393 protein-coding genes, 13 pseudogenes and 1 riboswitch (2 of these 407 only partly in view) are annotated in these 461373 nt (G+C 47.5%); of the genes and pseudogenes, 264 read left to right on the top strand and 142 right to left on the bottom strand.

Translation table 11 applies throughout. The annotated features are described in order from the left end of the window. The 3 genes in view from ACE3MQ_RS02975 to ACE3MQ_RS02965 are tightly spaced (at most 13 nt apart) and all read left to right on the top strand, a layout consistent with a single transcriptional unit that may run on beyond the window. Positions 1–885: the 3' portion of an ABC transporter ATP-binding protein gene (locus tag ACE3MQ_RS02975; RefSeq protein ID WP_379390435.1), read on the top strand. The gene continues 48 nt to the left of window position 1, outside the view; only the last 885 of its 933 coding nucleotides appear in the window; its start codon lies off the left edge, out of view; it ends in the stop codon at positions 883–885. A 13-nt stretch (positions 886–898) separates the two neighbouring features. Then, positions 899–2176, top strand: coding sequence for an ABC transporter permease (locus ACE3MQ_RS02970; protein WP_379390432.1), 1278 nt, complete (start codon positions 899–901; stop codon positions 2174–2176). Beyond that, positions 2176–3279, top strand: coding sequence for an ABC transporter permease (locus ACE3MQ_RS02965; protein WP_379390430.1), 1104 nt, complete (start codon positions 2176–2178; stop codon positions 3277–3279). Before ACE3MQ_RS02970 ends, ACE3MQ_RS02965 begins: the two co-directional genes overlap by 1 nt. Positions 3280–3457: 178 nt before the next feature. Here the strand turns inward: ACE3MQ_RS02965 and ACE3MQ_RS02960 are convergent, their stop codons facing one another. The 3 genes from ACE3MQ_RS02960 to ACE3MQ_RS02950 form a co-directional block, all read right to left on the bottom strand. Further along, positions 3458–4345 (bottom strand): fructose bisphosphate aldolase, encoded by an 888-nt coding sequence (locus tag ACE3MQ_RS02960; protein ID WP_379390428.1) that lies wholly within the window; start codon positions 4343–4345, stop codon positions 3458–3460. 118 nt (positions 4346–4463) lie between these two features. Beyond that, positions 4464–4955 (bottom strand): hypothetical protein, encoded by a 492-nt coding sequence (locus ACE3MQ_RS02955; RefSeq protein WP_379390426.1) that lies wholly within the window; start codon positions 4953–4955, stop codon positions 4464–4466. A 99-nt stretch (positions 4956–5054) separates the two neighbouring features. Further along, the gene (locus ACE3MQ_RS02950; protein ID WP_379390424.1) at positions 5055–5297 is read right to left on the bottom strand and encodes a MerR family transcriptional regulator; all 243 of its coding nucleotides are present in this window, start codon (positions 5295–5297) and stop codon (positions 5055–5057) included. 127 nt (positions 5298–5424) lie between these two features. Between ACE3MQ_RS02950 and ACE3MQ_RS02945 the strand changes: the two genes are divergently transcribed. Next, positions 5425–5943: a GrpB family protein gene (locus ACE3MQ_RS02945; RefSeq protein ID WP_379390422.1), complete on the top strand. Its 519-nt coding sequence runs from the start codon at positions 5425–5427 to the stop codon at positions 5941–5943. Positions 5944–6036: 93 nt separating this feature from the next. Next, a pseudogene (locus tag ACE3MQ_RS02940) lies at positions 6037–6261 on the top strand (LbetaH domain-containing protein); the annotation flags it as partial. A 116-nt stretch (positions 6262–6377) separates the two neighbouring features. Here the strand turns inward: ACE3MQ_RS02940 and ACE3MQ_RS02935 are convergent. After that, a complete protein-coding gene (locus tag ACE3MQ_RS02935) occupies positions 6378–7157 on the bottom strand; it encodes a class I SAM-dependent methyltransferase (RefSeq protein ID WP_379390420.1) in 780 nt (259 codons plus the stop codon). 207 nt (positions 7158–7364) lie between these two features. Between ACE3MQ_RS02935 and ACE3MQ_RS02930 the strand changes: the two genes are divergently transcribed. From ACE3MQ_RS02930 to ACE3MQ_RS02915, 4 genes are all read left to right on the top strand, one after another. Continuing rightward, positions 7365–8030 carry an MBL fold metallo-hydrolase gene (locus ACE3MQ_RS02930; RefSeq protein ID WP_379390418.1) on the top strand — a complete coding sequence of 222 codons (666 nt, stop codon included), beginning with the start codon at positions 7365–7367 and terminating at the stop codon, positions 8028–8030. Positions 8031–8753: 723 nt separating this feature from the next. After that, complete coding sequence (locus ACE3MQ_RS02925) at positions 8754–10178, top strand: PQQ-dependent sugar dehydrogenase (protein ID WP_379390416.1); 1425 nt, start codon at positions 8754–8756, stop codon at positions 10176–10178. 191 nt (positions 10179–10369) lie between these two features. Next, a complete protein-coding gene (locus tag ACE3MQ_RS02920) occupies positions 10370–11179 on the top strand; it encodes a DUF368 domain-containing protein (RefSeq protein ID WP_379390723.1) in 810 nt (269 codons plus the stop codon). A gap of 159 nt (positions 11180–11338) precedes the next feature. Then, the gene (locus ACE3MQ_RS02915) at positions 11339–12229 is read left to right on the top strand and encodes a GNAT family N-acetyltransferase (RefSeq protein ID WP_379390414.1); all 891 of its coding nucleotides are present in this window, start codon (positions 11339–11341) and stop codon (positions 12227–12229) included. A 112-nt stretch (positions 12230–12341) separates the two neighbouring features. On the opposite strand, the gene ACE3MQ_RS02910 is transcribed toward ACE3MQ_RS02915, so the two are convergent. Continuing rightward, on the bottom strand, positions 12342–13262 hold the full coding sequence (locus ACE3MQ_RS02910) for a GNAT family N-acetyltransferase (protein ID WP_379390412.1): 921 nt from the start codon (positions 13260–13262) through the stop codon (positions 12342–12344). 122 nt (positions 13263–13384) lie between these two features. Here ACE3MQ_RS02910 and ACE3MQ_RS02905 point away from each other — a divergent pair, with 122 nt between their 5' ends. Beyond that, positions 13385–13783 carry a BlaI/MecI/CopY family transcriptional regulator gene (locus ACE3MQ_RS02905; protein ID WP_379390410.1) on the top strand — a complete coding sequence of 133 codons (399 nt, stop codon included), beginning with the start codon at positions 13385–13387 and terminating at the stop codon, positions 13781–13783. 458 nt (positions 13784–14241) lie between these two features. Then, positions 14242–14988 (top strand): class I SAM-dependent methyltransferase, encoded by a 747-nt coding sequence (locus tag ACE3MQ_RS02900; RefSeq protein ID WP_379390408.1) that lies wholly within the window; start codon positions 14242–14244, stop codon positions 14986–14988. Between the two features lie 245 nt (positions 14989–15233). On the opposite strand, the gene ACE3MQ_RS02895 is transcribed toward ACE3MQ_RS02900, so the two are convergent. Next, positions 15234–16097 (bottom strand): AraC family transcriptional regulator, encoded by an 864-nt coding sequence (locus ACE3MQ_RS02895; protein WP_379390406.1) that lies wholly within the window; start codon positions 16095–16097, stop codon positions 15234–15236. Positions 16098–16133: 36 nt separating this feature from the next. Beyond that, a complete protein-coding gene (locus ACE3MQ_RS02890) occupies positions 16134–17240 on the bottom strand; it encodes a C45 family autoproteolytic acyltransferase/hydolase (protein ID WP_379390404.1) in 1107 nt (368 codons plus the stop codon). 365 nt (positions 17241–17605) lie between these two features. Here ACE3MQ_RS02890 and ACE3MQ_RS02885 point away from each other — a divergent pair, with 365 nt between their 5' ends. The 9 genes from ACE3MQ_RS02885 to ACE3MQ_RS02845 all read left to right on the top strand — a co-directional run bounded on the left by ACE3MQ_RS02885 (position 17606) and on the right by ACE3MQ_RS02845 (position 25447). After that, the gene (locus ACE3MQ_RS02885) at positions 17606–18013 is read left to right on the top strand and encodes a hypothetical protein (protein ID WP_379390402.1); all 408 of its coding nucleotides are present in this window, start codon (positions 17606–17608) and stop codon (positions 18011–18013) included. Between the two features lie 214 nt (positions 18014–18227). Beyond that, positions 18228–19382: a glycoside hydrolase family 88 protein gene (locus ACE3MQ_RS02880; RefSeq protein WP_379390400.1), complete on the top strand. Its 1155-nt coding sequence runs from the start codon at positions 18228–18230 to the stop codon at positions 19380–19382. Between the two features lie 202 nt (positions 19383–19584). After that, entirely contained in the window at positions 19585–19854 is a 270-nt protein-coding gene (locus tag ACE3MQ_RS02875) for a DUF6809 family protein (protein WP_379390398.1), read from the top strand. A 205-nt stretch (positions 19855–20059) separates the two neighbouring features. Beyond that, the gene (locus ACE3MQ_RS02870; protein WP_379390396.1) at positions 20060–22192 is read left to right on the top strand and encodes a glycohydrolase toxin TNT-related protein; all 2133 of its coding nucleotides are present in this window, start codon (positions 20060–20062) and stop codon (positions 22190–22192) included. Further along, positions 22192–22428: a hypothetical protein gene (locus ACE3MQ_RS02865; protein WP_379390394.1), complete on the top strand. Its 237-nt coding sequence runs from the start codon at positions 22192–22194 to the stop codon at positions 22426–22428. Before ACE3MQ_RS02870 ends, ACE3MQ_RS02865 begins: the two co-directional genes overlap by 1 nt. Positions 22429–23384: 956 nt before the next feature. Next, positions 23385–23654 carry a hypothetical protein gene (locus ACE3MQ_RS02860; protein WP_379390392.1) on the top strand — a complete coding sequence of 90 codons (270 nt, stop codon included), beginning with the start codon at positions 23385–23387 and terminating at the stop codon, positions 23652–23654. Between the two features lie 15 nt (positions 23655–23669). Further along, positions 23670–24002, top strand: a complete 333-nt coding sequence (locus ACE3MQ_RS02855; RefSeq protein WP_379390390.1) for a hypothetical protein — start codon at positions 23670–23672, stop codon at positions 24000–24002. 269 nt (positions 24003–24271) lie between these two features. Beyond that, a complete protein-coding gene (locus tag ACE3MQ_RS02850; RefSeq protein ID WP_379390388.1) occupies positions 24272–24898 on the top strand; it encodes a TetR/AcrR family transcriptional regulator in 627 nt (208 codons plus the stop codon). Between the two features lie 12 nt (positions 24899–24910). Beyond that, complete coding sequence (locus ACE3MQ_RS02845) at positions 24911–25447, top strand: GNAT family N-acetyltransferase (protein WP_379390386.1); 537 nt, start codon at positions 24911–24913, stop codon at positions 25445–25447. A gap of 197 nt (positions 25448–25644) precedes the next feature. Here ACE3MQ_RS02845 and ACE3MQ_RS02840 read toward each other — a convergent pair whose 3' ends face one another. The 3 genes from ACE3MQ_RS02840 to ACE3MQ_RS02830 form a co-directional block, all read right to left on the bottom strand. After that, positions 25645–26040 carry a DUF2871 domain-containing protein gene (locus ACE3MQ_RS02840; protein ID WP_379390384.1) on the bottom strand — a complete coding sequence of 132 codons (396 nt, stop codon included), beginning with the start codon at positions 26038–26040 and terminating at the stop codon, positions 25645–25647. Positions 26041–26261: 221 nt separating this feature from the next. Next, complete coding sequence (locus tag ACE3MQ_RS02835; RefSeq protein WP_379390382.1) at positions 26262–26837, bottom strand: beta-class carbonic anhydrase; 576 nt, start codon at positions 26835–26837, stop codon at positions 26262–26264. A 47-nt stretch (positions 26838–26884) separates the two neighbouring features. Further along, positions 26885–27037, bottom strand: coding sequence for a hypothetical protein (locus ACE3MQ_RS02830; protein WP_379390380.1), 153 nt, complete (start codon positions 27035–27037; stop codon positions 26885–26887). A gap of 157 nt (positions 27038–27194) precedes the next feature. On the opposite strand from ACE3MQ_RS02830, the gene ACE3MQ_RS02825 reads away from it, so the two are divergent. The 37 genes and pseudogenes from ACE3MQ_RS02825 (at position 27195) to ACE3MQ_RS02650 (ending at position 74935) form a co-directional block, all read left to right on the top strand. Next, positions 27195–28715, top strand: coding sequence for a carboxypeptidase M32 (locus tag ACE3MQ_RS02825; protein WP_379390377.1), 1521 nt, complete (start codon positions 27195–27197; stop codon positions 28713–28715). A 158-nt stretch (positions 28716–28873) separates the two neighbouring features. Next, positions 28874–29887 carry an ABC transporter substrate-binding protein gene (locus tag ACE3MQ_RS02820; RefSeq protein WP_379390375.1) on the top strand — a complete coding sequence of 338 codons (1014 nt, stop codon included), beginning with the start codon at positions 28874–28876 and terminating at the stop codon, positions 29885–29887. A gap of 20 nt (positions 29888–29907) precedes the next feature. After that, on the top strand, positions 29908–30690 hold the full coding sequence (locus ACE3MQ_RS02815) for an ABC transporter ATP-binding protein (RefSeq protein WP_379390373.1): 783 nt from the start codon (positions 29908–29910) through the stop codon (positions 30688–30690). Continuing rightward, positions 30690–31559: an ABC transporter permease gene (locus ACE3MQ_RS02810; protein WP_379390371.1), complete on the top strand. Its 870-nt coding sequence runs from the start codon at positions 30690–30692 to the stop codon at positions 31557–31559. Before ACE3MQ_RS02815 ends, ACE3MQ_RS02810 begins: the two co-directional genes overlap by 1 nt. 241 nt (positions 31560–31800) lie before the next feature. Then, positions 31801–32757 carry an aromatic acid exporter family protein gene (locus ACE3MQ_RS02805; RefSeq protein ID WP_379390369.1) on the top strand — a complete coding sequence of 319 codons (957 nt, stop codon included), beginning with the start codon at positions 31801–31803 and terminating at the stop codon, positions 32755–32757. A 92-nt stretch (positions 32758–32849) separates the two neighbouring features. Further along, positions 32850–33395, top strand: coding sequence for an outer spore coat protein CotE (cotE, locus tag ACE3MQ_RS02800; protein WP_379390367.1), 546 nt, complete (start codon positions 32850–32852; stop codon positions 33393–33395). A gap of 137 nt (positions 33396–33532) precedes the next feature. Continuing rightward, the gene (locus ACE3MQ_RS02795; protein WP_379390365.1) at positions 33533–35017 is read left to right on the top strand and encodes a putative amidoligase domain-containing protein; all 1485 of its coding nucleotides are present in this window, start codon (positions 33533–33535) and stop codon (positions 35015–35017) included. Between the two features lie 55 nt (positions 35018–35072). Beyond that, positions 35073–37937, top strand: a complete 2865-nt coding sequence (gene mutS, locus ACE3MQ_RS02790; RefSeq protein ID WP_379390363.1) for a DNA mismatch repair protein MutS — start codon at positions 35073–35075, stop codon at positions 37935–37937. Positions 37938–37970: 33 nt separating this feature from the next. After that, the gene (gene mutL / locus ACE3MQ_RS02785; RefSeq protein WP_379390361.1) at positions 37971–40073 is read left to right on the top strand and encodes a DNA mismatch repair endonuclease MutL; all 2103 of its coding nucleotides are present in this window, start codon (positions 37971–37973) and stop codon (positions 40071–40073) included. A gap of 14 nt (positions 40074–40087) precedes the next feature. After that, positions 40088–40861, top strand: coding sequence for a class I SAM-dependent methyltransferase (locus tag ACE3MQ_RS02780; protein WP_379390359.1), 774 nt, complete (start codon positions 40088–40090; stop codon positions 40859–40861). Continuing rightward, a complete protein-coding gene (gene miaA, locus ACE3MQ_RS02775) occupies positions 40858–41832 on the top strand; it encodes a tRNA (adenosine(37)-N6)-dimethylallyltransferase MiaA (protein WP_379390357.1) in 975 nt (324 codons plus the stop codon). The genes ACE3MQ_RS02780 and miaA overlap by 4 nt, the downstream gene beginning before the upstream one ends. 24 nt (positions 41833–41856) lie before the next feature. Then, positions 41857–42096, top strand: coding sequence for an RNA chaperone Hfq (gene hfq / locus ACE3MQ_RS02770; protein WP_379390355.1), 240 nt, complete (start codon positions 41857–41859; stop codon positions 42094–42096). A gap of 130 nt (positions 42097–42226) precedes the next feature. Further along, complete coding sequence (locus ACE3MQ_RS02765) at positions 42227–44884, top strand: transglycosylase domain-containing protein (protein WP_379390353.1); 2658 nt, start codon at positions 42227–42229, stop codon at positions 44882–44884. A gap of 205 nt (positions 44885–45089) precedes the next feature. Further along, a complete protein-coding gene (locus ACE3MQ_RS02760; protein WP_379390351.1) occupies positions 45090–45650 on the top strand; it encodes a ribonuclease FAU-1 family protein in 561 nt (186 codons plus the stop codon). Between the two features lie 46 nt (positions 45651–45696). Further along, entirely contained in the window at positions 45697–46347 is a 651-nt protein-coding gene (locus ACE3MQ_RS02755) for a YdcF family protein (protein ID WP_379390349.1), read from the top strand. A gap of 81 nt (positions 46348–46428) precedes the next feature. Then, positions 46429–47421 (top strand): AAA family ATPase, encoded by a 993-nt coding sequence (locus tag ACE3MQ_RS02750; protein ID WP_379390347.1) that lies wholly within the window; start codon positions 46429–46431, stop codon positions 47419–47421. Between the two features lie 14 nt (positions 47422–47435). Next, positions 47436–48740, top strand: coding sequence for a GTPase HflX (gene hflX, locus ACE3MQ_RS02745; RefSeq protein WP_379390345.1), 1305 nt, complete (start codon positions 47436–47438; stop codon positions 48738–48740). A 111-nt stretch (positions 48741–48851) separates the two neighbouring features. Continuing rightward, a complete protein-coding gene (locus ACE3MQ_RS02740) occupies positions 48852–50105 on the top strand; it encodes a methionine gamma-lyase family protein (RefSeq protein ID WP_379390343.1) in 1254 nt (417 codons plus the stop codon). Positions 50106–50186: 81 nt separating this feature from the next. After that, positions 50187–50597: a MerR family transcriptional regulator gene (locus ACE3MQ_RS02735; protein ID WP_379390341.1), complete on the top strand. Its 411-nt coding sequence runs from the start codon at positions 50187–50189 to the stop codon at positions 50595–50597. Between the two features lie 22 nt (positions 50598–50619). Continuing rightward, a complete protein-coding gene (gene glnA, locus ACE3MQ_RS02730; RefSeq protein ID WP_379390339.1) occupies positions 50620–51948 on the top strand; it encodes a type I glutamate--ammonia ligase in 1329 nt (442 codons plus the stop codon). Between the two features lie 534 nt (positions 51949–52482). Beyond that, on the top strand, positions 52483–53466 hold the full coding sequence (locus ACE3MQ_RS02725) for a sugar-binding protein (RefSeq protein WP_379390337.1): 984 nt from the start codon (positions 52483–52485) through the stop codon (positions 53464–53466). Continuing rightward, entirely contained in the window at positions 53463–54899 is a 1437-nt protein-coding gene (locus tag ACE3MQ_RS02720; RefSeq protein ID WP_379390335.1) for a sensor histidine kinase, read from the top strand. Before ACE3MQ_RS02725 ends, ACE3MQ_RS02720 begins: the two co-directional genes overlap by 4 nt. A gap of 103 nt (positions 54900–55002) precedes the next feature. Beyond that, positions 55003–56583, top strand: coding sequence for a response regulator transcription factor (locus ACE3MQ_RS02715; protein ID WP_379390333.1), 1581 nt, complete (start codon positions 55003–55005; stop codon positions 56581–56583). Positions 56584–56786: 203 nt separating this feature from the next. Continuing rightward, positions 56787–57890 carry a D-xylose ABC transporter substrate-binding protein gene (gene xylF, locus ACE3MQ_RS02710; protein WP_379390331.1) on the top strand — a complete coding sequence of 368 codons (1104 nt, stop codon included), beginning with the start codon at positions 56787–56789 and terminating at the stop codon, positions 57888–57890. 122 nt (positions 57891–58012) lie between these two features. Beyond that, on the top strand, positions 58013–59524 hold the full coding sequence (locus ACE3MQ_RS02705; RefSeq protein WP_379390329.1) for a xylose ABC transporter ATP-binding protein: 1512 nt from the start codon (positions 58013–58015) through the stop codon (positions 59522–59524). Between the two features lie 2 nt (positions 59525–59526). Next, on the top strand, positions 59527–60717 hold the full coding sequence (locus ACE3MQ_RS02700; RefSeq protein WP_379390327.1) for a sugar ABC transporter permease: 1191 nt from the start codon (positions 59527–59529) through the stop codon (positions 60715–60717). Positions 60718–61146: 429 nt separating this feature from the next. After that, the gene (locus ACE3MQ_RS02695; RefSeq protein WP_379390325.1) at positions 61147–63690 is read left to right on the top strand and encodes a fibronectin type III domain-containing protein; all 2544 of its coding nucleotides are present in this window, start codon (positions 61147–61149) and stop codon (positions 63688–63690) included. A 13-nt stretch (positions 63691–63703) separates the two neighbouring features. Continuing rightward, positions 63704–64588: a hypothetical protein gene (locus ACE3MQ_RS02690; protein WP_379390323.1), complete on the top strand. Its 885-nt coding sequence runs from the start codon at positions 63704–63706 to the stop codon at positions 64586–64588. Between the two features lie 4 nt (positions 64589–64592). Then, positions 64593–69779 (top strand): RHS repeat-associated core domain-containing protein, encoded by a 5187-nt coding sequence (locus ACE3MQ_RS02685; protein WP_379390321.1) that lies wholly within the window; start codon positions 64593–64595, stop codon positions 69777–69779. A gap of 21 nt (positions 69780–69800) precedes the next feature. Then, positions 69801–70244, top strand: a complete 444-nt coding sequence (locus ACE3MQ_RS02680; protein WP_379390319.1) for a hypothetical protein — start codon at positions 69801–69803, stop codon at positions 70242–70244. 311 nt (positions 70245–70555) lie between these two features. Next, positions 70556–70699: a hypothetical protein gene (locus ACE3MQ_RS02675; protein ID WP_379390317.1), complete on the top strand. Its 144-nt coding sequence runs from the start codon at positions 70556–70558 to the stop codon at positions 70697–70699. A gap of 322 nt (positions 70700–71021) precedes the next feature. Further along, positions 71022–71402 carry a hypothetical protein gene (locus tag ACE3MQ_RS02670; protein WP_379390315.1) on the top strand — a complete coding sequence of 127 codons (381 nt, stop codon included), beginning with the start codon at positions 71022–71024 and terminating at the stop codon, positions 71400–71402. 37 nt (positions 71403–71439) lie between these two features. Continuing rightward, a pseudogene (locus ACE3MQ_RS27395) lies at positions 71440–71670 on the top strand (transposase); the annotation flags it as partial. Positions 71671–71829: 159 nt separating this feature from the next. Then, on the top strand, positions 71830–72459 hold the full coding sequence (locus ACE3MQ_RS02665) for a hypothetical protein (RefSeq protein WP_379390313.1): 630 nt from the start codon (positions 71830–71832) through the stop codon (positions 72457–72459). A gap of 243 nt (positions 72460–72702) precedes the next feature. Then, positions 72703–73518 (top strand): YitT family protein, encoded by an 816-nt coding sequence (locus tag ACE3MQ_RS02660; protein ID WP_379390721.1) that lies wholly within the window; start codon positions 72703–72705, stop codon positions 73516–73518. 238 nt (positions 73519–73756) lie between these two features. Beyond that, positions 73757–74053 (top strand): hypothetical protein, encoded by a 297-nt coding sequence (locus ACE3MQ_RS02655; RefSeq protein WP_379390311.1) that lies wholly within the window; start codon positions 73757–73759, stop codon positions 74051–74053. A 69-nt stretch (positions 74054–74122) separates the two neighbouring features. Further along, positions 74123–74935, top strand: a complete 813-nt coding sequence (locus ACE3MQ_RS02650; protein ID WP_379390309.1) for an alpha/beta fold hydrolase — start codon at positions 74123–74125, stop codon at positions 74933–74935. Between the two features lie 67 nt (positions 74936–75002). Here ACE3MQ_RS02650 and lexA read toward each other — a convergent pair whose 3' ends face one another. Continuing rightward, a complete protein-coding gene (gene lexA, locus ACE3MQ_RS02645; RefSeq protein WP_379390307.1) occupies positions 75003–75629 on the bottom strand; it encodes a transcriptional repressor LexA in 627 nt (208 codons plus the stop codon). A 265-nt stretch (positions 75630–75894) separates the two neighbouring features. Here lexA and yneA point away from each other — a divergent pair, with 265 nt between their 5' ends. Beyond that, entirely contained in the window at positions 75895–76296 is a 402-nt protein-coding gene (gene yneA / locus ACE3MQ_RS02640; RefSeq protein WP_379390305.1) for a cell division suppressor protein YneA, read from the top strand. Positions 76297–76390: 94 nt separating this feature from the next. Here the strand turns inward: yneA and ACE3MQ_RS02635 are convergent, their stop codons facing one another. After that, positions 76391–76807, bottom strand: a complete 417-nt coding sequence (locus ACE3MQ_RS02635) for a DUF4183 domain-containing protein (RefSeq protein WP_379390303.1) — start codon at positions 76805–76807, stop codon at positions 76391–76393. A gap of 648 nt (positions 76808–77455) precedes the next feature. Here ACE3MQ_RS02635 and ACE3MQ_RS02630 point away from each other — a divergent pair. The 5 genes from ACE3MQ_RS02630 (at position 77456) to ACE3MQ_RS02610 (ending at position 80818) form a co-directional block, all read left to right on the top strand. Next, positions 77456–78031, top strand: a complete 576-nt coding sequence (locus tag ACE3MQ_RS02630) for a DUF4183 domain-containing protein (RefSeq protein WP_379390301.1) — start codon at positions 77456–77458, stop codon at positions 78029–78031. Between the two features lie 143 nt (positions 78032–78174). Next, on the top strand, positions 78175–78348 hold the full coding sequence (locus tag ACE3MQ_RS02625; protein WP_019638617.1) for a DUF896 domain-containing protein: 174 nt from the start codon (positions 78175–78177) through the stop codon (positions 78346–78348). 48 nt (positions 78349–78396) lie between these two features. Beyond that, positions 78397–79398, top strand: coding sequence for an aldo/keto reductase (locus tag ACE3MQ_RS02620; protein WP_379390299.1), 1002 nt, complete (start codon positions 78397–78399; stop codon positions 79396–79398). 26 nt (positions 79399–79424) lie between these two features. Next, positions 79425–79961 (top strand): hypothetical protein, encoded by a 537-nt coding sequence (locus tag ACE3MQ_RS02615; RefSeq protein ID WP_379390297.1) that lies wholly within the window; start codon positions 79425–79427, stop codon positions 79959–79961. Between the two features lie 62 nt (positions 79962–80023). Next, on the top strand, positions 80024–80818 hold the full coding sequence (locus tag ACE3MQ_RS02610; protein ID WP_379390295.1) for an HAD family hydrolase: 795 nt from the start codon (positions 80024–80026) through the stop codon (positions 80816–80818). A 96-nt stretch (positions 80819–80914) separates the two neighbouring features. On the opposite strand, the gene ACE3MQ_RS02605 is transcribed toward ACE3MQ_RS02610, so the two are convergent. Next, entirely contained in the window at positions 80915–81457 is a 543-nt protein-coding gene (locus tag ACE3MQ_RS02605; protein WP_379390293.1) for a 1,2-dihydroxy-3-keto-5-methylthiopentene dioxygenase, read from the bottom strand. A 206-nt stretch (positions 81458–81663) separates the two neighbouring features. Between ACE3MQ_RS02605 and metH the strand changes: the two genes are divergently transcribed. The 21 genes from metH (at position 81664) to ACE3MQ_RS02500 (ending at position 105596) form a co-directional block, all read left to right on the top strand. Next, a complete protein-coding gene (gene metH, locus ACE3MQ_RS02600; RefSeq protein WP_379390291.1) occupies positions 81664–85104 on the top strand; it encodes a methionine synthase in 3441 nt (1146 codons plus the stop codon). A 243-nt stretch (positions 85105–85347) separates the two neighbouring features. Then, positions 85348–86280, top strand: a complete 933-nt coding sequence (gene rnz, locus ACE3MQ_RS02595) for a ribonuclease Z (protein ID WP_379390289.1) — start codon at positions 85348–85350, stop codon at positions 86278–86280. A 204-nt stretch (positions 86281–86484) separates the two neighbouring features. Then, complete coding sequence (locus ACE3MQ_RS02590) at positions 86485–87570, top strand: Gfo/Idh/MocA family protein (RefSeq protein ID WP_379390287.1); 1086 nt, start codon at positions 86485–86487, stop codon at positions 87568–87570. Continuing rightward, the gene (locus tag ACE3MQ_RS02585) at positions 87567–88373 is read left to right on the top strand and encodes a TIGR01457 family HAD-type hydrolase (protein ID WP_379390285.1); all 807 of its coding nucleotides are present in this window, start codon (positions 87567–87569) and stop codon (positions 88371–88373) included. Before ACE3MQ_RS02590 ends, ACE3MQ_RS02585 begins: the two co-directional genes overlap by 4 nt. 32 nt (positions 88374–88405) lie before the next feature. Then, positions 88406–89224, top strand: coding sequence for an Fpg/Nei family DNA glycosylase (locus tag ACE3MQ_RS02580; RefSeq protein ID WP_379390719.1), 819 nt, complete (start codon positions 88406–88408; stop codon positions 89222–89224). Then, complete coding sequence (locus tag ACE3MQ_RS02575) at positions 89214–90071, top strand: deoxyribonuclease IV (RefSeq protein ID WP_379390283.1); 858 nt, start codon at positions 89214–89216, stop codon at positions 90069–90071. The genes ACE3MQ_RS02580 and ACE3MQ_RS02575 overlap by 11 nt, the downstream gene beginning before the upstream one ends. 35 nt (positions 90072–90106) lie before the next feature. Next, on the top strand, positions 90107–90457 hold the full coding sequence (locus tag ACE3MQ_RS02570; RefSeq protein ID WP_379390717.1) for a cyclic-phosphate processing receiver domain-containing protein: 351 nt from the start codon (positions 90107–90109) through the stop codon (positions 90455–90457). Positions 90458–90514: 57 nt separating this feature from the next. After that, positions 90515–91594 carry an SAM-dependent methyltransferase gene (locus ACE3MQ_RS02565; protein ID WP_379390281.1) on the top strand — a complete coding sequence of 360 codons (1080 nt, stop codon included), beginning with the start codon at positions 90515–90517 and terminating at the stop codon, positions 91592–91594. A gap of 180 nt (positions 91595–91774) precedes the next feature. After that, positions 91775–93277 (top strand): serine/threonine protein kinase, encoded by a 1503-nt coding sequence (locus ACE3MQ_RS02560; RefSeq protein ID WP_379390279.1) that lies wholly within the window; start codon positions 91775–91777, stop codon positions 93275–93277. Then, positions 93278–94174, top strand: a complete 897-nt coding sequence (locus tag ACE3MQ_RS02555) for an SAF domain-containing protein (protein WP_379390277.1) — start codon at positions 93278–93280, stop codon at positions 94172–94174. Between the two features lie 16 nt (positions 94175–94190). Next, the gene (locus ACE3MQ_RS02550; RefSeq protein ID WP_379390275.1) at positions 94191–94877 is read left to right on the top strand and encodes a hypothetical protein; all 687 of its coding nucleotides are present in this window, start codon (positions 94191–94193) and stop codon (positions 94875–94877) included. After that, positions 94874–95716, top strand: a complete 843-nt coding sequence (locus tag ACE3MQ_RS02545; RefSeq protein WP_379390273.1) for a hypothetical protein — start codon at positions 94874–94876, stop codon at positions 95714–95716. The genes ACE3MQ_RS02550 and ACE3MQ_RS02545 overlap by 4 nt, the downstream gene beginning before the upstream one ends. Positions 95717–95719: 3 nt before the next feature. After that, positions 95720–97528, top strand: a complete 1809-nt coding sequence (locus ACE3MQ_RS02540) for an ATPase, T2SS/T4P/T4SS family (protein ID WP_379390271.1) — start codon at positions 95720–95722, stop codon at positions 97526–97528. Beyond that, on the top strand, positions 97518–99584 hold the full coding sequence (locus tag ACE3MQ_RS02535; protein WP_379390269.1) for a hypothetical protein: 2067 nt from the start codon (positions 97518–97520) through the stop codon (positions 99582–99584). The genes ACE3MQ_RS02540 and ACE3MQ_RS02535 overlap by 11 nt, the downstream gene beginning before the upstream one ends. Positions 99585–99604: 20 nt before the next feature. Then, entirely contained in the window at positions 99605–100102 is a 498-nt protein-coding gene (locus ACE3MQ_RS02530) for an ABC transporter permease (protein ID WP_379390267.1), read from the top strand. Between the two features lie 4 nt (positions 100103–100106). Then, a complete protein-coding gene (locus ACE3MQ_RS02525; RefSeq protein WP_379390265.1) occupies positions 100107–100523 on the top strand; it encodes a hypothetical protein in 417 nt (138 codons plus the stop codon). A gap of 12 nt (positions 100524–100535) precedes the next feature. Beyond that, positions 100536–101087, top strand: a complete 552-nt coding sequence (locus ACE3MQ_RS02520; RefSeq protein WP_379390263.1) for a hypothetical protein — start codon at positions 100536–100538, stop codon at positions 101085–101087. Continuing rightward, entirely contained in the window at positions 101074–102054 is a 981-nt protein-coding gene (locus tag ACE3MQ_RS02515) for a hypothetical protein (protein WP_379390261.1), read from the top strand. The genes ACE3MQ_RS02520 and ACE3MQ_RS02515 overlap by 14 nt, the downstream gene beginning before the upstream one ends. Before the next feature lie 88 nt (positions 102055–102142). After that, positions 102143–103690: an ABC-F family ATP-binding cassette domain-containing protein gene (locus ACE3MQ_RS02510; protein WP_379390259.1), complete on the top strand. Its 1548-nt coding sequence runs from the start codon at positions 102143–102145 to the stop codon at positions 103688–103690. Positions 103691–103723: 33 nt separating this feature from the next. After that, positions 103724–104800, top strand: coding sequence for a MoeB/ThiF family adenylyltransferase (locus ACE3MQ_RS02505; RefSeq protein WP_379390257.1), 1077 nt, complete (start codon positions 103724–103726; stop codon positions 104798–104800). A gap of 118 nt (positions 104801–104918) precedes the next feature. Further along, a complete protein-coding gene (locus tag ACE3MQ_RS02500) occupies positions 104919–105596 on the top strand; it encodes a winged helix-turn-helix transcriptional regulator (protein ID WP_379390255.1) in 678 nt (225 codons plus the stop codon). Positions 105597–105693: 97 nt separating this feature from the next. Here ACE3MQ_RS02500 and ACE3MQ_RS02495 read toward each other — a convergent pair whose 3' ends face one another. From ACE3MQ_RS02495 to ACE3MQ_RS02485, 3 genes are all read right to left on the bottom strand, one after another. Further along, the gene (locus tag ACE3MQ_RS02495; protein ID WP_379390253.1) at positions 105694–106209 is read right to left on the bottom strand and encodes a C40 family peptidase; all 516 of its coding nucleotides are present in this window, start codon (positions 106207–106209) and stop codon (positions 105694–105696) included. A gap of 264 nt (positions 106210–106473) precedes the next feature. Continuing rightward, a complete protein-coding gene (locus ACE3MQ_RS02490; RefSeq protein WP_379390251.1) occupies positions 106474–107115 on the bottom strand; it encodes a thiamine diphosphokinase in 642 nt (213 codons plus the stop codon). Positions 107116–107458: 343 nt separating this feature from the next. Next, positions 107459–108187, bottom strand: a complete 729-nt coding sequence (locus ACE3MQ_RS02485; protein WP_379390249.1) for an alpha/beta hydrolase — start codon at positions 108185–108187, stop codon at positions 107459–107461. A gap of 254 nt (positions 108188–108441) precedes the next feature. Between ACE3MQ_RS02485 and pdhA the strand changes: the two genes are divergently transcribed. From pdhA to ACE3MQ_RS02360, 25 genes are all read left to right on the top strand, one after another. Next, positions 108442–109515, top strand: coding sequence for a pyruvate dehydrogenase (acetyl-transferring) E1 component subunit alpha (pdhA, locus tag ACE3MQ_RS02480; protein ID WP_379390247.1), 1074 nt, complete (start codon positions 108442–108444; stop codon positions 109513–109515). Between the two features lie 82 nt (positions 109516–109597). Continuing rightward, a complete protein-coding gene (locus tag ACE3MQ_RS02475; RefSeq protein WP_379390245.1) occupies positions 109598–110575 on the top strand; it encodes an alpha-ketoacid dehydrogenase subunit beta in 978 nt (325 codons plus the stop codon). 26 nt (positions 110576–110601) lie between these two features. Further along, entirely contained in the window at positions 110602–111906 is a 1305-nt protein-coding gene (locus ACE3MQ_RS02470) for a dihydrolipoamide acetyltransferase family protein (RefSeq protein ID WP_379390243.1), read from the top strand. A 4-nt stretch (positions 111907–111910) separates the two neighbouring features. Continuing rightward, complete coding sequence (gene lpdA / locus ACE3MQ_RS02465) at positions 111911–113326, top strand: dihydrolipoyl dehydrogenase (RefSeq protein WP_379390241.1); 1416 nt, start codon at positions 111911–111913, stop codon at positions 113324–113326. 311 nt (positions 113327–113637) lie between these two features. Next, positions 113638–114369, top strand: a complete 732-nt coding sequence (locus tag ACE3MQ_RS02460; RefSeq protein WP_379390239.1) for a class I SAM-dependent methyltransferase — start codon at positions 113638–113640, stop codon at positions 114367–114369. A 226-nt stretch (positions 114370–114595) separates the two neighbouring features. After that, positions 114596–115432, top strand: a complete 837-nt coding sequence (locus ACE3MQ_RS02455; RefSeq protein WP_379390237.1) for a hypothetical protein — start codon at positions 114596–114598, stop codon at positions 115430–115432. 181 nt (positions 115433–115613) lie between these two features. Beyond that, complete coding sequence (locus ACE3MQ_RS02450) at positions 115614–116987, top strand: extracellular solute-binding protein (protein WP_379390235.1); 1374 nt, start codon at positions 115614–115616, stop codon at positions 116985–116987. Between the two features lie 327 nt (positions 116988–117314). Then, a complete protein-coding gene (locus ACE3MQ_RS02445) occupies positions 117315–118634 on the top strand; it encodes an ABC transporter substrate-binding protein (RefSeq protein ID WP_379390233.1) in 1320 nt (439 codons plus the stop codon). 160 nt (positions 118635–118794) lie between these two features. Further along, positions 118795–119667 carry a carbohydrate ABC transporter permease gene (locus tag ACE3MQ_RS02440; protein WP_379390715.1) on the top strand — a complete coding sequence of 291 codons (873 nt, stop codon included), beginning with the start codon at positions 118795–118797 and terminating at the stop codon, positions 119665–119667. A 32-nt stretch (positions 119668–119699) separates the two neighbouring features. After that, positions 119700–120515: a carbohydrate ABC transporter permease gene (locus ACE3MQ_RS02435; protein ID WP_379390713.1), complete on the top strand. Its 816-nt coding sequence runs from the start codon at positions 119700–119702 to the stop codon at positions 120513–120515. Between the two features lie 58 nt (positions 120516–120573). Next, positions 120574–121569, top strand: coding sequence for a zinc-dependent alcohol dehydrogenase (locus ACE3MQ_RS02430; RefSeq protein WP_379390231.1), 996 nt, complete (start codon positions 120574–120576; stop codon positions 121567–121569). Positions 121570–121583: 14 nt separating this feature from the next. Beyond that, entirely contained in the window at positions 121584–122846 is a 1263-nt protein-coding gene (locus ACE3MQ_RS02425) for a Gfo/Idh/MocA family protein (protein ID WP_379390711.1), read from the top strand. A 63-nt stretch (positions 122847–122909) separates the two neighbouring features. Next, positions 122910–123929, top strand: a complete 1020-nt coding sequence (locus ACE3MQ_RS02420) for an NAD-dependent epimerase/dehydratase family protein (protein ID WP_379390229.1) — start codon at positions 122910–122912, stop codon at positions 123927–123929. Then, a complete protein-coding gene (locus ACE3MQ_RS02415; protein WP_379390227.1) occupies positions 123929–124993 on the top strand; it encodes a dihydrodipicolinate synthase family protein in 1065 nt (354 codons plus the stop codon). The genes ACE3MQ_RS02420 and ACE3MQ_RS02415 overlap by 1 nt, the downstream gene beginning before the upstream one ends. 12 nt (positions 124994–125005) lie before the next feature. Then, positions 125006–125686, top strand: a complete 681-nt coding sequence (gene sdaAB / locus ACE3MQ_RS02410) for an L-serine ammonia-lyase, iron-sulfur-dependent subunit beta (RefSeq protein WP_379390225.1) — start codon at positions 125006–125008, stop codon at positions 125684–125686. Next, the gene (sdaAA, locus tag ACE3MQ_RS02405) at positions 125683–126552 is read left to right on the top strand and encodes an L-serine ammonia-lyase, iron-sulfur-dependent, subunit alpha (RefSeq protein WP_379390223.1); all 870 of its coding nucleotides are present in this window, start codon (positions 125683–125685) and stop codon (positions 126550–126552) included. The genes sdaAB and sdaAA overlap by 4 nt, the downstream gene beginning before the upstream one ends. Before the next feature lie 76 nt (positions 126553–126628). Next, positions 126629–127972: a helix-turn-helix domain-containing protein gene (locus ACE3MQ_RS02400; RefSeq protein WP_379390221.1), complete on the top strand. Its 1344-nt coding sequence runs from the start codon at positions 126629–126631 to the stop codon at positions 127970–127972. A gap of 11 nt (positions 127973–127983) precedes the next feature. Further along, complete coding sequence (locus ACE3MQ_RS02395) at positions 127984–128901, top strand: Gfo/Idh/MocA family protein (protein WP_379390219.1); 918 nt, start codon at positions 127984–127986, stop codon at positions 128899–128901. Positions 128902–129101: 200 nt separating this feature from the next. Further along, positions 129102–129569 (top strand): VOC family protein, encoded by a 468-nt coding sequence (locus tag ACE3MQ_RS02390; RefSeq protein ID WP_379390217.1) that lies wholly within the window; start codon positions 129102–129104, stop codon positions 129567–129569. A gap of 26 nt (positions 129570–129595) precedes the next feature. Then, positions 129596–130144, top strand: coding sequence for a nucleotidyltransferase family protein (locus tag ACE3MQ_RS02385; RefSeq protein ID WP_379390215.1), 549 nt, complete (start codon positions 129596–129598; stop codon positions 130142–130144). A 131-nt stretch (positions 130145–130275) separates the two neighbouring features. Then, on the top strand, positions 130276–130764 hold the full coding sequence (locus tag ACE3MQ_RS02380) for an NUDIX hydrolase (protein ID WP_379390213.1): 489 nt from the start codon (positions 130276–130278) through the stop codon (positions 130762–130764). A 44-nt stretch (positions 130765–130808) separates the two neighbouring features. Then, on the top strand, positions 130809–131240 hold the full coding sequence (locus tag ACE3MQ_RS02375; RefSeq protein ID WP_379390211.1) for an NUDIX hydrolase: 432 nt from the start codon (positions 130809–130811) through the stop codon (positions 131238–131240). 116 nt (positions 131241–131356) lie between these two features. Beyond that, positions 131357–132151: a thymidylate synthase gene (thyA, locus tag ACE3MQ_RS02370; RefSeq protein WP_379390208.1), complete on the top strand. Its 795-nt coding sequence runs from the start codon at positions 131357–131359 to the stop codon at positions 132149–132151. A 38-nt stretch (positions 132152–132189) separates the two neighbouring features. Then, entirely contained in the window at positions 132190–132675 is a 486-nt protein-coding gene (locus tag ACE3MQ_RS02365; protein ID WP_379390206.1) for a dihydrofolate reductase, read from the top strand. A gap of 134 nt (positions 132676–132809) precedes the next feature. Further along, entirely contained in the window at positions 132810–135083 is a 2274-nt protein-coding gene (locus ACE3MQ_RS02360; protein WP_379390204.1) for a type IA DNA topoisomerase, read from the top strand. Positions 135084–135197: 114 nt separating this feature from the next. On the opposite strand, the gene ACE3MQ_RS02355 is transcribed toward ACE3MQ_RS02360, so the two are convergent. Then, positions 135198–135962 (bottom strand): HAD family hydrolase, encoded by a 765-nt coding sequence (locus ACE3MQ_RS02355; protein ID WP_379390202.1) that lies wholly within the window; start codon positions 135960–135962, stop codon positions 135198–135200. 35 nt (positions 135963–135997) lie between these two features. After that, entirely contained in the window at positions 135998–136912 is a 915-nt protein-coding gene (locus ACE3MQ_RS02350; RefSeq protein WP_379390200.1) for an ArsR/SmtB family transcription factor, read from the bottom strand. A gap of 196 nt (positions 136913–137108) precedes the next feature. On the opposite strand from ACE3MQ_RS02350, the gene ACE3MQ_RS02345 reads away from it, so the two are divergent. From ACE3MQ_RS02345 to ACE3MQ_RS02320, 6 genes are all read left to right on the top strand, one after another. Further along, positions 137109–138287 (top strand): MFS transporter, encoded by a 1179-nt coding sequence (locus ACE3MQ_RS02345; protein ID WP_379390198.1) that lies wholly within the window; start codon positions 137109–137111, stop codon positions 138285–138287. Positions 138288–138430: 143 nt separating this feature from the next. After that, positions 138431–139165, top strand: coding sequence for a phosphonate ABC transporter ATP-binding protein (locus ACE3MQ_RS02340; RefSeq protein ID WP_379390196.1), 735 nt, complete (start codon positions 138431–138433; stop codon positions 139163–139165). A gap of 13 nt (positions 139166–139178) precedes the next feature. Continuing rightward, on the top strand, positions 139179–140432 hold the full coding sequence (locus ACE3MQ_RS02335) for a hypothetical protein (protein WP_379390194.1): 1254 nt from the start codon (positions 139179–139181) through the stop codon (positions 140430–140432). A 33-nt stretch (positions 140433–140465) separates the two neighbouring features. Further along, positions 140466–141164, top strand: coding sequence for a response regulator transcription factor (locus ACE3MQ_RS02330; protein ID WP_379390192.1), 699 nt, complete (start codon positions 140466–140468; stop codon positions 141162–141164). Continuing rightward, positions 141161–142663: a sensor histidine kinase gene (locus ACE3MQ_RS02325; RefSeq protein ID WP_379390190.1), complete on the top strand. Its 1503-nt coding sequence runs from the start codon at positions 141161–141163 to the stop codon at positions 142661–142663. The genes ACE3MQ_RS02330 and ACE3MQ_RS02325 overlap by 4 nt, the downstream gene beginning before the upstream one ends. After that, complete coding sequence (locus ACE3MQ_RS02320) at positions 142656–143192, top strand: GNAT family N-acetyltransferase (RefSeq protein WP_379390188.1); 537 nt, start codon at positions 142656–142658, stop codon at positions 143190–143192. The genes ACE3MQ_RS02325 and ACE3MQ_RS02320 overlap by 8 nt, the downstream gene beginning before the upstream one ends. A 70-nt stretch (positions 143193–143262) precedes the next feature. On the opposite strand, the gene ACE3MQ_RS02315 is transcribed toward ACE3MQ_RS02320, so the two are convergent. Next, on the bottom strand, positions 143263–144495 hold the full coding sequence (locus ACE3MQ_RS02315; RefSeq protein WP_379390186.1) for a glucose-1-phosphate adenylyltransferase: 1233 nt from the start codon (positions 144493–144495) through the stop codon (positions 143263–143265). Between the two features lie 194 nt (positions 144496–144689). Between ACE3MQ_RS02315 and glgB the strand changes: the two genes are divergently transcribed. Then, positions 144690–146627, top strand: a complete 1938-nt coding sequence (gene glgB / locus ACE3MQ_RS02310) for a 1,4-alpha-glucan branching protein GlgB (protein WP_379390184.1) — start codon at positions 144690–144692, stop codon at positions 146625–146627. After that, positions 146624–148063 (top strand): glycogen synthase GlgA, encoded by a 1440-nt coding sequence (glgA, locus tag ACE3MQ_RS02305; protein WP_379390182.1) that lies wholly within the window; start codon positions 146624–146626, stop codon positions 148061–148063. Before glgB ends, glgA begins: the two co-directional genes overlap by 4 nt. Before the next feature lie 64 nt (positions 148064–148127). Here the strand turns inward: glgA and ACE3MQ_RS02300 are convergent, their stop codons facing one another. Continuing rightward, positions 148128–149873, bottom strand: coding sequence for an alpha-glycosidase (locus ACE3MQ_RS02300; RefSeq protein WP_379390180.1), 1746 nt, complete (start codon positions 149871–149873; stop codon positions 148128–148130). Positions 149874–150343: 470 nt separating this feature from the next. Between ACE3MQ_RS02300 and ACE3MQ_RS02295 the strand changes: the two genes are divergently transcribed. The 4 genes from ACE3MQ_RS02295 (at position 150344) to ACE3MQ_RS02280 (ending at position 153731) form a co-directional block, all read left to right on the top strand. Continuing rightward, positions 150344–151150 (top strand): transporter substrate-binding domain-containing protein, encoded by an 807-nt coding sequence (locus ACE3MQ_RS02295; protein ID WP_379390178.1) that lies wholly within the window; start codon positions 150344–150346, stop codon positions 151148–151150. Positions 151151–151332: 182 nt separating this feature from the next. Beyond that, a complete protein-coding gene (locus tag ACE3MQ_RS02290) occupies positions 151333–152007 on the top strand; it encodes an amino acid ABC transporter permease (RefSeq protein WP_379390176.1) in 675 nt (224 codons plus the stop codon). Continuing rightward, positions 151994–152716, top strand: coding sequence for an amino acid ABC transporter ATP-binding protein (locus ACE3MQ_RS02285; RefSeq protein WP_379390174.1), 723 nt, complete (start codon positions 151994–151996; stop codon positions 152714–152716). The genes ACE3MQ_RS02290 and ACE3MQ_RS02285 overlap by 14 nt, the downstream gene beginning before the upstream one ends. Before the next feature lie 155 nt (positions 152717–152871). Then, a riboswitch (cyclic di-AMP (ydaO/yuaA leader) is annotated at positions 152872–153054 on the top strand. 2 nt (positions 153055–153056) lie between these two features. Then, on the top strand, positions 153057–153731 hold the full coding sequence (locus ACE3MQ_RS02280) for a 3D domain-containing protein (protein WP_379390172.1): 675 nt from the start codon (positions 153057–153059) through the stop codon (positions 153729–153731). Between the two features lie 119 nt (positions 153732–153850). On the opposite strand, the gene ACE3MQ_RS02275 is transcribed toward ACE3MQ_RS02280, so the two are convergent. Further along, positions 153851–154645: a polysaccharide deacetylase family protein gene (locus tag ACE3MQ_RS02275; protein ID WP_379390170.1), complete on the bottom strand. Its 795-nt coding sequence runs from the start codon at positions 154643–154645 to the stop codon at positions 153851–153853. 213 nt (positions 154646–154858) lie between these two features. On the opposite strand from ACE3MQ_RS02275, the gene ACE3MQ_RS02270 reads away from it, so the two are divergent. The 5 genes from ACE3MQ_RS02270 (at position 154859) to ACE3MQ_RS02250 (ending at position 158621) form a co-directional block, all read left to right on the top strand. Next, on the top strand, positions 154859–155560 hold the full coding sequence (locus ACE3MQ_RS02270) for a dihydroorotate dehydrogenase electron transfer subunit (RefSeq protein WP_379390168.1): 702 nt from the start codon (positions 154859–154861) through the stop codon (positions 155558–155560). Then, entirely contained in the window at positions 155557–156489 is a 933-nt protein-coding gene (locus ACE3MQ_RS02265; RefSeq protein ID WP_379390166.1) for a dihydroorotate dehydrogenase, read from the top strand. The genes ACE3MQ_RS02270 and ACE3MQ_RS02265 overlap by 4 nt, the downstream gene beginning before the upstream one ends. Before the next feature lies 1 nt (position 156490). Continuing rightward, complete coding sequence (gene lpdD / locus ACE3MQ_RS02260) at positions 156491–156829, top strand: prenylated flavin chaperone LpdD (protein ID WP_379390164.1); 339 nt, start codon at positions 156491–156493, stop codon at positions 156827–156829. Between the two features lie 435 nt (positions 156830–157264). Further along, entirely contained in the window at positions 157265–157408 is a 144-nt protein-coding gene (locus ACE3MQ_RS02255; RefSeq protein WP_379390161.1) for a hypothetical protein, read from the top strand. Positions 157409–158297: 889 nt separating this feature from the next. After that, positions 158298–158621, top strand: coding sequence for a DUF2642 domain-containing protein (locus ACE3MQ_RS02250; RefSeq protein ID WP_379390159.1), 324 nt, complete (start codon positions 158298–158300; stop codon positions 158619–158621). Between the two features lie 293 nt (positions 158622–158914). Here the strand turns inward: ACE3MQ_RS02250 and ACE3MQ_RS02245 are convergent, their stop codons facing one another. After that, positions 158915–159034 (bottom strand): SOS response-associated peptidase family protein, encoded by a 120-nt coding sequence (locus tag ACE3MQ_RS02245; RefSeq protein WP_379390709.1) that lies wholly within the window; start codon positions 159032–159034, stop codon positions 158915–158917. 104 nt (positions 159035–159138) lie between these two features. Beyond that, positions 159139–159942 carry a hypothetical protein gene (locus ACE3MQ_RS02240; RefSeq protein ID WP_379390157.1) on the bottom strand — a complete coding sequence of 268 codons (804 nt, stop codon included), beginning with the start codon at positions 159940–159942 and terminating at the stop codon, positions 159139–159141. 479 nt (positions 159943–160421) lie between these two features. Here ACE3MQ_RS02240 and ACE3MQ_RS02235 point away from each other — a divergent pair, with 479 nt between their 5' ends. Together ACE3MQ_RS02235 and mobB are read left to right on the top strand one after the other, a co-directional pair. Continuing rightward, positions 160422–161693, top strand: a complete 1272-nt coding sequence (locus ACE3MQ_RS02235) for a molybdopterin molybdotransferase MoeA (RefSeq protein WP_379390155.1) — start codon at positions 160422–160424, stop codon at positions 161691–161693. Positions 161694–161734: 41 nt separating this feature from the next. After that, positions 161735–162262, top strand: coding sequence for a molybdopterin-guanine dinucleotide biosynthesis protein B (mobB, locus tag ACE3MQ_RS02230; RefSeq protein WP_379390153.1), 528 nt, complete (start codon positions 161735–161737; stop codon positions 162260–162262). A gap of 57 nt (positions 162263–162319) precedes the next feature. Here mobB and xerS read toward each other — a convergent pair whose 3' ends face one another. Both xerS and ACE3MQ_RS02220 read right to left on the bottom strand, forming a co-directional pair. Then, on the bottom strand, positions 162320–163408 hold the full coding sequence (gene xerS / locus ACE3MQ_RS02225; RefSeq protein ID WP_379390151.1) for a tyrosine recombinase XerS: 1089 nt from the start codon (positions 163406–163408) through the stop codon (positions 162320–162322). A gap of 742 nt (positions 163409–164150) precedes the next feature. Further along, on the bottom strand, positions 164151–165077 hold the full coding sequence (locus tag ACE3MQ_RS02220) for an L-lactate dehydrogenase (protein WP_379390149.1): 927 nt from the start codon (positions 165075–165077) through the stop codon (positions 164151–164153). Between the two features lie 427 nt (positions 165078–165504). On the opposite strand from ACE3MQ_RS02220, the gene ACE3MQ_RS02215 reads away from it, so the two are divergent. The 4 genes from ACE3MQ_RS02215 (at position 165505) to ACE3MQ_RS02200 (ending at position 168737) form a co-directional block, all read left to right on the top strand. Beyond that, positions 165505–166368, top strand: a complete 864-nt coding sequence (locus ACE3MQ_RS02215; protein ID WP_379390146.1) for a polysaccharide deacetylase family protein — start codon at positions 165505–165507, stop codon at positions 166366–166368. 78 nt (positions 166369–166446) lie between these two features. Continuing rightward, positions 166447–167718: a WD40/YVTN/BNR-like repeat-containing protein gene (locus tag ACE3MQ_RS02210; RefSeq protein WP_379390144.1), complete on the top strand. Its 1272-nt coding sequence runs from the start codon at positions 166447–166449 to the stop codon at positions 167716–167718. A gap of 199 nt (positions 167719–167917) precedes the next feature. After that, positions 167918–168112 (top strand): hypothetical protein, encoded by a 195-nt coding sequence (locus ACE3MQ_RS02205; protein WP_379390142.1) that lies wholly within the window; start codon positions 167918–167920, stop codon positions 168110–168112. 205 nt (positions 168113–168317) lie between these two features. Further along, positions 168318–168737, top strand: a complete 420-nt coding sequence (locus ACE3MQ_RS02200) for a DUF2500 domain-containing protein (protein ID WP_379390140.1) — start codon at positions 168318–168320, stop codon at positions 168735–168737. A gap of 86 nt (positions 168738–168823) precedes the next feature. Here ACE3MQ_RS02200 and ACE3MQ_RS02195 read toward each other — a convergent pair whose 3' ends face one another. Continuing rightward, on the bottom strand, positions 168824–170152 hold the full coding sequence (locus ACE3MQ_RS02195; protein WP_379390138.1) for an FAD-dependent oxidoreductase: 1329 nt from the start codon (positions 170150–170152) through the stop codon (positions 168824–168826). Between the two features lie 275 nt (positions 170153–170427). Between ACE3MQ_RS02195 and ACE3MQ_RS02190 the strand changes: the two genes are divergently transcribed. The 3 genes from ACE3MQ_RS02190 to ACE3MQ_RS02180 all read left to right on the top strand — a co-directional run bounded on the left by ACE3MQ_RS02190 (position 170428) and on the right by ACE3MQ_RS02180 (position 173074). Continuing rightward, entirely contained in the window at positions 170428–170850 is a 423-nt protein-coding gene (locus ACE3MQ_RS02190; RefSeq protein WP_379390136.1) for a cell wall hydrolase, read from the top strand. 51 nt (positions 170851–170901) lie between these two features. Continuing rightward, positions 170902–171357 (top strand): spore coat protein GerQ, encoded by a 456-nt coding sequence (gene gerQ, locus ACE3MQ_RS02185; protein WP_379390134.1) that lies wholly within the window; start codon positions 170902–170904, stop codon positions 171355–171357. A 433-nt stretch (positions 171358–171790) separates the two neighbouring features. After that, entirely contained in the window at positions 171791–173074 is a 1284-nt protein-coding gene (locus tag ACE3MQ_RS02180; protein WP_379390132.1) for a hemolysin family protein, read from the top strand. 43 nt (positions 173075–173117) lie between these two features. Here the strand turns inward: ACE3MQ_RS02180 and ACE3MQ_RS02175 are convergent, their stop codons facing one another. After that, positions 173118–173966, bottom strand: a complete 849-nt coding sequence (locus tag ACE3MQ_RS02175) for a DUF4367 domain-containing protein (RefSeq protein WP_379390130.1) — start codon at positions 173964–173966, stop codon at positions 173118–173120. Further along, a complete protein-coding gene (locus ACE3MQ_RS02170; protein ID WP_379390128.1) occupies positions 173920–174534 on the bottom strand; it encodes an RNA polymerase sigma factor in 615 nt (204 codons plus the stop codon). Before ACE3MQ_RS02170 ends, ACE3MQ_RS02175 begins: the two co-directional genes overlap by 47 nt. Before the next feature lie 236 nt (positions 174535–174770). Here ACE3MQ_RS02170 and ACE3MQ_RS02165 point away from each other — a divergent pair, with 236 nt between their 5' ends. Together ACE3MQ_RS02165 and ACE3MQ_RS02160 are read left to right on the top strand one after the other, a co-directional pair. Continuing rightward, complete coding sequence (locus ACE3MQ_RS02165; RefSeq protein ID WP_379390126.1) at positions 174771–175961, top strand: MFS transporter; 1191 nt, start codon at positions 174771–174773, stop codon at positions 175959–175961. Positions 175962–176021: 60 nt separating this feature from the next. Then, entirely contained in the window at positions 176022–176213 is a 192-nt protein-coding gene (locus ACE3MQ_RS02160; RefSeq protein WP_379390707.1) for a hypothetical protein, read from the top strand. Positions 176214–176301: 88 nt separating this feature from the next. Here the strand turns inward: ACE3MQ_RS02160 and ACE3MQ_RS02155 are convergent, their stop codons facing one another. Beyond that, positions 176302–177534 carry an aminopeptidase gene (locus ACE3MQ_RS02155; protein ID WP_379390124.1) on the bottom strand — a complete coding sequence of 411 codons (1233 nt, stop codon included), beginning with the start codon at positions 177532–177534 and terminating at the stop codon, positions 176302–176304. Positions 177535–177662: 128 nt separating this feature from the next. Continuing rightward, on the bottom strand, positions 177663–179018 hold the full coding sequence (locus tag ACE3MQ_RS02150) for a TrkH family potassium uptake protein (RefSeq protein WP_379390122.1): 1356 nt from the start codon (positions 179016–179018) through the stop codon (positions 177663–177665). A gap of 175 nt (positions 179019–179193) precedes the next feature. Here ACE3MQ_RS02150 and ACE3MQ_RS02145 point away from each other — a divergent pair, with 175 nt between their 5' ends. From ACE3MQ_RS02145 to ACE3MQ_RS02120, 6 genes are all read left to right on the top strand, one after another. Next, positions 179194–179469 carry a hypothetical protein gene (locus ACE3MQ_RS02145; protein ID WP_379390120.1) on the top strand — a complete coding sequence of 92 codons (276 nt, stop codon included), beginning with the start codon at positions 179194–179196 and terminating at the stop codon, positions 179467–179469. Positions 179470–179513: 44 nt separating this feature from the next. Then, the gene (locus tag ACE3MQ_RS02140; RefSeq protein WP_379390118.1) at positions 179514–180656 is read left to right on the top strand and encodes an AI-2E family transporter; all 1143 of its coding nucleotides are present in this window, start codon (positions 179514–179516) and stop codon (positions 180654–180656) included. A gap of 101 nt (positions 180657–180757) precedes the next feature. Continuing rightward, complete coding sequence (locus ACE3MQ_RS02135; protein WP_379390116.1) at positions 180758–181225, top strand: hypothetical protein; 468 nt, start codon at positions 180758–180760, stop codon at positions 181223–181225. 193 nt (positions 181226–181418) lie between these two features. Next, on the top strand, positions 181419–182555 hold the full coding sequence (locus ACE3MQ_RS02130) for a zinc-dependent alcohol dehydrogenase (RefSeq protein WP_379390114.1): 1137 nt from the start codon (positions 181419–181421) through the stop codon (positions 182553–182555). Between the two features lie 183 nt (positions 182556–182738). Continuing rightward, the gene (locus ACE3MQ_RS02125; protein WP_379390112.1) at positions 182739–183524 is read left to right on the top strand and encodes a TIGR00266 family protein; all 786 of its coding nucleotides are present in this window, start codon (positions 182739–182741) and stop codon (positions 183522–183524) included. An 82-nt stretch (positions 183525–183606) separates the two neighbouring features. Next, positions 183607–184032 carry an Rrf2 family transcriptional regulator gene (locus ACE3MQ_RS02120; RefSeq protein WP_379390110.1) on the top strand — a complete coding sequence of 142 codons (426 nt, stop codon included), beginning with the start codon at positions 183607–183609 and terminating at the stop codon, positions 184030–184032. A gap of 68 nt (positions 184033–184100) precedes the next feature. Here ACE3MQ_RS02120 and ACE3MQ_RS02115 read toward each other — a convergent pair whose 3' ends face one another. Then, positions 184101–184898: a hypothetical protein gene (locus ACE3MQ_RS02115; RefSeq protein WP_379390108.1), complete on the bottom strand. Its 798-nt coding sequence runs from the start codon at positions 184896–184898 to the stop codon at positions 184101–184103. A gap of 66 nt (positions 184899–184964) precedes the next feature. Continuing rightward, positions 184965–185876, bottom strand: a complete 912-nt coding sequence (locus ACE3MQ_RS02110; protein ID WP_379390106.1) for a DNA-3-methyladenine glycosylase 2 — start codon at positions 185874–185876, stop codon at positions 184965–184967. A gap of 149 nt (positions 185877–186025) precedes the next feature. Here ACE3MQ_RS02110 and ACE3MQ_RS02105 point away from each other — a divergent pair, with 149 nt between their 5' ends. From ACE3MQ_RS02105 to ACE3MQ_RS01995, 23 genes and pseudogenes are all read left to right on the top strand, one after another. Beyond that, entirely contained in the window at positions 186026–186616 is a 591-nt protein-coding gene (locus tag ACE3MQ_RS02105) for a bifunctional transcriptional activator/DNA repair enzyme AdaA (protein WP_379390104.1), read from the top strand. Continuing rightward, entirely contained in the window at positions 186613–187200 is a 588-nt protein-coding gene (locus ACE3MQ_RS02100; protein WP_379390102.1) for a methylated-DNA--[protein]-cysteine S-methyltransferase, read from the top strand. The genes ACE3MQ_RS02105 and ACE3MQ_RS02100 overlap by 4 nt, the downstream gene beginning before the upstream one ends. Positions 187201–187226: 26 nt before the next feature. Further along, complete coding sequence (locus ACE3MQ_RS02095; RefSeq protein ID WP_379390100.1) at positions 187227–187538, top strand: hypothetical protein; 312 nt, start codon at positions 187227–187229, stop codon at positions 187536–187538. Between the two features lie 746 nt (positions 187539–188284). Then, positions 188285–189022: a hypothetical protein gene (locus ACE3MQ_RS02090; protein WP_379390098.1), complete on the top strand. Its 738-nt coding sequence runs from the start codon at positions 188285–188287 to the stop codon at positions 189020–189022. Positions 189023–189959: 937 nt separating this feature from the next. Further along, on the top strand, positions 189960–190520 hold the full coding sequence (locus ACE3MQ_RS02085) for a hypothetical protein (RefSeq protein WP_379390096.1): 561 nt from the start codon (positions 189960–189962) through the stop codon (positions 190518–190520). A 122-nt stretch (positions 190521–190642) separates the two neighbouring features. Beyond that, positions 190643–190933: pseudogene (locus ACE3MQ_RS02080) on the top strand (hypothetical protein); the annotation flags it as partial. A gap of 28 nt (positions 190934–190961) precedes the next feature. Continuing rightward, a complete protein-coding gene (locus tag ACE3MQ_RS02075; RefSeq protein WP_379390705.1) occupies positions 190962–191312 on the top strand; it encodes a VOC family protein in 351 nt (116 codons plus the stop codon). 459 nt (positions 191313–191771) lie between these two features. Next, the gene (locus ACE3MQ_RS02070; RefSeq protein ID WP_379390094.1) at positions 191772–192440 is read left to right on the top strand and encodes a pectate lyase; all 669 of its coding nucleotides are present in this window, start codon (positions 191772–191774) and stop codon (positions 192438–192440) included. A gap of 135 nt (positions 192441–192575) precedes the next feature. After that, positions 192576–193340 carry a MerR family transcriptional regulator gene (locus ACE3MQ_RS02065; protein WP_379390092.1) on the top strand — a complete coding sequence of 255 codons (765 nt, stop codon included), beginning with the start codon at positions 192576–192578 and terminating at the stop codon, positions 193338–193340. Between the two features lie 501 nt (positions 193341–193841). Next, positions 193842–195665, top strand: coding sequence for an assimilatory sulfite reductase (NADPH) flavoprotein subunit (locus ACE3MQ_RS02060; protein ID WP_379390090.1), 1824 nt, complete (start codon positions 193842–193844; stop codon positions 195663–195665). A gap of 38 nt (positions 195666–195703) precedes the next feature. Then, entirely contained in the window at positions 195704–197428 is a 1725-nt protein-coding gene (gene cysI / locus ACE3MQ_RS02055; RefSeq protein WP_379390088.1) for an assimilatory sulfite reductase (NADPH) hemoprotein subunit, read from the top strand. A gap of 235 nt (positions 197429–197663) precedes the next feature. Then, positions 197664–198233 carry a biotin transporter BioY gene (locus ACE3MQ_RS02050; RefSeq protein ID WP_379390086.1) on the top strand — a complete coding sequence of 190 codons (570 nt, stop codon included), beginning with the start codon at positions 197664–197666 and terminating at the stop codon, positions 198231–198233. Between the two features lie 108 nt (positions 198234–198341). Continuing rightward, a complete protein-coding gene (locus ACE3MQ_RS02045) occupies positions 198342–199154 on the top strand; it encodes an energy-coupling factor transporter ATPase (RefSeq protein ID WP_379390084.1) in 813 nt (270 codons plus the stop codon). Further along, entirely contained in the window at positions 199139–200014 is an 876-nt protein-coding gene (locus ACE3MQ_RS02040) for an ATP-binding cassette domain-containing protein (protein ID WP_379390082.1), read from the top strand. Before ACE3MQ_RS02045 ends, ACE3MQ_RS02040 begins: the two co-directional genes overlap by 16 nt. Positions 200015–200017: 3 nt before the next feature. Further along, a complete protein-coding gene (locus ACE3MQ_RS02035) occupies positions 200018–200821 on the top strand; it encodes an energy-coupling factor transporter transmembrane component T family protein (RefSeq protein ID WP_379390079.1) in 804 nt (267 codons plus the stop codon). A gap of 9 nt (positions 200822–200830) precedes the next feature. Beyond that, on the top strand, positions 200831–202558 hold the full coding sequence (locus ACE3MQ_RS02030; protein ID WP_379390077.1) for an adenine deaminase C-terminal domain-containing protein: 1728 nt from the start codon (positions 200831–200833) through the stop codon (positions 202556–202558). A 37-nt stretch (positions 202559–202595) separates the two neighbouring features. Further along, positions 202596–204125, top strand: coding sequence for an AMP-binding protein (locus tag ACE3MQ_RS02025; protein WP_379390075.1), 1530 nt, complete (start codon positions 202596–202598; stop codon positions 204123–204125). A gap of 2 nt (positions 204126–204127) precedes the next feature. Further along, on the top strand, positions 204128–205297 hold the full coding sequence (locus ACE3MQ_RS02020; RefSeq protein ID WP_379390073.1) for a thiolase family protein: 1170 nt from the start codon (positions 204128–204130) through the stop codon (positions 205295–205297). Positions 205298–205318: 21 nt separating this feature from the next. Then, positions 205319–206167 (top strand): SDR family NAD(P)-dependent oxidoreductase, encoded by an 849-nt coding sequence (locus ACE3MQ_RS02015; RefSeq protein WP_379390071.1) that lies wholly within the window; start codon positions 205319–205321, stop codon positions 206165–206167. A 75-nt stretch (positions 206168–206242) separates the two neighbouring features. Further along, the gene (locus tag ACE3MQ_RS02010) at positions 206243–207469 is read left to right on the top strand and encodes a glycosyltransferase (protein ID WP_379390069.1); all 1227 of its coding nucleotides are present in this window, start codon (positions 206243–206245) and stop codon (positions 207467–207469) included. A gap of 95 nt (positions 207470–207564) precedes the next feature. After that, positions 207565–208812: a sugar efflux transporter gene (locus ACE3MQ_RS02005; protein WP_379390067.1), complete on the top strand. Its 1248-nt coding sequence runs from the start codon at positions 207565–207567 to the stop codon at positions 208810–208812. Then, entirely contained in the window at positions 208802–209941 is a 1140-nt protein-coding gene (locus tag ACE3MQ_RS02000; RefSeq protein ID WP_379390065.1) for a glycosyltransferase, read from the top strand. Before ACE3MQ_RS02005 ends, ACE3MQ_RS02000 begins: the two co-directional genes overlap by 11 nt. 52 nt (positions 209942–209993) lie before the next feature. Then, positions 209994–211163: an acyl-CoA dehydrogenase family protein gene (locus tag ACE3MQ_RS01995; protein ID WP_379390063.1), complete on the top strand. Its 1170-nt coding sequence runs from the start codon at positions 209994–209996 to the stop codon at positions 211161–211163. On the opposite strand, the gene ACE3MQ_RS01990 is transcribed toward ACE3MQ_RS01995, so the two are convergent. Both ACE3MQ_RS01990 and ACE3MQ_RS01985 read right to left on the bottom strand, forming a co-directional pair. Next, the gene (locus tag ACE3MQ_RS01990; protein ID WP_379390059.1) at positions 211160–212146 is read right to left on the bottom strand and encodes a MaoC family dehydratase; all 987 of its coding nucleotides are present in this window, start codon (positions 212144–212146) and stop codon (positions 211160–211162) included. The two genes, ACE3MQ_RS01995 and ACE3MQ_RS01990, sit on opposite strands and share 4 nt — an antisense overlap. An 18-nt stretch (positions 212147–212164) precedes the next feature. Then, positions 212165–212845: a DUF5680 domain-containing protein gene (locus ACE3MQ_RS01985; RefSeq protein ID WP_379390057.1), complete on the bottom strand. Its 681-nt coding sequence runs from the start codon at positions 212843–212845 to the stop codon at positions 212165–212167. A gap of 188 nt (positions 212846–213033) precedes the next feature. Between ACE3MQ_RS01985 and ACE3MQ_RS01980 the strand changes: the two are divergent. From ACE3MQ_RS01980 to ACE3MQ_RS01760, 45 genes and pseudogenes are all read left to right on the top strand, one after another. Then, positions 213034–216230 (top strand): annotated as a pseudogene (locus ACE3MQ_RS01980) (bifunctional cytochrome P450/NADPH--P450 reductase). Between the two features lie 227 nt (positions 216231–216457). Beyond that, positions 216458–217933, top strand: a complete 1476-nt coding sequence (gene rhaB, locus ACE3MQ_RS01975; protein WP_379390055.1) for a rhamnulokinase — start codon at positions 216458–216460, stop codon at positions 217931–217933. 24 nt (positions 217934–217957) lie between these two features. Then, entirely contained in the window at positions 217958–220027 is a 2070-nt protein-coding gene (locus ACE3MQ_RS01970; protein ID WP_379390053.1) for a bifunctional aldolase/short-chain dehydrogenase, read from the top strand. A 101-nt stretch (positions 220028–220128) separates the two neighbouring features. After that, on the top strand, positions 220129–221349 hold the full coding sequence (rhaI, locus tag ACE3MQ_RS01965; protein ID WP_379390051.1) for an L-rhamnose isomerase: 1221 nt from the start codon (positions 220129–220131) through the stop codon (positions 221347–221349). Positions 221350–221445: 96 nt separating this feature from the next. Beyond that, on the top strand, positions 221446–222210 hold the full coding sequence (locus ACE3MQ_RS01960) for a DeoR/GlpR family DNA-binding transcription regulator (protein ID WP_379390049.1): 765 nt from the start codon (positions 221446–221448) through the stop codon (positions 222208–222210). Between the two features lie 44 nt (positions 222211–222254). Further along, positions 222255–222983: a (Fe-S)-binding protein gene (locus ACE3MQ_RS01955; protein ID WP_379390047.1), complete on the top strand. Its 729-nt coding sequence runs from the start codon at positions 222255–222257 to the stop codon at positions 222981–222983. Then, entirely contained in the window at positions 222980–224500 is a 1521-nt protein-coding gene (locus ACE3MQ_RS01950; RefSeq protein WP_379390045.1) for a LutB/LldF family L-lactate oxidation iron-sulfur protein, read from the top strand. Before ACE3MQ_RS01955 ends, ACE3MQ_RS01950 begins: the two co-directional genes overlap by 4 nt. A gap of 67 nt (positions 224501–224567) precedes the next feature. Continuing rightward, entirely contained in the window at positions 224568–225230 is a 663-nt protein-coding gene (locus ACE3MQ_RS01945) for a LutC/YkgG family protein (RefSeq protein WP_379390703.1), read from the top strand. A 171-nt stretch (positions 225231–225401) separates the two neighbouring features. Beyond that, positions 225402–226181: a prolipoprotein diacylglyceryl transferase gene (locus ACE3MQ_RS01940; protein ID WP_379390043.1), complete on the top strand. Its 780-nt coding sequence runs from the start codon at positions 225402–225404 to the stop codon at positions 226179–226181. After that, positions 226178–227593 (top strand): radical SAM protein, encoded by a 1416-nt coding sequence (locus tag ACE3MQ_RS01935; RefSeq protein WP_379390041.1) that lies wholly within the window; start codon positions 226178–226180, stop codon positions 227591–227593. The genes ACE3MQ_RS01940 and ACE3MQ_RS01935 overlap by 4 nt, the downstream gene beginning before the upstream one ends. Then, on the top strand, positions 227590–227973 hold the full coding sequence (locus ACE3MQ_RS01930) for a hypothetical protein (protein ID WP_379390038.1): 384 nt from the start codon (positions 227590–227592) through the stop codon (positions 227971–227973). Before ACE3MQ_RS01935 ends, ACE3MQ_RS01930 begins: the two co-directional genes overlap by 4 nt. An 89-nt stretch (positions 227974–228062) precedes the next feature. After that, positions 228063–229166 (top strand): metallophosphoesterase, encoded by a 1104-nt coding sequence (locus ACE3MQ_RS01925; RefSeq protein ID WP_379390036.1) that lies wholly within the window; start codon positions 228063–228065, stop codon positions 229164–229166. A 606-nt stretch (positions 229167–229772) separates the two neighbouring features. Continuing rightward, positions 229773–230795 carry an ABC transporter substrate-binding protein gene (locus ACE3MQ_RS01920; RefSeq protein ID WP_379390034.1) on the top strand — a complete coding sequence of 341 codons (1023 nt, stop codon included), beginning with the start codon at positions 229773–229775 and terminating at the stop codon, positions 230793–230795. Between the two features lie 8 nt (positions 230796–230803). Beyond that, positions 230804–232861, top strand: coding sequence for an iron ABC transporter permease (locus ACE3MQ_RS01915; protein WP_379390032.1), 2058 nt, complete (start codon positions 230804–230806; stop codon positions 232859–232861). Positions 232862–233203: 342 nt separating this feature from the next. Then, a complete protein-coding gene (locus tag ACE3MQ_RS01910; RefSeq protein ID WP_379390030.1) occupies positions 233204–233686 on the top strand; it encodes an RrF2 family transcriptional regulator in 483 nt (160 codons plus the stop codon). Positions 233687–233721: 35 nt separating this feature from the next. After that, a complete protein-coding gene (locus tag ACE3MQ_RS01905; protein WP_379390028.1) occupies positions 233722–234738 on the top strand; it encodes an LLM class flavin-dependent oxidoreductase in 1017 nt (338 codons plus the stop codon). 190 nt (positions 234739–234928) lie between these two features. After that, entirely contained in the window at positions 234929–235348 is a 420-nt protein-coding gene (locus tag ACE3MQ_RS01900; RefSeq protein WP_379390026.1) for a VOC family protein, read from the top strand. Between the two features lie 162 nt (positions 235349–235510). Then, positions 235511–236197, top strand: a complete 687-nt coding sequence (locus ACE3MQ_RS01895) for a response regulator transcription factor (protein ID WP_379390024.1) — start codon at positions 235511–235513, stop codon at positions 236195–236197. Between the two features lie 10 nt (positions 236198–236207). Next, the gene (locus ACE3MQ_RS01890; protein WP_379390701.1) at positions 236208–237209 is read left to right on the top strand and encodes a sensor histidine kinase; all 1002 of its coding nucleotides are present in this window, start codon (positions 236208–236210) and stop codon (positions 237207–237209) included. Positions 237210–237320: 111 nt separating this feature from the next. Further along, on the top strand, positions 237321–238004 hold the full coding sequence (locus ACE3MQ_RS01885) for an ABC transporter ATP-binding protein (protein WP_379390022.1): 684 nt from the start codon (positions 237321–237323) through the stop codon (positions 238002–238004). After that, positions 238001–240613, top strand: coding sequence for an FtsX-like permease family protein (locus tag ACE3MQ_RS01880; protein ID WP_379390020.1), 2613 nt, complete (start codon positions 238001–238003; stop codon positions 240611–240613). Before ACE3MQ_RS01885 ends, ACE3MQ_RS01880 begins: the two co-directional genes overlap by 4 nt. Positions 240614–240983: 370 nt before the next feature. Beyond that, positions 240984–241259: an acyl carrier protein gene (locus tag ACE3MQ_RS01875; protein WP_379390018.1), complete on the top strand. Its 276-nt coding sequence runs from the start codon at positions 240984–240986 to the stop codon at positions 241257–241259. Positions 241260–241266: 7 nt separating this feature from the next. Further along, positions 241267–242760, top strand: coding sequence for a hypothetical protein (locus ACE3MQ_RS01870; protein WP_379390016.1), 1494 nt, complete (start codon positions 241267–241269; stop codon positions 242758–242760). Between the two features lie 22 nt (positions 242761–242782). After that, entirely contained in the window at positions 242783–243889 is a 1107-nt protein-coding gene (locus tag ACE3MQ_RS01865) for a hypothetical protein (protein ID WP_379390014.1), read from the top strand. Further along, the gene (locus ACE3MQ_RS01860) at positions 243861–245036 is read left to right on the top strand and encodes a radical SAM protein (protein WP_379390012.1); all 1176 of its coding nucleotides are present in this window, start codon (positions 243861–243863) and stop codon (positions 245034–245036) included. Before ACE3MQ_RS01865 ends, ACE3MQ_RS01860 begins: the two co-directional genes overlap by 29 nt. A gap of 59 nt (positions 245037–245095) precedes the next feature. Then, positions 245096–246079 carry an ABC transporter ATP-binding protein gene (locus ACE3MQ_RS01855; RefSeq protein ID WP_379390010.1) on the top strand — a complete coding sequence of 328 codons (984 nt, stop codon included), beginning with the start codon at positions 245096–245098 and terminating at the stop codon, positions 246077–246079. Continuing rightward, positions 246076–246885, top strand: a complete 810-nt coding sequence (locus ACE3MQ_RS01850) for an ABC transporter permease (protein WP_379390008.1) — start codon at positions 246076–246078, stop codon at positions 246883–246885. The genes ACE3MQ_RS01855 and ACE3MQ_RS01850 overlap by 4 nt, the downstream gene beginning before the upstream one ends. A 3-nt stretch (positions 246886–246888) precedes the next feature. Next, entirely contained in the window at positions 246889–247701 is an 813-nt protein-coding gene (locus ACE3MQ_RS01845; RefSeq protein ID WP_379390006.1) for an ABC transporter permease, read from the top strand. A 66-nt stretch (positions 247702–247767) separates the two neighbouring features. Next, positions 247768–248793 carry a zinc-dependent alcohol dehydrogenase gene (locus ACE3MQ_RS01840; RefSeq protein WP_379390004.1) on the top strand — a complete coding sequence of 342 codons (1026 nt, stop codon included), beginning with the start codon at positions 247768–247770 and terminating at the stop codon, positions 248791–248793. A 19-nt stretch (positions 248794–248812) separates the two neighbouring features. After that, positions 248813–250471 (top strand): beta-N-acetylhexosaminidase, encoded by a 1659-nt coding sequence (gene nagZ / locus ACE3MQ_RS01835; RefSeq protein WP_379390002.1) that lies wholly within the window; start codon positions 248813–248815, stop codon positions 250469–250471. After that, complete coding sequence (locus ACE3MQ_RS01830; RefSeq protein ID WP_379390000.1) at positions 250431–251474, top strand: hypothetical protein; 1044 nt, start codon at positions 250431–250433, stop codon at positions 251472–251474. Before nagZ ends, ACE3MQ_RS01830 begins: the two co-directional genes overlap by 41 nt. Positions 251475–252047: 573 nt before the next feature. Then, positions 252048–253958: a BglG family transcription antiterminator gene (locus ACE3MQ_RS01825; protein WP_379390699.1), complete on the top strand. Its 1911-nt coding sequence runs from the start codon at positions 252048–252050 to the stop codon at positions 253956–253958. Next, complete coding sequence (locus tag ACE3MQ_RS01820) at positions 253955–254404, top strand: PTS sugar transporter subunit IIA (RefSeq protein WP_379389998.1); 450 nt, start codon at positions 253955–253957, stop codon at positions 254402–254404. Before ACE3MQ_RS01825 ends, ACE3MQ_RS01820 begins: the two co-directional genes overlap by 4 nt. A gap of 33 nt (positions 254405–254437) precedes the next feature. Beyond that, the gene (locus tag ACE3MQ_RS01815) at positions 254438–254752 is read left to right on the top strand and encodes a PTS fructose transporter subunit IIB (RefSeq protein ID WP_379389996.1); all 315 of its coding nucleotides are present in this window, start codon (positions 254438–254440) and stop codon (positions 254750–254752) included. Between the two features lie 15 nt (positions 254753–254767). Then, positions 254768–255868 carry a PTS fructose transporter subunit IIC gene (locus ACE3MQ_RS01810; protein ID WP_379389994.1) on the top strand — a complete coding sequence of 367 codons (1101 nt, stop codon included), beginning with the start codon at positions 254768–254770 and terminating at the stop codon, positions 255866–255868. 27 nt (positions 255869–255895) lie between these two features. Further along, positions 255896–257164 (top strand): class II D-tagatose-bisphosphate aldolase non-catalytic subunit, encoded by a 1269-nt coding sequence (locus ACE3MQ_RS01805; RefSeq protein WP_379389991.1) that lies wholly within the window; start codon positions 255896–255898, stop codon positions 257162–257164. Between the two features lie 17 nt (positions 257165–257181). Then, positions 257182–259182: a transketolase gene (gene tkt, locus ACE3MQ_RS01800; protein WP_379389989.1), complete on the top strand. Its 2001-nt coding sequence runs from the start codon at positions 257182–257184 to the stop codon at positions 259180–259182. A 221-nt stretch (positions 259183–259403) separates the two neighbouring features. Beyond that, positions 259404–260153, top strand: a complete 750-nt coding sequence (locus tag ACE3MQ_RS01795; protein ID WP_379389987.1) for an HAD family hydrolase — start codon at positions 259404–259406, stop codon at positions 260151–260153. A gap of 241 nt (positions 260154–260394) precedes the next feature. Further along, complete coding sequence (locus tag ACE3MQ_RS01790; RefSeq protein ID WP_379389985.1) at positions 260395–260667, top strand: LbetaH domain-containing protein; 273 nt, start codon at positions 260395–260397, stop codon at positions 260665–260667. Then, a pseudogene (locus ACE3MQ_RS01785) lies at positions 260649–260810 on the top strand (acyltransferase); the annotation flags it as partial. The gene ACE3MQ_RS01790 and the pseudogene ACE3MQ_RS01785, both read left to right, overlap by 19 nt. Before the next feature lie 53 nt (positions 260811–260863). Further along, positions 260864–260959 (top strand): MerR family DNA-binding transcriptional regulator, encoded by a 96-nt coding sequence (locus tag ACE3MQ_RS01780; protein WP_379389983.1) that lies wholly within the window; start codon positions 260864–260866, stop codon positions 260957–260959. Positions 260960–261270: 311 nt separating this feature from the next. Continuing rightward, the gene (locus ACE3MQ_RS01775; protein ID WP_379389981.1) at positions 261271–261672 is read left to right on the top strand and encodes an alpha/beta fold hydrolase; all 402 of its coding nucleotides are present in this window, start codon (positions 261271–261273) and stop codon (positions 261670–261672) included. A 306-nt stretch (positions 261673–261978) separates the two neighbouring features. After that, the gene (locus ACE3MQ_RS01770; protein ID WP_379389979.1) at positions 261979–262371 is read left to right on the top strand and encodes an ArsR/SmtB family transcription factor; all 393 of its coding nucleotides are present in this window, start codon (positions 261979–261981) and stop codon (positions 262369–262371) included. Then, entirely contained in the window at positions 262355–263224 is an 870-nt protein-coding gene (locus ACE3MQ_RS01765) for an aldo/keto reductase (protein ID WP_379389977.1), read from the top strand. Before ACE3MQ_RS01770 ends, ACE3MQ_RS01765 begins: the two co-directional genes overlap by 17 nt. A gap of 343 nt (positions 263225–263567) precedes the next feature. Further along, positions 263568–264482 (top strand): tyrosine-type recombinase/integrase, encoded by a 915-nt coding sequence (locus ACE3MQ_RS01760; protein ID WP_379389975.1) that lies wholly within the window; start codon positions 263568–263570, stop codon positions 264480–264482. Between the two features lie 67 nt (positions 264483–264549). Here the strand turns inward: ACE3MQ_RS01760 and ACE3MQ_RS01755 are convergent, their stop codons facing one another. Then, positions 264550–265062 carry a DUF3231 family protein gene (locus ACE3MQ_RS01755; RefSeq protein WP_379389973.1) on the bottom strand — a complete coding sequence of 171 codons (513 nt, stop codon included), beginning with the start codon at positions 265060–265062 and terminating at the stop codon, positions 264550–264552. 346 nt (positions 265063–265408) lie between these two features. On the opposite strand from ACE3MQ_RS01755, the gene ACE3MQ_RS01750 reads away from it, so the two are divergent. From ACE3MQ_RS01750 to ACE3MQ_RS01735, 4 genes are all read left to right on the top strand, one after another. Then, positions 265409–268054 carry a DUF6603 domain-containing protein gene (locus tag ACE3MQ_RS01750; protein WP_379389971.1) on the top strand — a complete coding sequence of 882 codons (2646 nt, stop codon included), beginning with the start codon at positions 265409–265411 and terminating at the stop codon, positions 268052–268054. 21 nt (positions 268055–268075) lie between these two features. Further along, positions 268076–270178: a hypothetical protein gene (locus tag ACE3MQ_RS01745; RefSeq protein WP_379389969.1), complete on the top strand. Its 2103-nt coding sequence runs from the start codon at positions 268076–268078 to the stop codon at positions 270176–270178. 17 nt (positions 270179–270195) lie between these two features. Next, positions 270196–273441, top strand: a complete 3246-nt coding sequence (locus ACE3MQ_RS01740) for a hypothetical protein (protein WP_379389967.1) — start codon at positions 270196–270198, stop codon at positions 273439–273441. A gap of 115 nt (positions 273442–273556) precedes the next feature. Next, on the top strand, positions 273557–274330 hold the full coding sequence (locus tag ACE3MQ_RS01735; RefSeq protein WP_379389965.1) for a GNAT family N-acetyltransferase: 774 nt from the start codon (positions 273557–273559) through the stop codon (positions 274328–274330). 42 nt (positions 274331–274372) lie between these two features. On the opposite strand, the gene ACE3MQ_RS01730 is transcribed toward ACE3MQ_RS01735, so the two are convergent. After that, the gene (locus ACE3MQ_RS01730) at positions 274373–275089 is read right to left on the bottom strand and encodes a peptidylprolyl isomerase (protein ID WP_379389963.1); all 717 of its coding nucleotides are present in this window, start codon (positions 275087–275089) and stop codon (positions 274373–274375) included. A 220-nt stretch (positions 275090–275309) separates the two neighbouring features. Here ACE3MQ_RS01730 and ACE3MQ_RS01725 point away from each other — a divergent pair, with 220 nt between their 5' ends. The 7 genes from ACE3MQ_RS01725 to ACE3MQ_RS01695 all read left to right on the top strand — a co-directional run bounded on the left by ACE3MQ_RS01725 (position 275310) and on the right by ACE3MQ_RS01695 (position 284103). Beyond that, on the top strand, positions 275310–276290 hold the full coding sequence (locus ACE3MQ_RS01725) for a LacI family DNA-binding transcriptional regulator (protein ID WP_379389961.1): 981 nt from the start codon (positions 275310–275312) through the stop codon (positions 276288–276290). 171 nt (positions 276291–276461) lie between these two features. Further along, the gene (locus ACE3MQ_RS01720; RefSeq protein ID WP_379389959.1) at positions 276462–277931 is read left to right on the top strand and encodes a glycoside hydrolase family 32 protein; all 1470 of its coding nucleotides are present in this window, start codon (positions 276462–276464) and stop codon (positions 277929–277931) included. A gap of 34 nt (positions 277932–277965) precedes the next feature. Then, complete coding sequence (locus ACE3MQ_RS01715; protein WP_379389957.1) at positions 277966–278970, top strand: carbohydrate kinase family protein; 1005 nt, start codon at positions 277966–277968, stop codon at positions 278968–278970. After that, positions 278963–280942 carry a sucrose-specific PTS transporter subunit IIBC gene (locus ACE3MQ_RS01710; RefSeq protein WP_379389955.1) on the top strand — a complete coding sequence of 660 codons (1980 nt, stop codon included), beginning with the start codon at positions 278963–278965 and terminating at the stop codon, positions 280940–280942. Before ACE3MQ_RS01715 ends, ACE3MQ_RS01710 begins: the two co-directional genes overlap by 8 nt. Positions 280943–281090: 148 nt before the next feature. Beyond that, the gene (locus tag ACE3MQ_RS01705) at positions 281091–281813 is read left to right on the top strand and encodes a DUF421 domain-containing protein (RefSeq protein ID WP_379390697.1); all 723 of its coding nucleotides are present in this window, start codon (positions 281091–281093) and stop codon (positions 281811–281813) included. A gap of 143 nt (positions 281814–281956) precedes the next feature. After that, positions 281957–282337: a CHRD domain-containing protein gene (locus ACE3MQ_RS01700; protein ID WP_379389953.1), complete on the top strand. Its 381-nt coding sequence runs from the start codon at positions 281957–281959 to the stop codon at positions 282335–282337. A gap of 263 nt (positions 282338–282600) precedes the next feature. Then, on the top strand, positions 282601–284103 hold the full coding sequence (locus tag ACE3MQ_RS01695; protein WP_379389950.1) for an alkaline phosphatase family protein: 1503 nt from the start codon (positions 282601–282603) through the stop codon (positions 284101–284103). On the opposite strand, the gene ACE3MQ_RS01690 is transcribed toward ACE3MQ_RS01695, so the two are convergent. The 4 genes from ACE3MQ_RS01690 to ACE3MQ_RS01675 all read right to left on the bottom strand — a co-directional run bounded on the left by ACE3MQ_RS01690 (position 284081) and on the right by ACE3MQ_RS01675 (position 287345). Beyond that, the gene (locus ACE3MQ_RS01690; protein WP_379389948.1) at positions 284081–284695 is read right to left on the bottom strand and encodes a LysE family translocator; all 615 of its coding nucleotides are present in this window, start codon (positions 284693–284695) and stop codon (positions 284081–284083) included. The two genes, ACE3MQ_RS01695 and ACE3MQ_RS01690, sit on opposite strands and share 23 nt — an antisense overlap. Positions 284696–284709: 14 nt before the next feature. Beyond that, complete coding sequence (locus ACE3MQ_RS01685) at positions 284710–285144, bottom strand: Lrp/AsnC family transcriptional regulator (RefSeq protein ID WP_379389946.1); 435 nt, start codon at positions 285142–285144, stop codon at positions 284710–284712. Between the two features lie 85 nt (positions 285145–285229). Beyond that, on the bottom strand, positions 285230–285448 hold the full coding sequence (locus ACE3MQ_RS01680; protein ID WP_379389944.1) for a hypothetical protein: 219 nt from the start codon (positions 285446–285448) through the stop codon (positions 285230–285232). A gap of 103 nt (positions 285449–285551) precedes the next feature. Then, positions 285552–287345: an Ig-like domain-containing protein gene (locus ACE3MQ_RS01675; protein ID WP_379389942.1), complete on the bottom strand. Its 1794-nt coding sequence runs from the start codon at positions 287343–287345 to the stop codon at positions 285552–285554. Positions 287346–287590: 245 nt separating this feature from the next. Here ACE3MQ_RS01675 and ACE3MQ_RS01670 point away from each other — a divergent pair, with 245 nt between their 5' ends. The 7 genes from ACE3MQ_RS01670 (at position 287591) to ACE3MQ_RS01640 (ending at position 294376) form a co-directional block, all read left to right on the top strand. Beyond that, positions 287591–288823, top strand: a complete 1233-nt coding sequence (locus ACE3MQ_RS01670; protein ID WP_379389940.1) for a cytochrome P450 — start codon at positions 287591–287593, stop codon at positions 288821–288823. 46 nt (positions 288824–288869) lie between these two features. Beyond that, the gene (locus tag ACE3MQ_RS01665; RefSeq protein ID WP_379389938.1) at positions 288870–289487 is read left to right on the top strand and encodes a TetR/AcrR family transcriptional regulator; all 618 of its coding nucleotides are present in this window, start codon (positions 288870–288872) and stop codon (positions 289485–289487) included. A gap of 257 nt (positions 289488–289744) precedes the next feature. Then, positions 289745–290287: a MarR family winged helix-turn-helix transcriptional regulator gene (locus ACE3MQ_RS01660; RefSeq protein ID WP_379389936.1), complete on the top strand. Its 543-nt coding sequence runs from the start codon at positions 289745–289747 to the stop codon at positions 290285–290287. Positions 290288–290332: 45 nt separating this feature from the next. Further along, positions 290333–291787 carry an aryl-sulfate sulfotransferase gene (locus ACE3MQ_RS01655; protein WP_379389934.1) on the top strand — a complete coding sequence of 485 codons (1455 nt, stop codon included), beginning with the start codon at positions 290333–290335 and terminating at the stop codon, positions 291785–291787. After that, a complete protein-coding gene (locus tag ACE3MQ_RS01650) occupies positions 291780–292787 on the top strand; it encodes an ABC transporter substrate-binding protein (protein ID WP_379389932.1) in 1008 nt (335 codons plus the stop codon). Before ACE3MQ_RS01655 ends, ACE3MQ_RS01650 begins: the two co-directional genes overlap by 8 nt. A gap of 12 nt (positions 292788–292799) precedes the next feature. Next, positions 292800–293576 (top strand): ABC transporter ATP-binding protein, encoded by a 777-nt coding sequence (locus ACE3MQ_RS01645; protein ID WP_379389930.1) that lies wholly within the window; start codon positions 292800–292802, stop codon positions 293574–293576. A gap of 23 nt (positions 293577–293599) precedes the next feature. Further along, complete coding sequence (locus ACE3MQ_RS01640) at positions 293600–294376, top strand: ABC transporter permease (RefSeq protein WP_379389928.1); 777 nt, start codon at positions 293600–293602, stop codon at positions 294374–294376. 405 nt (positions 294377–294781) lie between these two features. On the opposite strand, the gene ACE3MQ_RS01635 is transcribed toward ACE3MQ_RS01640, so the two are convergent. Both ACE3MQ_RS01635 and ACE3MQ_RS01630 read right to left on the bottom strand, forming a co-directional pair. Beyond that, on the bottom strand, positions 294782–297907 hold the full coding sequence (locus ACE3MQ_RS01635) for a hybrid sensor histidine kinase/response regulator (protein ID WP_379389925.1): 3126 nt from the start codon (positions 297905–297907) through the stop codon (positions 294782–294784). Between the two features lie 170 nt (positions 297908–298077). Further along, complete coding sequence (locus ACE3MQ_RS01630) at positions 298078–298938, bottom strand: polysaccharide deacetylase family protein (protein ID WP_379389923.1); 861 nt, start codon at positions 298936–298938, stop codon at positions 298078–298080. A 237-nt stretch (positions 298939–299175) separates the two neighbouring features. On the opposite strand from ACE3MQ_RS01630, the pseudogene ACE3MQ_RS01625 reads away from it, so the two are divergent. The 5 genes and pseudogenes from ACE3MQ_RS01625 to ACE3MQ_RS01605 all read left to right on the top strand — a co-directional run. Next, positions 299176–299301 (top strand): annotated as a pseudogene (locus tag ACE3MQ_RS01625) (ABC transporter permease); the annotation flags it as partial. 690 nt (positions 299302–299991) lie between these two features. Continuing rightward, positions 299992–301218 carry a copper amine oxidase N-terminal domain-containing protein gene (locus ACE3MQ_RS01620; RefSeq protein ID WP_379389920.1) on the top strand — a complete coding sequence of 409 codons (1227 nt, stop codon included), beginning with the start codon at positions 299992–299994 and terminating at the stop codon, positions 301216–301218. A 130-nt stretch (positions 301219–301348) separates the two neighbouring features. Further along, positions 301349–301804, top strand: a complete 456-nt coding sequence (locus ACE3MQ_RS01615) for a DinB family protein (protein ID WP_379389918.1) — start codon at positions 301349–301351, stop codon at positions 301802–301804. Positions 301805–302411: 607 nt separating this feature from the next. Then, positions 302412–303824 carry an NAD(P)-binding domain-containing protein gene (locus ACE3MQ_RS01610; RefSeq protein WP_379389916.1) on the top strand — a complete coding sequence of 471 codons (1413 nt, stop codon included), beginning with the start codon at positions 302412–302414 and terminating at the stop codon, positions 303822–303824. Between the two features lie 34 nt (positions 303825–303858). Then, a complete protein-coding gene (locus ACE3MQ_RS01605; RefSeq protein WP_379389914.1) occupies positions 303859–304791 on the top strand; it encodes a DMT family transporter in 933 nt (310 codons plus the stop codon). Positions 304792–304956: 165 nt separating this feature from the next. Here ACE3MQ_RS01605 and ACE3MQ_RS01600 read toward each other — a convergent pair whose 3' ends face one another. Beyond that, positions 304957–305472: a hypothetical protein gene (locus ACE3MQ_RS01600; protein WP_379389912.1), complete on the bottom strand. Its 516-nt coding sequence runs from the start codon at positions 305470–305472 to the stop codon at positions 304957–304959. A gap of 428 nt (positions 305473–305900) precedes the next feature. Further along, positions 305901–306551, bottom strand: a complete 651-nt coding sequence (locus ACE3MQ_RS01595; protein ID WP_379389910.1) for a nitroreductase family protein — start codon at positions 306549–306551, stop codon at positions 305901–305903. 113 nt (positions 306552–306664) lie between these two features. On the opposite strand from ACE3MQ_RS01595, the gene ACE3MQ_RS01590 reads away from it, so the two are divergent. After that, positions 306665–307030, top strand: a complete 366-nt coding sequence (locus tag ACE3MQ_RS01590; RefSeq protein ID WP_379389908.1) for a helix-turn-helix domain-containing protein — start codon at positions 306665–306667, stop codon at positions 307028–307030. A gap of 64 nt (positions 307031–307094) precedes the next feature. Here ACE3MQ_RS01590 and ACE3MQ_RS01585 read toward each other — a convergent pair whose 3' ends face one another. The 4 genes from ACE3MQ_RS01585 to ACE3MQ_RS01570 form a co-directional block, all read right to left on the bottom strand. Next, positions 307095–307973: a CPBP family intramembrane glutamic endopeptidase gene (locus ACE3MQ_RS01585; RefSeq protein ID WP_379389906.1), complete on the bottom strand. Its 879-nt coding sequence runs from the start codon at positions 307971–307973 to the stop codon at positions 307095–307097. Between the two features lie 216 nt (positions 307974–308189). After that, positions 308190–308876, bottom strand: a complete 687-nt coding sequence (locus ACE3MQ_RS01580) for a response regulator (RefSeq protein ID WP_379389904.1) — start codon at positions 308874–308876, stop codon at positions 308190–308192. Then, the gene (locus ACE3MQ_RS01575; RefSeq protein WP_379389902.1) at positions 308863–310032 is read right to left on the bottom strand and encodes a sensor histidine kinase; all 1170 of its coding nucleotides are present in this window, start codon (positions 310030–310032) and stop codon (positions 308863–308865) included. The genes ACE3MQ_RS01580 and ACE3MQ_RS01575 overlap by 14 nt, the downstream gene beginning before the upstream one ends. A gap of 274 nt (positions 310033–310306) precedes the next feature. Next, positions 310307–310573 carry a hypothetical protein gene (locus tag ACE3MQ_RS01570; RefSeq protein WP_379389900.1) on the bottom strand — a complete coding sequence of 89 codons (267 nt, stop codon included), beginning with the start codon at positions 310571–310573 and terminating at the stop codon, positions 310307–310309. 359 nt (positions 310574–310932) lie between these two features. Between ACE3MQ_RS01570 and ACE3MQ_RS01565 the strand changes: the two genes are divergently transcribed. Then, positions 310933–311889 (top strand): quinone oxidoreductase family protein, encoded by a 957-nt coding sequence (locus ACE3MQ_RS01565; RefSeq protein ID WP_379389899.1) that lies wholly within the window; start codon positions 310933–310935, stop codon positions 311887–311889. Positions 311890–311895: 6 nt separating this feature from the next. Next, a complete protein-coding gene (locus ACE3MQ_RS01560) occupies positions 311896–312330 on the top strand; it encodes a MarR family winged helix-turn-helix transcriptional regulator (RefSeq protein ID WP_379389897.1) in 435 nt (144 codons plus the stop codon). A gap of 211 nt (positions 312331–312541) precedes the next feature. On the opposite strand, the gene ACE3MQ_RS01555 is transcribed toward ACE3MQ_RS01560, so the two are convergent. Continuing rightward, entirely contained in the window at positions 312542–313099 is a 558-nt protein-coding gene (locus tag ACE3MQ_RS01555) for a TetR/AcrR family transcriptional regulator (protein WP_379389895.1), read from the bottom strand. Positions 313100–313233: 134 nt separating this feature from the next. On the opposite strand from ACE3MQ_RS01555, the gene ACE3MQ_RS01550 reads away from it, so the two are divergent. The 3 genes from ACE3MQ_RS01550 (at position 313234) to ACE3MQ_RS01540 (ending at position 315840) form a co-directional block, all read left to right on the top strand. Further along, complete coding sequence (locus tag ACE3MQ_RS01550; protein ID WP_379389893.1) at positions 313234–314529, top strand: acyl-CoA dehydrogenase family protein; 1296 nt, start codon at positions 313234–313236, stop codon at positions 314527–314529. A 153-nt stretch (positions 314530–314682) separates the two neighbouring features. Further along, on the top strand, positions 314683–315306 hold the full coding sequence (locus ACE3MQ_RS01545) for a hypothetical protein (protein ID WP_379389891.1): 624 nt from the start codon (positions 314683–314685) through the stop codon (positions 315304–315306). Positions 315307–315387: 81 nt separating this feature from the next. Then, the gene (locus ACE3MQ_RS01540; protein ID WP_379389889.1) at positions 315388–315840 is read left to right on the top strand and encodes a DedA family protein; all 453 of its coding nucleotides are present in this window, start codon (positions 315388–315390) and stop codon (positions 315838–315840) included. 1186 nt (positions 315841–317026) lie between these two features. Here the strand turns inward: ACE3MQ_RS01540 and ACE3MQ_RS01535 are convergent. From ACE3MQ_RS01535 to ACE3MQ_RS01515, 5 genes and pseudogenes are all read right to left on the bottom strand, one after another. Continuing rightward, a pseudogene (locus tag ACE3MQ_RS01535) lies at positions 317027–317344 on the bottom strand (N-acetyltransferase family protein); the annotation flags it as partial. A 352-nt stretch (positions 317345–317696) separates the two neighbouring features. Then, a complete protein-coding gene (locus ACE3MQ_RS01530; protein ID WP_379389887.1) occupies positions 317697–317969 on the bottom strand; it encodes a hypothetical protein in 273 nt (90 codons plus the stop codon). A gap of 104 nt (positions 317970–318073) precedes the next feature. Next, the gene (gene rarD / locus ACE3MQ_RS01525; protein ID WP_379389885.1) at positions 318074–318952 is read right to left on the bottom strand and encodes an EamA family transporter RarD; all 879 of its coding nucleotides are present in this window, start codon (positions 318950–318952) and stop codon (positions 318074–318076) included. Between the two features lie 914 nt (positions 318953–319866). Then, on the bottom strand, positions 319867–320712 hold the full coding sequence (locus ACE3MQ_RS01520; protein ID WP_379389883.1) for a S1C family serine protease: 846 nt from the start codon (positions 320710–320712) through the stop codon (positions 319867–319869). A 185-nt stretch (positions 320713–320897) separates the two neighbouring features. Further along, on the bottom strand, positions 320898–321062 hold the full coding sequence (locus ACE3MQ_RS01515; RefSeq protein ID WP_379390695.1) for a catalase: 165 nt from the start codon (positions 321060–321062) through the stop codon (positions 320898–320900). Between the two features lie 115 nt (positions 321063–321177). Here ACE3MQ_RS01515 and ACE3MQ_RS01510 point away from each other — a divergent pair, with 115 nt between their 5' ends. Continuing rightward, complete coding sequence (locus tag ACE3MQ_RS01510) at positions 321178–323154, top strand: ATP-dependent DNA helicase (protein WP_379389881.1); 1977 nt, start codon at positions 321178–321180, stop codon at positions 323152–323154. 657 nt (positions 323155–323811) lie between these two features. On the opposite strand, the gene ACE3MQ_RS01505 is transcribed toward ACE3MQ_RS01510, so the two are convergent. The 8 genes from ACE3MQ_RS01505 to ACE3MQ_RS01470 all read right to left on the bottom strand — a co-directional run bounded on the left by ACE3MQ_RS01505 (position 323812) and on the right by ACE3MQ_RS01470 (position 330919). Continuing rightward, a complete protein-coding gene (locus tag ACE3MQ_RS01505; protein WP_379389879.1) occupies positions 323812–324057 on the bottom strand; it encodes a hypothetical protein in 246 nt (81 codons plus the stop codon). A gap of 173 nt (positions 324058–324230) precedes the next feature. Next, positions 324231–324473 (bottom strand): XRE family transcriptional regulator, encoded by a 243-nt coding sequence (locus tag ACE3MQ_RS01500; RefSeq protein WP_379389877.1) that lies wholly within the window; start codon positions 324471–324473, stop codon positions 324231–324233. Positions 324474–325076: 603 nt separating this feature from the next. Further along, entirely contained in the window at positions 325077–326381 is a 1305-nt protein-coding gene (locus ACE3MQ_RS01495; protein ID WP_379389875.1) for an alpha/beta hydrolase family protein, read from the bottom strand. Between the two features lie 178 nt (positions 326382–326559). Then, positions 326560–326988 (bottom strand): DUF3021 family protein, encoded by a 429-nt coding sequence (locus ACE3MQ_RS01490; protein WP_379389873.1) that lies wholly within the window; start codon positions 326986–326988, stop codon positions 326560–326562. 13 nt (positions 326989–327001) lie between these two features. Further along, complete coding sequence (locus ACE3MQ_RS01485; RefSeq protein WP_379389871.1) at positions 327002–327448, bottom strand: LytTR family DNA-binding domain-containing protein; 447 nt, start codon at positions 327446–327448, stop codon at positions 327002–327004. A 942-nt stretch (positions 327449–328390) separates the two neighbouring features. Further along, positions 328391–329146, bottom strand: coding sequence for a (S)-benzoin forming benzil reductase (locus tag ACE3MQ_RS01480; protein ID WP_379389869.1), 756 nt, complete (start codon positions 329144–329146; stop codon positions 328391–328393). A 34-nt stretch (positions 329147–329180) separates the two neighbouring features. After that, positions 329181–329771 carry a TetR/AcrR family transcriptional regulator gene (locus ACE3MQ_RS01475; RefSeq protein WP_379389867.1) on the bottom strand — a complete coding sequence of 197 codons (591 nt, stop codon included), beginning with the start codon at positions 329769–329771 and terminating at the stop codon, positions 329181–329183. Between the two features lie 95 nt (positions 329772–329866). Then, positions 329867–330919: an aminoglycoside phosphotransferase family protein gene (locus tag ACE3MQ_RS01470; protein ID WP_379389865.1), complete on the bottom strand. Its 1053-nt coding sequence runs from the start codon at positions 330917–330919 to the stop codon at positions 329867–329869. Between the two features lie 495 nt (positions 330920–331414). On the opposite strand from ACE3MQ_RS01470, the gene ACE3MQ_RS01465 reads away from it, so the two are divergent. From ACE3MQ_RS01465 to ACE3MQ_RS01455, 3 genes are all read left to right on the top strand, one after another. Continuing rightward, positions 331415–331978 (top strand): helix-turn-helix domain-containing protein, encoded by a 564-nt coding sequence (locus tag ACE3MQ_RS01465; protein WP_379389863.1) that lies wholly within the window; start codon positions 331415–331417, stop codon positions 331976–331978. A 204-nt stretch (positions 331979–332182) separates the two neighbouring features. After that, positions 332183–333430 (top strand): CynX/NimT family MFS transporter, encoded by a 1248-nt coding sequence (locus tag ACE3MQ_RS01460; RefSeq protein ID WP_379389861.1) that lies wholly within the window; start codon positions 332183–332185, stop codon positions 333428–333430. A gap of 24 nt (positions 333431–333454) precedes the next feature. Continuing rightward, positions 333455–333895, top strand: coding sequence for a universal stress protein (locus ACE3MQ_RS01455; RefSeq protein ID WP_379389859.1), 441 nt, complete (start codon positions 333455–333457; stop codon positions 333893–333895). Between the two features lie 299 nt (positions 333896–334194). Here ACE3MQ_RS01455 and ACE3MQ_RS01450 read toward each other — a convergent pair whose 3' ends face one another. The 15 genes from ACE3MQ_RS01450 to sufC form a co-directional block, all read right to left on the bottom strand. Beyond that, on the bottom strand, positions 334195–335583 hold the full coding sequence (locus ACE3MQ_RS01450; RefSeq protein WP_379389857.1) for a M20/M25/M40 family metallo-hydrolase: 1389 nt from the start codon (positions 335581–335583) through the stop codon (positions 334195–334197). Positions 335584–335597: 14 nt separating this feature from the next. Further along, complete coding sequence (gene fabD / locus ACE3MQ_RS01445) at positions 335598–336878, bottom strand: ACP S-malonyltransferase (protein ID WP_379389855.1); 1281 nt, start codon at positions 336876–336878, stop codon at positions 335598–335600. A gap of 21 nt (positions 336879–336899) precedes the next feature. Further along, on the bottom strand, positions 336900–337616 hold the full coding sequence (locus ACE3MQ_RS01440; protein WP_379389853.1) for a thioesterase II family protein: 717 nt from the start codon (positions 337614–337616) through the stop codon (positions 336900–336902). Positions 337617–337656: 40 nt separating this feature from the next. Beyond that, positions 337657–338628: a hypothetical protein gene (locus ACE3MQ_RS01435; RefSeq protein WP_379389851.1), complete on the bottom strand. Its 972-nt coding sequence runs from the start codon at positions 338626–338628 to the stop codon at positions 337657–337659. Between the two features lie 33 nt (positions 338629–338661). Continuing rightward, positions 338662–348954: an amino acid adenylation domain-containing protein gene (locus ACE3MQ_RS01430; RefSeq protein ID WP_379389849.1), complete on the bottom strand. Its 10293-nt coding sequence runs from the start codon at positions 348952–348954 to the stop codon at positions 338662–338664. Between the two features lie 14 nt (positions 348955–348968). Continuing rightward, positions 348969–349772, bottom strand: coding sequence for a CPBP family intramembrane glutamic endopeptidase (locus ACE3MQ_RS01425; RefSeq protein ID WP_379389847.1), 804 nt, complete (start codon positions 349770–349772; stop codon positions 348969–348971). Then, positions 349769–350578 (bottom strand): CPBP family intramembrane glutamic endopeptidase, encoded by an 810-nt coding sequence (locus ACE3MQ_RS01420; protein ID WP_379389845.1) that lies wholly within the window; start codon positions 350576–350578, stop codon positions 349769–349771. Before ACE3MQ_RS01420 ends, ACE3MQ_RS01425 begins: the two co-directional genes overlap by 4 nt. A gap of 4 nt (positions 350579–350582) precedes the next feature. Continuing rightward, positions 350583–351455 (bottom strand): CPBP family intramembrane glutamic endopeptidase, encoded by an 873-nt coding sequence (locus ACE3MQ_RS01415; protein ID WP_379389843.1) that lies wholly within the window; start codon positions 351453–351455, stop codon positions 350583–350585. 160 nt (positions 351456–351615) lie between these two features. After that, positions 351616–363777, bottom strand: a complete 12162-nt coding sequence (locus tag ACE3MQ_RS01410; RefSeq protein WP_379389841.1) for an amino acid adenylation domain-containing protein — start codon at positions 363775–363777, stop codon at positions 351616–351618. Positions 363778–363805: 28 nt separating this feature from the next. Then, on the bottom strand, positions 363806–364189 hold the full coding sequence (gene panD / locus ACE3MQ_RS01405) for an aspartate 1-decarboxylase (RefSeq protein ID WP_379389839.1): 384 nt from the start codon (positions 364187–364189) through the stop codon (positions 363806–363808). A gap of 674 nt (positions 364190–364863) precedes the next feature. Continuing rightward, positions 364864–365925: a glycosyltransferase family 2 protein gene (locus ACE3MQ_RS01400; protein ID WP_379389837.1), complete on the bottom strand. Its 1062-nt coding sequence runs from the start codon at positions 365923–365925 to the stop codon at positions 364864–364866. A 225-nt stretch (positions 365926–366150) separates the two neighbouring features. After that, a complete protein-coding gene (locus ACE3MQ_RS01395; protein ID WP_379389835.1) occupies positions 366151–367638 on the bottom strand; it encodes an MDR family MFS transporter in 1488 nt (495 codons plus the stop codon). A gap of 236 nt (positions 367639–367874) precedes the next feature. Next, complete coding sequence (gene sufB, locus ACE3MQ_RS01390) at positions 367875–369272, bottom strand: Fe-S cluster assembly protein SufB (protein WP_379389833.1); 1398 nt, start codon at positions 369270–369272, stop codon at positions 367875–367877. Positions 369273–369285: 13 nt separating this feature from the next. Beyond that, on the bottom strand, positions 369286–370599 hold the full coding sequence (gene sufD, locus ACE3MQ_RS01385) for a Fe-S cluster assembly protein SufD (protein WP_379389832.1): 1314 nt from the start codon (positions 370597–370599) through the stop codon (positions 369286–369288). 17 nt (positions 370600–370616) lie between these two features. Beyond that, positions 370617–371444, bottom strand: a complete 828-nt coding sequence (sufC, locus tag ACE3MQ_RS01380) for a Fe-S cluster assembly ATPase SufC (protein ID WP_379389829.1) — start codon at positions 371442–371444, stop codon at positions 370617–370619. 327 nt (positions 371445–371771) lie between these two features. Here sufC and ACE3MQ_RS01375 point away from each other — a divergent pair, with 327 nt between their 5' ends. Next, positions 371772–372164 carry an ArsR/SmtB family transcription factor gene (locus tag ACE3MQ_RS01375; RefSeq protein ID WP_379389827.1) on the top strand — a complete coding sequence of 131 codons (393 nt, stop codon included), beginning with the start codon at positions 371772–371774 and terminating at the stop codon, positions 372162–372164. A gap of 50 nt (positions 372165–372214) precedes the next feature. Here the strand turns inward: ACE3MQ_RS01375 and ACE3MQ_RS01370 are convergent. After that, positions 372215–374468 (bottom strand): annotated as a pseudogene (locus ACE3MQ_RS01370) (heavy metal translocating P-type ATPase). A 248-nt stretch (positions 374469–374716) separates the two neighbouring features. Between ACE3MQ_RS01370 and ACE3MQ_RS01365 the strand changes: the two are divergent. From ACE3MQ_RS01365 to map, 5 genes are all read left to right on the top strand, one after another. Continuing rightward, the gene (locus tag ACE3MQ_RS01365; RefSeq protein ID WP_379389825.1) at positions 374717–375676 is read left to right on the top strand and encodes a helix-turn-helix domain-containing protein; all 960 of its coding nucleotides are present in this window, start codon (positions 374717–374719) and stop codon (positions 375674–375676) included. A 140-nt stretch (positions 375677–375816) separates the two neighbouring features. After that, positions 375817–376299, top strand: coding sequence for a MarR family transcriptional regulator (locus tag ACE3MQ_RS01360; RefSeq protein WP_379389823.1), 483 nt, complete (start codon positions 375817–375819; stop codon positions 376297–376299). A 56-nt stretch (positions 376300–376355) separates the two neighbouring features. Next, positions 376356–377387: a nitroreductase family protein gene (locus ACE3MQ_RS01355; RefSeq protein WP_379389821.1), complete on the top strand. Its 1032-nt coding sequence runs from the start codon at positions 376356–376358 to the stop codon at positions 377385–377387. A gap of 505 nt (positions 377388–377892) precedes the next feature. After that, the gene (locus tag ACE3MQ_RS01350) at positions 377893–378498 is read left to right on the top strand and encodes a TetR/AcrR family transcriptional regulator (protein ID WP_379389819.1); all 606 of its coding nucleotides are present in this window, start codon (positions 377893–377895) and stop codon (positions 378496–378498) included. Positions 378499–378503: 5 nt separating this feature from the next. Further along, positions 378504–379250 (top strand): type I methionyl aminopeptidase, encoded by a 747-nt coding sequence (map, locus tag ACE3MQ_RS01345; protein WP_379389817.1) that lies wholly within the window; start codon positions 378504–378506, stop codon positions 379248–379250. Positions 379251–379434: 184 nt separating this feature from the next. Here the strand turns inward: map and ACE3MQ_RS01340 are convergent, their stop codons facing one another. The 3 genes and pseudogenes from ACE3MQ_RS01340 to ACE3MQ_RS01330 form a co-directional block, all read right to left on the bottom strand. Next, on the bottom strand, positions 379435–379806 hold the full coding sequence (locus ACE3MQ_RS01340; protein WP_379390693.1) for a DUF3600 domain-containing protein: 372 nt from the start codon (positions 379804–379806) through the stop codon (positions 379435–379437). A gap of 121 nt (positions 379807–379927) precedes the next feature. Further along, positions 379928–380490: pseudogene (locus ACE3MQ_RS01335) on the bottom strand (sigma-70 family RNA polymerase sigma factor). A gap of 128 nt (positions 380491–380618) precedes the next feature. Then, positions 380619–381518: an AraC family transcriptional regulator gene (locus ACE3MQ_RS01330; RefSeq protein WP_379389815.1), complete on the bottom strand. Its 900-nt coding sequence runs from the start codon at positions 381516–381518 to the stop codon at positions 380619–380621. Between the two features lie 154 nt (positions 381519–381672). Between ACE3MQ_RS01330 and ACE3MQ_RS01325 the strand changes: the two genes are divergently transcribed. The 4 genes from ACE3MQ_RS01325 (at position 381673) to ACE3MQ_RS01310 (ending at position 384718) form a co-directional block, all read left to right on the top strand. Continuing rightward, positions 381673–382584, top strand: coding sequence for a DMT family transporter (locus ACE3MQ_RS01325; protein WP_379389813.1), 912 nt, complete (start codon positions 381673–381675; stop codon positions 382582–382584). Between the two features lie 47 nt (positions 382585–382631). After that, positions 382632–382964, top strand: coding sequence for a chaperone CsaA (gene csaA, locus ACE3MQ_RS01320; protein ID WP_379389811.1), 333 nt, complete (start codon positions 382632–382634; stop codon positions 382962–382964). A gap of 485 nt (positions 382965–383449) precedes the next feature. Continuing rightward, positions 383450–384262 (top strand): class I SAM-dependent methyltransferase, encoded by an 813-nt coding sequence (locus ACE3MQ_RS01315; RefSeq protein WP_379389809.1) that lies wholly within the window; start codon positions 383450–383452, stop codon positions 384260–384262. 276 nt (positions 384263–384538) lie between these two features. After that, positions 384539–384718: a hypothetical protein gene (locus ACE3MQ_RS01310; RefSeq protein WP_379389807.1), complete on the top strand. Its 180-nt coding sequence runs from the start codon at positions 384539–384541 to the stop codon at positions 384716–384718. Positions 384719–384819: 101 nt separating this feature from the next. Here the strand turns inward: ACE3MQ_RS01310 and ACE3MQ_RS01305 are convergent, their stop codons facing one another. The 24 genes and pseudogenes from ACE3MQ_RS01305 to ACE3MQ_RS01190 form a co-directional block, all read right to left on the bottom strand. Next, the gene (locus tag ACE3MQ_RS01305; protein ID WP_379390691.1) at positions 384820–385785 is read right to left on the bottom strand and encodes an SGNH/GDSL hydrolase family protein; all 966 of its coding nucleotides are present in this window, start codon (positions 385783–385785) and stop codon (positions 384820–384822) included. A 38-nt stretch (positions 385786–385823) separates the two neighbouring features. After that, positions 385824–387200, bottom strand: coding sequence for an FAD-dependent oxidoreductase (locus ACE3MQ_RS01300; protein ID WP_379389805.1), 1377 nt, complete (start codon positions 387198–387200; stop codon positions 385824–385826). Between the two features lie 45 nt (positions 387201–387245). Then, positions 387246–388256 (bottom strand): glycoside hydrolase family 130 protein, encoded by a 1011-nt coding sequence (locus ACE3MQ_RS01295; protein WP_379389803.1) that lies wholly within the window; start codon positions 388254–388256, stop codon positions 387246–387248. A 44-nt stretch (positions 388257–388300) separates the two neighbouring features. After that, positions 388301–389203, bottom strand: coding sequence for a carbohydrate ABC transporter permease (locus tag ACE3MQ_RS01290; protein ID WP_379389801.1), 903 nt, complete (start codon positions 389201–389203; stop codon positions 388301–388303). A gap of 125 nt (positions 389204–389328) precedes the next feature. Continuing rightward, entirely contained in the window at positions 389329–390228 is a 900-nt protein-coding gene (locus tag ACE3MQ_RS01285) for a carbohydrate ABC transporter permease (protein ID WP_379389799.1), read from the bottom strand. Between the two features lie 259 nt (positions 390229–390487). Then, entirely contained in the window at positions 390488–391894 is a 1407-nt protein-coding gene (locus ACE3MQ_RS01280) for an ABC transporter substrate-binding protein (protein ID WP_379389797.1), read from the bottom strand. 146 nt (positions 391895–392040) lie between these two features. Next, positions 392041–393666, bottom strand: coding sequence for a response regulator (locus ACE3MQ_RS01275; protein ID WP_379389795.1), 1626 nt, complete (start codon positions 393664–393666; stop codon positions 392041–392043). Further along, positions 393653–395416: a cache domain-containing sensor histidine kinase gene (locus tag ACE3MQ_RS01270; RefSeq protein WP_379389793.1), complete on the bottom strand. Its 1764-nt coding sequence runs from the start codon at positions 395414–395416 to the stop codon at positions 393653–393655. The genes ACE3MQ_RS01275 and ACE3MQ_RS01270 overlap by 14 nt, the downstream gene beginning before the upstream one ends. 174 nt (positions 395417–395590) lie before the next feature. After that, a complete protein-coding gene (locus tag ACE3MQ_RS01265) occupies positions 395591–398665 on the bottom strand; it encodes a 3-keto-alpha-glucoside-1,2-lyase-like domain-containing protein (protein ID WP_379389791.1) in 3075 nt (1024 codons plus the stop codon). Between the two features lie 20 nt (positions 398666–398685). Further along, positions 398686–398808: a hypothetical protein gene (locus ACE3MQ_RS01260; RefSeq protein ID WP_379389789.1), complete on the bottom strand. Its 123-nt coding sequence runs from the start codon at positions 398806–398808 to the stop codon at positions 398686–398688. A gap of 568 nt (positions 398809–399376) precedes the next feature. Then, on the bottom strand, positions 399377–399874 hold the full coding sequence (locus ACE3MQ_RS01255) for an SMI1/KNR4 family protein (RefSeq protein WP_379389787.1): 498 nt from the start codon (positions 399872–399874) through the stop codon (positions 399377–399379). A 281-nt stretch (positions 399875–400155) separates the two neighbouring features. Then, positions 400156–401187, bottom strand: a complete 1032-nt coding sequence (locus ACE3MQ_RS01250; RefSeq protein ID WP_379389785.1) for a Cfr family 23S rRNA (adenine(2503)-C(8))-methyltransferase — start codon at positions 401185–401187, stop codon at positions 400156–400158. A 251-nt stretch (positions 401188–401438) separates the two neighbouring features. Beyond that, positions 401439–402923 (bottom strand): Lsa family ABC-F type ribosomal protection protein, encoded by a 1485-nt coding sequence (locus tag ACE3MQ_RS01245; RefSeq protein ID WP_379389783.1) that lies wholly within the window; start codon positions 402921–402923, stop codon positions 401439–401441. A 452-nt stretch (positions 402924–403375) separates the two neighbouring features. After that, a complete protein-coding gene (locus ACE3MQ_RS01240; protein WP_379389781.1) occupies positions 403376–403870 on the bottom strand; it encodes a DUF4358 domain-containing protein in 495 nt (164 codons plus the stop codon). Between the two features lie 4 nt (positions 403871–403874). Continuing rightward, complete coding sequence (locus tag ACE3MQ_RS01235; protein WP_379389779.1) at positions 403875–405014, bottom strand: DHHW family protein; 1140 nt, start codon at positions 405012–405014, stop codon at positions 403875–403877. Positions 405015–405026: 12 nt separating this feature from the next. Next, entirely contained in the window at positions 405027–406433 is a 1407-nt protein-coding gene (locus ACE3MQ_RS01230; RefSeq protein ID WP_379389777.1) for an MBOAT family O-acyltransferase, read from the bottom strand. 36 nt (positions 406434–406469) lie between these two features. Further along, positions 406470–407153: a GDSL-type esterase/lipase family protein gene (locus ACE3MQ_RS01225; RefSeq protein ID WP_379389774.1), complete on the bottom strand. Its 684-nt coding sequence runs from the start codon at positions 407151–407153 to the stop codon at positions 406470–406472. 10 nt (positions 407154–407163) lie between these two features. After that, a complete protein-coding gene (locus ACE3MQ_RS01220) occupies positions 407164–407643 on the bottom strand; it encodes an N-acetylmuramoyl-L-alanine amidase family protein (protein WP_379389772.1) in 480 nt (159 codons plus the stop codon). A gap of 213 nt (positions 407644–407856) precedes the next feature. Further along, positions 407857–408009, bottom strand: a pseudogene (locus tag ACE3MQ_RS01215) (polysaccharide deacetylase family protein); the annotation flags it as partial. A 76-nt stretch (positions 408010–408085) separates the two neighbouring features. Then, entirely contained in the window at positions 408086–409906 is a 1821-nt protein-coding gene (locus tag ACE3MQ_RS01210; RefSeq protein WP_379389770.1) for a sensor histidine kinase, read from the bottom strand. Beyond that, the gene (locus ACE3MQ_RS01205; protein WP_379389767.1) at positions 409903–410580 is read right to left on the bottom strand and encodes a response regulator transcription factor; all 678 of its coding nucleotides are present in this window, start codon (positions 410578–410580) and stop codon (positions 409903–409905) included. Before ACE3MQ_RS01205 ends, ACE3MQ_RS01210 begins: the two co-directional genes overlap by 4 nt. 360 nt (positions 410581–410940) lie before the next feature. Continuing rightward, positions 410941–411174 carry a hypothetical protein gene (locus tag ACE3MQ_RS01200; protein ID WP_379389765.1) on the bottom strand — a complete coding sequence of 78 codons (234 nt, stop codon included), beginning with the start codon at positions 411172–411174 and terminating at the stop codon, positions 410941–410943. A 6-nt stretch (positions 411175–411180) separates the two neighbouring features. Beyond that, positions 411181–412392: a Ger(x)C family spore germination protein gene (locus ACE3MQ_RS01195; RefSeq protein WP_379389763.1), complete on the bottom strand. Its 1212-nt coding sequence runs from the start codon at positions 412390–412392 to the stop codon at positions 411181–411183. Between the two features lie 3 nt (positions 412393–412395). Further along, complete coding sequence (locus tag ACE3MQ_RS01190; protein WP_379389761.1) at positions 412396–413916, bottom strand: spore germination protein; 1521 nt, start codon at positions 413914–413916, stop codon at positions 412396–412398. Between the two features lie 187 nt (positions 413917–414103). On the opposite strand from ACE3MQ_RS01190, the gene ACE3MQ_RS01185 reads away from it, so the two are divergent. Then, positions 414104–415213 carry a GerAB/ArcD/ProY family transporter gene (locus ACE3MQ_RS01185; protein WP_379389759.1) on the top strand — a complete coding sequence of 370 codons (1110 nt, stop codon included), beginning with the start codon at positions 414104–414106 and terminating at the stop codon, positions 415211–415213. Between the two features lie 124 nt (positions 415214–415337). Here the strand turns inward: ACE3MQ_RS01185 and ACE3MQ_RS01180 are convergent, their stop codons facing one another. From ACE3MQ_RS01180 to ACE3MQ_RS01135, 10 genes and pseudogenes are all read right to left on the bottom strand, one after another. Then, positions 415338–416150 (bottom strand): metallophosphoesterase, encoded by an 813-nt coding sequence (locus tag ACE3MQ_RS01180; RefSeq protein WP_379389756.1) that lies wholly within the window; start codon positions 416148–416150, stop codon positions 415338–415340. Further along, on the bottom strand, positions 416147–417127 hold the full coding sequence (locus ACE3MQ_RS01175) for an ABC transporter ATP-binding protein (RefSeq protein ID WP_379389754.1): 981 nt from the start codon (positions 417125–417127) through the stop codon (positions 416147–416149). The genes ACE3MQ_RS01180 and ACE3MQ_RS01175 overlap by 4 nt, the downstream gene beginning before the upstream one ends. Beyond that, positions 417124–418110, bottom strand: a complete 987-nt coding sequence (locus ACE3MQ_RS01170) for an ABC transporter ATP-binding protein (protein ID WP_379389752.1) — start codon at positions 418108–418110, stop codon at positions 417124–417126. The genes ACE3MQ_RS01175 and ACE3MQ_RS01170 overlap by 4 nt, the downstream gene beginning before the upstream one ends. 12 nt (positions 418111–418122) lie before the next feature. Next, positions 418123–418941: an ABC transporter permease gene (locus tag ACE3MQ_RS01165; RefSeq protein WP_379389750.1), complete on the bottom strand. Its 819-nt coding sequence runs from the start codon at positions 418939–418941 to the stop codon at positions 418123–418125. 5 nt (positions 418942–418946) lie between these two features. Then, positions 418947–419891: an ABC transporter permease gene (locus ACE3MQ_RS01160; protein ID WP_379389748.1), complete on the bottom strand. Its 945-nt coding sequence runs from the start codon at positions 419889–419891 to the stop codon at positions 418947–418949. A 15-nt stretch (positions 419892–419906) separates the two neighbouring features. Further along, positions 419907–421508 (bottom strand): ABC transporter substrate-binding protein, encoded by a 1602-nt coding sequence (locus ACE3MQ_RS01155; protein ID WP_379389746.1) that lies wholly within the window; start codon positions 421506–421508, stop codon positions 419907–419909. 22 nt (positions 421509–421530) lie between these two features. Continuing rightward, a complete protein-coding gene (locus ACE3MQ_RS01150; RefSeq protein WP_379389744.1) occupies positions 421531–422265 on the bottom strand; it encodes an MBL fold metallo-hydrolase in 735 nt (244 codons plus the stop codon). A gap of 22 nt (positions 422266–422287) precedes the next feature. Further along, positions 422288–423130, bottom strand: a complete 843-nt coding sequence (locus tag ACE3MQ_RS01145) for a MurR/RpiR family transcriptional regulator (RefSeq protein ID WP_379389742.1) — start codon at positions 423128–423130, stop codon at positions 422288–422290. Positions 423131–423148: 18 nt separating this feature from the next. Then, the gene (locus tag ACE3MQ_RS01140; RefSeq protein WP_379389741.1) at positions 423149–423862 is read right to left on the bottom strand and encodes an HAD family hydrolase; all 714 of its coding nucleotides are present in this window, start codon (positions 423860–423862) and stop codon (positions 423149–423151) included. A 353-nt stretch (positions 423863–424215) separates the two neighbouring features. Further along, positions 424216–424456, bottom strand: a pseudogene (locus ACE3MQ_RS01135) (winged helix-turn-helix transcriptional regulator); the annotation flags it as partial. A gap of 276 nt (positions 424457–424732) precedes the next feature. Here ACE3MQ_RS01135 and ACE3MQ_RS01130 point away from each other — a divergent pair. Beyond that, a complete protein-coding gene (locus ACE3MQ_RS01130) occupies positions 424733–425578 on the top strand; it encodes an aldo/keto reductase (RefSeq protein WP_379389739.1) in 846 nt (281 codons plus the stop codon). A gap of 24 nt (positions 425579–425602) precedes the next feature. After that, positions 425603–426397 carry an SDR family NAD(P)-dependent oxidoreductase gene (locus ACE3MQ_RS01125; RefSeq protein ID WP_379389736.1) on the top strand — a complete coding sequence of 265 codons (795 nt, stop codon included), beginning with the start codon at positions 425603–425605 and terminating at the stop codon, positions 426395–426397. A gap of 134 nt (positions 426398–426531) precedes the next feature. Here ACE3MQ_RS01125 and ppsA read toward each other — a convergent pair whose 3' ends face one another. The 7 genes and pseudogenes from ppsA to ACE3MQ_RS01090 all read right to left on the bottom strand — a co-directional run bounded on the left by ppsA (position 426532) and on the right by ACE3MQ_RS01090 (position 437353). Further along, on the bottom strand, positions 426532–429147 hold the full coding sequence (gene ppsA, locus ACE3MQ_RS01120; RefSeq protein ID WP_379389734.1) for a phosphoenolpyruvate synthase: 2616 nt from the start codon (positions 429145–429147) through the stop codon (positions 426532–426534). 269 nt (positions 429148–429416) lie between these two features. After that, complete coding sequence (locus tag ACE3MQ_RS01115) at positions 429417–430367, bottom strand: LacI family DNA-binding transcriptional regulator (protein WP_379389732.1); 951 nt, start codon at positions 430365–430367, stop codon at positions 429417–429419. A 402-nt stretch (positions 430368–430769) separates the two neighbouring features. After that, complete coding sequence (locus ACE3MQ_RS01110; protein ID WP_379389730.1) at positions 430770–435641, bottom strand: S-layer homology domain-containing protein; 4872 nt, start codon at positions 435639–435641, stop codon at positions 430770–430772. A 205-nt stretch (positions 435642–435846) separates the two neighbouring features. Then, positions 435847–436071 (bottom strand): annotated as a pseudogene (locus tag ACE3MQ_RS01105) (PEP-utilizing enzyme); the annotation flags it as partial. Between the two features lie 40 nt (positions 436072–436111). Further along, positions 436112–436279: pseudogene (locus ACE3MQ_RS01100) on the bottom strand (PEP/pyruvate-binding domain-containing protein); the annotation flags it as partial. Between the two features lie 41 nt (positions 436280–436320). After that, complete coding sequence (locus ACE3MQ_RS01095) at positions 436321–436785, bottom strand: phage tail protein (protein ID WP_379389728.1); 465 nt, start codon at positions 436783–436785, stop codon at positions 436321–436323. Positions 436786–436873: 88 nt separating this feature from the next. Beyond that, on the bottom strand, positions 436874–437353 hold the full coding sequence (locus ACE3MQ_RS01090; protein WP_379389726.1) for a GyrI-like domain-containing protein: 480 nt from the start codon (positions 437351–437353) through the stop codon (positions 436874–436876). Between the two features lie 111 nt (positions 437354–437464). Between ACE3MQ_RS01090 and ACE3MQ_RS01085 the strand changes: the two genes are divergently transcribed. Then, positions 437465–438427: a helix-turn-helix transcriptional regulator gene (locus ACE3MQ_RS01085; RefSeq protein ID WP_379389724.1), complete on the top strand. Its 963-nt coding sequence runs from the start codon at positions 437465–437467 to the stop codon at positions 438425–438427. Positions 438428–438566: 139 nt separating this feature from the next. Further along, a complete protein-coding gene (locus tag ACE3MQ_RS01080) occupies positions 438567–439313 on the top strand; it encodes an EcsC family protein (RefSeq protein ID WP_379389722.1) in 747 nt (248 codons plus the stop codon). Positions 439314–439585: 272 nt separating this feature from the next. On the opposite strand, the gene ACE3MQ_RS01075 is transcribed toward ACE3MQ_RS01080, so the two are convergent. The 7 genes from ACE3MQ_RS01075 to ACE3MQ_RS01045 all read right to left on the bottom strand — a co-directional run bounded on the left by ACE3MQ_RS01075 (position 439586) and on the right by ACE3MQ_RS01045 (position 446636). After that, the gene (locus ACE3MQ_RS01075; RefSeq protein ID WP_379389720.1) at positions 439586–440428 is read right to left on the bottom strand and encodes an SPL family radical SAM protein; all 843 of its coding nucleotides are present in this window, start codon (positions 440426–440428) and stop codon (positions 439586–439588) included. A 358-nt stretch (positions 440429–440786) separates the two neighbouring features. Beyond that, positions 440787–441962, bottom strand: coding sequence for a hypothetical protein (locus ACE3MQ_RS01070; protein WP_379389718.1), 1176 nt, complete (start codon positions 441960–441962; stop codon positions 440787–440789). After that, positions 441959–442483 (bottom strand): RNA polymerase sigma factor, encoded by a 525-nt coding sequence (locus tag ACE3MQ_RS01065; protein WP_379389716.1) that lies wholly within the window; start codon positions 442481–442483, stop codon positions 441959–441961. Before ACE3MQ_RS01065 ends, ACE3MQ_RS01070 begins: the two co-directional genes overlap by 4 nt. Before the next feature lie 206 nt (positions 442484–442689). Then, entirely contained in the window at positions 442690–442842 is a 153-nt protein-coding gene (locus ACE3MQ_RS01060) for a hypothetical protein (RefSeq protein WP_379389713.1), read from the bottom strand. 81 nt (positions 442843–442923) lie between these two features. Next, positions 442924–443985, bottom strand: coding sequence for a suppressor of fused domain protein (locus ACE3MQ_RS01055; protein WP_379389711.1), 1062 nt, complete (start codon positions 443983–443985; stop codon positions 442924–442926). A 448-nt stretch (positions 443986–444433) separates the two neighbouring features. Beyond that, complete coding sequence (locus ACE3MQ_RS01050) at positions 444434–445228, bottom strand: DUF2935 domain-containing protein (protein WP_379389709.1); 795 nt, start codon at positions 445226–445228, stop codon at positions 444434–444436. Positions 445229–445361: 133 nt separating this feature from the next. Then, entirely contained in the window at positions 445362–446636 is a 1275-nt protein-coding gene (locus ACE3MQ_RS01045) for an MFS transporter (RefSeq protein WP_379389707.1), read from the bottom strand. A gap of 359 nt (positions 446637–446995) precedes the next feature. On the opposite strand from ACE3MQ_RS01045, the gene ACE3MQ_RS01040 reads away from it, so the two are divergent. Then, positions 446996–447166, top strand: a complete 171-nt coding sequence (locus ACE3MQ_RS01040; protein ID WP_379389705.1) for a hypothetical protein — start codon at positions 446996–446998, stop codon at positions 447164–447166. Between the two features lie 11 nt (positions 447167–447177). Beyond that, positions 447178–447357, top strand: coding sequence for an H-type small acid-soluble spore protein (locus tag ACE3MQ_RS01035; RefSeq protein ID WP_194543134.1), 180 nt, complete (start codon positions 447178–447180; stop codon positions 447355–447357). Positions 447358–447456: 99 nt separating this feature from the next. Here the strand turns inward: ACE3MQ_RS01035 and ACE3MQ_RS01030 are convergent, their stop codons facing one another. The 7 genes from ACE3MQ_RS01030 to ACE3MQ_RS01000 all read right to left on the bottom strand — a co-directional run bounded on the left by ACE3MQ_RS01030 (position 447457) and on the right by ACE3MQ_RS01000 (position 451018). After that, on the bottom strand, positions 447457–447867 hold the full coding sequence (locus ACE3MQ_RS01030) for an HAD family hydrolase (RefSeq protein WP_379389703.1): 411 nt from the start codon (positions 447865–447867) through the stop codon (positions 447457–447459). Positions 447868–447886: 19 nt separating this feature from the next. After that, positions 447887–448087, bottom strand: coding sequence for an HAD hydrolase-like protein (locus ACE3MQ_RS01025; protein WP_379389701.1), 201 nt, complete (start codon positions 448085–448087; stop codon positions 447887–447889). A gap of 345 nt (positions 448088–448432) precedes the next feature. Next, on the bottom strand, positions 448433–448873 hold the full coding sequence (locus ACE3MQ_RS01020; RefSeq protein WP_379389699.1) for an MFS transporter: 441 nt from the start codon (positions 448871–448873) through the stop codon (positions 448433–448435). Positions 448874–448884: 11 nt separating this feature from the next. Continuing rightward, the gene (locus ACE3MQ_RS01015) at positions 448885–449655 is read right to left on the bottom strand and encodes an MFS transporter (protein ID WP_379389697.1); all 771 of its coding nucleotides are present in this window, start codon (positions 449653–449655) and stop codon (positions 448885–448887) included. Between the two features lie 88 nt (positions 449656–449743). Further along, entirely contained in the window at positions 449744–450064 is a 321-nt protein-coding gene (gene trxA, locus ACE3MQ_RS01010; protein ID WP_379389695.1) for a thioredoxin, read from the bottom strand. Between the two features lie 363 nt (positions 450065–450427). Further along, positions 450428–450826 (bottom strand): Rrf2 family transcriptional regulator, encoded by a 399-nt coding sequence (locus ACE3MQ_RS01005; protein ID WP_379389693.1) that lies wholly within the window; start codon positions 450824–450826, stop codon positions 450428–450430. Positions 450827–450877: 51 nt separating this feature from the next. After that, the gene (locus ACE3MQ_RS01000; protein ID WP_379389691.1) at positions 450878–451018 is read right to left on the bottom strand and encodes a hypothetical protein; all 141 of its coding nucleotides are present in this window, start codon (positions 451016–451018) and stop codon (positions 450878–450880) included. 222 nt (positions 451019–451240) lie between these two features. Here ACE3MQ_RS01000 and ACE3MQ_RS00995 point away from each other — a divergent pair, with 222 nt between their 5' ends. Continuing rightward, positions 451241–452320: a DUF418 domain-containing protein gene (locus tag ACE3MQ_RS00995; protein WP_379389689.1), complete on the top strand. Its 1080-nt coding sequence runs from the start codon at positions 451241–451243 to the stop codon at positions 452318–452320. A 100-nt stretch (positions 452321–452420) separates the two neighbouring features. On the opposite strand, the gene ACE3MQ_RS00990 is transcribed toward ACE3MQ_RS00995, so the two are convergent. The 4 genes from ACE3MQ_RS00990 to ACE3MQ_RS00975 all read right to left on the bottom strand — a co-directional run bounded on the left by ACE3MQ_RS00990 (position 452421) and on the right by ACE3MQ_RS00975 (position 457925). Further along, positions 452421–453197, bottom strand: a complete 777-nt coding sequence (locus tag ACE3MQ_RS00990; RefSeq protein WP_379389687.1) for an SDR family oxidoreductase — start codon at positions 453195–453197, stop codon at positions 452421–452423. Between the two features lie 305 nt (positions 453198–453502). Next, positions 453503–454021, bottom strand: a complete 519-nt coding sequence (locus tag ACE3MQ_RS00985; RefSeq protein ID WP_379389685.1) for a GNAT family N-acetyltransferase — start codon at positions 454019–454021, stop codon at positions 453503–453505. 345 nt (positions 454022–454366) lie between these two features. Next, positions 454367–456670 carry a beta-L-arabinofuranosidase domain-containing protein gene (locus ACE3MQ_RS00980; RefSeq protein ID WP_379389683.1) on the bottom strand — a complete coding sequence of 768 codons (2304 nt, stop codon included), beginning with the start codon at positions 456668–456670 and terminating at the stop codon, positions 454367–454369. 22 nt (positions 456671–456692) lie between these two features. After that, entirely contained in the window at positions 456693–457925 is a 1233-nt protein-coding gene (locus tag ACE3MQ_RS00975) for a dicarboxylate/amino acid:cation symporter (protein ID WP_379389681.1), read from the bottom strand. 304 nt (positions 457926–458229) lie between these two features. Between ACE3MQ_RS00975 and ACE3MQ_RS00970 the strand changes: the two genes are divergently transcribed. After that, complete coding sequence (locus tag ACE3MQ_RS00970) at positions 458230–459123, top strand: helix-turn-helix domain-containing protein (RefSeq protein ID WP_379389679.1); 894 nt, start codon at positions 458230–458232, stop codon at positions 459121–459123. A 132-nt stretch (positions 459124–459255) separates the two neighbouring features. Here ACE3MQ_RS00970 and ACE3MQ_RS00965 read toward each other — a convergent pair whose 3' ends face one another. Next, complete coding sequence (locus tag ACE3MQ_RS00965; protein ID WP_379390689.1) at positions 459256–460209, bottom strand: BadF/BadG/BcrA/BcrD ATPase family protein; 954 nt, start codon at positions 460207–460209, stop codon at positions 459256–459258. 273 nt (positions 460210–460482) lie between these two features. Here ACE3MQ_RS00965 and ACE3MQ_RS00960 point away from each other — a divergent pair, with 273 nt between their 5' ends. After that, positions 460483–461157 carry an SOS response-associated peptidase gene (locus tag ACE3MQ_RS00960; protein WP_379389677.1) on the top strand — a complete coding sequence of 225 codons (675 nt, stop codon included), beginning with the start codon at positions 460483–460485 and terminating at the stop codon, positions 461155–461157. Positions 461158–461212: 55 nt separating this feature from the next. Here the strand turns inward: ACE3MQ_RS00960 and ACE3MQ_RS00955 are convergent, their stop codons facing one another. Further along, positions 461213–461373: the 3' portion of a hypothetical protein gene (locus ACE3MQ_RS00955; RefSeq protein WP_379389675.1), read on the bottom strand. Its footprint extends 538 nt past the window's final position; only the last 161 of its 699 coding nucleotides appear in the window; its start codon lies off the right edge, out of view; the stop codon is at positions 461213–461215.

The following is a 461373-nucleotide window of genomic DNA, read 5'->3' as shown; positions in this document are numbered from 1 at the left end:
GTTGACGAGGTCAGCTTTTATTTGGACAAGGGGGAATCCGTCGGCTTGCTCGGGCCAAACGGCGCGGGGAAATCAACGACGATTTCGATGATCTCTTCCTTGTTAAAGCCGAATGCAGGTGATGTAAGGCTGAATGGAGTGAGTGTCATCGGCAAGCCGCAGCTTATACGGCAGGTACTCGGCGTAGTGCCGCAGGAAATTGCCCTCTACCAGGAGCTGAGCGCCTATGAGAATTTAAAATTTTTCGGCCGGATCTACCGTTTGAAGGGCAAAGAGCTGGAAATGAAAATTCAAGAGCTGCTGGAGATGGTTGGACTGCGCGATAGGCAGAAGGAGCTTATTAAAACGTACTCGGGCGGCATGAAAAGAAGAATCAATATTGCCGCAGCCCTGCTGCATGATCCGAAAATTGTAATTATGGATGAACCGACGGTCGGTATCGACCCGCAGTCGCGGAATCATATTCTGGATACCGTCAGGCTGCTGAATCGCGAGAAAGGAACGACGGTTTTATATACGAGCCATTACATTGAAGAAGTCGAACAGCTTTGCAGCCGGATATACATTATGGATCATGGCCGGATTATTGCTTCGGGGACGAAGGAGGAGCTGCGCCGGATTTTATCCGGAGAAGACATGTTGTCATTGCAGCTGGATAAGCCGAGCAAAGAGCTGGTTCAGGAGCTTCAGTCGTTAGCGCCGATTCGGCAGGTGGAGGAAACCGAGAACGGGCTGAAGCTGATTGCCGCCAAGCAAAGCAATTTGCTATCCCAGGTCGTTCAAGCAGCCGAACGGCATCATGTTCAGATCATCAGCATACATGTGCACACGCCAAGCCTGGAGGATGTATTCCTGCATCTGACCGGGCGAACGCTGAGAGACTAAGGGGGGAGCTCATTTGATCCCGTTTTTTAAGAAGGATTTTCTGGTTTTCTGGAGAGATCGGAAGGAGCTGCTGGTCTCGTTCATTACGCCTCTGATTCTCATTACTGTGCTTGGATTCGCTTTGCCTGGCTGGATCGAGAAACCGACAGAGTCTTTGGAAATGAAGGTCGCCCTCGTGAATTTGGATGATGAGCCGGCCGCCTTGCAGCAATTCCGGGATTCATTGCCCTCTCACAGGGCAGAGGAAGCAGGGAAGCAAGCTGCGGAGTCGCGATTGGAGTCCTTATCCCTGAGCCAGTCACTTGTGGAGCTGCTTCAGTCTGAAGAGGTGAAAAGCATCGTCCATTTGCAGGAGCTAAACAATGAAGAGGCACACCAGCAGCTGCAGGAGGAACAGATCGAGGCCATCATCACCATACCGGATGGATTTACGCTTGCGGCGCTGAACAAAATAGTATTTAACGATGGGGAGGGGGCTGCACTCCAAATGACAGCTGGGAAAGCTTCCCTCCAGGTCGATGTACTGCGAGATATCCTTGAAGGATATGTGCAGACGCTTAATTTCCACTCGGCGTTACATCATGTGGGGGGCACGGACACGGCAGCCGCAGCCGCTTCTTCGCTGGCTGATATCCATGCTGTGGGCGGCCGTGAGATATTGCCCGGCGTTGAGACGGTCACTTCCTTTCAATATTACGCCCTGGCCATCAGTATCGTGTTTGCTTTGCTCATTTCCTCAACGACGGCCACCAAAGCCACGACCGAGAAGCGAGAGCATACGCTGGAGCGCATTCTGCTTACGGGATCGCATCCCGTGCAATATTTATCCGGCAAAATAAGCTCCACGTTCTGCTTGGCCATGCTGCAGCTCACAACAATATTGCTTATATCGCATTTTGCCCTAGGGATATTCCCGGGCCGCTCGCTGCCATTCTGGCTGGGCATGTTCTCCGTCCTGATTCTCCTGGCGCTTTGCGTGGGAGCACTGGCTGCGCTGTTTACCGCCTTGGTGTTCCGTTTGGAAGACAGCGCTGCCAACGGCATTACATTTCTTTTTATATTAATTGCCGGGACGATTGGCGGCAGCTTCGCACCGATCTTTGTACTGCCGGGCTGGCTGAAAGCCGCTGGCGAATGGACGCCAAACGGGTTAACGCTTGCCGTGCTGATGGAATGGCTTCAAACGGAGACGGCTTCGAGTCTGACCGTGCCGATGGTGAAGCTGGGTATATTCGCCGTTGGCGCAGCCTGTATTGCCATTTGGCTGTTTCCGAGAAGGGGGCGTATCTGATGAATCCGATATTTTTAGCACAGTGGATGAAGGAAAGGCGTTCTCCGATCCTAGTTCTCGCCTTTTGCGGGCTTAGCATCCTGGCTACGCTAGTGTTCGGGCTGGGCATGGACAATAAGATCAAAATCGGCGTGTTCCCGTCACAAGGCATGGCAACCTCTGTCGTTGAACCGTGGATTGAGCGTTTAAATGAGAGCGATGCAATTGAATTCTTCCTGCAGGACGAACAGAAGGCACGCTCGGAAGTACGCGGAGGCCGTGCGGATGCGGCGCTGCAATTGATGGAAAGCGACTACCGGTTGATCGCCTCCATCGATAATCCGAATGTACAGATCGTAGAGCAGCATGTTCGCACCGTGTTTATTGAGGAGCTTCAATTGCGAGCGGCAGCGGAACATGCTAAAGATCCGGAAAGCTTCCGGCAGGAGGTAGATCGTTATCTGGAACGGCCGCCGATCAGCGTGGAGCTGCGTGCAGCCGATGGAAGCGAGCTGGCCCGATATGACATGGGTCTGCAGCTGCTGTTCACATTCACGTTATTTCTCGCCACCTTTACGGTTGGTTTCAAGGTGAATGCCATTACGATGGAAAAAGCCTCGGGGATCTGGAGCCGGATGATTCTTTCGCCGATTCGCAAATCGGAGATGTACCTCGGGCATCTGGTATACAGCATGATGATCGGTTTTATGCAAATCGTCGTTGTATTTCTGTTATTCCGTTACGTTATCGGATTCGATATGGGGAACAACTTTGGCATGCTGATTCTAATAGCGGCATTGTACACCTTGACGATCGTTGCTTTTTGCATACTGATTGCGGGAATGGTTCGGACGCCGGAACAATTTAACATGGTATTTCCATCCTTGATTCCGATCATGCCGATTTTAAGCGGTGGCTACATGCCGCCGGGGACGATCACGAATAAATTCCTGCTCTTAATATCTGAAGTGTTCCCCTTGAAGCATGCTCTGGACGCACTGACGGGGATTGCAATCTACGATAAAGGCTGGTTGGATATCTTCCCGTCGATTGCCAAGCTGTGTATCATTGGGGTGATCTGTATGGGACTTGGAATTAACTTGATGGAACGGCGCAGGGGTTAACATCAACGGTATATTTGACAAAATAGTATGGAATGACGGACAGAAGGAGTGACGGCGAACAAGAACAGCCGGGTCGAAATGACCCGGCTGTCAGTTTGTTTGCTTTATTTTAAGAGAAAATGCGTCGTATACTCTGAAGTACGGCAATCTCACGCGTATATCGTTGAAGTGAACTTCTTTATTTAATGGAGGCTTCATAAATGTCTTGAATGGATTTGGATAGCATTGTGTTGAATTCATCGTCGGTTTGCCCTGCGGCCAGTCCCTGGGAAAGAGCACGGGAGAAACTTGCAATCAATCCATGGTTATGCGCCAGCTTCTCATTGGCCTCCGCTTGAGTGTAGCCGCCGGACAGAGCCACAATCCGTACCACGTGTGGATCTTCCATTAGATCGCTGTAGAAATTGTCTTCCGTCGGTATGGAGAGCTTAAGCATGATCTTTGCGTCTTTGTGCAGGTTGGATAATTGAGTGGAAATTTCATCTTTTAACCATCTTTCCGAGGCACTCTTATCCGCGCTGTAGATGTCGACTTCCGGTTCGATGATCGGAACCAATCCCATTTCTATGATTTGTTTGCCAATCGCAAACTGCTGCTCAACGACTTTTTTGATTCCGGCAGCATTGGCTTCCTTAATTATCGAGCGCATTTTTGTCCCAAATATGTTTCGCTTCACCGCCCGTTTCAGAAGGTCGTTTAAGTCCGGAATGGGCTTCATGAGCTGAACCCCGTCTTGCATTTCGGCGAGACCTTTATCGACTTTTAGAAAAGGCACAATGCCTTTCTTCTCCCAAAGATAATCGGCCGTCAACTGCCCGTCAATCCAACGATCCATTGTGTTCTCAAATAGAATAGCACCCAAAATATACCGGGAATCAAACGCAGGACTCTTAATAATACGCGTCCTCATCTCGTGAACCAATTCATACATCTCATCTTCGTTGGAATAGCTGTTTTCTTCAATGCCATACTGCAGCAGAGCTTTAGGAGTACTACCTCCGCTTTGATCCAAGGCTGCTATAAAGCCCTTTCCCGTACGGATTCGCTCCAATTGCTTTGTATTCATCAATGTTCCTCCTTCCGTTTAATGGGCTGAATGGAATCTTGAATCATTTTATTATAACACTTTTACTTGCAGGCATACATTTTTGGCGTCCGTGGCACGAGGGTCTGTGTCATTTTTATCAAGTAAGAAAGGGGGGAGTCCCGATGGTCATTCTGCCGCACTCATGATCATTCCCTCCATCGGAGTTAGCAATCGGCTCTACCAAGACTTGCAGCTCGTAATAAAGCTTGTCGTTGCTGAATAGGGATAAATAAGATTTCTCAATGAGGATTAGCGGCCCCACTGTAACATATGACTGTGCAGCAGCATAGTCATAAAACTGCTCAATTACTCGTTCGAGCTCATCCTCTTCATGAATGAGGCTCTGCCTCGAAAGGTAATTCCCCTCAGGCAAAGAAAAATTGCCAGACTCTTGAGTTTCCAGGCACAAGGTGATTATATTTGAACCATCATATATATAATGAATATCCATTTCGAACAAATTCGGAATACGCTTCGTGTGCTCAGCTAATAGTTTGGCATTAAGCTTAGTGCGGATATCCATTTCGATCCAGTGTGCAAAATAGGTTGTGTTTCGCCGTTTTATATGATACTGATTAGACTGTGTCATTAAGTCCTGCTGTTCCTGCAAAATCTTCTGGATGAACTGCCTTAGCTCCTTGAGTCGCTGAAGTTCCGCCTCTATTTCACCTAGGGAAGAATGAAAGAGCTATCGATATTGATCCGCAGAAAAAGAAGTCATACATTCCTTAATGGATTGCACAGACACACCCAGCTTGCGAAGCAACAGAATATGCGCTAGCTGGTATACTTGGTCAATGCCGTACATTCTATACTGATTGTTATCTGTATAAGCGGGCGCAAGTACTCCCTTCTCTTCAAAATAACGAATTTGGTGAACAGATACGTTCATAAGCTTGGCTAATTCACTAATTGTAATTTCATTCTTCATCACGTTCACTCCTAAGGATAAAGCTTGGAATAACAACGATATACCTTAGATCAGACCTAAGGTCAAGGGATTACATAAAAATTATTGATTAAACCAGAAAATATGAAAAGAGAAAAGAGGTAAACCTATGAAAATCACAGTCGTTGAATATGATCCGAATTGGAAAAACGAGTATTTAAAAGAAGAACTCGCAATCAAGGAGATTCTTCAAGATGAACTTGTGAACAGTTTTCATATTGGCAGCACTTCTGTTCCAAATTTAAAAGCAAAACCGATCATTGACATTCTGCTTGTAGTTAACGATATCAATGAACTAGATACTTACTCTGCACAATTTGAAAATCTTGGTTATGAAGTGATGGGGGAATTCGGAATAGAAGGAAGGAGATATTTCCGTAAGGGTGGAGACAATCGCACTCATCAAATTCATGCTTTCCAGTATGATAGCCTTCAAGAAATCGAAAGACACCTATCGTTTCGAGATTATCTTCGTCAAAGTCCAGAAATATGTAAGGAATACGGAGAATTAAAAAGTCGATTAGCTGATCAATATCCAACGGGCATCGATGGCTATAGTGACGGTAAAAATGATTTTGTCAAAAAAATAGAAAAAGAAGCTCTCAAATGGCATTGGACTGTTCGCTAAGTTCAGATCATTCCGCCAAGCTTCAACTAGCCAGACTACAATCGGTTCAGGGCGAGCTTGCATATTATCGACAAAAGGATGATATCAAATGATGTAGGTGATGGAGCTATAATAGGTGCCGAATCGGTAGTTGTAAAGGATGTGGAGCCATATACTATCGTTGGCGGAAATCCAGCTAAGGAAATACGAAAACGTTATTCACCGGAGATCATTGAAGAGCTGTTGGAAATCAGCTGGTGGGACTGGGATATCGAAATTATTAATCAAAATATCGAGGTGATCGTCGGCGGGGATATTGAGTTGCTAAGAAAGCCTTGATGTAGTTGGGGAGATATAGTAAAGAGGGGCAATAACCCCCTCTTTTTTCCGGGTACTGATGGTTATTGAAGGAAAGTCCATTTGGATTGGCTTGCGATTATTTTTAGTATCAATGATTAATCTTTTATGGCGAACCATACCGTCCACGAATCCTTCTCAATGAGTGGAACTTGATTACCATTGAGCTTTTCTCTTATGAATGATATCAATTCTTGAAGTTCTAGATCTGTCAACTCATGAAGAATGGAACGCCCAGTTCTTAGCGACAAGTCTTTATTTAATTCTTCAAAGTCATGATAAACACGTCTTGTTTCCCAAAGTGAAACCGTTTTAGCTAGCCGAAATCCACTTGATTCCAACGCTTGCTCCACTAGTTCTGAATCAAACCTACGGGAAATCTCCTTATGAATTAACTGGGGAAACTTTTCAAAAAAATATCCTCGAATATGATTTTTATCCCCGGGCAGTAAACAATCATTGCGAGTTCTGTCTTGAACGATGAAAGTACCACCACTTTTAAGGATGCGATAAGCTTCCTTGAAACAAGCATTTAAGTCATTCAGATGATGTATGAGTGCTCTTTCTAATATAATATCAATGTCATTTGTGTGCAGGCTTGATTCGTAAGCGTGACCTTGTAGAAACGTGACGTTTTGGATACTCTTACAGTTATTAGCCGCTCCTTTTAACATCTCATCCGAGAAATCCACGCCAATTACATGAGATGCCCCCATCTCAATCAGGGTCTTTGTGTAAATGCCCCCTCCACAGCCAATATCTGCAATGCGTTTATTCGTTACGTCTACCGTATCTTTTATTAAAGATTTCCAGGATTCATCAGCGTTTCTTGCTGCATAAGTCAGTCTGTTTTGTTCATTATGAAAGTTTATTGGCACTTGAAAGTCTCCTCCTATCTAACGATTTCACCTGATGAAACTATGTTTCGCATTTTTTATTATACCATATAATTCTAACACACTCTTTTCCATCCACAATTCTACGAAAGAGGGACTGCCAAATGAGTCAAGACTGTCTAATGACACAAATGTATTACAATAAATATTACTTTGCGAAAAAATTTAATTTTACGGAGGGGCAATATTATGGAAATTTCAAAGGGAGTAGAAATGCTTCATCTAGATTTTCATGGGAATATTATTCACCCAATTCTTTTGTGGGATCGAGAAATGGCTGTTTTAATAGACACAGGATTCCCAGGGCAAATTGAAGATTTACGCGTGGCCATGGAAAAGGTAGAAGTGTCGTTCGACAAACTAAAAGTTGTGATTTTGACGCATCAGGATGTGGATCATATTGGCAGTCTCCCTGAAATTTTGCAGGAGTGTGGTAATAATATTAAAGTTTATGCACACGAACTGGATAAGCCGTATATTCAGGGGGAGATACCGCTTTTAAAAGACGGGCACCTTGAGAATCCACCGAAGGGCAGAGTGGACGAAGCCTTGATTGACGGTCAGGAACTGCCGTTTTGCGGCAGGATTCGCGTCATTCATACTCCTGGGCATACTCCCGGTCATATCAGCCTTTATTTAAGGCAAAGTAAGACTCTCATTGCCGGGGATTCGATGTACAGTGTAAACGGGAATCTTATGGGAATTCATGTCCCGACCACACCGGATATGAGTGCAGCTCGTCTCTCTTTAAAAAAGTATTTAGACCTCGACATTGCATCCGTGGTTTGTTATCACGGGGGATTAAGTAATGTAAATGTTAATGATCAGATATTAGGACTTAGCCAAGGATTATAAAGTTAAAGAAGTTTCAGCAGATTTTTTGATGAAATGATGTTGTTACGCTAACGGAAACAATAGTTTATTCAAGATACGATGGCAGCCGGCCAGAAGCACCGGCTGTTTTTTAATTGAACTAACGGGCAGAACAATTGATATCACAGACTATAACTAGTTTAAGTAAAAATTGTCTGTATTGGAGCCTTATAATATAAACAACATAATGATGGATTTTAAATCGTTGTTCTTTAACCATAAGGAGGATTGGTTATGCCAAAAGACCAATCTACGGATCTCATGAGAAGTATGATTGCGAAGCTTTACGCTACGATAACCGGTAGTGATGAGATCTTCCTCACTTAATGACTTCAGCGGAATATATCCAACAACCATTTTCTTCCCCGTTAACCGAAATAGTTTGTCCTTCGTAACTGGAAAGGTCATTTTCAGCACTTTCTGGAGATTGAGCGGTTTGCACGGATATTCTTGTTAAAGGTAAGCACATACAGAGATATTTTTTTACAATATTAGGGATCATATTCATTCCATCCCATGATATAGATCCAAAGAATTACATAGGTCTTTAAAAGTCATTGTAGCGAATAAACAAGTATGTGATTGGAAAATTTAAATTTTGAAGCGCAATTAATCGGTATATGAGGCAGCCCTTATTTGATACTAATACAACAGTTCTAATCATATTCTTTTAAAAGAAAATAATAAGAAGGAGTGTACAGTTATTTGATAAAGGTTAAGGTCAGTTTACGGCCCCTTGTAAGCAAGATAAATATGCCCACTGTTTTGAAAACAACTATACTTCCGGGCGACTCAATTGAAAGATTATTTATTGCAACTCAGGTAGGAGAGATCTTTTACATAGGGGAGGAGGTTATAAGGACTTTTTTAGATATTCGCCCACGAATTATAAAACTAGGTGTCTCTAGTGGTGGATATGATGAACGGGGATTGCTGGGGCTAGCATTTCATCCCGAATTTTATTATAACGGTCTGTTTTATCTCCATTATTCAGTAGCTGGAACCCAAGGTTCAGGCGCTCTTCCAGGTGCTTTTGAATCTTTTAAGCCTAACCCGTGTGATGCTAAAACCTTAAACCTAAAGTGGATAAATAGAGAAATTCAATATGATCATATTGATACAGTCGAAGAATGGATTCTACAATCGAATGGTCAACCTCAAAAACGGCGGACATTACTTAATATAAGAAGACCATTTTTAAATCATAATGGTGTTAATAGTTTAAACTTCTCACCTGAAACAGGAAAACTTGTTTTGACAACAGGAGATGGCGGATCAGGCTATGATCCATTTAATTTAAGCCAAGATGATATGGAAATCGCAGGTAAAATAATTGAAATTGATGTCGCTAAGAGTACATTTATCGATAATCCGCCCGTAGTCACACGTTTTAATGAGCTGCCCGTACCTATTCAGGAAACGCTTACGGTAATTGCAAAAGGAGTTCGCAATATGACAGGCATTTCATTTCAAAGGGGTTATAATCAGTATATCAAATATGTGGGAAATGTCGGTCAGGATCTGGTAGAGTCGATTTTTTCATTCGTTCATTATAAACCAATACCTGTTACCCGACTTGTTCAAGCTTCTTTAATGAAATCTGAACCTGACCAAGAAGGATTTATTAACTTTGGCTGGCGAGGATGGGAAGGTGCTTTTCCTACTTCAATAATAAAAGGCTGCTCTGCAAATCCGGCTTTGGAAGAGAAAACAATTGCATATTACGATGAAGCAGTAAAAACTTCAGTAAGGCGTCTTCAGCCTTTAACGAGTTATTATCATAAAGATGACAGACCCGATAAGTTTGAAGGAACTGCACTTACAGGAGTCCAGCCATATATGGGGAATGGAATCCCCAATTTAACGGGAAATATTGTGTTTACCGATCTAGCTCAGGCTAAAGAATCTCAACTTCCGGTTAGAGGGGTTTTAGCTTATACCAGGGTTGGAACGGACTGTAAACTAAATGATTTTAGTGTTATTGAAACCGATTATAATTTTGGGTCTCAATCAGCTTATTATGTTAGTTTGGGAACGAATCTGAATCAAACCAGACTATATTTAGGGGTTTATGGCTCTATGAAAGTAACTGACTTTAACCAAGGTACTGTTTTTGAAATTGTTCCATAATTTATAACTATAAAATTCGACTTAATAATCGGCATTCGGCACATGCCATGCCTATCCATAGACAGCCTTCCTATCTAAACTCCCTTAAAAAATTGCAAGTCATCTATAACCATTGTAAAATGGTCGGGACATGCATTTATTGGTATGCAAACAAAAAATGCATATCTATAAAGAAAGGGAGAGAATTTATGTTGGAATGGAGCAATATATGGCGGGGCTTGATGATCGGGACAGCGGATCTGATTCCTGGTGTTAGTGGGGGTACCATTGCAGTAATCTTAGGATTCTATGATCGCTTAATTCAATCAATTAGCGGTTTTTTCAGCAAGGAATGGAAGAAGCATCTCGGGTTTCTTATTCCGCTTGGCATCGGTGTTGTATCGGCCCTACTCATTCTAAGTCGGGTGATGAAATGGCTGCTGGCTAATCATGAACAGCCGACATATTTCTTTTTTATCGGACTTATCTTAGGGATTATTCCTTATCTCTATAAAAGTGCAGATGTTAAGCAGAACTTTAAAGCGATTCACTACATATTGTTTATTATCGCAGCAATTGCTATTGCGTTAACAGGCTTACTAGTACCAGTTGATGCACACAGCGATGTAAACATTGAACTTACTTTTATGTATGGGGTAGGCCTATTCGGAGCAGGGACGCTTGCCAGCATGGCAATGCTCCTTCCGGGGATTAGCGGTTCCTTTGTACTCCTACTAATCGGTGTGTACCCAATAGCAATAGAAGCGCTATCAACATTCAATCTGCCACTCATCGCAATTATCGGAAGCGGCGTTATATTCGGATTCATTCTTAGCAGCAAGCTCATTAAACATTTTCTAGCCACTCATCCTAGTATCATGTACGCTATTATTATTGGTACGGTTATAGGTTCCTTATATGTCATCTTTCCTGGAATGCCAACCGGGATCGCTACACTTGTAATCAGCTTGTTTGCCATGGTGTTTGGTTTATTCTGCTCTCTTAAGTTAGGAAACAAATAATAGCAGAAAGTGTCCTTTGCCACGTTACACTTCGTGACAAGGGGCACTTTCTTTAATGCACTGGGTATGCGGTAGAATTGGCTGCTCGCGGGTTGCCGAAACTATTTTGAAATCGTTAAAAAAGCGAAAAAGCCATTCTAAGATGGAGAGGGAATTAAGATGAGAGAATATCAGCTAATCAGTGACTATAGGAAAGTGGAAGCATTAAGAAAGAGCTTTTATGATCTTGCAAAGCAAACATTTGGGCTGGATTTCAAGGAATGGTATGATAGAGGGTTCTGGAACGATAGTTATATATGTTATTCATTCGTGGACGGCGAACATATCATTGCAAATGCTTCAATTAATAAGATGGTGCTGACGTCAAATGGAAAGGAATATACAGCTATCCAAATAGGCACGGTAATGACTCATCCCGATTATCGGAATCAAGGGCTGGCAGCTAAGCTGATGAACCATATCATTGAAAAATATGAGAAGGAATATGATTTTATTTATTTGTTTGCAAATAAAACAGTGTTGGATTTTTATCCGAAGTTTGGTTTTCAAAAGGTTCAGGAGAACAGCTACAGTCTGGCAGTATCTGATTTGAAAGAGCAAGTGGCACCGAAATCAGCTCTACGTAAGCTAGATGTCGATAATCAGACGGACTTTGAGCTAATGAAGGAGTTTGCAGCTGAAAGAATTCCCGTATCGTCAACTCTTGGTGTAAAGGATAGTAAGGATTTGTTAATGTTTTACTTTATTCTTGTTTTTCGAGACAGCATTTACTATGAACCAAATGAGGATGTAATACTTTTATTTGAACAAGAAGATCATGTACTGCATGTTTTTGATGTCATAAGCAAAAAGAAAATCCATATTGAAAAAGTGGTTAGTCATATGATTTCCGAAAAGACGGAGCTCATTCATTTTCATTTTGTGCCTGACATTGACAATGAGAACATCCAGTCAACTTTGGTTACAGAGACGGATGAAACGTTGTTTGTTCGTCCATTATTTGTGGTTAAAGGAAAATCTATTAAATTCCCGCTTACCTCACAAGCGTAGTTATTGGGCTGGGCGGATCCTCATCTGATACCCAGGAGATAACGGATCTACTATTCCTAATCCCAAGCAGGCTTGCTCAGCAGACGGTTAGCCGACTGACCGAATCCAGCCTTCATTCGCTGTCCCTCTTCATGTGATTTAGCATGTATACTTGTTCAAAAGGAACTCCGTACGGCGTCTTTGCCTCTTGAAAACCGACCTCTTTCAAAATACGGACTACTCCTTCATTGGATTCGGGCAAAAGATAGGTGCTCCGCGTATAAGGATAAGTTGCCGGAGGAAAGACATGATCCAGAATAGTCCGGATAACATGATGTTTGTCCTGTTCGTTGACATCGACATGGCACTGGTATAATACAACGGAATGCAGTCTGCCTTCGTTATCAAGCCTTTTTTGAAGCAAGGCATATCCGATGACATCGTTAGATGTATTGCTGACTAGAATCGATTCTCCAGAACGATTAAATTCCCAACGAACTTGCCAAGGAGCACGATAATTATAGAAGGGGAGTTTGCTTACATCTTGAGGAATGCCGTGTTTTATCGTGTATTGTCCGGTGTTTTCTTCCGCCATAAAAGCTGTAAGATCTAAAGCATCCCGTTTTTCTAAAAATAATAAATGATCGACGGTTTGGTACCCATATTCGCTATAGAGTTGGATTGCGCGTTTATTTACACGGAAAGCTTCCAGGCTTGCCATGTCAACCCCTTCCTTTTTATACAAATCCAATGTGGCCGACATTAGTTCTTTCCCCACTCCAGAACAGCGATGCGATACCGCTACGCTTGTACCCCCGTTCCAAGCCCACTTCTGTCCTTGAAACTCTTTGATTCCATTGAGAATTAGACCGACTGGTTCTCCCTCCGCATATGCGACAAAAGAAAACTCCGGTGCAAGCTCGAAATGGCCTAATCGGAACGTAAAGGGGTTGACTGACATTTGAGCATTGGAATAATAATCTGCAAAACCTTTGTTCCATGCTTCACTAGCGTCTTTGAGCGGGCATTCGCTTAACAGTCTGATCTCAATCATTGGAGCACCTCTTCATTATTCAAAATCATTTCTATATTTGATTGCCAACTATGAAATCTCATGGACTTTTTAAATTTACAGTTGTAATAGTTAATCGCCAAGTTGGGAAAGGCGGGAAAACGATGGAAATCATGCCTAAGATTTCTGAATCCGAATGGGAAATCATGAAGGTCATTTGGCGGGAAAACCCAATGACAGCCGAGCAAATTGTGCAGCATTTGCCAGAGGACATAGACTGGAGCGATCAGACGGTCAGAACCTTTATTAACCGGCTAATGAAGAAAAAAGCGCTAGGCTACCAGAAATCGGGCAGGAGTTATTTGTATTATCCGTTAATTTCGGAAAAAGAGTGCGTGCGCTCGGAAAGCCGTTCTTTTTTAAACCGAGTCTTTAACGGCGCAGCCGGATTGATGATGACCAATTTCTTGGAGGAGACCCAACTGTCGGATCAGGAGATTGAACGGCTGCAGCAAATTTTGCTGGAGAAGCAGGGAAAAGAAGCAAGGGATTCAAAAGACTAATCACAGCCTTAAAAGTACGTGTTCGAATAAGTCAGACTTTCAGCACCGAGGCTTATGCTTCCGATGTGCGTTTTTTCAAAACGCTTGAGTTGGATGAAGCTAAACGTCTCTTCAATTGGTTTGTTGCCCTCGACGCTGATGGCAAACGCAGCTGCAGTCGTGGTGCTGGCAGTTCAGCATCTGTTCCGCAGACGTATCCATGCGCGTGTAAGGCATGCACTATGGCTAATTGTACAACGAATGAAGCAGAAAAGAATACTGTTTTGCAGCCTCTATTGACCATGAAAGATACGGAACCCGAACTTTTGTATACAGAAAGCTTGAAGCCTATTATGAGTCTTTTGGATTTAGGAAGTTTTCTGTTGGAATGACAAGGAATATAATTCGATAGTGACCTATTTCAAGACAGAGTTGAGGTTTAAAGGAAATCCAAATTATCGTGAATGGGTGATAATATGTTGATAGAACACAATAATCTTGAAGAATATCGAGACCCGATTAATTATGATCTTGAATTTGGCGGCGAGATTAATAAATATAATTTCTATCTTGAACTTGCCAAATCGAACCCAGGGGAAGTTTTAGAACTTGCATGTGGTACAGGGTTAACAACAATACCTTTATCAAAATCCGGAATTACTATTACGGGTGTTGATATTTCTTCAGCGATGCTTGAATATGCGCGGGTTAAAGCTCAAGGTTTGCCTGTTACTTTTTCTGAAGGTGATGCTCGAACGTTTGAATCAGAAAAGCGGTTTTCCATGATTTATTTAACAGGAAATGCTTTTCAGGCATTTTTGAGTGATAAAGATCAAATAGCCTTACTTAGAACTGTGTACAAGCATTTAAAACCAAATGGGATTTTTGCATTCGAAACACGTAACCCCAAGGGAACTGATTTATCAAGTCAAGAGGAAACAATTTGGGGAGAATTTATCGATAAGGATGGAATTAACGTTAAGGTATCTGGAATGCAATCTTATGATGCAAGAAATCATATCATGCACTGGGTCACCTTCCGTGATTGGGGATATAAGAAAACTACTTCTCGAATTGCATGTCGTTTTACTGATAATGATACTCTGAAGTCTTTGTTAACTAGCCATGGTTTTAGTATTGAAAACCAATATTCAGACTGGGATAAAACTCTGTTCTCTCCTTTATCCTCTTCCATTATTAGCGTTTGTAGAAAATGCGTGTTGTGATATGTTCTTCCTACTTAGCGGCGGTATCGATCTTCATTTCTGATGATTTCCTGCATAGTAAGCTCCTTTCGGCGGTTAGGTTGGAACTTCGAGCCAAATTGGTCCGAAGTGGCACAAGGGCTTGTCCTATGAAAAAACGCCCGACTAGACATAATCCAAGCAGGCGTTTTGGAAACAGCAGAAACGGTATGCTTTTACATAGTTTTCTGCTGGCTAAATCGGGCCGCCATTTTTCTTAAGTTCATTTACTTAATTGGAAAATAAATATCAATTTCAGAGCTTTCATTATTTGCACCTGTAAACCGTTCTGTATAACATTCAAAATCATCACGATTAGCAAGTTCAAATCCACTTTTGGGAAACCAAATGCCCCAAATATAGTGATATGTCTGTTTTAAGGTATCAACTGTTCCTCTATGAATAAATTTTGCATATTTTCCGCCGCATAATTTTTTTCTTTGCATACCGCCACAAATAGGATAGTTTTCTGAAATCTCAATTCCCACAAATGCCGTAGTTTCGCTGTCCGTGTTAAATATATCAGAGGAACAGGTTTCTCCGGCTTCAAAAATCCCGTATCGTTTGTTGGAAAGAAGAGCGTGGGGAATTTGATTGTTAAACCGTTGCCACATGGTTACGCTTTCCCCTCCGGTAATAGTTGTTTTGAAGCGAAAACCCATGATATAGGTCGCGGGTATCATCATAATTTCCGGGTCTAAACCAGCATATGTGATAATAGTTTTATCAGGCTTCTGCGCCGATTGCCTGTTTCCAATCAAAACATCTATTCCGTTTTTTCTGTATTCGGTTGGGGTCAGGGAATATCTACCTTTAAAAGCCCTCGTAAAACTTTCCGCTGTTTCGAAATAAAGAGAAATCCCAATCTCTAATACCTTTTTTTCGCTATGCACCAAATCCCAAGCCGCTTGCGTCAAACGTCTGCTTCTGATATAACTCCCTATGGTTTCACCCATGACAGCCTGAAAGTAACGGTGAAAATGATAATAGGAGTAGGAAACCGCCTTAGCAACATCACATGCAGCAATCGGTTCATATAAATTATTTTCAATAAATACAATGGCTTTACCTATAATTTGTTCGTCGTTCAAAGGCGGCGTCCTTCCTCCTCAATGAATTATTTATAATTATATCATTTTATAAAAGTCTGGATTTGCTTTTTCTTGTGGCAATATCACTTCAATTTCTTTCTCATCTAATACTCCGACAGAAAAAGTCTGCCATTCATTGGCTTGGGGAGAGCCGAATGTCATTTCTATGGTTTTGTCAGTTACATCAAATACCATAGAACGTAAGGCACCGAAAAACTCTTTGTAATAGTGACAGCAAAGCCCATCAGGATATGACGTTGATAGCAGGGTCTTTATGTCATTTTTTGAAACTAGTCTGTTTTCGTTGAACAGTTTAACAATTCTGTCATTGCGGATTACAGAATTTTCAATTAGCATTCTCTCATAAGGCTTTATATCTTCCAACAGCACATGGTTTGTTGAACTCAGGTATACTTCATCAGTGTTCCCATCCAATATTTTATATGCCTTATGACCATCAACACATTGAAACAATGCTATTTTGTTGTAACTGTCAGCTAACATTAAATTAACATTAAAACCAATCGGTGCGGCCATTGTCCACTCTATGGCTTCTTCTACATATTTGCAATTTTCAAGTATGCTGCGAACAACAATCCAAAAACTAAACCCTGTCACCCCAGCTTTTTGACCACCCCCAAAATTACCAACAGGTATACCGTTACTGGCCTGACAAACTGCAAGTCCGTGTTCATTCATTCCGTCACATCTGCCGAATAAATTTAAGGTGGAACCCATATGCCGATACTTGCCCTTGATGTCAGTAAAAGCAAAACACATTTCTTCCATTTCATCATTGAAATCATAGCTTCTTGCCATAACCGTATGACCATTCTCGATCTTTTGTGGTAATGCCGCCATCAGGCTACATCCCCGTTCCAAATAGGTTGCCGCATAAAAAAGCACCTGTTCTGTGGAAGCTCCAATTGTATCTGAAAACCCTTTGATTTCCTCGTTAATACCTGGACAATAACAATCTAGTAAATTAAAAATTTTAGTAAACTTATCATGTGGATAAGCATTTGGAGGCAGTAATACCCTCTGCAATAAATCAGGCGTGGATAAAACCCATTTTCCTATTTGCGTTCCTACTTCATAACTTGTACCAACAAAGTTTTTTAGATTTACTTTTGTTTTTTCCATATATATCACCATTCCTTTCTCATATTATTAAGTTAAGATAAAAACTTAACTTGATATTTATTGCTGTTTACGAAGAACAATATGGTAAATAAAATTTGTATACATTACCTATCCGTTGACCGTTTAGCTCATATTTTCTTGATTTTTCCGTTGCCTCTCTACGCACTCGGCGCATTCGAGCCAATTTGGCCCGAAGTGTAGGGAGTCATATTTTAATTTCCCTAAAAATGTTCATTACTCCGTCTGTTGGCTGTCTATCTCATTGTTTTAGTGTTGGGTAGTTGCTTCCCTATGTGCCTGCCGGTTTTCTCAGTGATATAATATGTACGACACAACGTATCTTGGAAAAGGGAGATTGGCGGAAGGTGAAACGACAGACGGAGATGGGAATACGCATTTTAAAAGCAGTAATCGTAATTTGTCTTATGATGATATCCGCTTTATTAGGCTCGAATAGCAGGCAAGCTCAAAATGTACTTACCCCGTATCTTTCGCAAGAGGAGAATGTATTCTCGGTGCTGATTTTGGCGGAGGAGAACGACTACATCAAGCAAACCTACGAGCTTAACGAGATCGTTGGAGAGCATCTGGCTTATCTGACTAAGGCTGGGGTGCTGAGCAAGGATTCCAAAGAAGGAAAGAAGGTTGGAAAAGAGCTGGGTATTCGCCGTTTTCCGGCCTATATTTTGCTGGATCATAAAAAAGCTATTTTAATTCAGGACGATGTTCAGAAATTCAAATCCGAATCTAGGGAACGGATGATACAGAGATAATTTAATATATGAACCGTAATAAGACACGATCAGCTTAGTCAAATGCTAAGTGATCGTGTTTTTTCCTAAAAAACCGTACTTTTTTCTAAAAAAACAACATTCAAATGATCTGCGGTGTATGAAAAAATAATATTGCATAGGGTTTCATACCTATAACTGTATGATTCATCACTTGGTTTATCAAAAACGATAATGAGAGAGTGGGATTATAACGATGCTGCAGGCAAACGACCAATTTTGGCTAGAAAATGTCATTGATAAAATTACCACAAAAATGGATTGGGTCAGCGAGAAGTCCAGGAACAAAATTCCGTATACGACGATTAACGGTACGCATGACGACCGAACTGTAGATAACCCTACAGGTACCGTGGCGGACGGAATCAGCTGGTGGACGAACGGCTTCTGGGGCGGCATGATGTGGCTGATGTACCATGAAACCGGACAAGAGAAATACAAAGAGATTGCGAACATCTCGGAGGAGAAGCTGGACGAAGGCTTTCGCGAATATTACGGGCTGCATCACGATGTAGGCTTCATGTGGCTGCCCACAAGCGTCGCCAACTATAAAGTAACGAAGAACCCGGAATCCAGAAAAAGAGCTATGCATGCCGCCAACCTGCTTGCAGGACGCTTTAACCTGGCGGGCGGCTTCATTCGCGCTTGGAATGATCTGCCGGAGGGAGATACCCGGGGCTGGGCGATCATCGACTGCATGTTCAACATCCCGCTCCTGTATTGGGCTACAGAGGAAACCGGCGATCCGCGGTTCCAGCAAATTGCTATGAAGCATGCAGACACCTCGATGGAGGCGTTTGTCAGACCCGATGGCTCCGTCAACCATATCGTTGAGTTCGACCCGTTCCAGGGAGGCGTAGTCAAAACCTACGGCGGACAGGGCTACGAGGAAGGCTCCTCCTGGACAAGAGGGCAGACGTGGGCCCTATACGGCTTCATGATGAGCTATATCCATACTGGAAAAGAAGAATACTTGAATACCGCGAAGCGGATCGCGCATTACTTCATTTCTAATATTCCTGACAACGGAATCATTCCCATTGATTTCAGACAGCCGAAGGAGCCAGCGTACGAGGATTCTACAGCGGCAGCCATCGCAGCCTGCGGTCTGATCGAAATCGCCAAGGCGGTCGGGCAGCATGAGAAGGATCTATACCTGAATGCCGCATTAAAGCTGCTGAAAACGCTGGATGAATCCCGTAGCGACTGGACGAAAGATTCCGATTGTATCTTGATCAACGGCTCTGCGGCCTACCACAACCCAGATCGCCATACAGCGATCATTTACGGCGACTATTACTTCATGGAGGCTATGTTCAAGCTGAAGGGCAACGATTTATATTTGTGGTAATTATGTTGTTTTATTGGTGAGGCTGTTCTTAAGGAACGGCCTTTTTTTTATAATTTGGAAAAGAACTTTATATTTTGTTTTATACTTTATACGAATATTGCATATTTTAGACAGCCCTCTTCTTTGTTGCTGTAGTATATGAATTGAGCCAGCTTAATTTATCAAGACTTGTCTAAGAAGGGATGGAACGTCAGTCGAAAGCATGATAGAAAAAATATACAACGGATCACTTCAGCCGGACGAGTACATAAATCCACAAGATCCCGAATACCGCAAGCTTACTAAGGAAACTTCTGATCTAATGGAAGAGTGTCAAAAAAGATTTTCGGAGAGTCACTTTAGTTTTATTGAAGAGATCATCGATTTGTATGGGAAGACTTACTCCATGCACTCCACCGCGTCATTTATCCATGGCTTTAAAATCGGTGCTTTAATGATGATTGAGGTGCTGAGTGGAAAGGAACAAACATAGGGGAAGCCTAGTATCCCAAGGCCATTAGTCACTCTAAAATGCTACTTTCTACTTATTCACGAGTGCATTGCTAGTACCTCCGAATCATGATAAATTTTCCCAAAACTGATATTCTTTTTGTATAATTTGGTGAGAATTGTATTGCGTGAAGCAGGTGAGGGAGATAAGTAGTAAGCAAAGTGTTAATACGGACAGGCTGCTCCAGTTGTCTAAAGATATGAAGCGCCTTGACCAGATCATTGAAGAGCGAATAGTGAGATTGCAGGCGGATATTCAAAATGTAGCTCATTCGACTAGAATAAGATACCCAGAATCGATGGATGTACGATCCTCAGCTAATCGTGCGGAAGAAATGCTGTATAACATACGTAGGCAAGCCCAGAATATTCATGACCAATTACATAACAAAAGTAATCTGTTGAAATCGATAGCTGGACAATATGCTGAAGATGAGGCCAAAATCAAGGCTTTAGTAAAACAGAGTCCGATGAAATTCTCAATTCAGCCCGGATTCCGAAAAGAAATGGCAGCAAAGTATCCAACCCGCTTTACGGTTGATGTCATGAAACAGTTCAGTCTGCTTGACCTGATCAAATATGCCATTCAACAGACAAAGCAAATCACGTTAGAAGCCAGACTAAGTAAGTTTCGGGAAGATAAGAAAATCAATGCCTATTTTGAAATGCTGCACGATGGGAACGATGAGGAGCGTTTATTTGCCGAACAGCAGCTCACGATAATTAAGAATGCCTTCGACCAAATCGCTCAACATCAAACGGAATATTCGATTTATAGCAAGTTTGGCAACCAGAAGTATATGGACGAAGCTCATCAATTGGCGGAGCAAGCACGGGCACAGTTAAAAGAGCTTGGTGTATCAGAGAAATGGTATGCGGCCGATGTTAATTTAAAAGCTCATTATATAGGCTCACCTCTGAGTGCGCTTAGGTATGATCCATACAAAACAGATGGTTCGGTCATGCCTACCCTGAGTGAACAGCGACTGGCCATTGCATTAGGTATGATTGACTTGAAATATCAGAACTGGGCAAGGGAACGCTATGATTTAATTGAGGCCGGAGCGATCGCAGCTGATGTAAAGCGGAGAGGAATTCCACTTAAGGTGGAGGAATATAATCAGACCATCTCGAAACAGAATATTGAGTATGTACAGCAATATCTAGCAGAAATAAATCTATATCGTGGCGAAATAACGGGAAAATATAGCCCTGAGCTGCTAAATGCTGTTGAAAGATTCCAAGAAAATTTTAACTCTAGTGAATTATCTACGGAGCTCCAGTATGAGTTCGTGGTCAATGGTAAAATAGATCATAGAGTATTAAACCTGATTTATATGAAAAAAGGTCTCGTCGAAAAAGCGCCTCACAAACTTGATATGTGTCTAATACCGGGGAGCTTAGAGGATACAAGAAGTATATTCGAAAAAACGAAAGATTACTTTAATAAATCAATAAACAGCTTCAAAGAAATTGGCTCCGATATTATGGTTGCCGCAGATGAGCGGTGGAATAAGGCGCTGGATTCACCGGGCGATTTTCTGAATTATATTAGCTTCGGCATTCCCAAAGGAATTTACGATGGCTATGCTTATCGAGCTGAGAACAGGAATGAATCTGCTTATACTTATATTGATTGGTTATCCTCCGGAGTATTGTCCGGGGTGTATGAACCCTTGGTAGGCGCCTTTAACCCGGACGATCCATATTCCAAAGAGCATTGGCTAGATAGTGCAGGGCTGGCCGCTATGTTTGTAGGTTTGGGGGCTGCAAGAATGCAGCTTAAATCCAACTCGAAAGGCAACGGTGGGTCATATAAAAGTAATACTACCCCAGAAGTTAATAAGAAAGAGCAAGTAGAGATTGATGGGACGGAAAAAGTAGTAAGTGAAGCAGATAGGGCTAAATTAAGTAAGTGGACTTATAAACCGGATGATGATTTGTATTTAAAATATAAGGATGTATATGATAACCCTAAATACTATAATCAGGAAACAGGTGAAATAAATTGGCCTATAAATGATGGGTTCTTAAATACACCAATAAAAGAAACTTTACAACCTGGAATTAAAATAGATAGATATGGTTATGATACAGGTACATTTGTTTCTCCAGAAGGTATTCCTTATGAAATGAGAGCTGTGGCACCAGGTACTGATTCTAGACCTTATAGCGTATTTGAAGTCGTTACCCCTCTTGAAGTTAAGGGAGGAGAAATAGCACCATGGTTTGATGCAGTTGGAGGCGGCATACAGTATGTATTGCCAGATACAGTAGAAAATTTATTAGAAGACGGCATAATAAGGAGGATTACACCGTAATGAAAATTAAAGAACTAGAGCAAAAATTAATAGAAATTAATGTACCCAAAGATGTTTATTCGATATTAAAAGGAGGCCATCCAAACGAACAGTATTGTATAAATAGAGATGGGGATAACTGGGAAGTTTATTATAGCGAAAGAGGAAACAAAACAGGATTAAAAGTATTTAATGATGAGGATACAGCTTGTGAATACTTTTATAAAAAAGTAGCAAAATACGCAAAAATAAATTAACTTATTTTAAAATGATATTGGTTATTAAAGATATAGTATTCGGCTCTGAATCCCCACAATATAAGTAGACACAGATATTATTGCTTTACGTTAGAAATGAATCTTTAAAGTAAAATCTAACCCATTTAATACTCGTATAAAAAGTTTACGTCCACCAATAATGCCTAAACTTAGGAGAATTGTTAATTGTGGTTGACGGTAAAACCACAAGGATATTTGGGGGATAGAAATGTATGGATTTTGAATTGTTTTTAGAATCTAATTTAAGTTGCAAATCATTGGCAGAAGTTATTGGAAAAATAATAATCTACATTTTGAACGAAAAGGTATCGGTTCACAACGATTGGAACTGAATACTTTTCATTAGCTAATGAAATTGAGGATATTTCTGACATAAATTTTGTTAGAAATCATTATGACTTAGATGTTAATGTTTGCATTAGGGGTCAGTTATTTGGTAACGCTTTTTATCAAGGACTGGAATCTTTGTTTAAAGTTATGGGGAATTTTATGAAACAATATGTGGTAACCTGTTATTTTTAGAAAATGGTTCAGATCAGCTACTTAGAAAAGAAAATGGTCAGTTAATTGTCAATAATGATTTGAATCAATACCAGATAAAATATTTAACCCTAAGTTTACTTAGCTTACTTGATCATTCTTACATCGAAGAAAAATTGCTAAACTAGAGTATTTCGTTTGTTGGGCTGTCTAACTCATGTAATAACCGTTTAAAGATTTCTCCATTCTGTTTGTACGGACATCGATGTTTGAATTGCTACCTAAACGCTTTTTCGTTATATTGACAGGTCAACATGGTCAAATATTAGCATGATTGACCTGTTTTGTTACGTCCACCTACCTTCCTTCGCACCACGCACCGCCAAATTATCGCTCAAGAAACGATGAAGCTAAGTAAATTCTTCTATTTCCTTTTAGAGTAGTAGCTATGTTCATTGAAAATCAATGACACAGAAGGAGTCGATTTTAAAGACCCAGGTGGTTTGGGTAATATTTCTCTTAAAGGAACTTTTTTGAATTCAAAACAACAACCGTTAAATCCAGCTCAACAACAAGCGGTAATTCAAAATTTAACAAAACCTATAAAAAACAACACTGCTGTTGATGTTCATATCATTGATACTTTAGGATGGAGTAAGGAGGTAGTAACAGGATTGAAGGAGGCCCTAAAGGATTCAAAAGTGAAGATAATTTTCCTTGAATAGTAGGAGGGAATCAACTTGGCTCAAAGTGCCATTCGTTATAAGGATAATACTAGATATATTCAGGATTCGCTTTTAGGTGAGGTTCTGCGTGAAATTTTTGAGGTAACTGATAATAAAATTACGGAAAACCCAATTAAATATGGATGGTTAATTGAAGCTATTCATGAATGGTGGGGGGATTTTGAGGACATGCCTCCTGGTTTAAAAGACATTGATTTAGATAAATGGTTAATTGATCATGGCAGGATATCAGATTTAGAAGAGATATTAAATATTGCCCAAGATAAAGTTGATATGAAGATTCATCTTGAAATTATAAAATTTATTGAAGTACTTAAGGTTAAATAATGATTCTTTAAAACAACAACACATCTCCATCCTGAACCCAATGAATCCACCTTTTAACTAACAAGTAGTTTGGTCGTGGCTCCCGAGAATGCCCATTGCACTTGGTATCATTGATTTATTCATAATTTATAAAACAAGGGCTCGTTTGAAAAAACACAGCTATTCCATATTGAAACTATACACTAGTGTCGGTATAATGAGATTACAAAAACGACAATGGTGTATAGTTTTATTTTTTCTTTTAATTTCCTTATGAAGGAGGTGATACTATGGCTCCAAAAGTTAGCGAAGAATATAAAAGAGAGAGAAAAAAAGAATTGATCAAAGCAGCCAAGAAAGTGTTTATCGAAAAAGGATACGTACACACATCTATGCAAGATATTATGGATGAAGCCGGAGTCTCCAGAGGGGCATTTTACAGTTACTTCGATAATATTGACCATGTTTTTATTGAAGTCTTAAAATATCATGACCAACAAGATGTTCAGCATATCGTACCCTCTGATGAAGGGCCTATCTGGCCCCATTTAAAACGCTGGATAGAAGCACAGCAGCTTCATATTGAGGCTATTGATCAATCGTTGGTGCACGCAAAGGCAGAATTCTTTTTATCGTCCAAATATGTGAAGAATAAAAATAATTTCCCTTACATTGCTGAACGATACAATCGTACTGCGGAAGCTATTGAAAAAGTATTGCTTGAAGGCGTTCAGCGAGGGGAATTTAGCCCCAAATTGCACCCTTCTTCTATTGCCAGGTATCTCATTTCATTTATAAATGGTTTAATGTTGGACACGTTTCAATTGGGACACGAGAAAACCAAAGTGAAAGAGCAATTAATCGTCTTTATTTCCTCTTTGGAAAATCTAATTAATCCAGCACACAATGCAAAATAAGGAGTGGTCGTTATGTTGTTCGAATCATCAAGAATCAGATTAAGAAAAATGACGCACGAAGATACAGAGCTGTATCACGCATGGAGAAATGATATGGATGTGATGCAATCCACCAATCCGTCTTTAGACGTTTATTCCCTGGAGGAAACGAAAGATTTTGTTGATCAGGTCATCCTAGGGGCGCATTCCGCTAAAAGCTACATTATGGTTGATAAAACTAATGAAACACCAATTGGCGTTGTATCCTTAATCCTTATTGATTATAAAAACAGAAATGCGGAGTGCATTATTGACATTGGAGAAAAGGAATATTGGGGAAAAGGCTACGGTTCAGAAGGACTGAAGCTGCTGCTGGACTATGCTTTTTACGAAATGAATCTGCACAGGGTATCTCTTAAGGTATTTTCGTTTAATGACAGGGCCATTCATCTGTATAAAAAAATCGGCTTTGAACAGGAAGGAATGATCAGGGAATGCCTGTTTAGAAAAGGAAAATGGTATGACATCATTCAAATGGGTATTCTCCAGGATGAGTATTTTAACCAGTAAAATGAAAGGCTGTCTACGATAGCTGAGTCCCCCCTGTAATCGGCTTGTATAATAATACAAACCCTAAAATCATGGCTACAAAAGGCTTTAAATTAGACAGTATAGACGCTTTCCTAACTTAAGCCGAGTTCAATCCTTCTTTTGAATAATATCAAAAAAAGCGGCTGCTGATTATCAACAACCGCTTTTTTCCTTGTTTATTGAACTCTCTTGCGAAGCAGCACGAGCAGCCAAATAATGCCAGCAGCCAGAATCGTGTGGCCGAGTCCAGCGATATGAGGCAGGAAGCTGATGTCGGTGCCGTTGATTTGCAGCATGCCGCGAACCGCCATAGCGGCGATGGTAATGATCAGGCCTAGATTATATACGATATACCAGGCCCCGAATGATTTTGCTTCATGCACCTGGAATACTTTGGCCAGGATCAGGGCGACGGTGAAGAAGAGGAAGCCCAGCACCAAAATATGCGTATGGAGGGCAACGAGGACGGTTTGTCCGCTGAATTCGTTGAGTTTGGTGATCTCACGATAGGCTACCCCGGCGATCAGGCCGAGTACCGCGTAGAAAAAGGACGTATAATATAATTTTTTCACGATTTATTCTCTCCTTTAAAGAGTAGTTCTTTCTGATTTACGGTCAGTATAGCACGGCCAAATGAACGCAATATGAACACATTATGAAAGAATTTTAACAAAGTGAAACAATTCACGTTATAGTGGGAAACAACAAAAAGCAGCTGCCGACACGAGGTCAACAGCTGCTTAAAAATACATATAATAGCATAATTATGCATGGTGATTAAAGCCGTAATAGATTATGAATGGCTGCTATTTTCTCTTCCGTCAACGACGAGCTCCAGTTCTCCAGTCATGGAGTCGATCAGCATGCCGTGAACAGGGATGTTCGAAGGAAGAAGCGGATGTTTTTTTACGATCTCGACGGTATGGATTATACCTTCTTTTTCGTTACTGAAGCCGCGCAGCCATTTTCTTAGCCTAATCCCCGAGTTCTCCAGCGTGCTCAGCACATCATCTGAAATTCCGCGCTCCCTCATCTCGTTAATCATATGCTCCGAATTCAAGGAAGCCATGCCGCAGCCCGTATGTCCAACGATGAACACTTCCTCGGCTTGCAGCTCGTAAATGGCCAGCAGCAGACTCCGCATAACGGATCCGAAAGGCTGGGAGATGACGGCACCTGCATTTTTAATAATTTTGGCGTCGCCGTTGCGCAGGTTCATGGCTTTAGGCAGAAGCTCGACAAGTCTGGTATCCATGCAAGTTACGATGGCGATTTTCTTATCCGGGAATTTGTCCGTGATGTATGCCTCGTATTCTTTCTCGGTTACAAACTTCCTGTTGTGCTCCATAATCGTTTCGATTTGGCTCATAGTGTTACCTCCTTATTGCTTGTGACTTACTTCCAACTGCTCCTAACTTACTTCTTCCTTGCTTCCTGCCGATGATCGACAAGACGCATATTCCATTTATAAAGCTGCGATATGCCATCTAAACGGAATGTTTTGCTAGATTCATCTCCCTTAAGGAACAGCTTATCCTCAAAAAAACGGCTGGCCACATCAAGAGTCATTTTTATGGGAAAGCTCCTTTGCTCAGGTTGCGACAAAAAGTGATACACTCTCATCTGAATCTTCACAGAATACATGGCTTCAAAATTTGATTATACGTGGTGTAAAAAGTATCATCAAGAGGAAGGTATAAATTTCTGGATAGAGGTGGGAAATAATATGAATCAGACAACCGCTTCAACTTGGGAACAATTTCAAGATTTGCTGCGCAAAATTAAAAGCTATCATGAAGCTGTAGCACTGATGCATTGGGATCTTCGCACCGGCGCACCGAAGAAAGGGGCGCAGGGCCGTTCCGAAACGATCGGCGTGCTGATGACGGAAGCCTTCAGGCTTCAAACGTCGGAAGAGATGGGAAAATTGCTCACCTACTTAAACTCGCCGACCGTATTTGCCGAGCTTGATGAAGTGAAACAACGGATCATTACCGTAACCCAGGAGGAATACGATCGCAGCGTAAAGATTCCGCCTCATAAGTACCAGGAATATACGGAGCTTACTGCGCTGGCGGAGACCCTGTGGGAGGATTTCAAAGAACAGGGCGACTACGCCGGGTTCGAGCCTTACTTGGCGCAAATCGTGGAGAAGACAGGGGAGTTCATCGATTATTGGGGGCCGAAGGCAACGCGGTACGATACGCTGCTTCATTTATATGAACCGGATTTGACTGTAGAAAAGCTCGACGAAGTTTTCGGGCAGCTTCGCGATCGGCTCGTACCATTAGTGGAGGAGATCAGGAAGGCTTCCACGGAGCCGCAGGCCTCCTTTATGAATCAACTATTTGATAAAGCTCAGCAGGAGAAATTTGGATTGTTTATGCTGGAGCAGATTGGTTATGATTTCGAAGCCGGCCGCGTGGATGAAAGCGTTCATCCCTTCGAAATTACGTTAAACCAGGGCGATATCCGCATCACGACGCAATACTTACAGGACGACGTAACCTTTGCTCTGTTCAGTTCCTTGCATGAAGGAGGCCACGCCCTGTATGAACAGAATGTGAGCTCCGAGCTTGCTGGAACCCCGCTGGGCGAAGGGGCGTCGATGGGGATACATGAATCCCAGTCCCGCCTTTGGGAGAATTTCATCGGACGCAGCCATGAATTCTGGACGCGATATTACGGCGACTTGCAGCAGCATTTCCCGGAACAGTTCAAGAATGTTACCGTGGACGATTTTTATAAAGCGGTAAACCGCGTAGAAAATTCATTGATCCGCATTCAGGCCGACGAACTGACCTACAATCTGCATATCATTATTCGCTATGAGATTGAGAAGCAGCTGTTCAATGAAGGTCTATCGGTCAGCGAGCTGCCGAAGGTATGGAATGAGAAATACAAGACCTACCTCGGCCTGACACCGCCGAATGACAGCTTGGGCGTGCTGCAGGATGTGCACTGGTCCGGCGGCAGCTTCGGCTACTTCCCTTCCTATGCGCTCGGCAACATGTATGCGGCGCAAATCGTCAACACGATGCGCAAGCAATTGCCAAAGTTCGATGAACTGATTGCAGAAGGCAATTTCGCACCCATCAAAGAGTGGCTTACGGAGCAAATTTATAAATACGGCAAAAGCCAAAAGCCAGCCGAAATTATTAAACGGGTAACGGGCGAGGAGCTTAATCCGAATTATTTGGCCGATTATTTGGAGCAGAAGTATAAGGCGATCTACGGGCTGAAATAACGTTTTGATTTTCGAATTGAGGCTAGTTTAGCACAAGAAGAGACCGTCACTAACATCTATACAGATCGTTAGCGACGGTCTCTTTCTGCATGTCATAACCAAATGAAAGGCTGCCGCATATCCTTTACTAAAGCTTCTATATGAAAGAGGTGAGCGAAATGTGGAACAAACGTCATGCCGCAGCCTGGATCCTGCTATTCATTTTCTTCCCCGCACTTATTGGCGGGTGCGGAGGCGGCGGCCAGTCGCATAAGGTTAAAATTGGGGAAGTCACCCGTTCTGTCTTTTATGCACCGCAATATGTCGCTTTGGAAAAGGGTTTTTTTGAGGAAGAAGGATTGGACGTAGAGCTGCAAACGACAGCCGGAGGAGATAAGACGATGACCGCCCTGCTGTCAGGCGCGATCGATGTGGCTCTGGTCGGTGCCGAAACCTCAATCTATGTATACCAGCAAGGGGCGGAAGATCCGGTAATCAACTTTGCACAGCTCACGCAGACGGATGGGACGTTTCTCGTCGCCAGAGAGCCGCTTGATGATTTTGATTGGTCACAGCTTCGGGGGGCGGTATTCCTTGGACAACGCAAGGGCGGGATGCCGCAGATGGCTGGAGAGTTTACGCTGCGCAAGCACGGCATCGATCCGCAGAATGACCTGGAGCTGATTCAGAATATCGATTTTGCCAATATTGCTGCCGCATATGCTTCGGGTACGGGACAGTTTGTACAGCTCTTTGAGCCGCAGGCTTCGATCTTCGAACGGGAAGGCAAGGGACATGTCATTGCCTCCTTCGGCACGGAGAGCGGACGATTGCCTTACACGGTATTTATGACGAAGCAGAGCTATATGAGCAAAAACGATGAGATCGTTCAAAAGTTCACCGATGCGATTCATAAAGCTCAAAAGTGGGTGCAGGAGCATTCAGCGGCCGAAACGGCAAGTGTGATCTCTCCTTATTTCAAGGATACGGATATGGATATTCTCGAGAGCTCGGTGAAGCGTTATTTGGAGCAGGGATCATACGCGGAATCTCCAGAGATAACAGAGGAGTCCTGGAATAACCTGCTTGACGTGATGGAGGGGGCAGGAGAGCTGAAAGAGCGAGTAGCCGTAAATGAACTCGCGAACAACAAATATGCGCAATTTGCAATAGAGTCAAACCCATCGCCGTGAGGGAGGAAGGTGTAAACCACATGGTGCCTGTCATTCAGTTGAAGCATGTCGATCTTGCATATGTAACCGATCGTGAAGCGACGCTTGCCCTCCAGGACATGAATCTGTCCGTGGCAAGCGGGGAATTTATCAGCTTGGTCGGCCCGAGCGGCTGCGGCAAAACGACGCTGCTGTCGCTGATGGCCGGATTAATCGCCCCTTCCAGAGGGCTGGTATTGCTTCATGGCAAGCCCGTCAACGGATCTACACCGGAAGTAGGCTATATGCTGCAGCAGGATTATTTATTTCCTTGGCGGAGCATTGTGGATAATGTATTGCTGGGTTTGGAATTAACGAATCGGCTTAGCAAGCAAAGCAAGGATTTGGCTCAGGATCTTCTAAAGGGTATGGGGCTCGCCGGGACGGATCATCTGTATCCGCACCAATTGTCAGGCGGGATGAGGCAGCGGGTCGCACTGGCCAGAACGCTGGCCACGAACCCTGACCTGCTGCTGCTCGATGAGCCTTTCTCCGCGCTCGATTACCAGACGAAGCTCCAACTTGAGGATCTTGTGGTCGATACGTTGAAGCAGCGAAGAAAGACCGGAATTCTAGTGACGCATGACTTGTCGGAGGCGATCGCCGTCAGTGATCGAGTCATCGTCCTCGGCTCAAGACCCGGCAAGATTCGCAGTACGTTCGAGGTTCCGGAGAACATCCGCCGGGCGCAGCCTTTTTACGCGCGGGAGGAGCCAGAGTTCAATGCATTATTCCATGAAATTTGGAGAGAACTGGAAGCATCCGAGAGGAAGGGGCGAGACTGATGAAGGGGGAGGATCGGCCGGACAATAAAGGAAAAAAGAATCAACAGGCTTTAAATAGCGCAGATTCGCAAGCTTGGTTATCTCATAAATGGCGGCAGCACTTGCAGGCCAAACGGAAATTGAAGAGGAACGTCTTCGCCGTTCAGGTATTTCTGCTGCTATTTTCTATTGTTCTATGGGAAGTTGCAGGACGATTAAAATGGGTTGATGTGCTGATTTTCAGCTATCCTTCCAAAGTTGGCCAGCAAATTGTGAAAGACGTGATCAGCGGAGAGCTTTGGCCGCATCTTGCCATGACGGTTTCCGAGACCGTGGTCGGCTTTTTATTAGGCACGTTAATCGGTACCCTGCTTGCTGTCATCATCTGGTGGTCGCCTTTTCTATCCAAGGTTCTTGATCCCTATATGGTTGTCTTCAACAGCATGCCTAAGGTTGCGCTCGGCCCAATTTTCATCGTGCTGTTCGGCGCTGGGTTTACCGCGATTGTCATTACCACCTTATCCATTACCGTCATTGTTACGACACTCGTCGTCTATACTAGCTTCAATGAAGTGGATGCCAACTATACGAAGGTTATACGAACCTTTGGCGGAAGCCGCAAGGACGTGTTTCAAAAGGCGATATTGCCCGCTTCCTTCCCCACCATTGTTTCGACGCTCAAAGTCAACGTGGGCATGGCCTGGGTAGGCGTCATCGTTGGAGAATTTCTAGTCGCCAAAATAGGTCTGGGCTACTTGATCGTGTATGGCTTCCAAGTGTTTAATTTTACTTTAGTATTATCCAGCCTCGTCATTATTGCGCTTGTGGCCACGGCCATGTACCAGCTCGTCGTTTATATCGAACGCAAGCTGGTTCGCGGGCATTCATAACTTGCTATGCTGATTTCGCAACATCTAACAGATCACGAATAGATCAAAAATAGATCGCAAATTCCAATAGATTTCGAATCTTTCGAGCTTAAAACTCGCGATGTTCGAAGGAGGGGGATGCGATCTTTTATATTTAACCATCTGAATGATCATTGTGCAGCAGCTATTAAACGTAGTACGATGCTTTTTAAGGAATTTCATGATATTTTACAAAACAGATTAGGGATTAAAGGGTGGTTAAATGGGTTTTCGAGTCATAAAAACGGCGATAGCAACATTAATAGCCATTATCGTTGCGGATGCGTTTGGAATTGAAGGGGCATTATCTGCGGGGCTGCTAGCTATACTTGGAGTAGATGTAACGCGGAAGCGGAGCTTGCTTACGGTATCCTCACGCTTCTTCGCCTCGATTTTAGGTCTGCTGCTGGCCTTCGGGCTGTTTTACATACTTGGCTTCCACATTTGGGTGCTTGTCCTTTACATTTTGATCGCCTTCCCGCTAATGTCGCGTGCTCATTTCAAGGATGGAATCGTCACGAGCTCCGTCGTCGTATTTCGAGTCTTTGGCGGTGAGGAACTGAGCCTGCAGGTGCTGCTTACGCAAATCGAGCTGCTGCTGATCGGGCTGGGGGCCGCGGTGCTCGTGAATTTGATCTATATGCCCAAGGAAGAGAATAAATTAAGTGAAATTCGGCAAAAAATCGACGAGCTGTTCGCGGACATTTTTAGCCAAATTGCCCTGACCCTCCATCATCCGCAGCATGTGTGGGACGGGAAAGAATTGATTGAGGCTGGCGCCCTGATCAATGACGGGCTCTCTACCGCTAAGCGGGCGCTTGAAAATCAGCTTGTCTCGCCAAATGAATCATGGACCGTTTATTTCTATATGCGCAAGCAGCAGCTGGAGCGAGTAGAGTCCATGCTCGAGCTTATCGCCCAGGTATTTCAGCGGATGCCGCAGACCGACATTGCCGCCATGTTATTCGAACGCTTGAGCTTGGATGTGACAAAGGCGGAATACACCGGTAAAACGGAGGCGATGCTGGCGGAATGGGAACAGGAATTCAAAAAAATGGAGCTGCCCTCCACAAGAGAAGAATTCGAAATTCGTTCTGCCGTTCTCCAAATCTGTCGGGAGCTGGCGATGTATCTGGAAATCGCTAAAAAAGATAAAGTTCCCGCTTTTTCAAAGTCATAAACCGTTTTTCTTAATATTTTGCTTCGTCCAATCAACATTCGCCTATGTCCTGCATACAATTGTAGTGAATGATGTATGGAGGAGGTTCGAACATGTCATCGAAATATCAAAGTAGAGAGATTATTACGAAAGCGATCTGCGGCAAAGGTCGTAAGTTCTCTACCGTAACCCATACCGTGACTCCGCCACATAAGCCGACGAGCATACTGGGAGCGTGGATTATAAACCACCAGTATGAGGCGGTCTCAGCAGGCGACGGAATTGAAGTTATTGGTACTTACGATATCAACATTTGGTATTCCTTCAGTAAAAACTCTCAGACGGAAGTAGCGAAAGAGACGATTTCTTATGTAGAAAATGTGCCACTCAATTATTTGGACTCCAGACACCGCTCTTCAACGGTGGAAGTATCTGCGGAGGCAACGCAGGAGCCGAGCACCGTTGAAGCGAGCGTATCTGGGGATGGCCGTGTATCCATCCGCGTAGAGCGGGAATTCGCCGTCGAGTTCATCGCTGAAACGAAGATCAATGTCCTTGTTGTGCCTGGCGGCTATTACGAAGACAAGGAGTTCGATTTTGGCTCCGATCCGGGAGAATACGAAGACCTGGATCCGGATCTCCTCGACGACGATCTGTAGCCTTCGAGAGGATACGCGCTAGGTGAAGATAATCCAATATATGCGGCAGGGGCGGCGTCGTCGAGGGCGGCTGCCCTCTTTTTATAAAAAAATAAAATGAATGCCGATCACTTTCGTTGTACGAGGGGGACTAGGGGATGGAGCGATTCCGCCGGTTCGGAATACGGATTCAGGTCATACCTGGGGCATCTGCTCAAAAGCTGCTGGAGGCTCTCAATGTTTTGGCACGCGGCGGGAGGTACCGAATCTATGCCAGTAAGGGTGTAAGACACCCATCGGTGAGTACGCTGGCGGCTTCTAGGGAATGGATAGAAATTAGTTTGGATGTTATGGCTGTGGTTGCTGCTGATCCAGAACAGTTATTTACAATTAATAAAGATTTGGCCAAATTTCTCGAAAGGTCGACGCTCGATCGGCAAAATCGCCTAATGGTAAGTGGGCTAAAAGCTTCCCTATCTTCCGCTGGAAATCATCCGCATAAGCTTCAAAATCGTAAATTTATCCGCCGTTTCGTCGTCCAGGTCTTTCATTTACAAGCTACTTCTATCGCCCCGCTCGGTGCCTTAGCCTTAGATTTAAATCAGCCCGAGTTCGGAGAGGAGGAGGGGCACAGCTCGCTGCTGGATCGCCGGCTTGAAAAAATCGCCGTCCGAACGCTTTACGCCCTGAATCTGCAAATGGGAGAGGTGACGATCAACGCAGGAGAAGATGGCAGGTTCACAGTAGAGCATGTGTCCCCTATGCCGGATTTTCGCGGGGAGGAACGGGCGGAGCAAGCTGCCAAGGCCGTTCTCAATACAGTGCTGGAGCTCTATCAACAGAGTGGCGCAGAGAAAGAGCAGCAGACGCTGCTGGGCATGGATCCGGAATTTCTGCTCTTTAACCGGGCGACGGGCAAAGTGATTCCGGCTTCCCGTTATCTGGAGCTTGCCGGCGAAGCGGGATGTGATTCGCTAAGGTACCGGGGGGAGCGGCGGTTTCCGCTGGTTGAGCTGCGCCCGCAGCCGGGAGGAGAGCCGCGGGAGGTGCTCGTGCATTTGCTGCGTGCTTTTCGGCTTGCTTATCAATCGATCGACGATAAGGCGCTGCAGTGGCAGGCGGGAGGGATGCCCCAGCGCGGCTTCCCCCTAGGAGGCCATCTGCATTTCAGCGGGATTCCCTTGACCTTCGAGCTGCTGCAGGCACTGGATAATTACCTGGCCTTGCCGGTCGCTGTTTTGGAAGATCAACGCGGCTCCCAAAGGCGTCCCCGTTATGGTTTTTTAGGGGATTTCCGGCTGCAGCGACATGGAGGGTTCGAGTATCGCACCTTGCCCAGCTTCTTGGTTTCCCCCCTGGTAACCAAGGGAGTCGTTGCCATTGCTGCACTGATCGCAGGGCATGAGGAGCACTTAAAACGAAGACCGCTGCTGGATGACAGAATTTATACCGCTTTTTACAAAGGGGATCAGAATCAGCTGCGCGAGGTATTGCCTGAGCTGCACGCCGATCTGAGTTCACTAGCAGCTTATTCGAAATATGAGAGCTATATTGCTCCTTTCATGGAGGCAGCCTGTTCAGGGCGAACCTGGGATGAGACGACGGACATTCGCAAGCCGTGGAAATTGGAAAACCATTCGTAAGCTGAGGTGGCTTTTGATATAATAGAAGTCTATGAAATGGGCATGGAGGATGATCATGGCAACCTATACGCCGATGATTCAACAATATTTAAGCGTGAAAGCCCAGGCGCAGGATGCATTTCTTTTTTTCCGGCTGGGTGATTTTTATGAGATGTTTTTTGATGATGCGATACTTGCCTCGAAGGAGCTGGAAATTACGTTAACGGCTAGAGGGGGAGGGCCCGAGGAGAAAATTCCGATGTGCGGCGTTCCTTATCATTCTGCTGAGAATTACATACACCGGCTGATCGAGAAAGGCTATAAGGTGGCGATCTGCGAGCAGACGGAAGACCCTGCACAGGCGAAAGGCGTCGTGCGCCGCGAAATCGTCCGGGTCGTTACACCCGGTACAGTTATGGAAGGGAAAACCGTCGGCGACAAAGCGAACAACTACATTCTATGCATTACGGAGCGGCAGGGCATGATGGCGATCGCTTCCTGCGACTTGTCCACCGGGGAACTGTATGTAAGCTCCTCTCCTTCCAGCAAAGAATGGTTGAGAGACGAGGTTGGACTCTACGATCCCTCTGAAATGATCGGGGATGACGCGCTTTTGGAATGGATGCGCCAGTCCAGCAGTCCCGTAGGCAAACCGATCGTATATACACCGTGGGACAAGGCGAGGGACGAGCTCGGACGCAAGCAGTTTGGAGAGGCTGTCTGGGCCAGACTAGAACCGGAACGCCGCGACTGCGTGGCTCTGCTGGTCGGTTATTTGAGCGAGACGCAGAAGCGTTCACTCGGACAGCTAACGAAAATTTCGGCTTACGAGCCCGAGCATTATATGATCCTGGATCCATTTACGCGCCGCAATCTGGAGCTGGTGGAGACGGTTCGCGAACGCTCCAAGCGGGGCTCGCTGCTGTGGCTGCTGGATCGGACGGAGACGTCCATGGGCGCGAGAATGCTGAGGCGCTGGATCGATAAGCCGCTGCTGCATCGCAGTCAGATCGAGGAGCGGCTGGAGGCCGTCGATCATTTGCACGGGGCCTTTATGCTTCGGGAAGATTTGAAGGAAGCTCTGAAGCAAATTTATGACCTGGAGCGGCTTGTGGGGCGGATTGCCTTCGGCAATGCTAATGGGCGGGATCTCATCGCCCTGAAGCAGTCCTTGCGGCAAGTGCCAGGCATCAAAGCGCTGTGCCAGTCCTCGGCGTCAACCACGCTCGCCCGCATCGCCGGAGAGATGGATGAATGCGTCGACCTGGCGGATTGGATCGAGGCTGCCATTGCGGACGAGCCCCCCGTATCCGTCAGAGATGGCGGCATCATCAAAAGCGGCTACCACGAGCGCCTGGACGAGCTGCGGGAAGCAGGGACGAACGGCAAACGCTGGATCGCCGAGCTGGAAGCCGCCGAACGCCAGGCTACAGGGATTAAGTCGCTGAAAATCGGTTACAACAAAGTATTCGGGTACTATATCGAAGTGACCAAGGCGAATCTGTCTTCTTTGCCTGAAGGCAGGTACGAACGGAAGCAAACACTGGCGAATGCGGAGCGTTTTGTGACGCCGGAGCTGAAGGAAAAAGAAACGCTGATTCTGGAAGCGGAAGAAAAGATGGTTGACCTGGAGTATGCTTTATTCAGCGAGCTGCGTGAGCAGATCAGTCGGGAAATCACCCGCCTGCAGCGGCTTGCCGAGCATATCGCCGAGATTGACGTATACCGCTCATTGTCTGCCGTGGCGGCGGACAGCGGCTTTGTGAAGCCGGTTCTAACCGACGGCTATAATATGGTGATCGAGCAGGGCCGTCACCCGGTCGTAGAATCGGTCATGAGCGATTCCGCCTTTATCGCGAACGGAACGACGCTCAAGCAGGACGAGGCCAGCATTTTACTTATTACCGGGCCGAATATGGCCGGGAAGAGTACGTATATGCGCCAAGTGGCGCTCATATCGATCATGGCGCAAATCGGCAGCTTCGTTCCGGCGGCATCCGCCGAAATTCCGATGATCGATCGGATATTTACGCGCATAGGCGCTGCGGATGACTTGATTGGCGGGCAGAGCACGTTCATGGTCGAAATGGCCGACATCCAGGTCATGACGGAGAAGGCAACCTCGCGCAGCTTGATCATCATCGACGAGCTGGGGCGCGGTACGTCAACGAGCGAAGGCATGGCGATCGCCCAAGCGGTCATTGAATACGTCCATGATCATATTGGCTGTAAAGCGCTCGTCTCTACGCATTTTCATGAGCTGGCTCATTTGGAGGGCAGCCTTAACGGGCTAAGCAATTATTGCATGGCCGTACAGGAGAGCGGGGACAAGGTGCATTTCCTGCGCAAGCTGATTCCCGGGGCGGCGGATACAAGCTATGGCATCTACTGCGCCAGATTGGCCGGGCTGCCGGGCGGCATTATTGAACGCGCCTACGGATTGCTGCAGGGCTTTGAGCAAGCGGCTGCCGAGGTCGCGTCCGGCGGGGCAGAGGGGCGAAGCGCCCAGACGGGTGCTAGGTCTTTGGAAGTGGCTGAAGGACGAGCTCTAGGGAATGCTGTTCATCGCGTAAATTCAACAGGCGCTGCGGACTACAAGCATTCCGACTCGCCGGGTACGGCAAACGGAGCCTCTGCGGCTTCAGCAGGAAGCGAAGCTTGCGCAGGAGCAGCAGTCGAAGATGGGGCAGTTGTCAACAAGGCGGGAACTGAGAATAGTGAACCCAAAGACATATCGAACGAAACGGCGGGCAATGCAGAGGTTGTGCAGCTCTCCATCTTCGGCGACGAGCTGCCGGTCTCGAAATCGAGACCTGCTGAAGAGGATGCTAAGGTTCGCAGTATACTTAACATGGTTAAAAATGCCGATCTGTTGAATATGACGCCGCTTCAGGCGATGCAGCTTGTCAATGATTTGAAGATGAAGGCCAAAAACTTGTAGTCGAAGAAAGTCTGTAGGAAGAGGTGAGTGACGATGGCCCATATTGTTGTGCTGGACGAGCATATTGCCAACCAGATTGCCGCCGGGGAAGTGGTCGAACGCCCTTCTTCGGTGGTCAAGGAGCTGGTCGAAAATGCAGTGGATGCCGGGGCCCGCAAAATTGACGTTCAGGTGGAGGAAGGCGGGCTGCAGCTCATCCGGGTAACGGATAACGGCTCGGGTATTGAGCCGGAGGACTGTGAGACGGCATTCTTCCGCCATGCGACGAGCAAGCTGCTTTCCGGGCGGGATTTGTTCCAGATCCGCAGCCTCGGGTTCCGCGGCGAGGCATTGCCCAGTATCGCGGCTGTCGCTAAAGTACAGCTGCTGACGAGCAGCGATGACAGCGGCCTCGGCCGGGTCATCGCGATTGAAGGCGGCTCTTTGAAGCAGAGCGAGGAGGCGGCAGCGCCGAAGGGTACGGATATCACGATCAAAGAGCTGTTCTACAATACGCCTGCTAGACTGAAATATATGAAAACGATCCAGACGGAGCTCGGGCATATTTCGGACGTGATGTACCGCCAGGCGCTTGCGCATTCCGAGATTGCCATCACGCTTCGCCATAATGGCAATACCTTGCTGCAAACGCAAGGCAATGGCGATCTGCTTCAGGTCATCGCATCGATTTACGGGATTAATGCCTCAAGAGCGATGCTTCCTATTGCCGCAGACAATCTCGACTATAAAATCAGCGGCTATATCGGCCGGCCGGATTTAACCCGTTCGAACCGCAGCGGCATGTCGACGATCGTCAACGGCAGATATATTCGCAACCAGGGATTGTATCAGGCGATTCTGCGGGCCTATCATACGCTGCTGCCGATCAATCGTTATCCGCTGGCTGTTCTTCAGCTGGAAATGCATCCCTCGCTGGTCGATGTGAACGTGCATCCGTCCAAGCTCGAAGTCAGGTTCAGCAAGGAGCCGGAGCTGAACGCCTTCGTCGAGGAGAGCATTCGCCAGCTGCTGCAAGGCCAGGTACTGATTCCGCAGGTCGTGAAGCAGACCATCGGCAAAGGGACGAACCGCTCGGTTATTCAAGAGCAGTTCCACTTCCCGGCGGCGCGCGCGGATGCGGCAAGCCCCGGGCTGCCCCCGCAGGACGCAGCCGCGGGGCACAGCCCGGCGCCAGGCCCTGCAGCCGCGGAGCCAGCGCCTGGCGCGCTGCGCCGCGAGGACGGCGCTGGCGGTGACCGCCACGGGCGCCCCGCAAGCGGCGCCGAGCGCCCCAGCAGCGCGTACAGCCTCGGCCGTCAAGAGACGGCCGCAGGCTCCGCTGCGCTGCATGAGGCGGCCCCGGCCTACGGCAGCGGGGCCAGCGCCTCTCCCGGCCACCCTGGTGGGCCGGGAGGCACGGCGGCTGCGCGGCAGGTGCCGCAGCCGCAAGGCCGCCCTGCGGGCCGCGGGGGCGCTGCTGCCTCCTATGGCAGCAGCAGCTACACGGCCCCGCCAGCGGGCGGCCGCATGCCGGAAGCGCTGTACGGCTCGCCAGAGGCGGCGCCGGAGCTTCCGGCCTTCCCGGAGCTGACCCTAATCGGTCAGCACCACGGCACCTACCTGATCGCTCAAAATGAGGAGGGGCTGTATCTCATCGATCAGCACGCCGCTCATGAGCGAGTCAACTATGAATACTATTACGAGAAATTCGGACACCCTGCGGATGCGTCCCAGGAGCTGCTCATTCCGATCACCTTGGAATTTACGTCGGCGGAGAGCGAGAAGCTGAAGGAGCGGCTGAACTGGTTCGAGAGCGCCGGGGTCATCCTGGAGCACTTCGGTGGCGGAACCTTCCGCGTCGTCTCGCATCCCTATTGGTTCCCTTCGGGAGAAGAGGCGGCCATCATCGAGGAAATGGCCGAATGGGTGCTCGAGGAGCGGCAAATCGACCTCGCGAAGCTGCGGGAGAAATCGTCGATTCTCGTCTCCTGCAAAGCATCGATCAAGGCGAACCAGAAGCTGACGCCGGAGGAAGCGAATACCCTAATTCAGAGACTGGCGGCCTGCAAGCAGCCGTATACCTGTCCGCATGGAAGACCGATTGTCGTCAGCTTCTCCACCTATGATTTAGAGAAGCTGTTCAAGCGAGTCATGTGATCGGAGGAAGAAGATTGATAATTACGACCGGAGAGCATCATGCGCCAGCCGCCGTAGAACGTGCCGCGGCTCTCGCAGCGAAATCGGGCTGCCGTTACGTCCCGAGAAACCGGGCGTCGATGGCCCGGCTGGCGGAGCTTCATCCCGGCGAGGATATCCTCGTCATACTCGAAGGCGGAGCGCGCCTGCATCGTCCTGGCGAGCAGCCGATGACCTTCCATCCCAGCATGTCATTCGTGCGGGCCAAAAGGTTGCTGAAAGGCGAGAAGGACACCATGCTGGAAGCAGCAGGCGTTAGGCCCGGAGACACAATTGTCGATTGTACGGCGGGGCTGGGGTCGGATTCGATCGTCTTCTCCCTAGGTGCCGGGCATGAAGGGAAAGTGGTCGCTATGGAGGATTCGCTTCCGCTATGGGCGCTATTATACGAAGGGTTTGCCCATTACGCCTCCGGGCTGCAGCCGTTTGACGAGGCGCTCCGGCGCATTGAGCCCAGATGCGGGCACCATCTGCGTTTGCTGCAGGAAATGCCGGATCAGAGCGCCGATGTCGTCTATTTTGACCCGATGTTCCGCGATCCGGTGCTGGAGTCCTCCTCTATCTCTCCTTTGCGCGCGTTTGCCAATAACAACCGCTTGGAAGAAGCGGCAATAGCCGAGGCCAGCCGCGTCGCCCGCAGAACGGTCATTTTGAAGGAAAAAATAGGAAGCGGCGAGTTCGAAAGATTGGGATTTCACGTCTTAGGACGCGGCCGATCCAAAATAACGTACGGAGTGATTACCCCTTGAACAGGCAACATAAACCCAGATTGCTCGTGCTTGTCGGACCGACGGCCGTAGGCAAGACGCGTCTCAGCATTGAGATTGCCAAAGCCTTCTCCTGTGAAATTATTTCCGGCGATTCGATGCAGGTGTACCGGGGGATGGATATCGGTACGGCTAAAATTACGCAGGAGGAGATGCAGGGGGTTCCCCATCATCTCATCGATGTGCTGGAGCCGGACGAGCCGTTCTCGGTCGCCCAGTTCCAGGAATGGAGCAAAGCGCTTATTCCAGAAATTCATCATCGGGGTCATCTGCCGTTTATCGTTGGCGGGACGGGCCTTTATGTGGAATCCGTTTGCTACGAATACCAATTTACGGAAGCGGGAGTAGACGAATCATTCCGTGAAGCTCATAAGCGTTTTGCCGAGGAAGAAGGGGTAGAGGCGCTGCACCAGAAGCTAGCCTTGATCGACCCTCAATCGGCAGCCAGATTGCACCCCAATGACGTTCGCCGGGTCGTACGGGCATTGGAAATTTACCATCTGACGGGCGAGACTTTATCGTCTCAATTGGAGGGCCAGACGAAGCAGTCTCCCTATGATTTGTGCTTTATCGGTTTGACAATGGACCGTCAAATGCTTTATAACCGTATTGAACAGCGAATTGACGAAATGATTGCTAACGGACTGGTAGATGAGGTAAAGGGACTGCTGGATAAAGGCTACAACCGGGATATGATATCTATGCAGGGACTCGGCTATAAGGAAATTGCTGAACATCTTCAGGATGGTGTGCCCCTTCACGAAGCGATAGAGAAATTAAAGAGGGATACCCGGCGATTTGCGAAGCGCCAGCTCTCTTGGTTTCGGCGGATGAAGGACATTTCGTGGATCGACGTGGGAGACGGCCAAAATTTTTCCGGGAATTTAAAGGCCGCTCATGCTATAATAGCAGGAAAGTTTCCCACTGATCTTGAATATAATTCAAAACACTAATGATTTCTATTGGGGGTACGGCTAATGAACAAGTCCATTAATATCCAAGATACGTTCTTGAACCAATTACGCAAAGAGAGCATCCCTGTTACAGTCTTCTTAACCAACGGTTTCCAGATCAGAGGCACGATTAGAGCATTCGATAATTTCACGATCGTCATCGACAGCGATGGACGCCAGCAAATGGTGTACAAGCATGCGATTTCGACGTTCCAGCCGCAGCGCAATGTTTCGCTGATGCAAGAAAATCAGAGCGAAGGATAGGCGGGTTGAAACTTTTTCAAAGCTATTACGTTTAAAAGTATAGGAAATGGAGCAGAGCAACCTGACAAGAGGTTGTTCTTTTCTTTCCGCGCACAATGCGAGACTGGCAAGAAGGGAGTCAGAGATAACCATGTCTACAAAGAGACCTTCCAGATTGGAGAGAAGCAGCAAGCCGGATCAAAAGCCGGCCAAGCCGAAGGCGAAAAGAAAGAAGAAGCTGACGGCCAAACGGGTATTGTGGACTTCATTTTTTACGATCGCGTTTGCTATATTTTGTGCCATAGCGGGCTACCTGTATATTACGATCAACGGTGAGAAAATATTGGCAGAGAATGCAGGAAAGCTGACGGTCTATGAGACGTCTAAAGTATATGACCGCAACGGCAACCTGATGGGCGAATTGTCCCTGGAGAAAAGCGAACCGGTCACCTCCGAGCAAATTCCCAAAATGCTCAAGGACGCATTCATTGCCACGGAGGATAAAAGATTCTATGACCATAACGGCGTCGACCTGTGGGCCATCGGCCGGGCCGCCGTGAAGGATATCGTTGCACGCAAGCTCGTCGAGGGCGGAAGTACGATTACCCAGCAGCTCGCGAAGAATATCTTCCTGGACTTCGACAAAACGTTTTTCCGGAAAGCGACAGAAGTGTCGATTGCCATGGCGCTGGAGCGGGACAATACCAAAGATGACATCATTACTATGTATTTAAACCGGATAAACTTTGGCGGTACGGTGTACGGCATTAAAGCCGCATCGATTCGCTATTTCGGCAAAAGCGATTTGAATGATCTTGAATTGTGGGAAATGGCTACCCTGGCGGCAATGCCGAAGGGGCCGTCCAAATACAATCCGCTTCGTAATCCGGAGCTGTCGATGCAGCGCAGAGCGGTCGTTCTCCAGCTCATGTACGAGCAGAACTATATTACGCAGGCCGAGATGGAGCATGCTAAAGCGGTCGAATATAATTATGAGCCTCCGGCAAGAAACCAAAGCTTCGAGGCCTTTAAGGATTATGTCCTGGAGGAAGCGGAGCGCAAATGGGGCTTGACGGAAGACCAGCTTAACCGCGGCGGATATAAAATTTATACAACGATGGATATGCAAGCACAAAAAGCGCTTGAAAAAGCGTTTGACAATGACGACTTCTTTGAAAAGAGCAAGGATGACCAGCAGGTTCAGGCCTCCATGGTCATTATGAACCACGAGAACGGAAGCCTGGTGGCGCTGCTTGGCGGACGCGATTACCAGCGCAAGGGCTTTAGCCGCCTTGACAGCCGCAGGCAGCCGGGCTCAACCTTTAAACCGATCGTATCCTTCGCGCCTGCGCTGGATACGGGTAAATTTACGCCGGATTCGATGGTCAGCAACGAGAAGCAATGCTTCGGGAAGTATTGTCCTAGCAATTTAGGAGGAAAATACTCTAATACAATCAGCTTTAGAACCGCCTTAACGAAATCGATTAATATTCCAGCGGTGTGGCTGCTGAATGAGGTCGGTGTCGGAACCGGCGTGAAATACGCGACCGAAATGGGCATCACGATGGATAAGGACGACCGCAACCTGGCGATTGCGCTTGGCGGGTTGACGCATGGAACGAATACGCTGGAAATGGCCTCGGCTTTCAGTGTGTTTGCGAACCAAGGCAGATATAATGAGCCTTATTCGATCAAATCCATTGTGGATCATAGCGGCAAAGAGGTTCACAAGGCGGATGCTCCGAAGCAGAAACAGGTGCTTAAAGAGCAAACCGCTTATCAGATGACGCAAATGCTCCAGGATGTCGTGAATGAAGGAACGGGGAAAAAAGCCCGTATCAACCGTCCGGTTGCCGGTAAAACGGGAACGACGCAGCACGGCATCAAAAATCTGAAGAGCAGCAAGAACCGTGACGTTTGGTTCGTCGGCTATACGCCGGAATGGACGGGAGCGGTCTGGATGGGTTACGACAACGTTGATAAGGATCATTTGCTGAACGGAAGCAGTGGTCAGACTGCCGCATTATTCGCTGCCGTCATGAAGGAAGCGCTGGAAGGCGTTCCGGTCAAGGATTTCCCGGTACCGAAGAACATGCAGGAAACGGAGCCGCCAGTGGAAGAGCTAAGTACGCCGAGCGGACTTGCCGCTTCTTATAGCGAGGATACGCAAACCGTATCCTTGACCTGGAATGGCGTTGAACAGGAAGGTGCGGTTTACCGCATCTATCGTAAGGAAGCCTCCGAATCCGAATACATTTATTATATGGATTCGGCCACGACGGCGATCGAAGATTTGAGTGTTGTGCCGGGAACAAGCTATGAATACTATGTTACCGCGTATGACCCAGTGAATGATATCGAGAGCAGTGCCTCTAATAAGGTCGTTGTCGATATCTCGAGCGAAGAGCCTATGGACGACATCGATCCGGATGAGGATGGTCAGCTTCCATTTCCGCCTGAAGGCGAGGATGGAAGCACGCCTGGGCAAGGATCTAACGGAGACGGTCAAGGCGGCCCTGGCCAAGGAAATGGTCAAGGCCAGGGTAACGGTCAGGGTAACGGCAACGGCCATGGAAACGGCCAAGGCAATGGCCAGGGTAACGGCAATGGCAATGGTTCAGGCAGCGGTTCAGGTACGCCTCCCGATCAAGGAGATACCGGGGACGGGGGCGGCAATTCCGCAGGAGGGAATGATGGCGCGGGAGCTGCCGAGCCCGGAGGTGGAAATGCAATTTCGCCTCCACCGGAGGACGGCGGCTTAGGCGAGCAGATCGTAGATCCTGCCGCCGGAATGAACTCGGAAGGGTAAGGCAGGAGCATCCGCAATCAACAGCCTTGAATCACAACTTTTTGATAAATAACACCGGCAGTTTCCGGCAACGGGGCTCCCGGTGTTATTTTGTTTGTGATGCGGTATTTGCCGTTTAATAAAGTTTAGCTGCTTAATTTCGGTTTTGTGACTCTCTTTCAAATATGGTAAGCTGAAATTACATTGTGTTGAAAGGGTTTATACCATGAAGCGAAAATTTGGAGACCGAGCGAACTGGCGACGCATCACTCAGCGTCAATTTAAATCCAAGTATGTGGAAAGCGACAGGTTTACAGGTTATGTTACGTTGTACACTATTTTTGCGCTGCGAGATCCTTTGTGGAAAACTTACGGTGGCCACACTTTTCGTATCGCGGACAAAGGCTATACCTGGCTCCAATATTATCCGAAGGGAAGGCACTATGTCGTCACGGCGATGTTTGATGACAAGGGCGATATTGTGGAGTGGTATATCGATGTGTGCAAAAATCAAGGCATTACCGATCAAGGCGTGCCCTGGTTCGATGATTTGTATTTAGACATCGTTGTGCTCAAAAACGGGGAAGTGTTCTTGATGGATGAGGATGAACTGGATGAAGCGCTAACCAAAGGCCATATTACGGTGAAGGATTACGACATGGCGATGGAGACGGCAAGGGAAGTTCTCCAAGCGATCAACCAGCAACAATTTCCGTATTTCCACATGTCCCTGGAGCATTTCCGCAGCGGCTTTTTGGATTCTGAGCCGTTCCGGCCGGGAGGTTGACATGATTCAGTTTGGCAAGAGATCAAGAAGGAGCTCATATTTTAGCATGAAGCAGGATAGACGCAAATCGCGTCCACTGTACATTCGGTTGCTGCGCTGGGGTCTGGTGCTGGCCTTGCTTGGCATGGGCTGGTTCCTGTATGTGCTGGCGCAAATCGGCAGTGTCGAGCGGAGCCCTGCCGTGTCTATTCAGGATATGCCCACAGCGGATGTGGGCATCGTCCTCGGGGCGGCCATGTGGGGGGATCGACCTAGTCCCGGACTGGAAGAGCGGCTGCGCCACAGTCTGGAGCAGTATCAGGCCGGTAAGTTCAAGTTGTTCCTGTTGACCGGCGGCCTGGATCAGGAGGGCTATAAATATACTGAGGCTGAAGGCATGGCCAACTATTTGGAGGAGCATGGCGTGCCGCGGGAGGCCATGCTGCTAGAGAACAAGGCGACCAGCACGTATGAGAACCTAAAATTCAGTCAAGAAATAATGAAGGAGCATGGGTTTGACTCTGCGCTCATTATGACCCATACCTATCACGGGAATCGGGCTCTCGAAATCGCCAATGCCCTGGATTATCAGCATCCAAAGCTATCTCTGACGAAATCAAAGGTACTTAAGCCCATTCCGAATACGCTGCGGGAAGTGCTGGCGTATACGAAATGGAAGCTGGATCAAGTCGGTCTCGCACTTGGGCTGGATTTATAGTCTTCTAATATAGGCTCGGAAGAGAGAATACACTGAAAGAAGAGAGTGATCCTACCCCTTATACGAAGAGGTGATTCTACGATGCCAGGGCATGTTATGGCCAGAAGCGGATCTTCCGAAGAGCGGCCTTCCAGGCAAATCAATGTAATTCTCCGAAATCCCGAGCCCCCCGTCGTAACGCAGAGCCTTCCTGATGCGGATTCACAGTCAACGGCGAAAGCGATCCCTCAGCAAGGCGTATTCGCGGAAATACAGAAGGAATTAGATCAACTTATTGGCCTTCATCATATTAAAGACTTAATGTATGAAATATATGCGCTGCTGCAAATTACGGATATGCGTTCTGAAGCGGGATTGTTGTCGAATCCCCAGGTCTACCATATGGTGTTCAAAGGAAATCCGGGAACAGGCAAGACGACGGTGGCCAGAATTGTTGCGAAGATGTTCCAGCGGCTCGGCGGGCTTAGTAAAGGGCACTTAATCGAGGTCGAGCGTGCCGATCTAGTTGGAGAATATATTGGCCATACGGCCCAGAAGACGAGAGATTTGGTAAAAAAAGCGCTGGGCGGCATCCTGTTCATCGACGAAGCCTACAGCCTTGCACGCGGTGGAGAGAAGGATTTCGGCAAGGAAGCCATCGACACGCTCGTAAAATCGATGGAGGATCAGAAAAATCAGTTTATCCTTATTCTGGCCGGCTATTCCGACGAGATGGACTTTTTTCTGCAATGCAATCCGGGCATGCCCTCGCGTTTTCCGATCGTGATTGATTTTCCGGACTATACCGTCGATCAGTTGATTCAAATATCGGAGGGTATGGCCAAGGAACGGGATTATATTCTGATGCCGCAGGCGATACTCAAGTTAAAGCAGCACCTGCTGCGGGAAAAGTGCGAGGGCGAGCATGCCTTTAGTAACGCCAGATATGTCCGAAACGTCATTGAACGTTCTATTCGCAGTCAAGCCGTTCGTTTGCTGACGCAATACAGCGGCGGATCACCCGGCAAGCTCGAATTGATGACGATTCGGCAGGAGGATTTGAAGCTGGATCTGAAGGAAGAACGGCGCCTATAAGGAGCGTAAAATGGATGTCAAATTCGCTGTATGAGACGAAGACGGATATGCCTGACCGGGCGATTCTGGTCAGCTTAACTACATTGGAAGTGAAGAGAGGCGGGATCGATCCCGCCTATTCTATGGATGAACTGGTACAGCTCGCCTTGACGGCAGGCGTCGAGGTGGTGGACACGCTTGTTCAAAATCGGGATAAGCCCGATTCGAAATGGTTTATCGGCAAGGGGAAGGTTGATGAGCTGCATGAGGCGATACAGGATTACGACGTGAACACCGTCATCTTCGATCAGGAGCTGTCCGGGGCTCAGGTGCGGAATCTTGAGGATATTTTGGATGTGAAAATCATCGACCGTACGCAGCTGATTCTGGATATTTTCGCTCAGCGTGCGAAGACGCGCGAAGGGATCATTCAGGTGGAGCTCGCTCAGCTTACCTATTTGCTGCCGCGCTTGTCCGGTCACGGTAAAAATTTGTCCAGGCTTGGCGGCGGAATCGGTACTCGCGGGCCGGGCGAGAGCAAGCTGGAGACGGATCGCCGGCATATCCGGCGGCGGATCGGGGAACTGAAGCGGCAGCTCGAGGAAGTGACCCGCCATCGCAAGCTGCACCGGGAACGACGCAAGGAGACGGGCGTCGTTCATTTGGCGCTCGTCGGCTATACGAATGCGGGCAAATCGACGCTGTTGAAGGCGCTGACTTCGGCAGACGTATATATCGAGAATCAGCTGTTTGCCACGCTTGATCCGACCACCCGGGCGCTGGAGCTGCCTAGCGGCAAAGAGGTGATTGTGACCGATACCGTTGGCTTTATTCAGAATTTGCCGCATGATTTAGTAGCGGCCTTCCGTGCCACGCTGGAGGAGGCGAACGAGGCCGACCTGATTCTGCATGTCGTTGATGCTTCGTCGCCGATGCGGGAGGATCAGATAGAGGTTGTCGAACGGATCCTGGAACAGCTCGGGGCAGGAAGCACGCCGCAAATCATGCTGTTCAACAAAAAGGACATGTGTACTCCGGAGCGGCTTGAAATGCTTCCCGCCGGAAGGGGTTATTTGAAGGTGAGCGCCTTCGATGAAGGCGATTTGCTGCGCATTCGGGAGGCCGTACAGCAGCATTTGGCCGGGGGAACGTACACCTTCCGTATTCCCGCCTTGCGCGGAGATTTAGCTTCAATGCTCTACCGGGTGGGTAATGTGATAGAACGGAGCGTTGAAGAGGACGTCATTATTTACCGTGTGATCCTTCATCAGAAGGATTACGAGAAGTACGGCTCCGAGCTTGTCCCTTTCAGAACGGATTCTGGAAAGAGCAGCGAGTAGAGCGAGCAAGCTAATCGGTGAATATTGCTGACGGAGCTTATAAATGGACAGCATATGAAATTTAACAGGGATTAGAATTTGAAAGCATGGGCAGAGGAGAGTTTTAACATTATGGCAGTTTTTGCAGAAGAAATCGTAGCATGGCTAGAAGCAGCGGAACAACAGGTCGCTGAGCAATTCCGCGTCATTGATCGTATTGTCGATCGGAATCAATGGAAGGTGATTGAAGCCTTCCAACGGCATCAGGTAAGTGATTATCATTTTGCAGGCTCTACCGGATATGGCTATAATGATCGCGGACGTGAAGTGCTTGATCTTGTGTATGCCGATGTGTTCGGCGCCGAGGCGGCACTGGTGCGTCCGCATTTTGCGTCCGGCACGCATACGATTGCCACGGCGCTTTTCGGCGTGCTTCGCCCGGGAGACGAGCTGCTGTACATATCAGGCACTCCGTACGACACGCTTCACAAAGTCATCGGTGAACCCGGCGATGGCACGGGCTCGCTGCAGGATTTTGGCATTCGCTATAACGAGGTTGCGCTGCTAGAGAGCGGAGAGATCGATTGGGAGAGCGTAAGAGCAAAGATGAATGAGCGGACGAAGGTGATCGGGATTCAAAGATCGCGTGGCTACGATTGGCGCGATTCCTTTACGGTAGCTCAGATCGGTGAAATGGTTCGCAAGGTAAAGGAAATGAAGCCTGACTGCATCGTCTTCGTGGACAATTGCTACGGCGAATTCGCCGAGGAGCAGGAGCCGACACAGGTCGGAGTTGATCTGATGGCGGGATCATTAATCAAAAATCCGGGCGGCGGACTCGCAGAGACGGGCGGATACATTTGCGGCCGTGCCGAATTAGTAGAGCTTGCTTCCTATCGTTTGACTGCGCCGGGCATTGGCGGGGAAGTCGGAGCGATGCTAGGAACGACGAGAGGCATCTACCAGGGATTATTCCTTGCGCCGACAACGGTGGGACAAGCGGTTAAAGGAAGTATTCTTGCAGCCGCTGTCTTTGAACGGGCCGGATTCGAAAGCCGCCCGCGCTGGAATGCGGATCGTACCGATTTGATCCAAGCGATTGCATTTAGCGGCCCTGAGCAGCTGATCGCTTTTGTACAAGGGATTCAGCGCGCTGCAGCCGTGGACGGCTATGTCGTGCCGGAAGCCTGGGACATGCCGGGCTACGAGCATCCGGTCATTATGGCGGCGGGTACCTTTATTCAGGGAGGCAGCCTGGAATTGTCGGCAGACGCGCCTGTCCGCGAGCCCTACATCGCCTATATGCAGGGCGGATTAACCTACTCTCACGTAAAGTTCGGTCTATTAACCGCCTTGCAGACGATGAAGGATAGAAATTTATTGTAAGAATACCTTACATGGTTGTTGACATGTCAGGTTAGTTGACATAGAATATTTTCGTGAAATATATGCGGAAGGTTGAGAGCGGTGAGTGAGGAAATTCGCAGAAACATGGCTTTGTTTCCGATCGGTATCGTTATGAAGCTTACCGATTTAACGGCTCGGCAGATTCGGTATTATGAGCAGCATCAATTGATTATGCCGGCCCGGACAACAGGTAACCAGCGTCTATTTTCGTATAACGATGTTGAGCGATTGCTTGAGATTAAGAAACTGATTGATAGAGGCGTCAACATGGCAGGAATCAAGCAGGTGCTGGCGCCCGTGGTTAAAGAGTCTCAGGATACGACGGAAATAACGGAAGATACCGAAGAGAAACGCAAGGAACTGACGGATTCAGAGCTTTATCGCCGGCTGAAGCAGGAGCTGGTAACTGGGAACAGACGGGGTCAGGTATCACTGATCCAAGGGGAGTTATCCCGCTTTTTCAAAATCTAGAAATCGATAGGAGAGAGAGAGCTTGAGTTATTCCAAAGAAGACATTTTACGCATTGCCAAAGAAGAAAACGTGCGATTTATCCGTTTGCAATTTACTGATTTGCTCGGAACGATCAAGAACGTAGAAATTCCTGTCAGCCAATTGGAAAAAGCGCTTGATAACAAAATGATGTTCGACGGATCCTCCATTGAAGGATATGTTCGTATCGAAGAATCCGATATGTATCTGTACCCGGATCTGGACACTTGGGTAATCTTCCCATGGGTTGCTGAGGATCGTGTGGCTCGGTTGATCTGTGATGTTTACATGACGGATGGCACACCATTCTCTGGAGACCCGCGCAACATTCTGAAGCGTGCGCTTAAAGAAGCGGAAGAAATGGGATATACCGCTATGAATGTAGGGCCAGAACCTGAATTTTTCCTGTTTAAAACCGATGAAAAAGGCAACCCGACGATGGAGCTGAATGACCAAGGCGGTTATTTTGACCTTGCTCCGACGGATCTTGGGGAGAACTGCCGTCGTGAAATCGTCCTCACCCTCGAAGAAATGGGCTTCGAAATTGAAGCATCCCACCACGAAGTAGCTCCAGGTCAACATGAGATTGACTTCAAATATGCAGATGCCATCAAGGCGGCCGACCAAATCCAAACGTTCAAGCTCGTCGTCAAGACGATTGCCCGCCAGCATGGCTTGCATGCGACCTTTATGCCTAAACCGTTATATGGCGTGAGCGGCTCCGGTATGCACTGCCACCAATCCTTGTTCAAAGGGAAAGTCAATGCTTTTTATGATGAAAGTGACACTCTCGGCCTTAGTAAAGATGCTCGCCACTATATGGCTGGTATTCTCAAGCATGCCCGTGCGTTTGCAGCAGTAACCAATCCGACAGTGAACTCCTATAAACGTCTCGTTCCAGGATATGAGGCGCCTTGCTACGTGGCTTGGTCCTCCAGCAATCGCAGCCCGATGATTCGTATTCCGGCCTCGCGCGGACTGAGTACTCGCGTAGAGGTTCGCAACCCGGATCCGGCAGCTAACCCATATTTGGCGCTCGCTGTAATGCTTAGAGCCGGTCTGGACGGCATCAAGAACGAGCTGGAGCTTGTTGCCCCAGTTGATCGCAACATCTATGTGATGTCCGAGGAAGAACTGATCGAGGAAGGCATACCAAGCCTGCCGTCCGATCTGAAAGAAGCACTGAACGAGATGGTCAAGAGCGAAGTTATTTCTGATGCGCTTGGCGAGCACGCACGCACTCATTTGTATGAACTCAAAGAAATCGAGTGGGATATGTACCGCACCCAGGTTCATGAGTGGGAACGAGATCATTACATGACACTTTATTAATTTGATCGAGGAATCCTCTGGCGCTATGAGCGTCAGGGGATTTTTTTATAAAATACACGGAATACAGTAATTACGAAACTCCTGATACACAGTTTTATAAAATAAGAATTAAAAGACGCTCAATGAGCGCCTTTTCCTAACATTCTTACCAATGATGCCGACGATGCCGACGTTTTTTATGCTTACATTTAACGACTACTTTCTGACCGGGGCGAAGTTTTATGACGCATACTTTTTTTCTTGAAGACATAACTATCACCTCCTTTTCAGTTACACTTTATGATTCGGAGGATCACTTTGATTGGACAGTGCTAACTTTGTGCCATAAGGAAACACTATAAGCGGAAGGTATCTTGAGTATATTATAATTCCAAAATAAGGTACTTTTTGTAACGTTAAGTATGATCTCGAATGAGCGTGACAAGCTTCCGGGCTTGTCTTTTTACGTTTATGCGATATTTATGATGCTGCTGCAATGATTCCCGTTGCCAGCGCTTTCACTTGCGGGTAGGATAGTCATTGAGGTGAATGGAGATGGACAAAAAATGGATGGCTGCCGTGGCGGTCTTGCTTGGTATACTTACATATTTGTTTATTGGGTTTGCACATCATTCTAGTAAAATGAGCAGTATCGTCAAGGAGCTTCAGGGACATCGGGGGAATGGAACGCAACGCTATCACTTTGTATTGATCGAGCAGGAGCGGTACAACCCTTATTGGGAAATGGTGGAGAAGGGGGCTGACCAAGCAGCCCAGGAGTATGGCATCGATATTGAGTTCGCTGGGGCAGTTCGCAATAACGTCAATGAACAGCTCAATTTATTGGAGAAGGCGATCGCTGCCCGGGTGGACGGAATTATCGTGCAAGGACTAAACGAGGAAAACTTTACTCCGGTGATTGATAAAGCGGTCAAGCGTGGTATCCCGGTGATTACGATTGATACAGATGCTCCGAGCAGTCAGCGACTGGCTTACGTGGGTACAGATAATATGGCGGCAGGGGAAAGATTAGGGGAGCTTGTTGTTGAAACGACAGGCGGATCAGGAAAAATCGGTGTAATTATTGGCAGTGATCAGTCCGCAAACCAGCTGCAGCGCTTGGACGGGCTCAGGCAGGTGGTGGAACAGCACAGCGGACTAGAAATTGTCGATGTGCGAAGCTCCAACATTTCGCATATGGAGGCGATTCAGCAGGCGGCGAGTATGCTGCGGGAGCATCCAGAAATCGATATATTGATAGGCACAAGCGCAACGGATGCTTTGGGGATGCTGCAGGCTGCAAAGAGCCTCAAACGCGATACATTGACTATTATCGGTTTCGATACCCAGAAAGAGACGCTGGCTGCCATCCGCAATGGTGAAATTGAGGCTACGATCGCGCAGCAACCTTATTTAATTGGAGGAATGGCCGTTAAGCTGCTGTATGATCATTTTCAAGGTCAACCTCTTCAATCCGAATATTACACGGAGGTCAAGGTGCTGGATAGCAGCAATGTGGAGGAGGGGGAGAGCCTGTGACCATACGCAAAAAGCTGTTTATTTTTATTCCTTTGCTTGTGCTGCTGATGAGCTCGGTTTCTTTCTTCCTGTTCGAGAGCGGCAAAACGGTGCAGGAAAGCTATCATCTGATGATGAACCGCATTTTATTGTATAAAGAGGTTTCCTATGAGGTCGGCGAGAACATGCGGTCGATGAACCGCTATATTATGCAAATGGATGCAGAGAGCATGCCTGAGGTGATCAAGCATTTCAATGCCGTAAAGGAGCTGCGAACGGAGCTGGATAGTTTGGCCACGATTGGGCCTAGCGATCTGCCGCTCGTCAATTACCGCAATATCGTTGATACGTTTATCGAGCAGGCTGAGGGGATGATCGCGAAAACGGATGCTCATGATTGGGGTATGATGGCCGGGGAGTACATCGAAGCGGAGAAAACGGAGCGTTTCATTCGTGAAGAAGCTCAGGCGCTGGTTGATCTTGAACTTGAGCAGTATAAGCCGATTTATCAGGAGATGATGTTTACGTCGGAGCGATTGAATACGCTCGGTATTTTGCTCGTTATTACAGTGGCGGCGCTCAGCATTCTACTGGCGATTTGGCTCTCGAAGAGTATTACGGGGCCGATTCGCCGTCTTGTGACTACCGCCAAGCAAATTTCGAAGGGCCGGATGGATACAAAGGCGCCGGAGAGTGATAGCAACGATGAAATCAGCATTCTGTGCCGGGTTTTTAACGGGATGATCGATAACATTCAGCGGTTGATGGCGGAAAATATGGACAGCTTGGAGAAGGATCGCCTCGTGAAGGAGTTGGAGCTAAAGACGCTGCAGAGCCAGATTAATCCGCATTTTTTGTTCAATACGTTAAACTCGATCTCTAAGCTCGCTTATATCGAAGGGGCTACGAGAACGAGTGATCTTGCCGTATCCGTCTCGCGCCTGCTCCGGTACAATTTGCAGAAGCTTGACCAGGCAGTGCCGCTGCGGGAAGAGGTAGAGCATGTGACCGAATATATCCGTATCCAAAAGGCAAGATTTCGCGATCGGATCGAATTCGTGATGGACATTGATGAACGGGCGCTGGATTGCATGATTCCCTGCCTGACCTTGCAGCCGATTTTGGAGAATGCGTTTGTTCACGGGATCGAGCAGATGGAGGCCGGTGCTATGCTCAAGCTGAGGATTAGCTGCACGGAAACCGGCGTGGAGATCGAGATACGAGACAACGGCGTGGGGATGAGTGAAGAGACGGCGAACATGCTGCTCCAATCGATCCGTGAGGAATCGCCGCGTTATGGCAGGAGAAAAGGGCAATCTACCGGACTTGGTACGCATAATGTGTTTAAAAGGCTGCATCTGTTTTTTGACGGCCAAGAGCGAATCGAAATTGACAGTACGGAGGGAGCGGGAACCGCTGTCGTGTTCTCCTTGCCGTTTCGGACGGCGGCATAATGGGGGATGATCTGTTCAGTAATGAGGCGGCGCAGCTTAACACGCTGGTGCTTAGCCGGATAGTATGACAGAAATAAATGGGATTAAAATGGAGGAATGCGGCATGTACACTTTACTTATAGCAGACGATGAAGCCCTTGAGCGCGAAGGGCTGGAGCTTATGATTCAGCATATGATGCCGGATACCTTTACGTTTCTCCATGCGGAGAACGGGAGACGGGCGATTCAGCTTGCCGAGGAAGCGAGGCCGGATTTTATTTTCATGGATATCAAGATGCCGGGCATTCAAGGGCTGGAGGCGGTGCGTGAGATTTTGGCGAAATACCCGATGACTAGAATCGTGATGATCACGGCTCATGATTATTTCACCTACGCCAAGGAAAGTTTGGCATTAGGGGTTCGCGATTATTTGCTCAAGCCGGCCAAGCGGGAAGAGGTTCTGGACGTGCTCAAGACATTGATTAATGAGACGGAGGAAGCACGGCGGGAGAGGAACGAGCGATTGGACATGCAGGAGAAGCTGTCACAGCTCATGCCGCTGGCGGAGAGTGAGCTGTCCCTCATGCTGATGCTGGAATGCGTACAGGAGGTAGAGGTGTCGCAGCTTGCCAAGCTGCTGCAATTGGAATGGCAGAAGGGATATTCGATAGTGTTGTCATTTGCCCGGCATGCAGCTAAAGAGTGGGAAGGATTTCAGCTTGTCAAAAAAGATGTCTACGAGGCCGTCAAGCAGTTCGCGAAGGCGAATTTATCCTGTCTCGTCAGTCCTATGGTCGGCCATCAGATGGCGTTGTTCATTCCATTTCCGCCTGGACAGCCAGGATACTACCAGCGCATTAGCTCTCTGGATTGGGGCGGGCGCATCAAAGTTTTGGTGGAGGAACGCTTTGACCTGGCGCCCTCTGTCGGGATCGGTTCGATTCGGGAAGGCTGGGAGGGAATGAGCCGGTCATACCGGGAAGCCGTTCGCGTATGCGCGGATGATCATGATATCGTCAGTGTCCGGCATTATGATGATATTACTCAGAGCTCGGGGCAGGCGATTATTTCACTGGATGAAGAGAAGAAGCTGCTGGATGCGCTTTTGCGGCAGGATAAGCTGGAGGTGTCGGAACGCTTTTCCCTATTCTGGGAACGGCTGGTGCATAGCGAGCTTCATTCTTTTCCACGGCTGCGGGGAGAGGTCATTGGATTGCTGCTGTACTTAAGCCGGGGGGTACAGTCAGGGGAAGGTGCGGAGCTGATCGCCTCGCTCAGTGCGTTTGGGGAACGGGAAGCGCTGCGGCAAGGGGCGCAAATGTGGCTGGATAAGTTCATTGACGGATTGAAGGAAGAAAAAGAGCGCAGCCGTTCTCATGTGCTGCAGCGGGCGTTGCTCTACATAGGTAATAACTACAAAGAGGATATTTCGATGGAGCAGAGTGCAGAGTACGTGAATCTCAGCCCTTATTATTTCAGTAAATTGTTCAAGCTGCATACGGGGGAGAACTTCATTGATTACGTGACCCGGCTCCGCATTGATGAGGCGAAGAGGCTGATTGGGGAGCAGCACCTCAGCTTGAAAGAGATTTGTTTTGAGGTCGGATATAACGATCCGAATTATTTCAGCCGCGTCTTTAAGAGGACGATGGGCATTACGCCCAGTGAATATCGTCAGCAAATCGAGAAGCCAAGTCCTTGTTAACCAACAAGGACTTTTTTGTTATTTAGAGCAATAAAGTGCTGTGAAAACGCTAACGGTGAATTTCATTACATCAGGCCGCAACCCATTGAAGGTAGAGAGCAAAGAAGTGCAGGTAATCGCCCGCCCGCTGTTATTGATCGGATGCTAAGATTTTAATGTAAGCGCAATCAAATATTTATTCAGTGAAAAGGGGCGAAGGAAGAGTGAAAAAATACGGGCATATTTTACGATTGAGCTTAGCGGCAATTTTGTTGGCATCCTCTCTGGTTGGATGCGGCGTTGTCTCGGATGGCAGCGCCAATACGAAGAATAACGCGGGGGCAGGAAATACGGCTGCAGGCAAGGATGATGGCAAAATCGTCATCGGGTTGTCCATGGATACGTTAAAGGAGGAGCGCTGGCAGAAGGATCGGGATATTTTCTCGGCCAAAGTCAAAGAGCTCGGCGGTGATGTGAAGGTGCTGGCGGCGAACGGGGACGACGCAACGCAGCTCAGCCAGGCGGAGCAGTTGATTTCCCAAGGAGTCGACGTGCTCGTCGTCATCGCGCACAATGCGGAAGCAACCGCTCCGATTGTGGAGAAGGCGCATAAGGAAGGCATTAAGGTCATTGCGTACGACCGGCTGATCAACAACGCAGAGGTAGACTATTACATTTCCTTTGACAACGTCCGCGTGGGTGAGCTTCAGGCTCAGGCGGTTATCGACCAAGCGCCGAAAGGAAATATCGTTTACATCGGCGGAGCGGATACGGACAACAACGCGCATATGTTCAAAACTGGCGCGATGAACATATTGAAGCCGCTGGAAGAGAAAGGCGACATCAAAATCGTATATGACCAATTCTCTAAAGACTGGAAGCCGGAAGAGGCTTTGAAGAACATGGAAAATGCGCTGACGTCCGTGAAGAACGATGTGCAAGGCGTTGTCGCGGCGAATGACGGTACGGCAGGCGGAGCGATTCAAGCGTTGACGGCACAAGGGATGGCCGGCAAGATTCCGGTATCCGGTCAGGATGCGGATTTGGCTGCTGTCCAACGGATCGCGGAAGGCACGCAGCAGATGACCGTGTATAAGCCGATTAAATCGATCGCTACGAAGGCGGCTGAAATGGCCGTAGCTGCGGCGAAAGGCGAAGACATTGCTACGGATACCTCCGTATATAATGGCAAATTCGACGTTCCATCCGTACTGCTTGATCCGATTCCGGTCAGCAAGGATGAGCTCTCCATTTTGATCGAGGATGGGTTCCATAAGCTGGAGGATGTCTACAAGAACGTTCCAAAAGATCAATGGCCGCAGCAATAAGCTAGGTGCATCTGGCAAGGAAGGCGCGGGGCAGTAAATGCTGGCATGGTGGCGCTGCTGCTAGCAGCAGCGGCTGTCCCCGTCGCTTGCCGATGACTGGCGTTAGAAGGAGATAGAAGCCTATGTACGTGTTAGAAATGGTCAATATCAGCAAGGAATTTCCGGGCGTCAAGGCGTTGGATCAGGTGAACTTCAAGGTGCGAAAAGGTGAGATTCATGCTTTGTGCGGGGAGAACGGTGCCGGCAAATCGACGCTGATGAAGGTGTTGAGCGGCTTGTATCCGGCGGGAACCTACAGCGGCGATCTTGTCATCGGCGGTGAGAAGAAGGAATTTCATAATATTACGGATGCGGAGAAGGCTGGAATTACAATCATCCATCAGGAGCTGGCGCTCGTAAAGGATATGACGGTTGGCGAGAACATTTTTCTTGGTGCGGAGCCGCAAAAGCACGGAGTGATTCGATGGGATGAGCTCTATCATAACGCCGCCCTTTGGCTGAAAAGGGTCGGATTGCGTATTTCGCCTCACACGAAAATCGGCAGTCTTGGCATTGGCCAGCAGCAGCTCGTGGAGATCGCCAAAGCACTGTCCAAGCATACGCAAATATTGATACTGGATGAACCTACAGCGGCATTGACCGAAAGCGAAGTAGCCATTCTAATGAATATTTTGAATCAGCTGCGCAGCGAAGGAGTGTCCTGCGTGTACATTTCGCATAAAATGCCGGAAGTGTTCGAGCTGGCCGATTCGATTACGGTGCTGCGCGACGGAAAGACGGTAGCGACGCTGGATCGTTATGAAACCGATGATGACCATGTCGTGTCGCTGATGGTCGGTCGGGAACTGACGGAACGCTATCCAAGGGTAGAGCACACACCGGGGGAAAGCGTGCTGGAGGTTAGGAATTACAATGTATGGCATCCCGAAAAACGGAATCAGAAAGTGATCAAGGATGTAAACTTCACATTGTGCAAGGGTGAAATTTTAGGGATCGCCGGGTTAATGGGTGCAGGGCGCACCGAACTGGTCAGCAGTCTTTTTGGAGCCTATGAAGGGCGTTCGACAGGCGAGGTGCTAATCGATGGCAAGCTTGTTCGAATTCGCTCGGTCGCCGATGCGATTGAGGCAGGCATTGCTTTAGTCAGCGAGGATCGCAAACGTCAAGGTCTTGTGATGAACATGGACGTGAAGACGAACACGACGATGGCGACGATGAGCAAAGTGTCGCGCCTTGGAGTCATTAATGAGAATGAAGAGATTAAATGGGGAATGCGTTATGTGCAGGATTTGAAGACGAAAGCAGCTTCGCTCGAGACGGCCGTAGGCACCCTCTCCGGCGGAAATCAGCAAAAGGTCGTCATCGGCAAGTGGCTGATGTCCGACCCGAAGATTCTGATTATGGATGAACCGACCCGGGGGATTGACGTTGGAGCGAAGTATGAAATATATCATTTGATGAATCAGTTGGTCGAGCAAGGCGTGGCCATTATTATGATTTCCTCGGAGCTTCCGGAGGTGCTGGGCATGAGCGACCGGATTCTCGTCATGAGTGAAGGGGAGTTCGTGCGTGAGTTCGATTGGCGCGAAGCGACGCAAGAAAATATTATGCAAGCCGCAACGGGAGGGAAATAACTATGCAGCTACAAAATGAACTTCAAAAGCAAGAAGCTCCCGCAGCGAAATCGTCGCTCTGGGGCAGCCTATTCGGTAAAATGGACGTACGCGCTTATACGATGGTCGGAGCGCTGGTTCTCATCTGGGTGCTATTCGGCATTCTGGATCCTACGTTTCTGACCGCGCGGAATTTATCTAACTTGTTCACGCAAATGTCAGTGACCTCGATTCTTGCCATTGGCATGGTGCTTGTCATTGTCGCGGGTCACATCGACCTTTCGGTCGGTTCGATTGTCGGGTTGACGGGCGGCATTGCCGCCATACTGAGCAACTGGCTGGGGTTGCCGCCGGTGATCGTTATTGTCGGTACGTTGGCAGCCGGAGCTGTGCTGGGATTAGTGCAGGGATGGCTTGTCGCTTATAAAATGATCCCGGCTTTTATCGTCACATTGGGCGGCATGATGGTGTTCCGAGGCGTGCTGATGGGGGTTACCGAATCGATGACGATTCCGGTATCCGATCCGGTGCTGGGGATGCTGGGCAATGCTTATTTTGCTAAAGGCTTCGGCCTTATTATAGCAGCTATTGCTATTGGGCTATATGTGTGGAGTGCCATTAGAAAACGCCGTTCCCGGCAAAAATACGGCTTCGAGGTAGCTCCCCTTGGCGTGGATATCATTAAAGTAGCTGTCATCGCATTGCTTGTCATCTCATTCGTCCTCATTATGAACAATTATAAGGGAATTCCTTTTCCGATTATTTTTGTGATCGGGCTTGCCGTCATCTTTTACTTCTTGTCCACGAAGACGACATTTGGTCGCCATATTTACGCGATCGGCGGCAACAAGGAAGCGGCCCGTTTGTCGGGGATTAACATTCATCGGAAGACGATGCTGATCTTCCTGCTCAGCGGCTTGCTCAGCTCGGTTGCCGCTATTGTACTAACGTCCCGCTTGGCATCAGCTACGATCACCGCGGGCACCATGGCGGAGATGGACGCCATCGCCGCTTGCGTCATCGGCGGCACCTCGCTCATGGGCGGAGCGGGAACCGTTATCGGCGCTCTAATCGGCGCCTTGGTCATGACCTCGCTCGATAACGGCATGTCGCTGATGGGGCTGGAATCATTCTGGCAGTATGTCGTTAAGGGTTCTATCCTAGTCTTTGCCGTCTGGCTGGACATTTCGAATCGCCGCAAGGGCGTGAAGTAAGCTTTATAGATGTTAATTGAATATGGAGAGTGATCAAGACCTTGGATTTCTCCTAGTGAGGGGGATCCGGGGTCTTTTTGTTTTGCGAGATGGAGAATAGATACGAAGTTCTATTTACCTAATCTAAATGTAGTAGGTTATGCTAGCTAACTTGGTAACTATGATTCAGGACCTAGGATTCAATATTGTCTAATCGACAGAATAAGATAGTTTTCAGCAATTTTAGCTGATTGATTTATAGGTAAATATTGATATCCTAGGAATAATATCTCAGAAAGGGTGATGTTTTTGTCAACTATTCGTAGAAGAGTATGCTCAAGCTTATTAGTTATTGCAGTACTCATTTCTCAGTCGACGAGTTTATTTGCAGACAGCCAGAAATCCAAGCCTTCAGTAGTTAAATCTCAACAGGAGGAAGAATCCGCATTTGTGGATGACAATCATACGGATGAAAATCCAGATCAGAGCGAGGAAAGCGTAGGAAGTGAAGGAGCCGATTCAGACACCAGTCCAGACACCGAATCTTCTTTAGAAGCACCAGCAGAAGTACCGGAGGAAGATGCCCCGACAATCTCTGAAGATGACGTGGAAAGTTTACCCGATTCTGATATTGATGAGCTGTCAGAAGCGCAATATTCATCCCAGAAGGCAATGACACTGCTAGCCGGTCAGCAGGTATATGAGTTTGAAAATATTTATACGGGCAGCCATTCGGGAACGCGTCTAACCTTTGTCGAAGAGGATGTTTCCAGCGGTGGACGCCATGCATTCTATGAATCCAATGCAGTTGGGGATTGGATTGAATTTTCATTTGAGGCAGGGGAAGGAACCTACCAGCTCGATTTGAGAATCAAGCAGTTTAAGAACCGGGGAATCTCGCAAATATACATAGATGGTTCAGCTGTAGGTCAACCTTTGGATTTTTATCACCTTACGGCTAGGCACATTGATACGGAGATCGGTCAGATCACGTTGGATGACAGGGCAACGCACACGATTCGCTTTGAAGTCATTGATAAGAACCCAGACAGTACAGGCTATATACTAGGTCTGGACGCCATGGTTCTGACAAAACAAGACACATTACTGGTTCCAGATGCCCCGGTCAATTTAAAGACGGGAATCCAGTCGGATACTACAGTTAATTTGGATTGGAATCCAGCTGTGTATTCATCTGGAGCAACGATCGAGTCTTACGAAATTTTTGTAAATGATGTTTTGTCAGCGACTACTCCGGCTACGAAGACTCAGTATACCGTTGTTAATCTTACACCGGGAACATCTTACTCGTTCAAAGTAAGAGCGAAAAGTCAAGGGCAAATTTATTCTGAGTTCAGTAATACGATTCAAATTGAAACCATGTCGGGGGTATACGTTTATGAATTTGAAAGCCTTGAAGAGGTAACCCATTCAGGAGACAGGCTGAGCCGTATCGAAGAGAATGTATCCAGTGCCGGGAAACACATTTTTTATGAATCGAATGCCGCAGGAGACTGGATCGAGTTTCCTTTTGCTGCCGAGGCAGGAACCTATCAATTGGATTTAAGAGTCAAGCAATTCAATAATCGCGGTATTTCGCAAATATATGTTGATGGGACAGCTATTGGCCATCCGCTGGATTTTTACAATCCATCAGCAAGACATATCAATACTCAGATCGGTGAGATTACCTTGGACAACAGGGCAACGCATACGATTCGTTTCGAAGTTTTAGATAAAAACCCTACCAGTTCCAACTATATTATGGGCATGGATGCGATGTATTTGACGAAGCAAACACAGCCTGCTGCACCCCATGCACCAACGAATTTAAAATCCGATATTCAGTCGGATACCACGATTAATTTGGAATGGATCATTCCTCTTCAAGAACCAGGGGTCGTCATTGAATCTTATGAAATCTATCAGGACGAAGTTTTAGCAGCGACTGTTGTTGGAACAAAAACATTCCATACTTTGACTGGTTTAACGCCAGGGACGGAATACTCCTATAAAATCCGAGCCTTGAGCCAGCATCAGGTCGCCTCGGAATTAAGTGAGAGTATTTCGGTTACGACGCTTTCCGGGAAGTTGATTTATGAATTTGAACAACTGCCAGGCATTACGCATTCAGGGGATAAGCTTAGCATGCTGGAAGAGAGCAAATCCAGTGCGGGATTGCACGCTTTCTATGAAGCTAATGCGGTAGGAGACTATATTGAATTTCCATTCGTAGCTGAGAAAGGCGCGTATCAACTCGATCTGAGAATTCGCCAGTTTAAAAACCGGGGAATTGCCAAAATTACCGTGGATGGAACGACAGTCGCCGAGTCGCTAGATTTTTATAACTTGACTTCACGGCACATTGATACGGAGATCGGCCAGATCACCTTGGATGATAGGGCAACGCACACGATACGTTTTGAAGTAATCGGTAATAACCCGGCAAGCACAAGCTACATTTTAGGTTTAGATGCCATTTATTTGACATCTATAAGTATCGATACCTATGAACCTAATGATACGCCAGAGACGGCAACTGTGGTAAATGCTCTTCAGACGTATGAATCGTATATTTCCAGCAAGACAGATGTTGATTTCTATAAGTTCACGGCTTCGGAGGGGGATACCTATTTCCTGACCTTCCAATCTCCAAGTGACCACAAATACAAATTAGAGCTATTAAATGCCAATAAACAACCAATTTCAGTGATTAGGCAAACTCATGGCAGGGATGAAGATGTTTCTTTCTATTTAGCTAAAAACTCGTTCGTATATATCAAGGTTTCTTCTTTGAATGGTGATTATAGTTTTGAGCCCTACCGCTTTAGAATTACGCCGGCTCCTACGAAGCAATATGTATACGATGATGCAAATCGACTAACTAAGACCGAATATGTGCAAGGTTTATATCGCTATCAGATTCAATATGAATATGATCGGAATGGAAATCTGCTTAAGAAAAACGTGCTAAGAACTATAATTACTCCTTAATGAGGTGGAAAAAATGAAAAAAACTAAAATAAATCGCAAGTGGTTTGTATTGCCGCTTTGTGCAGGTCTTATTGCTTCTCTAATCACCCCAGGTTCCATTGGATTTGCGGAAGAGTTCGTGGGGAAGGTGAACGAAGTGATGTTCGATTTGCCATCACAGGAGCATATTATTCAGGTTCCAGATCAGGAACCGAATCTTCAATTCGAGTTAAATCATGATTTAGAACCTTTTACCGGGTTTCATACGGAAGAGCAGGTCGTCTTCGAGAATAAAGAAATCCAGCCCGAAGTTAATCAGCATGTGGCTAAGTCAATAGCGGTAGATGTGAATAAGAAAGATCTGTTCGAGCTTACAGATGAACAATTGGAGGAGCTAGTTACCAGAGGATACTCAATTGAGGATTTATATCAACTAGATCATTTGGCGAATAAGCTGATTATTGAACCAATGGAATTAGCAACACGAAAAGAGGTTAGCGAACTGGATTGGAATGAATTAGAAGTGCAGATAACTCGGGAAAATCAATTGAGGCAGTTATCCCAACTATCCGCAGATCATCCTCAGGCCTATGCTCAACTAAATAATGAGAAGCTAGAAGATGAAGAAAAACTCATCATATTAATTGCCTTTGATATAGGGAAAGGAACAATTACGGAGCTGATCAAGGCATATGAAATGGGCGGTGAACAGGCAGTTGCCAATTATCAGCCTAAGCCGAATGCGAAAGCACAGTCTCAAAGTGCTAGAAGCACCAGCAATAATTCATCCGTCGATGCAGATGTCCTGAAGACGATCCGTTCGATCGCAGAGGATACGGGAATTCCTGAAAGTGAACTGATCCAGCAATACCATGCTGCTAAGGAAGCGAGCAAACATGCTCTGGCAGAAAAGGAGTAACGACATGAGAAAAATCGGAGCATTGATTCGAAATTTTATCGTTGCCGTATTGGTGTTTGTTATTGCTTCTCAATCAGGCGTCTCCAGAGTACATGCTCAGATCGATAGTCAGCAGCTTGAGCGGGTGTTGAATGGCCTGGTTACGCCCAAGCTTGTAAATGAATCCAATAAACCGAATTTATCGGATCGCAGTATGGTATCGGAGACTGTTGACCCAGCGACAGGTACACTCACGCTCTCCGAAGTTGATGTCAGCTTACCCGGTAAGGATGGCCTAGATTTAACGATCGGACGTTTGTATAATTCCAGCCAAGCCGAGGTAGGAACGAAACGCGTATCTGTGACATCAAGTACTTCTCAGCAGGCTGGCTGGGGATCTGGATATTATGTCACTATACTTTATTGGGATAAAAATGCGAACCGGTACGGCACGTATTTTCCAGGGTATTATTTAGATACTACTGCAGCTCATAATATAGCTAACTATTATATTAAAAATCAACCTGATAGCGGCCGTATTTACTTAGATTATGATATTGAGTACAAGGATGTATTATATGTTCAAGTAACCTATACGACAATGACAAAAATTTACCCTGACGAAAACTCGTACAGCCGATTAAGGTATGATTTGGGTGGCGGTTGGTCTCTTGCGTTCCCGTCTTTACAAATTGAGGGAACGTATATTCACTATCATGATGGAGCAGGAGCAGCCTATATCGTAAAATTTGACGCTAATAACCGGGGGAAACTGGAGGACTATAGCCGAAACGATGTTGAACTGCTAAGGGATACTGGATATTCAAATGGTCAGATGGCGTCCACCTATGCGCTCGTGGATCAGAATAAGAAAAAGACCTATTTCGGTAGCGATGGAAGACTGCTTGGGATCAAGGATCGATTCAATAATGAAATAAAGTTCACGCATATCAATCGAACAATGAATGGCAGGAGCTACCCTGTAATTTCAAAAATAGTAGATTCTATTGGTCGTAATGTTGATTTTGCATATCAAAGCAATTTGACGGATCCTAACTTTGATCGCCAAAATATGACGGAGAATATTACAATAACGATCAGTCACCCTTCAACTACAGAGAGAAGAACAATTGTTTATGCTAAAAAGCGTGAGGAAGTCAGTATTTTCGAAAACGGCTCTCTAGTTGGACGAAGGTATGAACCGTATTTATTCCGTGTCACCGATATGAAAGGCTATAGCACTTATTATAATTACTATTTGGCATCAGAAAAATTCGATGCTGCGGGAAAATCTCTTAATAATTCTGCTGGTACAGCAGTCTATCTATTACAGTATGCGATGTATCCACATTCGACTTCATTCTATGAATATAAAGTAATCTCTCGGAACTGGGGTGCAGAGGGGGCTTATCAAGCTTTTCAAGTTACAAGGAGATGGGATAGTTTAAATCGTTATAATTATGATGCAGCAAGCCCGGAAATTTATGCCCAAGGTTTGTATAATCAGCGCGAATATACTTATTTCGGTGATGTTACTGGTTATCCAACCTATTATGCCGAGGAATCCATTCCGGAATCCTACCGATTCGGATCGGAATATGTGAATCAGGATGGAGCAAGAACGAAATATACCTTCAATGGTAAGAAGCAATTGCTAATTACCGAACAAATGGCCTCGAATGGAGAAAAAATTACGGAAACGGTGCAAGCCTTTGATACAGCTTATAAATACAAGCCGACAAAGATTGAAACCAAGACAACTAGTGGAAGCAGGGAGAACAAGCTTTATCAAACATATGCTTACTATAATTGGGGGGATTTGAAGAGTACAACACGTCCATTAACTGCTGCCCAATTAAATGATGCAGCTCAGGTGGTGCAGCATACGAAAACTTATAATTATGATACCAACTTTAAACTGCCTATTAAAATTGAGTACTATCAATCGGCTGGAAATATGCTTACTGAGCAGTTTACTTATGATGCCCAAGGCAGGCTCAAAACAGCGCAAAATGCTAACGGTGAAGTGACAACATATCATTTCGCGCAAGCCGCTGACGGCAGAACCGAAGAAGTCATCGTACCGCTAGAGAATGGCAAGACGGCGAAGACGGTCTCACACTACAGCCAAAGTGGATCATATCAGCTATTCCCTACGACAATCAAAAGCTATTATACGAACGAGTCAGGTCAGCAAGTGGAGACTTCGGTTCAGCGGACATATAATGTTCTGCTTGGACTGATGACTTCCGAGACGAATGCAGAAAATAAGACAACACAGTACCAGTATGACGTTTACGGAAGATTGACCAAAACGCTTTATCCTGTGGCTAATAACCAAAGCGGTGAGCGTTATCAGATGGAAGAGGTTTTTGTGTATAACGATCAAACCGTAGATAATACTCCTAATTATTTTGATAGTGAGAATAAATATCTTATCACCACAAGGGTTGATTCTCATACGATGACGACCCGTTTAAGTGATAATGCCGTCAACTACGACAACATTAAACATGAATTTTATGATGGATTTGGAAATACAGTCCTAATGGGGCAGCTGGATAATACAACCAATCGAGAATTGATTTTGGCACAATATCATTATGATATCATGGCTAGACCCGAGTATGTCATAGATACAAGCGGCAATGTATCTACGGCCAAATATGATGCCTGGGGAAGAACATATGAATCAACAGATCCGTTTGGTAACCTGTATCGCACAGATTACGACATCATTGATCGCAAGAGTACCTCCTATATGGTGGCGGCGAGCGATATTGCCTCTTTCCGTAATAGTCCGCAGGATGGCTTGAAACGGAACGTTCTGGAAACAATCTCTGACCAATGGGGAAGAGAAAACGTTATGAAGGCATATCCAAATTGGCCGAATCGCACGGCAGGTGTCGTACAAGAAGATATTGCTTATGATCATTTAGGAAATGTAATTAGCTATACGAATCCGAATCGGAATACAACAAACTATCGGTATGATAAGCTTAACCGCTTAATCTCGGTTGTAGACGCATTAAACCAGACGACTACGTATGCGTATAACAAGCTCGGACAGCTCCAATCCACGTCACAAAGCGAGGGTACCAAAACCTGGGCGACGAATAAAAACTATGACGAGACAGGATTTATGCGAACGAGTACGGATCCTGCTTCCAACCAGGACATTTTTACACGAAATAAATTAGGACAAATAGCTACCCGGAAAGATCCGAATAACACTCTTATTAGCTATGCTTACGATGAGGTTGGCCGTAATATTATTAAAGTTGCTGGATCAACAACTTTAAAAAATATCTACCAATATCGTGTTTTTGGCCCACTGCGTCAAGAGGAAGTTCGTAATGGTTTCAATTATATGACGGTGTATAATGATTACAATATCTTTGGTTCCTTGAAATACAAGGCTACCGTATACGACGGAGTAGCCACGGTTGTCCGGCATGAATATGATGACCAAAATCGATTGAAAAATGTGGCTGACGCTTTCGATTATTTCACGCACTATACGTACGATAAGACGCGGATTAGCCGGGTACAGACCAACGGTACGTATTCACAGACGACTGCAGAAAATGCAAATGCTCAGTACAGCTACGAGCCGGATGGCAAGCTGAAGCGGGTGACTTATCCAAAATTGACGGATGGTAGTTTTTTGACCAGTGATTACACCTATGATGCTATTGGGAGACTCTTGAAAGTCACGAATAAGAAAGGGACGACGACCTTATCCGAGTACCAATATCAATATGATGCCAATGGCAACATTACCCTGGTAACGGATGGGGCGGGTACGACGAGCTACCAATACGATAAGCTGGATCGGTTAATTCAAGTAAAACGCCCTTCCGGTCAGACCATCGTCTACACCTACGATGCCCGTGGCAACCGCAAGACACTGAAAGGCGACAGCCTGATTGAAGACAGCCAAGAACAAACGTACATCTTCAACATTTGGGATCAGCTTAAGAGTGTGGCGAAAGAGAATGTGACGACCGAGTTTGAGTATGAGATGCAAGGACTACGGCTGTCTAAGACGACCACTACAACACCAGCCCACGAAAGTGGAATGGCTACTCCCCCTACGCCAGTTACGGAAAAAGTACGATACGCTTATAACAACCGCGGCCAGGTCATTTCCGAATCCGATGCCTTCAACCAGGCGATAGCGAATTACGTCTGGGGCCCGGATCGGATGCTCGCTAAACGGGATGTGGCCACAAACAAGAAGTACTACTATCTCTATAACGGCCACGGTGATGTCGTACAGATTGTGGACGAGAACGGCACCAAGGTCAACAGCTACCAGTACGATGAATGGGGCAACATCCTGGCTCAGGAAGAGGGTATTCGTAACTCCTTCAAATATGCCGGGGAGATCTTAGATCAGGAGACGGGTCTTTATTACTTACGAGCTAGATATTATAATCCTGAGACAGGGCGGTTTGTAAGTAAGGATACGTATGAGGGGAACGTTACAAATCCCCTGAGTTTGAATTTGTATACGTATGTCGTAAATGCACCGATTAATAATGTTGATCCTTCAGGGAATTATTGTGAGGCGGTTGTAAATGGGAAATTCTACTCACATCCTGGTAAATGCGCTACCGACAGTAATGGAAAACAGATAAATGCAAGTTCAAAATATATTGATGACCAGGTATATTTTAATAACTTAATGAAGCAATTATTACTTGCAATGCAAGCATCCTCAATAGAGGCTAGTAAGAAAAATAGACAGATAGAAGAGCAGAGGACGCAAGAACTTATACGTTTTATGGATCAACTATCAGGTGTAAGTGATATGAGAGATGTTTTCTCATCTGATTACGGAAAATCAATTCCTGCTCTAGTTAATCTAATTCCTATTCCGGGTCCAAATAATCCGAAAAAGATTTATAATGCTGGGGGTGATACTAAGTTAAGGGCTACTAGACGGCCAGTATTTGATACCTGGCTTAAAGATGGAGTAAAGGTTGCAGATAAAAAATTTATATTTAACGTACATGCTTACAATAGCTTGTTTAAATCTGGAAGAAAGGATATTATGCCTGATGATATTGTAGATGCGCTGCGCACAGCTCCTATAAAGGGGGAACCTGGGAGTGTTATTCATATAAATCCAATGACAGGTACAAAAGTTTTTGTTAATCCAGAGAGTAAGGAAATTGTTGGAATACACCCCAATAGTTTTAAATGATATAGACAGGAGAAATATTTAATGCTGGAACTTAAATCACTGTTTGAATTGGATAACAGTTCAGAAACAATTTACTCAACTTACAACACTGCAGTTAAAACGTATAATATCGTTACTAGCTTTATGGATGATAATTGTAGTCCTATACAGTTAGGAAAAAATTTATGTCTTTGGCTTAACAAAGAGGGAATAATAGGAGAATTAGAATGTATATATCCTAAATTGGTTTTAACAGCAAAATGTTCATTGGAGTCTACTGTTACATGTAGTATTGGGGTTCCATCTTTTAATTATCTTTCGTCCAATAGAGAAATATATGTCCAGCATTTCTCAAAAAAATTTATTGTTTGGTTAGCAGAAAATAAAGTAGTTACAAATGAAATTAGAATGGGAAGCGTCAAGTTTTTGTTTTCAGATCATGAATTAGTTGGAATTTTAGCTGATGATATTAAGATAATTTCTTAGTTTATAGAATTTTGTTAGTCATCATGCGATATATTTTGGATAAGGGAACATAGACTGATAGCGCTCACGTAATAACTCGGTTGAAACCGAAAACACGTGAGCGTTATCCGTTACATACGAATGTATGGGGCACAGTTTAGTCTTTAAAAAGTGGTCGTGGTTGTAAAACATAAATATCAAACTATTAACAAGAGTTGATCGTTTTTCTGAATGAATGCAGGTTAGATCGGTTAATTCAAGTAAAACGCCCTTCGTCGTTTATACCTACGATGCTCGAGGGAACCGCAAGACGCTGAAAGGCGACAGCCTGATTGAAGACAGCCAGAATAAACGTACACGTCTGGGATCAGCTTAAGAGTGTTGCCAAAGAGAATGTGACGACCGAGTTTGAGTATGAGATGCAGGCACTACGGCTGACCAAGACGACCATTATAACACCAGCTCCTGAAAGTTGAACGTCGCCTATTCCCCCTACGCCAGTTACGGAGAAAGTACGTTACGATTATAACAATCACGGCCAGGTCATTTCTGAGTCTAATGCTTACAACCAGGCGGTAGTGAATTACGTCTGGAGCCCGGATCGGACTCGCCAGACGGGATGTGGCTACAAACAAGAAGTACTACTATATTTATAACGGCCACGGTGACGTCGTATAGATTATGGACGAGAACGGCAACAGCTATCAGTACGATGAATGGAGCAATATCCTGGCGCAAGAAGAGGGCATTCGCAATTCCTTCAAATATGCCGAAGAGACCTAGAATTAGAGGTGAATAATGAGTAGATTGAAGAGGATATTAGCCCAGGCGAGAGTTCTTAGTCCATTCGAGAAGTCTTCGATAACGAAAATGATAAGTTATTTACCAAATAACTATATTCTTGAATCCCAAATGAAAAATGCAGTAGTAGTAAGTGTATGTGATTGCGGCTGTAAGACTATTGATTTAAGAATACCACCCTATGTAGATAAGTATGTTTGCAATCAAACAGTACCTGTGGAAATGGAGGTCGAACTGGGGAGTGATTCTGCTCCAATCTTATTTTTACTACACGTTGTTAACGGGTATATAGATGAACTAGAGATATTTAAATTAGATTCATCGCCAATCGACGAAGAAATTGACATTAGTAATGGGATCGTTCACGTAAGGCTTTAGCGTAATTTCGCCACAATGCTAAAACATTGGAAATCTCCATAATTTAAAGGTTATCTTTACAGATCCTTATTCATCCTGGCAATGCGGCTTTAACGAAAATGGAAGCGGGCTTCTTCGGGAATTCTTCCCTAAAGGCTATAACTTCGCTTTGGTCGCCGACAAAGAATTGGCTGAAGCTTTCCGTCATATTAACCTTCGACATCGTAAATGTCTAGGTTGGAAGATTGCTAACGAAGCTTTTAGGGGTGAACTATCGCACTTAGCTTGACAATCCGTCAAGCAAAACGGTGTTTTTAATGGTGCTTCCCCCGACCTACAAACTGTTGGAATCAGCTGTAGATTAAATATTTCCAGCACTAGCATATTTCTGTTTTTATATACGTAAAACTAAGCGCAATGCTTTTGTGCTTTTCCAAGGAGGGCAAGTATGCGAGTGTGGTTACGACTTCTATTAATAGCCATAATAATCTTTAGTATTACATCATTTATTTGGTTTCTTCTAGGATCAACGGCATATTTTCAGCGAGGAATGGATCTTATAGGAACTACTATATTATGGGGAGCGGGTATTCCAGTCTTATTGTTAGCTATGTTTTTCATGCTATTGCTCATTAAAAAATGGAAGCCAACGAGCGGGGGAAGCTATGTTGGAATCAGTGTAGCACTAACATTATCAACGCTGCTCTCTGCCGCTCTGATTCAAAGCGTAAGTTCAAATGGCTGGACGAAAGAAAAAATCTATAATGATACATTGAAAATGACAGAGGATGGAAGGTATGAATATCGGATCGAACTAGTAAATTTATTTCAAAGAAACAGTCATGCACGGCTCTATGTGAAGGATATGAGTTCGAAACAGGAATCGTACATACCGATAATCGGCATTCAAACTAATAAGATTGTAGTGCTTCGGGTTAGTGAGACAAATCATTGGGTGAAGCTTGAAACAACGGACAATTCCTCCCACTATATTCTCTACACGACAAATGAATTTAGCCTACCTGAGGAAAAATTCGAGATTGACATTAGGGCAGGTACTTCAAGCAGATTAGAGTAGGAGGATTTAATCAAGTGATCCTATTAGAATGCTTATTCATGCCACACTGGTGAAAGATTTCGGTGTGGTTTTTTGTGCCATTTTTTAAAATCTATTTGATTTTCAATTCAATTTTCATTAAATTATCTATATGTAAATTTTACTGAAAGGGTTGAAAAGATGGCAGAAGGCAAGTCAAGTAGAGGCAAGGCAGCTAGTAGAAAGTCGAATGTAAGCAAACCGGTAGAACTTATTTCAAAGATTATGTTTATTACGTTGGGGGCGATTATTGCCGGGGTGGCATTGGAACTGTTCCTTGTACCGAATGCGATTATCGACGGCGGAATAACGGGTATTTCGCTTATGCTGACAAATATTACGGGCATTCCTTTAGGGATTTTCCTATTTGTGATTAACCTTCCATTTATATTTATCGGCTATAAACAAGTGGGCAAGAAGTTCGCTTTCTCTTCCCTGTACGGCATCGCGGTACTTTCTTTAACAACAGGTTATTTGCATCATGTGGAGGCTTTTACGCATGATAAATTGTTGGCCGTTCTGTTTGGAGCGCTCCTTCTCGGATTGGGCGTCGGTTTAGTGTTAAGGCTGGGGGGAACGACGGACGGTGCAGAAATCGTAGCTATTTTAATCTCGAAAAAAGTAAATATTTCCGTAGGCCAGATCATTCTCATTATTAACATTGTCATCTTCATCGTTGCTGGCTTCCTGCTTGGGTGGGATTCGGCGATGTATTCGATTTTTACTTATTATATCGCTTCTAAGGTAATGGATGTAATCGTGCAGGGGCTTGATGAGTCTAAATCGGTAACGATCATTACGAAGCAATATGATGAAGTAGCAGAAGCTATTATGAAAAGCCTAGGTAGAAGCACAACCTACTTGTACGCGAGAGGCGGAATGAGCAAGGAGGAGACTCAGGTCATTTATTGCGTAGTCAGCCGGCTGGAACTGTCCATGCTGAAGACGGTCGTTCGTGAAATTGATCCTAGAGCATTCATTGCCATCGAAACCGTATCGGATGTGACGGGTGGCAGTTTTACCGAGGAAAAGGCGCATTGATGTGTTAAGGGAGGCTGCAGCCATGCTTTTCTCCTCGGAGAGGGTATGGGGTATTCTGCGTTGACACATCGCTCGTTTCGTGGAAAATCAATTACAAATAGCCTTGGGGCAAAGCTCCAAGGCTATTTGCTGTTTACAGCAGCAGCTAGTCTCCATTAAGCTAAATATAGTAACCTGTAAATGACAATAGCGTTACTGAAATAAGAATTCATTTAAATATTTTAAGGAGATATAAATGATGACGGTATGGCTAATTGTGTTTATAATACTTTTACTTATTGGCGCGGCATGGATCGCTATCGCCATAACGAAGTCGAGTAACTCTGTAAGACGGAGAAGTAATGTCATTCATTTGTCTCAAAGACGGTCTTCCTCTATCGATTCGAATATCATTGCTCCTGGCAATCAGAAGTGCTCCCGGTGCAACCAGGTGAAGAAGCTCATATTTTACTCGAATGATGGGGGCCATGTTGCCGGATTGTGTAAAGAATGCAGAAAGGATATAGGGGATAAGCAGGAGCTGTATCCGATCTAAAGCATAGGTTTGCTGCATACCTTCTATAATATGCGTTCCAATTTAACGCGTTAGAAGGGAGTAGAAACGATGTATTATATCGAGGTAGAGCAAGGGGTAAAAATATTTGTCGAAGATGTCAATCCCGGCCCGGGCAGCATGCCGATTCTGTTTATTCATGGCTGGCCGGTCAATCATAAAATGTTTGAGTATCAGTGGAACATCCTGCCGAAATACGGATTCCGCTGCATCGGTCTTGATTTACGCGGGTTCGGCCAATCGGATCGACCTTGGACAGGTTATGATTACGACAGACTGGCCGCTGATGTACATGCCGTTGTGGCAGCGCTTGGCCTAAATCCATTCATACTTACGGGCTTCTCGATCGGAGGAGCGATTGCCATTCGCTATATGGCCCGTTATGCAGGCTATGGTGTCTGCAAGCTGGCGTTGATTTCAGCGGCCGCCCCTCGCTTTTCCAAATCGCCCAATTATCCTTATGGACTTCCTGTAGAGGATATTAATATGCTCATTAATCAAACCTATACGAATCGCCCGCAGATGCTGGCGGAGTTTGGGGAGAAATTTTTTTACAGCAAAATTACTCCGGCCTTTCGGGATTGGTTTCAGGATTTAGGACTGGAGGCTTCTGGACATGGGACAATTCAAGGGCTCGTCTCTCTAAGGGATGAAGACTTGCGTTCGGATCTTAAACGAATTGTAGTTCCTACAGGGTTATTTCACGGCGCACATGACCAGATCGTCCCTTTTGCCTCGGCGGAGGCTTTGCATCGGGGAATACCGCAGTCTGAGCTCTACCGGTTTGAGCGGGGTGGGCATGGGGTATTTTATGATGAGCTTGAGGCATTCAATGAGGCTTATGTTCATTTTTTGCGTAAATAGAGAAAAATAAGTTATAAAAGATAAAGAAAGAGCGCACCTCAAGGTACGCTCTTTCTTAGTGAAAGACCTAGTGCAAATCGCGGAACAGGCCAACGACTTTGCCCAATATCGTCACATGCTTCAAGCGAAGCGGCTCCATTGTCGCATTCTCAGGCTGAAGGCGAATATGATCCTTTTCCTTGTAGAACGTCTTAACCGTTGCCTCGTCATCCTCGGTCATTGCAACGACGATCTCGCCATTATTGGCCGTTTGCTGCTTACGTACAATGACATAGTCTCCGCTATGAATTCCTGCTTCAATCATGCTGTCGCCTACGACGGACAACATAAAGATTTCACCCTCGCCAGCATAATGCTGAGGAAGCGGGAAGTAGTCCTCGATGTTCTCAGTAGCAGTTATAGGGACGCCGGCAGTGACTTTGCCGATCACGGGAACGCGAGCAACGGAATGAGCAAATTGGCCGAGATTCTCTGAATCTTCTTGTCCCAGCAATTCGATCGCTCTTGGCTTCGTAGGATCACGCCGGATAAATCCTTTCTTCTCTAACCGATCCAAATGGCCGTGTACAGTGGAACTGGAAGCGAGTCCGACAGCTTCGCCGATTTCCCGTACGGAAGGCGGATAGCCTTTCAATCTTACTTCTGAGCGTATAAATTCAAGAATAGCTTGCTGACGGCTAGAAACCTTCGACATAATCCATCAACCCCATTTAGTAACGTTTGGAAAAATTATAACATAGAACTTCCGTTCGCACAAACATAAGTTCTAAATATAACGGGACAGAATAGGATGCAGTTTGGGTTTCCATAATCATCGTGTAACTTTTCATATATTAATAGTTATAAATCGTTGTCGAAAAAAGGGGAACAATTGTTCTAAAAAAACTATTGAATCAAACAAGTGTTCGTGTTACTATGAATTCAAATCATAAGAACATTTGTTTGGAGTGATAATTATTATGTTGAGATACAGTACATATCAAAGCATTTATGATCGTAAATCAAATTCACGGAGTCAGGGCACGCTGCAGGTTGTTACTACGAGAATGGGGAAACGGCTGACTAACTCTATTTCGAATATTTTATCTAGAATAACTATGTTTAAAGTCATGCTGTTCATTCTATTCATGGTTATGGCATGGGCCGGGATGGTGACGGTGGTTGCCTCTTCACCTGATCATCAATACGAAGAGGCGGATTCTGTTGTAGTGAAGCGAGGGGATTCTTTATGGAAGATTGCTGCAGACCATAAGCCGGAGAATATGGATACTAGAGTTTATATCGATGCTATTATGCGAGCGAATGGTTTGAAGGGAAGCAGCATTCAGCCCGGGGACATACTTGTCATGCCTTCGAAATGATGACTCGTAATATGATCTGTCTTATATAAACAACTCATTGTTAGATGAAGGAAGGAACCGCAGAGATTTTTGCGGTTCCTTCTTTTACTGATGGCTACGTGTTAATTGTAATATCAGGCGCGGAAATGGTCGGTGGAGTCGTTAAATCTGAAGCAGCGCCTGCAAAGCTGGCGACTTCTATTGTGACAGGTGTTCCGAGTAGGAGATCTGTTGTAGCAAGCACCAAACTGGCTGTAGTAAGTGTAGATAGGGAGTTTTGCTGCAGAACTCCGTTAATATAAACGTTGAAATAATCGTTCGCCGCTGTAATTGTTGGTAAATCAGTAATAGGAGCATCTGCGTCATCCGTAAAGCTTGCTGCGGGAATCGTCGTATCTGTCGCTCCAATCATTCCGGCAGTTATAGTGGCGAAAAAACGCGTAGTTACCGGGTTAATGGTAGTAGTGATGGTTCCGCCAGTGGCAACAGGTGCTGATGCTGTAGCCGTAAATACCGCTTTTACGACTGGCATGTGATCACCTCCTTTTTTCGTAAATAGAGCGAAAGGGATAATCGTTGGCAGAAGCTTTCCACTTTCGCCCCACATTATAGGATGTAAGATTATGCCGCGATGAAACGGCTCATTTACATTAAAGCTAAAATCTGGCGCAAGTGTTAATTCGTGCGGATAGATGTCCATTTCGCGTCAAAGTAAAGAGGCATATGATACCTAAGCAAAAAAATTAAACAAACGCGGAAGGTGTTTATAATGTCTAGTGCTGCTTCCAAACTCAAAATGAAATGGAACAAAGTGAGAAATAAAAGAACTGTAGTTATAAGGAAGTCATTTTACACAGGCCATGTTAAAAGAAGCAAAAAAATATCTTTAGTAAGAAAGAAGAGAAAATGCCATCCACGTTTCCGGCGAAGAATAGAAGGTTTACGTGAGAAGAGAAGACGTTGGAAAAAGGAATGGAGCATGATGCAGGGCGCTAATGGTAATTGCGGAATGCAAGGGTTCTGTGGCCATGAGGGTGCTATAGAAAAACCCTCTAAACCTGGCATGCCTAGGCAAAGAGACGCGTGGGATGCACGCGGCACCAAAGGTGCTTCTGGCTCTGAGGGCTCTGTGGGCCCTGCTGGGGAGCCAGGGCATCCGAGTGAAACTGGGACATCAGGAGTGCCATGGTCACAGAGTAAGCGTGGTGAGCAAGGACAACCGGGTGCAGCAGTTCCATTGGGAGCGCCTGGGGCAACGGGCCAGCAAGGTTCGTTAGAGTCACAGGGAAAGCAGGGTGCGCTAGGGCCTGCGGGCGAAGCCGGGCCAATGGGAGTCCCGGGCCCGAAGGGGGAACGTGGAATGGAAGGTTCCCTAGGGCCCCCAGGCCCGCCAGGCCCACCGGGTTCCCCAGGAGCTCCTGGGCTGATAGGCCCGCCAGGCCCGCCGGGCGAGGTGCAAGGGATCACCATCCTGCCGAGGGTGTATCGGTATTTCTATTTTCCACCTTCCAGCATAACAGGCACTGTCCAAGTTGCCGCTGCCGAATTTACGGATGATGAAGGCACCAAGGCCGCAGAATTCAAGGGGATGGGGATAAACGGTTATTCCAATTTATATATTAATGGTGTCCTGCAGGAAGGCAGTTTGTACAGTTTGACTACAGCAGACTTAACACTTATTCTTGAAGTAGATACTGTATTGGCCGGGTCGCCGATTACCGTTGAAAATGTCGAGTTTCTGGCCCTTATCCAATAGGAAGCAATTCAAGGTTAAGTGTCTTGACAAGCTCTATTTGTCATGTCAATGTAAAGATGAATGCCTTGCGCAGTGGAGCTGGTTTTTGGGCATTATAAGCAGGACTTGCGAAGGTTTCACGATTAAATCAGCAGGAGGATAATATGGATATAGATGCTATGGTTCAACGCATTAATGAATTAGCACGTAAAAATAAGGCCGAAGGACTGACGGAAGACGAAATGCTGGAACGTGCTCAACTCCGTGAGACGTACCTTCAAAACATAAGAAGAAATTTCCGCCAGCAGTTGGAATCAATTGAAGTGGTGGATAAATAAGGCCGGCCATTTGGTCCGGCTTTACATATGAGCAGGGAGGTTCTAACCATGGAATATGCATATCTTGGAAAAAGCGGGTTAGCCGTGTCGCGGCTATGTTTGGGAAGCATGACGTTCGGCGGGCAGACGGATGAGGCGGAATCCGCCAGAATGATCCACGCCTTCCTCGATCAGGGCGGCAATTTTATTGATACGGCCGATGTGTATACCGGGGGGCGCTCTGAGGAGATCGTCGGCAAACATATTAAAGACCGGCGCTCGGAAGTCGTTTTAGCTACAAAGGTTCGGATGCGCACCTCACCGGACGTTAACGGGTTCGGCGCGTCGCGCAAACGGATCATGGATGGGATTGATGCCAGCCTGAAAAGGCTTGGCACAGATTACATTGATTTGTACCAAATCCATGTCTGGGATGCCGATACGCCGGTCGAAGAGACACTGAGAGCCTTGGATGATCTGGTCGCCTCCGGGAAAGTGCGTTACATCGGCTGCTCGAACTATTTGTCATGGCAATTGATGAAAAGCCTTGGCATCAGTGATGTTAGAGGATACTCCAGGTACATATCCTTACAGCAGCAGTACAGTCTAGTTAATAGGGAAGCGGATCGCGAACTGGTCTCCCTCTGTGCTGAGGAGAAGGTCGGAATTATTCCATGGGCTCCGCTGGGCGGTGGATTTCTGACCGGCAAATATCGCAGGGGCGAAACGCCAAACGAAGGCCGACTTGGTACGGCAAAAACGGGTGAAAGCAGCTGGGAGAGCAGGGCCTACGACAAGAACTTTGCAATATTAGATACCGTATTGGCCGCAGCCGAAGAAACGGGCAAAACCCCGGCACAGGTGTCGCTGAATTGGCTGCTGGAGCAGCCTTGCATTACATCCCCGATTTTCGGTGCAAGCACGTACGCCCAGTTCGAGGAGAACCTTGGCTCGGTCGGCTGGAGATTGCCGCAGGAGCTGCGCCAACGCCTGGATGAAGTAAGTGCGTTGCCTGATGAATATCCTGCCCGCTTCGTGAACAAATTTAGTAGAAATATTAACCACCCTTAGACGATCATTTATAGGAGGAAGATCCGATGGCTTCATTTGACAGAAAAGTTGAGCGCAACCAGATGAAACTGAACAAGAAAGGGAAAAATCCGCTGAACAACAAGAGCAGCGGCCGAACCGGCACGGGGAGAACGATGGGAGCCAGGGGAGACGGGGATATTTTTAAAGGCCGAAAAATAATCCTTCCGTTTTTGCTTATTCTTCTGGCTGGATTATACGCGGGTGTAGCTTTGGCGGGCGGCGGAGCAGAGGTAAGCACGACGATGTTCTGGCTGACGATTGTCCTTTACGTTATTTTAGCAGTAGCTTTATTTCTTAATAAACCCTATCTGCGCATTAACAAAAACTACTTGTTCACGGCGAAATTTAATCGGGATCGGATGCTGGAAGCCGGACAAATTAGCAAGATCACTGCATCTGCTAACAAAATCGTGATTACGCCAAAAGCTAGCGGACAGAATTGGGTGTTTCACCGCAGACGTAATTTGTTCGATACGCCAGCCATGGCAGAACGATTAGAGACATTCGCTAAAACGCATAAGGTTAATTTCATTAACGAATAAATGTACTAGAATGCACATGATCTAACAACTTATTCATTGGGAGAAGAGAGGACAGAGATAAGATGACAATCAAAGCGGTATGTTTCGATCTAGACGATACGTTGCTCTGGGACGAGCGTAGTGTGAGAGAGGCCTTTACAGAAACCTGCCTGAAGGCGCAAGCAGCGGTGGGCACGAATCCTGTGGAGCTGGAGGAAGCAGTGCGCAAGGAAGCCAGAGAGCTATACGAATCGTATGAGACCTTTCCATTTACAAAAATGATCGGGATTAATCCATTTGAAGGGCTATGGGCTCATTTTTCGGCTGGCGAGCAGCCTGAATTCCGCAAGCTGGAGCAACTGGCGCCGGTATATCGCAAGGAATCCTGGCGCCGCGGGCTGCTTGCTCTAGGTGTAGATAACGAAGAACTCGCGGCTGAGCTTGCCGAACAGTTCGGCAAGGAGCGCCGCTCCCGTCCGCATGTATACGAAGAGACCTTTCAAGTTCTGAAGGAGCTTCAAGGGAAAGTCAAGCTGCTGCTGCTTACGAATGGCTGCCCGGCATTGCAGCAGGAGAAGCTGGACGGGGTTCCGGAGCTTGCGCCATTTTTTGATGAAATTATCATTTCCGGCGCGTTTGGCAAAGGCAAGCCCGATTCGACGATATTCCAGCATGCGCTGGAGCGGCTTGGGGTTGATGCGAAGGAAGCGATTATGGTCGGAGATAAGCTGACTACAGACATTAAAGGTTCGCTTAGCGTAGGCATGACGGCCGTGTGGATCAACCGGGTTGGTCATACACGAGACGATGAAATCGTTCCGGATTACGAAATCCAGCATTTATCCGAGCTTCATGACATTATTAATGCTGCCAATTAGCTTAGAACAACACCAATAATCATAAGAAGCTGCTATCGATATCCTCGCTGGTGGAGATCGGAGCAGCTTCTTTTTTTGTAACTTTTTAGCGCTAATTTATGCTTTTTGGAACGTTGGGTCATTGTAAGGATGCGCGATCCAGCCGTTCTCTTCCACGAAGAGGCGGACGGCCACGACTTTGCGTTCATCGGTTAATGTGAAGAAATGCGCGGTATTTTCAGGAACGGAGATCAGATCTCCCGGCACGAGATTGACGTCAAAATAACCCGTTTCATCATCGCCCTTAATGATAAACGTTCCTGCACCAGAGACAATCACTCGGATTTCGTCCTCTGTATGCGTATGAACTTGCTCGAATTTGGCAAGCAGCTCTTCGATATTCGGCGTAGCCTCGCTTAGTGTAATGACATCCCACGTCCGATATCCCCGGCGTGCGACCAAATCTTGAATTTCCGCATCAAAGGTATTCAGAATTTCGCTTTTTTGCTCGTCGGATAAGGTGAAATTGTTTTGGAGCTCGGCAGGCAGTTTGCCTACGTTCCAATGCTCATAAATGACCTCATATCGATTCAGGAATTCCCGAACATTATCGTCTCCTGAAATAATTTCGTTCGTGTTTCTTATTCTGATTTCCGCCATGGGATTACCCCGCTTTCTTTTGGATATGATTGCATTATATCCGATACCTCCCCGGATTGTCGACACTTAAATTCATTTGCGGTTCATCTGTCTTATCTCACGCCGTAAAAGGGTTTGCACATTCATGTAAATATGGTTTGAACCTTTTCTTTAGCACTTTGTTCTGTTAAACTAAATGTTAATGTTTTGTGGGAGGGATAAAGTTCATGAGTAAGCCTAGCTTGGATTCCAGAATGAAAGAACGAATATTGATCCTCGACGGTGCCATGGGTACTATGATTCAGCAGGAGGATTTATCGCCAGCCGATTTCGGCGGCGAAGAGCTGGACGGCTGCAATGAGATGCTCGTGCTCACCCGTCCTGACGTGATCCAGGGGATTCACGAGAAGTACTTGGAAGCCGGAGCAGATTTAATTTCAACAAATACGTTTGGTGCGACCTCCGTCGTACTGGCTGAATACGATATACAAGACAAGGCGCGTGAAATCAACTTAGCAGCAGCCCGCTTGGCGATCGCTGCTGCCGAGAAGTACAGCACGCCCGAACACCCAAGATACGTGGTAGGTGCCTTGGGCCCGACGACAAAGACGCTATCCGTCACGGGAGGCGTTACTTTCGATGAGCTGATCGAGAGCTATGAGGAGCAGGCGCTTGCTTTGGTTGAAGCCGGTGTAGATGTACTGCTGCTGGAAACGTCGCAGGATACGCTGAACGTGAAGGCGGGCAGCATTGGCATTTCCCGTGCGTATGAGGCTGCAGGCAAGAAGCTGCCCCTCATGATTTCAGGCACGATTGAGCCGATGGGCACGACACTGGCTGGACAGAACATCGAGGCCTTCTATATTTCATTGGAGCATTTGCAGCCGATTTCCTTCGGTCTGAACTGCGCCACGGGTCCTGAGTTCATGCGTGATCATATCCGTACCTTGTCCGATATGTCCAGCGCTGGTGTGAGCTGCTACCCGAATGCCGGCCTGCCTGATGAGAACGGCAAATACCATGAATCACCGGAATCGCTGGCCATGAAGATGGGCGCCTTTGCAGAGCAGGGCTGGCTGAACATAGCCGGGGGCTGCTGCGGCACGACGCCAGAGCATATTGCCGCGCTCGTAGAGACGATGAGTCAATATGCACCGCGTGAGCTTAGCGGTAAGCATCCCGCAGCTGTATCCGGTGTAGAGACGGTATATATCGAGGAAGACAACCGGCCGATTATGATCGGCGAACGGACGAATATTTCCGGTTCGCGGAAATTCAAACGTCTGATCAAGGAAGAGAAGTTCGATGAGGCTTCCGAAATTGCCCGCTCCCAGGTGAAGGGCGGAGCGATGGTCATCGATATTAACCTGCAGGATACCGATATCGATGAAGCGTATGCGGTCAAGAACTTCTACCCAATGGTCACGAAGAAGATCAAAGCGCCGATTATGATCGATTCTACCTATGACCATATTATTGAGCTAGCGCTTAAATATTCTCAGGGTAAAGCGATAATTAACTCCATTAATCTTGAGGACGGAGAGACGAAGTTTGAGCAGATCGTACCACTTATCCACCGATATGGCGCCGCGGTCGTTTGCATTCTGATTGATGAGCGTGGTCAAGCGGTATCCCGTGAAGCGAAGATGGAAGTGGCTACCCGTGCGTATGAGCTGCTCGTTCATAAGTACGGCATGCAGCCGGAGGATATTATTTTTGACCCGAATATGTTCCCGGTTGGCTCGGGCGACCCGCAGTACATCGGTTCTGCCGTGGAGACGATCGAAGGTATTCGCATGATCAAGGAGAAATACCCTAGAGCCAAGACGATTCTTGGCCTAAGTAACATTTCCTTCGGCCTGCCGGATGCAGGGCGGGAAGTGCTGAATTCCGTCTATTTATATCATTGTACAAAAGCAGGGCTCGATTACGCGATCGTCAATACGGAGAAGCTCGAGCGCTACGCTTCAATTTCTGAAGAAGACCGCCGCTTGGCGGAGGAGCTTATTTTCAATACGAATGACGAGACGCTCGCAGCGTTTGTCGCTGCTTTCCGGGACAAGAAGGTAGAGAAGAAGGTCAAGGCTGACAATATGACGCTGGAGGAGCGGCTGGCAAACTACGTTGTAGAAGGCAGCAAGGAAGGGTTGATCCAGGATCTGGAGGAGGCTCTTAAGAAGTATAGCGCCCTTGACGTCATAAACGGGCCGCTGATGGCAGGCATGGAAGAGGTCGGCCGTTTGTTCAACAACAATGAGCTGATCGTTGCAGAGGTTCTGCAAAGTGCTGAAGTCATGAAGGCATCGGTTGCTTTCCTTGAGCCGTTTATGGAGAAGGACGAGTCCTCGGTGAAAGGCAAAATCCTGCTGGCTACCGTTAAAGGCGACGTGCATGATATTGGGAAGAACCTGGTGGAGATCATTTTGTCCAACAATGGTTACCAAATCATTAATTTGGGTATAAAAGTACCACCGGAGCGCATTATTGAAGCCTACCGGGAAGAGAAGCCGGATGCAATCGGTTTATCCGGGCTTTTGGTTAAGTCCGCACAGCAAATGGTATTGACTGCGCAAGATTTGCGTACCGCGGGGATCGAGGTACCGATTCTCGTCGGAGGAGCTGCGCTGACCCGCAAGTTTACGAAGACGAGAATTCGCCCGGAATACGACGGCATGGTCATTTATGCCAAGGATGCCATGGATGGGCTGGATTTGGCGAACAAAATCATGGACCCGGTCAAAAGAGAAGAGATGCGCGTTGAGATGGAGGCCGAAAAAGAGGCGGAAGCTAGCGTAGCCGTTGCTGTTAAAGAACTGCCGCAGTTGACCCGTGTCGAGCGCTCCAACATCTCTACGGATGCGCCGGTATTTACTCCGCCCGATATGGAGCGGCATATCCTGCGCAACTATCCGATAAGCCATATTATTCCTTATATCAATATGCAGATGCTGCTTGGACACCATTTGGGACTCCGCGGCTCGGTAGAGCAGCTGATCGCTAAAGAGGATCCGAAAGCAGTTCAATTGAAGGAGACCGTCGATCAAATTCTTTATGAGGCGGTCACGGACGGCATTATTCAAGCTCAGGCGATGTATCAGTTCTTCCCTGCGCAATCCTCCGGGAATGAGATCATTATTTATGATCCCGAGGATCATTCCAAGGTGCTGAAGACGTTTGACTTCCCGCGTCAGCGCGTTGAGCCTTACCTCTGCCTGTCCGACTTCCTGAAATCCGTCGATAGCGGAATCATGGATTATGTTGGCTTCCTCGTTGTGAGTGCCGGACAAGGCATTCGCGATCGTTCCGAGAAGCTGAAGGAGCAGGGTGATTATCTTCGCTCCCATGCTTTGCAATCCGTAGCCTTGGAAGTGGCAGAAGGTCTTGCTGAACGGGTTCACCATATGATGCGCGATACCTGGGGCTTCCCGGATCCGCAGGATATGACGATGAAGCAGCGCCTTGGCGCGCGTTATCAAGGCATTCGCGTATCCTTCGGTTATCCGGCTTGTCCTGATCTGGAATATCAAGGGCCGCTCTTTGAGCTGCTGAAGCCGGAGGATATTGGAGTCGAGCTGACGGAAGGCTTCATGATGGAGCCGGAAGCATCGGTATCCGCCATGGTATTTGCTCACCCACAGGCGCAATATTTTAACGTTGATAAAGCCTAGTGTATAATTTAGCAAAACCCTCCGGGTCCCGGAGGGTTTTGGCCATAAGAAAAGCCCCTATCGAAGCAGGCTCGAAGATGCAGTCGAATCCATCATTAAAGGTAGCTTTTCTTGCGATCTAAGGATGCCGGTTCATCGAAGTTTGTGCCTTCATAGATCTAAAGAAAAGCCCCTATCGAAGCAGGCTCGAAGATGCAGTCGAATCATCATTTAGAGGCGAGTCAATAAAAAGGAGAGAGAAGAATGGAGCTATATTTCATGGGAACTAATGCAGGCGTCCCTTCCTTAGAGCGTAATGTGACTTCGCTTGCACTCCGCATGCTTGAAGAACGGCGGTCGTTTTGGTTGTTCGACTGCGGTGAAGGAACCCAGCATCAAATTCTTCGTTCTCCTCTCAAGCTGAGTAAGCTGGAGAAAATATTCATCACGCATCTGCATGGAGACCATTTATTCGGTCTGCCGGGACTGATCTCCAGCCGTGCTTATCAAGGGGGGGAGGATCCCCTGACGATTTATGGCCCGGTTGGATTGAAGCAGTATATTCATACCTGTCTGGAGCTGAGCGAATCGCACATCAGCTATATCCTGGATATCGTCGAGCATGACGGCGGACTGCTGTTCGAGGATGAATCCTTTCGGGTAGAGGCTTCGCTGCTGGAGCATCGGGTGACCAGCTATGGTTATCGGGTTACCGAGAAGGATTTGCCCGGCAAGCTCGATACCGCTGTGTTAGAGAGCTACGGTATTCGTCCGGGCCCGCTCTATGGAAAATTAAAACGCGGCGAGAGCGTAGAAGCACCGGACGGTCGGATCCTGCATGCTTCTGCAGTACAGGGCAAGCCGAAGAAGGGAAGGATCCTTACGATCCTTGGCGATACGCGTCCATGTGATTCCGTGCTCTCATTAGCACGCAATGCGGATGTGCTGGTGCATGAATCTACATTCCTCCATGAGTTGAAGAATACGGCACATACTTATTACCACAGCACAGCCCGCCAAGCGGCAGAGGCTGCACGGGAAGCCGGAGCTAAGCAGCTATTCCTAACCCACCTCAGCTCCCGTTATAAGTATGAGGATCAATTAATGCAGCTAGAACAGGAAGCGCGGGAAGTTTTCCTGAATTCCAGAATAGCGCGTGAGCATGTCCTCTACGGAGTGGAACGTGCAATGGAATAAAAATATTTTCCGGGAAAGCGCAGGAAATGACAGGCCGTTTCAAAGTTTGATAAAGGCGCATCACGTAAACTTATCCCGCTTCGATGCCTTTCGACTTGATGCGGCTCTAATTTGCTTCATGGAAACTAAGAAGGGGTGAAATTTGCCTCTGCTTTGTTTTTCTATGTAGAATATAGGGAAGCAGATGTTTACGGGAGGTGCCAAATGAGAAAAATTCCTTTTGTTCTGCACGGCTTCGGTACAATCGCCAGAACACATATCGTCGCATTGCGGGCATTGCCTGTTATTAAGAAAGTTCCCTTTATACCGGTACTGGATACGCTAGTTACCCGTCATCCAGATTTACATAAAGAGCAGGCCAATGCTATGGGCTTTGATCACATTACGGACAGCATCGCGGAGGCAGTGAACCGGGAATCGGCAGCTGCGGTGAGTGTATGTACTCCTAACGCTTCGCATCCAGAAAGCATTCGCGCGGCAGGGGAAGCGGGGAAGGCGCTTTACTGCGAGAAGCCAATTGCCGATAATTATAAAGAATCCGCACAAGCAGCCGCTGGTTTTCCTGCTCATTTAACTGCGCAGGTTGCGTTAATATTTCGCTATCATCCGGCAGTCCAGCGAACTACGGAGCTGCTGCGCCAGCAGAGCATCGGTGAGGTGCTGCAATGTAAAATATCGTATCTTCGCTCCGGCTATCTGGATCAGGAACGACCCTTCAGTTGGCGAGTCAGTAGTGAAATGTCAGGCGGCGGAGCCATTACTGATATCGGGGTGCATGCACTTGATCTCATTTGCCACTGGTTCGGAGATTTAGCGCGATTTGAGGGCACTACCGAGACATTTGTAAATGAACGACGTGCTGAACCGGGAAGTGAACGAAAAGTCGCCATAGAGGTGGATGATTGGGCTGCTATAAATTATGAGACGGTTACGGGTGTCCGTGGTATGGTGGAAGTATCGCGCATAGCATGGGGAAGCGATGCCTTTACGGTTCAAATTGTCGGAACCCAGGGAAGTATTGTTATGGACTTGGAAAAGGACGTCTATCCCAAGGTACATCTGCTCCGAGGGGCTTTAAGCCACTGCCCGGAACCAGCGGGCCTTCAACTGCTTCCTGACGCGAAGGCCACGATGGGCATATTTGTAGACTCTCATTTTGCTGCACTGCATCATTTCATGCTGAGACTCGTCGATAAGGATGAATTTGAGGGACTCGCACCAACGCTGGCCGATGCGCTTCGAGTAGAGCAATATGTCGATCAAGTTCGGAAGAAGGAGGGAGCTCGTTGACGAAGTGGAGCGCTTATCTTATCGATTTGGACGGCACCATGTATCATGGCAACCGCATGATGCCTGGAGCTGATGAATTAATTAATGCAATGAAATATAATCATATACCGTATTTATTCGTAACCAACAACTCTTCGCGGACGCCTGAAGACGTTGCGGAGCATTTGCGGCAGATGGGGATCCCCGCGCAAGCGGAGGATGTATGCACCTCCGCCGTTGCCGCCGCAGAATACATCGCGGATGTGCAGCCAGGTGCTAGAGTAGCGCCCATTGGTGAATACGGCTTGCTGGAAGCGTTGAAGCTGGCAGGAGTGACGATCGATACGGTGCAGCCCGAATATGTGGTGCAGGGCATTGACCGCTCCTTCTCCTATGAGAAGCTGGCCCAGGCCGCAAGATGGATCGCGGACGGCGCCCAATATATTTTGACGAATCCAGATTTGCTGCTTCCGGGCCAGGAAGGGCTCATGCCGGGGGCTGGAACGATTTCGGCTGCCATCGTGGCAGCTTCGGGCGCCGAGCCGGTAATCATCGGCAAGCCCTCGAAAATTTTGATGAAGCATGCGATGGACCGCTTGGGCGTACGACCTGATGAGACGGCGGTAATTGGTGATAATATGTTTACGGACATTTCGGCCGGTGTCCATGCGGGCTGCGGAACCATATTGGCCTTGACCGGAGTGACGAACCGTGATAATTTGCATGAGCTCATGACAAAAACCGGCGTTACACCGGATAAAATTTGCGAAAGCTTGGCCGATGTCCAATCCTTGGTCGTCAGTTCACTGGAATCGGCGACCTAAGGCGTAATGAGATAGAGAAGGGAAAGATGACGATGCCGGAACTGCCGGAAATGGATAATTATCGAATTCAGCTATCCAATTATATTTTGGATTCGCCAATAACAAATATTGTGATTAACCGGGAGAAGTCTGTGAATTTGGATCCGGATGCGTTTATAAATGCTCTGCTGGGAAGACAGGTTATTTTTATTGAACGGCGGGGCAAGCATCTGCTGTTTCATTTGGATAATGGGCGCCGTCTTATGCTGCACCTGATGCTTGGCGGACTGTTGTATCTAGGCTCATCAGAAGACCGTCCTGAGCGCAATACGCAAATTGAACTTTCCTTTGGCAACGGCATGGTGCTTTATTTTATCGGGTTAAGGCTCGGTTACTTGCATTTGCACACGGCGAAGGAAGCGGAGGAACTGTTATCCGATTTAGGGCCGGAGCTGCTTGATCGAAAGATGAATGAAGAAAAGTTCAAGGCCATTTTCAGCAAGCGCCGCGGCAGCCTGAAGACAGCGCTGGTGAATCAGGAAATCGTTGCCGGGATCGGCAACTGCTATGCGGATGAAATTGCGTTTGCCGCAGGGCTGCGTCCTTCCTCCAAGCTGCAGAATCTATCCGATGATGATCTGTCAGGCTTATATCAAGCAGCCCGGGATGTCTTGATCCATGCTACAGAAGCAGGGGGCTACATAGAGCTTCCGCTGACGAAGGATGATCAGCTTACGGGCGGATTCAATGAGCTATGCCAGGTATATGATCGGGAAGGGGAAAAATGCAATCGCTGCGGGGATGATATCGTGAAGACCGAAATTGCCGGTAAAAAAGTGTTCCACAGCCCGGGCTGCCAGCATGAGCGCTAATGAGCCGGTAGTAGGCGGACATCTCAGCATCCGCAGCGGGTATGCTGGAGCTGCGCAAATCGCTATTTCTTCCGGTGCAGGCGCGTTTCAGTATTTTCCCAAAAATCCAAGAAGCTTGACGGTAAAAGATTTTGATCGTCAGGATGCGGAACGCTGCCGGCGGTTATGCGAGGAGCATGGGATTTTGACCGTAGCTCATACGCCATATCCAAGTAACTTGGCGGTGGATAGGAGCAACGCCCGTGAACAATTTGAAAGAACCGTAAATTCACTGCGAAATGATCTGGAGATTGCAGAAGCTTGTGGCTCTTTGGGAATAATTGTTCATTTTGGCACATATAAGGCTGGAAACCCCTTACAAGGTTATCAAAATATTATACAATGTATAAATGAAGTGCTTTCCGACTGGCGAGGCAGAACTAAGCTGATCATCGAAAATCAGGCTGGCGACCACGGAGATATGGGAATAACTCTGGAGGAGCTCGTTCAAATTCGCAAGCTGTGCCGCTCGCCGGACAGCATCGGGTTTTGTCTCGACACCTGTCATGCGTTTGCCTCTGGAATGTGGGTCGGTGAACATGACGAATCATTTGCAACTAAGGCGGCTGAATTGGATTTTTGGAATGGTTTAGCCGTGATTCATTTGAATGATTCGAAATATCCGGCATATTCCCGTAAAGACCGGCACGCTCGGGTAGGTGAAGGTTATATTGGAGAGGCAGGCTTTCGCAAGCTGCTTCAGCTGGAAGAAGTACAAGGAATACCATGCATATTTGAAAGTGAGAAAGGCGAAGACGGAACCTATAGAGAAGATATGGAACGGGTGAGGCGGTGGGTGAAAGCCTAGTGCTGGAATTCCGCGGGAAAGGACGAAGAACAGTGATTCATGTATATATGGATGATTTGCGGCGCTGTCCCTTAGGTTTTACATTAGTCAGGACCGTCGATGAATGTATAGAACTTCTGCGAATTTCCGAAGTCGACATCCTGTCCCTGGATTACGATATGGGGCCGGGAGAGAAGACGGGGGCGGAGGTTGCTTCCGCGATCGCGAGGGAAGGGCTGTATCCGAGAGAAATTTTCTTGCACACCTCGAGTATGGCGGGGAAGAAGAGTATGTACGAAATATTGTATCAAAACAAGCCAGAGTGCGTAATTCTGCATAACGGACCGATTCCATTTGACCGCCTGGATGAAATTGAGAGTTTGACCAGAAGAAGCGCCCGCAAATAAAAAAAGTTGAAATGAAGCCGTCGTGAATCCGGCAATTACTTCTGGGGGTTTTGCGCGTTGAAAAATCAGGAAATCGAACCAAGTGAGACAGGCGATAAACAGGGTACGTCTACCCATTGGATTTGTACGGCGAATCATGGCTTTGCGCCATATGCACAGGAAGAGCTGCGCCGATTATTCGGTGCGGTGAAGAGTACGGTTCTCATTCCCGGTGAGGTGCTGCGGGTCACATTGCAGGAAGAGGCGGAGCAGGTTATCGAGGCAATTGCAGGCAAGCCTCCAGTGTTTTTGCGGCATCTTTTTCATATCGACTGGGAATGGCGGGCTTCAGAACAAGGTGAGCTTGCTGCCGGGATAGATGAGCTGGTTGCAGCGGCAATGTCAGATCCAAGGCTTCGGGATGCAGCTACAATCGCTGTACAACCCAGAAAGTCAGAGCACTCCCTGTGGAGCGACAGCACGGCGGAGCTAAAGGATATGCTCCAGAACAGATTAAGCGAGCTGAAAGCTGAATTTGTGGTTCGCGATGCTGATTACATCGTTTCTGTTTTTGTAGGAAAAGAGTTTATTTACGCAGGCATATCACAGCCAGCTCATAACATATCCGACTGGAATGGCGGTGCTGTACGATTTCAGCGGGAGGAAGGGCAAATCTCCAGAGCGAAATTCAAGCTTCTGGAGGCGGAGCTGACCTTCGGCATTGATTTCTCAGTCTTCCGCGAAGCGCTGGATATCGGCGCGGCACCTGGAGGATGGACCTCATTTTTGCTGGATCGCGGCCTTAAAGTAACGGCTGTAGATCCGGCCAAAATGCACCCATCCTTACAGAACGCTCCGAATCTTACGATGTTAAGAAAAAATGCCGGAGAGGTGAAGTTCCGCGAGCATCAATTTGACCTGCTCGTCTGCGATATGAGCTGGAGTCCGAAGCTAACGGCGAGGCTGGTCAGCGAATTGCTGTACGCATTAGTGCCAGGCGGCACGGCCATCGTGACAGTGAAGCTGCTGAGCAAGAAGCCGATGGCGCTGATCCAAGAGGTAATCGATATGTTTCAGCAGTCCCGAATGCAGGTACAGAGAGCAAAGCAGTTGTTTCATAATCGGGATGAAATTACGTTATACATGATTAAATATTAACGTGATTAATTAAAGGAAAAGCAAAAAATGCTTTACAAATCGCAGTATAATCACGTATACTGATTCCAAAATTATACATTAGCCAATGAAGGGAAAGTATCCCATGATTCTGCTCCGGCATAACCGGAGAGTGGAGCGTGGATACTTTCCCTTTTTTTGTGCGAGGAAGGAGGTTTCCGATTGCCGTTGGCTGAGGAACTGGCTGCTGGTGTAATCATTGCGGGCAGATATAAGATCGAGCATATAGTTGGTGCGGGTGGGATGAGCCGGGTATATCTCGTCTCTGACTTGAAATTGTCTGGCAAAACATGGGCCATGAAGGAGGTGGCGGCAGCACCTGATATGCATATTTCGGTGGAGGAAGAGGCAGCGCTGCTCATTGCTCTTGACCATCACAGATTACCGAGAATGATTGACATTTACAGAGAATCTAGAACGGGTCATTTGTATATGATTATGGATTATGTTGAGGGAGAGCATTTGGATCATTATGCCGCCGGACGGGGAAATGATTTATCCCTGCAACTGCTCGTGTCATTTGGGCTTCAAATCTGTGAAGGACTTCATTACTTGCATAGCCACGAGCCGCCGATCATTCATCGGGATTTGAAGCCTGCCAACCTGCTGGTGGATCAGAATGGGGAAATTCGGTTTATCGATTTTGGAATTGCAAGAAGATACAAGGAAGACCAGCAGGAGGATACCGTACTAATCGGCTCGATCGGCTTTGCCGCGCCCGAGCAGTATGGAGGCAGGCAGAGTGACAGCCGGACGGACTTGTATTCCTTGGGGGCTGTGCTGCTCTATTTAGGAACCGGGGGACTTTACAGCGGCTGGTCCCAGGAAGCGGGAAATGTGATGCGGCGAAACGGTTATGAGCCATTATTGCCGGTTCTGGAGCGTTTGCTGCAGACACAACCCCAGGACAGATACAGCTCCGCCTTGGAGACAAGCCGGGCTCTATCGAGGATTGCCGGGGAATCGCGCTCAGGCGAGGCTGCACGAGCAAGCCGCTGCAGCGTCATAGCTGTAATGGGGGCAAGCCCGGGCATAGGTGCTACACATACAGCTATTATGCTAGCCCACACGCTAATTCATTTTTCAAAGCGTGTAGCGATTGTCGAGATGGAGGCGAAATCAACGGCTTTCCGCCAATTGGGACAAATCGTCTCGGGCGGAGCGTCGATCAAGACAGACCAGCCCATCTCCCCGCGTCGTTTTCGTATTCACGCAGTCAATTATATCCGCCATCCTTCGCGTGCCGAATGGATCGAGCTGCTTGCTGACGGCTACGAATATGTGGTTTGTGATCTCGGCTCTGCAGGTCGTAAGGAGCTGCTTGAGGAATTCGCACGCGCTGATCTGCCAATTATCGTCGCTTCCGGGGCTGAATGGAGGGAGGAGGATGCGGCGCTCATCGGCGAGCGGGTCGGAGAGGCCGTGCGGCGCAAATGGGTTTGCTTCGTTCCGATGGGCGGGAGAAATTCAATTCGCCGACTGCGTAAGCCATTGGGAACGGATCGAGTGTATGAAATTGCAGCGGAGAACGATCCTTTTGAGCCGGGCCAAGAGACGATGGCCGCATTGATGAAAGTCTGTAGCCCTGGGCTGATAAAGACTACGCGGCTGGAGGGCAGAGGCTTCGGATTTAAGAGAAAACGTTGGAAAGGAAGCGGTAACTAGATGTCTAGACTGAGGCAGCGGACAAAGCAGTTAATGATTGCCGGTATGGCAGGAGCCGGTGTGGTCGGTATTCTCTTTGCCGGCTACGCCGTATACCAGGCCAAGCACCTTCATCAGATTAAAACCTCCCTTGTAAGGGATTATGAGACCCGAATTCAGCAGCTGAAGGACGAAAATCAGCGCCAATCGATTTCTGGCTGGGTGTTGTCGCGCGACATCTCTGCGGGTCACCCTATTCGTAATGAAGATGTAAGAAGAGTCGAGCTGCCGGCCGACAGCGTCCCGGCTAATATCATCAAATCGAAAGATGAGATTGCAGGCAAAAATGCCAAGATCGCTTTGTCCTCGCAAACGTTATTGACACCGGGATTATTGTATGCGGACGAGCCTACGCCGCATGATCTTCGCTGGCGTGAAATGGGATTTATTCAGCTGCCTGCCGCGCTTGAGAGAAATGACGTTGTGGATGTGCGTATTCAATTTCCTACCGGCCAGGATTATATTCTGCTGTCTAAGAAGAAGATTGAGCAGTTGAATGGGGAATCGGTTACGGTGACGCTGGATGAAATGGAAATATTGTCTTTATCCAGTGCTATCGTAGATGCCTATTTACATAAAGCCTCGATTTACGCGCTTGCTTATGTAGAGCCGCAATTGCAGGCAAAGGCAGTTCCGACATATCCGGCCAATGAGGCCGTCCTGCAGTTGATTAAGAAAGATCCCAATATTATTTCGCGGGCTGAACATGCACTGTCTCATGCTGCGCGGCGAATTCTAGAGTCTGATTTATCGGTGCTAACGCCCCAGAGTGCCGCCGAATTTGCGGGACGCCAGGCTGAACGAATCGCAGCGGCGACAACACCGTCTTCCGGTGACAGCTTCGATATGAGTCCTTAACAAAGGAGATGATTTAGTGGAACGATGGATATTTACGGGTGCCGTTGATAAACGAGATTTGCTGCTTTACATATGCAAGGTGTTGGCTTCATCAGGCAGGCGTGTTCTGCTCATAGACGCAACCGATAGGGGGAAGTATCGGCATGTGATCGGTGGAATTGTCGATGAGCATGAAATTAGTGAGTTTAATGGGTTTGACGTCGCCCGGCTTGGAACGGAAGCGGATAAGGAACTTAGCGACAGCTACGACTATTGCCTTTATGACATAGATCGTGTTTCAGATCATAGCGGTTACATCTGGAACGCAGCCGAGCAGATCATCTGGGTGGCAAGCTATGATCGGTATGAAATTGCCGAAAGCAGTGAATTTTTCAGCCAGCTGGTTCAAACTTGGCCGCAGCTGCACGGGATGAAAGTGCTTCCTGTGTTCACGCGAACAATGGACAGCTTTGTCGATGAACAGTATGTGATGAGCTTGATGGATCAACTGCCGATCGAGTGGATATTTACTGAAATACGGATACCATGGGATGAAATTAATTTTGCGGTGCAAACGGAGAATGAGCATTCTCAAACCTTGCGTATGAATCGAATCACCCGGTCTTACAAGAAGGCGATTACGGATTTAATAACCCGGCTTGCTGGCTGGGAATTTAAAACGGCAAAGAAAGCTTTACGCAAAGCTGAAAGGAGGCAGGCATGAGTAAAGTTGTGTTTTGGGATTTGGGTTATGGCGGCTCGGCGGAGGTAGCGGCAGCCTTTGGCGTACAGGCAGGTCTTCACGAAAAATATCATTTTCTGCTTATGAACTGCGGATATTCCGGTACAGGTCTGGAGGAAGGATTCCCCCCGCGTGATAATGAGCTGGGTAAGGAGCTTCGCATGCCCGTGCAGGATCATGGAATGGAGGCGCTGCTTCGGCTGGCGGAAAGCGGAAAATTGCTCCAAGCGAATATGACGGACTATACTTATCCGCTGCTGCAGGGAAGGCTCGATCTAGCAGAGGGCATGCAATCTATAAGCAGCTCCCGGCACCCATTACACTCCGTAGAACTAGAAGCGATTTTGAATATGGCTGAGCGGCTTTATGACATTATCATCATGCAGTTATCCGGTGCTGGTTCATTATACTCGGACAGGCTGCGGGAGGAAGACACTCTTATAGCTGTATTAAGGCAAAATCGGCTGGAGCTGGATACGTTCTTCGAAATGGCGGGCAGGTCTGAAACCATTAGAGGAATTGCGCCCTTGGCCATAGTTATTCACCAATACGATGCAGCTTCAAAGTGGAGCCTGCAAAACATTAAGCGTCGTTATAATTGTGAAGTGCCGATGATCGGCATCCCTTATCATACCGAATTCAGCGATGCCTGGAATGGGCAGGATATTATTTCTTTTTTTCGTCGTTATAGATTGCTCAAGGGACGAGGGTATGAGAGGGAACAGTTTCTTTTTAGCTGCAAAGAGCTTGTCCGATTGGCGCTGTCCCCCAAAGAGCGGAGCCATCATTCCGCGACAGACAGTAAGGTGAGAGGAGCATGACCCGTGACTCATTTTGCCAACCTGCTCGGCATCCTCGCCGTTTTGCTGCTGGGTATCGCCTACGTTTGGATTAAAGCCAGAACGACGGAGAAGATAGCTCCCGCAACGGAGTCGCATGGGGAGAGGCATTCTTTGAATACGCTAATGGAATATGTGAAAAAACAGCTTCATGAATTAAGCCGGGCGCATTTGAACGACTGGGGCATGAGCGAGGAAGCCTGGAATCGAAAATTGAAGAGCCGGGCTGAACTGCGTAAGGCGCTCCGAGGCTGTACATGGGGAGATCGTCACGATAAACGGTATGTGAAATCTTATATTAAGGATTTGCTGCTTAAAGGGTGCGGCCTGAATGAAAGCACCATCGACAACTACATCCCTTTTCATCAACGTGAACTGCTTACGGCGCAGGATCGCTTCGAAATCGTCCTTTATTTATACTCACTTCGCTACGAAGATGAGGCATTATCGATGCTGATCGATACATATCGCTTGGATGAGCCTAAGCAGTCGGACGAACTTGAGCAGGCTGCTCATTATGAAATTACGAGCGATGATATCGATGAATTATTTTATTTGGAGTACCGGGAGCTCGATTTCCGAGAGAAGCTGGATATTCTCGTACAGCGCGTATATCAGCAATATAAAGGATTTTCCGTGGTAGATGAAATTCGGGAGCAGCGAATTGACGGGATAAGCGGGGGAGTGAACGGTATAACCGACTCAGAGGAAGAATGGCGGCCACTGCGTTCCGACAAATCTCTAGACTGGGGGAGTCGTGATGAACCGGAAGACGAAGATGGCTACGTCAAGTCACGAGTCTGGGATAGCGTATGGATTTTTTATAAGGGAAAAAGCATTAGGCTATCCTTTTTATCCTTTGGAAATGAGAGCGAGCTTAAGCGAGTCTGCCAGAATATTTATAAGTACAATTTGCCTGGCCAGTTATCGGAAGCGAATGGCTACAAGGTCAATGAAATGAAGGATGGCTCTAGAGTCGTCGTCGTTCGGCCGCCCTTTGCCGAATCATGGGCTTTCTTCGTACGAAAATTCGATTTGAGAAGCGCTGCACTCGAACAACTCATTGAAGGCGAGAATACGGATTTGCCTATCGGCTTGTTGAAATTCTTAATGAAAGGCAGCCGAATCACATCGATTACCGGCTCACAGGGTTCAGGGAAAACAACGCTGCTGATGGCTTTGGTCAAGCATATTTATCCTTCCTATACATTAAGGGTTCAGGAGCTTTCCTTCGAGTTGAATCTGCGTAAATTGTACAGTACCAGAAATATTTTGACATTTCGTGAGACGGAGTATATATCGGGTCAGGCCGGGCTGGATTTACAAAAGAAAACTGACGGTACCGTGAATATACTTGGTGAGGTAGCCAGTGATGAAGTGGCAGCCTGGATGATTCAAATGGCGCAGGTGGCCAGCTTGTTCACCATATTTACCCACCACGCCAAAACTTTTCGCGATTTGATCGAATCGCTTCGTAATTCGCTGCTCAAGACAGGGATGTTTCGAGATGAGCACGTAGCGGAATTACAGGTCGTCAGCGTTATCGACTTCGATATCCATTTACGAAAAAGTATGACTGGCCAGCGTTATATTGAAAGAATCACCGAATGTGAGCGGGGGGAGCAAGGGTACCGTGAACGCGTTGTATTGGAGTATCGGGACGGGAGATATAGATCTGTGGAGCCGATATCCGAACGAATGAGCCGGGAAATGGCCCGAGAAATGACGGTGGAGGACAAAACGGCATTTGCATACTTTCTCGGAACCTATTGGGGGGAAGAAATTGGAGCTTAAGAGCTTGTTGATAGGGATTCTCTTGATCTCCCTGCTGCTATTCGTTGGTTTTTTGGCTGTCTCCAAGCGAATGTCACGTGTTGAGGCACGAAATAAAGTCATCAATCGGACGGTAATAGATTTCGTTCGAGAGCGCATTACCGCCTTGCTCATACGATCCTATGCTTTATTTATGAGAATACCTCCCCTCCGGTATTATGTGCTGAAAGTTCGCAGCAGGTTGTCGCTGCTGCATATGTATGCCGAGTTTGAGCTTCGTAGGAAAACGATGCTGCTCGTCTATACGTTATTGCTTGCCTTTGGCCTGGGAATAACCCTTCTCACCTGGATGAATCCAAGCCTGTTATTTTTCTTGTCCTTATTAATAACAGCAGTTGTTTTGCAAGGGCTCTTTCTCGATAGTTTCGTGAATCGAATCGAACGAAAGCTGCTGGAGCAAATGCTCGAGTTTTTTGCGGCCGTTCGGCATGCTTATCATCGCCATGGCATGGTCACTGATGCGATAGACGAAGCGGCGGAAGGGTTGGGCGAAGAGATTGGCTCACATGCGTATCGGATGAATGAGGCGCTGACCGCACCTAAACAGGGAGAGGCGTTGGAGCAATATTATGAAATTGCGCCGAATCGATTTTTAAAGGCGTTTGCGGGGATATCAAGCCTGGTGCTGGAGTTCGGGGACAAGACGGCACGGCAGGGCTCGGTCTACTTGCGGGCTATTGCCAGCTTGACACAGGAAATCCATTTGGATCTCATTCGTCGGAACAAATTGGATTATTTGCTCAAGGGCCTGCATGTCATCGCCCTGGCGCCGCTGTTTTTCACGAGGCCCATTGAGGTGTGGGCGAGGCGGAACTTTCCGCTCATGGATCATTTTTATTTAAGCAAAGCCGGTATAGTTATCAAAATTATGATCTTTCTCATCATCCTGATCTCTTATATTTTGCTGCAGAAATTAAAAAATGAAGAAGAGACATTGTATCGGGCTGAGGACAGCAAAATTCCCTGGGAAGCACGAGTCTATAAAGTACATTGGGTCAGTGTCGTCGTCCAATGGTTTGTTCCGCGGCGTTCATCGCTTTCTTATTATCGATTAACCCAGTTGTTTAAGGAAAATAATCAAAAAATCAAAGTCGAATGGTTTCAGCTTAGAAGGATAAGCCTCTTTCTGATCAGCTTTTTATTTACAATCGTGCTTTGTACCACCTTGCATATGGTTTCCCAGAGCAGAATTTTGCGGGAGCCGCCGGAAAACACGGTATTCTTCGGTACGATGTCCCGGCAGGAAGAGGAGAAAGCCCAGAAAATCGTTAGCTTGGAGAAAACAGCGATAGAGGGGCTCGATAACTCATCAAATGGGGACTACAATGCGGCTCTAAAGTCGACAGAGGCGGCTCTTTCCGCTCATGGAGAGTCGCTGAGCCGAGAAGAATTGGCGATGATGGCGAATCGGATTATCGATAAGCTGGAGCGCTATAACCATGAATATTTAAAATGGTGGGAGGTTGCCCTAGCTTTGGCGGCAGGGGGTGTGGCCTTCGAGACTCCGCTTTGGTTGTTATGGTTCCAAAGAAGAATGAGGCTTACGGATATGCGTCATGAAATCTATCAATATATGACGATGATCGGGATTTTCAAGGAGATGGAACGCATTTCAGTTGAGGAAATCTTGGAATGGCTCTACGTTTATGCGGTTATTTTCAAAGTGCCGCTAGAAAGGTGCTTGCTGAATTATAGCAAAGGCGCTGAGGCAGCGCTGAAGGAGATGAAAGAGGAGGTATCCTTGGAGGAATTCAAGCGTCTCGTGGACAAGCTGCTGCTGGCAGCCGAGAAAATTACCATTGCTAAAGCTTTCGATGATTTGGAATACGAAATGTCGTTTCAATTTGAACGCAGGCGCCTTGAATATGAAAAATCACTCGATACCCGGGCGGGATTCGGCCGTTTGATCGGCTTTACTCCTATGTATAGTCTAGTGTTCGCTTATTTGGTCATCCCTTTAATTTGGATGAGCTTTAAACAAATGGATATGTATTTTGAGCATATACAAAAATTATAAATTTATGAGGAGGCAATGAAATGAATAACGCTTCATCCGCGCTAAAGGTAGCAGCAGGTATTTTCCTGACGATTGCTCTGATTACGATTGTCGTTATTTTGTTCGTATCTGCACAGGAGGCAACCAAAACCGCGCAGAACAATTTTTCCGATATTCAAACCGAGCTGTCCCAGGCATCATTTACCGTATATGACGATACGACCGTCAGCGGGTCGCAGGTCACGAATGCACTCAGAAAATTTAAAGATCGGGAGCAATTCGGGATTCAGATCAAAACCGGAAAGAACAAGAATGGGCAATGGTACGGAAATATGCTGCGGGTTGGAGACAATGTGCCTATAGAAGATTATGGGGCCGTAGTCAGTGACAAGGTCGGTAATATCAACAATTCCTGGAATGAAATTTTGGATGAATATGTTAATCCGAGCGGCAAATTCAAGGCTAAAGTGATAAAGGATAACTCCAACGTCGTTAGAGGAATCATTTTTACGCAAACGACCGTGCTGTCGATCCCTTAACGGCATGTATATCACTTTAAAAAGTATGCTTTGGCTGCTGTTCTCTTGCCTGATTTGTATTAGCGCATTATGGATCATATCGCAGCAGGCTGAACTCGAGCATGGCGTTCTGGATCAATTAATACCTTTTACTCAAGGGCAGAAGGACAGCATTCATACGACTACTGGGATTGCTATACAGCATGAGCAGTATTCAGGAGCCGAGATCATGCATAGCTTGCGGGAGCTGGCGGTACAGGACGTCATAGTTGAAGTAGACGGCATCATAGCAGATCTGGGTGGAGTGGAAAGCGACGATTATGCCATTCGGGATGCGGTCTTGAATAGAGCTTCCAGCCAGTTAGATTTAATGGCGTATTACGAGGTTCAAATCGATTACACTGCTGGGCATATTCGAAAAATATCTTTTTTAAAGAAATAAAGGGGCTAAACGATGTCAAACGCGCTATCGAAAATTACAGCAGCGATATTGGCTGTCGTCTTGCTGTATTTATTTCCGGCCGTCCAGTCGGCTCAACGGGAGGAAGATTTCCAAACGCTTACGGCTTATAATACGCTGGTTCGGTTTGCGGATGCGGTTAGGAATAAAGGCTATCTGTCGCAGGGGATGTACAATGACTTCGCTAATGAGCTTAGTGCAGCGGGAGGAGACTACAGGATCGATATCGAGCTTAGGCATAAAAAATATCATCCGGAGTACGGCGACCCCGCTGATGCAAGCACCTTTCTTGATCGTTTCAGCATTCATTACGAGGCTTATTACAGCCATGATATTTTACCGCTGCTGTTCCCGGAGAAACCAGCTTTTGATGGAAAGGAGAAGCTTACGTATAAGATGCAGGCTGGAGATTACTTCATAGTGACGATTACTAATTTGAGTCGTACGCCGATGATGATTTTCAATGAACTCCTCTACGGGACTACAAGAGCCGGCGGTTCAGAAGTTCTGAATTATGGGGGCATGGTGCTCAATGAAGATTACTGACTGGGCCATTATTTTCGTTCTGCTTGCTTCGCCTGTCTTATGGGTGCTTCAACTGCATACCGAGGATTTACGTGTAGTTCACCGGATCCAGGTACGGTATACAACCGCCCTGCACACGGCCGTACAGGATGCGGCTAGCGCTTTGAATCTGAACGAGCTGCAGCAATATGAAACGGGCTACGGCTCAGTTAAATCTATGAGAACGGATAAGGATCAGGCTCTATCTGCATTCATTCATACGCTATCGATTAATCTTGGAATTGAAGATGATTACCTCGGTCAGGGAATGATGATGGCTTACATACCGGCCATTGTAATCATAGAATATGATGGCTACTCCATATATGCCGTAGATGAGAGTACGGAGATCAGCAGCGGGGTGCCTGAAATATCCCATCGCTGGAGGCCGAAGAAGCCTTATGTATATTCAGATCAATTCGGTAATAGCATCGCCTTCACGCTCGATGATGCCCTAACGGCTTATGAGAGTTCTACTGGCCAATGGCATAGAGGAAGGCAAAATGAACTGCAGCCGATGACGAGTATCCCATTGCTGCAGAATGCAGACGCATTCGAACAGGTAAGAAGGGCGACCATCGTGCGCAGCATCGAAGATGATCTTGCAGGATACATAAATCGTCACAACGAATACGCCGCGCGGCTGGGCGTGAATTATCTTTTTACTTTACCGCTTCTCTCGCAGGAGGACTGGAATAATACATTGAATGATGTTGGAGTTGTTGTGTTTTTGCAGGGCATTCCAGTAGGTGACCGTTATTACAACAATTATGCCTTTGGAGGAGGTCGACTGGTTCAAAATCGGCCTTTGCTTGGAGGAACCCATGAGATGACGGGGCTTAAATATTACTACAGGGATACCTGCTCGCTTAATTACCGCAATGAAGAGATATTTGCAAACCGGAGAGAGGCTGCGGCGAAAGGCTATTATGAGGCCGCCTGTCCTTAATGCTTCGAATAAAACAGTTTCAGACCTTCTCCTTCTTATGCTAAAATAGGTTCTTGAATGTCATATAGAAGGAGTATTGGTTGCTAATATGAGTTTATTAACTGTAGAAAACGTCTCCCATAACTTTGGGGATCGGACTTTGTTTAAAAATGTGTCGTTTCGCTTGTTAGCCGGCGAGCATGTCGGTTTGGTTGGAGCGAACGGTGTTGGTAAATCGACCCTCATGAACATTTTGACCGGACAGGTCTTAAAAGATGAAGGTAAGGTAGAGTGGACTCCGAAGCTGCGCTACGGCTACCTGGATCAGCATACCAAGCTGACTCCTGGCAAGACGGTTCGCGATATATTGAAGGACGCATTTCTTCCGCTGCTGGAGCTGGAGAAGGAAATGATGGCTATTACCGAGAAAATGGCAGACGCTTCTCCCGAGGAGCTTGAACTGCTCCTGGAGCAGATGGGTGAAATCCAGGAGCAGCTCGATATCGGCGATTTCTACCTGATCGATGTGAAGGTTGAGGAAATGGCTAATGGGCTCGGCCTATCGGCGATCGGCCTCGATCGCGACGTATCCGCCCTGAGCGGCGGCCAGCGCACAAAGGTGCTTCTCGCCAAGCTGCTATTGGAGAAGCCGAACGTATTGCTGCTGGATGAGCCGACGAACTACTTGGATGTGGAACATATTCAGTGGCTGACGAACTATTTGCAGAACTATCCGTATGCTTTTATTCTCATTTCCCACGATACGGAGTTCATGAATAAGGTCGTCAATGTGATATATCATTTGGAATTTGCCAAATTGACCCGCTATTCGGCGAATTACGAGAAGTTCCTGGAAATGGCAGATATCAATAAGAACCAGCATATAGAGGCGTATGAGAAACAGCAGGAATTCATCAAGAAGCAAGAGGACTTTATACAACGCAACAAAGCCAGATATTCAACATCGGGCCGAGCGAAGAGCCGTGAGAAGCAATTGGATCGTATGGAGCGGATCGACAAGCCAGAGGAAGCCGCGAAGCCGGTATTTGGCTTTAAGGAATCTCGGGCGAGCGGAAAAACGGTGTTTGAGGGAATCGATTTTGAGATCGGCTATACGCATGCACTGCTTCCTAAAATGTCGATGACGATTGAACGGGGCGAGAAAATTGCCATCGTCGGCTGCAATGGCGTCGGTAAATCAACGCTGTTGAAGACGATTCTCGGTAAGATTCCGCCGATCAGCGGTAAAACGTACCAAGGGGATTTTCTGTTCCCGGCATACTTCGAGCAGGAGGTTCGCGCCGGAAACTCTACGCCCATTGAAGACGTATGGAATGAATTCCCGCACCTTAACCAGCATGAAGTACGGGCTCATCTGGCGCGCTGCGGCCTGAAGAACGATCATATCACGCGTCAGCTTAGAGCGCTTAGCGGTGGCGAGCAAGCCAAAGTCCGTCTTTGCAAGCTGATGATGAGAGAGACGAACTGGATCTTGTTCGATGAGCCGACGAACCATTTGGATGTCGTAGCCAAGGAAGAATTGAAGAGGGCGCTGAAGGAGTTCAAAGGCACAGTACTGCTTGTATCTCACGAGCCTGACTTTTATGAAGATTGGGTAACGAAAGTATGGGACGTCGAGCAATGGTCTGCTCGGTAAACAGCATTACTATTTGAAAGGAGCCGATCCACAGTGAAAGGCAGTCTATCTGAATCCTCCTCGGCGGCGTTAACCGGTTCAAGGGATCGTACAGACCGATATTCTAGACAGGAACGTTTTGCGATGATCGGTGTAGAGGGGCAGCGAAAGCTGTCCGAAAGCGCAGTCCTCATTGTTGGGGCAGGAGCTCTAGGTACGGGAATTGCCGAGACACTCGTTCGGGCCGGCGTAGGGCGCGTCGTTATTGCCGACCGGGATTATGTCGAATGGAGCAATTTGCAAAGGCAGCAGCTGTTTGCCGAAGAAGACGCCGAGAGCCGTTTGCCAAAGGCGGTTGCGGCCCAAAAGCGCCTTCAGGCCATTAATAGCGAAGTGACCATTGAAGCGCATGTTATGGATGTAACTTATGCTGAAATCAGCACTTTGCTTCCCGGAATTCAACTCATTTTGGATGCCACCGATAATTTTGATACGAGAATGGTCATCAATGACATCTCTCAGAAGCAGGGGATTCCCTGGATTTACGGCGCCTGTGTCGGCAGCTATGGAATTACTTATACGATATTGCCGGGGGTAACCGCCTGTTTGAACTGCTTGCTTGGCTCAATTCCGCTCGGGGGGGATACCTGTGACACGGCAGGCATCATTCCGCCTACCGTTCAGACCGTGGTTGCCCATCAAACGACGGAAGCGCTGAAGCTGTTGACGGGCCAGGTCGAGAGTCTCAGAGGAACACTGCTGACCTTTGATTTATGGCGAAATGAGCAGGCCTCGCTTAAGATGGCTTCTGCCCGAAAGTCCGATTGCCCGTCCTGCGGGTCCCACCCGACCTATCCTTTTTTATCGCATTCAGGCTCGCGAAAGACCGAAGTACTGTGCGGCAGGGATACCGTACAGATTCGGCCGGCTCAGCCTCGTGAGTGGAATTTGGCGGAGACGGCCAAGGCGCTGACTCGTTTAGGGGAGGGCACCGCCGAGTACAATAAATTTCTTCTGTCCTTTACGATCGACGAACGCCGCTTGGTATTATTTAAAGACGGCAGGGCGCTGATTCACGGGACGAAGGATATTGTCGAGGCGAAAGTGCTCTACGACAAATATTTTGGTTAATACGATTCGTAAATAGCAAACCATTCCGTTTAAATAGGGAATGGTTTGTTTGTATTTTGTCCATCTTAATAAATAAATTCGGGTTTGTGGAAGATGCAGAAGGTGGGCGGCGAATCGTATGGAAGTTCACATATTGTCGGCAGGAGGAGAGTCCCAGGAAAGCAGCAGATTGTACCAACAGCTGAACAAAGCGGGATATGACGTAAGATGGTTTCGCAATAAGGAGGTTACAAAGGAAGAACTGCTGAAGCAGAGGCCGGATATCATGCTGGTTGAAAAAGGGCCTTCAGAAGTGGATGCCATGGAGCTGCTCAAAGCACATGAAGGTGTTTTATCGTTTCCGGTTGTAACCGTGCTGCTTGAGCGCAACACCGAGCAGCTGATCGCTGCATTCGCCGCGGGAGCGAGTGACGTCGTCGACGGCAGTGTGCCGCTCGAAGAGCTAGTCGTGCGTATGGAGCATCTAGTCAGACTGTTCATGAGAATGAACGACGGTCTACCGAGTGAAATTATTTTTGAGGATTTGCGAATTGAACCGAAAAGCCGCAGGGTGTTCCGGGAAGGGGAGCTAATCAAGCTCACGCCGAAGGAATATGATTTGCTCGTATATTTGGCTAAGCATGCTAATACCGTATGCCACCGGGATGCCATATTACAGGAAGTATGGGGATATGATTTTGCTACGGGCACGAATGTAGTCGACGTCTATGTCCGCCATTTGCGCAAAAAAATCGACCGTGGCAGAGCTCGAAAGATTATTCATACTGTTCGAGGGACAGGGTACATGATGCATTAGGTGTTGAATATTCCTGCTTAAAGAGCTATTCAGAAAAACAAAAAGAGGCTATCCCATGGAAGTAACGATGGGAAGCCTCTTTTTTGGGGTAATCAGTCTAGAGTACACGACGAGCTTTAATATAAGTTCTTTTCCATGTTCCGGAGTTCAAATCGGAGATGGTAACACCAGGCTTGCCATAAGTATGCAAAATTTTGCCGTTACCTGCATAGACAGCTACGTGAGTGATGTTTTTTCCCGTTGAACGGCTGCCGCTGGAAAAGAATACAAGATCCCCTGGTTTCAAGTTCGATTTGGAAACAGCTTTACCTACTTTGGATTGAGCTGCGGATGTACGAGGGAGATTAACCCCATATTTTTTGAAAATATGTTTCATAAATGAAGAACAGTCGAATACGCGTGTAGTAGATGTAGAAGCACCGAATTTATAAGGAGTACCCATATATTTTTTTCCGAAGTTAACGACTTGAGTTCCTTTAGAAACGGCTACGCTTTCTGCGGATTGTGTTGCGGCTTGTGCCGTACCCGCTCCACCTGCAAGCAAAGTACCAAAGCCTAGAGCTGATACAATACCTACCGTCAATACTTTTTGGGATATAGTATGCAATTTCATGATGTTTTGTACCTCCAAAGTTTTTTTTGACCGGTTCGATTTGAAGTATAACAGGTTTGAATCCATCTATAATTTGGTAGAATTGCGGAGCTCGGTGTCTCCCATGGATTTGGGGTCGTTTATTAAAAAACTATTAAAGTTTACAAAAAATTAAGAATATAGTATATATTCAAGCGTAAAAAAGAAAAGAAACCCTGATACATCAAGGTTTCTAGACTGTTTAAAAATCTGTAACCGTTAGTTACAATTTTGTCTTTTATACTTTCAATCTCGGCTTTGAATGATCAAAAGCAGGCCGCTTTCGATTCGAATGGTTCCTTCCTGCTCGACTAACCGGTTGCTAATGCCTAAGGATTGTCCCATCCGAAGCGTTGCGTTTTCCAGCGGATACATGAATCCCTTTAAGGAGATTCCGGTAACCTCAGGCGTAAGCGGCACTAAGGATGCGTAGGGGAAGCCGCGCTCCTGAATAACGCTGGTAGATCCAGTGAGCGTAATATAATTATGGGTGTCGTAAATAGCACTCTGTACCTGATGCTGCAATCCCCGAAGCATAATTTGGATGTTGGCCAGCGTATGATCCAATCTCGAACCGGTTACACCCATCATGATAATTTCCGTTGCTTGATTATCCATGGCAATAACATAAGCTAATTCAGTATCGGTTAAATCTTTATTCACTGGATCGCAGGTGATGATCTTACCGCTGACGCTTTGGACTTTCTCGAATTCTTCCGGCGTAATCGAATCAAAATCACCCACGGAGATATGAGGGTGGATTCCATGTTCTACGAGAAATAACGCTCCGCGATCTGCGCCGATAACCAGATCATCCTGACGGATTTCTTCCAAATATACAGGACTCAGATTGCCGCCTGCAAAGATAAGCACTCGTTTTTCTGTCATCTCTCTACTTCCTTTCATTTTGCGGAACATACCCCGACTCCAGTATAAAACAGATTTGATGCTTGCACAATTTTGCCAGGGCAGACTAAAATGGATTTAGAAGCGGAGAGAGCGAAAGAGAGGATCGGGGAACACAGCAGCTCGTGCTGTTCTTTTAATTAAAGACCGAAACGCTCCGTTCGAAATCCAAGGGCGGATAACGGAATCAGAAATCGGCGTATAATATTATTAGGAAACAAAAAGAGAGAAGCCGAAGGGGCTTCCCTCTTGACGTGTAAATATGAAAGCGCCACCACGAGGGTGGGCCACCTTCTTTTATGGAAAGGAGGTAATTTTGCAGCGTTTATTTTAGGAAATGAAGCAAAGCGTCTGGCAGCTCGTTTTGCCAGAAGCCCCAAAGATGCTTGCCGTCCTTCTCCAGGTACCGGATCTTGGCGCCGCGCTCTTCTAGAAGGAGCTTCGTCGCCCGATTGAGCTCGACAAAGTTATAGGTTCCCGTATCCGTCGTGTAATGATCCTCCTGCAGGCCGACGATCATATATATAGAAAGGAAGGACAAGTCGGATTCCTTCGCCACCATTTGCTGGGTTTTCTCGTAAAAAGCACCGGACAGGCTGATCACTTTGGAAAACAGTTCAGGATTTTTCATAGCGATATGCAGCGAAATGGTTCCGCCAAGCGAATCCCCGGCCAAAATCCGTTCCTCCGGTTCGCGGCGAACCGGATATTTGCTCTCAACGTAGGGAATAATTTCTTCAGTGAAGCAGGAAATATAAGCTTCAAAGCGGTTGCCGAAAGGGGCATATTCCTCCGTTCGTATCGATGTATCGACTTCAACGCCTACGATGATGAACGGGTCTAGCCCATCATCTAGGATGAGGCGGTTCGCATGGGTGGCAATTCGGCCGTAATTAAAAAACTCTTCACCATCCTGACAATATACGACAGGATAACTGAGTATTTCATTATAGCCCGGAGGCAAGTAGATGCGCAGTGATCGCTTCTCGCCTAAGTGTTTGCTGTCGATTTCCTCTTTGACAATCGTCCGTTTTAAATAGCGCGAATCCGTCATAATACAACACGCTCCCGTCTTTGTATTTTGCTTTTAAATGGCTGATAAGATAAGATAACCGTTAGAGTAACTGTACATTTCACAGGCCCTAAAACGGGTCGCTGTTATAGTTATTTAAACACCCTGTTATACATACAATGATAAGTTTAAAGTACAAATTACAGGATTATCTTTGACTTATTGAGTGAAACAGATGTATAATAATTCTATAACAGCAGAACATGATAATCAAATATTTTGTCGAGGTGAAGAAAATGAGCAAAAGCAGGGTTCCTTATGAAGTATACACAGAGGAAGTCGAAGCTTTGTCCGTGCTATCGCCGGACGGTGAAATCGTTAATAAAGATAAAGTTCCTAATTTAAGTGATGATCAGTTGAAAGAATTAATGTACCGTATGGTATTTACCCGTACTTGGGATGAAAGAGCCATCAACCTGGGACGTCAAGGCCGTCTTGGTTTCTACGCGCCGGTGTCCGGTCAAGAAGCTACGATGGTCGGCAGTGAGTTCGCTTTGGATAAGAATGATTTCATTTGCCCGGGCTATCGTGATATGCCTCAGCTCGTATGGCATGGTCTTCCATTATATCAAGCGTTCCTGTATTCCCGTGGACACCAGCATGGAGGTCAAATTCCGGAAGGCGTCAACGTACTTATGCCACAAATCATTATCGGTGCCCAAGTTCTTCATGCAATGGGTATCGCTATGGGTTATAAATTGAAGAAACAACAGCAAGTCGCGATCACATACACGGGTGATGGAGGTTCCTCCGAGGGCGATTTCTATGAAGCACTCAACTTTGCTGGAGTTTATAAACTGCCGGTTATTTTCTTTGTGCAAAACAACGGCTATGCCATCACGACTCCGTTCTCCAAACAAACTGCGGCGCTGTCGATCGCTCACAAAGCAGTTGCGGCAGGCATTCGCGGCGTAAAAATCGACGGTATGGACGTGTTCGCCGTCATCAGCGCCGTGCAGGAAGCTAAAGAACTTGCTCTCAAAGGGGAAGGCGCAACATTAATTGAAGCAGTTACTTACCGCTTCCGTCCGCACTCCTTGTCCGACGATACTTCCAAGTACCGTACGAAAGAAGAAGAAGGCGAGTGGAGCGAAAAGGATCCGATTGCCCGTCTTGCTAAATATTTGGAGAAAAAGGGTCTTTGGACTGACGAAGATACGGCTCGCGTAAAAGAAGAAGCAAAAGCTAAAGTCAACGAGCAAATCAAAAAAGCGGAGCAAACCGAGAAAATGACCATTCCTGGTCTGATTGATAGCATGTTCGAAACTACGCCTAAACATCTGGAAGAGCAAAAAGCGGATTTCCAATAATCGAAGGCACGACCACATGAGCACATCTGAATGCTCGGCAGTAAAAGTCTGATTGTTTCTTAATGAGGAGGATATGAATCTAATGGCACAAATGAATTTAAAAGAAGCGATTCGTGATGCGATGCGCGTGGAATTAGAGCGTGATCCTAGCGTTCTAATATTCGGCGAGGACGTCGGTAATGTCGGTGGCGTATTCCGCGCTACAGAAGGCTTGCAAAAAGATTTCGGCGAAGAGCGCGTGTTTGACACGCCGCTGGCAGAATCCGCAATCGGTGGTATGGCGGTAGGTTTGGGTATTCAAGGATTTCGTCCTATTGCAGAAATCCAATTCGTAGGTTTTATTTTTGAAGCGTTGGATCAGATCGTTGTCCAAGCAGCTCGTATGCGCTATCGCTCCGGCGGCCGCTACAACGCTCCTATCGTGTTTCGTACACCGTTCGGCGGCGGGGTAAAAGCGGCTGAGCTTCACACGGACGCGCTTGAAGGTTTGATCGCGCAAACTCCGGGTATTAAACTAGTAGTTCCTTCTAATCCGTATGACGCTAAGGGTCTGATGATTTCCGCTATTCGCGATAACGATCCTGTCTTCTTTATGGAGCACTTGAACCTGTACCATGCTTATCGTGAAGATGTGCCAGAAGGCGAATATACGGTTGAGCTTGGTAAAGCGAAAGTCGTTCGCGAAGGCTCTGACGTGACCATCGTTTCTTATGGCTTGATGGTGCATACAGCGGTAAAAGCGGCAGAAGAATTGGAGAAAAACGGCATTAAGGCAGAGGTTATCGATCTGCGTACGCTTGTGCCTCTTGATATTGATACCGTGATTGAATCGGTTAAGAAGACTAACCGTGCGATTATCGTTCAAGAAGCTCAGAAATCGGCAGGAATCGCTGCTGAGGTCATCGCTCAAATTAACGAGAAAGCAATTCTTCACTTGGAGGCGCCGGTGCTTCGTGTAGCTCCACCGGATACCGTTTATCCGTTTGCGCAAATTGAAGATCAATGGCTTCCGTCTCCGGCTACGATTATTGCAGGAGTCAACAAAGTACTCGAATTTTAATCTTAATGAACTAGGAGGTCTTCCAGGTGGCTAAATTTGAATATCGATTCCCTGAGCTTGGTGAGGGACTGCATGAAGGCGAAATTATTAAAATGCATATCAAAGTCGGCGATAAAGTAACCGATGACGATATTATTATGGAAGTACAAAACGACAAGGCGGTCGTTGAAGTTCCTTGTCCGGTAAATGGTACGGTACAAGAGGTGTTCGGTACGGACGGCGCTGTTTTCCGCGTAGGTCAAGTTGTTGCTGTCATCGACGCTGAAGGCGAAATTCCAGAGCAAGAGGGTGCTCCGGAAGAGCATAGCGCACAGGAAGCTGATGCTGCGCAAGGCGGAGCGGATACGAAAGACTCTCCTGCTACCGAGAATCCGGCTGCAAGCAAGGACAGCTCTGCTGCTCCAGCTGCACCTAACCGTGAAATTTTGGCTACGCCAAGCGTTCGTAAATTTGCTCGCGAGAAGGGCGTAGACCTGGGTCAGGTTCAAGGCTCCGGCAAGGCTGGCAAAATTACGCGTGAAGATGTCGAGTCATTCCTGAGCGGCGGCGGCGCACCAGCTGCGGCCCAAGAGAGCGCGAAGGCAGAGGATGCAGCTCCGGCAGCAGCGTCTGCAGCAGTTAGCGTAAGCGCCGAAGAAGAGCGCGTACCGTTCAAAGGCATCCGCAAAGCGATCTCCAATGCGATGGTTAAATCCGCATACACGGCGCCTCACGTTACGATTATGGACGAAGTCGACGTAACTGAGCTGGTAGCGTTCCGTACGCGCATGAAGCCGATCGCCGAGAAGAAAGGTACGAAAGTGACTTATCTTCCGTTCATCGTTAAAGCGCTCGTTGCAGCTGCTCGTCAATTCCCTGCGCTTAACGCTTCGATCGACGAAGAGAACAACGAAATTGTATACAAAAAGCATTATGATATCGGTATCGCCACCGATACGGACAACGGTCTGATCGTTCCGGTCATCAAGGATGCGGATCGCAAGAGCATTTGGATGATCGCAGATGCGATTCGCGATCTGGCTGCCCGCGGACGTGAAGGCAAATTGTCCCCTAACGAAATGAGAGGCAGCACGATTTCGATTACTAACATTGGCTCGGCAGGCGGTATGTTCTTTACTCCGATCATTAACTACCCAGAGGTAGCTATTCTCGGAACCGGCCGTATTAGCGAGAAGCCGGTTGTGAAGAACGGGGAAGTTGTCGTAGCTCCGGTTATGGCTCTGTCCCTCAGCTTTGACCACCGTCTGATCGACGGTGCTACTGCTCAATACTTCATGAACTATATCAAAGAGCTGCTCTCCAACCCTGAGCTGCTCGTAATGGAGGTATAACAACATGGTCGTAGGAGACGCTTCTCTTGATATTGATACATTGGTAGTCGGTGCAGGTCCCGGCGGTTATGTGGCAGCCATTCGTGCTGCCCAGCTCGGACAAAAGGTTTTGATTGTCGATAAATCGGAGCTCGGCGGCGTGTGCTTGAACCGCGGATGTATTCCTTCCAAAGCTTTGATCTCCGCTGCACACCAATATGAGTCTGCAAAACATGCAGATGTATTCGGGGTTTCTGTGGAGAACGTAAAAGTGGATTTCTCGAAAACACAGGAATTCAAAAACGGCGTTGTTAATCAAATGACCCAAGGTGTTGGCGGTTTGCTGAAAGGCAACAAAGTCGAGGTATTCAATGGCGAAGTGATGTTCATTAATGAGAACGAAGCTCGCGTATTTAACGATTACGAAGCACCTCGTTACCGTTTCAAACATTGCATCTTGGCAACGGGTTCCCGTCCAATCGAACTCAAGCCATTCCCGTTCGGCGGACGCATCCTGTCTTCTACTGAAGCGTTGGAGCTTCAAGAACTTCCAGGAAGCCTCGTTGTTATCGGCGGTGGATATATCGGTGCTGAGCTTGGACAAATGCTGTCCAAATTCGGAACCAAAGTAACGATTATTGAAGGACTTGACACTGTTCTCCCTGGCTTTGACAAAGACATGACTCGTCTTGTGGCGAAGAGCATGGAGAAAACAGGTATCGAGATCGTAACCAACGCAAAAGCAGAAAGTGCAGTTCAAACTGACAAAGATGTTACGATTAAATACACGGTGAACGGTGAAAGCAAAGAAATCACGGCTGATTACCTGCTTGTTACAGTTGGACGCCGTCCAAATACAGATGGTGAGCTTGGTCTTGATCTGGCAGGCGTTGAGCTGGACGATCGCGGCCTCGTTAAAGTTGACCATCAAGGACGCACATCCAATCCGAAAATCTTCGCGATCGGCGATATCGTGCCTGGTCTGGCACTCGCTCACAAAGCTTCTTACGAAGGCAAAGTGGCGGCTGAAGCTATCTCAGGATTGCCCTCTGTTGTAGATTACAAAGCGATTCCTGCTGTTGTATTCACCGATCCAGAATGTTCTAGCGTAGGTATGACCGAGAAGGAAGCCAAGGAGAAAGGCATTAAAGTAAAATCGGGTAAATTCCCGTTTGCCGGAAACGGCCGTGCTGTTTCCTTGAATCATCCTGAGGGCTTCATGAAGCTTGTTGCTAACGCAGAGAACAATCTTGTCATCGGCGCGCAAATCGTAGGTATCGAAGCATCCAACCTCATTACCGAAATTGCGCTTGCGATTGAAATGGGCGCGACGCTTGAGGATATTTCCTTGACGATCCATGCTCACCCAACGCTAGGTGAAATCGCGATGGAAGCCGCAGAGGTTGTCGAAGGCAAACCGATCCACATTATTTCTCGTTAATTTACGGTATTACGTAACTCCTAAGAGTTACACAAACTCCTAAGCATATTTGATGAGCTGCTTCTGCAGGTTGAATAAACCTGCGAGCGGCTCTTTTTTTAGTTATGGCTCTGTTAATGCCTTAAATCAAATGGATTTTGAATCATTTGAAGGTTATTCAGATGCAGGTTAATTGAATAAGGTTATGTGTTATAATGTTTATTATTTTCAATGAGGTGAAAGAAATGGTTAGAAGGAGATAGACAGCCTCCTAAAGTATATGTTTTTAGAGCTTTTAGGAGGCTATCTTAATTATAGGAGATGTATGGATTATGAAACAAAATAAGTATGATGATATTAAATTCTTCTCTGCTTATGAAAAAATGCCACGTTCAATCACAGGACTTGAAGGTGCAGGAGAATGGCACGTATTCAAAACGCTTATGCCTGAACTTCGAAATAAGAATGTACTTGATTTGGGATGCGGTTTTGGATGGCACTGCCGATATGCCCGTGAGCAGCAGGCAAGTTCTGTCACCGGAGTAGATATATCTGGAAAAATGCTTCAAAGGGCTCGGGAAACAACGGATGACCCTTTGATATCCTATATAAATATGCCAATAGAAGATATCAATTTTTCCGGCTCTCAATTTGATGTAGTTATCAGTTCATTGGCTTTTCACTATATCCAATCTTTTGAGCCAATTTGCCAAAAGGTCTATGATTGGTTAAAACCGGAAGGTTCATTTATATTTTCAGTAGAACATCCCATCTTCACTTCACGAAATAAACAAGATTGGTATTATGATGAGGAAGGGAACCGTCTGCATTGGGCGGTTGATTACTATCAATCAGAAGGAATTCGTGAAACAACATTCCTGACTGAGAACGTCATAAAATATCATCGGACGTTTTCGACTTATGTCAATGGATTAATCAATGCCGGTTTTAATATCAGGGCGGTCAAGGAACCAGCTCCCTCTGAGGAAATGTTAAAGAGTGTTCCAGAAATGAAAGATGAACTTCGAAGACCAATGTTTTTAATAGTCTCGGCGGAAAAATAGAAATTCATATTATTTTGTGATACGTTCCTACAAAAGTAGGGACGTTTTTTATTTTACTAAAGGATTTGAAGCGTTGCATATGGAAAACCTATGTATTGACTGTTCTTAGATAAAAGAATTACAAAAAATATACCAAGAGCTGCTAGGTTAATGGTAAGATGTAACTATAGTTTACAAAGCGTGTATTTATATATGAAATCGCTTGCGAAGAAGGGGAGGCGGATGAATGCAGTACAATAAAAAGGCCAGATCCCTAGCTGTGGCAGCTTTGTTGATCATCGGCATAACGGTAACTCCTCCGGTTGAAGCGGATCATCCGTTAAGTGTAATGCTGAATGGACAGCAACTAAAGTCCCAGTTTGAAGTGAACGATGGCGAAGTTTACGCTCCGCTTCTTCCTCTAGCCGCAGAACTCGGCTATACAGTGAATTGGAACAAGCAAGACGATAGAATAGATATTCTTACCGATTCAGCGAGAGCCAACAGGAATCAGCTAGAGGCTAAGATCACAAAACAGCAGGTTGCCGATTGGATTCTGGAGCAAGGCGAATTAGACCGCTATTATGTAGAGGGCTTGTCCTTCGAACTGGTCGATCTGGACGACGATGGAGAAGCAGAAATTGTGGCTGCGATTGACAGCGGCGTGCATGTAGGGAATTATTTTATTTTTAACAGAGATGCAGATGGTCATTATCAATTGATTTTCGAAACGAATTGGAAGGTGGACTCTTTAAAGCTAGGAGAACCTATTCATATAGAGGATAAGCGGTTATACGCGACGTTTGAACAAGCCGGGGGCACTGGACTTGACGTTGAAGTAGCTCACCTCTGGTATATTGAGCAGGGGCAGGTGGTGGAAGCCTGGAAAGGAACTATGAAGGAAATGAATGCGATGCTGGCGGGCTCATATTCGCTGGCTGTAGGAAGCTACCGCGTAGAAGACAACGTACTGTACGTTTGGAATACGTTGAGTTTGCTAGAGGATGACGCAGAGACCGTCCGGGGAACACCAGTTACTACGTTGACTACATTTACGTTCGATGGGACTTCTTTTAAAGAGTAGAACCCATAATAGATAACGAGAAAGGAGAGTGCGGAGACGCACTCTTTTTTAGATATGGCCTGACTTATGCTCAAGCTGTTTCTTTCTAATTGACATTTTCGTTGAACGCCTCTATCATTGAATATAAACCAGATATATACTAGGGTATGTCTTTTTGTCACGCTTTTGAGGAGGAAATAGGATGGATCGAAAACCAAGCCGTTCAACGTTTAGACAGAGACTGGACGAAATGGTGTCCGTATTGCGGGATGAGATTGTAACGGGCAAGCGTGAGGTCGGGGAATACCTGCCATCTGAGGTCGCACTGGGAGAGCAGTTTAATTTAAGCAAGAATTCCGTCCGCAAAGGGTTGGAGTTGCTTGTCTCTGAAAATTTAATTACGAAAGTGCCCCGAATCGGCAACCAGGTGACTAGACCTGAACAGGAAGGACACACGACTTTAAGATTCGGCTACTATAAATCAGTCATAGAGGAAGCGGCTTTGCACGAGCTGTTAGCGGAGTTTGAAAAGGAACATCCGCATATTCGCGTGCAGCTTATCCCGCTTCCATACGATAATTACGGAGAGACCGTATCCGAATATATGGATCGAGAGCTTCTTGATGCTGCAACGGTAAACAATAACGACTTTCAATCATTTCTTGATCTGGGCCACAGCCATTTACTGGAGCCGCTGGAGAATAAGCCGGAGCTGTATCCGTTTCTGGCCGACGCTTTTCGGCATGGAGAAAAGCTTCTTGGCCATCCGCTTATATTCTCGCCGGTTGTGCTTTGCTATAATCGAGATCATTTCAAGAACAACGCCATTGCAGAGCCGGACAGCAGTTGGAAATGGAATGACTTGATCCAGGTTGCCCAGGGGCTGACGGACGATAAGCATTATGGCTTCTATTTTCATTTGCTGTCCAACAACCGTTGGCCGATATTTATGCTGCAAAGCGGGATGAAGCTGGAGCGTAACGAGGCGGGGAAGGTGCAGCTTTGCGGGACAAAGCTGATGGACGGGATGCGCATATGCCGGGATATGATAGCCAGGAAGGATATCCTGCCGAGCTATATGTCCGAAAGCGATCATGATGCAGAAGAATTATTTCAGCAAGGCAAGGTATCAATGATCATGGCCACCTATTTCAGCTTGAATTACTTAAGAAATTCCGAATTTGAATATGATCTTGCACCGCTGCCTTATTTGGAGCATGCAACAACGCTTCTGCTTGCGATCGGGCTGATGATGAACCGGAAGTCCAAATGCAAGGAAGCCGCGAGAACATTTCTTGATTTCTTGTTGTCTTATAAGGCGCAGCTGCTCATACGGCAGCGTACGCTGAGCATTCCGGCCTATAAGCAGGCCGCGGAATGGACGGGCAGCGATTCGATGAACAGGCCGAGCCGATTTTTTATGTATCGGGAAATCATCCCTTCATTTCGCTACATTTCCGAGCTGAATATCAAGCCGCATCAGATTGATGTGATTCGTAATGAAATGAAGCTGTACTGGTCAGGCATGGAGGACGAACAAGCCGTCTGTTCCCGCTTAGAGCAGCTATTGAGCTAATCAAAATTGGATAAACCCATTTATTATGAAGCAGCTTGTCCTTAGGGATGAGCTGCTTTTTTGCCGGCTTTTTGGTTGTCTTTAATATGACGAAAAATCAATTACCGATTGACAGCGTTTACATTTGGCTATAAAATCAGTTTCAAGAACCAGATATATACCAGAGAGAAACAACTCCACGTTTTATTGCGAAAAATGATTGATTTTAACGTAAAAGGGGTGGGGTTTTATAGGAAAATAACAAGGAAATGAAGCTGCAGGATTATTGGTACTTAACTAGTATATTAATGCAGTTATCAAGAAGTGAAGAAGGGATGGTCAACATACATGACAAAAAAGACAAGCGCATTATTACTATCGGTGGTGCTCTTATTCTCTGTACTGCTTGCCGGATGCGGTGGGAAAGACTCCGGCTCCCCTACACCGGCTCCGGGCAATACGAATAGTCCGAATGCTTCCAGCGATGAGAATCAGAGCACGAAGAAGCTGTCAGGCAATATTACCGTTTGGGTGCATCCTTATGTTGGAGATGAGTTGAAGGACGAAATGAACACCGTTTGGAATCAGATCGTTAGCTCCTACAATAGCAAATACCCGGATGTAAAGGTCAAGATTGAGGAAATTCCGTGGAAGAACCGGGAGCAGAAAATATTGACCGCTCTCGCAGCCAACAATGGCCCGGACGTATTCTATCAGCTTCCGGATCAGATTCCGCAATTTGCCACCAAAAAGGTGCTTGAGCCTCTGAATAGTTATATGGACGACAACAATATGGAGGACTACAACCAAGGCGCATTGGCAGCCGGAACCTACGAGAATAATTTATATGCGCTTCCGATCCTGCAAGAGGCCCAGACGCTGATCTACAACACGGACATTATTCAGGCGATCGGCGAGGATCCGGCGAAGCTTCCTACCACCTGGGATGAATTCAATGTTTGGGCTGAAAAAGCGGTAGCTCAAGGATTTTTAGCCCGAGATTTTCCAGGGGGAATAGCCTGCTGCAACTCCACCCTCTACCCGATTCTTTGGCAGCAGGGCGGAGATGTGATTGACAGCGACGGCAAAGTGATCATTAACAACGACCAAGGCGTAGCTACCTTCCAGATGATCAAGGACATGTATGACAATAATTGGATTCCGAAGGATTCCATCTCCAACCAGGATCAGTTCCCAGAATTTTTATCGGGCAAAATGCTCGCCGTTTGGGGATCAGGCTATTCGCTCGGTATTTTGAAGGAAGAGGGTAAAAATTTCGTGCTCGGCAGCCCGCTTAAGGGTCAGGAGCAATCCAGCTTTGGTACTGTAGGACTGTTCGCCGTACCTTCCAACAGCAAAAACAAGGAGGCCGCGGTGGAATTCATTAAAGAATTGACCAACACGGAATCGCAGAAAGTTTTCAATCAGCTGACCAAGTATATTCCGGCTAGGCAATCCGCGGCTGACATCTACGATGGCGACGAGGAAATGCAGAAATTCATCGAAGTGGCCGCCGTGTCGAGACCGGGTGTCATGAGTCCGGTAGCAAGAACGATTATGCCGAAAATCCAAGCTGAAATCTCAGCCATGCTCGAGGGCGGCAAGACGCCGCAAGCGGCTGCCGATGATGCGGCCAAAGCAATTGAAGACGAGTTAAATAAACGCTAGATACCAGGCGGGATTCATCCAGGACAGGAAGCTGGGTGAATCCTGCCACTACTAAACTAGAGAACCGTAGGTGATTAAGCTGAATAACACGAAACGTCCAAATATTGGCGTAGGGCAGGCAAGTTCCGGGCAGCAAGGAGCATCGCTGGGGGAGAAGCTCATGACGCAGCTGAAGCGAAACGGTATTATATATGTTTTTTTAATCCCGATTCTGATCCACTTCGTAATTTTTCAGGTCATTCCGCTGATATTCAGTCTTGTATTGACCTTCATGGATTGGCCCGTTATTGGAACGCCGACTTATATCGGTCTTGAGAATTGGCAGAGTTTTTTCACGGATAAAATTGCTTGGAAATCAATTTGGAATACGGTCATGTTTTCCGTTTATTATATTATCCCGGCGATGGCTGTCGGATTAGGATTGGCTTTATTGGTCAACTCACAGGTCAAGGGCGCGAATTTCTTCAAAGCGGTTTATTTCCTGCCGGTGGTCACCTCCTTCGTCATTATTTCCGGGATTTGGGCCTGGATGTTCAAGGGTACCGATTACGGCATAATCAACTATGTGCTGAGCTGGTTCGGCATCGATACCCAGCTGTTCTTCTCCAATTCCAAGCAGGCGCTCATATTGCTCGCCGGACTAAGCGTGTTCAAGGTTTGCGGCAGCAATATGGTTTATTATTTCGCCGGGCTGAAATCGATCCCCAAGCATCTGTATGAAGCAGCACGAATCGACGGGGCCTCCTCATGGAGAATATTTTGGAAGGTCACCTTTCCATTACTGCTTCCGATCCATTTCTATGTCGGGATCATGACGACGATCGGCTCCTTCCAGGTGTTCGATTCCGCCTTCCTGATTACCGGCGGCGGGCCGAATTACGCAACGACAACGATCGTTTACTACTTGTATGAAGAAGGCTTTACGGGTCTCAGATTCGGTTATGCCAGCGTTCTGGCCTATATGCTGTTCTTTATCATCTTTGCGATTTCGCTCGTACAGCGTAAATATCTCGGCAAAGAAGTGACCTACTAGGTTGAGAGAGAGAGGGGTTTTAGGACTTGTCAATATCACTTCAAAAGCGGATTGTGCTGTATATTTTGCTGATCGCCTTCGCGATTATTCTGTTCTTCCCGTTTGCGATGATGATTCTTGGTTCTCTGCAAAAGGTAGAGAGAGCCACCTCGGATCCGTTGTTCTGGATACCTACGGATCCGACGCTGTACAACTTTGATCGTATCCTTGGCCGCAGTGAATTTTTGTCCTGGATTAAGAACTCGCTTGTTCTTACGATTATTCCCGTTATTTCGCAAATCTTTCTGTGCGGGGTGCTCGGTTATATATTTGGCAAAAAGAAGTTCGCCGGCCAGGAGATTATATTTTGGACGATGATGGCCGTGGTCATGGTGCCAAGTCAGCTGCTCATTATTCCGAAATATATCATGTTCAGCAAGATGGGCTGGATTAACACATATGCAGCAATTATTGTCCCGGAGCTTTGGACGATTATGGGCGTTTTTCTCGTACGGCAGTTTATGATGTCAATTCCCAAGGAAATGGAGGAGGCGGCCTACATCGATGGCGCCAACGATTTCACGATTTTCTTCCGAATTATGCTGCCGCTGGCCAAACCTGCGATTGCGACGGTAGGAACCTTCGGATTCATCGCGTGCTGGAATGATTTGTTCACACCGCTCATTTTCATGACCTCCGAGAGCATGTATCCCATTACGGTAGGGTTGGCCTCCATTCTGACGAAGGAAGGAAATTTCGGGATTGAAATGGCGGGTTCGGCCATCTCCTTTATTCCTACATTCCTGATCTTTATTTTCTTCCAGCGATATTTTACCGATGGCATTGCGATGTCAGGGATCAAGTCATAGCAGCGCTCCAGGAGCAGCAGGTATAGAGAAAAACAGCGATGGAAGGGAGATTCTACATTTGAAAACAGTTGTAGCAAGGGATGGAGTCATTCAAACGATGGAATATCCGAAACCGGCTCTAAAGCCTAATTTCGTATTAATAGAAACGATTTATTCGGCAATCAGTCCCGGGACAGAGATGTCGATGCAAAGAAGAACAGGCATGGAGCCGATCCAGTTGGGCTATAGCGCAGCCGGCATCGTTAGAGAAATCGGTTCAGATGTCACCCATGTTCAGGTCGGCCAAAAAGTAGCCTGTTATGGAGCGCCTTTCGTGAAGCATGCCGGCTGGCTGGCTGTGCCGAAGCACCTGGTCGCGGCGGTGCCGGAGCATGTGGATATAAGGGAAGCGGCTTTTGCGGGATTAGGGGCCATTGCCATTCACGCCTTAAGGCAAGCCAATATCCAGTTTGGGGAGAAGGCGGTCGTCATTGGGCTCGGCATTCTCGGTCAAATTATTGCTCAGATTGGCAATGCTGCTTCTTATCATATGCTGGCTTGCGATCTGCTGCCTGAACGGTGCGAGAAGCTAAAGGATGCTGGTATTCATGATGTGTTCACGAGCCTGGAGGAGCTTGAGGCTGCCATTTCGGAGGAGGGCGTGGATACCGTCCTGCTTTGTGCCGGCGGCGATTCCCCCGGATTGATTGACCAAGCGCTGACCTGGCTGCGCGATCGGGGGAGAATCGTGATTGTCGGAGATATTAAGATGCAGTTTGAACGAGAACTAATGTTCGCTAAAGAGGCGGAAATTATTATATCACGAGCTGGAGGGCCCGGACGGTACGACCAGGACTATGAAGTATCCGGATTTGATTATCCGCCTGGATATGTACGCTGGACAGAAGGACGGAATGTCGGCGAGTATGTCCGTTTGCTGGCTGATAGACGCGTGAGCGTAGGGCCGATCATATCCTCGGTGCTGCCGGTCGAGCGTGCTTCCGAGGCCTATCAATTGCTGGAGAAAATACCGGATAAGACGATTGGCGTACTGTTGGATTATGGAGTGAGCTAGGGGGAGAAGAAATGGTGAACAAAGTGAAGGTAGCGCTGATTGGTGCTGGGCAGCGGGGCGAGGTATATACGGATTATGCGCTTAAGCGGCCGCTGGAGATGGAGTTGGTTGCGGTCGCTGACCCGAATGAGGGGCGCAGGGAGAAGTTCAAAGCCGCGCACGGCATCCCGGAGGAGAATTGCTTCAAAGACTGGCAGGAGCTGCTGTCCAAGCCGCGTCTAGCAGATGCCGTCCTTATTTGCACGCAGGATAAGCAGCATTTCGAGCCGACGATGCAAGCCTTGCAGGCCGGATATCATGTGCTGCTGGAGAAGCCGATGTCAACGAGTCCAGAGGAATGCCTGCTCATGGGGCTGGAAGGCGAGAAATCGGATCGCATCTTCTCCATCTGCCATGTGCTGCGGTTCCCCCCTTTTTTTACGAAAATCAAGGGGCTGCTTGCGGAGGGACGCATAGGCAGGCTGATGTCCATTCAGCACAATGAAAATGTAGGCTATTGGCATCATGCGCACAGTTATGTGAGAGGAAACTGGCGCAATACGGCGGAATCCAGCCCGATGATCCTGGCGAAATCCTGTCATGATATGGACATTCTGCTCTGGCTGGCCGGAGAGGAATGCCTCAATATTTCGTCCTTCGGGATGCTGACGCATTTCAAACCGGAGAATGCTCCTGAAGGTGCGCCGCTCCGCTGTCTCGACGGCTGCCCGGCGGCCAGCACATGCCCTTATTACGCGCCGGATATGTATCTCACCGAAAATATCGATTGGCCGACCTCCGTCATCAGCACGGATCTCAGCTTCGAAGGGCGGGTGAAGGCATTGAAGGAAGGGCCGTACGGTCGCTGCGTGTACCACTGCGATAACGATGTGGTTGACCACCAGGTTGTAAATATGGAATTTGCCAATGAGGTTACCGCTTCTTTTACAATGAGCGCATTTACGAATGAGCCGAGCCGAACCATTAAGCTTATGGGGACAAAGGGTGAAATCCGGGCAGCACTGGAGAAGAATGAGATCGAGGTTACTTACTTTGATAGCGGTTATAAGGAGACGATTTCCATGGAGGTGCCTGGCGGACATGTAGGGCATGGCGGGGGAGACCACCGTCTTGTCGAGGATTTCCTAGCTATGGTCAGGGAGGGGAAGACAAGTCCGGGACTTACCTCAGCCTCCCATTCCGTATCGAGTCATTTGATGGCTTTTGCTGCAGAAACTTCAAGATTGGAGAAGAGGGTTGTTCATATGCCTGATTTCGCCCGCAGTATTCTGGCGTGATCGATAACAGGGTGTCAGAGCTTTGTTAACAATAAAGATATAACGAGGGACAAAGGAGATGGCATGGTGAAAAGTATTCATGAATTGGAAGATAGACTGGCTCAGCCTTCCGATGAATTAGTTGAGGAGATCGGCAAGCTGGATGGAGATATTATGCTGCTCGGCGTAGGCGGAAAGATGGGGCCGAGCTTGGGGCGTCTGGCGGTGAATGCGATCAAGAAGAGCGGGGTTCATAGGGAAGTCATCGGGGCCTCGCGCTTCTCCTCAGGCGGACTGAGAGAGGAACTCGAAGCTGCAGGGGTGAGAACGATCGCCGTAGATTTGCTCAATGATGCCGAGCTGCAGCGTTTGCCGGACGTGAAGAACATTATTTATATGGCAGGCAATAAGTTCGGCACGCAGGGCAATGAGCACTTTACCTGGTCGATGAACGCTTATTTACCTGGACGGGTCGCAGAGAAGTTCCGCAATTCCCGAATCGTTGTCTTTTCGACGGGAAATGTGTATCCGCTAACTCCGGTTAAGCAAGGGGGAGCGACGGAGGACAGTCCAACAGGGCCTGTAGGCGAGTACGGACAATCCTGTCTTGGACGGGAGCGCATATTTGAGCATTTCTCCCACAAAAATGGAACGGAAATGACCATCTATCGCTTGAATTATGCGGTCGATTTACGCTACGGCGTGCTCCTTGAGCTGGCTAAAGCGGTTCAAGAGCAGCGCCCGATCGATATCGAAATGGGGCATGCCAATTGCATCTGGCAAGGTGATGCCAACGAAATCGCACTGCGTTCGCTCAGCATATGCAGTAACCCGCCGACCGTGCTCAATGTCACCGGACCGGAGACGATTTCGCTGCGCTGGGCAGCCGAAGAATTCGGCAAACGGCTCGGGAAGACGCCGGTCTTCATTGGTGAAGAGGCGCCAACGGCTCTGCTTAGCAATGCCGGAAAGAGCAACCAGTTGTTCGGTTATCCGAAGGTTTCGCTGCGCCAGATGATCGATTGGATTGCAGAATGGGTGCAAAGCGATGGGCCGACCTGGAACAAGCCGACGCATTTTCAGGAGCGGGAGGGCAAGTACTAATGAACACAAGGAAACGGTTCAGCGAAGAACAGCATCGGGCGCTGCATGACGGGCTTGTCATTCCGGCACATCCCCTGGCTTTGACAAGCTCGCGAGAAATGGATGAAAGGCGGCAACGCGCATTATCGCGTTATTATATTGCCAGCGGAGCGGGCGGGATCGCCGTAGGCGTTCATTCCACGCAATTTGAAATTCGGGAGGCCGGGCTGTACGAGCCGGTTCTCCGCCTTGCTGCCGAGGAAGTGGATAAGGCCAACTTGGCTAGGCCGTTCCTTAAGGTTGCCGGCATATGCGGTTCGACCGAGCAGGCTTTAGCAGAAGCAGAAACAGCCGTATCGTTAGGATACGACGTTGGCCTGGTCAGCATGGGCGGATTAACGGGCTGGAGCGAAGAAGCGCATTTGGAACGAATCAGGGCCATTGCCGGGACTATTCCGGTCTTCGGATTTTATCTTCAGCCGTCTGTAGGGGGGCGTACATTCAGCTATGACTTCTGGGCGAAGTTCGCCGAAATTGAAGGGGTGGTTGGAATTAAAATGGCGCCATTCAACCGCTATCAGACGATAGACGTCGTTCGAGCCGTCTGCCATTCATCCCGCCGCAACGACATCGCGCTTTATACTGGAAATGATGATAACATCGTTGCGGATCTGCTCACGACGTATCGTTTTCAGGTAAATGGCGAAACTGTGAGTAAAAGAATGGTAGGTGGACTATTAGGGCATTGGGCTGTATGGACGCGCAAAGCGGTTGAATTAATGGAAGAAGTCAAAGAAATCCGGGAGCAAGCGTCGATTTCAGCGGAGTGGTTGACACGAGCCATCGAAGTAACGGATACGAACGCTGCTTTTTTTGATCCAAGCCATCAATTTAAGGGCTGCATTGCCGGACTCCATGAAGTGCTTCGCAGGCAGGGCCTACTTGAGGGACGCTGGTGCCTTAACCCGGAGGAGGAGCTGTCTTTGGGGCAGATGGAGGAAATTGACCGCATTTATCGTGACTACCCTCATTTAAATGACGATGACTTCGTAAAGGCGCATTTAGAGGAATGGCTTTCCGAATAAGAGGATGAGAAGATGAGATTTAAAGATGTATTTTCAATCATTGGCCCTCCTATGATTGGGCCGTCCAGCTCGCATACGGCAGGCGCCGTACGCATTGGTAAATTTGCCAGGCAGTTATTTGGCGATAAGCCGCACATGGCCGAAATAACGCTGTACGGATCTTTCGCGGAAACCTATCGCGGCCATGGAACGGATTTGGCGCTGGCCGGCGGGATTCTAGGCTATGGCACCGATGATTCCCGCATCCCGGATTCTTTGCTCGCTGCTGCTGCCGAGGGAATTGAAATCACCTTCGTTACCGGCAGAGCTCCCGCGAAACACCCGAATACCGTGCATATTCAGCTGGTGAATTCCACGCATCAGACCACGATAACCGGAGCTTCGATAGGCGGAGGCAGCATTGAAATATCGAAGGTAGATGGCTTTGATGTCAAAATTTCAGGCCTGTATCCTACTTTGCTCATTTGGCATAAGGATCGGCCTGGATTTATTGCAGACATCAGTGCCATGCTGCATGAGCACAGGATCAATATTGGGTTCATGCAGCTTGACCGCAAGGGGCGCAGCGGCACAGCGCTTACGGTGATCGAAGCCGATGATTTTGTCAAAGATGAGCTGATGAAGGCCGTTGCGACAATTTCATCCGTATCGCAAACCCGACTGATTCATTTGGAAAAGGAGAGACGGCGGTGAGATTCCAAACCTTGCAGCAATTGATCGATATTTGCGAGTCCGAGCAGATCGGCATTTCCACATTAATGCTTCAGGAACAGACTCAGGAATCCGGCAGAGCCTTAGATGAAGAGTTCGCGACGATGATGGAGTATTACGGGATCATGAAGGAGGCCGTCCAGCGCGGTCTAACGGAGGATACAACGTCGCGCAGTGGATTGACGGGGCGGGATGCGCAGCGGGTAAAGGCGTATGTGGCCGAGAAGGAGAGCAATTTGGGGGATCATGCAGGCCGGGCCATGGCTTATGCGCTTGCCGTGTCCGAGGTCAATGCTTCAATGGGGCGAATTATAGCGACACCGACCGCCGGTTCCAGCGGAATTATTCCAGGCGTATTTATCAGTACGCAGGAGCGGTTTGGATATAGTGACGAGCATATGGTAAACGGCTTATTTGCGGCGGGGGCGATCGGTTATGTGATTGCGAACAACTCCTTTGTATCCGGTGCTGAGGGAGGCTGTCAGGCCGAGGTCGGTTCGGCCATCGGCATGGCTGCCGGGGCACTTGTAGAGCTAAGAGGAGGAACGGTGACTCAGGCTGTACATGCGGTAGGGCTGGCCCTCAAAAATACACTGGGTCTGATCTGTGATCCGGTAGGCGGCCTGGTGGAGATTCCCTGTATTGTTCGCAACGGCTTTGGTGCCGTGACGGCGCTGGCCGCCGCCGATATGGCGCTGGCCGGAATGAGGAGCATCATTCCATCGGATGAAGTCATTCAAGTTATGCTGGAGGTCGGAACCGCCATGCCCTCCAAGCATCGGGAGACCGCTCAGGGCGGGCTGGCAAAAACCCCTACCGGACAGCGGATTATGGATGATCTATACTGATTCATATAATGGATGAATAATAGTACCGAACATCGTCCCGATGGTTGAACAAGGGAAGGGAGCAGGTGAATGCTGAATGCTTAATTCAACTTTGCATGCTGAACAGGGAATATCGATCGGTATCATTACGCCTAGCGAATTGTTCGATGAGGTATCCCGCATCTTGAAATCGTTTCCTTCCTTTGTTCCTATATACGGAATTTACCGTCAAGAGGAAGAAATGGCCGCCCTGATTCATAAGATGATACAGCAGCGAGTGGAGCTGCTGTTCTTCACGGATCAGGCGTCTTACCAAATCTCGAAGCAGGCTGGTCGGCTGTCCGCTCCCGCTTATTATGTTCCTGCTACGGGCAGTGGCCTGTATCGGGCCATGTTGCGGATTACCCGGCTTTATCATGCGTCGTCGCTATCGATCGATGGAGTCTCTCATGGGGCTCTGGAGAGGATGGATAGGGAGCTAGGCATGTCTGGAGCAAAGTTTATGCTTTTTCCAGGAACCAGCCAAGCGTCCGAAGAAGAAATAGCCGCCTTTCACAGGAGTCAAATCGAGTCGGGACAGTGCGATGCCGTAATTACGGGCTCGCGTAAAGTGGCAGGAACGTTGAGAAAGGCGGGGATCCCTCATGAATGGGTGGCTCCGACGGAGCAGGATATGACCGTTTATTTGGAGAGGGCACTGCTCGCGACAGAAACACGGCGAAGCAAAGAGGCGCAAATTGTCTTTGGCCTCGTGCAAATCGATCATTTTAAGAAGCTTATCGAAGAGCAGCCCACCGAGCATGACGTGCAGCGCCTGAAGCTGGATATTCAACGATCCATAGTCGGCTATGTCGAAACGCTGGAAGGCCACCTATCGCCGCTTGGAGGAAAAGATTATTTGTTCATTACGACCAGAGGGGCATTTGAGCGGGAGACTGGCGGGTATAAGTATATGAGGCTTGCCGCGGAAATGAAGGAATTATTTGATATTACACTTAGCATCGGTATTGGATTCGGGCATTCAGCTCACGAAGCGGGTGCTCATGCGAGAAGCGCACTGAGACACGCGAATGATGCCGGCGGAAATATAGCTTATATCGTTCGGGAGGACAAGAGCATTCTCGGCCCGTTGGAAATGGCGGAGCCGCTCGCTTGCGATCTTGCGCTCATTGATCGAGAACTTATCGCAAATGCGGAGAAGTACGGATTGACTCCGGTCTATTTAAGCAAATTGATCAAACGCGTTACGCAGTCCGGACTGACCGACTTCAACGCACAAGAGCTGGCGGCGACGCTCGGCGTATCCGTTCGCAGCGCGCATCGTTTCTTGGTCGGATGGGTAGACGCAGGAATGGTTGAGATCGTAGGCGAGGAGAGGAAATCCCGCGGCAGGCCGAAGCAAATTTTCAGGTTGTCATTCCTTAGGCAGTTAATTCGATAAAAGAAAGCGTGGTGATCAAGCTGGAGCGGCCCCTTCAAATCGGCATGATCGGCCTGGATACTTCGCATGTCAGTATTTTTGCTAAGCTGCTGGATCGTCATCGAACCGACCCGTCCTCCTGCCTGGCTGGCACGGTGGTAGGATGCGCCTATCCCGGCGGATCTTCGCGGATGGAATTAAGCTATACCCGCGTAGAGCAGTATAAGAATGAGCTTGTTGAGAAGTATGGCGTCCAAATGCTGGGCAGCATAGAAGAGGTAGCGGAGGCTTCGGATGCCATTATGATTGAGTCGGTCGATGGCAGTACGCATTTGGAGCAGTTCAGCAAAGTTGTACCTTTCGGCAAACCTGTGTTTATAGATAAGCCTTTTGCAACAAGCCTGGCCGATGCTAGTGAAATTGTCGCCCTGTCAGAGCGATATCATGTACCGATAATGAGCTCCTCTTCGCTCCGTTATTCCGCAGCTTTGACGGATGCGCTGCAGCATAGCGAGCAAGGCGATATCATCGGGGCGGATGTATGCGGCCCGATGCCCTTTGTGCAGGGACAGCCGGGTTATTTTTGGTACGGCATTCATGCCGTGGAGATGCTATTTGCGATCATGGGCCGGAATTGTCGGCAGGTTCATACGATATGCAGCGGTGAACGTGAGATGATTACCGGAGTCTGGGCGGATGGCAGAATCGGAACTGTACGCGGAAGAAGGCAGGGCGGCAGCTTTGGGGCACTCATTCATAGGGAGCGCGGCAATGGCTATGTGGATATCCAAACCGCCAAAAAGCCTTATTATGAAAGCCTGCTGGAGCAGGTCATTGATTTTTTTCGCACCGGTCGATCACCCCTAGATCCCAAGGAGACACTCGAAGTTATCGGTTTTGTAGAAGCTGCTAACCGGAGCCGGGAGATGGGGAAGGCTTGTTCGTTGTAACTTCATTTTCTTGCTAATAGCAGTCAAGCACCGGAAGGTGCTTTTTTGTTTGTCGCCTCATCGCGGCTATTTATAATATCCGACTGGGACGTTTTATGAAATGTAATTTGAATTTACGGCTATTTGCTTTACAATATGATGTACTTACTTAGGAAACGTCTATCAGAGAATTGAAACAATGTGGTTAAGGAGGGAAAAAGATGATTCAAGGACTATATGAAGCCCATTTGCCAGTGAAAAATTTGGAGGTCTCCATGAGCTTCTACAGTAAATTAGGCTTGAAGCTGGCTTGGCGCGATGAGGATACGGCTTTCTATTGGATTGAGGAAGGCAGAAGCTGGATCGGGCTGTGGGAAGGGCCAGAGCATGCCACCCCATATCACCCTTCCTTGCGCCATATCGCCTTTCGAGTGTCTTATGAGGATTTAAAGCAGTCATTGGCATGGCTGGCATCCATCCAGGTTGAAGCTGTTCCATTTGGAAGCAGAACGTCGATCGAACCATTTGTTCGTCCCAATCAAGGTAATGCCTCGGTGTATTTTGATGACCCGGACGGAAATAGTTTGGAGCTGATGTGCTATGTTGAGGTTCCTAATGAATTAAAGCATATCACGGATAAGCTTTCCTTGGAGGAGTGGGAGGAGTTAGCCCGTCCATACTCGAAATAAATGAGTTCGTTAGAGGAGAGATTGGCATGTCCGTGGAGCAACTAAAGCAGTGGATCGCGGAGTGCGAGCCGCTGATGAGCGATTTACATACCCTGCGGCGGCTGGATTTGCCCGAGTGTTATATTGCGGCTGGATATATTCGGAGCTACGTATGGGATAAACTGCATAGCTATGGATTCCGTTCGCGGCATGACGATATTGATGTCGTCTACTTCGATCCGCAGCATTGCGGAGAGGAGAGGGATTTAGAGCTGCAGGCGAAGCTAATCGAAGAAACGGGCAATGGGCGGTGGTCGGTCAAAAATCAGGCACGCATGCATTTGAGAAACGGAGCGCTGCCATATGCCTCTACGATCGATGCCATGAGCAGGTGGCCCGAGACGGCCACGGCCATCGGCGTCCGCCTGACGCCGGGAGATGAGCTGGAGCTCAGTGCCCCGCATGGGTTGGACGATCTGTTTGGGATGGTTGTCAGGCGAAGTCCTCGGTTTGCGGATCGGCACTACTATTTGGAAAGGGTTCACCGGAAGAACTGGCTGCAGCATTGGCCTTTGTTAACCTGGATCAAGGACTAAGCTGGTCTTGTGATGTTAAAGGCTTGCATCGTTTTACTATTGTAATCAGGTATTTGACGAGAAGCCCCTATCCCAAGAGGTGTAGTGATGCTAAAGCTGTGCGGATTGCAGCGGGAGAAAGAAGGTTTGCGATGCTATCGAAGCTGGTCAAAATTGTACCTAATAAATGGCTTGTCTTTATGTACAAACGCTTCCCCAGTATGCGGCTGAAAAATTGGATGGTCTACAAGGCCCAGCATAAATTTCTTGTAGCCGTGCTAGGGGTCATCACCAATGAGTCCGGGCAAATTATGCTGCTGCATCATGTGTACCGAGACGAGCCTTGGGGCATCCCTGGGGGCTGGATGGAGCTGGAGAAGCCGGAGCTTGGGTTGAAGCGCGAAATTTATGAAGAGACGGGCCTGAAGGTGAGGCTAAGCGGTGTTGCACGGGCAGTATTCGGGGTGGCACCAAATCGGGTAGAGCTTATTTTTAGCGGTCAGGTCATCGAAGGTGAATTCAAGCCAAGCGCCGAAATTTCGAACATCTGCTTTGTAAATGCCGGAGAATGGCCGGAGGGCCTGCCGGAAAGTCAAAGGAAGCTGCTGGAAGACATCTTGATGAATACGAAAAATATTTAGACGAAGTGGGGCTTAATAAACGAAAAGCGAGAGGAGGCTGGGCGATGAGACGGGTTGATGTGGTATATACACTCCTGGTCAATGAGGATAGTACGAAGATTTTAATGGTTAAGAATCACGGCAGAAATACGTGGACACTCCCGGGTGGAGCGGTCGAGCAGAACGAGACGCTGGAAATGGCAGCGATCCGGGAAGCCAAGGAGGAGACCGGGCTGGACGTAGCATTAACCGGTGTGGTAGCTGTCAATGAAGGCTTGTTTACGGAACTTGGGCAGCATGTCGTATTCGTGACTTTTCGAGGGCGAATTACGGGAGGCTGTATAGAAATCATACGGCCTGATGAAATTCTCGCCGTAGAATGGATCGACGTTGAGCAGGCTGATGAGCTTATGCCTTTTTATAAAGAGAAGCTTAGAGATATTGTAAAAAGAGACGTAGAAGTCGCGTACTATGACGAGGGTGTCATGGCAAAATAACGAGGGAGGAAGAACCCACAGGAGAGCCATAATTTCTGGCGAGCCTCCCTTTCCGGGCAACAGTTTGCTATAATAATTTAGAATATGACTATAGACTACTGTACGGGGTGCGATATATGAGAGCATATTTAGATTTATTGCAAGATGTACTGGATCACGGAACGGCGAAGGAAGACCGCACGGGAACGGGAACGCTGTCGGTATTCGGCCGCCAGCTACGTTTTGATCTGAGCGAAGGATTTCCGCTCGTTACGACGAAACGAATTCATTTGAAATCGGTAATTCATGAGCTGCTCTGGTTCCTGAAAGGGGAAACGAATATAGCTTATCTTAAAGAAAACGGCGTGCGCATCTGGGATGAATGGGCCGACGAGAATGGCAACCTAGGCCCGGTTTACGGCTCGCAATGGCGATCCTGGGAAGCGCCGGATGGGAGGAAGATCGATCAGATCGCCAATGTGATTGAAGCGATCAAGAATAATCCGGATTCGCGCCGCCATCTTGTCAGCGCCTGGAATGTGGCTGAAGTGGATCGTATGAAGCTTCCGCCGTGCCATTTCGTGTTTCAATTTTACGTCGCGGGCGGGAAGCTGTCCTGTATGCTAACGATGCGTTCAGTAGACACGTTCCTGGGGCTGCCTTTCAACATTGCCAGCTACGCGCTCTTAACGCACATGGTTGCACAGCAATGCGGGCTGGAGGCAGGCGAGTTCATTTGGTCCGGCGGAGATGTGCACATCTACAGCAATCATTTGGAGCAGGTGAAGACGCAGCTAACACGAGAGCCATTTGAGCTGCCTAAGCTGGTTATTAAACGTAAACCCGACTCGATCTTTGATTATGTGTATGAAGATTTCGAGTTTGTCGGATATGAGCACCATCCAACGATTAAAGCAACGGTTGCCGTATAATACCGAAGTTTAGCAGGGATAGGGAGAGGGAGTTCTATATGGGAATATCGTTAATTTGGGCGATGGATCGGAACGGTTTGGTTGGTAAAGGCAACGATTTGCCCTGGAGACTGCCTAACGATATGAATTTCTTTAAGCAGCAGACCAAAGGCAAAACGGTCGTTATGGGCCGGAAAACCTGGGAATCCTTAAGAGTCAAGCCTCTTCCTGGGCGCCGAAATATCGTATTGACGGGAGACCGCTCATACGAAGCTGAGGGTGCTGAAGTGGTGCATTCCGTGGAAGAGGTGCTGGACATCGCGGGGGACGGCGAACTGATGGTCATTGGCGGCGGAAGCGTGTACGGGCAGTTTATCCCTTATGCGGATCGCTTGCTGGTTACCCGAATTGATGAAGAGTTTGAAGGAGACGTTCATTTTCCTTCATTTGATTGGTCGCAGTTTGCATTAGTAGAGGAGCTTGAAGGTACACGCGATGAGAAAAACCTATATGATCATCGATTCATGATCTATGAGCGCCGCTAGAATCGGATTAGAGGAGCTTCTTCTAAATATGATATAATAGAGTGTGCTTCAGAGCTGCGCAGAGCGCGGCTCTTTGTTTTGTGAATGATGAATGAATATGAACGCGTAATTGTGAAAGAGAGGCGGCCTAATCGATGAAAACGCTCGTAATCGCAGAGAAACCGGACATGGGTCGAACGATCGCTGCCGTCATCGAACCGAGAGCGAAGAACAACCGATCGTATTTGGAGGGAGAGCATTATATTATTACCTGGGCGATCGGTCATTTGCTTGGCCTTGCAGAGCCGGACGCATACGATGAGAAGTATAAGCGATGGAATTTCGGTGATTTGCCGATATTGCCGGAACAGTTCAAAATCGTTCCTAACCCGAAAACGAAGGATCAGCTGAAGACGATCGGCGAGCTGGCCAAACGCTGTGATCGCATTGTGAATGCTTGTGACGCCGGGAGGGAAGGCCAGTACATATTCGCCTTGATCCAGCAGCAATTGAAGCTGATGCAGCCCGTAAAGCGGCTGTGGATATCCGATTTGACGGGGGAAAGTATACAAAAGGGCTTTGACACGCTGCATGAGGAAGCGGAGTTCGATAATTTGACGCAGGCGGCGAGAGCGCGAAGCGAAGCGGACTGGTTGATCGGAATGAATGCATCGCGCGCTTTTACAACCAAGCATCGGACGCTGCTGTCGGTTGGCCGGGTGCAGACTCCGGTGCTGGCGCTGATTTATGACCGGCAAAAGGAAATCGAAAGCTTCGATTCTTTAACATATTATGAAATCAAAGCGGAGCTGGAGCAGCTTGGTCGCAAATATACGGGCACCTGGCAAGGCGATCGAATGACGGACGCGGAGAAGGCGGCGGCCATCGCGGATAAGGTGCGGGGCAAGGAAGGCCGGATTAGCGAGTATGAAGTCAAGGATACAAAGGAATATCCGTTTAAGCTGTATGATTTGACGCTGCTGCAGCGCGATGCGAACGCAAAGTATGGTTATTCGGCGAAGAAGACGCTGGATTTGGCACAGGCGCTCTATGAACGCCATAAAGTCATTTCTTATCCTCGGACGAACTCGAACTACGTCACGGAGCAAAACATCGACGGGATGCACAAAGCGCTGCATATGCTGAAGTCTAGTCCCTATCAGCAGTTGGCAGAGGGTGCGAATCCACGGCTGGTGCATGTAAATAACAAATCGGTTTGTAATCCGGCGCGAGTCGAGGATCACCATGCGATTCTCCCTACGCTTCGGCGGGCCGGGACGCTTAGCAAGGAAGAGCAGAACGTATATGATCTCGTTATCAGGCGTTTTCTCTCACACTTCTATCCTCCTGCAGAATATAAGCAGCACTCGGTATTGACCGAGGTCGAAGGCGAAGCATTTAAGACGAATGTGAAGGAGCTATTATCTTTAGGCTGGAAGGTGTGTCAGCCAGAGGATGCTCGCAGCAGCAGCCGGGGCAAGAAGAAAGAGGAGGAAGAGGAGCAGGAAGAGCTTGTGAGCGAGCCGTTTCATATTGAAAAGGATGAACCCGTCCAATGCTTGGATGCACAGGTGAAGGAGAAGGCCACTCAGCCGCCAAAAGCTTATACGGAGGGCACCTTGCTGAAAGCGATGGAGAGCGCCGGCAAGCAATTGGAGAACGAGGAGCTCAGGGACGCGATGAAGGATGCGGGCCTGGGTACGCCGGCCACGCGCGCGGCAACGATCGAGCGGCTCAAAAATGTCGGCTACATCACGATGCAGGGCAAGCGCATCACCGTAACTCAAAAAGGAAGAACGGCCATAGAGCTCATTCGCCATGCCGGAGTCGAACTGCTGACCTCACCGGAAATGACCGGACAATGGGAGCGCAGATTGTATCAAATCTCGAAGGGCGAGGCGGCAAGAGAGAAGTTCATGGATAACGTCAAGCGCTTCACGCTGTCGATTATCGATAAGGTACGGGTTCAGCCCAAGGCCGATGCTTCATTATTTGAGATGGCCGAGGAGGACCGGAAGGGCAGCCGAGGCAAAGGGGCAAAGGGCTCGGGGCAGAGAAAGGCATCAGGACAGGCGGGAAGCAGCGCGCAGAAAAGCCCCGGTGCGGCGGCTCCTGCGAAGAAGATTTCAGCCGCCTCATCGCCGGGCTCTTTGCAGCCGCTGGCGCCTTGCCCGCGGGAAGGCTGCGGCGGTCAGTTGATCGAGGGACGCAAGGGGTATGGCTGCACCCATTATAAACAAGGCTGCGGATTTGTAATATGGAAGGAATACGCCGGGAAGAATATTTCGGTGAATATGTTATCCTCGCTGGTCAGCAAAGGCCGTACGCAATTATTGTCTTTCAAACAGCCTGAAGGCGACTTTAAAGCAAGAATCGTGCTTGCTGATCCGATGAGCGGCAAGCTGGATTTGAGCAGGGTAGAGGAATAGCGCATAACAATTCAGGCCATTTAATGCAACAAGGTTGCCCTATAAGAGGGGCAACCTTGTTGTTGTTTTCTAGGATTGAAGCATTTTACGGCGCTTGCGACGGCACTGACGGGACTATAGTATATTCTTCCGGGCAAGCATAGAGAGGCTTTCGGCGATAATGCTCGGTACTTGCTCCAAGGAAGAAATCGTGTACATGGACGTATCCGCCTTCTTCTTTATATCCACCAGATTGTATGACCATTCATTCGGATGCTTAATATAGATCGTATTGATGCCGGCAGTGAGCGCAGGGGCAATGTCGGTACGCAGGCTATTGCCGATCATCCAGGTTCGTCTCCGGTCGAAATACCGGGATTGCAATATTTCCTCCAGAGCTTCAGCATTCTTATGCGTGCGGATGTAGATCCGGTCGTCAAAATACGCAGACAGCTTCATCCGTTCGATTTTGCGTTGCTGAATGAATTCATCGCCGCCGGTATACAAATTGAGCTCATGGCCTTGCTCACGGAGTAAATTTAACGTATCCATCATGCCGGGATAGGGCTCTACATCCTGATCATAAACGCTCATGCCGAGCCGGGACAGGTGTTCTTCCTCTGCCAAATGAGTTTCACGGCCGATTAAAGAGCTGAAATAGCGGTACGTATCGACGAGCGATTCCGCAAAATGACTGCTCACAAAGCCTACCTTCTTCACGCCGGCTACGTCAATTTCTATTTGTTTGGCGAGGATTTCTTTGGCCGTAAGCTGGCCGGATTTAAACCATTCCAATAGCTGATCCGCAAAACGATCCAAGATTTGCTCGAAATATTTATTGCAATGAATGAGGGTGTCATCCAAATCAAAAATAATCTGTTGTTGCAGTGTATGGCTCAAAACAGGTCACTCCTTTGTAGCAGTAAACAATAATCCTATAAACGGATATACGATTCCAAAAACATCTGAAGCTCAGCTGCTCCATCCGGCCGAATGCTGAATTTCTCCGCATTTACATCGAAAAGGTGAACGCGAAGCAAGCCGGCAACGCGCAGCCGCATGAGATGATGCATAAGCTTGTCCTCGGATTCATTCAAATTATTTATCATTTCCTGCAATGATTTAGGTTCATTTGCCACGTAGCGCAGCAAACGCAATCGTTCGGGGTTGGCCAGCGCGCGCGTCAGGCGCAACAGGCAGGTCGGCGGCTCGTCTTCGTCCAGTTCCGGGATATCGATCGGATATTGTATGAGAAGAGCACCGCTATAAAAGCAATAGGTATTAATTGGTCTAAAATGGACGGAAGGAACTAGCACAACCTGGTCGATCGGCAGCCCCGGCTCTAGGACGATTCCTCCGGAGGCGTATTCAACGAGCGCTTCGGGATCCATTTTATGCAGCAAGGCAGCTTTCTCGTCAGCATCTTCTTCCAGAAGAGGGGTATATTGCGTGGCTGCATCTATGAAATACAGGTCATTCCATTTACGTAAAAGTGGAACATAGCTGGTGCGGATCCGCTCAATTTCTTGAGTATTCAAATCGGGGATATAGGGCTTAATACTATGGTAAAGGGCATCACTTGCCGTTTGTTCGAGATCATCGAGGAAGGATTCGACATTGTGGCTGGAGCGAACTATAGCCCATGCATATAGGGCATCGTAATCAGAAAAAGGGAATTGAGCTGCGTCAGTAAAAGCCTGCTGTGTATCCAAATTGAAGCGAGAGCCGATATCCTCAAGCCATTCCGTTCCTACATCCAGATTATTTACCCATTTGCGAGTTGTAAATACTATAAAGCTGCTAATGAGCTCATATATTGGAGAAACGTCAACTTTGACATTGTATGCCATGACAAGAAACCTCCCAGACATCTTTACATCCATATCCATTATGGCTTGTTTGCTAGGGGATTGTCTACTATAATGTTTATTATTGTAGGCAGTCGATCGCTAGCTTGCTTTGAATTATATCTTACAAATGATTGCAGAAAGTCGTCAGTTGTTGACGATTTTCTTTCTTTTTAGTGAAGGAGCAGAACTTACATCTATGGAAATTCGACAAAAAAGCGTTATATCACCTGTATTTATTCTAATTATGGTAATTATTGTAGCCGGACTGAGCCAGGGACTGCTGCTGCCCGTACTATCGATATTTATGGAAGAGAGGGGCATTCCCTCCTCGGTGAATGGACTGCATGCGGCTGCGCTCTACATCGGCTCATTCGCTATGTCGCTAGTTGCGGTAAAGGTGCTTGAACGCATCGGCTTCAAGAAATTGATTCTCGGAGGAATGGTGCTTGTCATGGCGGCACTTCCGCTATTTCCGCTCATCTCCAATCTTGAGGTTTGGTTTGTTCTCCGGCTGCTTGTTGGCATTGGGGACAATGCACTGCACTTTGCCTCCCAGCTTTGGATGCTGCTGATCACGCCTCCGCATCAACGAGGAAAGAACATTTCGCTCTACGGCATGTCTTACGGCATCGGATTCAGCATTGGACCGCTTGCAATCCGCCTGCTGCCTTACGGAAAAATTGTTCCATTCCTGCTCCTGGCTATCCTGTTTGCTTTAGTCGCACTGCTGGTTTATTTGAAAATGCCGGAGACGAAGCCCGACAAAGCCAATGAGGGACAAGAGCAGGCTTCGGGTCAACGCAAAATCCCCCAAATTTATCGGTTGGCTTGGTTTGCATTGATCCCATCATTGCTGTATGGCTATATGGAGGCAGCGATGAACAGCAACTTCCCGATTTACGGACTGCGTACCGGACTGACGGCCGGTGAAATATCGACCTTGCTGCCATTCTTCGGCATCGGCGGGCTAATCCTCCAGCTGCCGCTCGGTTACTTGAGTGATCGGTACGGGCGCAAAATCATCCTGATGATTGCCGGCACCCTGGGCGGCCTGCTGTTTCTTATCGTTCCTTTAATAGGAAGTCATTATTTCGGCTTGATGCTTATCTTCATGATTACCGGCGGCTTGGTCGGTTCTTTCTTTTCGCTGGGTCTGGCATACGCTGCCGATATTATGCCTCGCCACCTGCTTCCTACGGCAAATGTAATTGCTTCCATCCATTTTAATCTCGGGAGCATTATCGGTCCAAATATGGGCGGGATTGCCATGCATTTCGGTTCAGCCGGGCTGTTATTCGTATTTCTCGGATTATTATATTTGGTGTTTACGGTGTCGGGTTTCTTTTTCAGGCCGGAAACTGGGAATAAATCCTAAAAAGTGCCTATCGACGTCCTTACAAAGAAGACAGATCGTGTTTATTGGTAGTTTTTCTTCAATTATGAAGATGGTGTAATGGATTTTCAAAGCTATTTCCAATAAACTAAAGGAAGAGAAGCATTGACCAAAGGAGAATTGACATGATTAAGGTGAACAACCTCAAGAAATCGGTAGAAGGCAATACCAAAGAAGTACTGCACGGGATTAGTGCCGAGTTTGAAGCGGGCGAAATGATCGGAGTCGTTGGACCTAGCGGCAGCGGCAAAAGCATTCTGCTCCAATGTCTGGCTCTTCGTGAAAACTGGAATGACGGGGATTATACCTGGGATGATAAAACGATTATTCGCGGCGGCGGCAAGGGAGCGAGAAAATACCGTTCAAAATGCGCATACTTGGAACAGAACCCTACGCTGAATCCCGAGAAGACGGCACTGAAAAATGTACTCATCGGACAAGCTGGCCAGACTTCATTTCTAAGACGCCTGACAGGCATGGTTCGTTCCGATGATTATATGGGTGCGATGGACGAGTTGGAGAAATTCGGTTTGCTGGATAAAGCGCATTTGAAAGCCGGCAATTTAAGCGGCGGAGAGCGCCAGCGTGTAGCCATATGCCGAGCGCTTGTACACGGTGCAGGCTTTATCGCCGCGGATGAGCCGGTCATAGGACTTGATCCTCACTCTGCGGACAAAGTAATGGCTACGCTCAAAAAATTATGCACGGAGCAAGGAACGACGGTTGTCGCTGCACTGCCCGTCGAGCTGGCTGAGCGTTTTTGCACGAGAATTTGGGGCATTTACGATGGGGAGCTCAAGCTTGACGTAAAGGGAAGACGCCTTACCGGAGAAGAAAAGCGGCAAATCGATTTAGCATGAAAAGAGTGATACGATGAATGTGAATAGATGGCTTCCTCTATTGGGAAGCGCATTGCTGCTGCTTGTGCTTAGTGGATGCAACTTTATGATGGATCCAAAATTGTTAATGAAGACGCCGGAGCTAAGCTCAGAGAAGGAAACGCTGCGAAGCGTCATTAATGCGGAGCTGAAAGGGGCAGAAATTCGGCCTCGGGACGCGGCTGATATTAGCTCGATTCGCGTCGTCGATCTGAATAAGGACGGCGTGATGGAAGCGGTCGTATTCTATGAGACTCCGCTGGAGAAGGTCAAAGTCCACGGCATGATTTTAGAGAACCAGAATGATACATGGGTACCGAAGGTTAGATTCGATGGAGAGGGTCAAGTGCTCGAATCCTTTGAGCTTAAGGATGTAACCGGAAGTGGTGAGATAAATATCGTCGCTGGATTCTCCAGCGGAGAGAAGCAGCCTCAAAAAGGTCTTATCGTATATTCCTATACCGGTACATCGGTCGAGAGAATTCTTGAGCTGCCATACAATTACTTCATTATTGATGACCTGAACGATGACGGGAAGCTGGATATCACGGTCGTATCGCTAAAGAAAGACCAGTATACGACGGTAACGACGTATCAATATGACGAGTCGTTTCAGGAGCTGGATAAATTAGAGCTGGACAATGCCGTTGGCGGCTATTATAACGTCGTCCATGGCAATATAACGCCGGATAAGCGGGGAATTATTCTCGATGCGATTTCAGGAGAGCTATCCGGTTATTCCATTATCATCGTTATGGAAGACGGCAAGCTCGTTGATCTCATTCCTGATCAGAGCTCGACGCTCAAGGATTACCAAATTATGAGCGGGGACGTGAATGATGACGGCATTCTGGAGATCGGCATGCTGGAAACCCCGAAAGGTTGGGAGTACATTGCCTTTGATGATATTCCGTGGCTGTTCTCGTACTATCAATGGGATCCGAACAAGGGATTAACCTTTGTTATGCAGCAGTATATGGACTTGGCTGGACGATTCTATTTCAATCTGCCGAAGGAATGGTGGGGCAAAGTAACGATCGATATCAAATCCATTAAGGATGAGCATATAAAATTCGTCGATATTGATACGAATGCTACGCTGGCGGAAATTCGTTTCTTCTCTTTGGCCGAGTGGGAGCAGGTTCAGGAGGATTGGGAATTGTTCGCACGTGACAACGATAAAGTCATCGGGTTCCTCAGCCATACCGATTTGAAAGTGAATAAAGGCGAGAAAGAAATCAAGCGCTAACCGCTTGATGGAAGTAAAAGGGAGGAAGGCAAATTGAGTAAAGTGTTAATCTTGGAAGATGAAGAATCCATTCGCAGTTTTATCGTAATCAATTTGAAGCGCAATGGCTTTGAAGTGATCGAAGCGGCTGACGGCAATGAAGCTTTGGATCGGTATAACAGCATTCCGGATATCGATATCGCTTTACTGGATGTCATGGTTCCGGGAATCGACGGATTCGAGGTATGCCGTAAAATCAGGGAGACAAATGAACGGATCGGCATTATATTCCTGACGGCAAAAGTGCAGGAGCAGGATAAGGTTTACGCGCTCTCCGTCGGGGCGGATGACCATATCAGCAAACCGTTCAGCCCGACTGAGCTTATCGCACGCATTCAATCTCTGCTAAGACGCGTCAATGTATACCGGGAGAACAGCGCGAAAGTATCCTTTACTTCGGGGCCTTTTACGCTGGATTTGATCAGCAAGCAATTCAAGAAAAACGGACAACTGATCGAGCTGACGCCAACCGAGTTTTCGCTGATTCAATATTTTTTGGAGAAGGAGAACACGCCGTTGAGCCGTGACCTGCTCCTTGATCATGTTTGGGGCAAGGAATATATGGGCGATCCCAAAATTGTTGACGTAAATATTCGCAGACTCCGTCAAAAAATTGAGAACAACCCTTCCGAACCGACCTTCCTGCAAACTGTATGGGGGCACGGTTATAAGTGGAAGGGCGAGGGTCAATGATCAAAAAAGGGATTGGACGCCAAATCGTCCTGCATTATTTCATTGTAGTATTCGTAACCTTGTTCATGGTTGAGGTTATTTTCGCATTTGCCTTAAGAACGTATTACTACCAAACGATTGAGAACCATATGTCCAATCATGCCACCCGGACTTCGGATTATTTCCAGAAATTCGTGAAGCTGTACGCCGAGCGGGATCCGGATTATTTCACGGAGATGCTGCGTACGTTTGAGCTGGATAACACGGAGCTGATGATCTTGAATCGCAAGGGCGAGGTAAAGGCCAGCAGCACGCAGTTTCAGGCGGAAAAGGCGATTCAGACGAGTGATGTGCCGCAGGCCGTAGCCGGTGGAATCGGCAAGTGGGTAGGAAGGCAGTCTACCGGGGAATGGGTCATGGCCGTATCGACGCCGCTGCAAATTCGGGGTGAGAACCGATATATCGTCAGATATGTCACTTCGCTGGAGGACGTCAATGCCAAGCTGATGAACTTGACGCTCCTCTCCGTCGGTGTCGGTTCCGCCGTGCTCGCCCTGGTTACTTTGTTCAGTATAGGACTTGCCAATTCGATCGTGAAGCCTATCAATAATATCCGTGCTGTGTCCGCGCAAATGGCTAAAGGAAAATTCGATGCGCGGATCAAAGGAAATTACAAATTTGAGCTGGGAGAACTGGCTTCGACCTTGAATTACATGGCCGAGGAAATCGTTCGCAGCAACCAGATCAAGGATGACTTCATTTCCTCGATCTCCCACGAGCTGCGTACGCCGCTTACGGGCATCAAAGGCTGGAGCGAGACTCTGACCTCCGGCGGCTTTGATCCGGAAGAGACGAAGATCGGCATGCAGATCATTTCCAAAGAGACGGAGCGATTGATCGGCCTCGTTGAAGAAATGCTTGACTTCTCCAAGCTGCAGCAAAACGAGATGAAGCTGGTCATCGGGCGAGTGAATTTGAAGGAGCTGCTGCAGGAAACTATGCTTAACGTCTGGGCTAAAGCCGAGCAGAAGCAAATTCAATTGAAGCTCGACGACCGGACGGAACGCCCTGTGATCATTATAGGGGACGGAAATCGTTTGAAGCAGGTTTTCTTGAATCTGGTGGATAATGCGGTTAAATTTTCGAATGAGAACAGCTGGATTCATCTCATCATTTCCTTAAAGGACAGCAGCACGGCACTCGTTCAAGTGGTGGATAGCGGAATCGGGATTAGTGAAGAGCACCTCCGCAAAGTGAGCGATCGTTTCTTCCAGGTCAATCATAATCGGGGCGGCACAGGATTAGGCCTGGCGATCAGTAAGCAGCTGGTCGAGCTGCATAAAGGCGAAATGCAGATCCATAGCGAGCTGGGTGCCGGAACCACGGTATCTGTTACGCTGCCTTTGATGGAAATGGTCGGGGAAGCAGAATCCGAAGCAGCTATTCCAGAGAACGTTACCGACTCTGAAACGACCGAATATGATCCTCAAGGACGGGAAAGGATGAGCGAGGATGAATGAATATATATTGGATGAAATTTGTACTCCGCACGGGACGTTTGCTATCGCACTAGCGTCCCCGTCGGATAAAGATACCGTGCGCGATATGCTGATTGAAGCAGCGGAATGGATGGCAGGTCTGGGAGTGCGGCAGTGGAATCCGCTGCAATTTACATCGGCCGAAATCGATCGTTATTTTGCGGAGCTGGAAATATATTTGTTGATCCGGGAAGAGCAGCCTATAGGCATGTTTACGCTGCAAAGCAGCGATCCGGAATACTGGGGGCCTCTGAATGAAGAGGGCTGCAGCTATCTCCATCGTTTAACGGTTCGCTCTCCTTGGCGGGGGAAGCAGCTTAGCGGAGCCATGATCGAATGGGCTGCCAAACGCAGTAAGCAGTTGAACAGAAAAGCTCTGCGCCTGGATTGCTGGGACGGGAATACGAAGCTTAACCGCATGTACGCCAGCATGGGCTTCGTGCATAAAGGGACGGGAGAGAAGCAGGGAAGAGGCTATAATTTGTATGAAATGAATATAAATATGCGATAATTATGAAGAGCGGATCATGATGATCCGCTCTTTGTTATATACATAATAATATAGAATTTGGACAAAGCTCCTAGGATGACAATCCTTCGGCCCGCAGGCGCGTCGTATTGTCGTATACTTCCTTGAGTAAGCGGGAAGGCTGGGTACGGACGGCAGGTTTTGCCAGCACGGTTTCATTCGGGCCGATGACAAGGATTTCGTTGGCCGTCCCTTTGATGATGGCACCATCTTTGATGACGGCTCCTTCGCCAATGATCGCCCGTTCGATCATGACGTTGCGGCCAATTTCTACGTTTGGCATAACGATGCTGTCTTTGATTTTGGTATAACGGCCAATGACGGAGCCGCCGAAAATAACAGAGCGTTCAGCGCAGCCCTCCACGGTGCAGCAATCGTGCACCATCGACGCTTTGATTTCAGCATGCCGTGTTTTGACGGAGTTCAGCTTCGTCCGCATCTCACGAGTGTACATCGGCCATTGATCATTGAGCAATGCCCAATCGTCGCCATTACCGCTAAGCAGATCCATATGAGCGTCCCACAAGCTTTGCACGGTACCTACGTCACGCCAGTACCCTTTAAACTCATAAGCATGCAGCGGCATGGAGCCTGCAAGCATTTTGGGGATGACGTCTTTACCGAAATCGTGACTGGAATGGGGGTCATTCGCATCTTCAATTAAATGCTGCTTTAGAAAATCCCATTTAAACAAGTAGATGCCCATGGAGGCCAGGTTACTTGCCGGCCGCGCCGGCTTCTCAGCAAACTCCGTGATTCGATGCTGCTTGTCGATGGACATGACGCCAAAACGATGAGCTTCCTCCCAAGGAACAGGCATAACAGAAATAGTGGCTGATGCACCTTGGTTCATATGGGATTTCAACATCTCGCGATAATCCATATGATAAATATGGTCACCGGACAGAACCAGCACATTGTCAGGAGAATAACGGTCTACATACTCGATGTTTTTATAGATGGCATCGGCGGTACCCACGTACTCTTCGTTCCCTGTGTTCCCTGTGCTGTAAGAAGGAAGCAAAGCAATTCCACCTTTATCCGTCCGGGGCAATCCCCAGGCTTCGCCGTCTCCGATATGCTGATGGAGCGATTCTGCTTCGTATTGTGTCAGAACACCGATGGTATCGATTCCTGAATTTACGCAATTGCTGAGAGGAAAATCGATAATACGGTATTTGCTACCAAATGGCACTGCCGGCTTCGCCTGTTTGGACGTGAGAGGAGATAATCTCCGGCCTTCTCCTCCGGCCAACAGCATGGCAATGCAATCCTTTTTGTTCATGTCGTTTTCCCTCCCTGTGGTTTTTCAATGTAGTACTTACATAAACGAGATATGCAGCCCTTGAAACGATCAGAAGAAAAAATGGATGAAAAGTTACAATTTATTTTTCAGACTTAGAAATCGTTATTCAGTTATGAAGAAGATGGGTAATTTTAGTTGGTGGAACTTTAAAAAAAGCAGGTGATCCATTGTTAATGTCAGGGCAATCGTCCGCGCATGTTATTTCTGAAAACGATATTTACTTGTTTCATGAAGGTACGCTGTATCGCAGTCATTATACGTTTGGTGCTCATCTGACGGTTGAGGAGGGCCGAACGGGTGTCAGATTTACCGTATGGGCACCGCATGCCCTTCGGGTTGGCTTAGCGGCTGACTGGAATCAGTGGAGTGGGCAGAACGATTTATTATATAAGATACCCGATTCGGGAATTTGGACTCGCTTTTTCCCGGGTGTTGAAGATGGAACTTTTTACAAGTATGAAATTACGGGTCCGAACGGGGATACATTTCTAAAAGCCGATCCCTTTGCGTTTCATGCAGAAGTGCGCCCAGCTACCGCTTCTGTCGTTAAGTCGCTGTCCGGTTATACATGGAATGATGGCAATTGGAGAAAAACGAACAGAGTGCCCTTCCGGAGGCCTTTGAACATTTATGAAGTGCATTTCGGCACCTGGAAGCAAAAACCGGATGGCAGCTTCTTCTCCTATCGGGAAATGGCTGATGAATTAATCCCTTATGTCGCTGGCATGGGTTATACCCATATCGAAATTATGCCGCTGACCGAGCATCCTTATGATTTATCCTGGGGTTATCAAGCTACCGGTTATTTTGCCCCAACAAGCCGGTATGGAGAGCCTGCGGATCTCATGTATTTCGTGGATCGCTGCCACCAGGCAGGCCTTGGCGTATTGCTTGATTGGGTACCCGGACATTTCACCAAGGACGCGCATGGCCTGCGTATGTTCGATGGAACCCCGTTATTCGAGTATGCGGATCCTTTATTGGCCGAGAAGCCGGGCTGGGGAACGCTCAGCTTTGATTTCTCGAAGCCGGAGGTTCGTTCATTTCTTATTTCCAATGCTTTGTATTGGATGGAGCTGTACCATTTTGATGGACTTCGCGTAGACGCCGTTACCAGCATGATTCGTTTGGATTTCGAGAAGCACAATGGTCATTATCGGCTAAATGATCAGGGCGGCATCGAGAATTTTGCGGCGATCTCATTTCTTCAACAGCTCAATCAGACCGTATTCCGATATTACCCCCATGCTTTAATGATGGCTGAGGAATCCAGTGCATGGCCGCTCGTAACGGCACCAGTCGAGGACGGGGGTCTCGGCTTCAACTACAAATGGAATATGGGCTGGATGAATGATACGCTGGAGTACATTGAGCTGCCTTTCCAGGAACGGCCGCGCCATCATCATTTACTGACTTTTCCGATTTGCTACGCCTATTCGGAGAATTTCATACTGCCTCTGTCCCATGATGAAGTGGTACACGGCAAGAAGTCACTGCTTGACAAAAATCCGGGCAATTATGAAGAGAAATTCGCTGGACTGCGTCTGCTGCTGGGTTATCAGCTTACTTCCCCGGGGAAGAAGCTGCAATTCATGGGCGGAGAGTTCGGGCAGTTCATTGAATGGAAGGATCAGGATCAACTCGACTGGTTCCTTCTGGAATATGATTCGCACCGGCAGCTGCTGGATTATACGGCTGCGTTGAATAAGCTGTATTTGCAGGAGCGTGCGCTGTGGGAATTGGATCATAGCTTCGACGGCTATCAGTGGATCAACCCGCATGATGCGGCCCAAAGCGTAATTTGCTTCTTGCGGAAGGGTAAGAAGCCCGGAGATACGCTTCTGGTCATCATCAATTTTCAGGCTGTCTTGCGGACGGACTACCGTGTAGGCGTGCCAAGATCAGGGGAATATAAGCTTATCTTTAACAGTGATGATATCGCTTTTGGCGGCACCGGAACGATGAAGGAACGATCCTTGGCTTCCGTCAAAATACCGTGGCATGAGCAGTCCCACAGTTTGGTGATGAGCATGGCTCCGCTAAGCATGACGATTTGGAAGAAGACGGTGAAGCGACAAGCGGCTTCAACGAAGAGGAGGACGAAGGAATGAAAATACTGTTCGCTGCGGCAGAAGTAGCGCCGTTCATTAAAACGGGCGGTTTGGCCGATGTCATTGGAGCGCTGCCTAAAGCGCTGCATCAGGCGGGACACGATGTCCGCATCGTGCTGCCGAAATACCGGGATATTCCCGCTGCTTACAGTGACCTCCTTACACACTGGGATGCGGTTGAAGTTCCCGTCGGCTGGCGCCGGCAGTATGGCGGAATAGAGCATTTGGTATGGGAGGATATCCCGGTTTACTTTATCGATAATGAATACTACTTTGGCCGGGATGGCGTGTATGGCTATTGGGACGACGGGGAGAGATTTGCGTTTCTAAACCGGGCTGTGCTGGAAATTTTGCCTGCCATTGAATTCGCGCCGGACATTCTGCATTGTCATGATTGGCATACCGCCATGATTCCGCTGCTGCTGAAGGAGCATTTCCGCCATGAACCTTTTTACGCTGGCATTCGTACCGTATTCACCATACACAATTTGCTGTATCAAGGATTGTTTCCTTACGAAGTGCTTGGTGACCTGCTGAGTTTGCCGCACACTTATTATACGCCGGAGGGCGTCGAATATAACGGTGCTGTAAGTTTTATGAAAGCAGGCTTGGTGTTTTCAGATCATGTTACGACGGTGAGCCCGACTTATGCTGAGGAAATTAAGACGGCGTATTACGGATACGGAATGGATGGACTGCTTCGTTCGCTTGGGGATCGGTTGTCCGGTATTGTCAACGGCGTGGATACGAAACTGTACAATCCTGCAACCGACAGTGTGCTGACAGCACGCTACAAGACGAGCGGGAAGAAAAAGCAGGAGAATAAAGCCGCTCTACAAGCGGATTTAGGCTTGCCGGTAACGCCAAACCTCCCCCTTGTGGCGATGGTTACGCGGCTGGTCGAGCCGAAAGGGCTTGATCTCGTCATACGCATTTTGGATGAGTGGCTGCTGAATGATGAGGCACAGTTCGTCGTACTCGGTACGGGCGACCGTGCTTATGAAGATTGGTTCCGGGAGGCGGCGCACCGCCACCCTGAGAAACTATCCGTGCAAATTACGTTCAGCGATGCGCTTTCGAGAAAAATATACGCGGGCAGCGACCTGTTCCTGATGCCGTCAAAGTTCGAGCCCTGCGGGATCAGCCAGCTCTTGGCGCTGCGCTATGGGAGCATACCGGTCGTTCGTGAAACGGGCGGCCTGAACGACACGGTGAAATCCTACAATGAGGCGACAGGAGAGGGAAATGGCTTTACGTTCACTCATTTTAATGCCCATGATTTGCTACACACCTTGCGACGGGGAATAGATTACTACCATCGGCCTGAGCATTGGAAACAGCTCCTGCGAAACGCGTTTGCCGGGGATTACAGCTGGGCAGCATCAGCCAAGCAATATATCGGCATTTACGAACGGGTGGCTTCACAAAGCTCTTAAGGAATAGCAATACCCCCAATGCATCGAAGGATAGATGCATCGGGGGTATTTTTTGTTATGCCTGCTATTTCAGCTTACGGCATAGTATCCGATAACCGTAGGGATCAAGGCTAATATTCATGACGCCTTTCTCGGGCATGACTTGCTCGTTTGTCAATGCGTCATACCAATCCTTCGTATCCATAGGATGCGATAATGTGCGCTTTTTCTCCGTATTGTTCATCCAAATGGTAAAATGAACTTTTTCGTCGATTCGCTCATAAATGATGCATGGATCGTGTTTGTCTGCGTGCAGAAAACGGAAGCGGCCCTCGCGAAGAGCGTTGTGTTTTTTACGCAGCTCAATCATTAGTTTATAGAAATCATACAGCTCCCGATCCTGTTTATTGGGCTCCCATATCATGCATTTCCGGCAATCGGGATCACCGTTTCCGGAAATTCCGACCTCATCTCCATAAAAGATGCATGGCGTCCCTATATACGTGAATAAGAATACGACACAGAGCTTCAGTTTGCGTTTGTCGTTGCCTACGCTGGTGAGAAGCCTAGGCGTATCGTGGCTGCAGAGCATGTTGAATATGACCTCATTGGTTTGCTGCGGATAACGCATAATAAGAGCGCCCATATCATTAGAGAAGCTGTACCCGTCCATACCGCCATTGAAAAAGGCAAGCACTTTTTCTGCGAAGGGATAATTCATCACGGAATCGAACTGATCCCCGAGCAGCCAATTGAGGGAATCGCTCCACACTTCGCCAATGATATAAGCTTCAGGGTTGGCTTTTTTCACAATTTGCCTAAAATCGCGCCAGAAGTGGTGATCCACTTCGTTAGCGACATCAAGACGCCAACCGTCGAGATTAATTTCTTTAATCCAGTATTCGGCGACGCCGAGCAGGTATTCCTTCACTTCAGGATTCGCGGTGTTGAATTTCGGCATGTTTCCAAAAAAACCGAATGTATCATAAGTCGGAATGCCGTTTTTGATGGATGCTGGAAATTCGTTGATATGGAACCACTCGATATATTTTGAATTTTGCCCATGCTTCAGCACATCCTGAAACGGAGGAAATTGCTCGCTGCAATGATTGAAAACAGCATCGAGTACGACGCGTATTCCTTTGTCATGACAGGCCGTAACCAGCTTCTTTAAGAGGGCGTTATCCCCAAAATGAGGATCGACGTTCTTATAATCGACCGTGTCGTATTTATGGTTGGAAGGAGAGGTGAAGAGCGGTGTAAAGTAAATGGCATTAATCCCAAGGTCGGTTAAATCGTCCAGATGATCCAAGACTCCTTGAAGATCGCCTCCGAAATAATTGTCGATTTTGGGCGTTCCGCCCCAGGGCTCAGTAGGCTTTGGATCATTGGAGGGGTCACCGTTCGCAAAGCGTTCGGGCATAATTTGATAAAACACCGCCTGCTTGGCCCATTCAGGTACCTTGAACACATCAATTTCATGAATGTAAGGAAATTCATACAACTCTCCCGGCGGGGTGGGCGGCTGATGGCCAATTCCGCTATCCTGCATATACACGGTTTCACTGCCGGCGACCAGCTTAAAGGCGTAGGAAAGACGCTTGAATTTAGGCTTAACGGCCACTTCCCAATAATCGAACATGGCATCATGAGCCGCTTTTTCCATTGCTAATTCCTGATAGGTCGTTTGCCAATCATACTTGTCCCCAGTCATGGCGAATACTTGCTCTACGTCATCCCGTTTGGTGCGCACACGCAGATGAATCGTTGACGGATTATAAGCATAAGCCCACTTATCTCGAGGCACGTGGTACAAAGCTTCAAGTAGCATGTGGCCACCTCCTTTAACATCGTGCTACAGCTAATTAATAACCAATTGTCCCTTGGTATGAACCATTATTCCCTGAATAAGGTGTGGACATGAATGAATGAGTCGCCATCAGAGATTTTGTTGAATGACAATTGCTTCGATACAGGAATTTTCAATGAATTTTATCACAATATCATTGTATAAAATGGTTTATTTATGCAATACGTTGATGAGATAAAGCTTGGCATAACTACGGATTTGTTGACGTTGATCATGCCTGAAATCGAGTGTTAGTGTAAAATATTGTATATACCCTAAGGTTTATTACAGTATTAAGTAAAGATCACAATTGACCGAGGGTATAATAACAAATAAGCAAATCAAAAAATGTCGAAAATTTCTTTTGCATATATATGCATAATGATTTATAATTAGCCCAGTGCAAATATGAGTCGATGATTTATTTTCATAACAAGCAAGGAGAGAGACGGATGAAAAAATGGGGTACATTATTAATGGCAGTGCTGCTGCTAACTACCGTGCTGGCCGCTTGCGGTCAGGACAAGGAAGCAAAGAATAGCTCGCAAGGAGCGGGTGCGGGAGAGACCAAAAAGCTGATTCTCGGATTAAGCGCCGATTTTCCACCGTATGAGTTTCATATCAAGAATGAGCAAGGGGAAGACGAAATCGTTGGATTCGACGTAGAAATCGCCAAAGAAATTGCCAAGGATATGGGTGCGGAGCTGGAGATCAAGGATATGGTTTTCTCTTCTCTCCTAAATGAGCTTGGCAGCGGGCGGGTAGATATGGTTATTTCCGGGTTAAGTCCGTCCCCTGATCGTGCTAAAGAAATCGAAATGTCGCAAATCTATTACAATGCTAAGCAGGCCGTCGTTGCGCGTGAAGCGGATAAGGATAAATATGCAACCCTTGAATCGCTGGAAGGCTTGAAAATCGGTGTTCAGAAGAGTTCCATTCAGGAGGACATCGCCAAAGAAATTCCTGGCGCGAAGCTGACCTCTTTGGCTAAAATCTCCGATATCATCATGCAATTGAATTCAGGCCGCGTCGACGTAGCGATCATTGAGGGTCCGGTAGCCGAATCATTCGTGAAGAACGTGGAGGGAATCGTCATAACGGATGCTGAGCCGGTGACCGAGGATGAAGGTTATGTGGTAGGCATCAAAAAAGGGAACAAAGAGCTGCTGGATCAAGTAAACGCCACATTGGATCGTCTGATGAAGGATGGCAGCATCGAGAAATTCGTAGAAGAAGCCAGCGAACTGTCAATAAGATAGGTTGAATTGGCTATTTGGATGAAGAACAAGATGAACAGAAAATAGCGGAGCAGCTTCGCTATTTTCTGTTTTTTTAAGAAACAGGCGACAGCGGGGCATTTTTTCTTTAAGACACCGCGGTTTGGCGGCTTAGAATGTACGTCGATCGACGTTTTTCTAATAATTGGAGGAATGATAGGCTTATGGATTTTTTTGTTGATTTCGGAACGATGTTTTGGGAGTATCGCAGTTATTTTCTGACGGGGCTGCAATATACACTGTGGCTCGCGGCGCTTGGCGTATTCTTCGGGTTTATTCTCGGATTATTCGTTGCTTTAATCCGGATGTCGCCATGGGGAATTGTGCGCTTTTTCGGCCATGCGTGGGTGGAATTTCTGCGTGGTACGCCGATGCTTGTGCAGCTGATGATTATACACTACGGATTGTCTTACATGTTCGATATCAATTTTGATCCGATCGAATCCGGAGCTATTACCCTGTCCATTAACAGCTCGGCTTATTTAGCCGAAATATTTAGGGCGGGCATTCAAGGCGTGGATCGCGGACAGAGCGAAGCGGCACGTTCGCTGGGTATGACGAAGGGGCAGACGATGCGCTTCATTGTTATTCCGCAGGCGATCAAAAACGTCCTGCCGGCCATCGGCAATGAATTTGTAGTCATCGTCAAGGAATCCTCGATCGTTTCTTTTATCGGCGTGACCGAGATTATGTTCCAAGCGGGTGCTGTGCAAGGGATTACCTATAACGGAATGCTTCCATTCCTGATCGTTGCCGTAATGTATTTTATCGTTACATTTACGCTTTCCCGTATTTTGGGTCGTTTCGAAAGGAGATTGCAGGCTAGTGATAACCGTTAAAGATTTGCATAAAAAATTTGGTCAGTTGCATATTTTGAAAGGCATCGACTTGGAAATTAACCGCGGCGAGGTCGTCGTCGTGATCGGTCCGAGCGGATCGGGTAAAAGTACCTTTCTGCGCTGTTTGAACAGGCTGGAGGAGCCGACGAAAGGCGAGATTATTTTCGAGGGAGAGCTCATTACCGGCAAGCAGCATAATATTAATAAGACCCGTGAGAAAATGGGGATGGTATTTCAGCATTTTAATCTGTTTCCTCATAAGACGGTATTGGATAACATCATGATGGCGCCGATGAAGGTGAAAAAACGGAACAAGGCCGAGGCAGAGGCCAAGGCTCAAGAACTGCTGCGCAAAGTCGGCCTGGAAGACAAGAGCGCTGCTTATCCGTCCCAACTGTCCGGCGGTCAGAAGCAGCGGATCGCCATAGCCCGTGCTCTGGCAATGGAGCCGCACGTGATGCTGTTTGACGAACCGACGTCAGCGCTTGACCCGGAAATGGTAGGCGAGGTGCTTGAGGTCATGAAGGGGCTGGCCACGGGCGGTATGACCATGGTCATCGTCACCCATGAAATGGGCTTTGCCCGCGAGGTAGGCGACCGCATTCTGTTCATGGATCAAGGCGTTATTATTGAGCAGGGCACGCCGCAGCAAGTATTTGGGTCGCCGCACCATCAGCGCACGCAGGATTTCCTGAGTAAAGTATTGTAAAAGTATTTGCAAGCATGACCCAAGGTCGTGCTTTTTTGTTTGCAGGCAATTATTTAATTTTTGTCATCGTTGCCGTATTCATTTTTCCTTGATAAAAGCTGAGGAAATTGCCATTGGTAACATTTGCATCCTCCATTGGTTACAAAATTGTGATATATTCAATACGGCCGAAACACTGCTTAGGCAGGTGCGGGGGACGATTTATGACAGGCTGGCGCGCAATGCTTTACGACCGCATAGCTTGTCTGGGGGTGAAGCGCAGGAAGCATCTGCGCCGGGAGCTATCCTTTTTCCCGAATCCGACAACTAACTCCGCAGGCAAGGTTAAAGGAGGAGCAGCATGCTTAAACAACTAAGAGGTCATAAAATTAGGTTGGGTATCAAGACAGCGGTGATGGCGGTAGGATTAGCAGGGGCGCTTCACGCCATGCCGGCTTATGCGGATTCAGTACATACAGCAAAGGACGGAGATACATTCTTCTTCCTGGCCAAGCAGTACGGAGTCAATTTGGACAAGCTTATGCAAGCAAATCCAAGTATACAAGCAACGAATATCTATGAGGGATTGAAGATTACGATCCCCGGCGGGAGCGTGCAGGCGCTTTCAGCTCCAGCCCATGATGCGGAGGCACTTTCTACGCTCAAAGTATTTTCGTCGGATCGCGTGGTACAAGCCTGGGGGAAAACGTTCAATTACAAATCTACCGTTGATGTAAAGGCAACGGCTTACTCCGCTGCGGCAAGCGAGAACGGAAAGTGGGGGGCTGTTGATTATTACGGTAATCCTCTGAAGCTTGGTACGATTGCCGTTGACCCGAATGTCATTCCGATGGGGACGAAGGTGCTTGTAACCGGTCATGATCATCCTGATTTGCCGAATAACGCGTTTGTCGCGACAGCAACGGATCAGGGCAGCGCGATTAAAGGCCAGCGCATCGATATTTTCATTCCGGCCAGTCCGCAGAAGGTAAGTCAATTTGGCTTCCAGGATGTGAAGCTGTACGTGCTGGATTAATCGTCTCCCGTTTTAACTGAATCATAATTTTTTTTCTATTCAAAAAGGACGTTCCGCTAGCAGGGTCGAGGCTCAGACCTGCAGGGATGTCCTTTTTGTGTATTACCGAATTGGCCTGCCTATAAGGATTTCTGGTAATGAAGCAGATCTGTTATCGTTACGAAGCGGTATCCCCGATTCCGCAGAATTCGAATGATGTCGGGCAAAGCTTCAATCGTTCCCGTCAAATTAGAGCCGATGCCGCCGCCGGCATGCTGCAGGACGATAGCACCCGGCCCAACCGCGCTGAGCACATTATGCTTTACTTTATCTTTATCCAGCGCTTTCCAATCCAAAGAATCGACGTTCCAATTAATGATTTTATAGCCTTGCTTTTTGGCCCATTTCAACTGCTCTTCATTTATTTCACCATAAGGTGGACGGATCAGACGCGGCTTATATCCAATTAGCTTCTCGATAACCTTCTCGGTGCGCTCGATTTCATTTTTAAATTCCAGGGCGGATTTTTTCTTGAACAAGGGATGGCTGTAAGAATGGTTGCCGATGATATGCCCTTCGCGGTGAATTCTTCGCAGCAGTTCTGGATGCTTCTTCGCCCGGCCGCCTACCACGAAAAAGGTAGCTTTGACACCATGCTTCTTCAATATATCCAACACTTGTGGAGTGAAGCGGGGATCCGGTACATCATCGAAAGTCAGGGCGACTTGTTTAACCTCGGGCCCGTTGAATTTAAAGGTTTCCGAATACTTGCGGCGCAGTTCTCCCAGTGTCATTGGCTTGGCTTCGGTCGCAACGGATTGTTCGGAGGAGGTGGATTCCGGGTGCGGCGGGGAGGTAGCGGAAACGGGGGTCATTCCCGTAATAAGCGCTAGGCAGACTAGCAGACAGATCGGCGCCTTAATGAGTTTGAACATGGATGACCTTCTCCTTTAATCGCTGAATTGTTATCTATTGGTATGCCCAAAATTGAACATGATTATGACCTTTATTGAAAAGAGTCCCTTGTCCGTTCTGCTCAGATATTTGCATCTAGCAAAATTGTGCGGAAAGTCACAGACTTGCTTGCGTAAAAATAGCATCTTAAATAAAGCAGTATTAGATGCTTATTCGCTAGAGAGGTGAGAAATATGGCGGAAATCATGGCAAATGTAGAAGTAGCCCCGAACATATTCAGAATAAAGGCAGCAGGCTCGTTTGCAGGACGGATGGGACAGTTCTATATGGTTCGGGCATGGGACAAGTATCCGCTTCTCTCCAGGCCGCTTAGCATCTTTGATCGGGACGAGGCAGGCATTGAGTTTCTATATCAGGTGGCAGGGGAAGGGACAAAGCTTATCAGCGATTTGCGACCCGGTGACGAGCTGCAGTTGGAAGGGCCGTTTGGCAATGGATTTCCGGAGGTTCAGGCTTCGGGGAGAGTCGCTTTGGTTGGCGGCGGAATCGGGATCGCTCCGTTATTTTATGCGCTGCGTCATTATTCCTCTTCTGATGTATATTTAGGGTTTAGCCAAGAGGCCTATCTTGCGGAACGATTTAAAGCCGCTACGACCGGAATGGTGCTGGTGAATGTAGGCGGCATCGTGCTGGAGCAGGTGGATTTTCATGCCTATGATACGATCATAGTCTGCGGGCCGGAGCCTATGCTTAAGGCCGTACAGCGCAAACAGCTGGAAACCGGAAGCTCGGCAAACGTCTACGTTTCTTTGGAGAATCGCATGGCCTGCGGGATTGGGGCGTGTCTCGTATGCAGTGTGAAATGCAAGGATAAGCGGCGAAAAGCCTGTACGGACGGACCGGTATTTTTGGCGGAGGAGGTGGTGTTCGGATGACTGGCATGGCATGCAGCATCGCAGGTGTTCATTTTAAAAATCCGATCGTCATGGCCTCCGGAACGTTCGGCTTCGGCCGAGAGTATGGTTCCTTGTATGATATCAATCGGCTGGGAGGCATCTCCGGGAAGGGATTGACGCTGCACCCGAAGGACGGGAACAACGGAATTCGCGTTTATGAAACCCCATCCGGCATGCTGAACAGTGTGGGTTTGGAAAATCCGGGGGTTACGTATTTTTTGCGCGAGGAATGCGAGTATTGGGCTGGCCTGGATTTGGCCAGGATTGCGAATTTAGGCGGCAACACCCTGGAGGACTATGTGGAAGGGGCTCGTCTGATTGAGGAGGACTCGCTCTTGCGCAGGACGAAGGGAAAGCAAGCCGTTGACATGATCGAGCTGAACATCTCTTGTCCGAATGTCAAAGCAGGGGGCATGGCCTATGGGATCAAAACAGAAGTTGCTCGGGAAGTCGTCAGAGAGATTCGGCGAGTAACGTCACTGCCTTTGATGATCAAGCTGTCTCCCAATGCCGAGGATATTGTCCGGATGGCGGGCATGTGCGAGGAAGAAGGGGCAGATGCGGTATCCCTGGTCAACACTTTTTCCGCGATGAAGATCGATATTTATAAGCGCCGCAGCGTGTTTGACAATTTGTACGCCGGTCTGTCGGGGCCGGCGATTAAACCGATTGCGCTTCGCATGGTTCATCAGGTGAGCAAAGCTGTGTCTATTCCCGTAGTCGGAATGGGCGGTATCCAAAGTGCGGAGGACATTATCGAATTCATTATGGCAGGAGCGGCCGTCGTTCAGGTCGGGACGCATAATTTTGTCAATTTACGGGCAGGGGAACAGCTGATTGACGAGCTGCAAGCCTTCATGGAACGGGAAAAGATCGAAGCGTTAGATGAGATAAGAGGGATCTTGTAAGATGGAACGCTTTGCTGATATCACTTTCCAAGAGATTTGCGTGGGGCGAGACCTGCTGCTGATCATCTCCGGAGGAGACCGACATATAGGGGCCTCGTCTACGGCCTATTGGGAGCACGGGCTTGTCCAGGTACAAACCTCCGCCGTCCCCGGCCATAAGGAGCACTTGCTTAGCGAAGAACTGGCTCTCCGGGCAGCCGCAGAGCTGGGGCTTACTGTGACTCTCGTTATGGGCATCCATTATGATCAGCTTAGCCGCACTGAAATTGCTTGCATTACTCGGCGAGTCAAGAGGCTAGTGGACGACTATTTATCGCAAAAAGCGGAGTGCAAGGTTTAAAAATGAATCTGGATAGGTTAATAAACTGGAGCAGTCCTTGCAGGGTTGCTAAGACATGTTTGTATTTAGGAGTAAATACTCCTTTGCGCATTGAGGTATAAACCGAAATATGCTAAGATAACAATAGAAACAAGGAGGCTGCGCCACAGCCTCCCCGGTACAACACTTGGGTGGAATACCTCCAAGAATAAGCTTGAAAATAACCCGTTCCCTCGGCGCTAACCTGGGCGGGTTATTTTCGTTTATTCAGGTATGTGAGCAGTGCAAGGATAAACATTCCAAGCATTAGCACTTCTGAAAACGAAAATTGCATAAGCATCACCTCCATCTGGAGGTGATACTATCCCACCCAAGTTCAGTTGTACAAGTCAAATTATAACACGAGCCTGTGGTCTCCGCAGGCTCTTTTATTTTGTCTGCGAGGGGTTGATTCATATGGCAATGGTAAGGCGGATTGATGTTTCATTAGATTTAGCGTACCCGGTAGAAGAAATTATTGATGTGATTTCTCTCATTATAAATTCACATCCTGGTCAGCAGCTTAGCATTCTTTGGGCAATTGATCAGCATGTCGGGTGATGCTATGGCGGCTTTGGAGAAAACGCAACAGACGGCACAAAGAAGCGGACAGTGCCTAATAGGCGTGACGGGAGAGGTATTTCTCATATTTATGTACCTGCTGGTGCGACACTCTATGTAAGAGTAGAAGCAAAAGTTTTCATTGATCCATCTATAGTTTACTGGCTATTTGTTGTAAATCACGAGTTAGACTAATAGTTATAAAAAAGCACCCTAGGTGCTTTTTTTATTCCCTCGGAGCCAATCCGGCGGCTATTTGGATTGGGGGTAAAGGAAATGGATATTGCGCGGTTGGTAGCTGCGATCAGCGGCGCCATACTCGGCTGGATGGGGCGATCACGCCAGATCAGGAGAGAAGAACGATTGGATGGAAGCGGAGAAGGAGCTTTACGTTAGAATGTTGGGTACATCAAGCGCGCATCGATGACATTAGGGTAGACGTCCGGATAAGGATAGCGCTTAGAGACAGTATCAGAGCAGGTGACGCGGGTAGAGGAATCGGCCAAACAAGCACACAAGCGGATAGATCGCTTGGAAGAATAAAATATATTGAGAGGAATGATTGAAATGAAATGTGATTTTTGAACTCATCAATCCTGGTTGTTAGTTGTAGTTGCTGCATGCTGGGGTATGTGCTTAAGCAACCCCAAGGGTATGAAAGGATTCAATTAAACAAGCTGACGCTTATAAAGTACCGACGTCAGCTTTCTGCCCGAGGGCTTTTTCAGTGTCAACAAATTTGGGGTTTGACCAGTCCCCCCCATCTAGCTGGTGGGGCTTTTCGTGGTTAGTGTCACTCCTAGCTGTTTGCCAGATTGGAACACCTCATAGGCATTTGTCATATGTTATAGATATGTTTTTCATTTTATGACAAAGGAGTATGCAACACATGAATAGATATGTGAACTATGGTTACCCGCAAGCCTATAACTCATTCCCAGCTCCGAAATATTATCGGAATGAGGACGTACGACGAAAGGAAACTATGGCATTGCCGAAAAATGTTACGTACACGACAAAAGTAGAACCCAAGTTCACCGAGCATTTGATGCAACATAAAGGGTTAAAGATAGTCATCACGACAACTGTTGGCAAATTGGTAGGTACTCTGGATGATGTTTTCATTGATCACGTAGCTCTTTCAGTTGATGGTAAATTGCATCACATTCGATTATGTGAAATCGTCTATTTTGAAAAAGCAGAAGAGAAATAAGATATAAATATACCCACTAACCTATATATGGTCGGTGGGCTTTACTTCTTCCAGCAGCTCAACAGAATTATTCCTCACATTCCTCACCGCTATTGATACAGGGTATGCCCTCATCTTATCGGCCTCATACAGCTTTAATAATTCCAAAAGTGAGGGCACATCCTTGTTCTCTCTATCCAGCATTCGGACTCGTTTTCTTTATGAAGTATCACGGGCATTCTATGTGGATGTCGACCATCAGGCTGTTTGGTTCCGAAGTGGTGATCGTAAACGTAGAAATTTTTTCTCCTTTTTCATGTCCATATGTCGTAAAGTCCGGCAAAAGAAAAGATATTTTCGTCCTTCACTGTGATCCCAAATGGCTGCTTTGACTTTCCTCGTTGCTGCCACTCATAAAATCCATCTGCGGGGATAATACAACGACGAGATGCAAGGCTTGCTTACATTTTAAACTTTGATAATTGTTGATTACAACACTTCTATAAGATAAAGGAGCCGCATAAGCGACTCCAGGGGTTTATTTATAAGTAGCTGAGGTAACTGTACTATACTCATTCACTTCAAATGAAAGTATGTTTTTGAATATCACGTAATCAACTCTTTTGCTAAATGGGCCTCTATTGTTATTATGTTTGTCTATACCGTATCGAGCAGGTCCTATACCGTTTTCTTTAGTATCGTACCAGTCAATAAAGGCGTTCACTTCCTCCATTGAAAGGTCGAATTCTTTATCGAGACCAGTTATCATCGTGATTGTTAGAATAGCACGATCCCCGGATGGTATCGGTTGTGGATTCGGCTCTGGCTCCGGTTCCGGTTCAGTTATTGCCTGTTTTAAGTACATATCCCATTCAATAATATCTAAATTAACTGTACTTCTATTTAATAAAACAACTTTTTTTACATTATCATAAGTATCAGGTAAAGAATAAATACTATCATCCCCAGGTATAACTTCTCCTTCTACCGAATATATAATGTTCTCTTTGTGATCAAGTAATCTATAAGTAAAAATTTGGTTTTTGTAATCTTTAATAAAAATTTTAATAGCATTAATGCTGACAGGGGTTTCGAATTCAAAAATTAAATAGTCTGGAATAGTTAAGTTACTAACTCCAGCTTTAATATTGTGCCAAGTTTGATCATCGCCATCTGTTACTGCTGTTGTCGTCCCTAAATAATTAGTTGAACTGGATCCAGTCTTTACAGTCTCGCCACTTAAATAAGAAATGATGTTTTCGGTTTCATTCGCATGGGAAATTGGAACAAGGGTTAATGTTAATAGGATAGTAAGAAGCAGCGGTATAAATATTTTCTTCATATGTATTCTCCTTTGATAAAATAGTCACTCATTCAAAGATATAGGTTTCCATAAGGAATGTCTAAACAATTGTCCCTATATATGTTATTTAGTGTTTTATTGGTTTGATCATTGATTCCAACATTCAAAACAGCAGATATCCCGATGAAATAAGCCCACTTTGACCTATAGCCTCGATGGTTTTATTTTCATATTGATCACGAACGTAAGTTTGCATTTTAATGCAAACAAATGTTCTTGTTGGAAGGGTAGGATGCTTACCGATTTTGAGTGTAAACTACTCCGCATCCTGTATAATTACTCCACGCAGCGTCGCAGAATATTTCGGCAAATGCAGGCGTATAGAAAAAATGGTAGAATGATCAGAAAAGCTGATAACTTACAGCCCAAACGTACAATAACGGTTGCCAGCGTTTCTACCCATTATATAACATGAATAGCATGAACGTTTTGATAGTCAGGATGGAGGAGGTATATTGATGGAAAGCAAGATGTATGAAGATAAATTCCGGCGCAGCGCGATATCGGTTCCCGAGGCGCAAGCCAGGGTACTCACTTATGCCCAGCCTGGCGAAATGGAGCTGGTTCCTATTTTGGAGGCCGAGAATCGAATTCTCGCAAGCGATGTGACAGCTCCGCACCCGTTTCCCCATTTTCGCCGCTCGGGCATGGACGGCTATGCCCTACATAGCATGGATACGAAGGGCTGCAATAACGAACAGCCAGTTCAATTGGAGGTTGTTGACGATATTCCGTGCGGCTCTCTTCCTTCGGCAGCGGTGGAACGAGGCACGGCTTCGCGGATCATGACGGGAGCGAAGGTGCCGGATGAGGCGGATGCCGTCATGATGCTGGAAATGACCGAAATGATTGAGCATGACGGCAGAAGTTATATTCGCATCAAACGAGAGATTGAGCCGGGCAAAAATATTACTCCGGCCGGGTTTGAGCTTGCCGAGGGCGATTTGATTTTGGAGAAGGGCCGGCGGATCGGCACGGGAGAAATATCGGTGCTCGCCACGTTCGGCATACATCAGGTTCCAGTGGCCAGGAAGCCTCGGGTGGCGATATTCTCCACGGGCTCCGAGCTGCTGAACATCGATGAGCCCTTGCAGGACGGCAGAATTCGCAATAGTAACACGTATATGCTGGTAAGCCAGATTCGTGAAGCCGGCGGCGAGCCCCATATGCTTCCGGCTATCGAAGACGATTTAGGAAAGGCGAGGCAGAGCGTAGCGGAGGCCTTTGCTGAATATGATATTGTCATTACGACCGGCGGCGTATCCGTCGGGGACTATGACATTATGGCGGAACTGGTTCGCGAACAATCGATGGAAATGCTGTTCAATAAAGTAACGATGCGTCCGGGCAGTGTAACCACCGCAGCGGTTAAAGAGGGAAAGCTGCTGTTTGCTCTTTCCGGCAATCCGGGAGCCTGCTTTGTCGGCTGCGAGCTGTTCGTCCGTCCATATATCGGTACTATGCTCGGCATCCGTGATCCGTTCTTGCCAGCATTTCAAGCTGTACTGGGCAAAACGTATGCCAAGGTCAACAATTTCACCCGGTTTGTAAGGGGCAGATTAACGTTCGAGGACGGACGGCTTGTCGTATACCCGGCTGCGCTGGATGAATCAAGCGTCATGATTACTATTAAAGACAGCGATGTCCTGATCGTAGTGCCGCCGACGAATAAGGGAGTGGAAGCCGGGGAGCTTGTCGATGTGCTCAGGCTGCCCGGAGGCCGTCTCTAGGCCCATTCCGATTTCATTTCTTAGGAAGGAGAAGGTTTTATATGCCAGTTATTCAAATCGTGGGCTACAAAAATAGTGGTAAAACGACGCTGATCGGCAAGCTGCTGGAAATCCTGAATGCCATGAACTTAAGAGTAGCTGTCATTAAGCATGACGTCCATGGCTTTGAAGCAGACCGTGAGAGTACCGATACGTTTCGTCACCGCCGGGCGGGCGCAGTCGCGACGGCGATTACTTCTCCTTGGCGAACCGCGATCATAGAGGAGCAGGAGACGAAACTCAGCGAGCTGATAAAGCATTTTGACGATTATGATATGACCATTATCGAAGGGTTTAAACATGAGAGCTATCCGAAAATCGTGTTAATCCGTGATAAGGAGGATCTTCCGCTGCTGAAGGATTTAACGGATATACGGGCCGTTGTGTTCAGGGAGGAAGCGGAGGAATGCTTGAATCATGACGGGACGGGCGGCGTGCTTGCGGGCTCGGAACTTCCCTGCTATAAAATAGATGATGTCGAAGAAGTTGCGAAGCTTATCATCGTGTCGATCTTAACTTCGGAGAGTTAATGACAAATCCCCCTCTGGATGGGCAGAGGGGGATTTCACATGGTTTGAGCATAACATTTAGGAGCCGGATTCTGCACGTCGTTCAATCGCTTCAGACATCGTTTTGTCCGTTAGATGAGCGTATACTTCCGTTGTTTCGGTTGATGCATGACCCAACTGCTCCTTCGTCTTGTAAATATCATTTTGCAGGTAGTAATCCGTAGCAAAGGAGTGCCGCAGCTTGTGAACGGTTAAGTAAGGCTTCCCGAATCGTTTCGCATATTTAATAATCATGGCCTGGATCGCCCGTTTCGTCATTCGTTTGCCTTCCTTCTGGCCATTCGGAAGGGCGACGAACAGTGCCTTTTCCCGTTTTGGGGTATTGTAGCGCGTTTGACGCAGCTCTAAATACTCAACTAGTTCGTCTTTGGATTGTTCTCGGAAATAGACTGGCGTTTTGAAGGTCTCATCATTGTTGCCTTTTCGGAATACATAGATGATTTTGTTGGCCAAATCCAGATCATCGACATTCAGATTAACGAGCTCGGAGACGCGAAGCCCGGAATTCAGAATAAGGCTGGCGATACAGGCGTCTCTTACTTTATTGAGCTCGTGGGCATATAGAGCCTGCTTATTGTTGTGAACGTCGGCTCCGTAGCCTTCGCGGATATATCCGATAAATTCAAGCAGCTCATCCTCTTCGAGCAGCTTGCCTTTGAGCTTCGCTGCGGTATCCTTTGGCTTATGTATTCTCTTGATCTCGACCTTGGCCATAATATTGCGCTTCAGCAGCGGATAGAAATCCTCGTCCTCGGCAATTTGGCTCAAATAATGAAAGAGCGAGCGCAGCGAAGACATTTTGCGGGATACCGTAATTTTGGAGTTGGTGCCGTCAACACGCGTAGTCAGATGAAGACGGAACCCCACAATGCTCTCCATCCGAAGCGTCTCTAAATCCAACAGCGTAATTTGGGCATTGCTGTCCGCGGAAGAGAGACCCTCGGCACGCAGCCAATTGAAGAATGCTTCATAATCCCTTATATATTCCAGCAGGGTGGAGGGAGAGAGGTCTGGGAGCTTATAATCAATAAATTGTTGGACGAACCAGGGCATATGAACAACTCGCTCATCGAGTTTTTTTCGATCGATCGTTTTTTGAATATTCATGTAGCGGTACCTCCAAATTCAAACGGTTATGCTCCTTATTGTAGCACAAACGAAGCAATGATTACCCTGAAAACAAGGAGAAACCACGGGAAAAAGCCATTTATAGCTCCTTTGATGAAAAACACACTATATGAAAAATTCACAATAGAAAAAGATTTTTTACCGCACATTTAGTTCCTTTTCAATAAACCCATACGAATTCAGCATTCTAGCAACTATACTAAGTTAAAAGGTAAATATAATATAGCAGGTCATGAAGTTTGTCCAGATTTATGTAGAGACGAAATGACCCAATGAGATTCAAGAGGAACGGCACAGGTCGAGAAAGCCCCCGAGCTGTGGGCGGAGCGAGAAAGGGATATCCAGGCGAAATGGGAGCCTGAAAGGTCGTCGAGGCTGCCACCGAATTGTGGGGATCAAGCCGGAATCTTTTGGGGTCGTCGCCAATCGGATTGCCGAGAAAAGGTTGCGCATGACAATAACGATCATAAATGATGTCCCTTTTTTTAGTTAACCTCATTAATTATACAATATAGTTAATGTTATTAATTGATTGTAGTAACATGGAGTACAGTATAGGCAAAACGTTGTACTGGAGCTGTAAATTCATTTATTTAATATGATTAATCAAAGTGTTGCATGCCTTGAGCATGGAGTACTTTATACACGCGTTTATATAGTGCAGTGCAATACAAAAAAACCTGAGTGTGACAAAACCTCAGGTTTTTTGCAATTTATGCAATTACAGCTCTAATTTCTCGATTTCACCTTTTAGCTTGCTAGCGGAATGCTGGAATTTCTCCAGTTCCTCACCACTCAGCTTCAAATCAAGCACTTCACGAACTCCGGAGCTATCGACGATGCTAGGTACGCCAAGGTATACGTCAGATACGCCATTGTAATCATTTAGCAGGGTGGAGACGTTCAGCACCGAGCCTTCGTCCTGTAGGATGGAGGTGACGATCCGATCCAGCGCCAAAGCGATAGCATAGAAGGTAGCGCCTTTCGCATTGATAATTTCGTAGGCTGCGTTCTTGGTACTGTTAAAAATATTGGTTCGATCTTCATCCGAGAATTCCAAATCGATTCCCGCTACATTGGCAAGACTCCAGAGCGGAACTTCAGTATCTCCATGCTCACCGATAATATGCGCATGGATGCTGCGCGGGTTGATTTTCTTGTTCTGGCCGATCAAATAACGGAAGCGTGCGCTGTCCAACAGGGTACCCGAACCGATAACCCGATTGGAAGGAAAACCGCTCTTCTTCAGTGATACGTAGGACAAGATGTCTACGGGGTTCGTTGCAACGAGAATAATCGCATGGTTGTTATACTTCACAATATTTTTAATGATGCTGTCGAAAATTCCCGCATTACGTTTAAGTAAATCAATACGCGTCTCGCCAGGAGCTTGGGATGCACCGGCCGCAATAATGATGATATCGGCGTCCTTGCAATCGCTATAATCGCCGGCCCACAGTTTGACGCCGCCTGTAAAGGGAAGACCATGGTTCATGTCCAGCGCTTCCCCGAGCGCTCGTTCTTTATTTGCGTCGATAAGCACCAATTCGGACACCCGTTCACGCAGCAGTAATGTATAGGCAGTGGTGGCCCCTACAGCACCTGTTCCAATAATAACAACTCGGCTAGATCGTAATTGCGTTGTCAATTCATCATCTCCTTCTAACTATGACGGATATGTATTAACCCATTCTCATTGTACATGAATCGATTAAAATTTAAAGCACAATCTTAAAGTTTAAAATATTTGAAATTTAATCATGGAATTTATCATCTACATATGCTTACTAACGTACTTTGCTAGTTTTTGAGATATTTCACAAATTTTAATGAGAACTTTGTAACCATAGGGTAACCTTTCTGTAAGGACGTACCCCCTCTTTTTATATTATTCTAGTAATACATAAAGAGAGAGGGAAATGGTGATCAGCATGATGTCGCAGAACGAAAACAGAGGACGCAAGGAAAAATCTCGAAAAAAGTCGAATAGACGGTTCAAAAAACCAATTATTATTTTCTCCATATTATTATCTTCTATAGCCTTAATTATGTGCGCAATTGTAGCGACATCTTATATGAACGTTCATTCCGCTGAAAAGAATATCGCATCGGTCGTTATTCCGAAATTTGCGGGAGGGAACGAGAAGAAGCCTGTTCCGGATAAACAATCCGCCGAGGCTGAGCAAAGCGTGGATGCTACCGAAGGTACAGAAGCTGATAGCAATACGGGAACTACAGAAGTCAACGAAACCAGCCAAGAACAGCAGAACAGTACTGATTCTCCCGAAAATACACCCCAGCCGCCCTTGGAGCAGAAGGCCTCCAAACCCAAAGTGGCTTATCTAACCTTCGATGATGGTCCAAGTAAATATACGGATGAAATTGTAGCCATCTTAAATGAACATGGCATTCATGCAACCTTCTTCGTCATCGGCAGCCAAATCAAGGGTAATGAGAGTTCGCTCAAGGCCGCTTCAGAACAAGGGAACTATATCGGTTTACATAGCATGACCCACGATAAGAAAATTTTGTACGATAGTGGGAGCTCCGCTAAATTCCTTAAGGAATTCAATAAAGAACAGAGCATGGTTGAGGAAATCACCGGAACAGCTCCTTGGCTCATTCGCGCCCCTTATGGCAGCAAGCCGCAAATTAATAAGGAGTTTCGAAATGACATCGTCAAGGCCGGATATAAAATGTGGGATTGGACCGTAGACTCCAAGGATTGGAAGCATACGAACAAACCGGATAAAGTGATGCAGGAAATCAAGCGCCAGGTGTCCCGTGAGGTTGAAGTCATTTTGATGCACGAGAAAAAGCAAACCGTCGAAGCCTTGCCGCAAATCATTCAATATTTAACGAATAAGGGCTATGCCTTTGCGGTATACAAACCGGATCAGCACTTCTCCGTAAATTTTTCGAACGACCCTCGTTTGTAATGTGCTATTAATCTATGATCCTAGACTATGATATAATATGGTCTGCAGGTTGAACCCGGTGAGTGAGGTGCTGATATTTTGAGTTTACTGTATAAATTAACGGGAGCGGTGCTGATTTCCTGCCTGCTTTTAACGGCATGCTCCTCTAAACAGAATGAGCTAGCGACTCCGGTTCAGGAGGAAATGCCTGAGGAAGGCCAAACCATCACCATTGAGAATCCTGAGGTATTCACGGAACAGACGTCTGCTAATAAGGATGAGGGGAAGCAATATCAAATCCAAACGAAGCTTACCGATTTTCACCTTTTTAGCGAAAAAGCAGGCATAGCTTGGGGATCGACTCGCAGTGAACTGCGGCTTTATCTTACCCAGAACAGCGGTAAAACCTGGACAAGTATATCTCCAGCCGCCTCTGTACAGTTTCCATACCATCCTAAATATAATCGGGATATTTTCTTTATCGATGAATCCCATGGCTGGATTGTTCGCAATCCGGTAGGCTCAAGCGATTCTATCGTACTACGTACACGGGATGGGGGAGCGACCTGGAAAATCGCTTCGCTGCCGGGCTCGGATAAAGCGGCTGCGATCTATTTCACGGATGATACCTACGGATGGATATTAGCGGCCAAAACATATCCTGATAAGGAAGGGAAGATGTTATATCAGACGGAAGACGGCGGAGCGACCTGGTCTAAAATCATGGATAGTTCGTCTCCGACGGATGAGGCCCATGACCACGTTCTGCCGAATTTCGGAAACGAGATATCGATGGTCTTTCGCGATCGAATGAACGGCTATGTCAGCATGATCAGCTCCGGCATTCCCAAGCTTTATGTTACGGATAATGGGGGCATCAGCTGGTCCGAGGTGCAGGATTTCTTCTCAACCACCAAGTACAAGTCTTGTAAACAGTTTATTGCCGGCGATCTGCAGTTCTTTTCCAATGAGCCACTGAACGGCTGGATTCCCGTCGGCTGCGTGAAAGAGGATGCTACGAAGTTCAACGGCTATTATACGGCTGACAATGGAGCGAGCTGGAGCTTGGCGCCATTTGAATCGTTCTGGCAAAAGGGGCTGAATGAAACACTGCCGCCTGCTTTCGCAAGCAGCGGGGAAGGGTGGCTGCTCCATAACTCAAAGGTTTACCACACTCTGGATCAAGGCAAGAATTGGACGGCACTGCCGGAAAGCAAGGTACTGGTAAAAATATTGGCAGAGTACCCGGAGGTCGTCAAGCTGCGTTTTTCCTCCGCTCAGGTAGGCTGGCTGCTCGTTGCGCAAAGCAATCAGAAGCGCTCTTTACTGCTGCAAACCTTAGATGGCGGCGCTAGCTGGCGGGTGTTATAAGAGGTTTAAAGTTAAAATATAAAGTAATACAAAAAGCCATTTTTCCTAATTATGGGGATGAATGGCTTTCCTGTGTATACGAGAAATTAAAGTTTTGTATATTGTGAAAATTATCACATTGTCTGACGGCTGGTCTGTGATATATTTAACTCAGAAAGAATAAACACTGTACTTCAATTATCAAATAGGAGTGATTGAGATGAAAACGAACAATCAGGATCAAGTAACCCGTAACCTGCTTCAATTTTGCTATAACTGTGAAGATGCCCATTTATGTACAACAGAAGAGATCTGCAAAGCCTGCTGGGCCGAGAATGGATTGTATGAGGCTGAGACAGAAGCAGCAGCCGGAGCAGAAGAAACCCGTCAATTGTTACAATTCTACTATGCATAACTCCATATCTTACGAACGATTAACATAACCTTCGGTTCAGGGCTCAGGAACCGGAGGTTATTGTTGTTCTATGCGGATGAATTAATCATTGGAGCTATGACAAGTTTCACTCCGCCTGGCATATACATAGAAGAGAAGTACAGGGACGACCAAAGAACTATTAACATGGTTCTACAACCGGCATGAACGCGAGGGAGGGAGAAGGATGCAATCTTGGGTGGAAATGTTCGGCGTTATGAACACGGCACTTCCTATTTTCTTCATCATCATCCTAGGGATCATTCTCATTTCTGTGGGCCGGGGAATACTAAGGTACGCCTTTAATTCGAAGCAACCGCTGCTCATTGTTCCAACAATCATCGTCGGCAAACGTACGGAGGTTTCTCATCGCCATAACACAGATACCGCAGTGAGCCATACAGATAGTAAATACTTCATTACGTTTGAAGTCGAGAGCGGTGATCGCCTAGAGTTTCCGGTAAGTGGACAGGAATATGGACAATGCGTTGAGGGAGACCAGGGGAAGCTTTCATTTCAGGGAAATCGTTATTTGGGATTCGAACGTTTAGCCAAGTCGACATTGAGCATAGATGAGGGGTATCGCGATTATAGGCGAAATTATTAGGCTTGGATCAATCAAGGGGCGTCTAATCGGATGTCTTATAAATAATAAGAGAGCTGTCCCACGGGGGCAGCTCTCTTTGTGTATCCTTATGAATAAGATAACGCTTTGACCTTGACTGTGTTTGCCAGAATATCCTGGGCAACCTTGCGCCCGCTCGAAAATGCGCGTTCCGCCAATTCGCCCTTGCCTTCACAGCCGTCTCCGCAGAAGTAAAAGGGAACTTGATCGAGTTGATTCGGCAGCAGCTTATTCGTATGAATATTTTTTACGCTTGCCACCATCGCTTTCTTGGACACGCGCTTGACGGTAGTATTGTCGCGCCAGCCTGGGTAGTAAGTATCGAAGAGCGCTTCCATTTGCGATGTTTTGCTCTCCAGATACTGTTTCTTCTGATCATCATCCGCAAAGTCATCGTTTAAATAGGCGATGCCCTGAAGCAGCTGACCGCCCTCAGGAACAACGGTATGATCCGTAGCGGAGACGTCGCTGATAAACAGCTTGTTGTTCATATCGCTTATATAGTGGAAGGGGCGATTGATGACCTTGGAAAAGCCAACGTCATAAACAAGAACTTCAGTTGACGTATTGTTCTTGTAAGGTTCCAACGCTAAGCCCCATGGTGTCGATTCTAGGAGTTTGGCAACCTGCTGTACCGGCATGGCGAAGATGACCTGATCAAAGACTAATGATTCGCGAGTTTTGGTATGAAGTATAAATTTGTCATCTTCCATCGTGATCGATTCTACGGCTTCCTTTACAGCGATCTCCCAATCTGGATTTTGGGAAATTTTATCCACCAGCTGATTGGTGATTGTCGACCAGCTGCCAAGGATGTAGTTGACCGGTTTCTGCGAGAGGAACAGGTTATGATAGTATTCGGCGATCACTTCGCCGGACACTCGTCTGGCCTCTTCTGGGGTGATGAAGAAGTTGGAGCTCACTAAATGCTCCCATAGCTCTTTGACGTCAGGAGATGCATTGGACTTATCCAAATACTCGCCTAAGGTCGGATAATTCTTCAATTGGTGAATATTAGTGATGACGGCAGCGATTTCGGCAACGAAGCGAATTTTCTCCATCGCCGTAAGGACGCCGGTCTTCATAATATTAACGAAATCAAGCGGGGCGGGAGTGAGTTGACCATGCTTGGCATACACTACATTTCGCTTATCAACCTGCTTGCTATGAAAGCGGAGATTGAGCTCATTCTCCATATTCAGCAATGTATGTCTGTCAATGCCGTACACCGCATGTGCTCCGTAATTTAGTGTGAAACCTGATTTCTCATAAGTAAAGGCTCTTCCACCCAACTGCGGGCTACGCTCGAACACTGTTCCTTGTACACCCGGACTGTCGGACAGATAAGCAGCGGCCGTTAACCCGGAAAGTCCACCGCCAACAATCGCGATTCTCATTAGTCGTACCTCCCATTCGTTTTGTGAAGCGGCAATGGTCTGCGCTTCTCGCAACAATTCTGCTCCGAACCGAAGCATGGATTCATTACTAGTATATGCTATTCATGTAAGCGCGTCCATAGAAATAGACACGAATTGTTCAAAAATGAAATCGTATTCATCATTACCCTTGGTATTCGTGGGTTGACACAATGACAAAAGCAAAAAACTAGGCACATAAATGGGCAAATGCACATAGGATATATCGTTCATTAGAGATTGAAGGAGGAAAGCCAGTGGCTGTCATAAAAGCAAATTCCGAGGACGTCAAACTGCTGGCACGGCTCATGCGCGCAGAGGCTGAGGGTGAAGGCGAGCAAGGCATGCTGATGGTTGGAAACGTCGGAGTAAATCGGATTCTAGGCAATTGTCTTGATTTCAGAGACATACGCGATATGAATCGAATGGTGTTCCAATCGCCGGGAGGCTTTGAAGCCACGCAGAAAGGTTATTTCTATCAACGGGCGCGTGATGCCGATATACGCTTGGCCCAACGAGTGATTAATGGCGAACGCATATGGCCTGCCACCAATGCATTATGGTTTTTTGAACCCGTGGGGGACTGTCCGGCTACATGGTACAACCAGCAGAATACGGGGAGATTCAAGTCTCACTGCTTCTTCACTCCAACTTTCGAAGATTGTCCTTCTGTATATTAACGGGAGCTTGGTCCCTTTAGCATCAACCATACTTAGAGGAGGTTTTTATTTATGTTCAATCCAAATTATCGGCCGGTGAGCTATAAAATCGGCAGCGGTCCATCGGGAGCCTATGGCGGTGGCGGCAGCTATCCTGCCCAATATCAGACTCAAGGAGGCATGTCATATCCTCCGCAGGTGCCGAGCGGAAGTCCGATGACGACGACGGGGACGGTTGTTCCCACGGCGATTCCTCAGTTCGAGCAATCTTATATCGAGAACATATTGCGCTTAAATTTGGGCAAAGTGGGTACCTTTTATATGACATATGAGAACAACTCCCAATGGAACGCGAAAATATTCAAAGGTGTTCTCGAAGCCGCTGGGCGCGACCACATTATTATTAGTGATCCGGCGACAGGAGTAAGAACCATTATGCTAATGGTGAACTTTGATTATGCTACCTTCGATGAGCCGCTCGTATACCAATATCCGGGAACGATCGGAAGTCCCCAATCGGCAAGATAACGAAAATGAATCACTTTTCATGACGAAATGGAGCAGGAGGCAGTTGCTTCCGAGACGGCCGTCAACTCCGCACTACCCAGGGCTGCCCTTTACGCGAGGGCGGCTTTGTTGCATTTTGTTGTCTTTTTTTGCGGATTTCGTTTGGAATCGCATCAAATCCATAGGAAAAGCCAGCAAAAGGTAGGCTTGACTGTAGCAATAGCAATTTTCTGTGGAAAACAAAATAAATTAGCCCTGTATTCTTGTCTGTTGTCATACCGTGCCGTTTGACTGTGTAGTGTATAATAATATAATTAGATGTAAAAGGTCATAAACCTGTCACAGTCAAATTAATTCAAACCGCGAAGGAGGTGCACCTGTTCGCCGCTTTGGATCAGCGGGAATAGGAAACGTATTGACTGACCCTTTACCGAGTATTTATCATGTAGGACTTATGATTATACTAGTTCTGCTTAACGGATTTTTCGTATCGGCTGAATTTGCGATTGTGAAAGTTCGCGCAGGCCGAATCGATGCCTTGATTGAAGAGGGGAAGAAGAGCGCAATCACGGCAAAAGGACTTATGAGCCGGTTGGATGGCTATTTGTCCGCCTGCCAGCTAGGAATTACGCTTAGCTCTCTTGGTCTCGGGTGGCTTGGTGAGCCGGTTGTGGCACGTCTGCTTAATCCGATATTTCAGCTAACGGGAATAGGGAATAAGGCCGCGTATGCCATATCGCTTACGACTGCATTCTTATTGATCGCCGTGCTGCACATCGTGCTTGGAGAGCTTGCGCCCAAGACTGTAGCCGTGCGCAATGCCGAGAAGGTAACCCTGCTGTCAGCACGCCCTATGCAAGTGTTCTATAAACTGATGTTTCCGATGATTTGGGTGCTGAACAGCTTGTCGTCCGGACTGCTCAGAATATTTGGTATCGAGCCGCTCAAAGAGCAGCATGATTCTGCGCATACGGAGGAAGAGATCAGGGTGATGATGAAGGAGAGCAGCGAGAGCGGCCTGATTGATAGTACCGAGATGTCGCTCGTCGACAACATCTTTGAGTTCGCGGATACAACAGCACGGGAAATCATGATACCTCGTACCGAAATGATTTGCTTGTACACACAGAACACCTTGCATGAAAATTTAGAAATAGCCTTGGAAGGAACACGTACACGTTATCCGGTATGTGCTAACGATAAGGATCACGTGATCGGCTTTATTCATATAAAAGATTTAATACGCTCGAATTCAGCGAATTATTTAGATTTGCTCCGCCCCATCATGGCGGTGCCGGAATCCACCCCGATTAGTGATTTGATGAAGCGCATGCAGCGCAATAAGACGCAAATCGCTATTCTGATCGATGAATACGGAGGCACATCGGGGCTTGTCACGCTTGAGGATATCGTAGAGGAAATCGTCGGTGAAATTCAGGATGAATTCGACGAGGAGCGCCCCGGCATCGAGCAAGCAGGCGAAGACGCTTATTCCATTGACGGACTCATGCTTATTGAAGCGGTGAATGACCGGTTCGGCTTAGAGCTTGATTCCGATGACTATGACACGATCGGAGGCTGGTTATATTCAAGAATTCAAATCCTACCACCTCAGGTCGGGCAGTCCGTGGAATACGATGGTTATCTGTACATGGTAGAACAGACCGACAACAAGAGAATATCGCGCGTGAAGCTTGTTAAGCAGGAGCTGATTCCATTAGAAGGAGCAGGCGCGTAAATTTATAACGTAGCTAAAGAAGGGTGCCCTGGGGGCACCCTTCTTATATGTCCAAATTGTTTGCGATTTTCAACAGCTCGCCCTTACTTAATTGCCCGGCAGCCATGACAAAAATATCATCGATCATAAAGCTGATCTGGGCTATTTTGCCCGGTGTATAGTAAGCAACAGTACCATTATTTAAAGTGATGGTTTCGATATTTTCCTCATAGGGCGTTCGAATGATTTCATCCTCCCTTAGCACCCTGAACATCATTGTCAATTGCTGCTGATTCTTCGTTTCGAACAATAAATATGCCCCTTCAATCAGATTGCTCTCGCTGGAGTATGCCGACGAGTGTTGCGCTGTAATTAATTCCGCCGAATTAAGCATATACCCATCAGGCAAATAATAAATTTTAGGCAATTTAAAAGGAAGGCTGTCGCGAAGATCTGCCATTTGCGTTTTCATAGACAGGGGAAAAACTTTAGGGCATGGCCGTTCTTCCGAATTCGTAACTTCATCGAGAAAAGAATCCTGAGCGAACGATACGCTGTTGCTCTCTAGCTCGCGGCCGTTCCCAAAAATAATCTGGCTCATGCCATTTCCCCAATTTCTTAATTCATGATAAATGGGGGAGACCGCTTGGGTCACGAGAGGGGGTGTAAACAACACCGCACTAAACAGTACGAAGGATGCAATGACAGCGATAACCTCATATTGACGGAGCCATTTAAAGCGTCTTCGGCGTTTGGCTCGCTTCAGGAGCCGGCTCTGGACTTTTTTCCAGGATGGTTGCTTATAAATATCCGTATAGAGGGGAAGTTCCTTCGTTGCCTCATCAAAAGCTTCATCAAACAGAACGTTAAACTCCGCGGGATAAACGGGATCGCGGTGACTGCTTCGTTTCAATATGGTCACCCCACTCTTTAAACAGCATTTTTTTGATTCCTTCTCGGGTACGGTGCAGCCGCTGCCTGACTACATCTTCGCTAATGTGCAGCTTTTCCGCGATTTCCTTATAGCTGAGACCCAGTTTCCAGCGATATTCCATCAATAATCGGTATTCCGGCTTTAACTTATATAGATAATCAATAATAGCCTCTTCCATTAATTTGGTCTCCACCACCTGCTCGACCGAGCCGCCAGCATGGATGAAAGGATCCATTTCTATATAAACACGATCCGAATCTAAATGGTTACGGTACTTTTTGCTTTTTCTCAAAAAATTAATGGCCGTATTTCGCGTAACTACCTTAAGCCAGGATTTCATCCCAACCTCGCTATCGAAGGCAGGCTTATGATCTACGACTTTAAGAAAAGCTTCTTGAATGATGTCTTCACTAGTTTGATGATCCTTAACGATATAATAGACAGGTCCGTAGACAAGATCGTAGAAAGCATAATAGATCTCTTCCTGAACGTTCTCGGCTAAGTCGTAAAAATCAGCGACGAGCAACCACTTCAGGCGTTCCGACATGATTTTCTCCTCTCCAGTTCCCTATAACGGTATATCATATTCATCTAATAGCATTCTACATGATTTTTGAAAGAAGAGGAATCATTTCCCTTTAGATGAAAACTTAAACTAATTTTTGAACCTTTGATTCGCTTCTATTCTGAGAGGTGACGCCGTTTCAACTTTAATCTACAATGGAGTAGTTGGCTATCATACATATAAAAATAGCTGCATCAGGAGAGGAGCTTGCATTTAACATGAAACGCTTAATATGGATGGGATGCTGGGCATATTTATTAATCGGTTTGGCCCATGTCGTTGTCGGATCGATTATGCCTAACCTGCTAGAGTATTACGGTAAAGAGTATACGGCCGGCGGAAGTTTGATCTTTGCGCAATTTGCCGGATTTTTGGTGGGAGTTCTCATTTCCCCGCTGCTTATATCTAACTTTGGCAAAAGAACAGGGCTCATTATCGCAACCGGCATGCTCTGCATTGCCGAGATTTGCTACACTTTGCTGCTCCCTTGGGAGTGGATGTATGTCGTCGGAACGGTTGCCGGGTTTGGCTTCGGCATGATCGAAGCGGTCATCGGTACACTGATCATCGTAGCGGTGAAGGAAGGAACTGCAGTGGCGATGAGCAAGCTGGAGGTTTTCTTCGGAGTCGGCGCATTGGTCATGCCGCTGATTGCCGGCTGGCTCATTCGGACGGAGATGTGGCGTTTTTCCTTCCTGTTCATTGCTTTATCGGCCCTTATGATGCTGTTGGCCTGGATGAAGAGCGATTTCGGGGAATTAAATCATTTATTGAATGCAAAGGAAGCTAAACGGGAGAAAAAAGGGGCACTGCTCACGCAATATCAAGGTATCCGGGGGCTGCTGCTTGTCGTCTTCACGTTATTCTTCTTCCTTTATGTCGGCACGGAAATGAGCTTCGTGAACTTCCTGCCGTCCTTGCTCATCGAGAAGCTGGGAACTGATAAATCAACGGCAGCCTTCAGCGTGACTTTATTCTGGATGGCCATGACGGTCGGACGCGTGTTCGCTGGGGTTATCGCCGAGCGCGTTTCTTATAGCCGCTATGTGCTGTGGAGCTGCGCGGCAAGCCTGGTGCTGATCTCGCTATTTTCCATTACTGGACAGCTGTCCGTTATGTTTGCTCTGATTTTGTTATTTGGTTTGTTCATGTCTGGCCTGTTCTCCATTGCGCTTGTCTTCGCAAGCAAGCTGCTTCCAGGGGCAGAGGAATCTACGCCAAGCATTCTGATTGCTGCTGGAGGCACAGGCGGCGCGTTGCTGCCGCTGGCTATGGGTAAAAGCATGGATGTCGTCGGAGCTGATACGTCAGCCTGGATGTTGTCCGCCTTTGTTGCTTTATTATTCATACTCAGCATCTCAGCAAGCCTGATCCAAAGATTTCGCGCCAAACATATTGCCGAAGCGTGATACATTTGTCATAATCAATGGAAGAAGCAGACGAGAAGGGGGTAACGAATAGTGAGCTGGATGTATGTTGTTATTATCGTTATGGTCATCATTGCAGGTGTGGGTACGCTCATGGTCGGAACATCCAGACAGAACATAACGGGGAACCCGAATTATGATAAACGGACGAAGAAGAATATGGTGGGGCTAACGGTGATCTATGCCGTGTCTGTTATTGTTATCTCCGTATTGGTTGCGATGATTCTCGATTAGTGAATCGATGGATTCCGAGCGATATGATAAAGAGCCAAGCCGGCGTTATACTAACGTCAGCTTGGCTCTTGTCCTGTCTTTAGGTGTTCTAGATCGCCCAGTTGCCTTTAGAGAAAATTTGCTCCTGTTTGCCATCGGCCGAAATGCCGTATATGTCCATTTCTGCGGAGCCAATCATAAAGTCCACATGAACGAGACTTTGATTAATCCCCGCCGCCTGCAGCTGATCCTGTGACATGCTAGTGCCGCCTTCCAGCGTAAACGCATATCCTGCGCCGATGGCCAGGTGATTGGAGGCATTCTCATCAAACAGGGTATTGTAGAACAGGAGGCCGGACTGGGAGATCGGCGAACCATGCGGCACCAAAGCTACTTCCCCCAGAAATTTCGCGCCCTCGTCCATCTCGACAAGCTGCTTCAAGGTGGCTTCGCCTTTCTCGGCCTTGAAGTCCACAATTTTTCCGTTCTCGAAGGTCAGGGAGAACTGGTCAATAATGTTGCCGCTGTAGCTGAGGGGCTTCGTACTGGATACCGTGCCGTTAACGCCAGTCTTCAGCGGGGCCGTGAACACTTCCTCGGTAGGAAGATTTGCCAGGAAGCTAACGCCCTTATCATTATCGCTTTCCGCGGCTACCCATAGATGATCGGCCGGGAGTTCGATCGTCAAATCCGTTCCGGGTGCGATGTAATGCAGTTTATTGAATTTCTTATTATTGAGATAATCCGCCTTCTGGCTAAGATTGGAAATATGTTCCTTCCAAGCGGCAATGGGATCTGACTGATCGACCCGCACGGTGCGGAATATCGCCTCCCATAATGCAGGAACCTGCTGCTCAGCTGGAAGCTGCGGGAACACCTTGGCAGCCCAGGCCTGGGAAGGCACGGCGACGATCGACCAGGTAAAATAGTTGGCCATTTGCAGTTGGCGATACTTGGTCATCGCTTTGGAATATGTTTTTTGGTGGTTTGTCAAACGCTCCGCAGGAACTCCGTTCAGCAAATCCGGATCCGCTGAGATAACATGCAGCACGGCTGCATTATTCTCGACATATTCCAGCATTTCTCCGGCATACCATTTCGGCTCGTCCAGGAAGGATTCATCAGCAGCCATATCGTACCGCAACCGGGTGACGGTATCATCACTCCAGTTGACTTTGACGAAACGAGCTCCTTCATTATAAGCTTCCTTCACGATCAGGCGAACCAATTCGGCAGAATCCAGGGTAGCGTTGATGATTAGATTTTGGCCTTTCTGGATTTGAACGCCGATCTTAACGGCTAACTCCGCATACTTCTGCAATTTTTGTTCGAAATCAGTCATATTCTGTAGCCCTCCATGTCATTTGCAAAATTAGCTATCCTTTATTGTACTACGAATTCGAAAGTGTATCCAAGGGAGGGAGCAAACTTTTAGCGAATTCTGGGAACTCGATGACCTGATGATAAAATCTACCCGATGATGAAATCGCCTTCCGGGTAACGATACAGCTCCTTCCGCGATTTCGGTGTTAAGGCATAAGCCAGAGTTAATGGGCCGATCCGGCCGAGAAACATCACCAGACTGAGTACTACCTTGCTGATATCCGTTAGCTTCGTCGTCACGTCCAGACTAAGACCCGAAGTGGCAAACGCCGAGGTCGTCTCGAACAGAAGAGCCAGAAATGCGCGGTCTTCAAGGGCCGACAGAATCATGGCGGTTAAAATAACAAGGAATAAAGCCAGCCATGTTTGAGTGATGGCCCGTAGGATCGATACCTTGGATAATCTTTTGCGAAAGAAAACGATATCTTCCTTCCCGCGCAGCATCGCATACATGGCACCGATTAATATAGCAAATACGGTTACCTTAATTCCGCCGCCCGTTGAACCGGGAGCTGCACCGATGAACATGAGCAGGAGCAGTAGAAACTGAGTAGATTGCTGCATTTCTGCAACATTCAACGTCGATACCCCGCCAGAACGCGCGCTAACGGAGTGGAAGATCGAAGCGAAAATTTGATCCAGCAGAGACAATTCCTGAAAAGCAGGTGATTTGAATACCTCCATCACAAAGATCAACAGCGCACCGGCTACAATAAGTATTCCCGATACGGTAAGCACCACTTTAGAATGCAGAGACAGCCTGCGGGTGATCCGATATGACAGCAAATCCGACATGACGATGAAGCCGATGCCTCCAAGCACGATTAAAACGATGACCACGATATTGACAAAAGGATCGCTTACGTAAGCGGATAGTCCGCTGTAAGGCCCGTGAACTGTTCCGAACAAATCGAAGCCTGCATTATTAAAAATCGATATACTGTGAAATACTCCATAGTATATCGCTTGCTGGAGCGGCATATCGAAAGACCATCTTGCAGCAAGCAGCAGAGCGCCGATTGATTCAATGACCAGGGAGTATATTGTAACTCGCCGAATCAAGGACACAAGGCCTTCCAACGTATTTTGCTTCATCGCTTCCTGGAGCACTAGCCGATCGCGCAGGGAAATGCGCCGATTGAAGGCGAGAGCAATCATGGTTCCCATCGTCATGAAGCCCAGGCCGCCGATTTGGGCAAGTATCATTAAAGTAAGTTCGCCGAACAGGGAAAATTGCGTCGCCGGATCTACAACGACGAGCCCGGTTACGCACACCGCAGATGTTGCCATAAAAAAAGCGTTAATTAAACCGAGCTTCTCTCCGCTCGCAGAAGCGGGGCCAAGTGATAGTAAAAAGGTACCGATCGTGATAATAATGGCAAATCCGAAGGTTAATACTTTGGCAGGGGATAAAGAATCTTGCTTTTTTTTACGCTTGAGCACTTGGAATGCACCTCAATATTGGCTTCTTGAAAACGATACAAAACGTGTTACGATATGTTAAGCTGTACAAGAAAGTTAGCTGTTGTTACAGGTATACCGATTATAGAGCAAATTTATTGAAATTTATACTGTTGCCCGTAAACAAACTTAATATAGCGAAGGAGTGTCGTCAAGAATGGAGCTGCACATCATAGAGGCGAATATGCATAGACAAGAGGATGGTTCTTACATAGGCAAAACGGTATTTAAAGTCGAAGCGCATAAAGCTAATTATGAAATTACGTTTTTTAGCAAGAAGGGGAACGATTGGGATTACAGCCTGCACTATGCGGACGAACCGGGGATGGAGGAGCAATTCCTGCTCGTGGATGCCCGAATCGAGGAGGATGATGAATGGTTCGATCGGCTGCTGGATGCCGCATGGGATACTTTGGCCGCTGAATCAACCTAATGCATCGAATGGATTGGAGAGACAGGCGAAGGGGAGGAGATGGCTTGCTGCAGAAGCCTTTTTACCGTATTTGTTTAGGGATTATCATGGTCTTAACGATCATACTGTTATTGTCCAAAGTCAGCTTTATTTTTATGCCGTTTGTCACTCTAATCAATATTCTGATTGTTCCGGTGATGCTTTCCGGATTTTTGTATTACTTGCTCCGCCCGATCGTCCAATTTCTGGAGCGGAAGCGTTGGAACCGGATGCTGTCCATTTTAACGATTTATTTGTTGTTTGCCGGGGTTGTCACGATCTTTCTTATCGTCGTTTGGCCTCCGCTGCAAAGGCAGGTAACTGATTTCGTGAACAATGTACCGCTGCTGCTCCGTGAGCTGCAATCCCAGTTTAACGAAATACGGCAATCCAAGCTGTTCTCCATGTTCAGCGAGGAGAATGCTCAAATCTCGGAGAAAATTACGGGATATATCAATTCGGTCATTGAGGCTGCGACGAAATCGATTTCTCATGTCGTGACCTTCCTGAATGATTTCTTCATCGTCGTGGGTACGGTTCCTATTCTGCTGTACTACATGCTGAAGCAGGATGATCGCGTGACGCCATCCTTGACTCGCATGCTTCCGAAACGCTATCGTCGTGACGGAGAGCAAGTCATCCATGAAATTGATAACGGGCTTAAGGGTTTTATCGCCGGTCGCATGATTAGCGCCGTCCTGCTGGCTGTTATGGGCTTTATCGGATTCTGGCTCATTGGCCTGCCTTATCCGCTGCTTCTAGCGATCGTAGGCGCGCTCTTTAATTTCATCCCTTACTTTGGCCCGTTTCTGGGAGCAATCCCATGCGTTATCGTCGCGTTTACTGAATCGCCCTCCATGGTGCTTTGGGTCGTCATTATCGTTGTTGTTTCCCAGCAGATCGAGGGTAATCTGATCTCTCCATACATTTATGGGAAGACGATTAATATTCATCCGTTGACAACGATTGTTCTATTATTAATCGCCGGCGATTTTGCCGGGATTTTGGGTATGATTCTAGCTATTCCTGTTTATATGATGGCAAAAGTCATTATCGTTCGCGTTTACCAATTGTATTTGGCTAGCAGAAAAGGGGAAGACGAGGATGAGGATCCGGAGGATCCCGTGCAGCATACCGCTGCTTCTGTATCGGAAGAGGCTCATCCTTAAGCTTAATTCCCTGAAATGGTGATGAATGTCATATCTCTACCCCCGTCCATTGCGAGATGATTATCTTACAGGCTATCATTAATTCTCGGGGGATGATAAGTATGGCAGTAACCGCCAAAGGCGGGAAGTACTTCTACGCATGGAGTACAATACTTCCTGACGGATCTTTTTACCTGCCGGATCAAGCCCTGCAGGAATACAATATCAAGCTGAACTCTAAAATCATTCTAATGACCGGCCGCAATACGTCGAAGGGGTTTAGTGTCGTTTGCAAAGATTTGATACCGAATTCACCGCTTGCGGCAATCTTTGGCAGCTTGCCCGAGCTGCAGAATCACACTATTCCTGAAGGACAGACCATCACCTTCAAGGAACGCACATTCTGCTGGGCTCTGCTGAATCAGGATCGCTATATGACATTACCGCGCAAGACTTGGCAGCAATTTGGTTTGAAGCCTGGTGATAGGCTGCTTTGTCTTCGCGCGACTCATTTGGCTTTTAATATTTTGTCAGAGGGCCCTTACATTGAATTGGCCAAGCAAATGCGAGATATTCTAGTATACGAGTAAGCTTGATTTCAGTCATCGTTGAATGCGGTTCCACAGAGGGCATCTATCCTCCGCCAGGAGAGGTAGATGCCCTTTTTATTGTTCATTTTTATATGTCCATAACAGGGAGGATATTGGGTAATCCTAAAGATAAGATCAAATATAACGATATGAGGTCAGCGAAAAAATCTGTTGCAGAAAGGAGCTTGCATACTTGAAAGCCATCACGTATCAAGGAAAAAAGAATGTCAAGGTGAAGGAAGTAGCGGACGCGAAGCTGGAGAAGAAGGATGACGTGCTTGTCCGAATTACCTCAACGGCCATCTGCGGGTCTGATTTGCATATATACAACGGTGAAATTCCCGGAATGTACGATGGCTATGTAATTGGTCACGAGCCGATGGGCATTGTGGAGGAAGTGGGCCCTGAAGTAAGTAGAGTCAAGCGCGGGGATCGCGTAATCATTCCCTTCACCGTATCCTGCGGAGAATGCTTTTTCTGTAAAAATCAGATGGAAAGCCAATGCGACGAATCCAACGAAAATAGAGATACCGGCGGCTATATGGGATACTCCTCAAGGTATGGAGATTATGCCGGAGGACAGGCAGAATTGCTGCGTGTCCCTTATGGCAACTTTATGCCGTTTGTCATCCCCGAGAGCGATGAGCTAGAGGATGAGAAGGTATTGTTCCTGTCGGATATCGTTCCTACGGCGTATTGGAGCGTTATAAACGGAGGCGTGAAGCCTGGGGATTCGGTCATTATTCTGGGCTGCGGCCCAGTGGGCTTGCTGACGCAGAAATTCGCCTGGCAATTCGGCGCCAAGCGCGTCATTGCGGTGGATCATCTGGATTACCGCTTGGAGCATGCCAAACGTACCAACCATGTAGAAGTGTTTAATTTCGAGAAATACCCGAATCTGGAGGAGCATTTGAAGGAAATTACCCGCGGCGGTGCAGACGTCGTCATCGATTGCGTCGGGCTGGATGCCAAGAAATCCGTCGGGGAAATGGTCGAGACGGCACTGATGCTGCAAGGAGGGTCGCTGAGCGCATTTAACATCGCAACGAAGGTCGTCCGCAAGTTTGGCACGATCCAGGTTACCGGAGTATATGGCCTGAAATACAATTTGTTCCCGTTTGGCGATTTGTTCGAACGGAACATATCCGTCAAAATGGGCCAGGCCCCAGTTATTCATCTCATTCCTGAGCTGTACGAGCAAATCCGCAGCGGGAAGTTCGATCCAACGGACATTATTACGCACCGCCTTCCGCTGGCGGAGGGAGAGCATGGCTATCAGGTGTTTAGCAAGAAGGAAGAAGACTGCATTAAGGTGATATTGAAGCCGTAGTTTTCCGCAAATTCTGACAAGCACTACAAAGATTTAATGCCGCCTGCTTCTCACGGAACGGGCGGTTATTTTTGCTGAAAGCAGCAGAGGTTCCGTTGTATAATAGAAAAGTAAATTTTTGAAATTGGCTTCAATCATAACTAGTTTACATAACAATAATAATGTTATTAAGGGAGGGTGCGCATGAACGCACACGAAATCGATTATGAGATTATTGGCAGCGAAATGCAATGCGTCGAAATTCAGCTGGATCAGGGTGAAAGCGTAGTTGCCGAAGCAGGCAGCTTCATGATGATGGAGCAGGATATTCGGATGGAGACGATATTTGGAGACGGAAGTCAGGGAGGGGGAGGGATCATGGGCAAGCTGATGGGAGCCGGTAAACGTCTCCTCACGGGTGAAGGCTTGTTCATGACCGTATTTACGAATACAGGGTACAACAGACAAGGCGTGACGTTTGCTTCCCCTTATCCGGGCAAAATCGTTCCGCTTGACCTGCAAATGCTGGGCGGCAGGATCATCTGCCAGAAGGACTCATTCCTGTGCGCCGCCAAGGGCGTATCGGTAGGGATTGAGTTCCAGCGTCGGCTCGGCACGGGCTTTTTCGGCGGCGAAGGCTTCATTATGCAAAAAATAGAGGGAGACGGACTTGCCTTTGTTCACTCCGGCGGACTCGTTCTGGAGAAGAACCTTGCCCCTGGCGAAGTGCTGCGCCTCGATACGGGCTGCTTGGTAGCCATGACAGCCGGCATTGATTATAATATTGAATTCGTCAAAGGGATCAAATCCGCGCTATTTGGCGGCGAGGGCTTGTTCTTTGCTACGCTTCGCGGCCCGGGGAAGGTATGGGTGCAGTCCTTGCCATTCAGCCGAATGGCGGATCGGGTGCTCTCGGCGGCGCGGTATTCGGGTCGGAAGGACGAAGGCAGCGTGCTGGGCGGGCTCGGTAATTTATTTGATGGAAAATAAATGATGGTACGGCAGCGCCTCTTGACAAGCCGGCTCTTCTGTAACTACACTTGTTACATTATAGGCGGGAAGAGGGATATCCATGACGATCAGCTCACGGTTCGCGGTTGCGATTCACATATTGACCGTATTGGAAATGAACCGGGAGGGTGTCAATACATCCGACTACATTTCTGACAGCGTGAATACCAATCCGGTCGTAATTCGGCGTATTACAGGAATGCTCAGCAGAGCAGGTCTTGTTGAGGTCAGGCCCGGCGTCGCCGGCTCCAAGCTGGCAAGGTCTGCCGCCGATATTACGCTGCTCGACATTTATCGCGCTGTGCATGCCGTAGACGAGAACGGACTCTTTGCGTTCCATGACAAAACGAATGAGAATTGTCCAGTGGGACGTAACATCCAATCGACCATCGAACCTATTTTTTCGGAAGCGCAGAAGGCGATGGAAAATACGCTTGCCAAGGTGACGATGCAGGATATCGTTCGCGATTTGGCGAGCAAGCCATAATTTAAAAAAGTCGATTTCCTCCAAAGAGAGGGAAATCGACTTTTTTAGTTGCTGGGCCAAGCAATGGTTCAAGAATCTTGCTTGACTATTTTTGCGACGTTATTCAGCTTATTGCGTACAGGATGCTTGGTCAGCTTTTTGGCTACGATTTTTGCCTCAAAGGCGATGGTATCCCCAATTTCCAGCTCCACTTTCTTCATGGTCGCGCTGTGGCTGGACCAAGCATCGCCTATTTCTATTTCAGGCTCCAGGACGACCACATCCTCATAAATGACGACCTCATCATCGTTATCGGAGAAATGGTTCGGGATCGTAGTGAACTCTTTGATGGTGCCGACCATTTTCACTTTGCCCTCAGGCAGCTCAAGCTTGGTCTTTTTTGTTTTTTTACCGCTGGTTTTCGCAGTCTCCTCGGCTGCCGTCGGCGTTTTGTCTTTCGCTTCATCAGCTTGGATCTGCGCAGCATCCTTCACAGCCTCTGTCACAGCCTCCTTCGCTGGAGCCGCTTTGGACACGGCCTTCGCTTCAATGTCCGCTGCTGTTTCAGCTATAGGTTCATTGGCTTCTGCAGCCGCCTCTGCCGTATCCCCGGCCTTTATTCCATAATTCGCGGCCTGCATTTCCTTCAGGTAAGAAGGGTGGATGCAATGCTTCTGATTATTGTCCAACTGAATGACGGCCGTAATATGATCGACATAGCCGATAATGCTGCAAGCTTCATTTAATCCATGGCCTTTATAGTAGAAGGCTTTCATTTTGGACGCTTTGTCCGTTAACAGCCCCCATTCCTTGCACTTGTCCATCAGCTCCGCTTCATCCGCGAAGGCAGTATACTTGTCTGGTTCGATCATAAACGAATGCACCATGTTTTCTCCGCCTTTATTGTTTATTCCCTCATATTTTATCATGTTTTGCGCGGAATAGCGGCATTCTTAATAAAGGAATCTCCAGAGGTAGAACGTCGCGTAAGCTTCCCAGTTCTTCCAGGCTGCAGACAGCCGGCGGATCTCCTCCTTCGTTGGCTTGCGGTCATGGCCCATCAACTGCTTGATTGCATTATGCAGCCCGACATCATCAATCGGAAAAGCCGACGGCATGCGCAGACAGCGCATTAACACGTAATTAGCCGTCCAAGGCCCGATGCCGCGTATAGAGACAAGCATTTTCTCCGCCTCCTTCGCACTCCCGGCGGCCAGCAGCATTTCTTTCGTTAATTTGCCTTCGGCGATCAGTTGAGCGGCCCCAATGAGGTATTCACACTTTTTCACGGTCATTCGCAGCTCGCTTAAATCATCGACCGATAATGCCGCAATGTCAGCTGCGTTAGGGAAAATCCAATAATGCTCGCCATCACATGTCACATGTTTGCCAAAGCGCTCAACGAGTCGTCTTTTCAAGGTGTAAGCATATTTGAGATTGATTTGCTGACCCAGGATTCCCCAGCTTACCGCCTCGAATAAATCCGGGATGCCGATATTGCGAAGGCCATGAAACGAGGAGATTGCTTGCTTCAGCAATTCATCCGTACGGGCCAGCTCATAGAAAGGCAGAAGATCTCGATCCATGTCAAACCATTCCCTGACATAATTCGCCGCTTCTTCGCGAGCCCAATTACTGGATGGAGCCGTATCTCCTTGAAAAGTAACCTTTAAGCTGTTATCTTTATGTTCGCTAATCTCAATTACCGATGTAAACTGCCCGACAGGGATCGCCCTGTAAATCCTCTCGTTCCTGATCTGAAACAAACATTCATCAGGCGACCTCGATAAATATCTTAAATTTTGCGCAAAGCTAAATGGCTCAGGCGCGGGGATGATCATGTGCATCTCCGATGCAATATCCATGCCGATTCCTCCATTTTGGCAGATTAGAGCTCCATTCTAGTTGTATCATGAATGTAAATTTTTTAGTTTCGAAATCTTGCTATTACATGGGGTAGAGCGTACAAAACGACGGAGCTAGAGTTATACTTGTTATGGAGGCGAAACAAGTAATGATCAGACAAGGACAGCTGTTAACCGAGGAAAAATGGCAAGCTATCGTTCGGAATGATGCGTCTTACGATGATAAATTTATTTACGCGGTGGAATCAACCGGGATTTTCTGCAGACCATCTTGTAAATCCCGTGCTCCGAAGCGGGAGCATGTACGAATTTTCGACAGCGCGGAGCAGGCTCGAGCAGCAAGGTTTCGTCCGTGCAAAAGATGCAAGCCAGCGAGCGGATCGATGCCGGAAGTTGAGTGGGTAGAGCAGATTGCCGGCTATATTGACAACCATTACAGCGAGAAGCTCATGCTTGAAACCTTGGCTGATATGTGCCACGGCAGTCCGTATCATTTACATCGCACGTTTAAGCGCGTTAAAGGGATGACGCCAGCCTTATATATCCAGCAGAAGAGAATCGATAAAGCCTCGGAATATTTGCAGAGTACCGACAAAGCGGTTTCCGAAATTGCTCTATGTGTTGGTATGGGCAGTACATCCTATTTTATCACACTATTCAAAAAAATAACGGGGCAAACACCTGCAGAATACCGTGCCAAGCATAATTCTGCTGTGCCGCCCGGAGGTGCTTTATCATGAGAAGGACAACAACTGAATCTACGCTGTATTGGACATGGCTGCGTACGGATAACTGGAATATGTATGTGGCAGCGACGGCAAAGGGGCTGTGCTATGTAGGCTCTCACAATAAACCGTTTGAAGAACTATCGATTTGGGCCGACAAGAGATATCCGAACTGTGAGTTGATTGAGGACGGGGAGAGATTGCAGCCCTATGCGAGGGAATTGGCTCAGTACTTGCAGGGAGAGCTCCAAAGCTTCACCGTGCCATTTGACGTTCAGGGCACCGCGTTTCAACAGGCCGTTTGGAATGCGCTTTGCGAGATTCCCTATGGACAATCGAAATCTTATTCGGACATCGCCTATGACATTCATAAACCGGCCGCAGTCCGTGCGGTCGGAGCAGCTATCGGAGCCAACCCATTATTGATTGTCATACCCTGTCACCGTGTCAGCGGTAAGAACGGTGCGTTAACCGGGTACCGGGGCGGGCTGGAAATGAAAGCACGGTTGATCAGGCTGGAGCAAGCTGGCGATCCATCGATAGGGAGTAATATCCTTGGCCGGGGCTGGGGTCAATCGCTAAATGTTTACTCTCAATAATTATACCATAAAGGGGATTGAGGGGAATGGCGATGGCGTGGGGACAAGGGGAACTCTTTCCAACAGCAACTGAGCGGGAGACCCAGCGTGCAAAATTCCTGCTCGGTAAATATACGGAGATGATCGCACTTATTAAGGATTTTCAAGAGCACGAACAGGAATTAAAACAGGTGGCCATAGATGGAGAAGTGGCACGCAGGATCGACCAGGAAGATATGCATGCCGATAAAGACTGCAAGTGCCACGATCTTGATAGAGAAGCAGCGATGGGTTTATCAGAAATATCTGTTTTATACCGAAAAACTATTCAGAGCATGGAGGCTTATTCAAGACCCTGATGAAAAGCAGGCAGTTGAATATCGTTATATTCAAGGGTACTCGTATAAGGAGACACTGCTGTTCTTTCGCCATAGCATGAGTGACAGTACTATTCGACGGAAGATCAATGATGGCATTGAGAGTATAGCTAATAGTTTGAAAGTTGATGGGGTTTTTCGAGTGGGATGATATGAAATTCTAATTTTAGAGAGCAAATTTAAACTATGAAGTATGAAAGAGGGAAGAAAGCATTATTCATGCCCTATTTGAATGAATCAATAAAGAAAAGCTGCGGTAAAAAAAGCGCTGTAATTACTGTTCTAAAAGCTCAGAAATAAGTTGCAGAAAAATCAGTGGATAGGATTAATGATGCTTTACCAAGAAAATTTTACAACAAGTTTATGAAGAATCTTGATGAGAAAATTTGCAAAAATTACTGCGGTATTAATTGAATTACGTGCAGAGAGGATCGAATTTAGGTCTCATTTAAGTACACTTGTACTTGTGAACCCTATTTTAGAGAAGTTTCTGAAAAAGTACCTTAACTGGTATTTTTTCTTTTGCAATCAAATCCTAAATGTTTGTAAATTCGGATAGGCAATTTAACCTAGTTTCTACCATGATATATAACGATTTTGTAAAAAAATGAGACAAAAGCATTGCAATATCATTCGCTAGCTGATACTATATAAATGTATAATTAATCCTAATTTGGAATGATAAATTATATAAAGGAAATAATATAATTAGAGGATGGTTTTGGGAAGTGAAAAAAGTTTGTAGTGTTCTAATGTCTTTTGTGTTAATGTTGGTACTTATTCCAAATGTAAGTGCTGATTCCGCTCCAAATTTACAATTCAAAACACCAGAAGCATTAATAAGTTATTTAGAATCTACCACAAACTCTCTCACAAGCGTAACTACTATTGATGAATACAAAAATGCACCGAGGGAAAAGCAAGAGAAGATACTAGAATATTTAAATGATCCTGAGTTTGTAAAAGTAATGTTCACAGCAATTACAACAACGACTGCAGAAGATAATAGTGAACAAACTTTCTTTAATGGTGATTTAGTTATAAGTACAAAGGCAGTTGACAACTCAACCTCTTCATCCTTAATCGACAGAGGGATTTCTACGATGGCAGTGGGAGATACGACAATAATTGGTAAAGGCGTCGATGCTACTGCTACAGTTCTAGGTATTGACTGGGTTAAATTAAGGACTTCTCTAGAAGTGGAAATTAAAGTTGTTGCAAAAGACACCAGTGTAGTTTCTAGAATTTTGAGACATTCTGCTGATGTTATTCATAACTATGTGCCTCTTGCGCAGATTAGTGCGAATCCTAACACTCCATACATCACTAGTGATGGACATTATGCATATTTTACCTGTATGTGGGAATTTAAAGAAGCGATTTATGGGATGGTTCTTGCCTCAAAAGAATCATGGATCTGGATTAATAAGGCGCAACAATTTGACGGGGGTATAATTAATCTTTAATAATTACAGAAAGGCTGTTATATGAAGCGAACCTTAGTTGTGTTAGGTATAATACTGGGAGTACTAATTATATTGATACTATTTGCTGTGTTTATTCTAAATATTGATTTTAAAAGTGAGATTATAGACTTGCCTAATAAAATGTCTAAATAACGTTTTCTTCATAGGTGTATAAAAACGAAACTCAGTAAGACTAGTAAAATTGATACTACATATATTACGAATTCTGATCCTAAAATGAACACAACTTGAACGTAACTTGACCATAAGTTGAACACCATCTGACGAATTTTCCATGGTAGTATGTAAGCATAGAAAAAGGCGGGAATGACACGCACGGCTGCATGAATGCGGCGATGAACCGGGGCGTACCTCTTCCTGCCTTTTCTATTATCAAAATAGTCTGCAATTAACAGGAATCCAGAGCAAAGGGATTAATAGTTCGGGGAAATCCATAAATTCAGTTTTGACTTCATTTTCCGCAGCTCGTTAAAATGGTCTTGTCATACGTATCTAGTTACTAAGTACGTTATCTTTATAGCAAAGAGCGCAGCGTTTTTGCGGCGGCCGTGTGCGGGCGCAATGATCTGACGTATCTCTTTGCAGAAAAATTCAATACATAACCCGAAGTTGTTCCGTCCTGGAGCGGCTTTTTTATTTTGTCGAAACGGAGCGTGATTGTATGAAATTCCTTCAATGGCTTGTTAAGGTGACATTGGGTAGATCGGAGCAGCCGAGAAACAGAGGTGAGCGGAGACATGGCCGGCAAACGTAATAGGCTGCGTCGACCACGATCGGAGCCAAGGCACCCGAAGAAGTGCAAAGGTTGCATATGGGGTTCTTAAACAGGGACGAAGCAATTTTGCAGCAAGCAACGGTGTGTGAAGCAGGGGAATCCTTCCTGATTTCGAATTCCTGATATCGAGGAGGTGGTCTTATGCAAAATATACAAGGGATAAAATTTAAGCTTAAAACAAAGGAACAATGGTTTTGTGACGTTTGTAGTGGGGTTATTGAAACTGCGAAAGACGGAATGCTAGAATGGGACTCGTTAATTTCAGAAGAAGGCATGATAGATGCGAAAAATTTTCGTATTGTACACGTAAGATCGATCGAAGGATGCAAAAATAATCGTTCAGAAGAACATTTAGCGGATGGACATCTCCATTGGTTCACTGGGCCAAACGGATTGAATAATCTGCTCTCAATGTATGAAAGATATACTTTTGATCCTATCGAATTTAATAAGATAATTAGAAGGATACATGTAGATTTTTATGAGGAAGGTGCTAGGCTCTCTCAACTGGCGAGAGAAGACTCATATGAAATCGACCCTTATGATTCGGGAGATATCAACCAAGATGATCTACTGTGGCTAATTCGAAAATATGGCAATGAAAACTGCATCTTAATGATATTATCCCCTTTAAGTAGACAAGTGCTTAATAAGAGCACTAAAGTTAACTTGGAGGGGATTTTTCATGGAGAAGCAGCGTAAAACATTCGGTAAACAAAGTATTTCATGGACGTAAAACTCGTTCTCCTACTTCATAACGATCAAGGATTCCGGTACACCTCCAAGGGATACAACAATATCCGATCTAAGGCTGTTTAGTTCCGCTTCAAGCGAAAGGATTGAGACATTCACATACGTCTTATCTTCAATATCTCCTTTTTAATTTTATCAAAATGTATGGGGTATTCTAGCCCAGAGATTACGTTAAAGCATTACTCACATATGTGGTCAGGCGTAGATGAACTCATTGCCGAAGAAATGACAGCAATATTAAAATACTGACCGCAGCAAAAACAGGCATTTCATTTAATGTTAATCAAACAATAAAAAAGGGTAATCGGATACTCGTGTGGGAATATCGAAAAAGGACTAAATGGAGTGATTGTAGAAATTAAAACAACACTAAAACTGGAGTTGGTTTATATGAGGGTCAAACGAATTGTCACCAACATAGATACACAGGATATCACCTTAGCAAAAAGCTTTTATCAAGATGTACTTGGTCTCGAATTATTGATGGATCATGGTTGGATTGCAACATACGGATCAGACGAAGAGATGTGCGTCCAGATCAGTTTCGCCTCACAAGGAGGTTCCCAAACGCCTACGCCTAATTTATCGATTGAAGTCGATGATGTCGAATTAGCCTTTGAACGTATAAAGGCAGCTGGTTTTACGATAGAATATGGACCTGTTGAAGAACCCTGGGGAGTTAAGAGATTCTATGTAAGAGATCCATTCGGAAAGCTTATTAATATTCTTAGTCATCTGTAGGGGGAAGACAACAAAAATTCCACACTATTTTCCGAATACCCTAAAAATAAGTTTCGCATAATTCCCGCCGATCCAAGCCAGATTGAAGGCGCTAAAGCTGCTAAGCGATGCCGGAGTGCCCGCTCAGGCTGCAATTGCCCCGGTGCTGCCATGCAGCGATGCATTTCCGGATTTCTAACTGGGGGATGGTTTATGAGCGATGCCTGGCTGCATTCGCCAAGGATCAGTTTTTTTAAGTCAAAAGGGCTTTGCACCGTGAAATATTGTGTTAAAATGATATATATAATTCTAAAATAAGATTTCTATAATTTAGTAAATATGTAAACATAATACAAAAGTCCTATTGATTTCCTAGTCATCCTCGACTAATCTGTGAAAGGGAGACAATGTTCACAAAACTGTTGAAAAATGCAGACGTGTGCATTGCCTTACCACACCTTAATCGGGAGGATGATTTGTATGAAGAAGAAAATTAGTTTTTTTCTCGTCTTATCGTTAGTGATGACGTTATTTGGAGCGCTCCATGTATCCGCAGCGTCCATCACGGTAGACGCTACAATCATTGTCAAAGCTGGAACAACATTTGACGGAAAAGGCCAGACCTATGTCGCCAACCCGAACACGTTAGGTGATGGCAGCCAGGCCGAGAATCAAAAGCCGATCTTCCGTTTGGAAGCGGGCGCAACGCTCAAGAATGTCATCATCGGCGCGCCTGGTGCGGATGGTGTCCACTGTTATGGCAACTGTAACATCACGAACGTCACATGGGCAGATGTAGGCGAGGATGCATTGACTCTCAAATCATCCGGAACCGTTAACATCACCGGTGGAGGCGCTTACAAGGCCTACGACAAGGTATTTCAGATGAATGCTGCAGGAACGATCAATATTAAGAACTTTGTAGCGAACGATATCGGCAAGCTGGTACGGCAAAACGGCGGCACTTCATTCAAAGTGGTAATGAATGTTGATAATTGCGACATTTCTAAAGTCAAGGATTCGATTCTGCGTACAGACAGCAGTACATCGACCGGAAAAATAACGAATACAAGATACTCCAATGTTCCGACTCTATTTAAAGGATTTGCATCCGGCAAAACAAGCCAGTCCGGAAATACGCAGTATTAAAAGATTACGAAAATTAACGGCCTGCAGTTGACATGCATTTTGTTGTCAATTGCAGGCTGTTTGTATATTTTAAATATTAGAGTTGACCTTCACGTTACGGCAAGGTGTACAGTGTAAATGTCAGGAGGTGATTCCATGGAATATACCATACAGAAGCTGGCCCGACTAGCTGGAGTCAGCACGAGAACGCTTCGCTATTATGATGAGATCGAGATTCTTAAGCCGGCAAGAATCAACTCGTCAGGATACCGAATTTACGGCCAAGCAGAGGTGGATCGATTGCAGCAAATATTATTCTATCGGGAGCTGGGTCTTCCGCTGGAACAAATTAAAGCGATCGTAACCTCGCCTGCCTTTAACAGCGTTCTGGCGCTTCAAGAACACCGTGAGCAGCTCCTTGACAGAAGACGGCAATTGGATATTCTCATCTCCAATGTGGATAAGACGATTGCTACGCATGAAGGGAGAATCAGTATGACTGATCAAGAAAAGTTCGAAGGCTTTAAGCAAAAGTTGATTGACGATAACGAGCAAAAATACGGCAAGGAAATCCGTGATAAATATGGGGATGCCAAGGTCGAGCAATTCAATGAGAAGCTGCGCGGCATGAGCCAGGAACAGTATGAAGAAGCTTCGCGGCTAGCGGAAGAGGTGCACCGAGCGTTGGCCGAAGCTTATAAGACGGGCGATCCCGCAAGTGAGATGGCTCAGCAAGCCGCAGAACTGCACAAGCAGTGGCTCTGCTATTATTGGAGCGAGTACAGTAAAGAAGCCCATGCCGGATTGGCGCAAATGTATGTGGACGATGAGAGGTTCACCGCATACTATGACGGAGATCAGCCAGGTACTGCGCGGTTCCTGAGGGATGCGATTCTCATTTATACGGGGATGGGCCAATGAGGCTGAGAATCTTACTTTTTGAACATGAACTATAAGTAAAATAAAGCATCTTCATATCTTCATTATGATTCATCCAAACATGGGAAGGGTAATCATGAACAAGTGGGAAGTGGTCATAATCAATGAACAGACGGAACGACAGAATACTGTGTATTCCGAAAGGTAGTTGATTCACCATGTACTCTCTCAGAAGGAAGAGAAGATCGATCCTTCGTCGATTATTCTCTGGTAAGGCACCCTAGCCATTGGATGGCTGCATTAAATTGCATAGTTAAATGAAGCAACCGCTTCCCACGTTTAAAGACTCTGCGCCCCTGGCGTGGAGTCTTTTTTGCGTTGATGGAAGAACCCATAGTATTTATTAGTTTTACTAATCAAAGATATAAGATCATTCTAATTGACCGCCTGAGCGTGCTATGATAAATTTTATTAAATGACAAATTAGATAGTAATACTAGGAATTAATTTAAATTCCAGGTATGCTGCGTGAGGTGGATATTGTTGGAACTACAAGTCAGTAACAGTCCTTTTAGTCAAGAGCAGGCAGAGCTGCTCAATCGTCTTCTTCCTACGCTCTCGGAAAACCAGCGGATCTGGCTCAGCGGATACTTGACCGCACTGCAGGGGGCTGGTGCGGTAACGGCAGCAACTACGCTCGTTCAGGCGGTAGCTGCTGCGGAACCAGCCATTTCCAAAGAAGTAACTGTACTCTACGGTTCGCAGACAGGAAACAGCCACAGCCTGGCTACGAAGCTGTCCAAGAAGCTGGAGGAACAGAGCTTCCAGGTTGCATTGACGTCGATGAGTGATTTTAAGCCCAATGGACTAAAGAAAATTGAGAACTTATTTATTGTTGTCAGCACGCATGGCGAAGGAGAACCGCCAGACAGTGCTATTCCATTTTACGAGTACCTTCATAGCAAGCGGGCGCCGAAGCTGGAGGGACTGCGTTATTCCGTGCTTGCGCTCGGCGATACATCCTATGAATTTTTCTGTCAGACGGGTAAGGATTTTGACAAACGCTTGGAGGAGCTCGGCGGCGAACGGATAATTCCGCGGGTAGACTGCGATGTCGATTTTGATGAACTCGCTGCGGAATGGATGGGACTTGTTTTGGGTGAGCTCGGCAAGCTGTCCGCATCAGGGGTTGCAGCGAGCAGTGTAACCACTGCAGCGGCAAGCAGCGGCACTGAGTCCGAATACTCGAGAACCAATCCCTTTAGCGCGGAAGTATTGGAGAACCTAAACCTGAACGGACGCGGATCGGATCGGGAGACGCGCCACATCGAGCTCTCATTGGAAGGCTCCAACCTTCAGTATGAGCCGGGGGATAGTTTGGGCATTTATCCTGAAAATCACCCGCTGCTCGTCGATGATTTGATCGCGGCTATGGGCTGGAACAGCGAGGAAACAGTAACTGTGAATAAGAACGGCGAACAGCGGACGCTGCGTGATGCATTACTGCGGTATTTTGAAATCACGGTGCTGACTAAGCCGCTGCTGGAGCAGGCTGCTCAGCTAAGTTCGAGCGAGGAGCTGAAGCATCTGCTTGAAGCTGGACGCGAGCAGGAGCTGCGCACCTATTTGGCGGAACGCGATTTGCTTGATTTGGTGACGGATTACTCTTTTGCGGGGGTAACTGCTAGCCAGTTTATTTCGATTCTACGAAAAATCCCTGCTCGGCTATATTCCATCGCCAGCAGCTCCAAAGCGTTTCCAGATGAAGTACATCTTACGGTTCGCTCGGTTCGTTATGAAGCTCACGGTCGCAACCGCTATGGCGTTTGCTCCGTCCAGCTAGCGGAGCGGGTAGAGCCCGGAGATACATTGCCCGTATATATTCAGCATAACCCAAGCTTTAAGCTGCCAGAGAATCCAGATACCCCGATTATTATGATCGGGCCAGGGACGGGAGTTGCGCCTTTCAGAGCTTTTCTGGGTGAACGGGAAGAGACGGGGGCGGAAGGGAAAACCTGGCTCTTCTATGGAGACCAGCATTTCTCCACGGACTTCCTGTATCAGGTGGAATGGCAGCGCTGGCTGAAAGACGGAGTGCTGACGCGTATGGATGTAGCGTTCTCTCGCGACACCGACAAGAAGGTCTATGTCCAACACCGGATGCTTGAGAAGAGCCGGGAGGTTTATGAGTGGCTGCAAGAAGGAGCCGCGATATACGTGTGCGGGGATGAGAAGAAGATGGCCCATGACGTGCATGCTGCATTGGCCGCGATTCTTGAACAGGAGGGCGGTCTTAGCCCGGAGCAGGCTGCGGAATATTTGACTCGCATGCAGCAGGAGAAACGTTATCAACGGGATGTGTATTAAGCGGGGAGTCCCGAGGATTACGAGAGGAGATTGCCAATATGTCAGATAACAACTTAATGTCGCCCAATAGTGCGCCGCACAGCGATGTTGAAGATATTAAAATTAGAAGTAATTATTTGCGTGGAAGTTTAGTAGAGACGCTCGAGGATCCAATCACAGGCTCTATCCCGGAAGATGACAACCGATTGATGAAATTCCATGGCAGCTACATGCAGGATGACCGTGATTTGCGGAACGAACGTCACAAACAGAAGTTGGAGCCAGCCTATCAATTTATGCTTCGGGTACGTGCAGCTGGCGGTGTCGTTACACCGGAGCAATGGCTGATGATGGACAGCGTGTCACAGAAATATGCGAATGGAACCATTCGCCTAACGACTCGTCAGTCCTTCCAGCTCCATGGCGTCATTAAATGGAATTTGAAGAACACCATTCAGGAAGTGAACGAGGCACTGCTCAGTACGTTAGCCGCATGCGGCGACGTTAACCGTAACGTGATGTGCAATCCTAACCCCTACCAATCGGAAATACATTCCGAGGTATACAATTGGGCGGGTAAAGTAAGCGACCATCTCGATCCGAGAACAAATGCTTATCATGAAATTTGGCTTGACGGTGAAAAGGTGATCGACAGCAATGACAGCCAAGTGGAGCAAGAGCCTATTTATGGACGTGTCTATTTACCGCGCAAATTTAAAATTGGCTTCGCTGTACCGCCATCGAATGATGTTGATGTTTTCTCGCAGGACTTGGGGTTCATTGCGATTATCGAGGACGGGAAATTGAAAGGCTTTAACGTAACGGTAGGCGGCGGAATGGGGATGACGCACGGAGATACGAAAACCTATCCTCAGGTGTCTAAAGTGATTGGCTTCTGCTTGCCTGAGCAAATGATTGATGTAGCGGAGAAAACCGTAACGATTCAGCGCGATTATGGCGACCGTTCCGTTCGGAAGCATGCCCGCTTCAAATACACCATTGATGACCGGGGAGTCGATTGGTTCGTTCAGGAGCTGACTGATCGTCTGGGCTGGAGCTTGCAGGAGGCCAGACCGTTTCATTTCGAGCATAACGGCGATCGATATGGCTGGGTAAAGGGGAGCAACAACAAATGGCATTTTACGCTCTTTATCCAGAACGGCCGCGTGAAGGATGAGGAAGACTATAAGCTGATGACAGGCTTGCGGGAAATCGCCAAAGTGCATACGGGAGATTTCCGTCTTACGCCGAACCAGAACCTCATCATCGCTAATGTAAGCAGCCAAAAGAAAAAGAAAATTGAAGGCCTTATTAAAGAATACGGCCTGACGGACGGCTTGCATTATTCCGCGTTGCGGAGAAACTCTATGGCTTGTGTAGCTTTCCCGACCTGCGGTCTCGCTATGGCTGAATCCGAGCGCTATCTACCATCCTTGCTGGACAAAATCGAGCCGATGCTGGTTGAGGCCGGTTTGCAGGACGATGACATCGTCATTCGCATGACGGGCTGCCCGAATGGCTGCGCCAGACCGATGCTGGCGGAGATTGCTTTCATTGGCAAAGCGCCCGGCAAATACAATATGTATCTCGGCGGTGGCTTCTCCGGGAACAGACTGAATAAGCTGTTCAAAGAAAACATCGGAGAAACTGAAATATTGGAATCCTTGCAGCCGATCATAACTCAGTATGCCAAGGATCGTCAGGAAGGCGAGCATTTCGGCGATTATGTCATTCGCGCTGGATATGTCCAGGAAGTAACCGACGGACAAAACTTCCATTCCTAAGCTATTGACTCGGATGGACAGGAAAGTAACAAAATAAAAGACAAGTAAGTAATGAAGTATCCCATGGATTAATATAGTGAATGATTAATTATGTTAAACAAAGTGTTTCCCTTATTCGGGAAATGCTTTGTTTTTTGTCTTAAAAAGTTAATTATTGACATGAAAAAAATATTATGTCATTATTGTGTCAATCTTAAATCTATGAAACTACAATTTAATATTTAGGGGGGCGTCTATGAAGATCAAAGATATGATGTATGTGGCCTTATTCGCCGCAGTCATGGCTGTTTTAGGTTTGCTGCCTCCTATTCCACTCCCGTTCATCCCGGTGCCGATTACGGTGCAGACGTTGGGAGTCATGTTGGCCGGCAGTATATTAGGCGCTAGATTGGGTGGATTAAGTCTGCTCATCTTCGGTATTATCGTCACCGCAGGAGCGCCTTTATTGTCTGGTGGAAGAGGGGGCTTAGCCGTCTTGGTCAGTCCTACAGGGGGATACTTCTTAAGCTGGCCGATCGCAGCATTCGTGATCGGATATTTAGTACAGCGGGTATCGACGCGCATAAATCTTTGGAAGTTGATTTTGATTAATGCGGTAGGGGGAGTTTTGATCATTTACGCCATTGGAATCCCCTATATGTCTATCATTACGGATGTACCGATTGGTAAGGCCGCGCTTGGTAATGTTTCCTTTCTTCCAGGCGATTTGCTTAAAGTCGTAGTAGCTTCGCTCATTGCGATTCGAATACTGAAGGTAAATCCTCATATGCTTCATCGTACAAGCAGCCGCTCACACAAAGCATAACTCCATCTATTTGCGAATGAAACGTAAGGTTTGCCTATATCGGCAAACCTTTTTTCGACTAAAACGTACAAATCTTTTGCTCGTTATACAACATTGGAGGTCATGCCCATGATTCACTTTTCGGATGTTTCGTTCCATTATCCACTTCGCGACGCTATTATCCGAAATCTATCCTTTCAAATACATCCCGGGGAATACTTAGCGATTGTAGGAACCAACGGTATTGGGAAATCAACGGTAGCCAAGCTTATGAACGGTTTGCTGCAGCCGACGGAAGGCGAAGTTCGGTATAAGGATTATTGTACAAGCAATGAACAGCAGCTAGGAATGATTCGTGAAAAAATCGGTATGGTTTTCCAAAATCCCGAGAATCAAATCGTCGCTTCTACCGTCTTTGAAGACATGGCCTTCGGCTTGCAAAACATCTGTTTGCCCCCGGACGAAATTTCGGCGAGAGTGATGCAAACCTTAGAGCGCGTAAACATGCTCGATTATATCGATGCAGATGTCAATTCCTTATCCGGCGGCCAGAAACAAAGAATAGCGATTGCCAGCATTTTGGCCGTAGAGCCTGAAGTGATTATTTTTGACGAGTCTACATCCATGCTTGATCCCGAAGGCAAGGAGCAGGTACTAGGTCTGATCAGAGAGCTGAATCAGAAGGGGATTACCATTATTTCGATCACGCATGATATGGAGGAATTGGCGGAAGCATCGAGAATCATCGTGCTGGATCAAGGCCGCATAGGCTACGATGGAACTCCGGCCAAACTGTTCGAAGAAGAGTATAAGGCGATTCCAGGATTAGCGGCTCCCTTTATCGTGCATACGAGGGATGCCTTGAGAAGCAGAGGGATTCCACTGCCGAGCACAATATTTTGCATGGAAGATTTGGTGGAGCATTTATGGAAATTACATTAAGAGACGTATTTTTCTCCTATAACGCAGGGACGCCGCTGCAAAACGAGGTGCTTCAGGGACTTAACCTGACGCTGGAGAGCCATAAAATCATCGCTGTCGTAGGAAGGACGGGGTCGGGCAAGTCTACTTTCGTGCAGCATCTCAATGGGCTTTTGCACCCTACGCGGGGAAGCATCGACGTTGGGGAAGTAAGAATCACACATGACAGCAAAATAAAGCCCGTCCTCTTTGACAAGGTAGGCATTGTATTTCAAATGCCGGAGCACCAATTGTTCGAGGATACCGTTCTTAAGGATATCTCGTTTGGACCCAAAAACCTGGGCTGGTCGCCGGAGCTCATTCGAAGCAAAGCATTAGAGGCGATAAAGCTGGCAGGTCTTGATGAATCCTATTGCGACAGGTCTCCGTTTGAGCTTAGCGGCGGTGAGAAGAGAAGGGCAGCGATTGCGGGAGTATTGGTGATGGAGCCGTCCGTACTCATTCTGGACGAGCCTACGGTCGGGCTTGATGCGGAAGGCAAGCATGCTCTAATGAAGTTATTTCTCGATTGGCATAGGGTTAAGCAGCGTACCCTCATTGTCGTAACCCATGACATGGATCTATTGGCCGAATATGCCGAAGAGGTCATCGTCTTCGAAAGCGGTAAAGTGAAATTGCAAACGGATCCATTGACCCTATTCACCAAGCATCGCCTTGAAATTGAAGCCTTAGGGTTAAAAATCCCGCTGGCGCTTGAGCTTCTAGAAAAATTAAATGCCAGGCTGGGTACACCCATCCCGGTCAGGTCGGTTAAAAAAGAAGCACTTCAAACGCTGCTAGCCGAATATTTCCTTATGTCCAGCGGAAAGCGAGGGGGCTGAGTCGTGGCTTTATCCCATCAAATGATTTTTGGCCAGTATATCGATAAGAAATCGATCATTCATGAGCTCGATCCGCGAACCAAGCTGCTTATCGTGATGTCTTTTATGATTTCAGCGTTATTGCTTCATGGCTTCATCTCCTACGCTATGCTGACGCTCCTAGTTGCCGTCTCCGTTGTCATTTCCAGGATTCCTGGATCTTACATTGTAAAAGGATTAAAGCCGGTCTGGCTGATCGTTCTTGCGACTTTCATCTTTCATATCTTCTTGACGCAGGGAGGAGAAGCTTTAATTAGAATCGGATCCGTCTCTATTTATGAAATGGGAATCGTCAAAGCGATAACGATTACTGTACGCATCATCCTGATGGTAGTCACGGCAACCCTGCTGACCTTAACGACCAAGCTGACCGATCTGACCAATGCCATTGAAACCCTGCTGTCGCCGCTCAAAAAAATAGGCATTCCTACACAGGAAATTGCCATGATGATTACCTTCACAATCCGTTTTATTCCCATTCTCATGCAGGAAACGGAAAAGATTATGAAAGCCCAAAGGGCCAGGGGCGTCAATTTCTCTTCCGGCAATATTTTCAAAAGAATGTTGAACTTTGTTCCTGTCATTGTGCCGATCCTGATGCTGGCGTTTCAAAAAGCGGAAAGCGCCTCGCTGGCCATCGAAGCCCGGGGATATAGGCCGGGAATGAAGAGAACGCAGATTAGAACACTGGTTCTGCAGCCTATGGATTACAAAGCCATGCTAGTGGCCGGATCATTTGTGATCATGTTGATCGCATTCAGAATGTGAGGAATGAAGATGCGAATTTATCCATGCAGTATAGAAGAATATCGGGAGCTCATATCCGTCAGCCTTGGCAGCAGCCCTGCAACGGTATGGTTCAAAAACACGCCATATTTAAACGTGTACACCGGACAAGTGGAGAGAGGGAACATTTACACTTCCGGGAGCCGTATCGCCTATGTGGGGGACAAGGAATTTGCCGTATCGCCGAATACGCAAATTATAGAGCTGGGGCCGGAACAGATTCTCGTTCCAGGCTATATAGAACCCCATGCCCATCCCTGTCAGATGTACAACCCGGTTGCCTGGGGCGAAAGCCAGCTTCGCAATGGCACCGTGTTATCCATTAACGACAACTTATCCTTGTTAATGCTGCTTGGCGGGCGCTCTGCCCTCCAATTTATCGAGGAATTAGACGGCATTAGCAGCCATATGTTTTTGTGGTGGTGCAATTTTGACCAGCTGCAGTCGTGCGACCGCAATTCGCTTGAGGAATGGCTTACCCATCCTTTAGCAATACAAGGCGGCGAGTTTACGGAGTGGTTCAGGCTGCTTCAGGGCGATGAAGAGCTGCTGGAACGGCTGTATATGTTGAAAGGCAAGCATCATATTCGGGTGGAAGGGCATTTGCCCGGCGTCTCCTATGAGAAAATCAGCGCGATTGCTGCGGCGGGAATCGGAGCGGATCACGAGTCTTTAAGCGCTGAGGACGTGCTCAAAAGATTAAGGCTCGGTCTCTATGCTGCCCTGAGATATTCCTCCATACGTCCTGACCTGCCAGACATCTTGGCAGGATTGGTCGGCGACCCGTGCTTTAATTTAAATCGCGTCATGCTGACGAGCGACGGGCCTTCACCGCAATTCACCGAAGCGCACAGCGTAGCCGGCATGATCAAGCTGTGCATGGATGCAGGCGTTCCCGCGGCGGATGCATATAGACTAGCCACTTTAAACCCGGCGACGTATTACGGCCTGGATGAGGATCTGGGCGGTATCGCCCCGGGCAGGCTCGCCAGCTTCAATGTCCTTTCCACGCTGGACGATCCAGCTCCGATGCATGTGATGCAGCAGGGGAGATGGCGGATACGGGATCGAAGGAGCGTAAGGCCAGCCGATGAAGCGGCCGTCGCAGCGTGGTTAAGGGCGTACTTCCCCTCGCGGAGAACCCCGGTGGAGCTTAGTCCCGAACAGCTTCGAACCCAGGGACATATTGGCATTGAGCTCATTAATGATGTCATAACCAAGCCCTATGAATTTACCCCGGCTTCCGAGCTGGGGGCTGAGGAGAGCTTCATCTCCCTGCTGGATTCCAAAGGTAAATGGGCGCTCCATACCCGTATTAAAGGCTTTGCTGCCGGGGTCATTGCGCTCGCCAGCACCTACAGCGCCTCGAACGATACCCTGCTCATCGGCAGGAACGAAAATGTGATGTGCGAGATCATGCAGGAGCTTAATGCTAGAGGTGACGGCATTTTAGCTTATTTCAAAAACGGTGAACGGCTTTATATTCCGCTCCCGTTAGGCGGCACGATGAGTGCCGAGAAGATGGAAGGCATTAGCGAATCCCTGGAACAATTTACACGCCTGATGCATGAGCACGGCTATCGTTTTCGCGATCCCGCGTATACGCTGCTATTTTTAACCGCCTCTCATTTACCCAACATACGCATGTCCGAAAAGGGACTTTATCTCGTAAAGAACAGTGAAGTCATAACCAGCCCCGTGCCACTAAAGTTCGATTAGTTCTCTTCGCAAATATTCCGTACGGAAGGTGAATTTTATGCTCATTTCGGATGCTATTCAAACGCAAGCCACCCGAAATCCGGACAAAATCGCGCTTATCGTGGATACAAACCGGATGACGTACAGAGAGCTATATCACGGAATCAACGCCGCGGCTCATGATCTTCTTGGCTATGAGCAAGCTTTCAAGCCCGAGGGAGATACGGTTGTCGGATTTCTGCTGAATAACAGCGCTGAATTCGTGCAATATTTTTTGGCTGCGACCAAGCTCGGCCTGTGCTCGGCATTATTCGATCCCAAATGGGCCGACGCGAACATAGAAGCGATCCTGGAAGAATGCCAGCCTGCCATACTGATCGTGGATATCGAGCTGCTGCCCCGCTTAACGAACATACCTGCCGCTACCAAGGTGATTGTTATCGATGCCGATTCGAAGGAGCAAGCATCCGCAGCCAGCAGCCGCTATGCTTGTGCGATCGAAAGGGAGCCTCACCGGTATTCCACGAGCGAAAGCCTGTTCTATATGGGGTTCACCTCGGGAACAACGGGGATTCCGAAGGGATTTGTTCGCGCCCAGCGATCATGGATGGAGAGCTTTGCCAGAGCTAAAGAAGCTTTTGATCTCGATGAAGCGGATCATGTCCTGGGCACCGGGCCGCTGGTGCATTCCTTAACGATTTATGCGGCGATTCAGACCTTATACCTGGGCGGAACCTTTTACCTGTCTCGAAAATTCAATGCGGAGCTGGCCTTAGCTATGTTGGAATCTTATCCGATTACCCACATTTATTTGGTACCTACGATATTCGAAGCGATTTACCAATCGTCTGTGTCCCGTTCCCGCAGCTTTTCTGCCCCAACCGTAAAATCGTTGATTACGACCGGCGATAAATGGACGCCGGAATCGAAGCGAAAGGTAAAGCAGGTATTTACCCAGGCCGGCATATATGAATTCTATGGCGCATCTGAGCTAAGCTTCGTGTCGGTGCTCGATCCGGCAGGCAATGAGCAGAAGCCGGGCTCCATCGGCAAGCCGTTTAACGGTGTGGAGGTATCCATCCGCAAGCCTGACGGCAGAGAAGCAAGCGAAGACGAGGTCGGACAGGTGTATATCAAGAGCAATATGATTTTCTCCGGTTATTTCAATAATGAGGAGGAGACGAAGCAGGTCATCCAGGGAGAATGGGCAACGGTGGGCGATCTTGCGATGCGAGATTCCGAAGGCTTCCTCTATATGGTGGGCAGGAACAAGAACATGATGATTAGCGGGGGCCTGAATATTTATCCCGAGGAGATCGAGAAGGTGCTGCTTGCGTTGGAGGAGATCGAGGAGACGGTGGTGGTTGGCGTACCCGATTCTTATTGGGGTCAAAAAGTAGTGGCTCTCATTAAGCTCCGGGAAGGTGCTGAGCTCAATGACCAAGATATATTCGCGGTTTGCCGCAAGCACTTGGCCAGCTATAAGTGTCCGAAGGAAATCATGCGGGTGAATTCCTTTCCCTATACGACAAGCGGCAAAATATCACGAACGAAAATAAACGATTGGTTGACCGGAAGGGTGGTGTAAGCATGTCAATCCCCGTAATCGTCGCTGCCAAACGAACCGCCATCGGCAGATACGGCGGTATGTTCAGAGAAATTCCGCCTGAAGCGCTTGCTGCGGAAGTTATCAAAGCCCTTGTACACGAAGTTCCTGTGAAGCCAGGTGATATCGATGATGTTATTCTGGGCAATGCCGTTGGCCCCGGCGGAAATATCGCCAGGCTGTCCGCTTTGACCGCATGTCTCCCGGTAGAGGTTCCGGGATTAACGGTGGATCGGCAATGCGGCTCAGGTCTTGAAGCGATCAATATTGCTGCACGGCTGATTCAAGCCGGAGCAGGCGAGATATATTTAGCAGGCGGCGTGGAGAGCACGAGCCGGGCGCCCTGGAAAATCGAAAAACCTCTTTCCTTATATGGCAAAGGATTTCCGGCGATTATGAGCCGGGCAAGGTTCTCGCCGGATTTTATCGGCGATCCGCATATGGGCCAAGCCGCCAACAATGTCGCGGACAAGTACGGGATCACCAGGGAAGCCCAGGACTTATTTGCACTCCACAGCCAGAGAAAAGCCGTCGAGTCGATTCACAGCGGACGCTTTCAAAGCGAGATCGTGCCGTTCGCCGTTATCTCAGGCAAGGAATCAAGGATGATTGATACGGATGAATGTCCCCGTCCCGATACGACGCAGGAGAAGCTGGCCGCATTGCCGCCTGTATTTGATGCCGAGGGCACAGTAACCGCCGGAAACGCTTGTCCTATCAATGATGGAGCAGCTATCGTTCTTATGATGTCTTTAGAGAAAGCGATGTCGCTGGGCATGAAGCCCGTTATGAAATATATCGATTCGACCGCAGCGGGGGTAGATCCGAATTATTTAGGCATTGGGCCGGTGCCGGCGGTGAACAAGCTGTTGGCCCGCCAACGCTTGTCGATACGTGACATCGATTTGGTCGAGTTTAATGAAGCCTTTGCCTCTCAAGTGCTTGCTTCTCTTCAGGAGCTGAACATCAAGGCGGATATCGTCAATGTTGGCGGAGGAGCTATTGCGCTTGGCCATCCCTACGGAGCCTCCGGAGCGATTCTTGTCACGCGCCTGTGCAATGAAATGCAGCGGATGAACGCAGCAAGGGGCATCACTACGCTCGGCATAGGCGGCGGAATGGGAATTGCGACATTGTGGGAGAAGTGCGAATAAGGGACACGAGGAGGCTATGGAATGCTGCTGAATCATCAAACCGCTGTCATTACAGGCTCTAGCCGCGGCATCGGCCGGGCCATTGCGATACGAATGGCGCAGGAAGGCGCCCAGGTGATCGTCAATGGCACTGACGCAAGCCGCGTTAATCAGGTGGTGGAAGAAATTCGGAATAACGGCGGCACCGCCATCGGCATTGCCGAATCGATTGCGACTATGAACGGGGGAGCAAGGATTATTTCGGCGGCGATCAAGGAGTTTGGCAAGATCGATATTCTCGTGAATAACGCCGGGGTCATTCGCGACAAAATGGCGCACAAGCTCAGTGAAGAGGATTGGGATGCGGTCATAAGCACGCATTTGAAAGGAACCTTCTCCTGCACGCGAGCAGCGCTCCCCGTTATGAGGGAAAGAGGACAGGGCTGCATTATCAATATGACATCCACTGCCGGGCTGCAAGGAACGATGGGACAGCTTAACTACAGCGCGGCCAAAGCAGGGATTCTCGGCATGACCTGGACACTGGCGCTGGAGCTGGAGAGTTATGGGATCAGCGTTAACGCCATAGCTCCAGCGGCTTTGACGGATATGACATTGCCGTATATCGAGAAAGCGAGGATGAATGCCGAGTCTACAGGACAAGGCATCCCCGATTATTGGAAGGTCGGAACACCCGAGGAGGCGGCCGAGCTTGCCGTTGCTCTATGCTTGCCGCAAAGCCGGAGCATTAGCGGGGCTGTTTTCTCGGTGAACGGCGGTGATATCGGGGTATGGGAACGTCCTAAGCATTATCCACTAGCCTCGCGAGCAGCCGACAAGTGGGGCGCAAATGAAATTTCCGCCGAGATTGTGGCAAAATATGCGACTTGAGCCAGCATGGACTATTTGCAGTGCAGCTTATTCTAGCTTCTAGCCAACATAAGAAGTACACGGAGGAGTGCCATTTTGAAGAAGAAACGAATATTTATCGGCATGATGGCTGGGATGGGCAGGGTTAACCGCTGTTTACCCATTGCGCTAAAGCTAAGGGAAATGGGGCATGAGGTGGCTTATACGGTCTGGGGCAACGCGGGAGCAGCGATGGAGAAGATCGGTTTTGAAGCTATACCGATCCCGCCGATTCCGGAGCCCAGAGGACAGTCGTTCGATCCTAATTTCACGAATTTTCATCATTTTTTATCGATGATGGGCTACTCCGACCGGGAATATATGAGGAACGAGCTGGAGTCCAGGCTGGGCGTTACGTCCGGCTTCAAGCCGGATCTCGTTCTCACCGATTCCAGTCTATCCGCCGCTTTTATTGCTCGAAAGCTGGGGATTCCGCTTGTCTCCATCCATCAATCCTGCTCCCTCCCGGGCGGATTGCCATTTACATTGGATATAGCGAATGCCGAGGAGAAGCAGTACGAGCACGAGCATGAGGTCACCGGTGCGCTTAATGAAGTGCTCGCTTTGCATCGATTGGATCACGCCAGCAGCGCTCTGTCGTTTCTGGCAGGCGATTTAGCGCTCGTGCCGAGCATCCCGGAGTTTGATCCTGTGGATCCGAAGGCATTGTCGATACCGTTAGAATATGTCGGGCCGATCGTATGGAGGGATGACAGTTTGGCAGGCATGCCTCCGTCTTGGATTACGCCGCAGCAAACCGATACAAGGAACAGGCGTGTTTTCGTGTATACGAGCAGACTGATCGAGTGGGGCGTCGAAAGCGGCGGGCATATTTTCAAAGAAGTGATCCATGCGCTGGGCAATACATCGACTGAAGTCCTCATCGCCACCGGCTTTAATCCGCTAGAAGGAGAGGAGAGCGAAATCCCTCCTAATGTGGCATTCACGACGTATGTTTCCGGGGTTATGGCAGCTGAGCAGAGCGATATCATGATTCACCATGGCGGTCATGGGAGCTGTATGACGACGTTGTTAACAGGGACGCCTTCTTTAGTTATCCCTACCTGGGCGGAAAGGGAATTCAACGCCAGGCAATTGGTGGCTGTAGGAGGCGGGCGCATGATTTGTCCGAGTGATATGAGTGGACAGCAGCTGGCCGAAATCGTCGCCTCGATGCTGAATGATGGTGCTTTGGAGGATGCGCGTCAGCTGCAGCAGAGCATTGCTGCAAAAAATTATGGGGGAGCCGAGCGCGCCGTCGCCTTGATTAGCCGTTTATTGTAAGAAGCTTGCGCTGCCGGAATTTTAACTTGAGCTCATTCAGAAGCCTGATGCAACATGCTGCTTTATACCTTAAAAAAAGGAGGAGTCGTCGCCCATTGAATAGTGTTCTGAACATGATGAGGAACCCGGCGGTCTTGCTGTTGTCGATTTGTATCTTTTTCATTGGTTTGGGATACTCCTTGACCTTGCCCTTCATGCCGCTGTTCGGGGTGGAGCGGGTGGGCATGACCCCTTTATCCCTAGGAACCTTTCTTGCCGTCGGGTCGTTATGCGGCATTATTTGCAGCACCTTGATCGGGAGATTATCGGATAGGAAGCCGATCCGAAAATGGATCGTAATCGCTTCGGCCGTCTCGGCTTCATTAGGGTATGTATTTTATGCGTTCAATGAGAATTATGTCGTCCTGCTCATCGTCGTCTCGACGCTGATTGCGATTTCGTACGCGGCCTTTCCGCAGCTGTTCGCGCTGGCTAGGGAAATTACTGAGAAGGAAGCGAGCGTCGATATTCCGGTCGTCATGTCCGTGCTGAGAGCTTTAGTGTCGCTTGCCTGGATCGTTGGCCCGGTCATTGCGTCCTTCGTTATTCAAAGATTTGATTATCAAGGCCTATTTCTTACCGTCTCGGTCATGTATTTGCTTGTTGGACTGTTCGTGCTGTTCTTGCCTGCTCAACATCAGGTAACGAAGCAGCCTGACGATGCTTTGACGCAAACCCCGGCTCCCGCAGCCAAAATTAACTTCAAAAGCGCCTTGCTGTCGCCCCATGTTGTTTTTGCTTTGCTGGCCTTTATGGCATTTGAAATTGCGAATTCGATGGGGGGAATTGCCACGCCCTTGTATGTGACCCAGGATCTCAGCGGCGGAAAGCTTGATGTAGGGATTATTGCAGGCGTCAATGCAGCCCTTCAGGTGCCGATCATGGTCACGCTTGGACTACTAGCTAAACGGTTTGGCAGCTCGGTATTGATGAACTTTGCCGGGCTGTTCGGAGCAGCCTATTATTTGTTCCTCATGCTGACGAAATCGACGATTCACATTATGGCGATCCAAATTTTCAGCGCCATATTTATCGCTATCGTGCTGGGGATCGGCATGACGTTCTTCCAGGATCTTCTCCCTAAAATGATCGGTACGGCAACGACGCTTTACAATAACGCCAACATTCTGGGGTCGATGGGAGGCGGGCTGCTGGCAGGGGTCATCGGCGAATATTACGAGATCAAAACGGTGATTCTTGCCTCGGCTCTTTTGTGCTTCGTTGGATTTGTCCTCTTAAAAATATCAACGGCAAGGAATGCCTCCAGGCTCCGGATCGGGAAAGGAGGATCCTATGAAGGCTAGCATCGTCATTCTGGCCTATAACCAGCAGGAGATTGTAAAAGTCTGTTTAAGCTCTTTATCCCGGCAAAGCCTGATGGAGGGCGACAGCTTTGAGGTGGTTCTCGTCGACAACGGGTCAACGGACGGCACGGGAGAAATGGTTGGGCAGTTAGCCGTAGATTATCCGCTGATTTATCGCTATATCCCGAGAACCGAGCAATCAAGCAGGGCTGCCTCCCGGAATCAGGGCATCGTTGGCGCCAGCGGCGATGTTGTAATTTTTCTGGATGGCGACCAAATTGCCGCACCCGGATTCATTGCCGAGCATCTGCGCGTGCATAGGTTTGCGGACGATAAGCTCGTGATCGGCTTTAGGCGATATCTTGAGCAAGGAACGATTTGCAAAGATAGGATGGTAACCCGGTTGTTTGGCGAGGCGGAATTGCTGCCTTTCGAGGAGGATGAACGTCTGTGGTTAATGGAACGCTTTTCCGAGAACGCAGGGGCGTTTCGAACAGCCTGGCATCTGTTTTTTAGCTGCAATATTTCGGTCAGACGGGATCGGCTCATGGAGGTCGGGATGTTCAATGACGAATTCCAAGGCTGGGGACTGGAGGACAGCGAGCTTGGCTACAGGCTGGAACAGGCGGGAGGATCGTTTGTTTTCAATAAAAAAGCCCTAGCTTACCATGTGCACCATCCTTCCGAATTTAATGAGGATCGGTATGCCGGCTGGCAGGCGAATCTGCAGCATTTTATATCACGTCACCCCTCCTTTGAGGTAGAAGCGCAAAAAATTTTAGCCGAGTTCTTCAATCCGGAAATCAGAATATCATGGTGGGATTGCTACGTGCGATTCGAGAATGCCGTTCGCGCCTACCAGGGGTATGAGGGCAGCCGTTATCCCGTCAGCATGATGGTGGTTTATGAGCATAGCGGCGAAGTTGCGAAGGCTATTGCAGCGGAGGCGGCATGCAGAGAGGTCGTAGTTATCGATAAAACCGCGCAATCCAATCTTGATCTGATATGTCAATCGCTCAGGGAGGCCCATGACGTGCTCTATTATCAGCATCCCACCGAGAGGCAGCTTGTGGAGCTGCATCGCGTCTTTACATCCAGAGGGATTTGGAAGCAGCAGGTCTTCGAATAAGCCGGATGTGAAAGAAGTTCAAAACGTTATTTACAAAGGAGCTGAAGCGAGCATGAATTTTGAATTGACGGATGAGCTGAAGCATATTCAACGTACCGTAAGGAGGTTTGTGGAAGAGGAGCTGATTCCATTAGAGCAGCAGCTTCTTCTCAACGAGCGTGAGGGTCGGGAAGGGATTAGCCGGCAGCAATTCAAAGAGCTGCAGAACAAAGCTAAAGGCCTCGGGCTCTGGGGCATCGAAACCCCGGAAAGATATGGGGGAGCCAACCTTGGAACCGTGACCAGCGCCATTGTAAAAATGGAGCTTGGCCGTACCTGCGTTCCTTTTGTGCTTGGAGGAGAGGCGGATAATATCCTGTTCATGTGCAATGAAAAACAGATGGAGCGGTATCTTTACCCGGTCATTTCCGGGGAAAGGCAATCGTGCTTCGCGCTCACGGAACGGGTGGCCGGATCCGATGCGGGCAATATTCAAATGTCGGCCAAGCGGACGGTGGGCGGGTGGATCCTGAGCGGCGAGAAAGCATTTATAACGAATGGGAATGAAGCGGATTTTGCGATCGTTTTTGCCGTAACGGATCCATCGCCCGGGAAGAACAAAGGAATTACTTGTTTTCTTGTGGATCGCGATATGGGCTGGACATCCGAACCCATTTTAACGATGGGCGGAGACAAAAGCCCCTCCTTGCTGACCTTTGATCACGTTCTTGTCCCGGATGAAAACGTGCTTGGCGAAGTGGATCAAGGGTTGACGATGGCGATGCAGTGGATCAGCAGAGGACGCTGGGTCGTTCCGGCTATTGCGGTTGGCGCCTCGCAGCGGCTGCTGCAAATGGCTATCGATCACGCGAACGAAAGAGTGACATTTGGCAAAGCGCTTGCCGCGAGGCAAAGCATTCAATGGATGATCGCCGATTCTGCGGTGGAGGTCGAGGCTTTGAAATGGCTTGTCCTATATACAGCGTGGCGAGTGGAGAAGCAGCTGGATGCGCGCCATCATGCCTCGATGTCGAAGCTGTACGGTGCGGGAGCAGCCAATCAAATCGTTGACCGGGTGCTGCAAATTTTCGGCGGCATGGGCTATTCCAAGGATCTGCCGATCGAGCGCTGGTACCGGGAAATGAGAGTATGGAGAATCTATGAGGGCACGGATGAAATCCAGCGGCTTATTATTGCCAGAAATCTGCTGAAGGGGAACGTACAGGTCGATCATTGGGATTAGTCGAATACATAGACGGCTGAACCGCTGTAAGCCAATGTTCTTTGCTCGGGACTGGACGATTGCGAGTCAGCAGACAGATTGGACTGACCGGAATGATCGATAAACACCTCCAGCAAGCAATGAATGCCCGGTTGGTCTCCGATAGCGGTCTCATCGGCAGATTCCTTAATGCGGACAGATTTCGGATATCTGACAGACTGGACGGTGACTTTGGCATAAACGGCATCATTCTCCATAATCGGAACATGAAAGCGGCATTGTACGCCGCTCAGCCTCAATTCCTCGGTCTGGAGCTTCTGCAGTATATTTCCGACCATGCCTAATACGAGCATGCCGTGCGCCACCCGCCGGGGCATGCCGAATGCATTAGCCTTCTGTACATCCAGGTGAATCGCGTTGTAATCGTTAGATGCTTTGGCGTAGGCAAGGAGCATATCTCCTGTAATCGTGCCAAGGCAAGCATCGATCAGCGTCGTTCCGGGAGAGAGAGGGCTTTTCTTGCTCCAAACGCGTCGCAGGTCGGGAAGCAATGCCGGCATGACCTTTGGAGGCACAGCCTGGAGAGCGGCGGGGGAATGGGGTTGATCCAGCAGCAATAACGTTGTGCCTGCTCGCAATACAGGTTGATCATTCGCATCATCGAGATGCATGACGCAATCCAGCAAATACATCATTCCCTGGGAGCCCTTCTTTTCACGAATGTTGGCGAGCCGGATCTGATAAGACAGCTCTTCATCGTACCGGAGAGCTCGAACGTAATCAAACGTTTGCTGGCCGTGGATGAGTATTTTGCCGTCATGCTCGCCGGGCAGCCAGGGGACATTGATGCTCTGCCAGAGAATGATGGGATACGTGAACGGGATACCGGACGCCTCTGCACGGAACGGATCAGGAAAGCCTTGGAGAAACGATGCGATCCGCGCCTTTGTCATAATGAAGCGTTCAGTTGTCGTTGAGGTTCCGAGCCAAGCTTGATCAAACATGCGAATCCCCCCAGTAGGTTACTTGATACTTCCTCCATGGAACATGCATTCAAAAACTTTTCTGCTATTGCAGAAAATCTCCTCGAAGCCGTGGAACCATTCGAACGTTCCTTTTACAATGCAATGATAAGTGAAATCTCCATTTCGGTGCAAGAGCGGACCTCGATAAGGATATTCTTTTGAAACAAGAGCGAGAGACTCTTTGAGGAAATTTCCGTCAAACCCTTCGGCCACAATGCGTCCGACATAATTCATCGACCAGATCGGCTGCTCCTTTACCCATAACGCTTCTTCTCCGGCAAATTTCTCGCCGCCCAAATAGGTATCGATGTATTGATACTGCCCTTCCGTGTAATGCAAATCATGGGAATGAGGTCTTGAAGGGAAGGTTTCCGTTCCTTTACCCGCATAGGTCGCTTTCTTGGCTCGACATAGAAAATCAATGATGCCGCCATCCGCATATATCGTATCGTTGGCTTGATGATAGAGGCAATTTTCATCGTCGCTCTCTTTCACCAGACGATCGATGCTTACTCGAAATAAATCGCTGATCGCAATCAGATTTACCATATCGGGATAGGATTGCCCCAGTTCCCATTTGGCAACGGCCTGTCTCGACACTCCGATCATTTCTGCCAGCTTTTCTTGGGATAATGATTTTTGCTTTCTTAACATTTGCAGCTTATCTTGAAATTTCATGTTATCCCTCCTCGTTAACAGCATATCGAAATCATCTCTCGTTTTCTATCATTCGCAGATAACAAAGATGACAACTGTAGGTAGCAATCATTACAAACATGGCTTCTCGTTCTTGTCTAGTCTATAACTGAGGTATCCAGTCACGGGTGATTAAGACAATATGTTAACGGGAACAATTAAGAAGATTAATGATGAAGGAAGGAGACAGAACGTTGAAATATGCGGAAATACCACAGCCGAAGCCTAAAGGGATATTGGGGAACCTTCCGGACATCGATGCCGATCAGCCTGTGCAGTCTTGGGTAAAACTTGCTTATGAGTACGGCCCCATTTTTCGTTTGGATTTGCCCGGGGGCCACTTCAATATTATTTCAGGGCATGAATTAGTAAAGGAAGCCTGTGATCAAACCCGTTTTGACAAAAATGTGTGGTCTCCTCTTCAAAGAGTCAGAGCCTTTGGCGGGGACGGGTTATTTACGAGCTGGACGCATGAGTCCAATTGGCAGAAAGCCCATCATATTTTGCTGCCTAGCTTCAGTCAGCGGGCCATGCAGGGATATCACCATATGATGGTCGATATCGCTTTGCAATTAACCCAAAAATGGGCAAGATTAAATCCGGATGAAAGCATCAACGTGCCCGAGGATATGACGCGTTTAACCTTGGATACGATTGGCCTATGCGGCTTTAATTATCGCTTCAACAGCTTTTATCGAGAGCAGCCTCATCCGTTCATCAAAAGCATGGTACGCGCTTTAGACGAAGCGATGAGCCAGGGACAGCGGCTGGGCATCCAAAATAAACTCATGCTGATTACCAAGCACCAATTCAATCATGACATTGAAAATATGTTCGCTACCGTGGACAAAATTATATCCGAGCGCCGGGAAGGCCGGTCAGAGAGCACAGATGATCTGCTGTCCCACATGCTGAGCGGGCGGGATCCCGAAACAGGTGAGGCCCTTGATGATGAGAATATCCGATATCAAATCATTACGTTTCTGATTGCGGGGCACGAAACGACTAGCGGCCTCTTGTCATTCGCTTTTTATTTCCTGTTGAAAAATCCCGACAAGCTCCGAAAGGCGCAAGAGGAGGTGGATCGCGTTCTAACGGATGCCGCGCCGAGCTACAAGCAGGTCAGAGAATTAAAATATATCCGCATGATTTTAAATGAAAGCTTGCGTCTATGGCCGACCGCACCGGCCTTTTCTCTATATGCGAAGGAGGATACGGCGCTCGCGGGCAAATATTTGATTCAGAAGGATGATTCTGTGACCGTGCTCATCCCCAAGCTGCATAGGGATACGGCAGTGTGGGGCGAAGATGCAGAGGAATTCCGGCCGGAACGATTTGCCCATGAGGAGAAGATTCCTCATGATGCTTTTAAGCCGTTTGGCAACGGGCAGCGAGCTTGCATCGGCCAGCAATTTGCCATGCATGAGGCCACCCTGGTGCTGGGTATGCTGCTGAAGCATTTTGAACCGATCGATCACACGAATTATCAGCTTAAGGTCAAGGAAACTCTTACACTCAAACCGGATAACTTTACGATGAAGGTGCGGGTCAGGCAGTATCCGTTCGCTTCTGTTCAACTGGAGCAGCAAGGAACGAGGGAAGCCCCAGCCAAGGTGCAAACGGAACCGATCCCTCAGCTCAAGGGGCACAATACGCCTTTATTGGTGCTCTATGGCTCGAATATGGGTACAGCCGAGGGAATTGCCAGAGAGCTCGCCGATCATGGCCGTTACCTGGGCTTTGACAGCGAGGTTGCCCCCATGGATTCGCGAATGGGAAAGCTTCCGCCAAAAGGGGCGGTCATGATCGTGTCGGCCTCCTACAACGGCAATCCGCCGGATAACGGCAGACAGTTTGTAGATTGGCTGCTGGAAGAGGAGGAAGGAAAGCTACAGGGTATTCGTTACACCGTGTTTGGCTGCGGCGACCATAACTGGGCAAGCACCTATCAGAAGGTGCCCGCCATCGTTGACCAAAGAATGGCCAAACTTGGGGCAGAGCGTATTCTAGCGCGAGGCGAAGCGGATGCCAGCGGCGATTTCGAGAAGCAGCTTGAAGACTGGAAGAGCGAAGCTTGGCCATCCATTATGAAAGTCTTTGGCTTGGAATACAACCCCGGAGCGGATAAAAAAGAACGCACACTCTCTGTCAGCTTTGTAAGCGGAATGGCTGGAACGCCGATGGCCAGAACCTATGACGCTTTTCATGCCCAAATCGAGGTGAATCGGGAGCTGCAAAGCCCGGACAGCCCTAGAAGTACAAGACATATTGAGATTGCGCTGCCGAAGGAGGTCTCTTATAAGGAAGGAGGCCATTTGGGTGTGCTGCCTCGTAATCCGCATCAGCTTGTTCAAAGGGTGATCGAACGTTTTCAACTAAGGCCCGATGATCACCTGCTGCTTGAGGGCGAAGGCAAAAGCGCAGCTCATTTACCGCTGAACAGACCGGTCAGCCTCTCCGATTTGTTGGGATTTAGCGTTGAATTGCAAGAGGCAGCGACACGCGCCCAGCTTAGGGAAGTTGCCTCCTATACCGTGTGCCCGCCGCATAAGAAAGAGCTTGAAGCACTGTTGGAAGAAGAGACGTATAAGCAAGAGTGCTGAAAAAACGGATGAGCATGCTCGAGCTTATGGAAAAGTATCCGGCGTGCGAAATGCCCTTTGAACGTTTCCTGGAGCTGCTACCGCCTCTAAAGCCAAGATATTATTCCATATCCAGTTCGCCGTCTGTCTTAAAAGATCGCGTCAGCATTACGGTGGCCGTGGTTAGGGGGCCGGCGAGAAGCGGAACCGGGGAGTATCGCGGCATTGCCTCTAATTATTTATTGGACCGCGAGTCGGGGGAGTCAGTCGTCCTGTTTATCCGCGAGCCGCAGTCTGGATTCGAGCTGCCGGGCGATGCCGAGGTTCCGCTCATCATGATCGGTCCCGGTACGGGGATAGCTCCCTTCAGAGGCTTCCTGCAGGCGCGAGAAGCATTGCGCCAAGAGGGGGCTAAGCTGGGGGAAGCGCATCTTTATTTTGGCTGTCGCAATCCAAATGAGGATTTTCTCTATAAAGAGGAACTGCAGGCCTATGAACAAGCCGGCGTGGTTACATTGCACACGGCCTTCTCCAGACAGGGCGAGAAAAAGGTATATGTACAGGATAAAATTGAGCAGGACAAGGAACAAATTATCCAACTGCTTGATCAAAAAGCACGCCTGTATGTTTGTGGTGACGGTACGCGAATGGCGCCGGATGTTGAGACGACGATTCGCAGGGCCTACTGTGAAATCCATGGGCTTACTGAGGAGGAAGGGGTCGATTGGATGGATCATATGTTAAGCAGCGGACAATATGTAAAGGATGTCTGGACAGGTTTATAAGCTAATCTATAAACAAAAGTTAACCCGGTTCTTTCACGAACCGGGTTTATTTTTTTTGGATAATATTTTGATTAGAGATAGCTGATTGCACAAAAACAAAGCAAAATCAATGATAAATAAACATAAACGGGTGTAAAACCAGAATTAAATATGTATTTTTGTTGACTTTTATGGTATTTTACGATTAGGATATGGTTAAACCTTACTTTTTAAGGAGATTGGTTGGGATGAATAACTACATTGCCGTGGATATCGGCGCTTCGAGCGGAAGGCTCGTGAAGGGAACGCTGCACAAGAATAGTGGGAAAATCCAGCTGCAGGAAATTCATCGCTTCAGCAATTCATTTACCGAGAAAGAGGGACATCAATATTGGGATGTGGATTATTTATTTGTGGAAATTGTGAAAGGACTGCAGAAAGCAAAGAAGGAGGGGATGGATGCCTGTACGCTGGGCATTGACACCTGGGCCGTCGATTATGTGCTCCTTGATGAGAATGGTAAGCGTATACACGAGGTGTATGCTTACCGGGATGACAGAACGAAGGAGGCGCCTAATGAGCTGCATCAAGAAATCAGCAGGCTCGAGGTTTACAGCAAGACGGGAATTCAAGAGCTGCCTTTCAATACGCTGTATCAGCTCTATGTTCATGATCGCGATCAGCTCTCCCGGACTGACAAAATTGTGATGGTTCCGGATTATCTCTACTACCGGTTAACCGGCAAGCTCCTAAATGAAGTGACGAATGCGTCCACGATGCAGCTTCTGAATCTCTCTACCCGAGAGTTTGATGATGACTTGCTAGAGCTGCTGGGGCTTCGTCGTGACCAGTTTGCCGAGCTTGCTGAGCCGGGCGTGAAGCTGGGCACCATCTCTCCAGACCTGCAGCGCGAGCATGATCTGCCCGACTGCGAGCTGATCGTCGTTCCGTCGCATGATACAGCTTCCGCCGTCGCGGGGGTTCCTGCCCAGCCGCATAAATCCTGGGCGTTTATCAGCAGCGGGACATGGTCATTACTCGGGGTGGAACGGCAATCTCCGCTAAATACCGCCGAGACGATGAACGCCAATTATACGAATGAGTGGGGCGCTTACGGCACTTATCGTTTCCTCAAAAACATTATGGGACTCTGGATGATTCAAGAGGTGCGCCGAGAGACGCAGGACGGCTACAGCTTCGCCGAGCTTGCGGAACTGGCTTTGCAAGAAAAGCCTTTCGAGCACTTCGTTCCTTGCAATAATCATCGATTCTTAAATCCTCGCAGCATGATACAGGAAATCCGAAATTGCTGCTTGGAGACGGGACAACGATCCCCGGATACGATCGGCAAGCTGGCGCGCTGCATTTTTGATAGTCTGGCACTTACGTACAGGGACAGCATCCAGGAACTGCAAAATCTGACGGATCAGCAAATTGAAACGCTGCATATCGTCGGCGGGGGCGCTAACAATGAGCTCCTGTGCCAGCTCACCGCGGATGTTGCTCATGTTGAGGTGCTGGCAGGGCCATCCGAGGCTACTGCCCTCGGAAACATCGCCGTCCAGATGATCAGCTCGGGACAGCTGCATGGATTGGAGGAGGCCCGGCGCTTCATCGGCAGCTCGGTTTCCATGAAGAAATACGATCCTCAGCCTATAGAGGGTTTTGACGACATTAAGGCGCGGTGGGAGCAGATCCAAGAAAAAGCAAACAATCGATATTAAAATAATTATTCGGAGGTTATCGATATGGTACAAAATTTATGGGACTCATCTAAAGCATCCAATTTTCAAGGAGGCCTCGATCAACTGGTCTATCGTTCCAACCTGATCGGCTCGGATCGCCGGGTATGCAATTGGGGCGGCGGCAATACCTCCAGCAAAACCGTGATTCAAGATTTCAGAGGCCGCGATATCAAGGTCATGTACGTCAAGGGCAGTGGCTCGGACTTGGCGACGATGAAGCAGGGGAACTTTACCGGCCTCCGCATGGAAGACATTCATCCGCTGTTCGAGCTGGAGGAAATGTCCGACGAAGATATGGTTGCGTATTTGGCCAATTGCATGGTTGACGCGAAGCATCCGCGCGCCTCGATCGAGACACTGCTGCATGCGTTCCTGCCGTTCAATCATGTAGACCATACGCATCCGGATGCCATTATCAGTCTATGCTGCGCACATAACGGGAAAGAAATCGCCAAAGAGATTTTCGGGGATCGCTTCGTCTGGGTACCGTATATCAGACCGGGATTCACCTTATCCAAAATGATTGCCCAGGGTGTTCTAGATAATCCTCAAGCCGAGCTCGTGTTAATGGAGAAGCATGGGCTGGTCACTTGGGGAGACACTTCCGAAGCCTGCTACGCCAAAACGATCGAGATTATTAATGAAGCCGAGCAATATATCGAATCTCGTGTAAATGAGGCGACCTTATTCGGCGGCATGATTCATGAGCCGCTGCCAAGCGAAGAACGCAAGAGCATCGTCGCCAAATTAATGCCTTCGATTCGCGGCGCGGTTAGTGACGGCAAGAAAATGATTCTGACCTTCGATGATGAGGAGGATGTGTTGACCTTTGTCGGCAGCAAGGATTCGGCTCAACTCTCCCAGGTCGGCGCAGCCTGCCCGGATCATCTCGTGCATACGAAGGTCGTTCCGCTCTTCATCGACTGGACGCCGAATGCGAATGACATCGAAGGGCTCCGCAGGAAATTGATCGAAGGCATCGCCGGATACAAGCAGCAATACAAAGCCTATTTCGACCGCAATAAAAACGAAGGCGACGTCATGTTCGAGGCGGCACCGCGGGTGATTCTCATTCCCGGCCTCGGCATGATCAACACTGGCAAGAGCTGGAGCAATTCGAAAGTAAGCGCGGCTCTATACCATCGCGCCATTGCCGTAATGCGCGGAGCAACGACGCTGGGCCAATTCGTTTCCCTCAGCGAGAATGAATCGTATAACGTGGAATACTGGCCGCTAGAGCTGTATAAGCTTTCTCTGGCCCCGGCCGAAGCTGAGTTTTCGCGTAAGGTGGCTTTCATCACGGGCGGAGCTGGCGGAATCGGCAGCGCAACGGCACGTCGTTTGGTCAGCGAAGGGGCGCATGTAGTGCTGGCGGACTTGAACCTGGAAGGCGCGCAGCAGGTTGCCGCTGAAATGAACGAGAAGTACGGCTACAGCATCGCTCTGGCCGTTAAGATGGATGTGACCAACGAGGAAATGGTTCGCGCTGCATATGAGCAAGCAGCCCTGCAATATGGCGGTGTGGATATCATCGTGAACAATGCGGGTTTGGCGACCAGCAGTCCTTTTGACGAAACCTCGCTTCAGGAATGGAATCTGAACATCAATGTCCTTGGAACCGGCTATTTTCTCGTGGCGAGAGAGGCCTTTAAGCTAATGAAGGAGCAAGCGCTCGGCGGAAGCATGGTGTTTGTAGGCTCGAAAAACTCCGTGTACGCAGGGAAAAACGCAGCTGCCTACAGCTCGGTGAAGGCGCTGGAAGCTCACTTGGCCCGCTGCATCGCTGCAGAAGGCGGGGAGTTCGGTATCCGTGTAAATACGATTTTACCGGATGCCATCCTCCAAGGCTCGGCAATCTGGAACTCGAACTGGCGCAACGAACGTGCGGCCGCGTACGGAATCGAGCCGGATCAGCTGGAGGAGCATTACCGCAAGCGCACGACGCTGCTGGTCAATATTTATCCGCAGGACGTAGCGGAAGGAATCGCCTTCTTCGCCTCCTCCAAAGCGGAGAAAACGACCGGCTGCATGCTGACGATCGATGGTGGCGTTCCCGCCGCGTTTACGCGTTAAACCTCATGATTCGCTAGCTTCAGGGGTCAAGTACTCTGTTTACACAAATGGTAGGACATTTTAATTGCATGATGATATGCATGAAAGAGGAGGGCTTGTCGATGTCGGATAAAGCGTATATGTTATTTGAAGAGCAGCAGAAGCTGCGGGGGATTGATTTGGAGCAAGTGAAGGCCAAGCTGAAGCAGCTCAAAATCGAGACCCCTTCATGGGGCTATGGTGATTCCGGAACGCGTTTTAAAGTGTTCCAGAAGGTGGGCGTTCCGCGGAACCCATTTGAGAAATTTGAAGATGCGGCGGTCGTCCATCGCTTGACCGGACTATGCCCCTCCGTGGCGATTCATATTCCTTGGGATCATGTCGATGATTACGGGAAGCTGAGAAGCCATGCCGAGAGCCTGGGACTATCCATTGGAGCCGTTAATCCGAATCTGTTCCAGGATGATGATTATATGCTGGGCAGCGTGACGAACAGCGATCCGTCCATCCGCCGCAAGGCGACGAATCATTTGCTAGAATGCGTGGATATCGCCAAGGAGACGGGCTCTCGCGACTTAAGCCTGTGGTTTGCGGATGGTACGAACTATCCCGGGCAAGGCGACATTCGCAAACGCAAGCACTGGATGCTTGAGGCATTGGCTGAAATGTACCGGGCGATGACGCCGGAAATGCGGATGCTGATTGAATACAAAGCTTTTGAGCCGGCCTTTTATCATACGGACATTGCCGATTGGGGCATGGCCTATAACTATGCGCTGAAGCTCGGCCCGCAGGCCGAGGTGCTGGTTGACACGGGACATCATCTGCCTGGCGCCAATATTGAGCATATCGTTGCTTATCTGATTGACGAGAAGCGGTTGGGCGGCTTCCATTTTAACAGTTATAAATATGCGGATGACGATTTAATCGTCGGCTCGATGAATCCTTATGAATTATTTCTAATTTTCTATCAAATTGTACTTGCCGCAAACGACGCTGATCAGGAAATCCGCGGCGCCGTGGAGAAGATCGCATTTATGATCGACCAATCCCATAACATTGAGCAGAAAATCCCGGCCATGATTCGCTCTGTGCTGAACGTGCAGACCCAGTATGCCAAAGCGCTGCTGATCCATCACCAAGAGGTGGCCGAAGCGGCGGAACGCGGCGACGTGCTGGGGGCTGAGGATGCGGTGCGCCGTGCGTTCGAGTTCGATGTTACGCCATTGCTTCACGCCGTGCGCGAGGAGGAAGGGCTGCCCGTCGATCCGATGAAGGCTTATCAAGCATCCAGCTACGGTACCGAGATCCTGGCTAGAGGCAAGGGCGGGGCAAGCTGGTAAGCGTCCAGCAGGGATCTGCAGGAATGCAGAAGAACGTCAGGCTAAGAGATGTAGAATGAAGAGATGAAGAGATGAAGAGATGGAGTGAAGCAGGAAATGCTGGTAGCAGAACGCTATGAATTCATCGTACAGATGATCAATGAAAGAGGGAGCATGCGCGTATCCGAGCTTAGTGAGCTATGCCGTGTAACCGAGGAGACCATTCGCCGCGACCTGGATCGCCTGGAGCAAGCGGGCCGCCTTCGCCGTTCCCACGGCGGTGCGGTCAGCATCAAGCCTAAGGGCGATGTGCCGGAAATTCCGTATGCGGAGCGGGAGATTATCCATGCCGAGCAGAAAATGAGAATTGCGGACGAAGCAGTCAAGCGGATTCAGCCGAAAGAACGCATCCTGCTCGACGCGAGCACGACGGCCTGGTATATGGCGTCCAGGCTTCCCGACGTTCCGCTTACCGTGCTTACCAACTCGATTCGTGTCGCTACTGAGCTTAGCAGCAAGGAAAAAATCGAAGTGATCTCCACGGGCGGGCTGCTGGCCAATCGATCCTTATCGTTTGTGGGCCCGCTTGCAGAGCGGTCGCTGGAATCCTACTTTGTAGATAAAATGTTCCTATCCTGCAAAGGGGTTCATCTTGATCGCGGGGTTAGCGAATCCAATGAATTGCAAGCCCGCATTAAGCAAAAGATGGTGGCGATCGCTGATGAAGTGATTCTGCTCGCCGATGCCAGCAAATTCGGACTACAGGGCTTTACCCATGTCATGAGCCTGGAACAGGTGAGCTCGATCATTACGGATGATGGCATCACGGAGGAGACGCTGGCTGCCTTATCCGACCGATCCATTTCCGTAACGGTCGTTTGAACGGTGTGAATGAATTCGGACGGCTCCAGGAAGAGAGGTTTGCCATGAAAGTATCCTTATTTATTACTTGCCTGAGCGATGTCATTTATCCGCAGGTCGGTGAAGCGATCGTGCGCATACTGGCCCGGTACGGGGTTCAGGTTGATTTTCCCAAGATCCAAACCTGCTGCGGCCAGCCCTCCTATAACAGCGGGTATTGGGAGGAGACGCGGACAGCGGCCCGAACATTGCTGCAGGCTTTTGATGACAGCGATTTTGTCGTATCTCCGTCGGGCTCCTGTACGTATATGATTCATCATTACAGCGAGCTGTTTAAAGATGAGCCCGAATGGCTGGCTAAAGCAAAGCGTCTGCAGGAGAAGACGTGCGAGTTCACGCAGTTTCTCGTTCAGGTGCTGGGGATTACCGATGTCGGCGCCAGGTTCCCGCATAAGGTCACCTACCACCCTTCGTGCCACGGCAGCAGGCTGCTTGGGGTTAAGGAAGAACCGATGCAGCTTCTCAGCAAGGTGAAGGATTTGCAGTTCGTGCCGCTTCCATTCGCCGAGGACTGCTGCGGGTTCGGGGGCACATTCGCGATAAAAATGTCGGACATCTCCGGCGCCATGGTTACGGAGAAGGCGGATCATGTGAAGGAAAGCGAAGCTGAAGTGCTCGTCGGACTGGATATGGCGTGTCTCATGAACATTGCGGGGAATTTGCGATATCGAAACGAACCGGTGCGCGTGATGCATTTAGCGGAGCTGCTCTACGAAGGGATGCGGGTAACATGAGTACGACGAATCCGATGGCGGTCGATGTAAAGACGAGAGCTGAATTGGCTCTGAACGATGACTTTCTGCGCAAGGCGGTGCGCTTTACGACCGAGCGGCTGAGAAACGGCAAGCTAAACGCCGCCGAGGAACTGAGCAACTGGGAAGCGTGGCGAGAAAGAGGCCGCGAAATCCGCTTGCATACGATTGCCCACCTGGACTATTATTTGAACTTATTTGTGGAGAATGCCCGGGCAAACGGGGTGCATATTCACTTTGCGGATGATGCTACAGAAGCCGTGGACATTTCCTTGGGAATCGCGAAGCGCAAGCAGGCGAAGACTGCCGTGAAATCGAAGTCCATGGTAACCGAAGAACTGCATTTAAACGAAGCGTTAGCCGAGGCAGACATTGAAGCGATCGAGACGGATCTGGGGGAATATATTATTCAGCTGGCAGGGGAAGGGCCTTCGCATATCGTCATTCCAGCGATTCATAAGAATCGGTATCAAATTGCCGAGCTGCTGTCCAAAGAGGCTGGTGAGCCGTTGGCGGCGGACACGACTGTGCTTGCCGGATTTGTTCGCAAAAAGCTGCGCGAAAAGTTCCTGGAGGCCGATATCGGCATTACCGGCTGCAATTTTGCGATTGCCGAGACCGGCTCTATGGCGCTTTTCGAGAATGAAGGCAATGCGCGCATGGTGTCTACGGTGCCAAGAACGCAAATTACGTTTATGGGTATGGAGCGGATTATCCCTTCCTTCGCGGATTTGGAAGTGATGGCGACCCTGCTGCCGCGGTCGGCGACAGGGCAAAAGCTGACGATGTACATGTCATGCATTTCGGGTCCGCGCCGGGAGCAGGATGCCGATGGCCCGGATGAAATGCATATTATTATCGTCGATAACGGGCGTTCCTTGCAGCTGGGCGACCCCGAGTTCCAGGAGCTGCTGAACTGCATACGCTGCGGCGCCTGCCTCAATGCCTGTCCCGTGTATCGTCACATCGGCGGCCATGCCTACGGCGGCACGTACAGCGGCCCGATCGGCGCCGTGCTGACGCCCGCCTTGAACGGCAACGTTGAAGAGTGGAACGATATTGCCAGCGCGTCCAGCCTGTGCGGCGCCTGTTATGAAGCTTGTCCGGTCAAAATTCCGCTGCATGACATGCTTGTCTCCTTGCGCCGGCGCAAAGTCGAGCAAGGGCAAGGGAATAAACTGGAAACCGCCGGAATGAAGGGGTTTGCTGCAGTCGTCGCCAACTCCAAGCGATTTGCAGCTGCCATCAGAGCAGTGCAAATCGGGCAAAAAGCGATCGTCCGGGATGGCGGCATCCCCATGAAGCTTGGGCCGCTGAAGGGATGGAACAGCTATCGCATCGCTCCTTCCGTGGCCAAGCGAACCTTTCGGCAGCGCTGGGATGAGCTGGAACAGGAGCTGAAGGAAATCACGGGGGCAAGCGTAGAAGATTCGGTTATCCGTACGCGAATGGAGAGTATTATACAGCAGCGGCAGAAGGGAGGAGGCCGGACTGAATAATTTCGATGAGCAGGATGCGTGGCTGAACAAATTGGAAAGGGATTCCAAGGCGAAGCAGGAGCAGTTCATGAACCGCATTGCCTCCCGGTTAAACCGTCCGAGGATGACGGAGGCGCCAAAGCAGCCCTTCCGAGGGGCACCCGATTTCTGGAAGTCCTACAAGTGGAATGAGCAGGAATGCATCGAACGGTTCACGCAAAATTTCATTAGCGTTGGCGGCCATGTTGCCCACCTGGCTTCGATGGAGGATGTCAGTGTCTTTATCGTGGATAAAGCTCGTGAGCTTGAGGCGAAGTATCTTGTCAGACAAAACGAACCTGATTTAGAGCAGCTCCAGCTGGAATCGAAGCTTCCTGACGCGAAGATTGCTGTATGGAATTCCGGCGATTCGGAGCCAGCCTACTGGAAGGAGCGCTCGGCGGAAGCTGACATTGGAATTGTCATGGCCGATCACGCTGTCGCTTATACGGGTTCTGTTGTGGTCATGTCTTCTCCACATAAAGGGCGTTCGGTGAGTCTGCTGCCTACGGTTCTGATGATTATCGTCCCCGTGGATCGGCTGAAGACGAGGCTGGGAGAGGTTTTGCTTCAATTCGACGAGCTTGGCCCCGGCCAGCTTCCGGCCGGCATTCATTTCATATCGGGACCCAGCCGTTCTTCGGATATTGAGAATGATCTGACGATTGGCGTGCACGGCCCAGGAATTGTTTATGCCTTGGTTGTCGGTTAATTGAAATCATAGAATAGAAGAACGTTGACAGAGCAAAGACCGCTGACCCAGCGGTTTTTGCTCTGTGCATTTTCCTCCTGGCTTGGTAAGATGTGTATAATAAAAGCAGCCGCCTAAAATTATCCATGAGCAAAAATGGGTAATATCTTTTAAAAGACAGGAGGTGGAAAATTGGATTTTCCAGTTTATATACATATCGGAGGTTTGCGAATTCATCCTCATTTCTTATTTGAATCGCTAGCTTATTTTATAGGATTCCGCATTTACGTATGGAAGCGCAAAAAAAGCGATATCTCGGTCATTAACATGTTCTGGCTGATCGTCGGAGCGGCCATCGGTGCATCCCTCGGCTCGAAGCTGCTCTATTGGCTGGAGTCCCCGGAATGGCTGCTGTCGATTCCCGAGCATTGGAGAGAGCTGCTCGCAGGGAAGACAATCGTCGGCGGTTTGCTTGGCGGACTGATCGGCGTGGAGCTGACAAAAAAACTCGTAGGCATCACTCGCTCTACCGGAGACGAATTTGCGTTCCCCTTGATAATCGCGATGGCGATTGGGCGGGTGGGCTGTTTTTTAACCGGACTGGATGATCATACCCATGGAACGCCGACGAATTGGATTACCGGTTTTGACTATGGAGACGGCATTTTAAGACATCCGGCGCAATTATATGAAATCGGGTTTTTGCTCCTTCTGGCACTCGCTTTGTTCACGGCGAAGAAGACAAGCGCTTCCCGGAAGCAGGAGCTGCCTAACGGCTTAATATACATATGGTTCATGTTCGGATATTTAACGTTCCGCTTTGCGATCGATTTTATCAAGCCGACGCCCCATCCTTACTTCGGGCTCAATAATATTCAACTTGCCTGCGTGCTCGGCATGATTTATTTTGCTTATCGCATGATTCAGGTTAACCGCACTGCGAATCTTCTAAAAGGGAGCCATGCCTCATGACCACGAAAAATCGACCGTATTTATTCTATGAGTTAACGAACAGCATTTGCTCGAAGTGTCTGAAAAAAGTAGAAGCCAAGGTCATTATTGAAAACGATTGCGTCTACCTGTCGAAGTACTGTTTCGAGCATGGACGGGAAAAAGTGTTGATCTCTACCGATGTCGAGTACTACAAGCGCTGCCGCGAGTTCATCAAGCCCTCGGAAATGCCGCTGCACTGGAACACGCCTATCCGCTACGGCTGCCCCTATGATTGCGGCCTGTGTCCGGATCATGAGCAGCATAGCTGCCTGTCCATCGTCGAAATTATCGATCAATGCAATTTGAAATGCCCGATCTGCTATGCCGACTCCTCCCCGGATAAAAAGCTATGGCGTTCTTTGGAGGAAGTTGAACGAATGCTGGACGCTGTCGTCCGGAACGAAGGCGAGCCGGACATTGTGCAGATCAGCGGAGGCGAGCCGACGATTCATCCGCAGTTTTTTGAGATTCTTGATTTGGCCAAAAGTAAACCGATCAAGCACTTAATGGTCAACACGAACGGCATTCGCATCGCGCAGGATCGGGAGTTTGTGAAACGGCTGGCCGAATATTTGCCTGGCTTCGAGCTGTATTTGCAGTTTGACAGCTTTGAAAAGGAGGTGCTTCAGGAGCTGCGAGGCGCAGACCTGCGGCAAATTCGCGAGAAGGCGATTGCGCATTTGAATGAATTCAATATTTCAACGACGCTCGTCGTCACGCTGAAAAAAGGATTGAATGATCATGAAATCGGAGATATTATCCAATACGGGCTCAAACAACGAGCGGTTCGGGGCGTAACGTTTCAGCCGATTCAAGCGGCTGGACGGACAGAGGATTTTGATCCTGCGAAGGATCGGTTAACGCTGAGCGAGGTTAGACAATCGATTATTGATCAGTCCGGCGTATTCGAAGCCGAGGATATGCTGCCGGTTCCTTGCCACCCGGACAGTCTGGCGATGGGCTACGCGCTGAAGCTGAATGATGGAGTCGTGCCGTTGACGCGGATGATGGATCCGCAAATATTGCTTGAGGGTGGCCGCAACACGATTGTGTTCGAGCAGGATCAAAGCCTCAAGCAGCATATATTCGAGCTGTTCTCTACCAATCATTCGCCGGAATCGTCAGCGATGTCTCTAAAGAGCCTCCTGTGCTGCCTGCCGTTCGTGCAGGTGCCGGAGACCATTAGCTATGACAACGTGTTCCGCGTCATTATAATGCAATTCCTCGATCCGTATCATTTTGACGTTCGTTCCGTTAAGAAATCCTGCGTGCATATTGCACATCCGGATGGAAGAATCATTCCTTTTGATACGTATAATATTTTTTATCGGGGTGACCTGGAAGATCGGTTAAAGGAGATCAAAGCCGAATTGGAAGGAGCTAAAGCATGAGCGAGGATCATAAAGAGCAGGAACGCAATGACCTTCCTGCTGATCGTGAGGAGCCGAAAGAAAGGGCAGAGCCGCGCGAGAATCCGGCGGGTTTATATGAAATACAGGAGGAGGATAAGAAGCAGGCTCCACCGCCCCGCGACCATGCCACGGAGGTGTTCAAGGGGATTGGAATCCTGCTGCTGCTTCATCTGCTGCTGATATTCGTACCGATATCCTACTTTTTTATCGGCATCGTCCAAATCATTTATTTAACTCCGGCTGTGGCGTTTGCCTTTGCGAAAAAGCGAGTCGGCATAGGGCAGGGGCTGCTGATCGGCGGAGCGGTTACTTTTCTTCTTAACGCTGCTTGCTTCGGCGTCATCATGTTCGGCTTTTAGGTTGCCTGCTGTTATAAATCTGCCTCTCCTTTATTATTCATTTCTCGGCTTATACGCTATAATATCCATAGAAATGAAGGGAGATTGGTATGTTCGTCTTAATAGGTATAACTGCACTCATTCTTTATAGCTTGCTAGTATTCTATGTTAGCCGCAGCTGCTGGAGCTGGATGGGAGGAAAAACGCCGGTTTGGTTCAAGTATGTATACATAGGACTCATTGTGCTGCTGTCCACTTCTTTTCTCTTAGGCAGAATAGGAGAGGGCCTGGTGATGTTCCAGATTCTCGGTGCGTACTGGATGGCCGTATTTTGTTTGCTGCTGCTCGTTCTGCCGATTGTCCATGTCTGCCTGTGGCTGCTGCGTCTGACCAAGCTTTCGCGCTCCACAGCCAAAGCAGGTGCAGGGCTAGTGGTGCTGGCTACGCTTCTGACGGCTATCGCTTACGGAACTTTTAACGCCTATAATCCGATTGTCCGGGAATATCGCGTGGAAATCCCCAAGCCTAATCCGGCGGCCCAGCAATTGAACATCGTGATGGCGGCAGACATGCATTTTGGCCAATTATCAGGAAGGCAGCATGCGATGCGGCTGGTAGAGCAAATTAATGCGCTTCAGCCGGACATTGTACTATTTCCGGGTGATATCGTAGATGACGATCTCCGTCCTTATGAGGAGAAGGGGATCGATGATATTCTAAGCGGCATCTCGGCCAGATATGGCGTATATGCTGTTTTAGGCAACCATGATCGCTACCGCGGGCAGATGGATCATTTTATCGATGTGCTTGAGCAGGGAAACATGACGATTCTGTACGATGAGGCCGTTACGATCGACGATAGCTTCACGCTCATTGGCCGCAAGGATCGGATTGATCGGGAGCGTGCGCCTTTGAGCGAGCTTGTTGCAGGGATAGATGCCTCAAAGCCGCTTATCCTGCTGGATCACCAGCCTTATGATCTGGATATCGCCGAGCAGGAGGGAATCGACTTAATGCTGTCAGGTCACACGCATCGGGGGCAGATTGCGCCTGCGCATCTCATTACTGGTCTGTTGTTCGAGAACGACTGGGGTTATTTGCAGAAGGGAAGCCTGCATTCCATCGTAACCTCCGGCTTCGGCTTCTGGGGCCCGCCGATCCGCATTGGCAGCCGCTCTGAAATCGTGCAAATACAGGTAATCTTTTTGGAATGACCAAACAAACAAAGCTGCCGAGATTCTCGGCAGCGGATGGGGTGAGATACCGTTCAAGTTTTTTTTATCTCCAGGTAATTATTTAATTTCGTGTTAGTGTAGAATTGCAGCGGGCAAGAGTAGAGGTAGTGTGAATAACAACACGAGAGCAAATAGTTGAGAATAAAGTTAATCATGTTAATTATATAGACATAAAGCCGGACTATTGCAATATCATCCCTAGTAACATCGACAACAATAAGAATATCCATAGTAAGTTCATGAATTGCAACTCCGCTATCAGCACTTCGCTAATTAAGCTCCCTAGCGGGCGTTAAAACGTGTGCTTCGCCGATGGCGAAGTTTTTTTTGTGAATGGATAAAATATAGTAGGGCAAAAGACGTTGGATTTAGACGCTGGTAGCAAAGGATTAAAAACATTGTAGTGCTGATGCCCATCTTGTTGTCAAGAAAAAAGGCTGTTATACACGGTTTCAATAGAATAGACAATTTAAGTTTTGACTTACCAGGAATTCGCCTATATAATAGCTAACAGATTAACAATGATAATCATTATCAGTTAGTTCGAGGTTATAGTTATTATCTAAATTCTAGGGGGACATAATGATGCACAGAAGGTTATTGAACGTTTTAATGATTATTTTTGTCATACTGGTAATGGCGGGCTGTGGAGCCAATCAAACAGGCAGTCCGGCAACGAATGGCAGCTCTACCGGCAATGCAGCCGGTTCAAATACTAGCAGTGAATCGGCGGGCGAGCCTATTGTAGTGAAAGACGCTAAAGGCGAGTTTAAACTGGATAAGCCTGCAAAGAAGGTTGTCGTGTTGGAGTGGACATTCACCGAAGATATTATTGCGCTAGGCATGCAGCCAGTGGGGAATGCGGATAACGAAAACTATAAAGTTTATGTAACTTCCGAAGCACCGTTAGATGAAAGCGTGACGGATGTAGGATTGCGCGGTGAACCGAATTTGGAGACGATCGCTGCGTTGAAACCGGATTTGATTATTGCAAATATGAACAGCCATGAAGCGATTTATGAACAATTGCAAGGCATTGCGCCGACATTGATTTTCAACTTGTATCCGCAAGAGGGTGAGGGTAATCAATATACGGTCATGGAGGATACATTTAAAACGATTGCAGCAGCCGTGGGCAAAACAGCGGAAGCAGACAAGGTTCTCGCTGACTTGGATGCACATTATGCGGAGGCTAAAGAAAAGCTGGCTGCAGCAGGCAAGGATGGCTTTAATTACGTGCTGACACAAGCCTACAGCTATCAAAACGCAGCTACGTTGCGACTTTTTACAAACAACTCACTTGCTGTACAAACATTGGATCGTATTGGTATGAAAAATGACTGGACACCTGACAAATTCGAGCATTACGGATTCAGCTCGTCGACGGTTGAAGCGTTGCCAGCAGTTCAGGATACAAATCTGATCTACATCGTTCAGGAAGATGATAATATATTTGCGAATGAGCTGAAGGATAATTCCGTCTGGAATGGACTTACCTTTGTTAAGGAGAATCGCACCTATGCCTTGGACAGTGCAACATGGGTATTTGGCGGCCCTATTTCCTCCAAAGTTATTGTAGATGAAGTTGTAACAACGTTAACGAAATGAGTGTTATGATGAAGCGAATCCATAGCAAACAATTCAAATCCAAAGTGATCTGGCAGTTAACTGGAATATTTGGGGGCGGCATTGCCGTCCTCTTCGTTCTGTCTATCCTTAGCCTTGGCTTCGGGGAGGCAAAAATTCCAGCATCCGCTGTAATGGACGGTTTACTGAACCGGCGTGATGTGATGGAGCATAATTTGCTCTGGGATATTCGGATGCCGCGCACGGTCATCGGACTTCTAGCTGGCGCTGCTCTTGCCGCGGCAGGGGCTTTGCTGCAAACAATTACGAGGAATCCACTTGCAGCCTCAGATACACTAGGGATAAATGCGGGAGCTTACTTTATGGTGGTTCTCGGCATGGTTGCATTCCCTGCTGCACAACAGCAATTCCCATTTCTGCTTGCAGCCGCAGGAGGACTGCTTGCTGCCCTTGCTGCTTATATTTTAAGCGGGGGAAGAGGAGCCACGCCTGTAAGGTTGGCATTGTCAGGCATGATCGTGTCCATGGTGCTTGGCGCATTTACATCGGCTCTTCATATTTTCAATAGTACCAAAACGCAAAATTTATTCTTATGGGGCTCGGGCTCTTTGATCCAGTTGAATTGGGACGGTGTCCGGTTTGCTTGGCCTTTTATTCTGATCCTTCTTGCCGCAGCAATGTTTGCTGGCCGGCAATTCGATACGCTGGAGCTGGATGAGTCAACCGCGCGTTCACTAGGACAACGAGTAGATTTAACACGAGCAGCAGGTCTTGGGATGTCCGTGTTGATGGCTGCAATCGTGGTTAGTGTGGTCGGCCCGATTGGATTTGTCGGCCTGGTCGCTCCACATCTTGTCCGGCTTAGCGGTATCCGCAAGCACCGCTTGCTTATACCCGCAAGCGCTTTGTGGGGAGCGATTCTTATTACAGCGGCAGATACGCTTGCGCGAATGGTAAGGAGTAATGTGGGGGAGATGCCGATCGGTGCCGTAATGGCGATCATTGGCGGCCCTTGGCTCATCTGGCTGGTGCTTACCAAGGTGAAAAATATATCTGGATCTGGCGGAGGACAGTCATCCATGAGTATCGGAGGAGCTGCAAAACGCATGCGCTTTGCTCCGACCGCGATATACATGCTCCTAATCCTCCTTGCCACCATTGTAATCAGCTTATCTTTTGGTGGAACGAGAATACCGGTTAGCGAATTATTGGGCAGTCTTGCTGGCGGTGGAGATTCATCGTACTCCGTCCTGCTCAATTTACGGCTTCCGCGTACGCTTGTTGCGGCTTTAGGGGGCATTGCCCTTGCTGTTAGCGGTGTTTTAATTCAAAGCGCTGTTCGAAATCCGCTGGCTGACGCCTCGATCGTCGGTGTGACCGCAGGTGCTGGACTTGGTGCAATGATCGTGCTTGTGGCATGGCCAGCTCTGACGATAGTTGCCCTTCCTTTTGCAGCTATGGCGGGTGGAATCGTCGCTGCAGCCTTTGTATTCTCTCTGGCATGGCGCAAATCCTTAAATCCATCCGTGCTCATTCTGCTTGGAATCGCTGTATCTGCCATCGGCTCTGCGGGAATCCAGGTCATGATTATTAAGGCAAGCCTTTGGAACACAAGTGCCTATATTTGGTTGACGGGTTCTACTTATGGACGAGGCTGGAATCAGTTTTACAGCCTGTTCATATTTTTAATGATTCTTTTGCCGATTGCTTATTATTTGGCGCGAAAGTTCGATTTGCTGGCATTCGGCGATGAGAGTTCCATCGGCTTTGGTCTGCCGGTACGGGGAACGCGTCTAGCTGCGATGATTCTTGGTGTTTTACTTGCATCGGCAGCCGTTGCAAGCGTGGGGACGATTGGTTTTCTCGGTCTCATGGCGCCGCATGTCGTACGGATGATGATTGGCCATCATACAAGACGATCGATTATTTTGTCAGGACTGCTTGGGGGGTTACTGCTTGTTCTAGCCGATACGATCGGAAGATCGATTATGGCTCCGAAGGAAATTCCATCCGGTCTGATAATTATGTTGATTGGGGCACCGTATTTCTTGTTTTTGATGTATCGCTCGCTGCAGCGAAAAGGGTAGCGGTATACTATGGCACAATCCAAGCAAAGTTAGTGGAAGAAACAGGATATTTAGCAAAGCTGTCGAGATTGCCTCGACAGCTTATTTTTTGTATAGGAAAACCTCAGTTCTATTAAAGTGAACTGAGAGAACTGACTATTTTTGTTTTTTACACTGTCTACTTGACAGGGGGCACTCTACCTGATGATCCGAAAGATACGACCGGATATCAGGTCTTTTTATGTGGCGACCAAGGTTTACTTGCTATAAAAAATAAAGTATATTATTTAAAGTGCAATTAACGTCGATAATGATTGTCCGCGTTATTGCATATAAGTGAATCTAAAGGCGTGAGAAGCACATATGCACATGAAAACGGGCGTTGAACAATCCGTATATGCGATTTTCCTGTTAAGCCTATTGCCTGAGAAGGCCGTGCTGCCGGGGGAAGCCATTAGTCAGCAGTTGGGAGCCTCGCCGACCTATTTTCAAAAATTATTGCGGAAATTGGTCAGCGCTGATTTGATTACTTCCGTACCCGGAGTCAAGGGCGGCTTCAAGCTGAAGAAGAAGCTGGAGGATATTCGGATCTATGACGTGTATCTCGCAATAGAAGGACAACAAACGCTGTATTCCTCCAGCGGTATTTTGAACGATATGCTTGAATTGCAAGCGGAGGATCAATGCTGCCTATTAACGGATTTAATGCAGGAGGCGGAGACGGCCTGGAAATCCGTGCTGAAGCGGGAAACCGTCGCCTATTTGGCGGAGGAAATGCAGGAAGAGCGATTCAAGAGCAAGCTGGAATGTTTACAAGCCTGGGTTAAGGAAAAAATGGTGATGTAGCGGAAGGTCGATTATATGAGAAAGAAGTGGATAACATGAGCAATCATAACAAGAAATTAAATGAAATTTCATATTCCGTACTGGATCTCGTGCCGATTACTAAAGGAGGTTCGCCAGCGGAGTCTTTTAAAAAAAGCCTCGACTTGGCTCAGCACGCTGAGCAATGGGGCTATCGGCGCTATTGGCTCGCGGAGCATCACAACATGCCGGGCATCGGCAGCTCGGCCACCTCGGTCGTTATCGGGTATATCGCCGGCGGAACGAGAACAATCCGTGTCGGGGCAGGGGGCATAATGCTGCCGAACCATTCGCCGCTCGTGATCGCCGAGCAATTCGGTACGCTGGAAGCCATGTACCCGGGCCGAATCGACTTGGGATTGGGCCGCGCTCCGGGAAGCGACCAGAGCACCATGCTGGCGCTGCGGCGCGATCCGCGCGCGAACGGTCATGATTTTCCCGATCAGCTGCAGCAGCTGCGAAGCTATTTGGATGAGAATTCACGGCATAACCGCGTAAGGGCTATTCCCGGTGAAGGCCAGGACATTCCGATCTGGCTGCTGGGCTCCAGCGGCTTCAGTTCTGCACTAGCGGCGAAATTGGGATTGCCGTTCTCGTTCGCTAGTCATTTTGCACCGGAGAACACGATACCGGCGTTAACGCAATATCGCTCTCAGTTCCAGCCTTCAGTGCTGGATCAGCCGTATGCCATGGCGGGCATCAATGTGTTCGCAGCGGACACGACGGAGGAAGCCCAATACTTGGCTACTTCGTTCCAGCAGCAGTTTCTGAGCCTGATCCGCAACCATCCCGGCCAAATCCCGCCGCCTGTGGAGAGCATGGAGGACATTTGGACGGAGTATGAGAAGGCTTTGGTCATGAAGCAGCTCAAAGCATCGATCATCGGCAACCCTGACGAGGTAAGGGAGCAGCTTCAGACATTTGTCGAGAATACCGGGGCGGATGAGCTGATTATCAATACGACAATGTATGATCATAAAGCTCGCGTTCGCTCTTATGAACTCGTCGCAGAAATTACCGGCATGAAACAATAAGTTTACGTAACAATAATTATGTAAACTATTTTAACGTGAATAAAAATAATTAAAATTTTACTCATTTTGGGATTCCCATCTTTAGTTCATTATGATATCATTAAACACGAACAAAGGTTCTGTTTTATCTTGACACCATAGTCAGGCCATACTTTCTATTTCACCCAATCCAAGTTAAGGTGGTATCCAAATGGCGCTTCAATGTAATCAGATTTTTGTGAATTTGCCGGTTAAAGATTTGCCAAAGACAAAGGAATTCTTTATACAGGTCGGATTTGAATTCAATGCCCAGTTTACGGACGAGAAGGCAGCCTGCCTGGTCATCAGCGAGCATATTTTTGCCATGCTGCTGGAAGAGGCTTATTTCAAGTCCTTCACGAAGAAGGAAATTCCGGATACGGGGGAGAATGCGGAGGTCATCATCGCTTTGTCCGCGAGCAGCCGGGAAGAGGTCGATGGGATCGTTAACCGGGCTCTTTCCGCCGGAGGCAAGCCGTTTAATGATCCGGTGGATCATGGATTTATGTACAGTTGGAGCTTTCAGGATCCCGATGGCCATTTATGGGAGGTTATTTATATGGATCCGGCAACAATTGAGCAGGGTGAATGAATATATTTAATGATATGAATTAATAATATTAAAAATGGGAGTACCTGGACGAACACCGCCTACTGGCGGTGTTTTTTGTAGAGATGCACCAAACCTGCTTTCTCATGTATGATGGGTTTGAGTCTTTTTTATCCCATAAAATCAAGTTAGGATGATCACCCCATGAAAATTTTGCTTGTGGAAGACGATAGAACGATCGCCTCCGGGCTGGAATATTCGCTGCAGCAGGATCAATTCGACACGGCTCTTTGCCATGATGCGGCCTCCGCCAAGAAGATCATTACAGAAGAGCTCGACGAAATTTCGCTTTGTCTATTCGATCTGTCTCTGCCGGATGGGAGCGGCTATGATTTGTGCAAAATGGCGAAGGCACGCAGGGACATTCCCGTTATTTTCTTAACGGCCATTGATGATGAAGTGAATGTGGTCATGGGACTTGATATGGGAGCCGATGATTATATTACGAAGCCGTTTCGAATACGCGAGCTCCTGTCCCGCATTAAATCGGTGTTAAGGAGATACCCTGCGCATAACCCGGCAGCGAAGCAAACGATTCAGATTGGCCATATTCTCGTGAATACGCTGGAAGGAAAGGTGTACAAGAACGGAAGCGAAATTCAATTGACCGCGTTGGAATATCGGCTGCTGCTCATTTTTTCCAACCATATCGGCCAGGTTCTTTCCAGAAATCAGCTGTTGGAGCGGATTTGGGATGTGGCCGGGGATTTCGTGAATGATAATACGTTAACGGTCTATATCAAAAGGCTGCGTGAAAAATTAGAGGACAACCCTCAGGAGCCGACGATTATCAAAACGGTGCGCGGCTTAGGCTATAAGGTAGGTGATTAGCATTCTTAGTATTCTGCGCAATCGAGAAATTCAAATTTTATTGCTCCTGATGGGTGCAATCAGCCTTGTCGGGATCGTTCTGGCTGCCAGCTTCGCGTTAAACGCGGCCATCATTACCTTGATTACAGCAGTTCTCCTCATTGGCTGCTGCTTTTGGTTTACGAGCTGGAGATATCGCGAAATAGAGAAGCTTTCCGGTTATTTGCGCCAAATCAGCAGCGGCGATTACTCATTGGACGTTCGGGATAATCAGGAGGGTGAGCTGAGCATCTTGAAGAACGACATTTATAAAGTGACGCTGAGGCTTTCCGAACAAAGCTCCCTTTTGCAGCAGGACAAAGTCAAGCTTACCAATGCGATTTCCGACATATCTCATCAGCTCAGAACTCCGTTGACCTCGATGACCGTAATGGCCGATTTATTGAGCGAGCCTGAGCTGCCCGCCGAGAAAAGAAAAGAATTCACGAACAATATCCGTACTCAGCTGGAGCGGATCGGGTGGCTCGTTACCTCCTTATTGAAATTTTCGAAAATTGATGCGGGAACGATCCAATTCAAGCAGGAACCTATATTTGTGAGGGATTTGGTGCAAAAAGCGCTGGAGCCTGTGCTCGTTCCCATGGATATAAAGGAGCAAACGGTTTTGGTTGAAGGCGATGACAGGGTTCGTTTCACGGGTGATCTCAATTGGACGGCCGAAGCCATCCTCAATATTCTAAAGAATTGTGTTGAGCATACCCCGCAGGGCGGAAGGGTCGCCATTTCTTTTACAGAGAACGCGTTATTTACGGAAATCATCATTGGCGATAACGGGAAGGGCATTCCGAAGGAGGACTTGCCGTATATTTTCAAACGCTTTTACAAAGGAAAAAATGCGAGCGAGGACAGCGTCGGCATCGGCCTTGCCCTAGCGCAAAGCATCATTACGAGTCAAAACGGTGATATTGAGGTGAAGAGTGAGGCAGGAAAGGGAACGCAGTTTCGGATCAAGTTCTACAAGCAAGTGGTGTAGCATACAGCAGGGCCTGCCATTCCTTTAAGTGACTAGATTGTCACTTTAGGAGTCACGTGAGAGTCATATTAGACAGATATACTGATCTCAATACCTAGTGGAGGTCTAAATATGGATATTTTAAAAATAGAGCATCTGTCTAAAACGTATGGGAAAGGCGAAACCGCAGTTAAGGCGCTTGATGATGTTTCTTTTTCTGTGCAAAAAGGGCAGTTCGTAGCGATCATCGGTCCTTCCGGGTCGGGAAAATCAACGATTCTGCACATGCTTGGGGGCGTGGATCGTCCGACTAGCGGTAAGGTATTCGTGGACAATACGGATATTTATAGCCTGAACGAGACGCAGTTGGCTATTTTTAGACGGCGGCAGATCGGATTGATTTATCAGTTCTACAATCTCATCCCGGTTCTTACGGTGGAGGAGAATATCAAGCTGCCGATGCTGCTCGATGAGCATAAGGTGGATAAGAAGCAGTTTTCCGACCTCGTTAAGATTTTGAATTTACAGGAGCGGTTGAACCATTTGCCTAATCAGCTGTCCGGCGGCCAACAGCAGCGTGTCTCCATTGGGAGGGCGCTCATCAGCAATCCTGCCATCATGCTGGCGGATGAGCCGACCGGAAACCTGGACAGCAAGAACAGCCGAGAAATTGTCGATTTATTGAAAATGTTCAATAAAACCTTTAACCAGACCCTCATTGTCATTACGCATGATGAGCGGATTGCGCTGCAGGCGGATCGGATTATCGCGATCGAGGATGGAAGAATTGCCAGCGATGAGGTGGTTCGTCCATGAATATCGTTAATAAGCTGACCCTCCGGCATTTGAAGGAAAACAAACGGCGGACGCTGGTCACCATCATCGGCGTCATTATTTCCGTGGCCATGGTCACCGCTGTAGCTACGCTTGCCGTATCCTTTATGGATTTAATGAAGAGGCAGACGATCGAAGACAGCGGGGAATGGCATGTCTTATACAAAGACGTGAATAAGGCTCAGCTGGAAGCCATAAAAGCCGATGATTCAACCAAGACGCTGGTCATTTCAAGAGATCGCGGTTATGCGGCCCTTCAAGCGAGTCGGAATGAAAATAAGCCCTATTTGTTTATCAAGGATTATAACACCGAAGGATTTATACATTTTCCGATCAAGCTGAACAAGGGGCGGCTGCCACAGGCTAGGGATGAAATCGTCTTATCCGAAGATATTTCGGCCAACGCAAAGGTTGACTTTAAAATCGGGGACACGTTAACCCTGGACATCGGCGAACGGACGATGACAGATGGAGAGGGAAACCGCCGAATCCTATCTCAGCTTGACCGTTTATTTACGGGGGATAGCACACATGAAATTCTGGAGAATAAAACCGCGACAACCTACACTGTCGTCGGCATCATAGAGCGTCCTTCATGGGAGCCGACCTGGGCGCCAGGCTATACGGTTCTAGGATATGTAGATGAAAATCTTATCGGGGACGGCGAACTGGATACTGTCCATGCTTCGGTCATTTTAAACCAGATTACAAGCGATTTATATGCTCACGCGGAGGGACTGGCAGGGGAGATTGGACTTGAGAAGGATTCTGTTCAATATAACAATAGTCTGCTTCGTTATTACGGGGTGACTAATAACGCTGGCCTTAGCAGCACTCTTTTTTCGCTGTCCGCCATTATCATGATCGTTATTATTGTCGGCTCGGTTTCGTTGATCTACAATGCATTCGCCATTTCCGTCTCGGAGCGGGCCCGTCATTTAGGAATGCTCTCCAGCGTAGGCGCAACAAAAAAACAAAAGAGAAACTCCGTGTTCTTTGAGGGGGCCGTCATTGGACTGATCAGCATTCCTATCGGCATCCTGGCGGGAATTGCCGGAATAGCGATTACGTTTCGGTTCATTAATTCGATGATCGAAGGCGCATTAGAGATCTCGGAAGAATTGACGTTAATCGTTACTCCTTTATCCATCCTGATCACCTGCGGCGTATCCATGCTAACGATATTCATTTCAACGTATATCCCGGCGAGAAAGGCTTCTAAAATTTCGGCGATAGATGCCATTCGGCAGACGAGCGATATGAAGCTGACCGGCAAAGCCGTGAAAACGTCCAAGCTCGTTCGGAGGGTTTTCGGCATGGAGGCTGAGATCGGCCTAAAAAACCTTAAGAGAAACAAACGGCGTAATCAAGCTACGGTATTTTCGCTAGTGATCAGCATCGTCTTGTTTCTATCCGTATCCTTTTTTACCGAAAATTTAAAAAAATCTCTCGTACTGTCGCAGGAAGGGTTGAATTACGATATTCAGATCACGCTCGGAACGCATAACTCTACAGAGAATGAACGGTTAATCCGTTCGATCGGGAATTTGCAGAATGTGACGGAGTACAGCGTTATTACGCGTTTTACGGCCAACTCCTGGATTGAAGAATCGATGATCGGAAAGGAATTGCAGGAGCTGGTAAAGAGTGATCCAAGCGTACTGGAAAATGGCAAATATCCTTACTATGTAGAGATCAACGCCATCAACCAGGAAAGCCTGGCTGCTTATGCCCGAACCGTTGGCGTAAATATGGAACAGTTGGAAGATACGAAGCTATTCAAAGCGATTGTCGTTGACACGGCAAAATACGAGGATATGAAGGCAGGAAAATATGTAGAAACAAAAACCATTAACGCAAAAGTAGGCCAAACGATAGAAGTCAGTGTCATCGATAGTGAAACCGGGGAAGAGAAGAGGGTAGAACAGATCGAAATTGCTGGCCTGACCGATGTGCTGCCTGCGGGGGGTTATCCTCCAGGAGTAGGCGGGTTAACTATGATTGTCTCTGAGCCGGTCATGAGTCGTTTGGTGAATGAAGAGATGAATATGGATACAACTTCATATCTCTATTTAAAAAGCTCTGACCCAATGGCTACGCAGCAGCAAATCGAGGAAATGAAAGAAAGCAATATATACGTTTACAATGTCTATAAAAGCAGGCAGCAGGAAGAACAAATGGTTATGCTCATGTCCGTGTTTGCTTATGGCTTCATCGTGTTGATTACCGCTATTTCGATTGCGAATATTTTCAATACGATTTCCACAAGCATTTCGCTGCGCAAACGGGAATTTGCGATGTTAAAATCCGTGGGCATGACGCCTAAAGGCTTCAACAAAATGATCAACTACGAGAGTATATTTTACGGTATCAAGGCGCTGCTATATGGATTGCCAATTAGTGTTGTGTTGATGTATCTCATCCACCGGTCGTTAATGAACAGCTTTAACTATGTCTTCACGCTTCCATGGTTAAGCATGTTATATGTCATCGCCGCAGTATTCGTGATGGTCAGTTCATCGATGCTGTATTCCAGCTCCAAAGTAAAAAAAGAAAACATTATTGATGCATTGAAGCAGGAAAATATTTAAATATTTTGCCTGTGATCCAAAGTGGAGAGTCTCCTAAAGGTTATGAAACCTGATGGGAGGCTCTTTTTTTCGATGCCGAGGACAAAAATTTATATTCTTAGACGGTTTGATGCGAGCCATCCTTACGGCTGATAAAACACCTTCGCTCAAAGCACTAGTCACATGGGCTGAAGCAGTTACTATTTACCGTGCTAACCGTTTCATCTACCGGTAGGTTTTTCGGCAGGAGTTATTTTAAGTACAGTATTATGCTGTAATTTTCGTTGACAGTTTTTAGCAATGGGAAGATAATAATTGTATCTATGGAAAAAGGAGGGAAATAAAACATAAAACCAGTACCTCACATATTAACCCTTAAAGGAGTGTAGTTATGTACGAGAAAATCATAGACATTTTGTGCACTATCAAAGAAGACCAACCGGAACTCCGCCAATCCCTGTCCCCCGAAACGGATCTGAACAACGATATAGGCCTAGATTCTCTGCAAATGATCCAGTTTATGCTCAAAGTCGAAGAGCAGTTAAACGTGGCCATTGACTACGACCACTTTGATTACGAACATCTCCAGTCGATCGAAGCATTTATCACTTTTCTGAATAGCTGCCAGTCTCAGGAGCAGCCGTTGTACGAAGATGTCAAACGGTGAAGCCGGCTTGAGTCCGAAAATCGTGATGGGTACCTTCGATCCCGAAACGCGTTGGAGAGATTCGGATCTGGCCCGGTTGCCCTCTATGCCCGATAAGGATCGAGAATCGATTGTTCTGTGTATGGACGAGCTGCTTTTTCCATTTTGCGGGCCTGACGATGTTCTGTACAGCCGCTGCAAAATCGATCCGGCGCTGCATGAGTATCTGAACGGGCTGGGCTTTTGCTTTCGAACCCGTTATCACTTTGATTTGAACGATGAGAAGGAACCGCTGCCCGAACCGGACGTGTTAAAGCGATGCATGTTCAGGCTTGGGACCGATCAAGCCCAGCTTCTTCAACCGACAAACAGGGTGCTGCAAGCGGCTGGTTCCCGTTATCCAGAGCGTGCGGTATTGCCGGAATCTGTCTTTCCCATGAATATCGCCGGAGATTTACGAGAAACAAAATCGCCAAATGAAGCAGCGTTCACCTTCTCCGCAAAAAATATATCTCCGTACGCCATTACGGCGGATACGGAAGCTTACCTCCATGCCGCCGGGCCGTTTCGTCCTTTGCCGGATCTTGAGACGGTCGTGCGTATTAACTCAAAGATCTACTCCAACCGGCTCCTAGCAAAAATTGGTGAGAAATGCTATGGCACAGAAGTGAACAGCGCAGCGGAAATGGAGGCGGCCGGAAATAGGCTTCTGAAGCGGGGGCCGTATCTGCTGAAAGATCCCTTCGGTGTGTCGGGCAAGGGCAATCTGCTCATCGACAGCGAAGCCATGCAGCGAAGAATAGCGGAACATCTGCATAAACAGGAGGATAGTGGATTACGCTCTCAATTTCTGCTGGAGCCCCTTCTACCGAAAAAGACCGACTTCAGTTCTCACTGGCTCATCCGGGAGGATGGGGAGAAGGAGTTCATTTCCGTTCAGCGGATGATGAATCATCAGCAAAATTACAGCGGGTCTATCCAAGCGGATGAAGCTTTTATCCACCTGCTGAAGAACGCCGGCTATTTTAGCGTGATGGAGAAAGCGCTCCGGCTTCTGGCGGAGGACGGCTACCACGGCTTCGTTTGCTTTGACTCCATGATACTGGAGGACGGTGAAGTCGTATCCATTGTGGAGATTAACGCCCGAAAGTCCATGGGCCTGATTAATGCGTATCTCGATAAATGCTGGGAACCGTACGGCCTTATGGGCTGGCTCACGTTCTTGTCCCTCGGTCTTCCGGAAGGCTTCGCTTTCGGGAAGCTGCTGCACGCTTTGGGCGAATCCGGTCTTCTGATGACAGCCCCGGGGGAATACGGAATCGTTCCTCTATCATCCAATACCGTCATGGTGAACGAAATTCTGACCCGTCGCCGTATCGCTAACGGAACACAGACCAAACGGGGCATGCCGAAGGGACGGCTGTATGTATCCGTGGTGGGCCGTGACGACAGACACCGCAGCGAATTGGTCGAAAGCCTGCGGCAGGTGCTCGCTGACTTGTCTGTTAAAGTGTACAACTAAATCTGGAGCTCGGAGGCTGCGCATGAATTCATCTTCGGTTACCTTGCTGGCGTCGGGGAATTCGCTCGGCGCCTACATTCCGGCTATGCATCTGTACACGTACCTGCAAAGCAAAGGTGTTGGAACGGAGGTTCACGTTCTGGAGAACTTGTATCACGAAGAAGTCCGGCACAAGATCCGGTTCACCAAACAAGCCTTCCATGCGGATTTCTCCTTTGCTCGTATGGGGCATAAGCTGGCCAAGCCCGTTGACTCTTCACTGGATGAAGTGGCAGTCGAGAGATTGCTGAACCGCTGGAAAGGGAGCGGTGTTTCCCGCTTTGCTGTGTTTACCGGCTTCTGGCTGCCGATCCTGGAGCGCTATAAGGCAGCTGTCGGCGGCCGCCTGGACATCCGGCTGATCCGGTTGGATGCATGGGATACGCCGTCGTTCAAGGTACACAAGCAGTTGTACCCCAGCTACGACAATGTCTGGTTCTACGAGCCTTCGAAGCTGTCTCCGGGCAGCTACATTGCTTCAAACGAGGCTGAGCCTCTGCCTTACGCGCAGCGCGCCGGACGCATTCTGATCCATGGCGGCGGCTGGGGGATCGGGACTTATGCCGGGACAATCTCAGAGCTTCGCAAGCTCGGCCACGGCCTTGATGTGATCGTCTACGATCCCTCCGAGGTGGCGGAGGACGATGGGTTTACGCGCTATTTTGGAACGGAAGCCTCCTGGGATCCGTGGCGCCGTGACACGCAGGGGCGGCACACGTTTCCGCCGATGATCCGTTATATCCGTGAAGACGGCGTGCTCCGGGAGTTCCCGCTCGGGGATTACTCCGCTTACACAAGCCTCATGCGAAATTGCGCAGCGGTCATCAGCAAGCCGGGCGGAGCGACGCTGAACGACTCGCTGTCGTTCGGAATTCCTTTTGTCATGCTGGAGCCGTTTGGCGACCATGAGCTTCATAATGCAGCCTATTGGGAATCCTGCGGTTTTGGTATCCGGTTTGCGGAATGGGAAGCCCAGGGGTTTTCGGAGCATCATCTGGAGGGGATTTGCCGACGTTTGCTGGAGCATCGATCAAAAATTAACCATTTTGGGAGGATTATTTATGCAGCCGAAAACAGCAGTTACGTTTGACCAACTGACATTCCGTAATATGAAAAGAACCCTGGTTCCGCTGGCAGAAACGGGAAGGAAGCGCCGGGAAGACCCGACTTATGCGGCCCCCGTGCCTTACGAAATCGGGATCAAGCTCAATAACGGCTGCAATTTGCGCTGCAAGCACTGCTTCGAATGGAATCCGGACGGCTTCCATCACGGCTTTGCCAGAGAAGTGAAGAACGACGAAATCGAGATTCCAGTTGTGGAGAAGCTTCTGGCCGAAACGAGAGAACGCAAATCGCGCGTGTTCCTATGGGGCGGGGAGCCGTTGTTCTACTCCAAGTTCGATGAACTGGCGGAGCTTCTGGCCAGAGAAGACCGGTATACGACCATTTGTACGAACGCGATTCTCATTGAACAGAAGCTGGATTCTATTCTGAAAATGTCGGAAAATCTGGTCATGCTGGTCAGCCTGGAAGGCTTTGAGAAGGAGAATGACGCGATCCGGGGCAAAGGCACGTTCAAGAAAGTGATCCACGCCATACAGCTGCTGCTTGATCTGCAAAAGCAAGGCTTGTACAAAGGAAAAGTGTCCGTAGCTTTGACGGTAAATGACCAGATGGTCGGCCAGCTATACAGCTTTATGGAATTCTTTGAAGAGATGGGCGTAGATTCCGTTTACTTCTGCTTCCCTTGGTACATCCCTTCCGATACAGCGGAGAAAATGGACACCTACTTCGATGCCCATTTCCCGCACCTTGCCTCCCGCTTTGCGGACGGCCACAAGAACAGCTGGCACTCCTTTACGTTCCACATCTCGCCAGCCAATTTCGACACATTAATCGATGAGCTTAATAGAGTTAATTCCCGCGTGTGGAATGTACGCATCCGCTATCAGCCTGCGCTGGAGCCCGAAGAGGTGGAAGGATTTATCCGGGGCAGCGAGAAGCCGGCCATGAACCGGACGAAGTGCTTCTCGATCTCAAACCGGATGGATGTAATGCCGGACGGCAAAGTGAATCCGTGCAAATTTTTCCCGGAATTCAGTGTCGGTAATTTGAACGAAGAAAGCGTTGCGGATATTTTCCACGGCGAAGATCTCCGGAAACAGCGCGAGGTTCTGGCCTGCGGTCTGATGCCGATTTGCTCGAAATGCGTGCTTCTTTATAACAATGGAATCTAAGCGTTTAAAAGTTATGCCGCCCAACAGACAAAACAGGCAATCGTTCAGGAGGAGTGGGGATGGACTGTATCCGTGTGCGGGAGCTGCACAAATCGTTCGTGTATTATCGAAAAGAAGCCGGGTTTAAACATTCACTGAAAAATTTGTTTGCCCGCAAGGCACTGGTGAAGGAAGCGGTTAAATCCGTTTCCTTCGACATCGGCCCCGGCGAGTGCGTCGGATTTCTTGGGCCCAACGGGGCTGGGAAGACCACGACACTCAAAATATTATCGGGGATTCTGTATCCCACAAGCGGGGAGGCTCATGTACTCGGCTATGTGCCATGGGAACGAAAAAACGAGTTCAAACGGCTTTTCTCCATTGTGATGGGTCAGAAAAATCAGCTTTGGTGGGATCTTCCCGCCAGCGAGTCTATTTATTTGAACAAATGCATTTATGACGTGGACGATGATCTCTACCGCCGCAGTCTTGCCGAACTTTCAGAAATGCTCGATGTGCAGGAGCTTCTGGACGTGCAGGTACGCCGGCTGTCCCTGGGTGAAAGGATGAAAATGGAGCTGATCGCCGCTCTGATCCACCGGCCCCGGCTGCTTTATCTCGACGAGCCGACAATCGGCCTCGATTTTCCCTCCCAGAAGAAGGTCAGGGAGTTTTTGAAATACTATAATGAGCAGTACAATGCGACAATTCTGCTGACAAGCCACTACATGAAGGATGTGGAGGATCTGTGCAAGCGGACGATTATCATTAACGAGGGAAGTCTTCTGTATGACGGAGAGCTTCACAAAATCAACGATCTTTTTGGCGAGAACAAAATGATAAGGCTGCAGTTCTCCGAACCCGTTGCCGAGCAGCGGTTGGTCAAATTCGGAAAAATCGTCAGCGCAGACGACTACAACGCTGTTTTGGAGCTGCCCAAGTATCGTTTGAAGGAAGTGTCGCGTGCGGTGCTCGATTCGTTTCCGATCGTTGACTGGACGATTGAGGACGTGCCGATCGAGGAAAGCATTTCGATGCTATACCGCAAGGAATCTGTCGGATGAACAGACGCAGATTGTATAGGGCTGTTTTTTCGATGGGCGTCCAGCATTCGATGGAGTACCGCTTACACTTCTTTCTTGGTCTGCTCGGGGCTGCGTTTCCGATTCTTGTCCAGTATTTCATCTGGACGGCGGTATATCGGCACTCCGGCCAAACGGCGCTGTTCTCGTATTCGTACGGTCAAATTATATTGTATACGATCTTGGCGGGATTGGTGTCCAAGCTGATCGCAACCCAGTTCGAGCATCAGATTGCTGACGACATCAAAAACGGCGGCCTTAACAAGTATTTGATCAAACCGGTCAGCTACTTCGCGTACCGGCTGGTATCCTTTTTCGGCCAGAAGGCGATCTATTACGGAATTACGGCTTTGCTGCTCGTCGGAATTATCTGGTTCGCATCTGCCGGGGGCGTGCTTGAGCTCCAGGCCGTACGGCTGATCTTGTTCGCCGTCACGCTGTGGGGGGCGCTTTTGCTCAATTTCCTGATCGCCTATTGCATCTGTGCAAGTGCTTTTTACCTGCATGAAATCTCGTATTTTTTCGTTATTACAAGTCTGCTCGTCAATATTTTGAGCGGAGGCATGTTTCCGTTGGAGATTTTCGGGGAGTCGGTTGTGAAGGCGCTTCAGTATACACCGTTCCCGTATACTATATATTTTCCGGTCAATGTCCTCAGCGGCAAAATGGAAGCGGCGGCTATGTACCAGGGTCTGCTTATCCAATGCGGGTGGATTCTGCTGTTCTTCTGGCTGTCCCGCCTGACATGGCGCGTTTCCATGAAGAAATATTCAGCGGTTGGGGGGTAGCGGATGTTGCGTATGTTTAAAATCGCGAGGAAATACATGCGTCTGTACGGCATATTCATCAAAAATTGTCTCATCGCCCAGATGGAGTTTCGAGGCAATTTTATGATGAGCCTGCTTGTCGAATCCGTCTACCTGCTTGCCAAACTGCTATATGTGCTGGTCGTGTTCCGAACCGATCTTCACGTGGACGGCATACCGCCCGAAGGGCTGCTTCTATTTATAGGCATGCACACCGTGGTGACCGGAATTTATGTCGGCCTATTTTTTACAAATTTCACGAAAATTCCGGAATATATCAAGGATGGCTCGCTTGATTTAATGCTGACCAAGCCGGTATCCCTCCAGTTCATGGCGTCCTTGCGTTACGTCGATTTGGCGCTGCCGATCCCCGATATTCTCGTTGGTTTCGTTATGATCGGTATCGGCTGGCATGCCATGGATATTCCGCTGACGTTTTTGCAATTCGCGGGATTTATCCTGCTGCTGCTCGTCTCCGTTGTCATCACATACTGCCTGATGATTATCCCGGCGCTGCTTTCATTCTGGTTCGTCCAGACGGGCTCCGTATCGGAGATTGCCCATTCCGTCTGGGACGCCAATAATTTTCCCATGGCTATTTACCCAGCCTGGGTTCGCCGGATTGGAACCTTTGTCATTCCTCTGTTCCTTATTACTAATTTCGGACCAATGTTCCTGCTTGGACAGCTCAGCTGGCTCTATGCAGGACTGGCGATGGCTGGTTCGCTTCTGCTCTTCGCAGTTGTACGGCTAATCTGGAAGCAGGCCGTGAAGGGATACAGCAGCGCGAGCAGTTAAGACGGCTTCTCTGCAATAAAAGTATCAGGGTTTCTAACCTACACTTGGAAAAGGAAGTGATAACGCATGCCGGACATTGCGACAACGCAAGGCCGCACCTCGTTAAATTGCGTATTTCAGGAGCCGAATCGGATCGAACTTATAGAGGAGTCGGTGCATGAGCCTGGACCGGGACAAATTTTATGTGCAGCAAAAAAGTCGCTGATAAGTACTGGTACGGAATTGGCTTGTCTGAAGGGGTGCTTCGACGAGGGGACAGTCTGGTCATCTTGGGTTCGGTACCCATTTTATCCGGGATACTCCATGGCGGCGCAAGTGCTGGAGACAGGAGACGGGGTCGAGGGAATAAAGGCCGGTGATCGGATCATCTGTCCGTCTGGTCATCGCCAGTATTTCCTCGCGGATTATAAGGAAGCAGCGCTTATCCCCGATTGGATCCGTGACGAAGAGGCGGTTTTTACACAGATCGCGAAGGTTGCCCTGCTAGGGGTTCTGCGTGCCGAGCCCGCATTCGGAGAAAGAGTGGGAGTCGTCGGGCTCGGTCTTATCGGTCAGCTTGTCATCCAGTATCTGAAAGCGGGCGGTGCGCGACAGATTATCGCGATCGCGCCGGAAAGCTCTCGTCTTGACCAGGCCCGGAGAAATGGGGCGACCGATCTGTTGAATCTTCCGGTGGACGAAGCCTTTGAACGGGTAGAAGAACTTACCGGAGGCAGAATGCTGGACACGATATACGATGTTACCGGTTCTTATGCCGTACTGTCCTACTGTACGCAGTTGACCCGGGATCTAGGCAAAGTAATCCTGCTGGGTGATTCGACGGAACCTTCTAAGCAGAGTATCGGGCCGAAAGTAGTCTTTAATTCAGTCAGCATACTGGGTATCCACGGCCGGATGATAGAGGGTTATAAAGGTTGGACGGAAGCAGATATGAACGAGTTCATATTCGAGTATCTCCGTCACGGGAAACTGGATGTCGCTAGTCTCATTACCGAAAAAGCAAATCCGCTCGAAGCCGTATCGGTCTATTCCCGGCTCGCCGGGCGTAAGTCCGATTTAATGGGAGTATTGTTCGATTGGACACAATTGTAACGGCTGAGGGGGAAACCAAATGAAAACGTGTAACGAGCTTACATTGAAGGAGAAAATCGGCCAGCTGCTGATGGCCGGTTTTGAGGGCCTTATGCCGGATGCGAATATCGGCACCCTTTTGCAAAACCATTTCATTGGGGGAGTTGTGTTCTTTTCCCGTAATCTGGATAACCCCGAGCAGGCATTCGCTTTAACGCAGGAACTCCAGCGGATGGCTATGGCTGCGACGGGCATACCGTTGTGGATCGGAACGGATCAGGAGGGGGGCATGGTCGTCCGGGTAAGGAAGGGGATTGCACAGATGCCTGCAGCGATGGCCATGGGAGCGGCACGCGATCCCGAACTGCTCTACGAAGCTGCCATGGGAATTGCGGAGGAGCTGAAGTTGCTGGGCATCAATATGAATTTCGCGCCGGTGGTGGACATTAACGTCAATCCACGAAATCCGATCATTGATGTCCGCTCGTTTGGAGATGATCCCGAACTTGTCTCCGAGCTCGGGATCGCCGCCATGCTCGGCTTTCAGGAGGGAGGAATCGTCTCCGTCATCAAGCACTTTCCCGGGCATGGCGACACGGAGACGGATTCCCACACGGAATTGCCAGTCGTGAGGCATTCTCTTGAGCGACTGCGCTCCGTGGAGCTCGTGCCGTTCCGACGGGCTGCGCGGAACGGAGCGGAAGCCATCATGACGGCCCACGTCGGGATTCCACTGCTCAGCGGAGGAGAGCCCGTTCCGGCCACGCTCTCCCGGATAATTCTGTCGGGTCTGCTGCGTGAAGAACTGGGCTTTGACGGGCTAATCGTGACCGACTGTATGGAGATGAACGCCGTAACGCAGGGAATCGGCGTAGGGGAGGCAGTCGTCCAGGCCGTGCTGGCCGGAGCGGATCTTCTTCTCGTCAGCCATACGTACGATAGCCAGCTGGAGGCAGTGGATTCCCTGGAACGCGCGGTTACAGAAGGGCGTCTGCCAGAAGAGCGGATTGATGCTTCCGTGGAGCGCATCCTTCGCCTCAAAGAGCGCCGTATCGAAGGGCTGCGGGAGCGCAGTTGGGAAGAGATGCAGAACCTGCTGGAAAATCCGCAGACACTCCGGACGATTGAGCGGCTCCGCGAGGAAAGCATTACCGTCGTCAACCGTGAACCGGATTATTGCCGATTGTCTCCCGAAGTCGGAACGCTCGTGCTCTGGCCGCAAATGACGGCCGCTTGCAAATCCGAGGACGAACCGGCATACGATGACACCCTTGGCAGCTGCCTGCGACCTTTTATCACGGCAAAATTAATGGAGCGAGTGTACGGGACCAATCCAAGTCCAGATGAGATTGAGGCCCTTGCCTCCGAAGCGGAGGAATATGGGCAGATCGTCGTGGGAATTTTCCACACAGCTTCTAATCCCGGTCAGTCAGCTTTGGTACGCAAGCTCTTGGCGGGAGGGGCCAAAGTCATTCCGGTCTCCCTGCGCAATCCCGTCGATCTCGCGATATTCCCGGAAGCCAAGGGCTTTCTGGCCTGTTACGAGCATCATCCGCATACCCTGCAGGCCCTATCCCGGGTTCTGATGGGCATGTTGGAGGCCGAAGGAACACTGCCGGTCACGATTCCGGATCACTTGTCAGAAGGGGGAGAATCAGATGAACGCTGTTCAGCTTCCGGTATTGAATCCGCCACTTAAAGGATTCTTGCGTTGGGCTTATACGCTTTCGATCACCAGCGCCTACGAAGAAACGATTCCTTGGTATTACAGCAATTTTATCCAGTTGTCCTGTACCAAAAAATTTCTGGAGGACGGCAGGCAGTATTTTCTCGATTTTTTCCGGGGCAAGCCTAACGAACTAAATTTCAACAATCCGTTTCTTCTCACCTGCTCCGTCAATTATACGATTCTGAAGAGTTTGGCATTCGACGCCTGGCCAAAATTCTTCGCGGATCAGATCCGCAGCGGCTATTATTGTGTCGTGTTTTTAGATGAATCCAGGCTGTCACCAGCGGCCTCCTATCAAAAGGAGCTATTCCCTCATCATCTTTTTCTATACGGTTTCGATTGGGATAAAAGTGTCTTCTATGCTTCCATGTTCGACCATACGGGGGTATACCGCAATTTGCAGATTCCGTTCCCGGAGTTCCAGGATGCTGTCCAGTCCATGGGACATCTTCTAAAGGAAAACCTCACGGCCGACCATCATACGTTTTTTTACAAATACGAGCCGCATTCTCCATATCCTTTCGATAAAACGGCCGCGATCGACCAACTGCGCGATTACCTAAACGGGGAGACCCATTTAAACCGGATCAATTACAATCCTGATGAAGAGGAAGCTTTCGGAATTAACGTATACGACTATTTGCAAATGTACTATGATGCCGTAGAAAGCAACGATTCCCGGCTAGGTGACCGTAACGATGTGAGGCACCTTCATGTGCTCTGGGAGCACAAAAAAATGATGAGCGAGCGGATCGGATACTTGGTAGATGAGGGTATAATCCCGTATGATGAAGAGCTTGTGGAGGGCTACAAGGATATCACCAAAAGGGCAATGAAGCTGAGAGATCAGTATATTCGTCATGAAATCCGCGAAGATAAAGAAATGTTTGAACGACTGAGACTCCGGTTCGACCAATTCCGAAATGAAGAGCCTGTTTTCCTGCAAAAACTGATTACACTGCTCGAAGGCTGAAAAACCCGCCGCAGAAAACCCGGAAACCAGATGAAAAACTTACTGGAAGACCGGGTTTTCTACGGGGGTTCTAAGCTAGTAGTCACATAAGCACAGTCTGAACGGTACTTCTGTCGCTTGTGTTAGGGCGTTGGTGGAGGAATTTACCTAATACTGATAACGATAGAGCAGTACCGCAATTCACACATAAACGCCAATTCGAAGGAGAGCGCATTTAATGCGTCTCTCTTTTTTTATGGAAGTGTAATGGCAAGAGAGCGAAGTCCCGATCGGGACAAAGCGAAACGATATGGCTGCAGAGTGTCGGGACGGTGAAGCTTGAAAAGTAACGTTACTCGTGAATCGAAAGGTAATGTCACTAAACGCGGCGCTCCTAAAAAACCAGTCCATCTCCCGCCGGAACAAAAGGCTGCAACAACTTCATGCAGTGATTTGAGATGTTAAAACGCAGGGAGGGTCACTATAATGAAAGACATAGAAAAAAATCTACAAAATTCTTCATCATTCGACAAGAAGATGAAAGGCGGAAGAAGGTGAAGTGCTTTCAACAAACTAACTCAAAGACAATCTCGCCTGGTTTCCATTCTTTTAAAGCAAAAAGGATACACAACAATCAAATTTTATGCTGAGGAATTGAGATGTTCCGAGCGCACGGTTCATTCGGATTTAAAAATAGCCGAGCAATTCCTTTCAAGCAAAGGCTATGAACTAGAAAAAAGATCCGGCGTAGGCATAAGGGTAAATAAAGTTGATCGGAATCCCCCTCTTTTAGAGGCAAAGCAGCAATTAAACGATTATTCGACTTCGGGAAGACGCAGAAGGATCATGGAGCTGCTGCTGTTCGAGAATAAAACGGTTACGTATGATGGTCTGTCAGAGCTGTTCCTGGTCAGCCGAACTTCGATTAAAAATGATCTGGCCTTCGTGGAAAAAAAGCTTACTAGCCGCAATAATTTGAAGCTGTTAAGCGATTCCCAGGGTACACGTCTTTGCGGGAAGGAGAAAGACCTGCAAAAAGCCTACTTAGAGTTTAATCGCTATGTTCTTGAAGACAGCAGCATGATTTTTGAAAGCGATGATAAGCAGAAACTTATGATTCTAGGTGCCTATTACGGAAAGGATGTCGTGAGTGTCTGTTCCAGAGTGCTTTTCGGATACGTTAAAAACGACGTGACGGCCATTGCCGAATATTACGTTTTTAATGTGTTGAGCATGATGATTATTTTAGTCTATCGGCTTATGAAGGGCTATCATTTAGAAGAACAGAGATCCGTGTCTGGAGACAAGCTTGAAAGCGCGTACTTTAAACAAAGTGCAGAGGGCATGTTGAACAAAATATCGTTGAGATTGAATGCTGAATACAAGGCAACGGATGTGGAATATCTCGCATCCTATCTGATCTCCAATAAATTTGCACCTTTACCTTCGGAAAGCAGATACAGCCTTTATGTAGACAAGATTGTGAAGAAAGCCGGGGATTCCCTGCATCTTGATTTTACGAAGGATAACAAACTGAAGGAACAGCTGATTCATCATTTTCCACCGATGCTTTATCGCTTGCGGGCAAGAATTCCTACGAGTAATCCGCTGATTGTGCAAATCAAAAATGAGTTTCCCCTTATATTCAATGTGATTTGGGTCGTGCTGAGCGAATATGAGGACGAGCTTGGTGTCATTTTCAATGAAGAGGAAGTCGGATTTCTGACGATTTACTTTCAATCAGCTATCGAAAGAGCGAAGGTAGGCAAGAAAATTCTAGTTATATGCCCTAGAGGAATTGCGACCTCCGAGCTCTTGGTAAACCGGATCAAAAATGTTCTACCCGCCTTTGACATGATTGAAGTCGCTTCGACCAAGGAGGCTACGAAGCTGGATCTCAAGGACATTGATCTTATCATTTCTACCGTCGATGTCGATCTTCCCGAGAGTAAAGTAATCGTCGTTTCTCCGCTGCTTAGCGAGCAGGATATGAAGAACATTTCCGATCTCTACTATGACAAATTTCTTCTTGCCAAAGAAACTAAAAATGAATGGAAGCCCTTACCTCATTTGGGAAAGTATCTGAAGGATGAATTTATTTTTTTCGACGGGAATTTTCAATCGAAGGATGAATTGATCGATACGATTGGAAACAAGCTGGTTGCGGGCAGCTTCGTTACCGAGAGCTTTATGGATAGTTTAAAAAACCGGGAGCTTATGGGGGGAACAGACCTCCCGACAGGAGTAGCCCTGCCTCATGGGAACCCGAATTATGTAAATGAAACGATTATCGTATTTGTCAGGAATAAAAAAAATATCGTTTGGAACAAGAGTTCCGTTAGAACTGTGATTGTTATCTGTTTCTCGGAAAAAGATACAAAAAATATAAAGCATGTACTTTCGGATATTTATTCGATTGTAGAAAACAGAGAAATGCTGAATCAGATTTATATGATGTCTGATAAGCAGGAGTTCAAAATGAGGATTGGATGTGGATCATATTGAAAGATGTAATTAATAAAAGAATGATCTTTCTGCAGCAAAATTTCGAAACGCGGGACGATGTGCTTCGCGTTCTGATTGAGAACGCGCTGCAAAACGGGCTAATTTCGGAGCAGAAGCCCTTTTTACAGGCTGTTCTTGATCGGGAAGCGAACGTTCCGACGGCTATAGGCTATCAAATTGCCATACCGCATGGTAAAAGCGATGCAGTGAAGCAGCCTTTTATCGGTTTTTTACAGGCAAAACATGATTTCAGATGGACCGAAGGGTACGAAGAAGAAGTTAAGCTGATCTTTCTGATTGGTGTGCCCAAGGCAAATGAGCAAAATATTCACTTGAAGTTCATTTCACGTTTGAGTAAAAAGCTTCTAGATGACAACTTCAGAATGAAATTACTGGAAAGTACCGATGTCGAGCAGGTTTATCAGTTGTTGAATTCCATTTATTAATGGTTCAAATAAAAAACATGAGGAGGAACAGCAATGAAGATAGTAGCTGTAACAGCTTGTCCCACAGGAGTAGCCCACACTTACATGGCTCAGGAGGCACTAGAAAAGGAATGTCAAAAGCGTGGATACGAGATTCAGGTGGAAACGCAGGGCAGTATGGGTATCGAAAATGAATTAGAGCAGGATGTGATCGATGAAGCAGATGTAGTTATTTTGGCCGTAGCGATCAGAATTGACGGCGAAGAGCGGTTTGAAGAAAAAATAGATATGGGGAAAGTGCTGCAAATTGAACCAGCGGATGCCATCAAGCATCCTTCCGAAGTGTTGGATAAAGCTGAGAAACTTTAGAGAGGGATAATGAAAATGGCGAATAAGTTGAGAGATGTACTCAAGGAAATTCAGAAGGCATTCAGTACGGGTGTCTCTTACATGCTGCCGGCGGTCGTAGTCGGAGGGGTTTTCCTAGCCATTTCATTGGCCACAGGCACGGCTACGGATGAAGGTATGCAAGTGACGAGTCCGTTTATGCAAAATCTGCTTGATCTCGGATCGGCCGGCTTTGCCATGATGATTCCGATATTGGCCGGTTATATTGCGTATTCATTGGCTGGAAAGCCAGGGATCGCCCCGGCGATGATATTAGGTTATGTAGCCAACAATCCGATTGGGGATGACGGAGTAAAGACCGGTTTCCTTGGCGCAATGATTCTTGGCGTAGCCGTCGGATTAGTCGTCAAGTGGTGCAAGACCTGGAAGGTTCCAACCACGATTAAGACGATCATGCCGATATTGATTGTTCCTATTTTTTCGGTACTCTCCATCGGGCTGTTATATATTTACGTCATTGCCGGTCCTATAGGGGCAGCGATGACATGGCTGGTCAACGTGCTTGGCAATCTGCAGGGTGGAAACGCTGTCTTGCTCGGGTTGATCATCGGTGCAATGACGGCTATCGATATGGGCGGCCCAATCAACAAGACGGCTACAGCGTTTACGCTTGCTTTGATGGCAGAGGGAATTTACGGACCGAACGGCGCACACCGGATAGCCGTTGCAATTCCTCCACTGGCCTTGGCGGTGTCTACGTTTATCGATCGTAAGAAATATGCTCCCGAGGATAGGGACTTGGGCATTTCCGCCTTTTTCATGGGATTGATCGGCATTACCGAAGGGGCGATACCTTTTGCTGTAAAAGATATAAAGCGCGTTCTTCCGGCTATCATTATCGGAAGCGCTGTCGGTGGAGGACTGGGAATGCTCACGGCTGTCGAAGCGCTGGTGCCGCATGGAGGACTCATCATACTGCCTGTGGTTAATAACAAACTCTGGTATGTCATCTCGATGTTTGTGGGCGTGCTCGTCTCCGTGCTGATCCTGCATTTTACGAAGCCGAACCTAGAACAAGCTGGCAAAAGAAATCAACAGAAGAAGAATGCGGACACATCTATTGAAGCAACGAAATAAAGAAATAAAGAAATGGAGCTGGTTAGAGTGGATAAACTGCCAATAAAAAAAGTTGTTGAGGGTTTGCTGGAATTGCAGATGACAGGCGAAAGCGCGACTATGCTGGGGATCGGACCGATGTCGAAAAATTGTGTGCAGGCCACCCTGGAGCTTTCCAAGGAATATGATTTTCCGGTTATGTTTATCGCCAGCCGCAATCAGGTCGATATGGATGAGCTGGGCGGAGGCTACGTCAACGGCTGGAACCAGTTTACTTTTGCCAAAGCGGTGCAAGAGGTGGCAAAAGAAATCAACTACGACAATTTTTATTATATGTGCCGCGACCATGGCGGCCCTTGGCAGCGGGACAAGGAGAGAAACGATCACCTGCCGCTGGAAGAAGCGATGGAACTAGGGAAGCGATCCTATGTTGCTGATATCGAAGCGGGCTTTGATTTGCTGATGATCGATCCGACTAAAGATCCGTTCGAAGTAGGTAAGGTGATACCGTTGGAAACGGTTCTGGAACGAACGGTGGAGCTTATTGAGTTTTGCGAAAACGAGCGTAAAGCGCGGAATCTGCCAGAAATCGGCTATGAAGTCGGAACTGAGGAAACAAATGGCGGATTGACCTCGACTGAAACATACGAAACTTTTATTCTACGTTTGAAAGAAGAATTGGAGAAACGGGGCTTGCCGATGCCAACGTTTATCGTCGGGCAAACGGGCACGTTGACGCGCAAGACGGAACAAGTGGGTACCTTCAACTTCAGAAATGCTTATGACTTGGCGCAAATGGCGAAAAAATATGGCGTGGGCCTGAAAGAGCATAACGGCGACTACTTGGACGACGCGACGCTGCTGGAGCATATTCCTTCACAAATTACAGCGACCAATGTGGCTCCGCAATATGGCACGGAGGAGACGCGCGCATATTTGAATCTATCGACGGTCGAGGCGAAGCTGGCCAAGAATGGTTTGATTGATGATCCTTCCCGTACCCGTGAAGTGCTGTTAACGCATGCGATTAAAAGTGAGCGCTGGCGGAAGTGGATGGTGGGCGAGCAGCAGGAGCTGACGGTGGAGGAAATTATGGCGGATGATCCTCTTTCGGAGGAAATCTTGGATATCGCAGGTCACTATACGTTTAACGATGATGAAGTGAAGGCTGAAATTGAAAAATTGTACAAAAATCTTGAAAAGCATCATATTCAAGGTCAGCGCTATGTCATCGATCATATTAAACGCCCTATTCGCGATTATGTGGAATGCTACAATCTTCAAGGTGCAACCACACGTATTCTTGCTTGGGGTTAAATAATAGGAGGATTTGAATGTTTGATCAAACGGATCTGCAAGCTATTCATACTATTCGTACATTGAGTATAGACGCGATAGAACAAGCGAATTCCGGTCATCCGGGGCTGCCCATGGGTGCAGCCCCCATGGCTTACGTCCTGTGGACCCGCTATTTGCAGGTTAATCCATTAAGCTCGACCAACTGGACGAACCGCGACCGCTTCATTCTCTCGGCTGGACATGGATCGGCGATGTTATACAGCTTATTGCATCTTTCCGGCTATAAAGTTTCGCTTGACGATTTACAAAATTTCCGGCAATGGGGCTCAAATACTCCTGGACACCCGGAGGTTGGACATACGGACGGCGTGGAAGTCACGACGGGGCCGCTGGGACAGGGACTTGCGATGGGCGTAGGGATGGCGATGGCGGAGGCCCACTTGGCCGCCACCTACAACCGAGATGGTTATGATATTGTGAATCACTATACCTATGTCCTGTGCGGTGATGGCGATCTGATGGAAGGGGTTGCTCAGGAAGCCAGTTCCATGGCTGGTCATATGAAGCTAGGCAAGCTGATCGTTCTGTACGATTCCAATGATATCTCGTTGGACGGCCCTACCTCAAAAGCGTTCACCGAGCAGGTGGGACAGCGATATGAAGCTTATGGCTGGCAGTATATTTTAGTGGAGGACGGTAATGATCTGGAGGCTATCGATCGGGCCATTGAAGCAGCGCGCAAGGAAAACGAAAAACCGACCTTGATCGAGGTTAAGACGGTGATTGGTTACGGTTCTCAAAATCAAGGCACCTCCAAGGTGCATGGCGCGCCGCTCGGAGGAGAGGATGCCCGGCGTGTGAAGGCTTTTTACGGAATGGATCAAGATAGCTCCTTTGCCGTAAGCCAGGAAGTCCGGGAGCGCTTTGCTGAAAGGATGGTTATTTCCGGCGAGAAAGCGGAGCGGGAATGGAATGAGCGCTTTGAAGCGTATCGCGCTAAGTACCCTGAGCTCGCCGCGCAGTATGAATTGGCCTTCTCCGGAGGTTTGCCGCAAGACTGGGCCAAGGGGCTGCCGGTGTACGAGGAAGGCACGGGTGCCGCAAGCCGGGTGACTAGCCGCGACACCATTCAAGCGCTATCCCAAGCTATTCCTTATCTGTGGGGCGGTTCGGCGGATCTGTCGGCTTCCAATTATACGGTAGCTCAGAACACAATTGACTTCGAAGCGGGAAATTATGAGGGGCGTAACATCTGGTTTGGTGTGAGGGAATTCGCAATGGCAGCAGCCATGAACGGCATTCAGCTTCATGGCGGGACAAGAGTGTACGGAGGAACATTCTTTGTGTTCGCTGACTACTTGCGGGCTGCGATTCGGCTATCCGCCATTCAGCAAGCACCTGTCATATATGTCCTGACGCATGACTCGGTGGCGGTCGGAGAAGACGGACCTACGCATGAGCCGATTGAACAGCTGGCCAGCCTCCGCTGTATGCCGAATGTCCAAGTTATTCGTCCTGCCGACGGAAATGAAACGGTTGCGGCCTGGGAAATGGCGATGACAAGCCGGCATACGCCTACGATTCTCGTTCTTAGCCGGCAAAATCTACCCGTTCTCCCAGGAACGAGCGAACTGGCGCGAGAAAATGTCAAAAAAGGCGCTTATGTCATTTCTAAAGCGAAGGGCGCCGTGCCGGAGGGAATATTGATCGCCACGGGTTCTGAGGTGAACCTTGCTGTGAAGGCACAGCAGATGCTGCGGGAAGCCGGGAGCGATGTATCCGTCGTTTCCATGCCGAGCTTTGAATTGTTCGAGCAGCAAGCCGAGGAATATAAAGAATCGGTTCTGCCCTCTGCGGTCACAAAGCGGCTTTCCATTGAAATGGCTTCTACCTTCGGCTGGGAAAGGTACATCGGTAGAGAGGGCAAGGCATTGGGAATCAACCGCTTCGGAGCCAGCGGCCCGGCAGATAGAGTTATACAGGAATACGGCTTTACCGTAGAAAATATCGTTAAGCTCTACAATACTCTGAAATAAACGTAAAAGGTTTTGATTCCGCCAATCCTCGCGGGTGGCCGTTTGGGCTGTCCGTGCCGGATTGGCGGTGCTTTTTTTGGATATAAGAACGAATAAGTCTCGGGTCAACGCGTCCTTATCTCGCAAGAAAACTACCGTCTGTCTTTTTTGATAATACGTCGATAAACGTTTCTAATGTTTGTAAGAGCTGTTATGGTTGTTATAAATGGAGGGAAATGAAAATGTTTAGTTTTCTGTTCGACATTGATGATACTGTCTATGATCAGTTGTCCCCGTTTGCGCAGGCCTTTGAGAAGCATTTTGACCATCACGCCAGCCTTCCGTTGAAGGATTTATATCTCTACAGCAGGAAGTTCAGTGATGAGGTATTTGAGCGGAGCGAAAGCGGGGAAATGGGGCGGCGGGAAATGCACATTTACCGAATAACCAAGGCTTTTCAAGTGTTTGATGTTCAGATTACGCCGGAGGAAGCGCTGGGCTTTCAATACGATTATGAAACATTTCAAAAGAATATTCGACTGCTTCCTGATGTTATCCAGGCTCTTGACTACTGCAAAACCCATCGCCTCCCTCTGGGTGTAATTACGAACGGCCCACGGGATCATCAACACAACAAAGTGAAGCAGCTTGGGTTGGAACGGTGGATTTTGCCTGAGCATGTGTTTGTTTCAAACGAAATCGGTATAGCCAAGCCCGATAAGCGCATTTTTCTGCACGCACAATACACCATGAACCTTGAGCCGGAGACGACGTATTATGTGGGCGATTCATATGCCAATGATGTCATCGGTGCCAAGCAAGCGGGGTGGAAGGCAATTTGGATCAATCGTAGAGGGATAGCCCCTCTTTCGGCAGATGTCAGGCCCGACTATGTTGCAGAGGAGCAGTGTTCCATTGCAGAAATAGTGAGCGGTATTTGCGAACAGGGGCAGGAGAAGCGCGAAGGTCACATTATTCAGCGAGGGATATGAGCGAGTGCCTTTTGGCAAACTTTATTGTCTTTTACATTTGCCATCAAATTCTCCTCATTTCTAAGAAATTTACCTCGGAAGGTCTTATAAGGCTATCACTTTGAGCCGACTTTAAGTCAAGCTGTATTCAAATTGAATTTTTTATTTGACTTAGAGTTAACTCTAGATGTTACGGTAGAGAAGGATTTTCTCATTAACCATAAAAAATTCCGAGGAGCGGATATGATGAACAAAGACATTTTTGAAAGATCGTTCAGGTGAGGTCATTTCACTTCGTGACCCTGAATTTCATAAAATCGCTGATGCTATTGAACGCGCACAAAAGCTAATTGCAGAGTTAAATATGGGTTATCACAACAAAAATAAAGTAAGAGAACGGGGAGGTATCACAATTGAAGATAAGGTGTTAATTGCTCCCAAAGTAAATCTTGTGACAATCAATCATCCGTTATCTCCAACTCAAAGAAGATCAACCGTTTCAAAACCAATTATTATAAAAAGGGGGCATGGATAGGGATTGCAGCTACCATTATGCCCGGTGTAACGGTTGGTGAAAATTCAATAGTTTCGGCCGGAGCTGTAGTTACAAAAGATGTGCCTGATTATACAATTGGTGCAGGCGTACCGGCAAAGGTCATTAAAACCATTGAAAAATAATGGTTTCATTCGAGGAGATACTTTCAAAAGTAAAATAAACGGGGGGGGAACACATGTCTTATCGAATCGGAGAAATGGCTCGCATATTAGGAACTAGTGAGCATACACTTCGTTACTATGAAAAACACAAATGTGGACACATTAAATAAGCTAAAAGGCCTGATTTATCGGGCTTTTTTTATTTTATGTAGTCAAAATTGTGTCATTAGAAAATGGGCACAAAAGTGACTACATTGTAGGATTTTAACACAAATGTGGCTACATTGTATGAGAGCATATCAAAAAAGGCCCTAGAGGAACTTTTAATGTGTTTGAAAATTTGAGTGCACGAAAGGATGGCACGATCAAAACACCTGGCCCGTACATACCCGCCAGTTAGTTAGATGGCCCGTTGTGGTTGTTAGCCTCCAACATCTATAAACCTATACCTTCAACTCTGAATAAGAAAGTAGGCATGATCATGAACGCAACGCAGTCAAAAGATGGCATAACCATAGCGTATGATGACTATAGCAGCGATCCGGCGCTCATTTACATCACGGGAGCTTCCTGTTACCGCTCTTTTAAGCCGGTCGTGCAAGATGCCAAAGTATTTGCCACATCCTTTACGGTCTATAATTACGATCGACGCAGACGCGGTGATAGCGGGAATACGCTGCCTTATTCGCTGGAGCGTGAAATCGAAGATATTGAAGCCATGATCGATGTAGCCGGCGGCACAGCGTATGTATACGGCCATTCTTCGGGTGCTGTGTTGGCGTTTGAGGCTGCGCTTCGGCTGGGCGTCAAAGTACGAAAGGTAGCGATGTACGATGAAATATGGATACTTTCTGCCTTTTTATCACAGCAATTTCCACGGTAACAAATCTGCAAGCAGTAGCCTTTTTAACATTCCGTAACAGTTATAGCCGTGTTTACCTACTTAGAACTAGGCATTATGTTTAAACCAGTTATCAAATACCAACGAAATGGCAAGTTTGATGGTTTCAAAAATCAATGATCTCGATTTTCTTTCCCGATGTGGTATAAAAATAAGAACCTTGGTATTCTTATTTCGTCGAAAGAATTAATTCATTCATCCAAATAGAAAAAGGCAGTTTCTGAAATTCTTTAGAGAAAAATATTCTATTGGTTCAAAAATATAAACCATCTTATAGGGAGAGGAAAAATGATTAATCAGGAGAACGAACAAAATCTAGTATACGAATTTAAAAAAAATCAGGATATATTATTTGCGATCGGGGATCAAACCAGGCAAGCCATCCTTATTACCCTCATGCAAGGACTACAACATCCCGGTATGCGAGTGGGAGAGATTACGGCAAAAACACATCTTTCACGCCCAGCTGTATCCCATCATTTAAAAATTTTAAAGGATGCAAAGATCATTAATGTTCATAAAGAGGGAACCATGAATTATTATCACTTGGACTCAAAAAGCAAGCTTAAATCACTTAAAAATCTCGTTGATCAGATCGAGAAAATATTTTTGAAATGTGAAGCAGGCACTATTTTATATCAGTCAAAAGGAACGGAGGATGAAAATGACTGTAGAAACTAAGGTAGTGGAAGCCGTTAATGGCGTAAAAATCCCTCAATTAGGTTTCGGGGTGTATAAAATAAAGAAAAAGGAAGAGTTTGAAACGGCTATTAGTGAGGCTATCCGGATAGGTTTTCGCCATTTTGATACTGCAAAAATTTATGGAAATGAAAAAGAGTTAGGCGTAGCCATTGAAAAAAGCCAGATTCCTCGAGATCAATTTTTTATTACTTCAAAAGTGTGGAATACGGATCATGGTTACAAAGCTACTAAGAAAGCTTTTGAACAAACTTGTAAAAAGCTGAATGTAGAATACCTTGATATGTACCTCATCCATTTTGCTTCACCTCATTACCTGGAAACATGGAAAGCAATGGAGGAGTTGTACATGGAAGGAAGGATCAAGGTTATTGGGGTTGCGAATTTTGAAATTAAGCACCTTGAAAAACTCATGAAACATTCCAAAATCCCACCGATGATTAACCAGATTGAGACTCACCCGGAGTTTCCGCAAAATGAACTTCATGATTACCTCAAGAATCACCACATCTTACATGAGGCTTGGGGTCCGTTGGGGCAAGGGAATAAAGCGTTGCTAGAACATCCGGAATTAAAAATCATTGCCCATGAACATCAGAAAACTGTAGCTCAAGTCATTCTACGTTGGCATCTCCAACGAGGAATTATTATTATTCCAAAATCATCAAATCCAAAAAGAATTAAAGAAAACAGCGATATCTTTAATTTTACGTTATCCAGTGAAGAAATGGAGAAAATCAACCAACTCAACACGGGTAGAAGATATTCGATAAATCCCACTGGTTACATTGTTAATCCATTTTACAATGTACTGATGAAAATTTTCATTAAGTAAGTTCAATAAATAATTTTAATACCCAATGCGGAATTTAGCGTTTTTATTATTCAAAAAAACAGCCCGAAGAAGATCGACAGTTTCCAGTGCAACCTTTTTATAAACGGTACATCTTCCACATTTACCAGTCCATTGAATAAAAAATGTTGCCTTAAGAGAAGTTGGCGGTTTCCCTTTAGGGAACATACGTGCTATAATAAGTACGCCAAACACGTATTTTGCGCACTTTCGTTTTTAAGCGATTTGTTTGTGGAATGCTTGCCAGTTATCCATTTTATTTTTAGCCAAAAAGGCAGTTTTTCAAGCTGAGATCGAACTAATTATTCTTTTAAGAGGGATTGCGTTGACTACTAAATATGACATAGAAGAAATCTACGCCGAACCGCTTCAGGCCTTTACGATTTGGATGAAGCAGTCGGGGTACACGGAAGCAACGAGAAAAGAGTATATGAGAGAAGTGTATGATTATTTATACTCTCTGAATGAACTGCCGGTTCAGCAGGCGGGGAAATTGAACGTGGTCAGCTATCTGGTATCCAAACAAGAATCGGCTGGCGACAAGACGAGGAATCGGACGCTATCCGCAATCCGTTCCTTTTACGCGTCGTTGGTTGATTTTGAGCTGGCCACAAGAAATCCTGCGCTAGAGGTTAAGAAATCGAAGACGGAGAAGAATAAAATTCCGGCCTATTTGGAAGAAGAGGAACTCAAAAAGGTACTTACCTATGTGGAAGGTCGTTATCGTGATAGGAATTTAGCTATTTTTCTGTTAATGGGCTACTGCGGTTTGCGGGTTGGCGAGGTGCACCGAATGAATCTGTCCCATTTTAAAAAAGAAAAGGGAACGCTCGAAGTATTAGGGAAGGGCCGGAAATGGAATGAGATCCCGCTGCCTGATTTGGTCGTGGAATATCTTGAAAAAGTGGAAAAGGAACGCATTCAGCCTTATAGCTCGAAAGAAGAGGCCTTTTTCGTGTCTCAGAAGGGGAGAAGACTATCGATCCGTCAGATTCAGAAGATCGCTACGAGCGTCTTCGATGCCTTCAAGCAGGATCATCCGCAGTTGAGCGATTTGAAATTATCCTGCCATAAGCTGCGGCACTCCTTTGCTACGATGCTGCTAAAAAACAACGTCGATATTCGCGTGGTAAAGGAGCTTCTGGGTCATGCCTCCATTGAAACGACGATGATCTATACGCATATCAATGACGAGCAAAAGCGAAGCGCCATGACGACGATTGAGGTGCCGAAGGTTTGATTGAGCATCATAAGCTGTAGACATTAAAAATCCCACGCTACGTGGGATTTTAATTGTGATCAAATCCTTATTCTTCTATAGGTCTCTTTACCTGTAGAGGAGGAGGGATCAGCCAGCCCTTTTCTTTGTTCATTTGCAGAATTCGCACGCCTAGAGCCGTTTTCGTAAGATGATATTTGGCAAATAGCGCTCCGATATCTTCCCTAATGGACTGTCCCATAATTTGGCTGCAAGTGACAAGGCCTAATGCTGTATCTGCGGCAATTTTCGCGGCAATCTCTGGATCCATAAATCTTGCACCTGCAGGAATATCTTCAAGCTTCACGGGTGGTCTTTCCGGCAATGTGGGGGATGGGGCAATTCCGTTATCCGTCAGGAGGGCGTCGCATTCTTTGATTTCTAGTTTAGCTTGATCTGTGAGATCCTGTAAAATCTGCTTTAACTCTTCATCGCCTGCATGATTATGATATGCCTGATAGCATGACACCATTCCTTTGGCCATCATGGATGCCTGCCATACGCTGAAGATTTCGCCGTAATGCATGGGCTCGTCTTTTGGATTTCCACTAAGTATTCCCATCTGCCAATTTCTCTCCTTAAAATGTATTGCAGTCATTATTTGCCGAAGGAACTTGATTTATTCTTATATAATTAAACTTCGTTCTTGAATCGACGGGAGTGCTTTAGAAGACAAGAATAACAGCAAGGAAAGCTATCCGTGGAACGCTGGCGTTTCTGATTGCGCGCGATTATGCCCACCACGCTTATTAGCGCCTTAAAAATATGTAGTGAGAAAAAGGTCTGCGTAAGCAGGCTTTTTTAGTTCAATTGATCAGATGTTCAACGGCCAAAATGTACTGAATAGTAAAAGGATTGTGAGATAACAATAAATTAACGTTATTTTCAGGAAGGAATGAGGTGTAAAAATGGTTGCCTGCGTGCCCGTAGATGATGGTCTGCTTCAAAATGTGCTGCATCAGCTAAAAATATTGGATCCGACGATCCCATTAAATGTTCCAGCTGAATTTTATGAATTGAATTTAACTAATATTTGTAAAAGTACGGCTGTTGATTTACCCGATGAAATCATCTTGACTGCAGATATTAGCGAATATTCTAATGACCATCCATGTAAAATCGTCTTGTTTGCCGAGCGCATCTCATCTACTTCTGTAGAGTATCGCTTTGCCTTTACCATCAAATTAGAACGTATATTCTCGTTATCGGACATCAAAATTTTCGGAAAAGCCTATAAGGAGCTAAGTTTTATAAATCTGAAAATCGATGAGCTTGTATTCGCCAGTGATTCGCTTACAGTAAGTACAGTCCAGGATTGGAACACTAAAATAGTGTCCGAATTAGGCGGAGATCAGTACAAGCTTCCAGAATTAGATCTTGATTTTGGACTTCGCTTGATGGGTCAGTTTCAAATCGGAGATTATATCCATCCCATATCGCAATTTTTGGGTTTTCGCGATAGCAGCTTTTTAAACCAGTCACTAACCAGCTTGTCTGATGCCGACTATAGATTGGAAGTATGGTATCCAGCGCAATACACTTTTGGTCCCCTCACCCTTAGCAAGGTCGGGTTATCTTACGATACGCAAGCAAAACGATTTCAATTTCACATTGAGGCAGTGCTGTCTGTCTCTAGCGTAAAGTTAGTTCTAACCGACTTAAAAGTGACTTCGCCCTTCAAGCAGTGGCTCCCAAAAACATGGCTGGATAGTTTAGGATTGTCCTACGATATGCCGGATATATTGGAAATCAGCGGAGGCTTGCTGCGGGATGACGATGAATACAGCGGTGTAGCGATAGTCGAACTGATCCAAAGGACGCTCGTGGCAATAGGCTCTTATGCAGAGCGTACCGGTACCGAATCTTTATTTGTATTCGCCAGCGTGAAGGAGCATTTGGGGGGCCCGCCATATTTATACGTAACAGGGCTTGGTTTTGGGTTTGGAATCAATAAGCAATTCATTGAACCGCCGATCGATAAGGTTCGTGAATTCCCGCTGCTGCAGCCGCCCAGCAATGACATCGAACAAGTCTTAGCCTCCTTGGAAGCCGGTTGGATTCAGGACAATGTGGGTTCAAATTGGCTTGCGATAGGAATAGATTTTTTGACATTTCAGTTTATTGAATCCCATGCCTTGCTCATTGCGCAATTTAAGCATGACTTTGAGATGCTGATTTTAGGTTTCTCCGAATTAAAGATTCCACGCGAGAATCCTTATGTTTATATTGAGCTGCAGTATAAAGGATCATGGAAGCCTCAAGAGGGGTTTGTTGGCATTTCGGCACAGATCACCTCAAATTCTTACTTATTTGATCCGGATTGCAAGCTAACAGGAGATTTTGCCTTTTGGTCATGGTATGAAGGCCCCCAGCAGGGAGATTTTATTTTATCAGCTGGAGGATACCATCCACAGTTTGAGGTTCCTTCCCATTATCCTGCCCTAGGGAGGGTAAGCGTCAATTGGCCGATCCATGGAGGAACGATAAAAGGACAATCCTATTTTGCCCTCACTCCTTCTTGCCTGATGGGTGGAGGGAATCTGGAGTTAACCTACGGCGGCAACAATGCCAGCATCTCCTTAACCGCATACGCACATGTATTGGTTGAGTGGGAGCCGTTTCATTTTGATGTGGCGATTGGAGTTACCATTAAGGGCAGTGCAAGAATAAAGATCAAATATATCGGAAGTGTCTCCGCTTCGTTCGAAATCGGTGCCAATTTGGAACTGTGGGGAACGCCGACCGGAGGCAAGGTGAGCTTTGGTTACAAGTCGCTGCGAATGACAGTTGGATTTGGTAAAGAACGAAGCGGCGGTTTGCACGAGAGCAGTCCGAAGAAGCTTCGTGAAGCCTTACCAGGAGGAGAGCGCTATCTTCAAGCTCAGGTCAAAAAGGGCCTTATTCGCGAGGATGCTGATAGATGGATTATCCGACCGGATGATTTCTCATTCACGATTGAATCAGGAATTCCAATCACCTCATACGATTGTTTCGATACAGTTCATGATACAAACCGACCGGAGCTGCATATCCGCCCACTTCCATGCGGCAGCAGCTGCCCTGGCACATATCGTTCTCATTTATATATTCGCGTACAATCATCAGGAAGTACGTGGGAACATAATGAATGGGATGTTAAAGAACTTGAAATGTTCGTGCCTGAAGCGTTATGGGGCGAGCCTGTAGCCTCACTTCGTCCAAGCTCAAAACTCACTCAGCAAACGGTTGGTTTGGCTTTTCAGCCCGTTGCTCCTGCAATACAACCCGATGGTTCCATTGACCTTCATGGGGAAATCGGAATTGAACCTCTTGGAGAGCAGCCAGCCATTCAGGCCATAAATACAAGACAGGTGCCAGGTGAACCCTCCGATGTCTTATCGGATCGTTTAACAACGCTTAGCCGTATAAACAATGATCCGGTTAAAAGTGAGCGGCAGCGAATGATCCATGTATTGACACAAGCAGGAATTTACAGCGGAAGCAATGATCCGCTTCGCATATTAGCCAGGGATGCTGCCCAGTTGTACTCAGAAGCACCATTTATCATGACATAACAAGTTGGAGGTAGCTACAAGATGTGTGCCCAACGTCAAAAACGCAGCTATACGGACATTGCGGATCTTTATAGTAAGTTTGAGCCTACCCTGCGAGCCGGACTATACCAAATGGAGTTTACCCAACAGGTATTTGATCCGTCCGGGGCTTTGCTTGACGATTTGACAGCCAACGGACAGAAGAATTTTACCGTAAGCGGTCCTCAGTTCTCACTCCAGCCAACTGATCTGGGGAATAGCTATCCGCCTCCAGGTCATTCAGGATTATTCGAATTCGTACTGCCTTATATTCAGTTGAATAATCCACATTTACCTTGGATACGCAAGCTAGACACTTCAATCCCTAAATCAGACGATCTTCCATGGCTCTCCTTGCTTGTGCTTCAGGAGAATGAATGGCAAGGAGATGGGACTCCTATTACCGCTTCCATTGGAGAGTTTCTAACGAAATCCAAAGATATAGCGGTTCCCAAAATCGATTTGCAACAAATAGAGGACATTACACAATCTTGCAAATACATTGAATTGTCTGTCGAGATGTTTCAGACGCATTTTCCCAAACCAGATGATTTACGCTGGGTCGCCTCCGCAAGATTACAGCAGAGTGCGACCCAGGGAAAGGCGATCATAACAGCGCGTCGCTTTCCGATAATCAGTGACCCTCAGATCCACCAGCAGAGATATGCCTGCTACTTGGTTTCGCTTGAGGGATTGGAAGATTTCCTGATGCCGACGACAAGACCAGAATCTAAAATCAGGCTTGCCTGCCTGCACTACTGGACGTTTACAACGATAAACCAAACAGGCGAATCATTCAGGGATCTCCTCAAAAATATGCTAAAAAACGCAATCGCTCAGCCCGATGATATTTGGCTTCGACTTCCCAGATCGCTGATTGAGCAAATCCCTGAAGCTGATCGCGAACGTCTTCTCGATGGCTATGTCCCGCTCAATTACCATACTCGCTCCGGCGAAGAAACCTTGACATGGTACCGCGGGCCGTTCATCCCCGTCTCGGAGACGATGGAGAAACCAGCAAGCAAACCGCACTATACTTCAAACGAGCTGTTAATATATGATCCTGATGAGGGTGTCCTGGACACGACATGGAGCGTAAGTAGCGAAATCGGAAAGGCGCTCGCCCTGCAGGATTCAAGCTTCATTAAAGAATTGCTGCAGGCAAGGAAATGGTGGGTGCGCTCCTTAGATAAAGCCTCGGCTTTTGAAGGCAGCTCTATCGATCAGCAACTAAATCAACGAATATTAAACTGGTCTAAATTATTGGACAGAGCATTGTCCTTTAATGCGGATACTGTCGTGCCCACTCAGCAGCGGACTGCGTGGAGAAGAGAGCGTCTGCTATCTCGCCCTGATCCGATAGCTAGGCTTCGCCGTGCCGCGAATGATGGCGAATTGATCCAATCCATACAGCAGGGAAAGTCTTCTCTCTATGACAACGGTACAACTTGGTGCGGTAATAGAGTCAAGTTTTCCGATATGCCTATAATGTACTTAATACCTAATGAACATATGCTGCCAATGGAAGCATTTCGCTTATTTCATGTCGACCCTACATGGATTGAGGCGATGTTCGATGGCATATTCAGCATAGGCATTCAGACAGATTTGGATGAGATCATCAATCGCCATATCCGTTGGGATTATACAGCAAATATAGATATTCCCGTATTCGGCATAATTCTCCGTTCGGCGCTTATATCCGGCTGGCCGGATGTTCATGTTGAAGGCTGGAGACAGGGAAGAAGGCTAAACTTGCTATCGGATGATAGGCGGGATAACATTCTCTTCTGTCTGTTTGATGAGGTGCCTGACATGATTACGATTACGGAAGATCAAGATGATCTCACCTATGGAATGAATACGGACTACACCATTGGGCTGAGAAATGTAACCTCTTCCGAATTTGGGAAGATCATCCCTAATGGAGAGACCTCCATTCAAGGATTCATTTCACCCAGTGGGCTGATTGATATCACGGCAATGCAGCTCCATTTACAGTCCCGAATTTCCGATCTAACAGGGATAAACATTGAGTTAAACCCCGTTACTTTTATGCTGCAGTTGATTAATGGAGCTGATCGGGGCGTAATTACCATATCTTGAAGAATGGTTGTGATGAGATGAATTCAAATACGCTGGTTGTTCCAATGGTATTACATGCATTAGCCGTGGATCCTATTGTTGAACAGCATCAAGCCAATCGCCGATTTCAAAGAGATTACGAACAGCTGGATCATTTTTTGACGGCAGAGCCGGAGGCATTTAGCGGCAAAATTCAGTCCTTGGAGCAAGGCATATATTTGCATTGGATTTTGCCTGATTATTTCTTGAAGCCAAACGGGGACGAGGTGGAGTCGGCCTATCCTGTCGTACCGAATCGCTGGGTGATTCTTCGCCTAAGCGGCCCTACGAATCAGCGGAAAATTCATTCATGGATCGTGGAGAGCGATCAGCTGCATTCTCCTTCTGGCAGCCCTTATCGTGCCGAGCAGGGGGGGCACATTCGATCCACTAAGATCGGAAAGGTGGTTGATGGAGTTGGTGCCTGGTCTGAAACCGATTCGAACAAAGCGCTTTTCCTCACGGCAATGGGATCGGGAGATCTGACATTCTCCATATATCAGCCAAGCTGTGAGAATGTCTTCTCTATAGTAGATAAACTGGAAGATCTCACAGAGGATGAACTGGAATTGGATTATATCGTACTGGGATGGTTTGCCAATCCCCTATATGATCCTTTACACGGCGTCCATTCGATGCCGGAATTTGAGGAAAAGCTGCGTTCCTTTGATTGGTCGGTTCCTGATCAGACTGCCTTATTCGCAGATCAAATCGTGTTAAAAGGACAAATTCAGAAGGTAACATGGAGCAGGAAGGGAAATCCTGCATATCGTCATGCTGCGCATCATCCGAATCGCCATGTAATAATCGCGGAAACTTCCGTCGATGCCATTTCCGAGCTTCTTGGTTCATTTAAGCATAGTACTCCTCGCAAGGAGGAAGCGATCGATCATATTGTCGAAGCCTTGCAGTATGATCTGCTTCGCTCCTTTGAAGAACCAGGCGAAGAAGAACGCCTCGAGCATCAAATTCATCGGTACGGTTATCGATCCTCCCCAGGCGGAACATTATGGGAACTGGTTGAGCCTGAAGGTAGTACCTCTTCTTCCTTACCCCAAACAATAATCGATGGAATTCAAGAAGAAGATGCATTACTCGCGGAATTGAATGACTGTCAACAATGGTACGATTCAGAGGCTCGTAAATACTCTTCATTCCTGCAAATGCTCTATGAGATTTGGTGGAAGTGGAACAGAAGAATCGTGCCGGAAAATATCCTAGAAGCCTACATTAACAAGGCTCATGATAGTAAAATTTATGTCGAGGAATTAAGGGAAGCATGTTCAGCAAGGAAAAAAAGATTAGAGCAAGTATTACGGAGACACCGTTCCAAGAGAATTATTAAATGCTTAGAGATGCCAAGATACTGGGCACCTCATGATCCCGTCGTGATGATCACAGGATTTCAGAAGGCATCTCATCAGTTTATGGCCGGTATGCTAAAATGCTCGATATTCGAATATGATGTGGATGCTGAGCCACAATGGCCTACAATGGATTTATCAAAGCTCCCTTTGCATGTTGCCAGCCTACTAGTAAATCGATTAAATGATTCGACACTAACCGAGACATGGCGACAACCATGGCTGCCGTTGTTTTTGGAATGGGAGGTAGAGTGGGAGCAGGTTCCTTATCTCGGTGATAATTGGACATTCGATGGTTACGACCGGCATATGGAGAATGGAACAGCGACATCCATGCAGCGGTTAAAAGGCCGGACAATTTTGAGTCCGCATGCTATCTTCTCTCTGAAGTCCAGATTTCAGGATTATGCGAAGCAGCATCCTGATGAGAAGGCTGCAGAAGACGTAGTCAAATTCATCGAGAAACTGGATCATTGGGACGTTCTTTCGCAATCGCTTGGCGGATTTCATCTACAGCTATTGCAAAGAGATGATCGCATCCACCCCGTCCCAGGCTTTGGAGAAATTGATTTCGTGATTGACAAAATATTAGGCTCGGAATTTCGCAGCATGCCTGATCCAAGCGCTGCAGCTCATCCTGATGAGGCAACATTTCAGCCCATTCGGGGCGGTAAACTTCGCGTTACCCGCTTAGAAGTCATGGATGGATTTGGCCAATTGGATATTGTGCCGATTGGACAACGCCATATGATTGCAGAATCAGTGCGCCCCCTGGTTTCCAGCGGAAGCGAGGTTGAATTGAAACCAAGACTGGTGCAGGGTACAAGACTTAATTTTCAGTTGGTGACTGCAGAACCTGAGCATGCCGAGCACTCCATACAATTCGCTAACCCGGTGTGCGGATGGGTGATACCCAATCATATGAACCGAGGCTTGTCTATTTACGATCCAGATGGCACCCCGTTGGGACATCTCCGGCTTTGGGAGAATCTGCAGGGCGAGAAAATAGTAAAGTGGGAGGATGCGCCCCAAATTAGGAATAGTCTAGCCTTAAGCAGTACCCATACTCACCTTCGGAGCGCTATTCGCGGAATGATCGCTGCAGGCGGAGATGAATTTGCTACTTTTCTCAAAGTGATTGATGACACGCTATGGGTTATAGACCCCAAGCAGCATGAAGCAGAGCAGGTATTGGCGGCTTTTATGGGGCGGCCTTTGGTCCTTGTACGGGCTAAACTATCATTGGAACTGAAGGGATTACCCGTATATTCAGCTGGGAGCGTATACCCCCGTGATAGAAATGAAAATTACTTAAGGCAAAAGTACGAAATTAAACTCGGCAATCTTCACCTTAAACAGGATGGAGTGCTTGGATACTTTATAGGGGATCGCTATGATCGATTTTATTCGGTTTATAGACCGAATAACCAACAATCGAACTATGTCCAACAGATCGGAACAAAGCGAAGTGAGCATGAAAATGCTCATTACCTTAGATTAAGCTTCCAGGAGCCCCATAATGAAGCATACGTAACCCTTCTGATGGATCCGTTCGCGGCTGCACATGCTACCTCTGGAATTCTGCCAGTTAAGGATTTAACGTTGAAGGAGAAATTTCGGACGAAAGCTCTGCAAAATATGGAAGTTTATTTCACGACAGGCCCTTTGCTGACAGTAGAGACCGTAAATGAAATGAATGAGACGAGCCTGCTTCTGCCGCTTCCGAATAGCAACAAAACCAAATGGTCATGGATTGAAAGATCTAGGAATAAGCCTGATGAATGGCTAGAATACACCATTCAAGAACAGGACGAGAAAGATCCACCGACCAGGGATTTGCCGTCCATAAGAGAAGGGATGTACAGGCTGAAGTTAAAATAATAGTCCAAAAAGCCTGCGAAAGCAGGTTTTTTGTTGTTGCCGCAGAATAACAAATATAGCTGTGCAGAGCAGCGTTTCATTTATGTCATTAAACTCTATATAAGGTTGTGAAAAAATGAACTACATACAATTAACAAAAGCTAATATAAATGATGAACACATCTGCTGCGCGCTAGGAGCTAAGCAATACATAGATGCAGTACAGGAAAAAAAGCAATGGTTATGCGATCGGATGGAGGAGGGCTTAGTATTCTGTCGGTTGGATGAGCGTGCGAAGGTATTTATTGAATACCTGCCCGCAGAGAAAGCCTGGGTACCTATTGAGGCTCCTAATTATATGTATATTAATTGTCTTTGGGTTTCGGGGCGGTACAAAGAAAATGGCCACGGGAAGAAGCTGTTGGAAAAATGCATAGAAGAGGCAAAAAACCTTGGCATGGATGGGATTGTGCATATTGTAGGGAAGCAAAAGTATCCCTATTTAAGCGATAAGCGTTTCTTCGAATACATGGGCTTTGAGGTTGTTGATCAGGCAGAACCTTATTTTGAGTTGGCGGTATTAAGGTGGAATGATCAAGCTACTGCGCCTGCTTTTAAAAGAACTATAAACAACACGGCTCCAATGGAAGAGGGCATAAGCATATACTACACTGCTCAATGTCCCTTTGCTGTCGGGATTCTGGACGAGCTTCAAGAGGTTGCGCAGAGGAAGGGCATCCCATTTCATGCCCATCATTTGAAAACGAGAGAAGAAGCCCAGCAGGCTCCGGCAGTCTGGACAACTTTCAGCATGTATTATAATGGTGAATTTCTTACGCATGAAATTTTGAGTCCGAATAAGCTGGAGAAGCTGTTGCTGAACATAAAACAGACCTCGCGATTCCTTTAACCGGATGCGAGGTCTGTTTCATATGAGTTGTGCATTTTGATTTTATTGCTCTGTAATCTTAATTTCTTTAATCTGAACAGTCTCTGTTGGAGTGCTTAATTCATTGAAGGGGCCGCCTTCTTTAACCGGTGTAGCAGCAATATCTGCGACGACATCCATGCCATCTGTAACTTTACCGAAGATGGTATAATTCGGCGTATTGTTTAGTCCAATACTGTCATCACCTGTGCAGATAAAGAATTGGCTGCCATTCGTATCTGGCCCTGCGTTAGCCATAGCTACAATGCCGGGTTCGTACTTGTAGTCCGTCTGTTCATCTTCAAATCTGTACCCTGGGCCGCCTGCTCCAGTTCCCTCTGGATCACCGGTTTGGATCATGAAGGTTTCAATAATCCGATGGAAGATGACGTCATTGTAGAAGCCTTGCCGCGACAGAAATACAAAGTTATTGACGGTCTTAGGCGCGTCTTTGGCAAACAGCTCAATGGTGAAGTTCCCCTTTGAAGTCGTAAATTCCGCGGTGTAAGATTTGTTCGCGTCGATCTCCATTGCAGGAGGGCTGTCCCAGCTCATGGTTTCTTTCTTTGGCTCCGGTTCTGGCTCCGGTTCAACCGGCGGAGTTGTTTGTTCCGCGGTATTTCCCGCCGTTTGATTGTTTGCTGGTTCTTCCTTGGCCTCGTTGTTCTTGCCGCAGCCGCTAAGGATCAAAACAGCTGAAATCAGCAGAATAAAAGGTAGTATTAGCTGCTTCTTTTTCATAATTGCTTGTACCACTCCTTTTTACAAATCTTGTTTTATCATACCGATTTTCCACTGAAAATGCCAGTCTAGCCCGCTCATCACAAATGATCTGCCTAAATATGCCGATGGCAACTCATCCATCATGAACCTTGAATCGCATGTTAAGCCAAAAGGCAGTATACTAGAAGTATCAAACCGCTTGTCTGAAGCTATCAATGTAAATTTTTAAGGAGAAACTATGATTAAAACCATTTCAGATATTGCCTCTATCGCGGGTGTTGCCAAGAGCACAGTCTCCCGCTATTTAAATGGAGGATCCGTTAGCCAAGCGACGCGACAGCGAATTGAAAAAGTCATTAAGGAACACCACTATGTTCCCAATACATTTGCTCAAAGCTTAAAAGCGAGAAAAACCAATTTTATTGGCACGGTCGTTCCGCGTCTGGATTCCTTTGCTTCTTCTCAAACGCTGATGGGCATTGATGAGCAATTGCGGGATGCCAATTTCCAGATGCTGATTTCAAATACGAGCCAGGATATGAATCGTGAAATCGAGTCCATTTACGATTTTGCCAGACAGAAGGTTTCTGGCATTATTCTATTGGCTGCCCAGGTGCATGACGATCACTTAAAAGCGGCAGAGGAGATTAATATCCCGATCCTGCTGCTGGGACAGGAGAATCCCCATCTCCACAGCTTGATCCATGACGACTATCATGCCGGGTACGAAATGGGGAAGCATATCCTTGAGATGGGCCACCGCAATATTGCTTATCTAGGGGTGACAGAGAAGGATATTGCCGTAGGGATTCGGAGAAAAGAAGGCTTTAAGAAGAGTCTTGAGGGTACGGTCTGTACAATCTCGTACTATGAAACCGGCTTTAAAATGACCGATGCCATGGAAACGGCATCTCGGCTGCTCGAAGAGATTTCGCCTTCAATTATAGTTTGTGCGACCGACAATATTGCTCTAGGAGTCATGAAGGCGGCGTATCTCAAGCAGATTACCATTCCTGAGGAGCTTTCTGTAACAGGCTTTGGAGGATACGATATAACCGAAATCATCCATCCAACCTTGACCACCATTCGGTTTTATTATAGGGAAGCAGGGAAGCTCGCTGCTCACAATATTATTAAGCTTGTGCGAGAGGAGCAAATAGATCCTGTTACCATCATGGATTTTGAGCTGCTTAAACGAGAAAGCGTTGACAAACGTTAATCACTTGTATATAATTCGAGACAAATAATGTTCCATAATTCTTCGCTGAAGCCTTTGAGTTATGGAACATTATTTGCAGCTGATTTGGAACCGGTTCCTAAACTCTTTTTTGCGCCGAATTGGAACCGGTTCTACAATCGCAAATGACTAGAAAATGGAGAACATCATCACATGACATTATCAAGAGAACAAAAGTATAGAAAACTGAATCAAGCGTCGCCTGAAGAGCTGGAGCAGCTTAAGGAGCAAGTAGCCAGCTGTCCGTGGAGGCAGTCTTATCATATCCAGCCTCCATTTGGGCTGTTAAACGATCCCAATGGCTTTGCATTCTATGAGGGAGAGTACCACTTGTTCTATCAGTGGTTTCCTTTAGGAACGTTTCATGGCATGAAATATTGGTATCATACCAAATCTACAGATCTGGCCCACTGGGAAAATGTCGGGATCGGCATAGAGCCTGGTGACCCGCAGGATTCTCACGGGGCTTACTCAGGAAGCGGGATTGTCAAAGACGGCGAGCTATATTTAATGTATACGGGTAATACAAGAAATGAGGAGTGGCGGAGGCTTCCTTATCAGAACCTCGCTATTATGAACCGGGAAGGCAAAATTACGAAGAGAAACGAGCCGGTAATCGCTGTGGTTCCTGATGGATATACCGATCATTTCAGAGATCCGAAGGTTTGGAGGGCAAACGGAGAATACTATTGCGTTATAGGGGCACAGCGCACGAATGGAACAGGATGTGCCGTGATGTACAAATCGCAGGATCTATTATCATGGAGCTTTCTGGGCGAGGTATCTACAGGGCTGGATGACTTCGGATATATGTGGGAATGCCCGGATTATTTTGAGCTGAATCAACAGGGTGTATTGCTATTCTGCCCGCAGGGCTTGTCTCCCGAAGGAGATCGATTCCAAAATATTTATCAATCCGGGTATATGGTCGGTAAGCCGGTTGACGTCCGTACCCAGAAGTTCAAGCACGGGCTCTTTCAGGAGTTGGACAGAGGTTTTGATTTCTATGCCCCGCAAACGACGGAAACCCCAGATGGACGAAGAATTCTCGTGGCATGGATGGGCCTCCCCGATGTCGGTTATCCCACAGATCATAACGGGTGGGCGCATTGCTTAACCCTGCCGAGGGAGTTGACGCTGCGTGATGGCAAGGTCATCCAACAGCCTGTACGGGAGCTAAAACATCTGCGCAAAGAAGAGGTAACCGCTGAGGCTGTACTACACAACGAAACGAAAAGCTTCTCGGGCCTTCAGGGGATCTCCTATGAACTGATTTGCGAATTTGCGGATGCGGATGCGGAGTGTTTCGGTATTGAATTTCGCGCCGGAAATGCAGACAAGACAGTTCTTGCGTATGACCGGAACACCAAGAAGGTAATTTTGGATCGCTCCTTATCCGGTGAAACCATAGTTACGGATTATGGCAGCGAACGGCGCTGCAGCCTAGATTCAGAGAAGATCAAATTTCAGCTTTTTGTGGATACCTCCTCTGTAGAAATTTTTGTTAACGACGGCGAAGAGGTATTTACGAGCCGCATTTTTCCAAGCATGGAAAGTACAGAAATCCGCTTTTTTGCACAGGGAGGAAGCGTGACATGCCAAGCCTCTCTATGGAAGATATAAACTTCTAGGAGAAATGACAGGGGATGATGACAGCGTGGGACAGTTATTTGCAATCGGTGAGGTATTAATTGATTTTATTCCATTACAAAAGGGCAGCCCGTTAAAGGATGTACTCTCCTTTGAGCGTGCTGCCGGAGGAGCGCCGGCGAACGTAGCCGCCTCCGTATCCAAGCTAGGCGGAAATGCCGCAATGCTCACAAAGCTGGGAATGGATGCCTTCGGGGACTACTTGATCAAACAGCTAGCGTCGGCTGGCGTCCATACAGAACTCATCAAGCGGACGTCAGAGGCCAATACCGGATTGGCGTTCGTATCCTTACAGGAGGATGGGGAAAGGGATTTTTCATTTTACCGCAATCCGTCCTCCGATCTGCTCCTATCCGAAGAGGAAATTGATCCGGCCATATTCCAGCCGGACGACATGCTGCATTTCGGATCGGTCGATTTAATCGAAAGTCCGATGAAGCAGGCGCATTTGAAAGCGATTCATGCGGTGAAGAGTCGGGGAGGGCTCATCAGCTTCGATCCGAACGTCCGACTTCCATTATGGAAGAGTCCCAAGGATTGCCAAGAGACGATACAGGCCTTTATACCGGCCGCTCATATATTAAAAATTTCCGAGGATGAGCTTGAATTTATTACGGGCATGACGTCATCGGAGGAGGCCATTGCTGCTTTATTCCAAGGCAGCGTCAAGGCCGTCGTCTATACTAGAGGGAAGGATGGTGCGGATTTATACCTCTCGCCCGCAGAAAAGTATGAAAGTCTGGGATTTAACGTTGACGTACAGGATACGACCGGTGCTGGGGATGCTTTTATGGGAGGCTTTTTGTATAAGCTGCTGGATAAAAACGCTACGCAGGACAATGTAACGAAGCTCCTTCGTGAGTATCATCATGAAATCCTAGAGTTTGCCAACGCAACCGGGGCGATAACGACTATGAAAAAAGGCGCGATTCCAGCTCTTCCACATCAAGCGGACGTGCAAAGATTTATTCAAATGAAATTAAACAATAAGGGGATGATGAGGGATGTCTGAAAATCGTGATATCGCAAAACAGGTCGTAGCGGCCGTTGGCGGCAAGGATAATATATCTTCCTTTGCGCATTGCGCCACGCGACTACGTATTATGGTTCATGATCAAGATTTGATTGACCAGGAGCGCGTAGAGAATATTGATAAGGTGAAAGGAGCCTTCTTAAATTCCGGTCAGTACCAGATCATTTTTGGAACCGGTACCGTCAACCGCATCTTTGAAGAGGTCGAGAAGCTGGGTATTACGGGAACAACGAAAGAGGATCTCAAAGGTCAAAGCAAGAAGCAAGGAAATGCATTTCAAAGATCGATTCGCACGTTTGGCGACGTCTTCGTCCCGATCATTCCTGTACTGGTGGCCACGGGATTGTTCATGGGGCTTAGAGGATTACTTACGCAGGAGCAAATTCTATCTCTCTTTGGAATGACCGCCAATGATATTCCGGCCAATTTCCTGCTCTTCACGGAAGTTTTAACGGATACGGCATTTGCGTTCTTACCTGCACTTGTGGCCTGGTCCGCATTCCGCGTGTTCGGTGGCAGTCCGGTTCTCGGCATTGTGCTCGGTCTAATGCTCGTCAATCCCGCCCTGCCTAACGCTTATAGCGTAGCGAATGGTTCGGCCGAGGCCTTGACCATGCTCGGTTTCATTCCGGTCGTGGGATATCAGGGCTCCGTGCTGCCCGCATTTTTTGTGGGACTCCTGGGAGCCAAATTCGAGAAGATGCTGCGCAAGCGCGTGCCAGAAGCGTTGGATTTGATTGTGACACCGTTTATTACGCTGTTGGTTATGATTACCCTTGGACTATTCGTTATCGGCCCTATTTTCCATTCCTTCGAAGAGTGGGTATTACATGGAACAACCTTTATTTTAGGACTTCCTTTTGGAATCGCGGGCTTAGTGATCGGCTTTTTCAACCAAATTATCGTCGTCACCGGGGTTCATCATATTTTCAATTTCTTGGAGATTCAGCTGCTGGAGCAGCTTGGAAACAATCCTTTTAACGCGATGGTTACTTCTGCTATGGCAGCTCAAGGAGCTGCATGTCTAGCGGTAGGCCTGAAGACCAAGAACGCCAAGCTGAAAGCTCTTGCATTGCCATCCTCGTTTTCCGCGTTCTTAGGGATTACCGAGCCGGCGATCTTCGGGGTCAATTTACGTTATATGAGGCCTTTTGTGATGGGACTGATCGGCGGGGCCATTGGTGGATTCCTTGCTTCCTTGTTCGGTCTCGCGGCGACGGGGATGGCCATTACCGTCATTCCGGGAACACTGCTTTACTTGAACAACCAGCTGCCTATGTACATTCTATGTAATGTGATTGCAATGGCCGTTGCTTTCACCCTGACCTGGTTGTTTGGATATAAGGATAAGATGACCGAGGAACTCCAAGCTGCTTCAGCAGCCTCCCAGCAGCCGGCCGGTGGTCAAACAGCATCAGCCTCATCAGGCATAGTTACAGCGGATGCTATCAAGACATCTGCAAATGAACCGACGCTTGTCATGCAGATTCCATCTCCTGTTTCAGGGAAGATCATCCCGTTGGAGGAGGTTCCAGACCCGGCGTTTGCCCAAAAACACATGGGCGAGGGATATGCGATCGAGCCATTGGAAGGCAAAGTCTACGCCCCTTTTGACGGCGTCGTTGCTCACATCATGGAGAAGAGCAAGCATGCAGTTATACTTGTCCACGAGAGCGGCCTGCAGCTGCTAATTCATGTTGGCCTGAATACAGTCTCCCTAAAAGGGGCTGGGTTTGCAACACACGTCCAAACAGGCGATAGGGTGAAGGAGGGGCAGCTGTTAATTGATTTTGACCTCGATGCCATTCATAAGGCTGGGCTTTCTACGATTACCCCGGTCATTATTCCATCCGATGCTGAACAGGTAGCAGGGGTGGTTGCAAATGGAAACGGCAAGCCAGTGACTGCCAATAAGGACGCGGTGATGACCGTCCAATTCAAAACAGAATAAGTTAGCCATTCGACCAGTGCTGGAAAGCGCTGGTCTTTTCATTTTTCGCCTATGATCAAGATTCGCAAGTTTGGTATTTATGTATAGAGATTAGCGCATGAGGAGAACTTACAAGATAACTTTTGGATTTGCGAAAGGGCTGAATGGATTGGATTTTTTTCATAGTAAAGAATCGTTGACAGCGCTTGAATGGATTTTAAGAGGTATTGTCAGCTTTTTATTTTTAATCGTGGTAAGTAAGCTGATGGGCCAGCGTTCCATATCACAATTAAGATTTCTTGATTTCATTATCGCTCTGACCCTAGGCAATATTATAGCTCACCCGCTTTCCGATGAGAAATTGGGGTTAAAAGGATCGATGATTACCACCATTGTTCTAATTGTGTTATATGTTATAGCTACCTGGTTAGGCCTCAAATGGCCTTTTTTCAAGCGATATCTGGATCCATCGCCAATCACGCTCGTTAAAAATGGACAAATTCAATTTCATCATTTATCTAAAGCAAGAATCTCTATTGATTATTTATTTTCTGAGCTAAGGAAAGAAAAAGTAGAGGATATCCAAAAAGTATCGCTTGCATTATGGGAGCCGGGTGGAACAATATCCGTATTTATGGACACCCAATACCAGCCGGTTACACCCGCAGATATGAAGCTAGAGACCCAACCGTTTACTATTACAAGGCCGATCATTATAGAAGGAAAAATCGATATGTCGCTTCTTCAGGAAATGGGAAAAGATCCAGAATGGCTTACCGCAAAAATAGCACCTACGAATGCTAATATTCGCGATGTAATATTAGCAACCATGACTGGCAACGAAAACGTGCGTGTCTACGTAGAACCAAGAAAAGACATCCCTCGTGATTAAAGCTTATCTAATGAGGAGCTCATTTTACTCATATTTTACACAACAAACATAGGCTGATGCACAGTCCATACCCACTCTTCCGAATACAATACCGTATCGTGAAAAGAGAGGAGTGGAAACTTATCAGAACCTTTAGAGCTTCTTTGTCTGGTCGCAACGAGGTGCCGCCTGTAAGAACTAATGCTACAGGAAATGCGGAATTTCAGCTTAGTGCTAACGGCAAGCAACTAAGATTCCGCCTGGTCATTAATAATATCTCTCGGGTTACTGAAGCTCATATTCATCTTGGACGGAGGGGAGTAAACGGGCCAATTGTTGCTTTTTTGTTCGGGCCGTCTAAGTTCGGCATTTCAGTAAGACGTGGCGTAGTGACGGGTGTCCTGACCAGACGCGATCTAGTTGGTCCACTGCAAGGCAGAACTCTCCGCAGCTTAATTCGGGAAATCAGAAGAGGCAACACTTATGTCAACGTGCATACCGTCCAGAATCCAAACGGTGAAATTCGGGGGCAAATCGTCAAGTAATTACGTACCTGTTGCCAAGATTTTTTTGGTAACAGGTAGTTTCATTTTTATAACAAACATACGCTAATGCAGCACTATGCTGTATAAAATTTAGATTATGGAACAGCATATACATATGAAATTTATTGGATAGGTTGGTGATCTTTATTTATACGAGAAAAATAAGTTTGTTCTTGTTGCTCATCTTTATATTGATTGTGGCAATGGGATGCCAAAAACAAAAAACCACACACAAAGAACCCGATTTGCTTCGAGTAAAATCTGTGACTGGCGAAGATACAAAGAAAGTCATCTTCATCATGGCCGATTCGCTTATGGCCGAAGCCATTGATAAAGGCATAGCGAAAAAAGAGCTTCCTGCCTTCGAATATCTGATTAAGCATGGGCAGTATTATAAGGATCTCGTAAGCTCTTTTCCTACCATGTCCGTAACGATTGACAGCTCCTTGCTTACAGGTGCATATCCGGATCGTCATCATATCCCGGGATTGACCTGGTATTCAACAGCGGACAAGAAGCTCATCAGTTATGGGACAGGGCCGATGGAGGTCATTAAGCTTGGCGTTGATCCGGTATTGGCGGATGCATTAATTAACCTTAACGGCAGCCACTTGAACCCTCAGCTGCCTACGATTTATGAGGAATTAGCTCAGCTTGGGAAGAAGTCCGGCAGCATTAACGGTTTAATTTACCGCGGTTCTGTTCAGCATACGCTCTCCATTCCACCCTGGATGGATGCCCCAACTTCCTTACCCAAATCAATTCCGGTGAAAGGGCCGGATTATTTAGCGCTAGGTTCCTTGTCCGATCCGCTAGCAGGCATAGAAAATCTTCCTGATGGCTTGACTCGCCGCCTGGGCATAAATAATCAATACTCGATATTAACCGCTAATTATTTAATCAAGGAAAATAAGCTTCCCGATTTTTTGTATGTATATCTACCTGACTTGGATAAAAAGCTGCATAAAAATGGCCCTGACGAGCTGAACGGGGTCAAGAAAACGGACAAGCAGCTGCAAGAATTATTACAAAGCTTCGGCTCTCCGGAAGAAGCATTGAAGAAAGCGATTATTGTCATTATAGGAGATAGCGGGATGACCCAAATCCTGCCCGCGGAGGATAACCCGGTTATCGACCTGCCTTCCTTGCTTAAAGAATATACCGTCTACCGCCAGGGGGAGGACGTTACGGACGATACGGAAATCGTGCTAGCTGTTAACGAGACTATGGCTTACGTATATAATCTTAAGGCTCACAAGCTTAAAGACATTGCTAAAGTGTTAAGAGCCGAGCCCCGCATAGATTTCATTTCATGGCGAGAAGGGGAATGGATGCATGTTATGGGAGGCGATGCCTCGCAAAAGCTCAAATTTAAAGCTGAAGGGGAGCTCATGGATCCCTACGGGCAAAAGTGGACGGTAGAGCAGAAGACGGAAGTATTGGATTTACAAATAAACTCTAAGCACAACACCATCAAATATGGCAAGTATCCGGATGTGCTTCGACGGTTGTATGGGGCGTTTCATTCTCATGATGGAGAATTTTTGGTAGTGACGGCGAAGCCAGGTTACGAATTAGCGGACAAGAATTCGCCGACCCATAAAGGAGGGGGAGGCCACGGTTCTATCGGATATACCGAGTCACTCGTGCCGATGATCGTAAGCGGAACGGAGGAAAAGCCGGAATACTTGCGGATCGTTGACCTCAAAGCCTACCTGCTGAAGCTTGTGACCCAGCAGCGCGCTAATATTGAAAAAGAGCGCTAACCCCGAAACATATCATAACCAAACCAGACAGCTTGTTAATTAATGTCAGGTTACGGGTTCTGAGCAAACTGATTTTCAAAAACGCGACTATCCCAACTAGAAAAAGCCACCAAAGCATAGAACCGATAAACACTCCTCCAACCAGTAAAGGTACATCAGAAGGCGTGTGAGAAAACAGAATGCCGGAAGCTCCAAATATGCCTATAAAAAATAAAATAGTCATCGGATTCGAAAGCGTAAGAAGGAAAGCGACGATATACGAGTAAAGGGGGCTTTGTCTGGCAACCTGCTCCTGTATTTGAATATGGCCTCCGGGCCGCATAAATTTAATGCCAAGATAACAAATAAATAATCCACCCAGAAGCTGAATAATCCCTTTAAACTGCAATAAAAAATCGCTTAGCCAAATCAGGCCAAAGCCGGCGATAAAGCCATAAACGGCATCTGCTGTCGCTGCACCAAGACCGCTCAGAAGACCGACTTTTAACCCCGAAGCCAATGTTTTTTTGATGCAAATGATACTGATCGGGCCAATGGGGGCTGCTATGGATATACCTAATAGCATCCCTTTCCAAATCCATTCTGAAAACATATAGGCTCCTCCCGTTATTCTTCTTCCTTCAATGTGGAGAGTATAAACACCGTATTCGATCTAACAATGTTATACTTGCTCTTTAATGTATAGGTTATAAATCCCTCTAATTCGGAGATATCGGGTAAAGCTACCTTTAAGAGATAATCGTATTCCCCGGAGGTATGATGACATTCCAGCACATATTTGGATTCAACAATTGTTTTGCGAAAATGCTCCGTTTCCACGGAACCGTGCAGCTGCACAAATATGTATACCATACAGTTTTGCCCTATGGCCCGCCGGTTCAGCTTGACTGTAAATTGTTCAATGATCCCGTTTTTCTCTAATTTTCGTATTCTTTCAGCGATTGAAGGGATGGATAAATGAATCACCTTGCTTATTTCCGAGCTAGTGATTCGGCTATTGGCTTTGAGCATTTGCAGAATTTGCAGATCAATTTCGTCCATTTATAACACTCCTTTTAAGGTAAATTATACGATAAAGATGAATTAAATAAATAAAAAGCCATAAATACCATATACTTTTAAGAAACTATGAATTCATGGTTAAAATAATTAAATTTCCAACAAAAATAAAGATGCTGACTTTAAAAATTAAAGCAACCTTATAAAAAAGGCTAATCCCGTTAGAGGAATTAGCCGTCGAGGCCAGAAAAACGACCATTTTAGCAAGCTCATCCGGCTGGCCGTAACGGCCTAGAGGAATATTCTGCTCAGCTCGGGCCCGAATATCTTCGATATTCGTATTCATGGAATCTGCTTACTCGAAAGCCATCAAAGCATAGAACGAGAAACAACCAACTTCGTAAAACGAGTTGGTTGTTTGGCTTTTCTCATATCATGATGGATGTAATTTATAACGGTACATAAGGGCGAACAACCCAGACGCTTGCTCTGTAGGTTATTCCGTTATAGGTGGCGGTAATATAAGTTGTTCCAGGGCTAATGCCTTTTATATTCCCTTGCTCATCCATCGTAGCAATGGAAGGATCATCGATCCTGAACACGGTATCCTGCGTGACCAGGGAAGGATGCCCGGATTCATGAGCGTAATAAGCGGCAACATCGAGCTCCGTTCCAATAGAAAGAGAATATTCCTCAGAATCCAGGTAGAACTGCCCGCCCCCGGTTGCATCCTTAATCTCCACAGCGACCCTTGCTTCTAACCCTCCATAGGCTGCTTTGATCCATGTTGAGCCCGGACTGATTCCTGTAATATGGCCTAGATGATCGACGCTGGCGATGCTCGGATCAAGTGATTCGTAGGCGGAGGAATAGGTCACATCTGTCACAGAAGAGTCGGAGTAGACGGCGTTAACGACGCTGCGGGCGGATTGACCTACGGATAGCTTGACCTCTGGTTGTTGGAATTCAATTCTGGTCAACTCTGGATCTGAAGGGCCTGCCATGGGCACAGATATTTTCAGCAAATGCATTTCATTTCTGTAGCCCGTAACCGCCGTGCCTAATCTGACTGTTCCCGTTACAAGGAACCCCCGATCAAAGGCAGTTATGCTATTTTCACTGAGGCCCAAATCCAAATCGCCAAAATGATATTTTTTCGTCGGGACAGCATTTCCATCGAGCAGAATAATTTTGTATCTGGACTCGCCATTTGCGATATTCGCTGAGTTATTTTGTACGACCAGAACATACCCCTGATCAACCAATTGGGTTTGAATAATGTTCCCTATTTCGTCATGGGATAACGAAGCTATCGTTTTATTCCAGAGCACATCCCCGGCCTCGTTTAATTTTTGCAGATAATAGGTTTTTGTGCTCGGGCTGTATCTCGTCAGAATAAAATTCCCGTCTTCAGAAGAAATGATAGTGGAAAGGATTGAATCTGTCTCATCGATTTTCTGCCAGTCGATTTCGCCATGGCGATTTATTTTTAGCAGATAAGGCAGATAAATTCTGTCGTATTCATTTCTTGTCCTGCCCCCCGATACGATGACTCCGTCATCCGAAGTCAATTTTATATTAGAGAAACTACTACTAAAACCGAATTGATAGGTTTCAGACCAAAGCTCATCTCCGTTTGCATTTATTTTAAAGAGGAAAGCGGGTGCTCCACTGTACTCATTCCACCCGCTGCCAGAAATCACAAACTCTCCATTGGAGGTTTCTTGAATATCTCTTGCTGATTGCTGATAATAGGGCATGCGGGGATAATATTTTTCCCATAATACTTCTCCATCCGCACTCAGTCTAAAAACATAGGGAACAAAACGTGGCCGGCCATAGGAGCCGTCTCTAATTTCTCCACCTACCAGGATGCTGCCATCGGAGGTTTCTAGCACGGTGAATGCCGCATTCTCCTCATAATCGTAATCGAAGAATACCATTTCTCTTTCCCATAAAATTTCGCCGTTGCTGTTCAGCTTAACGACATAAGTGCAGTTCTCATCCGGAGTTTCGCAATACTTGTCACCTGCGGCTACATAGCCTCCATCCGACGTAGCGGTTGCAGCATAACCGGATTTGCTCTTATAAAGCGGATGATTGCCTTCTAAGATGCGGGACCATTCCACGTGTGCTTCTTCCTCCGAAGCAGCGGTGTATCCCTGATTCGGCCAACCCATCGAGAGCATCAAGATAACGAGGAATAGCAACATGAGTTTGTTCAAGTTCAGTTTTTTGGCCACAAGCAAAACTCCTTTCATCATGAAATATTTGGAAAAATTAGCTTATATCCATTATTAGGGTAGATATCTCGATTGAATATCCTTCAAATTGCTTATATTGCTAGGAAAGAGTACATGCTTCTTCAACAGAATCCATCAATCTGTCGGTTGATATTAATTACCTTATGATGTAAATTTTTACTGATTCCTTTCGTCTATGAGATGGAGGAGTAGCTTTTACACTTTAACTAGAGGAGGAGAATAAGATGAAAGAAATCATCCCTGTTGCGGAGATTACAAAATTCAGAAGTAATGTGGAAGAATTTAATCCCTACCCGTGGTATAAACAGAAGCTGTTCCATGAACCGATCAGTTACCATAAAGAAACGAATACTTGGAATGTGTTCAAATACGATGATGTGAAAAGAGTACTCAGTGATTATGAATATTTTTCGAGCGAGCGCAAGCGAACTGTTATCGATGTCGGTGCGGATACGCCCGAAGGTTCCGAAGTAGGGAAGATCGATATCATTGGCGTTGATCCTCCCGAGCACCGTAAACGTCGAGCTCTTCTTTCGAGCGCATTCACTCCCCGGAGCCTTAAATTATGGGAACCGCGCATCCATAAAATAGTCGAAGAATTAATCAGCGGGATTCCAGAGAAGACGACGGTCGACATTACGAACAGCTTGACAGCCCCGCTGCCGATCATTGTTATGTCTGAGCTGCTTGGCGTTCCTTCGGAAAACAGAGATTTGTTCAAGGAATGGGTGGATATTCTGTTCATGCCTACGAATCAGGCCAATAGGGCAGCAGTGAATGAGTTAAAGAACAAGACGGCGAGAGAATACTATTCGTTCTTGCTTCCATTAATCATAGCCAAGCGTTCTCATTTGGAGGAGGACATCATTTCGGATTTAATTAGGGTGGATGTGGATGGAGAAAAATTTTCCGATGATGAAATTGTACGCACCACGATGTTTATTTTGGGAGCAGGTATTGAAACAACGAGTCATTTGCTGGCAAACACCTTTTATGCGTTCTTATATGATAATGATAAAATATATGGAGAGTTGAGGAACGATCCCGGGCTGATTTCAAATACGGTAGAAGAGATGCTGCGATATCGTTTTCACATTAGCAAAATGGATCGAACGGTCAAGCAGGACAACAACGTCTTAGGGGTGGAACTGAAAAAAGGAGATGTGGTTGTCGCCTGGATGAGTGCAGCCAACATGGATGAAGCGATGTTCGAAAATCCGTTTGAGCTGGATATCCGTCGGCCTAATAGCAAGAAACATTTAACGTTCGGGAATGGGCCGCACTTTTGTTTGGGTGCGCCTCTTGCAAGATTAGAGGCTGCCATCATGTTGGAGCATTTCGTACAGAGATTCTCCGAAATCGAGCCTGTTTCTGATTTTAATTTAGAGGATCATCTTCAGCCCTCAGCTACCGGACAATCTCTAGCCTACTTACCCTTGGTTGCTTATTATGCTTAAGTTGGCAAGCTTGGATCGAGCCAGCAGGCTGGAGGCATCTTGATCGATGCATAATGTAATGGAACAAGGAGAGCTAAGCATGGCGTTTGATTATCGGAACGACAAGAGAAGCATCCGATCGAAGAAGCTGCTGAAGGAAGCCCTATTCGAGCTTCTTTATGAAAAAGAGTGGAGAAGCATCACCATTCAGGACTTAACCAAAAAAGCGAACCTGAATCGTTCCACCTTTTATCAGCATTATGAGAACAAGTATGATTTGCTCGGCCAAAATGTTGAGGATTTATTTCATTCCTTGAAAGAAACCGTACTGTCCGCTAGAATCGACCACAGCAGTACGGAAACGATCAGTTACGGCTATCTATTGGCTTTTTACCAGCATTTGAAAGCTCAGAGCTATTATTTCAAGGTCATTCTGAACAGAGGATATGAGCTGGATATTATGGAACTGTTCACCGATATCGTCCAGGAGGTGATGGGACAAGTCGTGAATGTGCAACAATCCATTAACGGCGTGCCTGCAGAAATACATTGGCGCTACAGCATTGCAGCTCATTTTTCGGTGGCGAGCTGGTGGCTTCAGAATGATTTTCCGTATTCGCCGGAGTTCATGGCCGAGGCTGTGCTTAAAATGACTAAGGAAGCAAAGTATCACGCATTGTTATAGAATAATATATTTCCTAGTTGACAGGTTTGATTAATTGGTTTAATCTTAGTAGCAAGCCTGATAGATGATTGTTCATTGATTGATCATTCATTGATTCAGAATTAACTAAATAACTAGCCGATTGGTCAACCAAAGGCTCCTGTAATCGATACCGAGAAGATTTCGGTCGAGAACCAGGGGCCTTTTCTGTGTTCGCAAATCGAAAGGCCGACCTTGGATAGGCTAGCGGCTCTAGAACTCGAACGGAAAGGAGCATTATGGATCACAAAGATTGGTTACGAATGGAGGAGGCAGATTGGCATTTTCGCAGACTGGTCAGAAGATTCGTTAAAGAGCGCGATAAAATCATCATCGAAGGCGTTTCGCTTCCCGGCATGCTCATTCTGAACGCCATTATGAGAAATGGGGAGCAGAAGCTCGGGGATTTGGCGGTACAGCTTGATTTTACGTCCGGCGCTGTCACTGCGATTTGCGACAAACTGGAAAGACACGGATATGCCATCCGGAGACGAAATGAAGCGGATCGGAGATCCGTGGCTCTGCATATTACCGATCAGGGAAGGAGGTTGCTTGAGCGCAACGGGGAGGCAGGTACATACATGATCGATACGATCTTCGGGGCATTTACATCTGCGGAGCTTGAGGATCAAATCTTATTATTTCAACGCCTGCATGAACATCTGGAAGACTTCTCGGAAGGCGTCTTACGTCAAACGAAGTCTTCGGACAGTGCTACTATACCGGAGTCCAGCTACATGAAGGATAATCTAAAACGAACGAACAGGTATATTTCTTATTAAGTTTTTTCTATCAAATTTTTATATGCGCGGGAGGAGACATATTCTATGGGACATCCAACGATTTATCCGACAGGAACCACAGTTTATTTGCCAGGCAAATCTTGGAGCGGTTATACGATTTATCAGGCTGCTGACACCGGCGCTTTACTGATTGATATGAACGGAAGAGAGGTTCATTTATGGAAAGGGCTGCGGGGATTTCCGAACAAAATTCTCCCGGGCGGGTATGTGCTTGGCAGCACATCGGAACGTGATCCCAAATACGGATTTCAGGACGAAACGAATTTGGTGCAGGTCGATTGGCACGGGAATATCGTCTGGAAATTTGACCGTTATGCCTGGATCGAGGATCCGGGCCATCCCGCGCAGTGGATGGCCCGCCAGCATCATGACTATCAGCGTGAGGGAAATCCGGTCGGCTACTATGCCCCCGGACTAACGCCCAAAGCCTACTCCGGCAACACAATCATCCTTGCGCACAAAAATGTGAATCGTCCTGAAATTTCCGATATCGAGCTGCTGGACGACACGATTATTGAGGTAGATTGGGAAGGGAACATTCTTTGGGAATGGTCAGTCAGCGACCACTTCGACGAGTTGGGCTTTGATGACGATGCCAAAGAAGCGCTGTTTCGAAATCCCAATACGCGGACTTTCGGCACGCACTCCGGGGACTGGATGCATATCAATTCCGTATCGGTGCTGGGGCCCAACAAGCATTACGACGCCGGCGACGAGCGATTCCACCCGGATAATCTGATCTGGGACGCTCGCGAATCGAATATCATTGCAATTATCGATAAGAAATCAGGGAAGATTGTATGGAGGCTCGGGCCGGATTATTCGTCTAAAGAAGCCGGGCATATCGGCTGGATCATCGGCCAGCATCATGCCCATCTGATCCCCCAAGGCCTGCCGGGCGAGGGCAATATCCTTATCTTCGATAACGGCGGCTGGGGCGGCTATGGAAGACCGAATCCGGTATCCCCGGATGGGGTGAAGGTGGCCCGCAGGGATCATTCTCGAATCCTGGAGATCAACCCGGTCACGCTTGAGATCGAATGGCAATATACCCCGACGGAAGCTGGATTTCAGGCGCCGCTGGACTCCTATCGCTTCTACAGTCCGTATATTAGCTCGGCGCAGCGCCTTCCGAACGGGAACACGCTGATTACGGAAGGTGCCGACGGCAGAATTTTTGAAGTTACTTGGGAGCATGAATTGGTATGGGAGTATATTTCTCCTTATAAAAATAAACGCAATTCCAATATGGTTTACCGGTCCTATCGGGTGCCGTACGAATGGGTGCCGCAGCTGGAGCTGCCCGTTGAAACCGAGATTGCGGTGATTGACGTGACGGATTTCCGATTGCCGGGCGCCGCACCGAGAGGAGCAGTAACCGCTGTTGAAGTCGAGGGAACCGCATCCTACGGCGAAGGTGTCTTCTGCGTGGCCACGACGGACGAGGAGGATAGGAAGGAAAGGGATCACGATGAATAGACAACGAATCCGGCGCTTAAGTCTAGCAGTCATGGCCATTTTGCTCGCTTCAATCGTTAGTGCTTGCGGTAAAGCCTCAGGATCGGATAAAGACAGCAAGTTTAAGCTGAAAATCGCTGATATTTCCACCAATACGGTGTTTCGCGTCGCCAAGAATAAAGGCTTCTTTGAAAAACACGGCATAGACGCCGAACTGATCAACTTCGCCACGCCGGCGGAAGGAGTCAACTCCTTGTTCATCAAACAGGTCGATGTCGCCTTCGGCGCTGATTTTCCGCTGCTGAACGCCGTAAGCAAAGGGGACTATTCTATCCTTGCATCCTCAGGAACGGCGACAGATCTGAGCGCTAGCGAATGGAAATTGTTTGCTCGCAAAGAGATTGGCAGCGCGTCGGATTTGAAGGGCAAAAAGCTGAGCTTTTCGAGAGGCACTTTTATCCCTTACTTATGGGATGTGTATCTGCAGCAAAACGGCATCCAGTTATCCGATGTGACGCTTGTGGGCCAGGGTGGTTTTGACGAAGCTTATGTCGCTTTGAAGAAAGGCGAGATCGATGCGGCCTGGGTATACGGAGCCGTGCTCAACGGGAAATTCGCAGCGCTCGAAGAAGCCCATGAGCTGTCGGATATGTCCAAAACACCGGTACGACTCGGAACGGGACTCATTGCCTCTAATCAGCTGATTAAAGACAATGAGGAAGGCATGGTAAAGTTCTTGAAAGCGCTGGATGAAGCCGCCGCCTATGCCCAGGCCAATCCAGACGAAACCGCGGATATGATGTACGACGAAGTGAAGCAGCCTAGGGAGGCCACCCTGAAGGATCTTCCCAAGAACGCCTGGCAGATCGGGTTCACGCCACAAGCGTATGAAGGACTGGTCGGCCAGAAGAAATATATGGTAGATAACGGGATTATCGAGACGGACTTTAATCTGGATGAGAAACTGAATCTGGAGCTGGTGCGTAAAGCTTTTCCGGATCGCGTGATTGAATTGGAATAGGAGGGAAGATCCATGGGTTCATTACCGAGGCCGAACGAAATTTATATTGAGCGATTGAATAAGAGCTACCTGCCGCCGGCGGCAGGGAAGCTGCACTACATCATTCAAGATGTAGACCTGGTAGTCAAGGGAGGCGAATTCTTTGTCCTGCTTGGCCCGAGCGGCTGCGGAAAATCGACCTTGCTCAGCCTGATTGCAGGCTTTGTATCGAAAACCTCCGGACAGGTGAAAGTAGGAGAAAAGGAAGTGGAGCGGCCCGGCCAGGATCGTGCGGTCGTGTTTCAACAGGCGGATTCCTCTTTGTTTCCTTGGCTTACAGTTAGAGAGAACGTGGAGTTTGGCCTGCGAATGAAACGAATCCCCGTAGCGAAGCGGCAGGAAGTATCCGACCGATTTATCAAGCTCGTAGGGCTTCAGGGGCATGAGAGCAAGTTCCCGCGAGAGCTGTCCGGCGGCATGAAGCAGCGTGTTCAGCTGGCGAGGGTGCTCTCCAACGATCCGGCCATCCTGTTGATGGATGAACCATTTGGAGCGCTGGATGCCATGACCCGGCGAACGATGCAGCGTGAGCTCGTGAACATTTGGCAGGACACCGATAAAACCGTAATCTTCGTCACGCATGATATTCAGGAGGCGCTATTGCTAGGAGGGCGCATTGGCATTATGTCCGCAGGACCATCTTCTAAAATTACGCATATTTACGATGTGCCGCTTGCCTATCCCCGGGATTTGACCGACCCTGAGTTCCATATTCTTTACAATCAGATCCAAGCGCATTTTGACGAGTAGAAGAGGGAAGCGGAGGAAACAGCATGAACGGGAAAATAAAGAAGGTGTCGCTGCAGCTACTGTTTTGGTTCGTAATCCTTGGTCTCTGGCAATTGCTTTCACTGGTCTACGGCCCGGAAATTCTTCCGGGGCCGCTCTATACAGCAAGAGGCGGATACGAGTTGCTGTCGGATGGAACACTGCTGCAGTATATCGGAATCAGTGCATACCGTGTTCTGCTGGGCTGGACGCTGGGCAGCATGGTTGCCGTACCGGTGGGCATTATTGTTGGTAAAGTGAACGCGATCCGTTTATTCGCAGAGCCTTTTCTCAATTTTATACGGTTCATTCCGCCCATCGCGTTTATTACATTATTCCTGGTTTGGTTTGGAATTGGAGAAACGTCTAAGGTGATGCTGATCATGTATGCGACATTTTTCATCGTCATTCTGAACACATTGACCGGCGTCTTGTCTGTGCATGAGGATAAAATCCGCTCCGCGCGCAGCATGGGAGCTTCGGAATGGCAAATCGTTCTTTACGTCATCATTCCGGCTACGGTTCCTTATATTTTTACAGGCATTCGCCTCGCTATGGGTACATCGTTCATGGCCATTATTGGGGCGGAAATGATCGCTTCCAACGAGGGAGTAGGGTATCTTATCTGGAATTCACGGCTGTTCTTCCGCACCGATTGGATTTTTGTCGGGCTGATTTGCCTGGGATTGATGGGTTTTCTGACCGATCGTGCGGTAGCGCTGCTTGGGCGAAAATTGCTGTCGCGTTACGGCGTTGTCAGCACGACATCGTTGAGGCGGTAGTTACTTATTTGGGATACCGGAAATGTCTGTGTTTTCAAGAAGCAGCTTAGCCTATTTTATCTTGAGGCCGAGGTTAAGTTTACGAACTTACTTCGGGAGTAAACATTGCAAAGGCATCTTTACTGGTTGTAAAGATGCCTTTTATTTTTCATGGTTGCAGTATGATGATCCGATTTTTTAATCCAATTTGGCATACCATTTATTTTATGGAGCTAGTCTTTTTTACTGATGGAATATTTTGGGGTTGTAATGGGGTTTACATAACAATTGTTATGTTGTCTTACTTAAAAGGACGATTTAAAAGATCAAAAATGAGATCCCGGTGGGGAACTTATTACTTAAAAATTCAGGGGAATGTATGTGCAGCAATTTATTCACACAAACTCACCTTGATCATCTGGTTGATTATTTTAGAACAATAAATGAAATCCTGGTTCCCTTATCCGGCTCGCTCTCGATCAGCAATCCTTTTCCATAAATTCGCTTCAAACGTCGATCGGTATTGTACAGGCCGATACCCGGACGCTTGTTAGAATCAGGATTAAAATGAGGATCCAGCTCCTGATCGTGTTTACGGCTCATTAATTGCCTCAACGTTTCCTCATTCATTCCTACACCGTTATCGCTTACGGATATTTCTGCATGGTCAGCGTGATCAATAATATGAATATGGATCGTACCGCCTTCCGGGCGTGCCAGGACACCATGTCGAACCGCATTTTCTACAAGCGGTTGAATCGTTAGCGGAGGAATTTGCAGCGAAAGAGGCTCGTCCAGATCCCACACAATCTGCAGCCTCTCCTCGAATCGTTCCTGCTCAATGTATAAGTAGGAACGAACGAGCTCAAGCTCATGCTCCAACGGCACAAACCGATCTAAATTTTGGAAATCGAAACTAGCTTGCAAATATTTGCTGAAAACTTCAAGCAATGAGCGCATTCTCGTAGTATCAAATTCGCTTAACGCAGCGATGGAGTTCAAGGTATTGAACAAAAAATGCGGCTGAATCTGTGCTTGCAAGCAAGCGGTTTCGACTTGCATTTGTTTACGTACGGAATGTTTTAATCCGGTTAAAGCTTTGACCCGAACGCGTAACTCCATAGCATCCATCGGCTTAGCTACATAATCGTTGGCACCGGACTGGAAGCCGGCTTCGATATCCTCAGATCTCGTTCGAGCGGTGAGCAGCAAAATCGGCAGTTCAGCAGTGGAAAACCGTCCGCGAATAATACGAGTCAGTTCATAGCCTGACATTTGCGGCATCATCACGTCGGTAATGACTAAATCCCATTCTCGGGTGTCCAGCATAGATAGAGCCTGTGATCCGCTCGTTACAGTGAAAACATCGTAAGATTCATCCGATAGAAGTTCGGTCAAAATGTTTAAATTAACGGGATCGTCGTCTACTACCAGGATGTTCGCCTTGTCGCTAGCCTGTACCGTGACAGGCGGATAACTCGTCTCTTGCAATTCAAAAGCTGTAGTTTGATACAAGTCAGCGTGATTCTCTACATCTGCCGCTACAATTTCTGCAGCAGCACTCTGGATAGATGAGTCAAAGAAGGGGAGGGAAAAAGAAAACGTTGACCCACAGCCTGGAGCAGAGTCTATTGTTAGTGTACCCCCATGTAATTCCACCAATTGCTTGCAAATATGCAATCCCAGTCCGATGCCCCCTTCTGCGGCATCCTGATTGTAATTACTTTGTTCGTAAGGTTCAAATATACGCTGCTGCGTTTCTTCATCCATACCAATTCCAGTGTCTGTTATACGAATATATGCTTTTCTATCCTTTATTTCGCTTTTGATCATGATGGTTCCTTCATGCGTATACTTCACAGCATTATGAACCAGATTGAATAAGATTTGTATTAGCCGATTCTCATCTGCAAGCACAGGAGGGAATGATTCCGGTATTTGTTTGATGAACCGAACGGGCTTGTTCTGGACTTGATAAGCAAGCATATCGAATACACCGGAAGCCACGGCTTGAATCCAGACACCGCTTGTTTGCAAACGAATTCCTTTTTCTCTTAGCTGGGTCAAATCAAGCAAATCATTCAGTAAGAAGGACATACGTCTGCCAATCGACAGAAGAAGTTCTATCTGATCGGAGTCTTTTGGGCTCAGAACGCTTTTGTCGCTGTGAAGGACATTTTGAGCAATATTTAACATACCGTGCAGCGGATTTCGCAGCTCATGTGAAGTATTGGCCAGAAATTCATCCTTCCGCCGATCTGCTTCTTGAAGAATGTTGGTAAGCTGTGCCGTTTTGGCAGCAATCCGAAAATGCCGTTTAAACCAGAACGCCGCAAAGGCGAGAAAAGTCACGATGATATCGATCGGGTAATACTCTAAATTCCACCAAAATCTACTTTTTACTACTCCCCAAATCACATTCGTAGTTAAACTGGTCACACTTAACAGCAAGAAGATAGCATCTTCCTCACCCTTGATCACAACCAAGAACGTTATAAAGGATGCTATAAGAAACGGTACGATGTACAGGAGAGGGAACACATTTCTAACTAGCAGAGCATACTCATAGGGAGCTATTAAAATATATAAGGAAACCACAATATAAAGCATGAAGTACCATTTATGGATGTCAAACAACCAATATTTATGAAACAGATCTCGTATAACATAAAGCAAAAAAACTGCCGTTCCCAGTAAGGATAGCAAAAGAAGCCTTCCGTTCCACTCTGCGCTAATCGGCAACCAGGTCATGAGAATCTTATCATCGTCAGTGATGGTCAATCCAATCGCACAGGTAATAAGGAGCGCAAAGTAGATCAAAGCTTTTTGACGTGTACCAATCATATAGATAATGCAGGCAAATATGGCATGAATTAAAAGAATGATCGTGACGGTCCATTGCATGCCGTAGGAAAACCAGTAGGCATGCTGCACCGCATGTGAACTGCCGAATTTAATCGATTGATTGATACCGCCTTTCTCGTGATATAAAAAATTCGCAGCGTGGATGATGATTTCTATTTCTTCCCCTTCAACTTGAAAAGCGGTCCAGTAGGGAACGTTACCCAGTGTATACTCATCCTTTTGTACTCCAGGTTGACCGGATTGTCCTAACTTAGCCCCATTCACATAAAGTTCTGATGATGCCGCAATCTTGCGGATTTGTATACCGTAGGTTCGGTATTCTTCCGGATTAACTAGGATGCGTAATCGATAAGAACCATATCCCCAAGCATTACTGGATGCTTGTTGCAAGGAAAACAAGGAACGCCAATTTCCCGGAACCTGAATAAACTCGCGATCCCGGGCGAGTTCATGCTGCTGTTGTGAAGCATTATTTTGCATGAGAAGGGTATGGGGGTAAAATTCCCACTCTCCATCCAGGGTCAGGATACGATTCTTAGAGAAATCCCAGTCACGTAAATCCAATTGGCCGTGTACAGCACGAGGATGGTCGGGAACAGCTTGCACACTGATCCATAGAATACGTATGACAGTGAGAATAAGAAGGAATATGAATATAGGTATAATTATTTTTCGTAGAGTGATCATAGTTAGATCATTTTCGACATACCTGCGGATTTATCCTGCATAGGGGTAGCGTGAACAGTGATGTATAATCCCGATGAAGGATGGAGTTGGCCAATTTGTTAGGTTAGCTAAACTCAATACTAGTTTGGAAAGCTTCTTAAAGTTGACTTGTTCGCCGTTAATAGTAACAGTCAAAGGGCCGATGACTTGCCTTGTCCTTTGAGCAGTTCGGCCAGCTTCTCCGCTGTATACTCGATGTTTCCTGCGTCGAAGCGAAGCGCATTGATGTCTTTCTTCGTCGTCATTCCCTTCTTGATGGTAAAGGTGATTTCGATGCCCATTGATTTCAGTACTTCTAGCACCTCATCATTGAACGTTCCGTATGGAAACGCGACGCCGCCGCGCGTATTGCCAAGTTCCTCGCGTAATCGTTTCTCGGCTAATGCCAAGTCGTCTGTAATGCGCTTAATGTACTCTTTTTGAGTCTCCACTCGTTTCTTGTCTTTTAAGTAAAGGCGGTGGGAGAGCATCGGTCTTTCTACTCCTTTGGCATTAATCGGAGCGTATTTGTGAGAATCGTATGTATGGCTGTAGAAGCTCATGCCTTCCTCCTTCATTTCCCGCATCTGATCCCATGTCAATTTCGGTATCCCAATGCGATTGTCGATGAAAGAGACAATGACAAAGTTAGTAGCAGTGTAACCATATTCTTTCAATATCGGATAGGCGTGAGTATAAAAGCTATCGTACCCATCATCGAACGTTAGCAATACGGCATTATTCGGTATCGCTGTTCCTCTTGTCATGAAATCTATGTATTGATCCATAGAGATGACATTAAATCCATTTGTCTTCAGCATCTCCATATGCTGTCTGAACTGCTTGACAGGTAGCATATGCGGCTTTTCCGGTTTATCGACAATGTGATGATACATGAGAATCGCAACTTGGTTTGAATAATAAACGGGAGTTGGCCCTGACTGAGTGGCACCCAACAATAAGGAAACAGTAAATAGAATAATCTTAATAGAATGCAGAATATGTATCTTCATGGATGAATACCCCTTTACACGATCTAACCTCGGCGGCAGCCGGGAAATATGAGTAATTGATCATTTTTTCATATTCGGACTCCATGACAAGCGTTTAAAACGCTGTCGAATGCACCAATATGACATCGACCAAAACAATAAACTCTAGTATAAAAGCTGAATCTTAATAAATCGGTACAGCACTTCTTAACAAATCCTTATCAAATGATTATTAGTCAGGGGGAACCTCGTTATTTATGGTTAGCAATCGGGCTGATTTGCCTGGGATTGATGGGTTTTCTGACCGATCGTGCGGTAGCCCTGCTTGGGCGAAAATTGCTGTCGCGTTACGGCGTTGTCAGCACGACAGCGTTGAGGCGGTAGGGGCAAATGAATATGGCAACACTAAAAGGCCCCAATGAAAATTCGGAGCCTTTTAGTGTTGGTTTACATAACAAATATTATGTCTCATCGAATTTAAAGTTGAAAACAAACGCTTTAGTATACCTAGGAAAATTTGTATCAAGCTCAAGTCTTTTTTAGCCAAGATTGTGCCTTTTGAAGAGGCGCAGTCTTGGCTGTTTTTATATTTTATTCTATGTTGTTCGCTGTGACCTGGAGTAAGACTTCAAATAGCGAGAATTAACTCAATAAATATTTTCCCAAGAATACGATCGATATGTAGATGGTATCTCTCGCTTTTATCTACAATAGCCTTGGACTAAAATGAGGATATAATAAATTATATTAATTTTAGTTAATTAACCAACTTCTAATTGTCAGTCCACAAGTCAAGACCCTTAAATAGATTCACTGTCTATAAGTATGGGCTTTAGATGATCCCTGACTGATTGATTCAGCGGTAGCAAGGGGAGAGGAGACTAGGACTGTGTCTATCTCAATAATTTACTGTGCCAATTTTCGCGGTTAAAGAAGGGTCACTCCTTATTCTAAGAGAACTAACAGAGTGCGCCTGACCTTGTTGCCAATTATTACATACCGTATAATCACATTATGTGATAATGCGTTAACAGTAAGAAAAGAACAAATTCGAAAAAGATGAGGAAATCACCCATGAGAAAATTGCTTGTATGCACGTTAGCTATCATGCTAAGTTTAGCAGCGTTTACCCCCGCTATCTACGCTTCTGAAGTTCGAGTATCCGTGGATGGGCGTGACGTACAGTTCCCGGATGAGAACCCATATGTCGATCAGAGATCCAACCTTACGATGGTTCCACTTGCTTTTGTATCCGACAAGCTCGGAGCTGCTACGAAATGGGACGGAAAATTAAAACAAATCACAATTTCGCTTAACCGTGACACTGTTATTTTGGCGATTGGCGATCATCATGCATTGGTGAACGGAAAAAGAGTAGACTTTGAAGGGGCGGCAGTGCTCAAAAACGGCCGTACGATGGTTCCGCTGCGTTTTATAAGCGAAGCCCTGCATGCAAATGTGGAGTGGCAGCCCACGCACAAGCTGGTGAGCATTATGAGCTCCGTGGGCAATGTTCCGAAAGGAACATGGATATGGGACACTCACATCATCAAACAGGATCAAGAGAAAATTATAAGCTTCGCAAAAATGAAGGGTGTGACATCTATTTACCTTCAGGTGAATAGAGATATTGATTCAACGATATATGAGGACTTTATACGAAAAGCCAAAAGCGAAGGAATTTTAGTAGAAGCACTTGAAGGGCGCCCCGAATGGGTCTATAAATCTGGGCAGGAGGGCATTCAAAAATTCATCGAATGGGTTAAAACCTATAATACCTCTGTTGACCCGGAAGCAAGCTTTACGGGACTGCATTTCGATATTGAACCTTATGCGCTTAACGAATGGACAAAGGGCAACAAGGTGATTCTTGAAAGCTGGATGGACAATTTGAGACTGATCGAAAAAGAAACCAAAGGCAGCGGCTTGAAAATTACAATGGACGTTCCGTATTGGCTAAATACGGTTCATGTACCCGGGAAGAAATACAGTATGAGCGCATGGCTGCTGGAGAAGTTTGATTGCCTCGTCATCATGAATTATCGGAATCATGCGTTAGGCGATAATGGAATTGTGGAAAATGCACAGCCCATGCTGAGAGAAGCCTCCACGCTCAAGAAGGAAATTGTTGTAGCAGTAGAAACGGTTAAAAGTAAAGAGGGGCCGCGAGTCTCATTCTATTCTATGAGCAATGAAGTGATGGAAAAGGAGCTTCAGTCCGCCCATAATAAATTGGCGCGCTACGCAAGCTATGCCGGCTTTGCCATTCACGATTTCGAGGGCTGGCAGGACATGAAATAAGAAGCTGCTAAAATGGTCGAGAGATAATTGTGTTGCTGTTGTCGTAAAATATATCTGATTAAGCAACATGATTAAACTAACGGATAACAGTAGGTTCAAGTAATCGATGAGACGAAGAGGGGAAACCGAAATGAAGACGATCAAGAGCATGATGGATCACCTGTACTGGGCGGACGGACGCATCTTGGACGCGCTCGAAGAGAGTGAGACGAAGAACAAGGACCTTCTGAAGCTGGTGCGGCACGTCGCGGTCGCGGAACGAGTATGGCTGTCCCGATTGCAGGGCAAGGGCAGCGGGCAATATTCGTTGTGGGAGGAAGTGGAAGACCTGGCGGAGATCCGGACGATGTTCGAAGAAAACGCCGAGCAATATCGCGTCTATATCGAAGGGCTCGAGGAATCTGAGTTGGACGAGATGATCGACTATGCGAACCTGAGCGAGGTTCCGTTCCGAACGTCCGTCCGGGACATCCTGTCGCAGATCCTCTTACATGGGCAATATCACCGGGGACAGATCAACCAGGCACTTCGGATCGAATCGGCAGAGCCTGCCCAAGTCGATTACATCACGTTCGCGAGGCTCTAACAGGAACAGAGCTTTAGATGTCGGAGGACAAGAACATATACGCTTAAGGAGCCGCGAAAATCGCGGCTTTTTTGTTTTAACGATAGAGTCGGCGCCGGCTGGCGCGTAAGCTCCCGGCCTTCGCGGAGCGCGTGGGCGGGAGGAGGCAAAAGACGGGCACAAACATGCTGGTGCCGAACAAAACAAGTGGAGCGATACGTTGCTGTAAATGGTGAATCCGGCAGGCGGGCGCTATTTGATTCCAACCAAAGAAGTTCCTTAGTTTAATGGAATGCATTAAAAAAATTGTTAAATTTTTTTATAATAACCCTTTACATACTCTAGGGGGGGAGGGTATATTAATTGTAAGATTAAGGAGGTGAGGCAATGTAGATGATTTCAGAAAGTTTTAATGAAAATTGTTGTAATCACATCAATGCTGCTCATAAGACGGTGCAAGAAAAAGCCACCATTCAGATAAAGTAAAGAATAACTTAACAAACAAGATTAAATCGAATCGAAGGAAATTCGAAAAATAAAGGACTAATTGAATAAGATGTGTTCTAGATAAAATTCAAGATAATTAGTTCAGAAGATAATAAACCATATTTTGAAAGGAATGATAATTATGAGTTTAGAAGCTTTGAATGAACAAGTAAAAAGGGATCTTTCTTATCTTGCATTTGGGGGAGAGGACTGGGTATGCCGGGCCCACCATCCTGAGGGACATGTCTACGATGTAGCGATTATAGGAGGCGGCCAGTGTGGTTTAGGTGTGGGCTTTGGGCTTTTACGTGAAAGAATATCTAATATCCTGATCATCGATGAAAATGTGGAAGGATATGAAGGGCCTTGGGTAACGTACGCTCGTATGATGACATTGCGTACGGCTAAACATTTGACATCCATTGATCTTGGAGTGCCTTCTCTGACTTTTCGCTCCTGGTGGGAAGCACAATTTGGATCACAAAGTTGGGAGAACATCGATAAGATACCACGGAACGATTGGATGAACTATCTGCGTTGGTATCGAAAGGTTCTTAACATACCTGTTGTTAATGAGGTAAAGGTGAAGCTTATTGAGCCTGCAGGGGAAGATGTTTATCGACTGCATATGGAAGGAGCGGGAGCATCTTCTAATACATTGCTGGCCCGGAAGGTTATCTTAGCCACTGGAATTAAAGGCAGCGGGGAATGGCATGTACCACCTATGATTTCCGAATCATTACCTCGTCACCTCTATGCACATACCTCAGAGGACATTGACTTTAATGCCTTAAAAGGCAAGAAGGTGGGCATTTTAGGCGGTGGAGCTTCAGCTTTTGATAATGCCAATTATGCATTAACTGAAGGTGTGAGTTCGGCTCATGTGTTTGTTCGCCGCACGGAGATACCAAGTATTAACCCCATTCGAAAAATGGGGACTGCAGGTATAATTGAACGTTTTCATGTTCTATCTGATGCTGAGAAATATTCCGTTATGGCCCATTACTTAGAACATCAACCTCCTACGAATGACACCTTTGAGCGTGCAGCTTCACATCCCGGCTTTACACTCCACTTAGGTGCACCATGGCTTGACGTACATGTTGAAGCTGATAAGGCGGTTGTCACTACTCCACAAGGTAATTTCACTTTTGATTTTTTAATCATTTCCACGGGTCTAATGACTGATCATTCTTTACGTCCAGAGCTAAAGCTTTTCGAACGCCATATTGCACGTTGGAAAGACTATTATCATGCACCTGCTGACATCGCTAACCCCAAGCTTGATGAGTATCCTTACCTTGGCCCTGGCTTTACCTTCACACGCCGGGATAAAACGGATGCAAAGCTTCTCTATGGGCTTTTCGCTTTTAACTATTCAGCTTTAGTTAGCTGTGGTATATCAGCCTCTTCGCTTCCGGGAATGAGATATGGGATACCTAGACTCGTTTCAGCTGTGGCAGACCAGCTGTTCTCTGATCATCGTGAGGAGATTCTGGAAAATTACTTTTCTTATAATGAAGCTGAATTTGTTGGAGAATGGATAAAGTCTTAATTGACTATTCATCTATTGAAGGGAGGATAGACAATTGGGGAAAGTCTTTTCAAAATCGACGTGGGCTTTACTATTACTAGTCTTTATTTGGGGCGGGAGTTACCCGATCTATAAAGTGGCTGTCCCTTATACACCCCCGTTATTATTTGCGGGTATTCGTGCTTTGATTGGGGGCCTTGTCCTTGCAGCTCTCATATATAAAATAAGGAACAGGATTAAATGGCGCCAGAATTGGGCGAAATACTTTATTTCAGCATTCTTTAATACGATTCTCTTTTTCGGGTTACAGACCATAGGGCTCATGTATTTGCCTGGAGGATTGTTTTCCGTGCTTGTCTATTTCCAGCCCGTTCTACTTGGATTGTTTGCTTGGATTTGGCTTGGAGAGCACATGTCGCCGCTTAAAATCATGGGGTTGATTATTGGATTCCTTGGAATTGTAATTGTCAGTGTAGACGGATTAACCGTCCATGTATCAACCATTGGTGTAGTCTTAGGGCTGCTTATGGCATTGAGCTGGGCCCTTGGTGTAGTGTATGTGAAGAAGGTAAGCAGTGAAGTAGATGCTTACTGGATGGTTGCTTTGCAGTTTATTATTGGTGGAGCTATTCTCTTAGGTACGGGAACCATTTTTGAAGATTGGTCAGCTATTGAATGGTGGAATAGTAAGTATCTTTTGGGACTCGGATACGCCTCCACTTTTGGCATTCCACTGGCCTATATCATTTACTACAAACTTATTAATGCGGGAGAGGCAAGCAAAGTCGGGACATTCACGTTTCTTGTACCGATCATTGCAGTATTCAACAGTACGGTGTTTTTAGATGAACCACTAACTTACCGCCTTGTCGTAGGGCTGTTATTAGTAGGTGTAAGTATTTATTTCGTGAATTATCGCGGAAAAAAGTTGAATGCTTCATTATTCAATAGAGCGCAGGAAAAATTTAATACGAAAGATGCCGGATAACAAGAACTTTGTTACATTCCCGATATGATCTCATCGACAGAAGGCTAAAGCCGTTTTTGTTTTGTTGGCAAAAACGTAAAGAAATAGATGAAATAAAAATGCCTAGGGCTTTTCGGACTCTAGGCATTTTTGTACATTATTGAGCTTGAATTTGATATCAAATTTTTATACAAAAAGATTAACAACCAGATAAAAACAAATTGTGATAAACATCCAAACTGGTTTGGATAAAAGGGATGATTTCATATACAGGTCACTAGGGGTAATTTCACCTTGTAGCAAAATAAAAACCAGAAACAGAATTGCAATAGTCAGTAAAGAAATAATGTTCATCATAGTATGAGTTGAAGAGGGAGGTAACATAACCATAAGCATTGTTCCCATCATACCGCCCATGACTCCAGATAATAATCCGTCTATCACTGCCATAAGGCCGAAAGGCCATCCAATAAGTAAACCGGCTAGGGCACCTATTAACATGCCAAGCAATGTTGTTATAAAAAAGTTGTCTGAAATCATTAGGGCTAGAATACTGCCCATTCCCAAACCCACAGACATTCCAACTGCCATCGATGCCATCATGCCCACCATATTACTTAATTGTTTACGAAAAGAAACGATAAAAAAAAGAATCCATATCAAAAGAAGAATGAACAATGCAATTACTGGAGAGAAGTTCAACGATTATACCCCCTATACCTATTTAATACTTAATGATTATGGCTTGTGCACTTTGAATATGCAATATAATTATTTGATTAATATGAATAGGAGTATGTTCATAAGAGAATAGGGTATAAGGAGAAGGACATAAAGACCCGTTAATCCCAACTGGGTTAGATCATGTACGGTGAACTTAAAATACTTGCATTAAAAGCCTTGTATTTCAAGGATTTTTTCTAATGCACTAATCCTTACTTCATTTTTTAGTGAAGTTAAGATCTCAACTTTCGCAGCATGAAATTGGCAAGTAAGCCTTGATATAGCTGGGTAAACCTGCGATCCACTGCTGGAGTTGACTTTTAATCAGAGTTGAAATCTTCTTACCTGCTTTAGTGGCAAGTTCATTCAATAATAAGTACTAGGACTTCTCGTTGCTAAAAGTCCGATTATGCCCAAGTGGTAATCGTATCTACTGGTAATCGGTAGGAAGGATAGCCTTCTTTGCCCGCTTTACCGATCGAAAGCAGCATGACCGGCTGGAATCGCTCCTTGTCCAAGTGAAAGACCTCCGCGATTCGATCCTTGTCATAACCTGCCATTGGGTTGGTGTCATAGCCATGGGCGCGAGCTACAAGCATTAGTTGCATGGACACAAGACCCGAGTCCAGCATGTTTATATCGCGCAAGGCGGATGGAGTCAGGCTAGCATAATAAGGCCTTGCCTGTTGCAATTGCATATCCTTGATGTCCTGAGGCATGTAGCCAAGCTCTACTGCTCTATTAAATATTTCGTCCATATATTCAATATTGTTGGAGTCATAAAACACCGCAATAACAGCCGAAGATGTCAAAACCTGTGTCTGGTTGAAGGAGGCCAGTGGTGCGAGTTTTTCTTTGCCTTCGAGGCTGTCGATCACAAGGAAACGCCAGGGTTGCATGTTAATGGCAGATGGGGCGCGGGAAGCTTTCGCTAAGATCTCGGTCATTTCTTCCCGACTGATTTTCACTTCGGGATCGTAAACTTTAACGGAGCGACGTTCCAATGAAATTTCGTTGAAATCGTTTGTTTTCTGGTAGTTGCCTGTAAGGATGCTCAATATGTTTCTCTCCTTTTTCGGTTGATTTTGGAAATGATGTTGTTTACAAGTACCACTAAGATGGTAAACTATAAAGTACACTTTATAGCAAGCCCTAAAACTGGAGGATGGTCATGAGGATAAGTGAAGTAGCGAAAAGTATGGATCTCCCGATTTCAACGATCCGTTATTATGAGCAAATAGGCATTATCACGGACGAATATGTATTGAGAGATCAAAATAACTATCGGATTTATGCGACAGAAATCATTCATCATCTGAATGTTGTAAAGCATTGTTTGGCAGTTGGCTTTTCAATTCAGGATATTAAATCAATGATCTCGAAAAACGGAATGTCGAAGGAAGAGCATGTAAGCCTGATACAAATGAAAATTGCGGAAATTGAAGCAGCTCAAAAAAAATTAGATGAATCCAAGCAAAACCTTTATAACATTCTCAAGTTGGACATTACTTGCGAAAAGGGTTTTGGAAAATATTAAATGGGTGATGATATGCTGAACCGTATCACAAGTAAGGTGAAATTATTAGTATTGTTCAGGTTCGTTATGATTTCGGATCTTGACGGAGAGATAGGAGATGCCCTTTGCGGCGAGCAAAGAGCAGCATAGGTATGGTGATCAACAGACTGATGATTACGGGAATTATCGAAGCTTCAAGGCCAAATTTGCCTCCAGTGAGAAGGTCTGGGCCCGTAACTTCGACCGTGAAAAAACCGGAGGAGGGATGGCCAGATATGGGAATGCCCAAGAGTCCCTCTATGGCATTCCAAAAAAAATGGAGGCCAATGATAAACCAAACATTTCGCCGCCATAGGAAGGCTGCACCCAGCAATAAACCAGCTTCGATGGTAATAGAGAAGGCTCCCCAAACCGTAGCTCCAGGGTTTCCTAGGTGAGCGATCCCGAAGAAGAGGGAGGTTAGGGCCAGTGCAAGCAAGCTTCCGCCCTTTTTTTCAATAGCTTGAAAGGCAAGTCCCCGAAAGATCAATTCTTCTACGAAGGCAGCGACGAGCTGTGTGGTGATGATAGGCAAGATGACAGAGCTGGCGTTTTCGGGCGACCACTTGAATGAATATCCGCCAAGTAAGACGATGAGGGCTGTTGAAACGATGATAAAGATAAGGCCTACGGCAGCGCCGAAAATAACTTCCGATACCGCACGCCATTGGAACGGAAGTTCGGGAAGCGGACGCCGCGCCAGAAATTTCATCACAAGCCAGTAGATCACGATGATAACGGCGCTTTCGACAAGGGTTAGTATGATGGACCCTGGTGCTTTTAAATAGCTGAATGACACGTTGGCAAGGATGATCCCAAGCGCGCCCACCAACATCCAGACGACGGGGAATTGGAAGAACGAAACAAACGGGGATGTTCTCATCCTTCTAAGCTCTTTATTGTCGGGTGTATTCGTCTTACTCATGTTCAGCGATCGCTCCTCTTCCCCTGAGGGGATATCGATTTATCTTCCGATATTGCAGGTTACAAAGCATACGATACTTTAAAAAAGTCATACGTCAGTAGTACCGTTTCGTCATATCATGGTCATATGACGTTAGCAAAATAAAAGCCGATATCCGTTAAGGTGTCGGCTTTGAGCAGATCTATTGGGAGATCTTATTCCTTCTTTATGTGTTCTTTAAGGATCTAAAATCCCTGTTTCCCTAGCCTTATAGGCAGCTTCTCTTCTTCCTTTTACATTCAATTTCGAATAAATATTCGAAATGTAATTTTTAACCGTACCTTCACTAAGATATAATGCCTTAGCGATATCCTGATTGCGCAGACCTAACGCCAGCTTGTTAAGAACTTGAACTTCGCGGGTGCTAAGTCCGAATTCATTGTTTTTCTCAAGCCATTCGGCTTTCAGGGACCTTGTATCCATAGTCGATGAAATACCGCTTTTCAGCATGCTTTTAATCATTTTGTCTGCCATTTCCGGCGAAATGAGTGTGCCTCCTGTGTGAACCACCCGCATGCCGGCGATGAGGTGTTTGGGGTGGATGGCTTTAAGCAGGAAGCCTTCAGCTCCATAGCTTAACGCTGCCAGAACATATTCAACTTCTTTGTACGAAGTTAGAATAATAATTTTCGCTGACGGGAATCGAGACTTGATTTTCTCTGTAGCAGCAACGCCATCCATAATAGGCATATTTATATCCATGAGGATGATATCCGGATGGTTTTTTTCACAATAGCTGATCGCCTCTTCACCATTCTTAGCCAATCCGACAACCTCGATATCGTCCTCTATCTCAAGGACTATATTTAGACTTTCAAGGATCAATTCCTGATCATCAACAATGAGTACTTTAATTTTCGGCATCCAACGTATCTCCTTTTAGTGGTACTTCGCATCTGACTTCAACGCCAGTGATCGCCAAGGCGGAGATTGAAAAAGTACCTCCCAGCCTCTCAATCCGATTCTTCATTGTTGTCAGGCCGAACCCATGCTCTAACTTGCCCAAGGGCTTTCCATTATTTTGAATGGAAAGCCGCAAAGTCGATGGATAAAAGTAGATACCTAACTCGATTTCCGTTGCTTTTCCATGCTTTAGTGCATTCGTAAAAGACTCTTGTATCACCCGAAGTATTGATTGCTGCACATCGAAACGAAGAACCCGATCTGTTCCGTTCAACGTGAGACGAATAACCGTCCCGGTATAATCTCGAAAGTTGTTCACGAGTCGCTCGACATGGTTCACTAGGCTTATGTTTTCTTCCTCCCCCATCTTGTGCACGATGTCCCTCATTTCATCCAAGTTTTGTTCCGTCAGTCCTCTTATACGAATCAATTTATCTTTTGCCAGATTTGGGTTTTTGTCTAGAAGTGTAATAGCAGCATCGAGACTCATAATGAGGGAAATAAAAGAGTGTCCTAACATGTCATGCATCTCCTTGGACATACGACTTCGTTCCTCCAGCAGCGTCATCCTTTCGATCTCGGCAGCATATTGGGTTAACAATTTATTTTGTTCATCAATTTCTTTGGCTAATTTATTTTTATCATGGTAGGCTTTGGCAATAAAGTTGACCCAAATCCCGATAAAGGAGAACAGAAGGTTATCTGAGCTTGAACCGAGCGCCAGCTCCCATGTAACTTTTCCAAATAACATGCTGGTAAAGGGCATTACTAATAGGACCGGCATAGTCCAGGCTGTCTTTCTGGTCAATAAGTAACCGATTATAAGACTTGGAATAAGATAATCGACACTCCCCAAATGATCCGCCTGCATGAATGATTTCATATAGTAAGATCCGCCTAGCAATAGTTCAAGTGAGATGAACCATTCCTTGTTCATCCTTCGCTGCGGAAACCAGAATAGAAATGGAATAATAAGCGCCGCCAAGAGCCAGACAATGTCCACGAATATTCGAGCCGAATATTCATTCCCCATTAAAACATGAAATAACAGCAAAATATAATTATAGGACCGGAGTCCAAATATCCCCCAGTCCATGATAAAAAAAACTTTTTTCATACGTATCCTTCCTTACTAAGCCTGCTGATGATTTTCATTGATTATACATGAAATACGGAACCTGGACTGGGATTTGCCACAACGGAATCGAGGCAATGGGAGCCATTCCCGCAATGGGTCATTTTGATTCCCCCGTTGGCTTATTTATTTTAATAAAAGAAACTAGGAAAAATGATAAAAGTCTTTTAATTTCTCGTCAAAGCTTTTCCAAGTAAGCAATGAGTGGGGGGGGCGGTAAATTTTATTTTCATGTGGACATTTTAGGCAACAAGTTTTAACCGGGCATCCGGGCTATCCCTTTTGGATCGTTTTCATGATACCAGCGCAAAAGGTCGTTACCGTTCTCGATTATAGAGAGAGCCTTTTCTTTAGTTCGTTCATCTAAGCGCCCTATTTTCCATTGGGTTGCAGCTAACGCGAGCCAGAATACTAAAGCTTCGTCAGGGTCAGTTCCTATATCTTGCCATCGTTCAATCATGATATTTGTAGCATCAACGCTATCATTTCCCTCGCTAATCAAATCATTAAATTCATTTCTCACGTCCCCTTGCACTCATCTTTTTCACAAGCTCACTATGTTTTTAAAGTATAACATAGACAACTGTAAATCTTTAGGATATTAACTCTATAGCTCTGTTTATATTGACTTTTTTTCAAAGTGAAGTGGGATTCAGAAAACTTACTTCTAAGCAATTGTAGGGAGTGATACATAATCGACCCTGGAATTATAACCATGAACGTTTATTGAGAATGTAGTTTGTTAATACGTAATTTCTTTATTCACGTCAGATGACATCGGAAATGGGCTCAATATAAAATGTGCAATTTGCACATAATTTATGTTATCTTAGTTATGTGCAAATTGCACTTAATTTGAATTGAAAGAAGGGCGTGATAACTATGAAGGCAGCAATTGTGAAGGAGAAGGGGACAATTCCCGTATTGGGCCATTTTGATTCCCCCGTTGTGACTGCCGGAGAAGTACTAATTAAAGTTTCGGCAACAGCCCTGAGTCGAGTTAGCAAGTTCCATTCAATGGGTATGCATTATTCATCTGGAGTTAACTTTCCAATTGTAGCGGGTATTGACGGAGTTGGGAGTTTGGAAGACGGGACTCGAGTTTACTTTGCGCTGCCTACTGCACCATTTGGTAGCTTGGCTGAGCAAACCATGGTCAACGAAAAACTGACTGTCCGTTTGCCAGATGGTATTGATGATCTTACTGCTGCCGCTATCGCCAACCCTGCTATGTCGTCATGGGCTGCCTTGGTATTTCGAGCCGGTTTCAAATCCGGCCAAACTGTATTGATTAATGGCGCTACTAGTGTTTCCGGCAGTTTAGCGGTTCAGATTGCTAAGGCGCTGGGGGCCAAGAAGATCATTGTAACCGGACGTAACGAATCAAAGTTGCAAGCACTTGAAGCCGGTGAGGTCATTGCATTTGATACGACAGACGACAACGGACAAAACATGTTTGAAAACGCCCTATTGTCAGTTGTTGCCGATGGTATTGATGTTATATTGGATTACCTTTGGGGCGATAGCGCAATCGCTATCATGTCAGCACTTGCCAAGTCAAATACGGATCGTACAACCCGCTTTGTAAGCATTGGAACTTCATCTGGACAAGAGAATATACATTTACCTTCATCTATTTTGCGCTCGTCAACAATTGAATTGGTAGGTAGCGGAGGTAAGAGTGTTTCTAAAGCCGATATGCTATCCGCTGTTAAAGCTGTTTTTGAAATGGCCGCTGAAGAGAAGCTTCATATGGCCATAAAAGAGTATACGCTAGAAGAGATCGAAGAGGCTTGGAATGCCCCGCTGACGCCCCGTCCAGTTATAAAGGTGGTTTAATAGGTAATGGAAAAGGAAATTTTTAAAGCGGTGATCGACTTGGTTTCCTTGATCAATCGGCCAGACCGTGATAAGAAAATGATTGCTCATGCCGGCGTACATTTAGAGGCAGCGACCTTTCGCGTCTTCGTCGGCATCGCGCATCTTCAACCGACTAGTGTTAGTGATTTGGCTGGTATGATGGGGAAAAACTATTCGAGTGTTAGTCGACAAATCGATAAGCTGGAGACCGCCGGGTTGGTCTATACTTATCCATCAACTTCAGATTCTCGGATTCGTGTGTCTGAATTGACGAAATACGGAGAGGAAATTAACGAAATAATTAGCCACGCCCGTGAAGGCATTATACGCGAAGCTTTAGTGGATTGGACCCTGACGGAAAAAAACAACTTATTGATTCATTTAAGACGATTATTCGAATCGCTGCAAAAGTTCGACTAGAAATGCGGAATAAAGATTTCAGGATGCGCCTCGCCTAACTAGGGTGCCTTAAACTTGCCGCTGCAGAAGGGAGCCGTCTGGCGACTCTGCAGATCATGATAATGAATAAGTTCATGCACCTCGGCAGCCGACACCAATCGATCGGCTGCCTTTGTTCGTTAAAGCAACGGAGGATAGTTGGAACAGATCCTCATCAGTAAGAAATACGAGATTATTCCGCGAAATTTCCTGCGGAAAAGATATTCATTTTTTTAATCATTTCATCGAGATCGATAGGCATTTTACTCTCAATCCACCAATTCAGCACACCCAGCACAGCTCCGATGTAAGCCTCTATTTTAATTTGCATGTCGATGTCATTCTCTTCCATCAAATTATGCACAACCAAGTACTGTTTCATGCCCCTGCCCATCTCTTTTCGCAACAGATTTCTCAAAGAATCCCTCTCTTCGGCTAAGAGATGGGAAAACAATTTCTTATGTTTCAGTGCTAACGAAAATAGTTCCCTGAAATTATCGGTTGGAGAAAAGGATGCATCGTTAAATTCCTTAAATTCTTCATCAGCAATTTGTTGCATTGCACGTGAAAGTAAATCGTATTTATCCTGAAAATGTGTATAGAACGTAGTTCGATGTACCATCGCCAGATCACAGATCTGCTTCACCGTTATACTCTCAAACGGGTGGTTTTCCATTAATTCTAACAAAGCATTGTATAGAAGCTTATGTGTTCTTTTGACTCGAAGATCTTCGGTTGTTTTGTTTTCCATGACAGATTCCTCTTTCTGTACAGTTTTTCGACATATATGGAATTTTATCGGTTGTTTAGTTAAATTATACATTATATCATTTATCCTACAATCACATTTTAAATATACATGTGTATAAAAAGGAGTGGATAGTAATGGCCAATTTAAGTACAGTACATCAACTCACTGCTCATGAACAGCAACTGCTCAACCATGCTTCCGAATTAGTTCCCTATCTGCAAAAGTTCGGTACGATTATTGATGAAGAACGGGAAATTCCTGATGAAGTGATTCAAAAAATTTCGGATGCGGGGCTGTTTAAGCTTGGCACACCGAAAGAGTACGGGGGTCATGATGTCAGTATTCGTGCCATGATCGAAATTATTTCCGAGGTGTCCAAGGGGAATGGTTCTGTAGGCTGGGTCGTTCAAATCATCAACGGAAATAACTATAATGCTGCACTATCATTGCCTCCCGGCGTATTAGATTCGATCTTTAACCAGGCAGAGGAGATCCGCTTTTGTTCTGTATTGCTCGCAAATAAAGCGGTCGTGAAGAAAGTGGACGGAGGGTATCTGATCGAGGAGGGCTTATGGGGGTTCGGTTCAGCTTCAAAGCACGCCACCCATGCTTTGTTAAACTTGAAGGACAGAAAGTCCATGCAGGAAGGCGGCATGGCAATGGAGATGATGCTGGCCGTCATTCCGATGAGTGAAATCACGATTGTTGACGATTGGTATACGATGAGTTTAAGGGGATCCGCAAGTAATAGTCTGAAAATCAATAATTTGTTTGTACCCGACCAAAATGTCATCACCCAAGACATGCATCAGGGAGCTGGACTGCCTGCCCAGTTGAATGTCCGTGACAAATACAAACCATACGCACAGCATATTATCATCATAACAACCGGTATAAGCGCGATTCTCGGACTCGCCAGAGGGGCGGTCGAATATTTTATTGAGAAAGCACCTCACAAGGGAATTTCAATGACTGTCCATACTTCTCAGGCAGCAGTAGGTCATATTCAGTATAAAGTAGGGCTTGCGGCTATGAAGGTTGAATCCGCTCATCTTCATATCAGTCGAACCATCGACAATTTGGAGCGGCACGTGTTGAACACGGAACCATTTAGTTTAAAGGAAATGGCACAGCTGCAGACAGATATGACCTATGCAGCCATGCTGTGCTGGGAAGCCGTAGATCTGCTAGTGGCAGAGAGCGGAGGGAGTGTCGTTGCCGATTCCAATCGCTTGTCTCAAATATTCCGGGACATTAGAGGCGGATCCAATCATGCCTTGACTACAGCATCGACTGGACTAGAGCTATATGGAAGAGTACTAATGGGATTGCCTCCACAGCATGTCATGACATTAGGTGCCGCAGCTCTATCAGAAAGCCAACTAATGGAGATGATCAAACAATTGGAAAGCAGCGGTCATCCCCAGTAATCCGCAGTTAACCCCGCGATTCCCCGGTTCATCGTCTGCTCAGCATGGCTAGACTTGTCCCAATGATGTTTTTGAATAGGAGGATATGGTAATGATGAAAAAAAATATTGCGACCAAACGAATTACAGTGTATGGGACAAGGGGGAGGGACACATGACTCTTTCACCCACTCTCCGCAAGCTTGTACTTACGATACACGTGATTACTACCATGGGATGGCTCGGCTCCGCAGCCGCTTATATTCCCGTAGCCGCCTATCTCCTAAACAATCAAGATGCCGATATGATACGATCCGCTTTCCAAATCATGACCTTGATTGCTAATTATATTGTTGTCCCCGTGGCTTTTGCATCGCTGCTCAGCGGAATTACGATATCACTTGGCACGGGGTGGGGGTTATTCCGTCATTATTGGATCTTATTTAAGCTTGTGTTTACCGTTATAGCCGTATTTATGTTGATCGCCTATATACTAGAACTAAGCCATGCGGTATCCATAGCGTCACAAAGTACATGGTCGAGCGCCGACATAACTATTTTGAAGGATTCGATTCACATCGTACACCCAAGTGGAGGATTGTTGATCGTACTTGTGGCAACAGTCTTGTCGGTGTACAAACCGAAAGGTATGACTAAGTATGGATGGCGTAAGCAGCAGGAAATCAAAAGCAGCGGCGAGCCTTATAAAACAGCACTCTGGATAAAAATCGTTGGCTCCGCAGTCATCGGTATGCTCCTGCTAATCCTTGGTTTAATGATTACTAATATAGAGATTTAATTTGATAGGCGATGAAACGATCTGAGCAATAGGAGCTATTGGTAGATATATTCTCATCGACATCAACGAGGAGAATAAAACATGATCAGCGACATCGTCATACAGCTAGTCGATCAACATGGGTATCTTATTTTTTTCCTGGCCTTCTGCCTGGATCCGTTTGGGATTCCGGTTCCTAGTGAAATTTACTTCCTGAAAACAGAGAAGCTGATTAACCAGCATGGTGATCTCGCCATTTGTCTTGGATTTCTAATTCCGGTCGTTCGGTATATTCTGCCTGTATTCGTTGGGCTAAACGGAGTATCGTTCAAGAAGTTTGCTTTGATCTCGTATTCCAGCGCATTGGTTTGGACCGCTATGTTCTTTGCTTTCGGCATATTCATTGGGGATCATTTATTGCATTTGCTGTCTCTCATTGATCCCCAATGGGCCGCAGTTCATCTGACGATTGCCGTTGGGACTGTTATCACGACCAAGCTTTCTAATTCGCAATTTTCCAAGTTGTCTTTCTGGAATGAGTGGGTTAGTAAATAAAGAAAATATGAACGAAATAGGTATGCGGGTGACATGATGGATAAAATTAAAATTAAGTTTTAAATTATTGTTGTTGCATTCATCATGGTAAGCTTATTAATTGGTTATGAATTAGTGAAATGAAAATAGGTTATTGCAACATGTAAATTTAGTTTTAGATCCCGGCATTTTAAATATCCCGGGATTTTTTCAGGCATGTGTTGGATGACAAGAACTTTGCTTGTGCAATAACCTTAAGTTCACTAATGCAATAATAAGGTTAACTTCAACGGACAGAGAAGCTCACAGGGATAGCTTTCTGAAAAATCATTATTACATGTTCACAAAACTCGTATTTTGTACATATATCCAATTGTCAGTTAAAACCAGCCAACGCTCAGACAATTTGACGCAGCCTCTCTCTGTCTTTTCCATTTCAGGTAATAAGAAGCTGCCGCCACGCAAAAGAATGAAAGTGATGTACCCTCCCACTACCAAGACCCATCATAATCGTTGGTTCCCTTAGAAATCCCTCAAATTCATCAGGCACACCTTGAAGTACATCATGTGGACCATGCAACCGATTAAATCGTTGGTCCAATCCTTTGATAATCATTCCGCTTCGCTCAAACAGCGCAAAATAGTGATCCCCGTCGCCGTCCCTCATCGATGCCAAACGTAGTTTGATACTCATCTAATCGGTAATCGGCTAATGTTCTTGTCTTTTAAGGCAATCGGTACAAGATCTTGTCCCAAGCCAAGGACAAGATCTTGTACCGATAAAATAAAAAAGCCGCTAAAATAGCGACTTTCAATGGGACCATGTTCTTGTCCTCCGACACCGTTGCATGGTCCGCCAAAGGTATTTTAATCTATTTTACGTTAGGAACTATTGAGGCGCATTCCGTGGCTTCTTCTCGCAGGTCCACCACTACTTGGGCATCTTATCCACTTATTCGCACCCTCCTATTTAAAACTATTCGCAGTTGCTTCAACCGTTAATCCTGCTCCCTCTTCGTCTTGCTCGCCGCAGAGATCCGGGTTAATTCCGTGTCTACACTAGATCCACAATTCCTGTAAAGATGAAACGTCCATCAAAAACATCGGCATGCGGCTGGAAGGCTTGGGCGTATTGTCCCTTGACAGTTCGGTACAACGAGACATAAAAGACAATTTATTGAACTAATGTCTTCCGTTAGTTCAAACGCTATATGCTCTCCCATCCAATAGCTATCTCGACCAAATCATCCGTCCCAATTGTGATTTTCTTTTGACCAACTTGTTGGCCGCCTTGTGAGCTGTAAAACCCTAAAGATGGATTATCCTTTAATACCCACAGCATCATCGATGAGCAGCCATTATTTTTTAATGTTTCAACAACTGAATTGAAGAGTGATTTACCAATACCTATACCTTGGAACTCCTTTAATAAGTAGATTGCATAAAGTTCACCGTCATGCAAATATTCTTCATTTCGGTTTCGACCACCACAAGAAAACCCGACAATTCGTCCGTCATTGTCTTCCGCAACAAATACTTATTCATGTTCTGTTCGATTTTCAAATGTCCAAACCCAGCTCTTCGTCCTATTTTCAACGGAAAGAGTAGCTAAGTATGAATCTGAAACGATAAGGTTCCTACAATATGAGCAGTTACAGTTAGAGGGTTAAAGGGATTAACAGAAGAGATTCCATTAGCCAAAGAGAAGAAATGAATAAAATACAGACTTATCGTTGGGGTTTGTGTCAACCCCATTTTGCATTTGAATATCATGAGTCACCCAGAGCTTTTGACTGACTCACAATACGAAAAAATTAGATACACCCTGTTTAAGGAGGTCTACGACTTTAAGTATAATAGTGAAAGTAGTTAGATATTCATCTAATCGGTAATCGGAATAAGTTCTTGTCCTTTACGGCAATCGGTACAGTTCTTGTCCTTGGCTCGGGACAAGAACTGTACCGATAAAATAAAAAAGCCGCTAAAATAGCGACTTTCAATGGAACCATGTTCTTGTCTTCCACAACACCTTCCATGTCAAAGTGAAACGCCTCAGAACCAGTGATCGTATAAGTCGATTTCCTCCCCCGAGGCCAGAGCAGTAAAATAACGATTTCAGGTACACTCAGCACAGGCTGGATCAGTCCCAACAACAAGCCGCTTTGTAATCAGGCAGCAACTTAAGTCCCCCAGTACCCTACAATCTTTGATGTATTGTATAATCCCCTAGATTTCAATTCGGACGTGTTTGCCGTCAGCGCGCCTTCGCGAGTTTCGTGCCCCGAACCGATGCCGCAGCGTATACGACAAGCGCTGTCCAAATAAGCGCGAAGCCGATAAGAAGAACCGGCGAGACCGATTCCTTGAACACGAATACGCTCAGTAATAGCATGATCGTAGGCCCGATGTATTGTACGAAGCCGAGCGTGGACAGCGCCATCCGGGCAGCCGCTCGCGCAAAGAAAAGCAACGGTAGCGCTGTTACTACGCCGGAAAGAAGCAGTTCGACGAATGTGGACACAGGTAGCGTCCATGCCGTCGTCTTTCCCACGGCGGCCAAATAGATCCAGTAGCCGAGCGCAAGTGGCAGGACTACAGCCGTCTCCGACAGCAAGCCTACAGAAGCGTCTTGTCCGATTTTCTTCTTCGCGAGGCCGTACAAGCCAAACGTCGCGGCCAGTGAGATTGAGATCCATGGGAACCGCCCGTAGTCGATGGCGATGATGAGCACCGCGGCACCAGCGATGGCTATCGCGAGCCATTGGCCACGACTTGGCTTCTCACGAAGGAAGACAACTGCAAGCAGTACGTTCAGCAACGGGTTCAAATAATAGCCGAGACTTGTCTCGACAACATGGTCGTTGTTGACCGCCCAGATGAAGATGAGCCAATTAGCAGCGATCAGCAGTCCGCTAGCGGTGAGCGACAGCAGGAGCGAGCGGCTAGCTGCAATCCGCTTTATGTCACCCCAGCGACGCTGGACGGCGACGAGAATACCCATGAAGACGAATGACCAGACAACCCGATGTGACAGAATCTCGCCCGCCGGTACACCGTTAAACAATTTCCAATAAAGCGGGAGAACCCCCCACATGATATACGCGATAATAGCATTGACCAACCCATTGTTCATATTCAATTCCCCTCTTCTCACTCCGATGTCTTAACGGATTATACGCCTTGATCAGCGTTTAAGTAAAGGAATTAATATTGGGGCCCATATAAACTACCTGTTAGCTTAATGAGGTAGCAATGGGATTACTTAGATATTCATCTAATCGGTAATCGGACTAAGTTCTTGTCCTTGGCTCGGGACAAGAACTTAGTCCGATAAAATAAAAAAGCCGATAAAATAGCGGCTTTCAATGGGGTCATGTTCTTGTCCCTCGACATGTGTCACAGTATATACCCTATTTTATTTAGGAGATCACGAATATACTTTTGCATCTCTTTTATTCTCTGATCATCAGGCCCCATCCGTTATACAGGCCTTCTTGCTACTTACTTTGATACTGAGGTTATGATGGTATCTTCGGGCTTTCATAATACCTAATTGTAATTTTTGTACATCTCTAATTTCAATACATATATGCTCGATTCAAGGCTATAAATGCCGAGTATATCAGGTGTAATATCAAATGAATTCATGTCGTCACGATATCTTTCCGTCCACCAGACGCCAAGAGAACACCCCAATTCGCATGAGACTTTCCATCGGCAGTGATATTAACGTCACTCATATCGGCGGTTAATACGGTAACACTTGCGCCGGGATAACAGACAAAACACTGTAATCCCATGGATTACCTCCGTAATCAATCATGCTTTCGGTTCGAACTTCGTAGACATTTGTTACTTCAAGTTTGAGTCCACCATAAATAAAAGTTTTAGTTTCTCCGTTTTGTGTCGGATTTGATATCTAAGAAGGTGTTTGAGGTAACGTTGAAGTTGGTGTTGAACTCGAATCACTGCTGGGGTTCATAGTTTCAGTATGTACACTGGAATTGCAGCCGACTAGCAACATCAACATAGTGATTGTCATGGGTATTACCATAGCATAATCTTTTCATATTTCTCCAAATAATCAATTGGAATAGCAAGACCTACAGTGATAGATTGATCCCCCTGTGATGTAATTGTTGTGGCATACACAACTGCAATAACATTCCCCTTATTGTTAATAACAGGGCTGCCGCTGTTTCCGTTATGAATTGGCGCCTGTATCATGAGCATGGGAAGCTGGCGACTCTCTGATGGGGTTAATCCTAGCATTGTGCCTTCAGTGGCGATTCGGTAGAATGCTAGCGGATTTCCGATGACATGAATAGGATCGCCCTCTTGATACGCTATCTCTGTTTCCAATTGCAGTGTAGGTAGGTTGTTCGCATTGTCTCTAATTTTAAGTATGGAAATATCGATCTCGCTGTCACTTACGATAACATCTGCCGGATATGTTTTTCCATTTAAAAATTGGATAATGCCAGCCTTGTCGTCATCCATGACATGTTGATTCGTAATAATGAGTCCGTTTGGAGCGATATTAAACCCTGTACCTTTCCGACCGCCGGTACTAACATTGACAACGGCTTGCTTATATTGCTGGATCTGTTCATCTTGTGATAACTGTGCATCCTTTTTCAAAAACCGTAGTGTCAGTAGATTATAAATCTGTGGTATAAAAGCGATTAGATTACCGAGTAGCAGAATGACCAGCATAACAATAATTGTTTTTTTGATCCATGTTCTTTTGGGTCGGTGATTCAACTCATCCTCTTCAATGTCATCCTCCGGATTCCAAAATTCTTCTTCCCATTCAAACGGGACATCGGTATCATTTACTGGATCGGCGGATGTTTTGGGATCATTCAGCTCATCGTTACGGATGGAAAACACCTCCCTGCTAATGAGAAATAGAATAAAAACAATGATTCAATATGATTATACCAAACGCTGACAGACTGTGATCGTAAACAAAAGGATATACGTATAATATAAGCAAAACAAGCTACAATCTCATTGGACTGCAGCTTGTTTATTTTATTATTTATTATTTTGGTTATAGTGTTCACTTCCTTAATTTATAACAATGCTATTCTGAGTTTATTCAAGGTAGCTGTCCCGGCTTTACCATAAGCAGTAGGAGTTCCATGTGCTCCTACACCTCGTGCGTGTACAACCTGCTCCGGAATTAATTCCTGGTCAAAATGAGTAATTTTCTTAGACATAGCAATGCTATTATACATCATTGATGACAGAAATTGTATAAAGGTTATGAGAAAGACAGGTTGCCAAACCTCTTCATTCATGAGATAATTCTAGTTTTCCTAATAAGAATATGATAGTGTCGGAGGCGTAAGTGTGCAGCGATATCCTTTCTCCTATGATCCGTCAGAACCGTTCGTCAAGCAGGTCGGCGATTGGGTTGCGGATGTTTTTTATGATGTGTTACCTGAACATGGATTTGATGTACGTGATGAACAAATATTTATGGCTTACCAATTGGAAAGAGCCTATGCCAATAAGAAAACTATTTTTGCAGAAGCTGGGGTAGGCACGGGAAAAACACTCGTGTATCTGCTTTATGCAGTTAACTATGCCAGATATACACGTAAGCCTACAGTGATTGCCTGTGCAGATGAGTCGCTCATTGAGCAGCTTGTGAAACAGGAAGGAGATATAGCTAAGCTTGCCCGTTATCTGGATTTACAGATTGATGCGCGGCTCGGTAAATCCCCTGATCAATATTTATGTCTTAAGAAAATAGACGGCGTTCGTCTTCAGGATGAAGATGCGGCGGTTATTGAAGACCTGTATGAAAATCTTCCTGATTTTGTTCATTCCCCAGGAACGATGCAATCTTTTTACCCTTACGGCGATCGTAAGGAATACCCACATCTGAATGATGAACAGTGGAATAAGATCAACTGGGATTCATTTCAGGACTGTTTTGTATGTGATAAAAGACAACGCTGCGGCATGACCTTATCTCGGGACCATTATCGAAAATCTACAGACCTTATTATCTGTTCCCATGATTACTACATGGAGCATGTGTGGACCTATGAGGGAAGAAAAAGAGAAGGTCAGCTTCCCCTCCTCCCGGAACATAGTTCAGTCGTCTTTGACGAAGGACATTTACTCGAATCTGCAGCACAACATGCCCTCAGTTATAAGCTGAAGCATAGTGCATATGAAGAGATTATTACTCGTCTTCTAGATGGAGAGATCAGGGAAACGCTAGCCGAACGAATCGAAGATTCCATTGATCAGAGTCAGCTTGTGTTTTCTCTGGTAGCGGAGCAAAGTACAGCGATACCCGGTTCTGATCGAAAACGAATCCACATTGATGAGAAGCTTCTAAAAGAACTGAATCGCTGGAAAAATACAATTGAAGCTATTGATGAAGAACTGGTCTTTGAGAGTGGCCTGTATACTCTTGATGAATATAAGCTTCGTATCGTTGAAGAGCATCTGGAGATGATCCAAACTGCGCTTCATCTGTTCCGTGAGCCTGAAACCTACATTTGCTGGGCGGAAGAAAATGAGGATGGTACTGCAACACTCGCCATTATGCCGCAAACGGTCAAGGAAGTGTTGGAGGAACGGGTATTCGGACTTCAGATGCCGATTGTATTCTCTTCAGCAACCTTATCGGTAGATGGATCTTTTGATTACGTAGCGGGAAGTCTCGGAATTAGCGAATTTTTATCTTTTTCTGTGGACTCTCCGTACGATTACGAAAAGCAGATGAAGCTATTAGCACCGAGTGAACTTCTGCAAGATGGAGAGATTCGGAGTGAGGTTGCCGCGGCGAAGAAGCTGGCCCTGTCGGCCAAGCTGATCAAACGTACCGAAGGACGAGCTCTATTGTTATTCAGAACAATGAATGAGCTGCGCGAGTTTAAGCAAGCCGCTTCGCACCATCCATACTTCGCCTCCTATACTATGCTATATGAAGGTGACCGTGAGATTAGCAGCCTCATAGCTGAGTTCCAAAATACAGAGGAAAGCGTGCTCTGTGCGGAAAGCCTATGGGAGGGTCTGGATGTACCGGGATCTTCATTATCCAACGTTATTATTTGGTCACTGCCTTATCCACCGGAAGATCCTGTATTTATGGCTAAACGGGAAGCTGCTGATTCTGCATATAAAGAAGTAGACCTGCCATATATGCTGCTTCGCTTACGGCAAGGATTAGGTAGACTCATTCGCTCATCGACGGATCAAGGGAGTGCAGCCATCTTGGATGCAGAAGTTTTGCTCAATCAGCATGTCAAAGATAGTGTGGTAGCAGTATTGCCGGCTGGAGCTATACTTGAAGTAGAATCGTTGTAGTTAATGTGTGGAATGTTACTATGTTTTTGTCACCCAACATCAATTTGTTTAGACGCCCACGCATGAAAGGTGGCTGTCGACAAGAACATGTATTCTTTGCTGTATATCGCGTCCTTTTCACTCTGTAGATTTTTATAAAAGAGGGCTATCTCCTCTTCCGAGTTTTACTTCAGATTTTGTAATAACTTCTTCACGATTATTTACTAGTTATACAATGGAAGGTAAAGATATAACCGATGATGCCAAAAAATACAAATCCTACATTGATGATTTAAATATTGTATTAAAGGATACAACCATGCAAGATAAGAAGTCTACCAAAGTAGATCATTACTCTAGAAATCATATTCCAATTTTTTAGTTAAATCACGCCTCTTCTGTACGGATTTCTGACCCACTTTACAGAAGAGGTTTTCTACAGTACTTTCCAAAAATCGGACGACCTCAGTTTCTTGGCTCCTCCCTCCCATTTTCTTCGACCTCTGTGACTCTCGGTAATATGTCATCCTCTTCATGAAGAAGATCTACTTTTAAGTATGAAAAAAACAGGCCACTAATCGACTTGGTTTCTTCATATAAATATTGGGCTTTCTTACCATCTAGCAATGGCAATAATGCTTCATTATGCATACGTTGCCAGTCAATGCAACGACGGCATTATTGCTCCAATGAGTATGTATCCCAATCGTTGTCTGGGACAGTTGCTTCAAAAAAGTCATCGCAGTGAATCACTGCTGCGACCAACTGCGAAGCAACCCCAGCAGCAAGCGTAGATTTTCCTGCCCCGCTTCCTCCGTCCAAAGAAACAACTAAAGGATATTTGTCATTCAGTCGGTGATTAATTGCAGAAACAATTGACTGAACGGCTTTCAATGAATTCTCAGACAATTGGTTCTTTTCCATAATTAACACTTCCAAACTTTAAAAGAAATATTGAGCTAAGTATAACTGCATATCGGTGACGTTAACAAGGTAAAACTTTTTTATAATGAATCTCGTCGGTTGGTGTGTTAAGCATTACTGCCCGTTAGCTTAGCTTAATGGATCATATTTGTAGTCTAATTGCAATCTACCACTTATTCCACTAATCCCCCCTTTGCTTCATTATCGTTCGGAATTAATTCATACAAGGCACGAACATCACAACCGATGGAATCGGCGATCGATATGGCAATTTTAAGTGGCATCACTCTTTTGTTTTCAATAAAGTCGTAAACTCGTTCCGGTTTAAAAAGCAAGTCTTTTGCCAGCCATTCCGCTGACTTTCCGGATTCCATCAACCGTTCATTCAGTAAGCAACGTCCTAGTTCATATTTCAAGAAGCGATGACCTCCCGCATAAGATAATAATACTTAACTTTAAGCGTTGTCCATTGCCAGCATGAATATACTTCATAAAGGGCCCCATAACGATGAGATTTCCCATGGGTCTGCACAATTTGTTGGACGAGTTCCATCGCCATACTATCGTATGTTTATATAAAATGATTCGAATTCAGCAATAGAGTCGAACAGGTTCAAAGATACACCTTCTGTTCTAAGGTGATTCTCTAATTTTTCTATAAGCTGCACAACTGCTTACGTCCTCGTTGATTATGTTGTTATCGATATTATCGCATCCATCTTTAGTTCCTCTGAATAAGTTTTAATAATTTTGACCTTTGATCGCCATCATAAAATAAAAAAAGAAATCAGGCTTTTTAGCTTTATTAAATGTATCCACTTTTCTGTCATTAGACATCAATCCAATCCCTCTCCAATTATGTTTTTTGATTAAAGTAACCTTTTTCAAAATGACTTACTTTCATTGTCCATTACGGCAATCGGTACAAGTTCTTGTCCCTCGACACCCAATAATTTATTTCCATGCGGTATCCGATGTTCTGTTTATACCATTTCTTCCTAAACTTATAGAACAGATACTCAATATGTCGCTTTTGGAGCAAACTGACCTTGATTCTTTAGAGCATAGTCAAAAAAACGAAGGATAAGCTCATTTTGAGTTTCAATCGCATAGTATTTATCAATATCAGCTCTTCTGCCTTCTTGCAACAGGTTTGCCAATATAGGCGAGAATAAAGGTAGATCGGTTAAACTTAAATGTTTTGCGCCTTTAAAATGAACGTTGTATGCACCTTTAAAATTTTTATTCGAAATACTATTCGCGATATAAGCAGAACTTCTGTCGAGCTGTATCCACACATCATCCGAATAAACATTAAGAAGCGGGATGGTGAAAGGTTCGGATTTTGCAGTTAATTCGTTCGTAACTTTATCGTATACAAGCTCACTAAAAAACGGAGCATCTATATTTACTACGGCGTCAATGTCATCGCGCTCCCTGCTCAGTGCTACGCTTGCCGTTCCCCCCATCGAATGACCGAACACGCCTACTTTCTGTGTATCGATACGTTCATATACAGGATCTTTTTTTTGCTCGGCTTGTTCCAGAATCGTATCCATGACAAAATCCATATCATCCGTTCGCAATTTCATCCATTTTTGATTAAGTTCGAAATACTCGCCAAGCGAATAACCCCCTTTATTTGCATTGTTGAATTCTTGCATGTACTCGGGATTAATCGTCACGACCTTCCCATCCTCGGAAACGGTATAAAAAGAATGATAGGGATGGTCAATCGAAACGACGACATAACCGTGGCTCGCAAGTTCTGTAAAGGTAGAAGTGTTGCTGGTTTTAATACCGAATGCTCCATGAGAGAACACAAGCAAAGGATAGGTTCCTTCTGCCTGTTTAGGATACCAAAATTCCACGTTAACAAACCGATTGTCTCCTTGATCCTTAAATTCTTCGATCCGATTCTTGTCCACATAGCTGTAAGTGGCGGTCGCCACTGCATACGGACCTGTCACTTGCGGCAGCCTATGCTGTGGAAAAAGTAAAACAGGAACAAGGGTAATGACTACGGTCAGTGCTAACAAAAGGAATTTCCATACCGTAGAGAAAGCTTTGTAACGCGGGGGGTGTGTTTGTTTGCGCAGGAGCGCAAACATTTCCTTGAACGCTAATATAAAGAGTAAGCCTGCAAACAGTCCCCAAGTGTACTCCCATACGACAACTTTACCCAAGCTCAGCATCATGAATCCTATAAACATTGCGATTCTCGTCCAACTCTTTATCTTGCTGCGGCTTTGCTTGGTTACAATGGAATAAACGGCAATTGCCAGCTCGAAGACCAACGTAACAACAAGTATTAAAATCTCCATAAGACTTCTCTGCTCCTCCTCCGACTTTTTATGAGTTCATCATAATAAATGGAAGAACAGGTGTATACGCATAAACGATAAGCTGTAGCTGAGAGGCAATAAGTTGTAAAAAACAACGCAAAGATGTGTACTTACGCTGCAAATACGACTTTATTTAGGAGCGGTTTGTGTATATCTTCTAAACCTCTTTTTTAAATGCTCTTAGTCTTTCATTGATCTTTTGAGCTTCCTTTTTGTCATTCCTATAGGTCAGTACGCGAACGATAACGTATACGGCGGCAATTTCCAAAGCCAATAATAGTATGTCGAAAGTGTCGTATACGAGATTCAATAGGACAGCCAGAGAAATTAATAGAGCTTCCAGAAAAAAGAAATGTAAAATCACTCGGAGGCGCATTTTATTCTCGCTAATCGCATGCGGCGTATATAAAATGATTCCGGTCAAAGCACCCAGAAAAGAGAAAGCCATAATTGTAAAAATCGTATTTAATTCGAAACTTGCATCAGGAGCATAGATTTGCCGCAAAATAGTGATGATTATAATGATGGAGGCGAATATAATTAAGAAATCTCTTATCATTTCTTTAATGAGCTTGGAATACTTCATATAGATCCCCCTTTTATAATCCAAGTATGTGTTTAAGCATTGGCACATACTGCCGTGATATGACTACCTTCTCCCCGTTATCCAATAATGCTTGAAAACGGCCGCTGATCGACGGATGAATACTGGAAATCTTGGCTATATTTAGAATGGTGGATTTGGAGGCGCGAAAACAATGTTTCTCTTTCAAAAGTTCCTCCAGTTCATAAAGCTTTTGTTTGACTTCATGAACGTTGTTCTTACAATACGCAAACACTTTTCCGTCAACAGCTTCAAAATAATAAATATCACTGATTTTAATGCGGCTGATCTTATCCTCATGATAACCAAGTATAATGAGTGTTTCGGTTTTTATTTTATTAACGAGCTCATGTATTTCTTCGTCTACTTGGTGACACCTGATGCGGATCTCCTCTTCTTCTGTATGGTCTATTACTTCGATGAAAATTTTGATAAAAATCACCCTCGAACATTCGAATTAAAACTTGCTAACGTTTATAACAAAGAAGGCCAATTGAACGAACTTTCTCTCCTTCTCTCCTGAACACTTAAGTTCGGTCTTTCGTTAGTTGTTAAAAGAAATTCACTCTTGATTGTTCCCCATCTCTTCGCTAAAATAACCTATGCCAAAATAGTGGCAAAATCCCTCTTTCACCACGTTTACGCAGCGATTGATATTCGAACTATCCTGCCGGTTAGTTGAACAAAGGTATTTGATCATTTTGATCGACTGCTTTCTTTTTTGATAACGCTAGCAACGAATCAATCCGATAGTTTTGATCGAATCCTTGAAATGAACCCGATACAACGGCACCTCCTGTAACATTTATTTCCTGAACTTTGTCTAAATAGCCTTTACAGGTAAAAGGCTCAGGTAAGAATCCTTGATTCTCTATTACAAGAAAACATAGCTCTATGATGTGTAATTGCCTGATGTAAGTATTGGAAAAAACAGCACTCATGTTTCATTTGATGGAATTAAGTTTCATTTATGGTACTAATATATTCTAATTGAAAGGCAATAAAATAAAAAGTACCCAATAAATTATTAGAATTATGTGAGTTTGCCCCACGCCATTGAGCAAATCTGCCCGTTAGCTTAATGAAACATAGCGCCCGTTCTTGTCTCGAGCAAAGGACAAGAACTTAATCCCTTAAATTAGAAATACCGCGCGGGGCGCAGTTTCTTAAAGGACTATGTTCTTGTCCTGTGACAGCATTGGATTTATTAAAGACAAAATAAAACAACTCTTTAGAATGCCGAGTTGTTCTTACTAAGATTATTTAATTTGACAGAATCTTTAATCCTCTAAGAGTTCGTTCAAAACTCCATCTCTTAACAGTCTTTTACCCTCCTGTCTTAAATGAGTTAACACACGCTTTAACTGTAGGCCATTAATTGGACTTATTGATCAATGGTTTCTAGAACAACAGCCTTTCCAAAATCTTCACTTAATAGGATATCAATTAATTTGTGCGCAGTGTATTCAGGTGTTTGTAGTTTACCTTCCTCAGAAAGTTGGATGAATTCATTAACATATGGGAAAAGGTCATGGCTTACTGATCGTATTTCCGATTGTAGATTGGTATCGATCATGCCTGGATATACAGCGACTACTTTTGCAGGATATGTAACTAGTTTTTGTTCAATGTCTATACTCTTTGTAAAAGAGTCTAGGCCAGCTTTTGCAGTACTGTAACAGCTTTGTGAAGGTAATAAGTATTTTGCAGATGCTGATGATATATTTAGAATTCTTTTGTCCACATTCATATTCTTGGTTAGTTTTAAATAGTTTGAAGTTATTATCATCGGTGCTAATAGATTTAAATGGATGTTCTCTATTATTTTTTCAGTTTCTATCCGTTCAATTGGGCTCACAGGAGTCAACATGGCGGCATTATTGATAAGATAGATCGCTTCATCATTGGAATAAAGCTCAATTTGATTGAAGATGTCTTCGAAAAGTTGATCAATATTACTAATATTTGTTAAATCATAATTATAATAATCAACTCTGCAGCCCATTTCCTTGGCCTGATCGATAATCCGTTGGTTAGTAGTTCTAGAAATGCATATAAGATGGTGGTTCTTATCGATTAATTGATTAGCCAAAGATTCACCGATTCCTCTGGATGTACCTGTAATAATAATATGTTTCAAGGGGTATCACTCCTTATAAGCTACCTAGTTTAACTTATCGAAGAATAATTCTATTAATAGTCTCTTCCCAAATTATCTGATATTCCAAATCCATCTTCATCATCTTACATCTAGACAAATTATCAATAAGCAGGGCAAGAATTTTAGAGCTGACTTCTATTTTTGAAGGTTCAACAAGACCAAATTCAGTGCCTTTTGACAATATATCAAAAAAACCGTTTACAAAATCTTGTTGAACTTTCAATAAAGGAGCTCTAAATTGGTCATCACGCTCGGCTAGCATCGTAAACTCACTAAGTACTCTTAATGTTGAACGATACTCTTCGTTATCGCTTGGCAGCATTTTTAAACCGCCTCTAATTATCGTCTCTACAAAATTGTCTTTATTAACGGATTCAGTATCAAAGTAAGCAGCAAAATAATGATCTCTAAAAATATACTCAAATGTTCGGCCAATTAACTCTTCTTTCGTGACAAAATGGTAGTATATGGATGATTTAGTTATTCCCACTCTTTTTGAAATCATGCCCAAACTTGTTCTCTCTATCCCATACTCTGCAAAAAGTTCATATGCTGCTTGGATGATATGACTAGATGTAATATCTCTTTTCTTGATAACCCTCAAGCTCCCTTCATTTGTATTAAGGTCATTATAAGGATTAGCCTAATGAATTGTCAATAATTTAACGACCGATCGTTCAAAAAAGTCATAATTGGGATTCAAGCATACCCGTTGAAATCAATCATTACATTCCCTATCTCAAAGATTTTTTGCAGGGTATGGATGTGCAGCGTTCTTTCATCATCCGTTTCTTGGAGTGTGTTTCCCGATCCTGCGTCCATATACCACTCTACAAGCCTGTATCCGAACATAAGTAGAATCAACTCATAAACGCAGTTATCCGTTATGTGCGAAATATCTGCATATTCCGAAAAGCCCTTGTAATACGCCGGGATACTTCTATGGTAGTATTCAACCATGTTTTCGATATCGGCTTCGTCCGCGATAAGACTTGCCATATCTTCACCTAAATAGCCCCACCCCGTGGTATCCCAGTCTATGAGTATGGTTTTACCGTCTGAATAGAATATGTTTGCCACCCAAAAATCCCTGTGGCACAGCACGATAGGTAGCTTTTCAATACGATTGAATATTTCGTCTGCGTTTTCATCAATGTCGATGAGCATCTTACATATGTGTTTCGGGATTTCGCAATCGTCAGAGCGTATATAATCGTACACTCTATTCCATGACCGATAATGAAGATAGAAGTTCTTCATATAATCCACTTTGCCCAAGTTGGTCAAGTTCTGTAAAACAACTGGCTGTTCGGCATATAATTTGCCTTGGAACCGTCCTAATTCCTCGGCTACGCGTTCATACATATCGCTGGTCAAGTCTAAACCCGATATGCCGTCGATATATTCCATCCATATCTGCGTTTCGTTTTCTTCTTCGTTCATTTCGACGTGATAACATTCAGGCCAACGGAATGATTCAGAAAACAGAACGCCGAAATTGGATTTATAAAAATCATATTCCCTACGCCAGGAATCGGGATCGCTGTAGCGTTCAAATTTTTTCTGCGTTTTTAAAACGATCTTATAGGGTAACGTCCCGCCGGCAGTAGTTTTGGCATTGCCCGTTACAAGCTGTACATCACCCACTGTACCGCCATGTAATGGTTTGGTTTGGAAATCAGTGCAGATTATTTTTGTACCGAGCATTTTGATTAAGACCTGTGTCAGAGTTTCGGCTTTTATTTCGCTCATTATGAAGCCCTCCAATCGTTTTTTAACAAGGCGAAACAGTTGTTCGCCGTTCAAATTTACCCAACCTCGTAAATTCACTATCCTTCAAACATCATATTTGAAAAGAAGACAACGATGAAAGGTCGACTATAGATATATTCATTTATTACCTCTTCACGCCCGTTAGCTTAATGAAATAGCGATTGAAAAATGATTAGATATAGTCTAGCCGGTAATCGGTACAAATTCTTGTCCTCGACTCGGGACAAGAATTTGTACCGTTAAAACAAAAAAGTCGCTAAAGTAGCGACTTTTAATGGACCCATGTTTTTGTCCTACGACAATTAATTTTTTTATTGTTACATTTTCCTTTTCAGCTGCCTTTTGCTCCGTAGATCCAACGATCAAAAAAGGCAATCGTCGATATTCGAGACCTATTCTTTCGTGCTAATTTTGAAAAGAAATGCGAAAGGCAATATACTTAACCATAAAGTGCTATGAAAAGGTGGATTCTAAGTGGAAATCGATGATACAAGACAAATTGTATTGCAAGTTGGTGCAACTCTTAAAAAAATTCGAAAAGAAAAAAAAATGAGCCTAGATGAATTATCGGAGCTAACTGGAGTAAGTAAACTCACCCTTGGGAACATTGAACGCGGAGAAACCAATCCAACCGTTGGAATCCTTTGGAAGATATCGAAAGGAATATCTTTACCGCTTATGACCTTGTTCTCATCGGAAAGTTCTGTTAATATTTTCCGAGCCGGCAAAGGACTACGGTTTGCCAGCGAACAAAAAAATTGGATCATTGAGCCAATCTTAAAAAACACAAACCATGACATTGAAATGTACCGTGCATACTTACGACCTAATAGCTCTTACAATCCAGAGGCACACCACACCAACACAACTGAAATTGCGACGGTCATGAGTGGCTCCGTTTCAATTCAGGTGAATGAAGAAATCTACTCATTGAACCAATATGATACCATCAGTTTTCGTGCGGATAGCTCACATTCATATTTGAATCCTACAGACAACGAAACTGTTCTCCATATTACTTTGAAGTATGAAGTTTAATCAATTCGACTCGTTATGATTAAATTCTTTACTCACGCAAAGAAGTCCCTGTGTTTCATCACGGGGACTTCTTTGTGCACTCTCTATTTCCTACTGGTTAACAATACTACGAAAATAAGTTATATTAGTAAATTATAAAATACTTATTGTTAAATATAATATATTATACTATACTTTATTTATTCACACGAAGGAGAGGATAGTATGGACAAACAACAGTCTTTGAGCAAAAGTCAATATGAAGCATCCATTGAAAATATACGTAAACAATCTGCAACTTGGTTAATTGTTTTAGGAATTATCGTTATTGCGGCCAATCTCCGTGCTCCTTTGACCTCCGTTGGTCCTTTAGTAAGTATTATTCGAGATAATGTGCACATCTCAAATACGTTAGCCGGTCTGATCACCACGGTGCCACTACTCGCTTTTGCTTTGTTATCGCCTCTTGTACCCAAATTAGAGCGTAGGTTTGGAATGGAACTTATAATTTTGATTTCTCTCTTATTTTTAACGATTGGTATCGTACTACGATCCTTATCTGGAGCAATTAATTTGTATCTTGGAACGGCAATTCTTGGGTTTGCCATTGCAGTATGTAATGTATTATTACCGAGCCTAATTAAACGTGAATTCCCTCATCGAATCGGTTCAATGACCGGAGTTTATTCGATTTCAATGAATTTATGCGGTGCGATTGCTTCGGGAATCAGTGTCCCACTCGCTGTTGGATCGGGACTAGGGTGGCAAGGCGCATTAGGAATCTGGGCTATTCTCAGCTTTGTATCTGTTCTCCTTTGGTTGCCACAGATAAGAAATCGTACGAAACAAGTTTCTCGTTCTGGCACTCAACCGCTTGCAGAAAAGCAAGTAAATATTTGGCGCTCGCCTCTTGCTTGGCAAGTGACTTTATTCATGGGGATTCAATCTACGATATTTTATGTGCTAATTGCATGGTTACCTGAAATCTTAAAACAACACGGAATTGATTCCAGTCAATCAGGTTGGTATCTTTCGATTATGCAGCTAGCACTGCTTCCTTTTACATTTATCGTTCCTGTTCTTGCTGGCCGCATGTCTAGCCAACGTTCGTTAATTGTGACCACATCGATTTTACTATTGTGTGGAACACTTGGACTGCTCTATGGGAACCCGAGTATTATCCTCTTGTGGATTATCATCCTCGGTGTTGGAGGAGGATTCGCTTTTGGCTTGTCCATGATGTTTTTCGGGTTACGCACCAAAGATGCTCATCAAGCTGCAGAACTGTCGGGTATGGCACAGTCCATCGGATACCTTCTTGCCGCAATGGGTCCGGCATTAATCGGATATTTGCATGATGCAACAAACAGTTGGACACTGCCACTACTCATATTAGTTGGCGCCTCTATCTTGCTATTTATTGTTGGTTGGGGTGCAGCTAGAAACCGACTCGTGGATACAACTAAGCATTAATTGATAGTTGAAAGGGTGGTTGAAATGTTCAATAGAATTTTGGTTGCCATTGATAAATCTGAATTAATTAACAAGATCCTGGATGTAACTATGGAGATTGCTCATAATAAACGAACTCATGTTACTTTAATACACGTCAGTAATTTAAATGTAGCTATGGGCCTGCCATATATACCGGAAGATTATTTGGAAGAAATATTGATTGAAATGGATAAGGACAGTATCAAGTACCTAGAAGAAGCTAAATCCCAATTAATATCTAAGGGGATTTCTACGGAAATCATCCATCTTAAGGGCGACCCCGCTCATGAAATATTGAAATATGCAAAAAACAATCAGCAACAACTAACCGTTATTGGTAGTCGTGGACTGAGCGGTATGAAGGAAATGATGCTCGGAAGTGTCAGTCATAAAGTTTCTCAGTTGTCGAGTTGCCCAGTCCTGATCGTTCATTTGAAAAACTAAAAGAAACTCGTATTTTGTAGTAAATATATATAAATCCGATAAATGCCCTTTTGATTTGTGCTCGCTTGCATCTTCACTTCCAACGGATAGTACGCTCTTGTTCCCAATACAAAAACACCTCCAAAATTGTCCCCCACATCTTACGATATGGAAGCTTTTTCTTGAAGGTGCTTTTATGGTCTCACGCTATGGGGTCAGTCCCCGGCGTGAGTCGTCCTAAACCTGCGCTTTTCTTCTATGCACAACTTGCATGTTCCTTGTATCGGTCAACGATAACGGCATGTGCATGGCAAGCTGCACTAACCATCTGGGAACAGCGGCTGCGCTCCGTACCGCTCCAGTACCCGGTAAATCACATCCGTACCAAACCCGATCGCTTCTACAGGAATGCGTTCATCCGCCGCATGAATCAGTTTGGTAAACTGCATGTCCTTGGGCAGCGGCATTGGCAGGAAACCGTAGGTTTGTATGCCAAGCCTCGCAAACAATCTTCCGTCCGTTCCTCCGGGCAGCAGCATCGGCACCGGAACGGCCTCCTTATCCGCTTCTTTCAGCACATCAGACAGCAAACCGAACATCCCCATATCGGGAACTGCGGCGCATGGATCATGGCGCAGCACTTCCAGCCCGATCGAATCATGAATCGCGAATCGGCGCAGCTCATCCATAAATTGCTGCGGAGTGACGCCCGGCAGCGTTCGGCCGTCCAGCTCGACCGCAATTTCGCTTGGATGAACGTTGATTTTCTCACCGCCGCGAACGACGGTTGCGCTGACCGTATTACGCAGAAGCGGGGCGAACGTCCCGCCCTTTTCCCCCAGCAGCTTCAGGATGAGGCCGCCCAGCCGGGGACGCAGCAGCCCTCTCAGCAGCAGCGCCGGCAGTAGCGGCAGTGCGGCGGCCATGCCTTCAATCATCAACCGGGCCGCTGGTGTCACACGTATCGGCAGCTCATTCCTGCTAAGCGATTGAAGCATGTTCCCCAATTGCGCCATACAGTCGGCTACCGGCTTGCCCATGGAGCCGTGGCCTCCGTCTCCTCGAATCGTCGCTTTGAGCCAACATAGCTGCTTCTCCGCCACCATAATCGGATAAAAGGTTTTCCCCAGCGCATGAAACGTGAAGCCGCCGAATTCGCCGAGCGCATACTTTACGCCCGTAAAATAATCGGCATGCCGCTCTACCAGGAAGGAAGCCCCGTATTCACCACCTGCTTCCTCGTCGCTGACAATCGCCAGAATGAGATCGCCGCGCAGCGGCAGCTTGCGGACATGCGCGCGGAGGAAAGCCGATACGAGCATTGCCACGCCGCCTTTCATATCAAGGGCGCCCCGTCCCCAGACGAAGCCGCCCTCCATGTCGCCCCCGAACGGGTCGCGGCTCCAGTCTTGCATGCCTGTGCCAACGACGTCGACATGCCCGTACAGCAGCAGCGGCGGTGCCTCTCCGCTGCCCTTTATCCTGGCCAGCAGATTGGGCCGGGCCGGATCAAGCGCACAGATCCGCGTCTCAATGCCCTCATCCTCAAGCAGTTGCCGGATATACATGATGCAGGCGGCTTCCTCGCCCGGCGGATTTGTTGTATTGAAGCGGATCAATGCCTGCAAAATCTCCACGGGAGACGGCAGCTCCGCCGGGCGCCGGGCTTCACCCTGTTCCAACTCGTTATTGGCCAGCCGGATACCCATAACCCCGCTCCTTTCTATAATAGATTGCCCGCATATGGCCCTTCGGCAGGAGAAACACCTGGCAAGCTGCGCAGGCCGAACTCACTCTGCAGTCTTGCAAGCCGCCGCTCCTGCTCTTCGGCGGACGTGCCTTTGGTGCGAAACACCGATTCCAGCATCGCCAGCGCTTGCCGAACATGCGCCTCCGTCACTTGCTCTCCCGTCTCCCGCAGCCGATCGATCAACTGCTGTACGCCGCGGTAAGGCGAAGCGACGCCTTGTTCATATTCGTCTGCGTTCCAGTTGCGGTTGCGGACGCAAGTGGCAATAGCCAGACAACGATTCAGCAGTTCAATCGAATAATCTTCCGTTTGCCGGCTTGCGGCAACCAGATGCGCCTCATCCTCCTTGTCGTCAACAGCGAATACGCGCAGTCCGTAGGGTGGAGCCAGCCTTTTCAATACATTGCCCGGACCCAGTTCGATGGCAGCGGCAACGCCAATGCTCTTCTGAAATGCAATGACCGCCGGCCAATTGACAGGGTCGGTCAATCCCCTTGCCAGCATACCCGCGATCTCCGCCGTATTCCCGTAAGGAAGACCCGTCAAGGAGGAAACTACGGGAAAACCCATTTCTCCAAACGAGACGCGGCTCAGCACTTCGGCAAATTGCGCCGCTGCCGGGGCCATCAACGGGCTATGAAACGGCGCGCTTACCTGCAGCGGAATGACTGCGGCCCCATGGGCGGACAGTCTTTCGGACGCTTCATGGACGGCCTCTTTATGGCCCGAAATCACCGTTTGCCGCTCTGAATTGATATTCGATACTACAACAATACGGCTTCCGTCCACGCAGCCTGCGTTGGTTTCCAAGCATACTTTGGCGACAACATCGGGACTCGGCCCGTTCACGGCGGCCATCGCGCCGATCCCCGCCGCGGCGGCCCCTTGCATCAACTCGCCGCGGCGGCGTACGAGCCGGAGCGCATCCGGGAACGTTATAGCCCCCGCGCAAGTTAAAGCGGTAATCTCGCCTAGGCTGTGGCCGGCGGCCATCGCCGGTATGTATCCCCATTCCTGGCTGTAGACGCGGTACATCGCCATGCCCAGCGCAAGAATGGCGGGCTGGGCATTGTCCGTCCGCGTCAGCTCCGTCATCGATCCCTCATACATCAGGCTGTCAAGGCGCATGCCCAGCGCTTCGTTCGCTTCCTCCATCGTCGCCTTGACAACCGCATGCCGCTCGCTCAGCGCTTTTCCCATTCCGACGCGCTGCGAGCCTTGACCGGGAAACCATATCGCATGTTTGTTCAGCATCTTCTATCACGCTCCTCAGGGTCAGATCGGGGCAGGCGCCTCGGTCAGCATTTTGTTGATCACCGCTACAACATCGCTTTCCCGCTCATGCAGGAAAAAATGTCCACCTTCAAACTGCATCAGCTCGCAGCCTCCCGTCGCATAACGCTCCCATTCACCGAGCGCGCCTTTGATACAGCCGTCATCCTTTCCGCTCAAAATGGCGAGCCGGAGCGGCAGCGGCGGCCGCATCCGATGCTCGTACTCGCCGACAAGCTTGAAGTCGGCTCTTAGGATCGGCATAAACATATCCAGCAGCTCCTGATGCCGGAACAGCTCGTCAGGCATGCCGCCGAGCCGTTTCAGTTCCTCGAGAAACTCGTCATCCGGAAGCATATGGGTTCGGCGAACCTCCTCCTGCTCGCAATGCGGCGCCCCTCTGCCGGAGAGGAAGACTGCTGCAGGCAGCGGGAATCCTTCCTCCCGAAGCGCATGCAGTACCTCATACCCAAGCAGGCTGCCCATGCTGTGGCCGAATAAAGCATATGAATCGGAGCCAAGCGCCGTCTCCAGCACCAGCGGCAGCAAATCCCGAACGGCCTCCGCCGCATCCGCATAGAACGGCTCGTCCATGCGGCTTCCTCTGCCCGCCAGTTCGGCCGGCACCAGACGCACACCAGGATGCAGCCGTTTCGTCCAGCGCTTGTACACTTGTGCGGAGCCTCCTGCATATGGCAAACAAATTAAAGATATCGTCATAACGCCCGCCTCCCGGGTAACATGTTGACGCAAGCGGCCTTTACGCGCCGGCAACAAGCGTGGTCCAGAATGCTTTTTCCTTCGAGAACAAATCGTCCGCCAGCACCAGCTCTCTGCCGCGTTCGAAGTCCCCCGTTACAAAACGATCCTTCACCAGATCCCATCCGTCCCTCACTACGCCAAGCTGACCGGAGAGCGACTCATGCAGCGCTTCACTGATCAGCCTCTTCTCCCACAGGGAGCGGAGCAGCGACATGTTGGCAATATGCCGGTTGCAAATGATGTTGACGCCGACAAGGCCATAGGTCAAATGAGCTTGCTTCTTCTCCGGTTCGGAATCTACATTCCACATGCCCTCTATGGAGAACTCGCCAAGCTCCCTCGCCAGCCGCTCCGCATTTTCCACCACTTCAGCCAGCTTCAGCTCGTAGGGTTGAACCTTTTCCTGCAGGTTGTATACGTAGAAGGCAGGCCCCAAATAGTCCGGGTTCACGTTGTATTCCGAGTTGCCGTACGCCTTGAGCAGCCTTTCCTCCGGCACCTCGTGCTCCTCGTAGCCCGCAAGCGTATCATCAATAACGTAGAAGACGCCTCGCTCCTTGTCATATCCGTTAAACAGTGAATAATGATACCAATGGAACTTTTTCCAGGCCATGCTGCCTGGCAGCCAGTCATATAGATCGACGTTTACGCTTAAGTTGCGTCCGCCCGTCAACATCGCCCTGATTTCCTCCAACACCGTTTCCTTGCTGCGAAAATGACCGGGCTCGATATAGCGGATCACCTGCGACAGCGGGAATCTGGCCGGATCGTCCAAATAATACAGCGTGTCAATTGTCGGATAGCGGAAGTCCTTGTCCGTTGCGGCCTCCCAAGGATAGTAACGGTAAATGTTCAAATACGCCGCATCCCTGTAGCTGGGCTCCACCGATACCGCAATGGAAAACGCCTGGTTCAGCATGCAGTTCATCCAAAACTCGTTAAACGGTTTCCTTTCCATCGACAGCTTCATCGTTCGCCGCCTCCTTAGGCTCAAAATATTGGTTCAATCAAGCTTGCTTGCCGCAAGCACAGCACTGATTTTTTTGCTTGCTCCGTCTTCGACCAGCGCGCGCATGATCGCCGTATAATCATCCGCCAACGCCCGGACGGTCTCTTCGCGGAAAAGACTTGTCGCATATTCCAGCGCAAAGCGGATCCTGCCGTCCTGCTCCGCCGCTTCAAGCGTCAAATCGAATTTGCTGACGCCCGGATCGAACTCCTTGGGGTCGAATTCAATGCCGCCCGAACGGTAAGCGACGCGATCGATATTTTGCAAAATAAACATCGTATCGAATAGCGGATTACGGCTGCGGTTCTGTTCGATTCCCAGCTTTTGCACCAAATCCTCGAACGGATAATCCTGGTGCTCCAGCGCCCGCAGCACATCCTCATGCAGCTCGGACAAATAATCGCCAACAGTCCGGTACGATTCCGGGAAGCTGCGAATCGCGACCGTATTGACGAACATCCCGATCAGCCCTTCCAGCTGCGCATGATTGCGGCCCGCTACTGGCGTGCCGATAATGATATCCTCCTCACCGCTCCATTTACTCAGCAGCATCGAATAAGCCCCGAGCAGCACCGTATACAACGTCGTGCCGCGCCCCTGCGCAAACGCCTTGATCTTGAGCGACAGCTCCTCATCCAGTCTGAAGTTGATCAGACCGCCCTCGAAGTTTTGCAGTTCCGGCCTTGGCAAGGCCGTCTTGAGCGCAAGCGTCGGCAGCTCACCTTCGAACGCCTCCAGCCAGTAGCGCTCATGCTCCATATAGGCCTCGCTGCCGATTCGTTCTTCTTGCCATACCGTGTAGTCTCGGTACTGGATATCCAGCGTCGGCAGCTCGCCGCCGCCGTACAAAGTGGTCAGTTCCTGCAGCAGGACACTGACGGAGACGCCGTCGGTAATAATATGATGAAAGTCCAGCAGCAGCAGATGGCTTTCCTCGCCAAGCGGAATCAGTCCGGCCCGGAACAGCGGGAGACTGCCAAGATCAAACGGACGGATAAAGCGCTGCATCAGCACGCTGATGCCACCGAACAATCCTTCGTCTCCGCCTTCCGCAAGCAGCTTGCCTGCCGCCATTCTCAGCCTGGCGCCCCGTTCCAGCGTAAATACCGGCTCAGCATGCACGCGCTGGCGGAACTCGTCCTCCTCGTGATGGAACGTCGTTCTGAGCGATTCATGGCGGCGCATCATCGCAAGGAAAGCTTTCTCCAGCTGCTCCACATTGAGCTTGCCTTGCATATGCACGGCGAACGGCACATGGTACATCGTTGCCTCGCCCGAGATCAGCCCCATCATAAATTGGCGGCGCTGCGCCCTCGACATCGGGTAATGCTCGCGCTCCGGCTGCTTCGGAATGCGCGCCGCCGCCACGGTACCGCTAGTGTCCAGATGGGCCGCTAAACCTTCAAGCGTAGGATTCATAAAAATATCGCGTAGCGACATTTGCATGCTAAAGCGTTCCGCAATGCGGCTGACCATGCCCGCAGCCTTCAGGGAATGGCCGCCGAGCTCGAAAAAGCTGTCTTTTGCGCTAATCGCATCCGTACCGAGCAGCTCCTTCCAAATCTCCGCCAGCTTTCGCTCGGTACCCGTCGACAGCGGAACAAGCTCTCGTTTGCCCGCGTCGGCCGATCCCGGCTTCGGCAGCGCCCTTCTGTCGATTTTGCCCGTTGGCGTAAGCGGAATCGCATCCAGAACGACCATGAAGGCCGGAACCATATAAGAAGGCAGCTTGTCCCCGAGATATTCGCGCAACTTCGCGGTCAACCGGCCGGGTGGCGCGGCGCCGCCTTGCTCCGCATCTGCTGCTGCGACGTTCTGCATGACGACATACGCGCAAAGGGCAAATTCCCCATCCTCTTCCTGAAATGCGGTGACGACCGTTTCCTTCACCTGCTCATGTCGAAGCAGCAACTGCTCAATTTCACCGATTTCAATCCGGTGCCCCCTGATTTTCACCTGGAAATCGCGGCGTCCCGCATAGGCAAACTCCCCATTTTCAAGCCTGCGCCCAAGGTCGCCGGTGCGATACATGCGTTCGCCCGGCGCATACGGATTCGGCACAAAAGCGACATCCCATTCGGGATGGCTAAGATACCCACGCCCGACGCCCGGCCCGCCGATGCAAATTTCGCCCATAACGCCTGTCGGTTGCAGCTTAAGTCCTTCGTCAAGCACCATCATGAAGGAACCTTCGATCGGCGTGCCGATCGAAATGTCCTCGCCTTCGGTCACTTCCCGGATGGAGGTCCACACCGTTGTCTCCGTCGGACCGTACAAATTAAACAATCTGGCTCCGGTAGCGGCGCGCAGCCTGCCCAGCACATCGGCCGTCAGCGGCTCCGCCCCGATCATCAATATGCGCAGCTTTTGCAAGCCGTCCATTTCGCCACGCTGATTCATCCACCATTTGAAGCGCGACGGCGTAATTTGCAGCACATCGACGCCATGCGAGTCGATAAGGCCTTGCAGCAAGGCGGCGTCGCCCCGTTCCTCTTCGCTCGCGAGTACAATCCGCATACCCAGCGTGAGCGGAAGCAGATTTTCAACGACAAAAATATCAAAGGAGACCGATGCCATCGCCAGGATGCTCTGGCCCTTCTCAAACGGAATCCGGTTTCTGAAGCCGCTGATGAAATGCGCCAGCCCGCGATGCTCGATCATCACGCCTTTGGGACGTCCGGTCGAGCCCGATGTATACAGCACATACGCTAAATGATCCGGCTTATGGACAAGCTCCGGATTGCCTCTGTCCGCCGCATACAGCTCCGAATCGTCCAGATACCACTCAGCAACGGCTCTCGTTACGACTCCGGCGTATGCTTTTTCCGTCAGCAGAAGCGCTTCGCCGCAATCCTCAAGCATCCAGTCGATCCTCTCTTTCGGGTAAGCGGGATCAATAGCGACATATGCGCCTCCGGCTTTCAGGACACCCAAAATGGCGACAAGCAGCAGCGGGCTGCGTGACGCCATCAGCGCGACAATGCGCTCGGGCCCCATACCCTTCGCCCGCAAGGAATGGGCAAGCCGATTCGCTCGTTCGTTCAGCTCGGCGTACGTCACCGTCTCCGCGCCGAATTGAATCGCCGCCGCATCCGGCGTGCGCGCCGCCTGGCGCTCCACTTCCTGCACGAATCCCGTCCATTCCGCCGTGGCTTGCACGGAAGCCGCCGCCGCGTCACCTTGCCGGTTCGTCATGCCTTTCTCAGCTCGAATTTCCATCCTACCATTGCTCCCCTCTCTACTCGCTGCCTGTAACGGCATGCCTCCTCCGGCTAACAGAGCCAGCAATTGCTCCCGCTCGCTTTCACTCATCAGCTCAAGCTCTGCGACCGTGCGACCCTGCGATCTACACATCTCCCGCACGAGTACGGTATAGCTTTCCGCCATGCGGCGCGCGGTTTCCTCATGAAACAAATCCGTCGCGTATTCCAGTTGAAGCTCGATTTCCGCATCCCGCTCCACCGCTTCCAGAGTCAGGTCAAACTTGCTTGTCCCTGCCTCGAACGGCATTTCACCAAAGACGACGTCGCCTGCTTTCATCACCGCCCGATCCATATTTTGCAAGACAAACATGGCGTCAAACAAAGGATTACGGCTTCTGTCGCTATCTGCCTTCAGCCCTTCGACGAGCTCCTCGAAAGGATACGTCTGGTGCGAAAGCGCCTCTACGACATGGTTATGCAGCTCTGCCATATAGGCCCGTACCGTCTTGTCTCTTTCCGGCCTGATCCGCAGCGCCAGCGTGTTGACGAACATGCCGATCATGTCATGCGTATCGGCATGCTCCCTGCCGGCGGCGGGGGTGCCCACAATCACTTCAGCCTGCCCGCTGTATTTGGCCAGCATCGCGGCAAAAGCGCCTAGCAGCACCGTATACAGCGTCGTCTTCGTTTCCCGCGCCAGCTTTCGCGCCTCCGCCGTGGTCCGCGCGTCCAGCCGGAACGAATGGCGGCGGCCCTTATAGCTCGGCACAGACGGCCGCGGACGATCCGTTGGCAGCTCCAACACAGACAGCTTGCCATCGAAGATTTCCATCCAGTACCGCTCATGCTCCGCATAAGCAGCATTTGCAAATCCGGCTTCCTGCCACACCGCATAATCGCTGTATTGCACACGCAGCTCCGGCAGCGCTTGTCCGGCATACAGCTGCGACAGCTCATTCACCAGCAAAGCGGAGGATACGCCGTCCGTAATAATGTGATGAACATCCAGCAGCAGTAGATGATCCTCCTCATTCAGCCGCAGCAGCCCCGCCCGCAGCAGCGGCAGCTTATCCAGATGGAATGGGCGCTGGAAGACTTCCATTAGCCTCGTCACCTCGACGCCGTCCGGCGGCGCTCCACGCAGCGCTTCGTCTCCGGTCAACGCTGCAGGATCCAGCGCCTCCAGCTTGAACGCATACGGCGGATGAACGATTTGCCTGAACTCGTCCTTTGTCATATGGAAGGTCGTTCGCAAGCTTTCGTGGCGACTGATCAGCGCCGTAAACGCGTTTTCCAGCCGCGCCGCATCCAGCCAGCCCTGCAAGCGGAGCGCGAACGGCACATGATACATGGTGGCGTCTCCGGCCAGCATCTGCATCATATATTGGCGGCGCTGGGCGCGCGACATCGGATACCACTCGCGGCGTTCCGCCTTCGGGATCGGCTCTGCCGCCGCAGCGGCGCCGTCCCGTTCCTTCAGCCAAGCGGCCATTTCCGCAATGGAGGTAAGCTCGAATATCAGGCTGAGCGGAACCAGGGTGCCCGTCGCCTGCTGCAGCTTGCCCGCCAGTACGGCAGCCTTCAAGGAGTGGCCGCCAAGCTCGAAAAAGTCGTCGTGAATGCCGATTGGTCCGGCCGTATCGCCCAGCACTTCCTCCCAAATGGCGGCGACGCGCTCTTCCATCCCGTCTCGCGGCAGTTCCAGGTTTTTCCGCTCCCGAAGCCCGAATTCCGGCTCCGGCAAGGCGCGCCGGTCCACTTTCCCGTTCGGCGTCAGCGGTATTGTGTCAATCGCCGTGATATAGGCCGGAATCATCGCTTCCGGCAGCTTGTCTTTCAGCTTTCTTCGCCATTCCCTCGAAGGGAGCTCGTCCGAAGCGACCACATACGCGCACAGCTCCTTGTCGCCGCTTGCCTGCTCGCGGACGACCACAACCGCATCCTCCACCTCGGGAAGGGAAATCAATTGCGAGCGAACCTCGTTCATTTCAATCCGCACGCCTCTGATTTTTACCTGCTCATCAGCCCGATCCACATACATCGCGTTGCCGTCAGGTAGCCACTTGGCGATGTCGCCGGTGCGATACATAAAGCGGCCCTCGCGGTACGGATGCGGCAAAAAGCGCTCGGCTGTCATATCCGGCTTGTTCACATAACCGTCGGCAAGGCCGCTGCCGGCAATATACAGCTCCCCGGCTGCACTGATGGGGGCAAGCTGGCCGCCATAGCCGAATATATAAATTTCGACATTGTGCATCGGCCCGCCAATCGGCACATAGCCACCGCGATAAGCGCCCGGCTTGTATGCGTACAAATTGGAGCAAACCGTCGCCTCCGTCGGGCCGTAGCCGTTAATAATCCGAATCTCGGGATTAAGCTTCGTATACAGCTCCAGCGTTTCATCTTGAATTGGCTCTACCCCGACAAGCATTTTGTCTAGCGTAATTACGGAAGCCGATTGCTCCAGCAGCCGCACAACCTCTTTCAGCAAAGACGGCGGCAAATAAGCGAAGGTAATCCGCTCTTCCGCAATCACCTCGGCAATTCGCCGCGGATCAAGCAATTTCGGCTCCGGGTATAGCACCGTGCAAGCCCCGAACATAAGCGGCATAAACAGCTCTGCTACGCTGACGTCAAACGAAATATTGGTCAGGCTAAGACATCTGTCTCTCTCACCGTACTGCCCCTCGAAAAATGTCCGGAGCGAATGTCCGAAGTTGTAAAAGCTGCGATGCGGCACAATGACGCCCTTCGGCTGTCCCGTAGAACCGGAGGTATAGATGACATACATCGGATCGGCAGCGTCCTGCGGACTTGGGGCGGCAGCATCGTCTACGCCGGAAAACAGCGTCTCATCCGCAATCTCCAGCACCTGCAAGGTGGCCGGTACGACGGCCGCGGCTCCGGAACGTGCGCCGTCCGCGAATACCAGCTCCGTGCCGCTGTCCTCCAGCATATAGCGGATGCGCTCCTCGGGATAATGCGGATCTATAGGCATATAGGCGCCGCCGGCTTTCATAACGGCGAGCATAGCGGTCAGCATGGGGATCGAACGCTCCGCCATGATGCCGACTACGCTGCCGCGTCCCACACCTTTGGCGCGCAAGGTTCGCGCCAGCGCATCGGTACGGCGATCCAATTCCTGATAGGTCATAGATTCATCGCCGCAGGACACGGCCGGAAGATCGGGAACGGCCGCCGCCTGTTCCTTGAAGCAATCATGCAGACAGCGCGGCGGCGGAAAGTCCGCTTCGCTTCTCCCCAGCGCCAGCATGTGCAGGCGCTCCTCCTCCGTCAGCATCTCCGCTTCACCGAGCACGGCGTCGGGACGAAGCGTCACGCTGCGCAGCAGCTGCACATAATGCCGCATGAATCGCTCGACTGTCGCGCGGCGGAACAGATCAGTATTGTATTCCACGACGAGTCGCAATTCCGCGCCTTGTTCCACGGCCTGTATCATCAAATCGTATTTGGCCGTACCATGCTCAAAGCGCTGGTGGCGATACGATAATCCTTCTGACGAAACGTTTGAAATGCCCAGATTTTGCATGATGAACATCGTATCGAACAGTGGACTCCGGCTGGCGTCCCTTCGATCCATCCATTGCGCGATTTCCTCGAATGGATAATCGGCGTGGGCGTAAGCTCCAGTTGCCATCTCTTTCACTTCGGACAAAAAGGCTCTGAACGGCTTGTCCGCGCGCGGATAAGCGCGCAGTGCCAGCGTGCCGGTGAACATGCCCGCGATCGCTTCCAACTCGCGTCGGTACCGTCCCGCAATCGGCGTGCCGACCGCAATGTCCTCGGCCCCTGTATAGTGGGCGAGGAACGTGTAATATGCCGATAGCAGCACCATAAATGGAGTCGCGCCCGATTCGGTCGCAAGGCTGCGCACAGCCGCCGTTAAACCGGCCTCGAGGTACACGTCGAACGTTTCGCCGCGATTGCTTTTGACGGGCGGACGCGGGGCATCGGTCGGAAGCGCAAGCGTCGGCCAGTCTCCCCTGCATTGCTCGCGCCAATACCGTTCGGCGTTCCCGGAGAACGGCCTGCTCTCCTGCCATACGGCATAATCCTTGTATTGCAGCGGCAGCGGAGGCAACGAACCGCCCTGATATAAAGTCATCAGGTCGGACAAAAGAATGCCCGCCGACATGCCATCGGATGCAATATGATGCACATCAAGAAACAGAACATGGCGCTCCGGCCCCAGTGTCAGCAAGGCTGCGCGGAGCAGCGGAGCCGTATCGAGCCTGAACGGCCGGAACAAGCTTTGCAACACGCCGTCCGCTTCCGCTTCATCGGCCTCCATGCGAATCAGGCGAAAAGGAATGGCGTCGTGAACGCGCTGCCTGATCTCTCCGTCGATGACGTGGAAGGTGGTGCGAAGCGTCTCGTGACGCTCCACGATGGCTTGCAGGACGGCCTCCAGCCGATCTGCATCAATAGCCCCGTCCAAGTGCAACAATTCAGGCAAATTGTAGCTGCGATCATCCGGCATCGCCTGCTGCTGCAAATACATGCGTTTCTGCGGCGATGAAACCGGATAATGCTCTTGCTGGGCCGCCTTTGGAATTGGCTCCAGCGTATCGCCGGACAAAGAGTCGCACGTTTGGCCGGTTAATGGCCCGACATGCCCACCGGATGCTCCTGCTCCGTCACGGCCGCCGGGCGCCGCTTGCCCGTCCCGGTTACCTGCAACTACTTGCCTTTCATGGTCATCGTTCGCCTCGTGTCCGCCGCTCCCAACGTCCGCCCTTTGGCCATCGTTCCCAATGTTCGTTCTTTGCGCTGTCGCCGCGCCGCTCTCCCTGATCCGCCGCTCGATCAGCGCCGTGAACGAAGGCAGATCCGCATGCCCCAGCAAATCCGCCACCTGAATACGGACGCCCGCAAGCTCACTGAGCCGGTTTACAATTTTGAGCGCAATAATGGAATCTCCGCCCAGCTCATAAAACCCGGCATCCGCAGGCAATTCGTCATAACCGAGCAGCTCTCCCCAGACATCTGCGACATGCTGCTCCCATTCCAGGCCGGAGCGCTCCCCGGTTAACGCAACGCCGCGGCGGCCCTGACTCGTCATTCCGCCGCTCCGCTCCAGCGCGGCTTGCCATCTGGCAAACGTCTCGTTCATATCTTGCCTAAGCTCCTCGGGGATATCTCCACTGAGCGAATATCCGTTCCAGGCCGCAAATGGCGTATGAAGCGCCGCTCCGTCGCGCGCCTCCTCCACCCAGCAATGGTGGGAATCGAACGGGTACGTCGGAAGCGGTAGCCGAGAACGGCGTTGTCCTCGAAATACCGCCTTCCAGCCGACCTCGTATCCGCCCACGTAACGTTGAGCCAGCTCCAGCGCGTCCATTTCCCGTTCGTTTGGAACGGGTTGCTGCCGCATACTCCCGCCCGCAGCCGAATCGACCGTCCCGAAGCGGATGTTCGGCAGCGCAAGGCCGGTAAGGCCGCTTTCAGCAGCGGCTTGCAGGGTCTGGACAAGCTCTTCCCAGCCGCTTACCGCAATCGCCAGGCGATACCGATGGGCTCCCCGGCCGACGGCCAAGGTGTAGCAAAGGTCGGCCAGGCTGCGGCTCTTTTCGCCGCGATGCTGCAGAGCCCAGTCCCGCATCAGCAGAACGAGCCGCTCCAGCGCCGTCATGCTGTGCGCGGACAAACAGATCAGCTCCGTTCTGTCCGAACGATCCGATGCCATCCCGGTAGGAGCCTCCTCCAGCACAACATGGCAATTGGTCCCGCTCATGCCGAACGCGCTTACTCCACATCTTCTTGCTTCGCCGTCCGTCTCCCATGGCGTCAATTCGTCATTGACATAAACGGGCGAATCCACAAACGGAATGTTGCGGTTCGGCGAGCGGTAATGCAGCGTTGGCGGAAGCTGCTTGTGGACAAGCGACAGGATCGCCTTGAGCAGCCCTGCAATGCCGGCGGCATGGTCGAGATGGCCGATATTTGTTTTCAGCGAGCCGATGGCGCAAAATTGCCGTTTATCGGTATATCTTCGGAAGGCGCGCGTCAGCCCGTCGATTTCGATCGGGTCGCCCAGCGAGGTTCCCGTTCCGTGCGCCTCCATATACGTCACCGTTTCGGGATCAATGTCCGCATCCTGCCAGGCGCGCACAATGACGTCCTCCTGCGCGAGGGCGTTCGGGGCGGTAATGCCGACCGAGCTGCCGTCCTGATTCATCGCGCTGCCTTTGATGACGGCATAAATAGGATCGCCGTCCTCCTGTGCGCGGGACAGCGGCTTCAGCAGCAGCGCAATTACGCCGTCGCCGATGCCCGTTCCGTCCGCCGAGTCATCGAACGTTCTGGCCCGGTTGTCGCTTGACTCGATGCCAAGCCGTATGCCGGTATCCAGCGGCAGCACGTTAATTTTGACGCTGCCGGCAATCGCCGCCTCGCATTCGCCGCTGCGAATCGATTGGCATGCCAGATGAACCGCGACCAGCGAGGAAGAACAGGCGGTGTCCACGCTGATCGCCGGCCCGCGTAAATTAAGCAAATACGAAATCCGGCTCGGTATCATCGAGCTCAGATTGCCGGGCGCCGCCATGGACAAGGCGTCCGGGTCCAGCGCCTCGATGATTCGCTTGTAATCATGCAGCGCGTCCCCGTTATAGCCGATAAAGACGCCGGTGCGCGAACCATGCAGCGCATCTCCGCCGTACCCCGCATTCTCAAGCGCGCCCCAGGCCGTCTGCAGGAACAGGCGCTGCGCCGGACTCATCAGCGAGGCTTCCTTGGGCGAAAGCCGGAAAAAAGAATAGTCAAAACCTGAAATATCTTCGATATACGCCCCGTCAAAAAAGGAAACGGAGCCGTAATGCGCCTCCATACGGCGCAAATACGGCTTCAATTCCTTCTTGCGGGAATCCGGAAACCCGCCTATAAGATCCTTGCCGCTCCGTAGAAGCTCCCAGAAGGCTTCGTGCGATTCCGCGCGCGGCAGCTTGGCGGATATCCCGACAATTGCAATATCCTTGAGGGAAACATTGGAGACGGAGCCCCCGCTCCGCCCCTTCCGCCCGGATGTTTCTTTTTTGGTATCCAGCAAATCCAGTTGAAACATGGCACCCTTCCCTCCTAGCTAGTAATAGAATCGCTGACGGACTGTTCTTTTTCCGCCCTTCCGCCGCTCCCGCGCAGCAGCAGCAACACATGCGCCGCAATGCCGAGTCCGCTGATCAGGGCTAATAATCCAAGCGTATCGGACTGCCAATCGCCCGACGATTGCAGCACGATATACAAGGTGCCTGTGCTGCACACATGGGCCGCCAGCGACCCCCAAAGCGAATGCGAGCCGACGCGAACGGCACCGTAAAGAATCGCGCCGAGCGCCGCAAATGCGCCAACCGTCACATTCATAAATACCACACCGAACAATACGGCTTGGAGCAGAACCGTCCACAGAACCGAAAGACGTTGACTGAGCGTATGGAACAGCATTCCTCTGAACAGCCATTCCTCCAGCAAAGACCCCAGCAGCAAACTGCCGAGCACAAAAATGATCAGGCTGCCGCCGGCGACAAAAGCGACCAGATCCGAAATGGCCGGAAAAGTCGCTTTTATCCACGGAAGACGGGTGAACGTGGCGATAAACAAGCCGAGCCAGATGCCCGTCCCTGCGGACAGCAGCAACGATCCGCCGCGCGCAGGAACAAACCCCAAATCCTTCAGCGAAATTTTTTGCCATCGCAGCAGCGGAAGATAGACGGCAAGCACGATGATATTGGATACAATCAGCACAATGCCGGAATTGCCTTTGATCCAGTCTTTCAGCCCGGGATCGCTGACCCAGTTGTAGAGCGCTTGATTGACAAGCATCACAATCGCCGCATAAGTGACCAAATATAAGACGGTATTTCCCGCTATTCGCAATCCCTTCACAAAGGCGTCACCGCCTCGGAAGACAGCGGTGCGGAGATCGATGAGCGATGCTTGACCGCAAGGAAGATGCCAGCCGCAACCATGGCGGCCGCCACAGCCATCCAGGCGGACATGATGGTGACGTCCGTCGTCTCCGGCCCGTAATGCCAAAGCAGGTACTGGCTGCCCTGACAGGCGACTTGCGCGGCAATCGGCGCCCAAATGGATTTAAACCAGACATACAAGAGCGCAAATATAACCGCGCCAAGAAAACCGTACAGCGACAGCGGAATGTCTCCGAAAAAGAACAACGCCCCATACAACACGCCCTGAATCACAATGGCAATCCAAACCGGGAGCACGCGTCTGAACTCATTCATCAGAATCCCTCTGAACAACGTCTCCTTGTAAATATTTCCGAGAATCAGGAAAACCAGAAATACATACCATTCCGCACGGTTCAGGTAATCAAACAATTCACGGAACTGGTACATGTCCGATGCAATGGCGGGAAGACGGGAGAATGCGACCGTAAACAGGCCGGCTCCAAGCCCGATCCATAAAGCGATCGCCACCGATTTGCCGCCCATCACGCGGAACTTAGCCGCCTTAAACAGATTTTCTTTGAATATAAACCTCCAGGCCAGCAGCATGAGCGGCAAACCTACCATATCGTTCAAAATAATGACGGTTACCGTGTTCTGTTCAAACCACGTGCTTCTGGGGTACACAACATCGAAAAATAATGTCGTTACGGTAAAAAACCATGCAAAATACAGGCCGATAACAACAGCCACGCGAGCCAGCATCATTCCCCACGCCTTCATGCGGTCAGCCCCCCTTTTGTGCTGCTGATGGCGTGTCAGCCGTCAGCGCTTGACCGGCGCGTGTGCCGATGCCGCCGCTGCCAGAGGTCCGCCAGACATAGACGGTACCTCCAATCAACGCAGCCAGACAGAGCGCTGTAATGATATACAGCGAAACATCGCCCAGCTTGTCAAACCATTCGTAGAACCCAATATATTTAAATAGGAAGATTGTCCCCATGGCCGTATTCTGTACCAGAATAGGCGCCCACAGCGACCCGGTGCGCAAATACAGCGACCCGTAAATCAGGCCCGAACCGATGCTGATGACCGAGAGCGCCGCGCTTGGCTGGAAGTAGGCGTAAGCCGCAGCTTGCAGCACCAAGGCCACATATACCGGCATAATCCTGCGAAGCTCGCTGAAAATGAGGCCCCTGAACAATATTTCTTCAAATGCCGGGCCAATCAAACCGGCGCCGAGAATGACGTACCAGATCGAATCCCCCCTGATCGTATCCTCGACCAGCGTGGGTATGGACGGAAATTGCCGCGCAATATCGTCGATGACGATAAGGCCGATACTGAACAAGCTTCCGGCAAGACCCAGGCCAATCATCAGTAAGACGCTCGAGGCGCTCAGCCGTTTGAAGCCCGACGCATGGAACAGATTTTTCTCCGCATGGGGCCAGATCCATCCTTTAATACGAAAGATAAGCATGTACACAAGCGTAATCAGCGTGAACAGAACAGCCATAAACATGGCCGGGTTGCGATCCAGAAACTTGGCGAAGGACAGCGTCGCTTCGTAATTGTAAGTAGAGCGAAGCAGATAGAGCAGCGCATAAAAGACTCCGAGATAAAGCGCGATATTCCCTATCATAGTCAACACTTTTTTCACAGGAAAGCTCCTTTCTTCCTTATCGCAAGAAAACCTACCTCTGAATCGCGGTCGCTCAGCCTTGAATTTGCCTCGATTGGTTTTCTTATCAAAGGGGGACTTTTTAAACAGCCTCTATTAGATGTATGCTCAGGGTCTGGCACAACCCGGCTTGGCCGTGCTACGCCCCCGAGTCGGCGCTGCCTTGTACGGCGCGATATTGCTCGACCACGCTCGACAGCAGCTCTAGATAAGCGGAAGCCCACTCCAGCACGGCCTCCTTGCCGAGGCGCCGGGCGTTGTAAATCCATACCCCGCCAAGCTCTGGCGCTTCCGACCCGCTTGGTGCGGCAGCGCCATTCATAGACAGCACAACATCGAATCGTTCCAATAGCGCCTCCTGCTCCTTGAAACCGTGCAGCACGGCTCCTGCAAATAACGGGAACAAGGCAAATCCTGCTTCGGCTTGCGGCTTCTTTCTGATTTGCCGTGCGGTATAACATTCTCCAGCGCTCTCCCGCTTGGCGGCATGCCGCAGCAGCGTATCGAAATCGCGCACCTCCGCAAAGTCGATTTCCTTTGGGGCAATCAGCCCGTTGTCCGTCATTGCCGGGAGCACAAGCCGATCCATGCCGGACTCGCCGCGCCAGAAGTACAGATATACGGCATACGCTGCGGCTTCAATCGTCACTGAGCGGGATGCCGCAAGTTCTGCAAGCCCTTCCGCAACCGCCCGATCCAGTTGAAACTGAACGCTGCCGATACGCTCTGCGGCATAGCCGCTACTAACGCAGTCGTCTGCCACCGGCAGACCGCTCCAGCTCCAGCTCGCGAGCTCGCGATTTTTCGACTCCAGATAAGCCGCAAGCGATGCGATCGTCGGATAGGTGAACAAATCCGTTACGCCGAGAGCACCGGGATACAACTCCTCCAGTCGTTGATGCGCCCGCACCAGCAGCAGCGATTCTCCCCCAACATCGAAGAAACGATGATGGATGCCGAAGTCGTCCCTTTGTAGGATTTCGCGCCATACGGCGGCAATCGCCAGTTCGATATCGCTTGCCGCTTCGACAAACGGAGTGCCGCTATCCGCCGCCAGCTCCGGCTCCGGCAGTGCCTTCCGGTCGATTTTGCCGTTTGGAGACAAGGGCATGGCCGGCAGTTCCACCACGGCCTGCGGAACCATATAATCCGGCAGGCGGAGCGCTGCAAAATCCCGTAGTTCCTGATGGTTCAAAGGTTCGGAACAAACGATGTACGCGCATAAATATTCGCTTCCGCTTGCGGCGTCCCGCTTCATGACCACCGCTTCCGAAACCGCCGGATGACCGAGCAGCACATGCTCGATTTCCCCGCATTCGATGCGCTGGCCCCTTATTTTTACCTGATGGTCGATTCGGCCCAAATATTCGACCGTTCCGTCAGGCAGCCATCTGGCAAGGTCTCCTGTCCGATACATCAGACTGCCCGCCGCAAACGGATTATTGACGAACTTTTCTTCCGTCAAATCGGGCCGACCGATGTAACCCCGCGCCAGGCCCGCGCCGGATATGCACAGTTCCCCGGCAATGCCGACAGGCTGAAGCTTCATCGCATCGCTCACGATATAAAGCGAGATGTTGTCGATCGGCTTCCCAATCGGGATCTGGATCGGAATATCGCCGTCAGAGCAATCGTAATAGGAAACGTCGACCGTCGCCTCGGTCGGGCCGTACAAGTTCACAAGCCTGGCATCGAACGGAACTCCGATCCGCTCGCGGAACCGCCGCACCTGATCCGCAGTCAACGCTTCGCCGCTGGCGAATACATGCCTCAGGCTCTCCAGCCGAGCCTCGCCGCGCAGCAAGCCGGGATGCTCCAGGAACAGGTGCAGCATGGACGGCACAAAATGCATCGTCGTTACGCCATGCCGCGCGATCGTATCCATCATCAGCGCGGGGTCCTTTTCGCCGCCCGGAGGCAGCAGAACCAGCTTGGCTCCGGCAAAGCTCCACCAGAACAGCTCCCAGACCGATACGTCGAAGGTAATCGGCGTTTTCTGCATAATGACTCCGCTGGCGTCCAGTCCATATTGCTTCTGCATCCAGCCGATCCGGTTGACGACGGAATGATGCTCGATCATGACGCCTTTCGGCTGTCCGGTCGATCCCGAAGTATACAGCACATAAGCAAGCGAACGTGAATCATGCAGCTTCTCCACAGGGAAGTCGTCCCTCTCCTGCGTCAGCGCCTCATGAACGTCCATAAATGGCAGGGTCGTCTCCAGCCCTTCCGAGGCATTGCCCTTCGTCAAGACAAGCTTGGCTCCGGAATTGTCCAGCATGTAGCCGATTCGCTCTGGCGGCAAGCCCGGCGCAATAGGCACATAAGCTCCGCCCGCCTTCAGCACGCCAAAGATAGCAATCATCATCTCCAGGCTGCGATCCATCACGACGGCCACGCGCTCCTCGCGCTGGACGCCTTGCTTTCTGAGCGCCTGCGCCAGCCGGTTCGACCTCCGGTTCAATTCCGCATACGTCAATGCTCCGTCCTCCGCCGCAACCGCAACGGACTGCGGCGTTTCCGCCGCTTGTCTTTCGAGGTAAACCTCTACCGTATCACCGCTTGCATACGGCACGGCCGTGCGATTGAATTCTTCGCTCTGCTTCTCCGCCGCAGCAGCGCCCTGCAGCCCAATCTCTCCGAGCGGCCGCTCCGGCTCGGCCAGTGCAAGGCCGACAATACGGAAATACCATTCCGCCATTCTGCGTATGCTGTCTTCTTTAAACAGCGCCGTCGCATATTCGATCGTTAAGGCCGCGCCTTTTGCACCCTGATTCGCAATCTCAAACGTCATGTCCAGCTTCGATACGCGATTGTCCGGCACTTGCGCCTCGAATTGCAAGGCGTCCGCCGCCTGTTTGGCCTCCATATGCTGCATGACAAACATCGTGTCGAACAGCGGATTGCGGCTCAGCTCGCGCGGCACATCCAGCATCGTCACCATATGCTCAAACGGGAGCAAGCCGTTGTCCAGCGCTGCAAGCACAGTTTCTTTGAGCTGCTCGGCGAACGCTCTGAACGGCAGTTCGCCGGATGGCCTGCTGCGAATCGGCAGCGTATTGACAAACATGCCGACCAGAGACTCGGTTGCGGGATGGAAGCGTCCGGCGATCGGCGTGCCGACAATAAGATCGTCTTGCCCCGTCATCAGATGCAATAACGTATGGTAGGCGGCGAGCCAGATATGGAATGGCGTAACGCCCCATTGCTCCGCCGCCGCCGAGGTTCCCTCGGCAAGCTCCGCCGGAATCGGCAGCGCAAGCTTGGCGCCTTCGAAGCTTTGTTCGGGCGGACGCGGATAATCGGTCGGCAGTTGCAGCACAGGAAGCGTACCCGCTAGCCGTAACGCCCAATATTGCTCTTGCTGCTCTCTCGCCTCCGAAGCCATCCACTCCTGCTGCCAAACGGCGGCATCCTTATAGTGAATAGGCAGCGGCTGCAAAGAGCCGCCGCGATACAGCTGCTCGAAATCGCGCGCCATAACATTCATGGACACGCCGTCGGCGACGATGTGGTGAATGTCCAGCAGCAGCGTATGCCGACTTTCGCCGTCCGTCGCGAGAAACGCCCGAATTAACGGAGCCTTTCGCAAATCGAACGGGCGGACGACCGCGCGCGCAAATGTATTCAAGTCCTCCGCATCCATCAAAGCATGCACGGCGAGTTCAAACGAAACCCGCTCATGGACACGCTGCACCGGCTTGCCGTCTGCCCAGTCAAAGCTGGTGCGCAGCGGCTCATGGCGGTCAATCAGCCCTTGAATCGCCTCGCGAAGCCTGTCCTGATCAAGCTTGCCCGTCAGGTTCAGAGCGAGCGGAAGATTGTAGGCCGTGCTGCCCGGATAAAGCTGCTGCAGCACAAACAGCCTGTTCTGCGCGAGAGACAACGGGTAGAACGGCCGGCTTTCCGCCCGGGCAATAACCGCGGCCCTCTTTGGGGCCGCATTGTCGATGCCGGCCGCCATTTCCCTCAGCAGGGGAGCGTCGAACACATCCTTCATCGCAAACGCCGTTCCATAACGCTGCTCGATCAAGCCCGCAAGCTGCGCGGCGCGCAAGGAATGGCCGCCCAATTGAAAGAAATGGGCTTCTCTCCCGATCGCTGCCGGGTCGTCCGGCTCTCTTGGGGCCAGACCGAGCACCTCCCGCCAAAGCTCGGCCAGCCGCTGCTCCGTCGGCGTAGCCGGCGCCTCGCCGCAAGCCGCCGGTTCAGCGAACCGGGGCTGCGGCAGGCGGCTGCGGTCGGCTTTGCCGCTCGGACTTAGCGGTAAAGCATCCATAGCAACAAAATACGTAGGAATCATATACTCCGGCAGCAGTTCCTTAAGTGTGGCCTTAAGGCTCGCTTCCCCCGGCATCTCCCCATCCGTTGTCACGAGATATGCGCAAAGCGTCGGCTCTCCCGCATGGTCCGTCACAGTCATTACGACGGCATCGCGGACTTCCGCCTGCAAGAGCAGAGCATACTCGATCTCGCCGCATTCAATGCGGAGACCGCGCAGCTTGACCTGATGGTCAAAGCGTCCCAAGTATTCAATATTGCCGTCCGGCAGCCACCTTGCGCGATCACCGGTACGGTACAGCTTCTCTCCTGCGGCAAACGGATTCGGAACAAAGCTTTGCTCCGTCAAATCCCGCCTATTCCGATATCCGCGCGCAAGACCGGCACCTGCGATGCAGAGCTCTCCAGACACGCCGATCGGCTGCAGTCTCATCTGCTCGTCCACAATGTAGAGCCGGGTGTTATGGATTGGCTTGCCAATCGGAATCGTACCCGCCCCTGCGTCCGGGCAATCGTAATAGCTGACATCGACCGTCGCTTCCGTCGGGCCGTACAGATTAATGAGCCGGCACCCTCCGCCGCCGCGCTCCATCAGGCTGTAAAAACCTGCGACATGCGCGGGCTTGAGCGCTTCGCCACTCGCAAATACGTATCGCAGGGAACAAAGCCCGCTGCTTCTCTCGCTGTCCGCTGCATAGGACAAAAAGACGCCCAGCATGGATGGCACAAAATGCATAACCGTAACCGCCTGCTCTTCAATCGTGCGCAGCATAACTGGCGGCTCCTTCTCCCCGCCGGGCTCCAGCAAATAAAGCGAAGCGCCAGCAAAGCTCCACCAGAACAGTTCCCATACGGAAACGTCGAACGTCATCGGCGTTTTTTGCAAAATAATGTCGCGCTCATTCAGAGGATAAGCCGTCTGCATCCAGTTCAGACGGTTGATCGCCGCGCGGTGCTCCACCATAACGCCTTTGGGTTTGCCCGTGGAGCCTGACGTATAAATGACATACGCCAAATGCTCAGGGCCCGCTTGAGGCGACAGGTCCGTTTCTTCTTCGCCCTTAACCAGCTCTGATGCTGCGGCAGCCGCAAGCGCGTCCAGATCGAGCGTTTCTCCCTGGAAGGCCGGGAACGTATGAATCCACTTGGCTTCCGCGAGAAGCAGCCTGGCCCCGCTATCCTCCAGAATACCGCGGATTCGCTCGGGCGGATGCTCCGGGTCGATCGGCAAATAGGCCCCTCCCGCCTTGAGCACCGCCAAAATCGCAATCATCGTGGACAACGAGCGCTGAGCGGCAATCGGCACAATTGTTTCGACCGCAACCCCCTTGCCTCTTAACACAGCAGCCATACGTTCGGCTCGGTTATTCAGCTCCCCATACGTCAGCGAGCCTTCGGCCGACCGCACCGCCGGGAGGTTCGGCCACCGCTGGGCGGACTCGGCGAACCATCCGTGAATCGTCTTCTCCGCCGGGTACGGATGTCCCGTATCATTCCATGCCGCAAAAGCGGCTTCTTCAGCAGGCGTCGTCATTGCAACGTCGCCACAGTTCAGGTCGGGGCTGGCGGCCGTTTGCTCCAAAATGTAAAGCAGCCGATCCGCTAACCGCTCCATCGTGTCTTTATGGAACAATCCCGTATTATACTCCAGCTCCGCCCGCAGACCGCCTTCGCCATCGCTGTACAGATCGAGCTTGAAGTCCAGCTTGGATGTTCCGTGGCTGACGGGCAAAGGCTCCATGCTCCAGCCGTCGCCGCGGGCCGCCAGCTTCTCGTCTTCAAACTGGTTGTGAACGATCAGCATCGTATCGAACAGCGGGTTGCGCGACGGGTCATGCGAATGCCGGGCCGCTTCCATCATGTGCTCGAAGCTGACATCGCCATGCTCGTACGCGGCAAGCAAACGCCCATGAGTCTCGCCGACAAACGCCAGGATCGGCAGCTCGTCCGCCACCCGCATCCGAATCGGCAGAAACTGGTTGAACATGCCGATCATCCGGGCCGTGTCCGGATGCGTCCGACCTGCCGCCAAAGCACCGATTGCAAATTCCGACTGATGCGTCGTTCCCTTGAGCAACAGCGCGTAAGCCGCAAAAAGCAGGCTGTTCATGCTCGCTCCAGCGCTTGCGGCCGTCTCTTTCAGCCGTACGGCGAGCGCCGCCGGAATGTGGAAGGTGTACGTATCGCCCGCAAATGTCTGACGGTCGCCGCGCGGCCGATCCAGCGGCATATCGAGCGGCGCCGGCGGCTCTGCAAGCTGCTCTGTCCAAAACGCTCGGCTTGCCCTGGCCCGCTCTGAGCCGGACTGTCGCTCCTGCCAAACGGCATAATCCTTGTAATGCAGAGTTGGCAACGCAAGCTCCATTCCGTCGATCAAAGCGGTTAACTCCTCCAGCAGCAGCTTGACGGATATGCCGTCTGCCGCGATGTGGTGGATGTTGAGCAGCAGATAGGCCTCCGCTGCTTCCGATTCGGGCCGGCAATAACATGCCGCGAGCAGCGGCGCTGCCGCAAGCTCGAGCGGTCGGAAAAACTCGCTCATGCATTCCGGAAGCGTACTCTCCACGAGCTCCGCCGTTTGCAGAACAAAGGCAGCCGAATCGTGCACGATCTGGGCCGGAACACCGTCGATCCAATGATAGGAGGTTCGCAGCGGCTCATGCCGTCCGATCAATTTCCGAAGCGCCGTCCCGATTTTGGTCTCACCCACCGTACCCGACAGTTTAAGCGCAAGCGGAATATGGTAGGTTAGTCCGATATCAGCCATGCTTTCCGCCAAAAACATGCGCCGCTGGGGCAGGCTGAGCGGATAGGATGCGGCTTTTGGCGCGTCCGCAACAGGTTCATACGCTTCCTTGGAAGCCTTGTCGATCCAGGCCGCTTGCTCTCTGACCGTCGGCAGCTTAAAAATTTCCTGGAGCGGCATTCGCACCTGGCAATGCTTGTGGATGGCCGAGGTCAATGCGGCCGCTTTCAGGGAATGGCCGCCATGCTCAAAGAAGTGGTCAAGCGCGCCAACCTGTCCCGCATGAAGCACTTCTTGCCACAATCCTGCGACAATGATCTCCGTATCAGTGGCGGGCGCTTCATAGCGAACCCCGCGCGCCGCTGCGAGTTCCGGCGCAGGCAAGCTTTTTTTGTCCACCTTGCCGCTCCCGTTCAACGGCAGCTTCTCCAACTGCACAAACGCGGCGGGAATCATAAATGCCGGCAGCTTGCCTGTCAGTTGACTCCGAACGCTTGCCTGCCCTTCGGTTTGCTCCGCAACGATATAAGCGCATAAATACGGCGCGCCGTCATTCTCGATCAGCACCACAAACGCTTCCTTGACGCCCGCGCAATCCAGCAGCCTGCTTTCGATTTCTCCCAATTCAATCCGGTACCCCCGCAGCTTGACCTGACTGTCGATCCGGTCCAGGAACTCCAAATTTCCGTCAGGCAAGCGGCGCACCAGGTCGCCGGTTGCGTATACGGTTTCGCCTTCCCGGAACGGATGCGGCCGGAACTTCGAAGCGGTCTGCTCCGGCAAATTCACATAGCCGGATGCGACACCGTCGCCTGCAATCCACAGCTCGCCCGGCACCCAGTCCGGCTGCAAGCGGCCCTGCTCATTCAGCACCAGCGTTTCTGAACGCGCGATCGGCACGCCGATCGGCACGATAGCCGTTCCTTGTCCGTCCCATGTCTCCGTGACCCTGTAGCAGGTAGCGAACACCGTCGTTTCCGTAGGGCCGTAGACATGCAGCAGCACGCCCGATCCAAGCGCGCGAAGCGCTTTGCGGATATGCGGCACGGAAGCCCGCTCTCCGCCAAACAAAATATGGCGCAGGCCGCGCAGTGACTCTAGCCCATGGTCGACCAGCGTATTGAACAGCGCCGTCGTCACAAAGAATACGGTAATGCCTCTGCCCTCAATCAGCTCGGTCAGCCGCATAACGTCGGCAACCTCTTCCTCGCCGACCAGCGTCAGCTTCGCGCCGTTCAACAGCGCTCCGTACAAATCGAACGTTGAACCGTCAAAGGCGTAGTTGGAAAGCTGCAACAGCGCATCGTTTTCCGTAATGCTTACATAATCGGCATGAACGGCAATCCGGGACACATTGCGATGCGCGGTCATAATCCCTTTCGGCCTGCCCGTCGAGCCGGACGTGTACATGATATAAGCGGGATCGTCCGCCGAGCCGTCGATGTCCAGATCATGGCCGGGCTCACTGGCCCATCTCGTATCGAGTCCATCCATGTCGACGACATCGATACTGTCTCCAGCAAGCCGGGCGCCCATCTCCATCGTCGCAGCCGCAGCCACGATCACCCGCGCTTCCGTATCCTGCAGCATAAACAAAATCCGCTCTTCGGGATATTGCGGGTCAATCGGCACATAGACGGCTCCCGCTTTCAGCACAGCCAATATCGCCGCAATCATATCGGGCGAGCGCAAAAGCAGCAGCGCCACCTTCGCCCCCGGCGCGATACCGCGTCGCACAAGCGCTCGCGCGAATCTGTTGGCACGCTCATTCAGCTCGCTGTAGGTATACGCCAGCTCGCCCATTTCAACGGCAATCTGCTGCGGTGTCTCCACCGCTTGCCGTTCAAACAGCCTGTGCAGCGATAGCTCCTGCGGCTGCGCGGCGAATGAACGGCCAAGCCGGAGCAGCCGTTCGCGCTCCTCTGCATCGACGGGATCAAGCTCACCTAGCGCCGCATGCGGGTGCGCGGCGACTGCCCGGGCCAGCGCTACATAATGCCTAGCCAATTGTGCGGCGGCCCGCTCATCGTACAAATCCAGCGCATACTCCAGCGTAAATGCGATACTAATGCCGTTATCCGCGCACTCCCAAGTCAATTCGAACTTGGCCGAACCGCTGTCCATCGCTTGGGGCGTATAAACGACGTCCTTGCTCCGCCATTCGGGCAGCTCCATATTTTGCAGCGTAAATACTGAATCGAACAGTGGATTCCGCCCGTATTCCCGTTTCACATTCGCCAGCTCGGCTATTTCTTCATAAGGCACATCCCCGCTGCCGATAGCCGCCAGCGTCTCCCTATTGACCTGCTTCACCCATTGATCAAAGCGCAAACCGCTTTGTCCGCGAAGGCGGATCGGAACCATGTTGACAAACATCCCGACTACGCTTTGCAGCTCCGGCCGCATTCGTCTCGCGGCTGCCGTGCCGACCACGATGTCGGATTCGCCCGTATATTTCGCAAGCAGCGCATAATAAATCGAAAGCAGGACGGCGTATAACGTTACACCTTCGCGTCTAGCCAACGCGCGCAGCGATCCGGCAAGCTCCGGCTCCAGCTCGAAGCGCTCCATTGCCCCGCGATAGCTTGGCGTTTGCGGCCTTGGATAGGGAGACGGAAGCGCCGGAGACGGTACGCCATCCCGAAAGATTTCGCGCCAATAAAGCTTCTGGCGCTCCAGCCAGCCGCCAGTTCGGCTCGCTTCCTCCCACAGCGCCATATCTCCACCGTGAATAGACAACGGCTCTGGCGCATTCCCATCGTAGAACCTCATCAGATCGGACATCAAAATGCCCATCGACGTTCCGTCCGTAATGATATGATGCATATCCAGCAGCAGCACGCTTGACTCGTGCTCCAGGCGCACAAGCTCCATGCGCATCAGCGGAGCTTGCTCCAGATGAAACGGCTGCAGGAAGCTGCGTTTCCGCAGCGCTAGCTCGGACGCCGACCAGCCGCTTCCGTCAATGACGGCAAGCGGCGGCTCGCCCCCCTGCTCGATGCGCTGCATCACAATGCCTTCTTCCATATAAAAGGACGTCCGCAGCGAAGGATGCCGCTCTATCAGCGCCCGCCACGCCGCGCGGAATCGTTCGATATCGAGCGGGCCCTTTACCTGAACTGCAAACGGCAAATGGTAGCCCATCAGCCCCGGATTCAGCTGTTCCAAAATGAACAGCCGCTTTTGCGCCGAGGTCGCCGGATAAATCGTCCGCTCCTCCGCTTTGGCCACCGGCGGCGCAATGTCGGTGGCAGATCCTTCGCCCTCCTGCGCCTTTTGCTCCAGCAAAGCGGCCAGCGAACTCACCGTATCATGCAAAAACAGCTCAGTAAGCGTAAGCTCGACGCCAAACGCCTCTTGCAGCCTGGCGGCGGCATAAGCCGCCTTGAGCGAATTGCCTCCTTGCTCGAGAAAGCCGTCCTTTCGGCCTATGTATTCCTTTTTCAACACCTCGCGCCAGATGGACATGATCCGCTCTTCCGTCTCCGTGGCCGGCTCGAAGCCGACATCACCGCGCAAGGCATCGGCGCCTTCCGCATTACGCTGCTCCAACGCGGCCGCCGCTTCCAGCTCCGTCAGCTCGGCAAGCACTTCGGCAAACTCGCCTTCGCGCAGCGCTTCCGCCAGTACGTAGCGCCTGATTTTGCCGGAGGTCGTCTTCGGAATTCGCCGAACGGGGACAACAAAAGCAACGTCCAGACCGGCCGATCCGTTCAGCAGCTTTTTCACCTCGGCCATCAGCGGTACAAATCCGCCGGTCTTGCCGCGATGCTGAATAAAAACTGCGATCGCATCCCGTTTGGTCGTCGCATCCTGAACGGCGGCAATCGCCGTTTTCCCGATTTCGGCCCCTTTCAGGCCGCTGATCAACGTCTCCAGGTCATGCGGAAACACATTTTGCCCGTTGACGAAAATGACGTCCTTCATGCGGCCGGTCACATATAAACGCCCTTCCAGCAAGAAACCCAAATCTCCCGTATTCAGCCAGCCGTCCGGGGAAATCGTTTGCTTGTTTACATCGGGCCGCTTATAGTAGCCGCTTGTAACGTTGCGGCCTCTAATTTGAATCAAGCCTACGCTGCCTGCTGCCGAAGCATTTCCCGCTTCGTCGCAAATGCGCACCTCGCACTCTTGTACGGGGAAACCCAGCTCGACGATCTCGATCGCGGCCTGATCCCCGTGCGCGGCCCTTCGTACAGGCTCTCCAACAGCGAGTGATTGGCGCTCAAGCTTAACGGTATTCAGGTGATCTTCCGTCGCCGGGAACGTCACGGCCAGACTCGCTTCCGCAAGCCCGTAGACCGGAAAAATGCAATTCTCCTTCAGTCCGTACGGCTTCATCGCCTCCAGAAAATCACGGCAATGGACGGCCGATATCGGTTCAGCCCCGTTAAAAATCAGCCTGACGCAAGACAAATCCCATGCCGCCGCTCCTTCCGGCTTCCAATGCTGCAGAAAGTGCACATAACCGAAATTCGGCGAAGAGAGGCATGTCACTCGATGCTTATGTGTAAGTTCCAGCCATTTCATCGGATGAAGCACAAATGTCGAGGTCGGCAAGTGCAGCTGATTCATGCCGCAAAACAGCGGCGAAAGATGAAAGCCGATGAGCCCCATATCATGCGTCAGCGGCAGCCAGCTTAGCGAAGAATCCCGCTCCGTCGACTGCGCCCCATGGATAATGGCTCGCATGTTCGACAGAAGATTGCCGTGCGTCAGCACGACCCCCTTCGGGTCTCCGGTAGAGCCCGATGTAAACTGGAGGAATGCGGTGTCCGTCTCGGCTGCGTCATACGGCTCCGCCTCAGGCCGGCCTGCATCCGCAGCCGCCGCAAGCACCTCCGCAATCGGCACGCTGCCAGACTCGAGCTGGGCCAGCGCCTCCGCTTCTTCGTGCTTCAAAGCGTAGCCTTGAATTCCCGGCCAAAGCTCTTCATCGCAGAGCAATCTAAGCGCTTCCAACTGCTTGCATACCTGGATCAGCTTTTTGCGTCCTTCATCCGTACGTGCCGCCGTCACAGGTACGGGGACAATGCCGCCGAGCATACAAGCCCAGAACAGAAGGATAAATCGTTCGTTATCTTCCGTCTGCAAGACGGCAAAGTCTCCTGGCCCTAGGCCCTGCTCGCGCAGCAGATGGAGCGCCCTTCCGGCCAATGTAAGTAATTGGCCGTACGACAAGTAGCGCTCCTGACCGCTTTCGCAAAATAAAATTCCCGCATCGTTTTCCTTGCGCTCCAGCAATACGCCGGACAAATTACGGATGATTCTCATAGGCGGCAGCCCCCCGATCTGTGTTTTATCACACCGTTGTGGAATGCAGTTCTTGATAATCCTCCGTTACGATGCGATTATGCTCGTCCATAATGACGACATGCGGACGATACGTGCGGGCTGCCGATTCCTCCATCATCGCGTAAGAAATAATAATGACGCGGTCGCCCGGCTGCACTAGTCTGGCAGCGGCGCCGTTCAAGCAAACCATACCCGAGCCTTTTGGGCCGGTTATGACATACGTCTCTAGCCTGGCTCCGTTATTTATATTGACAACTTGCACCTTTTCGTTCTCCAGGATGTTCGATGCATCCAAAATATCCTGATCGATGGTTATGCTACCTACGTAATTTAAATTGGCCTCCGTCACGACAGCACGGTGAATTTTGGACTTATGCATCTCTCTAAACATGAATTCACTCTCCTTGTGGAGTAGTCTTTGGAAATATAAAACTTGGCTAAATTCTTATAACCCTCCTTATTTTTTAAAATTCTTGCTAAGGAACATCCAGAGACAAGTTAACCTACATTGTTTCTCTGACTTAACGAAAATAACAAGCTGGAGCAATCAAGCCGTTCAAAAAAGAAATTCTGCGGCAAATTCGTGCCAATGTGGCTGTGCGTACGGAATAAGCAAGTTCACGCTTATGTGTGGGATCAAGCTGAATGTGTAATTACATCCGATTGTGAGGGGGCATGTTGACTGGCAAGCTTATGCTTTTTGTGTGGGATCTTGCTGATTGGGCAAGCTCATCCTATTGGACGAGGTCACGCTAATTAGGCAGGTTTATGCTATTGTGCGGGTTCCAGTTGATTGAAAATTCTGACAGTAGAAACAAAAAAACGTGGCTTGTACATCGAAACAGCAGCTCATCATACAGACGTTCCAGTGCTGCGAAGGGGAAAATCATGTCGTGTAACCAGATATAGCTGTAAAGAATTAAAGTGTTGCAGAGCAATAAATACTTTTCTCAATATACAGGAAATTTCTTGCAACCTACCCTAATAGTAGTACTAAACCTTTTCTTGCGATAGGGTGATATTCTTGCAATTAAGGGGGAAATTCTTTTACTTTTTTGAGCAAACCTACCAGAAATTAAGAGCCTTATGCAAAAAAATATTTCCGCTTTTGCTTGAAAACAGCAGCTTAACAAACAAAAACAGATTAAAAATCGTAACTTTGCAACGAAGGGATTGGCGGCAATAGTGGAGCGCTTTTTTGCGGTCGTAACGGTTCAAATAGCTGAGGGTATAATATTTGCTTGCGATGCCGATGTCGATGTAATAGAGTTGTTTCGCTTTTTTGCTGACGGAATCGGACTGAGCGACTAAATCCCGGATGTGCTCACGGATCTTAATAGATTTGAAGCTAAGTCCCTCGATTTTATTGTATATTTCCTCGTTGAGATGAATCGTATCGGGATCAAGCTGCCAGCGGTCGCAGAAGAAGTAGAGGCTGTCGGGGGATTCCCGGTAGACGGAATGCGGTTTTGTTTGCAGTGCAATTCTGTATTTGTCGAAAAAGCGGATCAGATAGGTCGTATCTTCACCCAGATAAAAATCTTCATTGATCAATCCGACTTCGTCCAGCAGCTTCCGTCGGAATACCATCGTATTCATTTGAAAAAAATTGCGCGTATGAGACAGAAACGCCTCGAACAATCCTTTTTCAAATATGATCGTTTCTCCGTCATTCCATGTTTCGAACGTTGTTCGCATCGAATGCAGCAAAGACCGCTCAACCTTGTTGTCGAAGTTGTAGGAGGTAATATCCCCGTGCTGTTCCACCCACAGCGCAAAGCTGATATCCGCTTTTGTCAGCGCAAGCGTCGTCATGCTGTCGGTCAAATGGCAAGGATACCATTCGTCATCGGAATCAAGAAACGCCAAATATTCGCCTTGCGCCGCCAGCATCCCCGTGTTTCGCGCGCCGCCCGGTCCTTTTTCCCGTTCATTGCACACATAGCGGATTCGATCATCTTTGCGCGTCCACTCGCGGATTGCCTCTTTCGTATGATCCGTGCTTCGGTCATCAACGACGATCAGCTCCCAGTTGGCGTAAGTCTGTTGCAAAATGGACTCGATCGCACCGGAAATGATCTGCGCCCGATTATACGTTGGCATCACAATGCTTATCAACTGCTCCATTCGCTTCACTCCAATCGTTACAAAATATATGCCTTAAATCATCGTCAGTGTAAATGCGGAAGCGGGAAGCCGTCAAGTTTCTTGAGGTTTTTCCATTTGGTTCGTCCTTGCAAAACACGATGGATCCATGTAGGACAGCCTGCTGATTTTCAGCAGGCTATTTAATTCCAATTTTTTAGACGTACTGATACTGCGGTTAAACGCTGAAACACATATCCATAAAATCTACAGTGGGTAAGCTCTGCCTTGACCGTCCATTGCCCGTTCCTTCTTCCGCTTTGAGCGAATTGCAAAAACAAATGGTAGAGCCAGAACTACAATAAGCGTTGATAAAATGTTCAAATCGTTGATGCCCATCGTTGTGGACAGGTGAGCTAAGTTCGGCCCGACGTCCCCATCCGTCAGCCTAGCGGCGTGATCTGCAGTACGTGAAGATAGCAGCGTGCTGAAAAGAGCCACGCCGAACGAGACGAACACATTCCGCAACCAGTTCTGAATGGAGGAGGCGTGACCGATGTACTCGCGGGAAATCTCCTCCATCCCGGCTGTCGTCGCCGGCATTAGCACTAGAGCCAGACCTAAACTGCGGATCGTCATCCACAATAGCGTATAAGCAGATGAGCTGTCGATTTGAAGCCACGCTAGCGGCAGATTTCCTATGATCATCAACAGTACGCCAACAAGCAGCAGCGGCTTGGGACCAACCACTTTATACAGCCTGCCGACAACCAAAGACATAATTGCCATGGCTAGTGTAGACGGCAGCATAATGATCCCCGTATCAAGTGGCGAATGTCCCTGAACATTTTGCAGGAAGACGGGAACGAGGAACATGCCCGAAAAAAAGTTGATCATTACGATACACAGCAATATGACCGTCGACGTGAAGCGCCGGTTCAGAAACACTCTGAGCTGTAGTAGCGGCGACTCGATGGACATCTCGCGCCAAAGAAAGAGGGCCAGCGCCAATAGCCCGCCTCCCAGACAAAGCAGCGTACTGGCCGACCCCCATCCCCAACCGGAGCCTTGCGACAACGTGATCAGCAGCAGCGAGCTGGCAGCGATGACCGTCAAAAGCCCCCATAAATCGAATCCCTTCGGTACTCTCAGACGATAGTAAGGAATAAAGAAAAAAGCAACAACGATGGCAAGCAGCCCGAGCGGCACATTGGTCCAGAAGAGCCATTTCCAGGATCCGTTCTGGATAAGCCAACCTGCATAACTCGGTCCAATAGCTGGCGCTACGATCGAAGCGGCAATCCAGATGCTCATGGCAACAGACTGTTGGTGTCGCGGTATGATCTGGAATATCATGGTCATCGACGCGGGCACGATAATACCGCAGAATGCACCCTGAACAATGCGGAATGCAATCAGCATCGGCGCGTTCCAAGACAAGGCGCAGAGCACGGAGGCAATCGTCATGCCGAGCAAGGCGAAAATATACAATCGCTTGTAACTGAAGCGTTCACCGAAATAGCCAGCAGTAGGCGCGAACGTCCCAAGCGCCAACATAAAGCCTGTCAATGTCCATTGTACGACACTCAAGTCGGAAGCAAATTCTTTTTGCAAAACCGGTAAAGCTATATTAATCGTATTGCTGTTCAACAGCGAGAGAAAATTCCCCATGAAAATCGCTACAATTATTGGTATGAGCTTCACAGGTTTCTGAGTTTGTTGCTCTTTCGTGTTAGTCAAATTCGTTTTTTTCATAGCAGGTTTAACCGTCCATTCACTCATATTGTTTACTTGTTAACAAAATATCTATACGGACACATCAGCGGCAATTTCATTCCAAGCTTTGCCCAAAAGCACTGGAACACCATGGGTGATCGGCTAGTGGTTTGCCAAGATCGGCACTGCCGCACAGCACAGTTTATTTCATATTCTTGTCTGGCTCGGTAACCTGCTTGATCTTACTCTCTATATGCTTCTCGCTTCCAACGCTATTACCCTATACTGCCCTCCATCTCCAGCTTGATGAGTCTGTTCATCTCAACCGCATATTCCATGGGCAGTTCTTTCGTGAACGGCTCGATGAAACCCATTACGATCATCTGGGTCGCTTCATCTTCGGACAGGCCGCGGCTCATCAAGTAGAAGAGCTGATCCTCGGATACCTTGGAGACGGTCGCTTCGTGCTCGAGCGTGACATTGTCGTTCATGATCTCGTTATAGGGGATCGTATCCGACGTGGACTCATTATCTAGAATGAGCGTGTCGCATTTGATGTTCGACTTGGCTCCGGAAGCTTTGCCTCCGAAGGAAGCCAGACCGCGATACGTGACTTTGCCGCCGTGTTTGCTGATCGATTTCGATATGATGGTCGAAGTCGTATCCGGAGCCAGGTGAATCATTTTGGCTCCAGCATCTTGATGCTGCCCTTTGCCGGCGACGGCAATCGAGAGCACCGACCCCTTGGCTCCCCGGCCTTTTAACAATACGGAAGGGTATTTCATCGTTAGTTTGGAGCCAATATTGCCGTCCACCCATTCCATCGTTGCGTTTTCTTCGGCTACAGCCCGCTTTGTCACCATGTTGTAAATATTGGGAGCCCAGTTTTGAATGGTTGTATATCGCGCACGGGAATTTCTCTTACAGATGATTTCCACCACGGCGCTATGCAGCGAGTTCGTGCTGTATATCGGTGCCGTGCAGCCTTCTACATAATGCACAAAGCTGTCTTCTTCCGTAATAATGAGTGTCCTCTCGAATTGCCCCATGTTCTCCGAATTGATGCGGAAGTAAGCTTGCAAAGGCACCTCGCATTTTATTCCCTTCGGAACATAGACAAAGCTTCCTCCTGACCATACCGCGCTGTTAAGTGCGGCAAATTTGTTATCGCTCGGCGGAACAATGGTGCCAAAATATTTGCGCAGCAGATCCGGATGCTCACGCAGCGCCGTATCCGTGTCTGTGAATATGACACCTTGTTCCTCCAGCTCTTTCTGGATACTGTGATAGACGACTTCGGATTCGTACTGGGCCGACACACCGGCAAGAAACTTCTGTTCCGCTTCAGGTATACCAAGCTTGTCAAAGGTTTGCTTAATCTCAATCGGCACTTCCTCCCAGGTTTTCCCCTGTTTCTCAGAAGGCTTGACATAATATTGGATATCATTGAAATCTAGTGCTCGCAGATCGCCGCCCCATGCAGGCATTGGCATACTTTGGAACAATTCCAGCGACTTTAGTCGAAAGTCGAGCATCCAGCCGGGTTCACCCTTCATCTCCGATATGGTGGCAACAATCTCACGAGTCAGTCCTTTGCCGGATTGAAACACCGCTTGATGCGCATCTTTGAAGCCATACTGATATTCTCCCAGCTCCACCATTTCCTTGGCCATGTTGTCATCCTCCTTATTCAGATATGCTTGCTTGATCTATTTCCTTGATTTGCCCCAGCTTTTGTTCCACGAGCGCTTTCATCTGCGTAGCTACACCTTCCAGCGGTACTTCAGCCACGACGGGAGCAAGGAAACCATACACGATTAGCCGCTCGGCCTCTACGCGGCTAATTCCTCTGGACATCATATAATAAAGCTGTTCTGGATTGACTTGTCCGACGCTGGCGGCGTGTCCGGCTTTCACATCGTCTTCATCAATCAACAGGATCGGATTGGCGTCGCCGCGCGCATCGGGATGAAGCATCAATATTTTTTCTGTCTGCTGTCCGTTCGCCCCGCTTGCCCCCTTCTCAATTTTGGTGATTCCATTCAATATTGCGGTTGACTGCTCTCTCATCACCGCTCTGACTACCATATCGCTTGGCGAATTCTTACCGATATGGACCGTCCGGGCTGTGATATTCATGGTCTGACGGCCGGAGCCCACCAAGATTGACTTTATATCCGAACCAGCCCCTTCGCCCTTGAGTATGGATGCCGTATCGCTCATCGACTTGCCCCCATTCATTTCGCCAATCAACCAGTTCACTCTTCCGTCTTGTTCAACGATTGCGCGCCGATAAGTCAGGTCGATCAAGTCTCTATCCAGTTGGTGCAATGACACGACATTGACTTTTGCACCTTCGCCTACGAATACTTCCATAACGGCTTGATTCACTGCAACAATCTTATCTAAGGACATTGTATTCTCCACCAGCGTTACGGAACTACGCTCCTCGGCTACCACTAAAACATGCGGCATAAAGAGTGTATCGGATTCGTCTACAAAAAATAGCGTCTGCAGCGGGGTCTCTACATGAACCCCCTCAGGGATGTAAATAAAAGCTCCACCGGTCCAGCGCGCGGCATGCTGCGCGGTAAGCAGATTCTCTTCCGTCTGCACGGCTTGCATGAAATGAGGTTTTACAAGTTCCGGATACAGTCGTGCTGCTGTTTCCAAATCCGTCAGAATAATTCCTTGCTTCTGCAGCTCTTCTGTCAGGTGCTTGATTAATGGGCCCGAATTCCGCTGTACCAGTACATTGTCCGAGTACACCCATTTTCGGATGGACTCCGGCAATTCATCGAGAGACATCACCAGCTCTGGCTTACGGCAAATGCCTTGCTGCCGTAAAGGCCAGCGCTGCAGATTCGTCTTTTCCAGCTTGGGCAGCTGCAGGGTACTGACGGCATTGAGGCCTCTCTTCCTCAACAAGTTTAGCCAATCTGGTTCCGCTTCATATTGAAGTTGTCCTGATACCCGGTTCTCTGCATTGTTCATTGTCATGTTACGGCTCTCCCCTTTCAGATACGCGGCGACTTGGTTTGCATTGGAATTTGAAACGACCCTTCTTCATCCGGCGCCGCAGCTTCCTCTGTAATACCCAGCTCTTCTTTGATCCACTCATATCCGTCTGCTTCTAACCGCTCCGCTAATTCCGGCCCCCCAGACTTTACGATGGTTCCTTGCATCATCACATGTACGAAGTCCGGCTTGATATAATTAAGCAGTCGCTGATAGTGCGTAATAATTAAAAATCCGCGGTCTGCACTGCGCAAAGCATTGACCCCTTCAGCAACGATGCGCAGCGCATCAATATCCAGACCGGAGTCGATTTCATCCAGAATGACCATAGACGGCTCGAGCATCATCATTTGCAAAATTTCATTTCGCTTTTTCTCCCCGCCGGAAAAGCCCTCGTTCAAGTATCGATGCATAAATTCCGGGTTCATTTCCAGCGTCTGCATGCTTGCTTCCATCATCCGCACAAATTTGATCAACGAGATTTCCTGGCCTTCCTCACGCCTTGCATTGATCGCACTACGCATGAAATCGGAATTCGTGACCCCCGTGATCTCACTTGGATATTGCATAGCCAGAAACAATCCCGCCCGTGCCCTTTCATCCACTTCCATCTCTAGCAGATCTTCTCCGTTCAGTGTAACCATCCCCTCCGTCACTTCGTACTTGGGGTGTCCCATCAAAGCCGAGGCCAATGTACTCTTTCCTGTTCCATTCGGTCCCATCACGACATGAATTTCTCCGCCATTTACCGCAAGACTCAGACCTTTCAAGATTTCTTTTCCTTCTACTGCCGCCTTCAATTGTTCAATCCGCAGGCTCACTGTCATTTCATCGCCACTCCTTTTCATATGCGTCGTTCAACCCGTATTCTTACAAAAACTACCGATCAGATACGTATCCATTTCATCGTATATTCACTTTTTTATCTTCAGTAAACATCCTCCAATCGTCATCATTTTGTTTACTAGTAAACATAATATGTGATAATGATTCTCATTGTCAACAATCATTTGAGAAACCACCATGAAAATTCCGGTCATGGAAAGGAAAAGTCCCGAGAATTCCTTGACAAGGTATCTGGTAATGCATAGGCTAAAATAGAGTGAGCTAAGGATTGGTTTCATCATAATGAATGCTTAATTAAAGGAGTGTCCATGAAAAAAGACAAGGAAATACTTCACGACCACGGACAAGATTTAAGCCATGCTTTAAAGCAAATGCCTGATGTGGAATATTTTCTGGACGGAGCCACTGTCTTTCAACAGCTATGCGACGGCTCACGTTTGCGAATCCTTTGGTTACTCTGTCATTGCGAGGAGTGCGGGAACAATATTTCAGCCGCTCTTGGCATGAGTGCCGCGTCTGTGTCTCATCACTTGAAGTTGCTGAAGCTTCACGGTCTCATCAAAAGCAGACGTGCGGGGAAAGAAGTTTATTATTCACTCGCCGACAATGAAAGGGCACGTCTGGTTCATCAAATGGTAGATGATTTTTTTCAAATGACTTGTCCGAAGAAAGGACTTGCAGATCACAACCTCAATCGATAAAAAGGAGGCGTGTTACTCACAGAATTTATCCGGTAACACCCCCCTCAACATTAAACCAGCGCTCTTTCCCCTTGTTCTTGGGCTGCTGTTTTTCGCGTATTGAGTTTTTTTACATTGAGTGCCCGAATTGCGTTGATAATTGCAATGACGGATACTCCAACATCAGCAAATACTGCTCCCCACATTGTTGTGACACCAAGCGCTCCCAGAACCAGTACAATTCCTTTGACACCCAGAGCAAAAATGATGTTTTGTTTGACGATACGGAGTGTTTTTTTGCTAATCTTCATCACTGTGGCGATTTTGGATGGCTCATCGGTCATGATCACAACATCCGCAGCTTCAATCGCCGCATCGGAACCCAAGCCACCCATGGCTATGCCGATATCGGCGCGAGCAAGAACGGGTGCGTCATTGATGCCGTCACCGACAAAAGCCAGTTTTCCGTGTGCGCTTCTCTCCTTCATTAATTCTTCCATTCGTTCAACTTTATCCGCTGGCAACAGCTCAGTATAGGCTTTGTCTAGTTTGAGCGTAGCGGCAACCTTTTTACCTACGGCATCGGCATCGCCGGTCAGCATGACGGTCTGCTTGATTCCTGCCGATCTCAAAGCTGCGATAGCGTGTGGTGCGTCCTCCTTAATTTCATCCTCAATGAGGATATATCCCATATACTCATTGTTTACAGCAAGATGAACTACGGTACCTACAAGTTTCTTTTCTTCGTAGGATATGCGTTCACGTTTCATGAGCTTGGCGTTGCCCGCCAACACGACCTTGCCATCGATCACAGATTTCACACCATGGCCGGCGATTTCTTCGATATCTTTGATGCGGGAGGAATCAATGGTTCTACCAAATGTCTTCTTGATACTCTGTGCGATAGGATGGTTGGAGTAATCCTCCGCATATGCTGCTAATTCCAACAACTCCTGACCGGTCATTTTGTCGGAATGCATCTCACTGACCGCGAAGCTGCCTTTTGTCAGCGTACCGGTTTTATCAAACACGACCATCTCTGTTCTGGCCAAAGCCTCAAGATAGTTGCTTCCCTTCACTAAAACGCCGGATTTGGATGCCCCGCCAATTCCGCCGAAAAAGCTGAGCGGTACCGAGATAACCAAAGCACAGGGACAGGAAATGACGAGGAAGGTCAGCGCTCGTTCAACCCACATACCGAATGACTGACCCGTGATAAGCGGTGGAAGTATGGCCAAAATGACCGCCGCGAAAACAACGATCGGGGTATAGTATCGGGCGAATTTTGTAATAAAGTTTTCACTCTTGCTCTTTTTATCGGAAGAATTCTCTACCAGCTCCAGTATTTTCGCTACCGTGGACTGGCTGTATTCTTTGTTCACTTGTATGGTCAGTTTACCGGTTTGGTTGATGCAGCCGCTAATCACATTTTCTCCGGCGTGTACTTCCCGCGGAACAGACTCTCCCGTAAGAGCTGATGTATCGATTGCGGAGAAACCGTCTGTAACAACTCCATCCAGAGGGATTCGCTCGCCAGGCTTCACCATAACGAATTCATTAAGTTGTACTTCTTCCGGGTCGACCTGTATCCATTCCCCATTTCTAAGCACATTGGCGTAGTCGGGACGAATATCCATCAGTTCGGATATGGATCTGCGGGATTTTGAAACAGCATAAGATTGAAACAGTTCGCCGACCTGATAAAACAACATAACGGCAATACCTTCCGAATACTCCCCAAGACAGAATGCTCCGATCGTGGCCACTGACATCAAAAAGTTCTCATCGAAGACCTGTCCTCTAGAAATGTTTCTTATCGCTTTCCAGATGATGTCTCCACCAACGATAAGATATGTCGCGAGATATAGCAGAAATTCAGCGATGCCCTCCAACTTTAGCAGTAGTGCCGCTATGAAACCAACAGATGCAATAAGGATACGAACCAACTGTTTTACTTCCTTTTTTGACATGTCTCTATCCTCCTCCCATTTGAAAAAGCAGCGGCTGTATCTTCACAACCACTGCAGATTCAAAAGAACTATTTTGAATGTGGCTAATTTTGTTTTACTCGTTTTGAACCAAATCGAGGAGCTTATATCTGTCTGCCTAAGCCTCAATGGATACATCCGGTTCAAGTTTTTTTATAACCTTCTTGGATTCCTCAAGGACGGCGTTAAATTTTTCATCTGGAGCCTCTAGAATCATCCTCTGCCCCATAAAGTTAACTTTAACCTCGGTCACATCAGCCAGCTTGCGAATCCCATTTTCGATCTTCGCTGCACAATTTGCACAGTCCAGATTTCTCAGTTTATAGGTTTTTTTCATAAAAACTACTCCCTTCAAATATCGAATATTTTTTAAACAATCAAACCATATATCAATCAAATGATCGTTTGATTGTCTAAAAGTATATCCACTCCATATTTTGATTTCAATGAAATTTGGAAGGTGAGACCGATTGGACTAAAAGTTCGACGGTTTGGAATAACTCACAAGTCTATGAATTTGTCTATTTGAATTCGTGTATATTAAGATGGTGAAATAGAAATAAAAATCGGGGGAGAAACAAACCTATGGAAGCATCTGCTTTTTCACATTTCAGTAAAGGCACGATTGTAGCACGAAACAATGACCATGTTGTTTATCGGTTGGATCCTGAGTATGGGCAAGCTACTGCCTCGGTTTATGCTGTAATGCCTGGTGTTGAAGTGATTAGCTTTAACTTTCAGACAAGCCGATTTATACCAACATTTCACTCCAAGCGCAACATTCTGGAACTAAATCACTGTCAAGAAGGACGAGCCGAGTGCAAAATGAAGGACGGGTGCCTGCAATATATAGGCGAAGGTGATTTGTTCATGAACACAATGAGCAACCACAGTCATTGCATTGAACTTCCATTGGGCTACTATAAAGGCATGAACATTACGATTGACTTGGAAAAGTTTACAGGACAATTATCGAAATATCTGCCCGATTTTCTAATTGATGTCCAGGGGATCGCTGATCGCTTTTTTTTAAACGATGAGTGCTATTTCATACAGGCAAAGGAAGATATTCAGCATATCTTCTGTGGCATGTATTCGGTTCCTATAGAGGCCAGAACCACTTATTACCGGCTCAAAGTACTAGAAGTTTTAATATATCTTTATTACTTTGATGTAGCCAGTGAGACACAAAAGACATTTTATGCCCGACAGCAAGTTGATATTATCAAACAGATTAAAAAGAAAATGATAGAAGATTTTGATCGAAGATTTACGATTGAGGAACTAGCACAGCAATACTGTATCAGTCCTACTGTGCTAAAGACTACCTTCAAAGGAGTATACGGCGTTTCCATCGCGGCATATATGAAAGAGTATCGGATCAGGCAGGCTGCTTCTATGTTACATAAGACTCAAAAAAGCATCGGGGATATTGCTCTCGCAGTGGGGTATAAAAGTCAAAGTAAATTCGGGGCTGCTTTTAAAGAGATTTATAAAACGAGTCCACTCGAATATCGAAGCAAAAATCAAATCAAATTGAATTAACTCCTTTTGAATTTTGGTATATGTACGGATCTGTTTGGATCATCATCAAATCAATTAGAAGCCTTGCGGCACTTGCTGAATCCGACAAATTGTGATATTTTAGTTTCCAAGTTAACAATATGGAGTGTGATTCCAGATCAATGGATTATCCTGACAGCATCAAGGCGTTAATTTATGAACAGTTGCTTCACTTCTCTCATTTGCATGAACAGCGAATGGAGCTGGAACTTAAAGAAATCAAAGAAATGGTGCAGCTTCATCAACTTAAAGGCGTACCTGGAAGTCTATCGACCATCCATGTTCTGGACTGCATCGGCCATCATGAACCGATTAACCATTCCGCGATTGTCGAAAAATTAAAATTGTCGAAGGCAAGCATTACCAAGATCAGCAAGAAGCTGCTTGCCCTTGACCTAATTCGTCGAACCCAGCTAAACGATAATCGCAAAGAAGTATATTTTCGTCTAACGCCCCCTGGGAAGCAGCTGTTCGAATTGCATCGGGATATGCACGAAGTTGAGGAGCAGCGCTTTATGCGATTTTTGGACGATTACTCCGAAAGCGAGCTGCAGACGATTTTTAAGTTTTTTCAAGGGATGGCCCGGTATATAAACGAGAGATAAGCAAATTTTTTTTAATATTTTTGTTTACTAGTAAACAAAAGTAAGGAGGAATCATATTGAATTTTCCCCAAACGATAAAAGAACGCAGAACCATCCGGAGATTCAACACAACACCGGTAGCGCCGGAACTGGTTGTATCCTTGATGAATAATGCGGCAAGCCTGTATGAAGCCGAAGGTACGCCGCGCTGGCGCTGCCTTTTCGCCGGCACGCCGGAGTCGCGTCATAGGTTGGTTGAGAGCATGATGGCCAAGATGAAGGAAAGCCGATTCGTTAAGCTCATGCCCACTAAAATGATTGATTTTTTCATAAAACGAGTAACGGATATTCCAGCTCACCTGATCTTTATCGCGGAATCCGCCTCCGATCGGCGGCATAGCGACGAAAATTACGCTGCCGTCTGCAGTGTGATGCAAAATTTTCAACTGCTTGGCTGGGAGCACGGGTTGGGCGCGTTGTGGGACACCGACCCCATGTTTCAAAGCGAGTCATTTCTTGCGGAAATCGGTTTGCAGGAGGGTGAAAGGTTTGCCGGGATTTTGCATATCGGGTATTTCGATAAAGCGCCGAGAGCCCGAAGAAGAACGCCGGCAGAACAGAAATGGACCGCAATCGGCGAAGGCGGAAAAGCGGATGGGCTTCAGTCAGAACGCGTCCGGATTTCGGCGCAAAGCATTCTGGAGGTACTAAATGATGCCGTCTGGGCCCCGAACGACGGACTAAGAGAACCGTGGCGCTTTATCTATGTGACGGGCAGCGAAGCGGCCGCCAAACTCTCGGATTCGTCTGGAAATGCATCGTCGGCTTTCCTCCTGATTGTGGCAAAGCAAGATGCTGATCCCCACAAGCAGGAGGAGGATTACGCGGCGGTATGCTGTTTGATCCAGAACGTTCAACTGTTGGTTAAATCCAGACCGTGGTACGTGCGCCGATCGATACCGAATTGGATTTATGACCGGGATCAGTGCAAGCCGTTCGGCATTCTGTCGGAGGAGCGGATCGTAGCGCTACTGGAGCTCGGAGAAAACGATCGATCGCCGCATTCGGAACCATCTCCTCCCCCACTCCTTAACATCACGCATCTATGACGATATTTATTTAACAGTGGTTGGGATGATGTGGACTTTTCTGGAGAGCAATCTCTATTTTCGCCACACAAAGGCCGTACGGTCATTTGTGTGGCTTTTTTGCGTTCAAAAAAGGAGGAAAATGACTTGATGAAATTATGGCACTATGCATTGATCGTTTTTTTAAGAGGTTCCTTTTCCACATTCGTTTTTTTGAGTGGCTCCCGAATTGCCGGTTGTCATTACCATGTCCTCTTTAGTGCTGGGAGAAGCCATAAGCTGGTCTCAGTGGATTGGTGTGATCATCATTCTGGGCGGGATTATTTACAGTAACTTTCGATTTGATGTTTGGAACAGAAAATCTTTAAATAAAGCTGACAACCATTATGTAAGATAAAAGTGCGTGACAAAAAGCCCGCTAAACCAAATGTGATATGCTCCCTAATCGAAGTACTTGATCCTTACTTCCAAATGAAGTATATTAATTTTATTTCGACATTACAGCAGGTCTAAAAAAGGAGGAGCTATGTCACCACGTACCAAAGAACAGAATGACGCGATCCGGGAGATGCGGATGAACCAAATTATGCAAGCGGCTGCAGAAGTGTATTTGGAGAAGGGCATTCAATTGGAAATACGCGATGTTGCCGCCAAGGCAGAGCTCGGCTACGGAACCGTGTATCATTACTACAAAAATAAGCACATGCTTTTGGAAGATTTACTGTGGGATGCCCTGAATCGAACGGAGTCGGCAGTATCCCTCCCCACTTCGACGGGCGACGGAAGCAGTTTGCTTAAAGCTGAGTCGTTCTCCAGGCTGCTCCTGCAGAAATGCATCCAGGATCCTTCCGTATTTATTTTGCTTAAAACGGTTGCGGATAATTTTCATCACTTCCCGGGAAACCGGTTCATCAAGCTGTTTGCCGATTTTCAGGAACGGATCTATTTGCCGTTTGTGGAAATGATTCGTGAAGGAATCGGTTCCAAATCGCCGGAGAAAACAGCTAATTTGATATTTGGCTCGCTTGTTGGCTACACAGCATTGAACATCCACCACAATATGCGGAACGAGATGGATGTGCAAGGGATCGTCGATATGATTTTTTCAGGAATACAGTCTAAGGAGAGATGAATGGGATGGTCATCCTGAAATCGAGAGCAGAAATTGAAGAAATGAGAAAAGCCGGTAGAATTGTCGCTGCATTTCATCAGGCAATCGCAGGTATGATCCGGCCGGGTGTCACGACGCTCGATATCGAGTCGTTCGCGGTGCAGTTCCTAAAGGAGAATGACGCCAAGGCTTATACGATCGGCTACAACGGCTATCCGTTTGCGACATGTGCGTCTGTCAACGACGTCATTGCGCATGGGTTTCCGAACCGGAAGCCGCTCAAGGAAGGCGACATCGTCACAATCGACATCGTCGCGGAGGCGGATGGCTGGATCGGCGATTCAGCTTGGTGTTATGCGGTCGGCGAGGTGTCGGAAGAAGCCCGTAATCTGATGCGGGTAACGAAAGAATGCTTAGATCTTGGTATCGAAAAAGCTCTCGTCGGAAACCGGATCGGCGATGTCATGCACGCGGTTCAAACCCATGCCGAGCGAAACGGATTCTCGGTGGTGCGGGATCTGCTCGGTCATGGCGTAGGAAGGGCGATGCACGAGGAACCTAATTATCCCCACGTCGGGAATCCGGGCAAGGGGTTCCGCTTGAAAGAAGGAATGGTTTTTACGATCGAGCCGATGCTAAATGCCGGAAAAGCGTTAATGACGATCGACGCCGACGGATGGACCGCCAGAACCGCTGACGGATCGCTTTCCGCACAGTACGAGCATACGATCGCCATTACTGCGGATGGCCCGATTATATTGACCGAACAATAAAATCCATCGCCACATTATATCAACCACACCATTCATAAAGTTCAAGTGTTGACCCACCTTCTATTCGTTAAATGTTCCAACGATGGTAGCACCGTGTTTCTTGAATTTTTATGTAATATGGGTACTTTCCCTGGACGAGAAAAAGGGACCCCATCCACATCGGACGGATCCCTGCTTCAATTTCTTACGGCTTGGCGGTTTCGTTAATCTTCTCGAAGTACGGGGCCAGCTTGGAGGCGAGCTGCTCAAACTGCTGCTGTTCTTCTTTGGTCAGCTTTTCCTCATGTTTGATTCCTTTTTCATCAGTCATCTTCAGCTTTAATTGAACGATCTGCTTGAACAGCTCCATAAACTCCTTTAATTCGTCATCCGTGAGCTTGTCTTTTGCTATTTGAAGCATTCCTTCAATCTCTTGATAACTTTCCTGTGATCCGCCGTGCTGTTCAATGGTTTTAACAGAACCGAATATATCATCGGCTAGATAGGAAGAAGCAAGTACGGCAGACGGTATCAGGATTGCAACTGCGGCAATACCTGCGAGCAGACGTTTTTTCATGCGAGATCTACCTCTCTTTTCGTTCACATAGTCTTGATAAGACTGTTGGACACGTCCATACAACTCGGGTGGGTAATGCATCGAATCTGCCACCTGACGAAGCTCTTCACGCAATTCCTTATCAATGGACATACGCATCTCCTCCCGTCATTTCGAATCGTTTCCGGAGTTCTTTCAGTGCCAGATGATGCCTGGATTTCACTGTGCCAAAGGGGGATCTGCAGAATGTCTGCGATTTCTTCCAGCGCATAGTCGTGAGAATAGCGCAGGATGACGACCACACGTAGTTTGTACGACAACTGGCGGACAAGGCTGAACAGCTCACGCTGCATTTCGGACTGCAGGACAGCTTTGTCCGTCCAGTCGAACTGTTCACAAGTCATCTGGCGGTTTCGTTCAAAGAGGCGAATTCGCCGCCAGGCCTTTCTTTTCCAATCCTGGACAAGACGGACAGTAATCCCGTGCAACCAAAACCGGAATGGCCGATTCGGGTCGTACTTGTGAAACGACCGCCACATGTGCATGTAAACTTCATTCACGATATCCTCAATGTCCTGTTTGTTGTAGACGAGAAAAGCAACCGTCCGATAGACGTCTTGGTGAGTCGCCTGATAGACAAGCTGAAAGGCCGACTCGTCGCCCAACGTCGCTTTATCGCCACGAAAGTAACTCTTTATCATTCATGGGGGCCCCTCCTGAACGTGTTACAACTATTAATTCGCTCGTATGGGGAAAAAGGTTCAGTAAGAGAATAAACTTTTTTGACAATACTCGCATTTTAGAAAAAATCAATGAAACATTCCTCGGCTTTGCTAAATGATTATATCAACTTCAGCTCTATACTTCCGAAAATCTTTAGGTGTTCTTTCCTGGTACTTTTTAAAAGACTGAATAAAGTGATTGACGTGATTGAAGCCTACCTTGTGGGCTATCTCGGTTATGGTATCGTCCGTTGATATTAATAATTCGCTGCTTTTCTTGATTCGATATTTAATCAGGTACTCGTATGGCGTCGTGTGAACCGTTTTTTTAAAACACCGGGTGCACTCCGAGACGCTCAGATGCGCGACATCAGCAATCTCTTGCAGCGTTACAGGACGTGAATAGTTTTGATGAATGAAGCTGAGCATTAATTGCAGTCTTTCCTGCTGCCGCTTCGTGTTTTTCGACGCTTCCTCGGGAGAGAGCGAAATATTAGAAATCAAGGCAAACCATAGCTGTACGGTTTTAATCGAAATTTCGTATTCCCATCCCCAGCTTTTTTTCATATTGAACTTCTTTCTCATTTCCCAAAGCATGTCCAATACCTCCTTCTCCCACTCCGCGTCTCCTTTGATGACGAGTGAAACTAAAGAAGAATTGGTATAAGGGAGCACATAATTTTTTTCCATGGCGCTGTCCGTGTGAAAGGCGAGCAACTTTTCGGGAAAATTGAAACTCACATATTGACCGTCATGCGTTAGCTGAGTCGTGACATGAAGTATTCCTTTGTTGATCAGAATCGCCTGGCCGGTTTCCAGCTCATGATTAATTCCGTTAACTTGAATAATCAGTTTCCCTTTCGTCACCAAAGTGATCTGCAGCTCTTCGTGCCAGTGCAGGTCGCTGAATCCTCTGCCTTCGGGAATACTTGTATGAAGCGTATGCGTGTACATGATATAAGGAAACGAAAGGTCGGGATATAGAATAGTCTCGTGAAGCTGCTTAGACATTATAAGAAACTCCTTTCTATGACGATATATCTATATAAAAGAAAGATATAATTGCACAAAAAAAGAAAAAACGATGATATTATTATATCAAATCTTTGGCTTATCACTAGCCTGTGCACAGACGTTCGGGTAAGCCCTCTTGGAGGGTTATAGTTTGGAAGAATACAAATCGTCGCTAACGCTTTATCCTTATGTACTGCTTTTTATCGCCATTCTATCGGTATCCGTCTCTTCTATCATGATCAAATCTTCGGATACGCCAACCGCGATTGCGGGTATGTACAGGCTTTATCTATCGGCAATCATTATGCTTCCTTTTGTCCCCTGGAAATCGCTCCGCTCCTCGAAACTGGACTCCAAGGATTGGAGTACCGTTTTTCTAGCAGGTCTGCTGCTGGGGCTGCATTTCTTGTTTTGGATGGAATCGCTGGTATTTACCTCAGTGGCGAGTTCCATGGTAATCCTGGCGTTACAGCCTTTGTTTGTCATGATCGGTTCGTATTTTATGTTTCGGGAACGAGCGAGTTTGCTTACCGTTATCTGCTTGATTGCCGCCCTGTTAGGCTCGGTAATTATCGCTTGGGGAGATATTGGAGTTTCAAGAGAGGCTTTGATCGGGGACGGTTTGTCTCTAATAGGAACCATATTGCTTTCGGCTTACATGTTGATCGGACAGAAAGTGAGCCCAAAAATCAATGCAAATCTATACAGTGTCGCCGTCTTCTTTATTGGCGGAAGTGTCCTGCTCGTTTACAACTTGTTGAATAACCTTTCTTTGACCAGGTACAACACTTCGGATTGGACGTATTTCCTTCTGCTTGCGATCGTTCCCACGATATTCGGACAATATGTTTTCAATCTGCTGCTCAAATCCATTGGTGCAACAACGGTTTCTGTAGGCATTATCGGCGAACCTGTTTTGGCCATCCTGTTGGCTTATCTGTTTTTGGGGGAAACCATCTCCATATTTCAATTTGTAGGCGGGTTGATTACACTTCTAGGCATGCTAATGTACTTTTGGCTGCAATCCTTACAGTATTCAATTGCCAAGCATCCTTCGGATTGACTGGTACAGGAGCTTAAGGAAAATAATGAATGAGGGTGAATGTTGAAATGGCAACTTTCGACGATTTTTTGAAATTGGATCTCCGTGTCGGCACAATTACCAAAGCCGAGTTTTTTGCAAAAGCCAAAGTCCCGGCCATTAAATTGGAGATCGATTTTGGATCGGAGATCGGAATTAAAACATCCAGCGCGCAAATCACCAAAAGGTACACCGCTGAAACCGTTATTGGGAAGCAGATCATAGGGGTAGTTAATTTTCCTCCACGCCGTATAGCGGGATTCAATTCGGAAGTTTTGGTTCTTGGCGGCTTGCCTGAACAGGGAGATGTCGTTCTGTTGAGGCCTGATTTTGAATTGCCTGACGGTACGCCGATCGGATAATAAAAAGCAAAACTCACCGCTCAGGGCTCACCTCTTTCGGTGGGTTTTACTTTAAGCATCGAACGGACATTTAGATGTCGAATTGCTTCTCTGAAACATAGGCTTGATAAATAACGACAACAACGTCCTATTGGATTTGAGGATAAAACATTAACAGTACTTGTGTTTCTACATGCTTTTACTGCTTCTTTCTGGAACGGATGAATAATATTACAGCGGACATAATCACTAGGATTACACTGGAGGTGTACTTTACTAATTATCATGCTGCAGGCTGTTACCATTGCATAGATGGGGCGGCCATGTCTGCGAGAACAAATGGACGCTGGATGGATGATTTTGGATGGTTTTTTTCATAAAAAAATGGTACATTATTTGGGGATTAATGCGAAAGTGTGTTCGTGTTATATATGTGTTATTGGGATAACGCGCAAGTTAGGATACACTTTCAGGCTCGTATTATTTATATTTTGGGAGGGCTTCGGATGGACAAGGATTCTGTTTATAGAACAAATATTATAGGTGCTGGCGAGGCTGGCAGCGCCATCTCGGTCGACATGGATAGGAATTCTATTCATAAAACAAACAGCATCTTTTGGGACACAAAAGGAAATGACATCTTAGGGGCAACTGCGCTTCCTTTCTATGGATCATATGTCTCAGAAGATAAATGCCAGCTTTTTGGCGATGTCTCAGGGAAAAAGATGCTGGAGATAGGCTGTGGAACCGGTCATTCCTTGCAATATCAGGGGGAACGCAAAGCATCTGAACTATGGGCTGTGGATATATCCGAAAAACAAATCGAAAAGGCAAAGCAACATTTGACGGCATCCGGCCTTTCAGCAAAATTTATCTGCTCTCCCATGGAAGAAGAATGTGGCATACCAATAGATTATTTTGATTTTGTTTATTCGATATATGCCATAGGCTGGACCACCGACCTTGAGGGTACTTTTTGCCGGATTGCTTCTTACCTTAAAAAAGACGGTGTATTTATTTTCAGTTGGTCTCACCCTATACACAAATGTGTTGCTGTAGAAGATAATATGCTTGCTTTTAAAAAATGTTATTTCGATGAATCTTGGTATTCGGTATCTCTTGATGAAGGTACGCTAACATTATCGGATCGTAAGCTATCAACCTATGTGAATGCGCTCTCCAAAGCGGGATTTGTAATTGAGCAAATGATTGAGGAATCAGATGATGAAATTATGCAATCGCGGGATGATAACAGCGATTTTGCAAAAAAAGCAAAGATGCTTCCTGTAACTTTCGTAATCAAGGCAAGAAAACTATAGTATCCGATAGCTTAATCATCACTAGCAAATTTTTAATACATCGCCAATTCAGTATTTCCCATAGTTCTATCTCATCTTTATAAGACAAGAACTTATATCATTAACCCTTTTCTCCTCTCCAATGATTCTTTAAAGAACCACTGATTCGAAAATTCAGTGGTTTTAGTAATTCATTTTGAAATACTTACTATTACATTTTTAGGCATTTATAGAATATTTCATTAAAAGAGTCCTGATCTTCAGCGTAGTTTTCTGTATATTTTTAGTGGGCAAAATGTGCAATCGCCTGATGGTGATATGTTGGAAGCGGATGACGAACGACGGGAACGCCTTCATGCGAGGCTCGTTGAAGAGCTTCAACGTAATATTGTCCCCGTCGTGAAAGATCGTTCTTTCCCGCGTGAAAAGCAGACAAAGGCCAACAAGTTCAGCATGACGAAGCGGCAAGGACTTTAGCTTAAGTTAACAACATTGACGTCCACCCTGTGGTTTCCGTTCTGGCGGCAAAAGGTTTTTGAGGCGTTCCCATTAGTCATCCCGAATATAGTAGAAATTCGTCACTCCGCAAATCTATGTTCAACCCGAAACGCAAATTCATGAAGATCGCGGAAACGCCGGCCTAGCAACTCATACCCCTCGGGTCCGGGGTGCAGGCCGTCCGTCAGAAAAACTTCATCCTCCGGGCCGAGCCAGTTCAGACCATCCTGATAGTACAACTGGCGATCGCCCCGTTCCCTGAGCAGCTCCACGGTCTCGCGAATGGCTTCACGCATCATGGGCAGGGTGAAGCCCAGCGAATTGAGCTGCGTTTCGCGGACGGTGCCATAAATCGGAGAAATGACAAGCAGCGGGGTCTCCCTGTGTTTGTCGCGTATCGTCTCCAGCAGTCCAATCAGCAGCGGCTTGAACATGCGAGGGCTCAAGGTACCTGCGCCATAGATGTTCACGCCCGCACATATGGAGATGAAATCGGCCGGCAAGTCGCGAATCAGCCGCCCGATCATCGGTTCCATGTGGCAGTTGCCGGAGAAGCCGAGATTGGTCAAGCTGAAGCCGCAGGCTTCGGCAGCAATAGCAGGCCAAGTGCGAGAGGGGCTGGAAGCCCCGACGCACTGGGTAATGGAGCTGCCGTAAGTAATCCAGCGGGGCCGGGTGTCCGGCAGCGGGACTCCGACGGCATGGGCATCAATCCGTATGCCGGTGACGGTCATTCCTATATTCTGCGGGAGCCAAATCTCCAGATCCTTGGTTCCGGCGGAGAGTCCGCTGAACAAGGCTTCTGTCGCTCCGGCAGGCAGGCTGAGCGTCTGGCATAATTCTCCTCCTGCCACGCAATCCATGGCGGCGGCATCCGCAAGCGGGGCGAAAGATACCACCGCCTCTGTGGAGTTCGTGCGCAGCCGCAAGCGAACACCGGCACAAATCTCGGCTTTGGCCTCGATTCCCGCAGGCGGATACAGTTCGTAATCCATGTAAGGAATACGCCAGGGTTTGATTCCCTCCTCCCGGTGCTCGAGCGACACGGTGCCATGAAACCACTCATCCGTTAAGGGTAGCTGCTTCACGGCGTATTCCCTTCCTTCTGCTTCTCAGCCGGTACAAAATCCTCTCCCAGCCATACATCCTGCTCCAGCAGACGCTGCTGGAGCTCGGCTACGGAAATGCCGCGCGAGCCGGCGTCATCCCGCAGCGCCAATGCAGCAGCGGTTCCCGCCGCTTGGCCCATGGAGAAGCAGTTCGGCATCACCCGCAGGGAGCCTTGAACCGCCCGATCCGAGGATACACAGCGTCCGGCAACCCAAAGATTGTCGATGCCAACCGGCAGCATGATCCGGTACGGTACGCCGTGTGAAACCCCCGGCGGCAAGTGGTTGAAGGTCATGTCGCTTTTGCTGTTGGCGAGATGAATATCGATGTAGTATGCGTTGCGGGCAATGTCGTCTGGGAAGGAGCGCGCAGCAAGGAAATCATCGACCGTCAGGATATAGTCCCCTTCGATACGCCGCGTCTCCCGGATGCCGAGCTGCTCCCCGCTCGCCACCATATGGGCGTGCTCAAAGCCCGGCACATAGCGGCGGAAGAACTGCAGCTGGCGTTCCGCCATGCGGCGTCCTTCAATCGCCCCCCGCGTCAAATCCTCGGCAAGGGTGCCGTCCACGCCGAATACATGGCCGAAGTTGACCCCCACCAGATAGTCGCTGACCCAAGCAAGGCCGGAGATCGACTTGCGGCCCTCCGGCAGCGCACCGTCCTTGATCGCCAGCTCCACCGTCTTGTGCAGCTGGCCCGTATCCCCGCTCTCCTCCAGGAACCGGTTGAACTTCGGACGATCCACATTCGCAAGCAGATAACACATGCTGCCGGGCTGAAGTTCGCCCGCTTCCCCGCCCTTCTGAAAAGGAACTCCCGCCAGTGCGGCAATATCCCCATCACCCGAGCAATCGATTATATACCGGCAGGGGATGAAAGAACGTCCCGTTTTGTTAACGACAACGACACCTTCAACCTTCCGGCGATCCTCAGACAGGACAACATCGTAAACAAAAGTGTGATACAGCGGCGTAACGCCGCTTTCCAGAATGGCATCGTCATAGACCCGTTTCAGCACCTCGGGATCGATCGGCACCCAATCCAGCATCTCTTGATATTCCTCGCGGTACTCCGGTTTGCATGCCAACTTCATCCGTTCCATCAGCCCCAGGCCGAGACCGCGAATAATCGGCTTTCGCTTATCCGTAAAGGGACAGAAGGCCGGAACGAGCGAAACCGTGCCCATGCCGCCAAGGAACCCTCTCTGTTCCACCAGCATCGTTTGCGCTCCCCCTTTCGCAGCGGCAATGGCCGCGGCAATTCCGGAAGCTCCGCCGCCGATGACCAGCACATCCACCTCGCGGGCAACCGGAATGCTGACGGATGGCAGAGTAATATGTCCGTTCATAGAAACCTCCCCCATTTCTGTTTAGCTTTATCATGTCATCATTGCTTATTTGACGGTGCCTTCCAGACAAAGATGCAGCAAATCGTCTACATGCGCAGTAGCCAGGCATTCTACGGTATCGGCGGCGCCGTAGTAGATTTTGACTTCCCCGGAATCCTCCAGTATCATGCCCCCGGGAAAAATAACATGATTGCGAAAGCCTCCATCGGTCTCATAAGCGGCTTCCGGCGCAAGCAGCGGCGCCTCGGCCCTGCCGATGATCCGGCTGGGATCGGCAAGATCCAGCAGCATAATGCCGGAAGTATAACGTTTCTTCCAACTGTCCTCCCAGCCGTTCTTGCTCCGGCTGCGATCGATGTCCACGGCATGGAACAGGGTCAGCCAGCCTTTGTCCGTTTTGACAGGCGGAGCACCCGGGCCTACCTTGTCATTGGCATAGGCCACATCTTCAACTGCCAGCAGCAGCTTGGAATTGCCCCAGTATTTCAAATCAGGCGAGTCGCTCATCCACATGTCAAAGCGGTCTATGCCGCCTCGGCTGTATACAGGCATTGGACGCTCCAGCCGGACATACTTGTCCCCGATCCGCTCCGGGAACAATACCATGTTGCGGTTGTCCGGCAGCGATAGGCTCAGCACCTCGAAGGAGCTGAAATCCTCGGTTACGGCGATGCCGCCGCGCAGCCCATGCTTGGTATCGACCGCAAAGCACATATAGCATTGTTCGCCGATTACCGTTAGACGCGGATCATACACACGGATGACTTCTTCATCATGCCAGGACCAGCACGGTTCCGGCTGCACATCCCACGTTATGCCGTCATCGCTGAAGGCCAGCCCAAGATTGGTCGTATGATGAGGGGCAACAATCCCTCTATGTTCATCACCGTAGTCATTGCGGAACACCATCACATATTTGCCTTTAAATTTGGCAACCCCGGCATTAAAGACCAACGCCGGACCGTAGGGCACATCACCCGGAGACAGAATCGGATTCGTGGAATGCCGGGTAATGACCGGGCTGGAGAACAAAGGTCCCACTGTAGAATTACTCATATGCATCAAACTCCTTGTAGATGGAAGATGGAATGGAATTGAATTTAACCTTTGACTGAACCTGCCGTCACCTGAATAAACGACTTGTTCGCCACAATATAAGCGAGCAGCATCGGCAGGATAGACAGACATGCTCCCGCCATCATCAAATGGATCTGCATGGCCGCGGAGGAACCGTAACGTAGATTCGCCAGCCCGACGGTGAGCGTCTGCAGCTGGGGATTCGTCATCGTGAACACCAGCGGCAGAATGTATTCGTTCCAGGCATGGCGGAAGGCAAACAGCCCTGCCACGCCCAGCCCCGGTGTCAAGAGCGGCAGAATAATCCGGAAAAAGGTACGGACGAACCCGGAGCCATCCACCATTGCCGCTTCATCAAGCTCGCGAGGAATCGCTTTGAAGAAACCCAGCAGCATAAAAAACGTGCTGGAATGGGCGCTGATCAGAATCAGGATCACGCCCCACAGCGTGGTGTTCAGGTTCAGCGCGACCATCAAATCGAATTGCGGGCGCAGCACAATGGCGCCAACGGATATAAACATCATCGAAGCCTGAGTCGTCACATACAGGGATTTTCCGGGAAAATTACGCCGATCCACCACATAAGCCGCCATCGAAGCTACCAGCAGTGTGCCTACTGTCACCATAATGCTGACAAAAGCACTATTCCAGGTATAGCGGGCAAAATTGGCCTGCTTCCAGGCTTCCGCATAGTTGACGAACTGCAGCTTGGCCGGCAGAAGGCTGCCGCCGGTCATCATTTCGGCGCCCGTCTTGAGAGAACCGGACATTGTCATCAACAAGGGAAATAATGTAAGTAACGCCGTTATCAATAAAAACAGCCACATGACCGTACGGCCCACTATTCTGCCTGTTCGGCCGGAAGGTGGGCTGGCGGCGATTTTGCCGCGACTGTCCGGCTGTTGGGGTAACACCTGTTCATTCATTTGCTGATCCTCCTGCACGCCTGCAGCCGTTCATGCTAAACCGATCTGCGGCGTTGTCATCAAATCGTAAGTGTCTTCGCAAAATTGACGTTTAACGCTGCTTAAAGTGGACTTTTTGAACATCTCTAATACAACTTGTTCATTTTACGGCTTAATAAGAAATACAAGCCAGTGATCGCTCCGACAATAACAGCGGTTGCGAAGCCTACGGCGCTGCCGTATCCAAGCTGCTGCTCTACAGCCGAACCCGTGGATACCGGGAACAACAGTTTGTACAGATAGAGATACATGACCTCGGTTTTGCCGATCGGTCCGCCTTCCGTGATGAGCATAATGCTCTCATAGCCTTTCAGGGATGCGATAATCGCAAGCATAATGACCAACTGGGCAACCGGTGCCAGCATCGGAAGCGTGATGCTCCAGAACCGTCTTCCGGCGTTCGCGCCGTCCATGGCCGCACTCTCGTACAAATCCTGCGGAATGCTCTGCAATCCGGCCAGAAACAGCAGCATATAGTTGCCTACCGCGCCCCATACCGCTACAAGAATGACCGTAAGCATCGCATGTTTCGGCCCAAGCCAGTCGATCGGCTGCGAGACCAGGTGCAGCTTCATCAAAACGGTGTTAACCATCCCGTTATAGGAGTTGAAGATCGTATAAAACACAACGGATATAACCGCGGTACTGATGATCGTTGGCATAAAATAGATCCCGCGCAGCAGATTTCCGCCCCGCAGCTTGCCGTTCAGGATGACCGCCAGCAGCAGGGACAATGGCAGCGTCAGTATCAGCTTGCCTCCGGCATAGATAAAGGTATTGCCAACTGATTCCCAGAACAGCCCGTCGCGCATCAGCCGACGGAAATTATCCAGGCCAACGAACAGCGGATCGCCGTATCCGGCATAGTCATAAAACATATAGCGCAGCATCCATAACAAGGGGTAGATGCCCAGAGCCGCCGTCAAAATGATGCTCGGGGATAGAAACAGGGAATTCTCCCCCAATCGTTTCCATTTAAAGCTCATATTCGTTCCTCCTTCCTTTTAAGTGCAAGTTCAAAAAGTCGGGTTTTCAAGACCGAGAAGGTTGGATGAAGCCAGGGACTGAGTAGCGGAGCGTAGGGTAACCTACGTGAGCAACGGAAGGCCCGGCTGAGTTCAAGATTCGACGTCGAATCGACTTCTTGAATGGCTTCGTCATGGAAAGATGACTTTTTGAACAACCTCTTCAGGAAAAGCAAAGGGGCATCCGCCAAGAAGTGCGCGGCAGCCCCATCCTTGCCTGCTATTCTCCCTGCGGTTTGGTTGGATCAAAGGCAGGGTTCGGCGTTACAGTGACCTCGCCTTTTTCCACCGCTTTGGACAATGCGGCATTGTATCTTGTGTTCAAATCCTCCGTAATCGCTTTCACATCTCCATCGACGAGGATGTATTTGAAGAAAGCGTCCGCATAGGTGGAACCCTCTGGAGCAACGTTTGGCGAAGCGGGCCAGAGCGAGTCGTGTTCCCCGACCAGGAAGCCTTCCATGCCGTTGATCTCCGGGTCTTTGGCCTGTTCCACGATGCTTGGCACAATGGCAATCCCGAAGCCTTTTTCATGATAAGTCTTCAGAACCTCGTCGTCGTACATATACTGCATGAATTTCCAAGCCGCTTCCTTATTGGCCGATTGGGCGCTGATGCCGAGCCACGTTCCGGCGGACACAATTTCGGAAGTTCCCTTGATCTGCCCGTCCAGTGTTGGAGCCAAGGCGCCTCCCCAGTTGATTTCCGTCGGGAATTGATCCATGTATACGCCCGGCTCCGTCGAGAAGGAAAGATACATCCCGATTTTTCCTGCGGCGAATTGGGCTCGCAGCGGGTCGATGTCCAACGCTTCTGCGCCAGGCAGAATGCTTCCGTCTTTATGCATTTGCTTGAAATATTCGATGACCTGCGAGTAAGGCGCGAAATCAAATTGGCCTGTTTTCAGATCAAAGCCAAGTCCCTGATAACCGCTTAAAGAGAGAATCTCCCGGATGGAACGGTCAAATGCCTGCTTCGGATTTTTGAAGTTCAGCGCGAAACCATAGATGCCTTCGGCTTTGCCGACTTCGGTAATTTTCTTGGCATCGTCCACCATTTCCTGCAGCGATACCGGAGGATTCTCGATGCCCGCTTTGGCAAAGAGATCCTTGTTGTAGACCAGACGCATGGTGAGGCCGGTATTGGCGAGCGTGTACACCTTGCCGTCAAAACGGTTGACATCGTCGATCAGCAGGCTGCCGAACTTCGCTTTCAAGTCATCGGTAAGATAATCATCAATCGGCGCGAGATAACCTTTTTTGACAAACCCGGAAGTATTGGCGCTCTTGAGACGCAGCACATCCGGTGCCTGGTTGCTGGAAAATGCAATGTCGACGCTTTGCGCGTAATTCTCGGACATGACCGTCAATTCCACCTGGATGTTATCATCGTTTGTTTCATTGAACTTGTTGATCAATTCCTTAATATACTCCTGGTCATGACGGTCGTCAGTCCAGTATTTAAGCTGTACGGGTTTGCCCGTCTCGGCTGAGGGTTCTGCCGTGCTGCCGTCAGACTTGCCATTCGTCGCACCGCCATTGCCATTGTTGTTGCCGTTTCCGCCGCAGCCTGCGATTCCGGCGGCCAGAATGAGGCTCAAGCCGAGACCTAACCATTTTTTTCGCATACATTCTACCCCTTTGATTGACGTTTGTATTGTGAGCTCGTTGTTATTATAGACCCTCATTCTCAGAAAAGGAGTGTGGCAAATTCACTCTCCAGGGATAGAATTCTATGGTCTGTGCAGCACGCCCCTTGCGCGCCTCACGTGCCTCACGCCTCCGGCCGATCCGGGTGATAACCCGCCCTGAACTCCGACGGCGTCTGGCCGGTGATCTTCTTGAACATCTCGCTGAAATATCTACGCTCCTCATATCCTACAGCCGAAGCCACCTCCTGCACCTGCGCCCCCTCCACCAGCAGCAGCTTCGCTTTCTGGATGCGTTCTGAGGTCATATGCTGTGTGACCGTCATCCCGGTCACCCGCTTGAACAAGCTGGAAAAGTAGCTGGCGCTGAGATGCACATAGGCGGCGCATTCTCCGACGGTAATATCCTCGGACAAGCGGCCCTTGATATAATCAATGGCTTTATAAATCACCTTCTGCCCTTCGGATAAGCTGTTCCGGCGCACCAGCTCGGCTCCCTCCGTGCACAAGGCAAGCAGTTGACGCTGCAAAGAGGCCAGCGGCAACCCCGCATTCCCTTGCACCGCCCTGAAATTCTGGATCAGCGGCTGTACGTCCGAATACGGAACCATTTCGTAAAGGGTGCGGATCGCTGAAGCAGCCAGTTCATCGTATAAGCTGAGGAGATAATCCGGATTCTGCCGGGAGATCCGTTCTTGCAGTGTTTCCGAAATCGCGGTCAGGATCGCGTCCGTCCGTACGGCATTCCCGGAACGAAGGGCCAGCAGCAGCTCGTCTTTGTACTCCAGTGCCAGCGGCTCCTGGCTTCCGCTCTGGTGAAGATCGTCATATATAATGGCCGCATTCCCTTCGGTGAACAGGTGATGGGAGAGCGCCCGATGAGCCTGGCGGTATGAATCCGGCAGCTCACTGATCTCCTCCACTCTGCCGCCGACCCCGACCGAAACCGTGAACTTGGTATATCGTTCAATATTCCGGCAGCACTGCTCGGCAATTTCGATCGGACTGGACGATCCTGTATCGTTCAGTACAGCGAGATACCGATCATGATCGGTACGGAAAACAACGCTGCGCGCATAGTCGGCAAGCGTCTCCTGCATAATATTCAGCAGAGAGAAACGGATCAGTTCCATCTCCCGGATGGACAACTCGGCAACCTGCTCCCGGAAACGGTCAATTTCAATCAACATGACGACGAAGCCTCGCGGTTCCAGCTCAATATTCAGAAAATCCCACCGTCCTGAAGCCTCTTTCCACGAAGTGCGATGACTTACGAGCAGCGCAAAGTATTCCTGCCGCAGCACGGGCATGCTCTCACGGAGCTTGTTCTCCATTTCCCTCAGGCTCAGCAGCTTGATCCTCTCTTCCATAATCTCCGCTTTGGCACGCAGCACCGCCGACATAATATCTTCTTCTGAAAACGGTTTCACCACAAAGTCAAATGCCCCCAATTGCACCGCCTGCTGCGCATATTCAAAGTCAGCATAACCGCTGATCAGAATGACCTTGCAGCTGCGGTTCTCTTCCAGAATCGCACGCAGCATGCTCAGCCCGTCCATTTTCGGCATCCGGATATCGGTAATGACCAGATCCGGCCGCAGCCCGCCAATCAACTTAAGCCCCTCTTCCCCATTGCTCGAAACACCCGCGACCCGAATCCCCTGCTCTTCCCAGTTCATCGCGGTCAGCCCGTCAACCACGCTTTTAATATCGTCGATAATGCAGAGACTGATCGCCTCAGGATGGCTCATCCACATGCTCCCCTTTCTTGGGTAAAGAAATCCGTATTTCTGTTCCGCGCTCCGGCGCACTATCCACGTGAATTTCCGCACCATCACCGTAATAGAGCCGGAGCCGCCGGATCAGATTGGACACCGCATACCCCTTCTTCGATTCCAGCCAAAAGAGAGCGCGCACTTGGGTCTCGTCCATGCCGCAGCCATTATCACGTACGGCAATCGTCCAGCGTTCACCATCTCCGGCAATTTCGATCTCGATCCGGCCGCCATTCTTCAGGTCGCGAAAGCCGTGCAAAATGCTGTTCTCCACCAGTGGCTGCAAAACGATGCGCGGTATCGAAAGCGCGGACAGCTCCGGTTCGCGCACGTGGATCTCATAAGAGAATAAGCCTTCATAGCAGCTTAACTGCAGCTCCAGATACTGGCGCACATGCTCCAGTTCTCTCGACAATGTAGTAATTTCCTGACCATTGTTCAGCCCGAGTTGGAACAAGCGGGAGAGCGACATGACCATTTGCTGCGACGGCTCGATCTGCTTCAATTTCAACTTCCAGTAGATGGTGTTGAGCGTGTTGTACAGAAAATGCGGATCCATCTGGGCCGACAGCGCCTTGATCTCCGCAGAACGCTTATGCGTCTGGGCTTCCGTTACCTCATCAATCAACACCACAATCTGTTCCAGCATCCGGTTAAACCGAAATCCCACTTGAGCCAGTTCATCTCCGCTGCCGCTCTCAAAACGGGCGGTCAGATCGTTGTTCTCGACCCGCTTCATCACCTTCAGCAGCCCTTGCAGCGGCTTTAGCAAATAGCGTGAAAATGCCCCTGAAATTAACGTGGTGACGGTAAAAGCAGCCAGCGTAACCCCGGCAATCAGCCATTTGACGTACACCATGTCCTGGAGCACGTCGGCCCGGGAACGGATGGTGGTCATCGTCCAATCCGCTATGCCGAGACGGGCATAGTTAAGCAGATAGGTTTGGCCGTCCAGATCAAAAGGCTGGCTTCCCTCCGAGCGGTTCATCATGCCACTCAAATCTCCCGTCTCCACCGCTTGCCTGACCAGCGGTTCCTTCACGGGGTAAACCGTCTCTCCATCAGCGTTCAGCAAGAAGCTGGACGCTCCTTCCCCGGCGTCCCCCTGTACCAGCTTGCGGAAGCCGTCCTCACGGATATTCACGACAATATAAACACCGCTGACCGGAGTGTCAAATATCGGCTCCAGTATAAGCGAAATGACGCGTTCCTTGCCGGAGAAGAGCATGTCCTCATGACCCTCCACCCACAGGTTCTTTTTCTCCTGTTCGATGCGTGCATACAGAAAGGTATCCTCGAATGCGGTGAGCCGATTGCGGTTCATGGACGAAGGATAAAATTCGCCAATCGGCGTAAATACGTAGATCGATTGGATAAGCGGCTCGGCAATCCGCGCCTGCGAGAAAACGTTATCAAGATCGTTCAGATGCGTGTAATATCTGCTGGCATCCCCGGAGGCGGCATCCTTCAGCATGTCGTAGAAAGGCTGGCTGATCATAAACGTCATCATAATCAGCATCAGTTTATTCAGCTTCTCATCCACGATCTGTGCGGACCTGACCACCGTGTCCTGCGTGAGCTTCAGCGCATTCTTTTCCAGCGTGGCAGCCGAGATATAATAAGACAATCCTCCGGTCATCAGGACAGAGAGCACGATAACGGCCAGAAATGCGACTTTGAGTTTGTTGCGGAACGATTGCCTGCGGAGATAGTCCAAGCTTTTCACGCCTTCCGTTAAAAATCTTTATCCTTTGATTATGTCACCGCAGCCCCTTGTTCGACAATGTAAAAAAACGAAGCTGTCCCCAGCAGATCTTTCATGGCTCTAGGGGCAGCTCCTTCATATGATCCCAATTACACTGACCGACCTGTGGATCGGCTTTTTTGAAGATTATAGAATTTATAAGTTTTCAGGAGCCAGAACCAAAGCATCATCAAAAGCTACGCCCGCCGAGGTGGTTCGGAATCCTATTCTCCCTGATGTCAGTTCCGTTTCGGGATTGGTCCATTCCACTTTTAATTCTCCATCCACATAACCTTTCATCTTGTTCCCTTGAATGGCAGCCTTCATCGTATACCACTGGTTCGCCTGAGCAGTGAACGAGGTACTGGATACAAGGGTCATGACGTTGTCCACGGATTTGTACAACTCCAGCTTTTTGGCTGCTGAATTGATTCGGTACATATAAAAATGTTCCGCATCCTGCACCCTGAAGAGAATGCCTGCATTTGCATTGGTGATGGGCATTTTCACTTTGGCTTCATACGTATAATCCGTCCATGTATCGCCGGCGGTAATCAGCCCAGTGGCTGAATTATTCTGGATCAAGGCTTTCGTGCCGTCTGTTGTCACACTCCAGGAACCCGAAGCAGACGTCCACCCTACCGTATCCCCATCTTCAAAATCGTCGCTGAATTGGATGACCGTAGGATCCGGATCAGTAGGAGGTTCATCCACATCCGTGACATGGATCGTAAACATTTTCTCAACATACAGTCCGCCTGAATCTATACTCTTCACCCGAATACTGTAGCTGTCTTTTGCTTCGTAATCAGGCGTTACAGCAAGAAACAACTTGTTGTCCGATATGGTGAAGCTGCTGTTGTCCGCATCTCCGGCTCCAGCTGTCAGCATATAAGCAAATGTTTCTTCCTCATCAGGGTCGGTAGTGGAGAATGTTCCGACCATGCCTCCTGCAGTCGTGTTTTCAACGACGCTGTTGTGTGAAAGTGTAATATCCTCAGGAGCTTTATTGATCAGGGAAACAATGGCATCATCAAAATGGACGCCTGCCGAGGTAGTTCGGAATCCGATCCCCCCTGTTGTCAATTCCGTTTCAGGATTGATCCATTCCATTTTTAGTTCTCCATCCACATAACAGGCAATCGTATTCCCTTGTATAACCGCCTTCACCGTGTACCACTGCTTCTCAATGGCCATGAACGGAGCACTGGTTACAAGCGTCAGTTGTCCATTCACGGATTTGAACAACTCCAGCTGTTGATTCGATGAATTGATTCGATACATATAATAGTTGTTTGCATCCTGCACCCTGAAGACAATCCCTGCATTAGCATTGGTGATGGGCATTCTCATTCGGGCTTCATATGCGTAATCCGTCCATGATCCACCGCTATTAGCGGTAATCAGGGATGTGGTTGTCTGGTTTCCGCTGGACAACACTTTATTCGTGCCGACTGTCGGTACGGCCCAGCCCCCTGTAACCGACGTCCAGCCCGCCGTATTTCCGTCTTCGAAATTGTCGCTAAATAGCGGCGGCTTGGAATTGGCAAAGACGATACCGTTTACATTGTTATTAACGGTGACATTCAAGTCGTTCAGGTTTGTTGCAAGCTTGCCTCTAACATAAACATCTGTGAACGTGACGCCATTAACCATTCCGCCTTTGGTGGCATTCCCGGAAATTCTTGATTTCTGAGAACCGGTCTCACGAACGTTGATGTTCTTTAATACAACATTGCTTATATCGCCGGAAGTGCTGGTGGAAACCCCAAGCCAATAGTTCCCGAATTGATTGATACCGACTCGTTCGATATCGACATTTTCAAACGTAATATTTTGGGCGTAACCTTCCTCCGGGAGCGTATTCAATTGGTAACCATGATCAATAAGCAATGCTCGGGCGCTTTGATACACATACGAATTTCGGACGGTTACGCCGATCTGCGGCTGGGCTACTCCCATGCCAATCTTGAAAGCCGCACATCTTGTCCATGCAAAAGCGTCATCAAAGACCACATTCTCCAAATGTTCAAGCTCGCCCGGCCAGTCTTTGGACATCCCCGTCTGCAGCCAGGTTTTAGTGGAATACGTATCATCATCCGATATGGCAATCGAATGTTGAACGAGCACGTTCTGACTCTCGTTGATATCGATAACGTCATTCTCGATTTTGTATAAATCCTGGAATCCCTTGAGATTTTTAATGGTCACATTGTCGGAACGAACAACCATAAACGACCAGAAACCGCCATCCCGTAAGATTAAACCGTCAAAATTAAAATTGGAGGTTGCAATCGGAACCAGCAGGTTATTCAAAAACCCTTCGTTCTTGTTCGGCGCCGGCATCTTCCGCTCACGCATCGCGATGCCTTTGCCATCAATCGTTCCTCGTCCCCGTATCGTAATATTGCTGGAGTCTACGGCCGTCCGAATAAAATACGTCCCATCCGCATTTCGTGAATCCTTGCGGAAATCAATAACGTAGTCTTCGCCCTTGCCGGTGCCGACGATGACGGCGCCTCCGGCCACGTAAAAGGTCACATTGCTTTTTAATGTCAGGTTCCCGCTTTTATAGACACCGGCCGGAACGAATACAACGCCGCCGCCAGCTTGATTGGCGTCGTCGATCGCCTGCTGAATCGCGCCCGATGCCATCCATGTCCCCGTGTTATCCGCGTTGTATGGCGACTCTGTCACATTATAGACCCCGGCACCTGTGGACGGTGGAATATCCGTCTCCAAGGGGTCCGCTGCAATCACAATCTTCTTCTTCCAGTCATTGATTTTCACGATCACATAGGTGGAGGAAGAAAGCGAAAACGTCAGCTTGTTTCCGTTGACCGTACCTTCGATGTTTTTGGCCATTGGACTGATGGAAAACGAGGTGATCGGCTCATTGACTGTCACTTCGAGATTGACCGTGCCGTCAAAAGAAAATTGAGCATAGTCATAGTCAGCCAGATAGCTGATTACAGGAATCGCTTGGTTATCCGCTTTCAATGAAAATACACTGGATGCGGTATAGATGGATGGCATCGGGTAATTTTGTATCGTGGCCGGAGCAGCGGCGGTCTGTGCCAAAGATGCCGGTTCAGCGGCATCCGTCATATCCGCTGAAGAAATAGGATAGCTCTCCATCTCGGCCGCATCAGCAGTGCGAGGCAACAATCCTGTGAATATTATGGCAAGCACTACCAACAAACTGACTGCTTTTTTAGTAATGGTAAGCATAAATACCTCCTCAAGATTATTCATCTTCCCACCAAAAAATAAGGCAGCTCAGCTCCGTTCGCAAAGCGGTATCCTTGGTTGCGGCTCTGTGAAGGCGCTATCATTTTTTTCGGAAGCAAGCAGCCCCATTTTCTGACGATCAAGCCCTCCCTCCATTCAAACTTTTCACTGTCAAGATGGATTATAATCCCTACCCAAAAAGAAAGGAGTGGGGCAAGCTCACTCTCCAGGGATACAATTCAACTGTTTCTGTGCACGTGGGGAATAGGGAAAGATGACGTTCTTATCTGGGGAGGCCTGTGGGATATTCGAAGTCACTTCGTAACCCCATAATGGTGCATCCATTAGTCCGATATCCCCAGTGCTTTTTCCGATGCCAGCATAAGTTCATATATTTTGCGAGTTGTATTTACGTTTCTTACAGTTGTTTGTCGATAAATATCTGATTCGATAATATTTCTCATGCCGCTTCTTGTAACATTTTGCTTGTAAACCGACCATAGAATTGCTCCTGAAACGTATATCACCGTGAAATCACATATTTCTCTATTCTATCTAAAAAGTTCCCAAAACTACTACAAGCAGTTGATTAGCAATTAGAATTTAGTTACCGACGGGGATATTGGCTAGAATTCTCGATGTCACCTTCACAAACTTTGTTTGATTTTGATAGACATTAATTGAACAAACAATTCTGCATTACCTTTTTTATCACTGGAACTCTATTGAGTTCGACATAATTAATTCAAAAAAATCTTCAAGATTATTTGCTACTTTTTCAACTTCTTCAAATTCAGGTTCATATCCACGTACAATAGCACCTATTTCATTTGTTAAATCAATCGCATAGAAGGAATATCCATCATTAACTGACATAACTATTGGCAGGTAATTATCCCACCATGCAGTTATTTCTGATTTCCATATATCATCACCCATTGCTGCTTCTAAGCTGAGCAATTCAAATTCATTCCATTTAAACGCAATATCTGAGCTATTATTGTATTCATCCTCACAAAGAAACCAAGTCTTCTCATTAGGTGTAATGCATTGTTTTACAACCTTTAAAAAACCTAAATATTCATTAGGAAGTTCTTTATATCTAGATAAAAAGCTACCATCTAAATTTAAATTGAAATCCAGATTTTTGGTTATAGCCCAACCATTCTCTTTAGCCCAAATCATAAATTCATTAATTTTGTTATTCATAGTCCACCTTCTCCCACATTATTTTTTTGATAAAAACCCCTATCAATTAACCATCTAAAATACTTTTGCAAATGAGATAAATATGAAATTGTTTATGCTTTTCTCCATATCGATCGTATTCTTGGGAAAATATTTATTGAGTTGAAAATTAAAATTCGTACTGCTTCTAACGAACGCAATCCAACTGAAAGTATTCATGTTCTTGTCGTCCGACATTTCTCGACTAATTCAGGTTCAAGGCTGCCGATTGATTGTTGCATGCGGCAGCCTTGTAACGTCGACTATTCGGTTCGGTATAACTGACCGCATGCCGCATTAATGTCCGATCCGAATTGAGTTCGAACCGTAACATTCACACCATTTCTCTTCAACGTCCGAACGAACGTTTTGACCCTTTCGGGGTCAGATGGCAAGTAGCTTTGAGGCGTCACTTCTGTCGAATTGTAGGGAATTAGGTTCACGTGGTAGAGATGTTCCCAAGCTCCCCTTCCCCTCAACAGAGCGGCAACCTCTTTTGCATGCTCCGCCGAGTCGTTGAACCCTCGAAGAAGAATATACGCGATATACACCTTTCTCCCCGTATGCTGGATATGGCGATCCAATGCATTTAGCACATCGTGGAGCGGAAAACGCTTGTTGATCGGCATCAGTTCGCTTCGTTGATCGTCGAACGGCGAATGCAGCGAGAAGGTTAAATTGACCTGCGGAAACTCCCGCGCCAACCTATCGATTCCCGGCAACAGGCCGATGGTGGAAATCGTAATTCTCCGATGTCCTAAACCGAAGAGATGCGGGTTGGTCAAAATCGCTAGTGCATCGAAAAGGTGCGGGTTGGCGAGCGCCTCCCCCATGCCCATAAAGGACACGCTGTCCAAGGTGTGGCCGTTCAAGTGAAAGTGAAGCAATTGGTCGGTAATTTCGTCAGCGGTCAGATTACGTTTCAGGCCGATGGTACCAGTGGCGCAAAAGCGGCACCCGAACCCGCAGCCGCACTGAGTGGAAATACAATACGATTTCCACCCCCGTTTATAGGAAAGTCGTACAGCCTCTACGCGTTCGCCACCACCGATGGCAAACAGCACCTTGCTGACCTGCTGCGATGTGAGTTCCTTTACCGGAATAACGCTGGAGACGTACGGACCAAGCGTTCGGGCCAACTCTTCTCGCAAAAATTTAGGCAGTATAGTGATCCGTTCGTATTCAGCAATTTTTTGTTTGAAAATAGCGTCCATAATTTGCCCATACCGGTACGCAGGCTGCTTGAAGTCGGACAAGATCTGCTTAATCGTTTCATATTTCGAGGTTGGTTTCATGTGTTCTCCTTACCGCCGGAGAAAATGCAAAAAGGCAACCGTCATCCGGCGCTTTAATGCGTCATTAACCAACTACGCAGGAAAAACACGATGCGTTTGCGGACATAATCGCTACGTGCATCTGTCGATAGATTGGTAAACCTCCGGCAACAGATTTATTTTTTTGTGAACCGGGACAACCGGTAGGAACCGGTTCACAAAATCATCTACAACAACCTCAATGATCATCGCTTTCATCCTCCTAGAGTGAGTTAAACTTCCAGTTCCACAATTTTTGTTGCGATATGTTTACAAAACTCGCTATCGTGCTCCACAAAAAGGATAGTCGGCGAATGCTCCAGTAGCAGTTCTTCGATTTGCATCCTGGAAATGACGTCGATAAAATTGAGCGGTTCGTCCCAAATATGCAAATGGGCGCGTTCGCAGAGGCTTTTCGCGATCAGAACCTTTTTCTTCTGACCGCCGCTAAAAGAAGCGATGTCCTTTTCGAATTGCAAGCGCGAAAAATCGAGTTTTCTTAAAATCGCTTTGAATAAGCTTTCGTCAATCCCGCTGGATCTGGCGAATTCCGTCAAATTGCCCCGCAACTGCGAGGTCTCTTGTGAAACGTAGGAAATTTTCAACTGGCTCCCTTTTCGAAACACGCCGGAATAAGGGATCTCCTCGCCGCAAATCAGTTTGAGCAAACTGGATTTGCCTGATCCGTTCGGGCCGGAGAGCGCGATGCGATCCCCTTGCTCGATCGAAAAGCTGATGTCGCGGCAAACGTTTTTCTCGCCATAATGAATTGAAACACGGTCAAGCTCGACCAATTGGTGTTTGTGATAAGTCATCTGCGATATTTTCAGGCTTTCCGAGCTATCGACGTTTTTCAAAAGCTGGGATCTATCCTCGATCGCGGATTGCTGTCTTTGCTCGATCGATTTGGACCGTTTCATCATTTTGGCGGCCTTGTGACCGATGTACCCTTTGTCGACCTTGGAGCCGGAGTTACGGGTACCGTTTTTCGTTTTTTCTACTTCGTGCGACCAGTTGCTCGTTCGCTTGGCCGCTTCGGACAGCCTCTTAATGTCCTTCCTCAGCTTATTGTTCTCGGCCAGTTCGAAATTGTCCTGTCGTTGTTTATTGTCCCACCAGTCTGAAAAATTTCCTTTCTGGATTTCAATATTGGTTTTATTGATCGAAATAATGTGATCCACACAATTGTCGAGAAACGACCGATCGTGTGACACCAAAATAAACCCGCTCTTGTCGTTCAAATAATCACTTACCAGCTTCCGAGCATGCAGATCCAGATGATTTGTCGGCTCGTCGATAAGCAAAAAGCTGTTTTCCTTCAAGAAAAGAACCGCCAGCAGCACCTTCGTTTGTTCTCCGTTGGACAACGAGTCGAACGGTCGGTACAACACATCTTCTGACAACTTCAGCAGCGAAAACTCGCGCATGAGTTGCCAATGCTCGTAGTCCGGAAAGATGTCGGCGATCACATCGAATGTAAGGTTCTCCTTGTGTTCGACATGGAACGGAAAGTACTCGAAGCTGACGTCAGAGGAAATCGTTCCACTGTATTCGTACTTGCCGAGCAGCAGATTTAGAAACGTAGTTTTGCCCCGGCCGTTCCTCCCCGTAAAGCCCAATTTCCAGTCGGTATCGATTTGTAAACTTACATGGTCAAAAATGTTGTCGTAACTGCCGTCATAGGCAAACGTTAAATTTGTTACCTTGATCAATGACATTTCAGAAACCTCCTTTGTTCTCAAATAAAAAAGAGCTGCAAGAAAGTTGACCTTTCTTGCAGCTCAAAAAATAAGACAAATCTAACCCTACGCAGAGTCAGATAATGATATATTTTTAGAGTGAAAAGAATAAGGTAACTTTCTTGCCCATAAAGAATAAAAACAAAGCAAACAGAACTTGTTCTATTCTTTAAAATTAAGCAAGAAATTTTACATTATCCTCTTCAACTCCTATCGTAAGTGTTAGCGCAATATTAACATACCAGATACTTCATTGCAACATCCCAGATATGGCAGCATTCATCTGCTTCAAGTCGTTTGTTAATGTTCTTGTTAACTATTTCAAAAGCGTTAAACTGATAGTCGCTACGGAAAATAATAGAGTTCTTCACACGAGTAAATTTCAAAGACTGTTGTTTTTAAAGGCGATTATTTTTTGGTTAGACTTTGTGTTAAAATGCACCGTCAAAAACATGTTCCATTGAGGCGGCCTCTTTAGACACCGCGAAGAGGACAAATGGCCCCTTCGTCTTTAACACATGATGTTCGACCAGAAAATATTCATCCGGGCGATAATCCTTGAATTTTATTTTCTGTGCTTCGACTCGCTGCTCAATATTTTCTTTGACGCTTTCTGCCTGACTCTCATCCTTCAGCTTGATGACGGCCAATTCGTCAGCTTTTACATTCGATGTAGACGTATAAAGAATAAAATCATCGACGCTGCCTGCATCAAGCCTATACAATTTCTGCAGCTTATTCAGATCCTGCTTTTTCATTTCTTTTAGGCTCACTGCCTGTTCGATACTTTCTCCGATTTCGGTGACCGACAGTTGTTCTGAAGTCTTCTCATCCTTGCCCGAGCATCCGGACAAAACGCCAATCACGACGATGAATGCAAGCATAACGAGGGAAAAACTTCTTTTCCCTCTCCATCGTTTTTTCATTTGATCACTCCGTTACATTTTTTATGGATGGATCCTCGAAAAACGTATTCGCATTATAAAGCAATAGCATGTCCTGGATCCCCTGTTCGTTCGCGAACGACGCCAAATCTTCCTCATAATACCGAAGGTCTATCACGTTTATTTCGCTAAAATGCTTTATTAAGAAAGGTATCAGGCTGTTAGCGTACGAATCTTTGACCACCAGCAGCTTTCTACCGCTCGGATTAGCCGTTTTAATATGGATTCGTGCATGATTACCGTTAAGAAACACCGCATATTTATCCTTCCTATGCAGCTGCTCCATTGCATACAATGAATCCGTGGTCTTCCCTTCGTCGACATACGTTACGGTATATTTCTCTTGATCATTTGGCAAATAAAGCTCCAAACGATCGGGCTGTATATGTCTGAAACCACTTTTTGAATAAAGCGAGCCGTAAAATTCATCGGTTACTTGCTGGATATTAAAATCTTCCTCTTTCTGAGGTATCAGCCCCATTTGTCTGCAAAGTTCCTGGTAAGCTATATAAGCGCCTTTGGTCGTCCAATGATGATCGGTTATATAATATATAGGTTGATCACGCTCAGCATATAAACTTGGAAAAACATCAATAAAACGAAGATTGGGATGCAGCCATTGCTTTACTTTTTTCAGGTATGCTCCTTGATCGCCGATGACAACATATTTTGGGAGCTTGTCTTTATATAGAGCGGCTGCCGTTGGCACCAGCATCACATATTTTTGCATTTCCGGCGTAGCCTGGTCAAACGAATGAATGGCTTCGATCTTCTCCTTCAAATCCTCTTCCGCCGGGGGAATAACATCCTGAATCAGATACCCGTTTGTTCCTAGGTAAACTCCGTTGCTCTCCTTTTTTCCCAAGAGCTGATCCGTATCGGTTTTGGCCCCGATCCAAAAGTCTCTGAAAACAAATTGGTCGGACACATATTTTTCGAAATCGGCAGTGAAATCTCCTGACAGCAATGCTTTCAGTGAGAAATGCGGCAGCTGCTCCAGCATCCGGTTTTCCGACTCCGAAAATGAACGATCCGCCGCCAAAAGATGAAGAACTGCGATTCCGCTTATAAACAGGAGCAGCAATAAGGCCAGCAATTTACTTTTGAAATTTTTGTAATATCCCATGGCTGTCCCCTTTTAAAATCGAAAATATAAAAACGGATTGTAGGTTTCATTGACCAAATAAGCTGTCGACAGAACCATGAATAAAGAATAGATAAGTGGAACGGTAATCACGCCGGCAACTCTCCATTTTTCCTTCATGCAGGATAACATCTTTCCTGGAAGCGGAGTTGCACAGATTGCCAATACGACAAACAATACAACATTCGTAGACCAATCATAGAGCGCCTGCTGATCCGCAAAAACATGCCCGCCGAAACCGAACATCACGCCAATGAAATGCCAAGCGGAAGCCAGATGCTCCATTTCGAACAATACCCAGCCGATCATAACGACCAGAAGCGTGTAGACATGGCCGACAAAAGCAGGTATGCGTCCAAGACTTTGCAAAAGAAATCGTTTCTCGATGATCACAAAGAATCCGAAATACAAGCCCCACACGATAAAGTTCCAGCTTGCGCCATGCCATAATCCGGTTAAAAACCATACGACCAGTAAATTCCGAAGCTGCTTCTTAAGCCCTGATCGATTACCGCCAAGCGGTATATAAACGTACTCCCGAAACCAGCTGCCGAGTGAAATATGCCATCTGCGCCAAAATTCGGTTATACTTTTAGAAATGTAGGGATAACGGAAATTTTCCATGAAATCAAATCCGAACATTTTCCCTAGTCCCCGTGCCATATCCGAGTAACCGCTGAAGTCAAAATAGATTTGCAGTGTAAATGCGGTAATGCCCAGCCAGGCGGATAATACGCTCAATTCCTCGATCGGCGTCGCTTTAACACTCGCCCACAATAATCCGATATTGTTCGCCAGCAGCACTTTTTTGGCAAGTCCCCTGATGAACAGCTCCGCCCCTTCGCCAAAACGATCCAGGGACATCCTACGGGAAACGAGCTGTCCCGCAATATCGCCGTATTTGACAATGGGACCGGCAACAAGCTGCGGGAACATGGTCACATATGCCCCAAAGGAGATGATATTCTTTTGAACGGGTACTTTATCCAAGTAGACGTCAACGACATAAGACATCGTTTGAAAGGTATAGAAGGATATGCCCACAGGCAGCGGAAGATCAGCCACTTGGATATTCATATGAAACAACAGATTGATGTTGTCCGCCACAAAATTAGCATATTTGAAAAATCCGAGAATACCCAAACTGCCGGCCATCGAACCGATAAAAATCGATCTGGAGATCAGCTTCCGATGTCTATACTTATCGATCAGCAGCCCGTTGATATAATCGAAGACCGTGGAGAAGATCATGATGAAAATGTATAGCGGCTCGCCCCATGCATAAAAGATGAGGCTGACGACAAGAAGGACAGCATTTCGAAATTTCATCGGAGATACGTAATAGATCAGAACGGTAACCGGCAGAAAGAGGAACAGAAATATTAGGCTGCTAAAGACCAATATTTACACCCCCAAATTGGCTGATCCATTTGCATGCTATTCCACTTGATCTTTCAGCAGATCCAGCATTCTTATGTAAAACTCCGGTTTAAAATGAATGCCGTCCGAGTCGTACAGATCATCTGAGCCGTTTGAAAATACCGGGGACAAATCAACAAATCCAATGTTCTCCTTCTCCGCCAGCTCTTTTAAGCCTTGGTTATAATCATTGATATTTTTGTATCTTGGTTCCATTTCTTCCGCTTCCGCCGTTACCGGGGTTACCGATAAAACAGTTACTTTCGCTTGTGGAAGTTTTTCCTTGATCATACCGATCAGCTTCGCATAGTTTTTCATGGAATAGGCTTTGGGGTTATCCGTTGGCCATAAAATGTCATCTGAACCCAAGTTGATAAAGATATGCTCCGGGTTCCGCTTAGTCAACTCAGCCATATCTTGAAGTGCGAACTCCGCCGTTTTTCCTGCGCCTGCCAGAACATTCTCCTCTTTAAGCACATCATGGAAAGATAAACCCTCCGTAATGGAATCCCCCACAAATACGCTGTTCTGGAAGAATGCTTGATACTCGGTTTTTACTGAGCCTTTTGATTCCGTTACCTGTCCTTGGTTTTGAGTAGTCGGTTGCTGCCGACTCAAGCTTGTAGATTCGTTTCCGCATGCTGCCAAGGCAAGTGTAATACTCCCAAGGAGTAGGGTTGTAACTATTTTTTTCATGTTCATATTCCTCTCTTTAATTTAATTTTAGAGCTTCTTTAATTCCGTCTAGAATGGAGCTTGCCATCCGGTATTGGAAATCTTCCGTCAGCATTTCATTCTCTTCTTGCGGATTCGTTAAATAACCGATTTCGATTAGAGCCGCTGGCATGTTCGAATCCTTCAAGACGAAGAAATCCTCTTTTTTTACTCCCCGATCCCGAAACCGCTTTTGCAAAATTTCCGCCAAAAACAAGGAATCTTCATGGTAATAGTAGGTTTCAGTACCTGAAACACTAGAGTCTTCGTACGTATTCTCAAAATTCCCACTAGCGCCCGTTGCGCCGTTATCCTTGCCGCCATGTCCTGGATCAATCACGACTTTATATGCCGTCCCCGGCTGGTGTTCTAGCGTTCTTATCTTATCCGAGCGAACATCCATGCCGGCTTTACGTTCGCTTGCTGTCCCTTCCCCGGAAACAAGTTGATACAGCAGAACGATCACCAGCAAAGACAAAAGGGTGATTATAATCGAGCGCCTTTTTTCATACGTTCTCTCCTCCTCCTGAAAAAAGTGTAATCGCCGGAGATCAAGATAAGGTGCAGATGATATCAAACTTTCATAGAGTATTAGGCTTAGGCTGCGGCAAAAAAAAAAGGAGCCGTTCCTGACAGGTCCATAAAAGACCTTCAAGAACAGCCCCTGTTCCAAAGGATGCTATTGCTGCGTCTATAAGCGATGATCCTTTTGAAAATTCAAGTGAAAATGCTCGTTATCGTCGTAAACACCAAATTGGTAGCCTTCTTCTTCGTAGAATTCGATGATCTCCGGAAGAACCTGCAGCGTTTGCGGCTTTTCGTGCATCAATACGACTTCCAAATCTGCGAGATAAGAATGCTATGCCTCGGATGTTTATACTTTCTTATCTCTTAAATTAAAAAAACGCAGAACCACAGTTCTACGCTTTTTTATTCAAATGAAAATAGAACATGACCCCATTAGGAGTATTGATTACACCATAAGGCACGCCATGCATATCCAGAATCTTCCCGGAGATGGCAAGACCTAGGCCGGTGCCTCCGGCCGACCGTTGGCGAGAAGGCTCGCCGCGATAAAACCGGTCCCAGATTTTCTCAAGCTGTTCGTCGGGAATGCGGGCTCCTTTATTTTCGATGCTAACTTTAACGGTGTCCCCATCTTCCAAGATGCTGACAAGAATGGACTCCCGCTCTGGCGTATAACGAATCGCGTTACTAAGGAAATTGACAACGACTTGCTCAATTCGCCGCTCATTCGCCAGCACTTCGACAGGTTTCAGTGACATATCAAGATGTAATTGCTTTGCCTCGATGTCCGCAGCCAATTTTGCGCATACCCGCTCGATAACGGCGTCGATATAAAAAGAATCCATATCCATGGTATACGTTCCAGATTCATATTTGGCCAATTCCAGCATATCCACGATCAGCAGATCCATTCTCTTGACTTCGTCCTCCATCGCCTTGAAGTAATAATCCCTTTTATGGCTTGCCACCCCGTCCTTCATAATGGCCAGGCAGCTCTGAATGACACTTAGAGGAGTTTTCAGCTCATGGGATACGCCGGATATAAATTCTTTTCTCGTATTCTCCAGCTGCTTTTCTTTCTCGATGTCCTGCTCAAGCCGAATAATATGAGAGTGCAGGCGCTCGGAGAGCTCGTTAATGTTGCGCGACAGGTCTCCGATTTCATCCTTCGTTGTGATGGGGATTTTCTCCGAAAAATCAAGGTCCGCCATTTGCCGTGTGGTACGATTGATACGCAGCAGCGGCCGAGTAATCTGACGAGAGTAATAGAACGATGCCAGCACCACGAGAAGCAGAGTGGCAATAATGATGTACACATAGTATTCCTTGATCATCCCTGCGGCTTCACTAACCGGCTGGAGTGACGTCATCGCGAACAGGTATGCGGGATTACCGTCGCGATCCTGAATGCGATCCACGAAAATTTTGTAATTCACATCGTTTTCTTCATAATCTACGATCTGATTGGCGTTCATGCTATCCTGTAAGTCACCGTACAATAGATCCGCTTGGAAGGCTTTGATGCGATCCAGAAACAAGTGATTGGTATAACGCGAAACTCCTGCACCTTCCGGTGTCCGGACTTTCGTAATGGTTCCTTTGACCAAAAATGTGGGATATTTTTCACGATATTGGAACGCGTTGGCATATCGATTGAGAACCTCGCCTTCTTTCCTCACCATCTGCCGATTTTCCAGCTGGCTTTCCTCTCTCAGATTGGATTCGGTCATCCCCATCCGCTGGATCACCGGCTGGCCATTCATGATCAAGCCTTCCATCGCGATCCCTTCTCCTTCTTCAATCCAGGGAGTGAGGAACGGATTATCGCTGCTGAAGTCCTCTACGTTGATAAAACTGTATAGAGGTAAGGTCATCGTTTTATTGGAAAACATAGCATCATCCGAATGTCTCAGCTTGATTTCCATGAAGAAATCATCGGTATACTTCAAATTACCTCGGGTGTCCACAGTCGTGATCCAGGTGTTATGCTTTTGATAAAAGTCTTGCTCCAGGTTTGCCGTCTCCTGTGTGTCCGCTGCATGATTCAGGTAGTCTTGTTCATAAGCCTGAAGCGCCGCGGATACGTCCTTCACTTTCTGATGAACATAATACTGTTTGAAAAATACGGTCTGCAAGGTAAAGATAACGGCAAGAATGAATAAGCATAATCCCGTCGTAAATAGGAACAGCTTAAGAACAATGCCTTGTTTCATAACTTGTCCTCGAACTTATAACCTGATCGAACGATCGTGGCAATATGCTTGGCATGCTCCCCCAGCTTGGAACGCAGATTGCGGATGTGGCTGTTGACCGTGCGATCATCACCGACAAAATCATACCCCCAGATTTTTGTAATCAGCTGTTCTCTGGTTATAATAATTCCTTTGTTTTTCATCAGATAAGCTAAAATTTCGAATTCCGTATGCGTCAAACTGCAGTTTTCCCCATCCATCGTAACCGTTCGGGATGGAAAGTGGATGGATATACCGTTGCTGGACAATGTATCGTCTTCTTGTTCCCGAGTCTGTCTGCTCTCCAAAAGCCGCTTCGCCCGTGCCAGCAGGATTGGAGGACTGTACGGTTTGGTTACATAGTCGTCGGCACCTAGTTCAAAACCTAGCAATGTATCGTCTTCATCCGAACGGGCCGTTAACATGATAATCGGAACGTTTGACACTTTTCGGATGCGTCTGCATACGGACCATCCGTCCAATTCAGGAAGCATAATATCTAGTATGATCAGATCCACCTCATGTTCTTGAAATAGCGCCAGAGCATTTTTCCCGTCGCTCGCTTCAAGCACTTCAAAACCTTCTTCAAGCAAATAATCCTTCATGATTTCCCGTAAAATATGCTCATCTTCTACAATCAGTATTGTTCTTGGCATGTGGCAACCTCTCAATGTTTTTCTAGTGACGCATGACTTCAAACTATTAGAATAGCTGCATTGTACTCTCCACGGCACCGAAAATGCAACTTTGTCTTCTACATTCATGTCTTTTTCCGTACTGAACCGTTTTAAAAGTCCCTTTATTTAATCGGCTGTGGTTACAAGTTCTAGTCCTGAGCTGAAAACAGAAACTTGCATCATTAAAACAAAAAAGCCGCAGTTTCTGCGACTTCTTATGTGTATATTTTCTTGTTCTCCGACATCGTTCTTCATTATTCAGTAACATGAAAAAAACGGCTTCTTTCATGCTTTTTGGCTGTTCAGCGGCCACCGAGCTGGAGTATCTCGTGAAAGCTTTCATCCTAACATACGCTGAAAAAAATCATTTACAGGCGTATATAACCAAATGATGAAATAAAGCGGACTGGGGATCTGCACCTTGAATACAGTGCATAGCGTTGCCGCAATGCCGGCCAACCAGAGCAAGATGAAGACGGTGATCTGGCCGATTTGACGGGAACGAACCAAGGAAGGCAGGTCAATAGCTATACAGCATCCGGCAACCAGCAGAACGGCCAGAAAATTCATCATTCGGCCTCACTCCTTTATGTCACCCTGAAATGATTTATCGATGATCCCAATCCGGTTGATATGCACGGAAGCTTGATAATGAACGGGCAGCGTTTTTAGATAATTTTCCCGCTGTTCCTTCAGCTTCTCCCACACCTTCGGATGGGATTGGTAAATCAGTTGGCCAAACCCCAGAATATCGGAATTGTATTTCTCAATAATATGATCGGCCGCATTTTCCATGAGGTAAACGATACGTTCCCCCGCCTTTTTCTCCAATTCTCTAATCACCCGATCGTCATCCAGCTTATCCGTGCTCTGTACAGCCTGAATATTGACTGTAGCGCGAACGGAAATGTAAATATGCGGCTCCCCATCGATGATTTTGACCTTGCGCTTGGTTGAAGTTCGGAGCGCTTCCATCACAATGGGTTTTCCGTCCTCCCCTTTCACAGAACCCGCGCTTGACTTGACTTCACCCATGATATAGTTATAGCCAATCGTTTCCTCTTCATTGAGCCATCCTACCAGCTTGTCCTTTTTAAAAACAGCCAGGCCGCGAAGCAGCAAGCTTGCTTTGGGCTTTGTGCTTTCAAGATTTTTCGTGTCCCCGTCTACGGAGCGATCGCCTACAATCTGTACGCCCGACAGCGCAACGTTTCTCCCCTCGGCTACCAAACGGTCAATCAGTTTGTCGGTAGAGACGGGTGAGGTTCTCGCGGTTGACTCGGACGATGTCTGCAAGGAATAAAACAGTCGGTTGGCCGGCAATTTGTCCAGCGGGGTCAACATCCGCAGCACCTCGGAGGCCTGGGCACCCCGCGCAACAATGATGAAGAAATCCGTCCGTGGTTCGCGGCTTCTTATAATGACATCCAGCACCGGGGCAATGCCAGAGCGGGCCAACTCCTCACCGAGCACCAATACGCGGATATGCCCCAAGTAACTTGACCTGGAGCTCATTAAGGTGAATTTATGCAGCGCTTCAAAAACGGTTTTCACTTTGAATTCGTAAACGGCGACCGGTGTTCCGCCCCCCTTTGCGGAGGATGTGGCGATTTCCGAAGGAACGACCACCTGCATCGTTACTTTAAACTGGTCTCCCTCTTTATCCAATCCGTACCCCAGGACAAAAGCCAGCTCATTGAGTTCTTTCCTTTCCCAGCACCCGCTAAGCAAAGTAGGCAGCAAAATGATCAGCATGAACCCGCATAGGGTTGATTTCAGTGTTCTCATCATGGCTTACGATTCCTCCTGCCCGGTTTGTCCTTGCCGGTTTACGTTGGCAGGTTTGGTTTGCTTGGGTCTCGTTTTTAGCTTCGGCCAAGTAAAGCGGAAAACGGAATCCTTCAAATCGCTTTGAATATAAGGCCCTATCGGGCTCATATAAGGCATTCCAAAGGACCGCAGCCCGGCCAAATGCAGCACGATGATAAACAGGCCGAACAGAATGCCGAACAATCCCATAAACGCCCCCAGCGCCATCAGGACAAAACGGATGATCCGGACGGCGATGGACATTCCCGTCTCTGGAAGCACAAAACTGGAAATCGCCGTAACAGATACGATGATGACCATCGCGGATGAGATAAAGCCAGCCTCCACGGCCGCTTGTCCGATAACCAGGGTTCCGACAATGGAAATGGCCTGGCCGATGTTTTTGGGGATTCTTACGCCCGCTTCGCGCAAAACTTCATAAATGACCTCCATGAGCATCGCTTCGACAAAAGCCGGAAAAGGCACCGTTTCCCTTTGCGCGGCTAGACTGATTACGAGGGTGGACGGAATCATTTCCTGGTGATACGTAGTAATGGCAATATAAAGCGCTGGAGCCAGCAACGCGATAAAAAATGCCAAATACCGGATGAATCTTAGCAAAGTGGCGATATCCGCCCGCTGGTAATAATCCTCGGCGGATTGGAAGAAATTCAAAAAGAAAGAGGGAACAAGCAGAACAAACGGTGTCCCGTCCACCAGGATGGCCACTTTTCCTTCCAAAATCCCCGCCGCAATCGTATCGGGGCGATCGGAATTGTATATCGTAGGAAACGGGGAAGCTGCCGTATCTTGAATGAATTCTTCGATATAGCCGCTTTCTAAAATACTATCTGTGTCGATCTTGGCCAGACGCCGTTTTACTTCAGCCACAATTTCCGCATTGACAACGTTGTCCAGATACATAATGGCTACATCGGTCTGGGTTACCTTTCCAATTTGAAACGTTTCGAGCCATAGATGTCTATCCTTGATTTTCCGCCGGATCAGCGCTGTGTTGGTGCGTAATCTCTCGGTAAACCCCTCCATCGGCCCGCGTACAACCGACTGCGAGCTGGGTTCGCTGACATTGCGGTCCTCCCACCCGGGAAGCGCGATCCGCAGCGCAGTGCTTGCTCCCTCCAGCAGCAGTATGATGCATCCCGATAAAAGATCATGAAGCAGCTTGTCGTAATCAGCTATTTCCGTTATATCTCCAGCCATCAGAATACAATCCTTGAGAAGTTGCAGCTTTTGCGCGGCATCCATCTTTTCCGGTTCATCAAATTCGGAGAATCCCCGCTCGGTCAGCGAGTAAAGGATAGAATTGTGAAGGATCCCGGTATCCACCAGACCATCGATAAAAAACAAGATCAGCTCAATGTTTTCCCCTAGAATCAGCTTCTTTTTCACCAGATCCGTACTCCCGCCAAGCGCTTGTTGCAGCAGGGTTTCGTTCTCCTGCAGGCGGGTCGACAATTGACCTTTAAGGCTTATTGATTTATCCACTCTCGTTCACCCGGGTTCTCCGCCGATTGGCGTTTTTGCTTATATTGGTCTATTTAGCCATAATTATTCTGAAAAAATCCAGAACAGGAGCATACTGTCAATTCATTACCGGCATACTAGCACAGACTGGCGCTGAATTTGCGTACCAAGTCGGAAAAGCAACCATAGGCGGAAGGATGTATAGAGCATGGAAAAAGGACGCTTATCTTCAAGACAACTGATTGTGCTTGCCCTGTTTGTGTTTGTTGGCGATATGGCGCTCATTTATCCTGTAACCATGGTATCTGATTCGCATCAGGACGCCTGGATCGCAGGTTTAATCAGCTTGCCGTTGGGACTCGCCGGCATCATGATTCCGCTTAAAGTACATTATTTTTATCCTCAGATGAACCTCATCGAAAAAATGAATAAAATATTGGGAAAATGGGTCGGAACCGCAGTCAGCCTGTTCTATTTGTTTTTCTTTCTGATAGCAACATCCATCTACATTCGAGAAATCGAGGATTTCATGACCACGCAAATTTTTGAAAAGACTCCAGGCGCCGTTTTTCGTTTCATGATCCTTTTCCTGGTGATATACGGCCTCCGCCTTGGTCTCGAGACGCTTGGCAGGGCCGCTGAAATATTTTTGCCGCTGTTCATTCTGTTTTTCACTTCATTGATGATTCTGCTCCTTCCGCAGATCCGGCTGGAAAATCTGTTCCCGATGATGAATACGCCTTTACCCAAATTGATGCACTCCGTTCTGTACGGCATCAGTTATCCGTTTGGCGAGATGATCGTATTTCTGATGGTGTATCCGTACGTCAAGCATAACAAACATACCAACCGAGATATCTTTCTCATCATGATTATCGGATCGGCCGTCCTTAATCTGATTTTGCTTCTTTCCCTTACCGTTCTGGGGGCTTATCTATCGGAGCATCATTTTTACACCGCTTATATTCTGGCCCAAAAAATCAATATCGCCAATTTTCTGCAGAGAATCGAGGCGCTTATGGCTATCGTGTGGGTAATCACCACTTTTTTCAAAACAGCGCTGTATTTCTACGCCTTTACGCACGGTACCGCTCAACTGTTTAACCTGAAAAGTTTCCGATCCTTGATTTTTCCGGTTGGTTTTCTCGTGTTTGGATTTTCTCAACTGGTATCGAAAGATATTATTTTCTACATCAAAAGAATCCCAGCCTATTGGGTAGACTGGGATTTTACCGTTTGTTTTGCGATCCCTCTGCTAATGATGATTGTTTATTATGTCAGGAAAACCAGAACCCGATTACAGCAGCAAAAAACGTGAGTGCAGGGGGGCATATCCCCCGCCTCTGCGTCCTCAACGACAAGGCAGGCGCTGCGGGCGGAACGTCAAGCTTGATTCGATAAGTGAACTCCTCGTTGTATGTTCAGCTTATTCGTTTTTTGCTTTAAATATCAATAACCTGCAGGCAATCACAAAGCTCCTCAGTTACAGAGACATGATGCCATTCTTTACGGTATCCTAGACAAGCGCAGATCATTTCAGTACCCAGCTCCATATATCTTTTCCGGTAATGCACGTGGCCCATAATGCCATATCGTACGCCATATTTCCTGTAGAGCTCTGCATAGTCCCGACTTCCCAGAAAGGCATTGAAATACGACCACTGGGGATGCGGCATCGGAACCTTAAAATAGGGATGTGCCAGCATGTGCGTCACCATAATAACGGAGCTATTGCTGATCTCGGCCAATTCCCTCTCCATCCGATCGTAGAAGTAACGATGAATGTCCCGGTTGCTCATGCCCCACCGTACGTAAATGCTGTCCTGCCATGTCCGATCCATCGCATGCATTCGTTCGAACTGGTCAAACGTATATTCCGGTTCGCCCATCGTGTAATCGTACCAGCCCGAATTCCCAATCACAGCCCAATCCTGATTAAGCTGGTATGGCCTCTCGCTCAAACACCCTTCAAACGACTGAAACTGTCGATATATGTTCCATGTATCCGTTATTCCATTGTCTTTGCTCCAATAATCATGATTGCCGGGTACAAACAGAACGGGGATGCCGGATTCCTTTTTCAGCATTTCGAGAACGCTCAGACTCCGGTTGACATCGTTTGAAATATCTCCGGCAATGATCAAGCCGTCCAGCTTCTGCCGAACGGCTTGATCTAATAGCGCATCTTCAACAAGCGGTTCGCCGGGAAGCTCGTTGAGATCCACATGCAGATCCGATATAATTCCTATTTTCATTGGAAAATGTCCCCTTCCTCATATAGATGACAGCTCACGGCATGGCTTGGCGTGATACTCCGCAATGCCGGACGTTCTCTGCCACATTTATCCGTCGCCAAGGGACAACGCGGATGAAAGGCGCATCCTTTCGGCGGATGAATCGGGTTCGGAACGTCTCCTTTGAGCAAAATCCGCTCCTTCTCCCCCTTCACGTCGGGAATGGCAGAAAAAAGTGCCTTGGTATATGGATGAAGCGGCCCATCTACCGTAGAGCCGGCATCGAATATTTCAACCAATTTCCCTAGATACATGACACCTACCCGGTCACTGATATACTGCACCACGTTCAAATCATGCGAAATAAACAGATAGGTCAGCCGCAGCTTGTCTCGTAGTTCCTTTAACAAATTCAGAATTTGCGATTGCACGGACACGTCCAATGCCGACACCGCCTCATCAATAACGATGAACTTGGGCTTTAAGACGAGTGCCGCCGCGATGCCGACCCGCTGCTTCTGCCCACCGCTCAGTTCATGCGGATACCGCTTCAAATAATCCGAACTGAGACCAACCTGCTCCAAAGTCTCGGTTACGATCTTCCTTCTCTCAGCCTTGTCTCCGATCCCGTGAATGATAAGAGGTTCTTCCAGCAGCCATCCGATGGTCTTCTTCGGGTTTAACGACGAATACGGATCCTGGAACACGATTTGCAGTTCCTGCCTTAATGCCTTCATCCCGGCCCCGGACAAATCGTTAATTTTCCGGTCACGGTAATAAATGCTGCCCGCAGACTCCTTTACCAACTGCACGATCATCTGTCCAGTCGTAGACTTGCCGCAGCCGCTCTCGCCTACGAGTCCAAAAATTTCCCCCTCGGTAATCCCGAACGATATCCCATCCACAGCGTGAACCGCCTGCCGTTTCTCGAAAAGCTTCATTTTGGGAACACGATAATGCTTTGCAAGAGTTTCTACCCGTATCAATTCTTCTCTCATCCGCTCACTCTCCGTTCGGGATAAAGATGGCAGCGCACAAGGTGGCGGCCCGCTGCTGTACTACTAAGCGAGGGAGTTACCTTCTCGCAAATGCCGGAGGCGCTCGGGCAGCGGCCTACGAACGGACAGCCTTCCCCCCGCTCCTCAAGCGGCGGAACTCTTCCGGGGATCGTATAAAGCAGCTGTCCTCTCTTCTCCACACTCGGCAGCGCCTGCAGCAAAGCCGATGTATAAGGATGCTTTGGATGCTCCAGAATATCCTCGACCGGAGCGTCTTCCACGATATATCCGGCATACATCACGATAACCCGCTCGCAAACTTCGCGAATGACGCCCAAATCATGGGAAATAAGCAGCAGAGCCGTACCGGTAGACCGGTTCATCTCCCGGAGCAGATCCAGGATTTGCGCCTGAATCGTCACATCGAGCGCTGTTGTTGGCTCATCAGCAATCAGCAGCTTGGGCTTGCAGATCAAAGCCATCGCGATCATAACCCTTTGCATCATGCCTCCTGACAGCCGGTGAGGATATTCGGTGTAAAGCTGTTCAATCCTGGAGAGGCCGACGCTGGCCATTACCTCCATGGCTAGCTGCCTGGCCTCTTTCTTCGATACATCAAGGTGGGTCAAGGCCATCTCCGCAATCTGCTTTCCTACCGGCATGAGCGGATTAAGTGCGGTCATCGGATCCTGGAAGATCATCGCAACCTTCCCGCCTCTGGCGGAACGCCAACCTTCTCCCTGTCCCGCCGTCAACGAATTGCCGAAGAGTTTGATGTCGCCCCGAGTTATCGCTGCCGATTCGGGCAGAAGCCCCATGACGGATAAAGAGGTTAAGCTTTTTCCGCAGCCGGATTCTCCGACGATGCCGACCCTCTCCTTTTCCCCGATTCTAAAATTCATTTCCCGCAGCGCCGGATATTGTTTTTTACCGATTGTAAAGTTCACATTGAGCTCCTGTACATTGAGCAGAGCATCAGCCATCGTTCATTCCTCCTAGCGCTTCTTGTCATAAACGTCCCTTATTCCGTCACCCACCAGGTTAAAACCGAGAACCATCGCCGTGATGACCACCCCGGTTATGAAAACATACCATGGAGCGTTTATAATAAACGGTTGCGCTTCGCTCAACATTCTGCCCCAGCTTGGATCGGGAGGTTGAACGCCGAGCCCCAGGTAGCTCAAGCCGGCTTCGGCCAGAATCGATCCCGAAAACCGTAAGGAAGCAGCTACAATAAGGGGAGAGGCGATATTGGGAAGGATATGAAGAGCAATGATGCGCAGAGGGCCTGCCCCTCTGGCTACCGCAGCTTTGACAAAAGCAAACTCCTTGTACTGAATAAAACCGCTGCGGGCAATTCTGGCAAACGCCGGTATACTCATGATTCCCAGCGCGACGATCGTGTTGGCAAATCCCGGACCGAATACGGAAACAAGCATGATGGCCAGCAGGATACCGGGAAACGCCAGCATGGCATCGATGAAACGCATCAACGTCTCGTCCAGCCATCCTCCCCAATAACCCGCAGCCGCACCGATCAAGAGGCCGAAGACCAATCCGATCGCTACCGACGCCGTACCGATCACAAACGATGTCTGCGTTCCTTCCATAATCCTGCTGAGAATATCACGACCGAAATTATCCGTACCAAACCAATGGGAGGCCTGCGGCTGACTTAGGCGCAGCGCTGTGTTCATATCGTTTGGACCATACGGGGTATAGAACAGACTTATCACCATCAGCCCCAAGAGCAACGCAATCAAGCAACCGCCAATCATGAAAGGTTTATTATAGATCAGCTTATTCCATTTCATCTCGTTCACCTTTTCAATCGTATTCGCGGATCGATCACCTTGTAGAGAATGTCGACTATAAAATTAATAAGAACGACGATAACTGCAATGTAAAGCACCAGCGTCTGCAGTAGAGGCAGATCACGCGTGCCAATTGAGGTGACCAGCAGACTGCCCAGCCCCGGCAGCGCAAACACGTTCTCCACCACAATGCTCCCTCCCAGCGTATCTGCGATCAGCAAGCCAACAATCGTGAGCACTGGAATTAGGGAATTGCGTAATATGTGACGGTACATAATGCTTGGCTCGCCAAGTCCCTTGCTTCGGGCCGTCCGTACGTAATCCATCCGTGATTGATCCAGCAGTGTATTGCGTAAATAACGAATAACTACGGCGATGCCCGGAATGGCAAGTGCAAGTGAGGGCAGAAACAGCGATTTAAATGCCCCTACCGGATCCTCGCTCCAAGGAACGTACCCGTAAGTTGGGAACAGCTTAAAGGTGACCGAGAACAGCAGGATCAAAATAAACGCCAGCCAGAACGATGGTACCGCCAGACCCAGTTGAGTGAATGCCGATAACAGCATGGAAGAGAATTTGCCATCCTTCCGGGCGATGTAAATCCCGAGGGGAAGCCCGATAATCAGGGTCAGCCCCAGGGACAATAGGGATAGCGAAAGCGTTACAGGCAGCCGTTCCGCCACGATGTCCGCCACAGGCCGCTGATACCTGAGTGATGTGCCGAAATCTCCGGTCACCGTATCCTTTATCCAGGATACGTAACGTTCCGCCGCCGGCCGATCAAGCCCCATTGTCTTGCGCAGTTCAGCAAGCTGAAGCGGGTCGGCGTCCACGCCGAGCACAATCTGCGCTGGGTCGCCCGGCAGGATTTGAAAGACAAGGAATGTGATGACTGAGACGAGAAGCACGGTGGATACTAAGGTAGCCAGCTTCCGGATATAAAATCTCACTATAGCATCCCTCTTTTACGACTCCGAATAGTACATCGCAGCGAAGTCGTATTTTTGCACCGGATACATCTTAAAGCCGTGCAGATTGCCTTTCAATGCGACCGAGCGGCTAGGGTCCATGATGAATACCGCGGCAGCCTGATCGGCCAGGATCGTTTGGGCTTGCTTATAGAGGTCAGCCCGCTTGGCCTCATCAATTTCCAATCGACCGCGGTTCACAAGATCATCGAACCCAGCGTTGCTGAATTTGAAGAAGTTTTTCGAATATTTCGTTTCATATCTTCCCAAAACCTCATGCGGATCGATCTTGCCCGTCAAGCCGACGATCGTAGCTTCATACTTGGCATTGTTGTACACGTCTTCGAGCCAGCTGCTCCACTCGACCTGCTTGATCGTTGCCTGTATACCAACACCTTTCAGCTGTTCAGCGATAACTTGCGCCGTATCGACGTGGAAAGTATAGTTCGAAGGAACCGTAATCGTCAGCTCAAAACCTTTCTCGTAGCCCGCTTCCTTTAGCAGTGTCTTCGCTTTTTCTGGATCCGGCTGGTACCGATCCTCCAAGCCCTCCTGATAATACATTTTCATGGCCGGACTCATGTTGGAACCAAGCTTGACTCCATTGCCTTCGGCGACTGTCTGGATAATAACGTCTTTATCGATCGCATGGTTGATAGCTTGTCGCACCTTCACATCGTCAAGGGGCTTAACCTCATTGTTCAAGGCCATAAGCTGAACCATGTTCTGCGGACCGGATACGATCTGAAATCCGTCTCCTAACTGAAGCGCGCCTTGGGCGGAGATGCCCGGAATCATATCGATATCGCCAGATTGTAGAGCCAGCACGGAAGCGTTCGTATCCGGCATGATTTTGAACTCTACGCGATCCAGCGCAGGCTTCCGCTCCTCGTCATAGAAGGTATCATTCTTCTCTAAGACGAGCTGTTGACCCGGCGTATACGATACGAACTTGAATGGACCAGCGCCAATCGGTTTTCCGCTCTGCTCCTCGTAATCCTTCGGTACGATGGCAACGATGTTGGCGGCCAGGAACGCGGCATCCTTGTCTTTGAGCTTGACAACGACCGTGAATTCATCCGGGGTGTCAATCTTTTCAATGGCCGCAAATTTTGAAGAAAGTGGTTCCTTTCCGTTTAGCCCCGACAGCTTGGCATAGGAGTACTCCACGTCCTCCGCTGTCAATTCGGAACCGTCATGAAACTTGATTCCTTTCCGGATCACGAACGTATACGTCAAACCATCCTCCGATACTTTATAAGATTCTGCAATTGCAGGAACCAATTCGCTGTTCTCTCCTGCTTCAAACAAACCATCGAACACATTGTCCATCATGGAGCCGGTGTCCGTCGCAGCGGACATGTAAGGATCCAGATTATCCGGCTCTGTTGCCATTGCAACCCGTACAGTCCCGCCCTCTACTCTCGCCGTTGATTCTTTGTTGTTTCCTTGCGATTTCGTATCTGATGCTGCCGTTGAAGTACCGGTTGGTGCAGCGCTCGAGGAGGCGCCCCCGCTGCTGCCGCAACCCGAGATGACCATCGACACAATCGCGAGTGTTGAGAAACAGGCAACGAACGTTTTTCTTAATTTCAACATGTGAATTAACCCCTTTCCAGGTTCAAATCGTTATTTTCATGTCGCAACTAGCCAATGTGATAGGCCCGTCGTAATGCCGGGATGCTTCCTTAATCATCTCTTCCAGCTCACCGTAGTGCGGAAAATGGGTAAGAACCAATTGTCCTGCACCGGCTGAAGCGGCGATCTCTCCAGCTTCTCCTGACGTTAAGTGGCCCTCCATTTTACCCTTCTGCCAATTGTAGAAGCTGCTTTCGATGAGCAATACATCAGCAGAATTGGCAATATCAATAATGGACTGACAATAACCCGTATCTCCCGAATAAACGAGCGTCCTGCCTTCTTCCGACGTAAGCCGGACGGCGCAGCACGGAACATCGTGAACATTCTCCGAAAAATCGAGTTTTACCGTTCCAATGCTTACGGTCTCCCCGATTACAATGGGGTGTACATATACATAATCCGGGAAGCAAAAGGCGAGCTTGTCAGGGTTCTCGCAGTACAAATAAACGTCCAGCGGGCTCGTCCGCTTGCCGATTTGCGTAAGAATGAGGATGGCAAACTCTAGGCTGTACAGATCTGCGATATGATCAGCGTGAATATGAGTGATGACAACGGCGTCAAGTTCTTCGAGGGAACAGTGATTTTGCAGATGGGACAGCACGCCGCTCCCGCAATCCAGCAAAATTTTGGTTCCTCCGTGTTCCACTAAGTATCCCGATGTAGCTTCATTTTGCTTGGGGTATGCCCCCCAACAGCCGATGACCGTAACTTCCATTGGACATTCCTTTCTTGTGACATTACTTCCACTCGAAGCTGTCATGAAATTCCTTGAACATCATTTCCATCTTTTCAATATTAGTCTGCACGCGCTCTTTCTCCAGGAAGGAAATCTCGTGAATAAGCGCGCCAGCCACCGACATGGACGCCGTGTACGAGTCCAGAAAACCGGTCGACTTGCTTGCCGCAAACAGTGGCAGATCTGCCAGCTTCGCAAACGGGGATAGCTCTGAATCTGTAAGAGCTATAACCTTTGCACCCTCTTTCTTGGCCAGTGCAGCCACCTTTAACGTCCGTGAGCAATAACGCGGGAAGCCGCAAACGAAAACCGTATCTTCCGGTTTAATGTAAGTTGCGAATTCCGCAACGCTTCCTTGTGGAATAAGCTCGCAATTGCCCAGCATGTACTTCAGAATAAAGTTTAAGAATGATGTAACCGACAACCCCATACGCCAGCCTGCAATCCAGACACGTTCCCCTTCCAGAAGCATTCGGGCAGCTTGATTGATTTGTGACTGATCCGACCGAGCCATGGTCTCATGCAGGTTGTCGATCTCCTGCAGGAAATGCTTTTCAAGCCAGGAGTCCTCTTGATCACTTGTGGAATGCAGAAAATTTCTGACGGCCCGCTGATCCTTCAGCACAAATTGCCGCAGGTCCTGAAGCATGGCAGAGAAACCGGCGTAGGACAATGCTTGGGCCAAGCGGTGAACAGTCGCTTCGCTAACACCAGACTTGTCCGCAATCTTCTGTGCGGATTGCAACACGGCATCCTGCATGTTGGATTGAATATAATGCGCCACTTTCTTTTGTCCGACGCTAAGTGAGTCGAAATGCTCCTGGATTCTATCTACAAACGTCATCGTCCTTCTTCTCTCCAATTAATTCATTCCGGCATGCGACAGCGTATGACCCAAATAGGCGGCCACCTCTTGAATTCCGTTGATGATCGGTCGATAAGTTAACTCCTCCACGCCGTATGTTCCGTAAGGGTTAATGAGCAGACAATGCATGCCGACCTTACGGCTGCCAATCACATCGTCATAGTAGTTGTCACCGATATATAGCGATTGATGGGGAGAGACGCCTGCTCTTTCCAGCGCCAGCCGGAAGATGCCCGGATCAGGCTTCTCCAGTCCCACCTCCGAAGAAATGATAATATCGTCCAGTTCTACATCCAGATCATTGTCGGCCAGTACCGTTCTTGCCGTTTCATCCCAATTGGAAATGAGGCCGATCCGATAACCATGACCTCGGAGCTCGCGGAGAGTGTCTTTGACACCATCGCAAGCTTTCCATCGGATCGGATAATCGATTGCCAGCGTTCGGTGTGCCTGAACCACTTCCTCGATCGGCAACGAGAGCCGCAAATGATAATTCAGGGTGCCCACATACCAAGGCATATACGCTCTGCTGTCTTTGCCCAACACGCCTTGATACTCACGCATGAACAGCTTGTCTGTCACGTGGTAGGCAATTGCGATTTCCTCTTGGCTCCGGTAGACTTCAAATACTTCTAGCGTTTTCTGATAAACCTCTTCCCGGTTCAACCTTACCAGCGTATATCCGAGGTCGAACCATAAGTAACGTATCATCGCATTCCCTCTCTTTGTTTGTAGGATTTCCTTCATGATTGAAAGAATGATTAATTCCCTTCACACCCATCATAGGAAGCGAGTATTATTCCGACATTAACGCAAATGATTAATTCCGTAAAATGTGACGCAAGAACTTACATCGTAAAACAAAAAAGTCGCCTAATTGGCGACTTCGTATGAGTCTATGTTCCATTTTCCGATTACAAACACCAAAATAACCTCAAAAAATAACCTTTTCATTCACCCAGTCATTCTTTGCATCCCCAATAATTGCTCCTTTCAGCAGTCCAAGGCTGCTACAACTCTTCACTATTGTTCCATATTAAAGAGTCTAATTTATTCAAGGTATGTTATTTCAGTTTATCATTTAAAACGTTCTTCTCTAATACAGCAAATTTATCACCATATACTTTGGTAATATGTTTTTCTCCCCATACACATAAAGAGTTTAAAATATCTTGTAAACTCCACCCATATTCACTGAGCTCATATTCAACTTTCGGAGGTATTTGATTATGAACAATACGATTAATCTTCCTCCAACTCACGTAATTGCTGGGTTAGCATTTTTTGTGTAATGTTTGGCATCAAACAATAACATTTGCAGGATGATTTTCACCGTACTCTTTTATTTATATCGCTTGCAGTCGTGCTAAGCTTTATTGCTTTGGGGTATGATTTTTTTATTGTTGGTAATGCTACTGTCAGCGCAAATTTAGTACCGAAAGATCGCTGTTCTAGTGCTATTTCCATTTACTATCACAACATTCCGCAATCAGCTCAGACTAGTTACTAATGGTTGATAACACATAGACAGTAATACAGATCGAAACCAATTTCAATTTATAACCATCGGGAGGCATTTTTATGATATCCAAAAACTTACAAGATAAAACTATTTTATATAACGGTGTTAAAATGCCCTGGTTTGGTATCGGGGTGTTTAAAGTAGAAGAAGGGCCTGAGTTAGTTCATGCTGTAAAAACAGCCATAAAACATGGTTACCGCAGTGTTGATACTGCAGCTATTTATGAAAATGAAGAGGGAGTCGGATTAGGTATCCGTGAAGGGATGAAAGAAGCCGGAATTTCCAGAGAAGATCTATTTGTAACATCGAAAGTTTGGAACGCCGATTTAGGGTATGAATCTACAATAGCTGCCTATGAAGCGAGCCTAAATAAACTTGGTTTAGAGTATCTGGATTTATACCTTATTCATTGGCCTGTAGAAGGTAAATATAAAGATGCATGGAGAGCATTAGAGACTCTTTATAAAGAAGGACGAGTAAAAGCTATTGGGGTAAGCAATTTTCAAATCCATCATCTCGAAGACTTAATGAAAGATGCAGAATTGAAACCGATGGTGAACCAAGTGGAATACCATCCCCGTTTAACCCAAAAAGAACTTCAGTCGTTTTGTCAAGAACATGAAATTCAATTGGAAGCCTGGTCTCCATTAATGCAGGGTCAATTACTTGATCATCAGGTTCTGAAAGATATCGCTAATAAGTATGACAAATCTACTGCGCAAGTCATTTTACGTTGGGACTTACAAAACGGCGTTGTAACCATTCCCAAATCTACAAAAGAACATCGAATTGTTGAAAATGCAACGGTATTTGATTTTGAGTTAACGGAAGAAGAAATGAAACGAATTAATGACTTGAATCAGAACTATCGAGTTGGTCCAGATCCGGACAATTTTGACTTTTAAAAACACGATCTCGGAGGGACAAACATGCAATTGAATTTGCAAGGAAAAACGGCGCTGGTTACTGGGTCTACAGCAGGAATTGGAAAAGCAATCACCATGTCGCTAGTCGATGAAGGTGCCACTGTACTTATTAATGGACGCCGCGAAGAAAAAGTAAATCAGACTATACAAGAAATTCAAGCAAAGTATCCTGACGCTATCCTTCAGTCCGTTGTCGCTGATCTAGGGACAGAGCAAGGATGTCAAAAAGTTATTGAGAAATACTCTAAAGTAGATATTCTTATTAACAATCTAGGAATATTTGAGCCTGTAGAATATTTTGAAATCTCTGATGAAGATTGGTTCAAACTATTTGAAGTCAACATCATGAGTGGTGTCCGTTTGACTCGCCATTACCTAAAACAAATGATTCAAAAAAAAGAAGGCAGAGTCATCTTTATTGCTAGCGAAGCAGCGATTATGCCATCTCAAGAAATGGCTCATTATAGCGCGACCAAAACGATGCAGCTCTCGCTCTCCCGCAGTTTAGCTGAGTTGACTAAAGGGACATATGTGACTGTCAATACGGTTATGCCTGGTTCCACTTTAACAGAGGGAGTGGAAACAATGTTAAATAGCCTTTATCCCAATGAGAAATTAACAATGGAAGAAGCAGAAAAACGATTTATGAAAGAGAACCGGCAAACCTCCATTATTCAAAGGCTTATTCGGCCAGAAGAAATTGCACATCTTGTCACCTTCTTAAGCAGTCCTCTCTCTTCGGCCATGAATGGTTCCGCGTTACGAATAGACGGAGGATTAGTGCGTAGTGTGTTTTAATAAACAAATTTTAGCGGATGCTCTACCTCTGTGAAAAAATATGAACAGGTCCCCACTAAGACGTCATTGGGAACCTGTTCATTGCTATATTTCTTTAAAAACAGCTCCACCATAAAATAACAGATTATTAGCCATTACAATATTTCGATATACCCTTCTGTTCCATGCACGCGAATTCGTTGCCCGTCTTCTATCCGTTTAGTAGCATTCTCCACACCAACAACTGCTGGCAAGCCATATTCACGTGCGATAACGGCTCCATGGGTCATCAGTCCACCCACTTCTGTGACGAGCCCTTTTATGGATACAAACAATGGTGTCCAGCTAGGGTCTGTAAAGGTGGTGACTAATATATCTCCATGTTCTAGATCCGCATCCTCCATGTTTAAGATGATACGTGCTCGTCCCTCGATCACTCCGGAAGAAACAGGCAGACCTACAATAGCTCCAGCTGGGAGATTTTCTCGTTTGTACTCCCCTGCAATGATTTCACCATCCGACGTGATTACACGTGGCGGATTTAGTTTTTCATATAATTTGTACTCGTCTTTTCGTTTGCTGATGATCTGGACATCCAGATTATTGGCACATACGGCTTCGTGAAGTTCGTCAAAAGTGAGGTAGTATATATCTTCTTTGTCTTGAATAACGCCAGCTTGTACGAGCCGTTCGGCTTCTTTCAGCAAAGCCTGCTTATAAACGAAGTAACGATGAACCATGCCGTATTTTGGATATTCCCTATACCCGCTAAAATTACGGATGAGGTCGATCATTCGTTTGGTTTCTTTGGCTTTCTGTTCACCGTCCGGCAATTGCTTCAATCGATCCAATAACTCTTGTTCTTGTTTCAAAGCTTCCTGTCGCCCTTGCTCAAACTTCCGATGACTGGCATGAGGCTCAAAGTTTTTGATATTACCCAGAATCAACGGGACAAGTGTAATTGGCTTTTCGCTCCAACGAGTTCTAGTCATATCGATTTCTCCGGCACATCGCATGCCGTATTTGCTGAGAAAATCATAGATCGCGTCTTGGGCTTCCTGCCCGCCATCCAACTTAACCAGCTCATCCAAAAAGTGATCATCTTTTACTTGTTGTAAATAATCAATGACTTCAGGATAAGGACGTATCGCATCTGCGACATCGAGTAGCGCCAGCCCCATTTCCGAAGTAATATTGTTTGGTACGGATTGAGATAGTATGTCTGCTGCGTTTTTTTCACCTAACCATTCGTTCATTTTTTCATTGATCCATGTTGAAGCATTCATAGCAGCCATAATTACAGCCGAACTTTGCGGGTCAAATAAAATCTTCTTTAGTTGCTGGATATCTTCCAGTATAAAGTCAAATAAATCGGATCCTGATTTCGTTTGGATGTTTTGCTTTAACTCTTCGATCGATGCTTGAGTACGCTTAATCAAATCAAAAACGATGGCCGGGTCGTATTCGATGGGTGCTCCATCACCCGCAGACGGCATATTTTTATTGCTTTTATTAGAACTCAGTTCTTTTTTATCAATTGGTAACGATTTTATAAAATCTCCTCGCTCTATGATGGTCATAAGGGCGTCTTTGATGAGCGGATCGGATTGGCCCAGGGTATTTAATAAAGTATCTCTACTGACAGGTGAGCCCAGCATAGGGGTAACATCAACAAACAACCTTCCACCAGCTCTACGCATGGGTGCAGGAGTCGTCAACAGATAAAAAGACAACCCCAATGGCTTTATGGGGTCTGTCATCATTTGTTGGTGACCGACAGATACATAAACGCGATTTTCCTGATCATTGGCTTCAGGGATGGGGTATAAAGTCGTGATTGGCCGGCTCTGAACAATATAAAAGGTATCATAGGCCAAACACCATTCGATATCTTGGGGCTGGTCGAAAAAAGCCTCGATCTGTCTCCCGATGCGTGCCAGTTGTAGAATTTGCTCATCAGTAATGGTTTGAGTCTTTTGCTGATCGGGATCGATCTGTCGGGTCTCTGTTCCGCCTTCTTTTCGTGCATAGATCGCCAATGTTTTGGTTGCTATCCTCTTATCGACGATCTCCCCTTCCTGTACTTTATAACTATCGGCAGATACCAACCCAGAGACCAGCGCTTCACCAAGTCCAAAACTGGCATCAATGGATAGCAGCTTTCGGCTCGAGGTAATCGGATCGGCGGTAAATATAATCCCTGAAGCCTGTGGGAAAACCATCCTTTGAACGATTACGGATAAATAAACTTGCCTGTGGTCAAATCCATTTTGCATACGGTAGATGACCGCGCGATCTGTAAATAGGGAAGCCCAGCATTTGCTGATATGCTGCAAGATGGCATCGACGCCGATGATGTTTAAATAGGTGTCTTGTTGACCGGCAAAAGAGGCATGCGGCAAATCTTCTGCAGTCGCACTAGAACGTACTGCATAAGCATGTTCCTCCCCAAACTGGGAGAGATAGTGAGTTACTGCTGTCACGACATCGGAAGGAATTTCTACATCCATAATGGTTTGTCTGATCTTCCTGCTGATTTCACCAATTTGATCTCGATCTTCTGCTTTTAGCATGGTTAGTCGACCCAGCAAAGCATGAAACGTTTCGTTTTGTCCGATGGCTCTTTCATATCCCACGGTTGTAACACAAAATCCTTCGGGAACTTGTATTCCTTCAATTTTTGATAATTCCCCTAGATGTAGCCCTTTTCCGCCAACGAGCCAAAGCTGCGTTTTTTTCATTTCCTGAAAATCGAGAACCAACGAACTCATTCAACATCTCTCCTAACCAATAAATTAAGAAAAAACATTTGACAAGAGTTTTTCTGCATGATACACTTAGATTGTAAGATGCGTTAAATGTGTCTGATTTAAATATGTGAGTCGCGATCTGATTATATCATCGTGTCTGTTTATATGCAATATCAAAGAACCTGATTGTATGACTCAGGTTCTTTTTTTGATTCCTGCTATCATTGTTGGCATAAAAACCATCGTTTGAGCCGAACTTTCGTCACTGCATAGTTCCCTGGCGATCCTAGCTATATCGATTGCCGTACAATGATGTTATAAGGAATCTCTATCTTATCTTTTGATTTCTTAATGGTTAGATCAAAGGCTTGTTCTCCGACTTTCACTAATTGATGATCAACCGTAGAGAGGCGTAACCCAATTCCAACAGGCTGATTCTCTTGGCCGATAATCGCCAGATCCTCCGGGACTCTAAGCTGTAGGCTCCTTGCATGCTGATAGATTCCTGAAGCCACCTCGTCGCCGTTCGCGTAAACTGCGGTTGGTCTAGGATCCATATGAAGCAGTTGTTGAGCGGCTCTTACCCCGTCATCCATGCTGTAGCAGTCCCTGATATGGTATTCCGGCGGCAAATCACCAAAGATATGCTGATACGCTTTTATCGTCAGCTTCGTACTATTGCTCTCTTCTCCTCTTGCTGTCGTAAAAGCGACTTGGGTATGCCCTTTCTCCTTTAACAATTGAAACGTGTCTATGTAAGATGCATATCGATCCATGTAGGCACAGCCGATCTCAGGATGATCCGTAAACTCGCATGCCACGATCGTCCCGTACTTGGTATATGGCATAATCGCATCCCAAGTGTTCGAACGAGAGGTAATGATGATTCCATCCAGTTGTTTATTTTTCAGCATATTTAAGCAGCTGAGCTCTTTATTCGGATCGTACTTGGTAGGCAGAACCGTCACGGTATAATCAAGCTCAACCGATCGATTGAGTACACCATGGAGCAATTGATCAAAGGCTTGATTGTTGTTGTACGGCATGATCACACCGATACTTCTTGTTTCCTTACGAATTAAATCGACGGCTAAGCGATTTGGGGTATAGTCCAATTCATCAATCACAAGCTGCACGGCTGCCCGCTTCGATTCAGACACATATGGATGCTGGTTCAGCACCCTAGATACAGTCGATACGGATACTCCTGCACGCTTTGCAATATCTTTAATATTTGCCATAGTCACCTTCTCCTATATCTCATCTTGTATCCGGCGTCCGCTGCGACTCTACGGTGTTCCCGCAACCAGAGACTAAGTCAGCAGCAGTCCACAGCTTTATTATACACTCAAAACTCATTCTCATTGAAAACACCAGCAGACTCCACGGCAACGAGGCCCTGCTCTGTTCCGCCGAATCTTGGAAAGATATTGGCTAATCGGTTATGAATGCGAGTACTTGTCTTCCGGCATTAGGCGTTATGCTTTGGCAGAACTGGTTGATACTTAAATTGTAAGCGCTTGTAGTTGGCGCGGAAATCGCAATAAACCAAGATTTCTTGTAAATTCAACAAGTAGAGCCCAAGCAGTCCGTCGAACAGTTCGGGAACCACTTGGGCCTAATAATCTCAAAATACCAATATATTAATTTAATTCTGCCTGAAGCAAGCTGTAGATGATGGCTGCGGCCTCCGCTCTGGACGCAGTGCCTTTCGGAGCGAATCTACCATTATCCATACCCTTGATTACTCCTGCAGCTTGCACCGCTGTTGCTGCTTCTCGGGCGTACAATGATATCTGATCGTGATCTTCAAAGACCGTTACCGTATCCGATCCATTCAAGCCTAACCCTGCAGCCAAAGCCGCGCGATATGCCAATACAGCCATCTCTTCTCTAGTAACGATATTATTCGCACCGAAGGTTCCATCTGACCGTCCGTTCACGATTCCGAGCCGGTATGCTGCAGCCACCTTATCCGCGTACCATGCGCCCTGTGGTACATCCTTGAACGATAGTATTGAGTCCAAATTAGAAGTCGTTAATTCGAAGGTATTCAATAGCATGGTGAGGAACTCGGCTCGGGTCACTTGAGACGTTGAACGGAACGTTCCATCACCCACTCCGTTTACAATACCCCGTGCTGCTAACGCTTCAATCGCTTCTCTGGCCCAGCCGCCTGTAACATCGCTGAACTGAACATTTCGGAATGCGACCACGAATTTCTGGTTTTTCAGCGGTTTGAACACCATTTGTTCAGTGACAGGATTATAGATCGCGTTATTGACAATTTCAAGCTTTCCTGAAGCATTTATCGTATAAAGGATAATCTGACTGGCTCTTTCTCCATCTTGAAGTTTATATTTCAGGGCAACGCGCACATCTCCCAGGGTGTCGAATTTGTCAATCTCCTTACCGTCCACCACAATTCTGATTTCGTAGACTTCATCCGCGTTTAGGCTTCCCAGCGAATCATCATTCTTCAAGTCTGCTAAGTCAGCTTTTCTCAAGGAAATCATTGCTTTTTCGGCAGTTGAACCTCTATTTCTGAATATAAGATCTCTCGATACCGAAACATTGGCTTGCCCCAGATCAAGCTCAATTCGATTCAAATTCTCATTCACCTTGATTTCAGCCAGCGGTAGTGTAACATTCACTTGCTCCGCAGAATTCAACAAGAGAACCTGGATGCGAAGGACCCCGTCGGTTATTTCTGCAATGGCGTCCTTCACGATCCCGGAATTCAATTCTAGCGTTGCAATTCCGTGTGCCCCTATCACAGGCCTGAGGATTATTTTTCCGCTGTCAACCCATCCTGCTGTTTCTGACGGCACAGGTGTTGGAGTAACTGTCGGAACAGATGCCGATGAGGACGACGGAGGTGCTGGTGATCCACCTTCTACAGGATTCCCGGGCTCTGGCAAAGCTGCCTTCACCTCCACGGTTGCTGATGCCGTAAAACCGCCGTCTTCCGAGGTCGCCGTAACGACTGCACTTCCTGCTGCCACAGCGGTTACATTACCATTTTGATCGATGTCTGCAACTCCCGAATTGGCAGAAGACCACACAACATTCCGGTTAGATGCATGTTCAGGCAGTACCGTTGCCGTTAACTGCTCCTGCTGACCCACGGACAGCTCCAATTTAGCAGCATTCAGTTTGATCCCTGTTGCTCTGCCTGGTACTGCGATATCCGCAATATTGTACATAAAAATTAGTCTTTCATTCGTTGTAATATCAGGAACATCCGTGATTTGCTCCAAACGCTTAGAACCTAATCGAAGAGTCAGAACCGCATTAGCTCCTGAACCAGAAGCTTGTTGATATACGATTCGATTGTCGTACTTGGGTGAAGCTAGAGCGAATGGGCCGACCCCGCTGGAGCGAAGAATAAACTTTTCATTTTCTCCGATCACAGCAGCATCCGCTTTAATCACATGATTACCATCAACCATTTCGTCCTTCACCGACAAATAGGTATTTGTCTTGACCAGCTTGATTGCATAGGTACCGTCGCTATTGGCAGTCATTTGGAAAAATGGTGCTGCTTGCTTCATCACACTGGTCACTAGCTCACCGTTTTCATTGATATCATAATAAGAATTCAATGTCTCTGCGACTCTCTGTCCATCCACCATACTCCAATTTCTCTGATACAACGGCTCCCATCGGGTTCGCATCTGAAAATAGGACTCATTGGAGCGAAGCGGTTCGCCATTGTAGAGCGTCAGCGTGCCGAAGTTAAGGTTATCAAAATGCACCATGCCTTGAGGACGGGATGCCCGCGCTGCTCTCTCCGTCCATGGCAACTCAACGTGTCCCGTCTTGCGGTAAAGTGCCAGCGCCTGTTCGAATACGGGCCGCAATTCACCACGGTTAAGTCCGTTGGACTCTCTGTCAAAACCCGCCCCATAGTACCCTCTGGCAGGATCACCGAATACATTCGGCATCCCGACAAAAGGAACATCCTCACCATAGAGTTCCTTCGAATACAAATTATATTTTGCCGTGTATTCAAAAGCTTTAGCCAATCTGTTATCGTACAAGGAATACAGATCCGAACCTTGATTGTAAGCGATGATGCAGATTTCAGCCATGTATCCGATGCCTAACATTGCATGAGCTTGATCGCGTCCGGTTTCCATAGTTTGTCCGGTGTCATTCACATATGCAAAGATCGACCCGTTCACATGAATATCTTGATATAATGCCATCGCACGATCATAAATTTCCGTATTGTCACACAGAACACCTATTGACATCATAGTGACCAGAGCCGCTGTATCCCAGTTGCCATTGGCAAGCATTGGGGCAGCCGCATCCTGGATGACAGGATAAACTACGTTTAACATCATATCTTGTAATGCTTGAAAGTCAGCATCACTGTATCCGCTATATCCGCCGTCATAATACTTTAAGATTTCGGCAGCACTGGCATATTTGTACGCATTGATACCAGCGCCAAGGATTCGGTCTCTGCCATCAATAACCTTAAGTGTATGCGCCCAGGTGCTCAGGATCCCCGCTGCATTCTCCGCATACTTGTCTTCTCCCGTAATTACCCATTGCAAGGCATTGAAATAAGCAGCAGTGCCGCCTTTTTCAAAATAACCGATATTTCCGGAATCCGAAGGTGCTCCTCCACGTCCCACATTTGTAAAGGCTGTGGTCATATAATTGAAGCTGGATAGGTGATAGGGAACACTGTTCTGCAATCTCTGGTAATCGGAATACCAAGGTTCTTCTTTGGCCTGAACATGATGCCTCATGCTATCCAGATCTTCTTGAGTATGTAGGATACCCGGATGACTGAAAATTCTGACAGCGACCCCCGATTCTGTCTGAATGCCATGGCCACTGTAGGTAATAGTAAATCTGTGGCTGCCGATGCTCAAATCAGCTATTGTCGCCTTCATTCGTCCTTCCGTAAACTGAACCTCTGTACCAGCTCGATCGATACTGTAATTTTCAGGGTTGGTATCCCCATTTAGGGGACGCCAGTGCAGCAGCACATCATTTCCTGTTACCTTCTGGCTGACCTCCAACAAATCCGCACCAGTCACTTCTTCAAAATAAAACCGATATTCCGAATTTTCAAGGGCAATGCCGGTCGATTGCATAGAATCCTCTGTCATCTTAACGTTGAAGCGGTCAAAACCCGAATCATCCCTCATCGTGGACAAATGGGAATAGATGCGATAATAATCAGACTGTGCATAATGGTCGATATAAAATCGCTCGTTCCAGTTCGGGGTAACTGCAGATGCTTTAATTTCAAATACTCTATCCGTACTGGTTCCGCTCGAAGCACCACTTATAATATTAAAGTACCTGTGCGTATTATTCAGGAATTCTTCTGCTGTATAGTAGTTTTGAATCGTTAGGTATTTTCCTGTATCCAGCGATTTTATGGAATAAACCGTCCTGGTAGCTCCTACTTCTTCTTCCGCTTTATCAACTGTAGCGAAGTAGTCCAGAACGTACAAAGCAAAGGTAGATCCGTCTTCCCTGCTAGCCGTAAGCGATAACGTTTCAGTAACAGGATCCACCTTCACATATCTGCCATCTGTATTTTTTATTTTCATAATTTTTGCCGCATGCTTACTATTATCAAAGTAATTGCCCATGTTCGGGCCCGAAATTTGAACAGGCCTCTCGGCAGCTTCCAGTCTGTCCATAGCCGCTTGCAGAGACAGCATTGCTTGATCAACCTCCTGTTGCGTCACCGGGGATCGGATGGTTCCCTTCGCATGCCGGATTTCTTCCAGGAGCGCTGCCCAGCTGTCAATCTCATAATCCGATTCTGTTAATTGCTCCGCTGCGGCAACTAATGCTTTTAGAGCCTCTTTATCGGTTCCATCATTTACAACTGGTTCACCCAGCGTGACGGTCAGGGATGGACCGGGATGCCCCGAAGTATTCCTTGAAGAATACATCTCGCTGGCATTGACTGTGTTGTCATTCACACTAGCGGTTGTCAAATGAATACTTACCGTTTTTCTTCCGCTGCTTAATGCAGATTGAAAGATGGATGACACATCCACAGAGAGATTCTCCTCCCCTGTAGACACTACATTCTTTGTCACAACCGGCGATCCCGCCATATCATAGGGACGGTTATTATAAGTGACATTTGTTACCGTCCATGGTTCTGTGGAATTCCTCAGCGTCGACTCGCTCTCCGTGAATATCAGTTCATTGGGCGCATGACTCTTTCTGAAATTCAAATTCATTTGCATCTCTTCAATAGCATAATATTGGGTATCTATCGAGGATAAATCGAATTGAAGATACACGTGGCGGTGCTTTCCGTATATCAGTTTATTTGCGTTCGAGTTAACCATCGTGGTGTTGTCTTGGGAATTGAAATTCGATACAAATGCATCTTGTGTTGCCGGGAAGGTGTCGGCCTCAGTTGCTGCAACTAGTGTTGTTCCCAGTAAAAAAGTGGTGAGTGGCGTGCCTAACAGGGAAACACATAACAATAAAGACAAAGCCCGCCTAATTGATCTAAACATACTTCTCCTCCTCAAAAGAAATTGATGAAAGCGCTGTCATTAATCTCTTTTAAAGAATAACACTTTGTTTTTTTTCACAACATGCTCTTTTTTTAGAATGAACTGAGGTTTTTTTAGGAAAAGCATAAAAAAACCGGCTTGCGGTCGTGAAGTGCACCCCCTAGAATTCATCGGTTAAACCAAGGGGTGCTGAACCTTTAATCCATTACAATATTTCAATATACCCTTCTGTTCCATTTACGCGAATTCGTTGCCCGTCTTCTATCCGTTTAGTAGCGCTCTCCATACCAACAACTGCTGGTAAGCCATATTCACGTGCGATTACTGCTCCATGGGTCATCAGCCCACCAACTTCGGTGACTAGGCCTTTTATGGATACAAACAATGGTGTCCAGCTTGGATCTGTAAAGGCGGTAACTAATATAACCCCAGCTTGAACGAGTCGTTCGCCCTCTTTTAGTAAAGCCTGCTTATAAGCGCGAAATAGCGATGAACCATGCCGTATTTGTCCAGATAGGCATCGATTTAATGGGCCGGCTCTGGACAATATGGAATGTATCGTTAATCAAACACCACCCCATATCTTGTGGCTGGCCAAAATAAGCTTCGATCTGTCTTCCAATGCGTGCCAGCTGTAATAACGCCGCCTGGACAGAAGTCTGATTTGTCTAACAGCGACTTAATACTCACCTTTAATTACAAAAAACGATCCTCGAATGGTGCCAGCTAATTTAGACTTCTGCCTGGCAAACTTAAACTTCCCTTCTAACTCCTTGGGGACTTCCATCCCCTCAGAAAGCTTAAAACCAACGGCCCGCTTCTTAGGGGCATCAATCGTATACAGGACATTGAGCGCAAGACCATCCTCATAAAAGACGAAAGTCCATTTGATATTTTCCACTTGGAAACGCGACGTTTCTAATGGTTTGGCCGCAAACTCAATATCACGTTCTTCTTTCAAAATTCGGTTCACATAATCAAGGATCTCCTGGCTTTCGCTGGCAGGTACAACCGTAAATTCATGCTTATATTTGTTCATAAAGTAACGGGCTTCATTCGCTCGTAAACCAGCAAGCGCTTCTGCTACGGGTGAAGACTCTAAACCAAGCGTCGATACGTTTTTAAAGTCAACGATATAGGACATGTTCATCTCTCCTAAAAGTTTTGTGAGCGTTACTTCTTAGAACCTGCTTCGAGTAAAACTCGCAGCGGAAGCATTGGGACTGATCTCTTTATTTCCTTACAACGGGAATCCACATTTCACCAAATACGAAGCCGTTTCGCTGCCCCATCTCAACCGTTGCATTTGGCCCGCCAACATAGGCAAAATTCTGTGCTTCCGGCAAGACTTGTCCAAAGGCAATACCAGTAAGCATATTACTCAACTCCCCAGACGTCTTCCCTTCCCCTTTTACAATCAGGTATTCCCCTTTAGGAAATTGAATCACTCTGGTTGCTTCTGGTACCGATGCCTCTGTCATGACGCCAGCATAATGCATCATCTTGTTATTTACCGCTTCGTTTACGGCAAAAATGTAGTCATTTGCGGCTATGGCTTTTAAAGTGTCAAGCCTTCCATCTTGTTTCACTGCCTCCCAAAAGTCTGCTTTTTCCTTATTTATGCCGGCATAGTCTGTGTAATCGCTCTGAAGCTCAATTCCGATACCTAAAACGATAAAGCTGTCTTTTTCCTCAAGGATATAATTTGCCATATTCAAAACCTTCCTTTTTTTAAAAATTATCAAATGGTTTTGTCTATTCACTTGATGGGTTTATAATAACCTTAAATCATGTCAAAAAATGATACTGTTTCGGGGGGCCCGATGAAAAAAGTTGAACGGATAAATATCATTATGCGGTATATCAACAACCGCGCTCACTTTACCATTTCTGAAATCATGCGGGAATTTAACATCTCTCGTTCGACAGCCATTCGAGATATCCGAGAAATCGAAGCGATGGGGATGCCGCTTGTCGCTGAAGTTGGAAGGGATGGGGGGTATTTTGTCATGAACAACTCTGTCCTGCCCACTGTCCGCTTTACCGATAATGAAATTAAAGCTTTATTTATTGCCTTTATGGCCACAAGAAATCAACAGCTCCCTTATCTCAAAAGTCGTCAGTCTTTAGCTGAAAAATTACTGGGTTTCATCTCCGAAAACCAGCAAGATGACCTTGTTCTTTTAAATCAAATATTGCTTTTTGAGGGAACCAACCCCCATAATCCAGACCTGCTTGATCTGTCAGACCTGCCCCACCCCATGTTAGAAAAACTTATCCAAATCCTTCTGTTGGACAGCTATTTATTGGTTTCCATCAAAGAAGAGAACGCAATAAAATCTTGTCCCATTTATCTCCTGCATCTTTATCATGAAAAAAGTCTATGGCAAATTGAAGGCTTTGACTTAGAGAAAGAAAAGAGACGGATTATTCCTGTCGACAGTCTCACCAATGTAGAACCATACCCTGCGAAAAAAAGAGGAAGTAGGAAGAAGATTCTAGAAAGCCTAAGTAAGCAGGAAGAAGTCATCAACCTTGTCCTTGATCTTGGTCCAAAGGCGATTGCCCAGTTCAAAAAATACCATCCTTTAAAGATTTCGATCTCCTATACGAATCCGTACCAAACCACGGCCACCTTAAAGACTTTTATCAATGTTCATCATTCAGAGGAATTAACCGAAATAACCAATTGGCTGCTTTTCCTAGGTGGAGATATCAAGGTCAGGGAAATACCAGAAGAAGTCTTAGAAGGCTTACAAGAGAGATTAAGCTTATACTGCCCATAAGCAGTGCCAGTGGCATATCGTGATTATAATTAGATGCGATGCTGGACTTTAGTCGAGGTTCACTACCTGCTACGGTCTGTTCCGGCTCACGGGGATATTCGTTATAATATTGCCAAGTCTTTTGGAGGAGCGATTGATCATGAATTACGAACATAAAGTACAGAGGGAAGTTGCCAAATGGGAACAAAAAATGTTCAAACCGCCTGGATGGCTGGAAAAAACATCGAAAACAATCGGCAATCGAATTAATCATTTGATTCCCCCGAAGGTGCACAGCATCATTACGACCACCATACGATCGATCGTGCGCACGGCACTGTTCGGTGCGGAATATACACCTAGCCGTCCCGTGCAGCGTACTCTGGAACTGGAGTCTGCTGATCAAGAAGCGAATGAGTTGTTTGCCCTGTACCAAAAAATCGCGGTTGCCGAAGGCGCTGGAACGGGAGCTGGCGGCATTATGCTTAGCATGGTAGACTTTCCAGCTTTAATTGCGATCAAGATGAAATTTTTGTTCGAGCTGGCGCATGTTTACGGTTATGATACCAAACACTTCTCCGAGCGGGTATTCATTCTCAAGGTATTTCAAATGACGTTTTCGGGATCTGAAAACCGTGCAAAGTTGTTGGATTCCATCAAGCGTTGGCATATTGAAAAGGAACAATGGCAATCCGACGCCGAATACTCACGGGATATGGACTGGGAGACATTTCAGATCGAGTATCGCGACGCCATTGACTTCCGGAAAATGCTGCAGATGGTGCCTGGGATTGGCGCTTTCGCAGGCGCATGGGCGAATTACACCATTCTTGAGGAGCTGCGCGAATTTGCTATGAACGCTTACCGTCTGCGCAGATTGCACGATGATTTCGCGGTTTTGGGGTAGCTCTCTCTTCGCTATAAGCATCCAAGAAACATGGTAACCTTCATTTTTCGGTGATAAAATCACACCTGCCCGTTCACTAATTACAAAGGCTGCCAGATCCGATAGGATATGCCGGCAGCCTCTATTGTCGTTTATCGAGCTATCGTAGCCCCGTTAACGTAACAATGTTAACATTATAAATTGTATCTAATCATTGCCCATTTTTTCAGATTTAGCACCATTAATGTACAAATTCTTCTTCTAGATCTCGAATCAGTTACAATATAACCTCCTTATGAATTCGTATTAGGAAAAGCTTCATTTTTTGAAACATGTATCATCTCTTGGGGAAAATATTTCTTAAAGTATTTCTCGACTCGAATATGGATATCTCTTTGAAACCATTCCGATAGCCCATGTGCTTCAAACAATTGAGGCATTCCAAGCCGCTTTGAACGTTTACCCATCGAGCCATCCCCGATATTCATCGTATCGATCCAAATACGATCCACGATTCCTTCCAGCAAACTAGGAAAATCAGAGGTAAACGGCAATACAGGTGAAACGGCGGCCTGTGTCGCTAACCCGGCCTCATGTAGTTCTTTTAAAGCTTTTATTCGTAATTGAATTCCGGGAGCATAAGGAGCAAATATTTGCTTCATATCCTCACGGTCTGTTTCGATGGTCATGGATACTAAGACTTCACAGCTCTCTTTTAGAGCGACTAACAGATCCAGATCCCTAGTAATGAGCGGACTGCGTGTCTGGATTTGCAGCAGATCCGGCGGATTACTAATCATGGCCTCCAATAAGCTACGTGTTATATTTGCCTTCCGTTCGATCGGTTGATAAGGGTCAGTTGCAGAGGACATAAAGATATTCACCGTTTTGTTTTTTTGACGCAGCTTAATGATTTCACTTTGGTAGTTTTCAGCTGCATTTGTTTTAATGTCCACCCATTCTCCCCAAGGAATCTCTTTGAATTTTTGAATTGGCATTTCTCTTACGTAACAATACTTGCAAGAAAATGCGCAGCCGCTGTATGGATTCAATGAATGGGTAAATCCTATATCCAGATATCCTGTCGCTTCGCTTAGAATTTTCTTTGAAAGTATATCTTTAATTTCAATGCCCATTTGATTCTCCATCTCTCTGTAGGCTAAATTTGTAAAAAAACATGTAGATATTCCTCGTAATCCCTATCGCTGAAGGACATCACAGATGATCTTCTTAAAATGATAGCGATACAATCGAACCCGCTAGCCATGATTATAACATTACTCCTACCTTTGTTTTAAATTTCGAAGAACTTTGGCAAGCATATCGCTCCACGTAGTCCCTGCCAAAGATTAATTTTAGATGGTTAGAGCCCTCAATTTTGACGATCGGATGATTCTCCCATTCTATGGCGAGCAGATTTATTTCCGACACGGCAAATACTCCTTCACTCGCGTGAAGGAGTATAGAAAAATATACTCTTATCGATTATATAGTCTATTCAAGGATAATGACTTTGCCGGAAATAACGCCCTCTACATCTCTGGAAAACTGCAGCGCCCAATTGGTTGTACCGTCCCCGCTAAATTGAACGGCATCCGAATTCCCCGTCTGGCCTTCCGTAAACAATTCATCTGGAGAGATTGACACACTCCAGCCGTCATACTCATAATGGATGTTTCCATTGCTCTCATAGGTCACTTCTTGAACGGATTCCGGGATGACTGTACCGCCCGGAATTTTGGCTTTCAACGCCTCAATTTCGCGGATCATGTCTGATTCCTGATTAGCGTCGGAGACTGCTCGGTCTTCCGAACCGCTCGGATTCACCGGGATCTCCTCCGCCGTGGAGGACGGTTCCATCGGTAATTGCCGCAGATATTCTTCACCTTTAAGCGGATCCGCTTTGGTCTTATCTAAAGGAAGATCAAACAGAACAGCAGCTCCATCATAATCCTTGTTCGGGCTGATCTCACCGGTGCTTTCGTTATACGTAAACGCCTGGTTATCATAGAAAGGTGAGCCGCTGCTAATCGCCATATATACGCCTCTGTCCGCAAACATCTCTATCCCGTCGCATTCAATTAATCGGTACATGATTCCGTCAAGCACGACCTCGCCGTATCCCCCGTTCATCGTTGCGATGTTGATCTGCCATGGCTTGAGACCTTTAATAAGCGGCGAGATGAAAAATGATTCCTTGCCATAATCCGGATCACTTGTTGCCGGCATCGGAGCACCGTCCTGTCTGGCTACGGATACGACAGCATAGCTTCTATCGGGATAAACATTTTGTTCCGGACCGCTAAGCTCTTTCAATCCCGCACCGGATACGATTCCGTACAAGGTAAAATAATACCCCCCGGAAGCAGCCGATTCGTTGATTTCAATCGCATCGCCGCTTTCAAACGCCTTGGCCAAAATATTTTCACCCAAATGCTCTGCCACTTGCTTAGGACTGAAAAACTGTACAGCCGCAAAAGCCGTAACGGACATCAAGAGTGTGAAGACTGCGGCCATTACGCCGATGGACACTCTTTTTCGGTTTATTCGCTTCATCGCAGTTCTCTCCTTATATCGATCAATAATGACTTGATTCAAATGCTCTTCGGGCTCCGCAGTCGAAGCTAATGCTTCTTTAAGCAGACGCTCACCATTCTCGGTTTGGTTCACGGAGAATCGACCTCCAATAATTTTTTTATTGATTTTCGCGCCTGATGCAGCCTGCTTTTAACCGTTCCCGGCGGAATTTTTAATACCGAGGCGATTTCATCCAAGGACATTTCCGCCGTGTAGTACATATAAAGCGGTGTTCGCAGCTTATCACTCAGTTTGTCTACAGCGTTCCGGATCAGGATACGACGTTCACGGGACAGTACGGTTTCCTCCGGTGTTGCTTCTCCCACAGCTTGGCAATGAGTTTCCACAGCCCCGTTCAATTCCGCCGTAGGAGCAATCCGCTGCCTCCAAGCGAGTTTTCGGCGCTGGTTCTTCCGAAGACGGATCGCTATGCCTATGAGAAATGCTTTGGGATTTTGGCTCCTGTCAATTTTGTGGGACAGCTCTAGTGCTTTAAGGAAGGTTTCCTGATAAAGATCATCGGTATCCGTCTTGTTTCCCGTAAGCTTGTAACAGAATCCGTAAAGAACCTTGCCGTGCTGTTGTATAAGATCACCTAACTCCTCGATACCCAATTAGCTGCTCCTTTCTGAATGGCCATTCAATTATATATTGTCATAACTCGGCAATCGGTTCATTTTTAATTAGACGAATGTTTATTGGCTTCCTTATTTCAGATAATAAAAAAACCACGGAATTGCTGATCCGTAGTTTTTAGAAGTCAGATGGATAAACCGTTTTAGAATTGAACGAGGGCACTTTGGCCGCCCCCTGCTTACCTTTATGCAGCCGGATCTCCTTCTCCTTCAAGTAATTTTCTAATCGTGACCGGTATAACCACGCCAGCTTTCACCGGGAGCCCCTTCGAAACAAAAAGACTATTGACCTTGCGAAGCCGCTCCGTCCCCTCAGTGAGCTTCACTTCGAAGAGCATAAGCTGCCGGCCCCCGGGGCTCTTGAGATTCCTTGAGCAAACGGGGAAGCAAGGCGATACCAATGCTTGCTCCGCTTTCGCTTACCCGATGGTGGATACCACGTTGCCGTCCTGATCCTTGATATCGGTTCTGACGACTCGAATAATCAAGCCTTTATATGAAGTCAGCCGGATTTCCTCTTCCTTCGGCTGCAGTTTTTGCGAAATCTCGTTAATAGCTGCTTCATCCAGTTTAAGCCGAACTTCGTTCTCTTCCGCTTCGTAGCCGGTTTCCGTTCCAGGCTTCAGCACCACACTCAAGCCCTGACATGCCAAATTCAAATCTTTCCCTTTCAGAAGGCGGCCGCGGAGCAGCTTGCCGATCGTTCCCGCCTGCTTCGCCCCTAAGGCAAGCACAGCCGGCGTCTTGCTGAACAGACGGTTCTTTCCGAGTTCCCAAGCCAATTGATCGACAAATAAAAATCCGGTATTCGAACCGTCCCGCTCTATGCCCCTTTGAATGGCTTCTGCCACAGCAGGAATCTGCAGGAGGGAATCCCGGGATAAATCGGTGATATACCCCGGCAGCGCCGCCTGACTAGCTTCCAATACGCCCAGCGTGCTCCACGTCTTCATCGCCTCCAGCTCATCCTCTGTGATCCCGATCATCTGCAGAAATTCAACTCGCCCATGAGGCGTATGCATGGGAGGAAGCTCGGGATCCTCCATAAAGGCGAGCGCGGTCAGCTGTGTATCAGCCCCCAGGCAGATCGGGCCATTGGCATCCATATAATCGCCCGAAGCGAAAATATTTCCGCTGTTGAATACATACCGTCCCATATTTTGAAGCAGGTTTAGCGCCCACATCGGGGGCTCCTCCTCGTTTTCCCCGCGCGCCACCCGAAAAGTAAGTTCAAATCCATAGCCGCTATAATCGGCATCTTCCGACTCTTTCTCATAAAGCTCGGAAAATCCGAACGTCACGATATGCCAATGAGGGAACGGCTTCTCCGCTTTATAGGCGCTTAGGCCGTCCAGTGGATCCTTGCCTCCCAGCATATAAGGAATGACCGTACCGTAATGCTTGGGTTCCTGGGCCCCATACAGCTTCTTCATTTGCTCTTCAATTGCATCCCAACCGGTTGTGACTGCTTCTTCGTTCATCTTACTCCCTCCAACTCATATTCTTGTCATTTAAGCCCTAGTCAGGACAGCTTTCATTTCGGCAATCATCTCCGGTTTTTCGCTATCTTAGAAAGGTTATGTAGAACGTGGCAGGCCATTCTGGCGAAAACAAAAAGCATTTCATGACAGCTTCATTTCTCCACAATGCGACTTATTTCCCTAAACTTCGCTTCATTTCGACTATCTTTTCATAATACACTGGAAAAGCAAGGAAGCGGTAGGTACAAAGTAATCAAAAAAAGGAGGAGATGATATGTACGTCTGAACAGCGGATGATTTTAGTATAAAGTCTTATTCCCTTTAGGGGGTCGTGAAAACAAAAAGAGCACTGACCTATCTCGGACAGCACTCTTTTCACGTAAGCAACTTTCATCCAATTTTCAGTCCTTCCACATTCCATCACGATGGTCTACATAAAATCCTCGCTTCACCCCGTGACTCTGGGCTTTGCCGGATCGCAGTTTGGCCTCTGTATTTCCCCTAAAGCGGCCAACTTAGACAGATAGTAGCATTCTTCACGATACATATGATCCGGCATCAGAGGATTAATCCGATCCAGCACCTCTCCACGTAATCCAAACTCCTCGAGCTCCGACAGAAAATGCATAAACACCCTCATTTCCAGGTCGATATCCGCATGAAATTTGCGAAGGGCGGGAAAATTCTTTAAATGGGTCCGCAAATATCCGGTCATTTCCACGGCCTTCAGATAAAAGCCTTCAAAATCCTTTTTAAAGGCCTTGCTTTTAGCAATTAATGGTTTCTCCACAAAATCCAAATCGGCTGCCAGACTTGCTGCGTGGCCAATGGCGTCCTGCAGCCAGACCATGTCGTAATGCAGGGGATGAAACAGAGGAACTCCCCGGCCTTCGTTAAGCGCCTGCAAAACTCGCTGATACTCCTCCAATTCATTGACCATGTGGTTGATAAAGGAAGGCGTCAACAACAATTCAATTTTCCCGGTAAGCTGCCGTTCCAGCAAACTCAGCTTAAATTCTCGCAGCTCATGCACAGCATGACTGGCATCATGCGTCAGTTTTGCGATGAACGTCGATGCATCTGGTCGCCTCGCCTCACCGAGCAGCATATCAAAACAGGCTATCAAGCGTTCAGCAGTCGCGATATCCGCTTTTTCCTTGGGTGACAGGGCGGTTAAAATAAACCGGCAATGATCGCCAAGAATCTGCAGCCAAAACCGGTGTTCATACAATGCGTCACTCATCAACCTTGCCTCCTCAGCCTTTATTATCCAGAAATATATGCTGCCGAAGCTCGAGTAGACCCATCACAAGCTGTCCCAATCAGGCATTATTGCTTTTTGATGTAATTATAATCGAGTGTCCCACTTAATAATGCTATAAACCTCCTAATTCTGGATGATCTGGTGAGTCCTCTTTCAGCAGCGGCATGCCTGCTTCGACCAATCGCTTATTGCGAGTGAAAAAAACAGTCAGTACTAGCATAAGCAATCCGGTTCCGATCAGCAGCCATTCGATTTTGGCCACATCAGCAAGCGGTCCGAATATCAACATCCCAATTGGCATCATGGAAGTCGAAATCATCCCAAAGACACCGAATATACGTCCTAAATAATTTTCATCCACCTTCTCCTGAAGCAAAACGGTAGTCGGCGTATTAAATATGGGCATCGCAACTCCAAACACAGCCATAATGGTTAAGTAAATCCAGAAGACAGGTACAATGCCGAGCGCGATTGTGGACACGGCCATAATGAAGCTGGCTATAGCCATCGTGTACACTTTATTTTTGAAGCCGCCCCATGATGCGATAATCCCCCCTCCTGCCATCATGCCAACGGAAAAAGCAATTTCGATTGCTGTCAAACGCCATACATCGTCCCCGAAACTGCGCGTGACCTGCAACGGAGTCAAAAAGGCGGCAGGTGCCATGAGTACGAAGAAAAAGGCGAAAAAGATAAAAAATGATTTTAAAAAGGCGTGGTGTCTAATATACACCAGGCCCTGTTTGAAGTCGTCCAGGTAGCCTGTCATTTGCGCGTCAGATGCCTTCTTGTGCAGCGGGATTTTGAGAAAGAACAACAAAGTCAAGATCGCGATCGCCGCTGTAATGACGTCGATGAAAAAAATCATTTCGATCGTTGCCATTGTAAGCAAAGCCGCGCTGACAATAGGCGCAATGAACATGATGAGCGCTTGTAGGCTTCCGTTGATGCCGTTTACTTTTGTCAGCTTTTCTTGCGGTACGATTTGAGGCAATATCGCCCCGACCGCTGGAGTCTGAACGCCTGCCCCGAGTGCACGGACGGCAGCGATGATAAACAGCAGCCATATCGCTTGGTAGCCGAGTAAAAACGTAATGGCCAGTAATAGCGTAACGACTGCGATCATTGCATCTGAAATCATAATGAGCCTTTTCCGGTTGAAGCGATCCGCCCAAACGCCCGCAAACGGTGATAGTAAAAATGTCGGAATGAAACCGCAAATAATATACAGCGTCATCATAATGCCTGACTGGGTAGTCAGCGTAATATGCCACATAATGGCATATTGTACCAAGGCAGAACCAAACAGCGATAGCGTCTGGCTGCTTAAAAAGAGAATGATGCTTCTTATCCAACGATTTTTCTTGTAATCTTCGGTTTGTGACATCATGCCAACCCTTTCGTGTTTGATCTCCCTGACTTCAATAACACAACCTTCTATATAACAATGTTCACAATGTCATAAAAAGTAATTCTACAGTTGGTTAACATAGTAAAATTAACAAATACGGATCTATTTTACAAACAGTTTCAGTAACTGCTCGTAAATCTGATTTAAAATGCCTGCAATTGGCCAACGACGGAAACGAACGAGTGTGCCTTCAAAGAGCCATAATGCGCACTATACTTTAGTGTTGTATGATTAACTGCGCTTCGCGGAACAACACAAGCTTTTGCATAAGTTCGTACTGCTTGGTGCATTCTAATCACGCAAAGAATATAAAGACACAACATGGAGGGATCGTTTTGGCTAAGAGTAAACAACAACAAGAAGCGCATGGAATCGGACAAGTAGAAAAACAGCTGAATAATCAAATGGAGGCTGCCGCAGAAATTAAAGGACAATCAAAGCTAGACCGAGAAATAAAAAAAACCACTCACCGTCAGATTGATCCATCGAATGACCTTTCGAAATAAGGAGAATTCTCATGAACAAACAAAGAGCGATTGAAATTTCGAAATCAGCCATTATGAAAAACGTAACGTATCAGGATACCCCTATCTTTATCCAGCATGTCAATGAGGATGAAACCGCTCGGGTCTATCCAATCGGAAACTCGGAGCAGGAAATGACCGTTCCTTTGTCCAGTCTCACCGAGCATCCTTAGGCAGAATATAGCTGAGCCCTCCATTGTTTCTTTACAATACAAAGAACACCAGTTGCGCATTCCGAGCAACTGATGTATTTGTTTTGTTTTTGTTCTCTTTTAAGGGTTAATTACTTCTATTAAATCCTGCGGAGTCTCAAATTTATACTTAGCCGGAATATGATCATGCTGCTTGCATCCCCATAAAGCTAATCCAAAGTCAACTCCAGCATCTCGAGCACATTCATAATCGTAAATTGTATCTCCAATATAAATTGAAGTTCTAGGATTAGCTTTTGAGATTTCCATGAATTTTAGCAATGGATCTGGATTGGGTTTATGTTTTTCAGTGTGGTCTGCACAAATCATGTGCGATAAGTATTTTGTAAGTCCGAATGGAACGAAATCGTGATGATACTCTTCTTTTGTTTTAGAGGTCACAACCCCTTGGCTTATCCCTAGTTCTTGTAAAGAAATCATCAAATCTATAATTCCATCAAAGATACTTATTGTGCTATAGAAATCTTTCATGAAGAAGTTCCATCTCTCATTAGCTTGGTCTATATCTGTGATTCCAAGTTGAGGCAATGCAGAAGTCCCTGGCAATACCTAACACAAAATTAAGGTCGGACAATTGAACCTCTCTGTTATAATCGATTTTCAACATTTTTTGAAGTGAGTACATAACAGCTTTTTCTGTATCAATTAAAGTTCCATCCACATCAAAAATTACATGATCATATTTAGGCATAATACCCTCCCGTAACAAAAGAATTTAATTTTGTGTTGTTCTCTCAGTCAGTGGAGTCAGGACTGCCATAACCCGGCCTTCGGAGGTTACCTGCACCATAACCCGACTATCTTCGCTAAGGTCAGGGTTGGTGGCGACAGTAAAGACTTTATCGCTATAGAGGAAGTCTCCGTTCAGAAATGACGCCCGCCAAAAGTCAGTTGTCGTTTGAGAAAATAAGGGCATATTTCTTACCTGATTTGGCTGATTTATCACTATGTTCACTCCTTAAATAACGAGTTGCTGTTGTGTAATATAATAAGTCATCCCGCCATCCTTATAAAGTTCTCTTACAATATAGTGCATTCAAAATGGTGCTATAGATTTCTCCTGATCTGTAACGAGATTATCAGCCACCGCTGGGATACGTTTTATAAAAAATGTAGTCAATAATCCCAGCAGCAAGCAGCATGCCAAGATTGAGAATGTAAAGATATAATTACCAGTTCCGAGCAGCTGAATGGCGAGAATTGGTCCAATGGTAGCACCTAAATTCACTACAACCGTATAAATAGAAATCGCCGCACCTCTTGAGATCCCCCCTAGTTCACCGACCAGTGTAACCAATGAAGGAATAGCGATTGCAACACCAGTTACAAAAACGATGCTCATGACAATAATAAATACCATATTTGCACCAAAGCCTAAGAGGATCAATCCAACAGCAGATAGGATTAATGCACTTCTAAGTATCGGTATCACGCTGTATTTCTTAATCAAACGACCCGAAAAAAGTGACATTAGCATCCCTAAGATCCCTACTGAACGAACATATAAAATCTGTTGATCCGTAAACCGAAAAGAGAACTGCTTAGAAATTTCCCCAGTACAGTGTACATGCCCACAAAGGAAAGCAGCATGACTAATGCAATTGCATAAGCAAACCATAGTGACCTTTGGGCCAGTGTTTTTCTCATTTGATTAAATGCATCTGCAACACGAATGCCGTTTGGCGGGAGGTTTGGTATAAAGAATAGCATTAGTAGTGTTAATACAAAATAAATCGCCGCTAAAATGATGAATACATACTGCCAACCTAGATGAGAACTGACAAAGCTGCTGTACACTTGTCCAATAATTCCAGCCATCAAAAAACTTGTACTCATGCAGCTAACTGCAAATACTCTTTTATTTTGCGGGAACAATTCCATCACATAGGGAAGCACTACGGGAGAGAAAGTAGCTGCAGTCAAGCCTTGAATTCCTCTGAAAAGAATCACTGAGTACAAACTGCTTTGAAACCCTAGAAAGATAGTAACAATCGTTAACGCAGCTAATCCCCAAAGCATGATTTTTTTTCGGCCATAACGATCTGATAATGGTCCAAACAGTACGCATCCAAAAGCAAAACAAAACGTAAACAAGCTGCTTATCCATACAGTTTCCCCTTCTGAAACCGCAAAATCCTTTGAAAGTACGGGGATTAGGGGGATTGTAACATAGAAGCTTGACATAACTACCAATCCCGTTAAAAACAATATTAACATAATGAAAAAATAAGGTTGTACTGGTTTATCTAACTTCTTCATTCATTTTATCTCCTCTGAACATTTAACTGATCAACTGAATGAAAGCCGTCGATCGAGCCGGCGGCTTTCGTTGAGAGCTTCACATTGTTTAATTATTTTTATTTAATATGAACTGTTTTAGCTTATCAATATGAACAGCTCCAACAACTTTATCAATCGGCGCACCATTTTTAAAAAGAATCGTAGTTGGAAGGCTCATAATTCCATAATGGGCGGCGGTATTGGGTTGTTCATCCACATTGATTTTTAACACCCTCACTACCTTGCTATACTCCTGATCGAGCCTCTCAAGTATAGGTGCAAAAGCCCGGCAAGGTCCACACCAAGGCGCCCAAAAATTAACTAATGTAAAACCTTCTTTTTTCAAATCACTTTCAAAGGTTGTATCCGTAGAGTGACAAATAGTCATGTGTATCTTCCTCCATTTCATAATTTTTCACACAATGAAACAACAGCTTACTGTTCTGGATCCGTCGGAGAGCCGCATCATTGTCAAACTTTCTCCTAGGAACGATGAATCAATTGGATATCCTCACCTCCTTAAACAACACGTTTGATCGAATGACTTTGGTGCCTACATCCTCCAATCCAATTCCCCAAAGATATTAAAGACATTTTATATCCGTAATTAGACCAAAAATGATGCATTGGTAAATTAGATGCTCAGCCTCTTTTCTCGGATATTAAAGACTTATTATATCTATTATTGAATAAAAAAATCTTTTCACTTGTTGCAAACTCTCCCCCTCCTTTCATCATAAATGGTTCAACCTTAAACCTGCGTTTGTTTTTGGGCCAGATCCGCCAACTTTGTGTTTTTAAGATGGCTTTCCATTCGCTCTTCCGCTTCCTTCATTACAGCTTGAATCGAGCATTCGTCGCCGTGAAGAAAATTACATTCAAATAAAGATGCGCTGCCCTCAATAGCGTGAATAATATCCAAAAATGTAATATCGTCTTTTTTGCGAGACAAACGATATCCTCCGTTGGCTCCAGAAACAGACTCGATCATCCCTGCTTTCACGAGCCTTGTTAAAATTTTGGATAAATAGGTTGGTGAAACACCTTGTAAATCTGCTAACTGCTGAACACCTATCGGTTTAACCGGAGAAGTGTCAATGAGTGCGAGCATGGTGTGCAAAGCATAATTTGTTGCCTTTGTAAATCTCACGGTAAACACCTCATTTAAAGACTTATTGTATCTATAATATCCGCGAGTTCATTAATGTGTCAAGAGGGAAAGCGTGATAAATGAAAACGAAAAGCCTTCCGAATAAATCTCCCTCCATACGAGAATGTCACCTGGAACAACACCTTGTTTCAGCTTCTCGGCTACGATATCGCCATTTACGATGTGCAGCATTCGTTTTCCTCCTTCATATAGTTCTTGAAGCGCCGAGACTTCGGTAATGCAATCACTTGACCTTAGGTCTGACCTAAGGTGTATCGTTGAGATATTCCAAGCCTCAATTCATCCTTTGAGCGACCGAACCTCGCCCTCAGACAAATTACAATACCAGGTTATAGGGATGAAATCGAAGGAATCAATCGTCACATCACAAAACACTAAAAGGAATGAAGTGGAATGAGTCAATCAAAAGCGCGGATAACAGCCCTTGATTTTGCGAGAGCATTGGCAATCTTCGGAATGATTATCGTGAACTATAAGCTTGCCATGCAGGCGGAGCAAAGCGAACCGGGATGGTTACAATCTATAGCAGGCCTGTTTGAGGGACGAGCATCTGCATTGTTTGTCGTACTGGCCGGCATCGGGGTATCATTAATGACCTCTAAATCCCGGAGCTCAATGAACGGAGAGCTTATTCGACAAAACCGGAGCAGCCTTTATAGGAGAGCCGCTTTCCTATTTATTGCTGGCGTGCTTTTACTGTGGCTGGACTGGAACGCGGACATTTTGCATTACTATGCGGTATTCATGCTTATAGCAGCGCTCCTGATCACAACGTCAGATAATAAAATACTCGGCTTGTTCTTCATAGTCCTATTAGTATCACAGACTTTTTTGGTTTTTTTCGATTACAGCAAAGGGTGGGACTTGAGCTTTCAAGAGTATACGGGTTTTTGGACATTAGAAGGATTTCTCCGTAATCTGTTATTTAACGGATTCCATCCCATCTTTCCTTGGCTGAGCTTCTTCCTCATCGGCATGTGGATTGGCAGAAAACGTTGGCTGAACAAGGAAAACCATTCGAAGGTACTGCTGTATTCATTGTCAGGAACGGTTTTTTTTGAATCCCTTTCCTTCTTCTTGATCAAATGGACTTCCCCTGTATGGGGGGATGAAGTCGCACATTATTTGTTTGGAACGAAACCGATGCCGCCTACAATGCTGTACGTGCTATCAGGAATTTGTTCAGCTATGGCCGTGATCGCGATTTGTCTTTATGTCGTCGATAAATTTGAGCAGTCCGTTCTGACGCGAGCGCTGATTAATACCGGGCAGTTATCGTTATCTCATTATATTGGACATGTGGTTATCGGATTGGGGCTGCTTGATATAACAGGCTATTTAGAAAATGGCTCCCTTGTTTTTGCAATGGCATACAGCAGCATATATTTTACAATAGCCATTATCTTTTCGCATATGTGGAGAAAATGGATAACGAGAGGGCCGATCGAGCTGCTTATGAGAAAATTATGCTAAACAATTAGCTCTCTTATTCCATAACGCAGCAAGGCTGCCGATCCACAGTTGACTCGGCAGCCTTGCTTTTTGAACTCGTGCGACCACAAATACTTTTAAATCACCAGAAGCCTCCATCTGAATGGATAATTTGTCCCGTAATCCATTCGGACTCTTCACTTGCTAAAAATAAGATTAGCTTTGCAGCATCTCCAGGTTCACCGATTCGGCCCATCGGGAATTTGGGTAATAAGTATTCCTTCAATTCACTGCTCATCCATCCACTATCCGTTGGTCCAGGGTCTACGGCATTAACCGTAATTTGAAGCGGTGCCAGTTCAAGAGCAACAGATTTAGTAAAAGTAGAAACAGCACCTTTTGTCGCAACATAAGCTAAATTACCAGGCCCAGGTGACTTGTCTTGACCTGACACCATGTTAATAATTCGACCACCATGCTTTCCTTCTATTTGACGAGCAAACTCAGCAATCAAAAGACATGTTCCTCTAACATTCACACCATAATGCGCATCGAGGATATCTGCATTTATGGAACGAAAATCTACGTCAACGGAATGTGTTGCATTATTCACAAGAATGGATGGGGAACCCAGTTTCTCATTAACTTCATTAAGCAGCATACTCGGTGCATCTGGCTGCGAAAGATCCAATTCCATTGATTCGCACCGGACTCCAAAGCTACGAATTTCCTCCATAAGATGCTGCGACCAGTCAAAGTCATCATCCATAAAATACTTCATACGACGATCATACTTTGACCAATGAGTGAAAAAAATGTCTGCGCCTTCTTTGGCAAATTCTCGACATATTGCAGTACCGATCCCCTTTACTCGACTAGCGCCGGTAACAATTGCGATCTTATTCATTAATCGTTTCATTAAAAGCATCTCCTCACGGAAACGCTGAACAAAGTGCTTTTGGAGATGTATGCTCACCAATCAAAAAACGAACACCCTTTAATTGGTATTCGCTCGGTGTGTTTATAGCACATAAACCCAGCGATCCTATAATGGTTTAAGCGAAAATAGACAGTTGACCCTTCAAAAAAAGGAATCAACAAATCCATTCAATTACTTAGCCATTAAAGGATATCTGCCATTCTGGTCCATGCTCCTTTCTTACATCTCCTCGCTCCGATGGTATCATATTTACAAATTGAAGTAAATTGTTGTTCGACACTCCCTCACCTTTGATATTCCGTAACCTTATACACATTTGTATACAAGATTTCTTTGTGAAGGGCAAACTCCTCTGCTGTGAAAATTTGAGGAAAGCTCATAATCTTGAGCGGTAAATAGGTCTCCCCTTTTTGCAGAGGTGGCTGCACATATTCAAAAGGATTGAGTTGAAATCCCAATCGCTCATAAAAGCTTATTCTCCGTTGCGCCAAGACCGTGTCAGGATATTCCACCTCCAATAGAATAGGCTTTAAGGACTCTTCGATATACGCGGACATTATTTTGCCACCTATGCCACTTCCACGCGTAACTGGATCGACGGCAATATGTTCGACAAACCGGAACAAAGGAAATTCCCATGCAGCCATAAAAGCGAGCAGTTGGTTATTGCTATTTGTTTCTGTAATAAGACGATAATGTGGATCAGCCAGCAGTTCCTTCTGTCCGGCATAAGTTCTTCGTTCACTTGCCGGAAATGAGGCTTTCATAAGCGCGAAAATTTTATCAAACTCTGTGTCGTTCATGATCAGATTCTCCCTTATCTAGGCTGTTGACAATATAAATACTAGGATCTCGCTATCTTCATTTTCTGATCCCCTCTTCTCAGTCAATAACAATATGGTAACACAACACAAGCGTGATCGGAATTATGACAAGCTCTTTCGTCTCTTATTACACGTTCCCAAGTCCATCTTGAACAGAGGGAAAATTAGCCTCAGGCCGCCATCTCCTGTTCGTAAAACTAAATGACCCGCAGATGGGTCACTTTTTTTCAAAGTGTCCATCATGCGGGTCGCAGTTCACTATAAGGGGTCAAGCGGCTTTGTACAGCTTTGTGTATTCAACACAGGAATTTTCAATAAAGGTAATCAGCGGGCAAGTTTAAAATACACATGATAACGTTCGTTTTGAATTTGGTATAGGGGAACAAATTTTACGCCGTCTAGAATAAACATCAAAGGGTTGTCTTTTTGTTGAATGGTTTGTTCCAGAAGTTCTTGTTCACTGTATGGCCAGGAGATGCAGTCCTGTTCCCCGCTCATTGCCGCCAGCACATACGGGCCATAAGCGAGACTTTTAAGGGTGTGGTCATCGGGAGCGCTCACCAGTCTCAAGGAGCAGGGCAGCGTCAGCTCGATTTCATCCCTTTTCCATATTCTGCACAACTTTAAATATCCGTGTTCATACTCCAGATCGCGGCAAGGCTCTCCGTTTACCTTGACTTGAACGGGTTCTGATGCCCAATCGGGAATTCTGAACATTAGGGTCGCTTCAGCACCTCCCTCGATATAAAAGCGGATTGTCTCCAAGCTGCCCGGATCCCGGTTCTGCATCAGGCTGATCCCCTGCTCGCTCCAATCCAGTCGTGAAGGAATATATAAGTTCACATACAGCCTGTGTTCATCATGAAGATAGATGGCTTCCTGGTATTTAAAATGATTCTCCAGACCGGTTCCATGACAGCAGGTATTTTCATGCGTATCGAATTTCTTGACAGATCCGGGCGCTAGCGGCATAAAATAGGTGCTTCCGCCATCCGCTTTTTGGCTATTCTCTGAGGCAAGAATATGGTTATAAAGCGCCTTCTCATAATAATCCATATACGTTTTGCGAGGGTTGAACTGAAAAAGCTCCTTGGTCAACTTCAACATATTATAGCTCGCACAGGTTTCCGCCGTTTTATCGGTGAGAAAGCCTGCAATGGCATCCGGCTCTCTGAACATTTCCGTTTCTCCGGTGCCGCCGATGGAATAAATATGACTTTGTGTCACCATGTTCCAGAAGTTCTCTGCAATATGGAAATAGGCCTCGTCCCCTGCAACCTCAAACAGCTTCAACGCTCCAATCACTTGCGGAATGTGCTGGTTGGCATGCATATTTCCTAGCGTGTCCACATTCTCCTTCATCGGAAGGAACAGCTTTTCATTGTCAAAATATTTCGCTGTCATCAAATAATTTTCATTGCCAGTGATCGCATATAATTTGGCCAACACCTCGTTCATACCCCCAAATTCGCCGGCAATATACAATGACCACATTTTATGCAGCTGCTCTCTCGAAAGCCGGCTTAGCCGGTTATGGAGCCAATGGCCCAGCTTATCGCAAATATCCAAAGCTTCCCTCTGGCCCGCAAGCTGGTAACAATCCAGCAGACCAGCCATAATTTTATGCAGCGTATAGTAAGGAGCCCAGATATCCGGGTAAGTCGTATACTGCTCCAGCAGATCAAACTGTTCTTCCGAATATGCGCTCAGGAAGCCCTCACCATAGCCCATCTGTTCAGACAGCGCTGTTTGACATTTGCCCAATTCTGCAACCATATATTGAATTTTCTTCAGCAGACCGGATTCTTCCGTGGCATTATAAGCAAGTGCCAGCGCGGAAAGATAGTGTCCCGTGGTATGCCCCTTCAAATTGCATTCCGGAGCGTCCCACCCCGTCATCGGCTGCGCGCCTTTGGTGTCGCCGCCCGCTGCCGCTCTGAAATTATACAGCATCTGGTCATCGTCCAAGGAGCGCACATACTGCAGGAAACGATCCATAGCCGCTCCAAATTCGCTTTCCTTTTCCAATCTTACGTCGTGTCCCTTAAATTCTTTCACCCGCTTGGCTTGAGCGGCTATTTTCTCAACCTCATCCACTACTACAATGGTGGCTAATGCCTTTAAAGAACTTCCTTCCACTTTACCTTGGATTGAAAAAGCTCCCGTTTGCTGATAAGCCTCCTCTAATACCGGATCCCAGGAAACCTGGCTTACTGTATAACTCCCGGTATCATTTTTTACAATGACGACGGTTGGCAGTTCCGGTTGTTCCCCAACTTTTGTGCCCACGGTTAGCGGATTTACCGCAACGATCTTTGCTTTATATTCTTCCTGGAGAACCGTCGCTTCAAATGTCTTGCGGGTTACCTCTCCTTCATATGTCAACGTCGCGACAAGGTCAACTTTCCGGTTGCCCACCCCAAAGGTAGGTCTAGTCACCTTGCCCGTATGACTTATAAATAGAGTCTCTTTCGATTCCCATTGAATGGAGGAACCATACTTCCCCTTCAGCGGAAGCTTTAGATCGGCTTCTACTGTATTTAAGTTTCCCAAATAAATCCTATTTCCGTCCAGTTCCGTTATTTCTTTCGCACTTGCCGATCTGACGGCGTTTTGTCCCAGTTCCATCTCCCATCCGCCTTTCTCTACTCTACGCCTGTGTCACGGCGCCTATTTTTTGTTTGATCCAGTTCTTGCCTTCGATGATCCGTGAAATTACCATACTAATGGCCGGATCGCCGGTTACATTCACCATCGTGCAAAGCGGGTCTGTAATCGTCCCCAGAATAACCAGGATCGGAACCGCTTCCATCGGAAATCCAAAGGCGGTACAGATGAATAGTTCTCCAATAAACCCACCGCTGGGAATCGTGCCCACAATAATTCCGCTTATCAAGGCAACTAGAACGGCCTTTACCATATCTCCAGGATCCATCGTCATATTAAAAATCCCGAACATAAACAGAATTTTGATCATTTGAACGGCGACTACACCATTTTTGTGCATATTTGCGCCAAGCGGCACGATAATGTCGCCGATTTCATCGGGAATGCCCATTTGCTTCACGGCTAGTCTGTTCACAGGAATACAAGCCGTACTGCTGCAGGTTCCCATCGCTGTGGTCAGCGGCAGCCAAATACTTTTCCAGAATCGCTTAATTCCGGTTTTGCCTCCGCCAAAATAAGTGGCCAAAAAGGAGAACAGAATGAAAAACAATATACAAAATGCCACATAAATAATGGACGCCCGAGCAACAGACCAGACAATCTGATTGCCTACCTTGCCGATCAGTGTCGCGAAGTAGCAGGCGATGCCCACAGGAGCATAATACATGACAATGGAAACAATTTTATTGAGCACAGAGGATAAACTATGAAGCAATTTGGAAACAGGCGCTCCCTCTTCTCCAATAGAGCTTACGGAAATTCCAAAGAGGATTGCGAACACGATCAAGGCCATCATATGCTTTAAGGACAACAATTCAACGAAATCGCTTACAGTTATCAAACCAACAATGTCCAGCGAAGATGCCGCTTGTTCCTGAACAGCCTCTCCGAAGCTAACCTCAGCGTTCAGGGCCGGATTAAAGATCAGGCCGGTGATCAATGCCAATACAGCAGTAATGATGCCCGTAACCACCACCACCAAAAAGAAAATGCCCAATATTTTCCCCAGCTTTTTCAAATTGGTCATGCTCGCTATTGAACCTGCTATGGACACAAACACTAACGGCACAATGATCACAAATACCATGTTCAGAAAAACATCTGCAAAGGGCTGCAGGACTGCGGATTTTTCGCCCATGATCGTGCCAGCGATCGCACCGAGTAAAACACCAGCAAGCAGTATAATCGAGAATTTATAGTTTTTTAAGACTTGCACCCTTCTTCCCTCCAGGTCAATTATGATAGGACAGGCTCATTCCGTCGACTGAATGAAAGCGCCAAACTTTTTTAAGCGGACCGTCTTATGGATATAAGTATGACACCCTGGCAGGGGGATTAAAATCATTAAAATAAACCAATAATATAACGTTGTTAGCATTAAAAATATAACATTATTATCATTTTGTTTCTTTTATTCGCTGAAGATCATCCTTTATTTTCGCCTGTTTTTAGAATTTATTGATCATTCCGGCTTTTCTATGCTAAGATTTATATAATAAAATTGATTTGAGGTGGCAGAAGTGCTATACATTCATTTCAGTTGTCCTCCTTTGCCTCATCTCATCGTCGGGGGAGTATCGCTTTTCCGAAAAGGAGATCTTCACGAACGCCGCGTTCTTGACCATACCTTTGACCTGATATTCGTCTTTTCCGGAGTTCTTTACCTGGAAGAGGATGGGCGCAAATATACGATCGAGCCTGGCCAATATTTAATTTTGACCCCGGGCAACTTGCATAAAGGCTACAAAGCCTGTACATCCGATACGACCTTCTCCTGGGTTCATTTCTATACCACGGGAGATTATTTCTATTCCGAAAATCCCATCACTCATGCCGAGTCCAAAATGAACAAAACGAAATACTATAAAAAAGATGTATTTTATATTTCGCTTCCCCAATTCGGAAGAATTGACGACAGTCTGCATGAAATTCTGAAGAGTCATATGGACAGCATTTCCCAGGTCAAAATTGACAAATATCATAATGAAAAGCTGTTTTATTCATCGACAAAATCCCAAATTGAATATCAGCAGTTATTTCTGAAAATATTAACGATTTTTTGCGATTTACGAGAACACGAAAAAGAAAAGGAACTAGCGGATGAAATTTTCGATTACCTATCTACGAATTATCAGAATGCTTTCGATTTGAACCAGCTTGCTGCCCAGTATTCCTTTCATCCGGCCCATATCATTCGCTCCGTAAAGAAAAAATATGGACTGAGCCCTTTACAATTGCTGCTCTCCATCAGAGTTCAAAAAGCAATGAAGCTGCTGGCAGAAGAACGGCACTCCGTTGGGGAAATCGCGTCTCTTGTCGGCTTTACCGACTCATCTTACTTTTGCAAGCAGTTCAAAAAGATCACTTCTATTACGCCTTTGCAATACCGCAATCAGACTAAAAGTCTTGATTAATGTAATTAAGACCGAATTTGTCTCTTTTAAGTAAAATAAAAAAGCGCTGAAAAAATCCAGCGCTTCCGTCGCAAATAGTTAAAAAGGGCCCAAGAACAAGCCTCAACAGGCTGTTTTGGGGCCCTTGATATTTCACCAGGTCGACTGAGGATGGTTCCGAATTAATTCAATTGTTTTAAAATTAACCGGGATATCTAAACTTTTAAATGCCATCAATACAGCACCGGATACCGCCGATAATTCAGGATTTTTAAAATGATACCGTTTATTTTTGCCGGATAGTAAGCACTCAATAAACTTGGATTTCATATAAGGACTTTTGATGACGCTCCCTATGCCCGTTACTGATATTAGATCGGATTGGAAGAATGACCCTAAAATCTCTACGCCTACCATGATTTGGTCGATTGCTTTATCGCATACGATCTGAGCTAATCGGCCCCCGTCCTCTGCGGCATTGGTGATGATGGAGGCCATTTCTCCAAATCTTTTATCCCGTTCCTTGCTATTCTCAATAAAACCTCGTGCCGCTAAAGTTCGCAGTTGATCAACGTGTTCAACATTCCAATGGGATAGAATCTTGGGAATCATCGCTTCATCGGATCGTTGAATATTCCCGGCCAGCAATTCGAACATTGCATCATACGAAAGAAATCTTGCAGCACTTGCGGCATAATGATGGAAGTCAACATTTTTAAGTTGATCCCCTTGTTCCGTGACCGCAAAAATGATCGAGCCCGTACCTGACACGACTACAATCCCGGGCGCCCCCAAGAAAGCTCCGGCGTGCGCGACGACGGAATCGTTCACATACCATTTCGGACAATGCAACCCATCTATATTGGTTAAACGTTGTACCCATTTTAAGTCTTGCTCAGACTCATAACCCGCGATTCCGGCATAAACTCCTTTGACTTGATCCGTACCGCAGTTGGCTGCGGAAAGTGCCGCTTGAATGGTTTTTTGAACATTTTCATGGGCGTTGCCGTCTTTATGGATCGATGCTGCCCCGCCTTCCGCATAGGACAAAATATGACCAGCCAAATCGCTGACAATGACTCGCGTTTTCGAACCACCGCCATCAATTCCAATAACTACTTCATGAACTATTTTAAAGACCTCCTATCTATCCAATATTGGCTACCCGAGTAACTTTAGTTTATTTCAATCGAATTTTTACTACCTCCAACAATTTGCTGAAATTGTATTTCTATAAAAGATCTATTTTCCCTGCTTTCCATGAAATCTGTCCGAGCCTCCAATCCGATTTATTATTTCGCTGAACTCAGCTATAGCAGAAGCACATGAATAAATTTCCTTCTTTTACAAACACTACGAAAAAAAGGGGGCTGATGCTTCATGTGTCAACGTTTTTCCATGGCGGCCGAGCTGCCGGAGGTTCAGGAGCATTTTCAGATTGAACGGGTGATGTACTATTATAAAAACCGCTATAACATCAGCCCCACGCAGAATATGCCGGTCGTGCTGCAGCAGAACGGGGAGCGAATTTTGGATGAGTTCCGCTGGGGTTTTATCCCTTACTGGGGAAAAGATGCGGTCAACGCGGATCTCAGGAATGTGCATCAGAATCCAACCTATCGCAAAATGGTGGACAAGCAGCGGTGCATTATCCCGTGCAACGGATTTTACTATTGGAAAAGAGAAGGAAAAAAATCATATCCGGTGCGGGTGGTCATGAAAAATCATGGCATATTCGGGGTGGCCGGACTATACGAAATTTGGCGGGATGCGCACGGTGAACCGCTCCGCACCTGCACCCTGGTCATGACGGAAGCCAACCCGCTAATTGGAGAATTTGAGAGCCGGATGCCAGCGATTCTTTCTCCGGAAAACATGACCCGGTGGCTCGATGAGCAGACGAACGATCTGGAAGCTCTGGATCCGATTCTGCGCCCCCATTCAGCAGAAGAGATGCATGCGTATGCGGTCACGCCATTGATCGACAACAACAGGCATGACACGGATGAATGCATTCGTGAAATGGATCTAAAGCGGGCGTGGGTAAAGCGCTGATTTCCCGGCGCCCGGATCCCAATGGTATCAGCAGTTTTATACAGTATTTTTTTGTTTACGGCTTCCCTCGTTTATTTCTTGCTATTAATTTTCCATACACGTGCCGGATCCTTCCAATCGTTTTGGGCAGCAGCAAGAGCATAACGAAAATCCCTACAACCATATAAGCGGTACGGATCCCTTTCTCCTTTGAAACCATGCGTTCGAGACTATCTC

Origin of the sequence: Paenibacillus lentus (assembly GCF_042714055.1) — a bacterium.
Taxonomy (GTDB): Bacteria; Bacillota; Bacilli; order Paenibacillales; family Paenibacillaceae; genus Fontibacillus; species Fontibacillus lentus_A.
Note: the sequence above shows the minus strand (reverse complement) of the source record. Positions and strands in the feature narration are given on the sequence as shown.

What these genes read in the sequence shown, in the direction of transcription:
- ACE3MQ_RS02670 (WP_379390315.1), top strand. Translation starts at nt 71,022, where the DNA reads ATGAGTAGATTGAAGAGGATATTAGCCCAGGCGAGAGTTCTTAGTCCA.
- ACE3MQ_RS01435 (WP_379389851.1), bottom strand. Translation starts at nt 338,628, where the DNA reads ATGAAGCTGTCGATGGAAAGGAAACCGTTTAACGAGTTTTGGATGAAC.
- ACE3MQ_RS02065 (WP_379390092.1), top strand. Translation starts at nt 192,576, where the DNA reads ATGGAATATACCATACAGAAGCTGGCCCGACTAGCTGGAGTCAGCACG.
- ACE3MQ_RS01140 (WP_379389741.1), bottom strand. Translation starts at nt 423,862, where the DNA reads ATGATACGTTACTTATGGTTCGACCTCGGATATACGCTGGTAAGGTTG.
- ACE3MQ_RS01845 (WP_379390006.1), top strand. Translation starts at nt 246,889, where the DNA reads ATGTTGCGTATGTTTAAAATCGCGAGGAAATACATGCGTCTGTACGGC.
- ACE3MQ_RS01655 (WP_379389934.1), top strand. Translation starts at nt 290,333, where the DNA reads ATGGGACATCCAACGATTTATCCGACAGGAACCACAGTTTATTTGCCA.
- ACE3MQ_RS02820 (WP_379390375.1), top strand. Translation starts at nt 28,874, where the DNA reads ATGTGGAACAAACGTCATGCCGCAGCCTGGATCCTGCTATTCATTTTC.
- ACE3MQ_RS01050 (WP_379389709.1), bottom strand. Translation starts at nt 445,228, where the DNA reads ATGAGTGACGCATTGTATGAACACCGGTTTTGGCTGCAGATTCTTGGC.
- ACE3MQ_RS01170 (WP_379389752.1), bottom strand. Translation starts at nt 418,110, where the DNA reads ATGGCTGATGCTCTGCTCAATGTACAGGAGCTCAATGTGAACTTTACA.
- ACE3MQ_RS02495 (WP_379390253.1), bottom strand. Translation starts at nt 106,209, where the DNA reads ATGAAATTGCATACTATATCCCAAAAAGTATTGACGGTAGGTATTGTA.
- ACE3MQ_RS01665 (WP_379389938.1), top strand. Translation starts at nt 288,870, where the DNA reads ATGCATAATGTAATGGAACAAGGAGAGCTAAGCATGGCGTTTGATTAT.
- ACE3MQ_RS02685 (WP_379390321.1), top strand. Translation starts at nt 64,593, where the DNA reads ATGAGAAAAATCGGAGCATTGATTCGAAATTTTATCGTTGCCGTATTG.
- ACE3MQ_RS02095 (WP_379390100.1), top strand. Translation starts at nt 187,227, where the DNA reads ATGGCGATGGCGTGGGGACAAGGGGAACTCTTTCCAACAGCAACTGAG.
- ACE3MQ_RS01750 (WP_379389971.1), top strand. Translation starts at nt 265,409, where the DNA reads ATGGTTGCCTGCGTGCCCGTAGATGATGGTCTGCTTCAAAATGTGCTG.
- ACE3MQ_RS01365 (WP_379389825.1), top strand. Translation starts at nt 374,717, where the DNA reads ATGGAAGCATCTGCTTTTTCACATTTCAGTAAAGGCACGATTGTAGCA.
- ACE3MQ_RS02400 (WP_379390221.1), top strand. Translation starts at nt 126,629, where the DNA reads ATGCTTAATTCAACTTTGCATGCTGAACAGGGAATATCGATCGGTATC.
- ACE3MQ_RS01495 (WP_379389875.1), bottom strand. Translation starts at nt 326,381, where the DNA reads ATGGAGATTTTAATACTTGTTGTTACGTTGGTCTTCGAGCTGGCAATT.
- ACE3MQ_RS02445 (WP_379390233.1), top strand. Translation starts at nt 117,315, where the DNA reads ATGACAAAAAAGACAAGCGCATTATTACTATCGGTGGTGCTCTTATTC.
- ACE3MQ_RS01015 (WP_379389697.1), bottom strand. Translation starts at nt 449,655, where the DNA reads ATGAAGAAGTTAGATAAACCAGTACAACCTTATTTTTTCATTATGTTA.
- ACE3MQ_RS02555 (WP_379390277.1), top strand. Translation starts at nt 93,278, where the DNA reads ATGTCTAGACTGAGGCAGCGGACAAAGCAGTTAATGATTGCCGGTATG.
- ACE3MQ_RS02490 (WP_379390251.1), bottom strand. Translation starts at nt 107,115, where the DNA reads ATGACAGAAAAACGAGTGCTTATCTTTGCAGGCGGCAATCTGAGTCCT.
- ACE3MQ_RS01575 (WP_379389902.1), bottom strand. Translation starts at nt 310,032, where the DNA reads ATGAAAAAAGTTTTTTTTATCATGGACTGGGGGATATTTGGACTCCGG.
- ACE3MQ_RS01025 (WP_379389701.1), bottom strand. Translation starts at nt 448,087, where the DNA reads ATGCCTAAATATGATCATGTAATTTTTGATGTGGATGGAACTTTAATT.
- rarD (WP_379389885.1), bottom strand. Translation starts at nt 318,952, where the DNA reads ATGAACAATGGGTTGGTCAATGCTATTATCGCGTATATCATGTGGGGG.
- ACE3MQ_RS01280 (WP_379389797.1), bottom strand. Translation starts at nt 391,894, where the DNA reads ATGCGAAAAAAATGGTTAGGTCTCGGCTTGAGCCTCATTCTGGCCGCC.
- ACE3MQ_RS02255 (WP_379390161.1), top strand. Translation starts at nt 157,265, where the DNA reads ATGGCAATGGTAAGGCGGATTGATGTTTCATTAGATTTAGCGTACCCG.
- ACE3MQ_RS01505 (WP_379389879.1), bottom strand. Translation starts at nt 324,057, where the DNA reads ATGGAAAAGAACCAATTGTCTGAGAATTCATTGAAAGCCGTTCAGTCA.
- ACE3MQ_RS01145 (WP_379389742.1), bottom strand. Translation starts at nt 423,130, where the DNA reads ATGACGTTTGTAGATAGAATCCAGGAGCATTTCGACTCACTTAGCGTC.
- mobB (WP_379390153.1), top strand. Translation starts at nt 161,735, where the DNA reads ATGCCAGTTATTCAAATCGTGGGCTACAAAAATAGTGGTAAAACGACG.
- ACE3MQ_RS02530 (WP_379390267.1), top strand. Translation starts at nt 99,605, where the DNA reads ATGAATAACGCTTCATCCGCGCTAAAGGTAGCAGCAGGTATTTTCCTG.
- ACE3MQ_RS01450 (WP_379389857.1), bottom strand. Translation starts at nt 335,583, where the DNA reads ATGGGTATCCGGCTGGCCAATAACGAGTTGGAACAGGGTGAAGCCCGG.
- ACE3MQ_RS01225 (WP_379389774.1), bottom strand. Translation starts at nt 407,153, where the DNA reads ATGAACATGAAAAAAATAGTTACAACCCTACTCCTTGGGAGTATTACA.
- ACE3MQ_RS02440 (WP_379390715.1), top strand. Translation starts at nt 118,795, where the DNA reads ATGACGCAGCTGAAGCGAAACGGTATTATATATGTTTTTTTAATCCCG.
- ACE3MQ_RS02145 (WP_379390120.1), top strand. Translation starts at nt 179,194, where the DNA reads ATGGAGCTGCACATCATAGAGGCGAATATGCATAGACAAGAGGATGGT.
- ACE3MQ_RS01460 (WP_379389861.1), top strand. Translation starts at nt 332,183, where the DNA reads ATGGACAAACAACAGTCTTTGAGCAAAAGTCAATATGAAGCATCCATT.
- ACE3MQ_RS02340 (WP_379390196.1), top strand. Translation starts at nt 138,431, where the DNA reads ATGATTAAGGTGAACAACCTCAAGAAATCGGTAGAAGGCAATACCAAA.
- ACE3MQ_RS02415 (WP_379390227.1), top strand. Translation starts at nt 123,929, where the DNA reads ATGAACACAAGGAAACGGTTCAGCGAAGAACAGCATCGGGCGCTGCAT.
- ACE3MQ_RS02390 (WP_379390217.1), top strand. Translation starts at nt 129,102, where the DNA reads ATGATTCAAGGACTATATGAAGCCCATTTGCCAGTGAAAAATTTGGAG.
- ACE3MQ_RS02350 (WP_379390200.1), bottom strand. Translation starts at nt 136,912, where the DNA reads ATGGCATACAATGTCAAAGTTGACGTTTCTCCAATATATGAGCTCATT.
- ACE3MQ_RS01275 (WP_379389795.1), bottom strand. Translation starts at nt 393,666, where the DNA reads ATGAGCCATCCTGAGGCGATCAGTCTCTGCATTATCGACGATATTAAA.
- ACE3MQ_RS01125 (WP_379389736.1), top strand. Translation starts at nt 425,603, where the DNA reads ATGCAATTGAATTTGCAAGGAAAAACGGCGCTGGTTACTGGGTCTACA.
- ACE3MQ_RS02705 (WP_379390329.1), top strand. Translation starts at nt 58,013, where the DNA reads ATGTACGTGTTAGAAATGGTCAATATCAGCAAGGAATTTCCGGGCGTC.
- ACE3MQ_RS01765 (WP_379389977.1), top strand. Translation starts at nt 262,355, where the DNA reads ATGACTGTAGAAACTAAGGTAGTGGAAGCCGTTAATGGCGTAAAAATC.
- ACE3MQ_RS02450 (WP_379390235.1), top strand. Translation starts at nt 115,614, where the DNA reads ATGGATCGAAAACCAAGCCGTTCAACGTTTAGACAGAGACTGGACGAA.
- ACE3MQ_RS02040 (WP_379390082.1), top strand. Translation starts at nt 199,139, where the DNA reads ATGGAAATTACATTAAGAGACGTATTTTTCTCCTATAACGCAGGGACG.
- ACE3MQ_RS01905 (WP_379390028.1), top strand. Translation starts at nt 233,722, where the DNA reads ATGAGCAATCATAACAAGAAATTAAATGAAATTTCATATTCCGTACTG.
- ACE3MQ_RS02930 (WP_379390418.1), top strand. Translation starts at nt 7,365, where the DNA reads ATGGAAATTTCAAAGGGAGTAGAAATGCTTCATCTAGATTTTCATGGG.
- ACE3MQ_RS02865 (WP_379390394.1), top strand. Translation starts at nt 22,192, where the DNA reads ATGAAAATTAAAGAACTAGAGCAAAAATTAATAGAAATTAATGTACCC.
- thyA (WP_379390208.1), top strand. Translation starts at nt 131,357, where the DNA reads ATGAGAGCATATTTAGATTTATTGCAAGATGTACTGGATCACGGAACG.
- ACE3MQ_RS01360 (WP_379389823.1), top strand. Translation starts at nt 375,817, where the DNA reads ATGGATTATCCTGACAGCATCAAGGCGTTAATTTATGAACAGTTGCTT.
- ACE3MQ_RS01035 (WP_194543134.1), top strand. Translation starts at nt 447,178, where the DNA reads ATGAACAAACAAAGAGCGATTGAAATTTCGAAATCAGCCATTATGAAA.
- trxA (WP_379389695.1), bottom strand. Translation starts at nt 450,064, where the DNA reads ATGACTATTTGTCACTCTACGGATACAACCTTTGAAAGTGATTTGAAA.
- ACE3MQ_RS01990 (WP_379390059.1), bottom strand. Translation starts at nt 212,146, where the DNA reads ATGTTTGATCAAGCTTGGCTCGGAACCTCAACGACAACTGAACGCTTC.
- ACE3MQ_RS01865 (WP_379390014.1), top strand. Translation starts at nt 242,783, where the DNA reads ATGAATTCATCTTCGGTTACCTTGCTGGCGTCGGGGAATTCGCTCGGC.
- ACE3MQ_RS01085 (WP_379389724.1), top strand. Translation starts at nt 437,465, where the DNA reads ATGAAAAAAGTTGAACGGATAAATATCATTATGCGGTATATCAACAAC.
- ACE3MQ_RS02195 (WP_379390138.1), bottom strand. Translation starts at nt 170,152, where the DNA reads ATGAGAATCGCGATTGTTGGCGGTGGACTTTCCGGGTTAACGGCCGCT.
- ACE3MQ_RS01205 (WP_379389767.1), bottom strand. Translation starts at nt 410,580, where the DNA reads ATGCCAAGAACAATACTGATTGTAGAAGATGAGCATATTTTACGGGAA.
- ACE3MQ_RS02910 (WP_379390412.1), bottom strand. Translation starts at nt 13,262, where the DNA reads ATGATTGAGATCAGACTGTTAAGCGAATGCCCGCTCAAAGACGCTAGT.
- ACE3MQ_RS01290 (WP_379389801.1), bottom strand. Translation starts at nt 389,203, where the DNA reads ATGAATGAACAGGTGTTACCCCAACAGCCGGACAGTCGCGGCAAAATC.
- ACE3MQ_RS01440 (WP_379389853.1), bottom strand. Translation starts at nt 337,616, where the DNA reads ATGACGATATCTTTAATTTGTTTGCCATATGCAGGAGGCTCCGCACAA.
- ACE3MQ_RS01810 (WP_379389994.1), top strand. Translation starts at nt 254,768, where the DNA reads ATGGCGAATAAGTTGAGAGATGTACTCAAGGAAATTCAGAAGGCATTC.
- panD (WP_379389839.1), bottom strand. Translation starts at nt 364,189, where the DNA reads ATGTTTAGAGAGATGCATAAGTCCAAAATTCACCGTGCTGTCGTGACG.
- ACE3MQ_RS01200 (WP_379389765.1), bottom strand. Translation starts at nt 411,174, where the DNA reads ATGATGAATTTTCTGGCCGTTCTGCTGGTTGCCGGATGCTGTATAGCT.
- ACE3MQ_RS01880 (WP_379390020.1), top strand. Translation starts at nt 238,001, where the DNA reads ATGAATATCGTTAATAAGCTGACCCTCCGGCATTTGAAGGAAAACAAA.
- ACE3MQ_RS01735 (WP_379389965.1), top strand. Translation starts at nt 273,557, where the DNA reads ATGAACTACATACAATTAACAAAAGCTAATATAAATGATGAACACATC.
- ACE3MQ_RS02665 (WP_379390313.1), top strand. Translation starts at nt 71,830, where the DNA reads ATGCGAGTGTGGTTACGACTTCTATTAATAGCCATAATAATCTTTAGT.
- ACE3MQ_RS01550 (WP_379389893.1), top strand. Translation starts at nt 313,234, where the DNA reads ATGGCCAATTTAAGTACAGTACATCAACTCACTGCTCATGAACAGCAA.
- ACE3MQ_RS01095 (WP_379389728.1), bottom strand. Translation starts at nt 436,785, where the DNA reads ATGTCCTATATCGTTGACTTTAAAAACGTATCGACGCTTGGTTTAGAG.
- glgB (WP_379390184.1), top strand. Translation starts at nt 144,690, where the DNA reads ATGTCAGGGCAATCGTCCGCGCATGTTATTTCTGAAAACGATATTTAC.
- ACE3MQ_RS02075 (WP_379390705.1), top strand. Translation starts at nt 190,962, where the DNA reads ATGAGGGTCAAACGAATTGTCACCAACATAGATACACAGGATATCACC.
- ACE3MQ_RS02300 (WP_379390180.1), bottom strand. Translation starts at nt 149,873, where the DNA reads ATGCTACTTGAAGCTTTGTACCACGTGCCTCGAGATAAGTGGGCTTAT.
- ACE3MQ_RS02660 (WP_379390721.1), top strand. Translation starts at nt 72,703, where the DNA reads ATGTTTATTACGTTGGGGGCGATTATTGCCGGGGTGGCATTGGAACTG.
- ACE3MQ_RS02795 (WP_379390365.1), top strand. Translation starts at nt 33,533, where the DNA reads ATGGAGCGATTCCGCCGGTTCGGAATACGGATTCAGGTCATACCTGGG.
- ACE3MQ_RS02120 (WP_379390110.1), top strand. Translation starts at nt 183,607, where the DNA reads ATGACGATCAGCTCACGGTTCGCGGTTGCGATTCACATATTGACCGTA.
- ACE3MQ_RS01430 (WP_379389849.1), bottom strand. Translation starts at nt 348,954, where the DNA reads ATGTTTCAACTGGATTTGCTGGATACCAAAAAAGAAACATCCGGGCGG.
- ACE3MQ_RS02815 (WP_379390373.1), top strand. Translation starts at nt 29,908, where the DNA reads ATGGTGCCTGTCATTCAGTTGAAGCATGTCGATCTTGCATATGTAACC.
- ACE3MQ_RS01710 (WP_379389955.1), top strand. Translation starts at nt 278,963, where the DNA reads ATGTCTGAAAATCGTGATATCGCAAAACAGGTCGTAGCGGCCGTTGGC.
- ACE3MQ_RS02905 (WP_379390410.1), top strand. Translation starts at nt 13,385, where the DNA reads ATGGAAATCATGCCTAAGATTTCTGAATCCGAATGGGAAATCATGAAG.
- ACE3MQ_RS01690 (WP_379389948.1), bottom strand. Translation starts at nt 284,695, where the DNA reads ATGTTTTCAGAATGGATTTGGAAAGGGATGCTATTAGGTATATCCATA.
- ACE3MQ_RS02335 (WP_379390194.1), top strand. Translation starts at nt 139,179, where the DNA reads ATGAATGTGAATAGATGGCTTCCTCTATTGGGAAGCGCATTGCTGCTG.
- ACE3MQ_RS01885 (WP_379390022.1), top strand. Translation starts at nt 237,321, where the DNA reads ATGGATATTTTAAAAATAGAGCATCTGTCTAAAACGTATGGGAAAGGC.
- ACE3MQ_RS02160 (WP_379390707.1), top strand. Translation starts at nt 176,022, where the DNA reads ATGTATGTTGTTATTATCGTTATGGTCATCATTGCAGGTGTGGGTACG.
- ACE3MQ_RS01110 (WP_379389730.1), bottom strand. Translation starts at nt 435,641, where the DNA reads ATGTTTAGATCAATTAGGCGGGCTTTGTCTTTATTGTTATGTGTTTCC.
- ACE3MQ_RS02890 (WP_379390404.1), bottom strand. Translation starts at nt 17,240, where the DNA reads ATGGAAAAAACAAAAGTAAATCTAAAAAACTTTGTTGGTACAAGTTAT.
- ACE3MQ_RS02690 (WP_379390323.1), top strand. Translation starts at nt 63,704, where the DNA reads ATGAAAAAAACTAAAATAAATCGCAAGTGGTTTGTATTGCCGCTTTGT.
- ACE3MQ_RS01910 (WP_379390030.1), top strand. Translation starts at nt 233,204, where the DNA reads ATGCACATGAAAACGGGCGTTGAACAATCCGTATATGCGATTTTCCTG.
- ACE3MQ_RS01075 (WP_379389720.1), bottom strand. Translation starts at nt 440,428, where the DNA reads ATGGGCATTGAAATTAAAGATATACTTTCAAAGAAAATTCTAAGCGAA.
- ACE3MQ_RS02100 (WP_379390102.1), top strand. Translation starts at nt 186,613, where the DNA reads ATGAGAAGGACAACAACTGAATCTACGCTGTATTGGACATGGCTGCGT.
- ACE3MQ_RS02180 (WP_379390132.1), top strand. Translation starts at nt 171,791, where the DNA reads ATGATTATACTAGTTCTGCTTAACGGATTTTTCGTATCGGCTGAATTT.
- ACE3MQ_RS02680 (WP_379390319.1), top strand. Translation starts at nt 69,801, where the DNA reads ATGCTGGAACTTAAATCACTGTTTGAATTGGATAACAGTTCAGAAACA.
- xerS (WP_379390151.1), bottom strand. Translation starts at nt 163,408, where the DNA reads ATGAATATTCAAAAAACGATCGATCGAAAAAAACTCGATGAGCGAGTT.
- ACE3MQ_RS02765 (WP_379390353.1), top strand. Translation starts at nt 42,227, where the DNA reads ATGTCTACAAAGAGACCTTCCAGATTGGAGAGAAGCAGCAAGCCGGAT.
- ACE3MQ_RS02740 (WP_379390343.1), top strand. Translation starts at nt 48,852, where the DNA reads ATGGCAGTTTTTGCAGAAGAAATCGTAGCATGGCTAGAAGCAGCGGAA.
- cysI (WP_379390088.1), top strand. Translation starts at nt 195,704, where the DNA reads ATGTCAGATAACAACTTAATGTCGCCCAATAGTGCGCCGCACAGCGAT.
- ACE3MQ_RS02235 (WP_379390155.1), top strand. Translation starts at nt 160,422, where the DNA reads ATGGAAAGCAAGATGTATGAAGATAAATTCCGGCGCAGCGCGATATCG.
- ACE3MQ_RS01395 (WP_379389835.1), bottom strand. Translation starts at nt 367,638, where the DNA reads ATGAAAAAAACGAATTTGACTAACACGAAAGAGCAACAAACTCAGAAA.
- ACE3MQ_RS02875 (WP_379390398.1), top strand. Translation starts at nt 19,585, where the DNA reads ATGATAGAAAAAATATACAACGGATCACTTCAGCCGGACGAGTACATA.
- ACE3MQ_RS02650 (WP_379390309.1), top strand. Translation starts at nt 74,123, where the DNA reads ATGTATTATATCGAGGTAGAGCAAGGGGTAAAAATATTTGTCGAAGAT.
- ACE3MQ_RS01410 (WP_379389841.1), bottom strand. Translation starts at nt 363,777, where the DNA reads ATGAGAATCATCCGTAATTTGTCCGGCGTATTGCTGGAGCGCAAGGAA.
- ACE3MQ_RS01740 (WP_379389967.1), top strand. Translation starts at nt 270,196, where the DNA reads ATGAATTCAAATACGCTGGTTGTTCCAATGGTATTACATGCATTAGCC.
- ACE3MQ_RS02615 (WP_379390297.1), top strand. Translation starts at nt 79,425, where the DNA reads ATGGCTTCATTTGACAGAAAAGTTGAGCGCAACCAGATGAAACTGAAC.
- ACE3MQ_RS02485 (WP_379390249.1), bottom strand. Translation starts at nt 108,187, where the DNA reads ATGACGGATTCGCGCTATTTAAAACGGACGATTGTCAAAGAGGAAATC.
- ACE3MQ_RS02115 (WP_379390108.1), bottom strand. Translation starts at nt 184,898, where the DNA reads ATGGTGCATTCGTTTATGATCGAACCAGACAAGTATACTGCCTTCGCG.
- lexA (WP_379390307.1), bottom strand. Translation starts at nt 75,629, where the DNA reads ATGTCGAAGGTTTCTAGCCGTCAGCAAGCTATTCTTGAATTTATACGC.
- hfq (WP_379390355.1), top strand. Translation starts at nt 41,857, where the DNA reads ATGAACAAGTCCATTAATATCCAAGATACGTTCTTGAACCAATTACGC.
- ACE3MQ_RS01685 (WP_379389946.1), bottom strand. Translation starts at nt 285,144, where the DNA reads ATGGACGAAATTGATCTGCAAATTCTGCAAATGCTCAAAGCCAATAGC.
- ACE3MQ_RS02280 (WP_379390172.1), top strand. Translation starts at nt 153,057, where the DNA reads ATGCTTAAACAACTAAGAGGTCATAAAATTAGGTTGGGTATCAAGACA.
- ACE3MQ_RS01175 (WP_379389754.1), bottom strand. Translation starts at nt 417,127, where the DNA reads ATGAGAGAAGAATTGATACGGGTAGAAACTCTTGCAAAGCATTATCGT.
- ACE3MQ_RS02360 (WP_379390204.1), top strand. Translation starts at nt 132,810, where the DNA reads ATGAAAACGCTCGTAATCGCAGAGAAACCGGACATGGGTCGAACGATC.
- ACE3MQ_RS02915 (WP_379390414.1), top strand. Translation starts at nt 11,339, where the DNA reads ATGAGAGAATATCAGCTAATCAGTGACTATAGGAAAGTGGAAGCATTA.
- ACE3MQ_RS01755 (WP_379389973.1), bottom strand. Translation starts at nt 265,062, where the DNA reads ATGGGAATACTTAGTGGAAATCCAAAAGACGAGCCCATGCATTACGGC.
- ACE3MQ_RS01670 (WP_379389940.1), top strand. Translation starts at nt 287,591, where the DNA reads ATGAAAGAAATCATCCCTGTTGCGGAGATTACAAAATTCAGAAGTAAT.
- ACE3MQ_RS02110 (WP_379390106.1), bottom strand. Translation starts at nt 185,876, where the DNA reads ATGGATATTGCATCGGAGATGCACATGATCATCCCCGCGCCTGAGCCA.
- ACE3MQ_RS02750 (WP_379390347.1), top strand. Translation starts at nt 46,429, where the DNA reads ATGCCAGGGCATGTTATGGCCAGAAGCGGATCTTCCGAAGAGCGGCCT.
- ACE3MQ_RS02655 (WP_379390311.1), top strand. Translation starts at nt 73,757, where the DNA reads ATGACGGTATGGCTAATTGTGTTTATAATACTTTTACTTATTGGCGCG.
- ACE3MQ_RS01660 (WP_379389936.1), top strand. Translation starts at nt 289,745, where the DNA reads ATGGATCACAAAGATTGGTTACGAATGGAGGAGGCAGATTGGCATTTT.
- ACE3MQ_RS02590 (WP_379390287.1), top strand. Translation starts at nt 86,485, where the DNA reads ATGAGAAAAATTCCTTTTGTTCTGCACGGCTTCGGTACAATCGCCAGA.
- ACE3MQ_RS02205 (WP_379390142.1), top strand. Translation starts at nt 167,918, where the DNA reads ATGAAAACGAACAATCAGGATCAAGTAACCCGTAACCTGCTTCAATTT.
- mutS (WP_379390363.1), top strand. Translation starts at nt 35,073, where the DNA reads ATGGCAACCTATACGCCGATGATTCAACAATATTTAAGCGTGAAAGCC.
- ACE3MQ_RS01470 (WP_379389865.1), bottom strand. Translation starts at nt 330,919, where the DNA reads ATGAGCGAAATAAAAGCCGAAACTCTGACACAGGTCTTAATCAAAATG.
- ACE3MQ_RS02025 (WP_379390075.1), top strand. Translation starts at nt 202,596, where the DNA reads ATGCTCATTTCGGATGCTATTCAAACGCAAGCCACCCGAAATCCGGAC.
- ACE3MQ_RS01315 (WP_379389809.1), top strand. Translation starts at nt 383,450, where the DNA reads ATGGACAAGGATTCTGTTTATAGAACAAATATTATAGGTGCTGGCGAG.
- ACE3MQ_RS01950 (WP_379390045.1), top strand. Translation starts at nt 222,980, where the DNA reads ATGAGTACGACGAATCCGATGGCGGTCGATGTAAAGACGAGAGCTGAA.
- ACE3MQ_RS01925 (WP_379390036.1), top strand. Translation starts at nt 228,063, where the DNA reads ATGTTCGTCTTAATAGGTATAACTGCACTCATTCTTTATAGCTTGCTA.
- ACE3MQ_RS01000 (WP_379389691.1), bottom strand. Translation starts at nt 451,018, where the DNA reads ATGCTGCACATCGTAAATGGCGATATCGTAGCCGAGAAGCTGAAACAA.
- ACE3MQ_RS02700 (WP_379390327.1), top strand. Translation starts at nt 59,527, where the DNA reads ATGCAGCTACAAAATGAACTTCAAAAGCAAGAAGCTCCCGCAGCGAAA.
- rhaI (WP_379390051.1), top strand. Translation starts at nt 220,129, where the DNA reads ATGTCGGATAAAGCGTATATGTTATTTGAAGAGCAGCAGAAGCTGCGG.
- lpdD (WP_379390164.1), top strand. Translation starts at nt 156,491, where the DNA reads ATGGAACGCTTTGCTGATATCACTTTCCAAGAGATTTGCGTGGGGCGA.
- ACE3MQ_RS01840 (WP_379390004.1), top strand. Translation starts at nt 247,768, where the DNA reads ATGCCGGACATTGCGACAACGCAAGGCCGCACCTCGTTAAATTGCGTA.
- ACE3MQ_RS02050 (WP_379390086.1), top strand. Translation starts at nt 197,664, where the DNA reads ATGAAGATCAAAGATATGATGTATGTGGCCTTATTCGCCGCAGTCATG.
- ACE3MQ_RS02755 (WP_379390349.1), top strand. Translation starts at nt 45,697, where the DNA reads ATGAAGCAGGATAGACGCAAATCGCGTCCACTGTACATTCGGTTGCTG.
- ACE3MQ_RS01815 (WP_379389996.1), top strand. Translation starts at nt 254,438, where the DNA reads ATGAAGATAGTAGCTGTAACAGCTTGTCCCACAGGAGTAGCCCACACT.
- ppsA (WP_379389734.1), bottom strand. Translation starts at nt 429,147, where the DNA reads ATGAGTTCGTTGGTTCTCGATTTTCAGGAAATGAAAAAAACGCAGCTT.
- ACE3MQ_RS01340 (WP_379390693.1), bottom strand. Translation starts at nt 379,806, where the DNA reads ATGAAAAAACGTCTGCTCGCAGGTATTGCCGCAGTTGCAATCCTGATA.
- ACE3MQ_RS02295 (WP_379390178.1), top strand. Translation starts at nt 150,344, where the DNA reads ATGAAAAAATGGGGTACATTATTAATGGCAGTGCTGCTGCTAACTACC.
- ACE3MQ_RS02580 (WP_379390719.1), top strand. Translation starts at nt 88,406, where the DNA reads ATGCCGGAACTGCCGGAAATGGATAATTATCGAATTCAGCTATCCAAT.
- ACE3MQ_RS02365 (WP_379390206.1), top strand. Translation starts at nt 132,190, where the DNA reads ATGGGAATATCGTTAATTTGGGCGATGGATCGGAACGGTTTGGTTGGT.
- ACE3MQ_RS01920 (WP_379390034.1), top strand. Translation starts at nt 229,773, where the DNA reads ATGCACAGAAGGTTATTGAACGTTTTAATGATTATTTTTGTCATACTG.
- ACE3MQ_RS00990 (WP_379389687.1), bottom strand. Translation starts at nt 453,197, where the DNA reads ATGAAACGATTAATGAATAAGATCGCAATTGTTACCGGCGCTAGTCGA.
- ACE3MQ_RS02125 (WP_379390112.1), top strand. Translation starts at nt 182,739, where the DNA reads ATGAACGCACACGAAATCGATTATGAGATTATTGGCAGCGAAATGCAA.
- ACE3MQ_RS01115 (WP_379389732.1), bottom strand. Translation starts at nt 430,367, where the DNA reads ATGGCAAATATTAAAGATATTGCAAAGCGTGCAGGAGTATCCGTATCG.
- ACE3MQ_RS01985 (WP_379390057.1), bottom strand. Translation starts at nt 212,845, where the DNA reads ATGAAATTTCAAGATAAGCTGCAAATGTTAAGAAAGCAAAAATCATTA.
- ACE3MQ_RS02475 (WP_379390245.1), top strand. Translation starts at nt 109,598, where the DNA reads ATGGCACAAATGAATTTAAAAGAAGCGATTCGTGATGCGATGCGCGTG.
- ACE3MQ_RS01130 (WP_379389739.1), top strand. Translation starts at nt 424,733, where the DNA reads ATGATATCCAAAAACTTACAAGATAAAACTATTTTATATAACGGTGTT.
- ACE3MQ_RS01955 (WP_379390047.1), top strand. Translation starts at nt 222,255, where the DNA reads ATGAAAGTATCCTTATTTATTACTTGCCTGAGCGATGTCATTTATCCG.
- ACE3MQ_RS01245 (WP_379389783.1), bottom strand. Translation starts at nt 402,923, where the DNA reads ATGTCATTGATCAAGGTAACAAATTTAACGTTTGCCTATGACGGCAGT.
- ACE3MQ_RS02625 (WP_019638617.1), top strand. Translation starts at nt 78,175, where the DNA reads ATGGATATAGATGCTATGGTTCAACGCATTAATGAATTAGCACGTAAA.
- ACE3MQ_RS02275 (WP_379390170.1), bottom strand. Translation starts at nt 154,645, where the DNA reads ATGTTCAAACTCATTAAGGCGCCGATCTGTCTGCTAGTCTGCCTAGCG.
- ACE3MQ_RS01195 (WP_379389763.1), bottom strand. Translation starts at nt 412,392, where the DNA reads ATGATGAGAACACTGAAATCAACCCTATGCGGGTTCATGCTGATCATT.
- ACE3MQ_RS02315 (WP_379390186.1), bottom strand. Translation starts at nt 144,495, where the DNA reads ATGAACAAAAAGGATTGCATTGCCATGCTGTTGGCCGGAGGAGAAGGC.
- ACE3MQ_RS02155 (WP_379390124.1), bottom strand. Translation starts at nt 177,534, where the DNA reads ATGACTGATTTCGAACAAAAATTGCAGAAGTATGCGGAGTTAGCCGTT.
- ACE3MQ_RS01745 (WP_379389969.1), top strand. Translation starts at nt 268,076, where the DNA reads ATGTGTGCCCAACGTCAAAAACGCAGCTATACGGACATTGCGGATCTT.
- ACE3MQ_RS02760 (WP_379390351.1), top strand. Translation starts at nt 45,090, where the DNA reads ATGAAGCGAAAATTTGGAGACCGAGCGAACTGGCGACGCATCACTCAG.
- ACE3MQ_RS01830 (WP_379390000.1), top strand. Translation starts at nt 250,431, where the DNA reads ATGAACGCTGTTCAGCTTCCGGTATTGAATCCGCCACTTAAAGGATTC.
- ACE3MQ_RS01080 (WP_379389722.1), top strand. Translation starts at nt 438,567, where the DNA reads ATGAATTACGAACATAAAGTACAGAGGGAAGTTGCCAAATGGGAACAA.
- ACE3MQ_RS02375 (WP_379390211.1), top strand. Translation starts at nt 130,809, where the DNA reads ATGAGACGGGTTGATGTGGTATATACACTCCTGGTCAATGAGGATAGT.
- ACE3MQ_RS01300 (WP_379389805.1), bottom strand. Translation starts at nt 387,200, where the DNA reads ATGAACGGACATATTACTCTGCCATCCGTCAGCATTCCGGTTGCCCGC.
- ACE3MQ_RS02325 (WP_379390190.1), top strand. Translation starts at nt 141,161, where the DNA reads ATGATCAAAAAAGGGATTGGACGCCAAATCGTCCTGCATTATTTCATT.
- ACE3MQ_RS01970 (WP_379390053.1), top strand. Translation starts at nt 217,958, where the DNA reads ATGGTACAAAATTTATGGGACTCATCTAAAGCATCCAATTTTCAAGGA.
- ACE3MQ_RS01350 (WP_379389819.1), top strand. Translation starts at nt 377,893, where the DNA reads ATGTCACCACGTACCAAAGAACAGAATGACGCGATCCGGGAGATGCGG.
- ACE3MQ_RS02575 (WP_379390283.1), top strand. Translation starts at nt 89,214, where the DNA reads ATGAGCGCTAATGAGCCGGTAGTAGGCGGACATCTCAGCATCCGCAGC.
- ACE3MQ_RS01680 (WP_379389944.1), bottom strand. Translation starts at nt 285,448, where the DNA reads ATGAATACGAATATCGAAGATATTCGGGCCCGAGCTGAGCAGAATATT.
- ACE3MQ_RS01650 (WP_379389932.1), top strand. Translation starts at nt 291,780, where the DNA reads ATGAATAGACAACGAATCCGGCGCTTAAGTCTAGCAGTCATGGCCATT.
- ACE3MQ_RS01580 (WP_379389904.1), bottom strand. Translation starts at nt 308,876, where the DNA reads ATGCCGAAAATTAAAGTACTCATTGTTGATGATCAGGAATTGATCCTT.
- lpdA (WP_379390241.1), top strand. Translation starts at nt 111,911, where the DNA reads ATGGTCGTAGGAGACGCTTCTCTTGATATTGATACATTGGTAGTCGGT.
- ACE3MQ_RS02250 (WP_379390159.1), top strand. Translation starts at nt 158,298, where the DNA reads ATGAATAGATATGTGAACTATGGTTACCCGCAAGCCTATAACTCATTC.
- sufB (WP_379389833.1), bottom strand. Translation starts at nt 369,272, where the DNA reads ATGGCCAAGGAAATGGTGGAGCTGGGAGAATATCAGTATGGCTTCAAA.
- ACE3MQ_RS02265 (WP_379390166.1), top strand. Translation starts at nt 155,557, where the DNA reads ATGACTGGCATGGCATGCAGCATCGCAGGTGTTCATTTTAAAAATCCG.
- ACE3MQ_RS02085 (WP_379390096.1), top strand. Translation starts at nt 189,960, where the DNA reads ATGCAAAATATACAAGGGATAAAATTTAAGCTTAAAACAAAGGAACAA.
- ACE3MQ_RS02170 (WP_379390128.1), bottom strand. Translation starts at nt 174,534, where the DNA reads ATGTCGGAACGCCTGAAGTGGTTGCTCGTCGCTGATTTTTACGACTTA.
- ACE3MQ_RS01915 (WP_379390032.1), top strand. Translation starts at nt 230,804, where the DNA reads ATGAAGCGAATCCATAGCAAACAATTCAAATCCAAAGTGATCTGGCAG.
- ACE3MQ_RS02030 (WP_379390077.1), top strand. Translation starts at nt 200,831, where the DNA reads ATGCGAATTTATCCATGCAGTATAGAAGAATATCGGGAGCTCATATCC.
- ACE3MQ_RS01090 (WP_379389726.1), bottom strand. Translation starts at nt 437,353, where the DNA reads ATGGCAAATTATATCCTTGAGGAAAAAGACAGCTTTATCGTTTTAGGT.
- ACE3MQ_RS01610 (WP_379389916.1), top strand. Translation starts at nt 302,412, where the DNA reads ATGAGTTTAGAAGCTTTGAATGAACAAGTAAAAAGGGATCTTTCTTAT.
- fabD (WP_379389855.1), bottom strand. Translation starts at nt 336,878, where the DNA reads ATGCTGAACAAACATGCGATATGGTTTCCCGGTCAAGGCTCGCAGCGC.
- ACE3MQ_RS01515 (WP_379390695.1), bottom strand. Translation starts at nt 321,062, where the DNA reads ATGTATAATAGCATTGCTATGTCTAAGAAAATTACTCATTTTGACCAG.
- ACE3MQ_RS01330 (WP_379389815.1), bottom strand. Translation starts at nt 381,518, where the DNA reads ATGTCTAAGCAGCTTCACGAGACTATTCTATATCCCGACCTTTCGTTT.
- hflX (WP_379390345.1), top strand. Translation starts at nt 47,436, where the DNA reads ATGTCAAATTCGCTGTATGAGACGAAGACGGATATGCCTGACCGGGCG.
- map (WP_379389817.1), top strand. Translation starts at nt 378,504, where the DNA reads ATGGTCATCCTGAAATCGAGAGCAGAAATTGAAGAAATGAGAAAAGCC.
- ACE3MQ_RS02045 (WP_379390084.1), top strand. Translation starts at nt 198,342, where the DNA reads ATGATTCACTTTTCGGATGTTTCGTTCCATTATCCACTTCGCGACGCT.
- rnz (WP_379390289.1), top strand. Translation starts at nt 85,348, where the DNA reads ATGGAGCTATATTTCATGGGAACTAATGCAGGCGTCCCTTCCTTAGAG.
- ACE3MQ_RS02965 (WP_379390430.1), top strand. Translation starts at nt 2,176, where the DNA reads ATGAATCCGATATTTTTAGCACAGTGGATGAAGGAAAGGCGTTCTCCG.
- ACE3MQ_RS01375 (WP_379389827.1), top strand. Translation starts at nt 371,772, where the DNA reads ATGAAAAAAGACAAGGAAATACTTCACGACCACGGACAAGATTTAAGC.
- ACE3MQ_RS01935 (WP_379390041.1), top strand. Translation starts at nt 226,178, where the DNA reads ATGACCACGAAAAATCGACCGTATTTATTCTATGAGTTAACGAACAGC.
- ACE3MQ_RS02620 (WP_379390299.1), top strand. Translation starts at nt 78,397, where the DNA reads ATGGAATATGCATATCTTGGAAAAAGCGGGTTAGCCGTGTCGCGGCTA.
- ACE3MQ_RS01775 (WP_379389981.1), top strand. Translation starts at nt 261,271, where the DNA reads ATGAACGCAACGCAGTCAAAAGATGGCATAACCATAGCGTATGATGAC.
- ACE3MQ_RS01400 (WP_379389837.1), bottom strand. Translation starts at nt 365,925, where the DNA reads ATGGAGCAGTTGATAAGCATTGTGATGCCAACGTATAATCGGGCGCAG.
- ACE3MQ_RS02845 (WP_379390386.1), top strand. Translation starts at nt 24,911, where the DNA reads ATGTTGTTCGAATCATCAAGAATCAGATTAAGAAAAATGACGCACGAA.
- ACE3MQ_RS00995 (WP_379389689.1), top strand. Translation starts at nt 451,241, where the DNA reads ATGAGTCAATCAAAAGCGCGGATAACAGCCCTTGATTTTGCGAGAGCA.
- ACE3MQ_RS01455 (WP_379389859.1), top strand. Translation starts at nt 333,455, where the DNA reads ATGTTCAATAGAATTTTGGTTGCCATTGATAAATCTGAATTAATTAAC.
- ACE3MQ_RS02460 (WP_379390239.1), top strand. Translation starts at nt 113,638, where the DNA reads ATGAAACAAAATAAGTATGATGATATTAAATTCTTCTCTGCTTATGAA.
- ACE3MQ_RS01720 (WP_379389959.1), top strand. Translation starts at nt 276,462, where the DNA reads ATGACATTATCAAGAGAACAAAAGTATAGAAAACTGAATCAAGCGTCG.
- ACE3MQ_RS02420 (WP_379390229.1), top strand. Translation starts at nt 122,910, where the DNA reads ATGGTGAAAAGTATTCATGAATTGGAAGATAGACTGGCTCAGCCTTCC.
- ACE3MQ_RS02345 (WP_379390198.1), top strand. Translation starts at nt 137,109, where the DNA reads ATGGAAATTCGACAAAAAAGCGTTATATCACCTGTATTTATTCTAATT.
- ACE3MQ_RS01630 (WP_379389923.1), bottom strand. Translation starts at nt 298,938, where the DNA reads ATGAAGATACATATTCTGCATTCTATTAAGATTATTCTATTTACTGTT.
- ACE3MQ_RS01045 (WP_379389707.1), bottom strand. Translation starts at nt 446,636, where the DNA reads ATGTCACAAACCGAAGATTACAAGAAAAATCGTTGGATAAGAAGCATC.
- ACE3MQ_RS01640 (WP_379389928.1), top strand. Translation starts at nt 293,600, where the DNA reads ATGAACGGGAAAATAAAGAAGGTGTCGCTGCAGCTACTGTTTTGGTTC.
- ACE3MQ_RS01900 (WP_379390026.1), top strand. Translation starts at nt 234,929, where the DNA reads ATGGCGCTTCAATGTAATCAGATTTTTGTGAATTTGCCGGTTAAAGAT.
- ACE3MQ_RS01795 (WP_379389987.1), top strand. Translation starts at nt 259,404, where the DNA reads ATGTTTAGTTTTCTGTTCGACATTGATGATACTGTCTATGATCAGTTG.
- ACE3MQ_RS01860 (WP_379390012.1), top strand. Translation starts at nt 243,861, where the DNA reads ATGCAGCCGAAAACAGCAGTTACGTTTGACCAACTGACATTCCGTAAT.
- ACE3MQ_RS02830 (WP_379390380.1), bottom strand. Translation starts at nt 27,037, where the DNA reads ATGACTCTTGATGTGGCCAGCCGTTTTTTTGAGGATAAGCTGTTCCTT.
- ACE3MQ_RS01645 (WP_379389930.1), top strand. Translation starts at nt 292,800, where the DNA reads ATGGGTTCATTACCGAGGCCGAACGAAATTTATATTGAGCGATTGAAT.
- ACE3MQ_RS02725 (WP_379390337.1), top strand. Translation starts at nt 52,483, where the DNA reads ATGGACAAAAAATGGATGGCTGCCGTGGCGGTCTTGCTTGGTATACTT.
- ACE3MQ_RS02955 (WP_379390426.1), bottom strand. Translation starts at nt 4,955, where the DNA reads ATGACACAGTCTAATCAGTATCATATAAAACGGCGAAACACAACCTAT.
- ACE3MQ_RS01295 (WP_379389803.1), bottom strand. Translation starts at nt 388,256, where the DNA reads ATGAGTAATTCTACAGTGGGACCTTTGTTCTCCAGCCCGGTCATTACC.
- ACE3MQ_RS01265 (WP_379389791.1), bottom strand. Translation starts at nt 398,665, where the DNA reads ATGCTTACCATTACTAAAAAAGCAGTCAGTTTGTTGGTAGTGCTTGCC.
- ACE3MQ_RS02520 (WP_379390263.1), top strand. Translation starts at nt 100,536, where the DNA reads ATGTCAAACGCGCTATCGAAAATTACAGCAGCGATATTGGCTGTCGTC.
- ACE3MQ_RS01235 (WP_379389779.1), bottom strand. Translation starts at nt 405,014, where the DNA reads ATGGGATATTACAAAAATTTCAAAAGTAAATTGCTGGCCTTATTGCTG.
- ACE3MQ_RS02945 (WP_379390422.1), top strand. Translation starts at nt 5,425, where the DNA reads ATGAAAATCACAGTCGTTGAATATGATCCGAATTGGAAAAACGAGTAT.
- ACE3MQ_RS01210 (WP_379389770.1), bottom strand. Translation starts at nt 409,906, where the DNA reads ATGAAACAAGGCATTGTTCTTAAGCTGTTCCTATTTACGACGGGATTA.
- ACE3MQ_RS01285 (WP_379389799.1), bottom strand. Translation starts at nt 390,228, where the DNA reads ATGAGCTTTAAATGGAAACGATTGGGGGAGAATTCCCTGTTTCTATCC.
- ACE3MQ_RS01030 (WP_379389703.1), bottom strand. Translation starts at nt 447,867, where the DNA reads ATGAAAGATTTCTATAGCACAATAAGTATCTTTGATGGAATTATAGAT.
- yneA (WP_379390305.1), top strand. Translation starts at nt 75,895, where the DNA reads ATGTTGAGATACAGTACATATCAAAGCATTTATGATCGTAAATCAAAT.
- ACE3MQ_RS02525 (WP_379390265.1), top strand. Translation starts at nt 100,107, where the DNA reads ATGTATATCACTTTAAAAAGTATGCTTTGGCTGCTGTTCTCTTGCCTG.
- ACE3MQ_RS02500 (WP_379390255.1), top strand. Translation starts at nt 104,919, where the DNA reads ATGGAAGTTCACATATTGTCGGCAGGAGGAGAGTCCCAGGAAAGCAGC.
- ACE3MQ_RS01620 (WP_379389920.1), top strand. Translation starts at nt 299,992, where the DNA reads ATGAGAAAATTGCTTGTATGCACGTTAGCTATCATGCTAAGTTTAGCA.
- ACE3MQ_RS01055 (WP_379389711.1), bottom strand. Translation starts at nt 443,985, where the DNA reads ATGAACGAAGAAGCAGTCACAACCGGTTGGGATGCAATTGAAGAGCAA.
- ACE3MQ_RS02000 (WP_379390065.1), top strand. Translation starts at nt 208,802, where the DNA reads ATGAAGGCTAGCATCGTCATTCTGGCCTATAACCAGCAGGAGATTGTA.
- ACE3MQ_RS02960 (WP_379390428.1), bottom strand. Translation starts at nt 4,345, where the DNA reads ATGAATACAAAGCAATTGGAGCGAATCCGTACGGGAAAGGGCTTTATA.
- ACE3MQ_RS01420 (WP_379389845.1), bottom strand. Translation starts at nt 350,578, where the DNA reads ATGAAGGCGTGGGGAATGATGCTGGCTCGCGTGGCTGTTGTTATCGGC.
- ACE3MQ_RS02880 (WP_379390400.1), top strand. Translation starts at nt 18,228, where the DNA reads ATGCTGCAGGCAAACGACCAATTTTGGCTAGAAAATGTCATTGATAAA.
- ACE3MQ_RS01635 (WP_379389925.1), bottom strand. Translation starts at nt 297,907, where the DNA reads ATGATCACTCTACGAAAAATAATTATACCTATATTCATATTCCTTCTT.
- ACE3MQ_RS02805 (WP_379390369.1), top strand. Translation starts at nt 31,801, where the DNA reads ATGGGTTTTCGAGTCATAAAAACGGCGATAGCAACATTAATAGCCATT.
- ACE3MQ_RS01855 (WP_379390010.1), top strand. Translation starts at nt 245,096, where the DNA reads ATGGACTGTATCCGTGTGCGGGAGCTGCACAAATCGTTCGTGTATTAT.
- ACE3MQ_RS01165 (WP_379389750.1), bottom strand. Translation starts at nt 418,941, where the DNA reads ATGAAATGGAATAAGCTGATCTATAATAAACCTTTCATGATTGGCGGT.
- cotE (WP_379390367.1), top strand. Translation starts at nt 32,850, where the DNA reads ATGTCATCGAAATATCAAAGTAGAGAGATTATTACGAAAGCGATCTGC.
- ACE3MQ_RS01850 (WP_379390008.1), top strand. Translation starts at nt 246,076, where the DNA reads ATGAACAGACGCAGATTGTATAGGGCTGTTTTTTCGATGGGCGTCCAG.
- ACE3MQ_RS02610 (WP_379390295.1), top strand. Translation starts at nt 80,024, where the DNA reads ATGACAATCAAAGCGGTATGTTTCGATCTAGACGATACGTTGCTCTGG.
- ACE3MQ_RS02850 (WP_379390388.1), top strand. Translation starts at nt 24,272, where the DNA reads ATGGCTCCAAAAGTTAGCGAAGAATATAAAAGAGAGAGAAAAAAAGAA.
- csaA (WP_379389811.1), top strand. Translation starts at nt 382,632, where the DNA reads ATGGCAACTTTCGACGATTTTTTGAAATTGGATCTCCGTGTCGGCACA.
- metH (WP_379390291.1), top strand. Translation starts at nt 81,664, where the DNA reads ATGAGTAAGCCTAGCTTGGATTCCAGAATGAAAGAACGAATATTGATC.
- ACE3MQ_RS01250 (WP_379389785.1), bottom strand. Translation starts at nt 401,187, where the DNA reads ATGAAACCAACCTCGAAATATGAAACGATTAAGCAGATCTTGTCCGAC.
- ACE3MQ_RS01770 (WP_379389979.1), top strand. Translation starts at nt 261,979, where the DNA reads ATGATTAATCAGGAGAACGAACAAAATCTAGTATACGAATTTAAAAAA.
- ACE3MQ_RS02825 (WP_379390377.1), top strand. Translation starts at nt 27,195, where the DNA reads ATGAATCAGACAACCGCTTCAACTTGGGAACAATTTCAAGATTTGCTG.
- tkt (WP_379389989.1), top strand. Translation starts at nt 257,182, where the DNA reads ATGTTTGATCAAACGGATCTGCAAGCTATTCATACTATTCGTACATTG.
- ACE3MQ_RS02605 (WP_379390293.1), bottom strand. Translation starts at nt 81,457, where the DNA reads ATGGCGGAAATCAGAATAAGAAACACGAACGAAATTATTTCAGGAGAC.
- gerQ (WP_379390134.1), top strand. Translation starts at nt 170,902, where the DNA reads ATGTTCAATCCAAATTATCGGCCGGTGAGCTATAAAATCGGCAGCGGT.
- ACE3MQ_RS01730 (WP_379389963.1), bottom strand. Translation starts at nt 275,089, where the DNA reads ATGAAAAAGAAGCAGCTAATACTACCTTTTATTCTGCTGATTTCAGCT.
- ACE3MQ_RS01060 (WP_379389713.1), bottom strand. Translation starts at nt 442,842, where the DNA reads ATGCTCTTCGAAGTGAAGCTCACTGAGGGGACGGAGCGGCTTCGCAAG.
- ACE3MQ_RS02105 (WP_379390104.1), top strand. Translation starts at nt 186,026, where the DNA reads ATGATCAGACAAGGACAGCTGTTAACCGAGGAAAAATGGCAAGCTATC.
- ACE3MQ_RS01875 (WP_379390018.1), top strand. Translation starts at nt 240,984, where the DNA reads ATGTACGAGAAAATCATAGACATTTTGTGCACTATCAAAGAAGACCAA.
- ACE3MQ_RS01240 (WP_379389781.1), bottom strand. Translation starts at nt 403,870, where the DNA reads ATGAAAAAACGATGGAGAGGGAAAAGAAGTTTTTCCCTCGTTATGCTT.
- ACE3MQ_RS02385 (WP_379390215.1), top strand. Translation starts at nt 129,596, where the DNA reads ATGTCCGTGGAGCAACTAAAGCAGTGGATCGCGGAGTGCGAGCCGCTG.
- ACE3MQ_RS02165 (WP_379390126.1), top strand. Translation starts at nt 174,771, where the DNA reads ATGAAACGCTTAATATGGATGGGATGCTGGGCATATTTATTAATCGGT.
- ACE3MQ_RS01960 (WP_379390049.1), top strand. Translation starts at nt 221,446, where the DNA reads ATGCTGGTAGCAGAACGCTATGAATTCATCGTACAGATGATCAATGAA.
- ACE3MQ_RS01995 (WP_379390063.1), top strand. Translation starts at nt 209,994, where the DNA reads ATGAATTTTGAATTGACGGATGAGCTGAAGCATATTCAACGTACCGTA.
- ACE3MQ_RS02270 (WP_379390168.1), top strand. Translation starts at nt 154,859, where the DNA reads ATGGCGGAAATCATGGCAAATGTAGAAGTAGCCCCGAACATATTCAGA.
- ACE3MQ_RS01560 (WP_379389897.1), top strand. Translation starts at nt 311,896, where the DNA reads ATGGAAAAGGAAATTTTTAAAGCGGTGATCGACTTGGTTTCCTTGATC.
- ACE3MQ_RS00985 (WP_379389685.1), bottom strand. Translation starts at nt 454,021, where the DNA reads ATGAACGACACAGAGTTTGATAAAATTTTCGCGCTTATGAAAGCCTCA.
- ACE3MQ_RS02950 (WP_379390424.1), bottom strand. Translation starts at nt 5,297, where the DNA reads ATGAAGAATGAAATTACAATTAGTGAATTAGCCAAGCTTATGAACGTA.
- ACE3MQ_RS02200 (WP_379390140.1), top strand. Translation starts at nt 168,318, where the DNA reads ATGCAATCTTGGGTGGAAATGTTCGGCGTTATGAACACGGCACTTCCT.
- ACE3MQ_RS02020 (WP_379390073.1), top strand. Translation starts at nt 204,128, where the DNA reads ATGTCAATCCCCGTAATCGTCGCTGCCAAACGAACCGCCATCGGCAGA.
- ACE3MQ_RS01545 (WP_379389891.1), top strand. Translation starts at nt 314,683, where the DNA reads ATGACTCTTTCACCCACTCTCCGCAAGCTTGTACTTACGATACACGTG.
- ACE3MQ_RS02070 (WP_379390094.1), top strand. Translation starts at nt 191,772, where the DNA reads ATGAAGAAGAAAATTAGTTTTTTTCTCGTCTTATCGTTAGTGATGACG.
- ACE3MQ_RS01930 (WP_379390038.1), top strand. Translation starts at nt 227,590, where the DNA reads ATGAGCGAGGATCATAAAGAGCAGGAACGCAATGACCTTCCTGCTGAT.
- ACE3MQ_RS02215 (WP_379390146.1), top strand. Translation starts at nt 165,505, where the DNA reads ATGAACGTTCATTCCGCTGAAAAGAATATCGCATCGGTCGTTATTCCG.
- ACE3MQ_RS01020 (WP_379389699.1), bottom strand. Translation starts at nt 448,873, where the DNA reads ATGCTAATGTCACTTTTTTCGGGTCGTTTGATTAAGAAATACAGCGTG.
- ACE3MQ_RS00960 (WP_379389677.1), top strand. Translation starts at nt 460,483, where the DNA reads ATGTGTCAACGTTTTTCCATGGCGGCCGAGCTGCCGGAGGTTCAGGAG.
- rhaB (WP_379390055.1), top strand. Translation starts at nt 216,458, where the DNA reads ATGAATAACTACATTGCCGTGGATATCGGCGCTTCGAGCGGAAGGCTC.
- ACE3MQ_RS01155 (WP_379389746.1), bottom strand. Translation starts at nt 421,508, where the DNA reads ATGTTGAAATTAAGAAAAACGTTCGTTGCCTGTTTCTCAACACTCGCG.
- ACE3MQ_RS02545 (WP_379390273.1), top strand. Translation starts at nt 94,874, where the DNA reads ATGAGTAAAGTTGTGTTTTGGGATTTGGGTTATGGCGGCTCGGCGGAG.
- ACE3MQ_RS01780 (WP_379389983.1), top strand. Translation starts at nt 260,864, where the DNA reads ATGTCTTATCGAATCGGAGAAATGGCTCGCATATTAGGAACTAGTGAG.
- ACE3MQ_RS01945 (WP_379390703.1), top strand. Translation starts at nt 224,568, where the DNA reads ATGAACCGCATTGCCTCCCGGTTAAACCGTCCGAGGATGACGGAGGCG.
- ACE3MQ_RS02635 (WP_379390303.1), bottom strand. Translation starts at nt 76,807, where the DNA reads ATGCCAGTCGTAAAAGCGGTATTTACGGCTACAGCATCAGCACCTGTT.
- sdaAB (WP_379390225.1), top strand. Translation starts at nt 125,006, where the DNA reads ATGAGATTTAAAGATGTATTTTCAATCATTGGCCCTCCTATGATTGGG.
- glgA (WP_379390182.1), top strand. Translation starts at nt 146,624, where the DNA reads ATGAAAATACTGTTCGCTGCGGCAGAAGTAGCGCCGTTCATTAAAACG.
- ACE3MQ_RS02240 (WP_379390157.1), bottom strand. Translation starts at nt 159,942, where the DNA reads ATGAAGAAAATATTTATACCGCTGCTTCTTACTATCCTATTAACATTA.
- ACE3MQ_RS01615 (WP_379389918.1), top strand. Translation starts at nt 301,349, where the DNA reads ATGAAGACGATCAAGAGCATGATGGATCACCTGTACTGGGCGGACGGA.
- ACE3MQ_RS02510 (WP_379390259.1), top strand. Translation starts at nt 102,143, where the DNA reads ATGAGTTTATTAACTGTAGAAAACGTCTCCCATAACTTTGGGGATCGG.
- ACE3MQ_RS02015 (WP_379390071.1), top strand. Translation starts at nt 205,319, where the DNA reads ATGCTGCTGAATCATCAAACCGCTGTCATTACAGGCTCTAGCCGCGGC.
- ACE3MQ_RS02835 (WP_379390382.1), bottom strand. Translation starts at nt 26,837, where the DNA reads ATGAGCCAAATCGAAACGATTATGGAGCACAACAGGAAGTTTGTAACC.
- ACE3MQ_RS01725 (WP_379389961.1), top strand. Translation starts at nt 275,310, where the DNA reads ATGATTAAAACCATTTCAGATATTGCCTCTATCGCGGGTGTTGCCAAG.
- ACE3MQ_RS02455 (WP_379390237.1), top strand. Translation starts at nt 114,596, where the DNA reads ATGCAGTACAATAAAAAGGCCAGATCCCTAGCTGTGGCAGCTTTGTTG.
- ACE3MQ_RS02515 (WP_379390261.1), top strand. Translation starts at nt 101,074, where the DNA reads ATGAAGATTACTGACTGGGCCATTATTTTCGTTCTGCTTGCTTCGCCT.
- mutL (WP_379390361.1), top strand. Translation starts at nt 37,971, where the DNA reads ATGGCCCATATTGTTGTGCTGGACGAGCATATTGCCAACCAGATTGCC.
- ACE3MQ_RS01255 (WP_379389787.1), bottom strand. Translation starts at nt 399,874, where the DNA reads ATGAATAACAAAATTAATGAATTTATGATTTGGGCTAAAGAGAATGGT.
- ACE3MQ_RS01590 (WP_379389908.1), top strand. Translation starts at nt 306,665, where the DNA reads ATGAGGATAAGTGAAGTAGCGAAAAGTATGGATCTCCCGATTTCAACG.
- ACE3MQ_RS02380 (WP_379390213.1), top strand. Translation starts at nt 130,276, where the DNA reads ATGCTATCGAAGCTGGTCAAAATTGTACCTAATAAATGGCTTGTCTTT.
- ACE3MQ_RS02320 (WP_379390188.1), top strand. Translation starts at nt 142,656, where the DNA reads ATGAATGAATATATATTGGATGAAATTTGTACTCCGCACGGGACGTTT.
- ACE3MQ_RS01565 (WP_379389899.1), top strand. Translation starts at nt 310,933, where the DNA reads ATGAAGGCAGCAATTGTGAAGGAGAAGGGGACAATTCCCGTATTGGGC.
- pdhA (WP_379390247.1), top strand. Translation starts at nt 108,442, where the DNA reads ATGAGCAAAAGCAGGGTTCCTTATGAAGTATACACAGAGGAAGTCGAA.
- ACE3MQ_RS02715 (WP_379390333.1), top strand. Translation starts at nt 55,003, where the DNA reads ATGTACACTTTACTTATAGCAGACGATGAAGCCCTTGAGCGCGAAGGG.
- nagZ (WP_379390002.1), top strand. Translation starts at nt 248,813, where the DNA reads ATGAAAACGTGTAACGAGCTTACATTGAAGGAGAAAATCGGCCAGCTG.
- ACE3MQ_RS00980 (WP_379389683.1), bottom strand. Translation starts at nt 456,670, where the DNA reads ATGGAACTGGGACAAAACGCCGTCAGATCGGCAAGTGCGAAAGAAATA.
- ACE3MQ_RS02135 (WP_379390116.1), top strand. Translation starts at nt 180,758, where the DNA reads ATGGCAGTAACCGCCAAAGGCGGGAAGTACTTCTACGCATGGAGTACA.
- sufD (WP_379389832.1), bottom strand. Translation starts at nt 370,599, where the DNA reads ATGACAATGAACAATGCAGAGAACCGGGTATCAGGACAACTTCAATAT.
- ACE3MQ_RS01555 (WP_379389895.1), bottom strand. Translation starts at nt 313,099, where the DNA reads ATGGAAAACAAAACAACCGAAGATCTTCGAGTCAAAAGAACACATAAG.
- ACE3MQ_RS01185 (WP_379389759.1), top strand. Translation starts at nt 414,104, where the DNA reads ATGGAAAAAGGACGCTTATCTTCAAGACAACTGATTGTGCTTGCCCTG.
- ACE3MQ_RS01540 (WP_379389889.1), top strand. Translation starts at nt 315,388, where the DNA reads ATGATCAGCGACATCGTCATACAGCTAGTCGATCAACATGGGTATCTT.
- ACE3MQ_RS01895 (WP_379390024.1), top strand. Translation starts at nt 235,511, where the DNA reads ATGAAAATTTTGCTTGTGGAAGACGATAGAACGATCGCCTCCGGGCTG.
- ACE3MQ_RS01180 (WP_379389756.1), bottom strand. Translation starts at nt 416,150, where the DNA reads ATGAAAATAGGAATTATATCGGATCTGCATGTGGATCTCAACGAGCTT.
- ACE3MQ_RS01585 (WP_379389906.1), bottom strand. Translation starts at nt 307,973, where the DNA reads ATGAGTAAGACGAATACACCCGACAATAAAGAGCTTAGAAGGATGAGA.
- ACE3MQ_RS02810 (WP_379390371.1), top strand. Translation starts at nt 30,690, where the DNA reads ATGAAGGGGGAGGATCGGCCGGACAATAAAGGAAAAAAGAATCAACAG.
- ACE3MQ_RS01490 (WP_379389873.1), bottom strand. Translation starts at nt 326,988, where the DNA reads ATGAAGTATTCCAAGCTCATTAAAGAAATGATAAGAGATTTCTTAATT.
- ACE3MQ_RS01150 (WP_379389744.1), bottom strand. Translation starts at nt 422,265, where the DNA reads ATGGAAGTTACGGTCATCGGCTGTTGGGGGGCATACCCCAAGCAAAAT.
- ACE3MQ_RS02290 (WP_379390176.1), top strand. Translation starts at nt 151,333, where the DNA reads ATGGATTTTTTTGTTGATTTCGGAACGATGTTTTGGGAGTATCGCAGT.
- sufC (WP_379389829.1), bottom strand. Translation starts at nt 371,444, where the DNA reads ATGACAGTGAGCCTGCGGATTGAACAATTGAAGGCGGCAGTAGAAGGA.